This is a genomic window from Sorangium sp. So ce117 (assembly GCF_051524395.1).
GTDB classification, from domain to species: Bacteria; Myxococcota_A; Polyangia; order Polyangiales; family Polyangiaceae; genus Sorangium; species Sorangium cellulosum_B.
On record NZ_CP150309.1, the window covers coordinates 12,903,287 to 13,267,072 of the forward strand.

A 363,786-nucleotide genomic window follows, 5' to 3' on the forward strand; every position below is an offset into this window, starting at 1 on the left:
GAGCTCAAGGGCGTCCGCCCGCGCCGCGCGCGCGAGAGCGCCGCGCGGCTCCTCCGGTCGCTCGAGATCGAGCACGTCGCGCGCGCGAGGATCGAGACGCTGTCGAAGGGCAACCAGCAGAAGGTGCAGCTCTGCGGCGCGCTCGTCCACGACCCGGAGATCCTCGTCCTCGACGAGCCGATGTCGGGCCTCGATCCCGTCAACGCCGTGCTCGTGAAGCGGCTCTTCGGGGAGCTCCGCGCCGCCGGAAAGACCCTCTTGCTCTCGACCCACGTCATGCCGCTCGCCGAGAGCCTGGCCGACCACGTGGTCGTCGTCGATCGGGGGCGCGTCGTCCTTTCGGGGCCCGTCGGCGAGGTGAAGGCGTCCTTCGCCGGCAACACCGCGCGGATCGAGTTCGACGGCGACGGGACCTTCCTCCTTGGCGTCGACGGCGTGGTGAGCGCGCGGATCGAGCCGGGCGCGGCGGAGCTCGTGCTGCGCGACGCCGGCGACGCGCAGCGGGCGCTCTCGGCGGCGCTCTCGCGCCTCCAGGTGCGGCGGTTCGAGGTCTCGTCGCCGTCGCTCGGCGAGATCTTCTCTCGCGTCGTCGGCGAGGGCGCCCCGCCGCCGCTCGCCCACAGGGCGCGCGCGGGTCGCGAAGCGGCGCTGGAGGCGTCATGAGCCGCATCCTCGTCGTGCTGAAGCGTGAGTACGTCGCCTCGGTGAAGACCGCGTCCTTCGCCCTCACGACGCTCCTCCTGCCGGTCCTCTTCGCGGCAATGGGCCTGCTCCCTGCGCTCATCGTCGCCGTCGGCGCCGGAGATCGCTCGGTCGTCGTGGTCGACGGGACAGGCCGCCTTCGCGGTGTCGTGGAGGCCGCCTCCGCGAGCCTGGCCGAGGAGGCGTCGGCGCGGTCCAGCGCGAGGTCGCTCGGCGCCGCGATGGGCAGCGCTGTGCTCCCGAGGGCCGCCCGGCTGCGGCTCACCTACGTGGCCCCCGGGGACGCCGCTGCCACGAGCGCGGCCGTGGCGGCGCTGCTCGACGGCGCGAGGGCGGGCGTCGAGACGGGAGGGCACGGCGTGGACGGCGTGCTGGTGCTCCCGCCCGCGATGCTCGAGGACCTCGGCGCGCGGGGCGCGCTGTACGCGAAGGGGGCTGACCTCGATGCCGTCGAGCACGCCGCGGCGGTGGTGGCGCGCGGCGTCGCCGTGGCGCGGTGGACGGCGCGCGGCCGCGACGCCGCCGAGATCGAGGGCCTCCTGTCGCCCCCTGCGTTCGACTCGGCGCCTCTCTCCTCGAGCGGCCCTGGGGGCCCCGGCGGAGACCTCGACCTGCTCGTCGCCTTCGGCTTCGGCGGCCTGCTCTTCGTCGCGATCCTCTTGAATGGTCGCGAGATCTTGCGCCGCATCGTGCAGGAGAAGTCGGACCGGATCATGGAGATCCTCCTCTCCTCGGTGACGCCGTTCGAGCTCCTGTCCGGGAGGATCCTCGGCCTCGCCGCCGCCGGCCTCACGCAGATCGTCGTGTGGCTCGGGATGGCGGCTGTCGCGGGCGTCGCGATAGGCGCGCTGGGAGGGCCGCGCCTCATCGACGCCGAGACCCTGCTTCGCCCCATGGTCGCCGTGTACTTCGTCGTGTTCTTCGTCCTGGGATACCTCGTGAACGTGGCTGTCTATGCCGTCGGGGGCGCGGCCGCGAGCTCCGAGAAGGCCGCGCAGCAGCTGATGAGCCCGATCTCGATGGCGCTCTCCGCGCCGCCGTTCTTCCTCGTGGTCATCGCCGGTCACCCCGGCTCGACGCTCGCCGTCGTGCTCTCGATGATCCCGATCTACGCCCCGATGGTGATGTTCGTCCGGGTCCTCGTCTCCGAGCCGCCGCTCTGGCAGATCCTCGTCGCCATCGGCGGCACCGGCGCGACCGTGCTGCTCTTCATCTGGGTGGCTGCAAGGATTTTCCGGATAGGCGTCCTCTCCCATGGATCGACGCCGACCCTCCGCGAGCTCTGGCGCTGGGCCCGCGCCGGGTGACGCGGGCGGACGGCGCGATCGGCTGTCCGGACGCGCGGCGCAGCGCTTTCAAGCCGCCGACAGCGTCTTGCCTGTCTCGAGCAGCGTCTTCAGATCGCTCAGGATATAGCTCCAGCCACCGCCGGCTTCCTTGATCGCGCCCGAGGTGATGGCGGCTGTCTTGGGTGCATCGCCGACCTCGTGGGTCACGGTCAGCGACGTGATGCCGTAGGGGCTCACCTCGATCTCCCAGGTAAGTCGCCTGAAGCCTTCCTCCTTCATCTCGGGATCCCAGAGGATGCGCCACGTCTGAACGAGCTTTCGCGGGGGATCGGCCTCGATGACCTCTCCATCGATGATCACGTTGGGGCCGCCGTGCTGGGCCATCTCCGCGTTCGCGAACGCCTGGTATTTGCCGCCGGGGCGCAGATCGTACTCCGCGCGGGCGCAGTAACCGTATTTCTCGATCCACTCGGGCTTCGTGATCGCCTCCCAGACGGCCTCGGGCGTCGCCTTGATGTGGACTCGGTAGATGTGGACCGGCTTCTCACTCTTCGTCGTCATTGTTCTTCTCCAGGTGTTTCTTCAGATCAACGAGCGCCGAAATGCGCCCCTCGGTGTACTTGTCGATCCAACGGTCGTGGATCTGGCGAATGGGGACCGGGTTCAGGTAGTGAAGCTTCTTCCGGCCCGATCGAACCGTGACGACGAGCCCCGCGGCTTCGAGCACCCGAAGGTGCTTCATCACGCCGAACCGCGACATCTCGAGCTCGGACTCGAGCTCCGTGAGCGTGAGGCCGTCACGCGCGAAGAGCCGGTCGAGGAGGGAGCGCCGGGTGGGATCGGCCAGCGCCTTGAAGACGCGATCGTCGTCCGTCACCCACTTGATATGTTACCAAATGGTCACCTGTCAAGGTCCGGGATGCTCGGCCGGCGCGTTCCGGGCGCGGGCCGCAGCAGGTGCTCCAATGTAGGATGCGAGGAGCCGCGACGGCTTGACGGTCGCGCTCGGCGACCGAAGGCATGGGCGCGAGGCGATGCGGTGACGCGGCGGACGAGATCGAGAGCGGCCGGCAAGCGGGGCGAGAGGCGACCTCAGAAGCCTTCGCCGTTTTCGAGGATCGACGGGCAGAGCGCGCGGACGCCCACGCACTCCGCAGGAGGCTGCAAGAGGTCGAGGCTGGACCCGCACGAGAGCGCCTTGAGGGTGCCGGCCATGGCGATCAGGCAGGTCTTGGCCTCCGCGACCGTGACGGTGCACCCCTCGAAGTCGTACGTGAAGCACCTGGTCGACGTCAGAGGTTCATCTGCAGAGAGGATGCACGCCCGCCAGATGGCCACGCACTCCTCTATGTCAGAGGCGTTGACCAGTCCGATGAGATCGCACTGATCTGCTCTCGCGAGCTTCATCGGCTCTTTGAGATCGTCGCACACCTGACTGGCCTCTTTGGTCGTCAGCTCGCCGAGCTGCCGGTTCTCGTCGAGGGCGGTCTCGCCCCCATCGCCACCGCACGCCGCGAGCGCGAGCCCAGCCCCCAGGACCCCGAGAAGCATCATCCGTCTCATTCGAGCTCTCCTTGACGAGGAAGGTGCGTTCCTGGCCGTTCAGGACCCGCAGGCGCCCCGTCGCCTCGACGATATCCGCGCTCCGCGCTGTCGGGCAGCCTCCCCTCCGGATCGCCACGTCGGCCTTGCGTGCCACGGGTCGACCATCTCGTCGGTGGAGATCCGATCGGCGGACAGCGCGGAATGGCGCTCGAGGCATGCCGGTCGCGTGCAGCTCGTGGAGGTGCTCGGCCCACCGCATGTCATGGCCTGGGCGGGGAGGAGGCGTGACGGGCGCGGCTCCGGACAGGGAGCTTCACGGCGATGGCGACGAGGCCAGGCTCCTCGGGCTGTTCCTGACCGACCTCGTGGCGCTCATCGCGCGCTTCGACGTCGTGACGCCCGAGATCGACCGGTGATCTGGGAGAGGGGCGACCTCAGGAGCCCTCGCCTTCGCCTTCGGTCTCGCCGAGCTCCGGGCACTTCTCGTTGACGACCGCGCACGCGGCGGGCTGCTGCGCCAGGTCCGCGATGCTCGATTCACACGTGAGCGCTCTCATGGCGCTCGTCATTGCGGTCATACAGGCCTTCATCTCTGCGACCGTGGCGGTGCACCCCGCGAACTCGGACGGATCGCACGAGCCGATCGGCTCGGGATCCTCCGGCTCGCTGATGCACTGGTCCTTGAAGGTCTCGCAATCCCCCCCGAGGATGGTGTTGCCCAGCCCGATTAGCTCGCACGAGTCCTCCTTCGACAACTCGATCGACCCTGCGATGTCCGCGCACACCTGCTGGGACTCCGCGGCCGTCAGCTGGTCGAGCTGCTTGCCGTCGAGATCGCCCCCGCCGCTGGTGTTGCCGCCGGTCTCGGCCCCATTGCCTGCCTCGTCATCGCCGCACGCCACGAGCGAGAGCCCGGCCATCAAGAGTCCAAGAAGCTTCATTCGTGTCATCGAGTACTCCATCATCGAGAAGGTCCACCTGGGTGTCCGTGCGGCGCTCGAGACGGCTCCGCCGGAGGAAGCGGGCGGGCTGCCCCGTCGATCAGGCAGGCGCCCATGCGTGAACCTACTACGACCAGTCTCGAACTTTCCTTCCTCACCATCGGAAAATGGACCGCAGCCTCCGGCCCGGGGCTCGCCGCGCGCGGCCGAGGCGCTCTCCGGACCGCGCATCCCGGCGCCGGTCACGTCGCGCGCCGGCGTCTCCGGGGAGGTGAGGGAGAGCCCGGCGGCGCCGCCGGCTCCCCGCTGCGGCCCGCGTCCCACTGCGCGACCACGCGCTTCGGCGCCACGCGGCGCCAGGCCCCCACGAGCAGCTCTTCCAGGAGCGTCCGGTCGACGCGGCGGAGCTCCACCCGGGTCCAGCCCTGGTGTCCCCACGGCGTCACGGAGAAGACGTCGGGCTGCGCCTGCACCAGGCTGTCTTGCTCCTCGAGGGACAGCTTGAGGACCGCGCGCTCCTCCGCCACCCAGTGGGTCGCGAAGATCTTCCCTCGCACGCGGAACGATGGTTTGCCGAAGTGGTCCTGCTCCTCGGCCTCGGGGAGCGACAGCGCGAGCCTCTGGAACTCTTCGGAACGGAGACCAGGAGGAACATGCGTGGGAGGTGTGGGAGGCGTGGGAGACAGGCTCGACATGGTGTTCGTCCCTTCGAAGCCTATCCTGGGGAACGCGACGCCGGTGGTCTTGTAAAGATTTTACCCCGCCACGGGCTCCTGCCAGCGAGACCGAACCGCGCGGCGGGGCGGGCGCCGCGCTCAGGAGCCTCCGTCCTCGCTCTCGTCTTCCTCTTCCTCTCCCCCTCCGCGCAGGGCCCCCGGGCACTTCTCCTCGATTGCGGCGCACGCAGCGGGCGGCTGCGCGATGTCCGTGAACGTCGATTCGCACGTGAGCGCCTTGATGGTGCCTACCATGGCGTCCAAGCAGGCCCTGACCTCCGCGACCGTGGCGGTGCAGCCGGTGAACTGGGACGCTCCGCACGCGTCGAGGTCGTCCGTCGCCTCGGGCTCCTCCGGAGCGCTGATGCACTCCTGCCTGGTGGTCTCGCACTCCATTCCGAACAGAGAGGCAAGCACCCCCTCGGCCTCGCACGCGTCCTCCTTCGAGATCGTCTTGGCCTGCCCGCGGAGGTCGTCGCACAGGCCGTCGGCCTCCTCGGCCGTCAGCGCGCCGAGCTCTTTGCCTTCGATGTCGCTCCCGCTACCGCCATCGCCATTCCCCTCATCGTCGCCGCAAGCCACGAGCGCGAGACCAGCCATCAGAAACCCGAGAAGCTTCATCCGTGTCATGTCGAGATCTCCTTGAAAGAACGAGGACGTTCACCTCGAGCAGGCCCGCGCGGCCCTCCAGGCGACGCCACAGCGCCTGGAAGCGCCGGGCGCGGCGCCTTCCGGGCGACTGCGCTGCTCAGACAGGTCTACGTTCGATGAAAAGATTCCTTTCCTCCGCGAACGGCGCGCGCAGCTTTTCCACGCGAGCGCCGCCCTCGCCGCGTACAGGGAGTCCCACGTTCGACCCGGCGCGCCCGACGCCCGAGGCCCCGAAGAGCGCTCGCCCGCTACGGGCTCATGCCGGCGACGTCGATCAGCGCCGCGCGCGTCCGGGTCGGGGTCGTCCCGCTGAACTGCTTCACGTCCCGCGCGAGGTGCGCCTGGTCGTAGTAGCCGAACCGCTGGGCGAGCTCCGCCCACGTCCCCGTGGCGCCCGTCTTGAGGTGCCGCACCAGCCGGTCGAAGCGCACGAGCCGCGCGAGGAGCTTGGGCGGGACGCCGACGTGCTCGCGGAACAGGCCGATCACGTGCTTCTGGCTGTAGCCGAGCTCGCGCGCGAGGGCGCGCATGTCGACGGCGCCCCCGCGCTCCTCGATCCGGCGGAACGCCCACGAGACCACGCCGACCTCGAGCCGCGCCTCGTCCACGCGTTCGCCGAGCGCCCGCTCGATCAGGTCGAAGCGCGCGTCCCAGGTCGGGAGCTCCTCGAGGCGCTCCGCCAGCCGGGCGTGCTTCCTGGGCAGCAGATCGCGCGCCGGGATCACGCGCCCGGTCAGCTCCTCCATGGGCACGCCGAAGAAGAGCCGCGCCCCGATGGGGGTGAGGTTCACCTGGAGCCCGCGCTGGAACCCGTCGTGCTCGGTGATCGTGAAGGTGGCGTCGAGGCCCGCGACGAAGCCGCCGGGGTGCGAGGAATGACGGCGATCGCTCCCCGCGTCGAACACGCGCAGCGGCGGTCCGAACTCGATGATCACGACGATCTGCGGCGCCGGGAGCTCGCGCCGCCGCAGCGGCCCGGGCGTCTCTTCCGTGTAGCCGCTGTAGTCGCGGATGTACGGGCGGAGGTGCGGCGCCGGGGGCCGCGTCGCGATCTCCCAGCGGCCCTCACCGGAGTTGCCGCGGGAGATCCGAGCGCGAGGCGCCAGCGCTTGCATCGCGGGGGAAGGGTACCCGTCGACGCGGGCGCGAGCCAGCCGTGCGCGCCGGGCGGGGCGCGTCAGCGGATCGTCTTACAGCACCTCAGCCCGAGGTGGTAGTTCGCGTGCCACGCGTCCTCCATCGGCTCGACGTGCCAGCGCGGGCTGTAGGCGCAGTGGTCGGGGTAGGTCTCGCGGCCCTTCGGCCTCGGGGCGTCGTGCTCGCGGGCGACCTCGACGTAGAACCAGGCGCTCCCCTTGAGCTGGCTGTACAGCTTGCCGTCGTCGCGGTCGCGGCGGGTCATGATCTCTGCCACGTTGCCGTGCTGATCGAACACCCCGAACCGCGAGCGGCACGCGGGGAAGGACCCCGCAGGCTCGGTGTCGGTCGCGCAGGTCTTGTAGGCAGAGCGCGCGGTGTCGCCGTCGCACGGCTTGCCGTCGATCTCGCGGTGCGGCGTCTGCGTGTGGCAGACGGCGAGATCGAGCTCGTCACCGTAGGCGTACGTCCTCGGCTTGCCGCCCTCTGGATCGCCGCGGCACGCGAGGCTCCACTCGTCCTCGGTGCAGAGGCGCTTGCCCTGCAGGCTGCACACGGCCGCCGCCTGCGTCGGGCTCGCCCAGACCATCGGCAGCTCGCACGGCTTGTTGGGGAACTCGAAGATGTCGACGCAGAACTCGGCCGACGCCGGCTTCCCGCGCCTGTACACGGGCACCATGTTCTCGTGGCCGCCGCAGCGGGCGCGCTGCTCCTCCGTCTGGAGGACGACGCCCCGGAGGCCCTCCAGGCACTGCTCCTTCGATCGCGTGTGCCGCGCGAGCTCCTTGTTGCCCTGGTTGAGCCGGGCAGGCGAGCCGCCGCCGAAGTTCTTCTCCAGGAAGAGCTCGGGGTTCTTGAGCTTCCGCTCTCGCTCCGAGAACTCCTTCAGCGAGAAGAGCCGCACCAGATCCTCGCGCGCCTCGTAGTGGGTCGCCATCGGATCCCCGACCGCCCCGGGCGCGCCGGCGTCGCCGCTGACCGCGTCGGGCGCGCCGGGCTCGCCAGAGGCCCGAGGGGCCGGCGCCTCCGGGGCGGAGGCCGCCGGCCCCGAAGGCGGCGCGGAGGCGCTGGCCGGAGGCGGCGCACCGGCGTCGCGGCCGCGATCGGCGTCGCCGCGGGAGCAGGCGGGCGCGGCGGCGGCGAGCGCCGCCAGCACGAGGTGCAAGGGACGGGAGGGAAGAGGCACGTGGAACGAGCGGGGCACGTCGAGCTAGAGAGGCACGTGGAGCGAGCGGGGCGCGTCGAGCGAGATCAGAGGGCCGCCTCGATGATCTCGGAGAGGCTCGCCTCGTCGACGACGCCCGTCAGGTAGGCCGCGACCTTCCCCTGCCGGTCGATCACCACGAGGCTCGGCAGCTTGTCCACCCCGTAGTGGGCCGAGGCCTCCTTCGCGTCGTCGATCAGGATGGGATACGAGAGGCCCTTCTTGAGCGCGTACTGGCTGGCCACCTGGGGCGGGTCGTCCACGTTGACGCCGAGCACCACGAGCCCCTTCTTCTCGTAGCGGCGCGCGATCCGGTCGAGGATCGGCGCCTGGACCGCGCAGGGCCCGCACCACGTCGCCCAGAAGTCCAGGATCACCGGCTGGCCCCTCAGCTCGGCGATCTGCATGCGCGCGCCGGGCTCGCCGTTGGCGGCGACCGGCAGCGTGACGTCGGGGGCCTCGGCGCCGACCATGCCCGAGGCCCCCGGCGCAAGGCGCGGCAGGATCACAAGACCAATCAGCGCGCTCAGGGCGATGAGCAACGCGACTGCAGGATAGAGAATCTTGCCGGAATTGGGCTGGGGTTCGGCCATACGGGCCCTGGGCTTCATAGCAAATCTTTGGGCCTACGTCCGAGCGGCTCTGGTACGGTCCGGCGCCTCGACCGGCCGGGCGCTTTGCCGCCTGGCCCGGGGGCGGGGGCGCAGCGCGGCTCGCCGCGCGACGCCGCCGCCACCGGGAGGGGTCGGGGGCGCAGCGCGGCACGCCGCGCGATGCCACCGCCGTTCGGGTCACGTCGTCGCCCGCGCGCTGGAGGAACCATGCTCGATCGTCCGAATCTTTCACGAGAGAATCCCGCGGGGCCGCGCGGACGGCGCCCGCCGCCGGGGCCCCTTCCGGCCAAGCAGGCGGCCAAGTGGCCCCCCGATGACAACGATCTGCCCGGCGCCCCGCCGGCGCCCGCAGGCGGCGGCGGCTTCGCGGACGACGGCAACTTCAAGCGCGGCCGGTTCAGCCCCGTGTCGATCGTGGTCGGCCTCGTCGTCGCGCTCGGCGCCGCGGGCGCCATCTGGCTCGGCGTCAAGCAGGACAGCCAGAAGATGACGGTCGACGCCGTCTCCAAGGAGAAGAAGAACATCTTCGTCCTGCCCAAGAAGGACCAGCTGCCCCTGTGGCGCAAGTGGGCCGCCGCGAGCGCCGAGCTGTCGCTCCAGCAGGAGGCCCTCATGCAGCTCGCGTGGGCCGACGACCCCGAGGGCGTCACCCACGCGCAGAACGCGCTCGCGCTCCCGGACCACCGCGTGAAGGGCGTCGCCGCGCAGGTGCTCGCGTACTACGGCTCGCCCAAGGCCGACGGCGCCAAGCACGCGCTGCTCGAGGCGCTCAAGGTCGCGGACGAGAGCGACAGGCCCCAGCTCGTCTGGGCCCTCGTCGAGCTCAAGGAGCCGGCCGCGTTCAAGGACGCGATGGACCAGTACAGGAAGGGGTTCCTCTCGAAGGTCGAGCGGCTCGGCGGCGGCATCGCCTTCGACCCCGAGAAGCTCGCCGGCCTCGTGTCGCTCGAGGAGCTCTCGAAGCTCGCGACCGACGAGAGCCCGTCGGTGCGGCAGCTGGTCGCGACGGTGCTGTCGCGCAACGCCGAGCCCAAATGGACGAGCGCGCTCATCACGCTCGTGAAGGACAAGGACGTCGAGGTCGCGCGCGAGGCCGCGAACGGCCTCGGGCGGATCGGCGACGAGACGGCGCGCGCCCCGCTCCTCGAGGCCCTCGCGAACGCCGACAAGGCCAGCCGCCAGCGCTTCCTCGAGGCGCTGCGCGACGGCATCGGCGGCGAGGGGCTCGTGCTCGCCCTCGACAGCGTGAAGCAGGACCCGGAGGAGACGACCTGGTTCCAGACGAAGCAGATCATGGAGATGCTGCGCGAGCTCGCCGACCCGCGGTCGGCCGACCCGCTCGTGAAATGGATCGAGGCAAGGAAGCCGCCGCTGCACTGGCAGGGCGAGGCGGGGACGCGGCTCGCCGAGGTCGGCGACATCCGCGCCGCCAAGTTCCTCGGCGAGCGGCTGCTGGCCGACCCGCTCAAGCTCTACAAGCTCGAGAAGTTCTGGGAGGCGGACGAGGGCGGGCACCTGTCGCGCACCGATCTGCCGCGCGTCGTCGGCGCCCGCATGCTCGCCGATCTCGCCTCGATCCACGCGGACAAGGCCGCCGAGCTCAAGGCCGCGGCCGAGGCCCCGGTCATCCTGTGGCTCAAGGATCGCCCGCAGCCGCACGCGAACGGTCTGCGCTTCCTCGCCACGGTCCGCTCCGAGAAGATCCTGAAGGACATGCGCGACTGGGCCTTCCCGACGGATCCGCTCCCCAAGGAGGGGCAGCAGCCGCCGTTCCCCGCGGCCTTCGAGACCGCGCAGAGCGCGCTCCGGTACATCGGGCGCATGAAGGACGAGCCCTCGTACCCGAAGCTCCTCGATCAGTTCAACCGGAAGAAGGACCCGAAGCTGGACATCACCCAGGACGCGCTCCAGGGCGCCGGGCTCGCGATGCTGGGGATGGCGCTCCGCGCGGTCGCCTACGGCGCGTCGCAGGGGCTCGCCGAGTGGGGCGATCCGCGCGCGGTGGAGAAGCTGACGAAGCTCATCGAGGACGAGACGTGGCACGAGGAGGCCCGCCAGGCCGCCTGCGAGGCCGTCGCCTGGTGCGCCGACGACAAGACGATGATCGAGGTGGCGAAGAAGGCGAAGGAGTTCGCGAGCAAGAAGGAGCCGCGCAAGCAGCTCATCGGCGCCTGCTACGCGTCGTCGCTCGCGCTCCGGCCGGTGCCCGGCGCGGCCGCCGAGCTCGTGCCGCTCCTCGCGGCCGACGTCGAGCCCGGGGTGCGCATGGCCATCGCGCGCGCCATCGGCGTCGGCGGCTTCGACGAGGCGGTGCAGGGGCAGCTGTTCGAGAAGCTCAAGGACGTCGAGGTCCGGAACGCGGCGGCGCTCGCGCTCATCCTCGGCGGCACGAGCGACACCGCGGCGCGGACGATCGCGATGTACGCCGACTTCGACAAGTCCGCGCTGGACGACCTGAAGGACCACTACTACCGCGCCTTCGGCTACTGGTCGGACGAGGACTTCAAGCGCGGCAACCTCTACCGGTACGTCGCGAACGCCGAGGCGATCACGCGGGTGAAGGTCGCGGACGCGCCGCAGGAGTGGGCGCGGCAGCGGCTCCAGGCCCAGTTCGACAACCTGAAGTACGACAACGGCCCGCACTCGGAGACCCGCGTCGTGCTGCGCTACCGGCTCTTCCAGGAGGCCAAGAGCGGCGACAGCGCGAAGAAGAAGGGCGCGATCGACACGCTCAAGTTCATGAAGGAGAAGGGCGTGCTCATGGCCCTGCGGCACGAGCAGGGTGAGACGGGCGCGCTCGCGAAGCGCGCGTTCCACGAGCTCATGAACCCGAAGGCCACCGTGGCCGAGGACCTGAGCAAGTTCGCCCCGGCGAAGGCCGGGGGCGCCGACACGCCGTAGCGGCGCGCGGTCCGGCGCGGCCGGCGTTCGGCCGGCGCGCGAAGCCGCGGCGCACGATCCAGGGGCAGGGAGCCCGGGAGCGCTCGAGGAGGAGGTCGTCCTCTCCGGAGCTTCCGGGCTTCCTGTTTTTGTGCTGGCAGCGCGGCCATTTCCGTCTCCGGCGCGCGTCGGGCTGGCCGGGGTGGTCGGGTGACCGGCGCGTGTCGGGCTGGACAAAACGCACGTTTCGGAAGAGTGTTCGCGCCGAGGTGCACTGTGGCTACCTGGCGTGATGAGCTCATCGAAGCCGTGAAATCGAAGGCGGAGCGCGAGACTGAAGAGCTCGCGCGGCACAAGAAGCGGGTCGCCGAGGCGCTCGCGGCCGCGGAGTCGGCCGTGTCGCTGGGGGCCGAGTCGCTGAAGTTCGCGCACGAGAGGCTGCAGGAGAAGGGGCAGCCCATCGCGTTCGCCCAGGAGCAGGACAAGCACCGGCTCGCGCTCGGCGACTTCAGCCTCTCGCTGGAGCTCCTGCGGGAGTCCGCGATCGTCCGGGTGACGTTCGGCGACGGCAAGCCGCGCGAGTTCGACTTCGCGAAGGACCGCCACATCGCGCCCGCCGACGTGGAGGAGTACATCGGCCGTCGCGCGCTCGAGCTGGTCCGCGCGGCGCAGAAGGCGTCGCCGTGGTGAGCGCCGGGCGCGCCGCGGCCCCGCTGTCGCCCCGCGCATGGGGTCTTCGCCGCGCCTTCGCCGCCGGCCTGCTCGCCGCGGTCGCGGCGTGCGCTCCGCCGGCCGCGCCGCCCCGCCAGCCTGACGCGCCGCCGGCCTCGAAGCCTGCCGCGCCGGCGCCCGCCGCGCCGGCCTCGGTGGAGGTCGATCCCGCCGCGGAGGCGCGGATCGCGGCGGACGTCGCGTACCTCGCGTCGCCCGAGCTCGCGGGGCGCGGGACCGGCGAGCCCGGCGCCGATCTCGCGGCCGAGTTCATCGCGCGCCGGTTCGCGGAGCTCAAGCTCTCGTCGCTGGGCGGGCCGGGGAGCGACGCGAAGGCGTACCGGCAGGTGTTCGACGCGCGGGTCGGCGCCGACGTGGCGCCCGCGGCGCTCGCGGTGCAGCGCGCGGGCCGGAAGCAGAGCGTCGAGGCCGGCAAGCTGGTCACGGCCGACGGGAGCGCGAGCGGCACGGTGTCGGGGGCCGCGGTGCTCGTCGGCCATGGAGTGACCGCGCCGGCGCTCTCCTGGGACGACTACGCCGGCCGCGACATCGAGGGGAAGATCGCGATCGTGCTCGACGGCGTGCCCACGCTGGACGGCGGCCCGGGTGGAGCGGCGCAGGCCGGCGCGCACGGCGGCGCTGCGCCCGGGGGACCGCACGGCGGCGCTGCGCCTGCGAATCCGCACGGCGGCGCTGCGCATGCCGGTGCAGCGCACGGCGGCGCTGCGACCGCGGATCCGCACGGCGGCGCTGCGCATGCCGGTGCAGCTCCCGCCGGCGCGCACGGCGGCGCTGCGACCGCGGATCCTCATCATCATGCTCCGCGGCCGGCGGACGCGCTCCGCGACTTCGGCAGCATCCGCTACAAGCTCCGCACCGCCCGCGAGCACAAGGCCGCCGGGGTGATCCTGGTCGCGGCGGGCGACGAGCTCCCGCGGGTGTCGGACGACGCGGCGAGCATGGGCATCCCGGCCGTGGTGATCACGCGCTCCGCGGCCCGCGCGCTCTTCCCGGCGGCCGGGCTCGCGCCGCCCGCGAAGCCGGCCGTGGCGAAGCCGGCAGACGCGAAGCCGGCCGCCGCGAAGCCCCCGGCCGTGAAGCCGGCCGCGACCAAGGCCGCTGCGCCGAAGCCGCTCGACGGCACCACCATCGAGATCACGACCAAGGTCACCGCGCGGATGGCGCCGGCGTCGAACGTGATCGGCCTGCTCCCGGCGCGGGACGGCTCGCCTCATGCCGGTGAGTACGTCGTCGTCGGCGCGCACTACGATCACCTCGGCTACGGGGGCACGTCGTTCTCGCGCGCGCCCGGCGTGCATGCGGTCCATCCGGGCGCCGACGACAACGCCTCGGGGACCGCGATGCTCCTGGAGGTGGCGCGGCGGTTCGCCTCGCTCCCCGAGCGGCCGGCCCGGAACCTCCTGTTCATCGCGTTCGGCGCCGAGGAGCTCGGCACCATCGGCTCGCGCCACTTCGTCGATCACCCGCCGGCGCCGCTCGCGGGGATGAAGCCGATCGTGGCCATGATCAACGCCGACATGGTCGGCCGGATGCGGGACGACAAGCTCCTCGTCGACGGCCTGGGGACCTCGCCCGACTGGAAGTCGATCGTGGACGACGCCGCCCGCGGGCTCGGCCTCACGCTCCAGTTCGGCGTCGAGGGCTTCGGCGCGAGCGATCACGCGTCGTTCACGGCGTCGCGCGTCCCGATCGCCTTCCTGTTCACGGGCGTCCACGAGGACTACCACCGGCCGAGCGACACCGCGGACAAGATCAACGCCGCGGGCGTCTCGCGGTGCTCGGTGCTCGCGGCGCGGATGGCGCTCGCCCTCTCGCGGCGCGACGCGCGCCTCGCCTTCACCGACGCGCCCGCCGACCCGCACCGCAGCATGCGCGGCGGCTTCCGCGCGTCGCTCGGCACGATGCCGGACTACGCGTACCAGGGGCCCGGCGTGAAGCTCACGGGCGTGCGGCCCGACGCGCCGGCCTCGCGCGCCGGCATGCAGGCGGGGGACGTGATCGTGCGCATCGGCGCCCACGCCGTCACCAACATCCACGACTTCATGTTCGCGCTCGGCGATCTCGAGCCGGGCCGCGAGGTCGAGATCGAGGTGGATCGCGGCGGGACCCGGGTGCCGCTCAAGGTCATCCCCGCCCCCGGCCGATGAGCCGGCGCCATCGCCGCGCCGCGCCGCCGGTCGCGCCACCTCGACGGCGCAGGGCCCCACGCGGGCCCTGCGCGGTCAGCCTCGCCTTCCTCTGCGGCCTCGCGGCCGCGATGTTCGCCTGCGACAGCCCGCCGCCCGCGGCGACCGACGCCGTGGCCTCCGGAGGGCCCGAGCGCGCCGGCGCAGCTGCGGATGCCGAGCCGGCGCCGCCCGACGCCGCTGCGGCACAGCTGTCGGACGCCGCGGCGGAGCTGTCGTTCACCCCGGCGGAGCCGCCGGATGCCGCGGCGGAGCTTGTCTACACCCCGGCGGAGCCGCCGGACGCCGGGGCAGCGATGTCGTACGTGGCAGCGGCGCCGGACGCCGCGGCGGCAGCTCTCGACGGCGGCTCGCCGGACGCGGGGGCGGAGGCGCTCGACGGCGGCGCTCCGGACGCGGGGCTGCCCGGCAGCTCCGAGGGGTGCCCGGACGACATGGTCCTCGTCGAGGGCGACTACTGCCCCGTGGTCGATCAGATCTGCCTGAAGCACCACAAGGAGTTCGAGAAGGACCAGGAGCGACGGGCGACGCCCTCCAACGAGGCCGAGGGCCCGACCACCGTCAGCGAGCGATGCCTCGAGTACAGGCGCCCGAGCGAGTGCCTCTCGAAGAAGCGCGCGCCGATGCGGTTCTGCGTCGACCGGTACGAGTGGCCCAACAGGAAGGGCGAGCTCCCGGCGCTGCTCGTCTCGTGGCGCCAGGCCGTCAAGGCGTGCGAGGGCGTCGGCAAGCGCCTCTGCACGGAGGACGAGTTCAACTTCGCCTGCGAGGGCGAGGAGATGCTCCCGTACACGTACGGCTTCGCCCGCGACGCGACCAAGTGCAACATCGACCGGCCCTTTCGCCAGCGCGAGGTGACGCTCTTCCACTACGAGCGGTGCATGCGGCACCCCAAGTGCAAGGCGGAGCTCGAGCGGCTCGATCAGCGCGTGCCTGCGGGCTCGATGCCGGCGTGTGTGTCGCCGTTCGGCGCCTACGATCTCAACGGCAACATCAACGAGTGGGTCGTGCGGCCGGGCCGCAAGTCGCCGGAGCGGAGCGGGCTGAAGGGCGGCTGGTGGGGCCCCATGCGCGGCCGCTGCCGCCCCACGGTGGGGTTCCACAAGGAAGAGGACTACGGCTACGAGCAAGGGTTTCGTTGCTGCAAGGATGCTGCGGCGCGGTGAGCGCGCGGTGGCGCGTCCTTTTTGAGGGGCGCGCGGCCGCCGACCGGGGGTACGCTCCTGTCCAGCGGGCCCGCGGCGCGGCGCTCGCCGGCGAAGGGCCTGCGGTTCCTCCTCCGGGGGCCGGGGCTCAGATCTCAGCGGCGGGCCGTCACCGGCTCGTCGCTCACGCGGGGAGAGCCCCGCACCTCGAGGAGACCTTGATGAAGCGATCCATGTGGTTCACCAGCGCGCGCTCGGCCGCCTCGGTCGTCCTTGCCCTCGGAGGCCTCGGGCTCCTGACCTCCGCGTGCAGCCGGGGCCGAGACGCCGAGGATCCGTCGGATCCGCAGTACAACGCGTACAACCAGCAGCAGCAGGGGTACCAGCAGCCTGGGCAGTACCAGCAGCCTGGGCAGTACCAGCAACCTGGGCAGTACCAGCAGCCTGGGCAGTACCAGCAACCTGGGCAGTACCAGCAGCCGGGGTATCAGCAGCCCGGGCAGTACCAGCAGCCGGGCACGACCGCTCCGGCGACGACGGGGCAGCCGGGTCCGCTCGCTCTCCCGTGTTCGAACGACATGGTCTGCGGCACGCACAAGTGCAACACGGCCGTGGGCAAGTGCGCCTTCCCCTGCGCGGCGAACACCGACTGCGCGGCGGGCTTCTCGTGCATGGGCGCTGGCTCGGCGACGGCGATCTGCGTGCCCGGCGGGCAGTAGGCAGCGCCGGGGCCCGGCGGCACGACGGCTGCGGCGGCGTTCGGAGGGCCTGAAGGGAGCGCCACCTCTCGCGCTGCTGCAGGGTTCGGCTCTCGCCATGGCAGCCGCCTGGCGACCGGATCCGGTTGTCCGGAGGCAGCTGGCAGCCTCCCGGTAACCGGATCCGGTTGTGCGCGAGCAGCTGGCAGGTGGTGGGGTGCTTTGGCCGAAGGTGGGTTTTTTTGAACCGCCATAAGACGCCAAAAGACGCCAAGGGAAACACAAATATATCAGCGTCTTTTGACGTCTTGGCGGACCCACCATTCTGGCAGATTGGGGTAAGTGCCCCACCACCAGCTGGCAGCACACAGGGAGACAGGGAGGAAAGATATATATATATAAATCAATGTGAAGAGGCGAGAAGGGACCATCCTTCGTGGCTTTTCGCTTGTGGCGTCTGCCTGCGAACAATGCTTGTGTCATGAACTGTCGCTCGTGGGCTTGAGCTTCGCGAGGCAAAGGCCACTTCCACTGACCTGCAAGGGAGCCAGGCTCGACCTTGGTTATCGACTCGACGTTGTCGTCGAGGAGAAGCTCGCCATCGGCCTGGCCGCTATGGACACGTTTCGCCGCCCGCGTGGCTGTGCCACCCTGTCAGCGCTTCAACCATGCCGGCGCCGGAAGAAGACCCCACGCTCCCGCCGGAGCGCCCCGGCCCGCTTGCCGCGGGCCCGGCGCAGACGAGCGACCCGGCGTCGACGACGACGCCGCCGGCAGACGCCTCGGCGCCGACTCGGCCCCTCTGTCCGGCCGAAGGGGAGGCGCACGCGTCTGACACCGAAACGGAAGGGGGCGCGCCCACGCGCGGCGCCGCGGTCGAAGCGGCCGGGGTTCCCGTCGCTGCGTGGAGCCGTTACGAGCTCGTCCGTCCGCTCGGGCGGGGCGGCATGGGGGAAGTGGTCGAGGCGCGCGACAAGCGCCTGGGCCGAGCGGTCGCGCTCAAGTTCATTCGCGGGGCCGACCCCGACCGCGCCCTGCGCCTCTTGCAGGAGGCCCGCGCCCAGGCGCGCATCGACCACCCGAACGTCTGCAAGGTCTACGAGGTCGGCGAGGTCGCGGGCAAAGCGTACATCGCGATGCAGCTCGTGCGCGGCCGGAGGTTCGACGAGGCGGCGAGCGAGATGTCGCTGCCCGCCAAGGTGCGCGCGATGCGCGCGGTGGCCGAGGCGGTGCACGAGGCGCACAGGCTCGGCATCGTGCACCGCGATCTGAAGCCCTCGAACATCCTGATCGAGCGGGTCGAGGACGGGAGCTTCCACCCGGTGGTCGTCGACTTCGGCCTCGCCTACGAGGCCGGCGGCGAGCAGAGCCTCACCGAGACCGGGGCGCTCCTGGGCACGCCCGCGTACATGGCGCCCGAGCAGGCGCGCGGCCAGGTGCACGGCGCCGACCAGCGCTCGGACGTCTACGGCCTCGGCGCCACGCTCTACCAGCTCCTCTGCGGCGTGGCGCCGTTCGATGGCGCCACCCCCGCCGCCACGCTCCTCAAGGTGCTGCACGAGGAGCCCCGACCCCCGCGCGCGCTCGCGCCCGAGCTGCCCGCCGACCTCGAGACCATCACCCTCAAGTGCCTCCACAAGGAGTCCGAGCAGCGCTACCCCACGGCGAGGGCCCTCGGCGAGGACCTCGGGCGCTTCCTCGACGGCGAGCCGATCCTCGGCCGGCGCCCCCGCCTGGCCTTCCGGCTGAAGCGGCTCGCGCGCAAGCACCGCGCGCTCGTGGCCGTCTCGGCCCTCTCGCTCGCGCTCATCGCGGCGCTCGGCGCCCTCGGCCTGCGCTCGCAGCTCGAGGCGCGGCGCGCCCGGGCCGAGGCGGCCGAGCGGGCGAGGCTCGGCGAGGAGATCGGACAGGAGGTCAAGGAGATCGAGTGGTTCTTGCGCGCCGCCTACGGCCTGCCGCTCCACGACACCGGCCGCGAGCAGGCCCGCGTCCGCGAGCGCATGGCGCGCATCGCGGCCCGCCACGTCGAGACGGGCGGCGCCGGCGCGGGGCTCGCGCGCTACGCGCTCGGGCGCGGGCACCTGGCCCTGCTCGAGTTCGACGCGGCGCGCGAGCAGCTCGAGCGCGCCCGTGCGCTCGGGGTCGACTCGCCCGAGCTCCACCACGCGCTCGGGCGCGCGCTCGGCGAGCTGTACCGCCGCGCCCTCGAGGACGCCCGGCGCAGCGGCGGCGCCGCGTGGGTGGCCGGGCGGCGGCGCGCGCTCGAAGAGCAGTACCTCCTGCCCGCGCTCTCCGCGCTCGAGAAGAGCCGCGGGCTCGGGCTCGAGTCGCCCCACCACCTCGAGGGGCTCATCGCCCTCTATCGCCGCGACCACGCCGCCGCCGCGCGCGCCGCCGAGCTCGCCGGCCACGAGGCGCCCTGGTCGTACGAGGCCTACCGGCTCGCCGGCGACATCGCCCACGCGCAGGCGGTCGATCGCTTCGATCGAGGGGATTACGACGGCGCGCGCGCCGATCTCGAGCGGGCGGTCGCGCGGTACGACGAGGCGCTCGAGGTGGGGCGCAGCGACGCGCTGGCGTACGAGGCGCTCGCCGTGGCCTGGCTGAAGCGGGCCGAGGTCGACGAGCGGCAGGGCAGGCCCCGCAAAGAAGCGCTCGAGCGCGCCCTCGATGCCTCGGGCAAGGCGGTGCGGGCGGCGCCGGGGCGCGCTTCGGGCCACACCCGGAGGGCCCAGGTCCTGATGAGCTGGTATCAGCTCATGAAGGACGAAGGCGGCGGCCTCGAGCCCGAGCCCATCCTCGAGGAGTGGCTCGCCACCGCCGCGCGCGCCATCGAGCTCGACCCGAGCGACGTGTACGCGCACGACGCCGCGGGGCTGGCCCACTTCACGCGGGGGTTCGAGCAGGCGCGCGCCGGCCTCGATCCGGGCCCTGCCTGGGACGAGGCCCACGCCCGGCTGACGCGGGCCCTCGAGCTGGAGCCCAACTACCCCTGGGCGCTCAACGATCTCGCGAACGTCCACCGCTGGAAGGGCAACCACCGGCGCGACAAGGGCCAGGACCCGCGCCCCGAGTACGCCGAGGCCGCGCGCTCCTATCGCCAGGCGATCGAGAGCGATCCGAAATACCTCTTTCCCTACTGGAACCTCGGCGATCTCTACAACGACTGGGCCTCGTACGACCTCGCGCACGGGTTCGACCCGCAGGACACGGTGCAGAGGGCGCTCGAGATCGGGCGCCGGGCCCTCGCGCTCGACGCCCAGTTCTACCAGGCGCTCAACCAGGCCGCGGTGGCCGAGCTGACCCTGGCGCAGCACCTCGCCGGGCGCGGCGCCGACCCGCGCCCGCCGATCGAGCGCGCCTTCGCCCACCTCGACCGATCGCGCGCCATCAACCCCGCCGCGGGGCGGACCTCGTCCTACCGCGCCGAGGGCCACCGCCTGGCCGCGCTCCACGCGCTGCGCTCGGGCGGAGACCCGAGCGACGATCTCGAGGCCGGGCGGGCCGCGCTGGCCGACGCCTACCGGGCAGAGCCGAGCTGCCTCGGCTGCCTGCTCGCGGGCGCGCAGCTCGGCGCGGTCGAGGCGCAATGGGCGCGGCAGAGAGGGCGCTCGCCCCTGCCGGCGCTGCGGCGGGCGCGCGACGACGCGCGGCGGGCCATCGAGATCTACCCCCACGCCGAGGGCCACGTCGAGCTCGCGCGCGCCTGCTGGCACCTCGCGCGGGCGTCGTCGCCGGCCGAGGCCCGCGGCGCCGCCGACGAGGGGCTGAAGCACGTCGAGCAGGCGCTGCGCCGCGATCCGCTCCTCGCGCACGCCCACGCCGTGCGCGGCGGGCTCTTGCTCTCGCGGGCGCGCGGGGCGGCCGACGCGAAGGCGCGCCGCGAGGAAGCGCGAGAGGCCCAGGCCTCGCTGGGGCGCGCCTTCGAGCTCGACCCGCTGCTCCGGCGCGAGTACGCCGAGGCGGCGCGCGAAGCGGAGCGAGGAGCCGAGGGCGCCGCGCCGGGCGCCGCCCGGCCCTAGTCTCGACTCGGGCACAGCTGCCCGGTGTCAGGCAGATGTGCCCACGTCGAGACGGGTACCGCGGGTCAGAAATCCCGCCAGAAACATCGGTCGATGACGAGCGGTCGCCGGAAACAGTAGCGATTTTCATGGTTTCCGCCTGTCTCCCCGCCGAGGGCGGCTCCAATGTTGCCCAACGGGGCGCCCTCCGTCGCCGCGTCGTCAACGGGGCCGCGTTCACTCCACAGTCTGCGGCGGCAGGAACAGGGTGGGCCGCCGGTGCCGGCGCTCGATCAGCGCGTAGGTAAAAGAAGCCGGATCGCAGCGCGAAGCAGTGTAGCGCAGCAAACCGAAAGGGTGGGACCGTGAGCGTGGTCCGGGCGGCGCCGAGCGCGCTACGGGGCGCATCGGCGTGCCGTGGGCCTACGTGTCCGTCCGGGCGTTGGTCTGGCCCGGGAGGCGCGTCGCGAGACGCTATGCGGCGTCACCGGGCGCCTTGCGGCGCAGAACGGTGCTCTTCCAGTACGGCGGCCCTCGGTTGGGAGAGCGTGCTGGAACATCGGTCGGTTCGCCGAGCGCGGAGAGGAAGCGGGCGATGTTCCTTGGCTCGGTCACCATGGCGACGAGCTTCATCCGCCCCTTGCAAGCTGGGCACTCGAGGACGTCGATCGCAAATGTGCGGCGCAGGAGCTCGGCCCACGGCCGATAGCCGCCACGCGCCGGGGTGCTCGGCTCGACGCAGATGACCTCGCGGGTCATCACCTCCACGACCAGGGTGGTGGCCGGATTGCGCCGGGCCAGGATCACCCGCGTCATCACGTCCCGTTCGCTGAGGATGCCGCTCGGGGACGAGTCGATGCTCACGAGCAACGCGCCCACGTGCCTCGCGCACATCAGGGCGGGCGGGTGGTCGGCATGATCTCGATCGGCAATCTCGTGCACTGGGCGAGCCGCGAGCAAGAGGCCGAGATCAAGATGCTCACCGAGTACGTACAGGGCGTATATAAGGGGCAATCCCCCGCGGCGGCCTCCAGCGGACGCGCGCGGGGCGCGTCCAGGGGGCGACGCGGCGATCGGCGGGAGCGCGCCCTGCGCTGGTATCGAGCAGTCCCTCAGCGGCCGCCGCACGGGCCATCCAGGACGGCGAGCCAGGCTCCGCCCTCGCAGACGAGGGCGACAGCTCTTCCGTGACTATCCTTGACGCAGACGTCCTCGTCCGTGTCGGCGCAGGCACAGCCGACCGCGCCGAGATCGTACGCCCTCTCGAGGTTCTGCGTGGGGCTGAAGCACACGGGAAAGAGAGGCGCGCACGGGCCATCCTCGACGGCGTCCCAGCGCCCGTCGTTGCAGACGAGGGCGACCCCGCGCCCGGTGCTGTCATCGACGCACACGTCCTCGTCCGCGTCGGTGCAGGCGCAGCCGACCGAGCCTGGCTCGTACGCCGTGTCGAGGTTCTGCGTGGGGCTGAAGCACACGGGAGGGAAAGGCGCGCACGGGCCATCCTCGACGGCCTTCCAGCGCCCGGCGTCGCAGACGAGGGCGACGCCGCGCCCGCTGCTGTCATCGACGCACACGTCCTCGTCGGCGTCGGTGCAGGCGCAGCCGACCGCGCCTGGCGCATACGCCGTGTCGAGGTTCTGCGTGGGGCTGACGCATTCGCCACCGTCCCCATCCACGGTACAGGAGAACATCTGCGCTGACAGGACCACACCGGCCAAGAGCCTTGCTGAGAGTTTCATAATTCACCTTCCTCTGCGCAACGGCATTGCAAGATGAGGGCCGCCGAAAAAAAGCCCGGGAACTCCAGCTCTTGCGTGTGGCATGGCTGTCTCGCTCTGGCACAACTCGCTGAAATCGTGCGGTGATCGCTGTCGGGTCTTCCGGCCGTGATCCGCGGGCCCACGGGGCGGACAGGAGGAGCCGAACGCGTGAGCCGCGGCGCTGCCCGGCCCACGCGTCTGCCGCGCTGGCGCTCGCATTGGCGGCCCCCCGAGGCCGGCTCGTTCGTGCTCGGCCTCGTCGTCTCAGCGCTTCGCCGCTTCCTTCGGCGCTGCCAGGGTCGCGACCGGGCCCGCGGCGCCGGCGCCGTGCGCCCCGACGCTCCGCTCGACGTCCAGCTTCAGGCGGGTGATCGCGTCGTAGAGCTCGCCGGCCGACTTCTCGTTGATCGGGTCCCCAGGGCTGAAGAGGTCGGCGTTGAAGAGGAGCTTCTCCGCGGGCAGGTACACGACCACCATCCCCTGCGCGTGCTCGGTCTCGATCACGTGGAGCTCCACCTCCCGTCTCGCCGGATCGGTGAGCCGCTTGAGGGACTCCACCTCGTCGATGGCGACCGGGACCTTCGCCTGCTCCAAGCGGTCGGGGCTGACAGTGTGCGGCCGGGCGAACACGTCGCGGAAGAAGTCGGCGCCCGCCTTGCCCACCGAGACCGTCACCCCGCCCTCGGCGGCGATCCCGCGGATCCCGCCCGAGTGATCGTAGTGGAAGTGGGTCGCCACGATCCGCTTGAGCGGCTTGCTCGACAGGCGCTTGATCTCCTCCAGCACGCCCGCGGTCCACTCCTCGTAGAGAGGCGCCTCGACCAGCACGAGGTGATCGCTCATCTCGATGAGCAAGCTGTGGTGGGTGGTCCCTGTCAGGAGATGAACGCCCGGGGCGAGCTCCGCGGACTTCGGGGTGCCGGTCTGTATGTCGTAGAAGATGGGCAGTCCCATGAACCCGAAGCTGAGGAGCCACTCCGACGAGCGCTGCGCGAAGACGGCGTGCCCGTGGTCGTGGGGCGCGGCCGAGGTGTCCCCCAGCAACGCGTAGAAATCCGCGTCCGTGCCGACGTTGAGCTCGATCTTCGAACGCACCTCCTTGTGGATATCCAGGCCGCCGACCCGGAGCGTGACGGCGTGGGGCAGCGTCAGAGCGCCGACCTTGCGGTAATCTCCGTAAATCGCCTCGACGGTGGCGTCGCCGATGGGGGGATGATCCTCGGTGGTCTCGCTCTTCACGGGCAGGTGGCTCGCCGGGTCGAGGAACATCCGGACGTCGGGGCGCCCGGCCAGCGTGATCCGCAGGACCTCGAGCTCTTTCCCGTCGACCTCGGCCAGGCCGTCGGCCCGGATCCCTCCCTCCTCTGCGAGCGCCCGGCGGAGGAGGCGCAGCGGCGACACCAGGTCGGCGTGCTTCTCCGCGCTGGCGACGCGCGCGGCCGGGATCGCCAGAGGGGGCGTCGGCCCGGCCGCGAAGACGTTGTCATGGCCGGCCACGTAGCCGCGCCCGCCGCTCCTGACCTCGGTGAAGGCGAGCTCCGCGCGCCTCGGGAACGCGGCGTCGACGTTGAGCTCGGTGCGCGCCCTGTCCGCTCCGAGCTCGGTCGTCGCCGTCATGGTGAACTCCGAGACCAGCCACGTGGTGCCGGGGACGCTCGACTCGCCAGGATCGAAGCGCTCCCCGCTGGCCGTGATCCTCTCGTTCGTGGTTGCCTCGATGGCGTCGCGCCTGCCGAGCGCCGCGACGAGCCTGTCGGTCGGCGAGCCCGCGTCCCCGCCGGCCGTGCCGCCGTCGTTGCATGCAGAGAGCGTCAGGACCCCTGCCAGCGCCGCTCGCGCGGCGACGACCCCCAAACCCGTGCGTCGATGGACGCTGCTTTGAGCTGGTCGCATGTTGTCCTCGTTCGAATCCAGATGACCCGACGGGAGGATGGCCACGGCGTCATCGGCGGCCATGTCCTGGAAGACACGGTGCATGTCCTGCCGAGCGCGTAGGTAAAAGAAGCCGGATCGCAGCGCGAAGCAGTGGTAGGTAAAAGAAGCCGGATCGCAGCGCGAAGCAGTGTAGCGCAGCAAACCGAAAGGGTGGGACCGCGAGCGTCGTGATGGCTCGGTCCTGGGCCGAAAGAGCGTGGTCCGGGCGGCGCCGAGCGCGCTACGGGGCGCATCGACGTGCCGTGGGCACACGTGTCCGTCCGGGCGTTGGTCTGGCCCGGGAGGCGCGTCGCGAGACGCTATGCGGCGTCACCGGGCGCCTTGCGGCGCAGAACGGTGCTCTTCCAGTACGGCGGCCCTCGGTTGGGAGAGCGAGCTGGGACGTCGGTCGGCTCGCCGAGCGCGGAGAGGAAACGGGCGATGTTCCTTGGCTCGGTCACCATGGCGACGAGCTTCATCCGCCCCTTGCAAGCTGGGCACTCGAGGACATCGATCGCAAATGTGCGGCGCAAAATCTCGGCCCACGGTCGATAGCCGCCACGCTTGCGTTTCGGAGCGGCGTCATCGTCCGCCTTCTTAGGCTCTTGTGGCTTCGCAGGGCGCGGTCCGATGCGCTTGCGCCATGGACTTGCCGAGGCGAGCACGCCAGCGTGCTTGACGGTGTGAAAGCGCGGCGGCGGGACGCTGGCCGCGAAGCGGCACAGGAGCGAGAGCGGATCCATGTCCACCGCGACAGTCCCGTCAGCGAAGGCGCGCTTGAGCGAGAGCCGCAGCAGGCCGTCCTGCTGCGGCTCGACGCGCTCCTTTGCGATCGGGGGTCGCAGCACGTAACGCAGCAGCGCCTCCCTCGCCGCGGCATGGTGCGCACCGGCGCGCGTCGCTGCGTGCAAGGTGAAGCCGTCGAGCGCAGCGCACAGCGGCTTGTCGTACGCGAGCGCGCTCGGAGAAGACGGCGAGAGCCCGCGGAGCCGTTGCGGGGCGACGACGTATGGCGCGGCTCTCGTCCCGGCCTCCCCGAGAGCGGGCTTCACAAGGCGATCGGCTACATGGTCAACATGTGGCTCGGCCTGGTGCTGTTCCTCGATGATCCCGAGATCCCGCTGGACAACAACGGGACGGAGCGCGCCGCGAGGGCGCCGGTCATCGGCAGGATGAATCACTACGGCTCGCACTCGCTGCGCGGGACCGAAGTCGCGGCGACGTTCTACAGCCTGGTGGAGAGCGCGAAGCTCAATGGGCTCGAGCCGCGCTTCTACCTGCGCGTCGCGACACGCGCGGGGCTGCGGCGCGAGACCGTGCCGCTGCCCCACGAGGTGAAGGCGATGCTCGCGGCGGGGAAGCTCGATCCGAACGACTTCGAGGATCACACCGAAGAGATCGTCCGTGCGGCGCTCGCCGCCGCGCGTGCCGCGCCGGCGGCGGACCCAGCGGACGTCGCAGATCTGACGGGTCGCTGAGTCGCCCTCGCGGCGCGGAGCTGCGCGCGACACGGCGGTGTGGCGCCTGCTGATGACCGCCGTGACATGCCCCGGTCCAGAGGGGGACGCGCACCCGTGTGTGAACGACGTGCCGCCGGCACTCACGCGCGCGCGCGATTACACGATCTCGAGGCGCTCGGGGGACGGGCCAGGGCGAGGACTTACGCCGGACGATGGACGCGAAGCGCGGTTCGAGGCGAAGCGCCGTGGGCCGCTCACGGTGGAGCTCGATGGTTTCAACGTCGAGGCGGCGGTGCGCATCGAGGGCTACGACGACGAGGGGCGCGAGCGGCTCGTCCGGTATTGCGCGCGTCCCTGCTTCGCTTTGGAGCGGCTCAGCATCCTCCGCGACGGTCGGGTGGCCTATCAGGTGAAATACCCGCGGCGAAAAGGAACGCATCGGGTGATGACGCCGATTGTGTTTTTCGCGAGGCTCGCCGCGCTGGTGCCGCCGCCGCGCCATCCGCTGGTGCGCTACCACGGTGTGCTCGCGCCGCATGCGAAGCAACGCAGCCTCGTGGTGCCGAAGGCGACGGGGAAGGCGCGTAAGGGCGAGCAGCGCGCCGGAGCTGATAGCGCGGGCAGCGATGACAAGAAGAAGACGACGACGATCACGCCCTTGCCGGCGAGGCAGGCGCCGAAGGGGCCGGCGAGAGGCATGGAGACGCCGTCGCGCAGAGGAGACGAGCGAAGCGAGGCGGCGCCGTCGGCAGTGTCGGAGCGAGGCGCTCGGGACGTGGCGGTTGGGGCGCTGCTGACGATGGTGCATGGCGCGGTCGAGCGCGAGCGGGTGTCGACTGCGCTGGGCGCTGTACTGCCGTGGGCTGATGTTGGATTCGTGTCGGAGGGGATCTCGGTCCGGCATCTTGATCGGCTGCTGGATGGGCTCCTTCTGGCGACGTCGCCTCGCGTCGAATGGGCGAAGCTTTTGCGGCGGACTTACGCAGTAGATGTTCTCGCGTGCCCGCGATGCAGCGGGCGGATGCGACTCATGGCCGCGATCACGGACAAGGCGACGGCGAGGAAGATCTTGAGCCACCTCGGTCTGTTCGCCGAGCCGCTGGAGTGCCGCGCGCGGTACCCGGCGGACCCCGCGTGACGAAACTGAAAGGGGAGGGACGCTGCTCGACGACGTGGCCGGGGGGAGGTCTGCCCTGAGGTGCGTGCGCCGGCCATCACGACGCGCCGCGAACCGCGACGGCGGCCGTTTGGACGAGCTCAGTAGTGCACAGCTATACGGTAGGATGCCTTCCGCTTGGTGCCAGTAGTGTACAGCTATACGGTAGGATGCCTTCCGCTTGGTGCGACGTCGCGGTAATCGCAGGCGTCTCACGAGTGGAAGGCCTGTCTGATCGCATAAGGCCCGTTCTGTCGATAAGCTCGTACAGTCGGACTGCACGAGCCAGGAACGGCTCCGAGAATCTTGACTTTGCGGAACGCGTTTGCTTGTCCTATCCGCCAAAGCGCTTGACGACGCTGAGCGGCTGGGCGAGGACAGAGTCACCATGAGGCGTTGGCTACTGGCTTTGGGTGTGTGCGTTTCCACCGCGGCGTGTGGTAACGGATCGAATGGGGACGCTGCCGCGAGCGGGGGCGCGGTTGGCACGGACAGCGGTGGGACGGGCGGCGGGGGCACGGCCTCCGGTGGTGCGACGGGCTCTGGGGGAACGGCCGAAAGCGGCGGCGCATCCAGCGGCGGCGCATCCAGTGGTGGGGCTGGCGGCTCGGGGTCGGGCGGCTCGAGTGGGGCCACGGGTGGCGCGGCTTCGGGCGGGCAAACGGGCAGCGGCGGCCAAGGAAATGCCGGAAGCGGCGGCACGACAGGTAGCGGCGGCTCGGTCAGTAGCTGCGTCGGCGACCCGTTCCCCACGGCCGATCCTACCAAGACGGGCCCCTTCTCGGTCACCGCAGACAAGAACGTCGGCCCCCTCGCCGGCGTCGTTCCCGATCCGATCTATGGGGACGAGCAACAGCGCTTCAACGTGTACCGCCCGAGCAATATCGCAACCAGCGGCCACTGCCATCCGATCCTGATCTGGGCCAATGGCTACCGGGACAATCCGGAGCAGAAGCCGCCGAAATGCGTCGTCAACTCCGGCAGCAATCAGTGGTGCGGACAATACGGACCGATCGTCAACCATCTCGCGTCCCACGGTTTCGTCGTGGTGGCTTCTCTCAGCACCGCGACCGCCGAAGGCGATCCTCTTCCCACGACCGCGGGCCTCGATTGGATCTTGGAACAAGCCGAGGATGCGAGCAGCCCGTACTATCACGCCCTCGACACCACGAAGATCGGCCAGCTTGGCCATTCCTATGGGGGCATGTCGACTTGCAAGACGGCCTCCGATCCCCGTTTCTCGGCCCTCGGCACGATTTGCGGCACCACTGCCCTCAAGGGAGTGCACACCCCCATGTTGTTCTTCTGCGGGGGGAAGGACTCCACGGTGAAATGCAGCGGGGTCCACGATGTCTTCAAGACGGTCACCGATCAGCCCGCGTTCTTCCTCAACGAGCTCAACGCGGATCACGGTAGCTGGGTCTATCAGGGCGCAAATGGCGTGTCCCTGTCGTCGGCCGCGGCCTGGTTCCGCGTTCATGTGATGGATGACACAGCGAACAGGAACTTCTTCTACGGCGACAACTGCAAGTTCTGCACCGATGGCCGCGTGCAAGCAGAGCAGAACGCCCTGATGAAGGTCCCCTGAGCGACGGGGCCGATCTGGCTAGGCTTCACTGACTCACGAACGTCGTCACGCTCATGGCTTCGAGGGCCATCGGGAGCGTGGCGTCCGTTACGGTGACGGGAGTTCCTTCGGCCCAGTTCTTCGAAGCGGCGGTCACGAAGGGGACCATCGCGCTTGGCGCGGTGCCGCCTGAAGGCGAGGGGAACGGTCTGGGCGGAGGTTGTCTCGTTGATGGCGACGACGACGACTTTGCCGCTGTCGTTTGCGTAGGCGCTGACGAGGACCTTTTCTGGGAAGACGCCGGTGACGGCGACGCGGTGGTAGCCGGGGCGAATGTAGCGGGTGAAGTTTCCGAACGTGTAGTAGCGCTTGGTGGTGACGCTGCCTGACTGCTGAATCAAGCCTTCGTTCGTGGTGTTGCCCGAGTACCACCACCAGAGCCAGGCGTTGGCTTCGCCGACCACGAGCGCGCTGTGCACCCAACGGGCGATGGCCACGCCGTTCTCGATGGTGTTGCTCGGTCCCTGTTCCGGCCACCACTTCACGCCGGACATCTCGGTCTGCCAGACTTCCTTGTCGCCCCGAGGCGGGACATCGTCCGGCCCGGGGTAGGCGACCTGAGTGTCATATTGGTGGGTCCCGAGGATGTCGAAGGCGGCCCACGCGTCCGGGTCGGCAGCGAGCGCGTGCCGGTTCGCGAGGCGCGTAGGAGTGCAGCCCTTCACCGCGGGCGACGCGACGGCCGAGGGCGCCCCGTTGGGCCACACCAGAGCCGCCCTCGACGGCGAAACAGGCGGAAGCCATGAGAATCGCTACTGTTTCAGCGACCGCTCGTCATCGACCGGTGTCTCTGGCGGGACGATTCCGCGGGGGCGAACCGTCGCGATCCGGTGCTTTGCCCCGAATTTCAGGGAGGCGTGACGACGGATCGCTGCCCGTCGGTGGGGTTGGGCCCAACCCGGGCCCAACCGGCGAGCCTCGATCCTGGGAAGCTCGCGTCGGCCGACGCGTCGCCTCGGGCCCTCGTGGTTGCCTCGCTCGCCGGCCCCCTGAACCGCGCCGTCGCCCTTGGGGATGAGGAGGCGGCGCGGATCGTTCACGAGGCGATCGGTCGGCTGCTCGGCCTGGTGCCAGCACCGGAGGGGAGAGAAAGGTCGCGCCTACGGTAGCAAGCCGCATTGACGAGGCGCCCGGATAGGGCAGGTGCGGAGATCCGCGGAAACCGAACTGTCTTGGCCTTGGCCGGCACTGTCGGAGATGGCGGCCGATGTGGCACAGGACAGCTATCCAGCGAGCTCCGACGCCACGAGCACGGGGACGTCCGGCGGGGGCGGCGGCTTGCCCGCTTGCGATGATGGGCAGACCTTCTGCTCCGGATCCTGCGCGGACACGAGCTCCGGCATCGCCCACGCATCGTGAGCGAGCTGATCGAGTCGGCACCACTCATGGCGTGTCTGTCGGATCGCGAGCGGCTTCTCCGCTCGATGCTGCGCCGTGCGACCGGGCAATGTGCTCTTGTCTTTGTTGAGCGCCCCACGCGACATTCGCTCGCTGGCCTTGCGGACGCTGGGTAGAAGTCGCGGATGCTGGCGGCGGCCTGCGGCCGCCAGGCCTGATCCGCCGGCGCCCTACCAGCCTGCCAGCCGGGGGACGAGCACCCGGATGCTGACGCCGGCGATGAGCAGGCAGCCGGCCAGAAACAGCATGGGGGCGAGCTGGCTGCCGGTCGCGTCGTAGATGCGCGGCACCACGTTCTGGGCCACGAAGCCGCCGAGGTTGCCCACCGAGTTGATGGCGGCGATGCCAGCGGCGGCGTGCGGGCCCGCGAGGAGCTTCTGGGGCACGCTCCAGAACACCGGCTGGCCGGCGAAGATGGCGGCGGCGGCGACGCACAGCAGGGCGAACTTGGGCGCTGCGCCCGGCACGACCACGCTCAGCACCAGGGTGACGGCGCCCAGCAGCATGGGGCCGGAGATGTGCCAGGCGCTGACGCCGTTGCGGGCGGCATGGCGCGGCACCCACCAGAGCGCCAAGGCGACGAAGACCCAGGGGATGACGTTGATGAAGCCGTTCTGGATGTTCGAGGCGCCGAAGCCCTTCACGAGAGTGGGCAGCCAGTAGCTGAGGCCGTAAGCGCCGAGCGGCAAGCCGACATACAGGCCGGCGAGCGCCATCACTCGTATGTCCAGCAAGGCCCGCCAGGGGGAGCCTTCCGCCTGTTGGCGGGGCTCCGCGGCGAGGGTCCTGGCGAGCCAGGCCTTCTGGTCGGGGGTGAGGAAGCGGGCCTGCTCGGGGTGGCTCGGCAGGCGCCAGAGGACGTAGGGCGCGAGCAGGACGGCGGGAGCGCCGGTGGCCACGAACACCCACTGCCAGCCAGCCAGTCCCAGGAGGCCGTTGAGATCGAGCAGCGCGCCGCCGACGACCGAGCCCACCGCGTTGGCCACGGCGCTGGCCATCATGAAGGCGCCGATCATGCGGGCGCGGTGCGCATGCGGGTACCAGAGGGTCAGGACGTAGAGCACGCCCGGGAAGAAGCCGGCCTCCGTCACGCCCAGCAGGAAGCGCAGGACGAAGAACATGGCCGGGCTCTGGGTGAACCCCAGCGCGATGGTGACGAGGCCCCAGGTGCCCATGATCCGGCTGAACCAGACCCCGGCGCCGACGCGGACGAGGATCAGGTTGGCCGGCGCCTCGAACAGGAAGTAGCCGAGGAAGAACAGCGAGGCGCCGAGGCCGTATGCGGCTTCGGTGAGGCCCAGGGCGCCCACCATCTCCAGCTTGGCATAGGAGACGTTCTGCCGGTCGATGTACGCGATCAGGTACATCAGGCAGAAGAGCGGCATCAGGCCACGGGTGATCCGCTTCAGGGTCGCGGCGCCGATGTCCGGGGTCGCGACGCCCATGTCCGGGGCCGCGGGGCCCATGTCCGGGGCCGCGCCCCCTGCGTGCTGCATGCCATCCTCCAATGCTCTCGATAGGCTAAGAAATCCAAACTCGATCCGAAAGTCAAGCTCCTCTCGTAGCGGCCGTCCAATCGTACAGCCACGCTGCATGCGATGGTTGACATGCGCTTGGCTGTGGGTTGCCGTGTCGCCGCTCCGCGGAGCGGCTACTCCTGCGAAACAGCCATCTAAGCGGATAGGAAACGATAGAGCTCTCGCCCGTGTCAAGCGCCGCGGGAACGGCGCCTGGCGAGCCGTCTATCGCGCATCAAACACCCGCTCGCCCCGTCGCAGGGCCCGCGCGCCGTGCATTGGGTGCAGCTCTGGCTCGACGGACCGCGACGTGCGTTCGCCATGACGGGCTCGGGCCGGGTGCCCACCTACGCCGCGTCGAACCCGAACGCCATCGGTTCCCACGTTGGATCGCGCGCGGGTGCTGCCGTTCGGGGCTGCGAGGGCAAGTTCAGATGATCGAGGATGCGGCGCACCACCGCTGAGTCGGTGATCGTGGGAAGCACGCGCATCCTCCGTTCGCATTTCGGGCAGCGGAGCGCATCGATCCTGCGAACGTAAAGGCGAAAACCGGCCGGAGAGCGGGATCGCGTGCTCGATAGCGACGTGGTCGCCTGTCACGACGACGCGCTCGATCAGCAGCCGGACGAGGCGTTGCCGGCCGACAAAGTCCAGCTTATCCAGTCCTTCCCGCAGCGTCGCCGCAAAGGACGTGAGGTCGTCGGCCAGCTGATTGAGCCGAGTTTGGTTCTGGTCCTGGGCCGCAATCTCCTCGATGCGAACGCGCACCGCGCGCTGCTCGGCATCAAGGCGATCGCGACGCGCCTTGAGCTCCTCGACGGATATCGCGCCAGCCTGGTAGGCGTCGACCAGACGTTCGATTTGAGTCTGGAGCTTGCGCTCGGCGCTCTCGAGACGGGCGCGGTCACGGCGACTCTGGTCCTCTCCCGCGCGGCTGGAACGCCATGCCTCGATCTCTTGCAGCAGCATCTCCGGGGACTGAATCCACGACACCAATGCGTCCCACACCACCGCATCGAGCTCGTCTCGACGGATGTACTTGGCTTTGCACCGCTTGTCATGGCCGCGCACTTCGGCGAGGCGGCGGCGGCATCCATAATAGAAGTACTCGTAGGGCACGCCGGACCGCGGGGCCTGTCGATGGCCCTCCATGCGCCACCCGCATTCACCACAGACGACGAGCGACCGCAGAAGGTAGTCGTACTTGAGATGCCGCGGCGCCTGCCATCGGTGTTTCGCGAGGATTGTGCGAACCTCGGCTTGCTCCTTTTCGTCGACGATCGGAGGGACCGGAATGACGAGCCACTCCTGCTTCGGACGGAAGCGACTGGAGCTCTTGAGGTGCTTTCGGTACGACCCCGGCTTTCTCGGCCGTTCCGGTTCGACGGACATCCGGCGACCGTAGGTCGCCATGCCAGTATACGTGGGGTCGGTCAGCACCCCATAGATGCGGCCCTCGGTCCACCGCGCCGCCCTGCGAGGACGTATCCCCTGTGTGTTCAGTCGCCTGGCGACGGCGCGTGAGCTGAGGTCCTCCTCGCGCACCCACCGATACATCGCCCGTACGTGCTGTGCTTCGACCTCGTTGATGACGACTGTGCGTCGCAACCCGTCCGCAGAGCGTTCGATGGCGTAGCCATAACGTGCGACAGAGCTGTAAGGGAGCATCTGCCCGGTACGCAGCTTGTGAAGACGACCGCGACGCGTGCGCTCCATGATCTTCGCGCGCTCATACTCGGCGATGACGCCCTGCATCTGCACGAGCAGGCGGTCCTCGGCGCGCTCGGTCGCGGGGCATTCTACGAAGTGCACGTGGACTCCGCAGCGCGTCAGCTCCTCGACCAACACAACCTGATGCACGTAGTTGCACGCGAGCCGATCGGGCTCGTACACCAGCACCACGTCGATCAGCCCATCGGTCGCGGCGTCGCGCAACGCGTCCAATCCCGGCCGATCGAGGCGTGCACCACTTATGCCGTCATCGATGTACCGTCGCTCTGCCGGCACCGTGAGCCCCATGGCGGTCGCTGCCTTCTCGAGCGCCTCGATCTGCGACGCCACCGTTTTCTCCTGTTCCTGCCGCGCCGTCGAGACGCGCGCATAGAGGGCGGCTCGTTGGCTCATGGTCTCTCCTTTCGTTGCCGTTGCTGTTGCTGGCGTTGTCTTCGCTGCTCCTCTTGGCTCCGTCGTCCCCGCTCCTGCGCAGCCCGATCGGGGGGCTTTCCGCGGCGTCGATCACGAGGCCGACCGCCAGGCTGAGCCGAGATGAACCGTCGGGCTGGGGGCGCGATCTCCACTCGATCCTCCACGCACGCTTGGTCATGGATCCCCGTCATCCTTTCGGGGACCCCCTCACGACCCCAGGCCCTCGACGGGAGAGGCCGATCCGCGGCCTCATTCCCACCTTTCCCGGGAGTCCTGCGGATCTTGAATACCCGCCGATGGAGCACCAGCCTCAGCAGGTTTTTATGGTTTTCGTTCGCAGGATGTGGATCGCAAATGTGCGGCGCAAGAGCTCGGCGCGGTTTGTCGACCGCCCGATAGCCGCCACGCTTGCGTTTCGAAGCGGCGTCTTCGTCCGCCTTCGTAGGCTCTTGTGGCTCCGCAGGGCGCGGTCCGATGCGCTTGCGCCATGGACTTGCCGAGGCGAGCACGCCCGCGTACTTGACGGTGTGAAAGCGCGGCGGCGGGACGCTGGCGGCGAGCCGGCACAGCAGCGAGAGCGGATCCATGTCCACCGCGACAGTCCCGTCAGCGAAGGCGCGCTTGAGCGAGAGCCGCACCAGGCCGTCCTGCTGCGGCTGGACGCGCTCTTTTGCGATCGGGGGTCGCAGCACGTAACGCAGCAGCGCCTCCCTCGCCGCGGCATGGTGCGCACCGGCGCGCGTCGCTGCGTGCAAGGTGAAGCCATTGAGCGCAGCGCACAGCGGCTTGTCGTACGCGAGCGCGCTCGGAGAAGACGGCGACAGCCCGCGGAGCCATTGCGGGGCGACGACGTATGGCGCGGCTCTCGTCCCGAGACGGCGGAGGCACAGAGCGCTGCCTCGGGCTCGTCGTCCTCCTCGACGTCGTGCTCGATGTCGAGATGCCCGTGCCGCCGGAGGTAATGGAGCATCCGCCCGACGGCGTGCTCCAGGACCTGACCGACCTCGCGCGTTCGCAGGTGACCGAGTTCGTTCCACACGAGCTCGGTGCCGTCTTCGTGATAAGCCCCGTCGAGGAAGACCACGTGCAGATGCGGATTGAGCCGCATGTCGCCGGACGTGCGTTGCACGACGGTCACCGCGCCGCTCTTGACCGCGCCGCACGCGCCTCGGCGCGCGGCGCCACCGGCAGCCCGAGCAGCCGTCCGATCGCCTCGTGAACGACCCGGGCCGCCACCTCATCCCCGAGGGCGACGGCGCGGCATAGGGTGCTGGCGAGCGAGGCGACCACCGCAGCCCGACGCGACGGATCGGTCACGGCGAGCTCCCCAAGCCCGGGGCTTGGCCGCTGGGCCCGGGGAGCTCGCGACGTCGATCCATCGCCTCGAGCCGCCGTGGTTGCGTCGCTCGCCGCCACCCTGAGCCGAGCCGTCGCCCTCGGGGACGCGGAGGCAGCCCGGGTCGTGCACGAGGCGATGGGTCAGCTGCTCGGGCTGCCGATGGCACCGGAACGGTGAGCAAGCTTGGGGCTCGGTGATCGGGATCATCGGCGTGGACAGCTCCGCTAGCCGGCTCTGCTGCACCCGGATGATCTCCTCCTGCAACGCTGCGCGCTCGCGCTCTCGCGTTCTCGCGTTCTCGCGCGCCGACATATCGAGCGCGAGCCGGGTGCTCGGCGAGCGCCTCCGCCGCCGCGGCAGCGAGCGTCGCGGCCCGCCGGCCCCCGGCCCGCCACTCCGCCATGGCGCCGCCATGGGCGATAGCCCGGCGGGTTGTCGAAATTCGCGGCGAAAACGCGCCCTCACCGCGTGGCGTGCGGTGTCGGCGCCGTGTGGCCAGCGCGCGCCATGCTCGAGCTTCGACGAGGAGAGGCTCAACTCGGAAGACGTGGCGTTGGTGATCGTCCAGTTCGTGCTGCGAGCGGCCGTGATTCATTCCTCCATTCTTGGATGAGAGCGAGATGATCCGTGGCTACCGGGCTCCCTGTAGTCGAGGGTACCCAGGACCTCCTAAGCGCCCACGCACACGGCAATTGCAGCCATCGTGCCATTGGGGGGCTGGAGCGATTCAAGGAGATACGTTGAATCCGCCGTTGGATCTGGGTCGCGCGGCAACCGCTTACCGGGGACGATTCGTCCGGCAAGTATTTGCGCGCCAGTGACGGCAGGACGTTGCCGGCGAAGCGGCGCGCGGTTCCGAGCCGGCGAAGCACGCATTTTCTGCTCCCCGCTCCATCACACCTCGATGCGCGCGTGGGTCGCGGCGCAGAACCGTAGCTCGACTGCGGGAAGTCGGGCTGGGATGCGAACCGCCTTGACGCCACGCGGCGTCGGGGGCTACCCGTTGTTTGGTCCACGCTACCAGAACACCGGCCGCCGCCCCCGGCGACGCCTCAGCAACCAGTCCTTACCGCGCGCCGCCTCCCCCGCCCGCCGGCACCAGCGCCAGCACCCGCGCCGGCGCGCCGCTCCCGCGCGCGAGCGGCAGCGGCGCGACCATCACGACCGCCCCCGTCTCCGGCAGCTGGTCCAGGTTGGCCAGGTTCTCGATATGGTACCCGCCGGCCCCGAGGAACGTCTTGTGCTGTTCGAACGTCTGGCTCGGCCCGGGATCGGTCGAGAGCGTGTCGATCCCGATGCCGCGCACGCCGCGCTCGTGCAGGTACCGGCTCGCCTCCACCGAGACGCCGGGAAAATGCATGACGCCCTTTGCGTCCTGGTTCTGGTACCGCGCGGGATCGCCCCAGCGCGCCGCCCAGCCGGTCCGGACGAGCACGATATGCCTCGGGCCGAGGGCCCCGTGCCGCGCCTCCCAGCCGCGGAGGTCCTCCACGGTGAGCTGATGATCCGGGCTCGCCGCCACCTTCGCCTTCACGTCCACGACCGCCGCGGACCCCACGAGGTGCTCCGGCGCGATCTGCTCGACCGTCGCCGTCCCGGTCTTGAAGTGCGCCGGCGCGTCCACGTGCGTGCCCGCGTGCTCGTCCATCGAGAACCGGTTGATGTAATACCCGTCCTTCTCGACCGTCCCCAGCGTCTGCGTGGCGTACGGCTTGCTCCCCGGGAACAGGGGTATCTCCGGCGTGATCGGGTGCGACAGGTCGACGACCCGCGCCGACGCGAGATCGATCCCTCCCAGCGCCCCCTGCGCGGCAGCCGTCCCCCCCGCCGCGCCGCCGCCCTCCGCCGGCACCGCCGCCGCGGCGGCCGGCGCCGCCGCCGCGCCAGCGCCCCCCGCCGCGCCCGGCCCCCCCGCCGCGCAGCCCGCGAGGGCCACCGCCCCCGAACACACCACGCCGGCCGCTGCCCGCCTGGCGCTCACCTGGAACGAGAACGTGCTGAGTTCACCCGCCTTGTGCATGGCGCCCATGTCACCACAGGCCCGCCCACACCACAAGGCGCGGTGCCGCGGCTCACACCTCGTGCAGCTTCACCCGGCGCCGCAGGTGGTTGATCAGATCGATGCGCGTCACCAGCCCCACGAACTCGTCCCCGTCCGTCACGATCGGCACGAGCCCGGCGTCGAACATCGGGAGCAGGTCCCGGATCGGCGTGCGCACGTCGACGGTCCGGAGCCGCGTCGTCATCGCCGTCTCCACCGGCTGCTGGAAGCGCGACGCGTCGTCCACGGCGGCGAGCAGCAGGTCCGACTCGTCCAACAAGCCGACGATCTTGCCGTCCTCCAGGACAGGCAGCTGCGACACGTCATAGAGCTTCATCCTCGCGTAGGCGACGAGGAGCGCGTCCCCGCGCTGCACGGTGACGATCGCCCTCTCCGAGTGGCGCCGCGTGATCACGTCGCGCAGATCCCCTGTCGGCTGCCGATCGGTGAAGCCTTGATCGGCCATCCAGAAGTCGTTGTATATCTTCGAGAGGTACTTGTTGCCGCTGTCGCACTCTGCACGTGGTCTTCCTCGACGGGGCTTATCACGAAGACGGCACCGAGCTCGTGTGGAACGAGCTCGGCCACCTGCGAACGCGCGAGGTCGGTCAGGTCCTAGTGCCGCCCCGCAGATTTGACGATCCGTTTCGCTCGGCTCGTGCGTCTGGGTGGGCGTGAGGGAAGAACAGTGCCCAGACCGCTGCGCTCACCGCGATGATCTGCGGGCCGCCGCCCGAAGGGCGGGCGCGATGGACCATTGCGCTGGTCACCGACGAAGCCGAGCGCAGAAAGATCGTTCGCTCGGTTAGCCGAGAGACCATACGCGAGGACCCTCGCCGACCAGGACATCAAGCCCTGGCGGGAAAAAAATGTGGTGCGTTCCGAAGATCGACGAGCCGTTCGTCGAGCGGATGAAGGACGTGCTGGAGCTGTACGCCCGGCCCCACGACCCGAGCGAACCGGTCGTAGCGCTCGATGAGCGTCCCGTCGTCCTGCACGACAACGCAAGGCCCGACAGGCCGATGCGCCCAGGAAAGCCGCGTCGCATCGACTACGAGTACGTGCGTCGGGGAACGGCCAACATCTTCTGCATCGTGGAGCCGAAGACAGGGCGCCGTCTCACCCACGCGACGGAGGACCGGACGCGTCCGTCCTTCGCGCTTGCCGCCGAGCGTATTGCCCGTGCCTACCCACGGGCGTGTCGGATTCATCGTTGAATTGACCTGCGGCGCGAAGCGCCGTCAGGTCCAATTCTGTGTTGGGCGGTGCCTGGTCGCGCATCATGGGATCAGACATCCCAGAGCCGCCTCTTGCCGGGCTGAGAGCCGCCGCTTGCCGCAGCAGCGGTCGTGGTCGCGCCGTACCTCTCCGCCATGGCGCCGCCAGGTCCCGCCGGCTTTCGTCCCGCTGAATTCCCCGCGGAGCACGAGCGGCGCGGCTTTCGAGCGCCGAGAGCGGCGCTTCTCCGCGGCGTGCGACGGGTTCGACGTGCATTGCGCGGTGCGCATCGCAGCGGATGACGGCGGTCGACGACCCGCGCGCGAGAGGCTCGTGCGGTACTGCTCCCGCCCGGCCTTCGCACTCGATCGAATCGAGCTCCTGCCCGATGGGCGTATAGCGTACTTGCTGAAGACACCTCGGCGGGGACGCACTCTCCGCGTCATGAATCCAATGGAGTTCATGGCCCGGCTCGCGGCTTTGATTCCTCCGCCGAAGATCCCGCTTGTGAGATACCATGGCGTGTTCGCGCCTCGCTCGTCGTGGCGCTGTGCTGCCCGAGATGCGAACGGAGGATGCGCGTGCTTTCCACGATCACCGACTCAGCGGTGGTGCGCCGCATCCTCGATCCTCTGAACTTGCCCTCGCAGCCCCGAACGGCAGCACCCCGCGGGCCAGAGCTCTATGGTTTCCTATCCGCTCGATCGTGCAGTCGTCGCCGACGACGAGCCCGTTGCAGGCCTCGACCCACTCCGGCGGCGGCTCGAAGATAATGCAGGATTCTTACGTTCATCGATCGCTCCTAAGCTCGGAAGTCCCGGGGCGATCTTATGACAATCATGCTACGATTGTGTCACAAAGTGCGCACGCGGGAGGCGGTTTCGCGCCTCCTTCAGCGCGGTGCGAGGCGCAGTCGGCCCCTCGATTCAGGGGAATCGAGGGGCCGACGCCCTGCTGTGCGTCGATCGGATCATCCGCTCCACTGCCGGTGTGGCAGAGGGTGCCCAAAGCGCCCACTCACAGGCGCGCGTCGCAGGCGCCGCGCTTCACAGGCGCCGCGCGTCGCAGGCGCCGCGCTTCACAGGCTCCGCGCGTCGCAGGCGCCGCGCGACGCCACCGACACCCCCGCCGCGTTCGCGGTGCAGGCGTTGCTGTACGTCCGCCCGTCGCAGCCGCAGACCGGGGCGTACACATGGAGGCAGGCCTGCGGGGTGGGCTCGCACGTGCCCATCTGATCGCCCGCGCCGCACTGGGTCTCCGGGCTGTAGTCGCAGAAGAACCCGCGCTCGCACGCGAGGCCGGCGATGCCGCCGCACGCCTGCTCCTCGGGAGCCCCGCACGCGCCGAGCGACGCCACCGACACGCCCGCCGCGTTCGCCGCGCACTCGTTGCCGTACGTCTTGCCGTCGCAGCCGCAGACAGGGTCGTACTCCTTCGTGCACATCTTCGGGAGGGGCGTGCAGGCGCCCCACTGATCGCCCGCGCCACACATGGCATCGATCTCGTAATCACAGAAGAAGCCGGGCTTGCAGGTGAGGCCGAGCAGGCCGCCGCAGAGGGCCACCGAGATGGTGCCGCCTGCCCTCGCCTCCTGCGCCTCGGAGGCGATCGGCTCGACGGCCTCGTCGGCCACCTCCACCTGACAGCCCGCGGCGAACGGGGCCATCGAGAGCGCGAGCCAGAGCGCGGAGGCGAATCGATGATTGTTGATACGACGCTGAACGTTCATGATGTCTCTCCATGGGGCCGCGCCGTTTCCGGCGAGGCGGTTGCAATGCACGAGCACCTCCCTCCGCGGCGGCGACATCCGCAGCGTCGAAGCGAAGGATCGACGCGTTGCTCGACGCGGCGATCGCCGTGTCGAGGAGGCCTCGGCGACGCGCCATCGGGGGTCCGTCGCCGTGTTGCGGAGGCGTGGTTCCCTTGGCAGGAGTCGGGCCACGCGGCTTTTGCGGGGTTCACGCCTTTCCGCGGTCCCCGGGCGGTCCGGATCGGGCAGGGGCTTGCTCAAATGGGCCAGAGCTTGCGCAACTTGCGCGACAGCGCCCCGCAGGGGACTCCGGCCCGCGGTTCTTGGTAGGGAGCGCGGATGCACCGCCGCCTTCGCCCCGCCGCCTCCTGCGCCGCCCTCACCGCGCTCCTCAGCAGTTGCAGCGCCACGCCCGACGCCGCCTCCCCTGACCAGGCCCCCGCGCACGGGCAGCACGGCGCCGGTCCAGCCGGTCATGCCGGCGCTCACGGCGGGCACGCCGGCCGCCTCCGCGGGCACTTGTCATCGATCGCGACATCGCCGCCCACGTGCTGGCTGAGCACGGGTGTCCCGACGAGGACTGAACCAACGCTGCGACCGAGCTGGCCACGCGTTACACACGCCACTTCCGGTCGTGGTCGTCGTCGGTCCCCTCATCGGTATCACTGGAACCGGTCAGCTATTGGATAAGTCATCATCGGCGACCCGCCTCCTCCGTATCTCAACGGTTTGGCAGCCTGGAGCCGACACGAAAAATCACCTATCGATTTTGGCGATCGAGCATTGCGTAGAATTGCTCGGCAGCGGGACTGGTAGTTGCATCGCCGCACTCAGAACCACGCAACGTCAACATCGGCGATTCGCCAACGCCTTGGCGTTGATGGCCTTCGTGAACGGCGATCATCAGCCTGACGACGTGCGACGTCGCGGCAAGTGAGAGCGGTTCCAAGAACCCATGCCCGACGACCGTGCCCGCGTGTTCGGCGACGAGATAGATGCCGCCGCAGCGATCGTCGAGCTCGACGATCTTCTTTCGAAGGTCGTCGTCGACGATTTCGTCGGGCATCGAGGCGAGCTTCCCCGGAACGCTCGCGATCGCGCGCTCGGCTGCCGCGAGCAGCGGCGCGTCCTCCGGCCGTGCTTCTCGGATCAAAGGCACATCGAACCCCATGACGTTCTCTTATCACTCGACGGGGCCGGTCGCAGACGCCGTCACGCGGAGAGCTCGTCCGCTCGCAGCACATCGCGAGGTCAGGAGCCCGTCGCTAGAATGCCGAAGCCATGCCCTTGCGCCAGCAGACACCGCCCGGCGGAGACCGGCGCGCCGCCGTCCCCGGCGCGCCCGGTCGGCTCGCCTGCCTGAGGTCCCCGTGATCCGGGCCGCTCGCCCCGAGGAGGCTGAGCTCCTCGGCGCGCTCGCCCTCCGTTCCAAGGCGCACTGGGGCTACACGCGCGAGTTCATGGAGGCGTGCCGCGCGGAGCTCTCGATCTCGCCGGCGTACGTGGCGCGGCATCCGACCTTCGTCCTGGTGCGCGGAGACGAGGCGCTCGGGTTCTACACGCTCGAGGCCCTGAGCTCGACCCGGGTGGAGCTCGGCCACCTCTTCGTCGAGCCGGAGGAGATCGGGCGCGGTCATGGCCGCGCGCTCCTGGCGCACGCGCGCGACGAAGCGCGGCGACGCGGGTACCGCGTCCTCGTGGTCCAGGGCGATCCGAACGCCGGGCGGTTCTACGAGGCCTGCGGCGCGCGGCGCGTGGGCGAGAAGGGCTCTGCCAGCATCCCTGGCCGGCTGCTCCCGCTCTTCGAGCTCGACCTGTCGCGCTGACGCGCCGCCGCTCGCGCTGGCCGAGCCTCCACGATATCGGCAACGTGAATCGATCTCCGGATCCTGTTCGTCCTCGATGGCGTGTCGTACTGAATGTTCGGTCGGCCCGGGGCTTGGTCTCCGTGAAATTCGGGGCAAAGCACCGGATCGCGACGGTTCGCCGCCGCGTGTCCGCAAGCGCGCAGGAGCCCGCGCGGCCGCCTCTCCTCACGTCGGCCCGGCGGGGCTCGCCCCGGCTCCCCCTCGCCCCCTCGCCTCGACTCCCCCTCGCCTCGGGTCACGTGCGCGTGATGGAGAGGCCGCCGTCGACCAGCGCGGCCGTCCCGGTGACGAAGGAGGCGTCGTCCGAGGCGAAGTAGAGCACGGAGCGGGCCACCTCCTCCGGGGTCGCGACGCGCTTGAGGGCGTGGAGGCTCGTGACGAACGCCTGCGACTCCTTCGTGCTGTTCGCCTCGTGGTACATCGCGGTGTCGACGGCGCCCGGTAGGATCGCGTTGACCCGCACGCCTTGCGGCCCGAACTCGGCGGCGAGGGCCTGCGTCAAGCCGATCAGGCCGGACTTGCTCGCGGCGTACGCGGCGGTGCCCGGGAACGCGACGGTGTAGCCGACGAAGGTCGAGGTGAAGATGACCGACCCTCCGCCGTGCTTGAGCATCGCGGGGATCTGGTGCTTGGCGCCGAGGAACGCGCCGGTGAGGTTCACGGCGAGGGTGTCGCGAAAGCCGGCCTCGGAGACCCCGGTGCTGGGGCCACCCTCGCCCAGGACGCCCGCGTTGTTGAAGGCGATATCGAGCTTGCCGAACTTCTCTGTCGCCCGCGCCACGAGGGCCTTGGCGTAATCTTCCGAGCGCACGTCGCCGGCCAGCGCGGTGGCGCGCCCGCCGCTCTTCTCGATCTCGCTCACCAGGCGTGCGAGCTCGCTCTCGCGCCGCGCCCCGAGGATGACCTTCGCCCCCTCGGCGGCGAAGAGCTTGGCGGTGGCCTCGCCGATACCAGCGCTCGCGCCCGTGATGATAGCCACCTTGTCTTGCAAACGTCCCATGATCCTTCTCTCCTGTCCGGCGCGCGGCGTCCCAGGGGCCGAGTGACAGACGGTCAGCGTTGCTGCTCGAAAGAGGGGAGAGGGCGCCGCCACCAGCCAGCGCGTCAGCCCCTCTGACAGGCGAGAGGGTAGAGCGCGGCGCGCGTTCGCAGTAGGCTCCCGTCGGTGGAACTGGATTTCGGAAACGCCGAACGATGAAGCTGGAGGGCATCGCGACGTTCGTGGCCGTCGCCGAGGCGCGATCGCTCAGCGAGGCGGCGCGGCGCCTGCGCCTGTCGAAGTCCGTCGTCAGCGAGCGCCTGGCCGAGCTCGAGAAGAGCGCGGGCGCGAGCCTCATCCACCGCACCACGCGCAAGCTGTCGCTCACGGAAGATGGGGCGGCGTTCCTGGAGCGGGCGGTCCGGATCGTCCACGAGGTAGAGGACGCGACCGCCGATCTCGCCGCGCGGCGCGGCACCCTGGCGGGCCCCCTCCGGCTGTCGGCGCCGGTGACCTTCGGGCGCATGCACCTCGGCCCGGCGCTCTACCCCTTCCTTTTGCAGCACCCGAGGATCGAGCTGACGCTCGATCTGGATGACCGCCGCGTGGACGCTGCCGCCGCCGGCCACGACGCGGTGGTGCGGCACGGGCCCATCGTCGACTCGCGCCTCGTGGTCTGGCGCCTTGCGCCGAGCCAGCGCGTCCTCGTCGCTTCGCCGGATTACCTGGCGCGCCACGGCGCGCCGGCGTCCATCGCCGAGCTGGAGGAGCATCGGGGCATCTTCTACACGAACCGCGGCATCGCCGACTGGCGCTTCCCGGGGCCGGACGGCGCCGTGCTCGTGCGGGCGCGCGTCGGCCTCCGCGTCAACAACGGCGACATGATGCGGGACGCCGCCGTCGCCGGCGTCGGCGTCGCTCTTCTACCGATGTTCATCGTGGGCGCGGCGCTCAGGGCAGGTGAGCTGCGCGTCATCGACGTCGGCGCCCAGCCCGAGCCCGAGTTCATCTTCATCGCGCACACGGAGGGGCGGCGCCCCTCGGCCAAGCTCCGCGCGCTCGCCGACCATCTCGTCACCGCCTTCGGGAAGCCGCCGTACTGGGATGAAGACGTGGGAGGGAACAAGGGCTCCTCCGCGAAGCGGAAATGAACCCGCGCAACCAGGGTGTCCAGATCGGCAAAGCCGACTACATGGCCCACATCGGCTACGCGCTGCGCGGCACCCCGCCCGCCGAGGGAAGCGGACGGCAGTAACCATCAACGGTCGCCCCTCCGGCGGACGCACGAGGAGGCGCCCCCCTGCGCCACCGGCGCGATACCGAGGGTCGCCGCGGCGCGATCACCCTGAACATCGCCGCGGTGCTGTGCGGCGAGAAGGCTCCCGACGACGCGCTGGCCCGCGACCTGCGTGGCTGGTCCCGAGCGAGCTCAGAACCCTTTTTTCCTGAGGATGAACTGGCCACCGTCGCCCGGGGGATCGTAGGTCTCTCCGGCGAAGTCGAAGCCCGTGTCAAAGGCCCCGCTGACCCATACGCCGCCCTTCGCGTCGACCGCGATGTGCGTCAGCCCGTTCGGAATGCCGCTCGCGAACTCGACGCTCTCACCCCTGTCGCCGTTCGCTTCGAAGCGTGTGAGGCACCCCCCTTGGGGCGTCTGTTCGTTGGCGAGATCACCATAACGACAAGCCACATAGCTCTGGCCTCCGCTGCCCAGCGCCAGGGCCTTTCCGAAATGATCCGGCGCCCCGAGCGCGCTCGCCCAGCGCACCGCTCCAGCGTCCAGAAAATCATAGAGGACCGAACCTGTGACCTCCTCCTCGAAGCTCACTGCATGATCGAGGAACGTCGACGGAGAGGTCTGTGTGGCCAGGAGCATCAGCCGTCCGGAGCTCGTGGACTTCAAGTCATGCACATAGTCGAAGGACGCGCCCCCGAAGCGCTGCGCGCGCAGGGGAGCACCGCGCTCCGGATCGAGCCAGGCGAGCCAGCCATTGTAAACCACGGGGTCATCCTGTCCCCCAGCCTTCGTGAGCACGGCCTCGCCTACCGTGAGGACTCCAGTGAAGACGCCGCCGACGAGGACCTCACCGCTTCCAGTGAAGGCCAGCGCGGTCGCGTAGGCTTGACTCCTGTCGTGCTCGAACGTCTCGCTCCAGATCTGCTCGAGCGTCGAGCCGGAGAATTTCTGGATCAGGGGCTTTTGAACGGTGGCGTCGTCGTTATACACCCCGAGCCCGACGACAATATCACCCGCAGCGTCGACGGCCATCGCGCTCAGGGGCGTGCCTCCTTCGAGGGGTACCCCGACCGCGTTCGAGATCGAGAAATCGGGGGCCACTTTGACCAGGTAGTACCCGTACTCGACCGCCTTCAGCGTGAACTCACCGAAGGTCATATCCGCATAGAGCTGACCGATGAGGAGGATCGACCCTTCGGGATCGACGGCCAATAGCTCGGGCTCGGCCGCGCCGGTGAGCGAAAGCACGTTCAGGACCTCTCCCTTCGTCGAATATTCAGCCAAGAAGGGCTCATCCACCGCGTCCGGGAGGAGCTCCGCCGGGGCCCGCGCTCCCACGGTCACGACGGAGCCATTCGGCATAGCTGCGAGCGGTTGACCAAACCCGAAGGCAGGACGCCGTGGAAAGCTCAGCAGGAACTCTTCGCCGCTATCACCGGGTTCACCCTCCGCGCCGCCGGTACCGCCACCGCTGCTGCTCCCTCCGCCTGATGAACTACCGCCGCTCGATGCACCACCGGACGCCGCGCCACCGCCCGCGCCTGCTCCCGACGAGCGCTCCTCGTTCATCGCGGGGCCGCCCACGGTCGTTCCGCAGGCGAGGAGCGCGAGGGAGAGTGAGCCTGCCAGAAATGGGGCCGCGAGGCGCGGCGTCAGGCTCGGCCTCTGTCGTGCTTTGACACACCCTGGCACATGGAGAAGGCCGCTACTTCCTCCGCTCGGGCCAGGGAACGGCGCGATCGCTGAGTTTTTTTCAGGACTTCGAAGGATTGAGTTGGAAAGCATGTCTCGGTGCGGAGCAGAATTCGTGCCGCCATTGCGCGCCGGGCGCGTTCCCGTCTTCGAATGTCCGCTCACGGGCGCGGACCACGACGGAGAGCCAGCATGGTGCAGAACTACGACATGACGGTATTCAATAATCGGTGTGCTCGAAGAGGCCCGCTTCCATGCCGACCGTGAAGCATTCCAGCCAGACGTCGAAGCTCGGGAAGAGAATGCAGCGAAGCTCGTCGTCGCGAGACCACCGCGAGAGCTGACCTCCCTCGCCGCCGTACGCGCCCGTGGGATCGAGCGCGATGAAGCGCTGACTCGAGTCGGTGAGGAGCGGGCGCCAAGACGCGTGACCTGCGGCGCGGGTCTCACCCCCTGAGGGTCGCGCCGTGGAGTTGCGCCGCGAGATCGGCGTACTTCATCCGGAACCGCCCGCAGCCCTCCGGCAGCGGCGCGCGGGGCGGGTTGCCCTGGCAGCTGTCCGACCCCGCGGGGTTGCGCAGGATGACCGAGGCGGGCGCCCCGTCGGCCCCGCGCTCTATCTTCTCGGCCGCGACCCAGTGGTAGCCGGCTTCCCATTTCAGGAGAACAGGCACCTTCTCGCCGCGCCCCATGGCCCGGCGACGTCGGCGGCGACGGACGCGCCGCTGCGCAGGAGAGACGAGACGCTCGTGTAGCTGCCGCCCATGATGTCCTGGAACAGGCTCGTGAAATTGCCGAGCGGGACGCGGGAGTCGCCCCCCAGGGGCACGTCGACCGTCGCCCGGCGCGTCGAGGCGCTCGAGCTAGCCCTGGGGCGGCCGCTCGTGCATCGCGGCAACACGGGTGTACAGGTCGACGCCGAGGCGCTCGGGCTGGTGGGGCTGGGAGAGGACCTCGAGCTGGGCCTCGAGGCGCTGCGGCGCGACGCCCGTGACGCGACGGTGGCGGGCATCGTGCGGGTGTCGGTGAGCGAGGGCTTCGTGCGGCCGACGACGCGAATCCTGGCCCGCCTCCGCTTGCAAAAACGAGAAACGCGGGCCGCGGCTCGGCCTGTTCGTTTTTCATGGCTGGAAACCAGCTTGTCAGGAGCGCGCATTGACGATCGCTGGCGCCAACACGATAGTGGCGACATGAAGTTCAGACGCGGGATGAATGCGCTGTGCGCCGCATCGATAACGACAGGCACGCTCTTCGGATGCGTGGGCGACCAGCCTGGCGAGGACGACCAGACTGGGAGCTGCGCCGGGCTCGCGGAGACGCGGTTCACGGCGGCTCGGATCGGCTTGCCCACGGGCGGTGCAAAGATCGTATCCGCGGTGGAGGTCCCAGCGCGCACCGACGGGCAGGTCACGAAGCCGGAGCATTGCCTGGTCTCGGCGGAGGTGCTCCCCGTCGATCCGAAGGCGCCGTCGATCCTCCTGGCGGTAGCCCTGCCGACCCGGTGGAACGAGAAGGCGGTGTGGCTCGGCGGCGGCGGCTTCGACGGCGTCATCGCCGACGTGACGGGCAACTCGCTCAACACGCTCGCGCCGACGCCGCTCGCGCGCGGGTACGCCGTGTTCGCGAGCGATGGTGGACACCAATCGACGGCCGCCTCGCCCGGCGCGGACGCCTCTGCGCTCGCGAACGAGGAGGCCTATCGCAACTGGCTCTCCGACGCCCCCAAGAAGGCGCGCGACGTGGCGGGCCAGATCATCCGGGCGTATTACGGGGTCGACGCGGCGCGCTTCTACGCGGTGGGGAGCTCGACGGGCGGGCGCGAAGCGCTGTTCGCGACGGCGCGCTCCCCGGCCGACTGGGATGGCGCGCTCGTGTTGTACCCGGCGCGCAACGTGGTGAGCTTGACGCTCGGCCTCACCGCGACGCTGCAGGCGCTGTCGGCTCCAGGGGCGTTCCCGAGCGCGGCGAAGCGCAGCCTCGTATGGGACGCGGTGCTGGCTGAATGCGATGCTCTCGACGGTCTGGCCGACGGCGTGGTCGGCGACGTGGCGAGCTGCAACGGGCGATTCGACGTGACGGCGCTACGTTGTATGGGTGGTGAGGACACCGGCGACGCGTGCCTGTCTGACGCGCAGATCCACGCCTTGGAGGCCATCAACACGCCCGTACGGCTGGCGTCGCCGCTCGCCAACGGTGACACCGAGTTTGCTGGCTTCAACGTGTACTCGGCTGCACAGGGCGTCGGGACCGATTCGCCGCTGGAGCCTCACGTGCAGTCCGTCGACCTCGGCTCGCGCGCGCCGACCTTTCCTGTCGACCCGCTCACCAGCTCGTTCGCGGCGGCCCTCGTCGACGGCTTCATGCGCCACGTCGTCGTCAGGGATCCGTCATTCGACTATCGGACCTTCGACGTGCGGACGTTCGGCCCCCACGCTACGCGCGTACAGGAGCTGTCTGCGCTCGACGTGGGCGACGCCGACATGGGCGGCTTCGCCGCGCGGGGCGGAAAGCTCCTGTTGCTCCATGGCACGGGCGACATGCTGACGAGCCCGCGGACGACGGAGCGCTACGCGGACGGGTTGCAGGCGTCGCTCGGCGCGACGGCCGCCGGCGCGATGCTGCGCTACTACGAGGTCCCTGGGTTCCAGCACTCCGTGAGCACCGGCTTCCAGGTGTCCTGGGATGGCCTCAGCGCGCTCGAGAGGTGGGTCGAGGCCGGCGAGGACCCTGGTGACGCCGAGGTCGTCACGGACCTGGCGGGCGTGCCGGGGCGCACGCGACCGCTCTGCAGGTATCCAACCTTCGCGAGGTATCGCGGGACGGGAGATCCGGACGACGCCGCGTCGTTCGAGTGCGCGGCGCCCTGACGCGGCCGCGGGCGTCGCCAGCGTGACCACGGCGGCCCACTCCTGAGAAGTATGTCGACAGATTCTGCTCGAGCTGCGGCTCGAACCTCGGCGGGCTCGACGTTCGGCCCAAGCTTGCTCACCCCTCCGGTGCCACCGGCAGCCCGAGCAGCCGACCGAGCGCCTCGTGAACGACCCGGGCAGCCACCTCATCCCCGAGGGCGACGGCGCGGCTCAGGGAGCTGGCGAGCGAGGCGACGACGGCCGCCCGAGGCGACGGATCGACCATCGCGAACTCCCCGGGCCCAACCGCCGAGCCGTGGGCCCGCGCCGCTCGCGCCGGCCGCCGGCGCCGCCCCGCCCCACCGCCTTGGGGGTGAGTCGGCTCGCGACGGAGCTCGCGCTCGATCTCCTCTTGCACGACGCCGACTCGCGCGTTAAATACTGAACCACATGGTTCAGTATTCGAGTGCCCGCCTCGATGCATCCTTCGCCGCGCTTTCCGACGCGACCCGGCGCGGCGTTCTGGAGCAGCTCGGACGAGCCGACGCTTCGATCACGGACCTCGCCGAGACGTTTCACATGACCCTCACGGGCATGAAGAAGCACGTCGGCGTCCTCGAGCGGGCTGGGCTCGTCACCACCGAGAAGGTCGGCCGCGTGCGTACCTGCAAGCTCGGCCCGCGCCAGCTCGACGAAGAGACGGCGTGGATCGAGAGGTACCGCCAGCTCTGGGCCGCACGCTTCGACGAGCTGGACAAGGTCATCGAGGAGCTGAAACGAAAGGAGAACGTCGATGGACGCAAGTAAAGAGAGTGAGCCCAAATTGACGAGTAATCGCACGACGGTGGAACCGAAGTCCGATCGCGAGATCGTCGTCACACGGACCTTCGATGCCCCGGCGCGCATCGTGTTCCAGGCGTGGACCACGCCGGAGCTGTTCAGGCGGTGGTGGATACCGAAGTCGATGCCCGTGCCTCTACTTTCCTACGAAGCGGATATTCGCGCCGGCGGCAGCTACCGCCTGGTCTTTGGTCACGATGCCGCGCAGTCGATGGCGTTCTTCGGCACGTACCTCGAAGTGACACCGCATTCGCGCATCGTGTGGACGAACGACGAAGCGGGCGACGATGGCGCCGTCACGACCGTGACCCTCGAGGAAAAAGGCGGCAAGACGCTGCAGGTGCTGCACGAGCTCTATCGATCGAAGCAAGCGCGCGACGCCGCCCTGGCCTCGGGCGCGTACAGCGGGATGGGCGAGACGTTCGAGCAGCTCGATGAGCTCCTCGTCACGCTTGGTACGACGGCGCGATCGTCCTGAAGCCATCGCGCGGGAGGGGCGCCGGGGAGCGCGACGAGCGCGATCCTCCTTCTCGGCGCTACGCATTCACGCGGGCGGCGCGAGGCGCACGAGGGCCGCCGCCTCGGCACGCGCGCGAAGAGGGCGCGGAGCTCGGGCGGGATTCTCTGCAAATCAAGCTCTTACCCCGAACATCGCCGCGGCGCTGCGCGGCGAGAAGGCTCCCGACGACGCGCTGGCCCGCGAGCTGGGCGCGATGGGGCTCCTCTGAGTCAGCGCGCGCGCCGGTAGTGCATCGCCACCGCGCCGCAGCGGAGCGGCTTGGCCGAGACCAGCTCGAGCCGCCGCGCGGCGGGCAGCCCGCTCTGGTACAGGGTCGGGCCGTGGCCGGCGATCCTGGGGTGGACGAGGAACTTGTACTCATCGATGAGATCCAGCCGATCCAGCTCGGTCGCGAGCTTGCCGCTGCCGAGGAGCACGCCGGCCGGGGTCGCGTCCTTGAGCTTCTGCACGCCCATGCGCAGATCGCCGGCGATGTGGTGGCTGTTGATCCACGGGAAGTCCTTGCGCGTGGACGACACCACGTACTTCGGCTTGGTCTCCAGCTTGACCGCCCACTCGCGTAGCGCCGGAGGCGCCTCCTCGTCGCCGCGGGCGACCGCCGGCCAGTAGCTCTCCATCATCTCGTAGGTGACGCGGCCCCACAGCATCGCGCCGCTCTCGTCCATGAGGCGGGTGAAGAAGGCGTGCGTCTCGTCGTCGGTGATCCCCTCCTGGTGGTCGACGCAGCCGTCCAGGGTGACGTTGATGGCGAAGGTCAGCAGTCCCATGCGGCGAGTCTCCTTCGGAACGAGGCATCGGTCAATGTTCCGGTATTGCAATGCGCACCGCGAGGCTCTTGGCCTTGTCATCTCGCAAGACCCTCGAGTCCGTGGTGTCGCTAAGTCCTGGGTCGAAAGAGCGTGGTCCGGGCGGCGCCGAGCGAGCTGCTCCACGCCGCCCCAGCGGCTCAGCGTCGAGACGACGCGTGACGCACGCGCGGTGCAGCGTCGCGAGCGCTCCCTGCGCGAGCGCGACCCGCACGAAGCTCGAGATCGTGTCGGGCGGATTCACCGCCTCTTCGACGGCGCCGGATCGAGCTCCGGATAGTGCCGGAAGATGCCGTCTTCGTTGAAGGGTATCCGCCGATCCGAGGCCAGGTAGGCCGCGATCCTCGGGCGCTCGGCCATGCGGTCGTGCAGGGCGACGAGCCCGGGGATCCTGGGCGCGAAGGCGGCCATGGCGTGCGGGAACGCGTAGCGGAGGCCCGCGATCACCTGGAACAACGAGAGATCCACGTAGGACATCGCGCCTCCCAGGACGTGAAGGCCGCCATGGCGCTCGAGGACGCGCTCGAAATAGCCGAGGAACTTGGGCATGCGCTCGGCGAGGAAGGCCTGGCTGCGGCGGAGGGCCTCGGGCTTCTGGTCCTCGTAATAGAGCTCGACAGAGATGGGGTGGTGCGTGTCGTGCACCTCGGCGACCAGATCGGTGATGGTGAGCTGGAGCTGATGGGCGCCGAGCCTGCTCGCCTCGTCGTCCGGCGCGAGGCCGAGGCGCGGGCCGAGGTAGAAGAGGATGTTGGCCACCTGGGCGATCACGAGATCGCCGGAGCGAAGGAACGGCGGCGCGAAGGGCTCGAGCGCGAGCGCGTGGCTCTTCATGAGCTTCTGCATGGCGGCGACGCCGCCGTGCTTCGCCGCGGGCAGCCGGGCGACATCGACATAAGGAGCGCCGGCGTCCTCGAGCGCGAGGCGCACGAATTCGCCGCGGCCCTGAATGCCAGGCCAGTAGTACAGCTCGTACGTTGGCGCGTTCATGATGGATAACTCGCGCCGGCACGGGCCGTGGTCAATGGGCGCGCCGCCGAGCGGTCCGCCGGGCCCCGCGCGGGCACGCGAGCCGGTGCCCCCTGCGCCGCGCCGCCGAAGGAGAGATCCATGGCCGAACGTCTGGCGAGTCGATCGATGTCCTTCAGCGCAAGGGCGGTGGCTCCGAGCGAACCTCGTTCGCGCCACGACCCTCCATGACGGTGAACGCCCCCTTGGCCTCGTCCCATTCGAAGAGCTCGGCCTGACGGACGTCATAGAACCAGCCGTGAAGCTCGATTTCACCGCTCGCGAGCCGGTCGCGCACCAGCGGAAACCGCCGGAGGTTGTCGAGCTGGCGCACGATCACGGCGCGCGCCGCCTCATCGACGTCGGCGTACCCCGACAGATCGCCCGACGCCTCCGGGATCTCCGCGAGCCAGCGCCTGAGCGTCGGCAGCTCGTCGGGCACCTCTCCGCTCTTCGCGGCCTTCACGGCGCCGCAGGACGAGTGCCCGCAGATCACGATATTGCGCACGCCCAGCACGCCGACCGCATATTCGACCGCCGCTCCCTCGCCCGGCCGCGTCGACTCGCCCGGGGGCGGCACCATCGCGCCGAGGGCGCGCACGATGAACAGATCGCCCGGGTGCGTGCCCGTGAGCATCGATGGCGTGATCCTGCTGTCGACGCACGTCACGAAGAGCGTATGAGGGTGCTGCCCGTCGGCGAGCTGGTCGAAGAGCGGCGTGTAGTGCTCGCGCACCTCGATCCGGAACCGCTCGAGGTTCGCGACCACCTGCGCGCGCATCTCGAACGCGCGCGCTCGCCCGAGGATCGCGTCGACGTCGCGGTCCGTGATGGCCAGGCGTCCGTCGAGGATCTTCCTGCGATCGGCCGCGAGCAGCTTGTCTCGGCAGGCCGGGGAGGCGCCGAGCACGACGACGCGGACGCCGCGATCGAAGAGCTCGGTCACGAGAGCGAGGAAGCGCTCGCAGCCGGTCAGGTCCATCACGAGCACGCCGCGGATATCGAGGATCACGCCCGCCGTCGGGTCGAGCGCGGCCAGGCGCCGGCGCGTCTTTTCGAGCTCCAGCACCACGAGGAACGTGATGGGGCCGCTGAAGTTGACCTGGTGCGGGGCGCCCGCGCTGCCCTGGTGGACCGCTGCGCGGAAGCGAGCGATTCGCCACAAGGCCAGCGCCAGCGTCGCTAGGAGCCCGGCCTCGATCCCGCGCAAGAGGCCGCCGAAGATCATCACGAGCGCGGTCGCCACGAGCACCACCGCCCCGGAGCGCGAGACGCGATAGACCGCGACGAGCGGCCGGAAGTCGAGGAGCGGCGCGGCGATCGCGATGACGACGCCGGCCAGCGCGGCGAGCGGAATGGAGCGATCGACCAGCAGGACGACCGCGACCAGCGCCGCCCCGAAGACGGCATGAAAGAGCGCGGCGGCGCGGTGGACGCCGCCCGCGGCGCGCAGCACGGACGAGCGGGCGATGGACCCGACCGCCGGGACGCTGCCGAGCAGCGACAGGACGATGTTCGCGAGCCCGTAGCCGATCATCTCCTGATCGAGGTCGGGCCGCGCGCCGGGCACGCGCTCCTCTTCGGCGCTCGCCGAGAGCAGCGTCTCCATCGAGGCGAGCGCGAAGAGGACGAGCGCGGCCCGACCGAACTGCGCCACGCCGTGCGCGGGCTCGCTGGGCCACGGGCCGAGCGGCAGCGCGAACGGCATATCGGACAGCGTGGGGAGATCCAGGTGCGCTCGTCGTGTGACCCAGGTGCACGCCGCGATCGCGAGCAGCGCGACCGGGGCGCGCCGCGCGTAGCGGGCTCCCAGCCACGTGGCCGCGCCCGCGAGCATGGCTATCGCGAGCGCCGGGGCGCGCGCACCGCCGAGGTGGGCGCCGATGTGGTCGAGCGCGCGCAGCGGGTCGAGGTCCGCGGGCGCCGCGAGCCCGAGCGCGTCGGGCAGGCTCTGGATGACGAGCAGCGCGCCGAGGCCGAGCACGAAGCCGTGCACGACGGAGAGGGGCACGAGGCGAGCGAAGCGGCCGACCCCGAGCACCCCGACGACGAGCTGAAAGAGGCCGCACATCGCGCCCGCGAGCGCGAGGGGCGCCGCCCCGTAGTCGCGGGCGACGTCGACGAGCGCGAAGCCCATCGCGAGGCCTGGCCCGGCGAGGCCGAGCGTCGTGCCGCCGAAGAGCGCGACCACGGCGCTGCCGATGACGGCGCAGGTCAGCGCGGCCGCAGGGGGGAGCCCGGCGTGGTGCGCGGCGAGCAGCGCGAGCGCGAACGAGGGGCCGAGGGCCGCGGCGCCCGCGAGGACGTCGCTCCACCGCGTCGCGCGGCGAGACGCCTCGCGCCATGCCGGGAGGAGCGCGCGCAGGCCGAGATCCGGCCGCGGCATCAGCAACGGCCTCGGCCGATCGCCCATGGCTCGCAGGATGCCCGGAAGGATGCGCCGGGTGGAAGATCGAAATGCGCTCGCGGCGTCTCCGATCGTGCGCGGGAGACGCACGTCCGCGCCGCGGCGATCTCGCTCAGGATCACGGGGCGCTGTTCGAGGCCGTCAGGGATCGAACCGGGTCAAACCCCCTTCCTCCGAGCGGGGCGGCCGTCGCGGCGGAGGCGGCGATGAGCGTCCGTTCGTTGAACAGGCGAGATCGCGGGCGGCGCGCAGGACATCGGCATCGGCGCGGAGCGCTCCGTCTGGGTCGTGGGCAACGACGGCACGCTCTTCTGGTGGAACGGCCGGGGCTGGGATCGGCGAGGCGGCCGGCTCGCGCAGGTGAGCGTCGACGAGGGCGGCAATCCTTGGAGCTCCTGCGCGGAGGGCCACGTCCCGCGGCGTAGACAGGCCATGACGAGCTTCAGATACGTTTGAACTTTCTGCTCCTGATGCAGAAGGTCTCCGGGGTTGCGGCCGGGGACGCCGAGCTTTTTTGTCGAAGAATTTTTGACCCGTTCGACCCACCGCTGCCCACCGGGAAGAACGCTGGCGACGTGGGGCCTCCGACGTCGTCCCGTGCGGGTTCGATGGCTTCTGGCGGTCGGGAAAAAAAGGGGCGAGACATGATGGCTTATCGGCGGATGGTGGTGGCGGTGTCGGCGTGCGTGACCCTCGTGGCGGCGACCGCGTGTGCAGGAGGGGCCAGCGACGCTGGTGACGCTGTCTCCCACGGCGCCGGGACGGCGAGCGGCGGCACCGGGACGGCGAGCGGCGGCACCGGGACGGCGAGCGGCGGCACCGGGACGGCGAGCGGCGGCGACTTCGGGCAAGATCCTCCTTTCGGCGAGATCGGGGGTAGCTCGGGCGGTAACCCGAGCTCGGGCGACGACGCGTGCGGCAGCGAGCTCATCGCAATCGCCCGCGACTTCAAGGACACGCACCCTGATTTCGAGGCGGGCCGGTTCGGGAGCGACCGGGGCCTCGTGGAGGCTCAGCTCGGCGCGGACGGCAAGCCGGTGTATGCGGGCGGCAGCGAGGGCACGCGGACCACGACCGGCAAGGAGGCCTTCGATCAGTGGTTCCGCGACGTGCCCGACGTGAACACCGCCGTCCAGATATCGATCGCGCTCGCCGACAGCGGGAATGGCACGTCCACGTACGACAGCACCGACTTCTTCCCGATCGACGACATGGGGTTTGGCAACGAGGACCGGAGCCACAACTACCACTTCACGCTCGAGCTCCGCACCAAGTTTGAATACGAGGGCGGCGAGGTGTTCACCTTCTCGGGCGACGACGACCTATTCACCTTCATCAACGGCCACCTCGCGATCGATCTGGGCGGTGTTCACAGGCCGGAGAGCGCGACCATCGACCTCGACGCGCGCGCTGAGGAGTTCGGCATCACGCCGGGCAACAGCTACACGCTCGACTTCTTCTTCGCCGAGCGCCACACGACCGAGTCGAACTTCCGCATCGACACGTCGATCGGTTGCTTCACCCCGGTCGTCAACTGAGCTCGGTCGCCCGCTGACTCTTTCTCCTCGACGCGCCGCGCCTCGCCTACGCCTGCCGGATCAGCTTGTCGATCTCCGGCGGGATGCAGCCGTAGCCTTCGGAGGCGGCGAGCAAGGCGGCGTTGTGAGGCAGCCCGAGCAGGAAGCTCCGCGAATAAGGGGTGCCCTCGAGGCTCTTGAGGCGGCGGAGCAACGGGGCGATCCCGCGGGCCATGGCGTCGCGGGCGCCGCGGAGGTCGCCGATGTCGACGTGCGCGCCGTGGAGGGCGAGGTAGATGGGGGCCTCGTTGAGCAGGCCGCCGCAGTGAGCGCAACGGAGGACGTCGATCGCGAACGTACAGTCGAGGCGCCAAGGACGCCAAGAGGAGCGACTTTCACGTGTCTCTTGGCGTCCTTTCTGTTCACTTCCGCTGTGTCCGGTACGGCCGAGCGCCGCGCTGTCTAGTAGAAGTCCGGGTGGACGCAGACGTCGACGGCGTTGGTCGCAAAGCCGAAGTGAGAGCCGACGTTCGCCTTGCACTTCAGGAAGCCGCGGCAGGTCGCGTGATTGCCGGAATCGCAGTCGCCGTCCCCGAGCCCGCAAGGCTCGTCCACCGTGCACCGGCCGGAGGTATCATCCTTGCTGTTGTTGAACACCATCGTCCCAGGCATCCGCGGCAGATCGCACACGTCGGTCGCGTCGCTCTCGCCGATCGCGTACCCGACGTTCGGACGACACACGAGGTCGCCCTGGCAATCGGCATGGGTGTCGCAGTCCCCTTCGTAGATCTGACAGCCGCCGATCGAATCGCAGTATCCGCTCGTGCTGCTCGACTGGCGGCTGGTCGACTCGACGCACAGGTCGTAGTCGCCAGGCAGGCCCACGAGGGCTCCGTTGTTGTTGCCGCAGACAAGCCCGGTCTGGCAATCGCTGTCCGAATCGCAGTCGCCCTCTCCGGCGCCGCACTTGCACCCGGGGGTGCAGAAGGCGGGGTCAGGCTCGCTGGTGTCGAACGCCCCACACGCGAACGCGTCCGTGAGCCATGCATTGAAGCCAGAAGGGTGATTCGCGCTGCCGTTGCTGATCGAGTGAATCCCCTCGAGCACCCACTTGCCGCTCGATTGAGCATCCCGCCAGATGGGGCTGCCAGAGTCACCGCTCTCCGTATCGATATCCACCGTAATTCGCGTGGCAAAGGTAGGATCCGGCACGGCCTCTCCCCCCGTGTCGAACGCGAACGTCCAGCCCCCGTTCATCCTCGCGCTCTCCTGGAACACGTCCCGGGTCGCCCTGGTGGATGAGAGGCTCATCGGAGGGCCGTTTAGGTCCACGGTGCTCGCGAGGTGAGCGAGCACGATATCGACCTTCCCGTGGTTCCCGACGCTGCCGAGGTTCGATTCGGCGATCGGGTGCCAGTAGATCTTGTCCACGCTCGCGGTGAGGCCGGTGGTCGATTCCACCGAATAGACGGTCGGATCCGTGTCCGAGACGCAGTGCTGGTTCGTCAGGACCCAGGTTGAATCGCCCCCCGAGCCCAAGGCGTCCGGTAGGAACACGGCGGAGCAAATAATCGAGCCGCTTCTCTTCCAGCGACCGACGAGGCCCGTGACAGTCCCAGCGGTGGCGCTCGTCAGCGCCGACTCCGCCGTCCGAAGCTCCTCCCCTCCCACGGCGTCCGATACCGCGCTCTCCGGAGCATCGGCGACGCAGCCAACGAACGCCGCTGCGATCATTGCGAGAGGAAACCTTGCGATCTTCTTCATTCCCAGCGCCTCGCCGCCGTCCCTCGACGAGACGGCATCAGATGGATGACCACATGCCTTCTCCTCGGCATGCAGCCGGACTGTGCGCCGCCCGCATCACGGCCCAACGTGACCAGCCGAACGCCGGCACGTCGCGCAGCAACCGCCAAGCAACGCCCATAGCAGGCGAATCTATGCCGAGGTCCGCCCGTTTACCAGCCTTCCGGGCGAGATTATCGATGCGCCCCATCGCAGCGCACCCGGCGCAAAGCACGCCGACGGCGGACAATTCCGGTGCCGCGCCCCCCGGCGCGATCGCCGGCGGAGCGCGAGGCCGGCATGGATCCCGTCACGGGACGTCCATTGCAGCATCGCGGCGGCTCCGGAAAGCGCGGCCCGCGCGCGCCTGCCTCCTGGGGGGGGCGCGGACGGCCCTTGCTCCGTCGACCCCAGCCAGCGCGCCCGGCCAAGGCGCGCGCCGCGGCGCCGTCAACCCCGGCCTCCGGATCCTTCCAGAATCCACGCTGGGCCGCGCAAGCTTCATATTACCAAAAACTTTTGGCCCCGCAACGCGTCCAAGTGGACTGTGCTCTACCCCTATGACGACGACGCCTGTAACGCCCGACGTGACGACCCCTGCAGCAACCTCGCCGAGCTCACTCGCAACGCCAAGGAGTTTCGACGGCAGATCCGCGATGGCGACCCGACTAGGCGCGTCCGCCATGGGATCGCAGGCATCCTGCTCCTCCCGCTCGTGACAGTGATCGGCTGCACCGATCCACCCGTCCACGACTTCTCCGTCAACGACTTCCATGACGCCATCCTTGGCGCGCTCTGTGCGGACCTCACCGCATGCTGCGGCGTGACGGCTCCTGCAGACGCGTGCGTGGACCGGCTCCGATCCTCGATGGGCGCGCACCCCGAGCTCCAGGCGGAAGCTGTCGCGGCAGGGCGGCTCGAGTTCCGCGAGGGGCTGGCGCGCGCTTGCATCGATCATATGCAAGCGCTGTCGTGCCCCGACTTCGAGGCAATGGGAGCCTCCGGGGCGTGGTCCGCATGCGACGGCGCGTTCGTCGCGAAGGTCGCGACGGGGGGCGACTGCGCGATGTCCGCGGAATGCGCAGACGCGGACACCTACTGCGAGGTCGCGGACTTTGCGCACCTCGGTACGTGCGTGGTGAAGCCGGGGTCCGGCGATCCATGCACGCGCGAATGTGCCGATGGCCTTGTGTGCCCGAGCAAAGGTGGCTCTTTTTGCGTCGCGGCGAAGCCCAACGGCCAGGCATGTGAGAGCGACCGCGCGTGCCTGAGCGGCTACTGCAACGACTCAGGTGGTGAGACCCTCTGCAGCGACCCCGGGGCCAACGGGCAGCCGTGCGCCAATGGCAGTCAGTGCAAAGAGGGCAACTGCGACACCTCGAGCGACCCACCCGTCTGTGCGCCGAAGAGGCCGAACGGCGCGACATGCACCACGGGCGACGAATGCGCGAATGGCGCGTGCGTGGACCATCAAGGTTCGGGCGTATTCACGTGCGCTTCGGCGGCGTCCGGATGCTCCATCTCCCTCTGATCGGCATGACAGTTTGGGGCTCGCCGGAAGGAGCGCAGGCGAGCCTCAAAAGGGGCTCGCCGGAACGCGAGCTCTCCCGCGACGAATGGCAGGCCCGCCGCGCGTCGATTTCGTGAGCCGGGGGACGCGTTCGGGTAGCATCGCGGCCGTGCCCCTGCTGCGTCCGCTCGCCCCGCCGTACGATCCACTCGACTGGGCGAAGCGGCCGTTCCCCGAGCGCGCACGCATGGTCTGCGAGGCGTGGGCGCTGCAGGGCTTCGGCGCGCCGCTCGCCGCCTACGTGCTCCACGCGGTCAAGCTCGCCCTCTATGCCGGCGCCTGGGTCCTGTTCTGCAGCACCTCGCCGAGCCTCGGCGGCCTCTCGACGATCGGCGACTGGTGGCTGCACCCGCTCGCGTTCCAGAAGGCGATCCTGTGGAGCATGCTGTTCGAGGGCCTGGGCCTCGGCTGCGGGTTCGGTCCGCTCAGCGGACGCTACGTCCCGCCCTTCGGCGGCGCCCTCTACTTCCTCCGCCCCGGCACCACGAAGCTCGCGCTGTTCCCGCGCGCGCTGCTCCTCGGCGGCACGCGGCGCACCCCGCTCGACGTCGCGCTCTACTTCGCGCTGCTCGCCCTGCTCGTGCGCGCGCTGCTCGCCCCCGCGCTCGGCGCCTCGCACCTCGTGCCGATCGCCGCGCTCGTGCCGGTCCTCGCCGTCGCCGATCGCACCATCTTCCTCGCGCTGCGCGCCGAACATTACTGGACCACCGTCGTCGTGTTCGCGGCCACCGCCGACTGGATCGGCGGCGCAAAGGCGGTCCAGCTCGCGCTCTGGCTCTGGGCCGGCGTCTCGAAGCTCAATCACCACTTCCCGACCGTCGTGTGCGTGATGACGAGCAATAGCCCGTTCGCCCGCTTCGCATGGCTGCGGCGGCGCATGTACGTCCGCTATCCGGACGACCTGCGCCCGTCGCGGCTCGCGATCGCGATGAGCCACGCCGGCACCGCGCTCGAGCTCGGCGTGCCCATCGTGCTCGCGTGCTCGACCGGCGAGACGGCGATCGCCGTCGGCATCGCGATGGCGCTCGCGCTCCACGCCTTCATCACGAGCAATGTGCCGATGGGCGCGCCGATCGAGTGGAACCTGATGGTGGTCTACGGCGTGTTCGCGCTGTTCTGGGCCCACCCCGGCGCGTACCCGTTCGACGTCGGCCCGCCGCAGCTCGGCGCGCTCCTCGCGATCATGCTCGTCGCTGTTCCGCTCCTCGGCAACATCGCGCCAGGGCGGATCTCGTTCCTGCTCGCGATGCGGTACTACGCCGGAAACTGGCCCTATAGCGTGTGGCTGTTCCGCGGCGACAGCTATCGAAAGCTCGACCGGCTCGTGAAGGCCGCGCCGTGGATCTACGACCAGCTCGGCCGGTTCTACGACCGCGCCACGTCGGTCGGGCTCGTCGGCAAGGTGCTCGCGTTCCGCCTCATGCACCTCCAGGGCCGCGCGCTGCCGGTCCTGCTGCCGAAGGCGATCGAGGGCCCGCTCCACGAGTACGAGTACCTCGACGGCGAGCTCGTCGGCGGCCTCGCGCTCGGCTGGAACTTCGGCGACGGCCACCTGCACCGCGATGGCTTGCTGCGCGCGATCCAGGACCAGTGCGGCTTCGCCCCAGGCGAGCTGCGCTGCATATTCGTCGAGAGCCAGCCGCTCGGCGGCGCGAAGATGGCGTATCAGATCCACGACGCTGCCTCCGGCCTGCTCGACGCCGGCGAGCTCGACGTGCGCGAGCTGCGCGGGCGCCAGCCGTGGGCGGGCCCCTGACCGACGTGGACGCCGTCGTCGTCGGTCCGCGCAGCGGATTGCGATCGTATGGGCTCGAGTCCACGGTGGATAGAACGAGGAGCGGAGATGAAGAAAGCAAAGCCGCCGGAACTGTCGCTCCAGGAGCAAGTGCAGTGGGTCCTCGAGTGGCTGAAGGCTCACAGCACGAAAGCAACGCTGGACGGCATGTCGCGCTACGCCATCCCGTCGGACAAGGCGTTTGGCGTCGCGATGAAGGACATGAAGGCCCTCGGCAAGAAGCTCGGGCACAACCATGAGCTTGCTCTGGCGCTCTGGGAGACCGGCTGGTACGAGGCGCGGATGTTGACGTCGTTCGTAGCGGACCCCTCCGCGCTCACCGCCGCGCAGATGGATCGGTGGTGTAAGGAGTTCGACAACTGGGCCTACTGCGACACCCTGAGCTTCAACCTCTTCGATCGCACGCCGCATGCGTGGGCGAAGGTCGAGCAGTGGAGCCGTAAAAAGGGGGAGTTCGAGAGGCGAGCGGCGTTCGCGCTGCTTTGGAGTCTTGCCCTCCACGACAAGCACGCGGAGGACCAGCAGTTCGTCGACGCACTCGGGCTCATCGAGCGTGCGGCCGACGATGACAGGAACTTCGTCAAGAAGGCCGTGAGCATGGCGCTTCGAGCGATCGGAAAGCGCAATGCTTCGCTCAGAGGCGCCGCCGTCGCCGTCGCCGCGCGTCTCGCCCAATCACCGCAGCCTTCTGCGCGATGGATCGGAAAGGACGCATCGCGCGAGCTTGCAGCGGCGCTGCCCAAGGCTTCGAGGCGCGCGGCGCTCCGCTAGGGCGGCGGTCACCCTGCTCCAGGATGGGGACGGATCACCCGACAGGTTGATACCCCGCTCATTGACCCAACGCCCGACGGAGGTTAGCAAGGCGTTCGATGCGTTTCGCCGACGGTTCGCCGCTCGCTTTCATCCTGGCCGCGGTGATCACCGCGGCCGCCCTGCTCGCCGTGGGGCTCTATCTCGCTCACTCGCGGCTGGGCGCCGGCAAGCCCGGCATCGCCAGCGCGACGCTCCACGGCGCGGGCCCCTTCACGCTGACCGTCGCGGCGCCGCCCGCGGGCCCGGTGGACCTCTTCATCCGCTACGCCGTGGCCTTCCCCTTCTTCAAGCCTTCGGGAGGGCCGACGAGCCGCACCTTCGGGCTGATCGTCGAGCTCGTTGCGGACGGTCAGGTCCTGACCTTCGGCCACGGGGGGAGGCATCCACCGGGGCTCCTCGAGTTCGAAGGACTGGCCCATTACATGACCTCGTTCCGACCGGGAAATGCCGGCGAGCCCACGCGCTACACCGCTTCCGTGCTGGTGAAGTCTTTCTCGAGCTGTCCACGCACGCTTTCGGGCGTCGTGCGCACTGCCGAGGGCACCACGCTGGCGACCGCAACACTCACGCTGAGGTGAGCGCGGCCCTCAGGGCGCCATCGAGCTCTGCAGGAAGGCGGGGAGCCCGGCGCACCAGTCGAGCACCTCGGCGAACCGGCGCGTGATGAGGACGCCGAAGAGCGGATCGCGCGCGAGCTTGGCCTGGGTGGTCGCCGGGCTCGAGAGGCCGCAGAGGAAACGCGCCGCCTGGCGAGGATGGCCCAGGGCGCCCGCGTGCGCCGCGCGCAGCGCCGTGAACGCGGCGACGTCGAGCCCCACCGGCATCGGCGGCGCGTGCGCCGGCTCCGGCAGCGTCACGGCGACGCCGGCGCGGCAGAAGGTGCAGCTCCCGCACGCGGCGTCGAGGCGTTCGCCGAAGTACGCGGCGAGCGCGGCGGCGTGACAGCGCTCCGAGGTGAGCAGCTCGATCACCTGCCGCACGCGCCCGATCTCGGCGTCCTCGCGCCTCGCGAAGCGCGCGAGGAGCTCGCCGACGAGGGCGCCCGCGTCGTCCGTCGAGGCCACGCGCACGAAGCGGTGCCGGATGTCCGACGCCTTGAGCTCCGCGAGCCCCTGCCGCTCGAGGTACTCGAGCGCGCGCACCACCCGCTCGCGCGGCTGATCCAGCGCGGCGGCGGCGGCGGCCGGGTCGACCGCGTACAGGACTCGCCCCTTCCTCGCATGGCCGAAGAGCGCCTCGAGGAACTGCGCCGGCTCGCCCTTCACCGACGCGATGACCTCCGCGAGCGTGCGGTGGAGCCGCACCTCGTAGCCGGCGTAGTGCGGCGTGAGCTGCCGGACCGCGCCCATCAGCTCGAGGTAGGTCAGCGCGGTGCGGAGCACGAGCGGCCGGACGTCGTGGCGCGTCCCCAGCGCGTGCAGGCCGAGCTCCACCTGGGGCGCGGCGAGCACGGCGCCGACCACCCCGTGGAGCGCGTCCTCGGTCGGCGTGTCGCCGTACGCAAAGTTCTCGAGGACCGGCAGATCGTCGCCGCAGACGAAGACCTCGACCACCGAGTGCGCCTGATCCCTGCCGGCGCGGCCGATCTCCTGACTGTAACTCTCGAGGCTCTTCGGGAGATTGTAATGGTCGACATAACGCACGTCGGGCTTGTCGATCCCCATCCCGAACGCAATGGTGGCGACCACGATGCCGCGGTCGCTCTGCATCCAGTCGTCCTGCACGCGCGCGCGCTCCGTCGCCTCCATCCCGGCGTGGTACGCGCGCGCCGGCAGTCCCGCAGAAGCGAGCTTCTCGGCCACGTGCTCGGCGGTCTTCTGGAGCGTGACATAGACGATGGTGGAGCCGGGCGGCCGGGATCGCAGGCGCTCGATCAGGACCCGGTCGCGCGCGGTCGCGCTCACCGCCGTCGCGCGGAGCTCGAGGTTCGGTCGGTAGAAGCCGGTGATGACCGTGTGCTCCTCGCGGATGCCGAAGGTGGCGCAGACGTCGCGCACGACCCCGGGCGTCGCGGTGGCCGTCAACGCGAGCACGCGCGGCACGCCGAGCGCCCGGGCGGTGTCCGCGAGCCTCAGGTAGTCGGGGCGGAAGTTGTGTCCCCACTCGGAGATGCAGTGGGCCTCGTCCACCGCGAAGATGGCGATCTTGAGCTCTTTCAGCAGCGCCATGAACCGCTCGCTCACGAACCGCTCGGGGGCGACATAGAGCAGCTTCGTCTTGCCCGAGCGCAGATCCCTGTGCGCCTCCGCCGCGTCGTCGGCTGACAGCGACGAGTCGAGCCGGACCGCGGCGATGCCGCGCGCGCTGAGGAAATCGATCTGATCCTTCATCAGCGCGATCAGCGGAGAGATGACGATCGTGACCCCGTCGAGCAGGAGCGCGGGGAGCTGGTAGCAGAGCGATTTGCCGCCGCCTGTCGGGAAGACCGCGAGCGCGCTGTGGCCCGAGAGCAAGGCATCCATGACCGCGCGCTGGCCTGGGCGGAGCTCGCGGAAGTTGAACCGCGCCTCGAGGACGTCGAGCAGATCGGGGCCGGATGGTGTGGGCTGGTTCAAGGGGGCATCCTACACCTCGCTCGCGCCGAGGAACACGCCGCCGTCGCGCGCTGCGCGCGACGATCGAGTGGTCGGCCACCGAAGCGCTCGGCGTGACAGCGCCCCGCCGAGCTGGTCGTCGTCCGGGACGATCCGGACCTCGAGTTTGGCTCGCTGGGCGGGCGGCAGCTGCCCAGCGCGCCCCCCTCGCGCGGGCCGACCCCTCGGCTCCGACCGCAACGGCCCCCACGTAAGACGGGGATACGACTGATCCGCTCGAGCGAGCGGGCGACGAGGCTCGCTGAACCTCAGCAGCCGCGTAGAGCGACAAGCCCGGGTCAGCGAGCGGCTCTCCCGCGGAGCCGACATCACACCACGCGGCGCTCGTCTCGCCGGCCTGGAGCCCTCGGCACGACGCTCGGCCATGTGAAGGCGAGCTCACCGCCCACTGGCAGCTGGTTCCACAGAGGCGCCAGCTCTTCGAGCCGGACGACGACGCGATCGACTCGCCGGGCATCTTCGCCCGAGAGCGACTCGCGCGGCGCGGGCCGCGAGGCATCCGGGCGCTGCCCCTGGCGGCGCCTCCAGATCAGGTCGCAGACGGCGGCGAGGCGCTCCGACGTGACCATGTCGTGCTGCCTGCCCTCGTCCGCGCTGCGAAGCGATGTCTCCCGGCGCAGCTGCTTCCGCCGCTCGCGCGCCCGTTCGCGCGCGCTCCGGTCGCCCGGCGCGGCCGAGATGAAGGTGCCGCCGCCGCTCGCGGCACGACCGAAGACGCCCGACGTCAAGCCGAGCTCGGCCTCCACGACGTAGTGGACGAGGTCGTGCGGAATGTGGTCGTCGAACCCAGGCGCCGGATCCATCGCCTGGGGCTGTTTGCCGGCGACCTCCACGACGACGGCGTACCGCCGCTCGCCGGTGCGTCGAAAGATAACGTCCATGATGAGACATCGGGATAGCACATTCGCGTCCGAAGACAACCTGCGGCCTTATCATGGCGACGTTCAAGGCGGCGATGGGTTCCGTCGCGACGGACGGGCACTTCGGTATTGAGCAGAAGCCTGCCAATCTACCACGCCTCTGCAAGCGGTCTCGACGCGTCAGTCGAAGCACGGCTAGAGCGACAAACGGGTTGAAACCAAGAGAAAAAGCGGGAATTCACAGGGAGGCGGGGAGCGAGAGACGGCAAGAGAAATAAATTCATTCTTTCTTCCTCCCCGCCTCCCCGCCTCCCTGTGAAAATTCTCCGGGTTTCAACGTAATCGGTGTTCTAGCTGCGGGGCGCTTCACCGCGTGTCGAGCGCGGTCCAAAGATTTCGGCATGCGCCAGGTCGTAGTCCGGATCGCCGACCCTCTCATCATCGAAGGCCAGATCGAACCAAGCCTCTCGGTCTACCCACCTTGGCCCCAGATCAAAGCGTTTGAAGTACGCGATTCGACCATCGAGAGGAAGCGCCCTGAAATGCGCGAGGAACGCTTTCATGCATGCAGCCCCGTCCAGCGTATGCCAGAAGAAGCTATCCTTCTCGGCGTAGACGAGGAAGTCGACGCCCCGCGCGTCGAGCTCCCGCCGATCGAACTGGAGAGGGAAATGATAGCAGAGCCACGGCGCGAGAGGCTCGGCCGCACGCTTGGAGAGCTCTCGTTCAGCGATGAGCGTCAGAAGCTCGCGCTTGTATTCGTCGAGGTATTCTCGGAACGCCTCCGTGCCTCTCCCCTTCGCCCGCGGATCGCCTTCCGCACGCCTCTCTCTCTTGAACCAAGACATGGTTTCTCGTTGTCTGTCCTAGGCTGGGGTCAGGCTGGCCGTGTAGAGTTCTTGATCGCTTCAGCCGGTCGCGAGGTGACTGGAGGGCCAGGCTGGTTGACATAGAGGACCTTACGCGATCCGCATCCCTTGCACACCGGGTTGGCGCAGGAGGGGCGCTGATCGACGATCGTCGCCTGGACGGTGTGGCCGTTGTCCCGGACCACCCTCGTGCCTGATCACCACGCCGAAGGGCCGGGCGGCCCGACGCGCCCCGTGGCGAACGCGCCGATGGTGGACCAGTGGGCCGTGCACGGGGGCAGCGAGGACAGCGAGGCCACATGGTCGTGGAACTCGGAGATGCGCAGGTTCTCCACGTTCAGGCACTTCGCGCCCTCGGGGCTCCAGATCGCTTCGAGGTGCGTCGGGTCGGCGCCCGGAAGGATGCCCAGCTTGTCGCGCACGACGATCGGGGTGCCCGGGCGCGTGAAGCTGGTCGTGCGCTCTGCGCCGCCGGCGGGGCCGGCGAAGTAGGCCGCGCGCTTCGCGTGCAGGCAGGCGCCGAACAGGAAGCGGCCCTCGTCGGTGCTCGCCGTTTCGGTCCGCCAGGGGGCATATCCCCACGAGAGGCACGTGTCGATGGCCCCCGTCTCACAGCTCATCGTTGTCGCGCTCGCGTCGCGCGTGACGGTGGCGAAGAGCCCGTCGACCCTGCTCTCCCCCGCGAACGACGCCCAAAGATCGACGCCGGCCACGCTGCAGTGGCGGCGCCACCTGGAGGCGCCCGGATCGGCCCCGGCAGGGACCACCCGGTATTTGACGTTGTACCGTCGGAACCAGGAGCGCGGCTCCGGATCCGGAGACGGCGGCGGCAGCGGCGCCGGGCCCGGCGGCTCCACCATCAGCTCGTAGCGGAAGAACAGGCCCCCGGGGCCGGCCACCTCGAGCTTGAACGAGGAGAGCGCCGCTCCCCGGACGGGCGGGAACACGACGCCGTCGAGCGCAACCTCGATCTCGAGCTCCATCCCGACGGCGCGCACGCTTCGCAGCACGACCGGCCGAAAGGCCGTCTCGCCGGGCAGCCTGCGCGACGCGCTCACGGCGGACGAGTACACCGCGGTGGGGTTCGTCGCGCTGCGGAACTCGAGCTTGACGCTTCCCCCGGCGTTGACGAACCGCTCGGGGCAAAAGGACGGGACGCCTTGATCGTTGAGAAAGCAGTAGGTGCTATCGCTGGCCGCCGCCACGTAGATACCCGGGCCATTGCTGCCAGGGCGCTTCGTGGGGTCATAAGGCAGCAGCGCCCTGAAATCGGGGATCTCGTAGGTCGTGTCCCCCTCGGCGCCTCCCGTCGCCGCGCCGGGCTGCAGCGCGTCGGCGGGCTCGCCGGCGCCGCCGGCCTCGATCCCGGACGGGGGCGCGTCCGGCGCCGCCTGCGCTGCGTCTTCGGCATCCCCGGGCTCGGGCAGCGCGCAGCCGCCGCACGCGCCCGCTGCCAGGAGCGCAAGCGTCGATCGCGCGCGCCACGCCCCCGAGACGCCTCCGGCGGCCCGCACGCCGCGCTCACGTCGCTCGCCTCGCCAGGTTCCGTTCCTCATCGGTCATTCTCCTCGTCGCGCTCGTCGTGTTCGCCGCCCTCACCACCCCGGGGACCGCGGCCTCTGCCTCTGCTGGACACAGGCCCCGCGCTCCGACAGCCCCGCAGGGACGCCGCGGGGCGGGAGGCAGGATGCGGCCCTCCGGCCCCGGGCGCCGCCTTCATTCGCAGCTCGGCGGGCGGATGGTCGTGCCGCCTGCGGTGACGCTGAAGGGCGGTCGATTCGGGCTGAAGGGCTTCGCGTGGTCGTCGCAGGCCTCGACGCCGAAGAGCGCTCGCGCCGCGCCTGCGCCGAAGGCGTCTTCGCACTGCTGCATCGCCTCGCTCACCGCCCTGGCCTCGGCGCCGATGGCGCTCGTGTCGACGCTGCCGTCGGGGTTGAAGCGAATGTCGGTCACGTGGTTCACGCTCGTCGAGCTGGTCTGCGTCGAGACAGGGGCGCACACGAGGCTGAGCTGGGCCTCGACGCACTTCGCCTGCGCCGCGTTGAACCCGCTGGCGCGCAGGGTGTTCGAGTACGAAGCCGGGTCGGCGCAGACGTTCGACGGGTAGGGGAAGCCGGAGACCGCCCGGCCCGTCAGGCAGATGTTCACGGCCGGGCGCGCGCCGCTCGGCGGATCGGCCGCGCAGGGCGGCGGCGTCGGCGGGTTCGGCGCCGTGTCGGCGAGGCAGGTGTCGACGTCGACGGGGAAGCTCGAGAAGGCGCCGTCGAGCGGCAGGTGCGACTGGACGTTCGGCTGCGTCAGGGGCGCGCCCGTGCCGGAGCCGGTGCCCATGCGGAAGCGGTTCGCCTCGGGCCAGTCGCCCGTCGTCGTCTCGGCCAGCGTCCCGCGGGTGTTGACGATGGGCACGTCGAAGCCGAAGGGCCCGAAGCGCAGGTGCAGCTTGATGCCCGCCGAGTACGTCGCGTTCACGAAGCCGCGGGGGGTCACCGAGAGCACCGTGACGGGCTGCTGGTTCTCGAGCGCGACCGCATCGCGCAGCACCTGCTCCTGGCCGCCGTTGACCCCGAGCCCGCCGGAGACGTCGAGCCACATGGCGAAGACGCCGATGTCGAACCCGGCGCCCGCCGTCAATACCGACTCCATGCCGGCGCTGTGCCGCACCGTGAAGGTGTGATCATCGTCCTGGATCATGCGCGCGAGCATCGGGTTCGTCACCGGCATCAGGCCCATGTCGCCCGCTCCCGAGGGCGACAGCAAGAACCAGCGCAGGCCCGACGCCGGCGCGACCGGCGTCGGCGTGGCGGCCGTGCCCGAGCCGAGCATCATCGGCATGTCGCCCCACGACACCGGGAAGGGCGCGACGATCGAGCCGATGGGGGCCATCGGCCGCGGCGTCAGGCCGAAGGGCAGCGTGCCCGAGGTGTGGCCGAGCAGCCGTTCGTTCGGCGTGCTCAGCGCGCCGATGTCGGCGCGCGCGTTGAGATCGAGGTACACGTGCACGACGCCGATATCGAACAGCGGGAACCTGACGGGGTCGGGCCGCACGACCGCCCGGCGCGAGACCACCGCGTCGGCGTGCGTCACGGTCTGAAAGCGCCGGCGGAAGGCGCCCGTCGTCGGATCGAGCGACGCGTCGTTCACCACCTCGCCGTCCGCGCTGACGAAGGCGAGCGGCGCGCGCATCTCGCCGAAGCCCGGCAGACCCATGTTGCCGATCGGCGTCAGCTTGCCCCCCGCGAGGATGGGCACGACGAACGCCTGCGCGCCGTCGTTGACGCCCGAGCCGGTGAAGCGCTCGGGCCCGTCGAGCACCACCGTCGGCTCCATGACGAGCAGGTCCACCGTGTGGCCGAAGAGCTTGAGCTCGGCGAGCGCCCTCCGGCCCATCGACCGCTTGCCGCGCGCGCTCTGCTGGCGTTGCACCTCGCGGGCCGCGCAGTACAGGCGCGCGCCTCGCTGGCGCGCCTCGCCGAACAGGCGCGGGTCTGGATAATTGAACGTGCCTGTCTTCTCGATCGAGCGCTTCAGCCAGCGGGCGCGCGCGGCGCCGAAGCCGTCGAAGTCCTGCGTCACGCTGGCCGAGAGTCCCCCGGGGAACATCGCCCTGAAAGCGGCCAGCGTCGCCGTGGCGTCGGCCTCGTCGAGCGCGGCGGCGACCTTCGCGTCCGCGCTCGCGAGCGCCTCGTCGAGGTGCGTCCTGAGCGCCGGAGGCGCCGAGAAGGGGTCGGTCGTGGCCGCGTTGCGCCAGCTTGCGCGGTCGCTCGTCGGCCCGGCCGCGAGGTTCGCTCCGTTCGAGAAGCTCGCCAGGCGGATGGCGCTCGTCGTCGTGTCGCTGATCGGCGTGCTCGCCGGCACGGCGCTCATGCCGGCCGCGGGCAAGGTCGCGCTCGTGGTGGCGGGGCCGGTGACCGGCGAACCCACGCTGACGATCGGCTGCTCGCCGACGCCGGTGTCGTCCGGCGCTTCCGGCGCGGGCTCCGCGTCGGCGAGGCACCCGGCCGCGAGCGCGCCGAGCGCACCCAGGACGACAGGAGACAGGACCGAGCTGCGGCGAACGCGCATGTGGACATGATTCGACATGATTTCCTCCTGAGCTGGCTCGCGACGCCTGCGCGCGGCGCGGCGTCGTCGATGGATGGCCTCGCGCCCCCCGGCTCGGGGGGCGCGGCGTGGTGGCGTCGACCCGGCCACCGCGGACGTCGGTGCCGCCGCGCGCGGCATGCTCCGCGGACGCGACGGCCTTTCGCGACGGCCTTTCGCGACGGCCTTTCGCGACGGCCTTTCGTGGAGGTGTTTAGCGAGGCGCGTGCCAGCCGCTCCGCCTCCGGCCCGGATCCAGCGCAGGCCCGCGGGCGCCGCCGCGGGACGCTGCGCCTCGTGTCACCCCTTGGAGCCCCCGCCCCGGGCACCGGCTCGGGCACCGCTGTGGACACCGCTATGGGCACACCCGTCGGCGCCAGGCACCTATACTGACCGTGGGATGACGGACGACGGGTCGACCCTGCAGCCGAGCGGGCATCGCGCCTCGAGCAGCGGTGGGCCCGCCGCCGCGCCGGGCCTCGTCCGCGTCTTCGGCGCCGGGGTGACCCTGGCCAGCGCGCTGCCCTTCGAGGGCGAGGCGCTCGAGGTCGGTCGCGGCTCGGCGGCGCTCGGCGAGGCGAAGGACCCTCGCATGTCGCGGCGTCATGCCCGCTTCCGCTTCGATGGCCGGCGCTTCTGGGTCGAAGACCTCGGCAGCCAGAACGGCACCTTCGTCGACGGGGAGCCGCTGCCGGCGGGGGCGCCGCGCGAGGCGACGTGCGTCGTGCGCCTCGGCGACTCGCTCTTCGTGCCCTCGAACGACGTCGGCCCCCTGGCGCGCCAGGGCGTCGTGGCGCGTCAGGGGTTCGTGCGGGGCCCGGCGATGCAGCGGCGGCTGGCCGAGGCGGCGCGCGCCGCCGAGCTCGGGCTCTCGCTGCACATTCGCGGCGAGAGCGGCACCGGCAAGGAGGGGGTCGCCCGGGCCTTTCACGAGGAAGGCCCGCGCGCCGCCGGGCCTTTCGTGCCTGTCAACTGCGCCTCCATCCCGCAGGGCATCGCCGAGCGCCTGCTCTTCGGCGTGCAGCGCGGCACCTACTCGAGCGCCAACGCCGACGCGCAGGGGTATCTCCAGGCGGCCGAGGGGGGCACCCTCTTTCTCGACGAGATCGGCGAGCTCGACCTCGAGGTGCAGGCCAAGCTCCTGCGCGCGCTCGAGACGCGCGAGGTGCTCGCGCTCGGCGCGTCCAGGCCGAAGAAGGTCGATTTTGCCTTCTGCTCCGCCAGCCACCGCGACCTGCGCGCGCAGGTCGCGAGCGGGCGGCTGCGCGAAGACCTCTACTTTCGCCTGGGGCGCCCCGCCGTCGAGCTGCCGCCCCTGCGGCGGCGCCTCGAAGAGATGGCCCTCTTGATCGAGCAGCAAGTGCGGCAGCTCGCGCCCGAGCTGGGGCTCCACGTCTCGCTTGTCGAGGCGTGTCTGCTGCGGCCCTGGCCGGGCAACGTGCGCGAGCTCCTTGTCGAGGCGCGCGCCGCCGCCCAGAGCGCGCTCATGCAGGGGGCCTCGCGCGTCGAGGCCGCGCACCTCAGCCCGAGCGCCGGCGCCCTCTTCGAGCCCGACCCGCCCTCCGGCGCCCCGCCCGCCGGAGGCCGAGACAGCGCGCCTGCCGCGCCCCGGGCGCGCCGCGCGCTGCCCTCGCGCGCCCCACCGCTCGATGCCGGAGAGCGCGCCCGCATCGAGGCGGCGCTGCGCGAGCAAGGCGGCAACGTGCGGGCCGCGGCGCGGGCGCTCGGCATGCACCGGACGCAGCTTCGCCGGCTCATCGAGCGGCACGGCCTCGGGGCATCGACGGGCGCCGGCGAGCCCGACGACGCGCTGGGCTCTGTCGACGAGAGCCCGTCCTAGCCCTGGCCAGACGACATCCCGGGCGTCTTCACGAGGGCGGGCCGCCTCGTGCCCTCGTGGAGGGGCTCGCTGCCTTCTTCAGGGTCTGATCGCGAGCAGCGTCGGCGTTTGACCCGGCGCCGCGGCGGCTATCGCGTCGATCAGCGCGCGCGGCTCGCCAGGCCCGACGGCGCCCGTCTTGCGGACGGCGTCGACCCTGCTGAGCCCCCACAGGAGCGCGGCCGCCGCCGGCGTGGGCAGGCGGCTCAGCGTCCCAATCGGCTCCGGCGTGATGGTGTTTCCGAGGTGGCGCACCACGCGGAGCCCTTCCTCCATGGCGCGCGCGAGGCGCATCGCCTCTGCCCACGACACGCCTGCGTTCCGCGCGTGCGCCGTGGTGATAGCCACCATCGCCGGCGCGACGAGCGCCGCGTGCGTGCGCAGCCAGCTCTCCATGTCGGAGTGCACGACGGCGGGAATGCCGGCGTCCGTGAAGACCTTCGCCCACGCCGCGTCCGTCACCGTGGTGACCATCCCTCGGGTGACGACCTTCGACGTCAGCTTGCCGTCCTCGAGGGTCGCCAGGATCGCAGGGAAGCCGAAGGCGAAGCGCGCCGGGCCCACCGCATCTCGGAGGCGGCCCAGCGGCTCGAAGGTGTTGAACATGAACATCACGGACCTCGCCGCGCTCTCGGCCAGCGCAGGGAGCACGGCGTCGACCTGGAACGCGAGCACCGTCACGAGCACCAGATCCCACGGCGCCGTCGCGTCGAGCGCGGCGCTCACGCGCACCGCCGCGCGCTCGCCCGAGGCGCTCACGATCGCCTCGTCCCGCCGCAGCTGCTCCAGCCGCTCTCCACGGGCGATCACCGTCACCTCGTGCCCCGCGCGCGCGAGCTGAAAGGCAAAGGCGCTTCCAATCCTACCGGCGCCGAGAATGGCAATCTTCATGCGTTACACCGTAGCTCCTTTAAAAATGCCCATGAAGGACCGCCCGAGTCAGAAGTACCGACCAAGGCTCTCCCTGGTGAACTCCGTCAGCTCCGAGGTCAGGCCGGTCTTGATCTTCTGCACCCAGGCCGGGTCGCTGAGCAAGGGGCGCCCGACGGCGACGAGATCGAAATCGCCGCGCTCGAAGCGGCGCACGAGCTCACCGAGCCCCTGGGGCGCGGAGGCCTCGCCCGCGAAGTTCCCGAAGAGATCGCCGGACAGGCCGACCGACCCCACGGTGATCGTGGGTTTGCCGGTGATCTTCTTCGCCCATCCCGCGGCGTTCAGATCGGAGCCGGCGAACTCGGGCTCCCAGTAGCGTCGCTGGGAGAGGTGGAGCACATCGGCGCCCGCCTCTGCGAGCGGCAATAACCACTGCTCCATTTCCTTCGGCGTCTTCGCGATCTTGTGATCGTACGCGCCCATCTTCCACTGCGAGAGGCGGAGGATCACAACCATCTCCGGCCCGACGGCCTCTCGAACGGCCTCGAGGATCTCGACGGCGAAGCGATTCCTCTCGCCGATGGTCTTTCCTCCATACTCGTCGGTGCGCTGGTTCGTCACCTCGTAGAAGAACTGATCGATGAGGTAACCGTGGGCGCCATGGATCTCGATGGCATCGAAGCCGAGGCGCTTCGCGTCGGCCGCCGCCTTGCCGAAGGCCCGCACGGTGGCGTGCACGTCGTCGCGCGACATGTTCGCCGGGCCTTCCAGGGCCGCGGGCTCCTCGTGGCCGTTTGGATCCTGCTTGGCGAGCCCGACGTGCCATAGCTGGGGCGCCATCTTCCCTCCCGCCCTGTGCACGCTGTCGATGACCTTTCGCCAGCCGTCCAGCGCCCGCTCGCCATAGAAGTGCGGGACGTCGCGGAGGTGAAGCTTGCCCGGCCGCTCCACGACCGTTCCTTCCGACAGGATCAGCCCGACATCTGCGGCAGCGCGCCGGGTGTAGTAATCGACGTTCGGCTCGCCCGGCGCGTTGCCCGGCGATCGCTGGCGCGTCATGGGCGCCATGACGAACCGATTCTCGAGCTTCAGCCCCTTCAGCTCGAATGGCTTGAAGAGCGCGCTGACATCGTCGTTCTTGTTCGGTTGCGGATCCGCCATCGCTCGGTCCCTTCTCCGGTTCTCTGGGCGTCGTCCTCGCCAGGGCGCCGCGGCCGGCAGCGCCCCGGCGCTCCGGCAACGCCCGCGCCTGCAATCTCGACACCGCGGCGCCATCGTCATCGACGACGCCCTCCTCGGTGTTAAACCAACTGGATGGTTTAAACTTAGGGAGCGGTCTTGGCCGTGTCAACTGGGCGAGGCGGCGGCGCGCTCTCCTTGCCGCGCGCCACGGCGTGTGCTCCATGAAGGATCCACCCATGCGCTACGATTCGGCGGCGACCAAGAAGAGGCTCCTCGACGCTGCGCTCGACGAGTTCGCCGAGCGAGGGCTGGCTGGCGCGCGCGTGGACCGCATCGCGGAGCGGGCCTCGGCGAACAAGCAGGCCATCTACGCCTATTTCGGCTCCAAGGAGGGTCTGTTCCGCAGCGTGCTCGAGGAGCGGTGCCAGATCGCGTTCGACGCCGTGCCCTTCGACCCGTCGGACCTGCCGGCCTTCGTCGCAGGCGTCTTCGATCACCTGGTCGAGAATCCGAAGAGCGTGCGGATGATGATGTGGAGGCAGCTCGAGCTCCCCGACGAGGCGCAGCACGACGTCGCGACCGCCAAGGTGCAGGAGCTCGCCGCGGCCTATGACCTCGGGGCGACGCCGAAGCGGTGCGCCGAGGACCTGTTCGTCATCCTCCTCGGGCTGTCGATGTCCTGGTTCGGCTTCGCGCCAAACCAGCCGGCCGAGAAGGGATCGGCGGCGGAGCAGCGGATGCACGCCTTCAGGAGGTCGCTGGTCACGGCGACCGATGCGGTCGTGAAGGCGATGACGACGAAGAATCGATAGCTGGTCCGTGCCGAGCCTCGGCGCCATTGGCCGCCGAGGATGCCGCCGGCGCGCTGCCAAAGCAGGCGGGCGGCAGTCCATGACGGCAGCCCGCGAGCACCGCGGCGCTCAGGGGAACCACGCTGCGACCTGCACCACCTCGCGCGCTGCGCCCGCCAGGCCCTCGTCGCCTGCGATCGCAGCGATGAGCGGCACGAGCTTCACGAGGCTCACGCCGTCGCCCGCGAGCGCGGCATGGCGGTAATCGCCTGCGAGCGCGTCGAGCAGGAGGCCGAGCGCCGCGGCGGCCCCTTCGGCCGGGAAATGGCGGGCCAGCGGGAGCAGCTCAAGCAGACACTCCGGCTCGTCGGCGCCGAAACGCAGGGCCAGGTGGAGAGCCTGACGCACCAGCTCGGGCGCGCGCGCGGGATCGTGGCGTGCCAGGATGCGGAAGGCGGTCAGGCGGCTACCGTCGCTGAGCGGCGCGACCGCGGCGAGCAGCGCGTCGCTGTGGCCCGTCGCCGCGAACCAGGGGCAGACGTCGAACAGCATCCAGCCGCGCTCGCGCGGCTCGGCGTTCTGAATGGCCTCGTCGATCCGCGCCCGCAGCCGCGCCGGCTCCGCGGCGAAGGGGAGGCTCCGGGCCAGCGCACGCACGCGCGCCTCGACTGGCAGCGCCTCGAGCAGGTCCTCGGCGGGATCGCCCAGCGCGATGAGGCGTGGGACCAGGTCCTCGAAGAGCTCGGTGGCCCGCTCGCCGAACTGGGGCGCGAGCGCCGCGGCGCGGCGGGCCTCCGGGGCGTCGAGGACCGGCACGAGTTGCGCGAGAGTCCGTTGCATCAGCAGGTCGTACGGATTGACGTGCTGCTCCACCGCGGCGAAGGCGGCGCACACGCGCTCGGGATCGCCGAGGCCCCGCGCGAGCGCGGCGAGCGCTCGCGCCCGCGCGGGCCCAGGCAGCGCCTCCGCGTCGGGCCAGAGCGCCTCGGCGACCGCACGCGGGTAGCGGTCGGCGAACAGGTCGAGATCGCCAGGATCTCCGCCGCCGTCACGGAGGACGGCGAGCGCCTCGCGCACGACGGCGATCCCTTCCTCTGGAGGCAACCACTTCGCCACGAAGAGCATCTGGCGCGCTCGCTCCTCCGCGTTCTCCGTGGTCCGATACGCGGCGAGCGCTTCCCGCGCGAACGCGTATCCCGCCTCGCCCCCGACGATTTCGGCGAGGCTCAGGAGGCCATCCCCGCGGAACTCGACGTCCGGGGTGCGCCGTGCAGCGTCCGTGGCCCATTCGAGCACCTCGGCGCGCGCCGGGCCGGCCGTCATCGCCGCGCCGAGCGCGGTGAGCGCCCTGGCCTGATCTCGCTCGTCGGCGAGCCGCTTCTCCCGAACGATGAGCTCGACGCCGACGGGAGCATCGTGGTCCTCGCGGCGGGCGCACCAGTTGATGCTCGCCTCGACAAGGGCCGCGCGCACAGCGAGGGCCGTTGCTTCGTGACCCATTGGAAGCGCCTCGACGGCGCGGCGGCGCACGCGCTCGAGATCGGCGACGAAGCCGAGATAGGCCTCGGGCCGAGCCATCCAGCGGGCGAGGTGCTCCTCGGTGACCAGCGCGGCGAATGCCTGGAGCGGCGCGGCGGCCTGCTCGAGGTGGGCGCGCACGTAGGCGCACGGATAGCCGTCCGGCGGGAGCGACAGCAGGCGGCGGATCGACGCGTCCCGCGCGTCGCGGCCGAGGCGCTCCTCCACCTCGCGCCGCGCCGCGTTCGAGCGGAACGCGTAGGTGCCCTCGATGGCCGTGACGAGCGGCTCGATCCCGGCGAGGGCGCGCTCCATGGGGGCCCCGAGGGCAGTCGTGATCTCGTCCCGGCGAAGGCGGCCGTAGGCGACGGAGAGCAGGCCGAGGAGCTCGGTGGATGCTGCGCCCGTGGTCGCGAGGAGCTTCGTGGGATCGCCCGGCGCGGGCCAGGGCCGCACCGGCAGCGGGTGGATCCGCGTGCGCGCCGGATCGAAGCCGAGGCGCTGGAGCCACGCGTGGGCCGCGGCGTCGTCGCTCTCGACGGTGGCGAGCACCTTGACGCGGGGACCCACGGCGGCAAACAGCGCTGGCCAGGCGACGAGCGGCTCCGCCTCCTCCACGTCGGTGATCGCGAGCAGCAGCGAGGGGTCGTCCTCGGTTGGCCCCACGCGCAGATGCTCTTTCGCGATACGCATGCGCAACCACCGAGGAGGACCGCCACCGCAACCGGCGAGCAGCCGCGAGGTGAGCAACGCGAGGATGTCACGCTCGAGCTTGAGATCTGGCCCAATTGGCACGAGGTGCGCGGCGTACGCCGTGCCTTCCTGCTGCGCACGGACGAGGTGGGCGGCCACGACCGCGCGCCGGCTCGGGTGCCGGCCGTGCAAGATTGCATAGGGTCGGTCTGGCTCCTCGATCCATCGGCCGAGCGCGGTCAGCGCGCCTTGCTCTCCGGGGTCGAGCTTGGCGCGCGACGCTTCGCGCCAGGCGCAGCGGCAGGCGCGCTCAATGGGCGCGGGGGCGGGGATTCGGGGCCGGGGTGTCGTCATCGCGTGCGTCAGGTGGTGAACGGGGGGGTTGTGGAGCGCGTCGTCCGGATGTTCCGTTGTCGAGAGTGTTTATCCTGGCTGCTCTGCGTGATGTTCCCATCCCACCGCCCCATCTTGTTCACCTTTGTTTCCGTCTCGTCGTTCGGGCCGATCACACCGCCCTTGGCGTCCTCTCCGATGTTTGCCGGGTGGAGGCCGAGCTCGCGGAAGATCTGCGCGCACATGGGGCAGGGCGCCATGCCCTCGCCGGTCTTGTTCGTGGTCTCGATCGTCGCGCCGTTCCGGAAGCGCTTCTGAAGCTCGGCGCGCACCTCCTCATTGGTCATCTCAGGCTTCCCCTTCGCTGTTCGCTGGGCGTTTCCTTCGGCGCGGATCTGGCGCGCCATCTTGTGCAGCGCGTCCACCTCCGAGCACGTTGTGTCCCCCGTCGGGGTTTTCTGCGGCTCGCGCGCTCTCTGCGCGTTCTTGACGGCCTCGGTGATCGCGTCGTCCCTGCCGAACTTCTCGCGGTGAGCCTCTGCCTTCGGCCCGCCGCGCTCTCCCTGGCTCTTGCCCTCGATATCGCCCGGCACCCCGCGACGGTTCTTCGGATCGGTAAAATCCTTGCCCTCCGGGTTGTTCCCGGCCGCGTTCCGGACGGTCGAGAACGGCATCAGGCCGCTCGGATCGACGAACCGCGTCGGCGCGTTGCCTGCGTAGTCGAAGCCGTTGAACCCGCCGTCGAGCCCGGCCGGGTCCGCGCTCAGGTACCGCCCCATCGCGGGATCGAAGTAGCGGTAGCGGTTGTAGACGAGCCCCGTCTCCTCGTCCTCGTACTGGCCCGGGAAGCGGAGCGGCGTCGTGGTCCGCCCGCCCTCCTTCACCTTCGCGCCGAACGCGGATCGGTCGAGCTCGCACACCACCTCGCCCGCGGGGCCGACCAGGCGCTCCGGCGCGCCCACGTCGTCGTTGAGGTAATGGAACCACGGGCTCTCCTCGGACCGCCCGCCCGCCACGCGCGTGTCGCGGTGGGCCCAGGGGGCGTACCGGGCCTCCTCGAAGCAGTACGTGCGCTCCTCCACGACGGGATCGCCCGACACCTGCGCCACGCGCTTGATCTCGTGGACGAGCATGCCGCCGTCCCACACGAAGCGCACGCTCGACACCTCGCGCCGCTTCCCGTCGGGCGCTCGCTCGAACGTGCGCTTCCCGATGCGCCGCGCGAACGGATCGTAGCTGAGCTCGACCACCCTTCCATCGGGCCTCTCGACCGCTGCGAGCAGCCCGAGGGCGTTCCACGTGTACCGCGTCAGCCGGCCCTCCGCGTCGCGCGCGCTCGTGAGCCTGCCCGACTCGTCCCATGCGTACGTGGTGCCGCCCTTCTGCACCAGGCGGTTCCCCGCGCCGTAAGCGCGCTGCTCGCCGTCCGGCTCGTGAAGATTGCCCGCGGCGTCGTAAGCAAAGCGTTGCCCCCGGCCCCGCTCGTCGCGGACTCCCAGGAGCTGCCCAGCGGGGTCGTGCTCGAACAGCCTCCGGCCGAGCGCGTCGTCCCACGACTCGACGAGCTCCGAGCACGGCCCGTAGCGGAACGCCTGGTACACCGTAGTCCCCGGTGGGCGAGGGCCGACCCACTCGGGCCGGCCGGCGCCCGCGCTGGCTTGCCCGGGGTGGCCTACCCAGCGCTGAGCCATGCGGCCGAGCGCGTCGTAGACGACCTGGATGCGCCCTCCGTCCGGCAGCGCGCGGGCGATCTCGCGCCCGAGCGCGTCGTGCGCGACCCCGACCGTGGTGCGCCCGTCCAGCACGACCTGCGTGGCTCGGCCGCAGGCGTCCCGCGCGAAGGCGGCCGAGTGGCCCAGCGACGTCGTCCGCTGCACGACGTCGCCCATGAGATCGTACGTGCGCCGCACGAAGAACGCTTCCCCCGAGGCGAGCTGCCGCTCCTCCACGACCCAGCCCACGGCGTTGCGTGTGAACGTGAGCTCTCCGGCAGGCGTGACGGCGGCGATCAGCTGCCCGCAATGGTCGTATTCGAACGACTCCGTGGCGCCGTCCGGCAGGGTGCGCTGGACGAGCTGTCCGGCCGCGTCGTAGGCGAACTCGGTCATCTCGCCCGCGCCGGTCTTCTCGTGGAGGAGCTGCCCGGCCATGTCGTGCCGGTAGTGCTTCTCCTGCCCGGCGAACGTCCGCTCGTACACCATGCGGCCCGCTGTGTCGTAGCGCATGAGGTACACGTCCCCCCGCGCGTTCTCGGCCTGCACGAGGCGGCCCTCGCGATCATAGCCGAGGCGGTTCACCTCGCCGTTCGGGCGCCGGATCGCGCAGACCTTGTGCAGGCCTCCCCGATCGAAGCGCGTCGAGGTGCCGTCCGGGTGATCGACGCGCACGACGTCCCCGTTGCGGTCGTGGGCATAGCGGGTCACGCCCCCATCCGGGTGGCGCACGGCGACGCGATCGCCCCGGTCGTTGTAGGCGTACGACGTGATGTGCCCGAGCGCGTCGCGCACCGAAAGGCAACGTCCCCAATAATCGTAGACGTGCTCGGTGACGGCGCCTGTCCCGTCGATCTTCTGGATCACGTTGCCCTGCGCGTCGTGGGCGAAGCGCGTGCGCGCGCCGTTCGGCGCGACCGTCTCCGTGATGAGCCCCCGCGCCTCGATGCGGACCTCGAAGGTCGCGCCGATCGGATCGGTCCAGTACAGGGCGCCCGCGGTGCGCGTCACCTCCGTGACGCCGCCGCCCGGGTCGGTGACGCGACGGATGTGCCCGTCCGGCTCGCGCTCGATGACGGTGGTGCGGCCCAGCGGATCGCTCACGCGGAGCGTGCGGCCGCGGGCGTCGCGGACCCAGGTCGTGGTGGCTCCGAGCGGGTCGGTGAACGAGCGGAGATTGCCGTTCTCATCGTAGGTGCGGCAGTAGACGGCCCCGCCGGATACGGCCTTGTCGAGCTTGCCGAACTCGTTGGCGAAGTAGCGGTGCACGGTGATCGAGTCCGCCACCTCCGAGTACCCGTCGTCGCCATAGACGAGCTTGCAGTGGTAGATCCCCCGGGCCTTCGTGCCATCGGCGAGCGTATCTGGGACGCCCTCCGCGAGGCCGAGGCGCCCCGGATCGGGGTGATCGCCCCAGGTCTCGACGCAGCGACCACGCTCGTCGTACCGGAAATGGAAGGTGATGTCCTCGGGATCCGTGCGCGACATCAGCCGGTGATCGTCGTAGGTGTAGCGGCTGACGCAGCCCTCAGCGTCCGTATCGGCGACGAGGTCGCCGCGCTCGTCGTAGGTATAGCTCCGGAGGGTCACCCATCTCCCTTGCTCGGGCGCGTTCTTGACCTCGAGCGCGGCGATGCGGCCGTCGGGCGTGCGCCGCACGCGCACGACGCGGCCGGCGGCGTCGGTGATCGACTCGATACGCCCCTCGCGGTAGGTGAGCCGCGTCGTGTTGCCATGGGCGTCGCGCACGGCGGAGAGGCGGTATGTCGAGCCGTCGCGCTCGGAGAACAGGTAGAACGTGCCCGCGGCGTCATCGAGCACGAACCCGCTGGCGTCGCGGGTCAGGACCCAGCCGTCGGGGCCGATGCCCGCGTCCCCCTCGGCGATGGGGTCGAACGAGAGCTCCGCGCCGGTGTCGGTCCACAGCACGGTGGTCTGGCGCCGCACCTCGGCGGCCCACGCGAACGAGTGAACCCAGCCGAAGCCGAGGCCGACGTCGCGCTCGCGGGCGCTCGTGCTGTAGCGACGCACGAACCGCAAGCCGAGGGCGCCGAGCAACTCGAGGTCGACCACAGGATCGGTGAACACGCGGCCGGTGGCGACATCGACGGGGTCGCCTTTCGAGACCTTCCCGCTCTTCTTCGACCCGTGGTGGTTCGGGCAGCCGGAGCCGTCGCCGCCCGCGCCGCCGCAGGCCGACTTGCCCCCTCCGTTGGCGCCGCTGCCCCCGTTGGAGCCGTCGGCGCCCTGGTCCTTGCCGCTCCCCTTGCCGCCTTGCCGCTGCCGCCGCCGCTGCTTCCGCCGCCGCCCATGATGAAGACACCGGGATTCATGCCGGGGATCGCGGGGATATTCGGGACAGGGGCTGTGCGCGCCATGGGAGCGAGCGTAACAGGGGGCAACAGCACCGGAAGTGCGCATCGTCCCCTCCACGGACGCGCAGGAAAGCACGTTGACCCGACCGGTCAGCCGCGAGGCCCATCGCGCTGCCTCCTCGTTCGGCCTGTCTCAATCCCGCTGGCATGTTCGCGCATTCCTGCGCGTCTCGCGCATTTTCGCGCTCGAGGTTGCGGCAAGGGGCGAGCTGTCGGTATCGTGCGCGCCATTCGCCCACTCAGGAGCTCTGCCGTGCACAAGATCTACCTCGTCCTTTCCGCAGCATTCCTCGTCACCTCTACGGCCTGCTCGGATGAATCCGATTCCAGCGGTACGAGTAATGACCAGGCCAGCAGCAGCACTTCGACCAGCAGCGCCTCGGGCAGCGGTACCGGAGGCAGCGGCGGGTCAGGGAGCACGGGCGTCGGAGGAGGTGGCGCTGCTGGGGCGGGCGGATCGGGCGGCGCAGGCGAGGGCGGAGCAGGCGAGGGCGGCGCGGGGGCAGCAGGCGGGCCCGCTACCGGGGCCGGTGGGGACCCGGGCACCTCATCCCTGGGTTTCTTCGTGTCCACCCCGAGCGACAGCGGCGGCGATCTCGGAGGGATCGCCGGCGCGGACGCGACCTGCCAGGCGCTGGCGGCCGAAGCGGGCGCCGGCGGTCGCACGTGGCGCGCGTACCTGAGCACGAGCACGGAGGATGCCCGCGATCGCATCGGCAAGGGGCCCTGGGTCAACGCCAAGGGCGTCACGGTGGCCGCGACTGTCGAGGCGCTGCACGCGCTGCCCGGGGGCAACCCGGAGCTCTTCGTCGATCACAAAGGCAACCGCATCAACGGCCAGTGGCAGGGCTCTCCCTCGCCGATCGAGCACGACATCCTCACGGGCTCGGCGGCGGACGGCACGGCCCTGGCCGCCACGTGCAACGACTGGACGTCGTCCACGGCCACGCCCGGGCCGCAGGTGGGGCACTCCGACGGCCTCGGTCCGAACATGAACGGCCAGGCCCCCTACAACTCGTGGAACTCCGTGCACGCCCCCGCGGGTTGCAGCCAGCAGCAGCTCGTGGCGGTGGGCGGCGCGGGCCGTATCTACTGCTTCGCCGCGGATTGAGCCTTCGTCCGGCTCAGGCGGTCGCGCCGGGCTGGATGCCGTTCAGCGCCATCATCTTCCGCCGCTCGTCGTCCTTGTTGAGGCCGCGGTACCGCTCGTCGAGCTTCGCCATATCGAGCTTCAGGATACGGCCGTAGAGCGAGAGGGCGACGCCGACGATCGACGGGTGGCAGGCGGACTTCACCCGCTCATCGTAGTAGGGATACGCCGCCTCGTGGAAGCTGCGCAGGTTGTAGAACGGGATGCCCGGGAACTTGTGGTGCTCGTTGTGGTACGTGACGTTGTTCCAGAGGAAGTTCGTGACGCGCGCGCTCGTCCCGTAGGTGCGAGAGCTGTAGGCGTCCTCCCCCGGGAGCATCTCGTAGTGCTCGATCATCGAGGTCACGCTGGCGAGGATGGCGCCGAAGACGAACGGCAGGACATAGAAGAAGAAGAACACCTGGAGCGGCATGACCCAGAAGAAGAAGGCCATGAGCCCGTAGAAGCCGAGGAGCTCCACGTTCATCTTGACGCGCTGGAGCGGCGACAGCCGCTTCACGTACCGCGCCATGCAGCCGAGGAAGTAGAGCGGATAGGCGAACGTGTAGACGGCGAGGAGCAGGATCCTCGCGAGGACGGGGTTCCGTGTGTAATCCGTGACGACGAAGTTGTCGACGTCAGGGTACGTGTTCGCGATCTTGTGATGATGAAGGTGGTAGTTCGTGTACAGCGTCACGCTCATGCCGGTCGGCGCCCAGCAGACCAGGGCGATGAGGTACGAGGTGAGCTTCGAGCGCGAGCAGCTGCCGTGGACGGCGTCGTGCGCCACGGCGCCGAGGCCGCGGACGAGGTTGGCGATCAACCACGAGCAGGCGACCCCGATCGGGATGGCGAGCGGGTGGTGCTGCGTCGCGTACAGCACCCACGTGACCGCGGCCCAGATGCCGAAATGAAGCGGGATCTTGAGCAGGTGAATCGGGTTGCGCCTGTAGGCAGCCTGCAGCAGCTCCCGCGGTACTGTGTCCATGCCGGCCATGCTGATCTCCGTGTTTCTCGCGCGTGCGCGGCCCGGAACTTCGCAAAAAACAGGCGGGAAAACAAGAGCACGCCCGCTTTTTACCCCCGCGGCGCGAATGCGCCTACGCGCCTGCGCGGGGGCTGGCGACAGGGCTTCGCGCCGCTTGAGGGGCGCGTTCGCCGCCGCTAAGACGCGGCCATGGGGACGCGCATCGAGAAGGACAGCTTCGGGCCGATCGCGGTGCAGGACGACCGCTACTGGGGGGCGCAGACGCAGCGTTCCCTCGAGAACTTCCGCATCGGGGGCGAGCGCTTCCCGCGGGAGATGATCGCCGCGCTCGCCACCGTGAAAAAGGCGGCGGCGCTCGTGAACCGCGATCTGGGCCTCCTGCCGGCGGACAGGTGCGCGCTCATCGTCGCGGCGGCCGACGAGGTCATCGACGGCAAGCTCGACGACCACTTCCCGCTCGTCGTGTGGCAGACGGGCAGCGGCACCCAGACCAACATGAACGTGAACGAGGTCATCGGGAACCGCGCGATCGAGATGAGCGGCGGCGTGATGGGCTCGAAATCGCCGGTCCACCCGAACGACGACGTGAACAGGTCGCAGAGCTCGAACGACGTGTTCCCGACGGCCATGCACGTCGTCGCCGCGCTCCAGATCGAGCGCCGCCTGCTCCCGGAGGTCCGCCGGCTGCGTGAGACCCTGGCGCAGAAGAGCGCGGCGTTCGCGGACATCGTCAAGATCGGCCGCACGCACCTGCAGGACGCGACGCCGCTCACGCTCGGGCAGGAGTTCTCCGGCTACGTGGCGCAGCTCGACGCCGGCATCGCCGCGGTGGAGCGCGCGCTCCCGCCGCTCCACGAGCTGGCGCTCGGGGGCACAGCCGTCGGGACGGGGCTCAACGCCCACCCGGAGTTTCCGGTGAAGGTCGCCGCCAGGATCGCCGAGCTCACGGGGGCGCCCTTCGTCACCGCGCCGAACAAGTTCCAGGCGCTCGCGTCGCACGACGCCCTCGTCGCGGCGCACGGCGCGCTGAAGGTGCTCGCCTGCAGCCTGACCAAGATAGCGAACGACGTCCGCTGGCTCGCGAGCGGGCCGCGCTGCGGGATAGGCGAGATCACGATCCCGGAGAACGAGCCGGGCAGCTCGATCATGCCGGGGAAGGTGAACCCCACCCAGGCCGAGGCGATGACGATGCTGTGCGCGCAGGTGCTCGGCAACGACGTCGCGGTCGGCATCGGGGGGGCGAGCGGCAACTTCGAGCTCAACGTGTACAAGCCGCTCATCGTGCACAACGTGCTGCAGTCGATCCGGCTTCTCGCCGACGGCTGCGCGTCGTTCGAGGAGCACTGCGCGCGGGGCATCGAGCCGAACCGCGAGCGCATCGAGCGGAACCTGCGCGACAGCCTGATGCTGGTGACCGCGCTGAACCCGCACGTGGGCTACGACAACGCAGCGAAGATCGCCAAGAAGGCGCACGCGGAAGGGACGACCCTCCGCGAGGCGGCGCTCGCGCTCGGGATCCTCGATGGGGGGAAGTTCGACGAGATCGTTCGGCCGGAGAGGATGATCGGGCCTTCCGGGGACGGGTGAGGCTGCGGTGGGGACGCGAAGGAGAGGAGGTCGTGCCGAGTTGCCGGGCGCTCGGAGAGGGGGCCTCGGCGATAACCGAGCTCGTTCGGTCACGCTCAGCTCACGAAGCCCTCCACCCCATCATCGGTCACCAACGTAAACGTTTACGTCGTCGTTTACGTAAACGACCACGACCACGACGAAGTAAACGACGCTCTGGTCTGAGTTCTTTTTTTACCCGGGGGATTAAGGAACGGCCCACGGCAGCCGTACCCGTGCGCCAGGGAGGATCCCCTGCTCGCCAGGCATGGTCCAGACCACCGGCGACACGGGCAGCACCACCGGCGCAAGCGTGACCTCATAGCGGCCCAGCTCGAATGCCACGCCCGCCTCCGGAAACCCCTGCGTCGGGTCGTCGAACTCCCCCAGCGCCTCCGGATCCTCAAGAATGTCCGAGGACGGAAGCGCCGGCGCGCTCGCCTGCGGCAGGTCGGTCACCCGCTGTAGCGCCTCGTCGACCACACGCTTCCAGTTACGTCCCATCTGCGCGGACGGAAGCTCCGCTGCGAGCGCCTCCAACCGCGCCTTGAACTGTGCGTCGGACAGCACCGTCGCAGTCCGCTCTGCGGGCGACCGGGGCGGCGGCCCGACCTCCTGCGCCTGCGCCAGGCCAGGCGCAACCAGCGTCGCGAGCAGCGCCACGGCAGCTCCGTGCGCTCTACTGCACACCCTCATTCACCACCTCCTTTGCGCGCCTTCGCGCGGCTGACGGACATCCAGCGAGAGGTCGACCGCGCGGAGCGCCGGTCATTCCGGCCTTCCGCGCGGCGGCGGGGCGAGCCCGCCTCCGGGAACGGGCGGCGATCGACGTCGAGCGCCGCGGGGTTCGGGAGCACTCAGTGTACGCCCATCGCAGGTGCCCGGAAAGGGCAACTCGCCTGGTGCGCGCGGGGGCGAGGCGGCGCGTTGACACCCTGTCGACACGTGGGATAGACGAAGGCGCCTGCCAGCGGCGCTGTTGCCGAGTTCGTTGCGATTCCTCTCGCCCGCCGGCCAGCACGGACGCCAATGACACCTTGCGCATGGACTCGTCGCGGTGCGGATCCTCGATGTGCCCGGCCGCGGCGCCGCGGGAGCGGCACGGCGCCGGACGGCGCTGCGCTCGCCCTTATCCTCCTGGCAGCGGCGGCGCTCTGGTGTCCGCAGGCCAGCGCGCAACCCGCCCAGCGGCTGCCAACCCAGCCTCCGGCCGCCGACGCGCTCCCGGTTCCCCCGCCCGCGGCGCCGGCCATCCCGGTCGCGCCGCCGCCCGGCGCGGTTCCCCCAGGCGGCGCGCCGGCCACGCCGCCCTCCGGAGCTACGCCGCCGAGCGGCGCGCCGGCCACGCCCCCTGCCGGGGCCACACCCGGCACCCCCGCGGCCACGCCGGACGCACCGCCTGCGAGCGTTGCGCCGTCCGCTGTCGCCGCACCCGGAGCACCCGCCGCCAGCACGTCGCCGGCAGGCGCCGCGCCGTCCAGCGCTGCGCCGCCCGCAGCGATCGCGGCCGCACCGTCACCTGCCGGGGCGGCCGCTGCGCCGGCCGCGGACGAACCGCCGTTCCAGCTCGCGATCGGCCGTCTCGTGCTCTCTCCCCTCGTGCTCGTGCAGGCGCAGGCCGTCCCCTACGTGGGCGAGGACGCCTTCCTCCAGGCGGGCGACGTCGCCGAGGGGCAGGGGTTTCGCCTGCGGCGCGCCCGCGTCGGCTTCGCGGGGAGGCTCGCCGGGTACGTGCCGTTCGCGGTCTCGGGCGAGCTCGCCGGAGGCGCGGACGGCTCGGCGCGGCTCTCCGAGGCGTGGATCGGCTACGCCCACTTCCCGTTCGCGAACCTCTACTTCGGCGCGCACGACGTGCCGTTCAGCCGCTCCGCGATGGCCGGGGCCGGCGAGGGCGCGCTCATCGAGCGGCCCCTCGCCGTGCGCGCCATGGCGCCCTCCCGCCAGGTCGGCCTCCACGTCGAGGGGCACTTCCGGGGCCGGGCGTTCAGCTACTTCGCCGGCATGTTCAACGGCTTCCAGCGCTCGGATCAGTTCTTCGCCGGCTATGTCGAGAACGCCGCGAGCTTCGGCAACCGCTTCGACCACGTCGCCTATGTCGCGCGGCTCGCCACCGAGCCGCTCGGCCCCCTCCCTCGCTCGGTGCAGGACCTCGCCGTCTCGCGCCTCCGCGTCGGCGCAGGCGCGAGCTACTTCTTCAGCGACGGCGGGACGCGCGACATCCACGGCATCGGCGCCGACGTCCTGGTCCAGGCCGCGGGCGCGCACGCGCTGGCCGAGCTCCTCTGGAACCAGAGCGACCCCGAGAGCACCCCGACGCAGCCGCTCGGCCAGCTCGCCCCGGTCACGTCGATAGGGCTCGTCGGCGAGGTGGGGTATTTCGTGAGGCGCATCAAGCTCGGGGTGAGCGCGCGGTTCGAGTGGCTCGATCCCAACCTCGACCTCTCGGACGAGACGGACAGCTGGGCCCTCACCGCCGGCGCGAGTTACCACTTCATCGACAACACGCTCAAGGCGCAGGCCGACTTCACCCACCGGCAGGAGCGCCACGGCGTCGCGCTCGACAACGACGCCGTGGCGCTGCAGCTGCAGCTCAACCTCTAGCGGCCTGCCATGCGAAGACGCCGCTCCGCCCTCGCCCTGCCCGCGCCGCGCGGCGCCCTCGGCCTCGTCGGCCTCGTCGGCCTGATTGGCCTGGTCGGTTGCGACGAGCCGAACCTCCTGCGCGCCAAGCCGATCGAGAACCGGTTCGAGCTGGTCGGCGGCCCGGTGGCGATGGCCGATGTCGGCGATTTCCTGTTGGAAAACGACGAGATCCGGGTCGCGATCCTCGGCCCGCGCCACTCGCCGGGGCCGGGCGTCTACGGCGGCTCGCTTGTCGACGCGGACCTGCGCCGCCCCGATCCTCGCTTCGCGAGCGCGTCGGGCCGCGACCGCTTCGCCGAGTCGTTCCCGGTCGCCAACCTGCTCGTGCCCGACCCCGGCGCCACCGAGGTCTTCGTCGTCAACGACGGCTCCGGCGGGCAGGAGGCGATCGTCCGGGTCGAGGGCGACGGCGGCTTCCTCTTTCACGCGCTCGGCGTGCTGAAGACCCAGGAGGACTTGCTCGGCCTCCTGTTCGACGGCCTCAAGCCGGCGATGCGCTTCCGCACCGACTATGTCCTGCGCCCGGGCGAGCGGTTCGTCACGATCCGCACGACGCTCCTCCTGCCGGACGAGGTGCTCGGGTGCCCGAGCGTCGCCTCGTGCGCGCTCGAGTGCGAGGACGGCCTCGCGGCGGGCGACGACGGCTGCCCTGCGTGCGCCTGCGGCGAGCCGCTCTCGCTCGACAACTACGCCGGACCCTCGGACATCTTCAGGGGCATCCTTGGCGACGAGCGGAACGGAGATCCCGAGCGGAAGGGCGGGATCGTCGCCGGCGATTTCGTCTTCTTCGGCAACCAGAACGACATCTTCGGCCCCGGCATGGGCTTCGACGAGGAGAAGGCGGTGTTCGACGCCCTCTTCTCCGGCCGGGATACGTTCCAGCAGCCGCTCAGCTTCGACTTCGTCGCCGCGGCGGGCGGCGACGTCAGCTACGGCTATTTCACGAAGGCGCCGGAGGGCGGCCCGCCCTCCACGGTCAACGTCCCCGTCTTCACGAGCGCGGCGACGGCTTTCCTGAGCGCCGGCCGGAGCTGCCTCGCGGCGGACTCCGACGACGAGGCGTGCGACCGGAAGCGGTCGTTCACCTACGAGCGCTACTTCGCCGTGGGCGAGGGCGACATCGCGAGCGTCGCCGAGGTGGTGTACGGCGCCCGGGGCACGCCGACCGGCGCGCTCGAGGGCGCCGTGCGGTGGCGGTCGACGGGCGCGCCCGTGCCGAACGCGCGCGTCCACGTCTTCCGCGACCCCGACCCGGGCGCCGCCTTCGCGAGCGTCGACGCGCTCGTCGAGGCGAACCTCGCGCGCTCGGGGGACGTGGGGCTGCTCAGCTCCATCGACGCCGACCTCGGGCTCGATCCGGTGGAGGACGGCGACTTCCACGCGCGGCTCGCGCCCGGCGGTTACCTGCTCGTCGCCGAGAACCCCGAGGGCACCGCCGTGTCGGCGCCGATCCGCGTGGCGCTCGGCGCCGGGGCCACGGTCTCGGTGGCGGCGGAGCTGCCGAGCCCCGCGCGGATCGCGTACCGGGTGGTCGACGAGGGGGGCCGGCTCGCGCCCGCCAAGCTGACGTTCGTCGCGCTCGACGCCGCGGGGCGGCCGCTCGAGGGCGACGGCACGAGGCGGGTCTACCTCGGCCGCGGCCGCCTCGGCAGCGGCGTCCGGCAGATCGAGCGATCGGAGACGGGCGAGGGCGCTGTCGAGATCGAGCCCGGGCGCTACCGTGTCCTCGCCACGCGCGGGCCCGAGTTCGGCCGGTTCGAGGTCCCCGACCTCGAGGTGCGCGCCGGGGAGGTCCGGCGGATCGAGGCGGTCGTGCCGCGCGAGGTCGACTCGACGGGCTGGATGTCGATCGACATGCACCTGCACCAGCGCCCGAGCTTCGACAGCGGCCTGCCGCTCGAGGAGCGGGTGACCTCGGCGGTCGTCGAGGGGCTCGACGTCGCGGTGACCACCGACCACGACGTGCACACGGATCTCGAGCCCGCGGTGAGGCAGCTGGGGCTCGAGCCGCACCTGAAGACGGCGGTCGGCGCCGAGGTCTCGACGCTCGAGCTCGGGCACTTCATCGGCTTCCCGCTCCGCTACGACGAGCTCGACGTGCCGGATCACGGCGTCTTCGACTGGGTCTGCCGCGCGGGCGGGGACGTCATCGACGGGGTGCGCGGCACGGCGGCGGAGGGCGAGGACGCGCTCGTGATCGTCGCTCACCCGCGCGACGGGTTCATCGGGTACATCGACCAGCTCGGCGTCGATCCCTTCACGCTGCGCCGGTCGATCCCGACGCTCGAGGCGAGCAACCCGCTGTTCCAGGCGGGCAGCTGCGATTTCGACGCGATGGAGGTCTTCAACGGGAAGCGGCTCGATCTGCTCCGGACCCCCACGGTGCAGGAGGTCGTCGATTTCAACCGGTGCCTGTCCCGGATCGACGCCGCGACGGACGAGGCGTCGCTCCGCGCGGCGTGCGCCGAGCTCCCAGGCGGCCTGCCGGCGTGCAAGCCTGGCGAGCGGTACGCGGCGTGCCAGCAGCGCGCCCGCTCGGCGCTCGCCTGGAGCGTGACCAAGCGGATCCTGACGAGGACGCCCGAGGAGCAGGACGCCGTCTGGGACTTCGACAGGAACGCGGCCGACGGGGAAGCGCTGTGCCTGGGAGGCGAGGGCGGCGTGGTCCCGCCGGAGGACGAGGATCGGCCGTGCACCTTCCACGCGGGCCAGGTCGACGACCTGTTCCGCTACCTCGACCACGGCTTCTCGCCGACGCAGGTGGGGAGCAGCGACAGCCACGGCGCCACGCTGGAGCCGGGCTTCCCGCGCACCTATTTCCGCTCGCGGACCGACCAGCCGGCGGCGCTGGATCTCGCGGAGGCGACCGGGGCGCTCCGCGCGGGCAGCGCGTTCGCGACCTACGGGCCATTCGTCCGCGCGAGCGTGGGCGGCGCGACGTTCGGCGGCGTGGCGCGCGTCGAGGGCGACACGGTGCCGCTCGACCTGCGGATCGAGACGGCGAGCTGGTTCGGCGTGGATCGCGTCGAGGTCTACGTGAGCGGCCGCCTGGTCCGGGTGCTCGAGCCGCCTTCGGGGCCGTCGGCGATCGTGGACGTCGACGAGCGGCTCGTGTTGCCGGCGCCGCCGTCGGACGGCTGGGTCGTGGTGGTGGCGATGGGCCTGCGCGACGAGAACCTCCTCACGCCGGTCGCGCTGCCGGTGTCGTTCGGCGAGCTCCAGCTGCCCCGTGTCGCGAGCCTCGCGTTCACGCAGGTCGAGGCGCTCTCCCGGTTCTTCACGGCGTCACCCCCGGTCCCCGACTGGTACCCGGTGGCGCCCTACGCGGTCACGAACCCCATCTTCCTGGATCGCGACGGGAACGGCGCCTACGACGCCCCGCGCGGCCCGCCCCCGTTCTGCGCGAGGCCGTGCGACCCGGCCGTGCTCGATCCGTCGCAGTGCCCGGAAGGGCAGCAGTGCCTGGTGAACGAGCGCGTCTGCGGGATCTTCGTGCTCGGCCGCTGCGAGGACAAGCAGGCGTCGCCGTAGCGCCCGAAAGGTGGCGCGCGCAGACCGCTCGGGCGGGGGCGACGGCGGAGCGCTCTTCGCGCAGCGGCGGCCCTGGCCGCGTGCGCTCGACGTGGTGTCGAATCGTTCTTGGCCGCGACCCACCGCGCGCCACGGCGCCGCCGTCTTGAAGGGCTCGCGCGGTCGGTGTTAAGGTCGGCGGTGGGTGAGGGAGGCGAGAGTGCTCGAACGAGACGTGGCGCTTCCGACCGCCGGGATCCGACTCGCCGGCACCGCCTGCGTGCCTTCGGGCGCGGGACGTTTCCCCACGGTGCTGATGATCCACGGCAGCGGGCCGCTCGACCGCGATGAGAACATGCCGGGGCAGCGCCTCGACGTGTTCAACACCATCGCGCGTCACCTCGCGGCCGCCGGCATTGCGAGCGTGCGCTACGACAAGCGCGGCTGCGGAAAGAGCACCGGTGATTACTACAACACCGGTTGCGGAGAGCTCGTGCACGACGCGGGCGCGTTCTTCGACGCGCTGCCCGGATACGATTTCTGCGATCCATCACGGAGGTACCTGCTCGCGCACAGCGAGGGGTGCGTGTTCGCGCCGCTGCTCGCGATCGAGCGCCCGGCGGTCGCGGGGCTCTTGCTGTTGTGTCCCTTCATCGACAATGCCGAGCTTAGCCTGCTGCAACAGGCCCGGCAGATCGAGCAGGACCTCGCCGAGGTGCGCGGGGTCTGGGGCGCGGCCCAGCGCTTTCTGTTCGGGCTCGGCGGCGGTCCGATCGAGCGGCAGAAGCGCCTGATCCAGCGCATCAAGGCGTCGGACTCGGCGACGATCCGCTTAGGTCTCCAGCGCTTCCCGGCGAAATGGCTGCGCGAGCTGATGGCGATCGAGCCGCGCGAGATCTTCTCTCGTGTCGCGTGTCCGATGCTGCTCATCGGCGGCGAGAAGGACGTGCAGTGTGACCCGGGCGCCGTCGAGCGGATCGCGGAGGTCGCGCGCGGCGAGGTCGAACGGCACGTGATCGCCAACCTGACGCACATCCTGCGGAGCGACCCCGGCCCTCCGTCGTTGTTCGGTGCGCACAAGCGCATCGGCGATCCGCTGGATCCCGCGGTGCTGTCGCTGATAGCGGACTGGCTGAAGGCGCGCCAGCTCCAGATTGCCGGTTGAGCTCACAGCCAGTCGCCCGCGGCGGGGCGCTCCGGTCGCCTGACCGACACTCGAGGTGATTCCACTCGGGCGACGCGGTGCTGGTGGCTAGTGCTCGGGTGGCTGCACGGCCGCGAGGAGCCCACTCGGCTGCGACGCGAGATCGAGCGTCGGATCGACGAGGTCGCGGAAGGGACCTCCGTTCAGCGACGCGACGACCTTGGCCGTGACGATGGGCCGCACCCCGGAGTCCTTTTGCAAGCGATCGGCCACGTGGTGCGCGAAGTCGACGAGCATGTCGGGCCGCGCGCACATCTCCCCGAGCTGGCGGTCCGTGAGCCACGCCTCGACGTCGAGCGGCTCGCGCACGCCGGTCCTCGGATCCAGCACGTGAATCCCGAGCTCGCTCACGTTCTTGTCGCGCAGCTTCATGCGCCACGAGAAGCGGTGTCCGGCCTCGTTCCAGGCGACGTCGCCCGGGTAGACCCAGTGGCGGAGCGGCACCACGAGGTGGAACAGGAGATATCCGTGGAGCAGCGCGAGCGGCAGCGCGCTCCGGCGCGGCGCGGCGGGCGAGGGGGCGCGGGCGACGTCGCCGGGGGCCTCCGCGCCCTTGAACAGGAAGGGCAGGCGCCGCCTCGGCCACGAGGGATCGCCGAACAGCGCGAGCGAGGCGATCATCGCGTAGGGGAAGATACCGATCTTGAACAGGAGGGCGTTGGACAGGTTGAACGCCACGGCGAGCGCCGCTCCGAAGGGGAAGGTGCGCCGGGAGAAGAGCAGGAAGCCCATCGAGAGGTCGATGAAGAGCCCCGCATACGAGAGCGCGAGCCCCGCTGTCGGCGAGGCAAGGAGCGGCCCGACGAGGGGCGCGTCGCCGTGCGCGGCGAGCCACATGGTGAGCGGCTGCCCCCGGAGCCAGTCGCCGTTCAGCTTCGCGACGCCGCCGTAGAAGTAGACGATGGCGATCTGGGCCTTCAGGGCGAAGAGATAGAAGCGCGGCACGGTCTCCGCCGGCGCGTCGGGCGCCGCCCCTGCGGGCGAGGCGCGCCGCGCGCGGAGGCGATCCAGCGAGAGCGCGCGGTGCGCCGGGGCGGCGGCGAGCAGCAGCCCGAGGAGGCAGAGGAGATAGAGGTGGTTGAGGTATTGTGCCTTGTCGAGGAGGAAGACATAGGTGAGCGCGGCGCAGAGGAGCGCGGCGCTCACCCGGTAGAAGAGCCCGACGGCGCAGAGCAGCGCGAGGACGAAGAGGGCGCCGAAGTGCCAGTACATCCCAGTCCCGCCCCACGGGCGGACGAAGGGGACGAAGCTGAAGAAGAAGTCGGGCTCGATGTAGTAGCGGTAGATCCGATCGTGGAGGGCGTACCGGACGACCTCCCATGCGATCAGGGCGCCATAGCCGGCGCGGAAGACCGCGAGCGAGGCGGCGTCGACCTCGGCGGTGAGGTAGGCCGCCCAGCGCCGCGCGAGGGGGCTCCTAGTGACGGTGGTGGGGGTGGTGCTTGTGCTTGTGCTTGTGCTTGCCGTGAACGTGGATGTGGACCGGTCGGCCGTCGTCATCGTCGTCGTCGTCATCGTGGACCACCACCACGCCTGGAGCCGTCTTGACCCTCACATCCACGTTCCACGCCGTCGCCACCACGACGTTCACGGCCGGCGCGCTCGGGCCGACGATGACGTGCACGCCGGGGCGATAGCCGACGAGCACCACGTCGGCGTGCGTCGGGTGCGCCACGACGACGGTGAGCTTCACCGGGTTGACCTTCGCCGCGACCTTGCCGACGCAGTAGAGGCCGCCCGGGCCGGGGGTGAGCACGACGAGCTCGGAGCCCTGTCCCACGAAGCCGAGCTTGATCTTGCGGTCGCCGACGGGGACCGGCTTCAGGTCCGCGTCGAGGACGTAGACCCTGACCTGACCGGAGGCCTTGTCCGCGACGACCTCGATCGTGTCGTCGCCGACGACCTGGATCACCCCGCCGTTCGGGCCCGTCTTGCCCGGGGGGATGGGCCTCTTCTCGGCCTTTCTCGCGCCCTCGACGATGACCTTCGTGCCCCCTGAGGGCACGTGGAGCGTGCCATTCCACGGCTTCCCGGAGACGCTGATGTTGTACTTCACCTCGGTGAGATCGGCCTCGAGTTTGGGCCCGGTCGCGACGAGGAGCCCTGTCTTCGCGTCGAGCGCGAGCGGGGCCTGCGCGTCGCCGTTCGGCCCTTTCCAGCTGAGCGTGCCGCTCACGTCCTTGTCGATGGGCTTGCCGTCAGGCGCCTTCACGATCGCCTTCACGGCGCCGTCGGGCGCGAAATCCCACCCGACCGAGCCGCCGTCGTGCTCCTCGGTCAACGGATCTTCGATCGCCACGGGGACCGCCTGGACCGACTCCTCGGTCACGCTGGCCTCGGCGGTGGTCTTGCACCCTGCCGCGAGGGGGCTACCGGCGATCAAGGTGGTCAGGGCCACCACGGAAAGGATGCTCTTGGCTTGCATCAAAGCCTCCAAGCGCAGGAGGGTATCGCAACCGCCGCGCCGCGTCTGCACGAACCGCCTCGCGTTGCGGCGATGAGGGGCACGGGCGACGACATTGGATGCGCGGTGACCACTTTGCCCGTGATCGTCGCTCGCGCGTGCCTCCGGCGTGAGCTCGTAGGCTTCGAAGAAGCCCTGTGCGGAGTGCCTCGTGGGATGACGAGCGATGTGGATGCTCTGGGCATATCGCCGAGCGCGATGGCGAACGCGGCGGGTGCCTGTGGCAGCTCGCCAGGCGCGATCGCGGCGTGCCGGATGCCTGTGGCGGCTCACCAGGCGCGAGCGTGCGTGGTGTTGCGGATGCCCGTGGCGGTTCGCCAGCCGCCGTCACGCCAGGCGCGAGCGTGCGTGGTGTTGCGGATGCCTGTGGCGGTTCGCCAGCCGCCGTAACGCGCTTCTGAGGCTCCTCGGCGTCTTCGCGCCTGGGCTTCCCCCCAGCGCCTCTTCGGGCTAGCGTCCCGGACGAGCCTGTCCTGCCATGTCCCAGCGCGTCTATGTCGGCCTCGTCGGCTACGGCCTTGCCGGTGCCGTTTTCCACGCCCCGCTGATCCGGTCCGTCTCTCGGCTACGCCTCGCCGCCATTGCGACCCGCCGGGAGGGCCAGGTCATGGCCGACCACTCGGGCGTCGCCGTGCATCCGACGCCCGAGGTGTTGATCGCCGAGCCGGGGATCGACCTCGTGGTCATCGCCTCGCCCAACGAGACCCACTTCCCGCTCGCGCGCGCCGCGCTCGAGGCGGGCAAGCACGTCGTCGTCGACAAGCCGTTCACGATCACGAGCGCCGAGGCCGACGAGCTCATCGCGCTGGCCGAGCGCCGGGGCCGGCTCCTCTCGGTCTTCCAGAACCGCCGCTGGGACGCGGACTTCCGCACCGTGCGCAGCTGCATCGAGCAGGGTCTGCTCGGCGAGGTGGCCTCGTACGAGGCGCACTTCGATCGCTTCCGCCCCGCCATCAAGCAGGGTTGGCGAGAGCAGGAGGAGCCGGGATCGGGGATCCTGTACGACCTGGGCGCGCACCTGATCGACCAGGCGCTCGTGCTCTTCGGCCTGCCGCGCGCGGTGACCGCCGACGTCCTCGCGCAGCGAGCCGGGGCGCGCACGGTGGACTATTTCCACCTGACGCTCGACTACGGCAAGCGCCGGGTGATCGTGCGCTCCTCGACGCTGGTGCCCGAGCCGGGGCCGCGCTTCGCGGTCCATGGCGACGGCGGGAGCTTCCTCAAGTACGGGATCGACGGCCAGGAGGACGCCCTCAAGGCGGGCGCGCGTCCGGGCGTGCCGGAGTGGGGGCGGGAGGACCCGCGCTGGTTCGGCACGCTCGTCACGGCGAGCGGCGAGCGCCGCGTCATCGAGAGCCTGCCCGGCGCCTACGAGGCCTATTACGAGGGCATCGCGGCGGCGATCCTCGACGGCGCCCCGCCGCCGGTGCGCGCCGAGGAGGCGCGCGACGTGATCCGCGTCATCGAGGCCGCGATGAAGAGCGCCGCCGAGCGGCGGACGATATCGCTGGGGGCGTGATCGACGCTGCGCAGGAAAACCGCTGCTTGCGTTGAGAAGCGGTTGAAGAGCGCATGTTCACGCGACCTCCGTCGCCTCCTACCGAGGGTGCTTATCGGTCGGTGGGCGTGCGCCGATATTCGAGGTGCGTCACCAACGACAGCGGTAGTCCCGGAGGATGGGCCGATGTCCGAGGTAGGTTAAAAAGGGACAGCGGTAGGCGGACAGCGGTAGGCCCGGTGCGAGGGTGCTCGTTGGGCGGGGTGGGGGATGGGCCGATGTCCGAGGTGGTTTAAAAAGGGACAGCAGTAGGCCCGGTGCGAGGGTGCTCGTTGGGCGGGGTGGGGGATGGGCCGATGTCCGAGGTGGTTTAAAAGGGACAGCGGTAGGCCCGGTGCGAGGGTGCTCGTTGGGCGGGGTGGGGGATGGGCCGATGTCCGAGGTGGGTTAAAAAGGGACAGCGGTAGGCCCGGTGCGAGGGTGCTCGTTGGGCGGGGTGGGGGATGGGCCGATGTCTGAGGTGGTTTAAAAAGGGACAGCGGTAGGCCCGGTGCGAGGGTGCTCGTTGGGCGGGGTGGGGGATGGGCCGATGTCTGAGCCCGAGGCATCTCTCCTCCGGCTTCGCCGGAGGAGAGATGCCTCGGGCGAGTTCGGCGGGGCCCCCACCCCGCCCAACGAGCACCCTCGCACCGGGCCGGGCAATTCGGAACATTGCGCGCAGCAAGGCCGCCGCACGCTCGGCGCCCTCTCGGGCAATCAGATCAGCGCGCCGCCGCCATCGCGGCCTGCATCGCGATGCCCATCTCGGCCGGCGTGGCGGCCACCTTGGCCCCCGCCGCCTCGAGCGCCGCGATCTTCTCGGCCGCCGTGCCCTCGCCGCCCGCGATGATCGCGCCAGCGTGGCCCATGCGCTTGCCCGGAGGCGCCGCGCGGCCGGCGATGAACGCCGCCACCGGCTTCTTCATGTTCTTCTTGATCCACGCCGCCGCGCGCTGCTCGGCCGTCCCACCGATCTCGCCGATCAGCACCACGCCGTGGGTGTCGGGATCCTGGTTGAAGAGCTCGAGCACGTCGATGAAGTCCATGCCGCCGACCGGATCGCCGCCGATGCCCACGCAGCTCGACTGCCCGATGCCGAGGGCGCTCAGCTGGCCGACCGCCTCGTAGGTCAGCGTGCCCGAGCGGGAGAGGACGCCGATGTGGCCCTTCTTGTGGATGTGGCCCGGCATGATCCCGATCTTGCACTCTCCCGGGGTGATCACGCCGGGACAGTTCGGCCCGATGAGCCGCGCCGGCTTCCCCTCGAGGAAGCGACGGACGCGGATCATGTCGAGCACCGGCACGCCGTCGGTGATGCAGATGACGAGCTTGCAGCCCGCATCGATGGCCTCGGTGATCGCGTCCGCCGCGCCGACCGGCGGCACGAAGATGCACGAGACATCGGCGCCCTCGTTGCGCACGGCCTGCTCGACCGTGTCGAAGATCGGCACCTTGTCTTCGAATCGCTGGCCGCCGCGGCCCGGCGTCACGCCGGCGACGACCTTCGTCCCGTACTCGATGCAGGCGCGGGCGTGCTGCGACCCGTAGGCGCCCGTGATGCCCTGGAAGACGACCCGCGTGTCCTTGTTGACGAGGATGCTCATCGCTTGATTACTCTACCTTCAACGTGGACAGGAGCTCGGCCACCGCCGCTGGCTCGCTGCTCAACTGGGTTCGAGGCTCGGTGCACGCGGGCGCCCTAGGCGCCGGCCTTGCCGCCGCGCGTGGCGGCCACGATCTTCTGCGCGCCGTCGGCCATGGAGCTCGCCGACTGGATGGTCAGGCCGCTCTCGTCGAGCAGCTTGCGGCCGGCCTCGACGTTCGTCCCCTCGAGGCGCACCACGAGAGGCACCTTGAGCCCGAGCTCCTTCGCCGCGGCGATGACCCCGGCCGCGACGACGTCGCAGCGCATGATGCCGCCGAAGATGTTCACGAAGATGCCGCGGACCCGCTCGCTCCGGAGGATGATCTGGAACGCGGTCTTCACCTGCTCCTGCGAGGCGCCGCCGCCGACGTCCAGGAAGTTCGCCGGCTTTCCGCCGTAATGGAGGATGATATCCATCGTCGCCATCGCGAGCCCGGCGCCGTTCACGAGGCAGCCGATGTCGCCGTCGAGCGACACGTAGGACAGCCCGGCCCGCTTCGCCTGGAGCTCGACCGGATCCTCCTCGTCGACGTCGCGCATCCCGTTCCAGTCGGCGTGCCGGAACTCGGCGTTGTCGTCGAAGCTCACCTTCGCGTCGAGCGCGAAGACGTCGCCGGCGCCGGTCACGACGAGCGGGTTGATCTCGAGCAGCGAGCAGTCCTCCGCGGTGAAGCACGCATAGAGCGAGCCCACGAGCTTCAGGAACTGGCGCTGCGTCTCCTTCGCGGTGAGCCCGAGCGCGATCGCGAGCTGCCGCCCCTGGTACGGGGCGAGGCCGAGCACCGGATCGATGAAGAGCTTGTAGATCTTCTCCGGCGTGCTGTGGGCCACCTCCTCGATGTCCATGCCGCCCTCGGTCGAGGCGATCACCGCGACGCGGCGGCGCTCGCGATCGACGAGCATCGCGAAGTAGAGCTCGCGCGCGATGTCGAGGCCCTGCTCGATGTAGAGCCGCCGGACCTTCTGCCCCTCGGGGCCCGTCTGATTGGTGACGAGCTGCATGCCGAGGATCTTCTCGGCGAGCGCGTTCGCCTCCGCGCTGCCACCCTTCGCGACCTTGACGCCGCCGCCCTTGCCGCGGCCGCCCGCGTGGATCTGCGCCTTCACGACGACGACCGGGTTGCCTGTCTGGGCGATCAGCCGATCGGCGATCGGCGCCACCTCACTCGCCTGGAAAGCGGGCTCCCCTTTCGGTACCGGCACTCCGTAGCGAGCGAAGAGCTGCTTGCCTTGATACTCGTGGATTTTCATGAGAGGGGCCGCCACCCTATCACAAGGCCGCGCCCACGCGAGACTCGAAAAACAGGGTCGACGGACGTCCGTGTGCGCGCCCGCGCGGGCGCGTGTGAGTTACGTGTTACGTTTTGTTACGCTCCGGCACGTTACGTTTCGAGTGTTTCGCGCCGGCTCACCCCTCCATGGAAAAGTGCGGCAGCGCGGCGCCGCTTCCGTCGCCTCACTTGGCGGCGTAGGGCGGCGGCTCAGGCCGGCGGAGCGCCACGAGGGCGAACACGCCGGGCAGGATGTCGTCCTCGACCCTGGAGACCTTGCCCTCGAGGCTGAGCTTGAGCTCATCGAACGGCGAGTAGGTGAGCCCGGCGCTCGCGGAGACGCTCGGCTGAGGCGCGAACAGATAGGCAGAGAGGGCGCCTTCCGATTCGTGGAGAGCCTGGACTCGAAAGACCGGATGGATTGCCACCTTCGGGAGGACATTGGCGATGATCTCGCCTCCCACCCAGGGATTCAGCGCGATCGCTCCCGCCTCGTCCGCCGCGCCGACCAGCCCGACGCTGCCGTCGATCGACACGGACAGCGCCTCGGCCGGGTAGAGCTCCAGGGCGACGACCGCCGAGTAGAAATCGATCGACGGATACAGCGCGACGCCCGACCAGGTCGACCAGAGCGGCTGCATCGTGGTGAGACCGGCGCCGAACGTCGGCGCGTCGACGTCGAGATCGAAGCCGCCGAAGAGGTTGATCTCGTATCCCTCGCCGAGGACGAGCCCGGGCTCGACGCCGAGCATCCGACCCGGGACGGTGCTGATCATGGTCGAGGTCGTCGGGAAATAGTTGATCCAGCCGTCCCAGTCCTCGAGGCCAATCGGGTGCGTGATGATGCCCAGCCGGAGGTGGTGATCCTCGCGGCCAATCTGGAGCATCGCCCACTCGGGCGGGCCGATCTTGATCCCCGGCGTCGGCAAGGACCACGTGGGGTAGACGAACGCCGGCAGCCCGAACGCCGGCAGCCCGAGCGGCGCCGTGGTGGCCTGCACGTCGAGATCGAGCCGGAAGTACAGCGAGCCGCTCGCGAGCCGGAGCCCGACCTCGGCCTGCGCGAGCGCGTCGAAGCGAAGGGCCGCGGGCTGCTCGCGGTGCACGCCCGCGACGACGCTGGTCCCCCCTCCCACCCAGGTGTCGATGTCGGCCGGGAGCGCGGCGAGATGCGATAGCAGCTGGGCCTCCTCTCTCTGGGTCTCCAGACGGCGGCTGTCCTCGATCAGCGAGCGGCGATGAGCGCCCCCGCGGCGATCACCGCCCCGCGCCGGCCGTCGCGGCCCGCAGGCGCTCGACCAGCGGGCGGATGACGTCGCTCCGCAGCTTGTAGGACGCGCGGTTCGCGATGAGCTGGGTGCTCACCTCGGTGACCGTCTCGAGCACCTCGAGGCGGTTCTCGCGCAGCGTCGAGCCCGTCTCGACGATATCGACGATCAGGTGGGAGAGCCCGACGAGCGGCGCGAGCTCCACCGAGCCGTGGACGGGGATGATCTCGGCCACCACGCCCTTGCTCGCGAAGTGATCCCCGGCGATCCGCGGGTACTTCGTGGCGACGCGCGGCAGATCGGGCACCGGCGTGTCCTCCGGCCCGGCCACGACGAGGCGGCAGCGGCCGATGCCGAGATCGAGCGGCGTGTAGAGATCGTGGCGGCGCTCGAGGAGCGTGTCACGGCCGGAGACCCCGAGATCGGCGGCGCCGTACTCGACGTAGGTCGGGACGTCGTCCGGCTTCAGGAACACGTACCGGAACGCGCCGTCCGCCGTCGGCCGGACCAGGCGGCGATCGTTCTCCTCGAGGGGCGTGCTGTCGAGGCCGGCGCGCCGCACGAGCGGGATGAGGTCCTTCAGGATCCGCCCCTTGGGGACGGCGATGGTGAGGGGCTTCGTCATCCGTCCCGCCCCTCGACGCGCGCCGTGTCGGCGCCGAGCTGCGCGAGCTTGCGCTCCATGAACTCGTAGCCGCGATCCAGGTGGTAGACGCGCAGCACCTCGGTCTCGCCCTCGGTCGCCACGAGCCCGGCGATGACGAGCGACGCGCTCGCGCGCAGATCGGTGGCCATCACGGTCGCGCCCGACAGCGGCGCGCCGCCGTGCACGTGCGCCGTGTGGCCGTCCACGTCGATGTGCGCCCCCATCCGCGCGAGCTCGGGGACGTGCATGAAGCGGTTCTCGAAGATGGTCTCGACGATGCGCGACGTGCCCTGCGCGAGGCACATCAGGACCATGAACTGCGCCTGCATGTCGGTCGGGAAGCCCGGGTGCGGCGCCGTCGTGACGTCGACGGCGCGCAGCGGCCGCCCCTCGCGGCGGACGCGCACGCAGTCGCCCTCGCGGCCCACCTCGACGCCCGCCTGGCGGAGCTTGGCCGCGACCGCCTCGAGGTCCTCGAGCGGCGCGTTCTCGATCAGCACGTCGCCGCCGGCCGCGGCGGCCGCGACCATGTACGTGCCGGCCTCGATCCGGTCGGAGATGATCGCGTGGTCGAACGGCTCCAGCTCGTCCGCGCCCTCGATGTGGATGACGTCCGTGCCGGCGCCGCTCACGCGCGCGCCCATCTTGTTGAGCACCCGGCCGAGCTCCTCGACCTCGGGCTCGCGCGCGCAGTTGACCAGCGTGGTCCGCCCCTTCGCGAGCGCCGCGGCCATCATCAGGTTCTCGGTGCCGGTCACCGTCGGCAGATCGAACACGACCTCGGCGCCGCGCAGCCGCTTGCACTCCGCGACGATGTAGCCGCGCGACAGCCGGATCGTCGCGCCGAGCGCCTCGAGGCCCTTGAGGTGCTGATCCACCGGGCGCGTCCCGATCTGGCAGCCGCCGGGGAGCGACACCTTGGCGCGGCCGAAGCGCGCCAGCAGCGGGCCGAGGACCATGACGCTCGCGCGCATCTGCTTGACGAGCTCGTAAGGCGCCTCGGGCCGCACGTTGTCGCCGGCGCCGACCTTCACGAGCGGCGGCGCGGTCTCGACGTTGCGCCCGAGGAACCGGAGCAGCGCCGAGGTCGTCTCGATGTCGCGCAGCGCGGGCACGTTGCGGAGCAAGCTCTCCCCGTCGGAGAGCAGCGTCGCGCAGAGGATCGGCAGCGCGGCGTTCTTCGCGCCGCTGATGCGGATCTTGCCAGAGAGCGGCTTCCCGCCCCGGATCCGGATGGAGTCCATGCCCCCGCTATCGCACAACCCGCGGCGGAACGCGATGTTTCGGGGGCCGGCCGCGCGCCGCGCGCCGCGCGCCGTGGTTCGCCCCGTGCTCGGCGCCGGCCGTCGCGCTCGCGGCCGGCGCGCCGCGCCGGCCGTCGCGATCGCCGCCGGCCGCGAGCGCGACGGGGCCCACTTTCCCGTGCGCTTCCCGTGCGCTCGTCTAGTCTCCACCGGCCATGCGACCGAGCGCCATCGCCCTGTCCTCGCTGCTCGCCGCGTCTGTGGCCCCGCTCGCGGCCGCGCAGCCGTCGGCCGATCTCCGCGGGGTCCGCGCCTCGATCGACCCCGGGGCCGGCGTCTACCTCGAGCCCGCCGCGACCCCGGACACGGGCGAGTGGAGCGCGAGCCTCTGGGCCTCGTACGCCTACCGCCCCGTCGTGCTCCGCGATCCCGCCTCGGGCGAGGTCCGCTTCGACGTCATCCGCCACCAGGTCAGCGCGGATTTCGCGGCCGGCGTGGGCATCGCGCGGCGCTTGCTCGTGGGGCTCACGCTGCCCGTGGTCCTCCACCAGACCGGCGACGCGCCCATGTCCGACGCCACGCGGGTGCTCGGCGACACGTGGCTCCCGGCGCAGGCGCTCGGCGATCTCGGCCTCGTCGGCAAGCTCACGCTCGTGCAGCCCACCGGCGGCGATCTCGGCGGGCTCGCGCTCGCGCTGCACGAGCGCTTCACGCTGCCCACGGGGGACGAGGCGTCGTTCGTGGGCGAGGGGGGCGTCACGAACGAGCTCAGGCTCCTCGCCGAGTACCGCCTGATCGCGTTCGGCGCGCACCTCGCGGCGGGGGTCAAGCTCCGCGCCGGCGAGGCCCGCTTCGGGTGCCAGGCGACCCCGGTCTCCGCCGCGGGCGACGATCCGTGTCCCACGGTGTTCGGCCACGAGCTCCCCTTCGGCCTCGGCCTCTCGTTCCGGCCGCAGATCCTGGGCATCGACCCGGAAGGGCGCGCCACGTTCTTCCTGGAGGCGCACGGGCACCTCCCGCTCTCGCCGATCGCGCCGTTCTCGAGCCAGGAGGCGGCCGCGCTCGAGCTCGGCCTCGCCGCGCGCTACGCGCTGGGCGACGTCTCGTTCCTGGCCGGCGTCGAGACGGCGCTGGCCGGCGGCGTCGGCACCACGCCGCTGCGCGCCGTCCTCTCGGTGGCCTGGACCCCGCGCGTCCACGACGCCGACGAGGACGGCGTTCCGGACGACGTCGATCAGTGCGGCGAGCTCGCGGAGGACCGCGACGGCTTCCAGGACGACGACGGGTGCCCCGAAGGGGACAACGACGAAGACGGCGTCTTCGACGACGAGGACCGCTGCCCCGCGCAGAAGGAAGACGAGGACGGCGTCGCGGATGAAGACGGGTGCCCTGACCCGTGACGCCGGGCCGTGGACGATCCATGACGACGTGGACCGCATGAGCGACGACGGCTACACGAAGCACGGCGGCGGCCGCCACGAGGGGCCCTCCCGCACCTCGCCCTATCCCCTGAGCCGGCTCTCCGCGCCGCACGAGCTCGTCGACGTGGCGCGGGAGATCCAGCAGGCGGACGCGCTGCTCGGCGCGGTCACCGGCGGCAAGCTCGCGCAGATCGCGCGGCAGATCCGGTCGCTCCAGGAGGAGGCGCGGCGGGTCCTCGAGGCGGCGCAGCGCGACGGCGAGCTCCACCGTGCGGCGTGCAGCTTCAAGAAGCGGCCCGGCCACGTCTACCACCTGTACCGGCGCGGCGACGGCGTCCCTTACCTCTCGATGCTCTCGCCCGAGGAGTGGGGCGGCTCGCCGCCGCACGCGTTCGAGGGCTCGTACCGCCTCGAGGTCGACATGTCGTGGACGCCGGCTGACGAGGCCGAGGCGCACGACGCGGAGGCCGGCGCGCTCGCGCGGCTCACCGGCCGCGGCGCCTGACCGCGGCGCTCGCTCACCCGCCGAGCTGGAGCAGCACCTTCCCGAACGACGCGTTGCTGGCGACGTAAATATGCGCCGCGGCGGCATCGCCGATCGGGAAGACCCGGTCCACGACCGGCCGCACCGCGCGGCTCGCGAGCCAGGGGGAGATGTTCCGCTCGAGCACCTGCGCCGCCGCGATCTTCTCCTCGAGCGGGCGCGAGCGGAGCACGGTGCCGAAGAGCTCGATGCGCTTCCGCAGGATCTCGCGCAGGTCGAGTTCCGTGGACGCGCCGGCCGTCAGCCCGACGAGCGCGATCCGGGCCCTCGGCGCGCACGCCTTGATGTCCTCGCCGACGTACGCGCCTCCGACGAGCTCGAGGACCACGTCGACCCCCGCGCCTCCGGTCGCCTTCAGCACCTCGCCCGCGAACGTCGCGCCCGACGTCGCGATCCCGGCGTGCAGCCCGAGCTCGCGGCAGCGATCCAGCTTGTCCTGCGTGCGCGACGTCCCGACGACGAAGCACCCGAGCGCGCGGGCGATCTGGAGGCCGGCCGTGCCCACGCCGCTGCCGACCGCGTGCACGAGCGCGCGCTCGCCGGGCGCGAGCCGGGCGCGCGTCACGAGCGCGTCGTAGGCGGTGACGAACGCCTCGGGGACCGCCGCCGCCTCCTCGTCCGTGAGCCCGTCCGGCACCGGCGCGACCTCGCGCTCGTGCGCGACGACCCGCTCGGCGTAGGCGCCGCCCGGGAGGAGGCCGAAGACGCGATCACCCGGCGCGAAGCGGCGCGCGCCCTTCCCCGTGGCCTCGACCACGCCGGAGTACTCGAGCCCCGGCACGTCCTGCGGGGCGCCGGGCGGCGCCGGGTAAAAGCCCAGCCGCTGGAGCAGATCGGCGCGGTTCACCCCGGCGAAGCGGACGGCGACGCGCACGTGCCCGTCGGGCACCTCGGGCGCATCGACCTCGCGCACCTCGAGGACCTCCGGCCCGCCCGGCTCGCGGATGACGACGGCGCGCATCTTCAATGTGCCGCTCACGCCCCGTTCATTCTTCCATGGGCGGCGGGAGCACGCTCTTCCGGTAGAAGTATTCCACCTTCTCGGAGTCCGGATCGGCCGGCTCCTTCTCCGGCTCGACCGGCGCGTTGCCGCCGATCGCCGCCTCGATCTGCACCTGCTCGAGGGCGTCCATCATCGAGGCCGCGCTCGGGAAGCGCTCCTCGCGGTCGAGCGCGAGCGCGCGCATCGTCGCGACGTCGAGCGAGTGGGGCACCTCGGGCCGCAGCATGCGCGGGCGGATCGGCTTCACGCGCTGGATCTCGGCGAGCAGGGCGGCGGCCGTCGGCGCCTTGAACGGCAGCTGCCCGGTGAGCATCACGTAGAGCAGCATGCCCACCGAGTAGAGGTCCGCGCGCGCGTCGAGATCGCGGACGCCCTGCGCCTGCTCCGGGGCCATGAACGCGGGCGTGCCGGCGATCGCGTGGCTCCCCGCGGCGGCCATCGAGACGAGGATCGACGGCGCCACCCCCGTGTTGAACGCCTCGGCGACGCCGAAATCGAGCACCTTCACCGTGAGCGGGCCGCGGTCGCCGCCGACGAGACAGATGTTGTCCGGCTTGAGATCGCGGTGGAGGATGCCCTCGGTGTGCGTGACGACCAGCGCGCTGAGCACCTGGACGGCCACGTCCAGCACGACGGGAATGGGCATGGGGCGCTCGCGCGCGAGCCGCTCGGTGATGGTCTCGCCCTCGAGGCGCTCCATCACGAGGTAGGGCGTGCCGTCGTCGAGCACGCCCAGATCGTAGACCTCGACGATGTTCGGATGGCCGAAGCGGCCGGCGACGGCGGCCTCGTTGTGGAAGCGCGCGATGGCCGTCTTGCTCTGAGCGTACTGGCCGCGGAGCGTCTTGATCGCCACCCGGCGCCGCAGGCCGATGTGGATCGCGTCGTAGACCATCCCCATCCCGCCCTTGGCGATGACGCCGAGGATGCGGTAGCGGTCGTGCAGCAGGCGGCCGACGAGCGGCGCTTCCTTCGTCGGCCGCGGCTGATCGGGATCGATATCGGGCGGCAGCGGCCCGTCTACCGGCCACCCCGACTCGCCCCTGCTCGTCGGCGGTACCCGCGTCGAGGAGGGCGGGGCGACGCTCGGCGTGAGCGCCGTGCCGTGCACCGGGCACCTCTCGGTGTCCGACGGGTGCGGCAACCCGCACGCCTGGCATCGGATGAAGTGCTGCGGCGGCATCGGGGACCCGGTCAGAGTACGGGTACATCCGCCCATGCAGCAAGCTCGTTCAGGGAGCGAGCGTCCCGGCTGGGGGGGCACGCCCACAGCGTGTGGTTGGGTAGCCAACCCATGTCATCTTCAGCAGCTGGGTTGGATCGGCTCGCGGCTTACGGTAGGCTGAGCTCAAACGTGCCGCAGCCGGTCCGAAAACCAACCCGACGAGCGCGAGAGGTTCCGCAGCGGGGCGGGTACCAGAATTTGCATCCGAACGTAAGGCGAAACGTAAGACGAAACGTGAGACGAAGCGTAAGCCGGAACGTGAGGCGGTACGTCGACCTGAACGTTGACCAGCACGTAAGCCAGTACGTAAACCAGTACGTAATTCGAACGTAAGTCGAGCGTTGGGCAGCGCGTGACGGGCTCGGGGTACGCTTTCCCCGACTGCCAGCAGTGGGGGCCAGCGGGATGGGAAGGGGAAAGAGACAGAGGCCATGAGCACGGCGGAGAAGCTTTCGGACGGTGCCTCGGCCAGCGGTGAGTCCGATCCGCTGCTGGGAAAGGTCTTGAATCAAAAGTTCAAGATCCACTCCCTCCTCGCGACGGGCGGCATGGGCGTCATCTATCGCGGCGAGCAGATCGCCCTCGAGCGGCAGGTCGCGATCAAGGTCCTGACGCCCACGAACTCATCGAATCAGATCGACCCCAACTTTCATAAGCGCTTCTTCCTCGAGGCGAGCATCCTCGCCAGGCTCCAGCATCCGAACATCGTCACGGTCTTCGACTACGGCCGAGTCGAGAACATGGAGCCCGAGCGGTACTTCATGGCCATGGAGTTCCTCGAGGGCGAGACGCTCTTCCGGCGGCTGCGCAAGGCCGGCCGCCTCTCGGCGCCCGACTCGATGGGCATCGCCCGGCAGATCGCCCGCGGGCTGCGCGAGGCGCACAAGCACGGCGTGGTGCACCGCGATCTGAAGCCGTCGAACGTCATGCTCGTCCCCGGCGAGGACACCGGAGAGCTCGTCAAGATCCTCGATTTCGGCCTCGTGAAGGTGCTCGCGGACGACTCGGAGGAGCTCACGCAGCAGGGCTCGTTCCTCGGCTCCCCGCGCTTCATGTCGCCGGAGCAGATCTCGCACGGCAAGGTCGATCTGCGGACGGACGTGTACTCGCTGGGCGTGATCCTCTATCAGATGCTCTGCGGTAAGGTCCCGTTCGAGGCGCAGAACTCGGTCCAGATCCTGATCGCCCACCTCCAGCAGCCCGTCCCGCGGATGAAGGAGCGCAACCCCGAGGCCGACGTGCCCGAGCCGCTCGAGGCGTTCGTGCTGCGCTGCCTGTCGAAGGATCCGGACGGCCGACCGACCAACATGGAGGCCCTCATCCGCGGGCTCGGCGAGTGCGCGCAGGCGATGGGCCTGTCCCCGGCGTTCGGCTCGACGGGCCTCGTGACCATGGACTCCACCGGCACCGGCAGGATGCCGACGCCGATGCCGCCCGTGCGCGTGATGACGGCGATCCCCGCCAGCTCGTCGTCGCCCACGTCGACGTCCGGCGCCACGACCTCGCAGGTGGACGACGCCTCGCTCGGCGCCGCCTCGCGCCCCGCCGACGCCGCGCCGCAGGGCCGAAAGGGCATCGTGCTCGTCGCGGTGGGTGTCCTGGCCGTCGCGGGCATCGGGGTCGCGATGTCGCAGATGCGCTCCAGCGAGCCGCCGCCGGCGCCGGCCGCTGCGCAACCGGAGAGGCCGCAGGCCGCGCCGCCGCCCGCCGACGTCGGGTCGTTCGTGCTGATGGTCGAGTCCATGCCGTCCGGCGCCGAGGTGCTGGAAGACGGCAAGCCGCTCGGGAACACGCCGCTCCAGCTGTCGCTGTCGAACAGCTCCGTGCGCGCCAACCCGCGCCGGTTGACCGTGCGCCACGAGGGGTACGAGCCGTACTCGATCGTCCAGGGCCCCTCCGATCAGTCCGTGCGCCTGGTCGCCACGCTCACGAAGCAGGCCGCGGCGCCGACGAGCACGCCTGCCGCGCCCACGCCGCCCCCGGCCGCCCCGGCGCCTCGCCCGTACTCCGGCCGGCCGGCCGTCAGGCCCGCGCCCGCTCCAGACGCGCCGTCCCCGCCCCCGCCTCCTTCTCCTCGGCCGCTGGATATCCAGATCGAACGATGACCCTCCAGCGCCCCACACACCACATCGTCGTCTCCCCGTCTGTCTTCACCGCGCGGCCGCTCTGGGCGGATGACTTCGCCGACGTGGAGGCACCTTGTTCCAGGCTTTCCGTCGGCGGGCACCCCCCGCGCAGTGCGCACGGTGACGGTGAAGGAGACGATGTGCCGCATTCTCCGGAACATGCGCAAATGTACGCGCACGAACGCGCGCGCGAACACGCGGAGGGACACGCGTGCGCTCGGTCCGTGCAGCGCGGCGAACATCAAATCCAGCGGCGAACCCAGGCTGCGCTGACCGACCGAACGATCGATCGAAGATCCCCGTATTCATCCGTTCCCGCCGGCAGTAGACTCCAGGCTCTGCGTCCCGCAGACGCGCTTCCCAGGCCGATTCCAAGCGGGATCCGTTGCTGAGGAGCAAGGAAATGAACCCGCTCGTCCCCGACTTCATCATCCAGCAAGACGCTCTCGGCAACACCGAGGGCAGCTTCACGGGGGCGGTGCTGATGATCGACATCCCCGGCTTCACCGAGCTCACGGAGAAGCTGATGCAGCACGGCCGCGCGGGCGCGGAGACGCTCGCCGGCACGCTCCGGTACTACTTCGACCCGCTCATCGCCGCGGTCCACCACGCCGGGGGCTTCATCACGAACTTCGCGGGCGACGCGTTCACGGCGCTGTTCCAGGACACGCCGGACCGCAAGGTCGCGGAGTACGTGCTCGGCGCGGCGCTCGCGATGCGCGACCTGTTCGCGGAGCACCCCGAGCGCGACACGCCCTTCGGCAGCTTCCCGTTCTCGTTCCGGATGGGGCTCGCTTGGGGCTCGGTCGAGTGGGGCATCGTCCGCATCTCCCCGGAGCGCGCGTACTACCACTTCCACGGGCAGGCGCTCGCCGCGTGCGTCGCGATCGAGCGGCAGGCGCTGAAGGGCGACATCCTCCTCGACCGCGCGCTCTGCGATCGCATCCCGCCCGCGAGCGCGAAGTACCACGGCGAGGGCGTCTACAAGCTCGGCGACGTGCCGGCGCCCAGGATGCCGCAGGTCCCGAGGAACCCGCCGCGCGGCGAGGGCACCGCGTTCGTGGCGAGGGGCGTCGCGGACATGCCCCCGGAGGGCGAGTTCCGCAACGTCACGAGCGTCTTCCTCTCGTTCGAGCAGATCCCGAGCTTCGCGGAGCTCACGCGCCTCCTGCACGAGCTCTCCGAGCTGTACGGCGGCACCTTCACGGGCATCGACGCGGGCGATCTCGGCATCGCCGCGCTGATCCACTTCGGCGCCCCGATCACCCACGAGAACGACAACGATCGCGCGCTCGACTTCGCGCTGGAGCTGAAGAAGCGCGGCCTCCGGCAGATGCGCCTCCGCGCGGGGATCACGCGCGACGTCCGGTACGCCGGCTTCAACGGCGGCACCGAGCGCCACGAGTTCGCGTGCATCGGCCGCGCGACGAACCTCGCCGCGCGCCTCGTCGCGAAGGCCCCCTGGTCGGCGATCTGGGCCGACGAGCAGGTCTTCCGCGCCGGTGAGACGAGCTACCAGTGGACGACGGAGAACATCTTCCGGTTCAAGGGCTTCGATCTGCCCATCCTCGTCTACTCGCTGGAGCGCCGCCGCATCTCGGTCCAGAAGGAGTTCTACGACCTCGGCCTCATCGGCCGCGAGGCGGAGATCGAGCAGCTCGTGCGCTACGTCGGGCCGATCTTCGAGGGCAAGCCGGCCGGGATCACGTACATCGACGGCGAGCCGGGGCTCGGGAAGAGCTACCTCGTGCAGCGCTTCCGCCACCGGTGCGAGGAGCACCAGAGCGACCGGCCCTTCCTGTGGATCGACGCGCGCTGCGACCAGACGCTCCAGAGCTCGCTGAACGCGTTCGAGTTCGCGCTGAAGGAGTACTTCTGGGAGTCCTCCGCGCTCGGCAAGGAAGAGAAGCTCACGAACTTCGACGACGCGTTCGAGTACCTCCTCGAGCGCCTGCCCGAGAGCCAGGCCGCGCTGAAGCGCGAGCTCGATCGCGCGCGCTCGGTGTTCGCGGCGCTCATCGGCATCCGGTGGGAGGACTCGCCGTACGAGCGCCTGCACCCGAAGCTCCGGTACACGAGCACGCTCTCGGCGCTGAGCTTCGTCTTCCTCGCCGAGGCGTCGCTCCAGCCGGTGATCCTGCACCTCGAGGACGCGCACTGGGCCGACGAGGACTCGCTCGAGGCGGTGCGCGTGATCGCGCGCGCCTGCCGGGGGCTGCCCATCGCGATCATCTGTACGACGCGGCGCAAGGACGACGGCACCCCCGTCCGCATCCCGCTCGACCCGGGCATCTCCGAGAACGTGATCGAGCTGAAGCCGCTGCCGCGCGAGCAGCTCCTCGCGCTCGCGGTCCCGTTCTTCGGCGGCCCGATGCCGGACATGCTCGCGACGCTCCTCTGCGAGACGGCCGGCGGCAACCCGTTCTTCGCGCAGGAGATCCTCGCCTACTGGCTCGAGGACGGGCGCTACGGCTCGAGCTCGAGCTCCATCTCGATCTCGAACACGTTCATGCCGCCGAAGAACGTGAACAGCCTGCTCATCTCGCGCCTCGACCGGCTCGACGCGAAGGTGAAGCAGACGATCGTCGCCGCAGCCGTCCTCGGGCGCGAGTTCGACCTGCGGGTGCTCGCGCTGATGCTCCCCGACGCCTCCGTGCTCGAGGAGCACGTGCGCATCGGCGAGGCGCAGTGCATCTGGTCGCAGATGACGGAGCGGCGCTTCCAGTTCAGCAACGCGCTCCTCCGCAACGCGGCCTACGAGATGCAGTCCCGCGCGCGGCTCCAGGAGCTCCACCGGCTCGCGGCCGAGGCGATCGAGAGCCTCTACGGCGATGACCTCGAGGACCAGCTCGTCGCGCTCGGCCGCCACTGGCGCCGCGCGGGCAAGGTGGACCACGCGCGCCGCTACTTCCTCGCGGGCGCCCGCAAGGCAGCGGCGCGCTACGCCCACGAGGAGGCGACCCGCCTCTACCGCGTCTACTTCAAGCTCTCGCCGGAGCCGACGCCCGAGAGCGTCGTCGTGCGCTACGAGTTCGCCCGCGACGTTCTCGAGGCGAGGGGGCGGTACCAGGAGGCGCGGCAGGAGCACATCCGCGTGCTCACCGACGCCCAGAAGCTCGGCGATCGCGGGTCCGAGTCGCTCGGCTTCCTCGGCCTGGGCCGTACGCACTGGGCGATGCAGCAGCCGGACGACGCGCGCACCTACTGGGAAGAGGGGCTGCGCGCCGCGCGCGAGGCGGGCAACCTGCCGACCGAGGGGCTCACGCTCGCGAGCCTCGGGATGGCCTACGCCGTCCAGGGCCGGTACGACGCCGCCCGGACGCTCTACTCGCGCGCGATCACGGTCGAGCGGCAGATCGGGAACCGGCGCGAGGAGGCGAGGCTCCTCGGGGAGTTCGCGAAGCTGCACCGGCTGAGCGGCCACCTCGGCGAGGCGGAGGCTCTGCAGGAGCAGGCCGCTGCCATCGAGCGTGAGCTGGGGGCTTCTTGAGCCGGTGGGGGACGCTGCCGTGCCCTCCGCCCACGCGAAAGCGACCCCGTCGTCCGACGTCGTCGCGCGTTCCCTAGATCGCGGCGCAGAGGCCCCGCCGGCCCGCGCGGCGCCGGCGCGCCCCGGCCCTCGCCGCCCTGCGAATTCCGCTGACAATCGATCACGAGGTCTCCCAAGAGCATGACACGACAGGCAACAAAGGAGTCACCTGCGCTGTTGAACGAGGAGCTCCTTGAGAAGGCGAAGCCTTCCAAGCTCATGCCCGCCGTGATCGCCGGAATGGTCTCGGGGACGCTGGTCGTCTCGTTCGATATCTCCCTCGGCGCGCTGATATTCAACCACGGGCTCGCCGATTACCTCTCGAGAGGGATCGGCATCATCCTGATCAGCTCCGTCATCGTCGGCGTGATCGTGTCTCTCCTCAGCTCCTACAAGCCGGTGATCGCCGCGCCGCAGGAGGACGCCGCCGTCATTCTCGCCTCGATGGCGGCGGCGATCACGACGGCCATCGCGCAGAAGGACCCGGCGGCGAGCCCGTTCCCGACGGTCGTGGCCGCCATCGCGATCACCTCCGTGGTCGCGGGCGGCTTCTTCCTGCTGCTCGGGCTCTTACGGCTCGGCATCCTGGTCCGCTTCATCCCGTACCCCGTCGCCGGCGGCTTCATCGCAGGCGCCGGTTGGCTCCTCCTCCAGGGCTCGATCTCGGTGATGTCCGGGCAGCCATCGACGCTCGACATTTTTCCGGCCGTGGTGATGGATCCGGAGCTCTTGAAGCGGGTCCTGCCGGGCCTCGTGTTCGGCGTCCTGCTCCTCGTGGTGCTGCGCCGGTTCTCGTCGCTCCTGCTCCTCCCCGTGCTGCTCGGGGGCTCGATCGTGGTGTTCTACGTCTCGCTGGGGCTCGCCGGCGTCAGCGTGCAGCAGGTGCTCGAGGGTGGCTGGCTCCTTGGTCCGTTCCCGACCGCGTCGCTCTGGCCGCCGATCGGGGTCTCGGACCTCGCGAAGGTGGACTGGTCGGTCCTGTTCAGCAGCGCGGGCAACGTCGCCGCCGTGATGATCATGGCCGCCATCACCGTGCTGCTCAGCGCGTCAGGCGTCGAGCTCGCGACGGAGCAGGAGATCGATCTCGACCGCGAGCTGCGGGCCACGGGCGTCGCGAACATCGTCACGGGCCTCTTTGGCGGCATGGTCGGCTACCTGTCGCTGGCCGAGTCGTCGATGAGCTACAAGGCCGGCTCGAACAGCCGCATCTCAGGGCTGGTCGCCGCGGCCATCAGCTGCATCGTGCTCTTCGTCGGCGCCGAAGCCATCCTGTACTTCCCGCGCCCCGTCCTCGGGGGCCTGATCGCGTATCTCGGGTTCCACTTCCTCATCAACACGCTCTACGAGGGCTGGTTCCGGCTGCGGCGCATCGAGTACTTCGTCATCGTGGTGATCCTCCTTGTCGTCGCCGTCCGGGGCTTCCTTGTCGGCATCGGCGTGGGGCTCGGCGTCTCGTTCATCCTCTTCGCGCTCAGCTACAGCCGCATCGAGGTGGTGCGCAACGCCATCACCGGGGTCCACCTGCGCAGCAACGTCGCTCGCAGCGAGGGCGAGCTGGAGACCCTGACGGCGCGCGGCAAGCAGCTCTACGTGCTCCAGCTCCAGGGGTACATCTTCTTCGGGACGGCGTACAACCTGCTCTCGACCGCCCAGCAGCGCATCCAGAGCGACGAGGACGAGAGGCCGCGTTACCTGCTGCTCGACTTCCTCCACGTCAACGGCATCGACTCGTCCGCCATCGCGAGCTTCCTCCGGCTCCGCAGGCTCGCCAAGTCGAACGGCGTCAAGCTCATCTTCACGGCGGTGCGTGCGGACATCCGCAATCACCTCGAGCGGGGTGAGGTCTTCCTGGCCGAAGGCGACGAGGTGTCCCTGCTCTACCCGGATATCGATCGAGGTCTCGAGGCGTGTGAGAAGGAGATCATCGCAGACGCGCCGCCCAGCATGCTGCCGCCTCCGATGCTGTTCTACGATCTCCAGGATGTGTTCGGCGGTCGCCCGGAAATGCTACGTTTCAAGGACTACCTCGAGCGCGTGGAGCTCCCGGCTGGGTTCGATCTGTTCCGGGCCGGAGATGTCTCGAAGGACCTCTACCTCATCGAGAACGGGGAGCTCACGGCCTGGGCCGAGATCGACGGAAAGAAGGAGAAGCGGCTCCGCACGATGGGGCCGGGGTCGGTCGTGGGCGAGTCCGGGCTCTACATGGGAGAAAAGCGGTCGGCGACGGTCACCGCCAGCCAGAAGTCCACGCTCTACCGGCTCTCGGAGGAGGCGCTGCAGCGAATGACGGCGGAGGCGCCCGAGCTGGCTGCGGCCTTCCACCACTTCGTGGTCACGCTCCTGGCCAAGAGGATCGTGCACGCGACGTCGCCCGTGAAAGCGCTGTTCAACTAGACTCGATCGGTCCGGCCTGGAGCGTTGCGTTCCCGTGGAGACTCGCTTGCAGCATGGTGCGACGGCAATACGCCTCCCGCCGGTGCGCGCCGCGCACCAGGGAGCCGGCGTGTCCGCTCTTCAATGCTGCACGCGTGCGCACCTGGCTCCCGCAGATCCGATCGCGCACGACGCGCACGACGCGCACGATCACCAAGCGCGGCCCGCGAGCATTGCCGTCCTGTGTTCCGGTGGCGTCGAAACACGCATTGCCGTGCCGCGCGCCGTTTCACCCGGGGGAGAACAATCTCGTGTAGACGCTATCCCGGAGGTGCGTGGATGCGCGGTGAACACACATTTGAATGCAATTTCGACGATCTCTTTCGGATTCAGAGCCACGGAATGTACGATTCGCCTAAGCTTGCGAACAGTCGTGGTTTCGCTCCGAATGAGAAGGCCAGTCGTGTTGCTCACCGCGCAACACATTTTCCTTGACAAGGGGACGCGCGCTTGCAATCCACGGTCCATAGGGTTGCCGCCGGGGCTGCCCGGCATCCCGCGCGCGTCCTACCGGCCGATGGGGGCCTCGGCCTGCAGACGCGCTCCGCTGGCTTTCGCTTCCCGAGATCCCAGAGGCCAGCATCGCGCCAGCGAACACCCGCAGGCCTGTCCGCCTTGAGCAGCTGGAGAAAGGACAACTTATGAAAACTCAACGTCGACCCCTGATGGTACTAGCCATTCTGTTGGGTGTCCTATCGATCGCCGCCTGCGGCAAAGATAAGGCTCCTTCTGAAGCACGTCCAGAGTCGGGCACCAAGGAAGCTCCGGCTCAGCCCTCCGAGCTCAGCGTCCTCATCTTCCCGAACTACCTGGACGACAAGAGCATCAAGGACTTCGAGACGCAGAACAACGCCCGTCTGCGGCTCACGATCTACGACTCCACCGAGGAGATGGAGAGTAAGCTCGCTTATGCGGGCGCCGACGCGCAGTACGATGTCGTCGTGATGGCGGCGCACGCCAGCGGGCGGCTCGCGCGGCGTGGGCTCATCCGCCCCCTGGATCACGCCCAGCTCCCGAACCTGAAGAACCTCGAGTCGCGGTTCTCGGGCCCGAACTTCGACGAGGGCAACAAGTACTCTATCCCTTACCAGTGGGGCACTGTCGCGATCATCTACAACAAGAAGAAGATCCCCAACATGGATCCGACGTGGGGCGTGCTCTTCGACGCCCAGAAGACGCCGGGCACGTTCGTGCTGATCGACGAGATGCGCGACATGGTCGGCGCGGCGCTGAAGTACAAGGGATTTTCCAGCAACACGTCGAAGCCTGAAGAGATCCGGGAGGCCGGGCGCATCCTCAAGGAGGCCAAGAGCAACCCGAAGTGCCTCGGCTTCAAGGGCGGCATCGGCGCGACGCAGGACGTGAAGGGCGGCTCCGTCGACATGGCGGTCGTCTGGAACGGGGACGCGCAGAAGGTGGTCTGGGAGGACAAGGATCGCCTCGCCCTCGTCATTCCGAAGGAAGGCTCCGTGATCTGGGTCGACGTGATGACCGTGCCCACCAAGTCGCCCCACCCCGAGCTGGCTCACAAGTTCATCAATTACATGCTGACCCCCGACGGCGGCTCGCAGCTCTCGATGATGACGAAGTACGCGACCCCGAACAGCGCCGCGCAGGCCAAGCTGCCGGTGGAAGACCGCACGAACCAGCTCATCTATCCGACGGGCGATATGGCGACCCGCCTGGAGGCCCATCGTGATCTCGGCGAGTCGGCCAAGCTCTATGACGAGGTCTGGGCGGCCGTGAAATCGAACTGACCTTGAGGCGATGGCGCCAGCGAGGTGCTCAGCCTCCGATCACGCCGATGCCCATCCTGCGCGACGCGCCGGTGTCGAGCGCACGCCCTAGCTGGAATCCGGGCCGCTGCGTGGAGCCCCTGGCACTACTAGGACCTCTATGGAAGATCATCGCTCGAAGACCACGGCTCGCGCGAGAGGCATGGTCGTAGACAACGCGTTCACGGCCGATGGCCTCTATGGCGTCCGGCGCGAGCCGACCTACAGCGGCGCGCTCTCCTTCCTGCGCCGCAGGTACACGCGCGACCTGACTGGCGTCGATGTGGCGGTCACCGGCATCCCGCTCGACACGGCGACCAGCAACCGCCCAGGGACGCGCTTCGGCCCGCGCGCGGTGCGGGAGGCCTCGGCGCACCTCGCGTGGAACCGCCCTTACGGCTACGAGTTCGATCCGCTCGACCGGCTCGCCGTGGTGGACTATGGCGACTGCGTCTGGGATTACGGGCGTCCGGAGGAGTGCCCTGTCGCCATCGAGGAGCACATCGGCCGGATCCTCGACGCCGGGGTGACGCCCCTCTCGATCGGGGGGGATCACTTCGTGAGCTATCCGATCCTGCGCGCCGTGTCCAAGCGCCGCGGGAAGCTCTCGCTGATCCATTTCGACGCTCACTCCGACACGTGGAGCGACGAGGTCGGATCGGGTCGGGTCGATCACGGCACCATGTTCTTCCACGCGGCGCGGGAGGGCCTCGTGGAGCCCAGCCGCTCGGCGCAGATCGGGCTCCGCACCTACAACGCCGATACGCTCGGCTTCCAGGTGCTCGACGCGCCCTGGGTTCATCGCCATGGCGCGAGGGCGGTGATCGAGCACGTTCGTAATATCGTCGGGGACCACGAGGTTTACCTGACGTTCGACATCGATTTCCTCGATCCGAGCTTCGCGCCCGGCACCGGCACGCCGGTCTGCGGGGGGCTGTCGACCGCTGTCGCGCTGGAGATCCTGCGGGGGCTCCAGGGCATCGCGCTCGTCGGCATGGACGTCGTGGAGGTCGCGCCCGCGTACGACGTGGGGGAAATCACGGCGCTGGCTGGGGCGACGATCGCCCAGGAGGGGCTCGGGCTCATCGCGTGCCGGCCTGGCGCGCCCAGAGCAAGGGAGCCAGCCTAGAGCGGCGGTCACCCGCTTCGGATACGGGCCCATCTCGCCGTTTTCGGTGCTCAGCGCACAGGAGTGCGCTTCCGCGCCGAAAACGACGATCTGGACCCGTCTCCTGTGCGGGAGACCGCCGCTCTGCGTCGGATCTACGAGCGTTTCCGGCGGCGCGGAGACTGCTGTCGGTAGGGGGCAAAGACCGCTTCTGGCGAGTCTTCGGTGAACTGGCGGAGCACCCGGTTCAGGCCGCGCGTGCCGTGGGCGCGGACCGTCTGGACGCGGTCGAGATCGAGCACCTCTCCGAGGTACTCCTCGCCGGAGCCGCCCAGGAAGAGGACGCGGCCCTCGGGATCGACCGCGATGGAGCGGCCGCCGCCGATCTCCACCGCGGCGTTGACGTTCACCACATAACACTGGTTCTCGATCGCGCGGGCGCGGGCGAGCACGAGCTCCTCCTCGCGATCCGGCGTCGTGGTCAGCGTCGGGTGCAGGATCACCTCGGCGCCGCGCAGCGCAAGGCCGCGCGCGACCTCGGGATACCAGCCGTCGTAACAGATCATGAGCCCCAGCCGGCCGACGCGCGGGATGTCGAACACGGGCGCGGGCTCATCGCCCGGCGCACAGGTCTCGAAGGGCATCCAGGGATAGAGCTTGCGGTACCGCGCGACGAGCTTGCCGCTCGGCGAGAAGACGAGCGCGGTATTGTGCAGCTTGTCGCCCGCGCGCTCGTAGATCGACCCGGCGCAGAGCCACCTCCCGGCCCTGCGCGCGATGGCGCCGAGCCGCTTCGTGAGCGGCCCCGGGATCGGCTGGGCGAGCTCGTGCGATGGGGAAGTGTGGCGGAAGGGGTGATCCCCCGTGAGCCACAGCTCGGGAAACAGGTAGAGCTGCGCCTCGGGGAACGAGACCCCGAGCGTCTGCACCTCGCGCTCGAGCTTCTCGAGCGTCGCAGCAGGGTCGCCGGGCACGGGCCGGGACTGGACTCCGATGACGTGGAGGAGGCGAGCCATACAAGCGACGTTATACACCCCCTCCGCGGCGTGCGTTCGAGGGGCGTCGTGAACGTCGCGCCGGGGGGCGCCTTTCGAGCTCGCTCAGGTGGTCGGCTCGATCGACCCGCGAGCCGCCGCGATCACCTCGGCCGTGGCGAAGTGCGCCGACTCGAGGGCACCCTGCGCCCAGCCCGTGTAGAGGCACGTGTGATCGCCGGCGAAGACGACGCGCCCCTCGCCGCGCTGGAGATCCGCGATCAGGTCGGTCTGATCGGGCCTGTACGCGGGCCAGCCGCCTCGCGTGTACGGCTGGTGGTGCCACGAGAACGACAGCCCCTTCTGGAAGTACTGCCGAGCGTTCGGGAAGAACGACTCCATCGTCTTGAGCCCGAACTCGATGCGATCGGCCGCGGTGGGCAGCTCGTCGAGCGCCGCGGCGTTGCGGTCCTGCACGTAGGCCGTGAGGATGCCCGGGGTGCCCGACTGGAGCGAGGTCAGGTCCCACAGACGCTCGATGGGCGTGGTCGTGCAGGCCGCGAGCAGCCCGACGATGCCCTCATCCGCCCAGAACCGGTGCGAGAACTGGAAGTTGAGGCGCGTGACGGTGAACATCGGGATCTCCGACGCGGCGCGGTGCTTGGGGCCGGAGAGCGGCGGGTCGAACGCGACCTCGAGCAGGATGCGGTGGGGGAGCGCGCACACCACGAAGTCGCCCTCGATCGTCTCGGGGTCCCCGTTCCTGAGGAACTCGACGGTCACGCCGTCCTCGCGGGAGATCACCCGCTGCACATGGGCCCCCTTGAGGATGCGATCGCCGAGATCGTCGGCGAACGCGGTGGTCAGCCGGTCGTTCCCGCCCGCGATCGCGTAGGTGTGGAACCACTTGGCGTCGAGCCGCTGGTTCGCCGACCAGGCGAGACCGCTGAACATCTCGATCTCCGTCCCCTCGTACGCGCGGCAGATCTCCCTCGCGGCGTGCGAGGCCCCGGTCCGATCCAGGCTGCGGTAGAACGTCTCGCCCGAGAAGTCCTTGCGGACGGTGGCCGGTGGCCACTGCATGTCGCGCGGGTCGCCGATCACCGAGAACGCCTTCGCCGCGAGCTGCAGGTTGAGGGACTCCGCGTCGATGTCCCGCTCTTCCGGAGAGAGCGGAAAGTCGGCAGGATAGTGCGCTTTGCCCCGCGAGGTGCTCAGGAAGCGATGGCCCATGACGTAGTACAGCTGCGTCGCGTCGAGCGGATACTCGAGGATCTCCAGCCCGAAGTGGCGCGCATAGGCGAGCGTGAGGACGTGGGTGTCGGCGATCCGGGTGACGCCGAGCTCCGCGTACTGGTCGCCGAAGTGGTTCCGGAGCGTGTAGAAGCGGCCGCCTACACGGTCATTCCGCTCGAGGATGATCGGGTCGAACCCGGCCTTCCGCAGCGACCATGCGGTGCACAGCCCTGAGATCCCGCCGCCGAGCACGATGACACGGCGCCCGCCGCCGACGCTCGGCCACTCAGGTAGGGTGTCCCACATCTGTGGCAACATCTCCCCTGCGGCCGCGAGGCGACGCCGGTCGTAGACGGAAGCGAACGGCTGCTCGGGGACATCGATCGGGCGGTCGGGCAACATGGACCTCTTGCTCGGGCTGGCTGACGATCGTCAGGTTGGCAAAAACGCCTTCAAGATGGCGCGCCGCGGGCGGCATACCCGACGCGCGCTCCTCTCGTGACCTAGGGTTCGGCGCGAAGATCGGCGCCCATCGCTCTCCTGGTCGCTCCTGGTCACGGCGCGGTCCGCCGAGCGGCGCGCCCATTGTTCCGCCGTCGCTCCGGACCGCGCGCGCCGTGTGTCGCGTGATCCGAGGTCGAGGAGCGGATATTCACGAGTGACCATGATGGACAAGCGATGTTTTGCTTTCAAGCAAAATCATGACCGCGCGGATTGCCACAAGAGTGTGCGGGCGTCCGATGATGTGGTCACTTGGTTACGTGGCGCGCGTGGCACGCGGCCGCGCGTCGTCAGATCGCGGCGTTTCCGGCGACGGCCATGAAGCGAACGCACCGCTCCACACCATCGCGCCTCGATCGTGGATTGCGGAGGAACGTGCGTGGTTTGCGCCCCGGCGCATGATTTGCGTCTGGCAAGGAAACACACGAGAGCGCTGCATACAACGCGAGGCAGGTCCAGGCGCTGAGTTCACGCGAGACGCTGAATTCGAGCGTGGCGCGAACCGCGTGCAGCAGCGGAACTCCTGTCGGAGTGGAACGGTGGCGCCGCCGTGGCTTGCGCCACGCCTGGCATGGATGAGGCCGCCAGGGCGACGCCGCTCGACGGCCGCGGGGCGCGAGGCTACGCGCTGCGCGGGCCGCCCTGCGCCGCGGTCGAGCAGGGCGGCGCGGGGGCGGAGCGCCGAGGGGTGATGGGGGTGAGGTGGAGAGCGCGCGGCCAGGACGGCCGCGCGATGATCAGAAGTTCAGGTTGGCAGAGAGGAGGAAGGTGCGGCCTGCCTGCGGCATCCTGGTCGCCGTGAACTGGGGCGAGATGGGGGCCTCGTACTCCCAGTCGGCGACGTTATAGACGCCCATGTTGTAGCGGAGGCCGGCCACTTCCGTCTGACCGGAGAGGACCACGTCCCAGATCACCGCGGGGTCGGTCTCCGTCAGGGTCTTGTCGATGCGCGGCGACTCGACGGTGAGGCGCGTCGACAGCATCAGCGCCTTCCCGAACAGCGGCACGGTCCCCTTGACGGCGGCCATGTGCTCCGGCGAGTTGGGCACCTTCTTGAGCACCTCGTCGACGTCTCCTTTATCGAGGTACCGCGCCCGCGAATAGGAGTAGGAGAGAGAAGCCATCCAGCCCTGGCGCCACTCGCGGCGCAGCTCGGCCTCCGCGCCCAGCACGAGGATCGGCTCCTTGGTGTTGTCGTAATGCCCAAGGTCGTCTGCCGTGAACGAGCCGGTCTGCGCGATCATATCGGTCATGTAGTTCACGTACCCCGCGCCGAGCAGGGAGAGCGTGGACGAGAGCCGGTGCGTGAACTCGACCTCTCCCGAGAGCACGCTCTCGGGGCCGATCTGCTCTGACTCCGGCTCGTTCGGATCGTACCCCGGACCAAGGAAGCTCGAGGGTACCTGCAGGAAGAGCTCGTAGATGGGCGGAGCGCGGAACGCGCGGCCGCCGGTGACCTTCAGGTTGCCCCCTTCGTAGGGCTTGACGACGAGCGCGATACGCGGGCTGATCCCGGAGTTGAAGCTGAGCTTTTTCTGCGCCTCGTCACTACTATAGTTGTAATAGTCGATACGAGCACCCGCAGAGATGCGGACGCGGTCGGACGGGACGAAGTCGACAACGCCGTAGCCGGCGAGGATCTGGTAAGGGTGCGAGTCGAACAGATCCTCGTCGTCGGGGTCGAGGCCGCCCAAGGGCAGGATGAGGTCATTGCGGGTGACGATGTCCCCGGTGTACTCTGTCTCCTCGATGCGCATCCTGCCGAGCAGGTGTACCTGCCCCTCGGCGCCGACCGTGACCTTCAGCTCGCGGAGCGGTGAGATCTCGAATCGCTGATCCGCCAGCAGCCACGTGTCCTGGTACTTCTCGACGTCATGGATCGTGCCGGCCCCGTCGTCGGACAGCCACAGCGTGTCATCGTAGAGCTGCATGTCGACGGCCACGCGGGTCGTCATCGAGAAGCTATCGGAGAACCGCGGCGAGAACGTGAGCTCGGCGAACCCGCGCCTGTCGCGGTAAAACGTCCTGTCGTCGCCGACTATGGTGAAGTTGGCGCCGGTCGGGAGCGACTTCTTGCGCTCGTTGTAGAACACCTGCGCCGAGAGGGACTTGTACCAGAGCCGCCCCTGGATCGTCCCGACATTGAAGTGATCCGCGCCGCGGGAGTTGGGATCCCGGTTTTTCCATTTCAGCGCAGGATCAGGGATGTTGGGGGGATCGTTCGGGAGAGGCGCGCCATCGGGGTCGGGTGGGATCGGCAGGAAGTAGTCTCGCCCTTGACCGTGGCCGCCGGCGACCGACAGCCACATGCCGGAGTCGCGCCCGAAGGGCACCTGCACCTGGCCGCGGCCCCGGATGAAGCCGTGCTGCGCCGCGCCCACGCCGACGCCCGCGCCGAACGACGTCGGGCGGCCCTTGGTCACGATGTTGATGACGCCGACGAACGCGCCCGTACCGTAGAGCAGCGAGCCCGGGCCACGGACGACCTCGATCCGCTCGACGTCCTCCAGGTCGGTGCGCGCCGATTGATCGGCGAAGGCGAGGCCGTCCCACGTGTCGTTGATCGAGTGCCCGTTGAGGAGCACGAGCACGCGGTTGCTGTAGTCGCCGGGGATGCTGATCCCGCGGATGCCAACCCAGGAGTAGGTGCCGTCGTACGTCGTGTAGACGCCGCGCATGCCCCTCAAGGCCTCCGCGACGGTCGGATACCCCATCGCGCGGAGCTCCTGGCCCGAGATGATGGTGACCGAGCCGGGCGCGTCCTCGACGGCCTCCGCCGTACGCGACGCGGCCTCGACCTCCTCGAGCTGCCGGAGGGAGATGTCGATCCGGGTCTGCTGTGCGGCCACCACGTTGGCTGTCTGCTCGACCGGGCGGAAGCCGCGCAGCGAGACGCGCACGCGGCGCTGGCCGCTCTGCACGTTGAGGACCGCGGGCGTGAAGCCCATCGGCTTTCCGTCGACCTCGACGAGCGCGTCGCGCTCATCCGCGTTGACGACGAGGCTGCCGGTGAGCGGGTTGAGCCGGTAACGCGCGGTCACCGTGCTCGCGGCCGCCACGTTCACGTCCTGCTCCGACGGCTGATACCCCTCCTGCGAGAGGTAGAGGCGGTGCCGGCCAGGAGGCAGCGTGAGATCGCACGGCGCGGTGCACGCCGGGGGGCCGCTCGCGTCGTTGACCCGCACCGTCGTGCCCGCCATCTCACCGACCACGCGCACCGTCCCGACGATGCGCTTCAGCTTGACCGCGACGTTGGTTTGCTCGCCGATCTTCGCCTCGACGTTCTCGACCTCCGCCGGCTCGTACCCCTCGAGATCGACGATGATCTTGTGCTTGCCGGGCTGGAAGCCGAGGAGGCGGGGCGTGCTGCCGCGGCCGCCGAGATCGCGGCGGTTGATGTACACCGTCGCTCCGGGCGGGTCCGTCGTCACGTTGATGACGGCGACGTTGGGCCGGATGCGCGCGAGCGCCTCCTCGATGGCCGGCCTGCGCGCGGCGTTGGGCTCGAGATCGAGCGCCTGAACGTAGTAGCGAAATGCGTCTGGATACTCCTGGAGAGCCTCGTAAGTTCGGGCGATGTTGAAGATGACGTTTCGGTTCGGGACAAGCCGGTTCGACACCAGGAAGTGCTCCAGGGCGCCCCGGTAGTCACGCGCCGAATAGCGCTCCGTGGCGATCCTGAAGTGCAGATCGGCCTCATCGGCCAGATCATCCGCCCAGGCAGGCCGACCGGAGAATGTGAGGAGTGCTACGAGTATGAGTAGGAGTGCGGAGCGACGAAAGCTCATCTTTCGATCTCGATTCCCAACGGTCGAAGTGGAGCGCAAAGCGCCGTCCGCCGGGTCCAGCCGTCACGCAAAAACCCGGCGAGCTTGGGACGAAACAGCCGCATTGCCGGGTCAGCTTACCGTAAGCCGTCAGCTGATCCAACCTGTTCGCACAGGCGGCCGTGGACCTCACGCCGGCATGGACGCCGCTGTGTAGGCGCCGTGCGCGGAGCGCATGACAGAGTGAGCGGAACCCGGGGCGGCGCGCGGTCCGGGCCCGGTGCCCCGCAGGAGGCCCCGTCAGGCAAGCGCTCGAGCTCGGCGCCCCTAGGCTGGGCCGCGCGAGCCAGAGCGAGGTGGAGCGCTGGTCAGGTCCAGCGAGAAGGTGAACAAGGGCGGTGCATCGCTGCGCTGACGCGCAGGAGTCGTCCCGGCTCCGCGCGGCGCGCGCGAGCCCCTTGGCCGCCCGGCGCCCGGCGCGCCGAACTCCGCCGCGTCCGCCGCGAGCCCCGCCCGGCGGCTCAATTGTGCCTCCAGCGGGTGAGCCGCTCCAGGATCATGATGGACACCGCCACGCCGATCAGGAGGAGCGTTGAAATCGCGAACAGGTCGGTCCGCACGCCTCGCATCTGAGATTGGTAGACGTAGAGCGGGAGCGTGACCGAGCGTGGGCCGGACGTGAAGAAGCTGATCACGAAGTCGTTGAGCGACAGCGTGAACGCCAGCATGGCGCCCCCCACGATCGCCGGCCACAGGAGGGGGAGCGTGACCCTCCGGAAGTGGATCCAGGGCGACGCATAGAGGTCCATCGCGGCCTCGCTCAGCGTCGGCCCGATGGCGACGAGCCGACTGCGGACGATGAGCGTCACGAACGCGATCTCGAACGTCACATGACCGATGATCATCGTCGTCATGCTGGGCTCGAACCAATGGTCCACCACGCGGCGGAGCACGTTGAACGCCATGACCAGCACCGCCGCGAACGTGATGTCGGGGGCGACCGCCGGGATGTCCACGATCGACTCGAGCACGCGACTCACGGAGCTCGGCCACGGAAAGTGCATCCCCAGGGCGAGCAGCGTCCCGAGGACCGTCGCGATGAGCGTGGAGGCGCCTCCGAGCACCAGGGTGTTCACGGCGACCTCGCGGATCTCCATGGCGCGCCGGTTGATCTCGGGATCGGCGAAGAGATCGAGGTACCAGCGGACCGAGAAGCCGGTCCAGAGCAGGCCCCGCTCCGCGGCGTTGAACGAGTAGACGGCGACCGCGAAGAGCGGCAGGTAGAGGAGCGCGAAGCCGAAGAAGGCGGCGATCGTCGTCAGCGCGCGCCAGAGGCCCCGGCCGAGCTTCACAGGATCTCCACGGAGCGCCCATTCCGGCGGTAGAGGGACACGCCGCCCAGCGTCAGGACGATGAGCACCAGGCTGAGCGCCGCGCCGTAAGGGATGTTCCTCCCCGGGCCGAACTGGTGCTGGATGAGGTTCCCTATCAGCCAGTGCTTCGCGCCGCCGAGCATGTCGCTCACCACGAAGACGCTCATCGCTGGGACGTACGTGAGGAGGACTGCGACGCTGAGGCCCGGGAGGGTCTGCGGCAGGATCGCCGCGAGGAAGATGCGCAGCCGCGACGCATAGAGGTCCTGCGCGGCCTCGACGAGCGACCAGTCGAGACGATCGATGCTCGTGTAGAGGGGGACCACCGCGAACGGGAGGGAGGCCGCGACGAGGCCGATCGTGACCGCCGTCCAGCTGGGATAGACGTCGCGGCCCGGGTCGATCCACCCGAGCCAGGCGGCGAGCTTTGCAGGCAGGAGCTGCGCCGACAGGAGGAGCTTCCAGCTGAACGTGCGGATCACGAGGTTCGTGCAGAGCGGGACGATGATGAGCGCGAGCCAGAAGAAGCGCCGGCGACGCGAGCCGCGCGCGATGAAGAAGGCCATCGGATAGGCGAGCATCACGGAGGCGGTCGTCACGACGAGCGCGAGGACGATGCTCCTGATGAGGATGCGCGCGTTCTCGCCGGACGCGGAGCCGAAGATGCGCTCGAACGACTCGAACGACAGCTCCCAGAGCAGGGCGCCGTCCGCGTCGCGCTTGAGGAACGACACGACGAGGAGCGCCAGGCTCGGCAAGAGGAGGAACACGGACAGCCAGGAGACGCCGCCCGCGATGAACAGGGACCCCCGCGCGAGGAGCCTGCGCCGCGTCGTGAGCTGGCCATACCAGACCGTGGGCTCAGTCACTGAGCACCTCGAGCCGCTCGGCGGGCAGGGCGAGCCAGACCGAGGAGCCGGGCTTGAGCCGCGAGCGGGGGCTGAGCTGCACGCGCAGCGGCCCGGGCTCGATGATGAGCTCCACGTGATCGCCGCGGTAGAAGCTCTCCTTCACCACGCCGCGCACGCCGTTCTCCGCCGGCTCGTTCTCGCAGAGCTCGATCCACTCGGGGTGGATCGCGAGCGTGCCGTACTCCCACTGAGGCTTGGTCTGCACCCTCAGCGCGCCCACCGTCGTGAAGACGAGCGTGGCGCCGACGCGCTGCGCGGAGATGAGGTTGGCCGCGCCGAAGAACTCGGCGGCGAAGCGGCTCTGCGGCCGCTCGTAGACCTCGGCCGTCACCCCCTGCTGCTCGATGCGGCCCTTGTTCATCAGCACGATGCGGTCCGAGACGGTCATCGCCTCGTCCTGATCGTGCGTGACGAGCACGAACGTCTTCCCGAGCGCGCGCTGGAGCCGGCGCAGGTCGAGCTGCACCTCGGCGCGCAGCTTCGCGTCGAGCGCCGACATCGGCTCGTCGAGCAGCAGCACCTCAGGCTCGTTGACGACCGCGCGCGCGAGCGCGACTCGCTGCTTCTGACCGCCCGAGATCTGGTGCGGATACCGCTCCGCGAGGTCATCGAGCTTCAGCATCGAGAGGCTCGAACGCACGCGCTCGCGCACCTCGGAATCAGGGAAGCTGCGCGACCTCAGGCCGAAGGCCACGTTCTCGAACACGGTCAGATGCGGGAACAGCGCATAGTTCTGGAACACGGTGTTCACCGGCCTGCGGTTCGCCGGCAGGTGGTCAACCGCCCTGCCCGCGAGCAGGATCTGCCCCCGATCGGCGCGATCGAGCCCCGCGATGATGCGGAGCAGCGTCGTCTTGCCGCAGCCGGAAGGCCCGAGGAGCGTGACGAACTCGCCGGCCTCCGCCGTGAACGACACGTCGTTCAGTATCTGTGTCTTACCGAAGCTCTTGCTGACGTTCTCTACAACGAGGCTGCATCCCGGGTTGCGCTCGGCCGCGCTCTCGGTCTGGGGCGTCATGCTGCGCTGCCCCGGCGACGAGAAGAAGTCTCTCAACCTCTGGATCACCCCAGCAAACCCTTTGCGCGTGGCGCTTTCCGAACCGCTTCCGAAGCCTCGGAGCGTACTACGCAGACCATGATGCCCTCCCGTTGTCAACTGGGTGCGCGCCGGGCTGACCGGCTGAGCGGCGCGCGCCCGGCCGGGCTCTTTTCGCTCGCAGGCGGCGTACGCTACCGCCCTTCCCCTGGGCGTGCCACCTTTCTGCCGATCCTGCTCGCGGCGCGCTCCAGCGCCGCGCAGGGCTCGCGCGGCGCTGGAGCGCGCCCAATGCGTTCGGAGCGCGCCTCCCCTGCGCGTCCGGGCGCGCTGCCCACGCGTTCGCCGCGCGCTGCCCACGCGTTCTCCACGCACTGCTTGCCACCGCCCGGCGCCGGTGATTTCTTGGTCCCCACGCATGGGCCTGAGGAACGCGAGACCCGAGTTTGGAGGCACGCGTCGCTTCCAGGTCGTTCGCGTCGTGGGCCGCGGCGGGATGGGGGTTGTCTACGAGGCCTTCGATCGCGAGCGAAAGGGGCGGGTCGCGCTCAAGATCCTCCGGAATCTGAGCGCCGACGCGCGCCTCCGGTTCAAGAACGAGTTCCGCGCGCTCCAGGACATCCAGCACCCGAACCTGGTCAGCCTCGGCGAGCTTCACGAGGAAGAGGGGCAGCTCTTCTTCACGATGGAGCTCATCCGCGGCGTCGACTTCGTGGTCCACGTGCGGCTCCACGAGGAGGGCGACGCCGGGCCGAGGGGCGAGCCCGCGGGCGTCGGGCGCCGCTCCACCCTGCCGTCGAGCCCCATGTGGCCTGCTGCGCAGGGCCCTGCGTCGGAGCCACAGCCCCGGATCAAGCGCCCCTTCCACGAGGCCCGCCTCCGCTCGGCCCTGGCGCAGCTCGCCCAGGGGCTCGCGGCGGTGCATGCGGCTTACAAGGTTCACCGCGATATCAAGCCTTCCAACGTCCTCGTCACCGCGGAAGAGCGGGTGGTCCTCCTCGACTTCGGCTTCGTCGCCGACGCGAGCGGCGCAGGGCGCGAGCAGGCCGTCGTCGGAACGCTCCATTACATGGCGCCCGAGCAGGCCGAGGCCAAGGCCGCCGGGCCCGAGGCGGACCTCTACAGTGTCGGGGTCATGCTTTACCTCGCGCTGACCGGCGTCTACCCGTTCCAGACGGCGCCCAAGGCGGCGCTCGACATGATGCGGCGAGCGGAGCCTCCGCCGCCGAGCCGGCTCGTCGAGGACATGCCCCCCGACATCGACGAGCTCTGCGTGGACATGCTCCGCATCGACCCGGCCGCCCGGCCGACGGCGCGCGACGTGCTGCGCCGGCTGCAGGTGCAGGAGCTCATCGAGGAGCCGCCCGTCCTCTCGCAGCGCATCGGCTTCGTCGGCCGGCGCAGCGAGCTCGCCGCGCTCGAGGGCGCGTTCGCGGAGGCGAAGCTCGGGCGCGCGGTCACGCGGTTCATCGAGGGCGAGTCGGGCGTCGGCAAGAGCGCGCTCCTGCGCCGGTTCCTGGAGCGCATCGACAAGGAGGCGCTCGTCCTCGCGGGGCGCTGCTACGAGCGCGAGGCGGTCCCCTACAAGGCGGTGGACGAGCTCATCGACGGGCTGAGCCGGCACCTCGTGCGCCGCCCCCCCGAGCAGGTCAAGACGCTGCTGCCGCCCAACGCGGGCCTGCTCGGCACGGTGTTCCCGGTGCTCCGGACGGTCCCGGCGATCACGGAGGCGCGCGCTCGGCGCAAGGCGATCGACCCGCCCGAGATCCGCGCCCTCGTCTTCGCCGCGCTCCGGGAGCTGCTGGGCCGGCTCGCGGCCGAGCGGCCGCTCGTGCTCGCGATCGACGATCTCCAGTGGGCTGACGCCGACAGCGTCGCGCTGCTCTCGGAGGTGATGCGCCCGTGGACCGAGGCCGATCTCCACGCCGCGACCCGGCCCGGCTCGTTCGCCGGCCTCGATGGGCCCGTGTCCTCGGGCGCGCTGGTCGACCCCTCGCGCCCGCGCGCGATGATGCTCGTGGCGACGGTGCGGACCGCCTCGGAGACCGCGCCGCCCGTCTCGCGGCAGCTCGGGGTGCCGATCGACTCGCTCGGGCACATCATCGTCCACCGCCTGTCGCTCGCGGAGGCGCAGGAGCTCTGCGCGCTCCTCCTCCGCGGCGCCCAGGTCGGCCACCCGCTCAGCATCGAGGCGATCGCGCAGGAGGCCGGCGGCCACCCGCTGTTCATCGACGCGCTCCTGCGCCACCGGATGATGTCCCCGGACGCCGACGGCGGCCCGGTGCGCCTCGACGACGTCCTCTGGGCGCGGATCAGCCGGCTCGACCCGCGGGCGCGCCAGCTGCTCGAGCTCGTCGTGTGCGCCGGCGCGCCGGTGCTGACGTCGGTGGCCGCGCACGCCATGGCGGCGGACTTCGGGGAGCTCACGCGGGTGCTCTCGGCCCTGCGCGCGGCGAACCTCGTGCGGACCGGCGGCTCGGGTCAGGACGAGTTCCTCGAGCCGTTCCACAACCGCATCCGGGAGACGGTGGCGAGCCGGCTCGACGAGCAGGCGGCGCGCAGCTGGCACGGCCGGCTCGCGCTGGCGCTGGAGGCCTCGGGGCGCGCGGAGCTCGAGGCGCTGGCCGAGCACTGGCGCGCCGCCGGGGACCCCGAGCGCGCCGCCGGCTACGCCGTGCGCGCCGGCGAGCACGCCGAGGCCGCGTTCGCGTTCGACCACGCGGCGCGCCTCTACCGCATGGCGATCGACCTCCACCTGCCTGGCGCGGCGGAGCGGCGGGTCGTGCTCGCCAAGCTCGGCGACGCCCTGAGCAGCGCGGGCCGCGGCGCCAAGGCCGCGGAGGCCTACATGGCCGCGAGCGACGGCGCCCCGGAGTCCGAGGCGATCGATCTCGGCCGCCGGGCCGCGGAGAACCTGCTCCGCGCCGGCTACGTCGACGCCGGGATGGCGGGCCTGCGCTCCGTGCTCGGCGCGGTCGGCATGCAGGTGCCGAAGACGCCGGAGCTCGCGGTCGCGTCGCTGATGCTGCGGCGCGCGCAGGTGCGCCTGCGCGGGCTCAACTTCGTCGAGCGCCCCGCCGACGAGGTCTCGCCCGAGGACCTCATGCGCATCGACGTCTGCTGGTCGGCGGCGATGGGGCTCGCCATCGTCGACCCCACGCGCGGCGCCGACTTCCAGGCGCGCAACCTCCTCCTGTCGCTCAAGGCGGGCGAGCCGTACCGCGTGACGCGCGCGCTCGCCTTCGAGGCGACCTACCTCGCGATCGACGGCGGCCCGTCCGCGTCCCGCGTCGCCGACCTGCTCTCGACGGCGAGCGCGATCGCGGCGCGCATCGGCAGGCCTCACGCGCTCGGCCTCGTCGGCTTCGTCGGCGGCGTCACCGCGACGCTGTTCGGCCGCTGGCAGCAGGGCGTGGCCGATCTCGACCGGGCGGACACCATCTTTCGCGAGCGCTGCACCGGCGTCACGTGGGAGCGGAGCTGGGCGCACACCTTCTCGGTCTGGGCGCTCTGGTACGGCGGCGAGACGCGCGAGTTCATGCGCCGGGTCCCGATGTACCTGCAGGCGGCCGACGAGCGCGGCGACCGCTACCTCGCCACGAGCCTCCGCTCCTCGCAGAGCAACGCCTACTGGCTCGTCGGCGACGACCCCGACTCCGCGCTGCGCCAGGCGCAGGACGCCATCCGGAGCTGGTCCAAGGCGGGCTTCCAGCTGCAGAGCTACTTCGATCTCGTCGCCCGCGCGCACATCGGCCTGTACCGGGGCGAGGGCGAGGCGACGTACCGCCTCTTCGCGGAGCAGCGGGCGGGCCTCGAGAGCTCGCTCGTCCTGCGCATCCAGGCCGTGCGCATCATCATCACCCACCTCCGGGCCTGCGCCGCGCTGGCCGCCGCCGCCGCGTCCACGCCGGCCGACGCGGAGCCGCTGTACGAGGAGGCGACGCGCGCCGCCCGCAAGATCGACGCGGAGCACATGCCCTGGGCCGACCCGCTCGCGGCCGCGGTGCGCGCGGCGATCGCCGCGGCCCGCGGCGAGGGGGAGGTCGCCGTCCAGCAGCTCGCCGACGCGGTGCGCGGCTTCGAGGCCGCCGGCATGGCCCTCTACGCCGCGGCGGCGCGGCGCCGCCACGGCGAGCTGCTCAAGGGCGACGAGGGCCGCGCCGCCGTCGAGGCGGCGAACGGCTGGATGCACGACCAGGGCATCGTCAGCCCGGACCGCATGACAGCGATGCTGCTCCCCGGTTTTGCGAGCTAGCGCGGAGCGCCTCAGGGCTTCACGCGCAGGACGGCCGTGCCCTTCGCCTTGCCGTAGAGCTGCTTGATCTCGATCTTGTACTCGCCGGGGGACGACGCGCTGAACTCGACGGGCGAGGCGCTCTGCGGCTTGCCGGTGGGCAGATCGCGCAGCACGCGCTCGATGATGATCTTCCCGGAGGGGGAGCGGATCTTGATGTTGAACGGCGGGGTCGCCTCGTCGTAGGCGCGAAACACGAGGCGCACGGCGTCTCCGACCGAGACCGGGGTGGTCTGGCTGATCGTCTCGATGTCGCCTTCGTTCTCAACGGTATCGGCCACGCGTCGCTCGTCCCGTGAGGTGCCTCACTGCGGTCCCTCGGCGCTCATTGTAGTCGCGTCTGGCGGAGATTCGCGAATTTGGAGCGCGCGGCCGGCTGGCGCCGCCCGCCGGAGGAGGCCGACCGCGGGCCGCCTCCTCCGGGAGCTCAGGCCTTCGTCCATCGCAGGCGCGGCTGGCGCGCGGCGCGGGCCTCGTCGAGGCGGCCGACCACCGTGCCGTGGGGCGCCTGCTTCACGACCTCCGGCGTCTCCTGCGCCTCCTTGAGGATGCTGAGCATCGCGGCCACGAACTCGTCGAGGGTCTCGCGGGTCTCCGTCTCCGTCGGCTCGATCATCAGGGCGCCGGGCACGACCAGCGGGAAGTAGACGGTGGGCGCGTGAAAGCCGTAGTCGAGCAGCCGCTTGGCGACGTCGAGCGTCTTGACCCCGGTCTCCTTCTCCAGCTGGCTGTCGGAGAGCACCACCTCGTGCATGCACGGCTGCGGCACCGGCGCGAGGTAGTGGTCCTTCAGCTTGGCCCACAGGTAGCGCGCGTTGAGCACGGCGAGGCTGCTCGCCGCCGTCAGGCCGTCGCCGCCCATCTCGCGGATGTACGTGTACGCCCGGATGAACATCCCGAAGTTGCCCGTGAAGGCCCGGAGCCGCCCGACGCTCTGGGGCCGGTCGCGGTCCCACGCGAAGGCGTCGCCGCGCCGCACGAGGACGGGTGAGGGCTGGAACGGCTCCAGGTGCTTCTTGAAGCAGACCGGCCCGGAGCCGGGGCCGCCGCCGCCGTGCGGGGTCGTGAACGTCTTGTGCAGGTTGATGTGGATGACGTCCATGCCGACGTCGCCCGGGCGCGCGTGCCCCATGATCGCGTTCGTGTTCGCGCCGTCCCCGTACACGAGCCCGCCCTTGTCGTGGATGAGCTTGATGATCGCCGGCAGGTGCGTCTCGTAGGCCCCGAGGGTGTTCGGGTTCGTGATCATCAGCCCGCAGACGTCGCCGTCCGACCCCTCGCGCTCGATCGCGGCGAGGACCTGCTCGGGGTGGGTGATGCCGTCGGCGGTCTTCTCGATCCGGACGGCCACGAGCCCGTTGAGCGCGCAGCTCGCCGGGTTCGTGCCGTGGGCGCTCTCCGGGATGAACACCTTCCTCGGCGAGCGCCCCTTCGACTCGTGGAACGCCCGCATCATCATCAGCCCGGCGAGCTCGCCCTGCGCGCCCGCGGAGGGCTGCAGCGAGCAGCCGTCCATCCCGCTGACCTCGCAGAGCGCCTCCTGCAGGCGCCACATCACCTCGAGCGAGCCCTGGCTGAGCTCGTCCGGCGTCATCGGGTGCAGCTTCGCGAATCCGGGGATGCGCGCGGCCCACTCGTTGATCTTCGGGTTGTACTTCATCGTGCACGACCCGAGCGGGTACATCTGCCCGTCGATGCAGAAGTTCCACTGCGAGAGCCGGATGAAGTGACGGAAGGCCTCCGGCTCGCTCACCTCCGGCAGGCCGGCTGGCTCCTTGCGGGCGAGCGCGCCGTAGTGGGCGGCGGGCTCGACCTCGGGCACGTCGAGCGGGGGGAGCGACGCGCCGGTCCTGCCCGGCGTGCCACGCTCGAAGATGGGGGGTTCGCGGAACTGAATGCCTCGAGGCTGCGGTTGGGTCATCGGGGGCTGTTATGTCAGAGGCCGGGGGGCTCGGCAGGTGCTTCGTCGGAGGGAGCGGCGGGCGGCTCGGGCGCGCCTTCCTCTTGGTTCGCGCTGTCCCAGTCGCCGCCGCCCATGTCGGAGGCGCCGGAGCCCCCGATCGACTTCAGATCCGGGAGCATGTTGCGCTGCTTGACCGCTTCCCAGGGCTCGCCGACCTCGTCCTTGTTGCGGCCGATCTCGCCCGCCAGCCGGTCGTCGACGTTCTCGCCCTCCGGCCGCGTGTACTTGAAGTACCCCCGGCCTTCCTTGGTCGCGCTCTCCCCGATCGCGCCGATGGTGTGCTCGGTCCACGTGAATTTGATGAGGTCGCCTGTCACCGTCCCGTGCAGCACGCCCCAGCGATCCTTGACCGGACGGAGCCAGCGCCCCTCGATGGCGTCGTTGTCCTGCACGAGGTGCAGGTAGCCGTAGAGCTCGCTGTAATAGACCCCCGTCCAGTCGCCGCCTTCGGGCATGTCGCCGGCCTGCACCTTGGCCGTCTTGGGCGCGGGATTCGAGCTGCAGCCAAGCGCCGTCGTCCCCATCAGGAGGGCACATGCGGCGCCAGCAATCCAAAGCCGTCGCGATACGTTCATGGCGGCGGAGCCTAGCACAGCACCTACCCGCACCCATACCCCCGCCATGCGCCTCCGACGTCGCGCGGGGGCGCGAGCGGAGGTGGGGAACGGGAACGGGGGTGGAGCGCGTGCGCGCTACGTCACGAACGTGTACTTGCCTCCCCCCTGCAATGACGTGTGCCACCTGAGCGCCAGAAGGAGGAGCGTAACGCACCGTCCGGCGTGTGCGCGACTGCGTCAATTTTCCGCTTCCACCTCCTTGTAGGGCCCGGAGCGCTGGTAAGCTCCCTGGCATGATGAACTCCCTTGTCTCCAACCGAGGTTTTGTAATTCCCGGTAGAATCGCTCTCTTCACCAGTGTCCTCGCCCTCGCGGCCTGCGAAGGGCAGCTCGGTAACCTCGACGGCACCTCTCCCACCACCGGCAGCGGCAGCGGCAGCGGCAGTGGCTCCTCTGGCTCCGGTGGCTACCGCCCCCCCGTCGGTGGGGGCTCCAAGCCGCTGCCGGCCGCCGCGTCGTGCGCTCCGGCGTCGAGCGGCTCGTCCGACGTCGCGGAGCCCCAGCTCCTCCTCCAGCTGTCCGACGACGACGAGAGCGCGTGGCTCGGGTCGCCGGTGGTCGCCGATCTCGACGGCGACGGCGAGCAGGAGATCCTGGTGACGCACAACGGCAACGTCGTCGTCTGGGGCCCCGACGGCGAGCAGAAGTGGCGGTACAACGAGGCGCGTGAGAACGGCCGCATCTGGGCGAGCCCGATCGTCGCGGACTTCCGCGGCGACGGGCAGCTCGAGGTGGTCTTCGCGGCGCGCACCACGATCTACATGCTCGACGCGAGCGGCCGGCTGGTGAGCGGCTGGCCCGTCACCTGGAACGACGAGATCCGCTCCCTCGCCGCGGGCGACATCGACGGCGACGGTCAGCTCGACGTCGTCGCCGCGAGCACCGACAGGTCCCCCGACTACTCCGACATCCTGATGGCCTTCCACGCGAGCGGGTCGGCGGTCGCGGGCTTCCCGCCGATCGAGAGCGAGACGATCGGCTGCGACGCGCGCCGCAGCGACGACGCCGAGTGCTGGATCGTGGGCGGCTACGACCAGAACCTGGCCATCGGTGATCTCGACGGCGATGGATCGCAGGACATCGTCTCGCCGATGGATAACTCCTATGCCGGGTTCTATCACGGCACGGGAGAGGCCTTCGACGCGAATCCCATGTTCGAGGGCCGCCCGAAGACGCCGGGCGTGCGGTACATGCACGATCTCGAGCTCGCGCAGCAGGGCTTCGGCGACAGCAGCGACCTGCAGGCCTATTTCAAGAACTCGGCCCCTGCGATCGCGGACCTCGACGGCGACGGCACGCCGGAGATCATCATGCTCGCGGCGGCCGAGGACGTCGCCATGAATGACCAGTCCCAGGGCGTCGGCCTGTGGGCGGTCCGCAACGACGCGAGCCGCATCGAGGGGTGGGAGAGCCCGTTCTACGCCTCGGACTACCTGTCCGGCGGCGAGGATCTCGGCGGCAACATCGTGGCCATGACGCAGCAGGTGACCGTGGCCGATCTCGACGCGACGCACGCCGGGCCCGAGATGATCTTCGCGGGCCTGGACGGGCGGATCCACGCGGTCTACGCCGACAAGACCGAGTTCTGGGACGTCACCTACACGGACGACACGCAGGTGCTCACGGGCGGCGTCGTGGTCGGGGATCTGTCGGGCGACGGCATCCCCGAGGTCGTGTTCAACACCTACTCGACCGAGGAGGGCAGGAGCCACCTCTTCGTCCTCGACGCCGGCGGCACGATCCTCCACACGATCCCGCTGCCGCGGCTCGGCGCGATGCCGGTGCCGACGCTCGCCGACGTGAACGGCGACGGGACGATCGAGATCGTCGTGTCGCTCCGCGAGATCGGGTGGAACGGGGCGGACCCGGAGCCGAACACGTACGTGTACACGGTGCCGGGATCGGCGACGAACTGCCTGCTCTGGCCGACCGCGCGCGGCAACTACTACAGAAACGGCTGGGTCCGCGCGGCCGACTGACACGCTCCGAGGACCGTTCGCGCGCCGGCACCGAAGAAGGAGCGCCGGCGCGGGGAGGGCCGATCGCCGCGGCGGTCGGCCCTTCGCCGTCCTGGCCCCGCCGTCGCGGGTGCCCTCCTGGGAAAGGCCGGCGCGGCCCTCAGGCCGCGAGCGCCTCGCGGCAGGCGGCGATCGTCCGCTCGATGTCCTCTTCCGAGTGCGCGCCGCTCAGGAACGCCGCCTCGTACTGCGACGGAGGCCAGTAGACGCCTCGCGCGAGCATCGCCGCGTGGAAGGCGCTGAAGCGCTTCGTGTCGGACGTGGCGGCGTCGGCCCAGGAGCGGACCGGGCCCCTCGTGAAGAACAGCGTGATCATCGAGCCGACCCGCTGGACGCACGCGGCCGCGCCGGCGCCCTCGGCGGCGGCCCGGAGGCCCTCCTCGAGGGAAGCGCCGAGCTTCTCGAGCCGCTCGTAGAGCGCGGGCGTGAGGCGATCGAGCGTCGCGAGCCCCGCCGTGACCGCGATGGGGTTGCCGCTGAGCGTGCCCGCCTGGTACACGGGGCCGAGCGGCGAGACGACGTGCATCACGTCGGCGCGGCCGCCGTAGGCCGCGAGGGGCATGCCGCCGCCGACGATCTTGCCGAGCGTCGTCAGATCCGGCCGGAGGCCGAAGCGCTCCTGCGCGCCGCCGCGGGCGAGGCGGCAGCCGGTCATCACCTCGTCGAAGATCGAGAGCGAGCCGTGCTTGCGGCAGAGGTCGATGACGAGGGCGAGGAACCCGGGCTCCGGCGGGACGCAGCCCATGTTGCCGACAACGGGCTCGAGGATGACCGCGGCGATGTCGCCGCCGCGCGCGGCGAAGGCGGCCTCGAGGGCGGCCGGGTCGTTGTAGGGCAAGGACAGCGTGGTGCGGGCGATGCTCTCGGGGACGCCGGCGGAGTCGGGGGCGCCGAAGGTGGCGAGCCCGCTGCCCGCCTTGACGAGCAGGTGATCGGCGTGGCCGTGGTAGCAGCCCTCGAACTTGATGATGGCGTCGCGGCGCGTGAAGCCGCGCGCGACGCGGATGGCGCTCATCGTGGCCTCGGTGCCGCTCGAGACGCAGCGCAGCATGTCGATGCTCGGGTAGAGCTCGCGGATCTTCTCGGCGAAGCGGACCTCGAGCTCGGTCGGCGCGCCGAACGAGAGTCCGCCGAGGGCGGCCTCGCGGACGGCCTCGATGACGGCGGGGTGCGCGTGGCCGAGGATGGCCGGCCCCCAGGAGCCGACGTAGTCGATGTACTCGTCCCCGTCGGCGTCGAACAGCCGCGCGCCCTGGGCGCGCGCGATGAACAGGGGGTCGCCGCCGACGGCGCGGAATGCGCGCACGGGGCTGTTCACGCCGCCCGGCAGGACGGCGGCGGCGCGGTCGAACAGGGCTTTGGAGGCGGGGGCCCGGTCCGCGCGGGCGGGCGGAGCGCTTGTCGCGTTCGTCATCGTGCTCCGGCCATAGCAGGGGCGAGGCGTGGGAGCGACGCGGATCGCGGGTGAGGGGAAGTGGAAGTAGAAGTGGAGAAGGTCGCGCGGGGCGTCGCGGGCATCGCGGACGCCGGGATCGAGGCGTCGTGGGCGCGGGCGCGCCACACGAGCCTTTCCGGCGCGGTCGCGCTTGGCTATGGTGATCGTCTGGAGAGAGGGGCCGCGACCCGCGGCCGGGCTGCTCCTGGGGACCGCGGGCGCGGCTCCCCGAGCACCAGCATCTGGTGAGCCATGCGGATCTCCGAGGACCCCGCTCCGGGGCAGCGTCTCGGGCGATATGAGCTCCTGCGCCTCATCGGCGAGGGCGGGATGGCGCAGGTCTGGGCCGCGCGCATGGAGGGCTCCCGCGGCTTTCACAAGGTCGTCGCGCTGAAGACGCTCATCCCGGCGCTCGCGCGTGATCCGCAGTTCCAGCGCATGTTCCTCGACGAGGCGAACCTCGCCTCGAAGATCCACCACCGCAACGTGGTCGAGATCCTCGACCTCGGCGACACGGACGGCGTGCTCTTCCTCGTGATGGAGTGGATCGACGGGCAGACGATGCAGCAGCTGCTCCGGCCGGGCCTCCGTCCGATGCCGCTCTCCCCGGCGATCGCCTCGCGCATCGTGGCCGACGCGGCGCACGGGCTGCACGCGGCGCACGACCTCCACGACGACCGCGGGGAGCCGCTCGGCATCGTGCACCGCGACGTCTGCCCGCAGAACATCCTCATCGATCGCGACGGCACGGTGAAGGTGGCCGATTTCGGGATCGTGAAGGCGTTCGAGCGCCTGGGCGACACGACGCAGACGGGCGAGATCAAGGGCAAGGGCGAGTACATGTCGCCGGAGCAGGCGCAGGGTCAGCCGGTCGATCGCCGCTCGGACATCTTCTCGCTCGGCGTTGTGCTCTTCGAGGCGGTGACGGGCGCGCTCCCGTTCCAGGTGCTGCACGACCTCGTGCTGCCGCAGACCGGGGTGCCGGAGCCGCCGCGGCCCACGTTGATCGCGCCGCATTGCCCGCGTGATCTCGAGGAGATCATCGTCAAGGCGCTCGCGCGCGATCCGCGGAAGCGCTTCCAGACGGCGGGCGAGATGGCGAGCGTGCTGGAAGATTTCCTCATGCGCAGGTCGGGCGTGGTGACGCCCGCGCACGTGGCGGAGCTCCTCCTGGAGCGCTGCGGGGAGAGCATGGAGGAGGAGCGGCAGCGCATCGCGGCCGCCGTCGCCCCGCAGCAGCGCGCGGGGTGGCGGCCGAAGCCGGGCGCGACGCTGTCGGCGGGGCCGCCCTCCGAGGGCCGGCGGAGCGTGCGGCCTGCGCCGCGGCGGGGGCTCGGCGGGCTGATGCGCGCCGGCGGAGACGCGCTGCGCCCGGTGGCGCTGCCGTGGCTCGTGGCCTCGGTGTCCACGGGCGTCGCGGTCGCGTCGCTCATGTTCGTCGCGCTGAGCCGGCCGAGGGATCAGCGGTCGCTCGTGGATCCGATCGCGGTGCAGATCGAGCCGAGCGCCGCGGTGGTGCGGCTGAACGGCGTGGTGCTCGGCGTGGGCAGCCAGGTCATCGCGCGGCCGATGCCGGGCGTGTCGCTCTCGGTCGACGTGCGATCGAGCGACGGCGTCTCGCAGACGGTGGAGATCACGTCGGAGTCCCCCGCGCGGATCCAGCTGAACCTGGGGCGCAAGGGCGATGCCGGGACCGCGGCGCCGCCGGGCAGCAGGGGTGCGCCGGCGCCGAGGTAGCCGCGCGGCCCGCTTGACGGCGCCATGTCCGTGGCCGACATCTCCTGGGGAGGACCTCGCATGACGGTGCTCGAGGATCTGCGTCCGGGGCAGAGCATCGCGATCCATGAGGTGGGCGATGAGGGGGAGGGCGCTACGCGCGGCGACCTGGAGGGCGCTATCGGCGACCTGGAGGGCGCTGCCGGTGACGAGCGTGGGGCGGGAGCCAGCGTTCCTGGGTGCCGCGTCCGTCTTGCCCTCGGGGTCTCCGAGCTGCCCGGCGATCGCGCCGTGGTGGTGCTTCACGAGGACGTGATCCTGCGGTGGCGGCCCACGGCGAAGCGGCCGGAGGGCGCGCTATCGCGGCTCTCCGAGGTGGCCGTGGGCGCCGCGATCGCGATCGAGCACCGCGGCATCTGGGATGAGGGGCTCGTCCTCGGCCGCGTGGTGCGCCCGGCGTGCGAGGGGAGCTTCCGGGTCGACGGCGACGTGGAGCGCTATCCATCCATCGCCGACGCCGAGAACGCGCACGGCCCGCTCGAGGCGGGCGAGCCGCAAGCGCCGCCGGCGAGGACCGGCGAGCCGGCGTTCGAGCTGGGCGAGCCGATCGGGCGCGACGCGCGCGGGATCGGGCGCAGGGCCAGGAGGTAGCCGCCGCGTCCTGCGCAGCAGCGCGCGGCCTCGCGCCATGCTGCGCGCCCATGTCTCCGCAAAACTGCCGATCTCGCTGCTCGGCTCCGGACGGTGTGAGGGACGAGCGCGCCGGGACAGCTCCGCCGAAGATGGATCATGGAGAGTCGCTCGGTTCCGAGCGGGTGTTCTGACGAATCGAAGACTGGACCCCTCAGAAAACCTGGCACGAGTCGCCGAGACGGCTCGCTCTGGCGTGGAATCCCGGAGAGGGCTGTGCACCGCGCGAGGGGGCGCGCTTCGCGGCACGTCCGGCGAGCATCGATGTCCAGGCCCGAACCGCTTGACTCGGTTGAAGCGCGCTCGCACCGCGACGGCGCCGCCGCGAGCCGGCCGGTCCGGCGTCGCGCGCCCCTCTGCTACCCTTCCGCGAATGGAACGCCACCGCTCGCTCCGCATGACCCTCCTCCTCGCCGCTGGCGCCGCCGGCTGCTCCAACGCGAAGAGCCCCGAGATCGCAGTCGTCACGCTCGGCGAGCCGCAGGCCACGCCCCGCGACGCCGGCGTCCCGGACGAACAAGCGTCGCCCGGGCCCCGGCCGCCGCGCGGCGTGGGCTGGGTCAAGGAGCGGGACGGCACCGTGCACCGCGCCACGCGGGTCCGGTGCGACGCGACCATCGATCAGCGCGCGTGCAGCGGCACGGAGCGAACGTTCCAGTGCAAGACGGACGCCGATTGCAAGGAGGGACCCCGCGGAAAGTGCGTGAGCTCGTTCGGGCAGATAGGCGCGTATTGCGGCTGCGAGTACGCCTGCGAGAGCGACGCGGAGTGCGGCGCGTCCGAGGCCTGCGTGTGCAAGGGGACGGGCGCCCTCCGGGAGCAGCACTCGGTCTGCGCAAAGGCCCTCTGCTCGGTCGACGCCGATTGCCCCGGCAGCACCTGCGGCCTGTCGGCGTACTTCAATGGCTGCTGGGAGCAGGTGACGCTCGCCTGCCGCACCAAGGAAGATACCTGTCTGAGCGATGCGGACTGCCGATCTTCTGACGAGGGCCGCGGCGCCGCCTGCGTCGTCACCGACCCGGAGGGAGAGAGCGTGCGCTGGGAGTGCGCCGGGATCTCCTGCGCCATCGGCCGCCCGTTCGTCGTCGATGGCCGGCCGCGCGCCGCGCAGGGCGCCGCGCGCGACGACTGGCGCGCTCCCGCCGAGCTCGATGTCGCGTCCCTCTCGCCCGAGGTGCGCGAGCTCGCCGCGGCGCACTACGCCGCCGTGGCCGCGCTCGAGCACGCGTCCATCGCGAGCTTCGCCCGCTTCTCCCTCCAGCTCCTCGCGCTCGGCGCGCCGGCCGCCCTGGTCGGCGAGGCGCACCGCGCCGCGCTCGACGAGGTGGAGCACGCGCGCCTCGCCTACGGCGTCGCCTCCCGCCTCGCCGGCCGGGCTATCGGCCCCGGGCCGCTGCTCGAGGCGGCCACGGCGCCGCTCGGCGCCGGCGTCGCCGAGGTGGTGGAGGCGCTCGTCGAGGAGGGCTGCGTGGGCGAGGCGCTGGGCGCGGCGGAGGGCCGTGAGATCGCGCAGCGCGCGGCAGATCCGGCGCTCGCGGCCACGCTCGCGCGCATCGCCGCCGACGAGGAGCGGCACGCGGCGCTCTCGTGGAGGGCGCTCTCGTGGATGCTCGCGACGTTCGGCGAGCCGGCGCGCTCCGCGGCGGACCGCGCGTTCTCCCGCGCCGCCGCCCGCTACGGCGCCGACCCGGCCCCCGGCCCCGCCGTGCACGAGGCGCTCGGCCTGCTCCCGGCGAGCGCGCTCGGGGCGCTGCGCCGCGAGGTGCTCGCCGAGGTCATCGCGCCGTGCCGCGCGGCCTTACCGGGGCTGTCGTGCGACAGTATCGCCGCGCAACCGTCGAGTCCGCCACAGGCATCCTCCTGAGCGGACTGATGAGGCAGATTCGCTCACTCCCGTGGCAACTTGCCACAGCGGGGAGGGAGGCAGTCGCGTGGATTCGGGAGAAAAGGGGGCACCCGTGCCGTGCACCGGATCTTGCACGGGGGCCGGCACTCGAATCCACGTGAGGAGGTCTTTACCCATGGTTGCATCGCGCAACGCTCTCGTCCTGACGATCGGTCTCGCTGTCGGCGTCGGCTGCTCCAACACGCCCCCGGCGAGCAGCCCGAGCACGAACGAAGCACCACCGCAGCCGGCCCCGACCGCCGCCCCGCCGCTGCCGGAGGCGGCCCCTCCCGCGACGCCGCCGGCTCCGCCGCCCGGCACCGAGCCGCAGGCGGGGACGACGCCCAGCGCCCCGGCCGAGGCCCCGCTGACCGACGAGCAGATCCTCGCCGTGCTCGACGCCTCGAACAAGAAGGAGATCGACGAGGCCCAGCTCGCGCAGACGAAGGCCAAGAGCAAGGACGTGAAGGCCTACGCCAAGGCCATCGCCCAGCACCACACCGAGGCCAAGGCGAAGCAGGCCAAGCTGGTCAAGAAGCTCGGCATCACGGCGGCGGACTCGGACAAGAGCAAGCAGCTCACCGAAGAGACGCAAAGCGCGCTCGATCAGCTGAAGGCGCTGCAAGGGGCCGATTTCGATCAGCAGTTCGTGGCCACGATGATCAAGGATCACCAGAACACGCTCGACTTCCTCGACAGGAAGGCGCTGCCGTACGCGAAGAACGCCGATCTGAAGGCGATGGTCGAGAAGGACCTCCGGCCGACGATCGAGAAGCACCTGAAGGACGCGGAGGCGCTCTCGCAGAAGCTCGGCCCGGCGGGCGCGGGCGCGACAGGGACCCAGGGCGGCGCGCAGCCCCCGGCCCCTGGCACGAAGGAGGCCCCGCCCCCGCCGAAGTAGTCGCTGCAGGCGAGGACGGGAGAAGGAGACGAGAGCGGGGCGCGTCGTCAGCGCCGATGCGTCCCGTTCAGCTGAGAGAGACCCAGACGGACTTTAGCTGCGTCAGCTCGTCCAGCACCGCGCGGCCGTTCTCCCGCCCGAAGCCGGACTGTTTGGTTCCGCCATACGGGCTCGCCGCGTCGAAGCGGTTGTACGTGTTGATCCAGACCGTGCCCGCCGAGAGGCGCGCGGCCAGCGCGTGCGCCTTGCCGACGTCGCGCGTCCAGATGCCCGCCGCGAGGCCGAACTCGGTCGCGTTCGCGACGCGCGCGGCCTCCTCCACGTCGTCGAAGGGGAGGACCGCCAGCACGGGGCCGAAGATCTCCTCGCGGGCGAGGGCCATCGACGGGGAGACCGCCGAGAACACCGTCGGCTCGACGAAGAACCCCGGGCCCTCGCGGCGCCCGCCGGTCTCGCGGCGGGCCCCCTCGGCCGCGCCACGGTCGATGTAGCCGAGCACCTTCGTGAAGTGCGCCTCCGAGACGAGGGGGCCCATCTGCGTCGACGGATCGAGCGGATCGCCAGGGACCAGCCGGCGCGCGCCGCTCGTGACCACCTCCAGCACGCGGTCGTGCACCGATCGCTCCACGAGGAGCCGGCTCCCCGCCGTGCAGAGCTCGCCCTGGTTGTAGAAGATGGCCGTCACCGCCGCCTTCGCGGCGCTCTCCACGTCCGCGTCCGCGAAGACGATGTTGGGGCTCTTGCCGCCCAGCTCCAGCGACACCTTCTTCAGCGTGCCCGCCGCCGCGCGCATGATCGTCCTGCCCGTCTCCGTGCCGCCCGTGAACGAGATCTTCGCGACGCCCGGGTGCTCGACGAGCGCAGCCCCCGCCTCCTCGCCGTGCCCCGTGACGACGTTGACGACGCCCGGCGGCACCCCCGCCTCCGCGAGGATGCGCGCCAGCTCCAGCGTCGTGAGGCTCGCCTCCTCCGGCGGCTTGACGACCACCACGTTGCCCACCGCGAGCGCGGGCGCCACCTTCCGCGCCGCGAGCAAGAGCGGGAAGTTCCAGGGGATGATCGCGCCGATGACGCCGAGCGGCTCGCGCACGGTGTAGTTCAGGAACGGACCCCGGACCGGGATCGTCTCGCCGCCGAGCTTCGTCGCCCACCCGGAGAAGTAGAAGAACGTGTCTGCCGTGCGCGGCGCGTCGATCGTCCGCGCGGCCGTGATCGGCTTGCCCGTGTCGAGTGCCTCGAGCCGCGCCAGCTCCTCGCACCGCGCGAGGATGAGCTCCCCCGCCTTCCACAGGATGCGCGCGCGCTCGTTCGGATCCATCGCCGCCCAGCGCGGAAACGCCGCGCGCGCGGACGCCACGGCGGCGTCCACGTCCTCGCGGCGGCCGCGGGCGAGCCGCGCGAGCGCCCCGCCCGTCGCGGGGTTCGCGGTCTCGAACGTCTCGCCCGAGAGCGCCTCCCTCTCGGCGTTGTCGATCCAAAGCCTCTTCACCGTCTCGCGCGTGTCACCCATGCCCCCGTCGTAAACCCGCGCACCCGGGCGCGGCAAGCGGCGATGACACGCGCCCCGGCGTGCGGGATACTCGCGTTGCCTATGGATTTCTCCGATCGCCCCACGCTCCCGTCCGTCCCTCCGCGAAGAGTCGTCACCGAGCTGCCCGGGCCGAAGGCGCGCGCCTGGATGGCGCGCGGCGGCTTCGACATGCAGTCGAGGTATCGCGCGGTCGTGATGGACGACATCGCGAGCCGCGGGTGCTCGCTCGTCGACGTGGACGGCAACGTGTTCCTGGACCTGTTCGCGAACTTCGCGCTCGGGGCGCTCGGCTACAACCACCCCGCGCTGGTCGAGGCGGCGCACCGCGAGGGCTTCATCCGCGCCGTCGCGAACCCGACGTCGACGCCGTTCGTGACGACGCCGGCCTGGTTCGAGTTCGTGGAGGCGCTCGAGCAGCGGTTCGCGCCGCGCGGCATGGCGCGCGTCTTCTGCGTGGACGCGGGGGGCGAGGGCGTCGAGTCCGCGATCAAGGCGGCGTTCATCCGGCACGGCGAGCGCCGGCGGGAGGCCGCCGGGCTGCCGAGGAACCCGCTCGAGCTGCCGGAGGAGCTGCAGAAGAGCATCCTCGACAACGCGGGCACCGACGCGGTGGTCGTGTCGTTCGCCGGCGCGTTCCACGGCCGGGGCCTCGGGCCGATGTCCGCCACGCACTCGAAGGTGATCCACAAGGCCGACCTGCCCGCGTTCCCCTGGCCGACGGCGCCGTTCCCCGCGAGCCGCTTCCCGCTGGCGCGCTTCGCCGACGAGAACGACCGCGCCGAGGCGGAGGCCCTCGCCGCGCTCGAGCGGATCCTCGACGCGCACGGCGGCCGGGTGGCCGCCCTGATCGTCGAGCCCGTGCAGTCCGAGGGGGGCGATCGGCACGCGAGCGCGGCCTTCTTCCGCCGCGCGCAGGAGCTCGCCGGGAAGGCGGGCGCGGCGTTCATCCTGGACGAGGTGCAGACCGGCATGGGGATCACCGGCACGCTCTGGGCGCACGAGCAGCTCGAGCTGCCGCGCCCGCCCGATCTCATGTGCTTCGGGAAGAAGATGCAGATGGGCGGGTTCTTCGCGACGAGCGCGTACGACGTCGCGCAGTTCGGGCGCATGTACCAGACGCGCAACGGCGATCGCGCGCGGTCCGCGATCGCGCTGGCGACGCTCCGCGCGATCGAGTCCGAGGACCTGCTCGGCAACGTGCGCGCGACGGGCCGCCACTTCCTCTCGCGGCTCGAGGAGCTCTGCGAGCGCTACCCCGCGCTCGCGAGCGAGCCGCGCGGCCGCGGCTTCCTGCTCGCGTTCGACCTGCCGACGACCGCGGCGCGCGACGATTTCCTCTCGCGCGCGCTCCGCCGCGGGGTGTTCGCGAGCTACACGGGGACGCGCTCGGTGCGGCTGCGGCCGCACCTCATCACGACGGTCCCGGACGTCGACGAGGCGATCGGCGTCTTCGACGCGGTGCTGCGCGAGATGGCCGGATGATCGTCGATCCGCGCGACGTCTGCCCGGGGGAGGGGCCGGAGAAGGTCGCGCGGGCGCTCGCGCAGTTCTCCGTGGACGAGGCGCAGGACGGCGCGGCGTTCGACGAGGGCTACCGGGCGCTCGACGCGGTCTTCGGGCCGAAGGGCGAGCTCGAGCGCCGCGAGGTGCTCTGGGCGTGGCTCACCGGGGCGCACACGGACGCGGGGGCGCCGATCACGGCGACGTACCACCTGCTGCTCGCGCGGGACGCGGAGGGGCACCTCGCCGGCGTGCGCGATTGCTACGTCACGCTGGACCGCGCGGCGCGGCGCTGCGTGGCGCTCCTGTCGCACGCGCTCGTCCTGCCGGCCTTCCGCCGCACCGGGCTCGCCGCCCTGCTGCGCGCGGCGCCGGTCGCGCTCGCGCGCCGGGCGATCGAGGGCGCGGGGCTCGCAGGGGGCCAGGGGGCCGGCGGCGATGGCGCGGAGGTGATGCTCGCCGCCGAGATGGAGGCCGTCGACCCGGACGACCGCGACACGGTGGTGCGGCTCATCGCGTACGGGCGCGCGGGGTTCGCGATCGTCCCGCCGGACGTGCTCCCGTACGCGCAGCCCGACTTCCGCGACACCGCGGCGCTCGGCGTCACGCCGGTGCCGCTGCCGCTGCTCGCGGTGGTGCGTCAGGTCGGCGAGGAGGAGCGCGACGAGATCCCGCGCGCCCGGGCCGAGTCGTTTCTGCGCCATTACCAGGCCGTCCACGCGCGCGAGGTGAGCCAGGGCGAGCTCGCGCCGATCCGCGAGAACGCGCTCGCGCGCCTTTCGGCGTTCCCGGGCGAGCGCGTGCCCCTGATCCGGATCCCGCGGGGGCCGGCGGATGTCGCGGGGTTCGCGCCGGTGCTCCGGTGCGCTGTGATGCCGCTGTTCCCGGAGGCGTGGCGCGGCAAGGCGCCGCTCGACGCGCCGGAGCGGGAGATCGAGAGGCTCTGCGCGGCGTGGAGGGGTTGAGGGGTCGGGCGGCTCGGGCAACGACGGCGCTCGACGCCGGGAACCTCTGGCTGCATCAAGGTATCTGAAAGCTGCCCTCGTCATCGCGCCGGTCGAAGACACCGGACCCGAACACGCACCAGCGCGTCCTTCCGCTCTGCAACGAGCACGAACGGCGGTTCCACGTCGGCTGCGCTGGCCTCGATCGCTTCGAGCATCTCGATCACGAACGTCGGTGAGATGTGCCCAGGTCTCAAATAGATGATGCCCACGAGCGGTTCGCCGGCCTGGTAAGCGAGCGTTCCGAAATCCCCATCGTGTGTCAGAACGACACGACCGTGGCCGTGTGCATGGCGCAGGACGTCGATGTCATCTCTGCCGCCCATTCCCTCTTCGAGCACCGCTCGGACGTCTTTGCCCCGAAGGACGAGCGCACGCACCACCTCACGGTGGATGTTCTCGTCCGCGAGTAGCGGGAACGCGAGCGGATTCATGCAGGGATCTTCACATCCCAGACCACCTCGTTCTTCAGGGAGCGCGCCGCGTACCGCAGCGCCGCCGAGAGCCCTTCAGCAGGAAGCTGCGGGTAGGCTTCCAAGATTTGCTCACGTGTCGCCCCGCTCGCCAGCAGATCCAGAACGAGTTCGACGCTGATGCGGGTGCCCTTGATGCAGGGCTTACCCCCGAGCAGGCCTGGGCGCGCGACGATCCAATCTTCCATCCGGCTCTCCTCCTGTCATCGTCCCGTCGGTTGGAGGATAGCAGCACCATCGCCTTCTCGACGCCGCCTCATCGGCCCGCGCTGGCAGACCATCGAACACATCCTCCGGAGCGGCCTGCTCTCCTGGGCGCAGCAGGCTAGGATGACGGAGCCCGGAACCACCCCGCCATGCCGTCCAGCACAGCCCACGTCTCGATTCGCACGATCACGGGCGAGACCGCCTCGGACGCCGAAGATCTGCTCGCCGTCGAAGAGCCGCTCGAGATCGTCGTCGTCGCGCGCGCCCCCGGGGACGCGCGCCGCGCCGAGCGCCGCCTCGGCATCACGATGCGCACGCCCGGCAACGACCGCGAGCTCGCGGTCGGCCTCCTGTTCGCCGAGGGCGTCATTTCCCGCGCGGCCGACGTGGTCGCCGTCGAGGAGGCCCTCGGCCCCTCGGGCGATCTCGTGCGCGTCACGCTCGGCGAGGACGTGATCGTCGATCTCGGCCGGACCGAGCGCGCCCTCGCGGTCGCGAGCGCGAGCTGCGGCGTCTGCGGCAAGGCGTCGATCGACGTCGCGTCGCTCGCGCCGCCCTCGCCGCTCGCGCGCGGCGTCCCCCGGATCGCGCCGGGCGTCGTGCACGGGCTCGCCGCGCGGCTCCGGGGCGCGCAGGCGGTGTTCGGGCGGACCGGGGGGCTGCACGCGGCGGCCCTCTTCGACGCGGGCGGCGCGCTCGCCGACCTGCGCGAGGACGTCGGGCGCCACAACGCCGTCGACAAGCTGATCGGCGCCGCGCTGCTCGCGGGGCGGCTGCCCGACCCGGGCGCGGTGCTCATGGTCAGCGGGCGCGCCGGGTTCGAGCTCGTACAGAAGGCGCTCCGGGCCTCGATCCCCGTGATGGTCGCGGTTGGCGCGCCCTCGAGCCTCGCCGCCGAGCTGGCGGCGGCGCACGGGATGACGCTCGTCGGCTTCGCGCGCGACGGGCGGTTCAACGTGTACGCGGGCCGGGAGCGCGTCGAGGTCCCCGTCGTGGTCCCGGCGGAGGCCGCGTCGTGACGGCCCGCGACGTGCCGCGCAACGTGCAGGCGGAGCCGCCGATCGAGCCCGAGGCGCCGAGGATCGGCGAGCGCAGCGCGGCGGCCGGCGGGCTCCCGGCGGTCGGCGCGACGCTCCGGCACGCGGTCGGCGAGATGGGGGTCGCGCGCGCCGTGCGCACGCTCCTCCGCGTGAACCAGGGCGAGGGCTTCGACTGCCCCGGCTGCGCGTGGCCCGAGCCCGACGAGAAGCGCTCGCTCGCGGAGTTTTGCGAGAACGGCGCCAAGGCGGTCGCCGAGGAGGCGACGCTCCGCCGCGTCACGCCCGAGTTCTTCCGGGAGCACAGCGTCGAGGCGCTTTCGCGGCAGTCCGACCACTGGCTCGGCAAGCAGGGGCGGCTCACCCACCCGATGCTGCTCGACGAGGGCGCGTCGCACTACCGCCCGGTGTCGTGGGACGAGGCGCTCGACGTCGTCGCCTCGTCGCTGCGCGCGCTCGGCTCGCCGGACGAGGCCGTCTTCTACACGTCGGGCCGCACGAGCAACGAGGCGGCGTTCCTCTACCAGCTGTTCGTGCGCGAGCTCGGGACGAACAACCTGCCCGACTGCTCGAACATGTGCCACGAGTCGAGCGGCGTCGGCCTGCGCGAGGCCATCGGCGTGGGCAAGGGGACCGTATCCCTCCACGATTTCGAGCTGGCCGACGCCATCTTCGTCGTCGGGCAGAACCCGGGGACGAACCACCCGCGCATGCTCTCGGCGCTGCGCGAGGCGCGGCTGCGCGGGTGCGAGCTCGTGACGGTGAACCCGCTCCCCGAGGCAGGCAACGAGCGCTTCCAGCACCCGCAGCACCCGCTCGATCTCGTCGGCTCGGGCGTGCCGCTCTCGACGCTCTTCCTCCAGGTGCGCATCAACGGCGACGTCGCGCTCTTCACCGGGATCATCAAGGAGATGCTCGAGGAGGAGGCGCGGAGGCCGGGCGCCGTGCTCGATCGCGCGTTCATCGCGGGCCACACCCACGGCTTCGAGGCGTTCGCGGAGGCCGTGCGCGGCGCGCCCTGGGACGACATCGTCGCGCAGAGCGGGGTCCCGCGCGACCGGATCCGGGCGGCGGCCGAGATCGCGATGCGCTCCGAGCGCACGATCGCGTGCTGGGCCATGGGCCTCACGCAGCACCAGAACGGCGTGGCCAACGTCCAGCAGGTGATGAGCTTCCTGCTCCTGCGCGGCAACATCGGGCGGCCCGGCGCGGGCGCGTGCCCGGTGCGCGGGCACAGCAACGTGCAGGGCGACAGGACGATGGGCATCTGGGAGCGCCCGCCCGCGGAGCTCCTCGATCGGATCGAGCAGAACTTCGGCTTCTCCCCGCCGCGCCGCCACGGGCTCGACACCGTCGCCGCGATCGCGGCGATGGCCGAGGGGCGCGCCCGCGTCTTCTTCGCGCTGGGCGGCAACTTCCTCTCGGCCACGCCGGACACGGCGCTGACCGCCCGCGCCCTCGCCCGGTGCGACCTCACCGCGCACGTCTCGACCAAGCTGAACCGGGCGCACCTCGTGACGGGAAGGCGCGCGCTCATCCTGCCTTGCCTCGGCCGCACCGAGCGCGACGCGCAGGCGGGCGGGCCGCAGTTCGTGACCGTCGAGAACTCGATGGGCGTCGTCTCGAGCTCGCGCGGCAGCCTCCCGCCGGCCTCGGAGCTGCTGCGCAGCGAGGTGGCGATCGTGGCGGGCCTCGCCCGCGCGGCGCTGGGCGCGCGCTCGCGCGTGCCGTGGGAGGAGCTCACCGCCGACTACGACAGGATCCGCGATCTCATCGAGCGCACGATCGACGGCTTCGACGGCTTCAACGCGCGCATCCGGGACCCGCGCGGCTTCGCCCTGCCGAACGCGGCGGCGCGGCGCGAGTTCCGCACGGAGACCGGCAAGGCGAACTTCATCGTCCACCCGCTCCCGCGGCACGATCTCGAGCCGGGCGAGCTCCTGATGATGACGATCCGCAGCCACGACCAGTACAACACGACCATCTACGGGCTCGACGACCGCTACCGCGGCGTCCGGGGCGGGCGCCGCGTCGTGTTCATGAACGCCGAGGACGCGGCCGAGCGCGGCCTCGCCCAGGGGGACCTCGTCGACGTCACGAGCCGCTTCTCCGACGGGGAGCGCGCCGCGCGCGCGTTCCGCGTCGTGCTGTACACGATCCCCCGCGGCAACGTCGCGGCCTACTTCCCCGAGGCGAACGTGCTCGTGCCGCTCGGCAGCATCGCCGAGAAGAGCCACACGCCCGCGTCGAAATCGATCGTTGTGCGCGTCCGGGCGGCCGTCGCGACCGACGGATCTGCGTGACGCTCCGCCGCCCCCGTTGCATTGGAGTCCGACCATGAACGCCCCGACCCACATCCCCCCGCCCATCCCCGGCGAGCCCGAGCGCGCCTCGATGCGCACCGCCATCCCGGGGCCTGCGTCCGAGGCGCTCCGCGCCCGCCACCATCGCTACCAGGACGCGCGACCGATCCACTTCTATCAGGACGCGCGCAAGAGCCTGGGCAACTACATGGTCGACGTGGACGGCAACGTGCTGCTCGACGTGTACGGGCACATCGCCGCCGTGCCCATCGGCTACAACCACCCGGATCTGCTCGCCGCGTGGCGCAGCGGCCGCTTCGACTGGTGCGCCGGCTACCGCTCCGCGCTCGGCGTCGCGCCCGCGCCCGAGTGGGTCGACCTCGTCGAGAAGACGCTGATGCGCGTCGCGCCGAAGGGGCACACGCGCGTCTTCACGTTCACGACCGGCGCGGAGGCGGTCGAGAACGCGCTCAAGGCCGCGTTCATCCGGCTCGCCCGGCGCCGGCGCGGCGGCGCGCAGCCGAGCGACGGCGACCTCGCCGCCTGCATGCTCAACCGGCAGCCCGGCGTGAACGCCTTCAAGGTGCTCTCCTTCGATGGCGGCTTCCACGGCCGCAGCATGGGCGCCCTCTCGGCGACGCGGAGCAAGCCGATCCACAAGCTCGACATCCCCGCGTTCGACTGGCCCGTCGCGCCGTTCCCCGCGAGCCATTTCCCGCTCGCGGCGCACGCCGAGCAGAACCGCGCCGCCGAGGCGCGCTCGCTCGAGGCGGTCGAGGCGGCGCTCGACGCCCACCCGGACGAGGTCGCCGCGGTCATCGTCGAGCCGATCCAGGGCGAGGGCGGCGACCGCCACGCGAGCCCGGCCTTCTTCCAGGCGCTCCGCCGCCTCACCGCGGAGCGCGGCGTCGCGCTCATCATCGACGAGGTGCAGACCTGCGGCGGCGGGACCGGCGCGCTCTGGGCGCACGAGGCGTGGGACCTGCCCGAGCCGCCGGACATGGTCACGTTCTCCAAGAAGATGCAGCTCGGCGGCTTCTATTGCCGCGAGGAGCTCGCGCCGATCGAGCCGCTGCGCGTCTTCAACACCTGGCTCGGCGACCCGCTCCGCGGCGCGCAGCTCGAGGTGATCCTCGAGGTCATCGAGCGCGACCGGCTCCTCGAGAACACGCGGTCGACCGGCGAGCGCCTGGTCGCCGGCCTCGAGGACCTCTGCCGGCGCTACCCCGGGGTGCTCTCGGGCGCCCGGGGCAGCGGCACCTTCGCCGCTGTCGACTTCCCCCACGCCGCCCGCCGCGACGCGGCGCTCACCGCGCTCCGCAACCGCGGCCTCGAGGTGGGCGGCTCGGGCGACCGCACGCTCCGCTTCCGGCCGGCGCTGATCTTCGCCCCGCGCCACGTCGGCGAGGCGCTCGATCACCTCGAGTCGGTCTGCAAGTGACCTCGGACGCCGCCGCCTCGCCGCCGATCCGGGTGTTCCACACGCCGCGGTATTTCGCGGACATCGGCGAGCACGTCATGCCGATGCGCAAGTTCGCCCTCGTGCGCGAGGCGATCGAGCGGAGCGGCCTGCCCGCGCGCATCGAGGAGCCCGAGGCGGCCTGTGACGAGGACCTCCTGCGCGTCCACGCGCACGGCTACGTCCAGGCGATCGCGACCGGCGAGCCCCGGGCGCTGGCCGAGTCGCAGAAGCTCCCCTGGTCGCCGGCGCTCGCCGGGGCGGTGCGCTTCACGAACGGCGGCTGCGTCGCCGCCGCCGCCGCGGCCCTCGAGGACGGCGTCGCGGGCAACCTCGCGAGCGGCTTCCACCACGCGCACGAGGGCCACGGCGAGGGCTTCTGCACCTTCAACGGCCTCGTCGTCGCGCTGGAGCGCGCGCGCGCCGAGGGGCGCATCCGCCGCGGCCTCGTGGTCGACATGGACCTCCACTACGGCAACGGCACCGCCTCGCTGCTCGCGTCGCGCCCCTGGGCGTTCCAGCTCTCCATCTACGGCAGCTGGTACAAGCAGAACAAGGCGCACCGGGACGTCGAGGGCGAGCGCGCCCCGGACACCGAGAACTGCTGGTCCGTCCCGGTCCCGAACGGGAGCGGCGGCGCCGCCTACCTCGAGATCCTGGAGCGGCACCTCGGCCCGGCGATCGACCGCGCCGCGCCCGATCTGATCCTGTACCAGGCCGGCGCGGACCCGTACCGCGAGGACCCGTACTCGCCGCTCGACCTGACGCACGACGATCTCTACGCGCGCGACCAGATCGTGTTCCGGGCCGCGCTCGAGCGGGGCGTCCCGATCGCGTGGGTGCTCGCGGGTGGGTACACGCCCGACGTGAGCCGGGTGGTCGAGGTGCACCTCCGCACCTTCATCGCGGCGGTGCGGGCGAGGGAAGCAGCGGCGCGCCCGGGGTGACCTCGGCCGACCCGCGCCCCGCCAGGCAAGGTAGCATCGCGCGATGGCCGACCTGAACGACCCTGTCCGCCTGGCCGAGCTGCGCGGCGCCGTGCTGCGCGCCGAGGCGGACGCCATCCTCGACGCCTGCGTGGTGCGGGCCGCCAAGCTGGCCCGGTCGCCCATCGCCGTGGTCAGCCTGCTCGTGCGCCATGTCCAGCTCCTGCGCGCGCAGCACGGGCTCCCCCTCGAGCTCGCCGTGAGCTGCGCGACGTCGAGGAGCAACTCCTTCTGCCAGCTCGTCGTTCTCGACGAGGTGCCGCTCATCGTCGACGACGCGCTGCGCGACGAGCGCGTCCCGAAGGAGCTCGTCGAGAGCTACGGCATCCGCGCCTACGCGGGCGTGCCGGTGCGCGCGCACGGGCACGTGCTCGGGGCGCTCTGCGTGCTCGACGTCGTCCCGCGCCGCTTCGATCAGCGAATCGTCGGCGCCCTCGAGCAGCTCGCCGTCGACGTCTCCGGCCGGCTCTCGGCGCTCACGCTGAGCGACGCCCCGCTGGCCAGCGCCGACGTGCAGGAGCGCCTCGTCCGCGTCGAGCAGGCTACCCGCGCCCTGGAGCGCGCGCTCCTCGCCCTCTCGCCCGTCATCGCCGCGGCGCAGGCGGCGACGGCGGGGCCGCGGGTCGACGCGGCGCGCGGGATCGACGCGTCGCACGCGTCGCACGCACCGCACGCGTCGCGCGCGACGCTCGTCACGCCCGCCAGCCTGCGCGCGGCCGTGTCGTGCTGGCGCGACATGGGCCCCGTCGCGGAGGAGCTCTGCGAGGAGGCCGCGGCCATCGCGAGCGCCTCGCCCTGCGAGGCGGCGTCCGGGCTCGCCACGGACGCCCGGGCGCTCGCGCGGAACCTCGCCGAGATCGGCCCGCTCGTCCGGCTCGCCGAGGGCGTGCTCGACGGGACGCTGGGAGAGGCCGCCGCGGCCAAGGGGCGGGCGCTCGTGCTGCGCGGCGCGCTCGACGCCCACGAGGCCGCCTCCGCCGCGGTGCAAAGGCTCCGCGCGGGCGCCCTGCGCGCGCGGGCCGCGACGGCCGGCCCCGGGAGCGGCAGCGCTGCCCGTCCGCCTGAGGCGCGGTGATCACGGCGCCGTGGGGGATCACCGCGGCGGCAGGGTCGACGGCGGCGCCGGCACCTCGCGGGTGATCTCGCCCGCGTCGGGCCCGTCAGCGAGCGGCTCCGAGCCCGGAGCGAGCGGTATGCCCTCCCACGTCGCGGTCCTGTCCCGGCTCCCGTAGACGAACGGCGGACGGGTCTCCAGCTCCCGGGCGATGCGGGCGAGCTCCTCGTCGAGGTGGCGCGGATTCGCGAGCAGCCTCTCGCGGATGCCGCTGTTCTTCAGGTAACCGCGGACGTCGGGGCTGTCCGGATAGTACTTCGTGAACACGTTGTACCGGAAGAGCGGCTTCAGCCGGTGCAGATCCCTGGGTCCGGTCGGGAGCGGCAAGAGCTCGACGAAGCTCTTCCGCTTCGCCCGCTCCTCCAGCCGGTCGAGGACGAGCTGGAGGCTGTTCTCGAGCAGGTGCGGCGCGCAGTGATCCGCGAAGTCGTCGTACAGGAGCCGCATGAGCGCCCTCGCCTCGTCGATCGGCAGCTGCGCCTGCCGCTCGCGGCCCATGCGCCGCACGAGGACCATGAAGGGAGACGGCTGGTTGCCGGTCGCGCGGATCACCTCGGGATCGCGGAAGTCGGGCTGGCGGTAGGGGAAGTGGCGCGGGTTGATCGCGTCGAACCCGCCTCGGCCGTAGAACAGGATGCGCTGCCACGACAGGCGCTCTTCCGGCGTGAAGTACTCGACCTCGGCCGCGAGATCGACGTTCATCCCGAAGTACTTGCCCGGGGCCGACGGCGCGGGGAGCGTGATCTTCCCCATCGCGTGCAGGTCGGTGAGGTACTGCATGGCGAGCTCGACCGGCGAGATGCGCAGCCAGTACGACAGCACCGTCCCGCGCGCCTCGGGGATCATGAAGATATGAGCGAGGTAGATGACGCAGAGGTCCGGGGCGTACGCCGGATTGATGAGCACGGTGCCGTCGCGGACGCCGCGCACCTTTCCGTCCGCGTCTCGCGCCACGAGCAGGAAGTAGCGCATGTACGTGCCCGACGGCTCGGGCGTGAACGGGTCGTCGCGGAGGAACGCCTCGATCGCCTCCTTGCGCTCCATCTCTCCATGAGGACCGAAGCAGTCCCAGAGGATCTGATACGCCGCGTCGAAGTCCGGGTCGGAAGGATCCTCGATGGACCAGATCTGGTATTTGCGGGTTTCGCGCTCGATCATCTCCACCACGTCCTGGTGGAAGAGATCCTTCATGCAGAGCCGGACACGTCGCTTCAAGCAGGGCTCCCGGGGTTCATGGTGCCAGAGGCGCATCCCTCTGATAGGTGATCATCGTGGCTCGTGCAGCGCTCGTTGACACGTACACGCACACGCACATCGATTCCGCGCGCTCCGTGTGGAGCGAGGCGGGCCCGGTCTATGAGCCCGTCCCTCCGCTGCGCGCGGACGCGACGGCCGACGTGGCCATCATCGGAGGAGGTTTCACCGGGATCTCCACCGCATACCATCTAATCCGCCGGTTTCCGAGCCTCCGCGTCATGATCCTCGAGGCGCGCCACCTCGCGAACGGCGCGAGCGGGCGCAACGGGGGGATGATGCTGAACTGGATCAACGGGGTGGGCTCTCGCGATCCGGAGCTCACGCGCCGCGTGTACGAGACGACGCGCGCGGGGATCGACGGCATCGTCGGGATGATCCAGGAGCATGACCTCCCTGTGCGCCACCGCCGCGACGGATGCATGGAGGTGCTCACCGACGCGCGCCGGGCCGAGGCGGCGCACGCGCGGGTGGAGCAGCTGGCCAGCTGGGGCATTTCGCTACAGTACCTGGACAGCGCGGCGCTCTCGAAGCGGCTCGGGATCCAGGGCGGGGCCGGGGCCGTGCTGGACGCGACCGAGGGGCAGCTGAACGGGGTCGACCTGCTGCGCTGCCTGCGCCCGCTGCTGCTCGCGTGGGGGGTCGCCGTCCACGAGGACACGCCGGTGCTCGGGATCCGGGAGGGGCGCACGATCGAGCTGACAACGCCGGGCGGCGTCGTCCGGGCCGCGGCCATCGTGCTCGCCACCAACGGCTACACGCCGCGCCTCGGCTACTTCAAGACCGGCATCTTCCCGCTGCACTCGCACGTCATCGCGACCGAGCCGCTCGACGCCGAGGCGCGCGCCGCGCTCGGCTGGGGGCAGGTCGCCGGCTTCAGCGACGACCGCGACCGGATCGCGTACGCCAGCATGACGCCCGCCGGTGAGCTCGTGTTCGGCGGGGGCAGCAACGCAGCGTATGCCTACCTCTATGGGAACAAGACCTCCTACCCGGGCACACCTGAGTCGGCCGGGCCGGCGTTCGAGGCCATCCGGCGCCGGCTCACAGGCTATTTCCCTGCGGCCGAGCGGCTGCGGATCGCGCACCGCTGGACGGGCACCCTCGGCATCACGATGAGCCGGCTCTGCAGCATGGGGGTGCGCGGCGAGCACCGGAACGTGTACTACGCCCTCGGTTACAGCGGCCACGGCGTGACGCTCGCCAACCTCGCGGGCCGCGTGCTCTGCGACATCTACGCGGGCGACGACGCGCGGTGGCGGGATCTGCCGTTCTACATGGCCCCCCTCCGGGGCGTCCCGCCCGAGCCGCTCCGGTGGCTCGGCTATCACGCGTACACCAAGCTGACGGGGCGCTCGCCGCGCAAGGCGGGCTAGAGCGGCTAGCGCGGTGGGGCCCGCCGAGCGGGCTTGCGTGGCCGGAGCGCGGGGCGCTATTCGATGCGGGGCCATGTTCTGCGCGCGCTGCCACCGGGAGTACGACGCGGGCCATCGGTTCTGCCCCTACGACGGCGCGGAGCTCACCGAGGGCCGGCGCGTCGACCTGTTCCGGTACAAGCCGACCCGGCTGCGCGGGACCCTCCTTGGCGAGCGCTACGAGGTGCGCGGCTACCTCGGCAAAGGGGCGATGGCGCGCGTCTACCTCGCGGTCGAGATCGAGACGGGCCAGCCGGTCGCGATCAAGGTCCTCGAGGAGTTCGCCGCCCGGGCGGAGCGGACGCGCGAGCGGTTCGTGCGCGAGGCGCAGAGCGCCGCGACCATCGGGCACCCGAACATCGTCCGGGTGCTCGACGCCGGCACGCGCTCGGAAGACGGCGCGCCCTACCTCGTGATGGAGTACCTCTTCGGCGAGTCGCTCGGCGACTGGCTCCGGCGCGAGCGCCGCATGGACGCGGACCTCGCCATCCCGGTGCTCTCCCAGGCCGCGTCCGGGCTCGCCGCCGCGCACCGGGCCGGGATCATCCACCGCGACGTGAAGCCGGACAACATCTACCTCGTGGGCCCGCAGGGCGACCCGTACGCGGTCAAGGTGCTCGATTTCGGCCTGGCGAAGATCCAGGCCGCCGATCTCATCACGGCGACCGGCACCGCCGTGGGCACCCTCGAGTACATGGCGCCCGAGCAGGTCGTGAGCGACCTGCCCGACGCCCGCACCGACGTCTACGGGCTCGGCGTCGTCATGTTCCGGGCCTTCACCGGGGAGCTGCCGTTCCCGCGCTCGGAGCAGTCGGAGCTCCTCGCCCGGCAGCTCGTGACCCCGCCGCCCCGCCCCTCGGAGAAGCGCCGGAGCCTCGATCCGCTGCTCGAGTCCGTGATCCTGAAGGCGATCCGGAAGAGCCCGAACAACCGCTATCCCTCGATGGAAGCGTTCCTCGAGGATCTCGAGCGGCTGGCCGGCGACCGGGACGGGCCGCTCTCGGCCGACGAGCCGCTGCGCGAGCCCGGCGACGTCTACCTCCCGCAGGGATCGTTTGCCAGGAACGCGGCGATCTACTTCTATAGGCGGCTCGGCATGGAAGCCCCACGCTTCGACTGAACCGACACCACCTCCCGCGGGCGCTTCCCGCCACCCAGGAGATTCGATTGCCATGGCCTACTCTGCTGCATTCCGATGCCTGACCGGTTGTGCCGGCAGCTACCCGCTGACGCAGCCCCTCTACCGTTGCCCCACCTGCGGCGGCCTGCTCGACGTCGCCCACGACATCGCCGCGCTCCGTGACCGGAGCCCCGCGACGTGGATGAAGCTCTTCGACGAGCGCTACAAGCGCACGGTGTGGCCCTACGGCTCCGGGGTCTGGGGCAAGCGGGAGTGGGTCGCGCCCGAGGTCCCGGACGAGGCCATCGTGTCGATGGACGAGGGCGGCTCGAACCTGTTCTGGGCGGACCGCTACGGCAAGACGCTCGGGCTCGATGACGTCTGGGTGAAGCTCTGCGGCAACAGCCACACGGGGTCGTTCAAGGACCTCGGCATGACGGTGCTCGTCTCGGTGGTGAACAAGGCGATCCGCGAGGGCCTCGAGGTGCGCGCGATCGCGTGCGCGTCGACGGGGGACACCTCGGCGTCGCTCGCGGCGTACGGGGCGGCGGCCGGCTTGCCCGTGGTCGTGCTGCTGCCGCGGGGCAAGGTGTCGACGGCGCAGCTCGTCCAGCCGATCGCGTCGGGGGCGCTGGTCCTCTCGCTGGACACCGACTTCGACGGCTGCATGGCCATCGTGCAGCGCCTCTCGGCCGAGGGCATCGTCTACCTGGCGAACTCGATGAACGCCCTGCGGCTCGAGGGCCAGAAGACCGTGGCCATCGAGATCGTGCAGCAGTTCGACTGGACGCTGCCCGACTGGGTCATCCTCCCGAGCGGCAACCTCGGCAACGCCTACGCCCTCTACGCGGGCTTCAAGATGCTGAAGGACCTCGGCCTCACGACGCGGTTCCCGCGCCTGTGCGTGGCGCAGGCGGCGCGGGCCAACCCGCTCTTCAAGGCGTGGTCCGAGGGGCGGAGCGAGGTCGTGCCGATGAAGGCGGGGGAGACCCTGGCGAGCGCGATCCAGATCGGCAACCCGGTGAGCGCGCCGAGGGCGATGCTGGCCCTCAAGGCGATGGACGGCGTCGCGGAGGAGGTCACCGAGGACGAGCTCTGCGACGCGGCGGCCCGCGCCGATCGCACCGGCATGTACACCTGCCCGCACACGGCGGTCGCCCTCGCCGCGCTGGAGAAGCTCGTGAAGAAGGGCCTCGTGGAGAAGCGTCAGCGGGTCGTCGTGGTCTCGACCGCGAACGGCCTCAAGTTCACGGAGTTCAAGGTGAAATACCACGAGCGCGCGCTCGCGGACGTCACGAGCCGGCTCGCCAACCCGCCGGTCGCGCTGCCACCCGACTACGACCGCGTCCTCGCCGCCCTCGACAAGCACGCCGCGCAGACCAGCAAGCGCTGACGCTCCGGCAAGATCGGGCCGCCGGCCGCTACCCGCGCGACCTCGCGCGGCGCCGCCGGCGCCGTCCGCGCGCGTTCGCGGAGGTCATCGCGGAGGCGATGCCGTTCTGCAGGGTGTTGTGCGTGGCGATGCCGCTCATGTCGACGCCGATCTCGACGAGCGTCCTGGCCACGTCGGGGCTCAGGCCCGTGATGATCACCTCCGAGCCGAGCAGGCGCACCGCCGTCGCGGCGCCAAGGAGCGCGTCGGCGCACGGCCCGTCGATCCGCGGCACCCCGGTGATGTCGAGGATCGCGACGTGCGCGCGGCGGGAGGCGACGCCGCGGACCAGCGTCTCCTGCACGCGGCGCGTCCGCTGGCTGTCGAGGGCGCCGACGAGCGGCATCACGACGATGTCGTCGCTGATCGGGATGAGCGGGGTCGACAGCGCCGCGAGGATCTCGTTCTGCGCCCGGAGGGCCTCCTCCCGGGCGCGCCGCGCCTCGGTCTCCGCCTCGGCGCGCTTTCGCTCCGTGATGTCCCGCACGATGACGACCGCCTCCGCCCGATCGCTGCCGGCGATCCGGACCTCGTAGTCGCGCGCGCTGCCCGCCTGCTGCTCCTGGTACTCGAAGACGTGCGTCGCCTCGTCGGCGAGCGCTCGCGCCACGAGGCCGGTGATCTGCTCGGCGACGTGGGCGGGGAACACGTTGGCGACGTGCCTGTGCAGGAGATCCTCGGCGCGGAGCGACGGCCTCGGGTCCCGGGAGGCCTTGAAGTCAAGGCAGATGCCGTCGCTGCTGATCCGGAGGATCGTGTCGGGGATGGCGTAGAGCAGCGCGCGGTTGTTCGCCTCGCTCCGGCGCAGCGCCGCCTCCACGCGCTTGCTGCCGATGAAGTGGCCGGCCTTGGCGGCGACGGCGAGCAGGACGTCGAGCAGCCCCGGATCGGGCGCGCGCGGCTCGGCGTCCATGAGCTCCAGCACGGCCGCGACCTGCGCGTCGGCGCGGACCGCGATGGGGAGCTCGACCGCGAAGCGGAGGCCGGCGCCGCGCGCCGCCTGCGCGCGCGGGTCGTCCGTCTCGGCGTCGAGGTCGCTGAACCAGGTCGGCTCCCCCTGGGCGAGCGCGCGGCCGGGCAGCCCGGCGTCGCGGGCGAACCGCGCGCCCCGGGTCGCCGCCTCGAGCGCGATCGAGTCGTCGGGCGCGGCGCTCCAGGTGTGCTCGCAGCGCAGCCCGTCGCTCTCGTCGTCGCCGAGCCACAGGGCGGCGAACCGGAAGCCGAGCGTCTCCCCGAGCGCGCCGAGCAGCGCCGGGACGCCCTCGGAGAGCGTCGTCGACTCGACGAGGATCCTGGTCACGGTGTACTGCGTCGACACCTTGTAGTTCGCCTCGGCGAGGGCGCGGCGCTGGTTCCACTTCTCGGTGAGCGCGAAGGCCATCTGGCGGACCTCGCTCGGGTCGAACGGCTTGGCGAGGATGAGGAGGTTGTCGGTCTGCCCGAACCGGGCGGCGATCTCCTCCCACGAGTCATCCGAGTCCGCCGCGCAGAGGACCGCCTGGATGGCGCCGTCCTCCTTCCAGATGCGCGAGAGCGTCTCGACGCCGTCCCACCCCGGCATGCGCGCGTCCACGAACACGAGCGCGTACGGCGCGCCGCTCTGCAGCGCCTCGCGGACCTTCGCCAGCCCCTCCTCCCCGCGGGTCGCGGACGTGAGCTCGAACCTCACCGGCCGCCGGGCGGGCGGCTCGCGGAACAGCGTCGGCTGGAGGCTCGCGAAGGTCGAGCCCTCCGCCTCGGATCGGAGGATCCTGCGGAAATCCTCGTGGATCGCCGCGTCGTCGTCGATCAGTAAAACGCGCCGGTTCTGCTGCCAGCTGGGATCCCCCATCAACGAGTCCTTGGAGCGTGGGTCCGGGTCCTAGAGCGAGGCGCGTCTTCGTCGCACGAAGCTGCGCCCCGCTCTATTCAACGGGAGGCGTGCCCTCGCCGTCTACGGGCGGAGGCGTCGGGGGCCGTGTGGGGGACTCGTCCTCGGTGGAGGGCGGGGGCGGAGGCGGGGGCATCCCAGGGGGCTCGTGCTCCTCGCCTTCCCTCGGGGCGGCCTCGGAGGCGCCGAGGGGCATGTTCACGCCGCCGGGCTTCCTCGTGGTCGTGGCCGGGCTCGCGCCCGGCGTGCCGCGGCCCCGCGCGGCGGGCGACTCGGCCGCGTGCGGGTCGAACCGGGGCCGCTTCAGCGGGCCGTGGACGTGCCAGCCGTAGAAGCCGTCCGCCCGCTTCGACCGCTTCATCTTGGGCTGCTGCATCTCGATCAGCCCGGGCACGCTCGACCCCGGCGCGCCGAGCAGCGATTTCGTGAGATCGCTCTTCGATCGGTACGCGTCGGTGAACTTGAAGCGCACGTAGAGATCCGCCGTCGAGTTGTTCCAGGGCTCGCGCATGTTGACCTTGCCGTCGCCGTCGAGCTCGAGATCCTGGCCGTTCGCGGACATCTTCGTGACCTTGAGGACCCCGTCCTTCGCCTCCGCCGACAGGAGCAGCTCCCCCAGCTTGGCCTCCGGGAGCGCGATGAGCCCCTGGATCTTCGTCTTGCCGTCGCCGACCGAGACCTCCTTGGCCGAGACCTCGAGCGCGCCGTTGGCCTTGTTGAACTTGCCGTCGGGCGCGCTGAGATCGAGGCTCGCGCTCAGCGTGCCGGCGATCGGCAGGCCAAGGATGTCCCCGAGCGGACCCACCTTGGCGAGCTCCACGTCCGAGACCTCGACGTGGACGTCGCCGCCCGATCGGCCCATCGGGACGACGCCCTCGATCTCGCCGCCGAACACGCTGGCCCAGAACGAGACCCGCATCCGCCCGATCAGGAGGGGCAGGATCTTCACCCGCGCGTGCGCCTCGTCGATCTCGATGACGCTCGGCTTCGGCGCGCTGTCCTTGGCGGCGTCGCCCGAGGCGAAGGCCGCGGCGGCGCTCGGCCTGCTGCTCGCGCCGAGCTCGCCCGGCGGCAGGATGAGCCGCACGCCCTTCATCTCGACCCCCGTGAACCAGTACGAGTCGAGCTCGTCGATCTCGAGGCGCTGCGCCTGGCTCGGGCCCCGCTTCTGCTGCGTGCGGTCGAACTCGGCGATCAGCCGGTCCTTGAGCCGGTCGTAGGGGAACGTGAGGTAGCCGAAGAGCCCCAGACAGAAGAGGTAAAAGAGCGGGTAGACCGCCCATCTCGCGATCTTGATGAGCCGCGCCTTCATGGCTCTTGCTCCTCTTCGGCGGCGGGGGGCGCGGACGGCGCGGGGGTCGCCGGCTGGGGCTCGCCCTTCCGATCGAACGCGGAGATGCCGAGCTCGACCTCGTAGGAGTCCGGCTCCCCGGCGCGCGGCTTGAGGTTCAGCTTCGTCACCGCGACCGGGTGGCCCGAGCCCTCGATGTGCTCGAGCATCTTGGCGAGCCCGAGCATCCCGATCCTGTGCATCTTCACCACCGTGATCCGCTCGTTGTACTTCTTGCCGTGCGGGACGTCGGGGCGATCCTGCGACTCGGCGGCGGTGAGCCCCTGCTGCTTCGCCGCGTCCTCAATGAAGCCGGCGAGCGCGGGCGCCGGCCGCGCGTAGCGCGCGAGCAGCGCGTCCTTCAGCGCCTTGCGCTCGCTGACCTTCCCCGAGGCCTCGTAGATCGACTGGAGCAGGTCGCGGATCTCCTGGTTCTCGGCGCGCTTGCTGGACGCGACGCTCGCGAGCCCGATCGGCACGAGCAAGAGGACGAGCACCGCCAGGAATCCGAGGAGGATGGTGAGGAGCCTGCGCTCGCGCGGCTCCAGCTTGTCGAGTCGCTCGCGGAGCGTCATCGCGATCCCTCCGGCTTCTCCGGCGCGCCGGCCGAGGCGCTCTCCGCCGCGTCGGCGGCGCCGGTCTTCTTCTTCTTCGTCTTGTCCTCGCACCTGAGATCCAGCTCGAGGACGTACTTGTGCTTGCCCTCCGTGAACTGGCTCGTCCGGCCGACCTTCACGTCGCGGAAGCAGCGGTGCTCCTTCATGTGATCCGCGATGATCTGCGCGTCCGACACCGACGGGACGACGCCCTGGAGGGTCACGTGGCCGCGGTTCACGTCGAGCTCGAGCACGTCGTGCGTGATCTCCTTCGGCACGGCCTTCGAGAGCTGCACCATGACGTCGAAGGCGTCGACGCGGGGCATCGGATCCTCGTCGGCCGCGCCGGGGCCCTGCTCGAGCAGCTCCCGGGCCTTCTGCGGGTCGCTCGTCTCCTCGCCGAGCACGTCGTGGGAGGCGGTCGCGAGCGAGGCGGCGAGCAGCTCCCGCTCCGCGTCGAGGGTGCGCAGCTCCGCGACGATGGAGAACCCGAAGCTCAGCGCGATGACGGTGCCGAGGCCGGCGAGGATCGGGATCTTCTCGCGCAGGAACGGGTAGCTGCGCTCGGCCTCGAGCGCGCCCTTCCGGAGGTTGAACCCCTTGGTCTTCGGCGTCAGCCCGAGCGCGAGCCCGAGCGCCTTGGCGAAGCGGGGCAGCGCCGCGGCCTGCTCGGGCGTGAGCCCCTCGATGCGAGGGGTCGGCAGCGGCAGGATCGTGAGGCCGAGCTGCGTCGCCAGGAACATCTCCGCGCCCTGCGCGGTGGCGCCGCCGCCGACCAGGTAGAGCCCCGCGAGCGGCTCGCCGCCGAGGTTGCGCCACGCCGCGAGCGTCTGGCGGAGCTCCCGCGCGAGCGCCGGCGCGGTGCCGGGGAGGCCGGCCGTCCCGCGCGACAGCGTCCGGGCGAAGACGGGCTCGCCGCCGGAGACGATCACGATCTCGGACGTGAGGTAGTCGAGGTCGAGCAGGGCGATCGGCGCGCTGGCGGGCGACGGCGCGGCGAGCTCCGGCATCACCGCCTCGAGGTTGGCGAGCGCCACCGCGCCCAGCGCGACCCGCTCCGGCTCGAAGCCGAGCGCCTCCTTCACGACGGCGATGCGCTCGCGCACGTCGTCCGCGCGCGCGACGGCGGCGAAGACCGGCAGCGTCTCCACGCCGGGCGGCCGCTTCAGCAGGCGGTGGTCGAAGACCGCGTCTTCCATCTCGAACGGCACCGTGGCCTCGAGCTCGAAGCCGAGGACGTTCTCGATCTCCTTCTGCGCGGCCGCCGGCAGGTCGAGGCGGCGGTAGAACGATTTCTCCCCGGAGAGCGCGATCGCCGCGGCGTCGGGGCGGAGGAGCCCCACGGCGGCGCGGATGGCCTCGGCCTCGGAGACGGCGTCCGTGACGGCCGCCTCGCCGAGGGCCTCGACGAAGACCCTCCTGTACGTGGTGCGGATGAGCGCCGCCCGCACCACGGATTTTCCAGCATCTATCCCGAGCAGCCTGTGCATTTGCGCGCTTCTTCCCGGAGGGGTGTCCTAGTCGATGCGATAGTAGATGATCGTCCCGGCAGGGTTCGATCGCACCTGTTGTTCGTACGTTTCCGGCGTCGGAGGGGTGCTGGGCTGAGCGGGGTCCTCGGGATCCTTGACCGGATCGTCGAGCTTCGTCGCCCCCGTGAGATCGACCACCGCATGGATGCGCACGCGCGTCTCGCGCTTGTTCCCCGGGACGATGCCATCGGCGTAGATGCTCAGGAAGTTGGTCTTGTTGCCGAGGGACTTCGTGACGTTCGGCTTGAACTTCACAGCTTCCACGCCCATGGCCTTGAACTGCTGCCCGAGCATCCCCCCGAGCGAGCTGCCCGCCTTCTGGGTCATCGCATCGACATAATCTTTCGGGGTGGGGAAGAGCAGCCCCCCGGTCATGCTCTGCACGAGCGACGCCACGGTGAGGAACGCCGTCTGCTGGTTCACGTCGGTGCACAGCGTCGTCGTCGCGATATCCACGAAATCGGCGGTGCACGTGAGCCGGAGCAGCGTCAGCGCGTTCGCCGACGAGACGTTCACCTTCTGCTTCCGGCTGCCCCAGACGGTCAGGACCCTCTTGTCCGGGTTGCTCGGATCCGGGTCGACGAACGTCGCCCAGAAGTCGTCGTTCATGCCCCGGATCAGCCGCAGCTCGTCGACCGAGTCGAACGGGGCGTTCTTGCGCTGATAGGAGAGGCCGACCGTCTGGTAGAAGCTGTCCTCGGCGCCGGTGGAGCTCGGGGCGTTCGGCGTCGCGTCGCAGGCGAACGTCTGGTCGCCCGGATCGGCCCAGTCGATGAGCGCGCTGCAGATGGTCGCGCGGTCCGAGAACTGGCCGTCGCCGTCGCGCTCCTCGAAGAGCGTGTTGTACTGCGCGTCGCTCATCAGGCTGAGCAGCTGGTTCCCTACGGCGATCTGATCGGAGATGCCGCCCACGTCGTCGGCGGCGCGGTTGACGTTGATCTTCGAGTCCTCGTCGACGATCTTGAGCTCGAAGCGGCCGCCGCCGGTGAGCCCCAGGTTCTTGCCCGTCGCGCTGCCCTCGCCCGCGCCCTCGGGGGGCGGCGCCGCGCTGCCCTCGCCCGCGGCCCCGGCGAGCTGCGCGTTGAAGGGGCCGAGGAACATGTCGGTGAACTTCCAGACCGGCACCTGGAACTTCCCCCTGATCCCGACGATCGCGAGCATCGGCCCGATCGTCGTGCTGACGCTCGGCTCGGAGGCGATGAGCATCCGCGACAGGTTCACGGCGCTCTTCGCGTAGTACTCGGCCCGCAGCGCGTCGCGATCGGCGAGCGCCGCGGAGAGCTCGGTCGAGGTCTCCTCCTGGAGCTCGGTCAGGAACACGGTGAGCACCGTGATCGCGCCGAGCACCATGACCAGCGCCACGCCGCGCCGGTCGCGCCGCCTCCGGAGGCGGCGGCGCGCGCGCCCGCCGCGCGGCCTCTCTGCGGCGCGATCCTCGGCGTGGGGGCAGCTCGGGCGGCTCATGGCTCAGTTGGCCCCGAAGGCGATGGGGACCTGCATCGGGAGCGGCACCTTCGACTCGAACTTGATCGGCTCCCCGCCGGGCCCGCCGTTCAGGACCAGCGTCACCCACACCTGCGAGGGGAGCCGGTCGAGCTGCGCCGCCGGCTGCGTCGAGTCCCACGAGTCGACCCACTCCCCGCTGATCGGGTCGAGGTACTGGAGATTGAAGCTCTCGATGTCCTCGGCGAGCACGTTGACGACTCCGCCCCTCGTCGGCTCGGTATCGATGGTCCTCGCCTCTCGCCGCACGAGATCGAGCCTGTCGCGCTCCGGGTCGCGCGCGCCGAAAAAGCCGATCTCGCACTGATCGGACTCGTGCGCGTTCCGGAGGAGCCTCCGGTGCGCGAACGCGGTGAAATCGACGCGGTCCGCAGGGGACGAGTCCTCCCCCGCGAAGGCGGTGAGCCGCACGACGATGTTCTTGTCGGCCGGCTGGTGCCTGGACAGGAAGGCCGTCTGGAGCTCGCGCGAGATGCGGGCGATCGCCGCGCGGCCCTGGTGGTAGCGGTCGCCCATCCGGGAGAGGCCCGAGCGCGCGCGGCTCATGCCGTCGAACGCGCCGTAGATCAGCGTCCCGATGAGCGCCAGGATGCCGACCGAGACGAGGACCTCGAGGAGGGTCACCGCGCGCGAGCGGCCGCTGCGCCTGCGGAGAGAGCTTGGCCTTCGCGCCGCCACGGTCAACTCCCTCCTCCCTGACCGCCCGCGCCCTCCTCGGGCTGGCCCATCTGGGGGATCGTGACCCACTGCACGAGCTCGAACGCGTGCTCCCGAGACCCTTGCTGCCAGGTCAGCTTGACCGTCACCCGCCGCGCGCTCGCCTCGAAGATGGGCTGGAGCGTCGGCGCGAGCATGTCGACGAACGGCTGCAGGAGCCCCGAGATCCCGCCGCCCGACTCGCCGCCCCCCGCGCCGCCGCCGACCAGCGACTGCGCGAGATCGTTGATGTCGCCGCTCGGGGCCGCGGTGCCGCTCGACTCGCCCGGCTTGCCGAGCGCCCCGAGCCCCTCGAGGTTGGTGTCGAGGTCCAGATCGCCGTACTTGGGCTCGGGCATCTCGGGCTTCTCGATGCGCCAGCTGCACTTGATGTTCGGCGACTCGTCGCCCTCGCAGCATGGCCCGCTGTCGGCCTCGTCGAGCGCCGGCAGGCCGTCCTTGGCGAGCTTCTCCTCGAGCTCGGTCATCTTGCAGCGCGCGAGCCCGTTCGCGAGGCTGAGGTTCCGCGCGTGCGCCGCGGCCGAGAAGGCGCCGGCCTGCGCGGAGAGGATCGCCGTCAGCCCGAGGCCGAGGATGGCGACCGCCACCATCACCTCGAGCAGGGTGAAGCCGCGGGCGCGCATCAGAGCCCCGTGTCCTCGCGCTCCGACGCCTCGGCGTCGTCGCGCGGCCTGGGCATGCTCGCCTTGCCCTTCCTGAGCTCCGTCTTGCCGGTCAGCGGCGAGACGAGCACCGTCATCACCGCGTCCTCGGTCTCCCCGCCGCCCAGGCTGAGCTGGATCGCGGCGTGCTCGGTCTGGCCTCCGGGCCAGAAGTAGAGATAGGCCCGCCCCTCCGTCACGGGCTCGTCCTGGTGTCCGGTCTCCACCTGGAGGAAGCGCACGCCGCTCGACAGCTCCTTGCCGGGCCTGTCCTTCTCGGGGTTGAAGCCGTACGCCTTCGCCGGCTCGAACGAGGGCCGCGGCGCGCGCGGCCCCTTCAGGATCGCCTCGGCCTCCGCCGTGGCCGCCTTCTCGGCCTCCGTCGCTGCGGCGGCGCCGCCGGCCCGATCGTTCCGCTCGACGAGGAGCTCGCCGGTGGACTCCTCGAGCACGATCATCCGCTCCTCGAAATCGAAGACGAGCCGCACCGGCTTCGACTTCGCGTTCGCGTGGGCGTACGCGACCCGGACGGCGCCCGCGAGCAGCGCCGCGCTGCGCTTCAGCCGCGCGCTCGTGACAGCGCCCATGCCGAGCATGACCGAGCCGCTGATGAGCGCGATCACCGTGACGGTGATCAGCACCTCGACCAGCGTGAGTCCCCTCGTGCGACGGCGTGTCATGGGCGCTCCTGCTTCCGCGCTGCGCTACATCTCCGCGATCTTGTTGAGATCCGACTGCTTCATGTCATCCCGGATGTCGTCCGGGGTGTTCTCTTTCTTGTCGTCGCCGGACGAGACGACATGGACGTCGTTGTTCTCGTCACACTTGATCTTGTAGGGCTGGCCCCAGGGATCGTCCGTCTTGTTGCCGTCGATCTGCTTCGCGCTGACCAGCGCCTGGATCGTCGGGCACCCTTCGCTGCCCGCCCCGAGCTGCTGGTACTGCTCGGCGGCGCTCTTGATGATCGTCGCCCCGGTATAGGCGCTCTTGACGCGCGACTGCTTGAGCTTCGGCCACACCACGAGCGTGGCGCCGCCGGCGATGATCGCCATGATCGTCACGACGATGAGCACCTCGACCAGGGTCACGCCCCGCGAGAGCTTCCGGCTCAGCCGTCGAATCCTTCTTGCGCTGCTTGCTCTGTTCGTCTCCATCTCTCACTCCACCCTGTCAAGGCCGCCTATTTCGCCGTCCGGTCCGTCGCTCAGGAGATCGTATCCGTCCGGATCCTTCCTTCCGGGACAGGTGAGCCGGAGCGGCCTGCCCCACGCGTCGACCGGGTCGATCGCGAGGTATCCCTCGCGCTTCAGCTCTTCCAGGGAACCCGGGCACCGCCGCTCGTGATCGGCGCGGTACAGGGTGATCGCCCCGTGGACGACGGACAACGTGGCGCGGGTCGATCGAATTCCCACGAGCCGCCGCTCGCGCGCGCCGAGGAGCAGCAGGAGGACCGCCATCGCGAGGCCCGCGGCGAAGGGCCTCGCCCGCGCCATGCCGGTCCGCCGGAAGAGCCCGCCGCCGCGCTCCCAGGGGAAGAAGATCGTGCTCTCTCGCTGCCTGCGCCGCCCCATAGCCACCTACCCGACGAAGCTCGACATCTGGATGAGCGGCATGAGGATGGATATCGCGATGAACGCGACCGCGCCGCCCATGATGACGATCATGAGCGGCTCGAGCAGGCTCGTGAGCACCTGGACGCGGGTCTCCACGGCGGAGTCGTAGGCGTTGGCGACGTTCTCCAGCATCGCCTCCAGCTGCCCGCTCTTCTCGCCGATGGCGATCATGTGGGTGACCATCGGCGGGAACCGGCCGCTCCGCTTCAGCGGCTCGGCGATGCTCTGGCCCTCGCGGATCGACGCGATGGCGTCGACGATGACCTTCTCCAGGGCCGCGTTGCCGAGCACGCTCCGCACGATATCCATCGCGCTGAGGAGCGCGACGCCCGACGACAGCAGGGTCGAGAGGGTCCGCGCGAAGCGCGCGATGGACAGCATCTGGATGAGCTTGCCGAAGATGGGCGCCCGCAGCACGAACGTGTCCCACGCGAGGCGGCCCTTCGGCGTCCGCACCCAGCGGCGGAACCCGTACACAGCGCCCACGAGCGCGATAACGACGAGCCACCAGTAGCTCGCGGCGAACGCCGACGTGCCGATGAGCGCCGCCGTGTACCAGGGCAGCGCCTGGTCCATGGAGGCGAAGATGCCGGTCACGTTCGGCACGACCGCGATCATGAGGACCGAGATGAGCCCGATGCCGATGAGCGCCATCAGCGCGGGGTAGGCGAGGGCGGCGGTCACCTTGCCCACGAGCTTCGCCTGGTTCTCCATGAAGACGGTCAGGCGGGTCAGCACGCCCTCGAGCGTGCCGGACGCCTCGCCGGCGCGCACCATGCTCACGTAGAGCGGCGGGAAGACCGAGGGGTGCGCCTCGAGGGCCTTGGCGAAGCTCGTGCCTTCGCGCACCTGCTCGCGCACCTGCGTGAGCACCCTCTTCAGCGACTCCTTCTCGACCTGCTCGATGAGCGCGTTGAGCGACTCGAAGAGCGGGATGCCGGCGCCGATGAGCGTCGCGAGCTGGCGGGTCATCACGGCGACGTCCGACGTCGAGGGGCGGCCCGCGAAGGCGAAGATCTTGAGATCGCGCTTCGCCTTCGCCTTCGCGGCCTGCTCCTCGGTCGCGCCGGTGAGCATGACGCCGTCCTTGCGCAGGGCGGCCCGGAGGGCCTTCGCGTTCTCCGCGTCGCGGACCCCTTTGACCGGCTTGCCGGTGCCGACGAGGATGCCTTTGTATTCGAATACCGCCACGGCCTTCCCTACTCGTCGACGATGACGTCTTCCTGCGTCGCCGCGAGCACCTCCTCGACGGTGGTGATGCCCTTGAGCACCTTGCGCGCCCCGTCATCCCGGAGCGTATCCATCCCCTGGGAGATGGCGACCCGCTTGATGGTCTGCGCGTCCGCGCTCTTCAGGATGTGCGGGCCCACGGCGTCGTCGACGACCATCAGCTCATAGATGCCCCGCCGGCCGACGAAGCCCTTCTGGTTGCAGGAATCGCAGCCCCCGGGCTTGTAGAACACGGCCCGGTCGAGGTCCTGCCCGATGTAGTCGTATTTCTGTCCGTGCACGCTGTAGCGGTTCGAGACCTTCCGCCGCGCCTTCCAGGCGAGCCGGTCCTCGTCGAGGCCGAGCTGCTGCAGCTCGTAATCGGAGGGCCGGTAGGGGACCTTGCACGCCGGGCACAGCAGGCGCACGAGGCGCTGGGCGAGGATGCCGATCACGCTGCTCCGCACGAGGAACGGCTCGATCTCCATCTCGACGAGGCGGGTCACGGCGGCGGCCGCGTCGTTCGTGTGGAGGGTCGAGAGCACCAGGTGGCCGGTCAGCGACGCGTGGATGGCGATCTCGGCGGTCTCCTTGTCGCGGATCTCGCCGACCATGATCACGTCCGGATCCTGGCGGAGGAACGCGCGGAGCGCCGAGGCGAAGGTGAGCCCGATCCCGGGGTGGACGTGGATCTGGTGGATGCCGCCGATCTCGTACTCGACCGGGTCCTCGGCCGTGAGGATGTTCCGGCTGGGCTCGTTGATCCGGTTGAGGCAGGCGTAGAGCGTCGTCGTCTTGCCGCTGCCGGTCGGGCCGGTGACGAGGATGATGCCGTCCGGCCGCTGGATGAGGGCGTCCATGATGGCGTACTCGCGCGGCGCGAAGCCGAGGTCGTCGAGCCCGAGCAGGACCGACGCCTTGTGCAGGATGCGCATCACGATCCGCTCGAAGCCGCGGCTCGTCGGCACGGTCGAGACGCGGATGTCGACGCTCTTGCCCGCGATCTTCAGCGTGATGCGGCCGTCCTGCGGGAGCCGCTTCTCGGCGATGTTGAGCGACGCCATGATCTTCACGCGGGCGATGATCGGCGCCATGAACTGCTTCGAGGCGCGCTTCGCGACGTAGAGCTCGCCGTCGATCCGGTAGCGGACGACGACGTCGCGCTCCTCGGGCTCGATGTGGATGTCGCTCGCCCGCTCGCGGACCGCCTGCGCGAAGAGGCCGTTGACCCAGGCGATGATCGGGGCGTCGTCGTCCGAGTCGATGATGTCGACGAGGTTGTCCTCCTCGAGCGCCGTGTCGCCCTCGAGCTTCGCGCCGCCGTCCTCCTTGCGCTCCCAGATGCGGTTGATCGCGTTCAGCACCGCGTCGCTCGTGGCGACCGCGATCTCGACGGGCTTGCCGAACAGCGCCCGCACGTCGTCGATCGCCGTCGTGTCGAGGGGGTCGGCGACGGCGCAGTAGACGACCCCGTCGTGCTCGGCGAGCGGCAGGATCTTGTGCTGCTTGGCGTAGGTGATCGGCACCCGGCTCGCGAGCTCGAGCGGCACCGCGTCGATGTCGATGCGCGGGAGGAGGCCGACCTCGCACTCCTCGGCGAGCGCCTTGGCGATGCTCGCCTCGTCGGCGATGTTGGACGAGACGATGAGGTCCACGAGCGGCTGACCGCGCTCGCGGACGGTGTCGTAGAGCGGCACGAGCCGCTCCGCGGGGACGACGCCCCGCCGGATCAGGATCTCGCCGAGGTACTGCTGCTGCTGCAGGCTCATTCCACGCGCTCCATCTGCCGTCCGCCCCCCGGCGGCCGCCGCGTGGGCCGCGGCGGCGGGGCGCCGTTCGGCGGCGGCGGCAGCTGGGCCGGCTCGCCCTCCATGTCGACCATGCCGGGCTGCATATGCACGGCGCCGGTGGCCTTGCCGCCGAACGTCGGCAGGCCGACCGGGTCCACCGGCACGTGCTCGCGCGGCCCCTTCGGGCGCGCCTCCTCCTCGAGGCGCGCCCGCTCCTCCTCGGCCAGCATCGACTGGCGGATGTCCTCGAGGAGCCCGTTCGCGCGGCCGAAGTCGCGCGGCGGCTCCCACGCGGCGCTCTCGCTGAAGACGAAGTAACGGTCGATGAACTCCTGCCGCTCCTGCATCTTGCGCTCGAAGATGGTCCGGAGGTCGTCCTGGTCGCGGATCACGTAGGGCGTCAGCACGAGGAGGAGGTTCGTCTTCGTCTTGGTCTTGACCCGCTGCCGGAAGAGGAACCCGAGCACCGGGATGTCGCCCAGCACGGGGATCTTCGTCTCCGAGGTGGTCATGCCGTCGCGCATGAGGCCGCCGATCACGACCGTCTGCTGGTCCCGGACGACGAGCGTGGTGCTCGCGGTGCGCTTGTTGATGGGGATCGCGCCGAGCGCGCCCTCGAGGGGGGCGCCGGCGTCGGAGATCTCCTCGGAGAGCTCCAGCCGCACCTGGTCCGAGTCGTTGACGTGGGGGACGACCTTGATCTTCGTGCCGACGTCCTGGCGCGCGGCGGCGCCGCCGCCGAGGCCGCCGAGGCCGCCGAGCAGGCCGGCGAGCCCGCCCGCCGCGGCGCCCGCGCCGCCGGCCAGGCTCGCGAGCTGGTTGAGCCCGCCGCCGCCCACGTTGGTCTGGAGCGGGATGTTCTGGCCGATCGAGATCTCGGCCGCCACGTTGTCGGTCGCGAGGATGTGCGGCGTCGCGAGGACGTTGGAGTCGCCGTCCTGGGCCAGCGCGTGGAGGACGACGCCGAACGCGGGGATCGAGATGCCCGTCCCGAGGATGTTGTTCGAGCCCGTGATCGCGGGGCCCTTGATGCCCAGCGCGAGCGCGCCGAGCTGCGCCGGCAGGCCGATGACGGACTGGCGGATGTTGTTGCCGCCGTAGACGACGCTGTCGTCCGCGTTGAGGCCGTCGAACGGCGCGCCGGCGTGGTAGCCGATGCCGAAATCGAGCGAGCGGCTGACGTTCACGTCCATGATCACGGCCTCGATGAACACCTGCCGCCGGGGCTCGTCGAGCTCGTCGATCACGGTGCGCAGCTGGGCGTAATCGTGGGGTGACGACGTGATGAGGAGCTTGTTGCTCGCCTCGTCACAGGTGACCTTGACCTGCCCCTCGAAGATGTCGTCGGTCGAGCCCGGCACCGCCTGGGCGGCGCGCGCGCCCGGCCTGCCGCCCACGGGCGCGCCGCCGCCGCTCCCGCCGCCGAGGACCTGGTTCAGCGTCGCCGACAGCTCCTTGCAGCCGGCGTGCTGGAGCGAGAGCACGTGGACCTGCCCCTCGCCCGTCTGCGCCACGTCGAGGCGCTTCAGGATGCCGAGGACGCGCAGGTAGTCCGGCTCGGTGGCGGTGATGATGAGGGAGTTGGTCCTGTCGTCCGCGATGATGCGGGCGCCGGTGCCGCCGGCGCCGCCCCTGCCGGGCCTGCCGCCGCCCGCCGCGCCCCTGCTCGGGTCGACGATCTCGTTCAGCTTGGTCGCGACCTCCGCAGCGGAGCCGTAGTGAACGGGCTGCACCCAGAGCTGATCGCCGGCGCCGCCGACGTCGATCTCCTCGACGATCCGGAGCATGCGCTGGATGTTCGACCCGGTGTCCGTGATGATGAGCAGGTTGCCGGGCGGGTAGACGGTGACGTCGCCGTCCTTCGATTTGAACTTGCTCAGGACGCCGCCCGCCTCGTTGGCGTCGATATGGGACAGCCGGTACATGCGGGTGACGAACCGGTCCTCCGCGGGCACGGGCGCGGCGGTCCCGAACACGGGCGTCGTCTCGGACACCGCGCCCGGCGTCTCCACGATCTTGAGGAAGCGGCCGTGGGGGATGACGGTGAGATCGTTCGAGGCGAGGATCGAGAGGAACGCGCTGTACGCCTCGGCGACGGTCACCTTCTCCGGCGCGTACACCGTGGCCTTGATCTGCCGGAGCTTGCCGCCGTAGATGAAGCGGCGCCCGGTGATGTTGCTGATGGCCTTCACGAGCTCGGGGAGGTCGGCCTCGTCGAGGTTGAAGCTGACCTTGTAGCCGCCGGGCTTCGGCTTGAACTCGATCTCCTGGACCCCTTGCTTGACCGCGGCGAGCGGGTCGTCCCCGGCGTCGGCCGGGGCGGGCGCGGCTGCGCCCGGCGCGCCGGCTGGCGGAGCGCCTGCGGCCGGCGCGCCCGGCGCGGGGCGGGCGGGCGGCGGCTGGACCTGGCCGGGGGTCCGCAGCACGGGGGCGCCGCGGTTCGCGGGCTGCGCTGCGGCGGGCGGCGCCGCGGCGGCGAGCACGAGCGCCGCCACCGGCGCGGCGAGGAGCCTCCTCCGGAGGCAGCAGGATCGCTCGAGGGTCGTCATCACCATCAGTCGACTCGATATTCTCTGCGTGGGTTGGTAGGGGAGGCGGCGCCGCTCAGTCGGCGTTCGGCGCGTTCTGCGCGCTCGGCGCGCTTTCGCGCGCGGCCGGCGAGGGGGGCCGCGGCCGCTTCGAGCGAGAGGTCTTGCCCAGGGCGGTCTTGCTCGCGCCGGCGGAGGCCTCGCTGTCGGCCTCCTCCGTCGCGTCCGTCGCGGACTCTTTGTCGTGGGGCGGCAGGACGGCCTTGGCGACCGACACGAGGATGAGGCTCATGACCCCGACGAACGTGAGCGAGCCGAGGACGAACGTGCCGATCACCATCAGCGTCCGCCGGAGCAGGCTCCCCTCGTTCAGCGTCCCTATCCATCGCGCCATGCCGCTACCCTGCTTTCGTCCCTGGATTCAGTCCGGAGCGCTCACTTGATGTTGAAGTCGATGTTCATCGGCTTGCCCTTGCGGTTGATGCTCACCGTGAGCCGGTCCGCCGTCCGGAGCCGCGCGTAGGCCTCGAGGGCCTTCTGCGGATCGCTCATCTCAAACCCGTTGATGCTGGACAGCCGATCTCCGTTCTCCAGCCCGAGCGTCCCTAGCAGAGAGTCCGGGCGAATCCCGAAGAGACGGATGCCCACCACCTTGTCTCCCTCCTTCTCGGGGACGATACGCGCGGAGCGCATCAGCTCGCCCTGGTTCTCCAGGATGTGGTCGACGGCGCTGCGCTCCACGTTGAACTCGTTCTCGCTCACGCGCTGGATCTTCGAGGCGATCTCCGGCGGGATCTTCTTGCCGCCGCGGGGCGGGGCCTTCCCCGCCGCGGCCGTCGACGTCGTCGTGGGCGTCGGCGTCGGCGCGGCGCTGGCGCGGGCGACGACGTGGTTGCTGCCCACGACGGCCTGGCACCGCGAGCTGCCGGACGTCAGCCAGACCCGATCCCACCCCACGTAGTAAACGGTCTGCCCGCTGATCTCATCCCCTTGCCGGCGCAAGATCGCCTTGCCGTCCGAGCCGGCCATGGCCGCGAACGACCACGCGGGATCCTCGGCCTGCGTGATGAGCAGGACGCGGGCGCCGTCGCAGGAGGGGTCCGCATACGGGTCCTTGTTGGGCAGCTCGTGCGGGACGCTCGGGATCTCGACCGGCTTGCCGTCGAGCGGCCCCGTCACCGAGTCGAACGGGTTGCGCGAGAGGATCGCCGCGGCGCTCGTCGCGTGGTCCGTGTTGCTCGCGGTCGACCCGAACGACGCCGGGCGCGTCGGAGGGCTCGGCGGCGCCGGCGGGGCGTCGATGGCGACGCTGGAGACCACCAGCTGGCCCATGCCCGACGCCTGGAAGTAGGCGGCGAGCGCGATCAGCGCGCCCAGCACCCAGGGAAAATACCGCTTCAGGATCGCGTCGATGCCCATGCGCCCATCCTCCTCTAGGCGAGTTTCATGCCAGCGGTCAATCGCCGGTGGTTTCCCGCGTCTTCACGGAATTTCGGAAGCTGTCCCGCCAAGGTGACGCACCCCAGCCGCGTCGGACGGCCTTCGTTGCCAAAGTGACAAATGGATCTTCGCGGGGTGCCGGCGCACGGGAGCGCGCCGTGTCCACGGGACGGCGCGCGCGGCGTCACTCCAGCTCGCCGAGCTTTCGGTAGATGGTGCGCGTGGAGATGCCGAGCAACTGCGCGGCCACGGATTTGTCCCCGCGGGCGTGGCGGAGCGTCTCGCGGATGAGCCTGCGTTCGACCTCGTCGAGGGGCGTTCCGACGGAGAAGGTGAGCGAGCTCGGCTCGGCGGGGGCGGCCTCGCGGATGAAGTCGGGCAGGTCGTCGACGGAGAGCTGGTCGCTGCGGCAGAGGACCACGGCGCGCTCGATCACGTTCTCGAGCTCGCGGACGTTGCCCGGCCACGTGTAGTCGGTCAGGCGCGCGAGCACGTCGCGCGGCGCCTCCAGGCGGGGGCGGTTGTTCTTCGTGCAGTAGACGCCGAGGAAGTGGTCGACGAGGAGCGGGATGTCCTCGCGGCGGGTCCGGAGCGGGGGCGCCGTGATCGCGATCACGTTGAGCCGGTAGAACAGGTCCTCGCGGAAGCGGCCAGCGGCGACCTCGGCGCGGAGGTCCTTGTTGGTGGCCGCGACCAGGCGCACGTCGGCGCGCACCGTGTCGCCGCCGACGGGCTCGTACTCGCCCTCCTGCAGCACGCGGAGGAGCTTCACCTGCACGGCGGGCGAGAGCTCGCCGATCTCGTCGAGGAACAGCGTGCCGCCGGCCGCCTTGGCGAAGCGGCCGTCGCGCTTCGCGAGGGCGCCGGTGAACGCGCCGCGCTCGTGGCCGAAGAGCTCGGCCTCGAGGATGGTCTCCGGGATGGCCGCGCAGTTGACCGCGACGAACGGCCCTCGCGATCGCGCGCTGCGCTCGTGGATGAAGCGCGCGAGCAGCTCCTTGCCGGTGCCGCTCTCGCCGAGCACGAGCACCGTGGCGCTCGAGGGCGCCGCCTGGGTCGCGATGTCGAGCACGCGGCGGAGCGTCGGGCTCGATCCGACGATCTCGCGCTTCGTGAGCAGCTTGATCTCCTGCCGGAGCGAGCGGTTCTCGGCGACGAGCGACTGGCGCTCGGCCGCCTTGCGCACGCTCTTGATGATCGTCATCCGCTTGAGCGGCTTCTCCACGAAGTCGTAGGCGCCCTCGCGCATGGCCTGGACCGCGGTCTCGACGGTCCCGTAGGCGGTCATCATCACGACCTCGGTGTCGGGCGCGAGCTGCTTCAGCGCGCGGAGCAGCTCGAGCCCGCTGACGCCCGGCATCATCAGGTCGGTCAGGACGACCTCGACGCGGCGGCTGCGCACGATCTCCAGCGCGGCCTTCGCGCTGTCCGCCGTGATGACGCGCATGCCGTCGCGCTGGAAGATCTTCTCGATGGAGGCGACGTTCGACGGCTCGTCATCGACCACGAGGACCGTCGGCGCGCCGGGCGGCGGCGCAGCGGGGCCAGCAGGCGGCGCGCTCGAGGGGACTGGTGCCAGATCGTCAGCCATGCGCCACTGTGTCACAGACGTCAGCGGCATGTCCAGGAGAGCACGGGTCTGACAAAGTCCGATCCGGCGCCTGACAAACTGACACGCCGACCTGGTCCCCGCGCGCCGCCCGCGAAGATCGCGGATCGGTCAGCGGATGAGCTTCGACAGCTGCTTGAAGTCGTCCGTCCCGGCGATCCTGAGCCAGTCGAAGGCGACGGTCTCCGCGGTGGTGATGGTGGCGCCTGCGGCGCGGCAGAGATCGAGGCCGGCGAGCCGGTGGTCGTCGCGGCGGGAGGCGACGCCGTCGAGCGGCACCTGGACGAGGACGCCGCGCGCGGCGAGGTCGCGCACGGTCTGGAAGACGCAGACGTGCGCCTCCATGCCGACGACGATGGCGGCGCGTGGCGCGCGCCCGGTCGACGTGCGCAAGGCGCGCTCGAACTCGGCGGAGCCGCAGGCGGAGAACTCCATCTTGGGGATGACGGGCGCGCCCGCCTGGGCGAGCCGCTCGGCGATGGGCGCGATGGTCGGGCCGAGGCCCGCGGGGTACTGCTCGGTCGCGATGACCGCCGCGCCGAGCCGCCGCGCCGCCTCGATCAGCACCGTGGCCGCGCGGGTCAGCGCGTCCATCTGGGGCGCCGGCATCGCGGCGGCGAGCTTCTCCTGGACGTCGATGACGATGACCGCGCTGTCTGCGGGCTCGATCCTTTGCATGGTGGCTACCTCGTGGCCCGGAAGCTCCGCAGGAACCGGAGCAGGTCGCTCCGCAGGTCGAAGCGGAGGAGCGCCTCGCCGATCAGGGCGCCGCCGTCTCCGACGAGGACGCCGGGCAGGACGGTCATCGACGTCATGAGATCGCCGGGGCGCACCGTCTTACGGCCGGCGAACGCGCAGCGGCGGCCGTCGTTGGCGGTAAACTCGAAGGAGTAGGGCAGGGTCCCGGTGCGCGCGACGTCGAGGCCGAGCCGCCCGGAGAGGTAGCGGTGATCGGCGAAGCCCTCGGCGTCGATCTCGCCCTCGATCTCGACCTCGGGCTTGCGCAGGAAGTCGAGGAGGCCGCGCGAGCGCGCGCGGATCGTGAACGACATGGGCCGCTCGTCGGAGGGCGAGTCGACCAGGTGGAAGCTCCCGGCCATGGTCTCGCAGAACTCGAAGCCGCGCATCACGCCTCCGCCCATCACGCCTGCGGGGGCGCGCCGCGGGGCGGCGCCGGCAGCGGCGGGGCGGCCGTCGCCTCCGTGAAGTCCTCGGGCGGGAGCACGAGCCGTTCGACGCGGCGGCCGTAGGCGAGCGCGTCGACGATCTCCGGGACGTCGGCGGGGGTCACGCGGCCGTAGAAGTAGCCGTCCGGCTCCACCGCGATGACGGGGCCCGCCCAGCAGACGTCGAGGCAGCTCGCGGAGCAGGCGCGCGCCTCGACCTTCGCGAGGCCCCGCTCGGCGAGCGCGGCCTTGAGCTGCACGTGGATGCCCTCGGCGCCGCGCTGAGCGCAGGAGCCCTTGGGGACGCCGTCCGGGCGGCGGTTGACGCAGACGAAGAGGTAGCGCTTTCGCTGGGGCACGAGGCGGATCCTCGTGCGTTGCGGGGGCCAGGTCAAGCTGGGGCGGGCGCGGGCGCGGGAGCGCGCTCTTGTCGAGCCCTGGCAACTTCCTTGGCGGAGCGTGCGCAGCGGGGCCCGACGCGCGCCAGAGCCGTCAGCCGTCTTCGAGCGCCTCGGGGGCTCTGATGAGCACGACGCCGACGCTCGGGGATGATTGCTAGCAGAGTCCGCCCGGCATAATACGCATATTACGTTGGACTACAATGTCGGCCGCGTATTCCTTCCGCGAGGAGGGCGCAACGCGAGTGTGGGGAACACCTTGATGAACATCGCATGCAAGCGCCTCTCCGTGCGGGAGGACAGGGGCCGCGGATCACGCTGTCACTCGATCGCCGTGCTCTGCCTAGCGCTTTCGCTCCAGGCCATCGTCGTGCTTGGAGCCGGCTGCGCGCTGACCAGCGACGGCGAGATCGGGACCGCGCAGGGCGCGGGCACGAGCCTCTGCCCGCCTCTTTCCGATGCGCCGGTCGATGCGGCTCCCTACGACAACACCGTATTCTGGCTGGCGCCGGCCTACAGGGCCCCGATCGCGGGAGACGAAGAAGGACCGCACAGCGCCCCCAGCGTGACCCCTCCGGCGGCTGCCCATGCCGTCATCAACTGGTCATTTCAGACGCTGGCGCCGGCGAACGGGATCGGCAAGACGCCCGGAAGCTTCACGGTCGGGGACAGCGACGGCGCGGCCGTCTATTCGATTCCACTTCAGGTTGCTCCAGGTCGAGCAGCGATGCAGCCCGAGCTGGGGATTCTTTATCACAGCGATAAGGGCAACGGATATCTCGGCGTCGGGTTTTCGCTCCAGGGTCTGTCCTCGATCGCCCGCTGCGGACGCACGTATGCTGACGACGGGACGCTGCAAGGGGTCACCCTCACGCCCGATGACCGCTTCTGCCTCGACGGACACCGCCTCGTCGCCGTGAGCGGCACCTACGGGGAAGACGGCACGGAGTACCGCACCTCCCCGGACACCTTCGTGAAGGTCGTCTCCCATGGCGGGTCGAACGAGCCGGGTTGGTACACGGGGCCAGATTCGTTCACCGTTTATACGAAGAGCGGGCTGGAGCGCACGTATGGGGGCGCCCAAACGAGCGCGCAGGTGCTCACGGGCAACGTTGCGCGGAGCTGGGCGCTCCGGGCTGTTCAAGACCGCGTCGGCAACTCCATGCATATCGAGTACGAGAGCATCTCGGTCGAGGGCGGTACGGCCGAGCACTACCCGACGGAAATCCGCTACGGCGGCCATGTGCGCGGGGTCCCCCACAGCAGGAGCGTTCAGTTCGAGTACGAGGCGCGTCCGGACGTGATGACGCAGTACAGGCACGGGCTGGAGATGACTGTAGGACGGCGCTTGCGGCGGATCATGGTCACCGTGGATCCCGGTTCCATGCTGTTTCGCCGCTACGATCTCACGTACACCCGGAGCAAAGGCAGCGGCCACAGCCTCCTGGAGGGCGTGACCGAGTGCACGGAGGGCGCGTGCAAGCGCCCGACGCGGTTCGGGTGGTCCGAGGCAGAGGCAGGATTCGGGGAGATCATCGACACGACGGCCACCACACCGAAGATCGGCGAGTACCGCCCTGCCTCCCAAGTCGTCGTGATGGACATGAACGGGGACGGAAGGGACGATGTCGTCTACCCTGACTTCGAGCGGTGGAACTTCGCGCTCGGCGTCGATGCTGGCCGGGAAGGGACACAGAGCAAGCATCTCTCGAAGACGTATCGGACGAGCACCCCGTCCGCAGATGAGTACCAGGTGCACGACTATCAGCGCGGATTCCCGATCGACTACAATCAAGACGGCAAGTCCGACCTTCTCCTTGCGGACATGTCACCGACCTGGCGTGTCCTCGAGTCGACTGGGACCGGGTTTCAGATTCGGGATACGGGAATCCCTCGCTCGCCGAGAACACTCTTATTTTATGATGTGGCCACCGTGTTGGATTATCTAACCACGGGAATTTACCTGGTCGATCTGAATGGAGATGGAATCAAAGATCTCTTCGAATTCGATTTTTGGCCCGGTAATCACGAAGTCTGCCTGCCTATCGAGCCCGAGATGTGTGGTGGTCAGTGGGGGTACCGCCTGCACGATGGCCATGGCTTCGGTCCGCGCGTCATCATACCAGAGCTCGACGGGACCAGCATCGCGATGCCAGTTGTCCCGATCGACGTCGACGATGACGGAGCGCAGGAAATTCTCTTGTTTCGTTGCACGGATTATGGGCCGTACGTCATCGAAGGCTGTGAGGACCCTGAGTCGTGGAAATTCGAGACCCTTTGGTGGCCGAAGAAGCCACACTCCAGCGGTGGATGGGCCGAGCTGGCGAGCAGCGGAATCGATGCAAGCTTGGACTACCGCGAGGCGCTGGTGCCTGTGGACGTCAACGGGGACGGCCTGAAAGACCTCGTGGCGAGCAGGGAGTTCGAGGCCGACTACTACAGCTTGTCTCTTTGGCTCAACCATGGAGGATCCTTTGTGTACCACGGGGTCGCGACACCCAGCGAATTCGTGGTGCAGCGACATAACTTGCAGGCGAGCCTCGTCCTTGACTATGACGGCGATGGGCGTGAGGATCTGCTGGTACCATCGGACTACGATTGGCCCTTTGATGGTAATTTCAAGAAGTTCTCCCTTCTCAGGGCGGCGCCGTCGGGACGAGCCTTCCACGTCCAAGACCCCGGGATTCCCTACGAACCCGCTCCTCACGAGCATGCGAACGCCGAATGGCCGAGCCGGCAAGGTCCGCGGATCGCCGATGTTGATGGCGACGGGCTTCATGACCTGGTGACCGTTCATGACGGGAATTTCCGGGTACGACTCCATCGCGCTCCGTCTGACGGGAAACCGGATGCGGTCGTCAGTATCCGTGACGGCGGCAATGACTTCGATCCCGTCGCGATCTGGCAGAGCCGTGGGTCGGATCCGCCGACCGTCACCATCGACTATGCGCCGCTGATCCGCTCCTACGACCCGAGCATGACGCTCGAACACGGGACCGATCCGGATGCCGTCTACCGCCTTCACGCGGGCGCTGGCGCACTTTGCAGCTACCCGTGCAAGCGGTTCGTCGGGCCGAAGTACGTGGTGGCCCAGCATCTGGAGGACGTCAGCACCGAGCCCGGTAACCAGACGGGGGCGACGAACCGACGGCTCACGGCACACTCTTACGAGGACGCATTCGTCGATCGACACGGCCGCGGGTGGCTCGGCTTTCGCGCGCACGTTCGCCGTACGAGGCACATCGACGACTTCAGCGGCTCTGTCGACGGTTATCCTGTCAGCGGGAGCGTCGCGTGGACGCGGACGGTCTACGACCCGACGGCCTTCGATGCGTCGACCCGGACCTATCCGTACGCGGGGCGGCCGATCCTGACGCTCACCTTCGGGCATGACAGCTGCGGGCCGGATCCGAGCGCTCCGTCGGGGATGTGGCTGTCGATGGACCGGGCGAGCTGGAAGGTGCGCGCGACGAACGGCGGCGCGAGCCACTTCGTCTATCAGGATCGCGAGCAGCACAGCGACCACGAGTGCCTCCAGTGGACGGCGCTCGAGCTCGGACGGGTGTTTGCCGCGGAAGAGCTCCTCAATGCCGAGAACATTCCGTATCGAGCCGCGGACATCAACAGGCAGGTGGATGATTTTGGCAATCCGACGACCGAGGCGACGCGAGCCTGGGCTCCCTCCGTCGACGTGGTGATTCCGTCGACAACGACGGTCGCGACGTATGATAACCACACCGACTCCTGGCTGGTCGGTCTGCGCCGCGTGGTCACGACGACGGATGTCAGCGCCGAGGGCGCTCAAGTCCGCACGGGCGAGACGATCTACGATACCACCACGGGCCTGCCGACGCGGATCACGAGAGGGCACCCCTCGGAGGAAGCCCACTGGCTCGACACCCACCTCGACTACGATGATTACGGAAACGTCGAGCGCTCGACGACGGTCGACGCCCATGGTGTCACGCGTCAGACCGTATATACGTACGAGCCCGACGGTAGGTTCCTCCATGCGATGCGGGACGGGCTCGGTCATACGACGCGTTTCAAGTACCATCCTTACCTGGGTGAACTGGCTGCGGTCGTCGATCCCAACGGCCACACGACGTGGTGGATCTATGATGCCTTTGGCAACCTGCGACGAGAGCACCGCCCGGATGGGAGCTCGACGACGCACTGGCTGACGCGCGACCGGGTGGGTCCCGAGTGGCTGGTCACGGCGCATGCCCAGGAGACGACGGGCGCGACGTCAGCGACGCGGTTCGACCGGCTCGGTCGCCCGTTCTGGACGCAGCGCCACGGGCTGAGGGGGCAGGTGACCGAAAAACGCCGGCGCTACTGGGGATTTGGCGGTGTGCGCAGCGAGTCGTTGCCGTCCCGGGCCGGCGTGTTGTCTAAGACGGAGACCAAGTATGCCTACGACCGCCGCCGGCGGCCCGCCTCGGTGGTCGAGCCGGATGGCGTGACGATCTCGATGGCGTATGCTGGGACGAGGACGACGGTCACGAACGGGCGGATGCAGCAGAGCAGCGTGGTCCGCAACGGCCGAGGGCAGGTGGTGCGGGCGGAGGACGCGCGCCACGAGACAACGGAGTACCACTATGGGCCGTTCGGCGGGCTCTTGCGGATCTCGGACGCGCGGGGTGACGCGCTCGTGCACGTGGTCGACGCGTACGGACGCGTGACGTCGACGTGGAACCCGGATTCGGGGGGGCGGAGCTTCGTCTACGATGCCTTCGATCAGGTCCAGTCGGAGGCGGACAACAAGGCGCAGACGACGCTGTACTGCCACGATGAGGTGGGCCGGCCGACGGTGCGTCAGGACGTGGATGGGCTGACGCGATGGACGTACGATGAAGGTCCACACGCGGTCGGCAAGCTGGTGAGGATGTCGAGCCCTGATGGCGTCATCGTGCAAGTTGACTACGACGAGGCCGGCCGGCCTTGGAGGGAGACCACCGAGCTGCCCGGCCCGTCAGGGGGGAGCGAGCCGTTTGCGATCCGGCGAGCGTACAACGCCCGGGGCGAGCTCCGCCGGGTGGCGTATCCCGCCACGGACGATGACGCGCCGTTCTCCGTGGACTACCGTTATGACGATTATGGCCACCTGACGGCCGTGGAGGAATCGGCAACCAACCGTGAGCTATGGCGGTGGGAGGAGGCCGATGCGGCGAATCGGCCCACCCTGGAGCGCTTCGGCAACGGGGTGACGACCTCGCGGAAGTACGTGGCGGCCACCGGGCTGGTGAGCGAGAGCACGACGAGCCGGCTAGCCTCGTCAGCGCCGCTCTCGACGGTGATCACGCTGCAGCGGCTGTCGTATGGGTATGACGGGAACCGGAATGTCGAGCGTCGGAGAGACCATCTGCAAGGGTTGACCGAGACATTCGTTTACGACGAGCTGGACCGGCTGGAGGACGTCTACCTCGGAGACGAGGCGACGCCGCTCTATCATTACGAGTACGACGACTTCGGCAACATCACGTACAAGTCGGACGTGGGCAGCTACGAGTACGACGGCGATCGACCCCACGCCGTGGGGCACGCGAACGGCAAGACGTACGAGTACGACGCGAACGGCAACCAGACCGTCCGCCCGATTGATGTGCGCGGCGCGAGCAACGCGTCGGCGACTATCACGTACACGCCGTTCGACAAGCCGCGCCGGATCGAGGCGGAGCACGGGCCGACGACGTACGAGTACGACGGCGATCGGCAGCGCGCGCGCAAGGTGTCGCCGGCGCAGATGACGACGTACGTGGGCGGGCTGTACGAGCGGCACGAGCACACGGCGGGGGGCGTGACGCACAAGATGCACGTGGTGGGGCCGGAAGGCGTGATCGCGGTGAAGACGATCGCGATCGACGCCGCGGGCGAGGAGAAGCGCGGCGAGCATTACCTGCATCCAGGGCACGAGGGGTCCGCGGGCGTGATCACGGACGAGCTGGGGGAGGTGGTCGAGCGGCGCAGCTACGACCCATTTGGACAGCGCCGGAATCCCGATTGGGCAACCGGTGGACCGGCCGCGGCGCCTCCGCGCGAGACGGTCGGGTTCACCGGGCATGAGGACGAGGAGGAGCTGTCGCTCATCAACATGCGAGGGCGGATCTACGATCCGGCGCTGGGGAGGTTCTTGTCGGCGGATCCGTTCATCCAGGCGCCGTTCTTCTCGCAGAGCTTGAACCGCTACAGCTATGCGTTCAACAATCCGCTGAGCTTCGTGGATCCCACCGGGTACCAGGCGATAGGCGAGGACTTCTTCTACTCGATGGACGGTGGGACGCCTCCCACGCCGACCTCCGACAACTGTGTCCCCGGCCCGGGATGCGTTAAGGTCGAGGTGGGGACGGTTGACGTGCCAGGCGTCGAGAAGGATCCGCCGTCGGGCGAGCCGTTCGGCAATCGCGAGCCAGGTCCTCCAGCATTGGATGTCATCCTCGTCCTCGATGTGTCCGATCTACGGTCGGACTATGCGCTCGGGTCGAGATGGAACCCGCACAGCTCGCTGGGGCAGGCTGGGCGCGACGTATTCGGGCAGGATAGACCTATCGCCGTATGGTCGCTGTCGCCGGAGATGACGCGTGCGGCGATGGGCTTGATCCCCGTCCCTGGCATGAGCAGCCTGATGGCGTTCAGCGATCCGCGTGCCACGCCCAGGGACAAGGCGTTCGCGGTCGCCCTCGACGCGCTGAGCGTGGTCGGCGTGGGCGTCGTCATCAAGCTCGCCGGCAAGGCCGCCGGTGCGGTCGGCAAGGCAGGGAGCGCGGCGCGCGCGGGCGTCGAGGCGCTGGAGGAGTCGGTCGGGGCCGCAAGGGGAGCAGGGCTGATCGACGATGCCGCGTCAGCGGCTACACCTGTTGGGCGACGCGGACAGCAGGTGACGTTCCCAAACCCGAGCGCCCCGAAGCCGCGAAATGCCCCGACCACGCTATTGGGTCGAGACTTTTCAGGACACGCGTTGGATCGCATGCAGGAGCGTGGGTTCACGCCTTCGGTCGTACAAAACGCTATTGAGCATGGAGTGGCGACACCCCAAGCGGGACGCGGTACCATCATCTACCGGGATCCGGTTAATAAGTTCAACGTAAGCGTCGACGCGACTAACGGTCGCGTCGTCACGGTGTTTTAATGAACGACCATGACCGCCGCCAGCTCGAATCTATGCGGCACCAAATCGAGACGTTTCGCAAAGGCGTCATCGATCTCGCCTGGCTTATATCAAGTCTAGAGTCGCTGCGTCATGCGCTGCAGAAAGTCCCTCAGGAGTGGGTCGACGAATTCTGGTCGAAGTGGGGTGTGCTCGAAGAAATTTACTCGTTGAGTGTCGTTAGGGAACAGCCAATCTCTCCGGAAGACAGGTTGGATGTTGGTCGAGTCATTGATGATATTGAATCCATGATTATCCGTATGTTGCCCGCATCGACACCTGATGAATGATGTAGGAGTCCGCCCGATACTGGCCGGGTTTTGCGAGATGCATGGCTAGTGCGGGACGCCGGTTGGCTCCCGGCCCGGCGGGGCTGAACTAGCCTCGTCAGCGCCGCTCTCGACGGTGATCACGCTGCAGCGGCTGTCGTATGGGTATGACGGGAATCGGAATGTCGAGCGTCGGAGAGACCATCTGCAAGGGTTGACCGAGACATTCGTTTACGACGAGCTGGACCGGCTGGAGGACGTCTACCTCGGAGACGAGGCGACGCCGCTCTATCATTACGAGTACGACGACTTCGGCAACATCACGTACAAGTCGGACGTGGGCAGCTACGAGTACGACGGCGATCGACCCCACGCCGTGGGGCACGCGAACGGCAAGACGTACGAGTACGACGCGAACGGCAACCAGACCGTCCGCCCGATTGATGTGCGCGGCGCGAGCAACGCGTCGGCGACTATCACGTACACGCCGTTCGACAAGCCGCGCCGGATCGAGGCGGAGCACGGGCCGACGACGTACGAGTACGACGGCGATCGGCAGCGCGCGCGCAAGGTGTCGCCGGCGCAGATGACGACGTACGTGGGCGGGCTGTACGAGCGGCACGAGCACACGGCGGGGGGCGTGACGCACAAGATGCACGTGGTGGGGCCGGAAGGCGTGATCGCGGTGAAGACGATCGCGATCGACGCCGCGGGCGAGGAGAAGCGCGGCGAGCATTACCTGCATCCAGGGCACGAGGGGTCCGCGGGCGTGATCACGGACGAGCTGGGGGAGGTGGTCGAGCGGCGCAGCTACGACCCATTTGGACAGCGCCGGAATCCCGATTGGGCAACCGGTGGACCGGCCGCGGCGCCTCCGCGCGAGACGGTCGGGTTCACCGGGCATGAGGACGAGGAGGAGCTGTCGCTCATCAACATGCGAGGGCGGATCTACGATCCGGCGCTGGGGAGGTTCTTGTCGGCGGATCCGTTCATCCAGGCGCCGTTCTTCTCGCAGAGCTTGAACCGCTACAGCTATGCGTTCAACAATCCGCTGAGCTTCGTGGATCCCACCGGGTACCAGGCGATAGGCGAGGACTTCTTCTACTCGATGGACGGTGGGACGCCTCCCACGCCGACCTCCGACAACTGTGTCCCCGGCCCGGGATGCGTTAAGGTCGAGGTGGGGACGGTTGACGTGCCAGGCGTCGAGAAGGATCCGCCGTCGGGCGAGCCGTTCGGCAATCGCGAGCCAGGTCCTCCAGCATTGGATGTCATCCTCGTCCTCGATGTGTCCGATCTACGGTCGGACTATGCGCTCGGGTCGAGATGGAACCCGCACAGCTCGCTGGGGCAGGCTGGGCGCGACGTATTCGGGCAGGATAGACCTATCGCCGTATGGTCGCTGTCGCCGGAGATGACGCGTGCGGCGATGGGCTTGATCCCCGTCCCTGGCATGAGCAGCCTGATGGCGTTCAGCGATCCGCGTGCCACGCCCAGGGACAAGGCGTTCGCGGTCGCCCTCGACGCGCTGAGCGTGGTCGGCGTGGGCGTCGTCATCAAGCTCGCCGGCAAGGCCGCCGGTGCGGTCGGCAAGGCAGGGAGCGCGGCGCGCGCGGGCGTCGAGGCGCTGGAGGAGTCGGTCGGGGCCGCAAAGGGAGTACGGGTCGGCGGCCAGGCGTGGAAAGCCTTCGAGCCCGGGGCTAAAGCTTGCCAATACGGATGTGAAGCCGTTGCGCAAGCGATCCAGAAAGCGATCGGAGGCGAGGTCAAGGTCCTTGCGGGTCCGGGCAGATTCCTGGGAAGGATACGCAACTCTGCGGGCGACTTTGTCAACCCCGCGGGTAACAAGGCTCTCGGCTGGAACAACCATCACGTCGTGACCAAAGTCGGCATGGTCTACGACGCGCTCACCGGCCCGAACGGTATGACGACGTCGGCTTACAAGCAGCTCTGGGAGTACGGTGACGTGCTCGACTTTGGCTTCTGAGGAGGGATCGATGGCATCGGTGTTCGAGGTGCTCGATGAAATTCGCAAGCGACCCGGAATGTATGTCGGAGGCGATGAGTCTCAGCGCGCTATGCAGTTGCAGAATATCGAGCAGCTTCTATGTGGGTACTCCCTGGCGCTGCGCCATCACCACATCCAGGAACGAGTTGCGGACTTCGTCCATGATTTTGGCGCCTATCTCTGGGAGACGAAAGGATGGAGTGCGTCGTGTGGGCCCATCGCCGCGATCCGTGAAGCCGCCAGGAGCGACGAGGAAGCTTGGGAACTGTTCTGGAGGCTGGTCGACGAGTTCCGCGCCACCGTTGACGCGCGATAGCGGTCCGTTGTGATCAGGTCCAGTCGGAGACGGACAATAAGGAGCAGACGACGCTGTACTGCCACGATGAGGTGGCCGGCCGATGGTGCGTCAGGAGGTGGACGGGCTGACGCGATGGACGTACGATGACGGGTCACACGGGGTCAGCAAGCTGGTGAGGATGTCGAGCCCGAATGGCGTCATTGTGCAAGTTGACTACAACGAGGCCGGCCGGTCTTGGAGGGAGACCACCGAGCTGCCCGGCCCGTCAGGGGGAGCGAGTCGTTTGCGAGCTGGCGGGCGTACAGCGAGCTGCGGCTTCGCGAAGTTGGCGCGACTCGTCCAATCTGCCCTTCTTGCGCAGCCCTCATTGAAGGTGCGGGAGCGCGACCCGTAACACCCCTGAAGGTGCCGTGATGGAATCAGTGTTCCGACTCGATTCGGTGTCTCCGACATTGGCCGAGAGCTTTCGCAGAGCATCATCGGCCAAGCGCAGACAAGCAGCGGTCGTCGCGTGTGAGCTGGCGGCTTCGTTGGCTGATCTTGCAGGCCAAGAAGTCGGCCTTGGCTTGGCTGCACTTCGTGGTGGAGCCGCCGGACAGCCAGACCTTCGGCAGCGGCTCGAAGGTCTAGCTGCTTGTTTTGATGATGAGTACTTTCTGCTCAATGAGGAGGGGGAGGAGTCCAAAAAGTCTGAAGCTCTGCGGTTATTCTCTAAAGCTCGCGCAGCATCAGCCTTGGCGTTCGCCCTCATCGACGAGCCCGGAGAACTTCATGAGGCCATCTACGAGGCCATCGCGGCGCTCGATGATCCGAGTGAGTTGGTACGGGCCGTAGAAAGTGAGCTTCGATAAGCATCCACCAGCCTGCTCGACGTCGGCCGGCTTCTGTCCTGAAGGGGTTGAAGGCGTTCCGGAGCGGTCATCGTAGTCCTGCGCCCAATTGCGCAGTCCATGCGCCTTCGACCCGCCCGGTTCTGGTAGACTGGGAGTTCCAGAGCGGATAGCCGAGCGGTTCTGGACGGCCGCCGCCATGCCGGGCACGCGGCCAACCCGGGTCGTGGTCCAGCGGGGCGAGGCGAGGGCTGGGCCGTTGCCGTGAGCTGGGTCGCGGCGTCGCTGTGAGGCACGCTTGCGGCGCCGCAGCGGCGCCTGCCGTCGCTGTCACGGCCGGCGTGCTGCTCGCCTCAGGCCCCGGCTTCCGCGGCGTTGCGCGCGCGGTGCCGGCGCAGCGCGAGGTTCACGATCCCGATCGGCGCCACGACGAGCATCGTCGCGAACCCGAGGACGCCGACCACGAGCCCCGCGAGGCTCGCGAGCGCCAGCCAGAGGACGTCGAGCGTCGCCGGGCCGGCCGATGGCTCATCGACGCGCATCTCCCTGCGCAGCTCGCCGACCTCTCGATCGAGCAGCGCCTCGAACGGCCGGCCGTACAGGCTCTCGCTGCGGCGGCCGCGGAAGAACGCGCGGACCGTCCGGCGCGGGGCCGAGAGCAGCCCCGCGAAGAGGCCACCCAGGTTGAGCTGCCAGGCCGCCACGAAGCCCTTGCAGCCGGCGCCGAGCTCCCAGGCCGCGATCTCGAACTCGCCGATCGCGTTCGTGTCGTAGCCCGTCAGCACGTGGTGCAGGTCGTGGTAACGCACGGCGCGCACGCGCGCCCGGGTGTTCGGGAACGGGACGGGGAGCGGACCGAGCTTGAAGTCGACCCACGCGTCGCCATACCCGCCGTCCGCACCGAAGCGGTTCACCTCGAAGTAGAGCGCCCGCGCCTCCCGCATCGTGAGGCCTTCGTCGTAATGCACAAGAGCCATGGCACCACCCTCGTTCGATGACTTCAGTCACTGACTATGGTCATTCTTCACGCTCGTTCTGTCAAGGAGATCTCCGCTTGACGGGGAGGCATCCGCGGCAACAGATTGCCCGGTCGATGAGCAAGGTCATTCCAGGCGCGACGAAGCGCCGGAAGCGAGCCGCGGCGCCGCGAGCTCCGGCTGCGCCGGCGCCGGTCGCGTCCGCGCCGATCGCGCCGGCGCCCGGGCGCGGCGGGCGCGCCCAGCAGAAGCTCGACACCCGCCGGCGGATCCGGGACGCCGCGTGGGCGCTCTTCACCGAGCTCGGGTACGACGACACGACGACCAAGGCGGTGGCCGAGCGCGCGGAGGTCGCGACGGGGACGGTGTTCGTGCACGCGCGCGACAAGGCCGACCTGCTCATGATGGTGATGCACGACCGGCTCGCGGCCGCTGTCGACGCGGCGTTCGAGGCGCTGCCGCGCAAAGAGCCCCTGCTCGCGCAGCTGCTCCACGTCTTCCAGCGGCTGTTCGCGATGTACGGCGAGCAGCCGCTCGTGTCGCAGGCGTTCGTGAAGGCGTTCCCCGGCGCGTCGGGTCCGAACGGAGAGCGGCTGAACGCGCTCACGTTCGCGTTCCTCCACCGCGTCGCGGGCCTCGTGCGCGACGCGCAGGCGCGCGGCGAGGTCGCGGGCGACATCGACCCGCTCGCCGCGGCGCACAACATCTTCGCCCTCTACTTCGCGGCGCTCCTGTCCTGGCTCAGCGGCTTCGTGACGCTCGGCGCGGCGCTCGATCCCGTGCTGAAGAGCTCCCTCACCCTCCAGTTCCGAGGGCTCCGGGCGTGAGGCGCCGCCGCTCCAACGTCGGCGCGCGTCAGCGCGCGCCGTGCCGGGGATCGCCGGCGCGGAGCGCGGCGAGCACCTCGGCGTGGGTGCGCGGGTCGCCGGCGGCCACCACGTCACCGGCGCTCGCGGCGTCGAGCGGGCGCCCTTCCCAGTCCGTCATGACCCCTCCAGCGCCGGTGATCACCGGGACGAGCGCCGCGAAATCGTGGAGCTTGAGGCCGTACTCGACGACCACGTCGATGCTGCCGCTCGCCACGAGGCCATACTGGTAACAATCGCCGCCGTAGCTCACGAGCTTGGCCCGGGACGCGACCTCCCCGAAGGCGCGGGCCTTCGCCGGCGGGAAGTACTGCGGGCCCGTGGTGGAGAGGCGCGCGAGCGGCAGCCCCGCGCACGCGCGGACGCGCGCCGGCGCGCCGTTCCAGAGCGTCGGGCGGCCCAGGACGCCGAGCCAGCGATCGCCTAGGACGGGCTGATCGATGACGCCGAGCACCGGCCGGCCCCGGTGCAGCAGCGCGATGAGCGTGCCGAAGAGCGGCTTGCCCGTGATGAACGCCTTCGTCCCGTCGATGGGATCGAGCACCCACACGAGCTCCGCCCCCTCGTTCTGGCGGCCGAACTCCTCTCCCACGATCCCATGGCCCGGGGCGTGCGCGGCAAGGAGCTCGCGTATCGCCGCCTCGGCCTCGCGGTCGGCGATCGTGACAGGGCTCGCGTCCGCCTTGTCGTCGGCCTCGATGCCCTTTCGAAAATAGCGCCGGATCACGGCGCCGCTGGCGTCCGCGAGCCGCTCTGCCAGCTCGACCAGGTCCTGGGAAGGGGTCATCGTCTCCTCCGTGGGCCCTCGAGGCGAGCCCCACGGCGCGATCCCCTACGCGCGCCGCCCGCTCACGGCAACACCTCGCCTCACAGCGCCCCGGAGCGAGCTCCGCATCAGGCCGCGTCGCCCACGCGGGTGCCCGGCGACAGGCTCGCTCGGAGATACGCGCCCAGCGTGTCCGTGCCCCGCGCGCCCTCCGGGTGGAAGTCGGCCAGCACCGGCCCGTTGTGGGGCATGTCCCGCAGCACGTCGAGCGTGACGTCGACGCCCGCCTCGCGGGCGCGCCGCGCGAGCTCATGGCCCTCGTCGTGGAGTCGCTCGGCGTCGCCGACCTGGATGAACAGCGAGGCCAGCCCGTCGAGGCGCGCGTGGAGCGGCGAGAGCCGGGGATCGTCGAGCGGGGTCGCGCCCGCGAAATCGCGCGCCTGGCGCAGGAGACCCTCCCGGGTACCGTAATCGGTCGCGTCGTTCGCGCGCGCCGAGGCGCTGCTCGAGGTGAGGTCGAGCCAGGGGGAGATGAGCGCGGCGCAGCGCGCCTGCGCGCCGCGATCGCGCAGCGCGAGCTGCGTGACGAGCGCGAGGTTGCCGCCCGCGGAGTCTCCGGCGAGCGCGATCTCCCCCGGCGCATGGCCGCGCTCGACCAGCGCGTCCACGGCCGCGAGCGCGTCCTCGAGCTGCGCGGGGTAGCGGTGCTCCGGCGCGAGCCGGTAGTCGATGCCCACGACGCGGGCGCCGCTCGCCAGCGCGAGCCGCGCCATGAGGTCCGCGTGCGTCTTCGTGGAGCCGAACAGGTACGAGCCGCCGTGGAGATAGAGGACGACACCGCGCGACGCCGCGCCCGGAGGCTCGAACCAGACCGCGGGGACGCCCTTCAACGTGTCGACCGTGCGCTTCACGCGCCGGACGGCCTTCTGGGAGTACGGGCGCGCGTCGAGCTCGGCCCTGACCTCTGAATAGGGCCGGTCGAGGAGCTGGATGAAATCCAGGCGGAGAAAGCGGACCACCCACTCGAAGCCGAAGCCCCAGCTCGGGCGCGCGGGCCCCCGGCGGGCGCGTTCGGTCGTGGTCTCCACGAACGCGAGGCCGAACCTCTTCATCAGGCGAAGCATCATGGCGGGCATGGTAGCGGACGCTTCCCGCGACCGCGGCGGCCTGTGCCCGCGCCGGTCCGAGCGCCGCGCCGTCGCCCCTCTCGGCGAGGTGCGCCGCGGCGCGCCAGCGCTCGCGGCGCGCGTCAGCGCTTCTTCCGCGGATCGCCCCGGAGGATGGGATACGCCATCAGCAGGCTCAGCCAGACGACCAGGAACTTCGGGTCGGTCAGCGTCTCGAACGGGATCTCGAAGCGCTCGTTCGCGGTCGCGGTCTCCACCTTGCGCTGCTGCGCCTGCGCCACCGCGGGGCTCACGACCTCGAGCCGCCTCCCGCCGCTCACGGCGCCCGTGCCGCCGGCCACGGGCATCTTCGGCAGCAGGGTCCCCTCGGCGATCGCCTTCTCCTCGGGCGTCCGCTCCATCCTGAGATCCGGGTCGATGATCACCGCCGCCGGCTCGAGCCCCTCGGCGCCCTCGGCGCCGCCCGGCGCCGCGGTCGCGACCCGCGCGTCCTCTTTCTCCGGTCGATCCACCGGGACGAAGCGCGGCGCGACCTCGCCCGGCTTGCGATCGCGGAGCTCGACGGTCACCTGGGTCGGGATGTACACGCGCTGCACCTCCTCGAGCGGGACCACGGTGTCCTTGGCGGAGGCCGGCGGCCCGCCCGCGAGCTCGGGCACCTTCGCGCGCGCCGCGTCGATCGCCGCCTGCTCCGCGGTCATCGCGGCCTTGCAGCTCGGAAGGGACGGATCGAAGTCGAGGCCGACGGCGCTGGCGCCCCCCTTCCTCCGCTCCTGGGGCGGCGTGCACTCCTCGTGGATGCGCTCCGCGACTTCGTCATCCTCCCGGTGCAGGAGCCCGAGCGGGAGCTCCTTGCGATCGTCGATGCCGTTCGCGACCTCCGGCCGGGCCACGAAGCGGTACCGCACGCGGAGCGCGAGGGTGCGGTGCCCCGCGGCGTCGACGACGGTCACGGCCTCCTTGGCGAAGTTGTCCGTCGTCGCGCCCTGGACCTCGCGGCGGCTCACCATCACCCGGGACTTCCGCAGCCCCGTGAACACCGATCGCGTCTGCGTCCGCACGCGCTCGAGGATCTTGAAATCGCTCGTCCCGGTCGGGACGTAGACATAGCCGTCGAACTGGAGCACGGCGGGCGGACGCTTCACGTCCTGCTCGGCCGTCTTGCCCCGATCGCCGCACCCCGCGAGCGCCAGCACCCCGGCCAGCACGCCGGTTGCCGGGAGAACACGGAGTACTGCACGGAGAAGTGCTACCACAACAGATCTCCACGACGGCGAGGGTGCAACGCCGGTGAATCTAGCTCCGGCGACCTGATGAAGAAACCCTTACCCACCGGAAAAGCCGGGCAAGGATGCGGGGATCGCGCACAGCGACCTGAACGTGACGACCCGGCGCGCAGATCCCGACCTTGGCGCAGGCGTCGGCCCGCGGCCTGGTGAGCCCCTCACCTCGGCCGGGGGCGCCGCGGCGGCGGCGCCCCGAGCTGGCCGCGGAGCGCGCTCGGAGCGTGGCGACACACCGCGGCGCGTTCTGGGGACGCCCCGTGGCGCGCTCCGCGCGCGCCGGGGGATTGCCCTTTCGAAAATCGGATGCATTTGGTCGCCGACATGAACACGGAAAGCCCGAACCCCGAAACCAGCGGTTCCACGCCCTCTGCCGAGCCTTCGGGTGCGGCCCCGGGCCCGGAGACGCCCGCGTCGACCCCGTCCGAGGAGGCCAAGGCCGCCGGCGCGGTCGAGCTCCCCTTCCAGGCCGAGGTGCAGCAGGTCCTCGCGCTGGTCATCAACTCGCTCTACGCAAACCAGGAGGTCTTCCTCCGCGAGCTCATCTCGAACGCGTCGGACGCGCTCGACAAGGCCCGCTTCCTGGCCCTCACGCGCGAAGGCGTCGCTGAACAATCCGGCGAGCCCGCGATCCTCATCACGCTCGACGACGCCGCCCACACCCTCACCATCGAGGACAACGGCATCGGGATGACCCGGGACGAGGTGGTGCAGAACCTCGGCACCATCGCCCGCTCGGGGTCGCTGGAGTTCCTGAAGGCCAACGCCGAGGCCGCCAAGCAGAAGAAGGACGGCGGCAAGCTCCAGCTCATCGGCCAGTTCGGCGTCGGCTTCTACGCCGCGTTCATGGTCGCCTCGCGCGTCGACGTGCAGACCCGCTCGATGCTGCCGGGCGCGGAGCCCGTCCTGTGGCGCTCGTCCGGCGCGGGCTCCTTCACCGTGGCTTCCGGCGATCGCGAGCACCCGGGCACGAAGATCGTCCTTCACCTCAAGGACGACGCGCGCGAGTACACGAAGGTGTGGCGGATCAAGGAGATCATCCGCAAGTACTCGGATTTCGTTCATTTCCCCATCAAGGTGAACGACGAGGTCGCGAACCGCTCGGCCGCGCTCTGGACGCTGCCCAAGTCGCAGATCACCGAGGAGCAGCACGCGGAGTTCTTCCGGCACGTGACCGGCGGCCACGAGGGGGAGAAGCCGCTGCTCACCGTGCACCTGTCGATCGACGCGCCCGTTCAGTTCCACGCCCTGCTCTACGTGCCCGAGAAGGCGCCGGCGGACATGTTCCACAAGGACCGCAGGGGCGTGCGCCTCTACGCGAAGCGCGTCCTCATCGTCGAGGACTGCGACAAGCTGACGCCGATGTACCTGCGCTTCCTGCGCGGCGTCGTCGACTCCGAGGACCTCTCGCTGAACGTCTCTCGCGAGATGCTCCAGGAGAACCGCACGCTCTCCCAGATCGAGCAGCAGATCGTCAAGCAGGTGCTCAAGTCGCTCAAGGACCTCTCCGAGTCGGAGCCCGAGCGCTACGCGGCCTTCTGGAAGGAGTTCGGGCGGGTCATCAAGGAGGGGGTCACCAACGACTGGAAGAACAAGGACGCCATCGCCGAGCTCTGCCGGTTCGAGTCGATGAACACGGAGGCCGGCAAGGTCATCTCGCTCCGCGACTACGTGGCGAAGATGCCGGAGGCGCAGAAGGAGATCTATTACGTGACGGGGCTCGGCCGCCACGCGGTCGAGCAGAGCCCGCACCTCGAGGCGTTCCGGAAGCGCGGCTACGACGTGCTGTTCCTCGTGGATCCGGTCGACGAGTGGTTCGTGCAGTCGCTGAACGAGTTCGACAAGCGCCGCCTCAAGAGCGTGATGCACGGCGATGTCGACCTCGGCGCCGAGCCGGAGAAGAAGGACGAGCCGGAGGCGTCGGTCGACGCGGCCGTGGAGGCGGTCAAGGCGGCGCTGGGCGACCGGGTGAAGGACGTGCGCGTCTCGCGGCGCCTGACCGACAGCGCGAGCTGCCTCGTCGCCGCCGAGGGGGACCCAGGGGCGAACTTCGAGCGGATCATGAAGCTCATCGACCAGAATACCGGGGAATCCAAGCGGATCCTGGAGCTCAACCCGGGCCACCCGGTGGTGAAGAACCTCAATATCCTGGCGGGGCGCGAGCCCGGCTCGGAGCGGGTGAAGCAGTGGTCCGAGCTCCTCCTCGACCAAGCCCTCCTCGTCGAGGGCGTTGTGCAGGAGCCGGCGAAGCTCGTCCGGCGCATCCAGGACCTGCTCGCGCAGGTCAGCTCCGCCGCCGTAAGTCAGCCCTGACGAGCCGCGGTTTCTTGGCCGGGGTCGAACGTCGGTGATAGGCGCGGGACGAGGTCGCCAGGATGTCCCGAATCGCAACACCGGCGCTCGGCCGCCGGGCCTTTCTCCGAGCGCTCGGCGCGGCGGGCGGCGCCCTGGCCGCGCCGGGGCTCTGGGCGCCGGCGCTCGCCAGGGCGGCCTCCAGGGTGAGGGCCGTCGAGGCGTCGGACATCGGCGTGACGCTGAAGATCGAGCTGTCGAACGCGCCGTTTCCCTGCGACGGGGCGCCCTACCAGGACGCCACGGCGATGGTCTTCGTGCCGGCCCATTACCGCGCGCCGGAGAGCGATGAGCTCGACCTCGTGATCCACTTCCACGGCCACGTCACGACCGCGGAGCGGGCCATCGCGGCGCACAAGCTCCGCGAGCAGCTCCACGAGAGCAAGCAGAACGCGGTGCTCGTGGTGCCGCAGTGCGCGGTGAACGCGGCGGAGTCGCCCCCGGGCAAGCTGGGGCAGAAGGGCGGCCTCCGGCGGCTCTGCGGCGAGCTCGCGTCGGTGCTCGCGAGCCCCTCGGCGCGGCGGGCGCTCGGCGATCGCGCCATCCCGCGGCAGGCGAGGCTCGGGACGCTCTGCCTGTCGGCGCACTCGGGCGGATACCGCGTCGCGGCCGCGTGCCTGCGCCACGGCGGCTGCGAGGTGAACGAGGTGTACCTGTTCGACGCGCTGTACGGCGAGGTCGACGCGTTCCGCGACTGGGTGCTCGAGCGGAAGGGCCGCTCGGGGCGGGAAAGGCACAAGCTCATCAGCCATTTCGTCGCGGGCGACGTGCGGCGGCTCAACCTCGAGCTCGAGCGCGCGCTCGAGGCGCAGGGCGTCGCTTGCCTGCACGAGCGGCGCCCGGGCGAGCTCACGCGCAAGGAGCTCCTGGATGGCCGCGCCATCTTCATCCAGGTCCCGCTCGCGCACAGCGCGGTGACCTTCGAGCAGAACGCGTTCCGCGACTGCCTGTTCGCGTCGGGCCTCCGCCGGCAGCTCCGATCCAGCTGGTTCAAGAAGAAGGACGAGCCGCGCCGGATCGACGTGCGGCGCGGGTCCTGACGTCGTCCCGCCGCCGCGGCGCTGCGTGGAGGGCGCCGGCCGGCCGTGGCGGCGCGCGTCAGTGCCGGAGCGAGACGTCGGCCAGCGCGAGGCGCGCGTCGTTGATGTACGCGCTGTCCGGGAAGCGGCGGATGAACGACCGCAAGGTCGTCTTCGCGTCGTTCCAGGCCTGGATGTCGAGGAGGCACTCGGCGAGGAGGAAGGTCGCGTCATCCATGACCTCCCGATCGGGCGACGCCTCGGAGAGCGTCATGAGCAGCGGAATCGCGTCGCGCTGCCGGTTCAGCCTGCGGTAGGCGCGCGCCAGGTTGAGGCGGGCCGACGGGGTGTGCGACGCCGTCTCCTTCTGCCGGATGGCGTCCTCGAAGGCGACAGCGGCCTCGTGCCAGCGGCCCGTCCGCATGTGATCGAGGCCCGTCTGGTACGATTTGATCGAGAGCTCCGAGCGCGACTTGTCGACCGAGTCCGAGAAGAACGCGAGCTCGGCCCGGGTGAGCGGCGCCTTGCGCAGCGCCTCGAAGCCCTCGATCACCTCCTGTCGCCGCTCGGCGCGGATGAGCTCGTAGAACGCCGCGGCGTCGCTCTCGGCCTTGGCGCGCGCGTCGCTCCGCTGCTGCATCTCCTTGAGATCGGCCTCGTGCTTCGCGATGCGGTCGCGCGCGCCCTTGGTCTCGGCCTGGACGGCGTCCACGCGTGCGTCCCAGGCGAGCTTGACCACGCCGATCACCACGATCACGAAGAGCAGGTTCGCGCTCGCGCTGTTCCAGAAGGCGCGCCGCTCGTACGCCATCTGGCGCTTGGAGATGCTCTTCAGATCCGCGGCGAGGGCGTTCGTGAGGTTGTTCGTCTTGATGATGAGCCCACGGGATTCCACGATCTCACGCTTGATCTCCCTGAGCTCGTCGTCGAAGTCGTGCATTTTCAGGTCCTGAAACCGTGCCCTGTGCAGGAGGCTGTGCTCGTGCTAAGGGGGCCGCGAACGCGGACCCCCGACCCGTGGAAGGGGCCGCGAACGCGGACCCCCGAGCCGCGCCAGGGTGCCGCGGACGCGGATCCCCGGCCTCGCCGACAGGCCGCCCTTACGCTACCAGGAAGCTCTCCCCATGGACACAAGCGACATCCGAAAAGGCCTCAAGTTTATGGTCGACGGCCAGCCCTACTCGGTCATCGACTTCCAGTTCGTCAAGCCGGGAAAGGGGCAGGCGTTCACCCGCGTCAAGATCCGGAACATGGCGACGGGCGCGGTGCTCGAGCGCACGTACAAATCGGGCGAGAAGCTGGAGCCGGCGGACGTGGAGGAGCGCAGCCTCCAGTACATCTATCCGGAGGGCACCGACTTCGTGTTCATGGACGCGGCGACCGGCGAGCAGCTCACGGTCCCCGGCGACAAGATCGGCGATGACTCCAAGTGGCTGAGCGACGGGATGTCGATCGACGTGACCCTGTTCAACGGGCTGCCGATCGGCGTCAGCATGCCCCCGCACGTGGTGCTCCAGATCGTGAGCAGCGAGCCGGGCATCAAGGGCGACACGGCGAGCGGCGCCACCAAGCCCGCCACGGTGTCGACCGGCGCGACCGTCAACGTCCCGCTCTTCGTGAAGGAGGGCGAGTGGATCAAGATCGACACGGCCGACGGCAAGTACCTGGAGCGCGTCAACAAGGGCTGAGCTCCGGCTGACGCTCGGCTGACCCTCCGGGGGCGGGGCGCGCCCACGGGCCGACGGAGGTCACTTCGCCTCGAAGATCACGGCGGCCGCGCCGGCGACGCACGCGACGCGGGCGCCTCCGTTGGCCGGCGCGCACGCCGTCGCCTGCGCGAGGTCGCCGCCCGTCCAGAGGCGCGCGGCGCCGCCCGCGGTCGCAACGAGGAGCCCGCCGGCGGCGGGGATCGCCAGCGTGGCGCCGTCGGGCGACCGCGCCGCGCCCTGAGGCGCGGGCGTGGTGAGCGGGAACGACAGCGCGGACGAGGCCGGCGCCGCCGCGCGCAGGTCGATCGAGATCAGCGCGGCGCCGAGGGCGATGTCGAAGCCGCGCTCGGACGCGGCGAGCGGGACGAAGGGCAGGCGCTCCGTCCCGGCGCAGCGCTCGGGCGCGGCCGCGCCGGGCCGGGCGCGAGGCCCCTGGCCGCGGAGCAGCGGGAGCGGGACCTCCATCTCGCCGACGGCATCGGGCGAGCTGCGGAAGAGCGCGAGCAAGGTGGGCACGTCGCAGCGCCGCTCGACGGCGACGAGCTCCGCGGGCCCGGCGTGGACGGCGGCGGGCCAGGGAGGGATGTCCGTCGCGGACTCGGTGGACGTGGCCGGGTCGACGCGGACGACGCCCTGCGCGGTCCTGACGAGCAGGGCGCCGCTCGCCTCGAACGCGAGCGGGCCGAAGGCGCCGGTCCTGGTCGGCTGCGGGGCCGCGGCGGTGCGGTACACGGCCGCGGCGGTCGCCGGCGGCGCGAGCTTCGCGAGGAGCTTGCCGTCCTCCTTGGTGCGCGCGTCGGCGCCGCCGCGGTCGAGCGCCGCGACGGCCGCGAGCGGCGCGCCCCGCGTGGACGCCGCGACCGCCTCCGCGTGGCCGATGGCGGCCGCGAGCCCCGGCTCGCCGCAGCGCACCGGGCCAGCGCCCGTCCAGACGAGGGACTCGCCGGCGCGTACGGCGTCGCGGCCCGTGGTCGCTCCGGCGCCGCTTTCGGCGTCGGCGCAGAGGGCGGCGTGGAACCGGCGCAGCCGCTGGGCGGAGGCGGCGACGGCCGGCGCCGTCGACTTGCCGCGCGCGTCCCGGAGCAGGGAGGCGGCCAGGGCGCGCAGCGTCTCGCCGGGCTGGGCCGCGTCGCGCGAGAGGCCGGCGGGGCGATCCAGGAAGACGAGCGGGGCGCGGACCTCGGACGCGGCGCCCGCCGGGGCAGGGAACGGGCGCAGGGCCCCGGAGAGGCTGACCGAGACGATGAGGTCGTCGCGGCCGTCTGCGTCGCGGTCGGTGACCTCCAGGGAGGCGGAGAGTGCTTCCTCCGCAGGCGGCGCGCGGAGGCGGAGCTCCAGGGCGAGCTCCGGCGGCGCGCCCGCGCCCGCGGCGGGCCCGGGGAGGCGGATCACGGCGATCCAGCGCGTGGGGCCCGTACCCGCGGCGCCGCGGTGAGCGCCGCCGCACTGCGGGGCGAAATCGAAGGCGAGCGCGGAGGGGCCGATCTGGCTGAGGCCGACGCGCGGGGTGCACCCCTGCGCGTCCAGATCGCCGGGGAGCGCGGCGAGCGTGCGCAGCGCCTGCGGCCGCGCGGCGGGCGCGAGCAGGAGCTCGCCGCGCAGGCCGTCGGGCGACCGCGCCCAGGCGACGAGATCGCGCGCGCCGTCCCCGTCGACGTCGAGGAGGAGCCCGGTCTCGAACGTGCGCCCGGTCGGCGCCGCGGCCACGGGGCCGCCCTCGAGGGGCCATCGCTTGCCGCCCTCCGGCGCCGGGACGCTCGGCACGACCGCGAACCGAGGCGCGGCGGCGTCCGGGGCGCCGGCGTCGGCCTCGGGGCCGGCGGTCGCCGCGCCAGGGCCGACGCCGCTCAGCGGGGGCGGGGAGCCGGAGGGCGCCGCCGAGCCGAGCGTGTAAGGCGTGTAGGGCTTGGAGCTCGGGCAGCCATCGCAGCCGGCGGCGGCGAGGAGCGGGAGCAGGGCGCGGAGGAGCTTCGAGCAGGATCGATCGGGCATCGCGGGCGGACCCGGCGGCGCACCGGTGTGCGGCGGGCGGCGCAGGCGTAGCACGGGCGGCGGGCGGGCGTCGTGGAGCCGGCGCGCCGTCCAGCCGCCCGCGCGCCGGATGGCGCCGGTGCGCCTTTCGGAGTAGCTTGATCGAGGGTAGATGAGCGGGCCGAAGCCTCCCAGGGCCGTCGAAGGCGAAGACTATTACCTCGAGGGAGGCCGGGTGGTTTTCACAGAGGCGTATCACCTGAAACGGGGATACTGCTGTAACTCCAAGTGCCGCCACTGCCCTTACCGGGAGAGGGCGCCGGCAGAGTCGATGACCGTCGCGCTGCCTCGGCTGAAGCTCCCCTGACGCCGGTGACGCCGGTGCAGCGGTCGAGCCTCCGCGGCGGATCGCGGCGAGCGGCGCCATGCAACGTGCCGCCGTGACGGGTTCGCAGAAGCCGCTGCGCACGCGCGCGCCGGCGCTCCGCGGCGGCCGCGGGAGGCAATCCGTCTGCGGTTGATGACGGGCGGAGAGCCCCGGCGCACCGCGGAATGTCGGTTGATCCGGATTGCGTGGAGCGTCTAGGATTTCGCGCCCACATTCGCGCGGGAGCTCCTATGCGTCGCGGTCTTCACCCTCTGCTCTGCTGCCTGTTGCTCTCCGCGCCGATCGGCTGCGACGCCACGTCGGCGAACAGGCCGCCGTCCGACAAGACGCCGGCGGAGCTGCCGAGCGTGGACACGGATGGCGATGGGATCAGCGATGCGGTTGAAGGGCGCGACGAGGCGGTCGACACGGATCGCGACGGTCAGCCGGATTTCGAGGACATCGACTCCGACGGCGACGGGCTGTCCGACAAGCTCGAGGGCGCTCCCTTCCCAGGGGAAGCGGAGCCGCGTGACAGCGACGGCGACGGGGTGCCGGATTACCGCGACGAGGACTCCGACAACAACGGGCTACCCGACGAGGACGACGGCGACAGCGACCGCGACCGCGATGGAACGGCCGATTACGTGGATCTCGACGATGACGGCGACGGCCTCCTGGATGTGGTCGAGATCGGGTCGGACCCGCTCGATCCGGTGAACACCGACGGCGACAGCTGGCCTGATTTCCGTGACAGGGACTCCGACGACGACGATATCCTGGATCGGTTCGAGAGAGAGTTCGACGTCGACGGCGACGGGATCCCGGCGTTTCGAGATCTCGACTCGGACGGTGACTGCCGGCCCGATTCGATCGAGCGTGGCGACGGCGCGCTCGAGCAGCCGCCCAGCGACAGCGACAGGGACGGCGGGGGCGATTTCCTCGACCTGGACAGCGACAACGACAGCCTGCTCGACGAGCTCGAGGACCTCAATTGCGACGGCGTGCTCGACCCGGGCGAGTCCAGCACCGCGAGCGAGGACACGGACGAGGACGGCGTGAACGATCTCATCGAGCAGGCCGCCGGCACCGACCCGAACGACGACCTGGACAACCCGCGGGCCAGCGGGGATTTCGTGTTCATCGTGCCTTATCAGAGCCGCCCGGATCCCGCGCAGGACACGCTGGATTTCTCGACCACCATCTCGCAGGCCGACGTGGTGTTCGCGATGGATACCACCGCGACCATGAGCGGCCAGATCAACAATCTGAAGGGCGCGCTCCAGGAGATGATCGATCAGCTCGCCAAGGAGATCCCGAACATCGGCATCGGGGTGACTCAGTACAAGGACTTCCCGATCGACGCCTACGGGGGCCGCAACGACCAGCCGTTCTACCTGGAGCACCGGGTGATGAGCGTCCTCACGCCGGCAGGGCGCGAGTCGGTGCAGGACGCGGTGAACTACCTCAAGGCCGAGGCCGGCGGCGATATTCCGGAGAGCGGCTGGGAGGCTCTTTATCAGATCGCGACCGGGGCGGGCACGAACAAGGGCGGCGCCAACGTGCCCATGTTCAATCGGCTGAGCGCTCCGCCGGGCATGACCCCGGCGGGCGAGACGGTCGGGACCATCGGCGGCGTGGGCTTCCGCTTCGGCTCGCTGCCCATCGTGGTGATGATCACCGACACGCCGAGCCACAACGGGACGTTCGTACAGCACAACTACGTCAAGTCCAGGGTGGAGTCGCCGACCTATTCGGAGGCGCTGCAGGCGGTGACGGGCGTGGGAGGCCGGCTCATCGGCATGGTCGCCTCCAGCTCGGTCGAGGCGCAAGCCGACCTGACGGCCGGCGCGGTGGCGACGGGCTCGGTGGTCCCGCCGGCGGCGTGGGGACCGGAGGGCATGCGCCCGCCGCGGTGCGCGGTGGGGCAGTGCTGCGTCGGCGAGAACGGGAGCGGCGTGACGATCGAGAGCGGCAAGTGCCCGCTCGTGTTCCGGGTCGCCAGCAGCGGCGACGGGCTGAACCTGGCCGTCGTGCAGGCGATCAAGGTGCTCACGACCTATGTCACGCTCGACATCTCGGCGGCGGCGGTGGCGGACGAGACCGACGCGGTCGACGCCGCGAGCGCGTTCATCGACAGGATCATCGCGAACAACAGCGCTCCTCCGCCCTGCACCGCCGGCCTCAGGGTCATCGACAAGAACGTCGATGGCGTCGCGGATACCTATACCAACGTGTTCCCCGGGCCCACGGTCTGCTTCGACGTGATCCCGAAGACCAACGTCTCGGTGCCTCCGACGACGGAGCCGCAGGTGTTCACGGCGAACATCGTCGTCACCGGCGACAGCGTGACCACGCTGAGCACCCGCAAGGTCTTCTTCCTCGTCCCGCCGGAGATCCCGGTGCCCCCCATCGACTGATGAGCCTCCGGCGCTCGCGGCTCCCTGGAGGCCCGGCGAGGCCTGTTCCACGCGGCACGTATCATGAGCAAAGACTCTGGCATCGAGGGGGCGCCGACGTCCGGGGAGGACCGCGGCGCGGCGCTCTGGGAGCTCGCGCGGCTCTTCTTCCGGCTGGGCGCCACGGCCTTCGGCGGCCCCGCGGCCCACGTCGCCATGATGGAGGACGAGGTGGTCCGCCGGCGCGGCTGGATGACGCGCGAGGACTTCCTCGATCTCTACGGTGCGACGAACCTGATCCCGGGACCCAGCTCGACCGAGCTCGCGATCCACATCGGGCATCGCCGGGCCGGCTGGGCGGGCCTGCTCGTGGCCGGAGGGTGCTTCATCGTGCCGGCGGCGCTCATCACGCTCGGGTTCGCGTGGGCCTATGTCCGGTTCGGCGCGGTGCCGGAGATGTCGGCGCTCCTCTACGGGGTGAAGCCGGTGATCATCGCGGTCGTGGCCCAGGCGCTCTGGGGTCTCGGCCGCGCCGGGCTGCGCTCGCGGCGCTCGCTCGGCCTCGCGGCGCTCTGCGCGGGCGCGAGCCTCTTCGGGATCCATGAGCTCGCGGTCCTGGCCGGCGCGGGCGTGCTCGCCGTGTCGCACCGGCTCGCGACCGGGCGCCCCGCGGGTCCGCCTCCCGGCGCGGCCGCCGTCGCCGTCCCGCTCGCCGTCCCGCTCGCCAGCGGCGCCGCCGCGACGGCCGCGGCGGTGAGCGTGCCGTTCGGGCTCCTGCCGCTGTTTCTGTTCTTCGCCAAGGTGGGCTCGGTCCTCTTCGGGAGTGGGTATGTGCTCCTCGCGTTCCTCCGCGCGGATCTGGTCGAGCGATACCGGTGGATGACGGAGGCGCAGCTGCTCGACGCGGTGGCGGTCGGCCAGGTGACGCCCGGCCCCGTCTTCACGGCGGCCACCTTCATCGGTTATCTCCTGGGCCGCGTCCCGGGCGCGCTGGTCGCCACGGCGGGCATCTTCCTTCCTGCGTTCTTCTTCGTCGCGCTGAGCGGACCCCTGATCCCCCGCGTCCGCCGTTCCCCCGTGGCCTCGGCCTTCCTCGACGGCGTGAACGCGGCGTCGCTCGCCCTGATGGCGGTCGTCTCGTTCCGCCTCGCCCGCGCGGCGGTGGTCGATTGGCTCACGGGCGCTCTGGCCATCGCGGCAGCGCTCCTGCTCATCCGGTACCGCGTGAGCTCGCTCTGGCTCATCCTGGCCGGCGCCGTCATCGGCGTCGCGTCGGTTCACGTCTGAGCCGGCGCTCCTCGCTGTTCCGGCCCCTCCTCGCCGTGCCCGCGCCCGGGGAGCAGCCCGGGATCCCTCGCCCCCGCTACCTGGCGGGCGATCGCAAGGAAGACGGCTCGTCCGCGGCCACCAGCGCCGTCCCTGGCCCGATGTGGAACGCGTTGCCCCGCCAGGCGACCCGCCGGTTCGAATACGCGTTCAGCCAGCAGAAGAACCAGCACAGCGTCCGGAGCGGCTCCACCGCCACCAGCGCCAGGTTGGAGCGCGCCGGGCGCAGCATCTTCAGGGCCAGGAAGGTCCCAAGGCTCTGGAGCGTCCAGGCGAACAGCCACATCTCCAGCGCGAGGCCCGTCGGGCTGAGCAGCAACGTGAGCCACGCGATGAGCAGCGGCGAGTTGAACGGCTCCGCCGCGAAGCAGCGCGGGGCGAGCGTGCGCCGCATCTTCGCCCAGCGGGTGTGTCGATCAAGCATGCGCGTGAGAGAGCAGCTCGTGTTGCGGTTCTCGATCGGATCCAGGCAGAGGTCGACGACGAACCCGCACGCGCTGAAGCGCTGTCCGAGCATGTCGTCCTCCGCCAGCACGTGGGCCACGCTCTCGAACCCTCCCACCCGCGCGAGATCGACCCGCCGCATCGCCATCGATTTGCCCACGCTGATCGAGCGCCCAGCGAGCTCGGCGGCGGCGACGACCCCGGGCGCGATGAACGCCCCGAGCTGCGCGTTCTCGACCACCGCGCCGAGCGTCCGCTCCCCCGTGCCCACGACGACGCTCGAGACGAGCCCCACGCCCGGCCGCATCAAGATCGACAGAAGCGAGCGGAGGTAGTCTGGACGGACACACACGTTCGCGTCCGAGATGACGAGGACGCTGCCCTCGGCCCTGCGCTCGAGCTCGAGGAGCTGCGCCACCTTCGGGTTCAACGCCTCGCTCGGATCCGTCAGGCAGAGCCGCGCCTTCACCTCGGGGTGCGCCGCGATGAAGGCCTGGATCACCGGCACCGCACGGTCTTCTCGCGAGGCGACGCCGAAGACGATCTCGTAACAGGGGTAATCGAGCCGGGCGAAGGATTCGAGGTTGTCGGCGAGCCCGTCGTCGACGCCCGCGACGGGCTTGAGGATGCTGACGAACGGGGTCGCCCCGGGGGGTCGCCACGCGTCGACCGGCGCCACGAGCCGGTGCCGCGCCATCCTCCAGAGGAAGGAGGTTTGGATCGTCGCGTAGATGATGGATGACAGCGCCGTCGGCGCGACCGTCGCCAGTTCTCCCCAATCCATGGATGGCCATGCTGATCGAAACGCGTGGCGTCTCGATGGCCGGACCGCAAACCCAGCGCTGACTTTTCGCAACCGAGGCGTGACAGCCCCTCATCGCCCACGACACACCGTGATGGCCGGTACGAACTCGGGGGTGTTTCGTGAGATCCGTCGCCGACACACGCGCGCCGAGGCCACGCGAGCCTATCGGCGCGGCCGGGCAGCGTCAGCTGATGCGGCCGATCAGCTCGCGCGTGATGTTCTTCTGGTGCGACTCGAGCGTGCCGCCGCCGATCTCGAGCAGCTTGGCGTCACGGAAGAACCGCTCCACCTTGTACTCGGTGCAGTAGCCCCAGCCGCCGAGCACCTGCATGGCGTTGTCGGCCACCTCCTTGCCCACCGGCGCGGCGAAGAGCTTGGCCGCGTCGGTCCCGAGCCGGTTTCTCCGCTCGGGGCTGACGTTGCGCGCCACCGCGTAGATGAGGGCGCGCGCGGCCTCGGTCTTGGCGTAGCTCTCCGCGATGTAGCGCTGGATCTGCCCGTGCTCGGCGATGGGCTTGCCGAAGCTCTTCCGCTCTCCGGCGTACTGGATCATGATCTCCAGACAGCGGTCCGCGATTCCCAGGCTCATGGCCGCGAGCGTGAGGCGCTCCAGCTCCAGGTTCCTCATCATGTTGCGGATGCCGCCCCCCTCCTGGCCCAGGACGTTCCAGGCGGGCACGACGCAGTCGTCGAAGAGGAGCTCGCTCATCGTGCTCCCCCGCATTCCCATCTTCGGGGTCTTCTCGTCGGTCGAGAACCCGGGGAACCCCCGCTCCACGACGAATGTCGTGACCCGGCCCTCGATGGTCGCATAGACCAGGAAGATCTGGGCCTCCGGGGCGTTCGTGATGAGCGCTTTGCGCCCCTTCAGGATGTACCGGTCCCCGTCGCGCCGGGCGAACGTCTTCATGCCGAGGACGTCAGTCCCGCTCGTCGGCTCGGTCATGCCCATCGCGCCGATCCACTCGCCGGAGAGCACCTTCGGCAGGTACCGCGCGCGTTGCTCGTCATTGCCGGCGTGGAAGAGGTTGTTCACGAACAACATCGCGTGGGCGAGGTACGCGAGCGTGAACCCGGGATCGCTCTTCGCGAGCTCGTGGTGGACGATCACCGCGGCGACCGCGTCCATGCCCGCGCCCCCGTACTCCGAGGGCACGGTCACGCCGAGCAGGCCGAGCTCGCCGAGCCGCCGCATCAGGGGAACGTTCAGGGTGGCGCTCCGGTCGTGCTCGTCGGCCTGCGGCTCGACGACCTCACGGGCGAAATCCCGCACCATCTGCCGCAGCATCCGGTGCTCTTCCGTCGGGTTTTCCAGATCGCTTGCCATTGCGGGGGATGACGCGCTCATCGCGGCCCAACGTAGCACGCGGGGCCGCGCGTCAGCGATGGAGTGGCACGCCGTTCGCCTCGCCCCTGGACGGACCCTCATCGAAAGGGGCACAAATGAGAAGCTGGACCGATGTGGTGCTCTGGAGCGTGGTGCTGGTCTCGCTGCTGACCTGGCTGCTCGCCGTGGTCGGTGTGCTGACCGTGCACCCCTGGACCCCCGCGCTCCTCGTGATCTCCGCCGCCTTCGCCGTGACCGGGATGCTACGGCAGGTGCCCGGGCGGCCGCGGCTCTGAGCCGGCGGGAGCGGCCGGGGCGCCCGGCGGCGCTTCCGTCGCTGAGGCGGGGGGCGAGGGCCCGTCCTGGCAGCACCGGACGCCGGTCGAGTAATCGAGGTAGCTCCTCGGGTGGGCCGTGATGAGGGCCTCGCAGCCTGCGCGGGTCGAACGCGCGTAGAAGCCGCCGGCGAACGCTCCGCCCGGCTCGTTCACCCACTCATCGAGGTTGCCCACGAGATCGTAGACCGCGTCGCTGCCCCAGCGGCTCCTGCACCGCGGGCTCCCGCCCGTCTCCCGGAGCAGCGGCTCCCGGGCGCTGCGCACGCGGTTCAGCCGGGGATCCAGGTGGCCAATCGACGCATTGCCGTGGAGCAGCGCGGCGGGGTGCGCCGGCCGGTAGACGTTGCACGCGCCCTCCTCGAACGTGTCGCCGTACGGGTACAGCGTGTCGTCCTCGCCGCGGCACGCCGTGACGAACTCCTCGACCGAGCAGAGCCGCTTGCCGGCCGCGGCGCAGGCGCTCTCGGCGACGAGGCCGGTCACGTAGCCGCTCGGCCGCACCCCGGACCGCGAGCGGGCAAGGGCGGCGATCGCCCGGCCGCGCTGCCAGGAGGCGAGCAGCGGCAGGGGGAAGGCGCGCGCGTGGACGTCGCCGATCCGCCGCAGGCCGGTCGACCAGTCGGCGAGGGTGAGCTCCAGCAGGTTCGGGGTCGACGGGTAGTCGGGCGAGAGCGCCTGTCCGGTGGCGCCGTCGACGAGCATCGCCTCGAAGCGATCGACGCAGAAGCGGCCGCCGTCGACGGCCACCATGTCCGCCGGACACGCGGGCGCGCCCGGCAGCGCGGCGGCGGGCGCCTCCGCAGGCTCTCGTGCGGCCGAGCGCGCCGCGCCGGCGCTCGCGGGCGGCGCGGGGCGAGCGACGCGCGCGACGCCGGCTTCGGCCTGCGCGTCGAGGCCGCTCACGGCGCTCCCGAACCACCGCAGGCTGCCGTCGGAGGCCCAGACCGCATCGCCCACCACGCAGGCGCCGGGCGCCGCGAGCTCCGGGACGGTCACGAAGGCGCCGGGCGCCGGGGCCGGGACCGCGCGCCGCGCGGGCTGCCCGTCGACGCAGAGCGCGCCGGTGTCGTCGGCCGGCCAGGGCTGCGACGCGAGCTCGGCGCCTTCGTCGTCGAGCCACACCACGTGGCGCCGGGCCGCGTCGCTGAGCAGCGCGCCCCCCTCGGGCAGGGCGACGAGCCGCACCGCGAGGTCGCCCTCGGCGATCGGCAGCGAGGTCACGCGCGCCGCGCCGGGGCGGCCGAGCGCGTCGATCGCGAGCGCCACGACCACGCGCGGATCCGCGGCGCTCACGCCGGCGACGATGGCCCCGCCGCCGCGGCGCTCGCATGCGTCGAACCCCGCGCGCACCGGCGACGCGATGGCGAGGGCGGGCGGCGCGCGGCCTCCGGCGTCGGGATCGGGCGCGCCGGGCGCGACGGGCGCGAGCCCGCCCTGAGCGCCGAGCCCGGTGAGCGCGCCCGAGGCGTCGATCCCGGTGATCTGGAGCCTGTCGCCGAGCACCTCGAGGAAGAGCCCGCGCTCGTGCCCGCCGACGAGCGCCGTGCTGTCCTCGTGCGCGCGCCCCCGCAGCGCGGGCACCACGAGCGGTTCGGGCAGGAGCCGCCCCACGTCGGTCCTCGCGAGCCACCAGGACGACCCGATGCGCGCGGCGCGCCGCCTGTCGGTGGGGCGCTCCGGCTCGCCGATCGGCGTCGCCGGCGCGCCGCCGGCGGCGCCCGCCGGCGCTGCGCCGACGCTCTCCGGCGCCGCCGCCGCGGTGACCAGGGCGCGCGCGTCGAGCCGGTGGAGCTGCCCCGCGGCGAAGGCGAGCCCCTCGCCGTCCGTCGCGAGCGCGCCCCACGCGATGCGCGCGCGCCGTGCCGGGAATGGGTCCGGCTCGCGGCGCGGCTGCCCGTCGGCGCGCGAGGCCGAGAAGAGCCCGCCGGAGATCGTCTGGAAGTACGCGCGATCTCCCGCCCACGCGGCGAGCCCCGGATCGTACCCCGGCTGCCCCGGGGCGCGCCGGGCGCCGCTCGCGGCGATGCGCTCGAGGGCGCCGATCTCGGCCGGCGTGACCGGGGTCGCGTCCGCGAGGCGCGCCGGATCCACCGCACAGACCGCCCTGGGCGCGGCGCCGGCGACAAGCCGCTGGAGCGAGGGCGCGACGCGCGTCGCCTGGCAGGCCCCGTTGCGGCCGGTGACGTCGACGACCACGGCGCCTGCGCTCGCCGTCACGAGGCGCGGATCCTGGTGGCCGCGCAGCGCGCCGTAGTCGAGGTCGCCCTCGACAACGACGGCGCGCCGGCCCGGATCGAGCTTGCCGTCCTCGCCGAGCGAGGCGAAGGCGATCTGCGCGCTCCCGAGCCACGACGTGCTCGTCTTCTTCGAGCTCGACGCGTAGAACAGGAGGTCGATCGCGCCTGGCCGCCCGCCTGCGTCGATCAGCCCCATGCCGTCGAGCGGCGGCCGGAAGCGCAGCCCGGTGGGGGACGACGTGGCCGCGATCCCTTCGGACGGCGAGACCCAGCGGAGCCGCACCTCGACCTCGGGCAGCGGGTCCGGCCGCTTCGGCCGGGGCGCGGGGCGCGCGGTCTTCGTGGGCCGACCGTCGCGCCCGCGGTGCTCGCCGCGCTTCTTCCGCGTGGCCTTGCCGCTCGCGCCGGAGGTCTTCGCCGGCTGCTTCGGCTTCGCCACCGTCGCCTTGCGGGCGGGGGCCTTGCGCGCGGGCTTCGCCGCGGCGGAGCGCTCGCGCGCGGCGCGCTGGGCAGGCGTCGCGGAGCTGCCGCGCGGTGCGGTCTCGGCGAGCTCGAGCAGCGCGACGCGCTCGCCCACGGCGGCCATCGCGTGCGCGCGGATCGGGGCGCACGTCCGCGATGCGGCCGAGGCCTCGCCGGGGAGGATGGCCGTCACGCAGAGCTCGCCGCCTTGCGAGGTGAGCAGGGTGGTGGTCCCGTCCGGGGAGGCGTGGGCGCCGGCGAGGTCCTCGTCGAGGAGCAGGTGCGGCGGTCCGAGCTCTCCGGTGGCAGCGTCGAGCCGCCTGACCCAGCCGGCGCGATCCGACGACAGCTTGGAGAGGAGCAGCACCGAGCGGCGGTCGAGCGACGGCTCGATCGTGAACGGGAGCGGCTGAACCGTCGCGGTGCCGAGCGGCGTGCGGCCGGGGGGAGCCACGCTCGCCAGGGCAGTCGCGGCGGCGCCGATCGATGGCGCGCTCTCCGAGGCGGGGGCCGGGGCCGGGCTTGTGCCGGGCGCGTGCGCCGCGGTGCCGGTCTGTGCGGGGGCGTCCCGCAGGGAGCCGCCGGAGCACGCGCCCGCGCCGCAGGCGAGCGGCACGAGCAGGGCAGGGATCAGGGCTCGGGGGGAGAGGGGGGATCGGGGACGACGCATCCTTCGCTCGCGCTCGGGTCTCCTTGTCCGCGTGGCTGACCGGGCGGCGGCCGAGCCTAGCGCGGGCGCCGGCCGCACGCTCGCGGTTGGTCCGGAAGTGGCCGAGAGGACGCCAGGAGGGGCGAGATGCATCGATGGCAGATCGCGATCCGCGATTGTGGGTCTCCGGCTGGACCGTGGGTCAGGAACACCTGAATCGTCGAGAAGTCGGTCGAGCGCGTAAATCTCACCGGCGTGCCCTGGATCGTCGCACGAGTATCGCAATGGCGCCCGCCATCAAGGCGACGTTCGCTCCGACGCCTCTCTGGTGGTCCATGGAGCGCCCGGTGCGGCCAACGGCGCACCCGCCCGGCGGGTCTCCCTCGATGCCCGCCGCCGGCGCTTCGCCGTCGCCGGTAACGGGCGCCTCTCCGTCGGCGTTCTCCGCTATCCAGCGGCCGTATGCGGGCGCGAGCGTATAGATCCCGCCGTCTCCGCAGTCGGCGCCGGCGGGCGAGCCGAGCGCCCGGACGCTAATGCCGAGGAGGTGCGGCTCTCCAGCGATCATGAGGCACGCAGGCCCGCCCGAATCACCAGGGCAGCTGTCCGGCGACCCGGGCGCGCCGGCCGAGAACTCGGTCGCGTTACGCTGCTGGAAGGGCGTCTCGCCGACGTACAGCGCGCCGGAGGGCTCGCCAGGCTTGCCCCGGGCGCCGTAGCCGGCGATCACGACCGGTGCGCCTTCGTCCAGCAGGTCGTCCAGCGCCTCGGGCGGGACCAGCGGAACCGGGGGCATCGTCTGCACGGGGGTCTCCAGCAGCAAGAGCGCGATGTCCTCCGCCCGGGCGAGCTCCCTCGCGCCGATCGTGCCAGGCGCCGGGAAGCTCTGGTGCCGGACGACCTTGCGGATACGGAAGGTCTGCTCGGGCGGCGCCTCCGTCACGTCGAGCGCGCCCGCCGTCACCCGCAGGTTCGCCGGCCCGAGCTCGGCAAGGAGCTCCCCGGTGACCTCGCCCTGGAGCACGACGCAGTGGGCCGCGGTGACGACGCAACTCGGTGAGATGAGGACGCCCGAGCACTCCTGGACACCCTCGCTGTCCAGCACGGCGACCGCGCCGAAGAGGGCGTCTGGGGTCGCCGGTCTCCCGTCCTTGATCGCGAAAGACTGCTCCTCCACGGGGTCGCCGGGCAAGACGTCCGAGCACCCCGCCAGGCCGCCGAGGGCCGCGCAGGCGAGAGCGACGAGGCGTGAGCTCATGTCACGAAGGCTCCGGGCTCACGGCGAGCCGGGCTCGAGTGCCCGGCTCGCCGCGCCCTCGGGATCGGTTACTGGCACTCCGGGATGCTGGAGCAGGACGCCTTCGACAGGCGGATGCCGTCCACGACCGGCACCCCGGCGAAGAACGCCGAACACTTCGCGGCCGCCCAGACCCCGATCGTGTTGAACTGGTGGCAACTCCAGTTGTCCGAGAAGGAGACGCTGGCGCGGCAGCAGTACGTCGACGCCCTCTGGGACGAGTCGCCGGACTCGACGACCTTCTCTGCGACCGAGAGCCAGCTCGCGCGCAGCTCCGTGAGCCTTGCGTCGAGGGTTCCGTCCGCGTGCTGCCGCTCCATCTCGAGCAGGACGGGATCGTAGGACTGGAAGAAGAGCTCGATCGCGTCCGACCCGACCGCGAGCAGGTCTCCGGAAGAGGCACCCTCCTGGAGGAGCTCGATCAAGGTCTGGATCGGGCTCTGCTGCCGCATGGCCTGCGCCTTGGACCAGGCCTCGGCCCATTCGGCCGAGAGCGTCCCGGAGGCCTGCCGCGCCTCCAGCTCGGCGCCGATGTTCTCCACCGTCCGCAGCAAGAGGTCCGGCGTGACGGCCGAAGTCGCCTCGGCCTGCGGCGCGGGCGCGTCGATCTCCGTCTCCGTGGCGTCGCCCGAGCCGCAAGCTGCGGAGAGCGTCGCGATCAGCATGGACAGGGCAAGAGCAAGCTTCTTCTTCATTCGGATCTCCTCGAAGGGTTCGTGATTGCAGCGCCGCCCGGCGCCATCGCCGCGGTGCGCTCGGCGCGCCGGGGCGCCCGCGCGATGCCACACGGCTCCGCCGAGCGCTCAGCAGGCAACAGGCGCCGCTCGCCGCTGGACTGCTGCGGTGAACGGACCTATCCAGGCATCCTGCTCGCGGCGAGCGTTTCCGGCCGAGACGGTGCTACGACAAGCTGTAGCACGCGATCGCGAGGGCTCGAGTTCCACTTCGCGACAGGCGATGTACAGAATGCGCCATCGTGTCGCGATACCGCAAAGTTGCGCCCGTGCTGCTTCGGTCTCGCGTTCTCTCCCTGGAGCGTTCCCAGGCGTCTTGAGCGCGCAGCGGAGGCCGCAGCCGCAGCCGCAATCGGCGCCGTCGTCGCAGGCGCAGCACCCCGGGATCACGTCGCTGGCGACGGTTTACATTTCGCGACGCGCCCACATAATCAGCGATCGTGCCGGCTCAAGGTTCGGGATCCACGGAGCTCTTGCGGGCTCTGGTGACAGCGGCAGCACCAGACGGGCTCCAGGCCGAGGAGGTTCAGCGTGCGATGGCCCTCCCCAGCGGTCTTCTGGAGAGGCGGGGCGCTCGCGTGTCCATCGCCATGGTCCGCCGCGTGTGGAGCGCGCTCACCGACCACCGGGCGGCTGGTCCTCTCCTGGGGCTCCGCGCTGCCCGGCAGCTCCCCCTGGGGAGCTTCGACATCCTGGATTACCTCACGGTGGCGAGCACGACCGGCGCGGAGGCGTTCGCGCACCTGACGCGGTATCTGCCGCTGCTCGCCGATGCCGGGCGCGTCTGGACCGAATCCGACGGGAAGAGCTTCCGATTCCGTCACGACGCTCCCGGCGGCGTCCCCTCGCTCTCGGAGCTTCTGCTCGGGCTGATCGTCGCGCGCTCCCGGGCGCTGTTCGGTCCGGCCTACGCGCCATGTCGGATCCATTTCGCGCACGCGCCCCTGGCCGCGGCGAGCACGTATGAAGAGGTCCTCGGCGTCCCGGTGCATTTCGGAGGCCGCTTTGACGAGATCGTCTTCGATCGCGGCATCGCTGAAGCGCCGATCGTCAGCCAGGATCCGCGGCTCGTGAGCATCCTTGTCGTGCAGGCGGAGGAGGCGCTCTCTCGCCTCGACGTCCGCGAGCGCATCACGCATGACACCGAGTTCGTCTCTGCCTTCCGGCACGCCCTGGCGCTGGCGCTCGACGCGGGTGACCCCGGCCTGGCGCGCATCGGCGAGCGCTTCGGGATGAGCGCGCGGACGCTGCAGCGCCGCCTGGCCGCGGCGCACGTCAGCCACCGCGAGCTCTTGCAGGAGCTGCGGCTGGAGCGGGCGAGGCAGGCGCTGGGCGCCGCCCAGCCCAAGGTCGTGTCTAACGAGCTCGGCTATTCGAGCCCGAGCGCCTTCCACCGGGCGTTCAAGCGGTGGACGGGGCTGACCCCGGGCGCCGTGGCCGAGGGCGCCGCCTCGCCGCCGACGGGACGGGGCGGCACGTCAGAGCGACGAATCGCAGCCCGCTCCACGAGAGCGCATCGCGCGCGATGACGAGACCGTGATGGCCTCGCGGCGCGGCGCGTAGGTAAAAGAAGCCGGTTCGCCGCGCGGTGAAGCGTGGCGGGGCGAGCCGAATCGGCGGGAGCGCGAACGTCGCCCGCACATCTTATGACGCGCTCCCTCCCTGATTCCTCGAGCATGAGCCGCGCGACGGACCGAAGCTTGCACGATTCATGAGATTGCGTGCAGCGCTCCTCCGTCGTTGGTCCTCCACGACATACGCAACCCAGGCTCCCCTTCCGACATGCAGGCCGGCCAAGAGCCTGGCGCGTCCGATTCCGCTGATGCCACAAGGACGGATCCTGGGTGCGCTGAGGCTGCCGGATTGCTCGGCCTCCAGACGGGCGCGTGTGCGGTTGCGCTGGCTGGCTTCAGCGGGGTCGACAGCGCAGTGGACGACCTGGCGCGCCTCCGGCGCCGGAGGTGCGTGATGCGGCGATACGTCTCGTTGTTCCTGCTGGCTCTGCTGGCGTGCGCCCTGCCCGAGGACGGTGCGTCCGTTCGAGGACGAGCGCGCATCGAGTCGGTCGGCCCTGGCGCCGGGGTGATCGAGGCCCCGTATGCAAGGGAGATCGAGGGGGGCCCGAGAGCGCGACACGGGAGGAGGACGAGCAACTCGATCGATGGTTCGCTCGTGAATCGGTGGTCGTCATCAACGGCGAGGTCATCGACCACGAGGAGATCGCGGCGCGTCGCCGCGCCGCACGCCGCGAAGCAGCCCGAAACGACCTCCCCGGACGGCTATCCCGCGCCATCAGCGAGCAGATCAGGGGAGTAAAGGTCCTCGCCTTCAAGATGAGGGGCTGGATCGAGGGGGGGCGCTGCGACGACAAGCGGTTCATGTCGCCGCCACCGGCGCCGGCGGGTCGCTGCCTGGACGGAGCTGAGGACTGCGACGACGCTGCTCGGAGGTGACCGGCGTTCTCTCGCTGTTCGCGGGACGTGGGCTGGGTGATGGGTATGAGCGTTGAATGGACGAAAGACATTCTTCTCATCTGGGAGATCGTGCGCAGAATACGGTCTGGCGGCTTGTCGGCCGAGGAACGGCGCGCTCTGGCTGAGAAATTTGGCGTGAGCGAAGAGGTGGTGCTGCGTTATGACCGCGCGAGGACCACCTACAATGTGCAGATAGCCGACAAGCGGTGGCGTCAGGCCAAGTTGGAAACGATTCTCCGGATGACGGAAGGCGGAAAGACGTTCGATGACGAAAAATTTCCAGACGAGTTGGAGGCGACGTTGGAGAGGTTGAGGGATGCGGAGCCCGAGAACGAGATCGCCCGCGAGCTCCGTGACGCTAGAGATGCGATCAGGGCAGAGCTCGGCCTGCCCCCCGTACCGCCCGAAGACTGCTCATGAGTCCGCACCCGCGGACGTGCCCGAACGTTCGGCCTCGACCGGCTCATCCACGTAAAGTGATCCCATCCAGTCTGGCGGCGAATCCGCAGACAAGACGCGTATGCGGCATCGGAGGTGCGTGATGCGACGATGCGTGGTGTTGTTCCTGTTGGTTCTGTTGAGCTGCTCTGTCCCCGATGATGCGTCTGGTCAAGTCCGAGCGTGGCTAGAATCGCTCGATCCGGACGCTGACGTGGTGGAGGTCCGATGCACAGGGAACCTCGAAGAGCCCCCTGGGAGCGGAACGTGGAAGGAGTACGAACGTGTTGATCGGTGGACCGCTCGGGAAGTGCTGGGAGCCTTCAAAACAGATGGCGTCGATTGGGCCGAGATCGTGGCGCGTTGCATCAGTAACCGCGAATATTACTTTCCCAAATGGCTTTTGGGTGAAATGAGCGACAAGATGTCGGCGGCGGACCGCATCCTCTTCAAAATGAGCTTCCATGTCGACGACGTGCTCAAGGCGGTCGAGGCGTGGCACGAGGCCTATGGCACGCTGCTGGTCCAGGCCCATGCCGAGTACGACGACGACAAGGACGAGACTCACGCGCTCCTCCGCGACCGGCTGCTCTCGCCGTACGAGGACGTGGCGGAGGAAGAGCGGCGCGCCGACCAGCGGGCCCGCGCCGCCAGCGCCAGGAAGAAGGCCGACGCCGAGCCCGAGCCGATCGGATAGCGCTGCTCCTCGCATGCCCGCCGGCAGGCGATCGGCTATCCCACCCATCGCGCGAGGACGGCGCGGTTCGCCGGTCACCTCGCGACGCCGCTCCCGTCCCACTCCCAGGTGACATCTCCCTCAGGTTGGGGGGAGATGTCGCCGGTACACCTCGCGCAGGGGGCTGGCGGAAAACGCGCATCGCGCTGGGGATCGTAGTGCAGGGAGCGCAACCCGAGCCCCTGCTCCTCCGCATAGAATAGAGCGCCTTCACGAGCGTCCACGCGCGCTGGAGCAGGTCGTAGGCCTCGCGCACCGTGGAGCTCAGCGCCGCACCACTCCCGGGGGTCGCGGCGGGTGAGCGTCCCCTTCCGCGCGGCGCCGCTTCGCTGTTAGCATCCCCACGCAATGTTACGCTCTCCGCCTGCTCCCCGGCGCCTGGCCCACCTGCTCGACTCCCCGCTCGCTCCGCCGCCGCGCTCTCCGCGTCCGATCCCACGCCGGTGGATGGCTCGTTGGCTCGTCATGCCGGTCACGGTTGTGGTCAGCGGTTGCACCATCACCGTCGGCCCGCTCGACGAGAGCGACGACAGCGAGCCTCGCACGACGTCCGGCCTCCCGGCGCCGGAACAGTCGCCTGGGCCGGAACAGCCGCCTGGGCCGGAACAGCCGCCTGCGGAAGAGCCAGAGCTCGACGCGGCCCAACAAGCGAGAAGGGCGGAGGTCGAGCGCTATGTGGCGGAGGTGATCTACCAGGGCGCGCCGATCGTCCGGTCGATCCAGCTCCCGTCGGGAGATATCGTCGATGGGCTCGACCGGGCGTGGTTGCCCGCCATCCCCTACGAGCTGCCGCCGCTGCCGTGGGCGTCGGAGGAGCTCGTGCTGCCCCCGGGCGTGGAGCTCGGGCTCACGGCGGCCGAGGAGATCCCCGAGCTCCTCGAGCTCGTCGCCACGGCGGCGCCGTTTCACCGGCCGACCTTCTGGCCTTATGTGCTCGGCGAGACGGACGCGACCTCCATCGAGGACTACCTTGACCGCTATCAGGTCGCCGGGCAGCCGACAGGCCCCGAACGACTCTACGCCGGGCTCCAATCCCTCGATCCGAACCGCGGCGTGTCCGGCTTCATGAACCAGTTTCGCCCGGAGGTGGCCCCCGGGAGCTTCAGCCTCCTGGAGTTCGCGGTCGTGTGTCCAGCCCTGGGCCCTCTCGAGGAGATGATCGGTGTTGCGATCGCCGTCGACAGGGTCAACCCGTTTGCCACGAACCAGCGACGGCTCACCGACGGCGAGCCGCGGCTGCACATCGAATACATCAGCTCCAAAGGTGGCAAGCTCCGGCACGCATGGGACGACGCCGACGGGCAGTTCGTGGCGAACCCGTTTCGCCGAGCTCGTCCCGGTCAAATCGTGCCCGTATCCGCGCCCGGCGGGGCGCAGGTGGAGCACCTGATCGCCATTTTCCAGGCCCCGGCCGGCGACTGGTGGATCGCGTACCAGCACGAGCTACTCGGCTACTATCCGGCCAGCCTGTTCGGGACATTGCACGCGGGCGCCTGCCGGTCGGATTGGTACGGGGAGGTGTATCGTTCAGGGGCTTCTCCAGCGTTCGAGAATCAGAACGGTGCGATCAAGACCGAGATGGGCAGCGGGGAGTTCGCTGATGCCATGTGGCCGCATGCGGCCTACGTGCGAAACCCGACGTACTACGATCTATTGTGGTTTGGGGTGAAACCGGTCGACGGCTACGGGCCTGGGCCATATAGGGAGTCCTGCTACAGCAAGTCGAGGTTGCACGAGGATGCCGTGTCCGGAGACAGGATCATTTACCTTGGAGGCCCCGGCGGCAACGATCCGGGGTGTGAATGGCCATCGCCATGAGAACGCATGTGAACCAGACGCACGCCAAGGCCGCCAAGCGGAGAGGGGAAGGGCCGTCCCGGCATTTCCCCCTCCTACTCCCCTGGTTTCATGGCGCCCTTGGCGCCATGGCGGTTCGCTTTCCTGTCCGACTTCCCGCAGTAGCGCTAGGATCGCAGGCGTGGTTTCCGACGACCCAGAGTCCCTGGGCAGACAGCAGATCGTCACGGTTCGTATGAAGCATGCGCGCTGGATGCACCGGCGACTTGCCCTTCTGGGGCTCGGTGCGACGATGGGTGCCGCCGTCATGTCCTGCTGCTCACCGGGCGATTCGCTGCCTGGGGGAGGACGCGTCGAGCACCCTGTCCGCGTCGTCCCGCTGTCCGCACCACCGCCTTTGCCCACCCTACCGCTTCCCGCGAGTGAATGGGTCACACCACCGCCTTTGCCCACCCCACCGCCTCGCGCCAGCAGCTCGTCTCTACCCGCTCCAGAAGCCTCCGCGCAGGAATGGCTGACGTCTTTGGAGGCGCCGTCGGCCCCGGACCCCAAACCCCTCCCCTCCGAAGTGCTCGCGCACGAGCTCCGCCTCAAGCTCTCGCCGCATGAGATGGCCATCGTCGATGATTGTCCCGAACGACGCTGGTCGAAGAACGTCCCGGACCGAGCGTGCACGAAGGGCGACGCGAAGGACGGCACATGCGGCGGCTGGCCGTGCGAGGAGGTGCGCTGCGCCGTGACATGCACGAACGACAGCCAGTGCGGCGACGGCTTCTGCGACCGAGGAAAGTGCAGCGCGATCTGGACCTGTGGCCGTCAGTACGGCCTCCGGTGTGAAACGGACGCGCAGTGCGGCGGCCTGTGCATCAAGGGGAGGTGCCGGTCCTGCGTGTCGGACGCGGAGTGTGTGAAGCGGCTCGGCCGGTCCGATGGCGTGTGCGGCCACGAGGCGCTGGACGCGCTGACCGACTCCCGCTTCTGTTTTGGCGAGAACGATGTTGGGCCGTCCATCCCCGGGGCACCTGTTCGGAGTTCGCCGTCCCCCAAGTCCAGGTCCCCCCGACGTCCTCCAAAGCCATGACCGCGCGGCGTGCGCGAGGCCATGCTGTGTCGATGAGTTCCGTCACCCGGGTGGAGATGGGTGGTTCATACGCCTCCGGCGTCGCGGCGGCCGAGCTTCCACGTTCCTTCGTTCGTGCCGCTTCGTCCAACCCTCGGTTCAGCGACCGGTGCCGCGGCGCCCTCCGCCAGCCGGCTGCGTCGCGCCAGGAGGGCGCTGGCCGAAAGGCTCGCCTCACCGAGGCTGCCGTTCGGTGAGGGCGCCGTTCGGTGACGCTCGCGCGGTGACATCTCTCTCAGTTTCGGGGGAAAGGTCGCCGGCGAACCTCGCGCATTCCTTTTCGGCTCTGGCGCACGATTTCGCAACAATCCGGGGGACCTTCCCGGAAATAGTAGGGATGACGACGGGTGACGGATGACGGCGCTCCGCTCATGTCCGGCCCGTTCCTCGCCCGCAACCGGATCCGCAGGATGAAACGCGCCGCGCTGCCGCTCGCCGCATCGCTCTTCCTGACGTCGCCCGTGACGCTCGCGCAGGTCGCGCCGCGCGGCGCGCGCCTGTCCTACACGCGGAGCCCTGGCACCGAGGGGTGCCCCGAGGAGCCGAGCCTCCGGGAGATCGTCGCGAGCCAGCTCGGCGGGGTCGACCCCTTCGTGCGCGACGGCGCGTGGCGCGTCGAGGTGGTCGTCCAGCGCAGGGGACCGGCGTTCGGGGGAGAGATCGCGCTTCACGACCACGATGGCCGGGCGCTCGGCCGCCAGGAGCTCTCGAGCCCGATCTGTGGCGTGCTCGTGGGGGACATCGGCCTCGCCCTCAGCGCCGTCATGCGCCCGTTGCTGCCACCACGGCCTGCACCGGGGAGCGCTCCCACCTCGCCGCCGTCAGAGCCGCCGCCCCCGCTGGCGCCGGGGGATGCCGCTCCGCCCGTCCCGCCGGGCGCGCCGCCCGAGGCGCCGGCCTCGAAGCCGCCCGCCCCGGTCGCTGCGCCGGCCCGACCCGTTCCGCGGCCGAGGCCGCCGCCGGATCGCCCGCGCCTCCAGCTGGGCGCCGGGGTGCTGCTCGGCGCCGGCGTGGCGCCGTCGGTGGCGGTCGGGTTCTCGGGGTTTGCCGGCGCCCGCTGGGAGAGGTTTTCGCTCTCGCTGGAGGCCCGCGGGGATCTCCCGATCGATGCCGAGCCCTACCACGGCTGGACCTTCGGCGTGTCGGGGCTGAGCGGCTCAGTGGTTCCCTGCGGGCACGCGGACTGGTTCTTCGGCTGCGCCCTCGCCACGGCAGGCGGGCTGTGGAACGTCAGGAGCAGCACCGGCAGGGAGCTCGCGCTGCCCTACGCAGGGCTTGGGTTTCGTGCGGGGCTGGAGGTGCCGCTTTCGACTCGCCTTGCCGGGCAGCTCAGCGGCGACCTCTCGATCAACATACATCGGACGCACATTCGACCCATCCATGGCGAGGGGTGGTCCGTGGCGCCCGTCTCGCAGGCGGTGGCGCTCCGCCTGGTCGCTTTCTTCTGAACCTCCGTGCGGTTTCGCGAATCGTCGGATGCGCCTGCGGGAGCGATTCCCATGAGGCGGCTGCGAGCGCGTGCAGCGCGCGGAGGTCGCGGGCACGCCCCTCGCCGCCTGCCACCCCCCTTGGCGAGGCCGCTGTTGCCCCCGGAACGAGCTGTCGACTCAGGCCGGTACAGAGCTGATGCGTTGACAGCAGAACGTCGCCGCCGCGGTGGGTGCGATGCTGCCTACCGCCTCGCCGCCGAACGTTTCGCACTTTCCGGGCTCGAGGCTGACGACGCTCACCGATTTGCTTCCGAGCGCCGTGCCGCTCGCGACCGTCCCGCAGTGGGGGGCGTCGGCCGTGATCACCTGGGCCGCAACGAGCTGCGAGCACCCTTCCTCCCTGAACGCGGAGGCCAGGACGCTGCACGTCGCTCCGGTGGGCTCGGTGCAGCCGCAAGGAGCGCAGCCGCGGGTGTCCTCCACGCCGGCGTAGAAGACGTGCCGGTCCGGGTACGTGGCGGGGCAGTCCTGCTCTCCCTCGTGGTGGATGCACGTGAGGAATCCCTCGGGAGGCGCGGCGTCGCCGATTGGCGGTGCCGGCGTGCAGGTCATGCCGGGATCCGCACACGGGGGGGACGCGTTTCCGGTACACGCCCGGGCGACGATCGCGAAGCTCCCCGCAATCGCGGGCTCGTCGGGGTTCTCCGGCGCCTCCGCGACTCTCGGTGCGCAACCTGCGGAGACGACGCGAGGCGCCTGGATCGCGAGCGACTGCACGCACGGGGCGCCATCGCAGGTCCGTCCGGCCTCGACGGCATTCGCCGAGGTGCAGGTCCCGTCCCACCCCTCCGGGGCCGCGAAGGAGGTCGCGGGAGCCTCGGGGCCGCCGCACGGGAAGCTGGCGTAGGCCCTCCATTCCGCCGGCACCTCGCACCTCGCCTCGGGCGGATCGCACGCGCAGGTGGGGCACGGGCGCGGGGCCGGAGCCGCGAAATCCGCGTAGCCCTCGTAGCCGACGATCGGCGCGGTCGCAGGGCAGCCCGGCACGCCGTCGGGGGAGCCGATCCAGAGCAGCGCGGGCTCGGACCACCCGAGCGGCTCCTTCGGTACGCACTGCCCTGCGCAGACCTCTGCTGGCGGGATCAGGTCGCCGAATTCGGACGCGATGGCGACGTCCGTGTCGTCCTCGGCCGCGCAGTCATCGCCGCCATCGCCGCCGCCGCACCCGCCAGCTCCGCCGGCATCGGGGGGATCGAGCACTTCACAAGGCGTTACCTTGGGTCCTTGGTCCTCATCCCAGGGGCATATGTATCCGGTCGACGATCCGCATCCGCCGGACGTGACCCCGACCCCGAGCCCGAGCGTGCTCGCACAGAAAATCGCCATGATTCCGCGTCGCCCACGTCGCGCTCGCGCCGCCATCGCCTCTCCTCATGATCTACGGCGCCGCAGTGGGCGTGCCGCGGTAAGTGCGGCCACGTTACCAGGGGACCCCAGGGAGCCGCCAGATCCATCCTGGGGCAGACCACCCCCGTTCGATCGCATTACGAAGAGCAAGGTACTTTTCTCATCTCTCGCCAGGCGACAGCTCACGTCGCCCTTCACGAGGGCCCGACCCTCCCCGTCGTGCGCCCGTCGCCCGCCAGTCGCCAGAACGAGCGCGCCGGCGCCCAAGGTCACGCGGGCCGGTCGATTGTGCAGCGAGAAGCGGGGCAGTCCCGGACACCGCTCCGATGAAGACCCCGTTGCCGATCCCCCGCCGGCGGGAAGGCCGCCGCCTGTCCTCCGATGCGCCGGAACCCCGGACGCGCCGCCGCGCACGCAGCGCGCCGAACGAGGCGCTCCACCCGGCGGTCTCGCCCTCCATCGAGGCCCTCTGGGCCGAGCGGCCGTTCGTTGCCCCCCTGCTCCGCGCCCTCCACGTTCCCGCCCGCGACCGAGATGATCTCCTCCAGACGGTGCTCCTCGGCGCCTGGGAAGCCATCCGAGCGCGGAGGTACCGCCCGGACCCGCGGCGGCACCCGCGCGCGGCGCTGCGCGGGTGGTTGCACGGCATCGTCTGGCGCCAGGTGTCCCATTACCGGGAGCGCGCCTGCGTCCGCCGCGAGATCCTGCTCGACGCGCCCTTCTCGCCCGCCGGCCAGGCGCCTGTGGAGATCGAGGGAGCGCTCCTCGCCCGCGCCGCGCTCCGCGAGATCGCCGCGCTCCCCGCCAGCCATCGTGAGGTCCTCCTCGCAGGGGCCGGGCCCCTGAGCCTCGTCGCCTGGGCACGAAGGCGCCGCATGAACCCCAATTCGGCCGCCAGCCGGCTGCGTCGCGCCAGGAGGGCGCTGGCCGAAAGGCTCGCCTCACCGCGGTTGCCGTTCGGTGACGGCGCCGTTCGGTGACGCCGGCGCCGGGGTGATCCTCCGTTCGGTGCCCGCTCGGCCGGTCGTGTCGAGCCCGTGTACGATTTCGCAACGAGCCGGGCGGCCTCGCCGGACTACCTATCCATGAAAGACCCCCGAGCGCGCCCAGCGTCCCCTCCTGCGCCCGACCCAACGCCCGCGCCTGCACCTGCCCCCACGCCTCCGCCCGCGCCTGCACCTGCCCCCGCGCCTCCGCCCGCGCCCGCCCCGGATAGGACGCCTGCACCGGACCCAGAGCCCACTGCCGGACCCAATAGGGATCCTGCGTCCGCCACCGGCTCGTCCCCGCCGCCTTCGTTCGAGGAGGTCTACCAGACCTTGCTCCCCTACGTCCTCGCGGTGCTCTGGCGGGTCGGCGTCGCGTCTCGGGATCTCCACGATGTCGCTCACGAGGTGTTTCTCATCGTTCACCGCCGCCTCAAGGACCAGGATCCTCGCCTGTCGCTCAAATCGTGGGTCGCGGGAATCAGCGCGCATGTCGCCCTTCGCCACCTGCAGCTCGCCCGGAACCAGCGGGAGCTGCTTGCGCTCGACGATGGCGAGCCCATCGAGCTCGCGGACCCCGGGCTCGACGCGGAGCGCCGGGTCGTACAGGCCGAGACCCAGCGTATCGTCCGCGAGCTCATCCAGCGCATCGAGAGGGAACGACGAGCGGTGTTCGTGCTCTACGACCTCGAGGGAAGCGATATGCGCGACATCGCGCAGGCCCTCCAGATCCCCGTGAACACCGCATGGGATCGGCTGAGGCGCGCCCGCAGCGAGTTCACGGCCGCGGTCAAACGACTCTCCGCGCGGGACCCGGACGCGCTCGGCCTTCGTGGCCTGCGCTTCGCTTTGATGCCGTTCGCCCTGGCCGACAGACCCCTGCTGCTCGATGCAGGCGGGGTCCGGCTCGGCCTCTCGCAGGACCTCGCCGGGCCGCTCTGGGCGCGGCTCCAGCGGTCGCTCGCTTCGACAGGAGGGCTGTCCCGCGACGCGGACAGCCTCGCCGGCGCCCGTGCAACACAGCCCGATGCAGGTGCTACGTCGTCCCACCGGCGCCGCCCCGGGAACGCGGTGGAGGCCGCCGGCGCCACCGGGGAGAAGCGCACGCCGCCGGTCGTCACGATCGCGCGATCCAGGCTCATCAAGGCGGGGGCGGCGCTGTTCCTCTGGGGCGTCGGGGCCGGCGCCGGCCTGGTCTATGCGATGCTCCCGCCGCCTGCTGCGGCGCCGGTGGTGTCCGTCCGCGCCGAGGCCGACGGCGCCGCGTCCGAGCGAGCAGAGCGCGCCGCGCCCGATCGAGCAGAGCGCGTCGTGGCCGGGCGCAGCGGGGGCGCCGCGGACGGGCGCGCCGTGGTCGCGACCGTCGGGAACGCTGGATCCACGGCGGCTGTCGAGATCGCGGCAGCAGGGCCGTCACGCGCCCCCTCCCGCAAGGCGGCTCCGCCCAGCGAGCACGACACGACCGAGGAGCGCGCGTTGCTCAGCAGCGCCGGCCTTGCGCTCAGCGAAGGGAAGGCGACAGAGGCGCTCGACGTGCTGGCTTTGCACGAGCGGAGTTACCCGCGCAGCCCGAGAGGCCAGCTGCGCGAGGCGCTGGCCATCCAGGCCCTCGTCCAGGCCGGGCGGCGTGCCGACGCCCGCGCGCGCGCCGAGCGGCTCCGCGCGGCGTACCCCCACGCCGTGTTTCTCCCCGCCATCGAGTTGGCCGTGAGCAGCCCATGAGGGCCTCCGCGTGCTCTTCTGCGCTTCGCCTCCGACCGACGACACGGCCCGCGCTTCGACCCTCCGCGAGCGGGCGCACGGGGTCGTCGGGTCCGCTCGCGAGGGAGATCTCCGGTCGGGCTGTCCGCCGCAGCGCCCAAACGGGAGGACGCCGCCGGCCGGGCCCGAGGCCGTGCAGGTGGTGCTCGACCGTCCGCGGGGCGCGGGCTAGCCTGTACCTATCCACGATGAGCAAGAAGCTGGACGACGAGTTGGCCCAGGCGCTGTCTCTTGCAGAGCAGCAGGATACGCCCGCGGTGGTGAAGCCGGCCGCGGCGAACCCGGCGCCGAAGGCGCGCCCGTCGCGCAGCCTCGGCCTGCTGGCGACGCTGCTCGTCATGGTGGGCGCGCTCGTCGCCCTGTTCCTCGTCGGCTTCAAGGAAGCGGCCGTCTACGCGACGCCGGTCGACCAGCTGCTCGCGTCGAAGGACAAGCTCGCCGGCCGCAAGGTCCGGGTCGAGGGCGAGCTCGTGCCCGGCACGCTGGTCAAGCGCGATTCGCCCTGCGAGTACCGCTTCCAGATCCACGGCACGCAGGCGCCGCTGCCCGTGCGCTACGCCCAGTGCGTCATCCCCGACACCTTCCGCGACGTCCCGAGCGGCGGCGTCCAGGTGACCGTCGAGGGCACGCTCTCGCAGGGCGGCGACTTCGAGGCGAGCCTCGTGATGGCCAAGTGCACCTCGAAGTACGATCCCAACTCGCACGAGATGAAGGGCGGCGCCCAGCCCGGCGAGGGCCCGCTCTCGCTCAACTGAGCGCTCCCCGCCCAAAGGCGCCGCCGCGCGGCGCCGACACGCCCACAGGCGCCGCCGCGCGCGGCGCCGACACGACCGGATCCCTCTCCCCGCTCCCCGGCGAGCCGCCGACTGGCTCGCTCGCGGGACCTTGAGCCTCCTCGACGAGCTGGTTAAGAGACATCCCCGGGCTGACGCCCGAGGAGGAGGCATTTGAGCCACGATCGCGATCTCGTCGTCCTGACGCAGAACATCTGGGGGGGAGTCGCCCTCTGGGAGCGGCGCCGGACGATGCTTGCCAGGCTCATCGGCGATCTGCGCCCTTGCCTCCTCGGGCTCCAGGAGGTGCACGCGCCGGCGGCGAGCGGCGACCTCGGCCAGGCCGGGGAGCTCTCGCGGCTCGCCGGCGGATACCGGGCCTGGTTCGCGCCGGGCAGGGTCGCCGCGAGCGGCGAGTGCGAGGGGGTCGCGCTGCTCTGCCGGGAGGACATCGAGGTGCTCGATCACTCCGTGGAGGCGCTCACGCTCGATCGCGACGACCCGTTCGAGCGCGACAGCCAGCGCGTCGTCCTGCGCGCCGCGATCCGGCACGCCGGCGCGGTGGTCGACGTGCTCGTCACGCACCTCTCGCTGTCGAAGCGCGCGCGGGCGCGCACCGTGCGCGAGCTCGTGAGCTTCGCCGCGCGCGAGCGCCAGAAGTCGGGGAGCCACGGCGCCGTGCTGATGGGCGACTTCAACGCGCTCCCCAGCGAAGAGGCGGTCTGTTATCTCCAGGCGAGCGCGGGAAACGGCTCCTGGCTCGACGCCTGGACGCAGGCGCACCCCGGCAAGGCGGGCGGCACCTGGCCCGCGGGCCTGCCGCTGCGTCGCATCGATTATGTCTTCGTTCAACCGGGCGAGGGGTGGGCCATCACGCGCTGCGAGCGGGCGCCTTTCTCCGGCTCGGATCATCTCGGCGTGACCGCGCGGCTGCGGCTCGGGGCCTGAAGGGCGGGGGCTCCGCTCGCCCGGATCTCCAGCAGATCTCGATGGATGAGGCATTCGGGCGCAAACTGTACCCGCTGCGGCGGACCGGGTAGGCTGGCGGCACATGAGCAGGCTGCTGATCTTGGGGGCGACCGGGGGCACGGGCGCCGCGTTGATCCGTCAGGCGCTGGAGGCTGGACACGAGGTCTCGGCATTCGCGCGCACGCCCGCCACCATCCCTGTCCCGCACCATGAGCGGTTGCGCGCGCTCCGCGGCGACATCATGGATGCCGAGCAGGTGTCGCGCGCCGTGTCCGGCCACGACGCCGTCCTCTCGGCCCTGGGGTCGCGCGGCCTCGGCCCGACGCGCGTCTACTCGGACGGCATCGTCCACGTCCTGCGCGCGATGAAGGAGCATGGCGTCCGCCGCCTGATCGCCGTCACCGCCGCGGGCATCGGCGAGGAGCAGCAGCCTGCGCTCTGGTTCCGGCTCCTGGTCAAGCCGATGCTCCGCAACAGGTATTCCGACATGCTGCGCATGGAAGAGGCCCTCCGCCGGAGCGATGTGGCCTGGACCGTCGTGCGCGTCCCCAAGCTCACCGACGGGCGGCTCACCAAGGAGTGCCGCGCCGAAGTCGACCCCTCGCCGCCGGAGGGCTACCTCTTTGGCGGCCCCACGATCTCGCGCGAGGATCTGGCGTATTTCATGCTCTCCCAGCTGGAGAGCGAAGAGTACCTCCGCAAGGCGATCGTCGTGACGTACTGAAGGCGCGGCGCGGTCGTCATCTCTTGACGCAGCCGCGGAGCATCGGTCTGCTGCCGCCCCCGCCGTCGTGGCCAGCCTGCGGCGCGCCTGCGGTGATCGCCACGAATGCCGCGATCGCCGTGATCCTCGCGACGCTGCCGAGCAGAGGCCTCATAAACCATGATTTTCTCCCCCAGGACCGCTCTCCCATGGTTCCTCGGTCTGGCGCTGATTGCCCTGAGCGGGTGCGAGCTGCTCGTCTCACCGGACCGCAGCAAGATCGAGGTGTCCGCAGTCGGGGGCAACGGCGGAGAGGGCGGCAGTCATGGACAGGGCGGCAGCGATGAACAGGGCGGCAGCGGTGGACAGGGCGGCAGCGATGTAGAAAGCGGTAACGGCGGAGAAGGCGGCAGCGGTGGGCAGGGCGGCGCGCCCGGCGCGGTGTGCGGCGATGGGGCGGTCAGCGCTCCTGCCGAGATGTGCGACGATGGGAATCGGACGGCCGGCGACGGGTGCGATCCGGGTTGCGCGATCGAGCCTGGGTTCGCGTGCGCCGGGGCGCCGAGCGTGTGTACGAGCGGGTGCGGCGACGGCGCGCTGGGCGGCGCGGAGACCTGCGATGACGGCGGCGACAAGGACGGCGATTGCTGCTCGCGCGCGTGTCGGGTCGAGTCCGGCTGCGAGGTCGAGCCGAACGACGGATTCGCGTCGGCCAACGACGCCTTCGCCATCGCGCCCGGCGGTCGGATCCGCGCGTTCATCGACCCCGAATCCGACGTGGACGTGTTCTCGGTGACCGTCCCCGAGGGGTCGGTAGGGCGCATCAAGGCAGAGACGCTCGATGGCCCGCTGGGCACGACGTGCAGCTCGCTCGGCGTCGATACCCATGTGACGATCTTCGACGCGACCCTGGCGAGCATCGAGGACAACGACGATGTCGCCGACGACGATACCTGTTCTTACCTGGCGCTGCGCAAGCTGAGCCCTGGCGAGTATTTCGTCCGCGTGCAGATCTCCCCTGAAGCGGAGCCGGGGACGTTCGACTACACGCTCTCCCTCACGCTGGATACGTCGGTGTGCGGCGACGGCGTGCTGGAGGATCCGGAGCTCTGCGACGACGGCGACACGACCGGCGGTGACGGCTGCAGCCCCGCGTGCGAGCTGGAGCTCCGCTCTCCCGAGGTCGAGCCGAACGACACCGCGGCGGAGGCGGGCGGGCGCGCCGTGCTGCGGCCGAACGTGCTCGTCTCGGCGGCGATCGAGCCCCTCGATGATATCGACGTCTTCGCCTTCGAGGTGCCGGGCCTCGCGGACGTCCAGCTCGCGACGTTCAGCCCCGGGCGGCTGAACGAGTGCGCCGAGGGAGTCGATACCTTCCTCCAGCTGCTCGACGTGGACGGCGCGACGGCGCTGGCGAGCGACGACGACAGCGGCCCCGAGGCTTGCTCGCTCATCGACTCGAGCGTCGACGACAGGGCGACACGGCTCCAGCCGGGCACGTATTATGTGACCGTCGAGGAGTTCAACAACGACGCGTCCATCCCCGGGTACGACCTCCTCATCGCCTTCACCGCGCTCTGCGGCAACGGGGTGATCGAGGAAGGCGAGGCGTGCGATGGCGGAGAGCGGTGTTCCTCGGAGTGCGCGCGGATCCCGGTGTGCGGCGACGGAGCCATCGACGGCGGCGAGGCGTGCGACGACGGCGGGACCGAGGGCGGAGATGGCTGCAGCGCCGCGTGCCAGCTCGAGGGGACCCTCCCGGAGATCGAGCCGAACGACGCGCGAGGCCAGGCGACCGCGGGGCGGGCGACCGCGGCGGGGGCGCTGTTCACCGCGTCGATCTCTCCGCCGGGAGAGCTCGACTTCTTCGCCATCGACGTCCCCGGCGTGGCCGAGCTGGAGGTGGAGACCTTCGACGCGACCGGCCCGACCTCGTGCCGCGGCATCGACACCGTTGTGCAGCTCCTCGGGCCCGACGGCGCCGTGATCGCCGAGGACAACGACGGCGGCGAAGCCAGGTGCTCCCGACTCCGCGCCGCGGTCACCGCGCCGGGCGTCTACTACGTGCGCGTCCAGGACTATGATGGAGGAGACTCCATCGCTGGATATACAGTGCGCGCGCGGACGACGGCCCTCTGCGGCGACGGCGTGGTCGAGGGCCTGGAGGAGTGCGACGGCGGCGCCTCCTGCGGGGCGACGTGCCAGCGCATCCCGGTGTGCGGCGATGGCTTCATCGACGAGCCCGAGGTCTGCGATGACGGCAACACCGGAGGCGGGGATGGCTGCGACGCCGCATGTCGGATCGAGGGCGCGATCGCCGAGATCGAGCCCAACTCGACCCCTGCCGAGGCCGAGGCGAACGGCGCTGTCGCGCCGGGAGCGCTCGTGTCCGGCGCGATCGCGCCGGACAGCGATGTCGATCTCTTCGCCCTGCAGGTCACGACCGTCTCCGATCTCCGGCTCGAGACCTTCGACTCGAGCGGCCCCGCGCGGTGCGCCGAGGGCGTCGACACAATCCTCTCCCTCCTCTCGCCGGACGGGGCGACCGTGCTCGCCTCCGACGACGACGGCGGGATCGGCGCCTGCTCGCTCATCGACTCGAGGAGCCCCGCCGGGGCCGCGGCGCGCCGCCTGGATCCCGGGACATACCATGTCCGGGTCAGCGGCTTCCCGGAGCAGCCGGGGGCCCGCTACACGCTGCGGGTCTCGCTCGACGCCGCGTGCGGCGACGGCGTGCGGCAGGGCGCGGAGGAGTGCGACGGCGGCGCGGGGTGCAGCGCCCGTTGCGAGAGGCTCCCGGTCTGCGGCGACGGCCTGCTCGACGCGCCGGAGGGGTGCGACGACGGCAATGCCGCGGGCGGCGACGGGTGCAGCCCCGCCTGCCAGCTCGAGGCGGTGACCGCCGAGATCGAGCCGAACGACACCCCCGCGCAGGCCGGGGCGAGCGATCTCGTGATCTCGGGCGACGCGCTCCTCGCGGCGAGCCTCGCGGCGGGCGGCGACAGGGACGTGTTCCGCCTGAGCTTGCCTGTCGCCTCGGTCGTGCGCCTCGAGGTCTTCGACGGCACCGCGGCGGGCTGCGAGGGAGGCCTCCTCACGACGCTCCGCGTGCTCGACGCGGCGGGCGGGACGGTCGCGACGGACGAAGGGCTCTCCGACACCGCGTACGCGGGCGGCATCGGCGGATGCTCGGCGCTCGTCGTGGCGTTGCCTTCCGGCGACCACGACGTCGAGGTCGCGGCGCGCGAGGGCGGCGCGGAATTTCCGCTCTACCTCCTCCAGGCCAAGATCCTCGCGCCCGCGGGCGCCGAGGAGGAGCCGAATGGCAGCATCGCCACCGCGAGCAAATCCGTCGGCTCCGACGGGTTCATCGCCGGCGCGCGGGCGACCGACGATTTCGACTTCTACGCCGTGGATGTCCCGGAGAACCGGTCGATCCGCGCGGAGATCATCGAGGGCGGCGAAGAAGCGTGCGAGTCGCTCGAGATCGACAGCCGGCTGTCGCTGCTCGACGCCGCGGGCTCGCTCATCGCGGACGATGACGACGGCGGCCGGGGCAACTGCTCGATCCTCGACGGCACCGGGGACGCCCCGCGCCACCCCGGGGCTCACGCGCTACCGGCGGGGCGGTACTTCCTCCGCGTCCGCGCCGCGTCTGGCGCCTCGGGCACCGCGGCCCTCTTCGCGTACCGGCTGGCCGTCACGCTCCGCTGACGAGCGCGGACGCCGCCGGACGTCCGGGATCACCGGTGACCCCGTCCGGCCGGGACGGCGCGCGTCCGCCGCCGCGCGTCCGGTGGCGCGCGCCGCCGGGAGGCCGGGACGCACTCGCCGCCGCGCGGCGACTCGATGTCTCGATATCCCATCATCGCGAGACTGCCGCGCTCCGTCGCGCCGCCGCGCGGTGTGGCTCCGCGGTGCTCATCGGAGCCGCATGGGGGGGCCCTACCCACAAGCGCCTTCGCGGGGCGTCTTCGGTAGGTAGGTAGGTAGATCGAGCGCCGGGGGCGGCACGGAGCTGCCTTGTGCCTCGCCCGCGCGTCCGACGCCGCGCGCCCGCCCTGGCGTCGCCCGGCGATTCCCGCACTCGGCCGCGCCTCGCGGCGCCGCCGCACACCGCCTCTCGGCGCGGGTGCGTGATACTTCGGCCGGATGTAGGAGCCCGCGGGGTGCGTTCGAGGCAGAGGACATGAGTTGATTGTCGAGGAGTGCCGGTATTCTCCCTGGTTCTAACTCCGTCCTGTTTTTGACCGGAAAGATGCCAGTCAAAAGTGCTTGCGTGAGACCGCGGGGAGAATAGTCTCCTGTTGTTCGCGTCATGACCTCGGGGCGGGTTCCTCCGGGAGCGTGACCGTGACGGGACGACGACGACGTGCGTCGCGCCCGTCGGGGCACCGCTCTCCTGGCGCAGGCCCCGGGGATTGCATCCCTTGGGTGACGATCTGGATAGGTATCTGCATCAAACTTCACCACAGATTCGATTCCTCGGAGGTATTTCTCATGAAGAATTTTGCTCGTTGGGTGCTCGCTTTCGCAACCATCACGTCGATCTCGGGCAGCGCCATGGCCATCCGGAACGACTGTTTCTACGACGTGTCCATGAAGACTGGCCTGAGGAAGGTGCCGGTGGGTCAGACCGTCTTCCAGCTGGCCGAGCAGGCGGGCACCCTGTGGAACGATGAGTGCGGCTACGTGGGCAAGTGGGGCGTCGTGGCGGGCCCGGGCGCCGCGGTGGCCGCCAACATCTTCCTTCGCCAGCAGACGACGATCGGGAACAACGACTGCGACTGGAACTCCTTCTATTTCACGGACGGGAGCATCTCGCTCCTGCCCACTGTGCCGATCCCGCCCAGCACCGTGGGGTTCCCGCCCAGCTCCGGCATCACCTCACGGCTGCAGAAGGCGCCCCTGTGCAACTTCGTGGGGATGGAGAACGACTACAACGGCTACATCAATGCCACGGTTCAGTTCTACTCCGCGCTGTCGATGCCTGTGCCGGTCACGTTCGCCCCGCATTGCTACTGACGGCGTGCCTTTGAGACCGGTCTTCACCGGGCTCTGAGACGGCGCCCGGCGTCCGACCGATCGGCGAGAGCCTCCCTGCAGAAAGCCCATAGTAACGGCCCCGGGCAGGTCGGGGAGGCGCTCGTCGATCGCGTCGTGCGGATTGAGGAGGGGGCGCCGGCGGAACGCCGGCGGCCCCTTTCTCTTCTCCGCCGCTGCCGAGCTCCCGGCTCGAGGGCTCTAGCCAGGTCAACTTGTCTGGAGGAACAATGATGCAACCGAGTTCGTCGCAACGGAACCCTTCGCGCCGGCCCCTGTGGATCGCCGCCGGATTGCTCCTGGCCGCCCTCGCCGGCGTCGCCCTCTTCCTCGCCTTCCGCTCCGGGGACGAGCAGACCGCCGGGGCGAGTGGCCCGGCCGCCGGGGCCGAGAAGCACGTCCGCTACCGCAACAGAGCGCTCGTGCGCGGCGCGGCGCCGGCGGCGAAGGAGGAGGCGAAGCCCACGATCAGCGGCCTCGTCTTTGGCACGGACGGGAACACCCTCGCCGGAGCGACCGTCGTCGCCATGACCTTCGAGGTCGCCGGCAACGTGCTCTCTACCGCGGGCTCCGTGAAGAGCGACGACGCAGGGCGGTTCGAGCTCACGCTCCCGGACGGCACCTATCAGCTGAGCGCGAGCGTCGATGGATACGGGACCACGTCGACCACGGCGCGCCCCGGCGAGGCGGTGAGCCTCGTGCTGCCGAAGAGCGGCGTCATCGAGGGGCGCGTGCTGGACGAGCGGGGCGAGCCCGTGCGCCGCTTCTCGATCGACATCCTCTCGGCCGTGACGGCGGAGACGCCGGCGACGCCGCCCCTGTTCTCTCGCACGTTCGAGAGCCCGGACGGCTCGTTCCGCGTCGATCAGCTGCCCTCGTGGGACGTCGTCGTCAGGGCGACGGCGGCGGAGTTCGCGCCCGCGTTCTCCACGAACGTCAACGTGCGCGCCGGAGACGTCGAGAAGATGGATCTGACCCTCTCGAAGGGATGTACCTTGACCGGGCAAGCGGTGGACTCGTCCGGCGCTCCGCTGCCTGGGGTGTACGTGGACGCCGAGTCGCTTCTCGCCGTCGGCGAGATGAGCAGCCTGTCTATGGAGGCCGCCGCGCAGGCGCAGACCGAGGACGACGGCTCCTTCAGCCTGCCGCACGTGCCGAAGGGCACGATCGTGGTCCGCGGCTATGACGGCAGCAACGCCGTGAGCTCGACCGAGATCGAGGTCGCGGGCTGCGACGGCCTGAAGCCGGTGAAGCTCGTGATGTCGCCCGGCGGCAGCCTCTCCGGGGTGGCGCGAGACGCCGAGGGCAAGCCCATCGCCGGCGCCCGGCTCACGCTCATGCACCGCCCGATCGGCTTCGTGAACACGGTGAGCGAGGAGGACGGCACCTTCCACTTCGACCAGGTCCCGCCCGGCGAGCTCCGCGTCATGATGCGGCGAGGCGAGGAGGTGATGCTCGCGGCGGTCGGCATCGAGGACGGGAAGACCACGCAGCACGACATCGCCTTTGCGCCCCGGGGCACCGGGGAGATCCGCGGCCGCGTCACCGTGGCCGGCAAGCCGCTCCCGGGGGCTCGCCTCATGATGGCCACCCAGATCGGGGACGACGGCGCGATCGGCATGTTCTACCCCGTCACCGCGGAGGACGGCTCGTTCCGCGCGTCCGGGCTCCCGGCCGGCGGCTACATCATCAACGTCGAGTCGACGAGCATCGGGACCGGCGTGCACGTGAAGGCGGGCGCGGTCACGACGGCGGATCTCCAGGTGATCGACCTGCCCAGCATGAAGGGCAAGGAGGCCGAGCTCCCGCTGCGGTAGCGAGCTCCGCGCCAGCGCGATCTCCCGGCTGTCCGGAGGCGGAGCCTCCTGGACGGCCGGTCCGCGTCTTCAGGTCACTCCGCCGGGGCGATGGTCAGCGTGAACGGCCCCGAGGAGGCGGCGTTGTAGCTGTCGACGAAGATGTCGATCGGCTGGCCCGCCGTCGCCGGCACCGTGATCGACTCGGGCAACCCGGAGTCGAAGGGATCATCCACGCAGGCGAGCTCGCTGCCCTGGTCTGCGCAGTCGCTGCGCGCGTAGAGGACGACATCGGCGTGGCCCTCCGGCGTCGCGGTGATCGTCAGTTTGCCGCTCTCCTCCGGGGTATACCGGTACACGAGCTCCCCGCCTTCGCCGCCGCACGACGCCGTGACGCCCTGCGTGCCCTCGGCGGTGTCGCCCACCGTCGTTGCCTCCGTGAGCGTCGCCGTGGCCGCGCACAGCGGCTCCAGGTTCACCTTGCACTCGTCGCTGCACACGTTGTCATCCACGGCGTCTCCGTCGTCGCACTCCTCCGCGCCGACGCGCGCTCCGTCCCCGCAGATCTCCTCCGCGAAGGACACGTCGAGCGTATACGACGCGTCCATCCCGTTCTTGCCCTCGATGAAGATGAAATAGGTCTGACCGGGCTCGGTGAGCAGCTCCAGCGGGGCGTCTTCCGGTCCGAACGCAGCGACGCAGCCGAGCAGCGTCGCCTCGTCGTCGCAGCTCTCCCGGATGTACCAGTCGAAGTCGGCCTCCGGCTCCGTCGCCGTCGCGGCGATCTGGACCGCGCCCTTCGCCGGCGCGACGAACCCGAACACCCGCTCTCGCATGCCCGTGCCCGTGACGGACGTGATGATACCGGGGCAGAGCGCCGCGAACAGGTTGGTGCCGGCCTCCGTCGTGCCGGTGAACCTCCCGCCCTCCGAGACGTCGGTGGCCTCCGCGCACGCCGCGGCGACGCCCTCGACGCACGCTGCCGTCGTCGAGCAGTCGCGCTCCTCGCAGTCCTGCAGGCCGTCCTTGTCCTCGTCCTCGGCGCTGTCGCAGATCTCACCCGACGAGACGCAGAACGCGGAGTCCTCGTCGCAGGCGCCCTTGCACTGCGCGTCGTCGTCGCAGCCGCCAAAGCACATCGTCCACCCGTCGTCGGTCACGTCGACGCACGTATGCCCCACCCTCCCGCAGTCGGACGTCTCTTCACAGGACTTGAGACAGAGCGAGAAGCTGCCCTGCGGCAGGCACTCGGAGCCCTCACCGCACGGCAAGAGCGCCGTGTCGCAGAGCCTCGTGCAGTAGCCGCCCGCCCAGCCGAAATCCTCCTCGGTCAAGCAGAGCCCGCCGAGGCAGTCCTCGTTGACCGCGCAGGCCTCGCCGTCCGCCTTCCCGTCCGGCGCGATGCCCTCGCCGTCGTCACCGCCCTGGCCGCCCTGGCCGCCCTGGCCGCCTGCGCTGGACGCCGCTCCCAGCGGTGAGATCTCGTCGTCGTCGCCGCAGGCGGCGAGCGCGAGAGACATCGCTGTGACCGCTGACAGGGGAAGAGCAAGTCGCATGTTGTTCTCCTGAAAGAGAGGTACTGCGCTCGACCACGGAACGCAGCAAAACTTGCGACGACAGCAAAAAGAGCCTGGACTGACTGGAATTGTTACGTCCGGAACGAAATGCGGTGGTAAGAAAAGAACCCTTACAATCGTTCAATACTGAGACCGTGAAGTTTCAAAAACGAAACCTGTAGGGGATGTCCCTGACGCATGACCGCAATTCGGGGTGCTACCTAGGGGTCGTCCGGATGGCACGGTCAGTGCTTCATGGGAAGCAGCGCCGCCGGCGTGGCCTTCGCCCCCCTGAGGCCCCGGCGGCGCTGTCTTTTTGTCGGTCGTCGTCTCGCCGATCGCCGTCGCCACGCCTGAGCCCACTGGCTCGCTGCGCCACGCCGGGCGCGATGGACACGCGGCACGCGGGGATCGACGCCGGATCGAGCGCCGATCTCCGTGGCGTTGTATGGTCCCGCCGCCCCATGGCGACGAAGCTCATCGCTCCCTCGAGTCACCCTCCGAATCAGAAGTTCGAGTGCCGCGACTGCCCAGCTCGGTGCTGCCGGATGCCGTGGAACATCCGCTTCAGCGGCGACGAGGCCAGGCGGTACCTCGCCGAGCCCTGGGTGCGGGAGCGCGTCGGGGAAGAGGGGGCCCTCGTCATCGGGCGCGGCGTGTTGCCCGTGCGGGAGCGTGATCGCCAGCTCCAGTGCGTCTTCCTCGACGACGACATGCTCTGCAGCATGCAGAAGCGGTTCGGCCACGAGTACATCCCGAAGTCGTGCCAGGCGTTCCCGTTCGGGTTCGTCCGCGACGAGAAGGATGTCGTCGTCGCGCAGCTCTCCCAGCTGTGCCCGTCGATCCGCGACAACTACGGCAAGCCCGTGGACCGCCAGCTCAAGGCGAAGCTCCAGCAGCGAGGCGACACGGAGCGGATGTCGACGGCGCTGGCGACGCTGAGCGGCGTGATCCTCACCCAGCCGCTTTATCTACGCGCCGCGAGGCACTGGGAAGAGCAGCTCGCGACCGGCGCGTCGCCGGCGTCGACGCTGGCGCGGCTCTACGACTGGACGGCGGCCTTCGAGCGCGCTCTCCCCCAGGGCCAAGGGCGCGCGACGGACGCCTCGGTCGACGCCGCCCTCGGGCAGGCCGGCAAGGAGGAGCTTGAGCCGCTCGCGCCCCGCAAGAAGCCCTCTTTCTATGCGCGGGTGCTGTTCGCCTATCTCCTCGGCAACCTCTGCTATCCGTCGCGGGTCCGCGAGCCCCACCGGGTCGAGAAGGCCTCGTGGACGGAGCTCCAGGCGCTGCGCAGCGTCGGGAACAAGGCCGCCTGGATGCTCGGGAGAGGCACCGTCGATATGATGTTCGTGCCCAGGCCGTTCAAGCTCCAGCGGGTGAGCACGGTCGATCGCTTCCTCGCCGGCGACGAGGGGGCCGCCGTGAAGGACTACCTGCGCCTCGTGCTCCAGCGCCGGCACATCTTCTCGGCGCCGAGGCACCTCCTGGCGGCCGTGCTCGACCTCTCGCTGGCCACCGTCGTGATCTCCCGCTTCGCCCGCTGCCGCGCCGCGGCGGACGGCCGGGTCAAGGTCTCCCTGGAGGACGTGCGGGAAGGGATCAGCGTCGCCGAGCTCGTCCTCCTGAGCCACGCGGCCCTCTCGGAGCAAGGCACGCTCATGAAGAACCTGCGCTGGCTCCTGCTCACGAAGCGCGAGAGCTTCCGGGCCCTCCTGGCGACCGAGGCATAGGCCCTCGCCCGCCTGGTTGGGTCGGCTACCGCGACAGGCTCGTAGCACCTCGCGTCAACGTCAGGCCGGGCTCGCTTCACCGCCAACCGCGACTATTCTCGCGCCCACCGGGCCCAGCTGGCCCATGGAGGCACGCGCATGATCGTCATGAAGTTCGGCGGCAGCTCGGTCGAGAGCCGCGCGCAGATCGAGAAGGTTCTTCACATCGTCAGAGCTCGCCTGGCCCGCCGCCCCGTCGTTGTGAGCTCCGCTCACAAGGGCATGACCGACGCGCTGATCAACGCCGCCAAGGTCGCCGCCACGGGGCGGTTCGATCCCTCCGTCCCGGTGAACAAGCAGCGCGCGGTCGCCGAGTCGCTCGGCTGCGCGCCCGACCTCCTCGCGCCCTTCTACGAGGAGATCGCCGATCTCCTGCGCGGCATCAGCCTCGTCAAGGAGCTCAGCCCGAGGAGCCTCGACTACATCGCGAGCTTCGGAGAGCGCATGGCCGTGCGCTGCATCGCGGACTTCTTCGCGAGGAGCGGCGTGCCGGCCCGCGCCTACGACGTCTGGGACCTCGGCTTCATCACCGACGCGAACTTCGGCCGCGCGCGCCCGCTGCCCGGCTTCGACGCCCGGATCAAGGCCATGTTCGCCGAGCGCGTCCCCGAGGGGATCGTGCCGATCGTCACCGGCTTCGTCGGCCGCAACGAGGCGGGCGAGATCACGACCGTCGGCCGCAACGGGAGCGACCTCACGGCCACGCTGGTCGCGGCGGGGCTCGGCGCCGAGGAGGCGCAGATCTGGAGCGACACCGACGGCGTGATGACCGCCGACCCGAGCGTCGTGAAGACGGCCCGGAACATCCCCACGATGCGCTTCGAAGAGGCCGCGGAGCTCGCGTTCTTCGGCTCCCGCGTCCTGCACCCCTCCACGCTCCTGCCCGCCATGGAGAAGGGCATCCCGGTGCGGGTGCTCAACACGAACCGGCCGGATCACCCCGGCACGGTCATCGGCTTCGACACCGACGCCGCGTCCCCGCCCGTGACGAGCATCGCCTACCGCGAGCGGCAGGTCGTGCTCAAGATCAGCTCGACCCGGATGTTCGGCGAGGTCGGCTTCCTCGCGCAGGTGCTCGCGGTGCTGGCCCGGCACGAGGTCGTGATCGACGTGATCACCACGTCCGAGGTCTCGGTCTCGATGACCACCGACGACCTCGGGAAGCTCAGCCGCGCGCTCCCCGAGCTCGAGCAGTTCGGCGCCTGCGAGGTCCTGCCCAACCGGACGACCCTCGTGATCGTCGGCCAGGGCATGCCCAGGCAGAAGGGCGTCGGCGCGCAGGTGCTCGAGGCGATGGCCCAGGCCGGCGTCAACGTCGAGATGCTCAGCTACGCCACGGGCAGCGTCAACCTGTCGATGGTCATCGAGGACGCGCACGTCGCCTCCGCGGTCGGCGTCCTGCACCACTCGCTCTTCGAGAAGGCGCGGTGACGCCTCGTGGCGCGCCGGACCGACTGAACCTCGAGAGACAGCAGAGATTTCACAGGGAGGCGAGGAGACGGGGAGATGTTCATTTTCCTTTCTCTTCCTCCTCGCCTCCCCGTCTCCCTGTTGTTTTCTCTCGGATCCTCCACGTGATCGGCGTTCCTGCCGGGTGACGCGACGTTGACACGCGTGACGCGACGCGGGCGCCGCAGTAGGCGTAGGCCTCGGTCGGACCAGGCGTCCGGCCCCGGGGAGACCATGACGGCGGCACACCTCGACGGCAGCGCGACGATCCCGCGCGAGAGCACGACGGACATCCTGCGGCGGATCGAGGCCGCGCACGGCACGTACGCCGCGCGCCCCGCGCTCGCGTTCGACGCGGACGGCACCCTCTGGGAAGGGGACGTGGGCGTCGACCTCTTCGAGGCGTTCCTCGCGGGGCGCTGCGCGCGGCCCGAGGCGGAGGCGGCGCTGCGCCGCGAGGCCGAGGCGTTCGGCGTCGCCGCGGAGGGCGGCGCGCACGAGATCGCGAGCGCGCTCTACGCGGCGTTCAACGCCGAGCGCTACCCGGAGGACAGGGCCTTCGCGATGATGGCCTGGGCCTTCGCGGGGTGGCGCGAGGACGAGCTCGCGGCGCTCGTCGACCGCGTGCTCGAGGAGAAGGGCCACGCCGGGCGGATCCGGCCCGCGCTGCTGCCGATCCTCGACTGGGCGCGCTCGCGCGGCGTCCCGGTGTACGTCGTCTCGGCGTCGCCGCGCGCCGTGATCGTGCGCGCCGTCGCGCGCCTCGGCGTCCCAGCCGAGCGCATCGCCGCGATGACCCCGGCCGTCCGCGAGGGCCGGCTCGCCCCCGAGCTCGGCGCGCCCGCGACCTACGGCGAGGGGAAGACCCGCGCCCTCGCGCGCATCTTCCCCGAGCTCGCGGTGCTCGCGGCCTTCGGCGACAGCGCCTACGACGCCGCCCTGCTCCGGACGGCCCGGGTGCCCGTCGCGGTCTCCCCGAGCCCCAAGCTGCTCGCGGTCGCCGATACGATCCCCGGGCTCGTCCTGCTCGCCACCTGAGCTTTTGCCATGGCCACCCTCTCGCTCCGAGGCCTGACCCGAAGGTTCCCGAGCGCCGAGCGCCCCGCGCTCGCCGGCCTGGATCTCGACGTCGACGACGGCGAGCTGCTCGTCCTCGTCGGCCCCTCGGGCTGCGGCAAATCGACGGCGCTCCGGCTGATCGCGGGCCTCGACAGCCCCGACGGCGGCACGGTCTCGATCGGCGGGCGCGACGTGAGCCGCGTCGCGCCGGAGGACCGCGACGTGGCCATGGTCTTCCAGGGCTACGCGCTCTACCCGCACATGACCGCGCGCGACATCATGGGCTTCCCGCTCAGGATGCGCGGGGTCGCGCGGGAGGAGCGGGCGCGTCGCGTCGAGGAGGCGGCGGCGCTGCTCGCCATCGGCCACTTGTTGGAGCGGCGCCCCGGCGAGCTCTCGGGAGGCGAGCGCCAGCGCGTCGCCATGGGGCGCGCGATCGTGCGCGCCCCCGCGGCGTTCCTCTTCGACGAGCCGCTCTCGAACCTCGACGCCGCGCTGCGCGCCGAGCTCCGGGTCGAGCTCGCGGCGCTCGTGCGCCGCCTCGGCACGACGTCGGTCTACGTGACCCACGACCAGGTCGAGGCCATGACCATGGGCGACCGCATCGCCGTGCTCCGCGCCGGCGAGCTCCAGCAGGTCGGCCCGCCGCGCGCCATCTACGAGGCGCCGGCGAACACCTTCGTGGCCGGGTTCCTGGGCACGCCGGCGATCAACCTCCTCCCGCTCGAGCGCTCCGGCGAGCGGTACGAGGGCGCGGCGCTCTCGCTGCCCGCCCCGCCGGGGGTGGCGCTCCCCGACCGGGCCATCGCCGGCGTGCGGCCCGAGCACCTGCGCGTCGCGCCGGGGCGCGGATCGCACGGCGACGCGGGGGCGCAGGGCGAGGTGGAGGTCGAGGCGCGCGTCGTCGTGGCCGAGCCGCTCGGCGCCGAGACGTTCCTGTACCTCGACGCGGGCGGGACGCGGCTGCGGGCGCGGGCGCACGGCTTCGCGACGCCCGCGCCGGGCGAGGCGGTGCGCGCGCGGCTCGATCCGCGCGACGTGCTCTGGTTCGACGCGGGCTCCGGCGCGCGGATCGCCCCGCCGCGGGCGGCGTCATGAGCGGGGACGGCCGCGCCGTGCGCTCGCGGCGCGACGCGCTCCGGGCGCTCGCCGCGTCGCTCGCCGCGGCCGCGGCGGGATCGATCGGCTGCGCGCGGCGCGCGCCCGACGGACGTATCGAGGGCTCGCTGTGGTTCGCCTATGGCGGCAAGAACCGCGAGGTGCTCCTGTCGCTCGTCGACCAGTTCCACCGCGAGCAGGGCCGCTACCGCATCGACGCCGTGTACCAGGGCGACTACTTCGAGGCGCTCGCCAAGCTGCGGACCGCGCTCGCGGCGGGCGCGGCGCCCGCCCTGACGCACGTGGTCGGCGAGGTGGTGCCCTACCTGGCCGAGGCGGGCGTGCTCGAGCCGCTCGATCGCTTCCTCGCCGACGCCCCGGGCGGGGACCTCGACGTGGTCGAGGCCCTCGGCCAGTCGGGGACGTTCGTGGGCGGCGGCGAGCGCCCGCTCGTGTGCCTGCCGTTCAACCGATCGACGCCGATCGCCTACTACAACCGGGATGTGTTTCGCGAGCTCGGGCTGTCGCCGCCGACGACCTGGGACGAGCTCCGCGCGACGGCCGCGCGGCTCGTCGTGCGCGACGGCGAGAGCACGCGGCGGTGGGGCTTCGAGTGCCCTGTCGACTGGTGGTTCTGGGCCGCGCTCGTCGGGCAAGCGGGCGGCGACGTCGTGGCCCCGGACGGCACGCCCACGCTCGGCGGGGAGGCGGGCGTGCGCGCCCTCCGGTTCTGGCAGACCCTCGTGCACGAGGACCGCACGATGAAGCCGCCGCCTGGCCGCGATTACAACGCGTGGCAGGTGACGAACACCGACTTCCTGGCGGGTCGTGTCGCGATGATCTGGACCTCGACAGCGTTCCTCCGGTACCTGGAGGACAACGCGAGCCAGGCGGGCGCGGGGAAGTTCGAGGTCGGCGCCGCCCCGCTGCCGCGCGACGTGCGCGCCTCGGTGCCCACGGGCGGGACGATGTTCGTCATGCCGCGGGGCGCCGCGCCGGCGGCGCAGGAGGCGGCGTTCGCGTTCCTGCGCTGGATGATGCAGCCGGAGCAGGCGAACTCGTTCGCGACGCGGACGGGCTACATCCCCGTCTCGCGCCGCGGCCTCGAGGTGCTCCGGCAGGGCGGCTACTACGCCGCGCACCCGAACGACCGCGTCGCGGTGGACCAGCTCGCGCACGCCGCGCCCTGGCCCTGGTCTCCGGATCTGTTCCGCGTCCAGCGCGAGGCGGTGCAGCCCCGGCTCGAAGAGGCGGTGCTCGCCCCGCGCGACGCCGCCGAGACCCTCTCCGAGGCCGTCCGCGCGGCGCGCGAGCGATGAAGCCCAAACACCCCCTCTCGCCCTACCTGCTCCTCCTGCCCACCGCGGCCTTCCTGGCGGTGTTCTTCCTGGTCCCGCTCCTGCTCGCGGCCAAGAACAGCTTCTTTGCGTGGGACCTGCTCACGCCCCCGCGGTACGTCGGGCTCCGGAACTACGAGGTCCTCGTCGAGAGCGGCGAGCTCGCCGGCACGCTGCTCCGCACGCTCGGCTACAGCGCCGTCGTGGTGGCGCTCTCCGGCGCCCTGGGGCTCGCGCTGGCGGTGGCGCTCGATCGCCCCGGGCCGGTCTATGCCTTCGTGCGGGGCGCGGTGTTCAGCGCCTATGTTGTGTCGTGGGTCGCGGTGGCGCTGCTCTGGATGTGGATCCTCGACGCCGAGGGGCTCTTCACCGTCGCGCTCCGCTGGCTCGGCCTGCCGACGATGAGCTGGCTCGGCGATCCCCGCTCGGCGCTGCTCGCGCTGGCCGCGGTGAGCGTCTGGAAGATCACCGGTTATGCCATGGTCATCTTCCTGGCCGGCCTCCAGGACATCCCCCGCGCGCTCCACGAGGCGGCCGCGCTCGACGGCGCCGGCCCGTGGCGGCGGTTCCGCCACGTGACATGGCCGCTGCTCCGCCCGAGCGCCGCCTTCGTGGCGACGACGAGCCTCATCCTCTCCTTTCAGGCGTTCGACGTGATCCGCGTGATGACGCAGGGAGGGCCGGTCAAGGCGACGACCCTCTTCGTCTACGCGATCTACGAGCACGTCTTCGTGAACCTGCGGGTCGGCCGGGCCAGCGCTATGATCGTGATCTTCTTCGTCTTTTTGCTCCTGTTGACGGTCCTGCAGCTCTGGGCGCTCCGCGCGGGCGCGCCGCGCCAGGCGAGGCGGCCGTCGTGACGGCGGGGCAGGGCGGCGGCGCCGGCGCGGGGCGCTTCGACTCGCACTCGCACTCGTACTCGCGCTCGCGCCGCCTCGTCTCGGACGCCGTGCTCGTCGTGGTGGCCATCGTGTGGCTCGGGCCGTATGCGTGGATGACGATCACCTCGCTGAAGACGCTGCCCGAGATCACCCGCGCTCCGGCTTACCCCTTGCCGCAGGCCTTCCAGCTCGGCGCGTACCGCGAGGTGCTCCAGGCGGTGCCGGTGATGCGGTATTTCGTCAACACCGTGTTCATGGCGACGGCCATCGCGCTGTTGCAGATCGCCCTCGCGCTCCCGGCCGGTTATGCGCTCGCGAAGCTCAGGTTCGTGGGGCGGAGCGCCGCGTTCGTCATCGTGCTCTCGTGCCTTCTCATCCCGGCGCAGGTGACGTTCGTGCCGGTCTTCACGATGCTCGGCTCGGTCGGCCTCGTGAACACGTTCGGGGCGCTGATCCTGCCCTTCGGGGTGAGCGCGCTCGGCACGTTCCTCGTGCGCCAGGCGCTGCTCTCGGTCCCTGACGAGATCATCGAGGCGGCGAGGATGGATGGGGCCGGCGAGCTCAGGATCGTCTACCTGATCCTCGGCCCGATGCTGCGGCCGACGCTCTCGGCGCTGTTCCTGTTCAGCTTCGTCTTTCACTACAACGATTACTTCTGGCCGCTCGTCATGACGACCGACGACCAGGTACGCACGCTGCCGCTCGCGATCGCCCTCCTCCGGGAGCAGGGGACAGGGGTCCGCTGGCACCTCGTGATGGCCGGCAACGTGATCCTGAGCCTGCCTGTGCTCCTCGTGTTCGCGGCGGCGCAGCGGCAGATCCTGCGCGCGGTGACGGCGCGGATCTGAGCGGCGCGGGCGCCCGGGCAGGCCCGGCGCCGGAGGCCGGCGATCGAGCGATCTACCGGCCGGCGTGTGCATCGACGTGGCAGTGACCGTCGGGCGCGATCGAGCCCTGCCATCGTCGCTGTCGAGGCCGCCCTGCGCTTCGCTCCGGCGGCGGTCGACTGGAGGGCACAGCGCACCGCAGCGTTGGGGGCAGAAGAGAGCGCTGCGCGGTTTGTTCTCGTCCGGACGCCCTCTTTTCTGGCCCGGTCATCGCACTGGCTCGCGCCGGCCATGGCAGCGCCGGCCACGGCAGCGCCGGCCAGGCGCTGCGGAAGGAGATCCACGATGACCACCACCGAGCCAATGATGCAGAAGCAGATGGTCCAGAAGGAAGAGGGTAGGATCACGACGAAGATCGAGGAGAGGACCGGCAGGATTCCGTCCGGCGCTTATCTCGGGTTGGCGATCGGCTCGATGGCGGTCTCGGCCGGCTGCATGCTGGCCGGCAAGAAGCAGATCGCGAACTTCATCGGCCAGTGGGCGCCATCTCTGCTCGTGATTGGCCTGTACAACAAGCTGGTCAAGATCGAGCACGAGCTGGGATACGGCGCCTACCGCTGACAGCCCCCCTCCCGAGCTCGGGCCTCCAGCTCGGGCCTCCATCCAGCCGGCTGCTCGGCGCCCTCCGTGGCGCCGTCGCGACCTCAGGGTCGAGCGCCCGCCCCGGCGTGCGCGGCGCGTGACGCCCTTCGCGCGTCGCACGAGAACACGCGTTCCCGCTCCCACCTCCGGACGGCGCGCCGCCCGCGGGGATCGCCGCCGTCCAAATCTCGACATCTGCCTGGAATCCTCCTTGCTAAGCTCGCGCGCGCGGCGAACGGAGGAACCCATGCGTCTGCGCCTTTCTCGTTCTCTTGTCGTGGCAGGGCTCTTGTCCACGGGCGTTTTCTCGGCAGCTCTCACGGCGTGCGGCCCGGGGGATCCATCCCCGGTGCCCGGGGCCCATGTCGAGGACCCTGATCAGCAGATCACGGTGACGGAGGTGCCACCGCCGGCCATCAGCGGCGGAACGCTGATCGTCGCCGGCGACGGTCGCACGGCGGTGGCGGCGGACGCCGACCGCGATCGCGTCTGGATCGTCGATCTCGACGGCGGCGAGCCGGCGGCGGTCCTGCTGGAGCGGGGCGACGAGCCCGGGCGCCTCGTCGAGGACGCGAGCGGCCGGGTCCACGTGGCGCTCCGTCGCGCCGGCGCGGTGGTGACCCTCGATGTCGAGGCGCGGTCGGTCATCGCGCGCAGAGAGGTCTGCCGCGCGCCGCGCGGGGTCGCCTACGACGCCTCGAGCGACGCCATCCACGTCGCCTGCGCCGGCGGCGAGCTCGTGACGCTCCCGGCCTCCGGCGGCCCCGCCGTCCGGAAGCTCCGCCTCGCCCCGGACCTGCGCGACGTCGTTGTCGAGGGCGACCGGCTCCTGGTCAGCCGCTTCAAGTCCGCGGAGACCCTGGTCGTGGGCCCCGACGGCGCGGTGCTCTCGCGCCGCACGCTCCCCGTCTTCTACTCGAACGGGTTCGCCAACTCGGAGTATGCGCCGTCCGTGGCCTGGCGCATGGCGCCGCTCGCCGGCGGAGGTGCGCTGATGGTGCACCAGCGCGCGATGTCGTCGAAGGTCACCCTCAGCCCGGGCGGCTATTACCAGTCTGCCGACTGCGACGGGAACATCGTGCACGCCGCGGTCAGCAGGATCGACCCGGCGGACGTTCCTGACACATCGATCCCCTCGCTGCCCGCGGCCGCGATCCCGAATGTCTCGCTGCCTGTCGACATCGCGGTCGCGCCCGACGGCGCGCGGATGGCCATCGTGGCGGCCGGCAGACGCACCGTCGTGAGCGCGACCGTCGACAATCTGGAGCGCGACGCCGAGATGAACGGCTGCAGCCCGGAGGTCACCGCGAACGCGCTGAGCGGGCAGCCGGTCGCCGTGGCCTTCGACGGCGAGGGCGGGATCGTCGTGCAGCTGCGGGAGCCGGCAGCCCTGGAGCTGGTCGGCCGGCGCACCATCGCGCTTCCGGGAGCGAGCGTGAAAGACACCGGCCACGAGATGTTCCACCGCCCGCCGAACGGCGTGAGCGCCGTGGCGTGCGCGTCGTGCCACCCCGAAGGGCACGAGGACGGGCGGACGTGGGACTTCGATCCGGTGGGCCTGCGGCGGACGCAGGCGCTGGGCGGCGGCATCCTGAAGACAGCGCCCCTCCACTGGAGCGGCGATCTGGAGGATCTCGCGGGCCTGATGGGGGAGGTGTTCGTCTCCCGCATGGGCGGCCAGCAGCCCGGCGCCCGGCGGCTCGACCTGATGGCCCGTTACATCGACAGCCTGCCCGCCTTCCCGGCGTCGCCGCCCGAGGACGACGCCGCCGTGGCGCGGGGCGAGGTGCTCTTCCATGACAAGCAGGTGGGCTGCGCGGAGTGCCACGGTGGCCCGATGCTCACCAACAACCGGAACGAGGACGTGGGCAAGGGCGAGTGGTTGCAGGTGCCCTCGCTCCTCGGCATCTCCGGGCGCGCCCCGTTCATGCACGACGGCTGCGCGGCGACGCTCCACGATCGCTTCGATCCGCTGTGCGGAGGCGACGATCACGGCGACATCTCCGGCCTGAGCTCCGCGCAGCTGGACGATCTGGTCGCCTACCTCGAGTCCCTCTGAGCCTTCGGCGCGCCGCGCTCCTCGCGCGGTACGACCGAGGCGTTCCTCGACATCCGGGGCCGATTGCCACGCTGCGAGCTCCCATCACCCGGCAACCAGCGGAGCGGGGAAACCGCGTGTGACGGGGCGCCCGGCCCGGACGCGCCGCCAGCGGCCGGCGCCGCGCTCTCCGGCGGCACAGCCGTTGCTCGTCCATCGAGACAGGCGCAACCGACGCAACCGATGCAACCGACGCAACCGATGCAACCGACGCAACGGACATCGCGGCTCGATGGACCCGGGCCACACGCACGGTCTGTCTTCCCGCACGTTTCCGCACGTTCCCGCACGTTCGTACGTTCGCACGATCTCGCGATTCTCACGCTCTCACAACGGGGGGAGCTGGCGTTTCCGACGAAGCTGCCGACCCGCGAGGTGGAGCAGGCGCAAGGAGGGCACCATGCCTAGAGGCGACAAATCGAGCTACACGACCAAGCAGAAGCGGCAGGCCGAGCACATCGAAGAGGGGTACGAGAAGCGCGGGGTCTCCGAGGAAGAGGCCGAGCGGCGGGCCTGGGCGACGGTCAACAAGATGACCGGCGGGGGGAAGAAGTCGGGATCGGGGGTGGGCAAGCCAGTGAACAAGGAGCCGGCGAAAAAGGGGGGCCGCAAGGGAGGCGCCGCGTCCAAGGCGCGGCCGGCCGCCGCGAGGAGCGCGGCGGCGAAGAAGGCGGCGGCGACCCGCAAGCGGAACGCCGCGGCGAGCGCCGGACGGACCACGGCCGCGAAGAAGGCGCCGGCGAGGGCGAGGAAGAGCGCCGCGTCCAGCGCTCGCTCGCGCAGCTCCTCGGCCACGTCGACGAGCGGCCGCTCCCGCGCCGCGCAGGGCACGGCCCGCCGCGGCGGTGCGGGGGCCTCACGCAAGACGACCTCGGGGGCGAAGACCGGAGCGCGGCGCGCCGCGAGCGGGGCCTCACGCAAGACGACCTCGGGGGCGAAGACCCGCTCGCGGCGCGCCGCGAGCGGGTCCTGACGCCCCGGCGAGAAGAGGAGAGGGGGCGACCATGCAGGAACTTCAGAGCAACGGAGCGACGAATGGTGAAGGCGGCCTGTTGGGCGACGAGTCCGGGCCGCAGGTAGAGAGCCGGAGAGGGCGCGAGTTCCTCACGACCCTTGTCCGGGAGCTGTTTCAGACGGAGCGCTCGGCGATGATCCATCCGCGGATCGAGGCGGAGCGCCTCGGCGATGTGCCTCCGGCGCACGCCATGCGGGCGGTCTCGACCCACGCGGAGGCCGCGCTGTCGGAGGTCCGCCCGCTCCTCCGCGAGCGCGGGCTGCCCATCAGCGCGGGCGGCCGCATGGTGGGCGAGGCCTTCTCGGCCTTGCGCGATCACCTCGCCGATCACCTGCTCAGCACCGAGAGGTCCTACCGGGGCACGCTCCTCGGGATGCGGCACGGCGTCGACCTCGTCGAGCTGCTCCAGTACGTCGCGACCGTGGAGGGCGAAACGCCCCTCGCCGCGTGGTGCGCGCGCTGGCTGTCGATGCGCAGGCCTCTTGTCGAGGCGGTCGCCGACGAGCTCGCGTGGTTCGCGGCGCGCCCGATGCGCGCAACGCGGGCGGCGAAGGACGACGTCGCCGCCCACCTCCTCCGGGGGCTCGTGAACGGCGTGGAGCTCGCGGCGCAGCGGCTCCGCCGCCTCGTCACGTTCGCCGGTTGACTCCCGCCGGCCGCGCGCGGAGACACCCCGGCGTCGAACGCCGCGCGCCGCGCGCGGCGCGCGACGCCGAGGAGGATGCGCAGTGGAGCAGGGGATTCCGACGTGGGGCACGCCGATCGAGCTCCTGAAGAGCCACGCGCCCGGCGTCTCGAGCGCGCTGTTCATCGCGATCGTGGGGTGGACGGCCGCGGCCTGGGCCGCGCGGAGCGTGCGGTCGTTTGGCAAGAAATGGACTCAGGTCGACGCGACCCTCATCCCCCTGCTGGCCAGCGTGAGTCGACTCACCATCTTGACGGTCACCGCCATGGCCGTGCTCGAGCGCTTCGGCGTGGACACGAAGAGCCTGTTCGCCGTGCTCGGCGCCGCGGGTCTGACCATCGGCCTCGCCCTCAAGGACACGCTGTCGGACGTGGCCGCCGGGCTGGTCTTGCTCGTGCTCCGTCCGTTCGATGTCGGCGACGCGATCGAGGTCGACGGGACCTCCGGCGTCGTCGACGCCATCGACGTGTTCCAGACCAAGCTGACGAGCTTCGATGGCGTCCCGATCACGCTGCCGAACTCCAAGGTCCGGTCCGCCAAGATCCAGAACTTCACCCGGGCGCAGCGCCGGCGCATGGACCTCACGATCGGCGTCAGCGCCACCGCCGACATCGCTCACGCCATCGCCACGCTGCGGGACGTCCTCTCGAACGAGCCGCGCGTGCTGCCGGAGCCGGCGCCGTCGGTCGACGTTGTCGAGCTCGCGGACGAGAAGGTCAACCTGCTCGTCCGCGCCTGGACCCTCCCCGCCGACTTCTTCCCGGCGCGGCTCGAGCTCACGCGCCACTTCAAGGAGCGGCTCGACGCGGAGGGGATCGTCGTCCCGATTCCCCAGCGCGAGCTCCATATCCCCCTTCGCGAGCCGGAGCGGCGCTCTACCCCGCTCCTCTGAGGCGGCGCGCGCGTTCGAGAGGGCCCGGAGGCGACCCCGCCGCGCCGCCTCTCGCCCCTGGGCTAGGTCAGGGCGTGCCCATCAGGAGATAATACCAGGTGCCCACCTCGATGGCGTTCGGGTGCGTCCCGCTCACCCGGGTCAGCGTGCGCGTGAAGATCTTCTTGTTGAACGCAAGGCCGTTGCTCGGCGCCTGCGTCTTCACGTACCAGGCGGCCGCCATCAGGGCCGATGTCTGGTTGTCCTTCTCGAACAGGACTCCCATCTTCACCTGGCTGTCGTCGGGGCTCGGCAACCGGTAGAGATACCCCGTGCGGGTCCCCGGGACGGAGCGCGTCCCCTGCGTCCAGTCGCCCTGGGTCGGGTTCCGGGGGGCCGTGAACTCGTTGCTCGGGCTCACGACGTCCAGGAACGCGTCGAGCGCCGGCGCCGTGAAGCTCGGGATCACCTCGGACGTGAAGGTCAATGTGTTCGAGAAGGTGAGCGTGCTCGCCCACCGCCAGTACTCCGTCTGCGCCTGGAAGGTGAGCTGGCCATTGGAAACACCGTTGCTCCCGAGGGCCACCATCCGGACGAGATCCGCGTTCGAGAAGATCCTGAGCCTCACGTCCGGCGGGATCTGGTCGATCACACCGGAGCCCGGTTTGGCCTTCGCAGGGCTGCGCGTCGAGATGGAAGCGCCGGCGGCGGGCGCACCGAACGTTGAGTCTGCATCGTTGCTCATGGTTGCGCTCTCTCCTGGGATGACGGTCACGACAGCGTCGATCGCAGCGCGCGGGCCCTGCCCAGCCCGCGCTCCGGCGGCGGCGCGGTCGCGCGTGCGTGTTCACGACGCGCGACCCGCGCGGCCTCACCCGGCGTCGACGAGAGGAAACCTGGATCCTCCCGGCCGCGGCGTCGATGACAGGCGGTCACGCGCGAGGGCCGGCGCGCTCCGGCCGCGGCCCGATGTTCAGTACCGGACCACCTCGACCGCCTCGGTGCCGAGCCGGATCTGCCGCGACGTCGTCCGGCGCTCGACGAGCGAGCCGGCGTCGAGCACGCCCGCGCGCGCGAGCTGCTGGCGGGCGCGGAAGACGTTGACGTTGAGGTGATGGAGGTCGAGCCGCAGCTTGCCGAGCAGGTCATCGACGTAGCGCCACCCGCGCTCGGCCGGGGGCAGCCCCGCCTCCCGGTCGCGCAGCCGGGAGCGCGCCAGCATGAGGAGCAGCTCGTGGTGGGCGCGCGCGGCGAGCTGGATGACCTTTTCCCCCTGCACCAGGGCGACGGCGATGTGCTCCTCGTCGTGGCTCACCTCGAAGCGCAGGACGGTGAGGCCGAGGAGCTTGGGGCTCGCCGCGCTCGACGCGGTCGTCGGCACGACGGCGTCGAGCGCCTGCGGCGGGACGCGCAGGACCCAGGCGCCGCCGGCCTCGATGCGCTCCTGATCCACGGCCGGGCGCGTGCTCCCGTCGATCTCGATCTGCCAGACGCCGTGCTGATCCTCGAAGAGCGTCACCCGGGGGTCGGCGGCGTCCGGCAGCGCGAGCAGGCCCTCCTCCGCCGGGCGCACCTCGCCGGTGAGCTCGGCCCGCGCGCTCGTGACGGGCGCGCCGGCCTCCTCCACGGTCCAGCGCTCGGCGTCGCCGCCGAACACGAGCTCCGTCCCCGCGTCGAGCGCGACCCGCTCGGCGGACGTGAGCCGCCGGCCGCTGACGTGCGTGCCGTTCGTGCTGCCGAGGTCGCGGATCCACCAGCGGGCCCCGTCCCAGAACAGGACGGCGTGCTCGCCGGAGGCGCAGCGGTCCCGGAGGCGCACGGCGCAGTCGCGCGCCCGGCCGACCCGCGCGCGCGCCGGGAGCGTCACGCGGACGCCGTGGGCTTCATGCTTCAAGACCGCCATGGATGCAGGGTAAGATGCTGCCGCCGACCACATCAACGGCGTCGAAGGCGAGGCCCCCCATGAGCGATCCCGCGGCACTCCTCAGGAAGCTGGCGGGTGAGCTGCAGCTGTCTCCCTCGGCATGCGCGGAGATCCAGCGGGCGCTCGCCCAGCACGCCGCGCGCAGCCTCACGGAAGAGCTGCCGGCGACCGTGGTCCGGGACGCGCCGGCGGCGCCGAGAGGCGCGCCGGGGCCGAGCGGGGAGGCGCCTGCGGCGGCCGGGAACGCGCCCGGGCTGACCGGGCGCGCGTCGGCGGCGGCCGAGCGCCGCCCGAGCGCCGCGCCTCCGGCGGTCCACGCGCCGGTCGCGGCGTGGCCCTGGGACCGTTACGACGATCTCGGGCTCATCGGCCGCGGGGGCATGGGCGAGGTGCGGCGCGTGCGCGACCGCGTGATGGGCCGCGTGCTCGCCATGAAGCTGCTGCGCGTCGAGGGGCAAGACGACGCGGACGGCCGGGCGCGCTTCCTCGACGAGGCGCGCCTCACCGCGTGCCTTCAGCACCCAGGGATCGTCCCCGTCCACGACTGCGGGATGCTCCCGACCGGCCAGCTCTGGTTCACGATGAAGGAGGTCCGCGGCCGCACGCTGAGCGCGCTGATCCGCGCGCTCCACGCCTCGGGCGAGGCGGGCCCCTCGCCCGAGGCGCTGCGCCGCGGGCTCGACGTCTTCGTCCGCGTCTGCGAGGCCGTCGCGTACGCGCACGGCCAGGGCGTCCTCCACCGCGATCTCAAGCCGGACAACGTCATGATCGGCGAGTTCGGCGAGGTCCTCGTGATGGACTGGGGCATCGCCCGCGCGACCGCGCGCGGGGCGCTGGCGGACGCGCTCCCGGACAGCGGTCACCACACGCACGTGGGCCTGGTCCTGGGGACGCCGGTCTACATGCCCCCGGAGCAGGCGCGCGGCGAGGCCGAGCAGCTCGGGCCCCCCAGCGACGTGTACGCCCTCGGGGCCGTCCTGTACGAGCTCCTCTGCGGCGAGCCGCCGTTCCGGGGGCCGGCGCTGGCCGTCCTTGCGCAGGTGGCCCAGCGGCCGCCCGAGCGGCTCGCCGTCCGGTGCCCTGACCAGATCCCTCGGGATCTCATCGCGATCTGCGAGCGGGCGATGGCGCGCGACCCGCCTTCGCGTTACGCGAGCGCCGAGGTGCTCGCCGCGGAGATCCGCGGCTTCCTCGACGGCGCCCGCCGTCGCGAGCGGGCGCGCGCTCTGGTCGAGGAGTCGCGCGCGCTGGCGCCGCAGATCGAGGGCCTGCGCGCGCGCGCCCGGGCCCTCCGGGCCGAGGCGAAGGCGGTGCTCGGGCGCCTCGACTCGTTCGCGCCCGCCGCCGAGAAGGCGCAGGGCTGGGCGCTCCAGGACGAGGCGCGGGCGCTCGACCGCGCCGCCGCCCTGGACGAGGCGACCTGGCACCAGAAGCTCCGCGCCGCGCTCAACGAGGCCCCGGACTTCGACGAAGCGCACGCGGCGCTCGCCGACGCCCACCTGGCCGATCTGCGGGCCGCCGAGGAGGCCCGCGACGCCGAGGCCGCGGCGCGCGCCGAGGCGTTCCTCAGGGCGCACGCGCGCGAGCGGCACGCGGTCTTGCTCCGCGGCACCGGGGCCCTCTCGCTGCGGACCGACCCCGAGGGGGCGCAGGTCTGGCTGCTCCGCTATGTCGAGCAGGGGCGCCGGCTTCGCGCCGAGCCCCAGGGCTTCCTCGGTCACACGCCGCTCTGCGAGGTCCCGCTCGCGCGCGGCAGCTACCTGCTCTCGATCCGCGCGCCCGGGTACCGCGAGGCGTCGTACCCCGTGAAGATCGGCCGCGGCGAGCGCTGGGACGGCGTGCGTCCGGGCGGCGCGGAGCCGTTCGTGGTGCCCCTCCTGCCCTTGGAGACGCTCGGCGAAGAGGACGTCTACGTGCCGGCGGGGTTCTTCTCGGCCGGAGGAGACCCGCAGGCCGGCGACGGCTTGCCGGCGTGCCGGATCTGGGTCGACGGCTTCGTGGTGCGGCGGCACCCGGTGACGCAGGCCGAGTACCTCGCCTTCCTGAACGATCTGCTCGCGCACGGGCGCGAGGCGGAGGCCGCGGCGGCGTGCCCGCGCGCGGCCCGCGCGATCGCCGGCAACGTGGACATCCCGCTGTTCGCGCGCGACGGGGACGGGCGCTTCGTGCTCGGTCCGCAGGCGCGCGCGGAGCAGGCGCGGCACCCGGTCGCCTCGGTGGACTGGCGCAGCGCCGTCGCCTACGCATCCTGGCTGGAGGCGAGCACCGGCGCGCCGTGGCGCCTCGTCGGCGAGCTCGAGCGCGAGAAGGCCGCGCGCGGCGTCGACGGGCGCTTCTTCCCCTGGGGAGACGAGCCCGAGCCGACGTGGGCTTGCATGGTGGGCGGCCGGCCCGGCCCCGCGAGCCCGGCGCCGGTGGACGACCATCCGACGGACGAGGGCCCCCACGGCGCCCGGGGCCTCGCGGGCAACATCCGCGACTGGTGCGCCGAGCTGTGGATGCCCGACGGCCCCACGGTGGTCGACCGCATCGCGCGCCTGAAGCCAGCGGACGCGGCGGCTCCGGGGCTCCGCTCGATCCGCGGGGGCGCGTGGAGCTCCGGGCCCCCCGCGGTGTGCCGCGCGGCAGGCCGCTTCGCCGCGCGCCCGGAGGATCGCTTCAGCGCCGTGGGCTTCCGTCTCGCCCGGCCAGCCGTCGCCGGCGGGTAGCCGGCGGTCGCCGGCGCGCAGGGGGATGCGGTCGGACCCGGCGACCGGCCGTGTTTGGCTGCTGAGCCCGCATCGCAGCGCTGGCGCCGGGGGACGGCCTGATATCAGACGGCGACAAACGGCGACAGACAGCGGATGTCGCGTTTGCACTCGAGCGCTAAGGTCGTGGGGACAGCCTGTGTCCACGAGGTCCATGGAGAACACGGATTCGCGTCAAGAAACGGCGGAGCTCTCCGAAGCGGCCTCGCCCGCGGCGGCAGAGCCCGCTGCGGCGCCGCTGCAGTGCGGCGAGGCGGGGGCTGCGCGGCTCGATCAGGAGCGCCCTGCGCTGGACGAGTCCCCCGCGGACCGCGCGCTGGTCGACGCCTTCTTCCAGGCCACGACCGCGGGGCTGGCGGTGATCGACCGCGATCTCCGCGTGGTGCGGCTCAACCAGGCGCTGGCGGACATCAACGGGATCCCCCTCGAGGCGCACCTCGGCAGGACGATCCCCGAGCTGCTCCCGGAGATGAGCGACGTGATCGTCGCCAATCTCCGGCGCGTCCTGGAGACGGGCGAGGCGTTCACCGCCGAGGTGACGGGGACGACGCGGGCGTCGGAGCGACCGCGCTCCTGGCTGGTCAATTACGCGCCTGTGCGGGTGAAGGGCGGGCCCGTCATGGGTGTGGGGGCGATCGTCCTCGACATCACCGAGCGCAAGCAGACGGAGGACAGGCTCCAGGAAGAAGGGGAGACGCTCGAGCTGCTCAATCGCGCCGGCAAGCAGCTCGCCGCCGAGCTGGATCTGGAGAAGCTCGTGCAGGCGGTGACCGACGCGGCCACCCGCCTGAGCGGCGCCCAGTTCGGCGCGTTCTTTTACAATGTCACGAACGCCGAGGGGAAGAGCTACATGCTCTACACCATCTCTGGCGTGCCCCGAGAGCACTTCTCCGGGTTCCCGATGCCGCGCAACACGGCCGTGTTCGCGCCGACCTTCAACGGCGAGGGCGTGGTGCGGCTCGATGATGTCACGAAGGACCCGCGCTACGGCAACAACGCCCCTTACCATGGGATGCCGAAGGGCCACTTGCCTGTCGTCAGCTACCTTGCCGTGCCGGTGGTCTCCCGTTCGGGGCATGTCATCGGCGGCCTGTTCTTCGGGCACTCCGAGCGGGGTGTCTTCACCGAGCGGGCGGAGAAGCTGGTGGTCGGCCTCGCGGCTCAGGCCGCCATCGCGATGGATAACGCGCACCTGTTCCGGAAGGCGCAGCAGCTCATCCAGGCGCTCGAGCGGAGCAACAACGAGCTCGACCGCTTCGCCTACGTGGCGAGCCACGACCTGAAGGCGCCGCTCCGCGCCATCGCGAACCTCTCGCAGTGGATCGAGGACGATCTCGTGGACAAGGCGACGCCGGAGACGCGCCAGTACATGGAGCTCCTCCGCTCGCGCGTGGTCCGGCTGGAGGCGCTCATCGACGGGATCCTGCGCTACTCGCGCGCTGGACGCCTCCGCGACAAGCCCGAGATCGTGGACGTCCAGAAGCTCCTCGAGGACGTCGTCGCCCTGCTCACGGTCCCTGCGGGCGCGTCGATCGAGGTCGCGATGGGCATGCCGACGCTCCTCGCCGAGCGGATCCCGCTGGAGCAGGTGTTCCTGAACCTGATCGGCAATGCGCTGAAGTATGCCGAACGCCCCGACGCGCGCGTCGATGTGCGGGGGCGGGCGCTGGGCGATCTCTGGGAGTTCTCGGTGAAGGACAACGGGCCCGGGATCGACCCGCGATACCACGGGAAGGTATGGGAGATCTTCCAGACCCTGAACGCGCGCGACAACATCGAGGGGACGGGAATCGGGCTCGCGATCGTCCAGAAGATCGTGCTCAGCAAGGGGGGGCGTGTGTGGGTCGAGTCCGAGCAGGGCGCCGGCGCCACGTTCTTCTTCACCTGGCCTCGGATGGAGACGGACGGCGGGCTCGGCATGCGCTGAGGCGCGCTGGCTCTGGCATGGCGCGCGGCGCGAGGCGAGCGTGGCAATCCGCCACGCTCCGCGCCGCCTGACGGAGCCGGAGCGTCGCGGCCGCTCGTCGTGGGGCGGTGGCGCGCGATCTGCTTTCTCGCTGTCGGGTGGGCATGGGCCCTTGCCCCATGCCGGGAGCGCGACGGTGAAGCATCGATCCATGGCGGTCCTCCTGAACTGCTCTTCCCGGTCGAACCGCGCGGCGGCGCAGCGCGCGCGGCTCGGGGAGCTCCTGAAAGAGAGCGGCCTCGCCGCGGAGGTGCTGTGCGCCGAGAAGGGGCGGCAGCTCGGGGAGCTCGCCCGCCGTGTGGCGCGGGGGCCTTGCGACCTCGTCGTGGCCGGCGGCGGCGACGGGACAGTGAACACCGTCGCTGCCGCGCTCGCCGGCACGGACAAGACGATGGGTGTCCTTCCGCTCGGCACGGTGAACCATTTTGCCAAGCACCTCGGTGTTCCGCTCACCCTCGAGGGCGCCGTGCGCACGCTCGCCGAGGGGCGGCGCGTCCGGGTCGATGTCGGCGAGGTCAACGGCCGGGTCTTCGTGAACAACTCGACGCTGGGCATTTACCCGGGCATCGTGCGCGCCCGCGAGGCGCTCCGGAAGCGGCGTGGGCTCAACAAGTGGATAGCCCTGGCGCTGTCGACCGTCTCGGGGATCCGGCGGCACGAGCGCGTCTGTCTCCGGCTCGTCCTGGATGGGCAGGAGGTCGAGCTGGAGACGCCGTTCGTGTTCGTCGCGAACAACGACTTCAAGCTTGGCGACGTGGACATCGGCCGCCAGCGCCCGCCGTGCTCGGGTGAGCTCGGCGTCTGTGTGGCGCACGCGGAGAGCCGCCTCTCCACGCTCAAGCTCATCGCCAGCGCGGCCGTCGGGCGCATCCATCAATCGAGCGATTTCAGCATCCTACGAACGACGGAGCTCCGGGTGGAGGCGCCCCACCGCAGCCTCCACGTGGCCGCGGACGGCGAGGTCCTCAGGATGACGCCGCCGCTCTGCTATCGCGTGCGGCCTGCAGCGCTGCGCGTCATCGTGCCGCTGTCGTCCGAGCTCCGCGCGGGCTCGCGACCGCAGGAGGATCGATCGGGCCGTGTCGCCGCGCTGGGGGTATGAGGCGCCGTGCGCACGCTCGTGCACCTGTCGGATCTGCACTTCGGCCGCGTCGACAAGGCCATCCTCCGCCCGCTGATCGACAGGATAGGGGGGCTGGAGCCGCATGTGGTCGTGATCTCCGGCGATCTGACCCAGCGGGCGCGCGACGCCGAGTTCGCCGAGGCGCGCGCCTTCCTCGACGCGCTGCCCTCGCCGCAGATCGTGGTGCCTGGCAACCACGATGTCCCGCTCTACAACCTGTTCGACCGGTTCTTTCGCCCGCTCGACAGGTACCGGAGGCACATCACGGATGACCTCTCGCCGTTCCGCGTCGACGCGGAGATCGCCGTCCTGGGCATCAACACCGCGCGCTCGCTGACCATCAAGGATGGGCGCATCAACGCGCGGCAGGTCCGGGAGATCAAGGCGAGGATGTGCGATCTAGGGCCCGAGATCACGAAGATCGTGGTCACGCACCATCCGTTCGATCTGCCGGAGAACTCGCCGCATGCGATCGTCGGGCGCGCGAGGCAGGCGATGGCGGCGCTCGCGGGCTGCGGCGTCGACGTCATCCTGTCGGGGCACCTGCACCTCAGCCACACGGGGCACTCCGCGGAGCGCTTCGACGCCGGCGGCCACTCCTCGCTGATCGTCCAGGCAGGGACCGCGACCTCCACGCGCGGCCGGGGCGAGCAGAACGCCTTCAATGCGATCCGCGTCGATGGGAAGAAGATCCATATCGAGCGGTATTTCTGGCAGCCGGAAGGCGGCCTCTTCGGGATCGCGAGCACCGAGCATTTCGAGGAGACGTCGCGCGGCTGGGTGCGGGCGGCGTAGGCAAAAGAGAGTCTTCTCCTTGCGCCTTTGCGACCTTGCGCCTTTGCGCGCGGCGGTCACGCCGCTCGCTTGAATCTCGCGCACTGCGCGCCGCGGTGGGCGTAGCATGGGGTCACGTTGGCCCCGCCCCGCATGACGAGCTCGTCCCGTGAACGCTCTGGCATGCCGCCCGTAGCGCTGCCGCGCCCAGGGAATGCCAGGATCGCGCTGATCGCCCTCGCCGTCGCGGGAGCGGTCGGCCTGACGTCCTGGTGGGCCACGCGGCCTGCGGGCGGCCCCGAGGGCTCGCCGCCCAGCCCGACCGCGCACAGCGGCGCCGTCGAACCCGGAGCGCGCCCGGGCGCGGCCGTCGAGGGCATCGCCGCGCGCTACCGCATCACGCCGGCGAGCCCTGCGTGGAAGAGGATTCACCTCGAGCGGGGGCCGTCCGCGCAGGACGGGAGCGTGGATATCGAGTTCCTTCACGAGCCTACCTCCGCCTCGTTCTCGGTGAAGGTGCTTCCCGTCGCCAACGAGGCGCTCACCGCGGATGACGTCGCGAACACCTTCGTGCAGAGGATGCGGGATGGGATGTCCGGTCTGGACGAGACCCGCCGCGAGCCGTTCCCTGGCCGCGCCGCGGGCGGGGTGGTCGTCCATGCGCGCGATCAGAAGGACGCGCACCGCGTCGAGCTGATGACGGGCGTCTTCGTCCAGGACCAGATCGGCTATCACCTGGCCGGCATCGTCCCCGCGGAGGCGATGGCCAAGGTGCGCCCGGACATCGAGGCCATGCTTCGCTCCTTCGAGCCGCCGCCGCCCGAGCCTCCCCAGCGCGCGCTCCCCGAGCGCCCCCTCGCGCTCCCGGCTCCGCCCGAGCCGCCCGCGCAGCGCGATGGCCACGATCTCCGCAAGATCGAGCCCGTGCGGCTCTTCATGGAAGCGCGGAGGGCTGCCGCGCACGGCGATTACCAGGCCGCGGCGCAGATCCAGCACTGGGCCGTGGCTGGCGGGGTGGACGGGAAATACGACCTGGCGTGTTATTGCGCCCGCGCCGGGCAGCTCGACGCCTCCTTCCACTGGCTGGAGCGCGCTGCGGTCGAGGAGGGCGTCGACCCGGACTGGGCAGCCCGGGACTCCGACCTGGAGGCGCTGCGCAGCGATGCGCGGTGGGCGACGGTCTATCCCTACCTGGCGCGGGCCGGGCGCTACTGGGGGCAGTCCGGGATCAAGAAGACGCTCCTGGTGCTCCCGAAGGGCTATCGCACCGGCAAGCCGATCCCGGTCGTGATGGGCATGCACGGCCTGGGGTCGCAGCCGGAGGATTTCACGGACGGGAGCGTCCAGCGCGCCGCCGACGCGCTCTCGGTCGCTTTCGTCTCGGTGAGCGGCACCCTGCCGCGCGGACCACGCAAGTTCGTATGGTCCGAGTCGCCCGCGCGCGACCGCGCGCGGCTGGACGAGGCGCTCGCCGAGGTGCGCGACCGGGTGACCGTTGCCCCCGGCCAGGTGATCCTGATCGGCTTCTCGCAGGGCGGCCAGATGGCCGCCGAGATCGCGGCCCGGGATCCGCGCCACTACGCCGGTGCCGTCGTCATGTCTCCCGGGTCCGTCACCGAGCTCTCGCTCGACGGCGTGCCGCGCTCGCCCGAGCTCGCCCAGCGCCGCTGTGTCGTGGTGGTCGGCGCCGGCGAGTCGCCGGGCAACGTCCGGCTCGCCGAGCGCGACGCCGCGCGGCTGCGCGCGCTCGGCGCCGAGGTCTTCCACAAACCCTACGCGGAGCAGCAACAGCACTCCTTCTCGCCGGATTTTGACACCGCGCTCCCGATCTGGATTCGCTACATCCTCGGCACGGGCCCGATGCCCCGGTAGCCCGCGACCCGGCAGGCGCGTCTCGCTCGCGGTCGCGCACGAGAACGACGCCGTGGAGAGGGCGGGATACGCTTGCGACGTGAAATGGGCGATCTCTGGAGAATGCGCGCCGTCTCGTTCTTTGCGAGAGGGGAGAAGATGAGTTTTCCAAGCTGCCGTTTGTGCTGGGCGTCGATGCAGTGCGAGCGTGGTAGCGCTGCCGAACATTGACAGCGCACCGACCGCCAGCAAGATTCCTCTCGGGCGGATGAACAGCGGGAACGGTCGAGAACGCGTGATGGCGTCGCGCGTGCGTCGGCGCGAGCGCACATGGTCTCGAGGGAGGTCAAATCATGAGAAAGCTGGCGGTGGCACGGTTGGTAATTTTTGTGCTCCTGCCGGCGGCCTGTGCCCAACCGACCGAGATTGTCTCTCTCGAGGAGCGCGGGGAGGAGCGAGCCGCGATCATCGGCACTGGCGCCCGTGCAGACAACACGCGCGTGGCGGTCGTTGCGACGCGCGGGAAACGCGGCAACCAGTGCAGCGGCACCATCGTTCACCGGAGCGCTAAAGGTGGCAAGGTCCACGTGCTCACTGCAGCGCACTGCTGCAGGGACTCGTCTCCTCCCGAGGAAGTCCGGATTGGCTTCGATCAGGACGATCCGTCGGTCATTCTGCCTGTCGACTCGTTCGAGCGTCATCCATGTTACGATGACCGCGGCACGACGCTCTATGGCTATGATGTCTGTGTCGTGACGGCCAGAGGGTCGGGCGCGCTCGATGTCAGCCCGATCCCGCTCGCATCAGCGCCGGACGAGCTCACGGTCGACAGCGCCGTCACTCTCGTGGGTTACGGCCTTACCCCCGTGACGAACACGATCCGCCGGAAGGTCGAAGCGCGCGTCAGCGACGTCGCGCCGCTCACGTTTCTCACCGATCAGATGAACGAACGAGGCGGCCTGTGCTACGGCGACAGCGGCGGTCCCGCGCTGATCCCCCAATTCGGCGTCGAGGTCGTCGCTGGTGTCATCACGTTGGTCGCCGGTGGCGAACTCTGCAACGTCGCGGGTGGGTTCGCGCGCGTCACCTTTCCTGGCATCCGCGACGAGTTCCTGGACAAGGTGCTTGCCGGCAAAAAATCGAGGCTCCAGGGCCTCTGGATCCAACGCAGTGGCGACACCCCTGGTCCAGTCCGCGATACATACATCGCGAGCGACCAGCCCGATCAGAGCTTCGGCGAGCGCGCTGACCTGCTCGTGGGGACGCCGCCCAACACCGACGCGATCCGCAGCGCTCTGCTCCGCTTCGAGCTCGCCGCGGTCCCCCGAGGGGCCACGCTGCTCACGGCCCGCGTCGGGCTCCGGGTGGCGAGCACGAGCGGGCCGGGAACGATCAGCGTGCACCGCGTGGTGAGGGATTGGGACGAAAGCGAGTCCTGGGCGTCCTTCGGACCGGACGGGTTCGACCCCACCCCGGTCGCGACCTACGGCAACGAGACGGCCCGCGTGAAGGCGGAGGGGGTCCTCTCGTTCGACGTGACCGGGCTCGTGGCGAGCTGGCTCGGCGGCGAGACAGACGATCACGGGATCCTGCTCCGCGCGGACGACGGTGCGCAGACCCAGCTCCTCGCCAGCGATGCGATCTTCTTATCTCACTCGAGCCGTCCGTGGATGCACCTCTGCTATCTGCCAGGGCCGCCCTGAGCGCTGTGCTGTGGCGGCCCGGAGCTCTTCACCCGGGAGACCGCGGCCGCGCCCTCGGCCTTCGCCGTGCAGCGCATCAGGTTCGAGCTGAGCGGGGCCGCCGATCCTGCTGGGCGCGGGGTGCAGCGCGAGCGCGGCAGCGCTGCACGATCGATTGACGATGCCCGAACCGCTACCAAGATCCTCGCGGGCGGACCGACCGCAGCAAGGGTCGAGAACGCGAGGCGGCGCGCGCGCCGGCCGAGCGTCGGTGTTCTGGGGGAGGTTGAATCATGAGAACGCTCATCTCGGTCTGGATGGCTATCTCCGCGCTCTTGCCGGCGGCCTGCGCGCAGCCGGACGAGATGAGTTCTCGCGAGGAGCGCGGGGAGGATCGGTCAGCCGTCGTCGGCGCCGGCGCCCGCGGGGACAACACGCATACGGCGGTCGTCTCCGTGCACTTCGAAGATGGGCGGTGCAGTGGCACCATCGTTCACCGGAGCGGAGGCGACAAGGCCCATGTGCTCACCGCCGCGCACTGCTGCACGGAGTCCTCTCCTCCGAAGGAAGTCCGGATCGGCTTCGACTTCTCCGAACCGTCGCTTGTTCTCCCTGTCGATTCGTTCCAGAATCACCCATGTTACAATCCGTTTGTCCGTGACTACGACGTCTGCATCGTGACGGTCAAGGGCGCGGGGGCGCTCAATGTGACGCCGGTCCCGCTCGCGTCGGTGCCTGACAGCCTCACGGTCGGCAGCGCCGTCACCGTCGTGGGTTATGGCATCACCCCGGCGGCGAACACCATCCGTCGGAGGGTCGAAGCGCGGGTCAGCGAGGTCGCGCCGCTCACGCTCGGCATCGATCAGGCGAACGAGCAAGGCGGTGTGTGCGCCGGCGACAGCGGCGGGCCCGCGGTGATCCTGCAGGGCGGCGTCGAGGTCGTCGCTGGTGTCACTTCGTTCGCCGCTGGCCTAGGGATTTGCGACATCGTGGGCGTGATCGGGCGCGTCGCTTTTCCCGCCATCCGCGACGAGTTTCTGGACAAGGTGCTCGCCGGCGAGAAATCCACGCTCAAGGGCCTCATGATCCAGCGCCTCGGCGCCACCCCTGGTCCGGTCCGCGATACGACCCTAGCGAGCGATCAGCCCGATCAGCGCTTCGGCGAGCGCGTTGATCTGCTCGTGGGGACGCCGCCTGGCACGAGCGCGGTCCGCAGCGCCCTGCTCCGCTTCGATCTCGCCGCGGTCCCCCGGCGGGCCACGCTGCTCACGGCCCGCGCCGGGCTCATGCGTGAGCGCACGAGCGGGCCGGGTACGATCAGCGTGCACCGTGTGGTGAAGGACTGGGACGAGAGCGAGTCCTGGGCTTCGTTTGGAGAGGACGGGTTCGAACCCACGCCGGTCGCGACCTCCAGCAATCAGACGGCGAGCGTGATGACCTTTGGTATCCTCTCGTTCGACGTGACCGGCCTTGTGGCGGACTGGCTCGGCGGCAAGACGGATGAACACGGGATCCTGCTCCGCGCGGGCGACGGCGAGCAGACCCGGTTCCTCTCCAGCGAGGCATATATGTTACTCGGATCGAATCGGCCGTGGATGCATCTCTGCTATCTACCGGGGCCGCCTTAGCGCCGCGTCGCCCGAGCTCGTCCCAGGTCCCTCGCCCACGGTAGGCGCCCGGTGCGGGAGCTCACCGCGCGGCGAACGTCCGCACCGAGCGCCGGGCGACCCGGTACAAGCGCAATACCGTGGCAACCCGGCTCCCATCACCCCATCACGCCAGCCTCCCGAGCTCCCGGAACCGCCCGCGCAGGTCGTTGTAGAGCCCCCGGTACACCGCGTGGATCTCCCGGTACCGCGCCGAGCGCGCCGCGTCCGGCGCGACCCGGGACACGACATGGACGAACGCGTCCGCCGCCTCCTCGACCGACGGAAACAGCCCCGCGCCCGCCGCGCCGAGCAGCGCCGCGCCGTAGGCCGGGCCCTCGGTCGACGTCGTGATCGCCACCGGCGCCTCGAAGACGTCGGCCATCAGCTGGCGCCAGAACGGGCTCCGCGCCCCGCCGCCGGTCAGGCGGATCTCGTCGATCGAGACCGCCGCCGCGCCGTTCGTCTGGCCCACGCCGCGCATCAGATCCAGCGAGTCCGCGAGCCCGAACGTGATGCCCTCCAGCACCGCGCGCGAGAGATCGGCCTTCGTCGTCCGGGCGCTCAGCCCCACGAACGCGCCGCGCGCCGCCGCGTCGTTGTGCGGCGTGCGCTCGCCCATCAGGTACGGCAGGAAGACGACGCCGCCCGCGCCCGGGCGCGCCGTCGACGCCGTGTCCGAGATGATCTCGTACGGATCGACCTTGCGGAGCTCGGCCGCCAGGCGCTCCCCGTCGCCGAGGACGTCGCGGTACCAGCGGAGCGCGCCGCCGGCGGCGAGCATCACCCCCATCAGGTAGAAGCGGCCCGGGACCGCGTGGCAGAAGCTGTGGAGCCGCATCTCCGGCTCCACGATCCACGAGTCGGTGTGCGCCAGGATCACGCCGCTCGTGCCGACCGAGGCCATCGCCCGGCCGGGGCGCACGATGCCGAGCCCCACCGCGCCCGCTGCGTTGTCCGCGGCGCCCCGCACGACGGGAATGCCCGCCGGCAGCCCCGTCGCGGCCGCGACCTCGGACTTCAGCTGGCCGAGCGGCGCGTTCGAGGGCGCCGACCGCGGGAACACCGCGCGCGGCACGCCGACCGCCGAGAGGAGCTCGGCGCTGAACGAGCGATCCCCGGGCGAGAACGCCAGCGTGCCGCTCGCGTCGCTGTCGTCCGTCCCGAGCTCGCCCGTCAGCCGCAAGCCCACGAAATCCTTCGGCATGAGCACAGCGCGGACGCGGGCGAACGCCTCGGGCTCGTTCGCCCGCAGCCAGAGCAGCTTCGGCAGCGTGAACCCCTCGAGCGCGCGGTTGCCGACGAGGCGCGCGAGCCCCGCGTCGCCGACCTTCGGGTTCGCGCGGATGGCCTCACACTCGGCCGTGGTGCGCGTGTCGCACCACAGGATCGCAGGCCGGATGACCGCCTGCGCCTCGTCCAGCAAGACCGCCGAGTGCATCTGCCCCGTGAGCCCGATCGCGCGCACGTCGTCGCGGCGCGGGCCGAGGGAGCGGGCGAGCTCGCCGAGGGCGCTCAGCGCCGCCGCGGCGAAGTCCTCGGGATCCTGCTCGGCCCACCCGGCGTGCGGCGTGGAGAGCGGGTATTCGCGGTGCGCCGACGCGACCGCCGCGCCGCGCTCCGTTTCGACTGCGATGGCCTTGAGGCCGCTGGTCCCGACGTCGATTCCGATCACGATGGCCATGGAAAGCGTCCTTTTTGCAGTTTCGTCTACTTCGGTGATCTTCGTAACGACTCTTAACTAATCGAGAAAATCGTAAGCTTTGTAAGCGCGCGAGCCGCGCGGCTAGAACACGACCTGGAGCTTCATGGGCGCGGTGCCCTTCTTCATCATCTCGAGGCCGCGCGGGAGCTCCTCGATCGGCATCGCCTCGGAGAGGAGCTTCCTTACGTCGATCGCGCCGCGCTCCATCAGCTTGAATGCCCGGTCGTACGTCCGCCTGATCGCGAAGCTGCCGATGATCTCGAGATCGCGCCGGTAGATCTCGAACGGCGAGATCTCCACCTTGTCCTGCGGCCCACACACGCCGAACACGAGGTACCGGCCGCCGTTCTTGACGTACTGGACCGAGTCGCCGAGCACCCGGGCGATGCCCGTCGCGTCGATCACGACGTCGAAGCCGTAGGGCGCGATCTTCTTGAGCTTCGCCTGGAGCGCGTTGTCGGCGAGCACCACCTCGGTCGCGCCGTGCTGGCGGGCGAGGTCGAGCTTCGACTCGACGACGTCGACAACGGTGACCGCGGCGGCGCCGTTCGCGAGGCTCGCCTGGAGGTGGAGCTGGCCGATCGGGCCGGCGCCGAGGACGAGGACCTCCGAGCCGATCTCGATGCGCGCGCGATCCTGCCCGAAGACGACGCACGCGAGCGGCTCGCAGAACGCGGCCTCGCTGAACGAGACGCGCTCGAAGCGATAACAGTTCTTCGCGGGGACCCGGACGAGCTCGGCGAAGCCGCCGTCGCGCGTCACGCCCACCGCGTTCCACTTCAGGCAGTGGTTCTGCCGGTTGATCATGCAGAAGTGGCACTCTTCGCAGGTCACCGTCGGGTCGACCATCACCCGATCGCCGGGCCGGAGGCCCTCGACCTCGTCGCCCACCGCCGCCACCTCGCCGGCGAGCTCGTGCCCGGGGATCAGCGGGAAGGTCGGGAAGAAATCGCCCTCCCAGATGTGCACGTCGGTGCCGCAGATGCCGCACGCCTTCGCGCGGACGAGGACGTCGCGCGGGCCGATCTGCGGCGGGGCGACGTCATGGCGAACGGCGATCTTCTTCACGGCTTCGAGCACGGCAGCCTTCATGCGAGACCCTCCTTGGGAAGGTCGCATAAGCGGGCCAGCGCCGCGCGTCGAGGGTCGAGGGCCGCCGGCCGCGCCCGCGCCGCCTCGCGCGGCGCCGGGGACCGCCCCGCGCGGCGTCGCACGACGTCGCGCAGGGCGGCCTGACGCGGGATGTCAGGACTTCGTGGCCGGCTTGGACGGGGAGATCGTGCGCCAGAGGAACGCGTAGACGTCCATCAGATCGCGCGGGGCGAGGCCGCGCTCGCGCAGGCGCCGCTCGAGCTCGCGCGCCAGCGATTGCATCCGGGCATAACCCTCGGCGCTCGGCGCGCGATCGTAGGCGAGATTGAAGCCGAGCACGGCGGCCTGCTTCTCGTAGAAGGAGGGCTTCACGAAGACGTGCTCGCCCGGGTAGACGAGCGCGCCGAGGATCGTGACGAGCGGCCACGTGACGACCTTGGCCGCGGCGAGCACGCCGGCCAGCCGGTCGAAGCGCGCGGCGTAGTCGCCCGCGCCATAGAGGAGATCCACGACCGCCTCGGCGTAGGCGCGGTGGTGCTCGGCCGGCATCTTGTTGAAGGGGATGAGATCGCCGAGGGGGTGCAGGAGGCCGGTCGCGGACTTGTGGACCTTGGTGATCCGCTCCATGAAATCGTTCAGGTTGCCCGCCGCGAGCAGCGCCTCGAGCTCACCCTTGGCGAGGAGCGCGCGCGCGGTCTCGATGGCGCCCTGCTTGAAGGCCTTGCTCTTCTTCTTCGCCCCGCTCGCCGGACCCTCGACCCCCTCGCCCCCGGCGGCGCCTCGTTCCTCGGCGATGAACTGCGGACCCCCGAACCCACCCTCGAACTGCGACGCGAAGCTCGCGACCTGCTCGTCGAAGCTCGTGACCGGCGGCGCGACGACGCGGGCGCGCTGCTTCTTGGCGGCGGCCGACGGCCGGTCACGGAGACCGCGGATCCTGGCCTCGAGCGCGCTCGCCTCGTCGTCGCCGAGCTGCACCGGCTCGAGCTTCGACCAGAAAGCCTTGGCGATGGAGTGATTGAGGCCATCCTCGAAATCGTAGAAGCGCTTTTCGTCGCGCTCCTCGACGAGGTATCCGAGTCCCCATTGGGGACACCCCGGGTGCTTGACGATGATCGGGGCCGAGGGTTCCGTTGAACGAGAGGTCGCCATAGGCGGCGCAGCCTACTCGATCTTGGGACGACCGCATCCGCCCCGGAGCCCCTTCTGGACCCGTGTTCAGGTGCGCCGCGCCGGCCCATGCGGGCAGGCCGGCGCTTCGGGTCTCAGTTGACGTCGCGCGCCGCCGAGGCGAGCGCGAGCTGCTGGAGCGCGAGCGCCTCGGTCACGCGGCGCACCCGCGCGACGACGTCGAGGGTCTCCAGCACCGCCTGCCGCTCCCGCGCGTCGAGGATGAGGTGGTGGGCGCAGAGATCCGCGACGAGCGACGTGGCCGCGTCGCGCGGCAGCCGGAACTCGAAATTGCTGTCCCGGTCCCGGACGAGCGCCACGAACGAGGCCGCGGTGGAGATGAGCGCGGCGTGATCCTGGGCCGAGACCTCCCCGGGCTCGTCCTCGAGGACCGTCGCCGCGGCCGTGCGGTACGGCGGCACGAACGGGCGCTCCGCCAGGCGGACCCGGGCGCGGCCCCGCAGCATGATGTTGTAGCGGCCCCCGGGCAGCTCGGCGTGATCGATGATCTCGCCGGCGCCGGCCACCTGCGCGATGGCCGGGTGGCCGTGCGCGTCGACCGCGCGGGGGTCCGTGATGAGGACGACGGAGAGGATACGGTGCGTCCCGAGGGCGTCGCGCACGAGCGCCCGGTAGCGCGGCTCGAAGATGTGGAGCGGCAGCAGGGCGCCGGGGAAGAGCACCGTCTGCGGCAGCGGGAACAGCGGCAGGTCGGGCAATGCCGCACTGAGGTCGCCCGGGCGCGGAGGCGTCGTATCCACGGGCCGCAGGGTAGCACGCGGGGGGTCGGGTGTGGCGGCGCCACGTACATGCACATCGGGCTCGGCGGTCCGCCGTCGCCGGCTCGCGTTCTGGCGCGCGTTCCGCGGAGGCGAGCGCGGCGCGCCGTCAGCCGAACATCTCGATGGCCGAGCCGGTGACGGCGTCGGGGGCGTCGAGCGCGGCGTACACGAGGAGCCGCGCCACCTCGTCGGCGCTCATCTGCGGGGGAAACCCGCTCCCGACGAGCATGTCGGTGTCGACCGAGCCGGGGAGCACGGCGACGGACTGGAGCCCTGTCCCGCGCAGCTCCTCGGCCAGGCTCTTCGAGAGGCCGATGAGGCCCCACTTGGACGCGGCGTACGACGCATTGCCGGGGCACGCGAGGGTCGAGGAGATGCTGCCGACGTGGACGAGGCGGCCGCGCCCCTGCTTCAGCATGGCCGGGAGGAACGCGCGCGAGATGAGGAAGGGGCCGCGGAGGTTGACCGCGATCACCTCGTCCCAGGCGGCGGGCGCGGTCTCGTGGACCTTCGCGCCGCGGCTCACGATGCCGGCGTTGTTCACGATGACGCGGGGCGCGCCGAGCCACGCCACCACCTCGGCGGAGGCGCGCGCCACCTGCTCCTCGGAGGCGACGTCGCAGGGGACCGGGAGCGCGGCGACGTCGAGGCGGCGAACCTCGTCGGTGACCTCGTCGAGGCGCGGGCTCGGCGGGCCGAGCAGCGCGATGGAGAGGCCGCGGCGCGCGAGCGCGAGCGCCGTCGCCCGGCCGATCCCGCGGCTCGGCCCGGTGACGACCGCGACGTCGGTCACGCCCTCCCCCCGGAGAGCGCGGCGAGGGCGAGATCGCGCTCGGGGCCTGGCTCGGCGAGCTCGCCGGCGGCGGCGACGGTCTCGATGAGGGCGCCCGCCTTGCGCTCGCCGCGGGCGATGAGGCACGTGTGCGTCAGCGTGAGCTTGCACAGCGCGCCGCGCGCGCCGAGCTCGCGGACCAGGAGCTCGACGAGCTGCCCGCCGATGCGCTCCTGCAGGGTCAGCCGCCGCGCGAGCGCGTCGAGGACGTGCGCGAGCGTCCCGATGCCGGCGACCCGAGCGCCCGGCAGGTAGACGATGATGCCGGTGCCGTGCCCCGGCAGCAGGTGGTGCGGGCACATCGTGGTCACGGCGAGGTCGCGGGCGATGACGAGGCCGCGCTCGAAGGGGCCTGTCTCCATGGCGCCCTCGCGGAGCACCGCGGCCGCGTCGATGGCCTCGCCCTCTATCAGGTCGTCGGCCCACGCGTCGGCGACACGCTCGCCCGTGCCCGCGAGGTCCCCCTCGACGTCGCGCCCGAGGGCGCGGAGGAACTCCTCGATCGCCCACGCCGCTCTCTTCCGATCGATCACTGTGGCCTCGTCAGTTGAGCAGCTGCCGGCGCCTCTCGGCGGTGATCGGCTTGCGCCCGGCGTAGCCGGCCTCGAGCCCGTGGTAGTGCTCCACGGCCGGCTCGCCGTAGCGCCAGCAGAGCCAGACGAGGGCGCCGTCGAGGCGCCCGTAGAAGTCGCAGAGGCCGATCCGCTGGTCCTTCACGACGACCCCGAGCTCCTCGATCTCCTGCCACCCGGACTCGTACGCGGCGATCTTCTCCGAGAGCTCGCGCTCGCGGGCGCGCGCCTGCTCGCTGCCGTTGCGCGCCATCTCGATGAGCTGATCGGGCGTCGCGGCCGGGCTCTGCACGGCCTGCACGAGCTCCTGCCAGCAGCGCTCGATATCGCTCGCCAGGGCGAGCTGCCGGCCGATCATCGACGAGAGCCGCGGGAGGAGCGCGTTCGCTTCTTCGATCGTCCAGATGCGGGAGGTGCTCACGGGACCTCACCTGAAGGGCGGCGCGACGACCCGGTCATGCAGGGCCGGTAAGCGGAGGAGAGTGCGGTGTCAAGGGCTTCTACGGAAGGAGCCGCCGCGCGCGCTTGCATGCCGCATGCAGCGCGCGCCCGCCGCATGCAGCGCGCGCGGCGGGCGCGCGGGCGTGCGGCCCGTGCAGGCGCGCCCTCGCGAACGACAGCCAGCGTGGCCGCGATCACCTGCGTCGCGCCCTTCCTCTCCACTCGGCAATGTGTTGCGCGCGGCGTTCTGCAAGCGATAAGCTCGCGCGGCGATCCTGTCGGATCGCGAGGCCGCCGCATGCGACTCCGGACGATGTCGGGCATCAAGCTGTCGAATTGGCTCCTTGGCGGCTGGAGCGGGCTCGTCCTCCTCTACCTGTATCTGCCGATCCTGCTCCTCGTCGCCTACTCGTTCAACGACTCGCGGATGAGCGTGGTGTGGGAGGGGTTCACCTTCAAATGGTATCGGCAGCTCCTCGATGAGCTCGTCGCCCACCTGGGCGACGAGCGGCGGTCGCCGCTCATCGAGTCGCTGAGCAACAGCGTGATCATCGCCGCGATCACGACGGCGTTCTCGGTCGCCCTCGGCACGGCGGGCGCCTTCCTGCTCTACCGGTACAGGTTCCCCGCGCTCCGGTCGATCACGACGCTGATCTTCATTCCCATGATCATCCCGGAGATCATCATGGGGATCAGCCTGCTCATCTTCTTCAAGACGGTGCAGCTCGATCTCGGCTTCACGACGGTCATCATCTCGCACGTCACCTTCTGTTTCCCGTTCGTGCTGATCGCCGTCCAGGCGCGGCTCGCGGGGCTCGATCCGTCGCTCGAGGAGGCCGCCCTGGACCTCGGGGCGACGCCGCTCAAGGCGTTCTTCCTGATCCTGGTGCCTTACCTTCTGCCCGCGATCATCTCCGGTGCGCTGATGTCGTTCACGCTGTCGATGGACGAGCTCATCGTCACCTACTTCACCCGCGGGCCCAAGTCCGAGACCTTGCCGATCAAGGTGTTCGGCATGGCGAAGGTCGGTCTGAACCCGATGCTGAACACGATCTCGACGGTGTTCATCGTGGCGACTGCGATGCTCGTCGTGATCGCCGAGTCGCTGAAGGGCACCGCGCGGCGGCTCCCCGACGAGGGCTGAAGGGGAGCGGCGCGCGGCGCGAACGCGGGGGCCTGCGCCGGCGCAGGCGAGACAAGGAAAGGCCAATGAAACGCATCTCAGCGCTCTTGATACTGATGTTCGTCCCGCTCCTCTGCCTCCTCGGCTGCGGGAAGAAGGAGAGCCCGGCGCCGCAGCAGACCGCTGGCTCGGGGAGCGCCCCGGCGCCCGAGCCGAAGCCGGGTAACGAGCTCAACCTCTTCGGGTGGTCCGAGTACGTCCCGCAGGAGGTCCTGGACGGCTTCACGAAGGAGACGGGGATCAAGGTCAACTACGAGACCTTCGCCTCGAACGAGGAGATGCTGTCGAAGCTCCTCGCGGGGGGCACCCGGTACGACCTCATCCAGCCGTCGGAGTACGCGGTCGAGGCGCTCATCCGGCAGAAGAAGCTGCAGCTGCTCGATCCATCGCGCATCCCGAACCTGAAGAACATCGCGCCCGCGTTCAGGAACCAGCCGCACGATCCGGAGCTCAAGTACTCGGTCCCGTGGATGGGCACGGTCGTGGGCATCGTCGTCAACACCCAGAAGGTGAAGGAGCCCGTGAAGGGCTTCAAGGACGTGTTCCAGCCGAAGTACAAGGGGCGCATCGTGGCCCTGAACGACAACCGGGAGATGGTCTCCTGGGTCATGGTGACGATGGGGATGAACGCCAACGACGTGACGCCGGAGAACCTCGCGAAGATCAAGCCGACCCTGGCGGAGTGGATCAAGCTCGTGAAGGTGTTCGACTCCGACAGCCCGAAGACGGCGCTGCTCAACGGCGACGTCGACATCGGCGTCGTCTGGAGCGGGGAGGCGGCCCTGCTCTACCAGGAGGACAAGGACAAGTTCCAGTTCGTCCTGCCGCAGGAGGGGACCCACAAGGCGATCGACAGCCTGGTGATCCCCGACAGCGCCCAGAACAAGATCGGCGCGGAGATGTTCATGAACTACATCCTCCGCCCCGAGGTCAGCAAGCTCATCTCGGACAAGTTCCCCTACACGAACCCCAACGCGGAGGCGCGCAAGCTGCTCACGCCGGAGCAGCTCGCGAACCCGGCGAGCTACCCGCCGATCGCGGGGCTGGAGACGTTCCACGACATCGGCAAGGTGGCCGCGGACGTGGACAAGCTGGTGACCGACCTCAAGGCGTCGCAGTGAGCGGCGGGGCGTCATGAACACGGCCACCGGGCAGGTCGTCGAGCTCCAGGGCGCCCGGCGGAGGCCGGGCGTCCGCGGGTGGCTGCTGCTCGCCCCGCTCTTGCTCTGGCTCTTCGCCTTCGTCGTGGCGCCCACCGCGATCATGCTCGTCTACAGCTTCTGCGAGCGGGACGAGCTCGGGCAGGTGGTCTTCGAGCTCTCGCTGTCGAGCTACGCCCGGGTCTTCGACCCGACCTACCTCAAGATCCTGCTGAGCTCGATCAAGTACGCCGCCATCACCACGGCGATCTGCCTCGTCGCGGGCTATCCGGTGGCGTACTTCATCGGGCGGGCGAGGGAGGGCGTCCGGAACCGGCTGCTCATGCTGGTGATGGTGCCCTTCTGGACGAGCTTCCTCATCCGGACCTATGCGTGGATGTCGATCCTCAAGTCGGAGGGGCTCCTCAACGGGCTCCTCCTCTACCTGCGGATCATCTCGACCCCCCTCGACATCATGTACACGCCGACGGCGGTGGTCATCGGCCTCGTCTACTCGTATTTGCCGTTCATGATCCTGCCCATCTACGGGAGCGTCGAGAAGCTCGACAACGCCCTGATCGAGGCGGCGTTCGATCTCGGCGCGGGGCCCGTGTCCGCGTTCTCGCACGTCATCGTCCCGCTCACCCGCCCGGGCATCCTCGCGGGCGTCCTGCTCGTGTTCATCCCGGCGCTCGGGATGTTCGCGATCACGGATCTCATGGGGGGATCGCGCGTGCCGATGATCGGCAACGTCATCCAGAACCAGTTCGGTCAGGCGCGCGACTGGCCCTTCGGCGCCGCGCTCGGCATGGCGCTCCTGCTCCTGTTCTCGCTCTTCTTCCTGCTCGGCCTGCGCAAGGAGCCGGAGGCCTGATGCGGCGCCGTCGCGCGGGGTGGCCCAGCGCCGCTCGTCTTCGCCTCTTCCGCCTCTCCCGCTTCCCCCGCGCGCTTTGCCGGCCCTCCGAGGTGAATCGATGGATGTGATGGTCGAGCTCCGCGCGGTCACCAAGCGATTCGGCGCCTTCCACGCCGTGAGCGAGGTCGACCTCCAGATCAGGGCGGGCGAGTTCATCACCCTCCTCGGCCCCTCGGGGTGCGGCAAGACGACGCTGCTCCGGATGATCTCGGGCTTCGAGACGCCGTCGAGTGGCGCTGTCTTGCTGGAGGGGAAGGACGTCACGCACGAGCCGCCGTACCGCCGGGACGTGAACCAGGTGTTCCAGAGCTACGCGCTGTTCCCTCACATGACCGTGCAGGAGAACATCGGCTTCGGGCTGCGGATGAAAAAGGTGCCCCGGGCGGAGATCGACGAGCGGGTCCGGGCCGCGGTCGCGATGGTGTCGCTCGGGGGCATGGAGCAGCGCAAGCCGTCGCAGCTGTCCGGCGGGCAGCGGCAGCGGGTCGCGCTCGCGCGGGCCATCGTGTGCCGCCCGAAGGTCCTGCTGCTCGACGAGCCCCTCTCGGCGCTGGACGCGAAGCTCCGGCACGCCATGCAGGTGGAGCTCAAGGAGCTGCAAAAGAAGCTCGGGATCACCTTCGTGTTCGTGACCCACGACCAGGAAGAGGCGCTCACCATGAGCGACCGCATCGCCGTGATCAACAAGGGCCGGATCGAGCAGCTCGGCGACGCGTCGCAGATCTACCACCGCCCCAAGACGACGTTCGTCGCGAGCTTCATCGGCCAGGCCAACATCCTCCGCGCGACCGTCCTCTCCCGGAGCGGCGAGCGGGCGCGGGTCCAGCTCGACGGGGGGCTCGAGCTCCTCGTCAACGCCGAGCACCTGGCGGGCGGGGCCGGGAGCACCCTTGTCTCCATCCGGCCGGAGAAGATCGCGCTCCGCAGGGAGCCGCAGGGCGCGCCGGAGAACCGCTTCGAGGCGCGCGTCGAGGACGAGCTGTTCAAGGGCGCCACCGACCAGCTGCGCCTCCGGACCGACGCCGGCCTCGCGCTCACGGCGGTGGTCGCCAACGAGAGCTCCGGCCAGGCGGCGCTTCACGTCGGAGACCGGGTGTTCTGCCATCTCCACCCCGACGACATCGTGATCGTCCACGAGGGGTGATCCTCGCCGGTCGGCCGTCGCGCCCGTGTGGCGCCGGGGCGTCGTGAACCGCCGTTCTCAGCCGGACGCGGCCGCGTGGAAGTTGGCCTCGAACAAGGCGTACTCTGCAGGGCATGCTGCTTGCCAATCGGCCTTGCATGCCCCGACGGTCGCTTGCGGTCGCTCTTTCTTCATCGCTCCTTCTTTCGCTCTCCGGCGACGCCCTCGCCACGGGGGCCTGGCTGCCCGGCGCCGGACAGGCGTCGGTCGAGCAGCGCGTCGCCGTCGCGGCCGGGCCGGAGCGCACGACGCTCTGGACGAGCCTGCGGTTCCAGGGCGCGAGCGGGCCGGTGGCCCTCGTCGTTCCGGTGCCGCCGCTCGCCGCGCTCGACACGAGCTCCGACGCGTGGTTCGAGGCGCTCGAGGCGGCGACGGCGCCCCGGGTGCTCCCGCCCCAGGGCGTCGACCCGTACTGCCCGGGGGAGGCGGGCGCGCCGAACCCCTTCGAGACGATCGGGCGGCTCGCCCACGAGGCCACGCTCGAGCCGGTCGAGGTGACGGTGCTCGAGGACGCCGACGCGGTCGCGCGCTGGGCGGCGTCGGCCGGGCTCGCGCTGTCCTCCGACGTGGCCGCGCAGCTCGGGGGTCTGCAAGGGATGCGGTTCGCGGCGGCCCGCTTCGACGCTCCCGGTGGCGCGGCGGTCACGAGGACGCTGCGCATCGCCATGGGCGGCGGCGAGCCGATCCTGCCGCTGTCGCTGGCCGCGGCAGGCGCGGGCGACGTGCAGGTGACGGCGTGGCTGCTCGGCGACGGCCGGGGCGCGCTCTCGGGCGCGGCGCCGGTGACGCTCCCGCCGGCCTCGCTGAGCTGGGACGCGAGCGCGCAGCGCAGCGATTACGCGGAGCTCCGCGCCGGGGCCCTCGGCCAGGCGGGGCTCCACGGGGCGCTCGTCGAGGGCGCGGGCCACGAGGCGCTGAGCCGCCGCATCTCCCTCGGCAGCGACAGCGTGGACAGCGTGATCGAGGCCTATTTCGCGCGCGCGAGCGCGTACGGCGACATCGGCGATGCGCCGGGCACGTGCGCCGCGGTCGCCGCGGCCGCGCTGGAGTCGAGCCTCAAGGTCGCCGCGAGCTGCCCGCGCGCCGCGCACGGCGTGGTCGACGGCGCGCTGGACTGCGCGGAGTCGCCCCGGAGGGACGAGGTCGATCCCGACCTCCTGCGCTGCGGTCCGGCCGCCGACGATCTCGCGGTGGGGCTCTCCGGGCTCGCGCCGTCGTCCGTGTGGCTGACCCGCGTCTCGCTCCGGCTCGCGGCCGGGCAGCCCGGCGCGGACTGGCCGCTGACCTTCGGGGAGGGCTCCGCGATCTCGCCGGTCGTGAGGGCCGGGAGCGTCCGCGTGGACGAGTGCACCGGCGAGGGCGGCGCGGGCGGCTCGTCGGGCGTTGGCGGGCCAGACGGCCTGGGCGGCGGGCCGGGCAGCGGCGGATTTGGCCCGACCAGCGGCTCGTCCGGCGCCGGGAACCCGCCGCCGGACGATGACGACTACTACGACGAGCCGGCCGCCGACGTGGGCTGCGGCTGCTCCGGCACCGCCGATACGGTCGTCGTGGATGACACCGATCCGCAGGACGTCGAGGAGGACGAGTACTACGCGGAGGACGACGGCTGCAGCGGGGACACGAGCGAGCCGGCGCCCGAGGACGAGTACTACGCAGAGGACGACGGCTGCAGCGGGGACACGAGCGAGTCTAAGGACGAGTACTACGCGGAGGACGACGGCTGCAGCGGGGACACCGACGACTCCGCCGAGTCGGAGGACTGCTCGATCGCGGGCGAGCGGCAGTCGAGCGCCCGGAAGAAGCGGGGGCCGAAGCTGTCGGTGATGGCGCTCGGGATGTTTGCGCTGATCGCGCCCCTCCGCCGCGCGAGCCGGCCGCGGAAGGGCGGCTCGCGCGGCGGGCGGTAGGCCGCGCGGCGGCGCTTTGGGAGGGGGGCGCACCGGAGGGGCGGTTCCCGTGGCATACTCCCGGGCGAGGTCATCACGTGAACGCGCCCGCCCGCCGGCTCTCCTTCACCTACGCCGAGTACCTCGAGCAGGAGCGGGCGAGCCCGACGAAGCACGAGTTCCTCGGCGGCGAGATCTTCGACATGGCCGGCGGCACGCCGGAGCACGCGCGGCTCGCGGCGCGGGTGACCGTGGCGCTCGGCGCGCAGCTCGGCCGGCGCCCCTGCGAGGTGTTCTCGTCCGACCTCCGCGTGCGCGTGCGCGCGACGGGCCTCGCCACCTATCCCGACGTGAGCGTCGTCTGCGGCCCGATCGCGCGTGATCCCGAGGACAAGGACGCCGTGGTCAACCCGCTGGTGCTCGTCGAGGTGCTGTCCGACTCCTCGGAGGCCTACGATCGGGGAGAGAAGTTCGCGCACTACCGCCGGATCCCCTCGCTGAGGGAGTACGTCCTGGTCTCCCAGGCGCACCGGAGGATCGAGGTCTTCCGGCGCAACGAGGACGGCACGTGGACGCTCTACGAGGCCGGTCCCGGCGAGCGCGCGCGGCTCGCGTCGATCGACGCCCTGCTCGATGTGGACGAGGTGTACCGGGGCGCGCTCGAGGCCTCCGCGGCGGTCTGAGCGGCCGTCGTTCCACGGAGAGCCGATGCGCGACGTCCGGATGCGGGGTTTTCGCGAGCAGACGGCGGTCGAGCGCGCGCTCGAGGTCCTGGAGCGGCGGATCCAGCGGCTCGGCGACGAGCTGGTCCCGATCGCCGAGGCGGTCGGGCGGGTGGCGGCGGAGCCAGTGCGCGCGCGGATCAGCGTGCCCCACTTCGTCCGCGCGGCGATGGATGGGTATGCGCTGCTCGGCGAGGCGACCGCCGGCGCGGCTGCTTCCGCGCCGGTGGAGCTCGCGCTCGTGGGCGCGTCGTTCCCCGGGCGCCCGCACGCGGGCGCGATCCGCCGGGGCGAGGCCGTGCGGATCACGACCGGCGCGCCGGTGCCGGAGGGCGCGGACGCGGTGCTGATGGCGGAGCGCGCGGAGGAGGGCGCGGGCCGCGACGGGGCGCCGGTCGTGCGGGCGCGCGAGCCGGTGCCGTCCGGCAAGCACGTCGCGGCGATCGGCGAGGACGTGCTGGAGGGCGCGGAGGTCGTGCCGGCGGGGCGCCGGCTGCGCCCGCAGGACGTCGGCGTGCTCGCCTCGACCGGGGTCGCCGAGGTGCGCGTGGCGCGCAGGCCGTCGGTGCGGATCCTGATCACGGGCGACGAGCTCCTGCCGCCGGGGAGCGCGCCCAGCGGGGCGTGCATCGTCGACACGAACAGCCTGGTGCTCTCGGCGCTCGCGCGGCGTGACGGCGCGGAGGACATCGCCGTCGCGTATGTCCCCGACCGGCGCGAGGCGGTGCGCAGCGCCCTCGAGGCGGCGGGCGGGGACGTGGTGCTGGTCTCCGGCGGGTCGTCGGTCGGCTCGGAGGACCATGCGCCGCTCGTCCTCGCGGAGCTGGGTGAGGTGGTGGTCCACGGCGTCGCGATGCGCCCCGCGAAGCCCGCCGGGTTCGGCTTCTTGCCCGGGGGGCGGGCGGTGTTCCTGCTGCCGGGCAACCCGGTGTCGTGCCTCTGCGCCTACGAGTTCTTCGCCGGCCCGTCGATCCGCGCCCTCGGCGGCCTGCCGCGCGCGTGGCCCCACCGGCGGCGGCGGTGCGTGGTGGCGAGCGAGATCGTCTCCCAGCCGGGGCGGGTCGATTACGTGAGGGTGCGTGTCGAGGGAGATCGGGTGTTTCCGATCGCGACGAGCGGCGCGTCCATCCTGTCGTCGACGACGCGCGCGGACGGCGTGGTCATCGTGCAGGCCGAGGAGGCGGTGATCGGCGAGGGCGTTGAGGTCGAGGTGCTGCTCTACGACGCGTGAGGCGGGGGAGGGGCGCCGCGCTCGGAGCGCGCTCCGGGGACATCCGGTGGCGCCGCGGCGCGCGTGGTAACGTGCGCCGCATGCTGATCGCTTCTCAGATCGTCGTCACGTTGATCGGAGTCCTTCACATCTACATCCTCATCCTGGAGATGTTCTTGTGGCGCTCTGAACGAGCGTACAAAGCGTTCGGTACGACCCCCGAGGTCGCCGCGATCACCGCGCCGCTGGCGGCCAACCAGGGGCTCTACAACGGATTCCTCGCCGCGGGCCTGCTGTGGGGCGTCATCCATCCGAACAGGGCCTTTGCATGGCAAATCCAGGCCTTCTTCCTCCTCTGCGTGGCCGTCGCCGGTGTCTACGGCGCCGCGACGGCAAAGCGATCCATCCTGTTCGTGCAGACCGTCCCGTCGGCCATCGGCCTCGCCTTGGTCCTGCTCGCCAATCAGGCGGGTGGCTGAAGCGGCTCGGCCGGCGGCGTCCGCGCGGCGGCGCGCCGCGGGACCCAACCCGGGACGCGGCGCGTACGTTTCAAATTTCCGCGGTCCCGGACCGTGAAATCGCTTCGCTTCGAGAGGACCGGTCGGCGCTCGAGGCGCACCCAAGGACGAACTCCGCCGATGATGGAAGAATCCATCGATGGTGGCCTTCTCCTCTCGTCGTCCCAAGCCGAATCCTGGGTGCCAGGCTCCCAAGTTGCGATAGATTGGGCGCGATAGATTGGGCCTCGGCGCTGAGCTCTTTGCGGGCGAGGTTCGTCCTGCCGACATCGCACCGGCGGCCCACCGATTCCGCCCTTCCGTTCTGATCGCGCCTCGGCGCGACGAGGTAACGACCATGACCCAGATGAACCGCACACTCCGAGGCACTGCCAGATTCCTACTCCTCCCATTCCTCGCCATCCTCGCCGCGTCCGGATGTGGCGAGTCCTCTTCGCCCGGCGGGACCGGTGATGTCGACAACACCGGGGGGGCCGATCCGGGAACCGGAGGCGCCGCGGCGGGCAGCACGAGCGCGGGAACCGGAGGAGGCGCCGCCACGGGTAGCACGAGCGCGGGGACCGGAGGCGCCGCGACGAGCAGCTCGAGCGCGGGGACCGGAGGCGCCGCGACGGGCGTGACCGGATCGGGCAGCGGCGGGGCAGGCGCCGGCGGCGCGCCGAGCTCGAGCCCGACGTTCCACGTCTTCATGCTCATGGGTCAGTCGAACATGGCTGGCGTCGCGGACAAACAGGCCAGCGACCAGAACTCCGACCAGCGGCTCAAGGTCCTCGGCGGATGCAACCAGCCGGCCGGACAGTGGAACGTGGCCAATCCGCCGCTCAACGATTGCCCCGGTGAAAAGGGGTGGAACCTGTCGACGGCGGTCGACCCCGGCATCTGGTTCGGCAAGACCCTGCTCGGAAAGCTGCCTGAGGGGGATACGATCGGGTTGGTCGGTACTGCTGAGAGCGGTGAGTCGATCAACACGTTCATCTCTGGTGGCTCGCATCACCAGATGATCTTGAACAAGATCGCCAAGGCGAAGACGGCCCCGAATGCGCGGTTCGCGGGCATCATCTTCCACCAGGGTGAGTCCGACAGCGGCCAGAGCTCATGGCCCGGCAAGGTCGTTCAGCTCTATAACGAGGTGAAAGAAGCCTGGGGTGCCGACTACGACGTTCCCTTCATCCTTGGAGAGCTCCCCGCGGGCGGGTGCTGCAGCGGTCACAACAACCTCGTGCACCAAGCGGCCGATATGTTGCCTGATGGACACTGGGTCTCTCAGGATGGGACCAAGGTCATGGATCAGTACCACTTCGATCATGCGTCCGTCGTCCTCATGGGCACGCGTTATGGTGAGAAGATGATCGAAGCCTTGAAGTGGTAACCTGAGGCATCCCCGCACTTTTACCTCGCCGAGGAGAGCTGCGGTGACTGCGCCTGCCGTGGTCGGTTGACCCTGAAGCATCCTCTTCTCCCGCCGGAGCGGGCGCGGGCCGCCGCCAGCCTGGGGCGCCGCGCCTCCGGGGCGTCAGAACCCGCCCTCCAGGCCGAAGTTCGGGACGGTGACTGGCCCGAACGTCGTCGGCTCGCACGACGAGAACGCATCACACATCCCCGGCAGGGTCTCCTTCGATAACGTCGTGTTGAGCACGTCGAGGACGACCGCCAGCCAGCCCGACCTCCCGATCGACCAGCGCTTCTCCAGGCGGACATCGAGGCGGAAGAACGGCGGCAGCCGCTCCCACCGCGGCGCTCCGCCGGCGAGGGATCCGGAGCCTCCGGGGACGCCGCTGATCGGCGGGAGCGTCGCGCCGCCGACCCTCTGGGGGAGCCCCGAGTAGAACACGAAGCGCCCGCCAGCCCTGTACCCGCGACCGAGGTCGTAGGTCAGCGCGAGGTTCGCCACGTGGGTCCGGTCGAACGAGCTCACTTGCCGGCTTCGCCCGATGCTCCGCGTGGAGCGCGACAGCGTGTACGACGCGAACCCGCCGACGCGCCGCGTGAGCCGCCGGTGGGCCGACAGCTCCACGCCGGTCGCGGCGCCGAGCGCGCGGAGCGTGAAGGCGTCCTCGACCGACTCGAGGCCCAGCGAGCCGAGCGCGTCGGTCATGTTGAAGAACGCGTTGTGGAACACCGAGACCGTGGCCGTGATGTCCTCCGGCAGCGCGAGCTCTACGCCGGCGCTCGACTGGAAGCTCCGCTGGAGGCCGTCCTCGAGGCGCGGGCGGAAGCCGGGGATCGGGACGACGAAGCTCGGCAGCTGGGAGGCGATGCCGTGCGCCTGCACGAACGTCACCCCGCGCCCGAGCGAGAGCCGCGCCGAGAGCCGCGGATCGACGGCGAGCGCGACCGTGCCGTCCGAGTGGTAGAGATCGAGCCGGAGCCCGGGGGTGATGCGCAGGCGCGGGGTGATCGCGATGTCGGACTCGATGTAGCCGCCCACCGTGAGGTCGACGCGGCTCAAGAGGAGATCGTCGACGGGGACGTCGTCCTCATCGCCCGGAGGGCCGCCGGCGCCGGTCCCGAGATCGAGCTCGTTGTCGTCGACGACGGCGTCGATGCCGGCGCGGATCGTGGTCTCGTCGCGCAGCCGGTGAGCGAGCGAGAGGCGCGCGCCGAGGCTCCGCGTCAGCGCTTTCTGGCCGTCCCCGATCCCCGTCTCGTCGTGGCCGAGCGTCAGCGCGCCGCGCAGCGCGCTGCCCTGGCCATAGGCATGGTCGTACCGGAGATCGAGCCGGTGAAATGTCGTGTCGAAGAGGGTCGTCTCCTCGCCGTCTTCGTCGCTCGCGAGGAAGTCGTGGGCGCCGAACGCGAAGAGGCTCACCCGGCCTTCCGGGACGACCTCGTAGGACAGCCGGGCCTGGTAATCCCAGTAATCGAGCGCGACCTCGGGGGCGGCGAGCGAGAGGAGCAACGCCGTGTACGAGTAGCGGCCGCCCACGAGCGCGACCCCTCGGTTTCCGGCGAAGGGGCCCTCGACGAGCCCGCCCACGTCGACGAGCCGCAGCATGCCCTCACCGTGCCAGTACGGGAGCGGCGGCGTCGTCTCGCCCGCGACGATGCCGCCCGCGTACCGACCGTGACGCGCGGGGTAGCCGCCAGGGTAGAGGTCGACGCGATCGACGATGCCGGGATGGACCACGGAGGGCCCGAGCCCGAGGTGATAGAGGTAGGGGACGCGGATGCCGTCGAGGAAATAGCCGACGTTGCCCGGCGGTGAGCCGCGAACGTAGAAGAACGGCAGCCCCGAGACGATGGGGGTCACCCCGGGGAGCACCTCGAGGGCGCGGAAGGGGTCGCCGAACGCGCCAGGGACGATCCTGACCTCGCCGCGGCTCAAGCTGGAGACGCCGGGCGCCGACTGCTCGCCGCGCACGGTGACCTCGATCGCGCGCGGCGCGCTCGGCGCCGGCCCTGCCGCCGTGGCCGGGCGCTCCGGCGCGGGCGCGGAGGCGCCGGGCGGCGCGGCTGCGGAGGCGCCGGGCGGCGCGGGTGATGCGGCTTCGGTGAAGCGGACCTCGACGCGGATCCTGGCGGCGACCGGCGCGCCGCTCCTGGTGGCCGGCGCAAAGCGGAACGACGTTGCGGCGGCCACGGCGGCCGATGCGAACGGCTCCACGCCATCCTCGGCGACCGCGGAGCGGACGGTCCCGTCCGCGTTGATCGTGAGGACGAGGCGGACCGTCGCGTCACCATGTGCCCCAGCAGGGTAGTCGGCGCCGAGCGGCGTGAGCGGCGTGGGCGGGACGAGCGCCGCCGGCGGCGCATCGGGGGGCGGCGCCGCCGGCGGCGCATCGGGGGGCGGCGCATCACCGGACGGCTTCGGAGGCGGCGCATCGCCGGACGGCTCCGCAGGCGGCTTTGCATGGGGCAGCGGCGTGTCGGGCGCGGCGGCGGCGAGGCACGGCGCGAGCGCGCTCGCGAGCAGCGCTGCGGCCGCCGTGGATCGCCGGAGGAAGCGCATCGCCGCGCCGCGGAGGGGCCGCTCAGCGAGGACCAGCGCGGGGCGATGCGCCGCAGAGCGTTGCGGCCAAGTGATCGAAATCATGTGATTTTTTTATGTAAACGGCGCTCGGGCCGACGTCCTGATGGGCTTCCCGGGGAACCGGTCGATCGGATCGCTCTCGTCGGATCGGGGTGTTCCGGAGACGACCGCCAGCTTCTGCCATGCTCTACGCCGAACGACCGCTCACTTCCCCCTCACCGGCTCGAACAGCACGTTGCGCTGCCAGGTCTTCCTGTGGAGCGTCCACTTCGGACCGCTCTGGTCGGTGGGCGATGACAGCGCAATGCGATTGCTGGAGCGCTGTTTGCCGCGAATCCTTCAACGACCACCGCTTGCCTCGCTTGGTACCGCCATCGTACGGCAGTATCCTCGGGCAAACGCATGACCCTCCGACTTATCTTCTCCCTCCTGTCCGTCCTTGCGCCGGTCGCCTGGCTGACGGGCTGCAGCGACGGCGAGCGCCCCTCGACGCCCGAATCGTCGACGTCCTCAGGCTCAGGCGGCGCGAACCCGGGCGGCGGCGGCGCGGTGGCGACGACCTCCGAGGCCACCGGCGCGGGGGGCGGCACGACGACCGGCGGCGCGACGATCGGCAGCACGACCGTCAGCAGCACGACCACCGGCGGCGGCGGGGCGGAGCCCGTCGCGCCGGGGATCGTCAAGCTCGGCGAGGGAAAGCTCGCGGAGTCGGGGCTCACCGTGGTGTCCTACGGCGGCTACCTGAACGGCGAGTCGTTCCAGCAGGACGCGATCGTGTCGTTCGGCGGCTTCCAGTACACCGCCTTCTGGAACACCAACCGCAACGTCGTCCTCGCGCGACGCCGGCTGCCGGCGAGCGCCGGCGGAGCGGCAGGCGCCTGGGAGAAGTTCGACTTCAAGGATTATCGGCTGAGCGCCGACGACGCCCACAACACGATCTCTCTCGGGATCGCGCCAGGCGACGGCACGCTTCACCTCGCGTTCGATCACCACGGCAGCAACCTGCACTACCGCCGCTCGGTCACGGGTCTCCTGACGGACCCGGAAGGCGCGGCCTGGGCCGCCGCGAGCTTCGGCGCCGTCTCCAGCGCGCTCGTGGGCTCGACCCGCGTGTCCCTCGTGACGTACCCGCGGTTCGTCACCGAGCCCGGCGGGGACAGGATGCTCCTGAGCGCCCGGATCGGCGAGAGCGGCAGCGGCGACGAGCACCTGTGGGAGTACGACGCCACGACGCACGCCTGGACAGCGCTCGGCGAGTACATCGAGGGCACCGACGCCAGCATGAACGCCTACCTGCACGGCCTGTCGTACACGCGCGGCGGCTCGCGCCTGCACGCGGCGTGGTGCTGGCGGGACACGCCCGACGCGACGACCAACCACGATCTCCTGTACGTCTACAGCGACGATCACGGGCGCACATGGAAGAACAACGCTGGCGCCACGGTCGCGACGACCGGCGCCTCCTTCGTCACATTGCGCACGGAGGGTCTCTCCGTGTGGCCCATCGGCCAGAACCGAGGGCTCATCAACCAGGAACACATGACGGTCGACGCGAGCGGCCGCGTCCATGTGCTGCTCTCGCACCTCCCCGACGCCGAGGCCGACAATTCGAACTTCACAAGCGCCCGGACACGCAGCGAGTTCTTCCATTATCTCCGCGACACCGACGGGACCTGGGCGCGCCACGGCATCGGCCTGAGGGTGGTCCAGAACTTCCGGGGCAAGCTCGCGATCTCCTCCACCGAGAACGTCTATGCGATCCTCCCCGATCTCCGCATCGCCGGCGCCTCCCCGAGCGACGGTTACGCGACCTGGACGCTCCTCGACGCCGCCGACTCGGGCCGGTTCTTCTCCGATCCTCTGATCGACGCCGCCCGGCTCGAGACCTCGGACGAGCTCACCGTGTACTACCCAGCGCGGAGCTCCGTGGACATCTGGGGCCTGGAGTACACGCTCCGCTGAGCCGCGCGAAGGGCGCTCCTCGGTCCGCGAGCGCGCCCTTCACGGCCCTGTTCCCCAGGGCGAGCGCGCGGGCTCGTTCGCCCCGCCGTCCCCGTTGCCCGCCAGCTCTCCTCTGATCGACGGATCTTCCGGTTGTTCCACCGGGCGACGCGCGTGATGCTCGCGGGGCGCGCTCCGCGTCCGTATCGGACGAGCCGCGACCGGCGCTGAGCGGTCCAGTCAGAGCGGCAGTCCCTGCTCCATGGGGACGCGCGTCGCGCTCGCTCTCGCGCAGGCACGCTCGGTGCTCGCCCTGAGGCGCGGTCTTGCCGGTGGCGAGGGCGTGCACTGCCGCGAACGCCGCGGCGGCAAGGGACACTCGCGCAGCGAGCCCCGGCGCGCTCCGGCCAGGAGGAGCGTTACTCATGAACCCGGACGCGTTCGTCAAGCGCCGATTCGCATTCATCCTCGGAGGAATGGTCGCGGTCTCCGCGTATTTTCAGGCCTCCGGGGTATCTCAGCTCGTCGCTCACCAGATCACGCGGGACGGCGAGGCCTCCGCCCCCCTCGTCATGGATCCGGTCGACGTGCCGCCCTCCGACGATCCCCCGCCGAGCGCGGCGCCGATCCTGGAGCGCAATCCGTTCGACTCGACGACAGGGCCGCTCGTACCCCCGCCGAGCGCCGCGCCCGCCGGCCCGGCGGACCTCTCGCAGCTCGACCCCTACCTCGCTCCACCCTGCGATACAGGCCGCGTCGTGCTGATCGCCATGTCCGAGGACCCCGAATGGTCGTTCGCCGCCGTCGAGAGCGACGGCGGACACACGGCGCTCGGGCGGCGAGGCGGAGAGATCGCCGGCCGCAAGGTCGAGGACATCGCCTGGGATCGGGTGTGGATGACCTCGACCTCGGGGGGCGCGCGCTGCCAGATGCAGCTCGGCAAGAAGGGCGGAGAGGGCGGCAAGAAGGAGCCCGAGCCGCAGGCGGCAGCGCCGACCCCGCCGCGCGCGACGTACCGCCCGAGCAGCAGGAGCGATGTCCCGCCCGAGATCGCCTCGCGGATGCAGCGGGTGAGCGACACGGAGATCGACATCGATCGCTCGGCGGCCGAGAAGATCTTCGCGCAGCCCGAGCTCGTGACGCAGACTTCGGCGGCGATACCGGAGATGCGGGACAACAAGGTGGTCGGGTTGAAGATGATGGTCAAGCCCGGCTCGGTGCTCGAGTCGTTCGGGGTGCAGAGCGGCGATATCGTGAAGTCGATCAACGGCATCGACCTGACCGACCCACAGAAGGCCATGCTGGCCTACTCGCGCATGCGCTCCGACAAGAGCCTTTCCGTCGTCGTCGAGCGCGACGGTCGCCCGACGAGGCTCAGGGTCAACGTCCGCTGAGGGGAGGAGGCAGGCCCGGCCGGTCGCCGCGCCCCGCGCCGGAGCGGGGCCGGGCGCCCCCTGGCCTTGTCGCACCCGCGGGCGCGGCCGGGCGGCGGCGGCCGGGCGGCGGCTGACGCGGAGGCCTTCCTCCGGCGCACGGGCGACCCCTGCGAACAAGAATCGATCGCCGCTGTCTCTCCGGCTGGAGCGCCCGGCGGCGGCCGGCGCCGTCGCTCCGGAGCGGTGCGACAGAACAGATGCGGCGCTCACCCGTCAGACCGAGCACCCGCTCTGTCCGCGGGAGGGGAAGACCATGAACGAACTCGGAATCGTGTGGGTGAAGCGAGCGCTCCTCGGCGGCGCGCTCGCGCTGGGGCTCTCGGGGGCGGGGATCGCGTGCAATGCCCAGAGAGCCTCCGAGGCGTCGGCGCCTCCGGAGGCGTCCCCGGCGTCGATGCCGCAGGGGAACGCCGCCGAGGCGAAGCGCGAGGCCGTGGCGTCGGCCGCCGAACCCCTGAGGGCGCGTGAGCTCGCCGCCCCCACGCTCGACATGGCAGGCGGGAAGGGGCGCGCAGGCGCCGGCGGCCTGGTGGCCCCCGCCCCGGCGGCCACCGCGGCGCCGGGCGAGGGCGCGGCCCGCGCCGCGGCGCCCGAGGCCGCGGGCCTCGACCCGAACGGCCGCTTCGCCACCACGTACCGCCCCGGCGGCGGCCACCTCGCCGCGTTCGAGTCCGCGGTCGCGCGCGGCATCGTCCCGCCCGACGGGCGCGAGCTCGTCAGCGACGTCGGCGCCCGCTACGCCCCCTCGATCGACGTCCCGAAGGGCTCGGCGCTCGCCCTGCGCACGGACCTCGAGCGCACGCGGGTCCCGCCCGGCGGCGGCCCGGTGCACGTGCGCGTCGCGCTCCGCTCGACCGGGCAGGCGCCCGCGGCGCGGCCGCACCTGTCGGTGCACCTCGTGCTCGACGTGAGCGGCTCCATGCAGGGCGAGCCCATGGCGCGGGCGCGCGACGCGGCCCGGGCGCTCGTCGACAAGCTCGACGCAAACGACGACTTCTCCCTCGTCACCTTCTCGAGCGGCGCCGACGTCAGGATCGACGATGGGCCCGTCGGGCCGCGGCGGGCGGCGATCAAGGCGACGATCGACGGCATCCGCGAGGGCGGCGGCACCAACATCGGCCAGGGCCTCGCGCTCGGCTACGCGCAGGCCGCCCGGCCGGGCATCCCGGAGGGCGCGGTGAAGGTCGTGCTGCTGCTCTCCGACGGCCGCGCGAACTCCGGGATCACGAGCTCGGAGCGGCTCTCGCGGCTCGCGCTCGACGCCTTCCAGGGCGGCGTCCAGACGAGCACGTTCGGGCTCGGCGCCGACTACGACGGCGCGCTGATGAGCTCCATCGCGAGCGACGGCGCGGGCGGGTACTACTACCTGCGCGATCCGGATCAGATCGCCCCGGCCCTCGCGACGGAGCTCGACAGGCGGCTCGATCCGGTCGCGACCGCGGTCGAGCTGCGGGTGCGGCTGAAGCCGGACGTGAAGCTGCTCCAGGTCTACGGGTCGCGCCGGCTGAACGAGGTGGAGGCGGCGCGCGTGCGGACGATCGAGGTCGCGGCGGACGCGCAGTCCGCGCGGCGCGACGGCATCGAGCGGGACCGGCAGGACGACGCCGAGGGCGGGATGCGGTTCTTCATCCCGGCGTTCTCGCGCGACGACAGCCACGCGATGCTCTTCAAGCTGGGCCTCCCGGCGGGCGCGGACGCGCGGGCCATCGCGGCGATCGAGCTCAAGTACAAGGACCGCGTCGCCAAGAAGAACGTCGTGGACGAGGCGCCGCTCCGGGTCGCGTACGCGACCGGCGACGCGGACAGCGCGGCGAGCGCCGACCCGTCGGTCGCCCGCACGATCCAGGGCTTCGCCGCCGGCGAGACGCTGGCCGAGGCCGCCCGCCAGATCGCGCTCGGCGATCGCGCCCGCGCCGCCGCGCTGCTCTCCGAGCGGGAGGGGATCCTGCATGCCGCCGCCGAGGCGCTCGGGGAGCCGCTCTTCCTGAAGGACGCGGCCCGCCTCGCGCGCCTCCGCGGCCACGCCGGGGCCGCGGGCGGCCTGGGGGATCCGCTCGTCCTGGCGATGCTTCTCGAGACGGCCTCGCGGACGCACCTTCACTGAGGGCGGGGCTCGGGGCACGATGGCGCAGGGGCGATGCACCGGCGGAGCCGAGGGGCGGACATGACCCAGACATTCACACTCCGGCGCGATGTGGCGGCGCAGCACGTCGACGTCGCGCCGGGCGGCGAGATCGTCCTCCGCGGCAAGCTGGTCTGCTCGACCGACGCCTCGGTCATCGACGCGGCGACGACGACCTGGCCCGCGGGCGCGCCGGGCGGCGCGTCGGTCGACAGCGGCGGGCTCGTCGACCTCGAGCAGGGCGGCTTTCACATGACGAGCCGCGACCCCGCGACCCACGAGGTCCACGCCATCGCGACCGGGGATCCGGCCCCCGCGTGCGCGCTCGCGGGCGTGGAAGCCCCGTGCCTCCCGCTCCGGCTCCTTCCGCTCGCGCGCTCGCGGCTCCAGACGGCGCAGGAGCTGGGCAGCTGCCTTCACGGGGGCATCACGGTCGAGGTGCCGGACGCCGTGCTCCCGCCCGTCGCGCCCGCGGCCGTTCCTTACGTGCAGGGCGCGGCCGTGCTGCTCGGCGCCTCCGTGCTCGTGTCGATCGGGTGGGTCGTGCAGCGCCGGCGCGCCCGATCGCCGTTCGGCCGCCTGCTCGATCTCGCGAAGCGCACCCGGGCCAAGCTGAGGGCCGCTGACCCGGTCGTGGCCGCGCCGCTCGTGCCGGCCGTGGAGGCCGCGCTGGGCGCGCTGAAGCGGCGGCGTGTGGACGCCGCCTCGACGGAGGGCAAGCGGGTCGCGGAGGTGCTGCGGCGGGTGGAGCTGCGCCTCGACGCGTCGGCCGTGGAGGCGCGCGCCGACAGGGAGCAGGAGGCGGCGGACGAGCTCGTCCGCGAGATCGAGAGCGCGCTCGAGGCGGTCGACGAGGTGGACGGCGCGCGGCGCGGGCGGGCCTGAGGTCGACCAGCCCCCGCCGGAGGTCTGCGCGACGCCGCTGTCGGGCGGCGTCCATCTCGCCTCCATCCGCGCGACGTACCGGCTGCTCGCCGCCTCCGGCGAGTGCGGCGAGCGGCGCGCCCGGCGTGCGCCGATGAAGCACGCCAAGCCGGCGCTCACCGCCACGGCCCCCAACCAGATCTGGACGTGGGACATCACCGGGCTGCGCGGGCCGCTGCCTGGGGTCTTCTACTGCCTGTACGTCGTCCTCGACCTGTTGAGTCGCATGACCGTTGGCTGTAGCCGGAACGCGCCTCTCTGCGCGATCCACGCATAGGATTCTCGTCCGGCCTGTCTCAATCCTGTTGGCATTTTCCGCCCCCTCTGTGCCAACGTTAGGTGAGAAACACGAGCAATGAAACCGCGCAAAATGGCGTTGTGTCGCGGTCGCTCCATGGCGTATAAATCCAGTCGAAGGACCACATGATCTTCCAGAGAGAGCATGGGTGTCCGGATAAGGTTTCGGACTCTGCGAATGCGCGATAGAGAGTCCCTGACAGGCGAGTCGCTTCGTGTGCATCTTCGGGAAACATTGGAAACATCTATGAAAAATTCAAAGCAGAATCAGTCCTCTCGTTGGTTCATACTGGCGTTCGCGTCAGTCGCGCTGGCAGCCTGTGGTGGTGATGACGATACCACAGGGGCCTCGAGCAGCTCTTCGTCCTCCAGCAGCTCTTCGTCCTCCAGCTCCAGCTCCAGCTCATCTTCGAGCAGCTCCAGCTCATCTTCGAGCAGCTCCAGCTCGTCTTCGAGCAGCTCCAGCTCATCTTCGAGCAGCTCCAGCTCGTCTGGTGGCGATCTCGCATTGGTGGTCGCCATTGACTCCGGTAGCAACTCGAGCTCAATGGTTGATGGCGTGGAGTACCAGGCGGACAAATACGCCAGCGGTGGTACGACCAGCAGCACGCAAGACTCTGTCGTTGGTGGGCAGCTCTATCAAACAGAGCGGTATGGTTCATTCAAGTATGAAATCCCGGTCACCGCCAATGGCAACTACACCGTGAAGTTGCATTTCGCGGAGATCAATAAAACCAGCGCTGGATCGCGCAGCTTTGGCGTTGCGATCGAAGGTAACACCGTTATCAGTGATCTGGATATCTATGCCGAAGTTGGTCATGACGTGGGCCACACGGAGACCTTCGCGGATGTCGCGGTGAATGACGGCAGCGTCACCATTGAGCTGATCAAGGGTGTGGATAACCCCACCATCGCAGGATTTGCTATTTTCTCCAACGATGGAGAGCTGGATACAACGGAGGCGCCCCTCCCCGATTTCTCCAAGTACTCAGCCTACACTCAGAGATACACTGAGAAGACTGTGATCAATTCGAATCACGCGACGGGCCACGTCGGTGACTTCTTCTTCACTCACTGGAAGGATGGCGGCTCGACATCGATGACCGTGGACCCGAACGGCGAGTTCAGCGTGACCTGGCAGGGCGGCGGCTATAACTATGTCGGTGGTCCAGGGTGGCATTACGGAGATGAGAAGAGGGTGATCGGCTACCGCCTCAATAGCGACAGCGGCGCGAGCTATATCGCTCTGTACGGCTGGGGGTACGACAAGAGCATGCCCACGTCGAACGCGGCGCACCTGGTGGAGTATTACATCCTGCAGCGATGGAGCTATGATCCCAGCGCGGGTGCCACCGCTGGCAAGACCTTCACGAGCGATGGGGTTCAGTATTCCACTTACCGCTCGACGCGGAATCAGCAGCCCTCTATCAATGGTCGCTCCACCTTCTACCAATACTGGAGCAAGCCTGCTCAACCGCAGGCCCTCGGACAGGACCACAAGATCATCTTCGCCGATCACGTGAAGGCATGGGCCGACAACGGCTGGATGCTCCCGAACATGAACAACCTGGATGCGAGCGACGATCCCACCTATCAGGTCCTGGCCGTCGAGGTGTTCAACCCCGGTAGCAATGGAACTGGAGCTGGTCGCGTCTGGAACGCGACGCCCTGATCCAAAGAAAATGGGGCGCTCCTAGCGCGTCGATCACGTTGAAACCCGGAGAATTTCACAGGGAGACGGGGAGGCGGGGAGGAAGAAGAAAATGAAGTTCTCCCTCTTGCCGTCTCTCGCTCTCCGCCTCTCTGTAAAACTCCTGCTCTTTCCTGTGGTTTCAACCCGTTTATCGCTCTAGACGTTTCGTGGGTGTACGGCGCGAACGCCCGTCGAATGCCTCGATGGCGCCGTGCTCGACGCCATCGAGGCCCTCCGCTTCGCGGGCGCCCTTTCGGGCGGCCTCAGCCCAACAGCCGGCGCCGATCGACGGTGCCGAGCGATTCGCGCGCGAGTCCGCCGCGAGGACGCGATGCGTCGCTCAGCGGATCGGGCCGGCGACCCTCGGCGGCGAGGCGGGGGCCGCCTCCGCAGCGGGCTCGAGCGGCGCGCAGCCGTCGGCGGCGAAGGGGCCGATCGCCGGCTCGCCCTTGACGAACACCGAGACGCGGCGCATCCGCTCGGCGAACGCGGCCTCGGTCTCGGCCCGCCGCGGGTCGGCCGCGAGCGGGACGGTCCCGAGGCCGTCGCTGCGCACCGGGCAGATCTCGGCGAGGGGCGGCGCGCCCCGCCGCAGGCGCAGGCGCGCGAGCATCGCGAGCTCGACCGCGGGGCCGGTCCTCTTCACCTTCATGAGGAAGTTGCCCAGGCTGTAGAAGATGGGCCGGCCGCGGCGGAGCTCGATGCCCTGGAGCACGTGCGGGTGGTGGCCGAGGAAGGCGTCGGCGCCCGCGTCGATGGCGGCGCCGGCGAGCGCGCGCGCCTGGGGCAGCGGGGTGTCCAGGTACTCGGTGCCGCCGTGGTAGCTCACGACGACCGCGTCCACGCCGGGCCGCTTGCGCGCGGCGCGCACCGCGGCGGCGAGCCCGTCCCGCTCCGCGCCCGCGACGAACTCCCGCGCCGGGTGCTGCCAGAGAGAGCCCTGGTTCCAGATGCCGGTCACGGCCAGCAGCGCCACGCGGAAGCCGCGGTGCTCGATGACGGCCGGCGCGTACGCCTCGAGCCGCGTCCGGCCGGCGCCCACGTAGGCGACGCCCGCGCGCTCCAGGTGGCCGAGCGTCTCGAGGAACGCGCCCTTGCCGTAGTCCCACATGTGGTTGTTCGCGAGCGACACCACGCCGATGCCAGCGCGCGCGAGCGCGTCCGCGCCGGCCGGAGGGCCCGTGAACACGAGCGGCTGGCGCGCGTGCTGGGTCTCTCCGCCCTGGTCGCTGAGCTGGTTCTCGAGGTTGACGAAGCGCACGTCGGCGGACGCGAACAGGGCCGCGACGGAGGCGAACGGATCGTACGCCGGATCGCGGAGCAGCTCCTGGCCGAGCGCCTTGCCGAGGCAGACATCGCCGCCGGCGAGGAGCGTGATCGCGTCCGCCGGCGCGGCGGTGGCGTCTGCCGGCGCGGTTGTGGACGCGGCGGTGGCCGGCGCGGCGGTGGCGGCCGGCGCGGCGGTGGCGGCAGCTGGCGCGGCGCGGGCTCCCCGGGTCGCTTCCGCGACGTCGCGGGGCGCGGTCGGCGCGACGACGGGCGGAGGCGCGAGCCCGGCGCCCACGTTGGCGGGCCGCTCGCAGCCGATCTGCGCGGCCGCTGCGCACATCGCGAGGAAGAAAGGGGCAGGGCGCATCGCGAGCGGCGTCTCGGCGCGCATTATCCACGGGCCCGCGGCCGCGCCCAAGTATCCGGTGGTACGCCCGCCGACGTTCGTGCCACCATCGCCGCGCGTTGAGCAGGCCCAGAGGAGCCGCGGCGTCGATCGGCGGCCGCGCGCTCTCGATGGATGTCCGGCCCGCTCCAGCGCGATCTACTCGGGATTGGACGCGCGCTCGTGCGCGGGTTGCTTGGAAGGCCTTATCTCCATGGTGAATCGAAGACGTGAGACTCCCTCGGGCTCGACGCTGCTCTCTTCGCGCGGCGCGACGCCGTCGAGCACGCGCATCGTGCCGGGCCCGCCGGCGCGCGACGAGGCGCGCGACGAGGCGCGCGACGAGGAGCGCAAGGACGGCTGGGGCTTCGCCGACACCCGGTTCGTCGTCAAGCCGAGCGGCAGCGTCGTGCTGACCGGCACGCGGTACAGCATCAGCAACGTCGAGCTGCCGTCGCTGCTCCCGTGGATGTCGGCCACGCTCGCCGCGCCGCTCTCCTACGAGAACCGCAACGAGCCGCACTACCCGCCTAAGATCCCCGACGCCAAGGTCGCGAGCGAGCTGCTCGCCGCGCTCCGCGGCTTCCTTTCGGACGATCAGATCTCGCAGGACCCGCTCGTGCGCCTCCGGCGCGGCCACGGCCACACCGGCGCCGAGATCTGGGCGATCCGCTACGAGCGCCTCGAGCGCGTCCCGGATCTCGTCGTGTTCCCCGCGTCGCACGACGACGTCGTGCGCCTCGCCGAGGTCGCCAAGCAACACGGCGCGTGCCTCGTCCCGTTCGGCGGCGGCACCAACGTGACGGACGCCCTGCGCCTGTCGATCCACGAGGAGCGGACCGTGATCGCTGTCGACATGCGGCGCATGAACAGGATCCTCTGGCTCGATCCCGTGAACCGCATGGCCTGCATCGAGGCGGGCGCGACCGGGCGGCACATCGTCGCGGAGCTCGAGAAGCACGGGCTCACCATGGGGCACGAGCCCGACAGCCTCGAGTTCTCGACCCTCGGGGGGTGGATCGCGACGAACGCGAGCGGGATGAAGAAGAACCGTTATGGCAACATCGAGGATCTCGTCCTCGACATGCAGGTCGTGACCGCGCGCGGCGTGGTCGAGCGGCCGCAGGTGGCCCCGCGCGAGAGCGTCGGCGCCAACCCGAAGAACTGCATGTTCGGCAGCGAGGGCAACTATGGAATCGTCACCAGCGCTGTCGTCAAGCTGTTCCCCCTGCCCGAGGTCCAGCGCTACGGCAGCGTCATCTTCCCCGATCTCGCGCGCGGGCTCGCGTTCCTCTACGACCTGCAGGTCGCCGGCGCGCTGCCCGCGAGCGTGCGCGTCATGGACAACACGCAGTTCCATTTCGGTCAGGCGCTCAAGCCGAAGAAGTCCGGGCTGCTCGCCCGGGTGAAGAGCCAGGCGGAGAAGCTCGTGGTGACCCGGATCAAGGGCTTCGATCCGCACCAGCTCGCCGTCGCCACCCTCGTGTTCGAGGGGACGAAGGAGGAGGTCGACTTCCAGGAGAAGACGCTCTACCGCATCGCGGCGCAGCACGGAGGGATGAAGGCGGGCGCGGCGAACGGCGAGCGCGGCTATCAGCTCACCTTCGGCATCGCGTACATCCGCGATCTCACGTTCGAGCACTGGGCGATCGCGGAGAGCTTCGAGACGAGCGTCCCGTGGAGCCGGGCGCTCGAGCTCTACGACCGGGTGCGCCAGCGCATCCTGCGCGAGCACGAGCAGCGGCGCCTGCCTGGCAAGCCGTTCTTCACCGGCCGCATCACCCAGGTCTACCCCACGGGCGTCTGCATCTATTTCTATCTCGGCTTCTACGCCAAGGGCGTCGACGACCCCGTGCGCCATTACGCCGAGATGGAGCACGCCGCGCGAGAGGAGATCCTCGCCGCCGGAGGGTCGCTGTCTCACCACCACGGGATCGGCAAGATCCGGCAGGATTTCGTGAAGGAGATCTACTCGGACGGCGCGCGCGCCTTCATGCAGCAGGTGAAGCAGGCCGTCGATCCGGACAACCTGTTCGGCGCGGCGAACCACGGCGTGCTCGGCGAGGTCGCGCTCTCGAGCGCGGAGGAGCAGGGGCGAGCGCCCTCGCCTTGACCCTGGGCGGCGCGGCCGCCGGCGGGGCGCGGCGCTGCTGGAAGCGCCGCGCCAGCGGCTAGCTCAGAGATCGGGGCGGCGCCACCCGGACGAAATTGCGCGGACCCAGCCGGCCCCACGGCTCACGGGGCAGTCGCCGGCCGTGTGCCCGAGGTGGCCGCGGAGCGGGACGTCCCTTTCCCAAATTGGTTGCGCATCGCAACCATCTGTGTTCTCCTCGAAGGGTGACCACGAGAGAGCTCCGCTCGGAGGTCCGCGCCTTCGTGCGCGGCTTCGGTCTCCTGGACGAGGAGCGCACGCCGTGCGGCGTCCGGGTGGCGCCGCGCGAGGCCCACGCCCTGACGGTCCTGGCGGACGCCGAGCGGGCGGGCGAGCAGATCTCCCAGAGCGACCTGCGGCGGGCGCTCGGCATCGACAAGAGCAATGTCACCCGGCTGATACAGCGCCTTCGCGAGGATGGCCGGGTGGAGCAGGACGTCAGCGAGGAAGACGGGCGGGTCCGCCGCCTGCGGCTCACCTCGGCCGGGCGCCGCATGGCGGGGCGACTCGAGGGGCAAAGCCTGGTGCGGTTTCAATCGATCGTGGACGCCATCCCCTGCGAGGAGCGCGCCGCTGTCGTGCGCGCGCTGCACGTCCTGAATGGCGCGCTCTCGCGCGTGACCCGCGCGACAGAGGTGCAACCCCATGCGAGCGATGCGAGCGACTCTCCCTAGCGTTCTTCCCGGGCTCCTCGGAGCTCTCTTGATGTCTCCGATCGCCTCCTGCACGCCTTCCAGCGAGGCCGCCGCGGGACCCGCGCCGGGCGCGCCGGTGGCGGTGCAGGTCCGCTCGTTCGGCGCGCTGCGCGCGATCATGCACGAGGGGCAGACGGGGCCCGCCGTGCGCATCGGCGATGTGGTGCCGGGCCCGCGCGCGTTCGGGATCGGGGCGCTCAGCGCGCTGCGCGGGGAGGTGACGGTCGTCGACGACGCGATCTGGACCTCCTATGCGCGCGACGACGGGACCCTCGACGTGCGCCCCGCCGGGGCGGAGGAGGAGGCGACGCTCTTCGTGGTGGCGAACGTCGCGCGCTGGCAGGAGGCGACGCTCGACGCCGACGTGCCCGACGGGCAGATCGACGCGCGCATCGAGGCCTTGCTGCGGGAGCGCGGGCTCGACACGGAGGGCGCCGTCCCGGTCCAGGTGCGCGGCGGCTTCCGCGATCTCCGCTGGCACGTCGTCGACGGGAGAAAGCTCGCCCCCGGCGCCGGTCACGCGGACCATGTCCGGGCGTCGGTGAACGGAGCGCTCCCCGCCGCGGAGGGGGTGCTGGTGGGCTTCTTCTCGAAGCGTCACCACGGCGTCTTCACGCACATGGGGTCGAACACGCACTTTCACGTCGTCCTGCCGGAGCGACCGCTGATGGGCCACGTGGACGGCGTGACGCTCGCCCGCGGCGCGCGGGTCCTCCTGCCGGCGCCTTGAGGCTCGACCTCCCGCGCCGCCGTCTCCGCGCGCTCAGCGGAGGATCCGACCGATCGCAATGGCGCGCCGTTCATGCGGAAGCATCGGGACTTCGCTCATGGCCGATACCGATAGGCGAGCGGCCTGAGATAGCTCACCCACGCGTCTGAGGGGGCGCCTCCACTCCACCGCCTGTGGAGACGAGCACGCTGTCGAGCCTCGTGCGCCCGAAGATGCCGCCCGCGCGCACCTCGACGACCGCGAACGCGCGCGCTTCGTCCACGGGGACGACGTCGATCACCGGGCCTCTGGGGACCGGCAAGAAGCGCATTCCCTCGATCGGGATGCTCGCGTCCCACGGAATCCGATGCGGCGGCTCCGTGGGATTCCGAGGCGCGAGATCGCGCGGGCGAGGCGGGACGCGGAGGACGCCGATGCCGTCTTCGCCCGCGGCGACGAAGAGGAGATCGCCGTGCAGCGCGATGGCGTGAAAACCGTACGAGCGCTCGGCCGAGCGTCGACTGCCTTCCAGGCGCCTCACGTGGAGCACCGCCCATTGCTGGAGCGTCCGTAGATCGATGAAGGCGACGTGCGTCCACGGACCGACGCGGGAGGGCGAATGGGAGAGCAAGGCGACGGTGTCGCTGGTCGAGGCGACGGAGACGACCCGCTCGAAGGAGCCATGGTCCACCAGGGTCAGGCTCTCGACGAGCCGCGGCTCGCGCGGGCTCGTCACGTCGACGAGCAGCATGAAGCGAGGGAGCACCCTGTCGTCGATGGCGACGAGGCGCGAGCCGCGCATGGCGAACCCGTCGATTCCCTTGCCAGCCGCGCGCGCCTCGCGCGGCACCCCGATGGGACGCCATTTCTGGGGCGCGCGGAGGTCCACCCAGCCGAGCATCCCTTCGCCCGCGTCGCCGCCCGTGAAGGCGACATCGTCGATGACGAAGATCGCGTGAATGTCGGGATTGCCCTGGATGTCGACGACGCTGGCCGCGCGCTCGCCCGAGAGCCCGCGGATCACCGTGAGCGCGCCGTGGCGCGCAATCACCAGCCTGTCGGCCTCGATGTCGAGCCGGTGCACGGCGCGCACGGGCATGGGGACGGGACCGACCTCGACGAGGGCCGCGGCGCCCTCACGGTAGCTCGGCGCTGCGGTGCGCCGAAAAAGGATGCTTTGCTCGCCCCGCGGCAGGATCCAGGCCTCGCTCATGGTCGATGGGACTCCTCGTCGATGCGCCGCGGCCGAGGTCGACCAGGGCTGAAGCGCGCAGCGTCGCGATGTCGGTCTCGCCCCGCGTGATTCCGCGGCGCCTGGCGTCGTGGGTGCACCAGGCGAGCGATCGACCGGGTGGCCGCGGGGGTACGACGGCGCGCTCCCGGTGTCCACTCGACGCCGGCGGGCCGTCGGCGGGCTGTCTCCGGTCGTGGCACGAGGGCACCGGCGGCGGCGCTCGGCGCTCGGCGCGCGCCGCGAGCGCATGTTCCGGGCGGGGATGGTATGCAGGACGGCGGTGCAGCTCATGACGGCGCCCTCGGAGGACGGCGACGGGGCGGGCCGCGTGGCCGGCCTCGCGGGCGTCGTGCTGTGCGGCGGGCAGAGCCGCCGGATGGGGCGCCCCAAGGCATGGCTGCCGTTCAGGGGCGAGCCGCTGCTCCAGCGGGTGGTGCGGCGCCTCGGCGAGGCGGCGTGGCCGATCGTGGTGGTCGCGGCGCCGGGGCAGGAGCTGCCGCCGCTGCCGGAGGGGGCGCTGCTCGTGCGCGATCCGGTGGAGGGCCGCGGGCCGCTGCAGGGCATCGCGGCCGGGCTCGATGCGATCGCGCCGCTCGCCGAGCGGGCCTACGTCACCTCGACCGACGCGCCCTTCCTGCACCCCGCCTTCGTGCGGCGCCTCGCGGAGCTCCAGGCGGGCGGCCACGCCATCGCGGTGCCGCGGGCGGAGGGGCACCATCACCCGCTCGCCGCGGTGTACGCGTGCTCGGTGCGCAGCGAGGTGGCTGCCTTGCTCGCCGAGGGCAGGCTGCGGCTCTCCACCCTGTTCGAGCGGGCGCGCACCCTTGTCGCGGAGCCGGAGCTCCTGCTCGCGGATCCGCGGCTCCGCGCCGCGGATCCGGCGCTGCGATCGCTGCGCAACCTGAACACGCCCGAGGACTACGCGGCGGCGCTCCGCGAGCTCGACTGACCCGGCCTATTCGCCGCGCGGCGCCGGCGCGCTCGCCGCCGCCGCGCCCCCGGGCTCGCCCCTCGTGATGAGGATCCGCTGCTCTCCGTGCCTGGGCAGGACCACCCGATCCGGCCCCAGCCCGCGCGCGGCCATGACGCGCCGGAGCTCGCGGGGCGCCTCTCCGAACGTGTCGGTGCTGTTGATGAAGGTGTCGAAATGGATAGCCATCATCCGCCGCGCCCCGAGGTCGAGGAAGGCCTGCACCGCCTCCGCCGGATCGACGTGCTTGCTCTCCATGAACTCGCGCGGCCCCACCGGCGCGATCGGCAAGAGGGCCAGATCGATCGAGGGGAATCGCGCGCGCGTCTTCACGAAGCCGTCGCGGTCGTAGGCTGTATCGCCGCCGAAGTAGACCGTGATTCCATGGTACTCGACGACATACCCCGTGAAGCTCTCGGTCATCCAGTCCCGGTCCAGCCCGTAGCGATAGCCGGAGTGCCGCACCGGGACGGCCGTGATCTTGAGATCTCCCTGCCGCCATGTCGTCCAGGTCGGGACCTCGAACGACGCGAAGCTATGGTTGGGCACGTAGACGAGCCCGCCCCGAGGCACGAGCAGCGCGCGGACCTTCGGCTCGATCAGGGACAGCGAGCCGAGCGAGAGGTGGTCGAGGTGCATGTGCGAGATCAGCACGGCGTCGATGGGCGGCAGGTCCTCCGGAGCGATCCCCGGCTCGACGAGCCGCTTCACCATGATGCCCACCGTCGACGTGAAGACGGGGTCGGTCAGGATCCATCGGTCGTCGATCTGCACGAGCACGGTCGCGTGCCCGACCCAGAGCGCGGCGAGCCTCGCCTCGGGGCGGTACGGCGCGCGCACCTTGTCCGGCACGGGCAGCGGGCTCGCGAACAGCCTCGCCACGTTGCTCTCCAGGATGCGCGCGGGCACGCCGCACGACAGGCCCGCGAGCGCGAGGAGCGCCGCGGCGGACAGGCGAGCTGGCGACGAGGAGGGGCGCGTGGCCATGCGCGGCGTCAGAAGTAGCGGATGCTGAGCGTGATCGTTGTCGATCGCAAGGCGGCCGTCGGCGTGGTCGCCACCTGCGCGCCCAGGGCGCCGAACAGGGTATAGACCCCCGCCTCGTACGAGGCCGCCACGTGTCCTCGACCATAGAGCGCGGATCCGCCGAGCGAGCAGGACAGGTAGTCGCCGCCGTCGAGGAGCGGGAAATAAGCGCGGACGCCGCCCCGGATCACCCAGCGATCGGCGAACGCGCCCGGACGGGCGACGTACCCGGGCGAGCCGAAGAGCTCGATCGAGCCGGCGTGGCGCGTGAGCGGCTCCGCGATGAAGGCGCGCCACGGCGAGAGCTTGCGGTTGATCCCGAACGAGTAGAGCAGCGGCGTCACCTGCCAGCGGAACCCGAAGCGCGCCTCGCCCGGTTCGAGCCACAGCTCGGGGCTCGGCACGAGCTGGACGAGGAGCCACGCCAGCGTGGGGCGGATGTCGGGCTCCGTGGCGGCGGCCGCCGGCGCCGCCTGCCGCGGCGCCTCGGGCGACGCGCCCAGGGCGAGCGGCGACGCGCCCGCGGCGAGCGGGCAGAGCAGCCAGCCGAGCGCGGCGGCGCAAGCAGCCAGCGCAGGAGCGCGGCGTCGCGCGAGGGAGCGCGCTCCGGGCATGCCGCGGCTACGGCGCGTCGCCGTACACCCTGCCGAGCTGCTTGTAGAGGAACCGCGCCGCGTGCTCTCCGTAGGGCGTCTGCGCCGCGTACACGTCGGGCGAGGCGATCGGCGCGTGCGCCGCCAGCGCGCCTGGCCGCCCGAGCCGGGCGAGATCCTCGCTGAGCGCCTCCATCGAGGCATACCGGTTCTCCGGCCGCTTGCGCAGGCACTTCACGATCACCGCCTCGAGCGCGCGCGACGCCGGGCTCTCACCCAGGTTGGGCGGCGGGGGCGGCGTGACGAGCTGGTGGGCCAGCACCACGGCCTCGTCCATGGCGGGCGCCAGGGCGGGGGAGGAGCTCCGCGCGACGCTGAAGGGGAGACGGCCGGTGAACATCCGGTACATGAGCATGCCGAAGCCGTAGACGTCCGTGCGCCCGTCGGGAGGGTCGCTGACGGTCTGCTCCGGCGCCATGTACTCCAGGGTGCCGACGGTCACCCCGGCCTGCGTGAGCCCCGAGTGCTCGTACAGCTTCGCGAACCCGAAATCGACGACCTTGGCCGCCCAGGCGTCGCCCTTCTCCCCCACGAGGAACACGTTGGCGGGCTTCACATCGCGGTGGACGATCCCCGCGCGGTGGGCCGCGCCGAGCCCGGCCGCGGCCTGCAGGAGGAAGGGCACGCCGGCCTCCGGGGACAGCCGCTTCTCGCGCAGGAGCAGCGAGCTCAGCGACTCGCCGAAGAGGAACTCCAGCACGAGGTAAGGCGACCCATCGTGGAGGCCGATGTCGAGGACCTCGACGATGTTCGGGTGCACGACGGTGGCCGCGGCCTTGGCCTCCAGGAGAAACCGCGCCTTCACCTTGGGCTCGCGGCGGAGCCTCGCCTCCAGGAGCTTCAGCGCGACGGGCGCGCCGCTCTTCGTGTCCTCCGCCAGGAACACCTGCGCCATGGCGCCGCTGCCGATCAGGCCCCGCACCCGGTACCGCTCGGCGATGATCGCGCCCACGTGCTCGGTGGGCTGGGACCGGATCCGCCGGATGTCGTGGCTCGCGACCAGCTTCTCTCCGTCGTGCGGGCAGAAGCGGTGGTCATCCGCGTACCGCCGGTGGCAACGAGGGCACAGCATGAGGTCCCGTTCTCGGGGATAGCCCTTCCGCCGCCCCTTTTGCAAGACCCGACGTGCGTGTCGTGATCGCGCCTCGCGAAGGGGCGCGGCACGATCACGACACGCGGGACATGTCCGACGGCATCCGCGCCCTGGGCTCGTGGATCAGGACCGTCTCGGCGCTGGAGAGCTCCTCCATGTCGGGCGCGTCGCCTGACATGCGCCAGCCCGGGCTCCGCTTGGGCAGGCTGTCGAGCAGGCCGACGAACGAGCTCACCCACTCCTTGATGTCCTGAGGCCGCTCGTCGGGCGACAGCGCGAGCGCCCGCGCGAAGGCGCGGTCGACGTCCGGCGGCGTCCCCGGGAGCAGCGACGAGACGGGCGCCGGAGGGGCGCACGAGAGGCTCGACAGGATGGTGGCGAGGTCCTCTCCGGCGGCGATGCGGCGTCCGGTGAGCGCCTGGTAAGCGACGGCCGCGAAGGAGTAGAGATCGCTGCGCGTGTCCACCGACCTGCCGCGCGCCTGTTCCGGGGCCATGTAGAGCGGAGTTCCCAGGAAGATGCCCGTCGAGGTCGCGCTCACGTCGGCGGAGAGCTCCTTGGCGATACCGAAGTCGAGGATCTTGACGTGAAAGTCGCCCGGCCCCGTCGACGGGATCAGGAAGATGTTCTCCGGCTTGACGTCGCGGTGCACGAGCCCCGCCGCGTGCGCAGCGCCGAGCGCCGAGGCACCCTCGCGCAGCAGCACCGCCACCTGGGCTGGCGTCCCGGGCCCGTGCGACTTCATCGCGTGAGCGAGGGTGAAGCCGTCCAGCCACTCCATCACGATGAAGAGCGTCCCGTCCTCGAGCTCGCCCGAGTCGTACACCTCGACGACGGACGAATGACGGATTCGCGCGACGAGGCGCGCCTCTCTCGCGAACCGCTCGCGCACATCCTCGTTGTTGAAGTGCTCTGTCCTGATAGTCTTGAGCGCGACCTCGCGCCCGAGCCGCTCGTCGTGGGCCTTGAATACCCTGCCCATGCCGCCCTCCGCGACAGCCCGGGTCAGGCGATACCGCCCCGCCACGCGATAGGGGGACGGCCGCGGCCTCTTCAGCGCGGCGCCGTCATCGAGGCATCGCTCCACACGCTGATCGTAACAGCGCTGGCAGCTGGGACATATCTGCAGGATATCGATACCGCGGCGCACCATGTCTTCGAGCGTCGCTGCCCGCCGCTCCGCCGCGCTCGCGAGATCCTTGCGCAGCCGCGAGAGCTCGAGCGCGCTGCCGAGGTGGTGCGCGAACGAGCGGACGAGCCGTCGGGTCGTATCGCTCCACACGACGCCGCCGCCGACGATGACCAGCGCGCCGTGGACGTCGCCCGACATGCCGAGGACGGGGACCACGACATCCGCGGATCTCGGAAAGGAGTGTTGGGGTAGCGCGGCGTGGCGCAGAGCGTCGACGTGCGGCGCCTCGGTGGTGGTCGCGGTGAGGCTGACCATCGCCTGCTCCTCGGCCTTCCACACCGCGACCTCGCGGGCGCCGATCGCCTCCGCGATCTGCGCCGCCGCGGCGGACGACCACCTCGCGATGTCGTCGAGCGCCTGTGCCGAGGAGACGACGAGCTCCGCGAGCTTCTCCTGCTCCTCCGCGAGCTGGCGCGCGAAATACTGCACCGTTGCGTACGCGATGGCCGACACCGTGAGGAGGTTCATCGCGAAGAAGCCGGCGAGGAGGCTCGGAGGCGCCTCCGGCGCGACGCCGGAGAGGAGCGGGTCGGCAACGCCGGCGGCCATCACGAGCAGCGTGTACGCGATGAACCAGGGGACGGACGCCCGCGATCCGTGGAACAGCAGCAACGTCAGCGGCGCGAGGAGCGCCCACAGGACGACGCCGCTCGAGCCGACGAACCCTCCCCGGCTCGCGTGCATGAGAAACGGCAGGGCGAAGATGAGCAGCGCCTGACGGAAGCGGAACCCGGCAAACTCCTTCGTCCTGGCGAAGTGGGCGAGGCTCAGGCCGGTACACACCATGTAGCCGAGCGGGATCGCCGCCGAGCGGTGGTCCCCGGCTGCCCCATAGGCGATCACCCAGACGGGGCACGCGCACGCCTTGAGCGCCGCGGTGAGCGTGAGGATCTTCTTGTGCTGGCGCACCTTCGGATCGTCGCCCGACTTCAGCCCCATCCGAGCGATGGCCTGGAAAAACTTCATTCTGGTCGATTGTACGACGCTGAGCAGGGCGGCCTCAAGCCGTGGTCAAGCGTTCGGGGGCACAATGCAGTCGAGGTGTAGATGTTGGGCTCACTGACAGGGGGCGGTCGCTCCGGCGTGCGCTGCGTGGAGACGAGCGACGGCTCGGTCTGCGCGCGCGCCGATCGACCGAACCGATCCTGAGGTGAGATCGGCTTCCCTCGGCGGCGCGGGCGTTGCCGCCTGCGCCGCCTGCCGGATATCCTGCGAGCGGCTCCCTGCCCCGAGCGGCCGCCCGCTCGCAACGATCATGGCAGCGAGCTCAGCGACTCGCCGAAGAGGAACTCCAGCACGAGGTAAGGCGACCCTTCCTGGAGGCGGATGTCGAGGACCTCGACGATGTTCGGGTGAACGACCGTGGCCTCCAGGAGGAACCGCGCCTTCACCTCGGGTTCGCGGCGGAGCCTCGTCTCCAGGAGCTTCAGCGCGACGGGCGCGCCGCTCTTCGTGTCCTCCGCCAGGAACACCTGCGCCATGGCGCCGCGGCCGATCAGGCCCCGCACCCGGTAGCGCGCAGTACTCTCCGGCACCTATCGGCAGCACCGCTCAGGCCGCGTTCCTCCTCGCCCGCATTGCTGACACCACCAACTCGTTTTGCCCGGCTGCTCGGATGTCTTCGGCGTCCTCGGCTTCACGGAGGCCCCCGCGAGCTTTTCCGCCGCTTGCGGCGCCTTCTCGACAGGCTTGCGCGCCGTCGAGAGCTCCGCGCGCAGCACCCGCGCCTCCAGCGCGAACGAGTCCCGCTCGGCGCGCGCCTGCCGGGCCTCCTCCAGCGCTGCCTGGCGCTCCGTTTCTGCGACAGCCTTCGCGGACTCCAGGGCGGCGTGCGTCGCGTGCTGCGCCAGCAGGATCGCTTCGGCCTCACGCTGCGATGCCTCGGCGTCGCGCAGGGCCGCGTGTTGCGCCTGCCGAGCCGCTTCGGCGTCGCGCAGGGCCGCGCTTTGCGCCTGCCGGGCCGCTTCGACTTCGCGCAGGGCCGCGCTTTGTGCCTGTCGGGCCGCTTCGGCCTCACGCTGGGCTGCCTCGGCGTCGCGCTGCGCTGAATCCTGCGCCTTGCGAGCCGCTTCGGTCTCGCGCTGCGCTGTATCCTGCGCCTTGCGAGCGGCCTCCGCCCCGCGGCGCACGGCCTCGGCCTTGCGCTCTCGCGCCGACTCGGCATGAGCCGCCTCTCCTGCAGCGAGCGCGCGCCGCGCTTCCTCGAGAGCCCTCCGTAGCTGCCGTCGCCCCCGCTCAGCGACGAGCGCCGCCACGAGCAGCGCCGCCAGCGCAAGGAGTATCAGCCCGGTCGCCATCCGTCCGCCAGCAAGCGCCCGCGCTTCGCGAGCAAGAACGCGCGATTCTCCGCCGTCAGGTGCCCACGGAACAGGGAGGGGAGCTCGTCGTAAGGGGTCACAACGCACCCGCGCCAGCGAAGAGAATCAGCGCCGCCTCTCGAGGGCAGCGATGTCCTTGTCGCACACCGCTCGCTGGACGCCAATGGCCTCTGGGCCTGTCGCCGCGCTGCGGCTCCGCGGGCCCCCTGTGGTAGTCTCGGCCCGACCACCGGCCCTGAACCAAGAGGATGCGCGATGCCCTACTCCCAGGCGAAGACGATCCTCGCCCTCCATAGCCCTCTCGGCCCCGACGCCCTCGCCCTCGTCAGGATCCATGGCGAGGAGCGGCTGTCGGGCCTATTTCGGTTCGAGCTCGACCTCCTGTCCGAGGAGCGGGCCATCGATTTTTCTGCCATCGTCGGCCAGGGCATCACCGCGGTCATCCGCCTCTCCAGCGGTGCCGAGCGCATGATCCACGGTGTCGTCACGCGCTTCCGTCAGGCCGGCCGTGTCTATGTCGACGGCGGCCAGCCGAGGACCGCCTATCGCGCCGAGATCCACCCCTGGCTCTGGTTTCTGACGAGGACCACCGACTCCCGCATCTTCCAGGACAGATCGGTGCCCGACATCGTGAAGCAGATCTTCGATGACCTCGGCTTCTCCGATCACAAGGACGAGCTGACCGGCTCGTACGCTCCTCGCGAGGTGTGTGTCCAATACCAGGAGACCGCGTTTCAGTTCGTCTCGCGGCTGCTGGAGGAGGAGGGCATCTATTACTATTTCCAGCACGAGGACGGAAAGCACACCCTCGTCCTCGGCGACGACAGCGCGGGCAACCCGCGCTGCCCCGATCTCGGCGACGTGCGCCACGTGGGCGCCGCCGAGACCTCGACGCGCGATGAGGACGCGATGACCGTCTGCGAGCTCATCGGAGAGGTCGTCGCGGGGTCGTATGCGGCGACCGACTACAACTTCAGGGCGCCCAGCACCTCGCTGCTCAGCCAGGCGAGCGGCGGCGGGGCGAAGCTCGCGCTCTTCGAGTACCCCGGCGGCTACGCCGACAAGGGCGCCGGCGACGCGATCGCCACGCGTCGCATCGAGGCGGAGGAGGGCGTGGCACGGCGCCTCGTCGGCAGCTCGTTCTGCCGCGCGTTCACGGCCGGCCATGCGTTCCAGCTCGTCCAGCACGAGCGCTCCGACGTGAACGGCGAGTACCTGCTCCTCGCCGTCACGCACTCGGCCGACAACGACGAGTACCAGAACTCCTTCGAGGCGATGCCCATGCAGAGCCCCTTTCGCCCCGCGCGCGTGACGCCGAGGCCCCTCATCGCGGGGGCTCAGACGGCCGTCGTCGTCGGCAAGAGCGGCGAGGAGATATGGACCGACGAGTTCGGCCGCATCAAGGTGCAGTTTCACTGGGACCGGTACGGCAAGCGCGACGAGAACAGCTCCTGCTGGATCCGCGTCGCCCAGTCCTGGGCCGGCAAGGGGTGGGGCAACTGGTTCTTGCCGCGCGTCGGCCAGGAGGTCGTGGTCAGCTTCCTCGGCGGCGATCCCGACAGGCCGCTCTGCACCGGGTCGGTGTACAACGCGGACCAGACGGTCCCCTACGCGCTTCCCGGCGAGCAGACGAAGAGCACCCTCCTGTCCCGCTCGTCGAAGGGGGGCAGCGCGGGCAACGAGCTCCGCTTCGAGGACAAGAAGGACAGCGAGGAGCTCTTCATGCACGCCCAGAAGGACATGGTCGTCGACGTGGAGAACGACTGGACGATCGGCGTCAAGCACGACCAGGCGATCACCATCGACCACGATCAGACGCTGGCGGTGGGTGGAGACCAGACCATCAGCGTGGAGAAGAGCCGCACGGTGACGATCGACAAGGGGGACGACCTGCTGACGGTGGGGAAGGGCAACCGCACGATCGACGTGTCGAAGGGCAACGAGTCGCACGCGGTCAAGGGGACACGGGACCTGACGGTCGAGGGGCACGAGACCCACACCAACAAGGCCAACTTCACCCAGGAGGTGAAGGGCAATCACGTCCTCAAGGTGAAGGGGAACCTGGTCATCGAGGCCAAGACGGTGACCATCAAGAGCGAGCAGGCGATGACCCTCAAGGCTGGGAAGGCGCTGAAGGGCGAGGCCGGCGCGGATCTCACGCTGAAGGGCGACGGGAAGGTCGCGATCAAGGGCAGCGAGGTGAAGAACAACTGACGTCCGCCCGGGCGTGGGCGAGCGCGTCGCGAAAGGAGCGCCCTTGTCGATCACCGAGGAGGAGGTCTTCGCTCAGGCGGTGGACAACGCAGGGTTCCTGTGGAGCCAGCGCGACAGTGCGGCGCGCGATCCGCGGTACGACCTGAAGGGCCTCGCGGAGGTCGACGGGCGGCTCGCCGCGCAGCTCGATCTGCTGGAGCGAGGTGGGCGCGCGGCGTGGGACGGCTGCGCGGCCGCGGCCGAGGAAGGGGGGGCGGGCGAGGTGTTCGCGGCGCTCTCGCTCGCGCTCACGCGGCGGGATCAGGGGGCGATCGCGGCGTTGATCGCGCGGGGGATCGATGCGCCGGATGTGGCGCGCGGGGTGGTGTCGGCGCTCGGGTGGGCGGCGCCGGAGCTCGTGAAGGACGTGCTGCCAGCGCTGCTCGGCGCGAAGGCAGGGCCGGCGCTCCGGACCATCGGCATCGCCGCGAGCGCGGTGCGGCGGCGGGATCCGGGGCCGGCGCTCAAGGAGGCGCTCTCCGCCGAGGACGCGCGGCTGCGGGCGCGGGCGCTCAAGGCGCTCGGGGAGCTCGGGTACGTGGAGGGGATCGACGACGCGCGGCGGGCGCTCTCTTCCGAGGACGAGGCGGTGCGGTTCTGGGCGGCGTGGTCGGCGGCGCTTCTCGGGGACGAGCGCGGCATGGATGTGCTGCTGGAGATCGCGGCCGGCGGGGGAGCGCTCGCGCAGCGGGCTGCGGGCGTGGCGCTGCGGCGGCTCGGTCCGCACGCGGGGGCGCGGTGGCTGAGGGGGCTCGGGGGATCGCCGAGGGCGGCGCGGGCGGCGATCGCGGGGGTGGGGGCGCTCGGGGATCCGGCGCACGTGCCGTGGCTCATCGACCGGATGAGCGCGCCCAGGCTGGCCCGCCTGGCGGGCGGGGCGCTGTCGTTGATCACGGGGGTGGAGTTGGTGAGAGAGGAGCTCGAGGGGCCCGCGCTGGAGGAGGCTGGGCCGAGCGACGACCCGGAGGACGAGGACGTGGGGCCCGATCCGGACGACGGGCTGCCGTGGCCTGATGCGGTGGCGGTGGGGCGGTGGTGGGCGCGCCAGAGAGGGGACTTCGCGGCGGGGACGAGGCATCTCTGGGGGAGGGGGGTCGACCTGGAGGGGCTGAACGAGGTGCTGCGGCGCGGGAGCCAGCCGGCGAGGGCGGCGGCGGCGATAGAGCGGTGCTTCCTGAGGCCGCGGCTGGGAGTGTTCGAGGTGCGTGCGCGGGGGGAAGTGCAGCGGGCGGAGCTTGGGGTGTAGGGGATGAGCGCCGGGGTGGTCGCGCGCGCAGGGCGCGCGGGGCGCGTGCGACTGCGCGGCAGGACGAAAGCTCGGGGCTTGGCGCGCCGCTTCAACACGGCCGGGCTCTGTCGGGGATGGGCGCGAGCGCTTGCGCGGGAGGGCGCGCAGCGCCGAGCCGGCTCGAGAAACTTGAACCGCACGGGAGCACAAGTAAATTCGAAAGGCGAGAGCTTCCGGAGTCGGCTTTAGGGTTGCCGCCCTTGGCGGAGCATGCTTCGCCAAACACGAGTGATGTTCGAGAGCTATCCCATGAGGTTAGTCGAAAATACGCCTTTTGTGAACCTACGTGTACCATGACAGCCAGCGCTGAGCGCTCAGTCAGCCGGACATACCTGCGTCAGGGCGATCGTTTGGTAGCCACTGTCGATGATGACCAGATCGAGCGTCTGTTCGACGTGGCGGTGGGCGCTAGCGCTGAGAGCTCCGACCATGGATTCTGGGTTGTCGAACGCGCTCATGATATTGTGACGGTGCCGGATGACATCGCCGGTTTCGTCCCAGCTGTGGAAGCGGTCTGGGCGGAACGCGCGCGGCGCTTGGGGAGGTTCTATCGGGTCTTCTGTGCAGCGCCGCCGCTCGGCTGGTGCCGCCGATACCTCTTCGTGCCACTTCTCTCGATTGAGCTACAGGTTCTCCCCCGGGTCGAATTAAACGTCCTACTGAAACACGCCATGGTCGTTCGAACGATCGAGTAAGCTGATGATACTTCCGCCCGAAATCGACCTCCTGTCAAATGTTCATCTCTCTTCCGTGGTCCTGAGTGAGCCACGGTATCGATGCGCGTTCGATTGTGAATTGCCGGCTCGCAACGCGAGCGAAGCTCGGCAGGTGCTGGAAGTCTGTGCATCCGGCGCCGCGAGCGGCGCTTGGAGAAACCTGGAGATCGCTCGGATCGCCGACCTGATCAGGGATGGCTATAAGGCCCACCTCGAGCACCTCGACACGGAGATCTCGGCCAAGTACGAAGAATTTCTGGCTGGGCGCATGACGAAAGAGCAGTTCGCGCGCTGGGCATCGGCGCAGCGTACCCGCGGCGCACGTTACTATCGACTGCAAACCCTGAAAAAAGGCGCGCCGATTGCTGCGGTTCTCCCCGAAATACGGGATCAATTCGAGTATGGGCTCGGCGGGCGCAACTTCTCCAATCTCGTCACTCGCACACAGGAGAAGCTTGGACCCGGAGCGTCACGCGAGCAGGTGTACGACCGCATCATCAAGGGGGCCACGAAGCCAAACGCGCAGGTCAGCCTGCGCGTAAACGATTTCGTGCGGTACATGGAGACGGGTAAGCCGCTCATCTTCGCACGCTCGGTGAAGATTTCCCCGAAGACGGCCCTCCGTGGCCTGGGTGTGATCGGGGTTGCAACTGGCGCCTACGACGTCATCACCGCACCGCCGGCGCAGCGAGGCGAGGTCGCCCGTCGTATCGGGTTCGAGTTTGGCGGGGCGATCGCCGTGTCGGAGGTCGGGATCGCGAGCCTCGTAGCTTTTACCGCAACGCCCTTTGGTTGGGTCATCGCTGCTGGTATCATCCTCGGCGTGGGAGGAAGCGTTCTAGGCGGACGGCTTCACGATAAAATATTCTATTCCAACAGCGCGGAGTCGGTACACGGCGCCTTGCAGCGCTCAGGCGCGATAGAACAATCTCACCTCCAATCGAGCTTTGCTGCGCCGCACGGTGCGCCGGCCTCGCTGGCGCGGCTCGCGCCGTTCAAGCCCGGAGGTGGCAGATTCGGAGGAGGAGGAGCTAGCGGGCGATGGTAGCCCGCTATTCGCTGGTTTCTGCGCCGATTTCGCATCCCGGTTGTTCCCCGCGGTCAAGACGCGGCGCTCTTTCTCGGCCGGAGTGTAGGAGTCATCCTGGAGGATAAGGATGGAGACGCAGTGCAGTCGCTCCACTCGCATTGGACGCGCCGCGGCGCGCTAGAACCAGTGATCATCGCTCCAGCCCTCCGCCTCCGCGAAGACGACGCCGTTGAGCGAAGCGAGCGCGTCCCGTACATCCTGTGTGACCACGAGCACCGCGGGGACCTCGTCGAGACGGAAAAGCCTCACGCCGTGGATCCGGCTTTCATCGATTGCCAAGCTCTGGATGCGGGCGATCTGCTGCTTGTAAAGCGTGTATTCCGCTCGGCCGTGGTCGATACAGGCGATCCGTCCAACCACATTCCATATAAAATGCGGGCCGAATTCAGCGTCTTGGCAGACTAGCTGGGCATGGTATCCATCGAAGTTGTCGACGCCGCTGCGCTGAAGTGCATCAATGAACTGGCGGCTCACGACAGGGCCGTGCAGCGTCATGAAGTAGTCTGGATATTTATCCATGGACGTTTCGACTATGACGCGCTTGACCGTCGCGGCCTCATCGAGGGGGAGTTTGATCCCTTGCATGTATTTAGGCAGGAGGCCCGCATCAGGCTCCTCGATGCCCGCGACGATCTCGATCTCCGGGTCCGGCTCCAGTATGTAATGCATCGATCTGCCCTACTTGCTCTTTTTGAAGGGGCCTTCGCCGCCCTGGCTTTGTAGTGTCAGGATGGGAAATCTTACGTCTTTTCTCGGATTCTTCTGTTGATAAATGTTGATGGCCTCGGACAATTCCTTTCTGTGTACGACCCATGATGCGCGGGCCAAGCAAATAAAGGCATGGTTTTCGGCTTGTCCGATGAGTTCTTTCAGATCGTTCTCCCAGTCGTCCTTGCTCTTCTCCTCGCAGTCTTCGGCCTTGGGGACGATGAACTGGAGAAGTCGTTGTACCATCGCGGTACAGGCAGCGAAGTAGCGGACGTCGTGGCCCGGACCATGGAGCTGTAGTGGCTTGCCTTCGTCGATGGATTTCCAGAATTCGCCGTATTCTTGACGCTTCTTGGCCGCCATCTCCGGGAGCCCGATGCAGTTCTTGTCGCGGTTGGGATAGAAGCCGACCTTTTTGAGAAAATGGTTGAGTCTAAGAATTCTGTCTTTGGGACTTTTGTCTGCGTCTTGAACGAGTGTTTTGAGGGCGATGCAGTGGTGCCCTTGATGCTTGTAATTGGGCGGGAATGAGCTGTTGGGATAGATTGCTTGTTTTTCGCTGGTCTTCTCGAAGACCTTTGACATCGCCTTTCGATGCCAGTTTCCATCTTGTGGCGCGACGTCTTTGACGTCCTCTTTCTTGGGCTGAGAGTGTGTTTTTGAGCAGATGGCACATTCTCCCCGATCCGCCATGGCCTGAACGTCCGAAACGGTCTCGCCGACTTGCATGTATTGCCTCGATGATCGTGGCGCTTAGGGGCGCGTGGCCAGGTCACCCCATCATGTTCTTCTTGTTATGGAACAGCGGGTCCCCCAGCCGGCACACGTTCTTCCCCTCGAACTTCACGTCGAACGAGTACAGCATGAACTCGCACTCCCCCCGGTTGCACGAGCTCATCACGCCGCCGGCCGTCCCCGCCTCGTCGCCGCTCGATTTCGAGTACTTCGCCCCCTTCACCATCGGCATCTTCCCGTCGCACGTGACCTTCTTCGGCCCGTCCGACGTGTCCGACGCCTGCCCGATGTTCGGATAGGGGATCGGCACCGGCCCGCCGGGGGTCGGCGTCTTGCAGACGTCGGGGAACACCATGCTCATGCCGCCGCTCTGCTTGTGGACCACCCCGCGCATGTTGGCGAACACCTTCGTTCCCATCGCTCACTCCTCCAGTCCCTTCCGTTCCCCGATCAGTCCCTGTCCAGGATCGCCGCGCCGCGCGCCGCCAGATCCGACGGCGCCCACACCAGACAGCGTGACGGACGGCGGCCCTCCGCCAGCGACATCGCCGCCAGCCCCACCAGCATCGCCCCGAGAGCCGCCCCCGCGTCGCCCACGCAGTCTGCCGGGTGCTCGATCACGAAGTCTTCGGCGATCCTCTTCTTGTGCCGCGCCACCGCCACTCCCCACTCCTTGGCAAAGAAGCTCTCGCCGTTGAAGCCGGCATACACCGTCCGTACAGGTCCCCCCGGCGCCGCGGCGAACGCTGTCTTGAGCGCCGCGTCCAGCCCCTCACCGCGGTACGCCGCGCCCTCATTGTAGCGGTGCCCTTCCTCCTCCGCCGTGCCCACCGAGACAAGCCGCGACAGCGGCGCGCGCCCCGAGCCCGGCCGCGCGAGCAGCAGGAACGCCGCGCCCTCCCCCGGGATGAAGCCGTCGAAGATCTCCGCCGCGCGCAGCCGCTCCTCGAGGTCCAGCGTCCCGAGCAGGTACAGGTCGAGGAGCGTATCCACACCGCCCACCACGACGCGATCATACCGGCGCGCGGAGAGCCCCTCCAGCGCCGCGGCGAGCGCCAGGAAGACCCCCGCCCGCCCCGCCGGGAACACCCGGCTGCGCGCCAGGTCGAGCTTCACCTCCGCCTGCGCCGCGAGGTGCTCCAGGAAAACCGGCCCGATCGGCGCGGGACGGCCTACCGGGAACGCCTCGGGCCCCGCGAGCAGCACCGCCGCCGGTCCGGGAGGAGCGTCCTCGAGGCATGCGCGCAGCGCTGGTCCCGCGAGCCGCAGCATCCGGATCTGCCGCGCGGTCAGCCCGGCGATCCCCTCGAGCGCAGGCGCGAGCGGCGGCAGATCCGGAGTCGCCACGAGCGCCATGACCAGCGGATTGAAGCGGCGATCCAGCACCGAGCTCTGCTGGAACCGATCGATCCCCGCCCGGACCGCCGCGCTCGTCACCTCGGCGCTCAGCCCGACAGAGCTCACCATCCCCACCCGCAGGATGTCCGCGCCCGGCGCCGCCATCACGACCTCCGTCCGCTCAGCTCGATCCGCTTCGCGTCGATCTCCACCAGCTTCACCTTGAGGGCTCGCTTGTCGCAACCCACCTCGCCCAGCCACACGATCCCGAGCCGCCCCTCGCCAGGCTCGAGCATCACGGTCTGAAGCCGCATGGGCGGTCGCTCCACGCTGGTATCGATCGTGACCTTCACGTCGAGATCGCACAGCGGCAGCCGCACATCCCAGGGATCTGGCGAGGCGTTCTGCACCTTGACCGGCTCGCCGCCGCGCAGGTGGCCCGGACAGACGAGGCCCGGCGAGGCCGCGTTGAAGAAGCGCGCGTCGAAGTCCTTCGGCAGGTACGGCGCCCGCGTCTCCTGCCAGGCCTCGTCGTAGGTCCCCGCATACCGCTTGCGCGGCTCCCACGAGGGCGCGATGAAGCCGAAACCCGCGGGCGGCGGGCGGTCGCGCGTGCCCGAGATGAGGTGCGCCGGGTCCTCCAGGTTGGGCAGCCGCCGCACCGCCTTCTCGGGCGGCGCGCTCCGCAGGCCGGAGCCGATGCCCACCGGGTTGCGCTGATCGATCTCCAGGGGACCCTTCTCGGGATCGTACTTCAGCACGCCGCCGAAGGCGCGCTCGTAGACGAGCGGTAACCGCTCGAACGGGACCGGCGGAGAGATGCGAAGATCCAGCGGGCCGCGCCATTCCCGATCGCCGAAGACGCGGACCACCCTGGCGACCGGGCCGACCGCGAGCGACACATCGACCGAAGGCGCCGGGCGCCCGCGCGGCGCCCACGCCTCGCCGAGCAGCACCACGTCGGTCGCCGGCTTGCCGAGGTGGAGATCCGCGGCGTGCTTCAGGCTGGTCTGTCCGGGCTCGCCCCAGTGCTCGTCCGCGAGCTTCAGCGGCTCCTGCGCCTCGGCGATGCGCAGCGCCCCGCCGCGGAGCGCGAAGGTCGCGCGGACCGCGACGTAGAGCGTGTCCACCCCGCGAGCGTCCGGGAAGAGCGCGATGTTCGCCTTGAACGAGGTGCTATTTCGGAGCTGGAGCATGGGATGGCCGGCGAGAACGGACGCGGGCGCTCAGAACCCACGGTTCGGGAGCTTGCGCACCCGGTTGAACTCCGCCTCGCTGATCGCCTTCGTCGCCCGCCATTGCTGAATGACGTAGTCGGGAGGCTTCACGTCATCAGAGAACCCGTGCCAGCCGCCCGCGTTGTCGTAATGAAACTGATAGACTTTCCCGTTGCGGTAACCCCACAGGCGGGGAGCCTTGTCGCGGAGCGGCGCGGCGGCGTCGTAGAGGGCGCTCTGGAGCACCTGCCTCGCCTGTGCGTCGTCCAGATCCATGATCGTGCCCTTTACCCCAGGACCGCCTCTCCCTGCGTGCTTCGGTGTGGGGGCATATTTCCGCAACGCCGGGCTTGTGAGCTGCTGCTTCCAGAGGACGTTGGTCGCCGAAAGGAACGCCTCGATCTCTCGCTTCATCTGCAGGATCGGAGCGATGGCGTCACGAGGCAGCTTGTCAGCAGGAAGTCTGTTCAGCGCCTCGAGCAGCTTCGCGAGCGCTGGGCGGAGCTGATCGGCGAGCTTCGCATCCTCGCGCGCGAGCGCGATCGCCTCCGCGATCGAGCGAGCGTACCGTGGGAGCTTGCCGAGCTTCATCATGTCGCCGACATACGGGATCATGCTGGCGCCGCTGATAACGGCGTCCAGCCATTGCCCGCGCGCGAGGGAGATGAGCCCGCTGGCCCCATCCGAGATGAACGTCGGATCCACCAGGCCGACGAGGTCGAGGGCGAACTGCACCAGGTCGAGGATGAGCTCCGCTTTATTTGCCATGGTTCTTTTCCCGTGCCGCGCCGCCGTCGTCGGTCGGTGAGCGACACATCGTGGCCGCGGAGAGCGCCGCCCCCCGCAGCCTCTTCTCGATCGGCTCTCGCCTCCGCGCCCCCCCGCCGAGGCACGCCGTCGTCCCGAGGCGCGCCCCGTGCCGCCTCCCGAGCCGCGCCGCCGGCGCCTCCTCGGCGCGCATCCGCAGGAGCACCGTGAAGCTCAGCACGTCGCCCGCATAGAACCGCGTCAGCGCGCACAGCGGCTCGAGCAGGTCCCCTCCAGGCAAGCAGCGCACGTAATCCCGGAGCGACAGCGGCCCCACGACGAGCTCGAACCCCGCCTCCTGGTCCCACGCTCGCCGCCCGAGGATCGCCCCCTGCCCGAGCCCCCGGTTGCGCCCCGAGGGGCCGATCGCCGTCCAATCGCTCTCCTCGATCGGGTGGTACGCCCCCGTCAGCGGCGCCGCCTCGATCGGCACCCGCAGGTGGTGCCGCAGCAGCGCCGTGAGGCCCGCCATCGGCCGCACCTCCCGCGCCACCAGCGCCGCCGGCTCCAGCAGCGCGCGGTCGCTCACCGGCAACCTCCCGCGAAGTGACGGCAACCCGAGGCCGATCAACGCATAAAGGTACCGCGCGGCGTCGTCCTGCTCCGGAGACGCCACGCCGAGCCCGATCCGGTGCCGCTTGCGGATGCGGTAGACCAGCGAGAGCAGGCGATGATTGAAGATGTCCAGAAAATCGCGCGGCGCGAAGTCGCGCCGCGCCGCGCGCTGGTACACGAGCTCCGCGAACGGCGGCGGCAGCGGCCCGAGCGCGCCCGCGAGGCTCATGAAGCTCGCGGTCAACACCGCCGGCTCCCCCTCGCGCGCGGCGCGCTCGATTCCGGCCACGTCCGTCTCGGGGAACGCGAGGTCGATCGCGCCGCGCAGCCGCACCGCCTCGGCCGCGGGCTCGGCGCTCTCGCCCACGCTCCGGCAGCCCTCCGCCCGCGCCTCGAGCAGCGCCACGGCCTGGAAGAAGTCGAAGCGGCGGCCCTCGGTGAAGAGCCGGTCCTCCTCGTCTAGAGGAGCGCCTTCGCGCCTGCCATCGGTTGCCATCGCTTCCATACCTCCGCGCGCCCCGTGCTCCTCAGCACGAGCTCCGTGAATGAATTGATGTGCGCGTGCAGCGAGAGATACCGGCTCAGCACCTCCGCGAAGAGCAGCGGGCTCGATCCGACGAACTGCTCCTCGTCGAGCGTCAGCGTCACCTCGGTCCCGCGGCAGAACCCGCGCCACGCGTCCGCGCCGATCCGCCGCGTCACGGTGCGCGCCGACACGCCCGCGATGCCCTGGATCTGGCGCTCCGCCTCGGGGATCGACGCGAAGAGATAGACGCGCAGGATCTCCTTCAGCGCGTCCATGCCGCCCGGCCCCGAGATCGAGAGGTGGTTCTGCGACAGGTTCGATACGAGCCGCCAGAGCGCCTGTCCGCCGAGCGGAGGATCGCGCTGCGGGGTCGGCTTGGTGAGGCAGGTGATCCGGCCCATGGCGGCCCCACGCTCGAGCGACAGCGACACGCCGGCGGACAGCTCCTCGGGGAGGTCGCGGTTGGTGCACAGCACCGAGGCGTACACCACCCGAGATGGGGGCCTCCGAGGCGAGAGGTCGAGATCGACGAACGACAGCGTCACGTCCGTGCCGGGCACGTCTTCACGCGACGTCGCGACGCGGCGGGCCTGCCAGAACGCCCGCGGGCCCGCGCCCTCGGCGTGGTGCGTGAACGAGAAGAACGGCGCGTACTCCACCTGCTCCGCCTCGCCCGGCGCTGTCGCCGTGACCTTGTGGATCGAGTGGATCTCGGTCGTGCGCTCGCGGCGCGCGTCCGCGACCAGGCGGTACTCCGGGAAGCGGTGATCGACCCGGATCGGCTCGGTCGTGCGGGAGAACAGGTTGATGATCGGCGCGCAGCCGAGCCGGAACGTGTCGGCCCGCACCACGAGGCTCGCGGGCGGGCGCTGATCGAGCAGGAACAGCAGGCTGCACGCCGTGCCCTCGGGGAGGTGCGTGAGCTCGACGTCGAAGAAGAGAAACTTCTCGGGAAAGGCGAAGTACTCCTGGACCAGCCGGTGACCGGGAGACGCGTGCACGGGGTAGGGGAGCGCCTCCTCGTCGGGCCCGAAGCCGACCGGGTGGAGCCGCGCCTCCGCGAGATCCCGGCCGCCGCCCTCGCCGGCGCAGAGGACGCGCAGCGTGTGGCCGAAGAGCAGCTCGTACAGGCGATAGCCGCTCAGGCCGCCGCCGCTCAGGAAGAAGCGCAGCCGCCGCACCCCGAGCGCGCGCAGCGGAGGGCCGCCGCTCCGCAGGCGGATGCGGAGCGCCGCCATCACCCCGCCGGAGCCCGGCGGCAAATCCAGCGCCTCGGGCGCGCCGAAGCCGGCGGATTCGATCTCGATCGGCCAGAGCGTGACCGGAGCGCACGTCCGGAAACGGCAGGTCGGGCCCCCGTGCGCTTCGGCGAAGAGCGGCGTGCCCCGCTCGATCACGTGGCCCGAGGTGAGCTTGCTGTCCCTGGGGCTCACCTCGAAGGCCGCGATCGCCATCGACGGGATGGGCGAGAGCAGCGGCGGATAGAGGACGCCGAGCAGCGACGTGGTGAGCTCGGGGAGATCGCTGTCGAGGCGGCGCTGGAGGCGCGCCGTCAGGAACGCGAACGACTCGAGGAGGCGCTCGACATGCGGATCCGCGGAGTGGCGCCCCTCCAGGCCGAGGCGCGCGGCGATCTTGGGGTACGCCGCGGCGAACTCGGCGCCGCGCTCCCGCAGGTAGGCGAGCTCGCGGGCGTAGAGATCGAGCAGCTCCGCGTCGTTGTCGGTCGTCGTCACCCGACCTCCGGCAGCGGCAGGGTGAAGCTGAGCGGCTCGCGCACCCGCTCGGTGACGAGCAGCGCGCGGACGGCGACGTGGTACCGCGCGTCGCCGTCCGCGGGAGGGAGCAGCTCGACCTCGACCCGCGCGAGGCGGGGCTCGTACGCCTCGATCGTTTGCTGGACGAGCCGCGCGACGCGGAAACGATCTTCCTTGACGACGTCGCGGCCGCCGAGCTCCAGGTCGGGCAGGCCATAGTCGATCACGGTGCGCTGGCGCGAGAGGGCCACGTCCCCGGGGACGGGGCACCGCGTGCCGAGCAGCCGATCGAGCTCGCGGCGCACCGAGGCGCGCAGCGCGTCGAGGTCATGGCTGCGCTTCGGCCGCGCCTCGCTCCGCTGCGACGGGGTGTCGTCGACCAGCCGATCGAAGAGGGGCACGCGCCCCGCGTCCGCTGCTCCCCAGCTCTCTTCCATCCCGCGCTCCTGTCCGCGAGGCCGGCGCGGCGGCGCGCGGCCGGCCCCGCGCGATCACTTGCCCTTGTTCTCTTCGAGGCTGAACGACGCCGAGCTCTTCCCCTTGGCCCCGCCCGGCGACTCCTGCTTCTGCTGCGCGTAGTCCCAGGTGATCTTCTTGTAGCTGAAGGTGACGGTCTCGATCGGCTGATCCGAGCCGCCCGTCACAGAGACGGAGGTGAGGATGCAGCTCTCGAAGGTGTACATCATGTGCTTGTGCGGCTTGCCGGACGTGTCGGCCTTCCAGAGGTGCACCTTCATCGATTTGATGTCCTCGCCGCCGCAGCACTTGAGGTTGAGCGTCGGCGAGGCGAGATCGACGTACTTGGAGATCGTAAAGTCGTTGTGAACGCAGCGGCCGCTCGCGCGGCTCGTGTTCGAGGGCCCGGACGTGAGCGGCATGGCCAGGCCGTGACTGAAGGACAGGAGCTCGATCATGTCCTTGCCCTGATCCGACGTGCTCTCACCCTTGATGCTATCGATTTCCCAGAAGACGTTCTGCATGGTTCATCCCTCCTGATATCCATGATTGCGCAGCCCGCGCGCGGCCGGGCCTCATCGCGAGGCGCCGCCCCGAGCGCGGCCATCGTCCACGCGGCGCGCGTGGCTCCTCTTCACCCCGCCGGCGGTGGCAGCTCCGCGACGAGCCGCATCGAGACCGAGAGCTCGTTCAGCTGGAAGTGCGGCTTGAGGAACACAACCGCGCGGTACGCGCCCGGCTTGCCGGGGACCTCGGAGACGTCGACCCGCGCCTCGCGCAGCGGCAGCCGGGCCTTGGTCTCCTGGCCGGCGCTGTCGTTGAGGAGCACGTAGTCGGCGATCCAGTTGTTGAGGTAGTTGGAGACGCCTTCCTGCGAGCTGAAGCTCCCGATCTTGTCTCGCATGAGCACCTTGACGTAGTGCGCGAACCGGGACGCCGCGAGGATGTAGGGGAGCTGCGCGCTCAGCCGGGCGTTCGCGTTCGCCTGCGGCAGGTTGTACGCCTTCGGCTTGTTCGCGGTGCTGCCGCCGAAGAATGCCGCCTGCGCGCTCCCCTTCTTGTAGCAGAGCCCGATGAAGCCGAGCTCCGACAGCTCGTTCTCGCGCCGGTCGGTGATGGCGACCTCGGTCGGGATCTTGGCGACGATATCCCCCTCGCTCGTCTTGAAGGTGTGCAGCGGGAGGTTCTCGACGAGACCGCCGCCCTCGACGCCGCGGATCGCGGCGCACCAGCCGTAGAGCGCGAAGGCGTTCGTGATCCGCTGCGTGAGCGCGTACGCCGCGTTCCCCCAGAGGAAGTTCCCGTCGCCCTCGCCCACCTGCTCCTCGTAATTGAACCCCTCGACCGGGACGCCCTTCGGCCCGTACGGCAGGCGCATGAGCACGTGCGGAAGGACCAGCCCGACATAGCGCGAGTCCTCCGTCTCGCGGAACTCGCGCCACTTGATGAGCTGCGTGCTCTCGAAGATCTTCGCGAGGTCGCCGGGGACGCCGACCTGGGTGAAGCTCGGCATGTCGAAGAGCTCGGGCGACGCCGCCGCGATGAACGGCGCGTGCGCCGCGGCCGCCACCTTGGAGAGCTCCGTGAGGAGCGAGACGTCGGGGTTCGTGCCATCGAACTCGTAGTCGCCGACGAGCATGCCATACGGCGCGCCCCCGAAGGTGCCGTACTCCTCCTCGTAGACCTTCTTGAAGACCGCGCTCCGGTCGAAGTCCGCCGCGGCCTCGAAGTCCTTGCGCAGCTCGTCCTTCTTCACGTTGAGCACGCGCAGCTTCAGCCGCGTCGAGGTCTCGGTGTTCATGACGAGGTAGTTCAGCCCGCGCCAGCGCGCCTCCACCCGCTGGAACTCCTTGTGGTGCAGGATGGCGTCGAGCTGCGCGCTGATGCGCGCGTCGATCTCGGCGATGCGCGCCTCGATGGCCGCCACCGTGTCGCTCCCGACCTTCACCTTCTCGTCGAGGACCTGGTTCACGAACTCATCGATGAGATCGCGCGCGTGCTTTCGTTGCGGCTCCGCCGCGCCGCGGACCATCCCCTGCGCGAGGATCTGGTCGATAAGGCTCATCTCCTCGGCCGGCGCTGCCGCCGCCGAGCCGACCGCTTGGGTGCTCTCTTCCGCCATGGCTCTCTCCCTTCCCGTCCTAAGATCGCGGCTCAGCCGTCCCGGCCCTTCTCGAGCTCCTGCTTGAGCGTCTCGAGCTTCTTCGTGTCCTCGACGACCCGCTTGAGCATCCCGCTCAGATCGTCGTTGCCCTCGAGCTTCGCGAGCAGATCGTTCAGCCGCTCCCGCGCGCGGAGCAGCGCGCGCAGCGGCTCGACCTGCTCCACGAGCTGCTCGGGCCGGAAGTCATCCATGCTCTTGAAGGAGAGGCTGACCTTCAGCTTGCCGCCCTCGTCCGTGAGCTTGTTGTCGACGAGGCACGTGGCCTCGGGCGCCACCGCGGCGAGGACCTCATTGAAATTGTCGCGATCGATCTCCACGAACTTGCGGTCCTTGAGCTTCGGCCGCGGCGCCTCGGAGGTGCCGGACAGGTCGCTCATGATCCCGACGACGAACGGGATCTCCTTCTTCTCGATCGCGCCGCCGGTCTCGACGTCGTAGGTGATCTGCACCCGAGGCGGTCGGTTCCTGCTCAGCCATTGTTGCTTGCTCTCTGCCATGGTCGTTCCTTTCTCCCGCGGCCTCGGTCGAGCGTGCATCTCGCGCGGACGCTCTCCCCGGGGCCAATCCACCCTCGCGCGGCCGGGCCGGGGACCGATCGGCGGATCGGGCCGGCGCCGGCGGTCTCATGGGATCATCCGGCGTCGCCCTCCTCCCGGCCGCGCATGCCGAGCAGCCGGTAGATCGCGACGAGGTCGTCGGCGCTCGACACGAACTCGCCGAGCAGCTCCGCGAGCGACATGTTCCCCCAGGAGATCGCGCGCTTCACGAGGTACGGGACGGGGCTGTGCGGCTCCGTGCGAAGGAGGTAGTCGGCCGCCTCGTTGAGCCGGCGATACGCCTCCACCCGGCTCTGGATCGCCGGGCCCGGACCCCGCGCGGGCGCCGGGTCCTCCGCGCTCTGCGCCGGGGGCTCTCCCGCGGCGGGCGCCGGCGCGTCGTCAGCGGGCTCGCCGAGGGCGGACGCCGTCGCGGCGCCGAGCAGGCGCAGCGCGCCGCGGGTCCGGTGGAGGACCGGGGGGCGGTCCATCCTCGCCGCGAGGCTCCGCTCCAGCGCCTCGGCCGCGGACAGGGCGGCGCGCGCGTCGCGCTGGAGCGCTGTCCATCGCGAGCGATCGACGAGGGAGAGCCGCGCCGCGAGGGGCTCGGCCGAACGCGCGCCCTCGGCCGGGCCGCCGCCGTCCATCCGGCCGCTCTCCCAGTCGGCGAGCGTGCAGGGGGGGCGGTCGTCGCTGCCTTCGAGGAGCGGGACCATCCGGAGCCGCCGCGCGAGCGCCTCGTCCAGCCAGCCGACGAGGTCGCCGCGCGCCTCGAGGCCGTCGTCGTCGAGCGCCGGGAACATCGCGTCCCAGTAGCGATCGCAGAGCCCCGCGATCAGCCGGAGCCCCGGCGCCGCCGCGCCGATCCCGCCGATCTGCGCCCACGCGTCCGTGAGCCAGGCGGCGATCTGCAGGTCCTTGGAGCGCCGCGCGAGCGCCTCGGCGCAGAGCTCGGCCACGAGCTTCCAGTCCGCCGTCTTGAGGCGCGTCGCCCACACGCCCTGCGGCAGCGTCGGATCGTCCTCGCGCCGGGCCTCGCGGACGCGATCGTACGTGCCCTCGTAGCGCAGCGGCGCCCCGGCGGGCGCTGCCTGCGAGATGGGCGCGAGGAGGCGCTCGATGTCGATTGCGATGGTGCGTTCTGCCATGCGTGCCTCGTTCGTCGCTGCTGCCGCGCTACTCGCTGTCGAGCACCGGAGCGGTCGTCGGGAAATCGGGGTACTTGAGCTGCTTGTCCTTCTCCTTGCCGACAAGGCCGAGCCGCACGAACACCCGGGCCGAGCCGCCGGTCGTACCGGCCCGCTCCAGCCAGCCGCCGGCGGGATCGGGGATCGTGAACACGACGAGCTGGAGGATGTTGGCGACGGCGTCCTCTTTCTTCAGCTCCGCCTCCTCCGCGGCGTGCGTGTGCATCGCGATGAGCCGGAGGAGCGCCCAGGGGCCGCTCGCCTCGAAGGTCGCCGTCCGCTCCTTCGCGACCGCGCCGGCGTTCTGCTCGACCGACGGGATGTCGGGGCTGTTCTTCGCCCACCGGAGCGTGAGCTGGACCGGGTCGCCGAGCCGCCAGGTGGCGGTCGGCTTCGGCCCGCCCAGGAACAGCCGCTCCTCGGCGATCCGCAGGCTCCACTCGGCGATCTGGTTGCCCGCCACCTCGCGCGCTTGGTTGACGCGGAAGGCGGTCGTGACGTCGAAGGAGCCGTCCATCGTCGCGTCCCCCTGCGCCCACATCGGCGCGAGGAACTCGCGCACCTTCTCCATGCGGTCGAGGAAGCGCACGACGTCGCGGGCGGCGGCGCCGCCGCGCAGCGACAGCACGGGCCGGAAGCGCTTCCGGAAGTCGCTCGCGTTCTGAAGGAAGAGCCGGACGTCGTCGGGGTTCGCGTCCTCCCGTTCGACGCCCGGCTCGAGCCGCGCGAAGGGGAAGCGGTCCGCGAGCGAGCGGTGGAACGAGCGGCGAAGGCTCGGGTATTTCGTGCGGATCTCCTCCGTGGCGAGCGTGGCGCACCGATCGCGGAGCAGGACGAGGATGCGCCGGCGCCGCCTGGCGAAGTAGTCGTCGGAGCGCACGTCGACCGGCACGCGCTCGATCTGCGCGATGCAGTTCTCGAACGTGACCGTGGGCAGGTCGTTGAGGAGGAAGCGCTCCAGGGCGGCGACGCTGTTGCCGGCCTTCTTCCCCTCGTAATCGCGGAGCGCCCCGACGATGTGTTGCCACGGCGCCATGTCGTTGACGGACCGGGCATCGGCCGCGACCTCGGCGCTCTCCAGCAAGCCGAGGACGGGCTCGGCGAGCGCGCGGGTCAGGGCGTCGGCCCGGCCCCGCTGCGCCACCGCGTACTCCGCGAGCTGCGCCCCGTCGCCGTCGGCGAGGCCGAACGCCTCGAACGCCGGGCTGCGCTCGCCGTTCCACCAGAGGAACGTCCCGTTCTTGACCTCGTAGAGCCCGTCGGCCTCGAGCGTCCGGCTGGCGAGGGTGAGCAGGTACGCGCCCTGGCCGCGCACGAGCGCGCGGACGCGATCGCGCACCTCCTCCAGCCCGAGGCGCCCCGCGGCCGCCAGGATCTCCCGCAGCGGCTCGCTCGCGAGCGCGAGGGTGCCGACGTCGGCGCGCACCGTCTCGACGCGGCGCGACTCGCTCGGAGGCGGGGCCATCTCCCGGCGCGCGGCCTTGCCCACCGCGGCGAGGACGTTGTCCCGCAGGTTGCGCAGGGCGAGCTCCCCGAGCGTGCCCCGCACCTTCTCCGGGAACCGCTTGAGCCCCTCCTCCTGCGCGAACGCCTCGTACTCCTTGAGGCGCTTCGCGCCCTCCTTGAGCTCCTCGACGTTCCAGCTCAGGCGCGCGTCGTCGAGGGTCGCCGGCAGCGGATCCACGTTGTCGACGGGCTCCATGAAGCGCTGGCGCAGGAGCGCGGTCGAGGGCTCCTTCAGGGCGGCGACGAAGGGCGAGAGCTGGAGCTGCACCTCGCCCTCCTTGCGCACGAGCAGCGGCCCCGAGAGCGCTGTCTCTGCGCCCCCGAGGTAGCTCTTCAGGAGCAGGAGCCGCCCCTCGCCGTCGTCTTTCACCAGGCCGTAGGCCGGATCGCCGAGCAGCTTCAAGGTGCGGACCGCCGCGAGCAGGCGATCGAGCGCGGCGTTCGGCGGGAGCTTGTCGGCCGCGACCCAGGAGAGGGTGGGCGCGGCGAGCCGCGCCTCGGTGCGCGCGATCGCGTCGTGCAGCGCGGCGAGGCTCGCGGACCGGTACTCGGGGCCGCCGCGCTCGAGCTCCTTCAGCCCCCGGACGAGCGCGTCGACGTCCGCGCGCAGCGCGGCCTCGTCGAGCGTCCGCGAGATGCGCTGGTAGAGCTGGCTGAAGAGGCGATCGGACCGGGCGCGCGCCGGATCGCGGTACGCGTCGAGGCCGAAGGGCGCGAGGGGCGGGATGGCGAGGAGCGCGCGCCGCTGGTAGGCCGTCGTGCGCGCGGGCGGGAGCCTGTGCTGGAGGACGGATTCGGCCAGATCGGCCACGCTCTGGACGCGCGCGTCGCCGGCCTCGGCCGTGGGATCCTTCGGCGGTCCGGCCACGAGCGTCTCGAAGCGCGCCACCTGCCCCTCGAACGCGGCCGCCTCGCGCAGCCAGGCCTCGAGCGCGACGTACTCCGGCGTGCGCTCCAACGTGGCCGCGGCGATCTCCGCGCCCGCGGGGGGCAGCGCGGGGGGCTCCCCGAACAGCGGGCCCGTCCTCGCGTGGAGGCCGACGCGGAAGGCGTCGAGGATCACCCGCTCGTAGGCGCTCGCGATCGCCTGCTCGATCCGCGCGTCGATGCCGCTCAGCCACGATCCGGGCACGAGCGCGGAGCGGAGCCGCGTGCCCTCGATCGCGCTCAGCCCCTGGAGCAGGCGGACGGATCGCTCCGCGCGCACCGCGCCCGAGGGGTCGGCGCTGGGGTCCTCGAGCTTCATGTGGCGCAGGCTCGCCGCCAGGTCGCTCAGGAAGGGGAGCAGCGACGCGGCGTGGCGCTCCAGGCGGTTGCTCTCGAGGCCGAGGAAGACGCTGTAGAGGAGCGCGAGCGCGACGGTGGCGATCCTCAGCGCCCGCACGACGCGCTGCCGGCGCTGCAGCGTGAGGCGGGTCGGGCGCGCCAGGCAGGCCTCGGCGATCACCTTCCTCTCGAGGAGATCCCGCGCGAAGAGCGCCCGTCGCCCGGCCGGCCTCTCCGATGGCGTCGCGGGCTGCGCGGGCTCGGGCTGCGCCGGCGGCTCCAGGCCGACCCAGGACAGGCTCCGGACCGCGACGGGCTCGCCGCCATCGTTCGGGCGGAGGAGGTCCTCCAGCGCCCGCCTCAGGGGCTCGCGCAGCGCGAGGAGCGCGTCTGGAAAGAGGAAGTACGCCTCGACGCCCGTCACGAACGGCCGGTCCGCCGCGAGGCGGCGCGCTTGCATCGCGGAGAGCGCTGCGCCGACGCTGCCGAGCGCCTCATCGACGAGGCCTGCGGTGCTCTCGACCCAGGCGGCGCCCGGCTGCGACCAGCCGAGCGTCGCCAGGCGGAGATCGGCGTCGAGCTCGTGCGCGAAGCGGTCGAACCCGGCGAGCCGGTCGCTCTGCGTGATCGCGAGGTGGACGGGGACCTGCATCCCGAGGTGCTGCTGCGCCTCGTCGAGCCGCTGGCGCAGGTGAGCGATCTCGCGTTGCTGGGCCGGCGCCGCGCCGTCGCTGTCGAGCAGGTCGCGGGCGGAGAGCGCGACGAGGATCCCGTCGACGGGCCGCTCGGAGCGCGCGCGCCGCATCGCCTCGAGGACGGCGCGGAAGCCGGACGCGCGCGGCGTCCCGCCGCCTTGCGGCTCGTTCGCGAGCAGCCGCCCCGCCGGCTCGACGAAGATCACCCGCTCGAAGAGCCACACCTGGCAGGTCGACGGATCGCCCAGCGAGCGCGCGGTCGTCCCGGAGCGCGGCGTGAGCCCGGCGCCGGCGAGCAGCGTGGATTTGCCGGCGCCGGCGGCGCCGAGCACGAGGAAGCACGGGATCTCGTCGGGCGACGCCCTGAGCGCCGCGCGCGCCGCGGTGAAGAGCCGCGCCATCTCGCGCTCGAGATCGTCGATCGGCGCGGCGCCTGCCGCGGGGCGCCGGCGGCGCGCGCGGAGGAACAGCGCCAGCCCGACGAGCGCGGCGACGAGCAGCGCGAGGGCGATCGCGAGGGGCCAGCTCACGGCGCGCCCTCGATCCGGTCGAGCTCCTCGACCACGCGATCGACGCGGTACAGCCAGACGCCCTGCGCGGCGAGCACCAGCAAGCCCGCGACGACGGCGAGCGGAACGACGCCGGCGCGCAGCGACGGCAGCCGGCTCCGCGACGAGCCCCCGAGCGTGTGCGCGTGGGCCTGGGGGCAGAGCTCGGTGAGCCCGGTGGCCAGGGTGGGATCGACGCGCTGGAGGTGGAGCGCCAGGTCCTGCCGGTACCGCTCGGGCTTGTCGCGCAGGCCGAGCGCGCGGTATTTGCCCTGGAAGCCGAGCGCGAGGGCGGCGAGGTAGACGAGCAGCAGCGCGGAGGGGGCCGCGTCGTGTCCGGAGAGCACGTCGTCGAGCTTGCGGAAGATGCGCTCGCCGGAGACGTAGGTGTGGAAGATGTGCGCCTCCAGCGGGCGCTCCGCCCATGCGTACCGCCCGTCCCATTCGGCCTGGAGGAGGAGCTCATCGGCCATGGCGGCCATCACGTACTGGGCGTCGTCGTAGGCCCGGAGCTCGTGTTTGGTGAGCTTGCGGCCGAGCGAGACGGCCTGGGTCTCCAGGAAGTCGACGAGGCGCTGCCGCACCGTCTCGATGCCTGGCGCGAGCCCTCCGTGCGCGAGGGTGACGAGCTGTCGCTGCCGCACGACCTCGGCGTAGAACGCATGGAAGGCGTCGAGCAGGAGCGTGCTCCCCGCGAGCGCCTGCACGGGGCTCCCCTGGAGAGGGGCCGGGGCCTCCCGTCGTGGCGTCTCCACGGTGGCTGTGGCTCCTGCCGTCATGCTCGCTCGTCGGTCGCTTTCACGTACAGGACGAGCTCTGCAGGCCCGGCGGCCGCGGAGGGATCTCCCGTGTTGAAGATGAGGAGCGGCTCGCCGAGATCGAGGTATGGGCTCGACGGCTCGAGCTCGAAGAGCACGGTCCCTGCGGGCGCGATCAGATCCCCGTGGCGATCGACGCGCCGCCGTCCGGCGCCGAGCACGCGGCTCTGCTGCATCTCGCGCGCGCGGCGCGCCGAGCCGATGAGCGCGCCCTCGACCCAGCTCACGACGTCCTTTTCCTGCGCCCCGCGGCGGCCGCGCACGGCGACGAGCACGGGCCGCCCGGCGAAGCGCCGCTGGAACTCCACCTGGTAGCGCCCATCGCCGAAGTCGAAGGGGTGAGCTGTGAACGACTCCAGGATGCCCTCGTCGACGAGGCGGAAGACGTGGTCGCGCGCGGTGCTGAAGGTGACCCGCAGATCGTCGTGCTGGTAAGCGGGCAGGACGGGCGGGACCGGCATGCGGGCGAGGGCAGCGAGGTGGCCGACGAGGGAGGAGAGCGCGAGGTAGAGGGCGTAGGGGTGAGATCTGCCCGTGCCGAGCACGACCTCGAAGGGGGGCAAGGCGGTGACGAGGGCGTGGATTTGCCGGCGCAGCTCCTCGAGCACGTCGCGCTCCTTGCTGCGAGAATGCGCGCTGAGCCTGTCGGCGAGCCGCAGCGCCTTTTCACGCAGCCGCGCGGTGATCTGGCCGCACATCGCGCCGAGCGGCGAGGTGAGGGGGACGGTCATGCTCGGCGGCAGGTACTCGGTGCGCACGAACGCCTCCCCTTCGCGCCGCAGCTCCGCGACGGGCAGGCACACGAAGCGGGCCGGCGGCGCGGCCGCGACGAGCAGGCGCGCCACCGGGACGAGGCGCGGAATCGGGAGCGGCTCTTCTCCCGTGTTGTCGTCCGGGACCGGCGCTCCTTCGATCGAGCGATAGCGGGCGAGATCGCCGCCGGTCGCGGCGCCGCCGAGGTGCTCCTTGGGGACGGCGAGGTACGCGGTGAGGGGGCCTGCCGCGAGCTCGGCGGCGTGGGGCTTGAGGTCGACCTGGAGCTCGGGATCGCGCGCGGTGTGATGGACGACGAGGTGATCGGGGAGCACGGCCTCGACCTCGAGGACGCGCAGCGTGCCGCTCGCGAGCAGCCCGGCGTCGATCTCGAGGTGGTGGACCCCGTAATGGAACGGGTGGAGCTGCCCGAGGTGGTAATCGAGGAGGCGCTCGGAGCGCCGCGCGGCCTCCTGGAAGTGCTGCGGCGAGAGCAGCATGCCGTCGTGCCACTGGACGGCGGCGGGTACTTCCGCGGGGCGTCTCATGCGTGAGCTCTCCTGGCGAGGCGTGGCTGCCTGGCAGCGTGGCTGTCCGTGGCGCGGCGCGTCGGGAGCTTGCCCGCGGTCATCGGTTCTGCTCCAGGGCTTCGAGGGTGGTCACGGCGAAGTCGCCGTCCTGCAGCTCGATCCGGATCCGCTGCTGGGAGCCGAGGCGGATGCGGTGGGATCCGGGCGCGCGGTAATTGGCGAACACGAGCGGCTTCGCGTTTCGGGGGATCTCCACCACGACGGGAGGCGGCGTGTACCCCGGCACGAACTCCCATTCCCACTCCGTGAACGCGTCTCCGCCAGGGAAATCACGCCGGAGCTGATCCCTTTGCTCGTACCACTGCTTCGCCGACATCTCGGCGAGGCGCTCGAACAGTTTTGTGTCATAGACGGCGAGGAGCGTGACAGGGATCGGGGAGTTCTGGTTCGCCAGCGCGGCGATGCGGATCTCGAGAAGAAGGCGAGTAGCTACCACCCCGCCCCCGCAACCCATAAGCGCGCAGGCCGCCAGCAGGGCCCCGAGGATGCGGCGGAGCGAACTCCGGCGCCCCCGGACGCCGGTCGGGTACGGCATGGAAGCGATGGTAACTGGGGGCGCGCGGCGCATGGAAAAAAACTGCAGAGGCCGGTGAAGCGGCCGATGCGGGCGAGGTGCTCGCCCGATTGCTGCAACGAGCCATGAGCGCCGCGTCGAACGACACGGCGCCGGCTGGTTCGGTGCTGCGCGCGCGGAATGCTTTAGGCGCACTGGCAACGAGTCCGACACACGAAATACCTCTTCTTGTCGAGATGTTCATGTGTGCAGCGCCGGCGCGGTGTGCCGGGGTCTGCGGAAGGAACGACCTCGGAGGGGCTCGCAGGAGAGGAGACGGGCTCGGTCTCGCGCCGCGCGAGCCGGCGGCTATGGGGCTCGTGACCGCGCGCTATTCCGTTGGCCCGCGCTAGGCACCCACGTAAGATGCAGCGGGGACTTGGTTGTGGAGGAGATGCCGGCTGCGCACGACGGGCGCGGAGGCGCCATGACCTTCATGCCACCTTGATGGAGCACCTGAGATGTCCGCTTCGACCTGCGCGGGGTCCGACCAACTCTCCTCTTCGCCTCGTCGTTCTCTCGGCTGTCGGTCTGGCAGCTGGGCGGCGGCGGTCCTGCTGGGGTGCGCGCTGCTGGGGTCGACGGCGCCGGCCAGCGCGAGCGATCCAGAGCAGCTCTTCGAGAAAGGGATGGCAGACCTTCAGGCCGGTCGTCACGACGCGGCGTGTCCTCTGCTTCGCAAGAGCTATCGGCTGGAGAAGCGGCCGCGGACGCTGTTTCATCTTGCCGAGTGCGAGGAGCGGGCGGGGCGCATCGCCACGGCGGCGCTGCACTACGATGAATACCTCGACGCGCTCGAGCGCCTGTCCCCTCCGGAGCAGCAGGACGAGGCGGCGCGGCAGGAGCTCGCGCTGGAGAGGCGGGAGCGGCTCGACGCCGACATCCCCCGGGTGACGTTCCGGCTGCCGGAGGCGGCGCCGAAGGGGACGAAGGTGACGCGGTCGTCGAAGGCGAGCCCGGACGCGGTGCCGGTGGTGCTCGGGGTGCCGATGCCGGTCGATCCGGGAGAGCAGTGGGTGAGGACCGAGCCGCCCGGGGGGCCGCCGCGGGACAGGCGGTTCTTCGTGAACCGGAGAGAGCGCCTGACGATCGATCTGACGGTGGCGCAGCCCGGCGATGAGGCGAAGACGGTGCGATATAGCCGGCCGCTCGAGCCTGTGCCGGTGTTGCTGCCGCCCGCCGTCGACGACGGCATGTCGGGGTGGAGGCTCGGCGGGTACATCGCGGCGGGGGTGCTGGGGCTCGGCGGGATAGCAACCAGCGTGGCGACGGGCGTGGTGGCGGCGGGGCAGAAGGATACGATCACGACGAACTGCGCGGGCGGCTTCTGCAATGAGAAGGGCGAGAGCGCCGCGGATCGTGCCGCCACGATGGGCGTGGTGAGCACGGTGGCTCTACCTATCGGTCTCGTCGGCGTTGCGGGGGTGGTGTTGCTCCTCGCGACGGAGCCTGATCGTGTGCGGCTCGGCAGAGCGAACCGCCCGACGATCGTGAGGCGTTCTACGCCCGTGATCCTCGTGGGCGCGTCAGGGCGGTCCGAAGGCTACGTGGGGGCGACGTGGACATGGTGATGCGCGCGTACTGGCGATTCGCTGCGGGCCTAGTGCTCGTCTTCGGTGTGTTGAGCTGCACGGCGGTGCTCGGCATCGACACCGACTACGGTGACAACCCGTGCAACGGCGGAGCGCCGCTTCCCCCGCTCCAGTGCGGGGTCGGCGCCTGCCACCTCCTCGTGCCCGCCTGCGACGAGAAGGGCCTGCCGGACGCCTGTGGTCCCCAGGCGGGGATGAATGACGAGACCCCGAACGGCATCGACGACAACTGCGACGGCGTCGTCGATGAGGGGTCGGCCTGCGAGGCGGGCCAACGGCAGGAGTGCTATGGCGGATCGCCGCTCACGCGCGGCGTAGGGCTCTGCCACACAGGCATCCAGGAGTGCGCGAACAACGTCTGGGGGGACTGCGTTGGCGATCTCCTGCCCTCCGAGGAGATCTGCGACGAGCGCGACAACGACTGTGACGGCGCCGTGGATGAAGGGTGCGAGTGCGCGCCCGGACAGGAGCAATTCTGCTACGGCGGCAGGGAATCGACGCTCGGGGTGGGGAGCTGCAAGCAGGGCAAGCAGACGTGCGACGGCGGCGCCTGGGGCGACTGCAAGGGCGACGCGCTCCCCGGGATCGATGAGTGCAACGGGTTTGACGAGGACTGCGATGGGGTGCCGGACGACACGTGCGATTGCGTCGACGGAAGCACCCAGAGCTGCCATGAAGATCTGGCGGTGGCAGGCATCGGCGAGTGCGCGACGGGCACGCAGGAGTGCAACGCTGGCAAGTGGGGGCCGTGCAAGGGTTATGTCCTGCCCAAGCCCGAGATATGCAACCTGAGAGACGACAACTGTAACGACGAGATCGACGAAGGCGATCTCGGCGAGGGGCTGCCCTGCTCGGTGTCCGGCGTGCTCGGTCCCTGCCGCAACGGTATCACGGTGTGCGGTCCAAAGGGCCTCGACTGCCAGCAAACCATCTTCGCGGCGGCGGAGCAGTGCAACGGGGTGGACGACGACTGCAACGGCCTCCCCGACGACGGCAACCCCGGCGGCGGAGAGCAGTGCTTGATCACCGAGAACCCGGAGCTCAGGGGCGCCTGCGCGGTCGGGGTCAAGACCTGCGAGGGCGGTGAGCTCAAGTGCCGCCAGGTGAACCTCCCCGTGCTCGAGGGGTGCGACCGCGTCGACAACGACTGCAACGGCATCATCGACAACGGCAATCTCTGCTGTCTCGACACAGTGCTCAACGGCGCCGAGTCGGACGCTGACTGCGGAGGGGTGTGCGGGGCGACGTGCGCGCCGGGGAAGAGGTGCAACCAGGACTCCGACTGCGAGAGCCTCGTCTGCGAGAGCGGCACGTGCCGCGCGGCGACGTGCAACGACAGGCGGAGGAACGGCAGCGAGGCGGACATCGATTGTGGTGGCAGCTGCCCGATCGCCTGCGCCATCGGCCAGTCGTGCGACATCCCGCGCGACTGCGGGAGCCTCGTCTGCGCGAGCCGCGTGTGCATCTCGCCTGGCTGCGACGACGACGTGCGGAACGGCGGGGAGACCGACACCGACTGCGGCGGAGCAGGCTGCGCGAGCTGCGATGACGGCAGGGCCTGCGTCCTCGACCGGGATTGCAGGAGCTCTCGATGCAGTAACTCCATCTGCCAGGTATCGACCTGTACGGACAGGGTGCGGAACGGGAGCGAGACCGACACCGACTGCGGGGGAGAGAGCTCATGTCCACGATGCACCAGCGGCGCACGGTGCCTCTCGGGGAGGGACTGCCTCAGCAGCGTGTGCATCGAGCAGACCTGCGCAGAGCCTACCTGCATCGACCTCGTGCGCAATGGCACCGAGGCGGCCATCGACTGCGGCGGCACGTGCCCGGTGAAGTGCGCCGTCGGCCAGCCCTGCGGCGGGAACGTTGACTGCGCGAGCAACGTCTGCACGGGGGGCTTCTGCGCGCAGAAGGGGCCCGGTGTCCCGTGCGACAAGGCTAGCGAGTGTGGGTCGGGGAACTGCGTTGACGGGTTCTGCTGCGATTCGGACTGTGCCGGCCTGTGCATGGCGTGCAGCAACGCGAAGAAAGGTCGGGGAGAGAACGGCCGCTGCGAGTCCATCATGCCCATGGCGGACCCGGACAACGAGTGCTCCGACGAGGGGCGCAACTCCTGCGGCACGAACGGGTTCTGCGATGGGGGAGGGCATTGCCAGCTCTATCCGGTGGGCACGACGTGCGGCGAGCCCGCGTGCACGGCGGACTTGTCGGGGGCGACGCGCGCACCGCTCTGCAACGGCGCAGGCGACTGTGTTGACGCGGGCACCACCGATTGCGGGAACGCCGTCTGCTTCGCGGGGGCCTGCCCGGACGATTGCTCGCGGGTGGGTGATGCGGGCTGCTCCGCGACGGCCTATTGCAACGGGCTGACCTGCGTCGCGAGGAAGGTCAACGGCATGACGTGCGCCACGGCAAGGGAGTGCCTGAGCGGGATCTGCACGGATGGTATATGCTGCGACCTTCCGTGCAACGGGGCGTGCGAAGCTTGCACCCAGGCGCGGAAGGGGCCGGGTGGTGGTCCTGACGGCGCCTGCGGGCTCATCGGGGCTGGGCGTGACCCGGACAACGAGTGTGCTTACCAGGCGCCGTCGACCTGCGGCACGATCGGCTCCTGCAACGGCTTCGGTCGATGTGAATTCTATGCCGGTGGAACGACGTGCGCATCGGCGAGATGCAGCGCAGACGGGCTGACGGCGTTCAGCCCTGGCCTCTGCGACGGCGACGGCGCGTGCGTGGACGGCGCCGGTGCGAGCTGCGGAAACTACCGCTGCTCGGCCGGCGCCTGCCTGGAGCGGTGCGGGCGTATTGAGGACTGTGCGCCGGCCGCGTACTGCGACGGCGAGCGCTGCGTGACGAAGAAGGACGAGGGGCAGCAGTGCTCGCGCGCGAGCGATTGTGCGAGCGGGTACTGCGTCGACGGCGTGTGCTGCGATTCCGCTTGCATGGGGACCTGTCGAGCCTGCTCTGCCGCGAGGAAGGGCTTCGGCCGGGACGGCCAGTGCACGAGCGTTCTCATGGGTGAAGATCCTGACAACGAATGCGCGGTGCAGGCCGAGTCCACCTGCGGGATGACCGGCGTGTGCAGCGGGGGGGACTCGTGTCAGCTGCATCCGACCGGTACGGTGTGCCGCGGGGCGAGCTGCGCGGCGGACGGCGTCACCTTGAATCAGGCGGATACCTGCGATGGCCAGGGGCGGTGCGTCGATGCGCCCTCGGCGAGCTGCGGGCCGATGGCCTGCGTCGGCGCGGCGTGCTCGACGACGCTCATGGCCAACGGTGGTCCGTGCGCCGACGGGGACGAGTGCGCGAGCGAGCACTGCGTCGATGGGGTCTGCTGCAATACGCCATGTGGGAACGGCGACGACGGCGATTGCCAGGCATGTGACCTGACCGGGCGCTTGGGGACGTGCTCCCCCGTCCCGCGCGATACAGTGTGTCGAGCGTTGGCGGGGACGTGCGACGAAGTGGAGACCTGCGATGGCACGAACACGGCCTGCCCGGGAGACGTAGTGCGTGCGGAGGGAGCGGCGTGCAGGGCGGCAAGGGCGGGGGGGTGCGACGTCTCGGAGAGCTGCAATGGAGTGAGCGGCGTGTGTCCTGATGATGCTCACATGCCGGACATGACGCCATGCGGGAACTATGTGTGCACGGCCGGCGATTGCGCGACGAGCTGCACGAGCGATTCCGAGTGCGCGCCGGGGGCGCTCTGCACGCTGTCCAACGACGGAACGCGGCGCATCTGCTCGCGGCACACGGTGCTCATCCTGGGTAGGCGCAGCACGAACCAGGGGGACACCGTCTCGCTCGTTGGCGCTCACTTCCATCCCGGAGGGGGCTGGACCGCGGCGGCGCTGAGCGGAGCATCGACCGCGTCGCCGCCGGCGTTGACGCTGAACGTCGCGGAGGGGATCGGGCTGGTGCGCAACTCCGATCTTCCCGGGGCGGCCCCGTTGCGCTACACGCGGTGGTCATACGAGACCGAGACGTGGTCACCCTTTGCGGCTCCGCTGGGCACCGAGCTAATGACGACAGGCGCGCCGGTGCTTGGCTCGCTCGGGACACGGACAAGCGCGGCATACTTCGAGGACGTGACGGGGATGCCTGATCCGCTGGACAACTACTTCTATCTCCAGTTCGCGGGAGGTAGCTGGTCGGCAGCACCCGAGACGGCGGCCTCCGTCGAGTCACCGGGGGGGACCGAAATCGGGTTCGGCCTCGCGGTACTGCCTCAGACGGAGCGTCCATGGATGGCCTTCCCTGTCAACGCGCCGAGGGCCGGACGGGCGTTTGAGCGGACCGGGGTGAATTCGTGGGTTGATGGAGGAACGCCGGACCTGAGCGACACTGGCGGGACGCCGCCCTCGTCGGTCGCGATGGTTGCCACGAGCAGCGAAGATCTGCTCATGGTCGTCGTCGTGGAGAACCAGATATTCTGGACGAAGCGCAGCGGGGGGACGAGCTGGGGGACACCCGTCCGACTTGGCTCCGCGACGACGACGTCCCCGGTCGCGCTGGCAGCGTTGCCTGGAGGCGACGCCGCGCTCGCCTACCGAGCCAGCGAGAGCGACCCGGCTGGGCACTTGTATACGAGTTTCTACCGCCGGAATACAGACACCTGGTCCCCGTCCCTGCCGTTCGTCGACTCCGGTGGCAACCCGTTTCGCATCGTGGGCTCACCGGCGATCGCCCGAGGCACCGGCAGGGGATCCGGCTTCGAAGCCGTTGTCGAGCTCGCCTATGTGAGCCAGAATTCCGCGCGCATCGAGCATACGCGCTGTACAGCGCTGGGGGTGGGCAACACCGGCTGCACGCGCTGGACGATGCCCGTGCGTGTCGACTCCAACCGCAGTGGGTTCACCTCCGTCGCGATCGCCAGCATGCCTTGAGCTGGAGCGGTGCCCGGCAGTGGTACCCACGTGGGCGGCTGCGCGCTGCTCCTGCGGCGCTCGGGCGCTCGCAACGCGGCGACGCATTTTCCGAAATCACCCGCCCCGCCTGCCCGGAACTCCTTAACAGAGACACCCCGCAGCGCGGCCGCTTCCGTGCCGGGGGGAGGTGTTCCCATGACCGCACCCAGGAATCCGCCGACCTTGCCCGCCGCGCAGCGTGCCCCCGGCCCCGTGCTACCTTCTGGGCCGATGCCGCCGTCTCTCCGCGTGATCCGCCGCTCCGAGGTCGTCCCGGACCTCGAGCGCTGGGTGCTGACGGAGGAGACGGTGCCCGAGTCGAGCCCCCACGATCTGTTGAGCGAGCGCGTCCGCGGCTTGTTGCTCGGCTGGGCAGCCCGTGCCCAGCGCACCGTGAAGATAGGCCGCAACCTCGCCGTCCGCTGGGATCGCCAGCACCCGCGGCTCGGGGTCGACCCGGACGTCTACGTCGCCGAGCCGCCGCCCCCGGAGGGGGACGCGGTGCGCAGCCTGAGGCTCTGGAAGACGGGCCATGTCGCGCCGCGGCTCGCCGTGGAGATCGTCAGCGCGCAGCACCCGACGAAGGACTACGTCATCGCGCCGCAGAAGTATGCGGCTTGCGGGGTCGAGGAGCTGTGGATCCTCGACCCGTTCCACGAGGGCCCGCGCGCCCACGGCGGCCCGTTCCGCATCCAGATCTGGCGCCGCGTGGACGACGCCATGTTCGTGCAGGTGCATGCCGGCGAGGGGCCCGCATGGTCGGAGCTCCTCCGGGGCTGGCTTCACGCCGCGCGGACGCCGGCCGGCGCGTCGTTCGACCTCAGCACCGACGAGGCCGGCGCGGAGCGCTGGTTGACCCCGGAAGAGGCAGAGCGCTCCGCCAAGGAAGCTGCCCGCCGGGAGGCGGCGCGCGCCCAGCGCAAGGCCGAAGCCGCGCAGCGGGATGCCGAGGCCGCGCAGCGGGACGCCGAGGCCGAGCGCGCGGCCCGCGAGGCTGCCGAGCGGCGCATCCGGGAGCTCGAGGCGCTGCTCGCCCGCGCTCGGTAGCGCTGCGCCCTCGCCCTGTCTCCGTCCGGCCGTCACGAGCTGCGCCAGCACGACGCGTGCGACGACCGCCTCAGCCCCCGACCTGCGCTCTCAAGCTCAGCCCTCCGGCTTCCCCTCGGCCGAGAGGTCGATCTCCGAAAGCCTCCCCACGAGCGGATCCTCGCTCCCGAGCTGCTGAAACGCGCCCGGATCGCTCTTTTCGAGCGCCGAGAGGAGCTGCGCCAACCCGCGCTGCGATCCGTAGTAGTTCGAGAGCTCGTGGTCCTCCGCGGTGATGCAGGCGCGCACCGCGCTGCGGGAGATCTGCGGGAGCCGCAGCGCCTTGAGCGCCATCGACCACAGGCCGTCGATGCGGTTCTGGTCCGCGGGGAACTCCAGCAGGCCGGCCATCGTGAGGAGCATGGCGCAGCGCTGCCCCCTCGGCGTGGACAGCGCCCCTTCGCCGGAGAGGTGGCCGAGATCGAAGGCGCGGCGCATGGCGTCGGCCGCGCAGAGCAGGCGCTTCAGCTCCTTGGCCGCGTGGCTCAGGTGGCTGTGGAACATGACCTCGACCGAGAGGCCGCCGAGCGCCTCCTTGCTCTGCTGAAAGCGGGTGACGGCCGGGAGCCGCCCGAGATCCTGCTGCACGGCGCCGCCCGTGGGCACGTCGTGGGGCGGCTCGCGGTGGCTGAAGAAGCCCCCCGACTGGAAGGCATAGTAGAGCTCGCTCTGGCCCGCGAGCCCCGCCCAGATGTCCGAGTACTGCGCGACGCGATTGAGGCTGCCCGCCGCCCAGTTGAGGCCCGCCGCGCCGTCGCCGCCGATCTGCGACGCGCTCACCCCCGGGTCGCGCGGCGTCATCGAGGCCTCGATGTCCTCGGCGATGTCCGCGAGCTGGAAGTCGAGGAAGCCGTCGTAGTAATCCGCGCGCCCGTCCCGGTTCACGTCGGAGTAGCGGGCGACGACGAGCGGGTGCGAGGGCCCGACGAACTGCGAGAACCCGGCGATCTGCGCCTGCGGGTGGGGCCACTGCGCCTTCCGGAGGCGCGCGTCGAGCTCGGCGTGCGACGCGCGCTTGCTCATCCCGCGCAGCGCGGCGACGAAGCAATCGACCCCTTCGGAGGAGGTGACCACGCCGTCCGATCCGGTCCTGAAGTACGTCGAGTCCCACGAAGAGTAGATGTCGGCGTCCGGGAACATCTGGGAGACGGCAAAGCGCGTGGTGAGCCCCGCGCACTGCGAGTTCATCATCAGCTTGTACCCTTCCTGTTTCACCTGCACCGCGGCCGCGCGGAGGTCGAAGGCGCCGAGCTGGGCGTGCCGGTTGATGAGCACCCCGATGAAGAACATCATCCCCATCTCGAGGTTCTCGTCACGCGGGGTCGCAGCGCGGGCGAAGACGCGGATGGGCTCGCCGGCGGGCGTCTTGAAGGGGGCCTCGAAGGCGCGGTAAGGGCTCCATCCGTTCGGCGACGGGGGCGCCTCGGGCGGGAGGGCGACCTCCTTGAAGCCGTGGGTCGACACGAGGATGTTGCACTCGCCCTCGTGGAACTCCGAGGCGCCGCACATCGCGAGGTTCCACGGTCCCGTGAGCTCGTCGTACGGCGGCGCCTCGCGGAGCAGCCCGCGGACGAGCCCCTGGGCTCGCTCCTGCTGGGCCGCCGTGAGCCCCGGGGCGCGCAGCTGGAGCAGGTGGATCGCGTGCGCGCGCAGCGCCGGCCGGGCCGTCTCGTCGCCCGCCTCCCTCTCGATGAGCGCGAGGATCTCCTCGGCGGCGCGCTCCGCGACCGGCGCGAAGCCTCGGTCGTCCAGCGACGTCGCGATGAGGTGCGAGAGGACGGTCGTCGCCGCCGAGCGCAGGGTCGCAGCGGCGGTCGGATCGCGCCTCGCCTCCTCGCCGCCCACGGCCGCGATCTCGAGCGCCGCGCGCGCCTGATCCAGCAGCGCCGCGCCCCGGCGCGCCGAGAGCCGCTCCTTGCGCACCGGCTCCTCCGGGTGGAACGCGCTCGGCGGGAAGAGCTGCGTGAGGGTGCTCGTCCGGCGCGACGAGATCCACCGGGCCGCGGTGACGAGGGCATCGCGGGCGGCGGGCCCGTCGGGGCCGAGGGTCGGGCTCGCGCTGAACACGCCGGCGGGCAAGAGCCAGAGCGGCGCGGCGCCCTCGCGCCCCGCGTTCAGGTCGAGCGGCGCCGCCTGCGACGCCACGCCCGGATCCGGCACGACCTCGACGTTGGAGACGGCGACGGCGCGCAGCCGCCGGCGCACGGGCGAGTGGCCGGGAAACACGATGAGCATCGCCCTGCCTTCGCCCTCCCGCAGCGCCGCAAGGCTGTCCCCGGGGACCGGCGCCGAGAGCGAGATGGCATAATCGCTGTCGCTCATCGCGACCGCGAGCAGGTGAATGCCTGGCGCGGACTTTCGCTCTTCGAAGGCGGACGACGCGGCTGGCCCGACGGCATCCACGGTGCCAGGCAGGTCGATGAACCCTCGGGGCGAACGGATCCGGACGATGACATCGCTGGGCATGACGCTCTCCTGAGGTGCGGGAGCGTCGCCGCGTTCAAGATCCCGGCGCAACAGGAATCCGCCCCGGCAGAGCGCTGGCGTATCGCGTCACAACCCGATCGAGGCGAGCTCGACACTGGCTCGTTCAGGCAGCTCCCTCAATGGCTCTCCGGCAGATCCGGAGTTGACCGGATCACTCCTTGTTCGATGGAGCGGGCGTCGCTGGCGCGATGACGGGGTGGCGTAGCGACTCTTGCGCTGACGAGGCGGAGCAGCGAAGCAGGGAGAAGCCTGCTCCGGCGGCGATGAGCACGCCGGCGGCGACGAGCTTGATCCCTGCGCGCTGCGCGCGGCGCGCTCCTGTCGACGAGGCGACCGCTCCCTCTTCGGCGAGCGCGGCGGTGGCGCCGGCCGTCTCCGGCGAGGAGAGCGCCGCGGCGTCGGGCGGCGCGTCCAGGGGGGCCGCTCCGGCGCCACGCGCGCGCGGCCGGTTGCTCGAGGGCGGCGCTGGCAGGAGGCTGCCTGCGCGCAGCGTCGCGGTCGACGCCTCCCCGTCCAGATCGGCGGTGCTGGCCGGGAACGCGTCGCTGATGCGGCCGTCGGGCGCGAGCGAGCCGCTGACGCGGGCGCTGTGCACGAGCGGGTCGCTGGCGCGGGCGCTGGGCACGAGCGAGTCGCTCTCCGGAACCCTGGGCGCGGCCGGGGGGCCGAAGGGGCGGAGGGCGACGGCCGCGTAACGCTCGAGGAGCGCGCCGACCTCGCGGAGATCGGCCGGGCGCTGCGCGCGGTCCGGGCTGAGCATGCGATCGATCATGGCCGCGACGTCGGCGGGCAGCGTCGGCGCGCTCTCCCCGATCGGCTGGATGGAGCCGGTCAGGATGCGCTTCATCACCTTGCCCATGTTCTCGGCCTCGGTGGGCCGCACCGAGGTGAGGCACTCGTAGAGGATGACGCCGAGCGACCAGATGTCGGCGCGGTGATCCACGTCGTGCTCGCCGAGGATCTGCTCGGGCGACATGTAGTACGGGGTCCCGAGCATCTCGCCGCTCCCGGTGCGTCCCCAGGACCAGCTGGTCTCGCCGGGCGCCGCGGTGACCTTGGCGATGCCGAAGTCGAGCACCCTGACGCGGGCATCGTGCTGCGCTGCCTCCCGCGCGTCCGCGGAATCCATGGAGCCGCGCGCCGGCGCGCCGCTCGGGTGCTCCGCGGCTGGGCCGGGCGAGGCACGTGGCGCGGCCGCGTCGGGCGTGAGCAGGAAGATGTTGTCGGGCTTGAGGTCGCGGTGGACGATGCCGAGCGCGTGCGCGGTGCCGACGGCCGAGATGACCGGCAGCAGGATGCGCGACAGCTCGGGGAGCGGGATCTGCGCCTCGCGCAGCAGCTTGTCGCGGAGCGACTCCCCCTCGAGCAGATCCATGACGAGGAACGGCGTCCCGTTGTCGAGCTCGAGCACGTCGTGGATGGATGGCACGTTCGGGTGATCGACCGCCGCCGCCGCGCGCGCTTCCCGGACGAGGCGCCGCCGAGTCGACGCGTCCTCCGCCGTGCCGGGGCGCAGCAGCTTCAGCGCCACACGTTCGCCGTTCGCGAGGTGGGTGGCGGCCCAGATGACCCCCATGCCTCCCTCGGCCAGCTGGCGATCGACCCGGTAGCGACTTGCCACCAGGGCGCCCGGCATCAGCGGATTGCTCACGCGGAGATCAGGATACCACGCGCCGTCCTCCCGACCTTCTCCGCGCGCCTCAGATACCCAAACACCGCTCCGGTCGGACAATTACGTATTCGACGCAGCACCGCGCACCCCGGCGCGCCATACGACATAGGTGCTCGTGTGTACGTCCCTGTAGCCGCAGAGGCGCAGTGATCTTTTCAACACGGATGGTCGGCTGCCCACCGCGACCCCGGGAGCCACATAACATCACCGGCCCCCTGTACGTCCCTGTTACCGCAGAAGCACCGATATCTTCTCGACATCGAACTTCACCGGTCATGAAACACACCATGCCAAGCCGCGTCACCACCGCTCGTTCATCCTCGTGGCGCGCCCCCACCGAGCTCATCCCCGGTGAAGCCCCCGCGCCACCGAGCTCATCCGCCCTGGAACGCACCTCGCCGAGCTCATCCCCCCCGGAACGCGCCCCGCCGAGCTCATCCCCCCGGAACGCGCCCCGCCGAGCTCATCCCCCCGGAACGCGCCCCGCCGAGCTCGTCCCCCCGGAACGCGCCCCGCCGAGCGGCGCGCGCCCGCACAGGAGACGGGCCCAGATCGGCGTTTTCGGCGCACAGGCGTGCTCCAGCACGCCGAGCACCGAAAACGTCGAGGTGGGCCCGTATCCGAAGCGGGCGCGTGCCGCTCAGCTCAGACGGCGGGCCAGATGGATCCGGCGCGTCGGCGGTCGGCGTAGGCCTCGGCCGAGAGCGCGTAGCGCAGGAGCTCGTTCGACACCGGGTGCTGAAGGAGCAGGCGGGGCTCCTCGGTCGAGCGGGCCATGTCGCGATCGTACCGGCGGAGGTAGTCGATCGCGGCGAGCGCGTCGCCGCAGAGCAGGTAGCCGATGCGGTGCTCGCTCCGGCGCAGGCCGAGGACGAAGGCGCGCGCGTCGTACGACACGGCGACGGTCGACGCGAGCTCCTCGAGCATCTTGCGCTGGCGGCGCCCGATCGCCCGCTGCACCCCGGGGAGCATCTGCTGCGTGGCGTGCTCGCGCGGGGGCGAGATGGCGCCCGACCCGAAGCCGGGATCGATCGTGCGGATCGACGCCAGCAGCAGGCCGTCGGTCGCCTCGGCCGGGATCTCGTCGAGGAACGTGAAGCCGACCGCGATGCGCGCAAAGAGGCGGGCGAGCGCGAACGTCTGCTCGAGCTCCGGGAGCTCCATGAACGACGTCGGCGCGACGAGGGCAGGGGGATCACCCGGGAAGACGCGGGCGGCTCCTTGCCACGAGGGGACGAGGTAGAGCTCGAACGCCTCGATGCCGAGCGCGCGGCCCACCCGCTCGGCGAGCTGCCGCGTCGGGTGGTTGTCGCGCGGGCCGATCCGCTCGCGCGAGCTGATGCCGAAGTTGCTCAGCTCGAAGCGGATCGCCTTCGCCGCGATCGGCGCGATCGCGAGCGCCACGTCGATCCACGGGCTCCGGGCCTCCGGGAGGAGCAGCCGGCCCATCTCGGGGCCCGCGAAGGCCCCGGCGTACGGCGCCTCCGACGGGACGCGTCGGCCCCTGAGGCGGGACATGCGGTCCAGCGACACCTCGCCGAGGCAGGCGCGGACCTCCTCCACGGTGATCCGCTCCTCCGCGCGCCCGTCCTTGGCGAGCGCGGCCTCGAGCGCGGCGAGCGCCGGGCCGAGATCCGGGAGCCGCGTGAAGACCTCCGGATCGGGCGTCAGGACGTCCCGCAGCACCTGGACCGCCTCCGCGTTGCGCCCCGCCGCCTCGAGCCCGCGGCCGAGCGCGGTGCGCGACTCGGGCGGCGCGCCCGGGAGCGCGACGGCCTGCTGGAGGCGCGCGAGCCCGTCGCGAGGCCGCACGAGCAGGGTCGACTCGAGCAGGCCGAGCGTGGTCAGCCAGCGCGGATCGGCCGGGATGCGGCGGGACTCGGCGACCTCGAGCAGCTGCGCGAGCGCCTTGGCGTAGGCCGCGGCGCCCTCGCTCGTGTCGACGCGGTACAGGCGGGCGAGCGCCACCCACCCGCGCGTGTCACCGCCGGGCGCGCTCACGATCGCGTCGCACAGCGTGCGGACCATGCCGGCCGTGTCGCCGGCGTCGCGGTAGGCGTCCGCGAGGCGCAGGGCGGCCTCGACGCGGGAGCCCGGGTCGGGCGACAGCTCGACCAGGCGCCCCAGCGCGCGCAGCGCGAGCGCGTGGTCGCCGCGCGTGACGCCGAGCTTGTGCAGCCGCTCGAGCGCGGGCCGGTTCTGCGCGTCGAGCGACAGGACCGCCTGGAGCGCGTCCTGGGCGAGCGCCGGGTTCGCGAGCGCCCCCTCGTACAGGTCGGCGATCAGGAACTGCGCCGCGATCTTGGTCTCGGCGTCTGTCGCCGCGGCCACGGCGCGCTTCAGGGCGTCGCGGGCCTCGAGCCAGACGCGCTGCGCGGTGAGCAGCCGCGCGAGCAGGAGCAGCGCGGCCGCGTCGTTCGGGAGCGTCTCGATGACCCGCCGGACGGCCGAGATGCCCACGCCGGCGTCGATCGCGCCCGGGCGCCCGTGGTGCTGCAGCACCGACCTGGCGATCTCCGTGCCGAGCAGCGAGATCGCCTCGCGGCTCGCGGCCTTGCCGAGCGCCTCGCCGAGCCGATCGGTGAGCCGCTGGGGATCGCCCGCGAGCTCCTTGGCGAGCGCGCGCGCCGCGGCCACGCAGCTCGGATCCGCGCGGAGCGCGCTCTCGTACAGATCGAGCGCGCGCGCGCGGCCCTCGGGGGACGCGTCCTCGGCGGTGAGCTCCGCCGCGCGCACGAGGTGCATCGCGCGCGCGGGCGCTCCGAGGACGAGGTCGGCGAGCGCCAGCTGGGCCGCGATCACGCTCGCGCGGTCGCCGAGGCGCTGCGCGAGCCGATCGAGCCCGCGCGCCGCGATGACGCTCTCCGGCCACAGCCCGAGGGCGTTGCGGAAGCCGGCGAGCGCCGCGCGGGCGGCGGCGGGGTCCGCGTCGGCCTGCGCCTCCGCGAGGAGCGCCTCCTCGACGCTGTAGAGGGCGCGCGCGATGGGATCGGGCGTCAACTCCCGGCTGTCGCGGATGGCGCTGGCGAAGAGGGCCTGCGCCCGCGGCGCGATCGGATCCGCGGGGCTCGCCTTCGCGGCGATGCGGAGGATCGCCGTGTGGGCGGCCGCGTCGTCGGGCGCCTCCTTCACGATGCGCGCGAGCGCCTCGAGCGCGGCGCTCGGCCCGAGCTGCTCCTCGAGCGACGCGATCTCCCAGAGGGCGCCGCCGCGCGCGGTGGCGGAGGTGAACACGTCGGCCTCCGCGCGCAGGACGGTCGCGAGCGACGTCGGCGCCTCGAGGTGCCGGTAGAGCTGCTCCAGCATGCGGAGCGCCGGGACGTGGTTCGGCACCACCCCGACGAGCCCCTCCAGGATCTCGACTGCCTGGCGCGGGCTGCTGTCCGCGAGGACCAGCGCAAGGGAGATCCGGAGCGCGTGATCGACGAGCGCCGGCGGCTTGCGCTCGAGCCAGCGCGCGTACAGCCCCGCGAGCTCGCTCGCGATCATGGAGGCGGACATCCCCGGCAGGCTGGACGCGCGGGCGCCGGTCGCGGGCCGCTGCGCGACCGGCGCGCCGAGGCCGACGCCGACGCCTGCGCCGCCGGCGCGGACGTAGATGCGCTCCATCGCGTCGAGGATCGCCGGATCGTGCTGGCCCGAGGCGAGCGCCGCGTCGGCGCGGGCGAGGAGGCGGAGGGCGTCCTGATCGCGCCCGAGGGCGAGCTCCTGCACCTCGGCCGCCTGGAAGAGCAGCCGCGCGTGGTCGTCGGGCCGCTGCGCCTCGTCGGCGAGCGAGCTGAGGACCTCGACGAGCTTCTCGTAGTTGCCGGTCTCGCGGAGGAGCCGCGCGATCTCGATCCGGGGCAGCGGGTGAGCGGGCCGCTTACGCGCCGCCTCGCGGTACGACTCCACGGCGCTGTGCGGCCGCTTGAGGCGCCGCTCGTCGAGCCCCGCGACCTCGAGCCAGAGGCTGAACGCCGCGTCTCCCGCGGGGTCGCGCTGGATGAGCTTGAGCAGCGCGCGCCGCGCCTCCTCGTACCGGCCGGCGCGCTCGTCGAGGCGGATACGCGCGCGCAGCGCGTCGGGGTCGGCCGGATCGATCGCGAGCGCACGATCGACCAGCGACGAGGCCCGGTCGCGATCGCCGAGCCGGAGCTCGGTGACGTCGGCGGCGCGCAGGAGGAGCCTGCGCTGCTCGCGCGGGCTGCTCGTGAGCTCGGCCTCGGCGCAGAGCGCGCGCGCGAGCCGCTGCGCGTCGCCCGCGCGCGCGGCGTTGCGCTGGAGCGCGAGGATCGCGGCGCGCCGCTCCGGGTCGATCGCGAGGATCTTCTCGATCTCCTCCACGGCGCGGGCGGGCTGGGCGAGCTCGTCCTCCCAGATGGAGACGAGCTTCTCGAGGAGCCCGATCTTGCGCGTCGGGTCCTCCGTCGCGCTCGCGGCCTGCGTGTACAGGTCGAGCCGCGCCTGCACGCCGCGCGGATCTTCCTCGACGGCCAGGGCGTCCGGCGTGAGCAGGGCGGAGAGCGCGTCGAAGACCGAGCTGTTGCCCGGCTCGATCGCCCACGCGGCGCGCAGGATGGCGAGCGCCTCGTCGCGCCGCTTCAGGTGGCGCTCGGAGATGTCCGCGGCGCGGAGGAGCGCCGCGACCCGGACGGGCGCGGGCCGGTCGGCGTTGGCGACGGCGGTCCACACCTCCACGCGCTCCGCGTGGTGGCCGAGGCGCTGGAGGGCGCGGTCGAGCCGCTCGCGCGTCGAGCTGTCCTCCGGATCGAGCTCGAGCGCGCGCGTCGCGTGGAGCGCGGCCTGCTCTGCGTCCCCGAGCGTGTCGTAGATCTCCGCGAGGCGGACGTGCTCGTGGATGATCGCCTCTTTGTCGGTGAGGAGCGCGAGCTCCTTCTGGCGCACGTTGGCGGCGAGCTCGAGCATGCCGTTCGCCTCGAGCAGGCGGATCAGCTCGCCGACCACGCGCCGCGCGGTCGGCGAGCCGGCCGGGGCCCGCGTCGACGCGCGCCGGAGGAGGGGCACCGCGTCCGCCGGGGAGCGGATCTTGTCGATGAGCAGCCGCGCCGCCGTGTAGAGCAGCCGCGCCGCGCGGTCGTCGTCGCTCTCGTGATCGGCCTCCAGGGAGAGCGCGCTGACGAGGCCGACGATGCCGTCGTGGTGCACGAGGTGGCGGCGGAGCGCCTCCCGCACGGGCCCAGGCCCTGGATCGAACGCGATCGCGCCCTCGAGGGACGCGAGGGCGAGCTCCGGCTTGTAGAGCTTCCGATCGAGCACGGCGGCGCGCTCGACGTGGACCCAGGCGGTGAGCTGGCCGTCGCCGTCCGACCGCCCGCGCCCTGGGGCGTAGGCGGCGGAGAGCCGGTCGAGGTGCGCGGCGAGGTCCTTGGCCGCCTGCTCGGCGCCGCGGGCGCTCTCGCGCCGGAGGGCGATCTCGAGCCCGCGCAGCGACGCGGCGTGGAGCGGGACGAGCCGGAGCGCCTCGGTGAAGGTCTCGCAGCTCTCGGGCGTCCGCCCGAGCGCCTGGAGCAGGCGCGCCCGCTCGGCGAGGAGGTCGGCCCGGAGCGCGTCGGTCTCGGCGACGCGGAGCTTGTCCTCCACGACCTCGAGCGCGAGGGCGAGCTCGGTGCGCGCGTCGAGCACGCGGTGGACCCGCGAGAGCGCCGGCTCGAGCGTGCGGGACAGCTGTCGAGCGCGCTCGTACGAGCGGCGCGCGGCGGCGGGGTTCTTGAGCACCCGCTCTTCGTGGATGCCGAGCTCGACGAGGGCGCGCGCCGCGCCGACCGGATCGCTGCCCTTGAGCCGCTCGGCGCGCTGCTGGAGCTCGGTGGCGAGGTCCGGCGCGGCGAGCTGCGGGCTCTGCGCGGGCGCCTCGGGCGCGTTCGGCTGGGAGCGGGGCGCCGGAGGTGGCTGGGCGGGCGCGTGCGCGGCGCTCGGCGCGGGCGCATGCGCGGCGTTCGGCGCGTGCAGGACGGTCGCCGCATGCGCGGCGTTCGGCGCGTGCAGGACGGTCGCCGCATGCGCGGCGCTCTGCGCGGGCGCCGCTGTGCTCTGCGCGGGCGTGGCGCCCGGCGCATGCGCGGCGTTCGGCGTGACGCCCGGTATCGGCGTGCGCGTGGCGCTCGGGGTGGGCGCGCCGCCCGGCAGCGGCGCGCGTGGGGCGCCCGGCGTGGGCGCGCCGCCCGGCAGCGGCGTGCGCGTCGCGCTCGGTGCGTGCGCGCCGCCTGGCAACGGCGTGCGCGTCGCGCTTGGCGTGGGCGCCGGCGCGGCGCTCTGTGTGGGCGCCGGCGCGGCGCTCTGTGTGGGCGCCGGCGCGGCGCTCTGCGCGGGCGCCGGTTCGAGCGACTCGACCGAGATGGGCGCCGGCGACGAGCTCGGCTCGACCGAGATGGGCAGCGGTGTTGCGGTCGCATCGACCGAGATGGGCAGCGGTGTCGCGGTCGGCTCGACCGAGATGGGCATCGGCGTCGTGCTTGCGTCGAAGGCGGCGATCGCCTGGGCCGCGCCGCCCGGCTGGGAGCCAGGCGCCGGCTTCGCCGCGCTCGCGGCGGAGCCTGGAGCGGGCTGCGTTGCGGCGCGGTTCGGGCTCGGTGGGCGCTGGCCTGGGCCGCGCGCCGGAGGGCGGGCGGGGCCGGGTCCAGGGGGCGCCGCCGTCGTCTTGGACGCGCCTCCCGGCGGCATCGGCGGCGGAGGCCTCGACGGCGGCGCCAGCGACGGCGGCGCCGGCGGTGGCCCGCTCGCGACGCTGCCGTCTTTGCGGCGGATCAGCGGCGGTGGCCTGCTCGGTACTGGCGGCGGTACGCTCGGGGCCGGCGTCTTGTTCGGCCCTGGCGGCGGCGCGCTCGGCGGCAGCGGCGGGCTCGAGGCCAGCGACGGGCTCGGCAGCGGCGGGGGGATCGAGGTTAGCGGTGGGCTCGGCAGCGGCGGCGGGTTCGGCGGCGGCAGCGGGCTCGCGGTCGCCGGCAGCGGTTCGCCGTCCGTCGGCGCGCTCGCGGCCGCCGGCAGCGGTTCGCCGTCTGTCGGCGCGCTCGCGCTCGCCGGCAGCGGTTCGCCGCCTGTCGGCGTGCTCGCGCTCGACGGCTCGCCGGCCCTCGACGTGCTCGTGCCGACGAGCAGCGTCTTCGCGCCGGGCTGAGGTTGCGCGCTCGCGCGCGTCATTTGAGCGTTGTCGGCGTTGGCTTCCCAGCCACCTTCGTCCGGCGATCCGGACAGGCTCGGCAAACCAGGCCGGCGCGACGCTTCGTGTTGCGGATCGTCCCCGTGGGCCACCGCCGCGGATGCTACACATCCACGCGCCTTCAATCTACAGTCGATGCGCCTGCTGGCTGGCGTCGCGCGCTTACTGATACAGGGGCGACCTACTTGTTGAACGGTGCTGTCGATGCGCAGCGCAGCAAGGCGAGCTTCATCGCTTTTCCGGCCGGGTGCGCCACGAGCAGCGCCTCTGCGGAGGCGGCGATCGGCTCGCCGCGCCCGAGGGCCGGCTCGGCTTGCAGACCGCCTTCGAGCTCGCCTCTCGCGGTGAGCGCCGCGAGCTGCGTCGGGCCGGACGCGTTCGCGATCGCGAGCCATGCCGCTGCGCCCGCGGCCTTCGCCGGGTCCTGCCCGCCCGGGCCTCGTGCGCCGGGGAGGAGCGCCGGCACCCCGGCGCCCAGGCCCAGCGCGGCCTCGGGCGGGGCGTCCTGCTCGCGATCGCCGCCGACGAGCACGCGCGGCTCGCTGGCGCCGCCGAGCCGCACCAGCACGGCGCTGATGCGCCCTCCGATCGAGCCGCTCGGGGTGTCGTCGTCCCGTAAGGCGAGGATGAGCCCGTCGTCGTCGCCGAGCGTCAGGTCGTACGCGAGCACGTGTCCGTTCTTGGGGGTGACCGCGCGGGGCGTCGCGGTGAGCGCGCCCGCCTCGTCGAGGGGGACCACCTCGATCCACTGGTGGGTGATCGTCTCGCCTGCCGCGGCGGTGTCCTCGTCGCCCTCGTCCTTCTTCGCCGCGGCCTTTCGCGCCGGCTCCTCGGCGCGCGCGATGTACGCGAGCCAGTAGCCGCCCGGCCGGCCGAGCACCCGCGGCATCTCGGCGTCGGTGCTCGGCTGGGAGACCGGGCGGGCCGACGTCACGGAGCGCAGCGTGCCCACGTCGGCGGAGGCGAGCATGATCCGCGATCGCTTGCCGTCGCGGGTCACGTCGTCCCAGACGATGACCGCGCGCTCGCCGGACGTGGCGATGTCGAGCGCGAGCGACTCGTCCCGCCCCTCGGCGAGCTCGGCCCCCCACGTCACGTGGTCCCCCTCGACCCTGGCGACCTTGATCGCGCGCCCGCCCGCGTTCGGCTCGAGCATCGCGGCGAGGATCGCGCCCCCCGCGCCTGTGACGACCGGAGGATCCATGTCCCCGCGCGATCGCGCGAGGCGGACGAGCTTCCCCTGGGCGCCGTCGGCCGAGAGCGTGGCCACCATCGCGACGGTCCCGCCCTCGGCTTCTCGCTGGGCGCCCACGGCGAACCCGCCGGAGAACGTCGTCCCGCGGCCGACCTCGACGGCGAACGGCGCGATGTCTTCAACGCTGTCCGCGTCGCCGCCCCCCGCGCCTTGCTCGGCCCCGCGCGCGGGCGGCGCGTCGCCGATCACGAACGGCGGCGCGCTCGCGGGCGTGCAGCGCGGCGGCTGCGGCGCCGCGGCGGCGTCGGCGGCGTCGCTCGGCGCGGACGCCGCGGGGTTCGCGCTGGGCGGCGCGGGCGCGTCGCTCGCGCCGCCTCCCGGCGTGGAGCAGGCGCGCCACACCACGAGGCCACCCACGACGAGGGCGACGGCCAGCGCGCCCTTCCAGGCGACGCCCTCGGGCTCGTCCGCTGGCGGCGGCTGTCGATCTGCGCCCGTGCTCCCCTGGGTGGTGTTCCGCTGGGTGGCGCGCTGGTCGGGATCCATGGGGCGTGGGTGTTAGCGCTGATCGCTCCGCGAGGGCAGGGGGAGCGTATTGCGGCGCCCGATCCGTGTGGCAGTTTGGCCGCCTCTGCGTGGCGCGACGCCGGTTCGCACGCGCTGAGTCGTGCGGATATCCATCGATGCTCGATATCAACCATCGAGCGACCATTTCGGGACGCAGGACCCTGCGATATCACCTCCGCCAGGAGGACGAGCGATCATCGAAATAGCCATCTTGTCCCCGATCCCGGTGTGCGTTTGAACCATGTCGATCTTGTACACGACGGGCCTTTCGACACGGCCCCTCCATGGATAATCAACGACGTGAACAACCAGGGCGAACGCACACGCGCAGGCGAGCTCATCTTCATCGCCGGCTGGACCCACGATCGCGGCGCGCGCCGCGCTCCGGCCATCCGGGTGAGCCGAGAACTTCCCCTCCGCCGCCGGCGAGGCTAACGAGCGGCTGTCAGCTTCGTCCGTCCGGTGCCTGGCGCCGTGGCCCTGCTCTCTGTCGTCGTGATGCCCAGCCGTCCTCTCCTCGCCACCTTCCTCCTCGGGCTCGTCGCGCTCTGCTGCGCGGCCTGCGTCGGCTCCTCGCCCACGCCGCTCGCCCCTGCGCTCCGCGGCTCGATCGGCGTGCCGCACCACGGCGTCATCACCGACGCCGTCGAGCTCCCGAGGCAGGGCCCGGGCTACCGGCTGCTCCGCAGCAACGGCATCCGGTGGGGGACGGCGAGGCTGGTCGCCGCGGTCCAGCGCGCCGCGGCGGAGGTGTCGCTGGCGCGGCCGGGCGGCGAGCCGCTCGTCGTGGGCGACCTCTCCGCGCGCTACGGCGGCGCGACGCGGGGCCACCGGTCCCACCGCACAGGGCGCGACGCCGACCTCTTGCTCTACGCGCTGACCCCGGACGGCCGCCCTGTGCGCTCGCCGGGCTTCGTCGCGTTCGGGCCGGACGGGCTCGGGCGGATCAGCGACGGCGCCGAGGAGCCCGCGTCGCCGCGCGCGGGCGCGCCTCAGTACGTCCGCTTCGACGTCGAGCGGCAGTGGCTGCTCGTGAAGTCGCTCGTCCGCTCGCCCGAGGCGCACGTCCAGTGGCTCTTCCTGGCCCGCTGGCTCGAGGCGCTGCTCATCGAGTACGCGCGCGCGCTCGGCGAGGACCCGGAGCTCATCTGGTATGCCGAGAGCATGCTGCTCCAGCCGGGCGACAGCACGGCGCACGCCGATCACATCCACCTCCGCGTCGCTTGTACGCCGGACGAAACCCTCTCCGGCTGCCTCGGCGGCGGCCCGCAGTGGCCGTGGCTGCCGGCCGTGCCGCAGCTCATCGGGCCGTCGGACGGCGACCTCGCCGCTGCGTTGCTCGACGACCTCCTGCCTGGAAGCGCCGCCGCGGGCTCTCGCGTGGCGGCTCCCGACAGCGCGCTGTGAGCCACCTCCTGGCGCACGGCGACGCGGCCGACGTCTGCGCGGCGCTCCCCGCGGACGTGCGGTTCGATCTCGTCTACCTCGATCCTCCCTTCGGCGTCGGGACGACGATGACCGCGCGGGCGGCGCGCGGCCAGGCGCGCGGGCGGCGCAGGCCGGAGAGCGGGCCCGACGCGTACGACGATCGCGCGAGCGCCGACGCGCTCGTCGCGATGCTCGCGCCGCGCCTCGAGGCCATCCGCGATCGCATGACCGAGGGCGCGACGCTGTACCTGCACCTCGATCACCGCGCGGTCCACGACGCGAAGGTCGCGTGTGATCGCCTGTTCGGCCGCGGCGCCTTCCTCGGCGAGATCATCTGGGCGCCCGGAAACGGCGGCCGGGGCGCGCGCGGCTTCTCCGTCACGCACCAGACGATCCTCCTTTACGCGCGCGCCTCGAGCGAGCGCGGCCAGGTGGTCTACAACGCCGCGGATCCGACGCTCCGCGAGCCGTACGCCGAGACCAGCCTCGCGATGCATTTCAAGCACCGCGACGAGGACGGCCGCCTGTACCGCGAGCGGATCCTCGGCGGCAAGGCGTACCGGTACTACGCCGACGAGGGCCGCCGGCTCGGGAGCGTGTGGAGCGACATTCCCGGGATGGTCGCCAACACCCCGCTGCGCCGCGAGGCCACCGGCTACCCCACGCAGAAGCCGGAGCGGCTGCTGGAGCGCATCGTCCGCGCGTCCTCCGCGCCCGGCGCGACCGTCGCCGACCTCATGTGCGGCAGCGGCACCACGCTCGTCGCGGCCGCGCGCCTCGGCCGCCGCTTCGTCGGCGGCGACCGGAGCCCGCTCGCGTTCGCGACGGCGCGGGAGCGGCTCGACCGCGAGGGGATCGTGTACACGGCGTACGAGTCCGTTCCAGCCGCGGAGAGCGAGCCGGAGCGTCCCTGACTGGGCCCTGGCGAGCTCCCTCTCCTCGGGCTGGGCAGCTCGGATGCCCCCCTCTTCCTCTCACCCGGGCTCAGACGAGCTCGTCGATCGGCCCCGCGCCCTCGCGGACGATCTGCACCTCGCCCTGGCTCAGGTCGATCACGGTCGTCGGTACTGACCCGCCGGTCCCAGCGTCGAGGACGAGCGCGAGCCCCGGAAACCGGTCGTCGATCTCCCCCGGATCGATGATCGGATCCTCCCCGGGAGGCGCCGCGGTCGTGCTGATGAGCGGCCGCCCGAGCGCGCGGACCAGCGCGAGCGCGACCGGGTGGTTCGGCACGCGGATGCCGACCGTCTTCTGCTTGAGGTGCACGTACTTCGGCACCTCGCGCGTCGCGGGGAGGATGAAGGTGTACGGCCCGGGCAGGTAGCGCTTCAGGATGCGGTACGCCTGGTTCTCGACGATCGCATAGCGCGCGATGTCGCTCAGATCCGGGCAGATGAACGCCAGGTTCTTGTTCTGGCGCATCCCCTTGATCTGATACACCCGCTCGATAGCGGCCTTGTTCATCAGGTCGCACCCGAACCCGTACACGGTATCGGTCGGGTAGCCGATGACCTCCCCCTTCTGAATGAGATCGATCGCTCGCGCGATCTTGCGGGGTTCCGGGTGATCGGGGTTGATGGGCTGGAGCACGGGAACGCAACCATGGGGCAGCCCGGTCGGCTCCGCCAGTGCTGGCTGCTCGGATGTTCGGCCAGCGTCGGGCAGCCGGGGACGGGCGCTGCAGGTGAAGCGAATGAAAGCGAGGCGGGGAGAGGCCCCGAGAGGCGAGCCGGCCGCATGCGCGGCCGGCTCAATGCGGCGATCGAAGATCCCGGCGTGCAGCGCGGCTCGCTACTCCTTGAGCGCCTCGCTGCCGCCGATGATCTCCATGAGCTCCTTGGTGATCGCCGCCTGACGCGCCTTGTTGTACTCGAGCGTCAGCTTGTCGATCACTTCCTTGGCGTTCTTGTTCGCGGCATCCATCGCCGTGAGCTTCGCGCCGAGCTCGCTCGCCATCGACTCGTAGAGCGCGCGCAGGATCGAGATGTCCACGTACATCGGGACGAGCCGCTCCAGGAGCGCGCCCTTGTCCGGCTCGTAGAGGAACTCCGACGCCGCGGAGGGCGCGCCGTGGCCGCCCTCGTCCCCCTGCTCCTGCTCTTTCGCCGGACCGCCGGCGGGCGGCAGGAGCCGCTCGACGACGACCGTCTGCGTGATGGCGCTCTTGAACTCGTTGTAGACGAGGTAGATCGCGTCGATCTCGCCCTTGTTGAACGGGGCGAGGAGCTTCGCGCCGACGGCCTGGGCCGTCTCGAGGTTGAGCTTGTCCCAGACCCCGGCCAGGTACTCGAGGATCGGCGCACCGCGGCGGTTGAAGTAGTCCCGACCCTTGCGGCCGATGATCGCGAGCTGGACCTCCTGGCCCGCCTCCGTCCGGCTCTTCCACTCGCGCTCGGCGCGCTTGTTGATGTTGGTGTTGAAGGCGCCACAGAGCCCGCGGTCGCTCGTGAGCACCACGAGCAGCACGCGCCGCTCCGGGCGGGTCACGAGCAGCGGGTGCAGCGCCCTCTCGCCACCGGCGAGCGCGCCCGCCTCGCCCTCCGCCCCGATCCCCTCCGCCGCGAGCGCCTCGGCCGCGGGAGCCGCGTCGCGCGTGATCGCCGAGAGCACCTCCTGCACCTTCACGGCGTAGGGCCGCAGCTCGGTGATGCGCAGCTGCGCCTTGTTGAGCTTGGCGCCCGCGACCATCTTCATGGCGCGGGTGATCTTCTGCGTCGACTTGACGCTGGAGATCCGCTTGCGAATGGACTTGAGGCTGGGCACGGCTGCCTACTTTTCCTTTGCCTTCGAGGCGCTCTTCCCGCTCTTCGACTTGGCCTTCGGCGCCGGCGCCTCCTCCTCGTCGTCGCCCGCGCCGTCCTCGTCGGCCGCGGTCGAGGCGCCGCCCGCTTCCACCGCGAACCGCTTCTTGAAGGTGTCGATCGCCTTGGTCATCCGGGACTTGAGGTCGTCGTCGAGGGCCTTCTTCTCGCGGATGTCCGTGAAGATCTGCGGGTGCTTCGCCTCGATGAACTTGTAGAGCTCTTCCTCGAAGCGCGAGAGCGAGCTCACCGGCAGGCTGTCGAGCAGGCCCTGCGTGCCGGCGTAGATGATGAGGATCTGCTTCTCGACGGCCAGCGGCACGTACTGGCCCTGCTTCAGGATCTCGGTGAGGCGCGCGCCGCGCTCGAGCTGCGCGCGGGTCTTCGCGTCCAGGTCCGAGGCGAACTGGGAGAACGCCGCCATGGCGCGGTACTGCGCGAGGTCGAGGCGGAGCGTGCCGGCGATCGACTTCATCGCCTTGATCTGCGCGTTGCCGCCGACCCGGCTGACCGAGATGCCGACGTTGATGGCCGGGCGGACGCCGGAGTAGAAGAGGTCGGCCTCGAGGAAGATCTGCCCGTCCGTGATGCTGATGACGTTCGTCGGGATGTACGCCGACACGTCACCCGCCTGCGTCTCGATGACCGGCAGCGCCGTGAGCGAGCCGCCCGACTTCGGATCGCGGACGATCTCGTAGTCGCTCGCCTTCGCCTTGTCCGAGAGCTGCTGCTCGAGCTTCTTGATCTCGTCCTTCTTCTCTTCCTTGCGCGCCTGCTCGAGCTTCTCGAAGAGGGCCCCGTCGATCGTCTTCCAGAGCGAGTCCTTCGCCGAGTGCATCCCGTGCGCCCCGACGTGCGCCTTGCCGTCGACGCCGCGGTACGAGGCGTCGCCGCCCTCGATCTTCGTCCCCTTCGACACGACGTAGAAGATGTCGGCCATCTTGGCGGCGCGCTCGAGGAGCCGGGAGTGGAGGTAGAAGACGTCGCCCGGGTACGCCTCGCGGCCCGGCGGGCGGCGGAGCAGGAGCGAGAGCTGGCGGTACGCGACAGCCTGCTTCGACAGATCGTCGTAGATGCACAGCGCGTGGCGCCCGCTGTCACGGAAGTACTCGCCGATCGTCACGCCGGTGTACGGCGCGATGAACTGGAGCGGCGCGGTCTCGCTCGCCGTGGCGGCGACGATGATCGTGTACTCCAGCGCGCCGTGCGCATCGAGCTTGTCCACGACCTGGCGCACCGTCGACAGCTTCTGGCCGATCGCGACGTAGACGCAGATGACGCCCTTGCCCTTCTGGTTGATGATCGCGTCGACGGCGACGGCGGTCTTGCCCGTCTGCCGGTCGCCGATGATCAGCTCGCGCTGGCCGCGGCCGACCGGGATCATCGCGTCGATCGCCTTGATGCCGGTCTGCATCGGCTCGGTGACCGGCTGGCGCTGGATGATGCCGGGCGCCTTCACCTCGACGCGGCGGCGCTCCTTCGTCTCGAGCGGCCCCTTGCCGTCGATCGGCATGCCGAGCGCGTTCACGACGCGCCCGAGGGTCGCCTCGCCGACGGGCACCTCCATGATGCGCCCGGTCCGCTTGACGGCGTCGCCCTCCTTGATGGCGCTCGTGTCGCCGAAGATGGCGGCGCCCACGTTGTCCTGCTCGAGGTTCAGCACGAGCCCCATCAGGCTGCCGCCCTCCGAGCCGGTGAACTCGACGAGCTCGCCGGCCATCGCGCGGCTCAGGCCGTGCACGCGGGCGATGCCGTCGCCCACCGTGAGCACGGTGCCCGTCTCGGTGACCTGAGCGGCCTTGTCGATATTCTGGATTTGCTTCTTGATGATCTGGGAGATCTCTTCGGCGCGGAGCTGCATGCGGAGTCCTCTGTCGGGAGACGCTTGGGCTGCGGAGTCAACGTCGTCAAGGTCGAGGGGGCGCTGAGCGCCGGGCCACGACCCATCATGAAACAGGGGGGCTTGCTCGCGTCCCCTCAGGTCCTGAGCAGGTTGTCACGGAAGCTCGACAGCCGGGTCCGGAGGCTGCCGTCGATCACCTGATCGTCGATCTGGGTCACCACGCCCGCGATGAGTGAGGGATCCTGCCTGTGGGTGACCGAGATCTTCCTGCCGGTCGCCTTCTCGAGCTCGGCCCGGAGCCGGTCGAGGTAGCCGTCGGTCAGCGGGCCCGCGCTCGTCACCACGGCCCGGGCGACGTTCTGGTCCTGATCGACGAGGAGCGCGAGCTGCCGCGCGATCTCGGGCAGCGCCACGAGGCGCCGGCGCCGCGCCAGCAGGAGGAGGGTGTTCTTCGTCACGTCCGAGAAGGCGGCGCGGCCGCCGATCTCGCGGAGCAGCTCCTCGCGCGAGGCCTCCGGGATGAGCGGGTTGTCGAGGACGAGGCGGAGCTCCTCGCTCGCCGAGTACATCGCGCTGGCGTCCCCGATCTCCCTGGCGAGGGCCGCGAGGGTCCCGGTCTCCTTGCCGATCTCGAAGATCGCGCGCCCGTAGCGTCGGGCGACGGACTCGTAGCTCATGTCGCTGCTCCGGTGGTCTGGGCTCCGCGGCGCGCGCCGGCGGAGACGGCCGCGGGGATGGCCTTCAGGTACTCTTCGTTGACCCGGTCGAGGTCCTGCTGGCCGATGCGCTGCCGGAGCAGCTCCTCGGCCGCGGCGACGGCGTTCTGCACCGCCTCCTGGAGGAGCATTGCGCGCGCCGCCTTGAGCTCCTGCTCGGCGCGGAACTCGGCGTCGCGCCGCATCCGGACGCGCCGCTGCTCCGCCTCGGCAAGCACGTGGGCCTTCTCGACCTCCGCCTGCGCCGCGTGCTCGGCCTTGAGCTCGGCGAGCGTCTCCTCGAGCCGCGTGAGCTTGTCCTCGTACTCCTCGAGCCGCTGCTCGGCCTCCTGCTTGAGGCGCGACGCGTTGTCGAGCTCCTGCGTGATCGTCTGCTTGCGCTTCTTGAGCGCCTCCGCGATGGGCTTCCTCCCGAAGCGGACGACGATGAGCGCGAGCAGCCCGAAGTTCAGGACCGACGCGAGGAACGGCGGCGGCTCGTTCTTCGGATCGCAGGGGTTCTGCTCGTTGTGGTAGCGCCAGAGCAGGGCGTTGATCCCGCCCTTCGCGGCCGCCTCGTTGTTCACGCCGATGAGGCCGTGCCACCAGTTGACGTGCGGCGGCGGATCCGTCGGGCCGTGCCCGGGGCAGTGCCCCTCCCCGTGGGAGGCGTGCTCGGGCTGCGCGGGCGGCGGCGTGGGTCGCGCGCGGCCGGGCTGCATGCCCGGCGGCCGGAGCCCATGGCCCGGCGGGAGCTGGCGGCCGCCCGGCCCGAGCGGCCGGCCGGGCTGCGCGTCGCGCGGGCGCTGCGGCATCTGCGGCGAGCCCGGCTGCGCCTGGGCAGGCGAGGGGATGGGCGGGTGCCCGGGGGGCAGCGCCGGGTCGGAGCCCGGCGGCGGCGTCTGAGCCAGCGCCGAGCCGGCGGCGAGCGCCGCGGCCAGGCCGAGCGCGAGCGAGGAGCGGCGGAGCGGCTTCTTCACTGGTGCACCTCGCGGCCGAGCATGCTGGCGGCGATCTCCGCGGCGAGCGCGGGCTGGGCGGCGGAGAGCTCGCCGCGCATGCGGGCGACCTCGGCCGCGATCTTCGCCTTGCTGTCCTCGAGGATGCGCGCCGTCTCGGCCCGGGCCTCGGCCATGATCTGCGCCTCGATCTTCGCCGTCTCGGCGCGGAGCCGCTCTCGCTCGATCCCCGCCTCGCGCCGGACCTTCTCGATCTCGGCCTCGTAGCGGGTGAGCAGCTCGCCGGCGCGCTCGTCCATCTCGCGCGCTTCCCGCTTGGCGCCGTCGGTGCGGCGCTCGCGCTCTTCGAAGACGCGGAGCAGCGGATCGAACAGGAGCGGCTTGAGCACGACGACGAACGTCGAGAACAGGACGACCTGCGCCAGGAACGTCAGATCGAAGTCGACGGTGATGGCGCTGGCGCCGGACGCGAGGAGAGGGTGCATTGCGTTCGGGTTCACGGGTGCTTGTTCGGCGACGAGGGCGGCGCAGCGCGAGCCGCTCGCTGCCCCACGCCCCCCGGGGGGCGATTTCGCGAGCCGGCACTAGCACGTGTCAGTCAAAGCTGGAAGGGTTCTCGCAGAGCGGACGAGCCCCTCTTTACATCACGTCTCCTGACGACGCGCCCGCGCTACAGGCTCGCGAGCGAGCGCATCATCTCGCCGAGGCCCGCCTCGAGATCGCCCTCGCTGGCGCGCGGCGCCGGCGCGCGCGCGCCGTCCTCGTCGCGGATGGCCTCGGCGGCGCGCGGGTTGCGGAACCAGTCCTCGTCGAAGCGCTCGATCAGGCCGCGCCGATCGCGCGCGGCGAGGAGCGCCCCGGCGAGCCGGACCGCCGCGCCGGGATCGAGCGCCGGGACGACCCCGGCGAGCGCGCCCGGGATCGGCGCGCCGAGCGCGCGCGCGGTGGTCTCCTCGAAGCGGTCGCTCCGATCGCGCGAGGCCCGGAGCAGCACGTGCCCGCCTCCGTCCTTTCCGGCGCCGAACACGAGCGCCACGGTCGCGGCGTCGAGGCGCAGCGAGAGGAGGAGGCTGCGCGCGGTGGCGCGCGCCTGATCGAGCGCGCGGCCCCGGCCGAGCCCGAGCGCGCGGGCGCAGAAGACGGGATCGGCGACGAGGCCGCCGAACAGCGCGGCGCGGCGCGCCTGCCGGAGATCGAACGGCGCGCGGGAGAGCGCGAACGGCCCGCGCGCTCCACCACCACGCGCGAGCGCCGCGCCGAAGCGGGCGAGCGCGCGCGCGAACGACGCCGCGCCGAGCGGCCGTGGCAGCGGTCCGAGATCGATCGCGACGCCCTCGGTCAGCTTCGTCGCGCGGAACAGCTCCTCGATCCACCGCGGGCCGAGCCGCGCTGGCCACCCCGACGCCGCGTCGCGGCCGACGGCGCGCCCGAGCGCGGCGTGCCAGGTCGGCTCGAGCTCGATCACCGACTCGCTCCGGCGCAGCAGCGCCTCCGCGGCGCTGATCGCCGCGCCGGGAGGGTCGCAGGGGATCTCGATCGCGCGGAGGCCCTCCTCGGTGAGCCGCCGCGCCGCCTCGTGCCTCCGCTCGACGAGGACGCGGGCGGCGTCGGCGACCGCGCCGGAGCCTCGGGCCAGGGCCTCGGCGAAGATCTGCCGTCCGGCGCTCGTCGGGTCGGCGAGCAGCCTGAGCCGCGCCTCGTGGGGCGACATCCGCGCCGGCTCGGGCAGGTCGATCGTGAGCAGCGGCGCGTGCCAGGCCGCGGCGAGCCGGACGCGGTCGGCCCAGACGACGCGCTCCAGCGTGAGCACGTAGACCCAGTCGGCGAGGGGGGCCGCGAGGCCGGTCGGGTCCGGCGCGGCGGGCGACGTCGGGCTCGCGAGCCCGAGCTCCGCGCCGAGGCCCGGGGTCTTGCCGGTGAGCTCGAGGTAGGTCGACCGCGAGCTGACGCGCCGGAAGGGATCGAGCGGGTTCTCGAGCCTTGCCCTCGCCTCGGCGGCGCTCGGGCCGTCCTCGTCTGCAGCGGGAGGGGCCGGACCGCGCCGGGCGAGGTCGTCGTGCGCCGCGCGCCACGCGCGCTCCGCGCGGGCGACGTCCCGGTCGAGGCGGATCAGATCGATTTCCATGCCACCTATCCGTGCACCGCGGGTGCCGTCCCGAGCCGCCCGGCGATCTCGCCCTCGGCGCGCGCGAGCTCGGCCAGCCGGCCTCGGGTGGCGCCCTCGTCGCCGGCGACCTCGACGGCGAGGTCGACGAGGGTCCGGTAGTGCCGGGCCTCCGACGCGAAGAGCTCCTCATAGAGCGGCGCGAGCTCGTGCTCGCGCGCCGCGAGCCCGTCGGCGAGCAGCCTGAAGCGCTCGCAGGAGCGGGCCTCGATGATCGCGCCGACGAGCAGCCGATCGATGAGCGCGGCCTTCGCGTTGCGCGCGCAGCTGCTCGAGGCCGCCTTGCGCAGCTCGCTCGCGTAGACGTCGGTCTCCGGCTTGCCGAGCGCGAGGCCGCGCTGCTCGATCACGTCGAGCAGCGCGCGGAAGTGCCGGAGCTCCTCCTCGGCGAGGTCGACGAGCGCCCGCGCGAGGCGCGGGAGCGACGGCCAGCGCGCGGCGAGGGACAGGGCGTTCGACGCCGCCTTCATCTCGCAGTGCGCGTGATCGGTCAGGAGCGCCGGCAGATCGGCGAGCGCCACGTCAGCCCAGCGCGGGTCGGTCGGTAGGGTCAGGCACAGCACGCAGGGCCGACCTAGAGCAGGCGCGGCGCGGCGAGAAGGGGGAGCCGGGCCCCGAAGTAGGCGCGGGCGCGCCGATCGGCCATCGAAGCTCGCTCCGGACGCGTCGCAGAGCGGCGGTCTCCCGCACAGGAGACGGGCCCAGATCGGCGTTTTCGGCGCGCAAGCGCACTCCGGTGCGCTGAGCACCGAAAACGTCGAGGTGGGCCCGTCTCCGAAGCGGGTGACCGTCGCTCTAGAAGCTGTCGGACGAGCCGCGGGTCAGCCCGCTCGACTCGAGGTGGTACGCGAGCCCGACCACGAACGTGGTGGGTCCTCCGCCGGCGAGGGCTCGCCGCACGGTGCCCTCGACCGCGAACTGGGTCCCCACATAGGCGAGCCCGAGCGACAGCGCGTGCTGGTCGGCGCCCTGGTCGAAGCGGTAGCCGGCGCGGAGCGGGAAGTGATCGGCGACGAGGTACTCGCCGCCGGCCATCAAGCGGAAGGTGGTGTCGCGGTAAGAGTTGAGGTCGGCGAGCCCGTCGACCTCGATCGAGAAGTCGGCGGTGCCGAACCCGACGCCGCCGCCGACCGTGGTGGGGAGCAGCCCGTGGTCCGGGTAGGTGAGGTTCTGTCCGACGGCCGCGATGTACAGGCTGTCGGTCGCCTTGACGGTGAGCGCGGCGTCGAACGTGAACTCGTCGACGAAGGAGTGCCGGCCGACGAGCTTCCCGTTCTCCCACTCGCGCAGCCCGCCCGAGACGGAGCTGTCGCCGAGGCCGCCCTCGACCAGGGTCCCGTCCTGCGTGATCTTGGCGTAGCGGCCGGTGAGCCCGACGAAGACGCGCTCGGTGAGGGGGTAGGCGAGGCCTGCCCGCGCGTCGAGGTAGGAGCGCTTGATGCCGCCGTCGTCCATGTCGACGAAGCCACCCACGAAGGAGAGCGCCCCGGCGAGCTTGCCGGTGACCGAGTCGACGACGACGCCGCCGTAAGCGTGCCGGCCGCCCTCGGGGCTCCCCTGGAAGAGCGCCTGGAGGTGGTAGACGCGGGTCTCCACCATGGCGGACGGATTGAGGAAGACGGCCGACGTCCCGTTCCCGAGGGCGCGCAGCGCGCCCCCGAAGGCCGCGGCGCGGGGCGTCTCATTCTCGCCGTAGGCGTACGCGAGCTGGGGCGGCAGCTCGTCGGCCGCCGCCGGCCCTGCGGCCGACGCCATCAGGAGCGCGCCTGCCGCCGAGAGGACCCCGGCCCGCCAGGCGGCCGCCGCCCGGCGCGACGCCCCCTCCGGCCGCTGCGCCAGGAGTGCCCCCCTTGTCAACCGGATCCCTGACGACATCGCCTCGCCATACCGCACACCTGGACCCCGGGGGCAAATTCTCGGCTCCTGAAAACCGGCGAACCTCGGTCGCTCTGTGCTGGACGAACTCCGTCTTCCTCAGAAAGCTGGAAAACCCGCCACGTCGAGGCTCTTGACGACGAGATGAGCGGGTTTTGCTCTGCAATCGTGAGCGCGTCGTAAAAATCACCGCCCCGCGTCGGGAGTTTTGGCGCCTCGTGTCCGGCAGCCAGAGCTCGGTCGACGCGAAGCCGGCTTCGCAGTGTGTCAGGGACTGAATTTATAACAATACTATCGGATACTTGAGCCAAGTTTCGCAGTTGGGGATAGACGCCCGGACTCACCCGGTGCTACCTCCGATTCGTCCTCGGGGCGGTTCCGTGCCGCACCGGGTCCTCCAAAGGCTGGCCTCGAAAGGGGCGCTGCGGGTTACCGAGCTCTGTGAGGCGGTATGGGGGACGGCTGTGCCGATCTGTCTTTCAATGCGATGGACCTCGACGCGACGGCTGTACCCCCACCTCGATCGGCGTGCTCGGCTGCAGCCGGGCCGGGCCCAGGTACAGGAGGGCTGTACTGTTCACCCGCAGTTGGCGGGAGCATGCGGACGATTCCCCGAGGACGAAGCGGCCGTGGGCGGACTGTTGAAAAGTCGACACGCCCTTCGATTACATTCAGAATAACATAGAGATCTCCAGGAGTTAGAGGCGAGTCCTCGCTGTGAGACCTGTGGATAAGTTGGGGGCGACGGTTCTTTCGGTCGCCCCCGAAACCTATTTTCGTGGAGCGGACTTCAGAGCAGCG

Annotated in this window: 276 protein-coding genes and 3 pseudogenes (1 of these 279 running past the window's edge); 132 read left to right on the forward strand and 147 right to left on the reverse strand. The window is 70.9% G+C overall.

The window, feature by feature from the left end:
- A protein-coding gene (locus WMF46_RS48515) for an ABC transporter ATP-binding protein (RefSeq protein WP_437983465.1) crosses the window boundary here: on the forward strand, nucleotides 1-663 show its 3' portion. Its footprint begins 300 nt before the window's first position; only the last 663 of its 963 coding nucleotides appear in the window; the start codon falls outside the window, past its left edge; the stop codon is at nucleotides 661-663.
- A complete protein-coding gene (locus WMF46_RS48520; RefSeq protein ID WP_437983466.1) occupies nucleotides 660-2,009 on the forward strand; it encodes an ABC transporter permease in 1,350 nt (449 codons plus the stop codon). The genes WMF46_RS48515 and WMF46_RS48520 overlap by 4 nt, the downstream gene beginning before the upstream one ends.
- A 48-nt stretch (nucleotides 2,010-2,057) precedes the next feature.
- On the opposite strand, the gene WMF46_RS48525 is transcribed toward WMF46_RS48520, so the two are convergent.
- The 3 genes from WMF46_RS48525 to WMF46_RS48535 form a co-directional block, all read right to left on the reverse strand.
- Nucleotides 2,058-2,552, reverse strand: a complete 495-nt coding sequence (locus WMF46_RS48525; protein WP_437983467.1) for an SRPBCC family protein — start codon at nucleotides 2,550-2,552, stop codon at nucleotides 2,058-2,060.
- The gene (locus WMF46_RS48530) at nucleotides 2,536-2,868 is read right to left on the reverse strand and encodes an ArsR/SmtB family transcription factor (RefSeq protein WP_437296829.1); all 333 of its coding nucleotides are present in this window, start codon (nucleotides 2,866-2,868) and stop codon (nucleotides 2,536-2,538) included. Before WMF46_RS48530 ends, WMF46_RS48525 begins: the two co-directional genes overlap by 17 nt.
- Nucleotides 2,869-3,083: 215 nt before the next feature.
- Complete coding sequence (locus WMF46_RS48535; protein ID WP_437983468.1) at nucleotides 3,084-3,545, reverse strand: hypothetical protein; 462 nt, start codon at nucleotides 3,543-3,545, stop codon at nucleotides 3,084-3,086.
- A gap of 275 nt (nucleotides 3,546-3,820) precedes the next feature.
- On the opposite strand from WMF46_RS48535, the gene WMF46_RS48540 reads away from it, so the two are divergent.
- Nucleotides 3,821-3,952 carry a hypothetical protein gene (locus WMF46_RS48540; protein ID WP_437714474.1) on the forward strand — a complete coding sequence of 44 codons (132 nt, stop codon included), beginning with the start codon at nucleotides 3,821-3,823 and terminating at the stop codon, nucleotides 3,950-3,952.
- An 18-nt stretch (nucleotides 3,953-3,970) separates the two neighbouring features.
- Here WMF46_RS48540 and WMF46_RS48545 read toward each other — a convergent pair whose 3' ends face one another.
- From WMF46_RS48545 to WMF46_RS48570, 6 genes are all read right to left on the reverse strand, one after another.
- Complete coding sequence (locus WMF46_RS48545; protein WP_437983469.1) at nucleotides 3,971-4,486, reverse strand: hypothetical protein; 516 nt, start codon at nucleotides 4,484-4,486, stop codon at nucleotides 3,971-3,973.
- Nucleotides 4,487-4,719: 233 nt separating this feature from the next.
- Nucleotides 4,720-5,172, reverse strand: a complete 453-nt coding sequence (locus WMF46_RS48550; protein WP_437983470.1) for an MmcQ/YjbR family DNA-binding protein — start codon at nucleotides 5,170-5,172, stop codon at nucleotides 4,720-4,722.
- 120 nt (nucleotides 5,173-5,292) lie between these two features.
- Complete coding sequence (locus WMF46_RS48555; protein ID WP_437983471.1) at nucleotides 5,293-5,823, reverse strand: hypothetical protein; 531 nt, start codon at nucleotides 5,821-5,823, stop codon at nucleotides 5,293-5,295.
- Nucleotides 5,824-6,092: 269 nt separating this feature from the next.
- A complete protein-coding gene (locus tag WMF46_RS48560; protein WP_437983472.1) occupies nucleotides 6,093-6,959 on the reverse strand; it encodes a helix-turn-helix domain-containing protein in 867 nt (288 codons plus the stop codon).
- A gap of 62 nt (nucleotides 6,960-7,021) precedes the next feature.
- Nucleotides 7,022-8,137, reverse strand: a complete 1,116-nt coding sequence (locus tag WMF46_RS48565; RefSeq protein ID WP_437988023.1) for an SUMF1/EgtB/PvdO family nonheme iron enzyme — start codon at nucleotides 8,135-8,137, stop codon at nucleotides 7,022-7,024.
- A 95-nt stretch (nucleotides 8,138-8,232) separates the two neighbouring features.
- Nucleotides 8,233-8,778, reverse strand: a complete 546-nt coding sequence (locus WMF46_RS48570; RefSeq protein WP_437906150.1) for a TlpA family protein disulfide reductase — start codon at nucleotides 8,776-8,778, stop codon at nucleotides 8,233-8,235.
- Nucleotides 8,779-9,006: 228 nt separating this feature from the next.
- Between WMF46_RS48570 and WMF46_RS48575 the strand changes: the two genes are divergently transcribed.
- The 7 genes and pseudogenes from WMF46_RS48575 (at nucleotide 9,007) to WMF46_RS48605 (ending at nucleotide 20,462) form a co-directional block, all read left to right on the forward strand.
- On the forward strand, nucleotides 9,007-11,700 hold the full coding sequence (locus WMF46_RS48575; protein WP_437983473.1) for a HEAT repeat domain-containing protein: 2,694 nt from the start codon (nucleotides 9,007-9,009) through the stop codon (nucleotides 11,698-11,700).
- A gap of 288 nt (nucleotides 11,701-11,988) precedes the next feature.
- Entirely contained in the window at nucleotides 11,989-12,369 is a 381-nt protein-coding gene (locus WMF46_RS48580; protein ID WP_437983474.1) for a hypothetical protein, read from the forward strand.
- Complete coding sequence (locus tag WMF46_RS48585) at nucleotides 12,366-14,558, forward strand: M20/M25/M40 family metallo-hydrolase (protein ID WP_437983475.1); 2,193 nt, start codon at nucleotides 12,366-12,368, stop codon at nucleotides 14,556-14,558. Before WMF46_RS48580 ends, WMF46_RS48585 begins: the two co-directional genes overlap by 4 nt.
- A 110-nt stretch (nucleotides 14,559-14,668) precedes the next feature.
- Nucleotides 14,669-15,763 carry a formylglycine-generating enzyme family protein gene (locus tag WMF46_RS48590; protein WP_437983476.1) on the forward strand — a complete coding sequence of 365 codons (1,095 nt, stop codon included), beginning with the start codon at nucleotides 14,669-14,671 and terminating at the stop codon, nucleotides 15,761-15,763.
- Between the two features lie 200 nt (nucleotides 15,764-15,963).
- Complete coding sequence (locus tag WMF46_RS48595) at nucleotides 15,964-16,461, forward strand: hypothetical protein (RefSeq protein WP_437983477.1); 498 nt, start codon at nucleotides 15,964-15,966, stop codon at nucleotides 16,459-16,461.
- A 429-nt stretch (nucleotides 16,462-16,890) separates the two neighbouring features.
- A pseudogene (locus WMF46_RS48600) lies at nucleotides 16,891-17,058 on the forward strand (GxxExxY protein); the annotation flags it as partial.
- Between the two features lie 50 nt (nucleotides 17,059-17,108).
- Nucleotides 17,109-20,462 carry a protein kinase domain-containing protein gene (locus WMF46_RS48605; protein WP_437983478.1) on the forward strand — a complete coding sequence of 1,118 codons (3,354 nt, stop codon included), beginning with the start codon at nucleotides 17,109-17,111 and terminating at the stop codon, nucleotides 20,460-20,462.
- Between the two features lie 453 nt (nucleotides 20,463-20,915).
- Here the strand turns inward: WMF46_RS48605 and WMF46_RS48610 are convergent, their stop codons facing one another.
- From WMF46_RS48610 to WMF46_RS48625, 4 genes are all read right to left on the reverse strand, one after another.
- A complete protein-coding gene (locus tag WMF46_RS48610) occupies nucleotides 20,916-21,320 on the reverse strand; it encodes a hypothetical protein (protein WP_437983479.1) in 405 nt (134 codons plus the stop codon).
- A gap of 233 nt (nucleotides 21,321-21,553) precedes the next feature.
- Complete coding sequence (locus tag WMF46_RS48615; RefSeq protein WP_437983480.1) at nucleotides 21,554-22,180, reverse strand: hypothetical protein; 627 nt, start codon at nucleotides 22,178-22,180, stop codon at nucleotides 21,554-21,556.
- A 285-nt stretch (nucleotides 22,181-22,465) separates the two neighbouring features.
- Nucleotides 22,466-24,178: an MBL fold metallo-hydrolase gene (locus WMF46_RS48620; RefSeq protein ID WP_437983481.1), complete on the reverse strand. Its 1,713-nt coding sequence runs from the start codon at nucleotides 24,176-24,178 to the stop codon at nucleotides 22,466-22,468.
- A 257-nt stretch (nucleotides 24,179-24,435) separates the two neighbouring features.
- Nucleotides 24,436-25,053, reverse strand: coding sequence for a transposase (locus WMF46_RS48625; protein ID WP_437988024.1), 618 nt, complete (start codon nucleotides 25,051-25,053; stop codon nucleotides 24,436-24,438).
- Here WMF46_RS48625 and WMF46_RS48630 point away from each other — a divergent pair.
- The 3 genes from WMF46_RS48630 to WMF46_RS48640 all read left to right on the forward strand — a co-directional run bounded on the left by WMF46_RS48630 (nucleotide 24,994) and on the right by WMF46_RS48640 (nucleotide 28,319).
- Nucleotides 24,994-25,593 (forward strand): IS66 family transposase, encoded by a 600-nt coding sequence (locus WMF46_RS48630; protein ID WP_437983482.1) that lies wholly within the window; start codon nucleotides 24,994-24,996, stop codon nucleotides 25,591-25,593. The two genes, WMF46_RS48625 and WMF46_RS48630, sit on opposite strands and share 60 nt — an antisense overlap.
- 52 nt (nucleotides 25,594-25,645) lie before the next feature.
- The gene (locus WMF46_RS48635) at nucleotides 25,646-26,713 is read left to right on the forward strand and encodes a transposase (protein ID WP_437983483.1); all 1,068 of its coding nucleotides are present in this window, start codon (nucleotides 25,646-25,648) and stop codon (nucleotides 26,711-26,713) included.
- Nucleotides 26,714-27,119: 406 nt separating this feature from the next.
- Complete coding sequence (locus tag WMF46_RS48640) at nucleotides 27,120-28,319, forward strand: poly(ethylene terephthalate) hydrolase family protein (protein WP_437983484.1); 1,200 nt, start codon at nucleotides 27,120-27,122, stop codon at nucleotides 28,317-28,319.
- Here WMF46_RS48640 and WMF46_RS48645 read toward each other — a convergent pair.
- The 5 genes and pseudogenes from WMF46_RS48645 to WMF46_RS48665 all read right to left on the reverse strand — a co-directional run.
- Nucleotides 28,244-29,023: a glycoside hydrolase family 30 beta sandwich domain-containing protein gene (locus tag WMF46_RS48645; RefSeq protein WP_437983485.1), complete on the reverse strand. Its 780-nt coding sequence runs from the start codon at nucleotides 29,021-29,023 to the stop codon at nucleotides 28,244-28,246. The genes WMF46_RS48640 and WMF46_RS48645 overlap by 76 nt on opposite strands.
- A gap of 903 nt (nucleotides 29,024-29,926) precedes the next feature.
- Entirely contained in the window at nucleotides 29,927-31,201 is a 1,275-nt protein-coding gene (locus WMF46_RS48650) for an MFS transporter (RefSeq protein WP_437331109.1), read from the reverse strand.
- A 297-nt stretch (nucleotides 31,202-31,498) separates the two neighbouring features.
- Nucleotides 31,499-33,397 carry a recombinase family protein gene (locus WMF46_RS48655; protein WP_437983486.1) on the reverse strand — a complete coding sequence of 633 codons (1,899 nt, stop codon included), beginning with the start codon at nucleotides 33,395-33,397 and terminating at the stop codon, nucleotides 31,499-31,501.
- Entirely contained in the window at nucleotides 33,394-34,308 is a 915-nt protein-coding gene (locus tag WMF46_RS48660; protein WP_437988025.1) for a transposase, read from the reverse strand. Before WMF46_RS48660 ends, WMF46_RS48655 begins: the two co-directional genes overlap by 4 nt.
- 59 nt (nucleotides 34,309-34,367) lie before the next feature.
- Nucleotides 34,368-34,526, reverse strand: a pseudogene (locus tag WMF46_RS48665) (transposase); the annotation flags it as partial.
- A gap of 424 nt (nucleotides 34,527-34,950) precedes the next feature.
- Here WMF46_RS48665 and WMF46_RS48670 point away from each other — a divergent pair.
- Nucleotides 34,951-35,370, forward strand: coding sequence for a hypothetical protein (locus WMF46_RS48670; RefSeq protein WP_437983487.1), 420 nt, complete (start codon nucleotides 34,951-34,953; stop codon nucleotides 35,368-35,370).
- Between the two features lie 453 nt (nucleotides 35,371-35,823).
- Here the strand turns inward: WMF46_RS48670 and WMF46_RS48675 are convergent, their stop codons facing one another.
- Nucleotides 35,824-36,777: a cyclase family protein gene (locus tag WMF46_RS48675; RefSeq protein ID WP_437983488.1), complete on the reverse strand. Its 954-nt coding sequence runs from the start codon at nucleotides 36,775-36,777 to the stop codon at nucleotides 35,824-35,826.
- 52 nt (nucleotides 36,778-36,829) lie between these two features.
- The gene (locus WMF46_RS48680) at nucleotides 36,830-37,264 is read right to left on the reverse strand and encodes a CBS domain-containing protein (protein WP_437983489.1); all 435 of its coding nucleotides are present in this window, start codon (nucleotides 37,262-37,264) and stop codon (nucleotides 36,830-36,832) included.
- A gap of 403 nt (nucleotides 37,265-37,667) precedes the next feature.
- On the opposite strand from WMF46_RS48680, the gene WMF46_RS48685 reads away from it, so the two are divergent.
- Together WMF46_RS48685 and WMF46_RS48690 are read left to right on the forward strand one after the other, a co-directional pair.
- Complete coding sequence (locus tag WMF46_RS48685) at nucleotides 37,668-38,015, forward strand: hypothetical protein (protein WP_437983490.1); 348 nt, start codon at nucleotides 37,668-37,670, stop codon at nucleotides 38,013-38,015.
- On the forward strand, nucleotides 37,981-38,652 hold the full coding sequence (locus WMF46_RS48690; RefSeq protein WP_437983491.1) for a transposase: 672 nt from the start codon (nucleotides 37,981-37,983) through the stop codon (nucleotides 38,650-38,652). Before WMF46_RS48685 ends, WMF46_RS48690 begins: the two co-directional genes overlap by 35 nt.
- A 442-nt stretch (nucleotides 38,653-39,094) precedes the next feature.
- Here WMF46_RS48690 and WMF46_RS48695 read toward each other — a convergent pair whose 3' ends face one another.
- Together WMF46_RS48695 and WMF46_RS48700 are read right to left on the reverse strand one after the other, a co-directional pair.
- Nucleotides 39,095-39,745: a Kazal-type serine protease inhibitor family protein gene (locus WMF46_RS48695; RefSeq protein WP_437983492.1), complete on the reverse strand. Its 651-nt coding sequence runs from the start codon at nucleotides 39,743-39,745 to the stop codon at nucleotides 39,095-39,097.
- A 781-nt stretch (nucleotides 39,746-40,526) separates the two neighbouring features.
- Nucleotides 40,527-40,937 carry an N-acetyltransferase family protein gene (locus WMF46_RS48700; RefSeq protein WP_437983493.1) on the reverse strand — a complete coding sequence of 137 codons (411 nt, stop codon included), beginning with the start codon at nucleotides 40,935-40,937 and terminating at the stop codon, nucleotides 40,527-40,529.
- Between the two features lie 199 nt (nucleotides 40,938-41,136).
- On the opposite strand from WMF46_RS48700, the gene WMF46_RS48705 reads away from it, so the two are divergent.
- Nucleotides 41,137-41,592 carry a GNAT family N-acetyltransferase gene (locus WMF46_RS48705; protein WP_437983494.1) on the forward strand — a complete coding sequence of 152 codons (456 nt, stop codon included), beginning with the start codon at nucleotides 41,137-41,139 and terminating at the stop codon, nucleotides 41,590-41,592.
- Nucleotides 41,593-41,869: 277 nt separating this feature from the next.
- On the opposite strand, the gene WMF46_RS48710 is transcribed toward WMF46_RS48705, so the two are convergent.
- On the reverse strand, nucleotides 41,870-42,634 hold the full coding sequence (locus tag WMF46_RS48710) for an SDR family oxidoreductase (RefSeq protein ID WP_437983495.1): 765 nt from the start codon (nucleotides 42,632-42,634) through the stop codon (nucleotides 41,870-41,872).
- Between the two features lie 194 nt (nucleotides 42,635-42,828).
- Here WMF46_RS48710 and WMF46_RS48715 point away from each other — a divergent pair, with 194 nt between their 5' ends.
- Nucleotides 42,829-43,764 (forward strand): LysR family transcriptional regulator, encoded by a 936-nt coding sequence (locus WMF46_RS48715; RefSeq protein WP_437983496.1) that lies wholly within the window; start codon nucleotides 42,829-42,831, stop codon nucleotides 43,762-43,764.
- 278 nt (nucleotides 43,765-44,042) lie between these two features.
- Here the strand turns inward: WMF46_RS48715 and WMF46_RS48720 are convergent, their stop codons facing one another.
- From WMF46_RS48720 to WMF46_RS48730, 3 genes are all read right to left on the reverse strand, one after another.
- Entirely contained in the window at nucleotides 44,043-45,134 is a 1,092-nt protein-coding gene (locus WMF46_RS48720) for a hypothetical protein (RefSeq protein ID WP_437983497.1), read from the reverse strand.
- 854 nt (nucleotides 45,135-45,988) lie between these two features.
- The gene (locus tag WMF46_RS48725; RefSeq protein WP_437983498.1) at nucleotides 45,989-46,216 is read right to left on the reverse strand and encodes a hypothetical protein; all 228 of its coding nucleotides are present in this window, start codon (nucleotides 46,214-46,216) and stop codon (nucleotides 45,989-45,991) included.
- On the reverse strand, nucleotides 46,201-46,443 hold the full coding sequence (locus WMF46_RS48730; RefSeq protein ID WP_437983499.1) for a hypothetical protein: 243 nt from the start codon (nucleotides 46,441-46,443) through the stop codon (nucleotides 46,201-46,203). Before WMF46_RS48730 ends, WMF46_RS48725 begins: the two co-directional genes overlap by 16 nt.
- A gap of 289 nt (nucleotides 46,444-46,732) precedes the next feature.
- Here WMF46_RS48730 and WMF46_RS48735 point away from each other — a divergent pair, with 289 nt between their 5' ends.
- Nucleotides 46,733-48,409 (forward strand): tannase/feruloyl esterase family alpha/beta hydrolase, encoded by a 1,677-nt coding sequence (locus tag WMF46_RS48735; RefSeq protein ID WP_437983500.1) that lies wholly within the window; start codon nucleotides 46,733-46,735, stop codon nucleotides 48,407-48,409.
- A gap of 118 nt (nucleotides 48,410-48,527) precedes the next feature.
- Here the strand turns inward: WMF46_RS48735 and WMF46_RS48740 are convergent, their stop codons facing one another.
- Nucleotides 48,528-48,677 carry a hypothetical protein gene (locus tag WMF46_RS48740; protein WP_437983501.1) on the reverse strand — a complete coding sequence of 50 codons (150 nt, stop codon included), beginning with the start codon at nucleotides 48,675-48,677 and terminating at the stop codon, nucleotides 48,528-48,530.
- A gap of 164 nt (nucleotides 48,678-48,841) precedes the next feature.
- On the opposite strand from WMF46_RS48740, the gene WMF46_RS48745 reads away from it, so the two are divergent.
- Entirely contained in the window at nucleotides 48,842-49,198 is a 357-nt protein-coding gene (locus WMF46_RS48745; RefSeq protein WP_437983502.1) for an ArsR/SmtB family transcription factor, read from the forward strand.
- Complete coding sequence (locus WMF46_RS48750; protein WP_437983503.1) at nucleotides 49,185-49,709, forward strand: SRPBCC family protein; 525 nt, start codon at nucleotides 49,185-49,187, stop codon at nucleotides 49,707-49,709. The genes WMF46_RS48745 and WMF46_RS48750 overlap by 14 nt, the downstream gene beginning before the upstream one ends.
- 251 nt (nucleotides 49,710-49,960) lie before the next feature.
- On the opposite strand, the gene WMF46_RS48755 is transcribed toward WMF46_RS48750, so the two are convergent.
- The 3 genes from WMF46_RS48755 to WMF46_RS48765 all read right to left on the reverse strand — a co-directional run bounded on the left by WMF46_RS48755 (nucleotide 49,961) and on the right by WMF46_RS48765 (nucleotide 53,951).
- Nucleotides 49,961-50,518 (reverse strand): dihydrofolate reductase family protein, encoded by a 558-nt coding sequence (locus WMF46_RS48755; protein WP_437983504.1) that lies wholly within the window; start codon nucleotides 50,516-50,518, stop codon nucleotides 49,961-49,963.
- A gap of 279 nt (nucleotides 50,519-50,797) precedes the next feature.
- Nucleotides 50,798-51,547: a glutathione S-transferase gene (locus WMF46_RS48760; RefSeq protein WP_437983505.1), complete on the reverse strand. Its 750-nt coding sequence runs from the start codon at nucleotides 51,545-51,547 to the stop codon at nucleotides 50,798-50,800.
- A gap of 154 nt (nucleotides 51,548-51,701) precedes the next feature.
- Nucleotides 51,702-53,951: a bifunctional SulP family inorganic anion transporter/carbonic anhydrase gene (locus WMF46_RS48765; RefSeq protein ID WP_437983506.1), complete on the reverse strand. Its 2,250-nt coding sequence runs from the start codon at nucleotides 53,949-53,951 to the stop codon at nucleotides 51,702-51,704.
- Between the two features lie 665 nt (nucleotides 53,952-54,616).
- Here WMF46_RS48765 and WMF46_RS48770 point away from each other — a divergent pair.
- The gene (locus tag WMF46_RS48770; RefSeq protein ID WP_437983507.1) at nucleotides 54,617-55,510 is read left to right on the forward strand and encodes a fibro-slime domain-containing protein; all 894 of its coding nucleotides are present in this window, start codon (nucleotides 54,617-54,619) and stop codon (nucleotides 55,508-55,510) included.
- A 46-nt stretch (nucleotides 55,511-55,556) separates the two neighbouring features.
- Here WMF46_RS48770 and WMF46_RS48775 read toward each other — a convergent pair whose 3' ends face one another.
- Together WMF46_RS48775 and WMF46_RS48780 are read right to left on the reverse strand one after the other, a co-directional pair.
- Entirely contained in the window at nucleotides 55,557-55,724 is a 168-nt protein-coding gene (locus tag WMF46_RS48775; protein WP_437983508.1) for a hypothetical protein, read from the reverse strand.
- Between the two features lie 227 nt (nucleotides 55,725-55,951).
- The gene (locus WMF46_RS48780) at nucleotides 55,952-57,046 is read right to left on the reverse strand and encodes a trypsin-like serine protease (protein WP_437983509.1); all 1,095 of its coding nucleotides are present in this window, start codon (nucleotides 57,044-57,046) and stop codon (nucleotides 55,952-55,954) included.
- Nucleotides 57,047-57,818: 772 nt separating this feature from the next.
- Here WMF46_RS48780 and WMF46_RS48785 point away from each other — a divergent pair.
- From WMF46_RS48785 to WMF46_RS48800, 4 genes are all read left to right on the forward strand, one after another.
- Nucleotides 57,819-58,802: a hypothetical protein gene (locus WMF46_RS48785; RefSeq protein WP_437983510.1), complete on the forward strand. Its 984-nt coding sequence runs from the start codon at nucleotides 57,819-57,821 to the stop codon at nucleotides 58,800-58,802.
- A 148-nt stretch (nucleotides 58,803-58,950) separates the two neighbouring features.
- Nucleotides 58,951-60,597, forward strand: coding sequence for a DUF3556 domain-containing protein (locus tag WMF46_RS48790; RefSeq protein ID WP_437983511.1), 1,647 nt, complete (start codon nucleotides 58,951-58,953; stop codon nucleotides 60,595-60,597).
- 87 nt (nucleotides 60,598-60,684) lie between these two features.
- A complete protein-coding gene (locus WMF46_RS48795) occupies nucleotides 60,685-61,407 on the forward strand; it encodes a DNA alkylation repair protein (protein WP_437983512.1) in 723 nt (240 codons plus the stop codon).
- A gap of 98 nt (nucleotides 61,408-61,505) precedes the next feature.
- Entirely contained in the window at nucleotides 61,506-62,027 is a 522-nt protein-coding gene (locus WMF46_RS48800) for a hypothetical protein (protein ID WP_437983513.1), read from the forward strand.
- A gap of 9 nt (nucleotides 62,028-62,036) precedes the next feature.
- Here WMF46_RS48800 and WMF46_RS48805 read toward each other — a convergent pair whose 3' ends face one another.
- The 5 genes from WMF46_RS48805 to WMF46_RS48825 all read right to left on the reverse strand — a co-directional run bounded on the left by WMF46_RS48805 (nucleotide 62,037) and on the right by WMF46_RS48825 (nucleotide 69,852).
- Complete coding sequence (locus tag WMF46_RS48805; RefSeq protein ID WP_437983514.1) at nucleotides 62,037-64,004, reverse strand: RecQ family ATP-dependent DNA helicase; 1,968 nt, start codon at nucleotides 64,002-64,004, stop codon at nucleotides 62,037-62,039.
- Nucleotides 64,005-64,351: 347 nt separating this feature from the next.
- A complete protein-coding gene (locus WMF46_RS48810) occupies nucleotides 64,352-64,924 on the reverse strand; it encodes a hypothetical protein (RefSeq protein ID WP_437983515.1) in 573 nt (190 codons plus the stop codon).
- A gap of 329 nt (nucleotides 64,925-65,253) precedes the next feature.
- The gene (locus WMF46_RS48815) at nucleotides 65,254-65,751 is read right to left on the reverse strand and encodes a hypothetical protein (RefSeq protein ID WP_437983516.1); all 498 of its coding nucleotides are present in this window, start codon (nucleotides 65,749-65,751) and stop codon (nucleotides 65,254-65,256) included.
- Nucleotides 65,752-65,969: 218 nt separating this feature from the next.
- Nucleotides 65,970-67,328, reverse strand: coding sequence for an ADYC domain-containing protein (locus WMF46_RS48820; RefSeq protein ID WP_437983517.1), 1,359 nt, complete (start codon nucleotides 67,326-67,328; stop codon nucleotides 65,970-65,972).
- A gap of 160 nt (nucleotides 67,329-67,488) precedes the next feature.
- Entirely contained in the window at nucleotides 67,489-69,852 is a 2,364-nt protein-coding gene (locus WMF46_RS48825; protein WP_437983518.1) for a hypothetical protein, read from the reverse strand.
- A gap of 400 nt (nucleotides 69,853-70,252) precedes the next feature.
- Between WMF46_RS48825 and WMF46_RS48830 the strand changes: the two genes are divergently transcribed.
- The gene (locus WMF46_RS48830; protein ID WP_437983519.1) at nucleotides 70,253-71,692 is read left to right on the forward strand and encodes a sigma 54-interacting transcriptional regulator; all 1,440 of its coding nucleotides are present in this window, start codon (nucleotides 70,253-70,255) and stop codon (nucleotides 71,690-71,692) included.
- A gap of 78 nt (nucleotides 71,693-71,770) precedes the next feature.
- Here the strand turns inward: WMF46_RS48830 and WMF46_RS48835 are convergent, their stop codons facing one another.
- On the reverse strand, nucleotides 71,771-72,622 hold the full coding sequence (locus WMF46_RS48835) for a ketopantoate reductase family protein (protein WP_437983520.1): 852 nt from the start codon (nucleotides 72,620-72,622) through the stop codon (nucleotides 71,771-71,773).
- A 48-nt stretch (nucleotides 72,623-72,670) separates the two neighbouring features.
- Nucleotides 72,671-73,765 carry an NADH:flavin oxidoreductase gene (locus tag WMF46_RS48840; protein WP_437983521.1) on the reverse strand — a complete coding sequence of 365 codons (1,095 nt, stop codon included), beginning with the start codon at nucleotides 73,763-73,765 and terminating at the stop codon, nucleotides 72,671-72,673.
- A 257-nt stretch (nucleotides 73,766-74,022) separates the two neighbouring features.
- Between WMF46_RS48840 and WMF46_RS48845 the strand changes: the two genes are divergently transcribed.
- A complete protein-coding gene (locus WMF46_RS48845; RefSeq protein WP_437983522.1) occupies nucleotides 74,023-74,598 on the forward strand; it encodes a TetR/AcrR family transcriptional regulator in 576 nt (191 codons plus the stop codon).
- Between the two features lie 108 nt (nucleotides 74,599-74,706).
- On the opposite strand, the gene WMF46_RS48850 is transcribed toward WMF46_RS48845, so the two are convergent.
- Nucleotides 74,707-76,761 carry a hypothetical protein gene (locus WMF46_RS48850; protein ID WP_437983523.1) on the reverse strand — a complete coding sequence of 685 codons (2,055 nt, stop codon included), beginning with the start codon at nucleotides 76,759-76,761 and terminating at the stop codon, nucleotides 74,707-74,709.
- Between the two features lie 389 nt (nucleotides 76,762-77,150).
- Nucleotides 77,151-81,254, reverse strand: coding sequence for an RHS repeat-associated core domain-containing protein (locus WMF46_RS48855; protein ID WP_437983524.1), 4,104 nt, complete (start codon nucleotides 81,252-81,254; stop codon nucleotides 77,151-77,153).
- 519 nt (nucleotides 81,255-81,773) lie between these two features.
- Between WMF46_RS48855 and WMF46_RS48860 the strand changes: the two genes are divergently transcribed.
- Complete coding sequence (locus tag WMF46_RS48860; RefSeq protein ID WP_437983525.1) at nucleotides 81,774-82,319, forward strand: hypothetical protein; 546 nt, start codon at nucleotides 81,774-81,776, stop codon at nucleotides 82,317-82,319.
- Between the two features lie 13 nt (nucleotides 82,320-82,332).
- Here the strand turns inward: WMF46_RS48860 and WMF46_RS48865 are convergent, their stop codons facing one another.
- A complete protein-coding gene (locus tag WMF46_RS48865) occupies nucleotides 82,333-83,325 on the reverse strand; it encodes a fatty acid desaturase family protein (protein WP_437983526.1) in 993 nt (330 codons plus the stop codon).
- Between the two features lie 189 nt (nucleotides 83,326-83,514).
- On the opposite strand from WMF46_RS48865, the gene fumC reads away from it, so the two are divergent.
- Nucleotides 83,515-84,912 carry a class II fumarate hydratase gene (gene fumC / locus WMF46_RS48870; RefSeq protein ID WP_437983527.1) on the forward strand — a complete coding sequence of 466 codons (1,398 nt, stop codon included), beginning with the start codon at nucleotides 83,515-83,517 and terminating at the stop codon, nucleotides 84,910-84,912.
- A 225-nt stretch (nucleotides 84,913-85,137) separates the two neighbouring features.
- Here fumC and WMF46_RS48875 read toward each other — a convergent pair whose 3' ends face one another.
- Nucleotides 85,138-85,593, reverse strand: coding sequence for a hypothetical protein (locus WMF46_RS48875; protein WP_437983528.1), 456 nt, complete (start codon nucleotides 85,591-85,593; stop codon nucleotides 85,138-85,140).
- Between the two features lie 921 nt (nucleotides 85,594-86,514).
- Between WMF46_RS48875 and WMF46_RS48880 the strand changes: the two genes are divergently transcribed.
- From WMF46_RS48880 to WMF46_RS48890, 3 genes are all read left to right on the forward strand, one after another.
- Complete coding sequence (locus WMF46_RS48880) at nucleotides 86,515-87,531, forward strand: porin (protein WP_437983529.1); 1,017 nt, start codon at nucleotides 86,515-86,517, stop codon at nucleotides 87,529-87,531.
- A 9-nt stretch (nucleotides 87,532-87,540) separates the two neighbouring features.
- The gene (locus WMF46_RS48885) at nucleotides 87,541-91,104 is read left to right on the forward strand and encodes a PHP domain-containing protein (protein ID WP_437983530.1); all 3,564 of its coding nucleotides are present in this window, start codon (nucleotides 87,541-87,543) and stop codon (nucleotides 91,102-91,104) included.
- 199 nt (nucleotides 91,105-91,303) lie between these two features.
- The gene (locus WMF46_RS48890) at nucleotides 91,304-92,248 is read left to right on the forward strand and encodes an alpha/beta hydrolase (protein WP_437983531.1); all 945 of its coding nucleotides are present in this window, start codon (nucleotides 91,304-91,306) and stop codon (nucleotides 92,246-92,248) included.
- Between the two features lie 87 nt (nucleotides 92,249-92,335).
- Here WMF46_RS48890 and WMF46_RS48895 read toward each other — a convergent pair whose 3' ends face one another.
- Together WMF46_RS48895 and WMF46_RS48900 are read right to left on the reverse strand one after the other, a co-directional pair.
- Nucleotides 92,336-93,802, reverse strand: coding sequence for an HTTM domain-containing protein (locus tag WMF46_RS48895; protein WP_437983532.1), 1,467 nt, complete (start codon nucleotides 93,800-93,802; stop codon nucleotides 92,336-92,338).
- Nucleotides 93,705-94,712, reverse strand: coding sequence for a hypothetical protein (locus tag WMF46_RS48900; RefSeq protein WP_437983533.1), 1,008 nt, complete (start codon nucleotides 94,710-94,712; stop codon nucleotides 93,705-93,707). The genes WMF46_RS48895 and WMF46_RS48900 overlap by 98 nt, the downstream gene beginning before the upstream one ends.
- Before the next feature lie 517 nt (nucleotides 94,713-95,229).
- On the opposite strand from WMF46_RS48900, the gene WMF46_RS48905 reads away from it, so the two are divergent.
- On the forward strand, nucleotides 95,230-96,270 hold the full coding sequence (locus tag WMF46_RS48905) for an oxidoreductase (RefSeq protein ID WP_437983534.1): 1,041 nt from the start codon (nucleotides 95,230-95,232) through the stop codon (nucleotides 96,268-96,270).
- A gap of 740 nt (nucleotides 96,271-97,010) precedes the next feature.
- Here the strand turns inward: WMF46_RS48905 and sucD are convergent.
- The 5 genes from sucD to murA form a co-directional block, all read right to left on the reverse strand.
- Complete coding sequence (sucD, locus tag WMF46_RS48910) at nucleotides 97,011-97,892, reverse strand: succinate--CoA ligase subunit alpha (RefSeq protein ID WP_437548122.1); 882 nt, start codon at nucleotides 97,890-97,892, stop codon at nucleotides 97,011-97,013.
- Nucleotides 97,893-97,987: 95 nt separating this feature from the next.
- Nucleotides 97,988-99,184 carry an ADP-forming succinate--CoA ligase subunit beta gene (gene sucC, locus WMF46_RS48915; RefSeq protein WP_437983535.1) on the reverse strand — a complete coding sequence of 399 codons (1,197 nt, stop codon included), beginning with the start codon at nucleotides 99,182-99,184 and terminating at the stop codon, nucleotides 97,988-97,990.
- 205 nt (nucleotides 99,185-99,389) lie between these two features.
- Nucleotides 99,390-100,340: a hypothetical protein gene (locus tag WMF46_RS48920; RefSeq protein ID WP_437983536.1), complete on the reverse strand. Its 951-nt coding sequence runs from the start codon at nucleotides 100,338-100,340 to the stop codon at nucleotides 99,390-99,392.
- 121 nt (nucleotides 100,341-100,461) lie between these two features.
- Entirely contained in the window at nucleotides 100,462-101,097 is a 636-nt protein-coding gene (hisG, locus tag WMF46_RS48925) for an ATP phosphoribosyltransferase (protein WP_437548128.1), read from the reverse strand.
- Nucleotides 101,094-102,362 carry a UDP-N-acetylglucosamine 1-carboxyvinyltransferase gene (gene murA / locus WMF46_RS48930; protein WP_012241754.1) on the reverse strand — a complete coding sequence of 423 codons (1,269 nt, stop codon included), beginning with the start codon at nucleotides 102,360-102,362 and terminating at the stop codon, nucleotides 101,094-101,096. The genes hisG and murA overlap by 4 nt, the downstream gene beginning before the upstream one ends.
- 215 nt (nucleotides 102,363-102,577) lie before the next feature.
- Between murA and WMF46_RS48935 the strand changes: the two genes are divergently transcribed.
- Together WMF46_RS48935 and WMF46_RS48940 are read left to right on the forward strand one after the other, a co-directional pair.
- The gene (locus WMF46_RS48935; protein WP_437983537.1) at nucleotides 102,578-103,762 is read left to right on the forward strand and encodes a hypothetical protein; all 1,185 of its coding nucleotides are present in this window, start codon (nucleotides 102,578-102,580) and stop codon (nucleotides 103,760-103,762) included.
- Nucleotides 103,737-104,288 carry a DUF2452 domain-containing protein gene (locus tag WMF46_RS48940; protein ID WP_437296883.1) on the forward strand — a complete coding sequence of 184 codons (552 nt, stop codon included), beginning with the start codon at nucleotides 103,737-103,739 and terminating at the stop codon, nucleotides 104,286-104,288. Before WMF46_RS48935 ends, WMF46_RS48940 begins: the two co-directional genes overlap by 26 nt.
- A 13-nt stretch (nucleotides 104,289-104,301) precedes the next feature.
- Here the strand turns inward: WMF46_RS48940 and WMF46_RS48945 are convergent, their stop codons facing one another.
- Nucleotides 104,302-105,288 carry an NAD(P)H-quinone oxidoreductase gene (locus WMF46_RS48945; protein WP_437988026.1) on the reverse strand — a complete coding sequence of 329 codons (987 nt, stop codon included), beginning with the start codon at nucleotides 105,286-105,288 and terminating at the stop codon, nucleotides 104,302-104,304.
- 25 nt (nucleotides 105,289-105,313) lie between these two features.
- Nucleotides 105,314-106,474, reverse strand: coding sequence for a serine/threonine-protein kinase (locus tag WMF46_RS48950; protein ID WP_437983538.1), 1,161 nt, complete (start codon nucleotides 106,472-106,474; stop codon nucleotides 105,314-105,316).
- A gap of 512 nt (nucleotides 106,475-106,986) precedes the next feature.
- On the opposite strand from WMF46_RS48950, the gene WMF46_RS48955 reads away from it, so the two are divergent.
- The 5 genes from WMF46_RS48955 (at nucleotide 106,987) to speB (ending at nucleotide 117,547) form a co-directional block, all read left to right on the forward strand.
- Nucleotides 106,987-108,660 (forward strand): protein kinase domain-containing protein, encoded by a 1,674-nt coding sequence (locus tag WMF46_RS48955; protein ID WP_437983539.1) that lies wholly within the window; start codon nucleotides 106,987-106,989, stop codon nucleotides 108,658-108,660.
- Between the two features lie 424 nt (nucleotides 108,661-109,084).
- A complete protein-coding gene (locus tag WMF46_RS48960) occupies nucleotides 109,085-112,171 on the forward strand; it encodes an AAA family ATPase (RefSeq protein ID WP_437983540.1) in 3,087 nt (1,028 codons plus the stop codon).
- Nucleotides 112,172-112,387: 216 nt separating this feature from the next.
- Nucleotides 112,388-114,604 (forward strand): SulP family inorganic anion transporter, encoded by a 2,217-nt coding sequence (locus tag WMF46_RS48965; protein WP_437983541.1) that lies wholly within the window; start codon nucleotides 112,388-112,390, stop codon nucleotides 114,602-114,604.
- Between the two features lie 704 nt (nucleotides 114,605-115,308).
- The gene (locus tag WMF46_RS48970; protein ID WP_437983542.1) at nucleotides 115,309-116,400 is read left to right on the forward strand and encodes a polyamine ABC transporter substrate-binding protein; all 1,092 of its coding nucleotides are present in this window, start codon (nucleotides 115,309-115,311) and stop codon (nucleotides 116,398-116,400) included.
- Between the two features lie 181 nt (nucleotides 116,401-116,581).
- Nucleotides 116,582-117,547 (forward strand): agmatinase, encoded by a 966-nt coding sequence (gene speB / locus WMF46_RS48975; RefSeq protein ID WP_437983543.1) that lies wholly within the window; start codon nucleotides 116,582-116,584, stop codon nucleotides 117,545-117,547.
- A 134-nt stretch (nucleotides 117,548-117,681) separates the two neighbouring features.
- Here speB and WMF46_RS48980 read toward each other — a convergent pair whose 3' ends face one another.
- The 6 genes from WMF46_RS48980 to WMF46_RS49005 form a co-directional block, all read right to left on the reverse strand.
- Complete coding sequence (locus WMF46_RS48980) at nucleotides 117,682-118,542, reverse strand: carbon-nitrogen hydrolase family protein (RefSeq protein WP_437983544.1); 861 nt, start codon at nucleotides 118,540-118,542, stop codon at nucleotides 117,682-117,684.
- Nucleotides 118,543-118,626: 84 nt separating this feature from the next.
- The gene (locus tag WMF46_RS48985; protein WP_437983545.1) at nucleotides 118,627-120,138 is read right to left on the reverse strand and encodes a flavin monoamine oxidase family protein; all 1,512 of its coding nucleotides are present in this window, start codon (nucleotides 120,136-120,138) and stop codon (nucleotides 118,627-118,629) included.
- A gap of 836 nt (nucleotides 120,139-120,974) precedes the next feature.
- A complete protein-coding gene (locus tag WMF46_RS48990; protein WP_437983546.1) occupies nucleotides 120,975-124,025 on the reverse strand; it encodes a TonB-dependent receptor domain-containing protein in 3,051 nt (1,016 codons plus the stop codon).
- A gap of 500 nt (nucleotides 124,026-124,525) precedes the next feature.
- Nucleotides 124,526-125,356 carry an ABC transporter permease gene (locus WMF46_RS48995; protein WP_437983547.1) on the reverse strand — a complete coding sequence of 277 codons (831 nt, stop codon included), beginning with the start codon at nucleotides 125,354-125,356 and terminating at the stop codon, nucleotides 124,526-124,528.
- The gene (locus tag WMF46_RS49000) at nucleotides 125,353-126,246 is read right to left on the reverse strand and encodes an ABC transporter permease (RefSeq protein WP_437714594.1); all 894 of its coding nucleotides are present in this window, start codon (nucleotides 126,244-126,246) and stop codon (nucleotides 125,353-125,355) included. The genes WMF46_RS48995 and WMF46_RS49000 overlap by 4 nt, the downstream gene beginning before the upstream one ends.
- Nucleotides 126,239-127,354 (reverse strand): ABC transporter ATP-binding protein, encoded by a 1,116-nt coding sequence (locus WMF46_RS49005; RefSeq protein ID WP_437983548.1) that lies wholly within the window; start codon nucleotides 127,352-127,354, stop codon nucleotides 126,239-126,241. Before WMF46_RS49005 ends, WMF46_RS49000 begins: the two co-directional genes overlap by 8 nt.
- Before the next feature lie 388 nt (nucleotides 127,355-127,742).
- Here WMF46_RS49005 and WMF46_RS49010 point away from each other — a divergent pair, with 388 nt between their 5' ends.
- Nucleotides 127,743-131,579 carry a serine/threonine-protein kinase gene (locus tag WMF46_RS49010; protein ID WP_437983549.1) on the forward strand — a complete coding sequence of 1,279 codons (3,837 nt, stop codon included), beginning with the start codon at nucleotides 127,743-127,745 and terminating at the stop codon, nucleotides 131,577-131,579.
- Between the two features lie 11 nt (nucleotides 131,580-131,590).
- Here the strand turns inward: WMF46_RS49010 and WMF46_RS49015 are convergent, their stop codons facing one another.
- The 3 genes from WMF46_RS49015 to WMF46_RS49025 all read right to left on the reverse strand — a co-directional run bounded on the left by WMF46_RS49015 (nucleotide 131,591) and on the right by WMF46_RS49025 (nucleotide 134,156).
- Nucleotides 131,591-131,899 (reverse strand): hypothetical protein, encoded by a 309-nt coding sequence (locus tag WMF46_RS49015; RefSeq protein ID WP_437548151.1) that lies wholly within the window; start codon nucleotides 131,897-131,899, stop codon nucleotides 131,591-131,593.
- A 146-nt stretch (nucleotides 131,900-132,045) separates the two neighbouring features.
- A complete protein-coding gene (gene gcvPB, locus WMF46_RS49020) occupies nucleotides 132,046-133,539 on the reverse strand; it encodes an aminomethyl-transferring glycine dehydrogenase subunit GcvPB (protein ID WP_437548153.1) in 1,494 nt (497 codons plus the stop codon).
- A 14-nt stretch (nucleotides 133,540-133,553) separates the two neighbouring features.
- On the reverse strand, nucleotides 133,554-134,156 hold the full coding sequence (locus tag WMF46_RS49025; protein ID WP_437983550.1) for a hypothetical protein: 603 nt from the start codon (nucleotides 134,154-134,156) through the stop codon (nucleotides 133,554-133,556).
- A 275-nt stretch (nucleotides 134,157-134,431) separates the two neighbouring features.
- On the opposite strand from WMF46_RS49025, the gene WMF46_RS49030 reads away from it, so the two are divergent.
- Nucleotides 134,432-136,177 (forward strand): FG-GAP repeat domain-containing protein, encoded by a 1,746-nt coding sequence (locus WMF46_RS49030; RefSeq protein WP_437983551.1) that lies wholly within the window; start codon nucleotides 134,432-134,434, stop codon nucleotides 136,175-136,177.
- Nucleotides 136,178-136,316: 139 nt separating this feature from the next.
- Here WMF46_RS49030 and hemL read toward each other — a convergent pair whose 3' ends face one another.
- Complete coding sequence (gene hemL, locus WMF46_RS49035; protein ID WP_437988027.1) at nucleotides 136,317-137,630, reverse strand: glutamate-1-semialdehyde 2,1-aminomutase; 1,314 nt, start codon at nucleotides 137,628-137,630, stop codon at nucleotides 136,317-136,319.
- Nucleotides 137,631-137,903: 273 nt separating this feature from the next.
- On the opposite strand from hemL, the gene WMF46_RS49040 reads away from it, so the two are divergent.
- The 4 genes from WMF46_RS49040 to WMF46_RS49055 all read left to right on the forward strand — a co-directional run bounded on the left by WMF46_RS49040 (nucleotide 137,904) and on the right by WMF46_RS49055 (nucleotide 142,843).
- Nucleotides 137,904-139,388, forward strand: a complete 1,485-nt coding sequence (locus tag WMF46_RS49040) for a serine/threonine-protein kinase (RefSeq protein WP_437983552.1) — start codon at nucleotides 137,904-137,906, stop codon at nucleotides 139,386-139,388.
- A 60-nt stretch (nucleotides 139,389-139,448) separates the two neighbouring features.
- Nucleotides 139,449-140,018, forward strand: a complete 570-nt coding sequence (locus WMF46_RS49045; RefSeq protein ID WP_437983553.1) for a hypothetical protein — start codon at nucleotides 139,449-139,451, stop codon at nucleotides 140,016-140,018.
- Nucleotides 140,019-140,430: 412 nt separating this feature from the next.
- Nucleotides 140,431-141,921, forward strand: a complete 1,491-nt coding sequence (locus tag WMF46_RS49050; RefSeq protein ID WP_437983554.1) for a ferritin-like domain-containing protein — start codon at nucleotides 140,431-140,433, stop codon at nucleotides 141,919-141,921.
- 157 nt (nucleotides 141,922-142,078) lie between these two features.
- Nucleotides 142,079-142,843 (forward strand): DUF4142 domain-containing protein, encoded by a 765-nt coding sequence (locus tag WMF46_RS49055; RefSeq protein ID WP_437983555.1) that lies wholly within the window; start codon nucleotides 142,079-142,081, stop codon nucleotides 142,841-142,843.
- 67 nt (nucleotides 142,844-142,910) lie between these two features.
- Here the strand turns inward: WMF46_RS49055 and WMF46_RS49060 are convergent, their stop codons facing one another.
- Nucleotides 142,911-144,353, reverse strand: coding sequence for an aldehyde dehydrogenase family protein (locus tag WMF46_RS49060; RefSeq protein ID WP_437983556.1), 1,443 nt, complete (start codon nucleotides 144,351-144,353; stop codon nucleotides 142,911-142,913).
- An 81-nt stretch (nucleotides 144,354-144,434) separates the two neighbouring features.
- Between WMF46_RS49060 and WMF46_RS49065 the strand changes: the two genes are divergently transcribed.
- Nucleotides 144,435-145,856, forward strand: coding sequence for an aminotransferase class III-fold pyridoxal phosphate-dependent enzyme (locus tag WMF46_RS49065; protein ID WP_437983557.1), 1,422 nt, complete (start codon nucleotides 144,435-144,437; stop codon nucleotides 145,854-145,856).
- Entirely contained in the window at nucleotides 145,853-146,839 is a 987-nt protein-coding gene (locus WMF46_RS49070) for a hypothetical protein (RefSeq protein ID WP_437983558.1), read from the forward strand. Before WMF46_RS49065 ends, WMF46_RS49070 begins: the two co-directional genes overlap by 4 nt.
- An 80-nt stretch (nucleotides 146,840-146,919) precedes the next feature.
- Here WMF46_RS49070 and WMF46_RS49075 read toward each other — a convergent pair whose 3' ends face one another.
- Both WMF46_RS49075 and WMF46_RS49080 read right to left on the reverse strand, forming a co-directional pair.
- Complete coding sequence (locus tag WMF46_RS49075; RefSeq protein WP_437983559.1) at nucleotides 146,920-147,312, reverse strand: DUF5615 family PIN-like protein; 393 nt, start codon at nucleotides 147,310-147,312, stop codon at nucleotides 146,920-146,922.
- Nucleotides 147,309-147,539 (reverse strand): DUF433 domain-containing protein, encoded by a 231-nt coding sequence (locus WMF46_RS49080; protein ID WP_437983560.1) that lies wholly within the window; start codon nucleotides 147,537-147,539, stop codon nucleotides 147,309-147,311. Before WMF46_RS49080 ends, WMF46_RS49075 begins: the two co-directional genes overlap by 4 nt.
- A 168-nt stretch (nucleotides 147,540-147,707) precedes the next feature.
- Between WMF46_RS49080 and WMF46_RS49085 the strand changes: the two genes are divergently transcribed.
- Genes WMF46_RS49085 through WMF46_RS49105 form a run of 5 tightly spaced genes read left to right on the forward strand, consistent with a single transcriptional unit; the run spans nucleotide 147,708 to nucleotide 154,418 of the window.
- Complete coding sequence (locus WMF46_RS49085; RefSeq protein WP_437983561.1) at nucleotides 147,708-148,577, forward strand: formate dehydrogenase accessory sulfurtransferase FdhD; 870 nt, start codon at nucleotides 147,708-147,710, stop codon at nucleotides 148,575-148,577.
- Complete coding sequence (locus tag WMF46_RS49090) at nucleotides 148,574-150,898, forward strand: FdhF/YdeP family oxidoreductase (RefSeq protein WP_437983562.1); 2,325 nt, start codon at nucleotides 148,574-148,576, stop codon at nucleotides 150,896-150,898. Before WMF46_RS49085 ends, WMF46_RS49090 begins: the two co-directional genes overlap by 4 nt.
- Nucleotides 150,899-150,932: 34 nt before the next feature.
- A complete protein-coding gene (locus WMF46_RS49095; protein ID WP_437983563.1) occupies nucleotides 150,933-152,339 on the forward strand; it encodes an aminotransferase class III-fold pyridoxal phosphate-dependent enzyme in 1,407 nt (468 codons plus the stop codon).
- Nucleotides 152,336-153,304, forward strand: coding sequence for a histone deacetylase family protein (locus WMF46_RS49100; RefSeq protein WP_437983564.1), 969 nt, complete (start codon nucleotides 152,336-152,338; stop codon nucleotides 153,302-153,304). The genes WMF46_RS49095 and WMF46_RS49100 overlap by 4 nt, the downstream gene beginning before the upstream one ends.
- Before the next feature lie 43 nt (nucleotides 153,305-153,347).
- On the forward strand, nucleotides 153,348-154,418 hold the full coding sequence (locus WMF46_RS49105; protein ID WP_437983565.1) for a GAF domain-containing protein: 1,071 nt from the start codon (nucleotides 153,348-153,350) through the stop codon (nucleotides 154,416-154,418).
- An 18-nt stretch (nucleotides 154,419-154,436) separates the two neighbouring features.
- On the opposite strand, the gene WMF46_RS49110 is transcribed toward WMF46_RS49105, so the two are convergent.
- Nucleotides 154,437-155,672, reverse strand: coding sequence for a hypothetical protein (locus WMF46_RS49110; RefSeq protein WP_437983566.1), 1,236 nt, complete (start codon nucleotides 155,670-155,672; stop codon nucleotides 154,437-154,439).
- A gap of 56 nt (nucleotides 155,673-155,728) precedes the next feature.
- On the opposite strand from WMF46_RS49110, the gene WMF46_RS49115 reads away from it, so the two are divergent.
- From WMF46_RS49115 to thrC, 3 genes are all read left to right on the forward strand, one after another.
- The gene (locus WMF46_RS49115) at nucleotides 155,729-157,087 is read left to right on the forward strand and encodes an NAD(P)/FAD-dependent oxidoreductase (RefSeq protein ID WP_437983567.1); all 1,359 of its coding nucleotides are present in this window, start codon (nucleotides 155,729-155,731) and stop codon (nucleotides 157,085-157,087) included.
- A gap of 73 nt (nucleotides 157,088-157,160) precedes the next feature.
- Nucleotides 157,161-158,246, forward strand: coding sequence for a serine/threonine-protein kinase (locus WMF46_RS49120; RefSeq protein ID WP_437975908.1), 1,086 nt, complete (start codon nucleotides 157,161-157,163; stop codon nucleotides 158,244-158,246).
- Between the two features lie 52 nt (nucleotides 158,247-158,298).
- Nucleotides 158,299-159,639 (forward strand): threonine synthase, encoded by a 1,341-nt coding sequence (gene thrC, locus WMF46_RS49125; RefSeq protein WP_437983568.1) that lies wholly within the window; start codon nucleotides 158,299-158,301, stop codon nucleotides 159,637-159,639.
- 28 nt (nucleotides 159,640-159,667) lie between these two features.
- Here the strand turns inward: thrC and WMF46_RS49130 are convergent, their stop codons facing one another.
- The 19 genes from WMF46_RS49130 to WMF46_RS49220 all read right to left on the reverse strand — a co-directional run bounded on the left by WMF46_RS49130 (nucleotide 159,668) and on the right by WMF46_RS49220 (nucleotide 179,581).
- Complete coding sequence (locus tag WMF46_RS49130; RefSeq protein ID WP_437983569.1) at nucleotides 159,668-161,347, reverse strand: STAS domain-containing protein; 1,680 nt, start codon at nucleotides 161,345-161,347, stop codon at nucleotides 159,668-159,670.
- 235 nt (nucleotides 161,348-161,582) lie between these two features.
- Nucleotides 161,583-162,860: a type II secretion system protein GspN gene (gene gspN / locus WMF46_RS49135; RefSeq protein WP_437983570.1), complete on the reverse strand. Its 1,278-nt coding sequence runs from the start codon at nucleotides 162,858-162,860 to the stop codon at nucleotides 161,583-161,585.
- Nucleotides 162,857-163,453 carry a hypothetical protein gene (locus WMF46_RS49140; RefSeq protein WP_437983571.1) on the reverse strand — a complete coding sequence of 199 codons (597 nt, stop codon included), beginning with the start codon at nucleotides 163,451-163,453 and terminating at the stop codon, nucleotides 162,857-162,859. Before WMF46_RS49140 ends, gspN begins: the two co-directional genes overlap by 4 nt.
- Nucleotides 163,450-164,964 carry a type IV pilus biogenesis protein PilM gene (gene pilM, locus WMF46_RS49145; RefSeq protein ID WP_437983572.1) on the reverse strand — a complete coding sequence of 505 codons (1,515 nt, stop codon included), beginning with the start codon at nucleotides 164,962-164,964 and terminating at the stop codon, nucleotides 163,450-163,452. Before pilM ends, WMF46_RS49140 begins: the two co-directional genes overlap by 4 nt.
- A 27-nt stretch (nucleotides 164,965-164,991) precedes the next feature.
- Nucleotides 164,992-166,470: a general secretion pathway protein GspK gene (locus WMF46_RS49150; RefSeq protein ID WP_437983573.1), complete on the reverse strand. Its 1,479-nt coding sequence runs from the start codon at nucleotides 166,468-166,470 to the stop codon at nucleotides 164,992-164,994.
- 3 nt (nucleotides 166,471-166,473) lie between these two features.
- On the reverse strand, nucleotides 166,474-167,133 hold the full coding sequence (locus tag WMF46_RS49155) for a type II secretion system protein GspJ (protein ID WP_437983574.1): 660 nt from the start codon (nucleotides 167,131-167,133) through the stop codon (nucleotides 166,474-166,476).
- A gap of 56 nt (nucleotides 167,134-167,189) precedes the next feature.
- Nucleotides 167,190-167,849 (reverse strand): type IV pilus modification PilV family protein, encoded by a 660-nt coding sequence (locus tag WMF46_RS49160; protein ID WP_437983575.1) that lies wholly within the window; start codon nucleotides 167,847-167,849, stop codon nucleotides 167,190-167,192.
- A complete protein-coding gene (locus tag WMF46_RS49165; protein ID WP_437983576.1) occupies nucleotides 167,849-168,547 on the reverse strand; it encodes a pilus assembly FimT family protein in 699 nt (232 codons plus the stop codon). The genes WMF46_RS49160 and WMF46_RS49165 overlap by 1 nt, the downstream gene beginning before the upstream one ends.
- A 24-nt stretch (nucleotides 168,548-168,571) precedes the next feature.
- Nucleotides 168,572-169,021, reverse strand: coding sequence for a type II secretion system protein (locus WMF46_RS49170; protein WP_437530284.1), 450 nt, complete (start codon nucleotides 169,019-169,021; stop codon nucleotides 168,572-168,574).
- 3 nt (nucleotides 169,022-169,024) lie between these two features.
- Nucleotides 169,025-169,438, reverse strand: a complete 414-nt coding sequence (locus tag WMF46_RS49175) for a type II secretion system protein GspG (protein ID WP_437548200.1) — start codon at nucleotides 169,436-169,438, stop codon at nucleotides 169,025-169,027.
- 6 nt (nucleotides 169,439-169,444) lie between these two features.
- Nucleotides 169,445-170,671, reverse strand: a complete 1,227-nt coding sequence (gene gspF / locus WMF46_RS49180) for a type II secretion system inner membrane protein GspF (protein WP_437983577.1) — start codon at nucleotides 170,669-170,671, stop codon at nucleotides 169,445-169,447.
- An 8-nt stretch (nucleotides 170,672-170,679) separates the two neighbouring features.
- Complete coding sequence (gene gspE / locus WMF46_RS49185) at nucleotides 170,680-172,458, reverse strand: type II secretion system ATPase GspE (protein ID WP_437983578.1); 1,779 nt, start codon at nucleotides 172,456-172,458, stop codon at nucleotides 170,680-170,682.
- On the reverse strand, nucleotides 172,455-175,034 hold the full coding sequence (gene gspD, locus WMF46_RS49190) for a type II secretion system secretin GspD (RefSeq protein WP_437983579.1): 2,580 nt from the start codon (nucleotides 175,032-175,034) through the stop codon (nucleotides 172,455-172,457). The genes gspE and gspD overlap by 4 nt, the downstream gene beginning before the upstream one ends.
- 49 nt (nucleotides 175,035-175,083) lie before the next feature.
- Nucleotides 175,084-175,401 (reverse strand): hypothetical protein, encoded by a 318-nt coding sequence (locus WMF46_RS49195; protein WP_437983580.1) that lies wholly within the window; start codon nucleotides 175,399-175,401, stop codon nucleotides 175,084-175,086.
- Nucleotides 175,402-175,442: 41 nt separating this feature from the next.
- Nucleotides 175,443-176,426, reverse strand: coding sequence for a type II secretion system protein GspC (gene gspC, locus WMF46_RS49200; protein WP_437983581.1), 984 nt, complete (start codon nucleotides 176,424-176,426; stop codon nucleotides 175,443-175,445).
- A gap of 205 nt (nucleotides 176,427-176,631) precedes the next feature.
- Nucleotides 176,632-178,038 carry a sigma-54-dependent transcriptional regulator gene (locus WMF46_RS49205; protein ID WP_437983582.1) on the reverse strand — a complete coding sequence of 469 codons (1,407 nt, stop codon included), beginning with the start codon at nucleotides 178,036-178,038 and terminating at the stop codon, nucleotides 176,632-176,634.
- Nucleotides 178,039-178,167: 129 nt separating this feature from the next.
- Nucleotides 178,168-178,734, reverse strand: coding sequence for an isochorismatase family protein (locus tag WMF46_RS49210; protein WP_437983583.1), 567 nt, complete (start codon nucleotides 178,732-178,734; stop codon nucleotides 178,168-178,170).
- Between the two features lie 5 nt (nucleotides 178,735-178,739).
- Nucleotides 178,740-179,183 (reverse strand): hypothetical protein, encoded by a 444-nt coding sequence (locus tag WMF46_RS49215; protein WP_272096930.1) that lies wholly within the window; start codon nucleotides 179,181-179,183, stop codon nucleotides 178,740-178,742.
- Nucleotides 179,184-179,197: 14 nt separating this feature from the next.
- Nucleotides 179,198-179,581: a (2Fe-2S) ferredoxin domain-containing protein gene (locus WMF46_RS49220; RefSeq protein ID WP_437983584.1), complete on the reverse strand. Its 384-nt coding sequence runs from the start codon at nucleotides 179,579-179,581 to the stop codon at nucleotides 179,198-179,200.
- Between the two features lie 301 nt (nucleotides 179,582-179,882).
- Between WMF46_RS49220 and WMF46_RS49225 the strand changes: the two genes are divergently transcribed.
- The 5 genes from WMF46_RS49225 to WMF46_RS49245 all read left to right on the forward strand — a co-directional run bounded on the left by WMF46_RS49225 (nucleotide 179,883) and on the right by WMF46_RS49245 (nucleotide 190,193).
- On the forward strand, nucleotides 179,883-186,749 hold the full coding sequence (locus WMF46_RS49225; protein ID WP_437983585.1) for an FG-GAP-like repeat-containing protein: 6,867 nt from the start codon (nucleotides 179,883-179,885) through the stop codon (nucleotides 186,747-186,749).
- Complete coding sequence (locus tag WMF46_RS49230) at nucleotides 186,749-187,057, forward strand: hypothetical protein (RefSeq protein ID WP_437983586.1); 309 nt, start codon at nucleotides 186,749-186,751, stop codon at nucleotides 187,055-187,057. Before WMF46_RS49225 ends, WMF46_RS49230 begins: the two co-directional genes overlap by 1 nt.
- Before the next feature lie 193 nt (nucleotides 187,058-187,250).
- Complete coding sequence (locus WMF46_RS49235; protein WP_437983587.1) at nucleotides 187,251-189,023, forward strand: RHS repeat domain-containing protein; 1,773 nt, start codon at nucleotides 187,251-187,253, stop codon at nucleotides 189,021-189,023.
- A 10-nt stretch (nucleotides 189,024-189,033) separates the two neighbouring features.
- Nucleotides 189,034-189,360 carry a hypothetical protein gene (locus tag WMF46_RS49240; RefSeq protein WP_437983588.1) on the forward strand — a complete coding sequence of 109 codons (327 nt, stop codon included), beginning with the start codon at nucleotides 189,034-189,036 and terminating at the stop codon, nucleotides 189,358-189,360.
- Nucleotides 189,361-189,755: 395 nt separating this feature from the next.
- Nucleotides 189,756-190,193, forward strand: coding sequence for a hypothetical protein (locus WMF46_RS49245; RefSeq protein ID WP_437983589.1), 438 nt, complete (start codon nucleotides 189,756-189,758; stop codon nucleotides 190,191-190,193).
- Between the two features lie 332 nt (nucleotides 190,194-190,525).
- On the opposite strand, the gene WMF46_RS49250 is transcribed toward WMF46_RS49245, so the two are convergent.
- A complete protein-coding gene (locus WMF46_RS49250; RefSeq protein WP_437983590.1) occupies nucleotides 190,526-191,149 on the reverse strand; it encodes a hypothetical protein in 624 nt (207 codons plus the stop codon).
- A gap of 116 nt (nucleotides 191,150-191,265) precedes the next feature.
- On the opposite strand from WMF46_RS49250, the gene WMF46_RS49255 reads away from it, so the two are divergent.
- Nucleotides 191,266-191,976, forward strand: a complete 711-nt coding sequence (locus WMF46_RS49255) for a TetR/AcrR family transcriptional regulator (protein ID WP_437983591.1) — start codon at nucleotides 191,266-191,268, stop codon at nucleotides 191,974-191,976.
- A 28-nt stretch (nucleotides 191,977-192,004) separates the two neighbouring features.
- Here the strand turns inward: WMF46_RS49255 and hisN are convergent, their stop codons facing one another.
- From hisN to WMF46_RS49270, 3 genes are all read right to left on the reverse strand, one after another.
- The gene (gene hisN / locus WMF46_RS49260) at nucleotides 192,005-192,802 is read right to left on the reverse strand and encodes a histidinol-phosphatase (RefSeq protein ID WP_437983592.1); all 798 of its coding nucleotides are present in this window, start codon (nucleotides 192,800-192,802) and stop codon (nucleotides 192,005-192,007) included.
- A 107-nt stretch (nucleotides 192,803-192,909) separates the two neighbouring features.
- Nucleotides 192,910-193,908: an alpha/beta hydrolase gene (locus tag WMF46_RS49265; RefSeq protein ID WP_437983593.1), complete on the reverse strand. Its 999-nt coding sequence runs from the start codon at nucleotides 193,906-193,908 to the stop codon at nucleotides 192,910-192,912.
- 122 nt (nucleotides 193,909-194,030) lie between these two features.
- Entirely contained in the window at nucleotides 194,031-195,116 is a 1,086-nt protein-coding gene (locus tag WMF46_RS49270) for a hypothetical protein (protein ID WP_437983594.1), read from the reverse strand.
- Between the two features lie 399 nt (nucleotides 195,117-195,515).
- On the opposite strand from WMF46_RS49270, the gene htpG reads away from it, so the two are divergent.
- Nucleotides 195,516-197,504 carry a molecular chaperone HtpG gene (gene htpG, locus WMF46_RS49275; RefSeq protein WP_437983595.1) on the forward strand — a complete coding sequence of 663 codons (1,989 nt, stop codon included), beginning with the start codon at nucleotides 195,516-195,518 and terminating at the stop codon, nucleotides 197,502-197,504.
- 62 nt (nucleotides 197,505-197,566) lie between these two features.
- Nucleotides 197,567-198,583: a hypothetical protein gene (locus tag WMF46_RS49280; RefSeq protein ID WP_437983596.1), complete on the forward strand. Its 1,017-nt coding sequence runs from the start codon at nucleotides 197,567-197,569 to the stop codon at nucleotides 198,581-198,583.
- A gap of 58 nt (nucleotides 198,584-198,641) precedes the next feature.
- Here the strand turns inward: WMF46_RS49280 and WMF46_RS49285 are convergent, their stop codons facing one another.
- Nucleotides 198,642-199,502 (reverse strand): tetratricopeptide repeat protein, encoded by an 861-nt coding sequence (locus tag WMF46_RS49285; protein WP_012241841.1) that lies wholly within the window; start codon nucleotides 199,500-199,502, stop codon nucleotides 198,642-198,644.
- A 184-nt stretch (nucleotides 199,503-199,686) separates the two neighbouring features.
- Here WMF46_RS49285 and efp point away from each other — a divergent pair, with 184 nt between their 5' ends.
- Nucleotides 199,687-200,250, forward strand: a complete 564-nt coding sequence (efp, locus tag WMF46_RS49290; protein WP_437983597.1) for an elongation factor P — start codon at nucleotides 199,687-199,689, stop codon at nucleotides 200,248-200,250.
- 60 nt (nucleotides 200,251-200,310) lie between these two features.
- Here efp and WMF46_RS49295 read toward each other — a convergent pair whose 3' ends face one another.
- Nucleotides 200,311-202,263, reverse strand: coding sequence for a hypothetical protein (locus tag WMF46_RS49295; protein ID WP_437983598.1), 1,953 nt, complete (start codon nucleotides 202,261-202,263; stop codon nucleotides 200,311-200,313).
- Between the two features lie 151 nt (nucleotides 202,264-202,414).
- Here WMF46_RS49295 and WMF46_RS49300 point away from each other — a divergent pair, with 151 nt between their 5' ends.
- The 3 genes from WMF46_RS49300 to chrA all read left to right on the forward strand — a co-directional run bounded on the left by WMF46_RS49300 (nucleotide 202,415) and on the right by chrA (nucleotide 206,295).
- Nucleotides 202,415-202,609, forward strand: coding sequence for a DUF5522 domain-containing protein (locus tag WMF46_RS49300; protein WP_437548232.1), 195 nt, complete (start codon nucleotides 202,415-202,417; stop codon nucleotides 202,607-202,609).
- A 251-nt stretch (nucleotides 202,610-202,860) separates the two neighbouring features.
- Nucleotides 202,861-205,029, forward strand: a complete 2,169-nt coding sequence (locus WMF46_RS49305; protein WP_437983599.1) for a VWA domain-containing protein — start codon at nucleotides 202,861-202,863, stop codon at nucleotides 205,027-205,029.
- A 63-nt stretch (nucleotides 205,030-205,092) separates the two neighbouring features.
- On the forward strand, nucleotides 205,093-206,295 hold the full coding sequence (chrA, locus tag WMF46_RS49310; protein ID WP_437983600.1) for a chromate efflux transporter: 1,203 nt from the start codon (nucleotides 205,093-205,095) through the stop codon (nucleotides 206,293-206,295).
- Between the two features lie 76 nt (nucleotides 206,296-206,371).
- On the opposite strand, the gene WMF46_RS49315 is transcribed toward chrA, so the two are convergent.
- Both WMF46_RS49315 and WMF46_RS49320 read right to left on the reverse strand, forming a co-directional pair.
- Nucleotides 206,372-207,562, reverse strand: a complete 1,191-nt coding sequence (locus WMF46_RS49315; RefSeq protein ID WP_437983601.1) for a glycosyltransferase — start codon at nucleotides 207,560-207,562, stop codon at nucleotides 206,372-206,374.
- A 205-nt stretch (nucleotides 207,563-207,767) separates the two neighbouring features.
- Entirely contained in the window at nucleotides 207,768-208,931 is a 1,164-nt protein-coding gene (locus tag WMF46_RS49320) for an acyl-CoA dehydrogenase family protein (RefSeq protein ID WP_437983602.1), read from the reverse strand.
- A gap of 95 nt (nucleotides 208,932-209,026) precedes the next feature.
- Here WMF46_RS49320 and WMF46_RS49325 point away from each other — a divergent pair, with 95 nt between their 5' ends.
- On the forward strand, nucleotides 209,027-209,206 hold the full coding sequence (locus WMF46_RS49325; protein WP_437548241.1) for a hypothetical protein: 180 nt from the start codon (nucleotides 209,027-209,029) through the stop codon (nucleotides 209,204-209,206).
- Here WMF46_RS49325 and WMF46_RS49330 read toward each other — a convergent pair.
- From WMF46_RS49330 to WMF46_RS49340, 3 genes are all read right to left on the reverse strand, one after another.
- A complete protein-coding gene (locus WMF46_RS49330; protein WP_437983603.1) occupies nucleotides 209,174-212,617 on the reverse strand; it encodes a hypothetical protein in 3,444 nt (1,147 codons plus the stop codon). The two genes, WMF46_RS49325 and WMF46_RS49330, sit on opposite strands and share 33 nt — an antisense overlap.
- 226 nt (nucleotides 212,618-212,843) lie before the next feature.
- The gene (locus tag WMF46_RS49335) at nucleotides 212,844-213,854 is read right to left on the reverse strand and encodes a S1 family peptidase (RefSeq protein ID WP_437983604.1); all 1,011 of its coding nucleotides are present in this window, start codon (nucleotides 213,852-213,854) and stop codon (nucleotides 212,844-212,846) included.
- Between the two features lie 68 nt (nucleotides 213,855-213,922).
- The gene (locus WMF46_RS49340; RefSeq protein ID WP_437983605.1) at nucleotides 213,923-214,588 is read right to left on the reverse strand and encodes a hypothetical protein; all 666 of its coding nucleotides are present in this window, start codon (nucleotides 214,586-214,588) and stop codon (nucleotides 213,923-213,925) included.
- A gap of 524 nt (nucleotides 214,589-215,112) precedes the next feature.
- Between WMF46_RS49340 and WMF46_RS49345 the strand changes: the two genes are divergently transcribed.
- The 6 genes from WMF46_RS49345 to WMF46_RS49370 all read left to right on the forward strand — a co-directional run bounded on the left by WMF46_RS49345 (nucleotide 215,113) and on the right by WMF46_RS49370 (nucleotide 222,640).
- A complete protein-coding gene (locus WMF46_RS49345) occupies nucleotides 215,113-216,156 on the forward strand; it encodes an AraC family transcriptional regulator ligand-binding domain-containing protein (RefSeq protein WP_437983606.1) in 1,044 nt (347 codons plus the stop codon).
- A 651-nt stretch (nucleotides 216,157-216,807) separates the two neighbouring features.
- Complete coding sequence (locus WMF46_RS49350; protein WP_437983607.1) at nucleotides 216,808-217,080, forward strand: hypothetical protein; 273 nt, start codon at nucleotides 216,808-216,810, stop codon at nucleotides 217,078-217,080.
- 45 nt (nucleotides 217,081-217,125) lie between these two features.
- Nucleotides 217,126-217,521: a hypothetical protein gene (locus tag WMF46_RS49355; protein ID WP_437983608.1), complete on the forward strand. Its 396-nt coding sequence runs from the start codon at nucleotides 217,126-217,128 to the stop codon at nucleotides 217,519-217,521.
- Nucleotides 217,522-217,657: 136 nt separating this feature from the next.
- On the forward strand, nucleotides 217,658-218,236 hold the full coding sequence (locus tag WMF46_RS49360) for a hypothetical protein (RefSeq protein ID WP_437983609.1): 579 nt from the start codon (nucleotides 217,658-217,660) through the stop codon (nucleotides 218,234-218,236).
- A gap of 504 nt (nucleotides 218,237-218,740) precedes the next feature.
- Entirely contained in the window at nucleotides 218,741-220,093 is a 1,353-nt protein-coding gene (locus WMF46_RS49365) for a neprosin family prolyl endopeptidase (protein ID WP_437983610.1), read from the forward strand.
- Nucleotides 220,094-221,563: 1,470 nt separating this feature from the next.
- Nucleotides 221,564-222,640: a hypothetical protein gene (locus WMF46_RS49370; RefSeq protein WP_437983611.1), complete on the forward strand. Its 1,077-nt coding sequence runs from the start codon at nucleotides 221,564-221,566 to the stop codon at nucleotides 222,638-222,640.
- 159 nt (nucleotides 222,641-222,799) lie between these two features.
- Here WMF46_RS49370 and WMF46_RS49375 read toward each other — a convergent pair whose 3' ends face one another.
- Nucleotides 222,800-223,882: a hypothetical protein gene (locus WMF46_RS49375; RefSeq protein ID WP_437983612.1), complete on the reverse strand. Its 1,083-nt coding sequence runs from the start codon at nucleotides 223,880-223,882 to the stop codon at nucleotides 222,800-222,802.
- A 473-nt stretch (nucleotides 223,883-224,355) separates the two neighbouring features.
- On the opposite strand from WMF46_RS49375, the gene WMF46_RS49380 reads away from it, so the two are divergent.
- From WMF46_RS49380 to WMF46_RS49415, 8 genes are all read left to right on the forward strand, one after another.
- Nucleotides 224,356-225,009, forward strand: coding sequence for a sigma-70 family RNA polymerase sigma factor (locus tag WMF46_RS49380; RefSeq protein WP_437983613.1), 654 nt, complete (start codon nucleotides 224,356-224,358; stop codon nucleotides 225,007-225,009).
- A gap of 339 nt (nucleotides 225,010-225,348) precedes the next feature.
- Nucleotides 225,349-226,737: an RNA polymerase sigma factor gene (locus tag WMF46_RS49385; protein WP_437983614.1), complete on the forward strand. Its 1,389-nt coding sequence runs from the start codon at nucleotides 225,349-225,351 to the stop codon at nucleotides 226,735-226,737.
- Between the two features lie 227 nt (nucleotides 226,738-226,964).
- Complete coding sequence (locus tag WMF46_RS49390; RefSeq protein ID WP_437983615.1) at nucleotides 226,965-227,531, forward strand: cytochrome c maturation protein CcmE; 567 nt, start codon at nucleotides 226,965-226,967, stop codon at nucleotides 227,529-227,531.
- 192 nt (nucleotides 227,532-227,723) lie between these two features.
- Nucleotides 227,724-228,497 carry an endonuclease/exonuclease/phosphatase family protein gene (locus tag WMF46_RS49395; RefSeq protein WP_437983616.1) on the forward strand — a complete coding sequence of 258 codons (774 nt, stop codon included), beginning with the start codon at nucleotides 227,724-227,726 and terminating at the stop codon, nucleotides 228,495-228,497.
- A 103-nt stretch (nucleotides 228,498-228,600) separates the two neighbouring features.
- On the forward strand, nucleotides 228,601-229,242 hold the full coding sequence (locus WMF46_RS49400) for an NAD(P)-dependent oxidoreductase (RefSeq protein ID WP_437548267.1): 642 nt from the start codon (nucleotides 228,601-228,603) through the stop codon (nucleotides 229,240-229,242).
- Nucleotides 229,243-229,401: 159 nt separating this feature from the next.
- Complete coding sequence (locus tag WMF46_RS49405) at nucleotides 229,402-232,935, forward strand: DVUA0089 family protein (protein WP_437983617.1); 3,534 nt, start codon at nucleotides 229,402-229,404, stop codon at nucleotides 232,933-232,935.
- Nucleotides 232,936-233,721: 786 nt separating this feature from the next.
- Nucleotides 233,722-234,246 (forward strand): hypothetical protein, encoded by a 525-nt coding sequence (locus WMF46_RS49410; RefSeq protein WP_437983618.1) that lies wholly within the window; start codon nucleotides 233,722-233,724, stop codon nucleotides 234,244-234,246.
- Between the two features lie 248 nt (nucleotides 234,247-234,494).
- Nucleotides 234,495-236,081 (forward strand): MSCRAMM family protein, encoded by a 1,587-nt coding sequence (locus WMF46_RS49415; RefSeq protein ID WP_437983619.1) that lies wholly within the window; start codon nucleotides 234,495-234,497, stop codon nucleotides 236,079-236,081.
- Between the two features lie 74 nt (nucleotides 236,082-236,155).
- Here the strand turns inward: WMF46_RS49415 and WMF46_RS49420 are convergent, their stop codons facing one another.
- A complete protein-coding gene (locus WMF46_RS49420) occupies nucleotides 236,156-237,616 on the reverse strand; it encodes a hypothetical protein (protein WP_437983620.1) in 1,461 nt (486 codons plus the stop codon).
- 548 nt (nucleotides 237,617-238,164) lie between these two features.
- Between WMF46_RS49420 and WMF46_RS49425 the strand changes: the two genes are divergently transcribed.
- The 12 genes and pseudogenes from WMF46_RS49425 (at nucleotide 238,165) to WMF46_RS49480 (ending at nucleotide 251,368) form a co-directional block, all read left to right on the forward strand.
- Nucleotides 238,165-239,346, forward strand: coding sequence for a YkgJ family cysteine cluster protein (locus WMF46_RS49425; RefSeq protein ID WP_437983621.1), 1,182 nt, complete (start codon nucleotides 238,165-238,167; stop codon nucleotides 239,344-239,346).
- Nucleotides 239,347-239,484: 138 nt separating this feature from the next.
- A complete protein-coding gene (locus WMF46_RS49430; protein ID WP_437983622.1) occupies nucleotides 239,485-240,816 on the forward strand; it encodes an aspartate kinase in 1,332 nt (443 codons plus the stop codon).
- Between the two features lie 252 nt (nucleotides 240,817-241,068).
- Nucleotides 241,069-241,872 carry an HAD family hydrolase gene (locus WMF46_RS49435; protein WP_437983623.1) on the forward strand — a complete coding sequence of 268 codons (804 nt, stop codon included), beginning with the start codon at nucleotides 241,069-241,071 and terminating at the stop codon, nucleotides 241,870-241,872.
- A gap of 9 nt (nucleotides 241,873-241,881) precedes the next feature.
- Nucleotides 241,882-242,991: an ABC transporter ATP-binding protein gene (locus WMF46_RS49440; RefSeq protein WP_437743453.1), complete on the forward strand. Its 1,110-nt coding sequence runs from the start codon at nucleotides 241,882-241,884 to the stop codon at nucleotides 242,989-242,991.
- The gene (locus WMF46_RS49445) at nucleotides 242,988-244,310 is read left to right on the forward strand and encodes an ABC transporter substrate-binding protein (RefSeq protein WP_437983624.1); all 1,323 of its coding nucleotides are present in this window, start codon (nucleotides 242,988-242,990) and stop codon (nucleotides 244,308-244,310) included. The genes WMF46_RS49440 and WMF46_RS49445 overlap by 4 nt, the downstream gene beginning before the upstream one ends.
- The gene (locus WMF46_RS49450; RefSeq protein ID WP_437743455.1) at nucleotides 244,307-245,188 is read left to right on the forward strand and encodes a carbohydrate ABC transporter permease; all 882 of its coding nucleotides are present in this window, start codon (nucleotides 244,307-244,309) and stop codon (nucleotides 245,186-245,188) included. Before WMF46_RS49445 ends, WMF46_RS49450 begins: the two co-directional genes overlap by 4 nt.
- Complete coding sequence (locus WMF46_RS49455; protein WP_437983625.1) at nucleotides 245,185-246,057, forward strand: carbohydrate ABC transporter permease; 873 nt, start codon at nucleotides 245,185-245,187, stop codon at nucleotides 246,055-246,057. The genes WMF46_RS49450 and WMF46_RS49455 overlap by 4 nt, the downstream gene beginning before the upstream one ends.
- A 324-nt stretch (nucleotides 246,058-246,381) precedes the next feature.
- Nucleotides 246,382-246,657: a hypothetical protein gene (locus tag WMF46_RS49460; RefSeq protein WP_437983626.1), complete on the forward strand. Its 276-nt coding sequence runs from the start codon at nucleotides 246,382-246,384 to the stop codon at nucleotides 246,655-246,657.
- Between the two features lie 370 nt (nucleotides 246,658-247,027).
- Complete coding sequence (locus tag WMF46_RS49465) at nucleotides 247,028-248,737, forward strand: cytochrome-c peroxidase (RefSeq protein WP_437983627.1); 1,710 nt, start codon at nucleotides 247,028-247,030, stop codon at nucleotides 248,735-248,737.
- Between the two features lie 439 nt (nucleotides 248,738-249,176).
- Nucleotides 249,177-249,479: pseudogene (locus WMF46_RS49470) on the forward strand (hypothetical protein); the annotation flags it as partial.
- 301 nt (nucleotides 249,480-249,780) lie between these two features.
- Nucleotides 249,781-250,437 carry a hypothetical protein gene (locus WMF46_RS49475; RefSeq protein ID WP_437983628.1) on the forward strand — a complete coding sequence of 219 codons (657 nt, stop codon included), beginning with the start codon at nucleotides 249,781-249,783 and terminating at the stop codon, nucleotides 250,435-250,437.
- An 82-nt stretch (nucleotides 250,438-250,519) separates the two neighbouring features.
- Nucleotides 250,520-251,368, forward strand: coding sequence for a mechanosensitive ion channel family protein (locus WMF46_RS49480; protein WP_437983629.1), 849 nt, complete (start codon nucleotides 250,520-250,522; stop codon nucleotides 251,366-251,368).
- A gap of 67 nt (nucleotides 251,369-251,435) precedes the next feature.
- Here WMF46_RS49480 and WMF46_RS49485 read toward each other — a convergent pair whose 3' ends face one another.
- On the reverse strand, nucleotides 251,436-252,092 hold the full coding sequence (locus WMF46_RS49485; protein ID WP_437983630.1) for a hypothetical protein: 657 nt from the start codon (nucleotides 252,090-252,092) through the stop codon (nucleotides 251,436-251,438).
- Nucleotides 252,093-252,320: 228 nt separating this feature from the next.
- The gene (locus tag WMF46_RS49490; protein ID WP_437548301.1) at nucleotides 252,321-253,250 is read right to left on the reverse strand and encodes an FHA domain-containing protein; all 930 of its coding nucleotides are present in this window, start codon (nucleotides 253,248-253,250) and stop codon (nucleotides 252,321-252,323) included.
- A gap of 59 nt (nucleotides 253,251-253,309) precedes the next feature.
- Here WMF46_RS49490 and WMF46_RS49495 point away from each other — a divergent pair, with 59 nt between their 5' ends.
- The 7 genes from WMF46_RS49495 (at nucleotide 253,310) to WMF46_RS49525 (ending at nucleotide 265,042) form a co-directional block, all read left to right on the forward strand.
- On the forward strand, nucleotides 253,310-255,979 hold the full coding sequence (locus WMF46_RS49495) for a protein kinase domain-containing protein (RefSeq protein ID WP_437983631.1): 2,670 nt from the start codon (nucleotides 253,310-253,312) through the stop codon (nucleotides 255,977-255,979).
- A 193-nt stretch (nucleotides 255,980-256,172) separates the two neighbouring features.
- Nucleotides 256,173-257,945: a sensor histidine kinase gene (locus WMF46_RS49500; protein WP_437983632.1), complete on the forward strand. Its 1,773-nt coding sequence runs from the start codon at nucleotides 256,173-256,175 to the stop codon at nucleotides 257,943-257,945.
- A gap of 190 nt (nucleotides 257,946-258,135) precedes the next feature.
- A complete protein-coding gene (locus WMF46_RS49505) occupies nucleotides 258,136-259,086 on the forward strand; it encodes a diacylglycerol/lipid kinase family protein (protein ID WP_437983633.1) in 951 nt (316 codons plus the stop codon).
- Nucleotides 259,087-259,092: 6 nt separating this feature from the next.
- Nucleotides 259,093-259,902 carry a metallophosphoesterase family protein gene (locus WMF46_RS49510; RefSeq protein ID WP_437983634.1) on the forward strand — a complete coding sequence of 270 codons (810 nt, stop codon included), beginning with the start codon at nucleotides 259,093-259,095 and terminating at the stop codon, nucleotides 259,900-259,902.
- 162 nt (nucleotides 259,903-260,064) lie between these two features.
- On the forward strand, nucleotides 260,065-261,753 hold the full coding sequence (locus WMF46_RS49515; RefSeq protein ID WP_437983635.1) for an alpha/beta hydrolase: 1,689 nt from the start codon (nucleotides 260,065-260,067) through the stop codon (nucleotides 261,751-261,753).
- 332 nt (nucleotides 261,754-262,085) lie between these two features.
- The gene (locus WMF46_RS49520; protein ID WP_437983636.1) at nucleotides 262,086-263,435 is read left to right on the forward strand and encodes a DNRLRE domain-containing protein; all 1,350 of its coding nucleotides are present in this window, start codon (nucleotides 262,086-262,088) and stop codon (nucleotides 263,433-263,435) included.
- 272 nt (nucleotides 263,436-263,707) lie between these two features.
- Entirely contained in the window at nucleotides 263,708-265,042 is a 1,335-nt protein-coding gene (locus tag WMF46_RS49525; RefSeq protein ID WP_437983637.1) for a DNRLRE domain-containing protein, read from the forward strand.
- A 145-nt stretch (nucleotides 265,043-265,187) separates the two neighbouring features.
- Here the strand turns inward: WMF46_RS49525 and xylB are convergent, their stop codons facing one another.
- The 7 genes from xylB to WMF46_RS49560 form a co-directional block, all read right to left on the reverse strand.
- Complete coding sequence (xylB, locus tag WMF46_RS49530; RefSeq protein WP_437983638.1) at nucleotides 265,188-266,744, reverse strand: xylulokinase; 1,557 nt, start codon at nucleotides 266,742-266,744, stop codon at nucleotides 265,188-265,190.
- A 102-nt stretch (nucleotides 266,745-266,846) separates the two neighbouring features.
- On the reverse strand, nucleotides 266,847-267,857 hold the full coding sequence (locus WMF46_RS49535) for a zinc-dependent alcohol dehydrogenase family protein (protein ID WP_437983639.1): 1,011 nt from the start codon (nucleotides 267,855-267,857) through the stop codon (nucleotides 266,847-266,849).
- A 153-nt stretch (nucleotides 267,858-268,010) separates the two neighbouring features.
- The gene (locus WMF46_RS49540; protein WP_437983640.1) at nucleotides 268,011-269,009 is read right to left on the reverse strand and encodes a hypothetical protein; all 999 of its coding nucleotides are present in this window, start codon (nucleotides 269,007-269,009) and stop codon (nucleotides 268,011-268,013) included.
- 113 nt (nucleotides 269,010-269,122) lie between these two features.
- On the reverse strand, nucleotides 269,123-269,788 hold the full coding sequence (locus WMF46_RS49545) for an LON peptidase substrate-binding domain-containing protein (protein ID WP_437983641.1): 666 nt from the start codon (nucleotides 269,786-269,788) through the stop codon (nucleotides 269,123-269,125).
- A gap of 127 nt (nucleotides 269,789-269,915) precedes the next feature.
- Nucleotides 269,916-270,602, reverse strand: coding sequence for an SDR family NAD(P)-dependent oxidoreductase (locus WMF46_RS49550; protein ID WP_437983642.1), 687 nt, complete (start codon nucleotides 270,600-270,602; stop codon nucleotides 269,916-269,918).
- Nucleotides 270,599-271,174, reverse strand: coding sequence for a GTP cyclohydrolase I (gene folE, locus WMF46_RS49555; RefSeq protein ID WP_437714828.1), 576 nt, complete (start codon nucleotides 271,172-271,174; stop codon nucleotides 270,599-270,601). The genes WMF46_RS49550 and folE overlap by 4 nt, the downstream gene beginning before the upstream one ends.
- Nucleotides 271,175-271,184: 10 nt before the next feature.
- Nucleotides 271,185-271,634, reverse strand: a complete 450-nt coding sequence (locus WMF46_RS49560; protein WP_437983643.1) for a DUF2203 domain-containing protein — start codon at nucleotides 271,632-271,634, stop codon at nucleotides 271,185-271,187.
- A 318-nt stretch (nucleotides 271,635-271,952) separates the two neighbouring features.
- Here WMF46_RS49560 and WMF46_RS49565 point away from each other — a divergent pair, with 318 nt between their 5' ends.
- The 9 genes from WMF46_RS49565 (at nucleotide 271,953) to WMF46_RS49605 (ending at nucleotide 281,780) form a co-directional block, all read left to right on the forward strand.
- Nucleotides 271,953-272,798: an ABC transporter permease gene (locus WMF46_RS49565; RefSeq protein ID WP_437983644.1), complete on the forward strand. Its 846-nt coding sequence runs from the start codon at nucleotides 271,953-271,955 to the stop codon at nucleotides 272,796-272,798.
- Nucleotides 272,799-272,863: 65 nt separating this feature from the next.
- Nucleotides 272,864-273,958 carry a polyamine ABC transporter substrate-binding protein gene (locus WMF46_RS49570; RefSeq protein ID WP_437983645.1) on the forward strand — a complete coding sequence of 365 codons (1,095 nt, stop codon included), beginning with the start codon at nucleotides 272,864-272,866 and terminating at the stop codon, nucleotides 273,956-273,958.
- Nucleotides 273,959-273,971: 13 nt separating this feature from the next.
- Complete coding sequence (locus WMF46_RS49575) at nucleotides 273,972-274,850, forward strand: ABC transporter permease (protein ID WP_437297024.1); 879 nt, start codon at nucleotides 273,972-273,974, stop codon at nucleotides 274,848-274,850.
- Nucleotides 274,851-274,950: 100 nt separating this feature from the next.
- Entirely contained in the window at nucleotides 274,951-276,036 is a 1,086-nt protein-coding gene (locus WMF46_RS49580; protein WP_437983646.1) for an ABC transporter ATP-binding protein, read from the forward strand.
- 137 nt (nucleotides 276,037-276,173) lie between these two features.
- On the forward strand, nucleotides 276,174-277,982 hold the full coding sequence (locus WMF46_RS49585; RefSeq protein WP_437983647.1) for a DUF2330 domain-containing protein: 1,809 nt from the start codon (nucleotides 276,174-276,176) through the stop codon (nucleotides 277,980-277,982).
- A 77-nt stretch (nucleotides 277,983-278,059) separates the two neighbouring features.
- Entirely contained in the window at nucleotides 278,060-278,644 is a 585-nt protein-coding gene (locus WMF46_RS49590) for a Uma2 family endonuclease (protein WP_012241916.1), read from the forward strand.
- Between the two features lie 25 nt (nucleotides 278,645-278,669).
- Nucleotides 278,670-279,914 (forward strand): molybdopterin molybdotransferase MoeA, encoded by a 1,245-nt coding sequence (locus WMF46_RS49595; RefSeq protein WP_437983648.1) that lies wholly within the window; start codon nucleotides 278,670-278,672, stop codon nucleotides 279,912-279,914.
- Between the two features lie 80 nt (nucleotides 279,915-279,994).
- Complete coding sequence (locus WMF46_RS49600) at nucleotides 279,995-280,372, forward strand: DUF1304 domain-containing protein (RefSeq protein ID WP_437983649.1); 378 nt, start codon at nucleotides 279,995-279,997, stop codon at nucleotides 280,370-280,372.
- Nucleotides 280,373-281,027: 655 nt separating this feature from the next.
- Nucleotides 281,028-281,780, forward strand: coding sequence for a sialate O-acetylesterase (locus WMF46_RS49605; RefSeq protein WP_437983650.1), 753 nt, complete (start codon nucleotides 281,028-281,030; stop codon nucleotides 281,778-281,780).
- A 144-nt stretch (nucleotides 281,781-281,924) separates the two neighbouring features.
- Here WMF46_RS49605 and WMF46_RS49610 read toward each other — a convergent pair whose 3' ends face one another.
- On the reverse strand, nucleotides 281,925-284,444 hold the full coding sequence (locus WMF46_RS49610; protein WP_437983651.1) for a TonB-dependent receptor domain-containing protein: 2,520 nt from the start codon (nucleotides 284,442-284,444) through the stop codon (nucleotides 281,925-281,927).
- Nucleotides 284,445-284,783: 339 nt separating this feature from the next.
- On the opposite strand from WMF46_RS49610, the gene WMF46_RS49615 reads away from it, so the two are divergent.
- The 5 genes from WMF46_RS49615 (at nucleotide 284,784) to WMF46_RS49635 (ending at nucleotide 291,081) form a co-directional block, all read left to right on the forward strand.
- Complete coding sequence (locus tag WMF46_RS49615) at nucleotides 284,784-286,343, forward strand: BNR repeat-containing protein (RefSeq protein ID WP_437983652.1); 1,560 nt, start codon at nucleotides 284,784-284,786, stop codon at nucleotides 286,341-286,343.
- A 404-nt stretch (nucleotides 286,344-286,747) separates the two neighbouring features.
- Nucleotides 286,748-287,716 carry a type II secretion system protein GspC gene (gspC, locus tag WMF46_RS49620; RefSeq protein WP_437983653.1) on the forward strand — a complete coding sequence of 323 codons (969 nt, stop codon included), beginning with the start codon at nucleotides 286,748-286,750 and terminating at the stop codon, nucleotides 287,714-287,716.
- 295 nt (nucleotides 287,717-288,011) lie between these two features.
- The gene (locus WMF46_RS49625; protein ID WP_437983654.1) at nucleotides 288,012-289,862 is read left to right on the forward strand and encodes a vWA domain-containing protein; all 1,851 of its coding nucleotides are present in this window, start codon (nucleotides 288,012-288,014) and stop codon (nucleotides 289,860-289,862) included.
- A 60-nt stretch (nucleotides 289,863-289,922) separates the two neighbouring features.
- Nucleotides 289,923-290,765: a hypothetical protein gene (locus WMF46_RS49630; protein ID WP_437983655.1), complete on the forward strand. Its 843-nt coding sequence runs from the start codon at nucleotides 289,923-289,925 to the stop codon at nucleotides 290,763-290,765.
- Between the two features lie 133 nt (nucleotides 290,766-290,898).
- Nucleotides 290,899-291,081 carry a hypothetical protein gene (locus WMF46_RS49635; protein ID WP_437983656.1) on the forward strand — a complete coding sequence of 61 codons (183 nt, stop codon included), beginning with the start codon at nucleotides 290,899-290,901 and terminating at the stop codon, nucleotides 291,079-291,081.
- 287 nt (nucleotides 291,082-291,368) lie between these two features.
- Here the strand turns inward: WMF46_RS49635 and WMF46_RS49640 are convergent, their stop codons facing one another.
- A complete protein-coding gene (locus WMF46_RS49640) occupies nucleotides 291,369-291,623 on the reverse strand; it encodes a hypothetical protein (protein WP_437983657.1) in 255 nt (84 codons plus the stop codon).
- 25 nt (nucleotides 291,624-291,648) lie between these two features.
- On the opposite strand from WMF46_RS49640, the gene WMF46_RS49645 reads away from it, so the two are divergent.
- Nucleotides 291,649-292,773 (forward strand): glycoside hydrolase family 11 protein, encoded by a 1,125-nt coding sequence (locus WMF46_RS49645; protein ID WP_437983658.1) that lies wholly within the window; start codon nucleotides 291,649-291,651, stop codon nucleotides 292,771-292,773.
- Between the two features lie 361 nt (nucleotides 292,774-293,134).
- On the opposite strand, the gene WMF46_RS49650 is transcribed toward WMF46_RS49645, so the two are convergent.
- Nucleotides 293,135-294,430, reverse strand: a complete 1,296-nt coding sequence (locus tag WMF46_RS49650) for a CapA family protein (RefSeq protein WP_437983659.1) — start codon at nucleotides 294,428-294,430, stop codon at nucleotides 293,135-293,137.
- A gap of 232 nt (nucleotides 294,431-294,662) precedes the next feature.
- Between WMF46_RS49650 and WMF46_RS49655 the strand changes: the two genes are divergently transcribed.
- From WMF46_RS49655 to WMF46_RS49665, 3 genes are all read left to right on the forward strand, one after another.
- Nucleotides 294,663-296,561 (forward strand): FAD-binding oxidoreductase, encoded by a 1,899-nt coding sequence (locus tag WMF46_RS49655; RefSeq protein ID WP_437983660.1) that lies wholly within the window; start codon nucleotides 294,663-294,665, stop codon nucleotides 296,559-296,561.
- A 224-nt stretch (nucleotides 296,562-296,785) separates the two neighbouring features.
- A complete protein-coding gene (locus tag WMF46_RS49660; RefSeq protein WP_437983661.1) occupies nucleotides 296,786-297,274 on the forward strand; it encodes a MarR family winged helix-turn-helix transcriptional regulator in 489 nt (162 codons plus the stop codon).
- A 31-nt stretch (nucleotides 297,275-297,305) separates the two neighbouring features.
- Complete coding sequence (locus tag WMF46_RS49665) at nucleotides 297,306-298,025, forward strand: acetolactate decarboxylase (RefSeq protein WP_437983662.1); 720 nt, start codon at nucleotides 297,306-297,308, stop codon at nucleotides 298,023-298,025.
- Between the two features lie 133 nt (nucleotides 298,026-298,158).
- On the opposite strand, the gene WMF46_RS49670 is transcribed toward WMF46_RS49665, so the two are convergent.
- Nucleotides 298,159-299,217: a hypothetical protein gene (locus tag WMF46_RS49670; protein ID WP_437983663.1), complete on the reverse strand. Its 1,059-nt coding sequence runs from the start codon at nucleotides 299,215-299,217 to the stop codon at nucleotides 298,159-298,161.
- A 169-nt stretch (nucleotides 299,218-299,386) separates the two neighbouring features.
- Between WMF46_RS49670 and mobA the strand changes: the two genes are divergently transcribed.
- Nucleotides 299,387-300,187: a molybdenum cofactor guanylyltransferase gene (gene mobA, locus WMF46_RS49675; protein ID WP_437983664.1), complete on the forward strand. Its 801-nt coding sequence runs from the start codon at nucleotides 299,387-299,389 to the stop codon at nucleotides 300,185-300,187.
- 6 nt (nucleotides 300,188-300,193) lie between these two features.
- Here mobA and WMF46_RS49680 read toward each other — a convergent pair whose 3' ends face one another.
- From WMF46_RS49680 to WMF46_RS49705, 6 genes are all read right to left on the reverse strand, one after another.
- A complete protein-coding gene (locus WMF46_RS49680; protein WP_437983665.1) occupies nucleotides 300,194-301,195 on the reverse strand; it encodes an MBL fold metallo-hydrolase in 1,002 nt (333 codons plus the stop codon).
- An 8-nt stretch (nucleotides 301,196-301,203) separates the two neighbouring features.
- Nucleotides 301,204-301,848: a hypothetical protein gene (locus WMF46_RS49685; protein ID WP_437983666.1), complete on the reverse strand. Its 645-nt coding sequence runs from the start codon at nucleotides 301,846-301,848 to the stop codon at nucleotides 301,204-301,206.
- A 7-nt stretch (nucleotides 301,849-301,855) separates the two neighbouring features.
- Nucleotides 301,856-302,959, reverse strand: a complete 1,104-nt coding sequence (locus tag WMF46_RS49690) for a serine/threonine-protein kinase (protein WP_437983667.1) — start codon at nucleotides 302,957-302,959, stop codon at nucleotides 301,856-301,858.
- Nucleotides 302,960-303,053: 94 nt separating this feature from the next.
- Nucleotides 303,054-305,138 (reverse strand): serine/threonine-protein kinase, encoded by a 2,085-nt coding sequence (locus WMF46_RS49695; RefSeq protein WP_437983668.1) that lies wholly within the window; start codon nucleotides 305,136-305,138, stop codon nucleotides 303,054-303,056.
- A 287-nt stretch (nucleotides 305,139-305,425) separates the two neighbouring features.
- Nucleotides 305,426-305,707 carry a protein kinase domain-containing protein gene (locus WMF46_RS49700; protein ID WP_437983669.1) on the reverse strand — a complete coding sequence of 94 codons (282 nt, stop codon included), beginning with the start codon at nucleotides 305,705-305,707 and terminating at the stop codon, nucleotides 305,426-305,428.
- On the reverse strand, nucleotides 305,708-306,469 hold the full coding sequence (locus WMF46_RS49705; RefSeq protein ID WP_437983670.1) for a hypothetical protein: 762 nt from the start codon (nucleotides 306,467-306,469) through the stop codon (nucleotides 305,708-305,710).
- 276 nt (nucleotides 306,470-306,745) lie between these two features.
- On the opposite strand from WMF46_RS49705, the gene WMF46_RS49710 reads away from it, so the two are divergent.
- From WMF46_RS49710 to WMF46_RS49725, 4 genes are all read left to right on the forward strand, one after another.
- The gene (locus WMF46_RS49710) at nucleotides 306,746-308,704 is read left to right on the forward strand and encodes a type VI secretion system Vgr family protein (protein WP_437983671.1); all 1,959 of its coding nucleotides are present in this window, start codon (nucleotides 306,746-306,748) and stop codon (nucleotides 308,702-308,704) included.
- Between the two features lie 43 nt (nucleotides 308,705-308,747).
- Nucleotides 308,748-309,989 carry a TIGR02270 family protein gene (locus WMF46_RS49715; protein ID WP_437983672.1) on the forward strand — a complete coding sequence of 414 codons (1,242 nt, stop codon included), beginning with the start codon at nucleotides 308,748-308,750 and terminating at the stop codon, nucleotides 309,987-309,989.
- A gap of 335 nt (nucleotides 309,990-310,324) precedes the next feature.
- Nucleotides 310,325-310,726, forward strand: coding sequence for a hypothetical protein (locus tag WMF46_RS49720; RefSeq protein ID WP_437983673.1), 402 nt, complete (start codon nucleotides 310,325-310,327; stop codon nucleotides 310,724-310,726).
- Nucleotides 310,727-310,730: 4 nt separating this feature from the next.
- Entirely contained in the window at nucleotides 310,731-311,795 is a 1,065-nt protein-coding gene (locus tag WMF46_RS49725; protein ID WP_437983674.1) for a hypothetical protein, read from the forward strand.
- A 159-nt stretch (nucleotides 311,796-311,954) separates the two neighbouring features.
- Here WMF46_RS49725 and WMF46_RS49730 read toward each other — a convergent pair whose 3' ends face one another.
- From WMF46_RS49730 to WMF46_RS49810, 17 genes are all read right to left on the reverse strand, one after another.
- Entirely contained in the window at nucleotides 311,955-312,506 is a 552-nt protein-coding gene (locus WMF46_RS49730) for an imm11 family protein (protein WP_437983675.1), read from the reverse strand.
- 9 nt (nucleotides 312,507-312,515) lie between these two features.
- A complete protein-coding gene (locus tag WMF46_RS49735; RefSeq protein ID WP_437983676.1) occupies nucleotides 312,516-313,274 on the reverse strand; it encodes a hypothetical protein in 759 nt (252 codons plus the stop codon).
- A gap of 43 nt (nucleotides 313,275-313,317) precedes the next feature.
- Complete coding sequence (locus WMF46_RS49740; protein ID WP_012241942.1) at nucleotides 313,318-313,698, reverse strand: DUF4150 domain-containing protein; 381 nt, start codon at nucleotides 313,696-313,698, stop codon at nucleotides 313,318-313,320.
- A 32-nt stretch (nucleotides 313,699-313,730) separates the two neighbouring features.
- Nucleotides 313,731-314,783 carry a hypothetical protein gene (locus WMF46_RS49745; RefSeq protein WP_437983677.1) on the reverse strand — a complete coding sequence of 351 codons (1,053 nt, stop codon included), beginning with the start codon at nucleotides 314,781-314,783 and terminating at the stop codon, nucleotides 313,731-313,733.
- Nucleotides 314,783-315,814, reverse strand: coding sequence for a DUF2169 family type VI secretion system accessory protein (locus WMF46_RS49750; RefSeq protein ID WP_437983678.1), 1,032 nt, complete (start codon nucleotides 315,812-315,814; stop codon nucleotides 314,783-314,785). Before WMF46_RS49750 ends, WMF46_RS49745 begins: the two co-directional genes overlap by 1 nt.
- 30 nt (nucleotides 315,815-315,844) lie before the next feature.
- On the reverse strand, nucleotides 315,845-316,603 hold the full coding sequence (locus tag WMF46_RS49755; RefSeq protein WP_437983679.1) for a hypothetical protein: 759 nt from the start codon (nucleotides 316,601-316,603) through the stop codon (nucleotides 315,845-315,847).
- Entirely contained in the window at nucleotides 316,593-317,693 is a 1,101-nt protein-coding gene (tssG, locus tag WMF46_RS49760; protein WP_437983680.1) for a type VI secretion system baseplate subunit TssG, read from the reverse strand. The genes WMF46_RS49755 and tssG overlap by 11 nt, the downstream gene beginning before the upstream one ends.
- On the reverse strand, nucleotides 317,657-319,459 hold the full coding sequence (gene tssF, locus WMF46_RS49765; protein WP_437983681.1) for a type VI secretion system baseplate subunit TssF: 1,803 nt from the start codon (nucleotides 319,457-319,459) through the stop codon (nucleotides 317,657-317,659). Before tssF ends, tssG begins: the two co-directional genes overlap by 37 nt.
- On the reverse strand, nucleotides 319,456-319,917 hold the full coding sequence (gene tssE, locus WMF46_RS49770; protein ID WP_437983682.1) for a type VI secretion system baseplate subunit TssE: 462 nt from the start codon (nucleotides 319,915-319,917) through the stop codon (nucleotides 319,456-319,458). The genes tssF and tssE overlap by 4 nt, the downstream gene beginning before the upstream one ends.
- 54 nt (nucleotides 319,918-319,971) lie before the next feature.
- Nucleotides 319,972-320,460 carry an Hcp family type VI secretion system effector gene (locus WMF46_RS49775; RefSeq protein ID WP_437983683.1) on the reverse strand — a complete coding sequence of 163 codons (489 nt, stop codon included), beginning with the start codon at nucleotides 320,458-320,460 and terminating at the stop codon, nucleotides 319,972-319,974.
- Between the two features lie 110 nt (nucleotides 320,461-320,570).
- Nucleotides 320,571-322,058: a type VI secretion system contractile sheath large subunit gene (gene tssC / locus WMF46_RS49780; protein WP_437983684.1), complete on the reverse strand. Its 1,488-nt coding sequence runs from the start codon at nucleotides 322,056-322,058 to the stop codon at nucleotides 320,571-320,573.
- A gap of 32 nt (nucleotides 322,059-322,090) precedes the next feature.
- Nucleotides 322,091-322,597 (reverse strand): type VI secretion system contractile sheath small subunit, encoded by a 507-nt coding sequence (gene tssB, locus WMF46_RS49785; RefSeq protein WP_437714899.1) that lies wholly within the window; start codon nucleotides 322,595-322,597, stop codon nucleotides 322,091-322,093.
- Between the two features lie 134 nt (nucleotides 322,598-322,731).
- Nucleotides 322,732-323,784: a type VI secretion system protein TssA gene (tssA, locus tag WMF46_RS49790; protein WP_437983685.1), complete on the reverse strand. Its 1,053-nt coding sequence runs from the start codon at nucleotides 323,782-323,784 to the stop codon at nucleotides 322,732-322,734.
- Nucleotides 323,785-323,812: 28 nt separating this feature from the next.
- Complete coding sequence (locus tag WMF46_RS49795) at nucleotides 323,813-327,820, reverse strand: type VI secretion system protein (RefSeq protein WP_437983686.1); 4,008 nt, start codon at nucleotides 327,818-327,820, stop codon at nucleotides 323,813-323,815.
- On the reverse strand, nucleotides 327,817-328,617 hold the full coding sequence (locus WMF46_RS49800) for a DotU family type IV/VI secretion system protein (protein WP_437906357.1): 801 nt from the start codon (nucleotides 328,615-328,617) through the stop codon (nucleotides 327,817-327,819). Before WMF46_RS49800 ends, WMF46_RS49795 begins: the two co-directional genes overlap by 4 nt.
- Nucleotides 328,614-329,957 (reverse strand): type VI secretion system baseplate subunit TssK, encoded by a 1,344-nt coding sequence (tssK, locus tag WMF46_RS49805; RefSeq protein WP_437714903.1) that lies wholly within the window; start codon nucleotides 329,955-329,957, stop codon nucleotides 328,614-328,616. Before tssK ends, WMF46_RS49800 begins: the two co-directional genes overlap by 4 nt.
- A 79-nt stretch (nucleotides 329,958-330,036) precedes the next feature.
- Complete coding sequence (locus WMF46_RS49810; protein ID WP_437714904.1) at nucleotides 330,037-330,534, reverse strand: type VI secretion protein; 498 nt, start codon at nucleotides 330,532-330,534, stop codon at nucleotides 330,037-330,039.
- A gap of 647 nt (nucleotides 330,535-331,181) precedes the next feature.
- Between WMF46_RS49810 and WMF46_RS49815 the strand changes: the two genes are divergently transcribed.
- The 3 genes from WMF46_RS49815 to WMF46_RS49825 all read left to right on the forward strand — a co-directional run bounded on the left by WMF46_RS49815 (nucleotide 331,182) and on the right by WMF46_RS49825 (nucleotide 338,101).
- A complete protein-coding gene (locus WMF46_RS49815) occupies nucleotides 331,182-332,123 on the forward strand; it encodes a hypothetical protein (RefSeq protein ID WP_437983687.1) in 942 nt (313 codons plus the stop codon).
- Complete coding sequence (locus WMF46_RS49820) at nucleotides 332,111-337,033, forward strand: hypothetical protein (protein ID WP_437983688.1); 4,923 nt, start codon at nucleotides 332,111-332,113, stop codon at nucleotides 337,031-337,033. The genes WMF46_RS49815 and WMF46_RS49820 overlap by 13 nt, the downstream gene beginning before the upstream one ends.
- A 252-nt stretch (nucleotides 337,034-337,285) precedes the next feature.
- Nucleotides 337,286-338,101 (forward strand): Uma2 family endonuclease, encoded by an 816-nt coding sequence (locus tag WMF46_RS49825; protein ID WP_437983689.1) that lies wholly within the window; start codon nucleotides 337,286-337,288, stop codon nucleotides 338,099-338,101.
- 96 nt (nucleotides 338,102-338,197) lie between these two features.
- Here WMF46_RS49825 and WMF46_RS49830 read toward each other — a convergent pair whose 3' ends face one another.
- The 3 genes from WMF46_RS49830 to WMF46_RS49840 form a co-directional block, all read right to left on the reverse strand.
- Nucleotides 338,198-340,606, reverse strand: a complete 2,409-nt coding sequence (locus WMF46_RS49830; protein WP_437983690.1) for a hypothetical protein — start codon at nucleotides 340,604-340,606, stop codon at nucleotides 338,198-338,200.
- Nucleotides 340,607-340,778: 172 nt separating this feature from the next.
- The gene (locus WMF46_RS49835) at nucleotides 340,779-342,278 is read right to left on the reverse strand and encodes a protein kinase domain-containing protein (RefSeq protein WP_437983691.1); all 1,500 of its coding nucleotides are present in this window, start codon (nucleotides 342,276-342,278) and stop codon (nucleotides 340,779-340,781) included.
- Nucleotides 342,279-342,944: 666 nt separating this feature from the next.
- Nucleotides 342,945-348,512, reverse strand: a complete 5,568-nt coding sequence (locus tag WMF46_RS49840; protein WP_437983692.1) for a cellulose synthase — start codon at nucleotides 348,510-348,512, stop codon at nucleotides 342,945-342,947.
- Between the two features lie 4 nt (nucleotides 348,513-348,516).
- Between WMF46_RS49840 and WMF46_RS49845 the strand changes: the two genes are divergently transcribed.
- Nucleotides 348,517-349,416: a hypothetical protein gene (locus WMF46_RS49845; protein WP_437983693.1), complete on the forward strand. Its 900-nt coding sequence runs from the start codon at nucleotides 348,517-348,519 to the stop codon at nucleotides 349,414-349,416.
- A gap of 223 nt (nucleotides 349,417-349,639) precedes the next feature.
- Here the strand turns inward: WMF46_RS49845 and WMF46_RS49850 are convergent, their stop codons facing one another.
- Nucleotides 349,640-351,199 carry a hypothetical protein gene (locus tag WMF46_RS49850; protein WP_437983694.1) on the reverse strand — a complete coding sequence of 520 codons (1,560 nt, stop codon included), beginning with the start codon at nucleotides 351,197-351,199 and terminating at the stop codon, nucleotides 349,640-349,642.
- Nucleotides 351,200-351,694: 495 nt separating this feature from the next.
- Here WMF46_RS49850 and WMF46_RS49855 point away from each other — a divergent pair, with 495 nt between their 5' ends.
- The gene (locus WMF46_RS49855; protein WP_437983695.1) at nucleotides 351,695-352,627 is read left to right on the forward strand and encodes a penicillin-insensitive murein endopeptidase; all 933 of its coding nucleotides are present in this window, start codon (nucleotides 351,695-351,697) and stop codon (nucleotides 352,625-352,627) included.
- Nucleotides 352,624-353,562 carry a DNA-methyltransferase gene (locus WMF46_RS49860; RefSeq protein WP_437714913.1) on the forward strand — a complete coding sequence of 313 codons (939 nt, stop codon included), beginning with the start codon at nucleotides 352,624-352,626 and terminating at the stop codon, nucleotides 353,560-353,562. Before WMF46_RS49855 ends, WMF46_RS49860 begins: the two co-directional genes overlap by 4 nt.
- Nucleotides 353,563-353,632: 70 nt before the next feature.
- Here the strand turns inward: WMF46_RS49860 and WMF46_RS49865 are convergent, their stop codons facing one another.
- From WMF46_RS49865 to WMF46_RS49905, 9 genes are all read right to left on the reverse strand, one after another.
- Entirely contained in the window at nucleotides 353,633-354,238 is a 606-nt protein-coding gene (locus WMF46_RS49865; RefSeq protein ID WP_437548379.1) for an L-threonylcarbamoyladenylate synthase, read from the reverse strand.
- Between the two features lie 201 nt (nucleotides 354,239-354,439).
- Entirely contained in the window at nucleotides 354,440-355,411 is a 972-nt protein-coding gene (gene atpG, locus WMF46_RS49870) for an ATP synthase F1 subunit gamma (protein ID WP_437983696.1), read from the reverse strand.
- 6 nt (nucleotides 355,412-355,417) lie between these two features.
- A complete protein-coding gene (gene atpA, locus WMF46_RS49875; RefSeq protein WP_437983697.1) occupies nucleotides 355,418-357,310 on the reverse strand; it encodes a F0F1 ATP synthase subunit alpha in 1,893 nt (630 codons plus the stop codon).
- A 116-nt stretch (nucleotides 357,311-357,426) separates the two neighbouring features.
- Nucleotides 357,427-357,969 carry an ATP synthase F1 subunit delta gene (gene atpH, locus WMF46_RS49880; RefSeq protein ID WP_437983698.1) on the reverse strand — a complete coding sequence of 181 codons (543 nt, stop codon included), beginning with the start codon at nucleotides 357,967-357,969 and terminating at the stop codon, nucleotides 357,427-357,429.
- A complete protein-coding gene (locus tag WMF46_RS49885) occupies nucleotides 357,966-358,967 on the reverse strand; it encodes a F0F1 ATP synthase subunit B family protein (RefSeq protein WP_437983699.1) in 1,002 nt (333 codons plus the stop codon). The genes atpH and WMF46_RS49885 overlap by 4 nt, the downstream gene beginning before the upstream one ends.
- Nucleotides 358,964-359,446 carry an ATP synthase F0 subunit B gene (locus WMF46_RS49890; protein ID WP_437983700.1) on the reverse strand — a complete coding sequence of 161 codons (483 nt, stop codon included), beginning with the start codon at nucleotides 359,444-359,446 and terminating at the stop codon, nucleotides 358,964-358,966. Before WMF46_RS49890 ends, WMF46_RS49885 begins: the two co-directional genes overlap by 4 nt.
- A 170-nt stretch (nucleotides 359,447-359,616) precedes the next feature.
- Nucleotides 359,617-361,071, reverse strand: coding sequence for a hypothetical protein (locus WMF46_RS49895; RefSeq protein WP_437983701.1), 1,455 nt, complete (start codon nucleotides 361,069-361,071; stop codon nucleotides 359,617-359,619).
- Between the two features lie 5 nt (nucleotides 361,072-361,076).
- Nucleotides 361,077-361,673 (reverse strand): tRNA isopentenyl-2-thiomethyl-A-37 hydroxylase MiaE, encoded by a 597-nt coding sequence (gene miaE, locus WMF46_RS49900; RefSeq protein ID WP_437548390.1) that lies wholly within the window; start codon nucleotides 361,671-361,673, stop codon nucleotides 361,077-361,079.
- A gap of 232 nt (nucleotides 361,674-361,905) precedes the next feature.
- Nucleotides 361,906-362,967 carry a hypothetical protein gene (locus tag WMF46_RS49905; RefSeq protein WP_437983702.1) on the reverse strand — a complete coding sequence of 354 codons (1,062 nt, stop codon included), beginning with the start codon at nucleotides 362,965-362,967 and terminating at the stop codon, nucleotides 361,906-361,908.
- Between the last annotated feature and the right edge of the window lie 819 nt (nucleotides 362,968-363,786).

What these genes read in the sequence shown, in the direction of transcription:
- WMF46_RS48955 (WP_437983539.1), top strand. Translation starts at nt 106,987, where the DNA reads ATGAGCACGGCGGAGAAGCTTTCGGACGGTGCCTCGGCCAGCGGTGAG.
- WMF46_RS49750 (WP_437983678.1), bottom strand. Translation starts at nt 315,814, where the DNA reads ATGCTCCAGCTCCGAAATAGCACCTCGTTCAAGGCGAACATCGCGCTC.
- WMF46_RS49055 (WP_437983555.1), top strand. Translation starts at nt 142,079, where the DNA reads ATGGTTGCATCGCGCAACGCTCTCGTCCTGACGATCGGTCTCGCTGTC.
- WMF46_RS48740 (WP_437983501.1), bottom strand. Translation starts at nt 48,677, where the DNA reads ATGGTCGATCCGTCGCCTCGGGCGGCCGTCGTCGCCTCGCTCGCCAGC.
- WMF46_RS49160 (WP_437983575.1), bottom strand. Translation starts at nt 167,849, where the DNA reads ATGCGCGCCCGCGGCTTCACCCTGCTCGAGGTGATGGTGGCGGTCGCC.
- WMF46_RS49070 (WP_437983558.1), top strand. Translation starts at nt 145,853, where the DNA reads ATGATCGTCGATCCGCGCGACGTCTGCCCGGGGGAGGGGCCGGAGAAG.
- WMF46_RS49495 (WP_437983631.1), top strand. Translation starts at nt 253,310, where the DNA reads ATGAGCGATCCCGCGGCACTCCTCAGGAAGCTGGCGGGTGAGCTGCAG.
- WMF46_RS49370 (WP_437983611.1), top strand. Translation starts at nt 221,564, where the DNA reads ATGTCCGGCCCGTTCCTCGCCCGCAACCGGATCCGCAGGATGAAACGC.
- WMF46_RS49025 (WP_437983550.1), bottom strand. Translation starts at nt 134,156, where the DNA reads ATGAACGTATCGCGACGGCTTTGGATTGCTGGCGCCGCATGTGCCCTC.
- WMF46_RS49815 (WP_437983687.1), top strand. Translation starts at nt 331,182, where the DNA reads ATGGCAGACCTTCAGGCCGGTCGTCACGACGCGGCGTGTCCTCTGCTT.
- WMF46_RS48715 (WP_437983496.1), top strand. Translation starts at nt 42,829, where the DNA reads ATGAAGCTGGAGGGCATCGCGACGTTCGTGGCCGTCGCCGAGGCGCGA.
- WMF46_RS49215 (WP_272096930.1), bottom strand. Translation starts at nt 179,183, where the DNA reads ATGCGCGGCTTCGAGTTCTGCGAGACCATGGCCGGGAGCTTCCACCTG.
- WMF46_RS49335 (WP_437983604.1), bottom strand. Translation starts at nt 213,854, where the DNA reads ATGAGCTCACGCCTCGTCGCTCTCGCCTGCGCGGCCCTCGGCGGCCTG.
- WMF46_RS49585 (WP_437983647.1), top strand. Translation starts at nt 276,174, where the DNA reads ATGCCCCGACGGTCGCTTGCGGTCGCTCTTTCTTCATCGCTCCTTCTT.
- WMF46_RS49045 (WP_437983553.1), top strand. Translation starts at nt 139,449, where the DNA reads ATGACGGTGCTCGAGGATCTGCGTCCGGGGCAGAGCATCGCGATCCAT.
- WMF46_RS49505 (WP_437983633.1), top strand. Translation starts at nt 258,136, where the DNA reads ATGGCGGTCCTCCTGAACTGCTCTTCCCGGTCGAACCGCGCGGCGGCG.
- WMF46_RS49440 (WP_437743453.1), top strand. Translation starts at nt 241,882, where the DNA reads ATGGCCACCCTCTCGCTCCGAGGCCTGACCCGAAGGTTCCCGAGCGCC.
- WMF46_RS49010 (WP_437983549.1), top strand. Translation starts at nt 127,743, where the DNA reads ATGGGCCTGAGGAACGCGAGACCCGAGTTTGGAGGCACGCGTCGCTTC.
- WMF46_RS49445 (WP_437983624.1), top strand. Translation starts at nt 242,988, where the DNA reads ATGAGCGGGGACGGCCGCGCCGTGCGCTCGCGGCGCGACGCGCTCCGG.
- WMF46_RS49600 (WP_437983649.1), top strand. Translation starts at nt 279,995, where the DNA reads ATGCTGATCGCTTCTCAGATCGTCGTCACGTTGATCGGAGTCCTTCAC.
- WMF46_RS49800 (WP_437906357.1), bottom strand. Translation starts at nt 328,617, where the DNA reads ATGACGGCAGGAGCCACAGCCACCGTGGAGACGCCACGACGGGAGGCC.
- WMF46_RS49170 (WP_437530284.1), bottom strand. Translation starts at nt 169,021, where the DNA reads ATGGAGACGAACAGAGCAAGCAGCGCAAGAAGGATTCGACGGCTGAGC.
- WMF46_RS49745 (WP_437983677.1), bottom strand. Translation starts at nt 314,783, where the DNA reads ATGGCGGCGCCGGGCGCGGACATCCTGCGGGTGGGGATGGTGAGCTCT.
- WMF46_RS49720 (WP_437983673.1), top strand. Translation starts at nt 310,325, where the DNA reads ATGACAGCCAGCGCTGAGCGCTCAGTCAGCCGGACATACCTGCGTCAG.
- WMF46_RS49475 (WP_437983628.1), top strand. Translation starts at nt 249,781, where the DNA reads ATGCAGGAACTTCAGAGCAACGGAGCGACGAATGGTGAAGGCGGCCTG.
- WMF46_RS49615 (WP_437983652.1), top strand. Translation starts at nt 284,784, where the DNA reads ATGACCCTCCGACTTATCTTCTCCCTCCTGTCCGTCCTTGCGCCGGTC.
- WMF46_RS48900 (WP_437983533.1), bottom strand. Translation starts at nt 94,712, where the DNA reads ATGCAAGCCAAGAGCATCCTTTCCGTGGTGGCCCTGACCACCTTGATC.
- WMF46_RS49730 (WP_437983675.1), bottom strand. Translation starts at nt 312,506, where the DNA reads ATGCATTACATACTGGAGCCGGACCCGGAGATCGAGATCGTCGCGGGC.
- WMF46_RS49435 (WP_437983623.1), top strand. Translation starts at nt 241,069, where the DNA reads ATGACGGCGGCACACCTCGACGGCAGCGCGACGATCCCGCGCGAGAGC.
- WMF46_RS49400 (WP_437548267.1), top strand. Translation starts at nt 228,601, where the DNA reads ATGAGCAGGCTGCTGATCTTGGGGGCGACCGGGGGCACGGGCGCCGCG.
- WMF46_RS49650 (WP_437983659.1), bottom strand. Translation starts at nt 294,430, where the DNA reads ATGCGCCCTGCCCCTTTCTTCCTCGCGATGTGCGCAGCGGCCGCGCAG.
- WMF46_RS48905 (WP_437983534.1), top strand. Translation starts at nt 95,230, where the DNA reads ATGTCCCAGCGCGTCTATGTCGGCCTCGTCGGCTACGGCCTTGCCGGT.
- WMF46_RS49080 (WP_437983560.1), bottom strand. Translation starts at nt 147,539, where the DNA reads ATGGAAGATTGGATCGTCGCGCGCCCAGGCCTGCTCGGGGGTAAGCCC.
- gspC (WP_437983653.1), top strand. Translation starts at nt 286,748, where the DNA reads ATGAACCCGGACGCGTTCGTCAAGCGCCGATTCGCATTCATCCTCGGA.
- WMF46_RS48960 (WP_437983540.1), top strand. Translation starts at nt 109,085, where the DNA reads ATGAACCCGCTCGTCCCCGACTTCATCATCCAGCAAGACGCTCTCGGC.
- WMF46_RS48775 (WP_437983508.1), bottom strand. Translation starts at nt 55,724, where the DNA reads ATGGCCCGCGGGATCGCCCCGTTGCTCCGCCGCCTCAAGAGCCTCGAG.
- WMF46_RS49305 (WP_437983599.1), top strand. Translation starts at nt 202,861, where the DNA reads ATGCGTCGCGGTCTTCACCCTCTGCTCTGCTGCCTGTTGCTCTCCGCG.
- WMF46_RS48745 (WP_437983502.1), top strand. Translation starts at nt 48,842, where the DNA reads ATGGTTCAGTATTCGAGTGCCCGCCTCGATGCATCCTTCGCCGCGCTT.
- WMF46_RS48980 (WP_437983544.1), bottom strand. Translation starts at nt 118,542, where the DNA reads ATGGCTCGCCTCCTCCACGTCATCGGAGTCCAGTCCCGGCCCGTGCCC.
- WMF46_RS48695 (WP_437983492.1), bottom strand. Translation starts at nt 39,745, where the DNA reads ATGAACGTTCAGCGTCGTATCAACAATCATCGATTCGCCTCCGCGCTC.
- WMF46_RS49895 (WP_437983701.1), bottom strand. Translation starts at nt 361,071, where the DNA reads ATGGAAATCGATCTGATCCGCCTCGACCGGGACGTCGCCCGCGCGGAG.
- WMF46_RS49540 (WP_437983640.1), bottom strand. Translation starts at nt 269,009, where the DNA reads ATGGCGACCTCTCGTTCAACGGAACCCTCGGCCCCGATCATCGTCAAG.
- WMF46_RS49635 (WP_437983656.1), top strand. Translation starts at nt 290,899, where the DNA reads ATGAAGCACGCCAAGCCGGCGCTCACCGCCACGGCCCCCAACCAGATC.
- WMF46_RS48985 (WP_437983545.1), bottom strand. Translation starts at nt 120,138, where the DNA reads ATGTTGCCCGACCGCCCGATCGATGTCCCCGAGCAGCCGTTCGCTTCC.
- WMF46_RS48735 (WP_437983500.1), top strand. Translation starts at nt 46,733, where the DNA reads ATGAAGTTCAGACGCGGGATGAATGCGCTGTGCGCCGCATCGATAACG.
- WMF46_RS49515 (WP_437983635.1), top strand. Translation starts at nt 260,065, where the DNA reads ATGCCGCCCGTAGCGCTGCCGCGCCCAGGGAATGCCAGGATCGCGCTG.
- WMF46_RS48760 (WP_437983505.1), bottom strand. Translation starts at nt 51,547, where the DNA reads ATGAACGCGCCAACGTACGAGCTGTACTACTGGCCTGGCATTCAGGGC.
- WMF46_RS48640 (WP_437983484.1), top strand. Translation starts at nt 27,120, where the DNA reads ATGAGGCGTTGGCTACTGGCTTTGGGTGTGTGCGTTTCCACCGCGGCG.
- WMF46_RS49175 (WP_437548200.1), bottom strand. Translation starts at nt 169,438, where the DNA reads ATGGGGCGGCGCAGGCAGCGAGAGAGCACGATCTTCTTCCCCTGGGAG.
- WMF46_RS49075 (WP_437983559.1), bottom strand. Translation starts at nt 147,312, where the DNA reads ATGAATCCGCTCGCGTTCCCGCTACTCGCGGACGAGAACATCCACCGT.
- WMF46_RS49280 (WP_437983596.1), top strand. Translation starts at nt 197,567, where the DNA reads ATGTCCCGAATCGCAACACCGGCGCTCGGCCGCCGGGCCTTTCTCCGA.
- gspE (WP_437983578.1), bottom strand. Translation starts at nt 172,458, where the DNA reads ATGAGCCTGCAGCAGCAGCAGTACCTCGGCGAGATCCTGATCCGGCGG.
- WMF46_RS49120 (WP_437975908.1), top strand. Translation starts at nt 157,161, where the DNA reads ATGTTCTGCGCGCGCTGCCACCGGGAGTACGACGCGGGCCATCGGTTC.
- WMF46_RS49430 (WP_437983622.1), top strand. Translation starts at nt 239,485, where the DNA reads ATGATCGTCATGAAGTTCGGCGGCAGCTCGGTCGAGAGCCGCGCGCAG.
- WMF46_RS48545 (WP_437983469.1), bottom strand. Translation starts at nt 4,486, where the DNA reads ATGACACGAATGAAGCTTCTTGGACTCTTGATGGCCGGGCTCTCGCTC.
- WMF46_RS49680 (WP_437983665.1), bottom strand. Translation starts at nt 301,195, where the DNA reads ATGGCCACGCGCCCCTCCTCGTCGCCAGCTCGCCTGTCCGCCGCGGCG.
- WMF46_RS49490 (WP_437548301.1), bottom strand. Translation starts at nt 253,250, where the DNA reads ATGGCGGTCTTGAAGCATGAAGCCCACGGCGTCCGCGTGACGCTCCCG.
- WMF46_RS49210 (WP_437983583.1), bottom strand. Translation starts at nt 178,734, where the DNA reads ATGCAAAGGATCGAGCCCGCAGACAGCGCGGTCATCGTCATCGACGTC.
- WMF46_RS48940 (WP_437296883.1), top strand. Translation starts at nt 103,737, where the DNA reads ATGAAGACGGGTGCCCTGACCCGTGACGCCGGGCCGTGGACGATCCAT.
- WMF46_RS49685 (WP_437983666.1), bottom strand. Translation starts at nt 301,848, where the DNA reads ATGCCCGGAGCGCGCTCCCTCGCGCGACGCCGCGCTCCTGCGCTGGCT.
- WMF46_RS48520 (WP_437983466.1), top strand. Translation starts at nt 660, where the DNA reads ATGAGCCGCATCCTCGTCGTGCTGAAGCGTGAGTACGTCGCCTCGGTG.
- gspC (WP_437983581.1), bottom strand. Translation starts at nt 176,426, where the DNA reads ATGGGCATCGACGCGATCCTGAAGCGGTATTTTCCCTGGGTGCTGGGC.
- WMF46_RS49705 (WP_437983670.1), bottom strand. Translation starts at nt 306,469, where the DNA reads ATGGCGACCGGGCTGATACTCCTTGCGCTGGCGGCGCTGCTCGTGGCG.
- tssG (WP_437983680.1), bottom strand. Translation starts at nt 317,693, where the DNA reads ATGGCAACCGATGGCAGGCGCGAAGGCGCTCCTCTAGACGAGGAGGAC.
- WMF46_RS48855 (WP_437983524.1), bottom strand. Translation starts at nt 81,254, where the DNA reads ATGCGCACTTCCGGTGCTGTTGCCCCCTGTTACGCTCGCTCCCATGGC.
- gspD (WP_437983579.1), bottom strand. Translation starts at nt 175,034, where the DNA reads ATGGTGATGACGACCCTCGAGCGATCCTGCTGCCTCCGGAGGAGGCTC.
- WMF46_RS48655 (WP_437983486.1), bottom strand. Translation starts at nt 33,397, where the DNA reads ATGAGCCAACGAGCCGCCCTCTATGCGCGCGTCTCGACGGCGCGGCAG.
- htpG (WP_437983595.1), top strand. Translation starts at nt 195,516, where the DNA reads ATGAACACGGAAAGCCCGAACCCCGAAACCAGCGGTTCCACGCCCTCT.
- WMF46_RS49695 (WP_437983668.1), bottom strand. Translation starts at nt 305,138, where the DNA reads ATGAAGTTTTTCCAGGCCATCGCTCGGATGGGGCTGAAGTCGGGCGAC.
- WMF46_RS49250 (WP_437983590.1), bottom strand. Translation starts at nt 191,149, where the DNA reads ATGGCTCTTGTGCATTACGACGAAGGCCTCACGATGCGGGAGGCGCGG.
- WMF46_RS49565 (WP_437983644.1), top strand. Translation starts at nt 271,953, where the DNA reads ATGCGACTCCGGACGATGTCGGGCATCAAGCTGTCGAATTGGCTCCTT.
- WMF46_RS49365 (WP_437983610.1), top strand. Translation starts at nt 218,741, where the DNA reads ATGCCGGTCACGGTTGTGGTCAGCGGTTGCACCATCACCGTCGGCCCG.
- WMF46_RS49355 (WP_437983608.1), top strand. Translation starts at nt 217,126, where the DNA reads ATGAGCGTTGAATGGACGAAAGACATTCTTCTCATCTGGGAGATCGTG.
- WMF46_RS49255 (WP_437983591.1), top strand. Translation starts at nt 191,266, where the DNA reads ATGAGCAAGGTCATTCCAGGCGCGACGAAGCGCCGGAAGCGAGCCGCG.
- WMF46_RS49735 (WP_437983676.1), bottom strand. Translation starts at nt 313,274, where the DNA reads ATGCAAGTCGGCGAGACCGTTTCGGACGTTCAGGCCATGGCGGATCGG.
- WMF46_RS48830 (WP_437983519.1), top strand. Translation starts at nt 70,253, where the DNA reads ATGACGGACGACGGGTCGACCCTGCAGCCGAGCGGGCATCGCGCCTCG.
- WMF46_RS49325 (WP_437548241.1), top strand. Translation starts at nt 209,027, where the DNA reads ATGAGAAGCTGGACCGATGTGGTGCTCTGGAGCGTGGTGCTGGTCTCG.
- WMF46_RS49410 (WP_437983618.1), top strand. Translation starts at nt 233,722, where the DNA reads ATGAAGAATTTTGCTCGTTGGGTGCTCGCTTTCGCAACCATCACGTCG.
- gspN (WP_437983570.1), bottom strand. Translation starts at nt 162,860, where the DNA reads ATGAAGGCGCGGCTCATCAAGATCGCGAGATGGGCGGTCTACCCGCTC.
- WMF46_RS49265 (WP_437983593.1), bottom strand. Translation starts at nt 193,908, where the DNA reads ATGATGCTTCGCCTGATGAAGAGGTTCGGCCTCGCGTTCGTGGAGACC.
- tssA (WP_437983685.1), bottom strand. Translation starts at nt 323,784, where the DNA reads ATGGCAGAACGCACCATCGCAATCGACATCGAGCGCCTCCTCGCGCCC.
- WMF46_RS48800 (WP_437983513.1), top strand. Translation starts at nt 61,506, where the DNA reads ATGCGTTTCGCCGACGGTTCGCCGCTCGCTTTCATCCTGGCCGCGGTG.
- WMF46_RS48675 (WP_437983488.1), bottom strand. Translation starts at nt 36,777, where the DNA reads ATGCACAAGGCGGGTGAACTCAGCACGTTCTCGTTCCAGGTGAGCGCC.
- WMF46_RS48635 (WP_437983483.1), top strand. Translation starts at nt 25,646, where the DNA reads ATGACCGCCGTGACATGCCCCGGTCCAGAGGGGGACGCGCACCCGTGT.
- WMF46_RS49485 (WP_437983630.1), bottom strand. Translation starts at nt 252,092, where the DNA reads ATGAGCAACGATGCAGACTCAACGTTCGGTGCGCCCGCCGCCGGCGCT.
- WMF46_RS49830 (WP_437983690.1), bottom strand. Translation starts at nt 340,606, where the DNA reads ATGCCCAGCGATGTCATCGTCCGGATCCGTTCGCCCCGAGGGTTCATC.
- WMF46_RS48935 (WP_437983537.1), top strand. Translation starts at nt 102,578, where the DNA reads ATGCGACCGAGCGCCATCGCCCTGTCCTCGCTGCTCGCCGCGTCTGTG.
- WMF46_RS49690 (WP_437983667.1), bottom strand. Translation starts at nt 302,959, where the DNA reads ATGCTGTGCCCTCGTTGCCACCGGCGGTACGCGGATGACCACCGCTTC.
- WMF46_RS48700 (WP_437983493.1), bottom strand. Translation starts at nt 40,937, where the DNA reads ATGGGGTTCGATGTGCCTTTGATCCGAGAAGCACGGCCGGAGGACGCG.
- WMF46_RS48560 (WP_437983472.1), bottom strand. Translation starts at nt 6,959, where the DNA reads ATGCAAGCGCTGGCGCCTCGCGCTCGGATCTCCCGCGGCAACTCCGGT.
- WMF46_RS49420 (WP_437983620.1), bottom strand. Translation starts at nt 237,616, where the DNA reads ATGCGACTTGCTCTTCCCCTGTCAGCGGTCACAGCGATGTCTCTCGCG.
- sucC (WP_437983535.1), bottom strand. Translation starts at nt 99,184, where the DNA reads ATGAAAATCCACGAGTATCAAGGCAAGCAGCTCTTCGCTCGCTACGGA.
- WMF46_RS49050 (WP_437983554.1), top strand. Translation starts at nt 140,431, where the DNA reads ATGGAACGCCACCGCTCGCTCCGCATGACCCTCCTCCTCGCCGCTGGC.
- WMF46_RS48845 (WP_437983522.1), top strand. Translation starts at nt 74,023, where the DNA reads ATGCGCTACGATTCGGCGGCGACCAAGAAGAGGCTCCTCGACGCTGCG.
- tssE (WP_437983682.1), bottom strand. Translation starts at nt 319,917, where the DNA reads ATGGAAGAGAGCTGGGGAGCAGCGGACGCGGGGCGCGTGCCCCTCTTC.
- efp (WP_437983597.1), top strand. Translation starts at nt 199,687, where the DNA reads ATGGACACAAGCGACATCCGAAAAGGCCTCAAGTTTATGGTCGACGGC.
- WMF46_RS49645 (WP_437983658.1), top strand. Translation starts at nt 291,649, where the DNA reads ATGGTTGATGGCGTGGAGTACCAGGCGGACAAATACGCCAGCGGTGGT.
- WMF46_RS49630 (WP_437983655.1), top strand. Translation starts at nt 289,923, where the DNA reads ATGACCCAGACATTCACACTCCGGCGCGATGTGGCGGCGCAGCACGTC.
- hisN (WP_437983592.1), bottom strand. Translation starts at nt 192,802, where the DNA reads ATGACCCCTTCCCAGGACCTGGTCGAGCTGGCAGAGCGGCTCGCGGAC.
- WMF46_RS49060 (WP_437983556.1), bottom strand. Translation starts at nt 144,353, where the DNA reads ATGGGTGACACGCGCGAGACGGTGAAGAGGCTTTGGATCGACAACGCC.
- WMF46_RS49040 (WP_437983552.1), top strand. Translation starts at nt 137,904, where the DNA reads ATGCGGATCTCCGAGGACCCCGCTCCGGGGCAGCGTCTCGGGCGATAT.
- tssC (WP_437983684.1), bottom strand. Translation starts at nt 322,058, where the DNA reads ATGGCGGAAGAGAGCACCCAAGCGGTCGGCTCGGCGGCGGCAGCGCCG.
- WMF46_RS48990 (WP_437983546.1), bottom strand. Translation starts at nt 124,025, where the DNA reads ATGAGCTTTCGTCGCTCCGCACTCCTACTCATACTCGTAGCACTCCTC.
- pilM (WP_437983572.1), bottom strand. Translation starts at nt 164,964, where the DNA reads ATGCACAGGCTGCTCGGGATAGATGCTGGAAAATCCGTGGTGCGGGCG.
- fumC (WP_437983527.1), top strand. Translation starts at nt 83,515, where the DNA reads ATGGGGACGCGCATCGAGAAGGACAGCTTCGGGCCGATCGCGGTGCAG.
- WMF46_RS49105 (WP_437983565.1), top strand. Translation starts at nt 153,348, where the DNA reads ATGGCCGACCTGAACGACCCTGTCCGCCTGGCCGAGCTGCGCGGCGCC.
- atpH (WP_437983698.1), bottom strand. Translation starts at nt 357,969, where the DNA reads ATGAGCTACGAGTCCGTCGCCCGACGCTACGGGCGCGCGATCTTCGAG.
- WMF46_RS49240 (WP_437983588.1), top strand. Translation starts at nt 189,034, where the DNA reads ATGGCATCGGTGTTCGAGGTGCTCGATGAAATTCGCAAGCGACCCGGA.
- WMF46_RS48795 (WP_437983512.1), top strand. Translation starts at nt 60,685, where the DNA reads ATGAAGAAAGCAAAGCCGCCGGAACTGTCGCTCCAGGAGCAAGTGCAG.
- WMF46_RS49755 (WP_437983679.1), bottom strand. Translation starts at nt 316,603, where the DNA reads ATGGCAAATAAAGCGGAGCTCATCCTCGACCTGGTGCAGTTCGCCCTC.
- speB (WP_437983543.1), top strand. Translation starts at nt 116,582, where the DNA reads ATGGTCGTAGACAACGCGTTCACGGCCGATGGCCTCTATGGCGTCCGG.
- WMF46_RS48840 (WP_437983521.1), bottom strand. Translation starts at nt 73,765, where the DNA reads ATGGCGGATCCGCAACCGAACAAGAACGACGATGTCAGCGCGCTCTTC.
- WMF46_RS49315 (WP_437983601.1), bottom strand. Translation starts at nt 207,562, where the DNA reads ATGGATTGGGGAGAACTGGCGACGGTCGCGCCGACGGCGCTGTCATCC.
- WMF46_RS48765 (WP_437983506.1), bottom strand. Translation starts at nt 53,951, where the DNA reads ATGCCGCGGCCGGATCTCGGCCTGCGCGCGCTCCTCCCGGCATGGCGC.
- WMF46_RS48820 (WP_437983517.1), bottom strand. Translation starts at nt 67,328, where the DNA reads ATGAGGAACGGAACCTGGCGAGGCGAGCGACGTGAGCGCGGCGTGCGG.
- WMF46_RS48650 (WP_437331109.1), bottom strand. Translation starts at nt 31,201, where the DNA reads ATGGGCGTCGCGACCCCGGACATCGGCGCCGCGACCCTGAAGCGGATC.
- WMF46_RS48885 (WP_437983530.1), top strand. Translation starts at nt 87,541, where the DNA reads ATGCGAAGACGCCGCTCCGCCCTCGCCCTGCCCGCGCCGCGCGGCGCC.
- WMF46_RS48945 (WP_437988026.1), bottom strand. Translation starts at nt 105,288, where the DNA reads ATGCGCGCCGTCGTCATCCGCGAGCCGGGCGGGCCGGAGGTCCTCGAG.
- WMF46_RS48750 (WP_437983503.1), top strand. Translation starts at nt 49,185, where the DNA reads ATGGACGCAAGTAAAGAGAGTGAGCCCAAATTGACGAGTAATCGCACG.
- WMF46_RS49640 (WP_437983657.1), bottom strand. Translation starts at nt 291,623, where the DNA reads ATGGCGACCACCAATGCGAGATCGCCACCAGACGAGCTGGAGCTGCTC.
- WMF46_RS48570 (WP_437906150.1), bottom strand. Translation starts at nt 8,778, where the DNA reads ATGGCCGAACCCCAGCCCAATTCCGGCAAGATTCTCTATCCTGCAGTC.
- chrA (WP_437983600.1), top strand. Translation starts at nt 205,093, where the DNA reads ATGAGCAAAGACTCTGGCATCGAGGGGGCGCCGACGTCCGGGGAGGAC.
- WMF46_RS49065 (WP_437983557.1), top strand. Translation starts at nt 144,435, where the DNA reads ATGGATTTCTCCGATCGCCCCACGCTCCCGTCCGTCCCTCCGCGAAGA.
- WMF46_RS49525 (WP_437983637.1), top strand. Translation starts at nt 263,708, where the DNA reads ATGAGAACGCTCATCTCGGTCTGGATGGCTATCTCCGCGCTCTTGCCG.
- WMF46_RS49205 (WP_437983582.1), bottom strand. Translation starts at nt 178,038, where the DNA reads ATGGCTGACGATCTGGCACCAGTCCCCTCGAGCGCGCCGCCTGCTGGC.
- tssK (WP_437714903.1), bottom strand. Translation starts at nt 329,957, where the DNA reads ATGAGACGCCCCGCGGAAGTACCCGCCGCCGTCCAGTGGCACGACGGC.
- WMF46_RS49230 (WP_437983586.1), top strand. Translation starts at nt 186,749, where the DNA reads ATGAACGACCATGACCGCCGCCAGCTCGAATCTATGCGGCACCAAATC.
- WMF46_RS49030 (WP_437983551.1), top strand. Translation starts at nt 134,432, where the DNA reads ATGATGAACTCCCTTGTCTCCAACCGAGGTTTTGTAATTCCCGGTAGA.
- WMF46_RS48535 (WP_437983468.1), bottom strand. Translation starts at nt 3,545, where the DNA reads ATGATGCTTCTCGGGGTCCTGGGGGCTGGGCTCGCGCTCGCGGCGTGC.
- WMF46_RS49300 (WP_437548232.1), top strand. Translation starts at nt 202,415, where the DNA reads ATGAGCGGGCCGAAGCCTCCCAGGGCCGTCGAAGGCGAAGACTATTAC.
- WMF46_RS49570 (WP_437983645.1), top strand. Translation starts at nt 272,864, where the DNA reads ATGAAACGCATCTCAGCGCTCTTGATACTGATGTTCGTCCCGCTCCTC.
- WMF46_RS49850 (WP_437983694.1), bottom strand. Translation starts at nt 351,199, where the DNA reads ATGGATCCCGACCAGCGCGCCACCCAGCGGAACACCACCCAGGGGAGC.
- WMF46_RS49285 (WP_012241841.1), bottom strand. Translation starts at nt 199,502, where the DNA reads ATGCACGACTTCGACGACGAGCTCAGGGAGATCAAGCGTGAGATCGTG.
- WMF46_RS49655 (WP_437983660.1), top strand. Translation starts at nt 294,663, where the DNA reads ATGGTGAATCGAAGACGTGAGACTCCCTCGGGCTCGACGCTGCTCTCT.
- WMF46_RS49415 (WP_437983619.1), top strand. Translation starts at nt 234,495, where the DNA reads ATGATGCAACCGAGTTCGTCGCAACGGAACCCTTCGCGCCGGCCCCTG.
- WMF46_RS49405 (WP_437983617.1), top strand. Translation starts at nt 229,402, where the DNA reads ATGATTTTCTCCCCCAGGACCGCTCTCCCATGGTTCCTCGGTCTGGCG.
- WMF46_RS49710 (WP_437983671.1), top strand. Translation starts at nt 306,746, where the DNA reads ATGCCCTACTCCCAGGCGAAGACGATCCTCGCCCTCCATAGCCCTCTC.
- WMF46_RS49195 (WP_437983580.1), bottom strand. Translation starts at nt 175,401, where the DNA reads ATGGCGCGATGGATAGGGACGCTGAACGAGGGGAGCCTGCTCCGGCGG.
- gcvPB (WP_437548153.1), bottom strand. Translation starts at nt 133,539, where the DNA reads ATGACCCAACCGCAGCCTCGAGGCATTCAGTTCCGCGAACCCCCCATC.
- WMF46_RS49390 (WP_437983615.1), top strand. Translation starts at nt 226,965, where the DNA reads ATGAGCAAGAAGCTGGACGACGAGTTGGCCCAGGCGCTGTCTCTTGCA.
- WMF46_RS48680 (WP_437983489.1), bottom strand. Translation starts at nt 37,264, where the DNA reads ATGGCCGATCAAGGCTTCACCGATCGGCAGCCGACAGGGGATCTGCGC.
- WMF46_RS49085 (WP_437983561.1), top strand. Translation starts at nt 147,708, where the DNA reads ATGCCGTCCAGCACAGCCCACGTCTCGATTCGCACGATCACGGGCGAG.
- sucD (WP_437548122.1), bottom strand. Translation starts at nt 97,892, where the DNA reads ATGAGCATCCTCGTCAACAAGGACACGCGGGTCGTCTTCCAGGGCATC.
- WMF46_RS48755 (WP_437983504.1), bottom strand. Translation starts at nt 50,518, where the DNA reads ATGGGACTGCTGACCTTCGCCATCAACGTCACCCTGGACGGCTGCGTC.
- WMF46_RS49520 (WP_437983636.1), top strand. Translation starts at nt 262,086, where the DNA reads ATGAGAAAGCTGGCGGTGGCACGGTTGGTAATTTTTGTGCTCCTGCCG.
- WMF46_RS49320 (WP_437983602.1), bottom strand. Translation starts at nt 208,931, where the DNA reads ATGAGCGCGTCATCCCCCGCAATGGCAAGCGATCTGGAAAACCCGACG.
- WMF46_RS48895 (WP_437983532.1), bottom strand. Translation starts at nt 93,802, where the DNA reads ATGACGACGACGACGATGACGACGGCCGACCGGTCCACATCCACGTTC.
- WMF46_RS48770 (WP_437983507.1), top strand. Translation starts at nt 54,617, where the DNA reads ATGATGGCTTATCGGCGGATGGTGGTGGCGGTGTCGGCGTGCGTGACC.
- WMF46_RS49580 (WP_437983646.1), top strand. Translation starts at nt 274,951, where the DNA reads ATGGATGTGATGGTCGAGCTCCGCGCGGTCACCAAGCGATTCGGCGCC.
- WMF46_RS48825 (WP_437983518.1), bottom strand. Translation starts at nt 69,852, where the DNA reads ATGTCGAATCATGTCCACATGCGCGTTCGCCGCAGCTCGGTCCTGTCT.
- xylB (WP_437983638.1), bottom strand. Translation starts at nt 266,744, where the DNA reads ATGGCCATCGTGATCGGAATCGACGTCGGGACCAGCGGCCTCAAGGCC.
- WMF46_RS49575 (WP_437297024.1), top strand. Translation starts at nt 273,972, where the DNA reads ATGAACACGGCCACCGGGCAGGTCGTCGAGCTCCAGGGCGCCCGGCGG.
- WMF46_RS49140 (WP_437983571.1), bottom strand. Translation starts at nt 163,453, where the DNA reads ATGACGCTCCGCGAGCGACTCGACAAGCTGGAGCCGCGCGAGCGCAGG.
- WMF46_RS48865 (WP_437983526.1), bottom strand. Translation starts at nt 83,325, where the DNA reads ATGGACACAGTACCGCGGGAGCTGCTGCAGGCTGCCTACAGGCGCAAC.
- WMF46_RS49625 (WP_437983654.1), top strand. Translation starts at nt 288,012, where the DNA reads ATGAACGAACTCGGAATCGTGTGGGTGAAGCGAGCGCTCCTCGGCGGC.
- thrC (WP_437983568.1), top strand. Translation starts at nt 158,299, where the DNA reads ATGGCCTACTCTGCTGCATTCCGATGCCTGACCGGTTGTGCCGGCAGC.
- WMF46_RS49500 (WP_437983632.1), top strand. Translation starts at nt 256,173, where the DNA reads ATGGAGAACACGGATTCGCGTCAAGAAACGGCGGAGCTCTCCGAAGCG.
- WMF46_RS48595 (WP_437983477.1), top strand. Translation starts at nt 15,964, where the DNA reads ATGAAGCGATCCATGTGGTTCACCAGCGCGCGCTCGGCCGCCTCGGTC.
- WMF46_RS48620 (WP_437983481.1), bottom strand. Translation starts at nt 24,178, where the DNA reads ATGCACCGTGTCTTCCAGGACATGGCCGCCGATGACGCCGTGGCCATC.
- WMF46_RS48575 (WP_437983473.1), top strand. Translation starts at nt 9,007, where the DNA reads ATGCTCGATCGTCCGAATCTTTCACGAGAGAATCCCGCGGGGCCGCGC.
- WMF46_RS48810 (WP_437983515.1), bottom strand. Translation starts at nt 64,924, where the DNA reads ATGGACGTTATCTTTCGACGCACCGGCGAGCGGCGGTACGCCGTCGTC.
- WMF46_RS49535 (WP_437983639.1), bottom strand. Translation starts at nt 267,857, where the DNA reads ATGAAGGCTGCCGTGCTCGAAGCCGTGAAGAAGATCGCCGTTCGCCAT.
- WMF46_RS49725 (WP_437983674.1), top strand. Translation starts at nt 310,731, where the DNA reads ATGATACTTCCGCCCGAAATCGACCTCCTGTCAAATGTTCATCTCTCT.
- hisG (WP_437548128.1), bottom strand. Translation starts at nt 101,097, where the DNA reads ATGACGAAGCCCCTCACCATCGCCGTCCCCAAGGGGCGGATCCTGAAG.
- WMF46_RS49740 (WP_012241942.1), bottom strand. Translation starts at nt 313,698, where the DNA reads ATGGGAACGAAGGTGTTCGCCAACATGCGCGGGGTGGTCCACAAGCAG.
- WMF46_RS48970 (WP_437983542.1), top strand. Translation starts at nt 115,309, where the DNA reads ATGGTACTAGCCATTCTGTTGGGTGTCCTATCGATCGCCGCCTGCGGC.
- WMF46_RS48685 (WP_437983490.1), top strand. Translation starts at nt 37,668, where the DNA reads ATGTGGTGCGTTCCGAAGATCGACGAGCCGTTCGTCGAGCGGATGAAG.
- atpA (WP_437983697.1), bottom strand. Translation starts at nt 357,310, where the DNA reads ATGCAGCTCCGCGCCGAAGAGATCTCCCAGATCATCAAGAAGCAAATC.
- murA (WP_012241754.1), bottom strand. Translation starts at nt 102,362, where the DNA reads ATGGACTCCATCCGGATCCGGGGCGGGAAGCCGCTCTCTGGCAAGATC.
- WMF46_RS49825 (WP_437983689.1), top strand. Translation starts at nt 337,286, where the DNA reads ATGCCGCCGTCTCTCCGCGTGATCCGCCGCTCCGAGGTCGTCCCGGAC.
- WMF46_RS49665 (WP_437983662.1), top strand. Translation starts at nt 297,306, where the DNA reads ATGTCTCCGATCGCCTCCTGCACGCCTTCCAGCGAGGCCGCCGCGGGA.
- WMF46_RS49775 (WP_437983683.1), bottom strand. Translation starts at nt 320,460, where the DNA reads ATGCAGAACGTCTTCTGGGAAATCGATAGCATCAAGGGTGAGAGCACG.
- WMF46_RS48525 (WP_437983467.1), bottom strand. Translation starts at nt 2,552, where the DNA reads ATGACGACGAAGAGTGAGAAGCCGGTCCACATCTACCGAGTCCACATC.
- WMF46_RS49460 (WP_437983626.1), top strand. Translation starts at nt 246,382, where the DNA reads ATGACCACCACCGAGCCAATGATGCAGAAGCAGATGGTCCAGAAGGAA.
- WMF46_RS49810 (WP_437714904.1), bottom strand. Translation starts at nt 330,534, where the DNA reads ATGCCGTACCCGACCGGCGTCCGGGGGCGCCGGAGTTCGCTCCGCCGC.
- WMF46_RS48605 (WP_437983478.1), top strand. Translation starts at nt 17,109, where the DNA reads ATGCCGGCGCCGGAAGAAGACCCCACGCTCCCGCCGGAGCGCCCCGGC.
- WMF46_RS49380 (WP_437983613.1), top strand. Translation starts at nt 224,356, where the DNA reads ATGAAGACCCCGTTGCCGATCCCCCGCCGGCGGGAAGGCCGCCGCCTG.
- WMF46_RS49610 (WP_437983651.1), bottom strand. Translation starts at nt 284,444, where the DNA reads ATGATTTCGATCACTTGGCCGCAACGCTCTGCGGCGCATCGCCCCGCG.
- WMF46_RS49150 (WP_437983573.1), bottom strand. Translation starts at nt 166,470, where the DNA reads ATGAGCCGCCCGAGCTGCCCCCACGCCGAGGATCGCGCCGCAGAGAGG.
- WMF46_RS49225 (WP_437983585.1), top strand. Translation starts at nt 179,883, where the DNA reads ATGAACATCGCATGCAAGCGCCTCTCCGTGCGGGAGGACAGGGGCCGC.
- WMF46_RS49095 (WP_437983563.1), top strand. Translation starts at nt 150,933, where the DNA reads ATGAACGCCCCGACCCACATCCCCCCGCCCATCCCCGGCGAGCCCGAG.
- WMF46_RS49330 (WP_437983603.1), bottom strand. Translation starts at nt 212,617, where the DNA reads ATGCGTCGTCCCCGATCCCCCCTCTCCCCCCGAGCCCTGATCCCTGCC.
- WMF46_RS48615 (WP_437983480.1), bottom strand. Translation starts at nt 22,180, where the DNA reads ATGAAACTCTCAGCAAGGCTCTTGGCCGGTGTGGTCCTGTCAGCGCAG.
- WMF46_RS48710 (WP_437983495.1), bottom strand. Translation starts at nt 42,634, where the DNA reads ATGGGACGTTTGCAAGACAAGGTGGCTATCATCACGGGCGCGAGCGCT.
- WMF46_RS48815 (WP_437983516.1), bottom strand. Translation starts at nt 65,751, where the DNA reads ATGTCTTGGTTCAAGAGAGAGAGGCGTGCGGAAGGCGATCCGCGGGCG.
- tssB (WP_437714899.1), bottom strand. Translation starts at nt 322,597, where the DNA reads ATGGCAGAGAGCAAGCAACAATGGCTGAGCAGGAACCGACCGCCTCGG.
- WMF46_RS49245 (WP_437983589.1), top strand. Translation starts at nt 189,756, where the DNA reads ATGGAATCAGTGTTCCGACTCGATTCGGTGTCTCCGACATTGGCCGAG.
- WMF46_RS49295 (WP_437983598.1), bottom strand. Translation starts at nt 202,263, where the DNA reads ATGCCCGATCGATCCTGCTCGAAGCTCCTCCGCGCCCTGCTCCCGCTC.
- hemL (WP_437988027.1), bottom strand. Translation starts at nt 137,630, where the DNA reads ATGACGAACGCGACAAGCGCTCCGCCCGCCCGCGCGGACCGGGCCCCC.
- WMF46_RS48555 (WP_437983471.1), bottom strand. Translation starts at nt 5,823, where the DNA reads ATGACACGGATGAAGCTTCTCGGGTTTCTGATGGCTGGTCTCGCGCTC.
- WMF46_RS48835 (WP_437983520.1), bottom strand. Translation starts at nt 72,622, where the DNA reads ATGAAGATTGCCATTCTCGGCGCCGGTAGGATTGGAAGCGCCTTTGCC.
- WMF46_RS48590 (WP_437983476.1), top strand. Translation starts at nt 14,669, where the DNA reads ATGTTCGCCTGCGACAGCCCGCCGCCCGCGGCGACCGACGCCGTGGCC.
- WMF46_RS49165 (WP_437983576.1), bottom strand. Translation starts at nt 168,547, where the DNA reads ATGACACGCCGTCGCACGAGGGGACTCACGCTGGTCGAGGTGCTGATC.
- WMF46_RS49340 (WP_437983605.1), bottom strand. Translation starts at nt 214,588, where the DNA reads ATGAAGAAGAAGCTTGCTCTTGCCCTGTCCATGCTGATCGCGACGCTC.
- WMF46_RS49425 (WP_437983621.1), top strand. Translation starts at nt 238,165, where the DNA reads ATGCCGTGGAACATCCGCTTCAGCGGCGACGAGGCCAGGCGGTACCTC.
- WMF46_RS48630 (WP_437983482.1), top strand. Translation starts at nt 24,994, where the DNA reads ATGGTGCGCACCGGCGCGCGTCGCTGCGTGCAAGGTGAAGCCGTCGAG.
- WMF46_RS49595 (WP_437983648.1), top strand. Translation starts at nt 278,670, where the DNA reads ATGCGCGACGTCCGGATGCGGGGTTTTCGCGAGCAGACGGCGGTCGAG.
- WMF46_RS49670 (WP_437983663.1), bottom strand. Translation starts at nt 299,217, where the DNA reads ATGAGCGAGGCCTGGATCCTGCCGCGGGGCGAGCAAAGCATCCTTTTT.
- WMF46_RS49450 (WP_437743455.1), top strand. Translation starts at nt 244,307, where the DNA reads ATGAAGCCCAAACACCCCCTCTCGCCCTACCTGCTCCTCCTGCCCACC.
- WMF46_RS48550 (WP_437983470.1), bottom strand. Translation starts at nt 5,172, where the DNA reads ATGTCGAGCCTGTCTCCCACGCCTCCCACACCTCCCACGCATGTTCCT.